The 457619-nt window shown below is 65.3% G+C and carries 423 protein-coding genes, 6 tRNA genes, 2 other RNA genes, 1 pseudogene and 2 riboswitches (2 of these 434 only partly in view); of the genes and pseudogenes, 180 read left to right on the top strand and 252 right to left on the bottom strand.

The annotated features are described in order from the left end of the window. The 7 genes from GGR36_RS19385 to msrA form a co-directional block, all read right to left on the bottom strand. On the bottom strand, positions 1-128 hold the 5' portion of the coding sequence (locus tag GGR36_RS19385) for a hypothetical protein (RefSeq protein ID WP_183636899.1). The gene continues 79 nt to the left of window position 1, outside the view; only the first 128 of its 207 coding nucleotides appear in the window; its start codon is at positions 126-128; its stop codon lies beyond the left edge, outside the window. Further along, positions 109-888, bottom strand: coding sequence for an alpha/beta hydrolase (locus GGR36_RS19380; RefSeq protein WP_183636896.1), 780 nt, complete (start codon positions 886-888; stop codon positions 109-111). The genes GGR36_RS19385 and GGR36_RS19380 overlap by 20 nt, the downstream gene beginning before the upstream one ends. A gap of 58 nt (positions 889-946) precedes the next feature. Continuing rightward, the gene (locus GGR36_RS19375) at positions 947-2758 is read right to left on the bottom strand and encodes an aminopeptidase P family protein (RefSeq protein ID WP_183636893.1); all 1812 of its coding nucleotides are present in this window, start codon (positions 2756-2758) and stop codon (positions 947-949) included. A gap of 45 nt (positions 2759-2803) precedes the next feature. Beyond that, a complete protein-coding gene (locus tag GGR36_RS19370; protein ID WP_183636890.1) occupies positions 2804-3019 on the bottom strand; it encodes a hypothetical protein in 216 nt (71 codons plus the stop codon). 168 nt (positions 3020-3187) lie between these two features. Further along, positions 3188-4210 (bottom strand): inorganic phosphate transporter, encoded by a 1023-nt coding sequence (locus tag GGR36_RS19365; protein WP_183636888.1) that lies wholly within the window; start codon positions 4208-4210, stop codon positions 3188-3190. A gap of 40 nt (positions 4211-4250) precedes the next feature. Then, entirely contained in the window at positions 4251-4877 is a 627-nt protein-coding gene (locus GGR36_RS19360; protein ID WP_183636886.1) for a DUF47 domain-containing protein, read from the bottom strand. Positions 4878-4969: 92 nt separating this feature from the next. Beyond that, positions 4970-5515 (bottom strand): peptide-methionine (S)-S-oxide reductase MsrA, encoded by a 546-nt coding sequence (msrA, locus tag GGR36_RS19355; RefSeq protein ID WP_183636884.1) that lies wholly within the window; start codon positions 5513-5515, stop codon positions 4970-4972. A gap of 32 nt (positions 5516-5547) precedes the next feature. Between msrA and GGR36_RS19350 the strand changes: the two genes are divergently transcribed. Beyond that, on the top strand, positions 5548-5844 hold the full coding sequence (locus GGR36_RS19350) for a hypothetical protein (protein WP_183636881.1): 297 nt from the start codon (positions 5548-5550) through the stop codon (positions 5842-5844). Here the strand turns inward: GGR36_RS19350 and GGR36_RS19345 are convergent. The 8 genes from GGR36_RS19345 to rpe form a co-directional block, all read right to left on the bottom strand. Then, positions 5831-9853 carry a translocation/assembly module TamB domain-containing protein gene (locus tag GGR36_RS19345; protein ID WP_183636878.1) on the bottom strand — a complete coding sequence of 1341 codons (4023 nt, stop codon included), beginning with the start codon at positions 9851-9853 and terminating at the stop codon, positions 5831-5833. The two genes, GGR36_RS19350 and GGR36_RS19345, sit on opposite strands and share 14 nt — an antisense overlap. 18 nt (positions 9854-9871) lie before the next feature. Further along, a complete protein-coding gene (gene trpC, locus GGR36_RS19340) occupies positions 9872-10702 on the bottom strand; it encodes an indole-3-glycerol phosphate synthase TrpC (RefSeq protein WP_183636864.1) in 831 nt (276 codons plus the stop codon). Positions 10703-10710: 8 nt separating this feature from the next. Then, complete coding sequence (locus tag GGR36_RS19335) at positions 10711-10971, bottom strand: hypothetical protein (protein ID WP_183636861.1); 261 nt, start codon at positions 10969-10971, stop codon at positions 10711-10713. Beyond that, positions 10968-11996: an anthranilate phosphoribosyltransferase gene (gene trpD, locus GGR36_RS19330; protein WP_183636859.1), complete on the bottom strand. Its 1029-nt coding sequence runs from the start codon at positions 11994-11996 to the stop codon at positions 10968-10970. Before trpD ends, GGR36_RS19335 begins: the two co-directional genes overlap by 4 nt. 56 nt (positions 11997-12052) lie before the next feature. Further along, positions 12053-12616, bottom strand: a complete 564-nt coding sequence (locus GGR36_RS19325; RefSeq protein WP_183636856.1) for an anthranilate synthase component II — start codon at positions 12614-12616, stop codon at positions 12053-12055. An 11-nt stretch (positions 12617-12627) separates the two neighbouring features. Next, on the bottom strand, positions 12628-14115 hold the full coding sequence (trpE, locus tag GGR36_RS19320) for an anthranilate synthase component I (protein WP_183636852.1): 1488 nt from the start codon (positions 14113-14115) through the stop codon (positions 12628-12630). A 231-nt stretch (positions 14116-14346) separates the two neighbouring features. Next, positions 14347-15033, bottom strand: a complete 687-nt coding sequence (locus GGR36_RS19315; protein ID WP_183636849.1) for a phosphoglycolate phosphatase — start codon at positions 15031-15033, stop codon at positions 14347-14349. A 3-nt stretch (positions 15034-15036) separates the two neighbouring features. Continuing rightward, positions 15037-15729: a ribulose-phosphate 3-epimerase gene (rpe, locus tag GGR36_RS19310; RefSeq protein WP_338086725.1), complete on the bottom strand. Its 693-nt coding sequence runs from the start codon at positions 15727-15729 to the stop codon at positions 15037-15039. 140 nt (positions 15730-15869) lie between these two features. Between rpe and apaG the strand changes: the two genes are divergently transcribed. Then, positions 15870-16253 (top strand): Co2+/Mg2+ efflux protein ApaG, encoded by a 384-nt coding sequence (gene apaG, locus GGR36_RS19305; protein ID WP_183636843.1) that lies wholly within the window; start codon positions 15870-15872, stop codon positions 16251-16253. Between the two features lie 16 nt (positions 16254-16269). Here apaG and GGR36_RS19300 read toward each other — a convergent pair whose 3' ends face one another. From GGR36_RS19300 to secA, 4 genes are all read right to left on the bottom strand, one after another. Continuing rightward, complete coding sequence (locus GGR36_RS19300) at positions 16270-18087, bottom strand: diguanylate cyclase domain-containing protein (protein WP_183636840.1); 1818 nt, start codon at positions 18085-18087, stop codon at positions 16270-16272. Further along, the gene (gene argJ, locus GGR36_RS19295; protein ID WP_183636830.1) at positions 18087-19328 is read right to left on the bottom strand and encodes a bifunctional glutamate N-acetyltransferase/amino-acid acetyltransferase ArgJ; all 1242 of its coding nucleotides are present in this window, start codon (positions 19326-19328) and stop codon (positions 18087-18089) included. Before argJ ends, GGR36_RS19300 begins: the two co-directional genes overlap by 1 nt. A 60-nt stretch (positions 19329-19388) precedes the next feature. Beyond that, positions 19389-20834, bottom strand: a complete 1446-nt coding sequence (locus GGR36_RS19290; protein ID WP_183636827.1) for an HDOD domain-containing protein — start codon at positions 20832-20834, stop codon at positions 19389-19391. A 113-nt stretch (positions 20835-20947) separates the two neighbouring features. Beyond that, entirely contained in the window at positions 20948-23677 is a 2730-nt protein-coding gene (secA, locus tag GGR36_RS19285) for a preprotein translocase subunit SecA (RefSeq protein ID WP_183636824.1), read from the bottom strand. A 77-nt stretch (positions 23678-23754) separates the two neighbouring features. Here secA and GGR36_RS19280 point away from each other — a divergent pair, with 77 nt between their 5' ends. Beyond that, positions 23755-24222, top strand: coding sequence for a DciA family protein (locus tag GGR36_RS19280; protein ID WP_183636811.1), 468 nt, complete (start codon positions 23755-23757; stop codon positions 24220-24222). Here the strand turns inward: GGR36_RS19280 and GGR36_RS19275 are convergent, their stop codons facing one another. The 18 genes from GGR36_RS19275 to rnpB all read right to left on the bottom strand — a co-directional run bounded on the left by GGR36_RS19275 (position 24223) and on the right by rnpB (position 43230). Next, positions 24223-24411 carry a hypothetical protein gene (locus tag GGR36_RS19275; protein WP_183636808.1) on the bottom strand — a complete coding sequence of 63 codons (189 nt, stop codon included), beginning with the start codon at positions 24409-24411 and terminating at the stop codon, positions 24223-24225. Between the two features lie 18 nt (positions 24412-24429). Beyond that, on the bottom strand, positions 24430-25347 hold the full coding sequence (gene lpxC / locus GGR36_RS19270; protein ID WP_183636805.1) for a UDP-3-O-acyl-N-acetylglucosamine deacetylase: 918 nt from the start codon (positions 25345-25347) through the stop codon (positions 24430-24432). A gap of 156 nt (positions 25348-25503) precedes the next feature. After that, complete coding sequence (ftsZ, locus tag GGR36_RS19265; RefSeq protein WP_183636802.1) at positions 25504-26643, bottom strand: cell division protein FtsZ; 1140 nt, start codon at positions 26641-26643, stop codon at positions 25504-25506. A gap of 160 nt (positions 26644-26803) precedes the next feature. After that, complete coding sequence (ftsA, locus tag GGR36_RS19260; RefSeq protein WP_183636799.1) at positions 26804-28033, bottom strand: cell division protein FtsA; 1230 nt, start codon at positions 28031-28033, stop codon at positions 26804-26806. Further along, positions 28030-28854 (bottom strand): cell division protein FtsQ/DivIB, encoded by an 825-nt coding sequence (locus GGR36_RS19255; RefSeq protein WP_242533317.1) that lies wholly within the window; start codon positions 28852-28854, stop codon positions 28030-28032. The genes ftsA and GGR36_RS19255 overlap by 4 nt, the downstream gene beginning before the upstream one ends. Beyond that, positions 28847-29767 carry a D-alanine--D-alanine ligase gene (locus tag GGR36_RS19250; RefSeq protein ID WP_183636767.1) on the bottom strand — a complete coding sequence of 307 codons (921 nt, stop codon included), beginning with the start codon at positions 29765-29767 and terminating at the stop codon, positions 28847-28849. Before GGR36_RS19250 ends, GGR36_RS19255 begins: the two co-directional genes overlap by 8 nt. Before the next feature lie 3 nt (positions 29768-29770). Continuing rightward, positions 29771-31159 carry a UDP-N-acetylmuramate--L-alanine ligase gene (murC, locus tag GGR36_RS19245; protein WP_183636764.1) on the bottom strand — a complete coding sequence of 463 codons (1389 nt, stop codon included), beginning with the start codon at positions 31157-31159 and terminating at the stop codon, positions 29771-29773. A gap of 64 nt (positions 31160-31223) precedes the next feature. Then, complete coding sequence (gene murG, locus GGR36_RS19240; protein ID WP_338086723.1) at positions 31224-32318, bottom strand: undecaprenyldiphospho-muramoylpentapeptide beta-N-acetylglucosaminyltransferase; 1095 nt, start codon at positions 32316-32318, stop codon at positions 31224-31226. Then, the gene (gene ftsW, locus GGR36_RS19235) at positions 32315-33499 is read right to left on the bottom strand and encodes a putative lipid II flippase FtsW (protein WP_207064533.1); all 1185 of its coding nucleotides are present in this window, start codon (positions 33497-33499) and stop codon (positions 32315-32317) included. Before ftsW ends, murG begins: the two co-directional genes overlap by 4 nt. Positions 33500-33552: 53 nt before the next feature. Beyond that, positions 33553-34935 (bottom strand): UDP-N-acetylmuramoyl-L-alanine--D-glutamate ligase, encoded by a 1383-nt coding sequence (gene murD / locus GGR36_RS19230; protein ID WP_183636758.1) that lies wholly within the window; start codon positions 34933-34935, stop codon positions 33553-33555. 16 nt (positions 34936-34951) lie between these two features. Further along, on the bottom strand, positions 34952-36040 hold the full coding sequence (mraY, locus tag GGR36_RS19225) for a phospho-N-acetylmuramoyl-pentapeptide-transferase (protein ID WP_183636755.1): 1089 nt from the start codon (positions 36038-36040) through the stop codon (positions 34952-34954). 17 nt (positions 36041-36057) lie between these two features. Next, positions 36058-37434 (bottom strand): UDP-N-acetylmuramoyl-tripeptide--D-alanyl-D-alanine ligase, encoded by a 1377-nt coding sequence (locus GGR36_RS19220; protein WP_183636752.1) that lies wholly within the window; start codon positions 37432-37434, stop codon positions 36058-36060. Continuing rightward, complete coding sequence (locus GGR36_RS19215; RefSeq protein WP_183636749.1) at positions 37431-38939, bottom strand: UDP-N-acetylmuramoyl-L-alanyl-D-glutamate--2,6-diaminopimelate ligase; 1509 nt, start codon at positions 38937-38939, stop codon at positions 37431-37433. The genes GGR36_RS19220 and GGR36_RS19215 overlap by 4 nt, the downstream gene beginning before the upstream one ends. After that, positions 38936-40684, bottom strand: coding sequence for a peptidoglycan D,D-transpeptidase FtsI family protein (locus GGR36_RS19210; RefSeq protein WP_183636746.1), 1749 nt, complete (start codon positions 40682-40684; stop codon positions 38936-38938). Before GGR36_RS19210 ends, GGR36_RS19215 begins: the two co-directional genes overlap by 4 nt. Continuing rightward, a complete protein-coding gene (gene ftsL, locus GGR36_RS19205; protein ID WP_183636743.1) occupies positions 40681-40959 on the bottom strand; it encodes a cell division protein FtsL in 279 nt (92 codons plus the stop codon). Before ftsL ends, GGR36_RS19210 begins: the two co-directional genes overlap by 4 nt. Before the next feature lies 1 nt (position 40960). Next, positions 40961-41890, bottom strand: a complete 930-nt coding sequence (rsmH, locus tag GGR36_RS19200) for a 16S rRNA (cytosine(1402)-N(4))-methyltransferase RsmH (RefSeq protein WP_183636740.1) — start codon at positions 41888-41890, stop codon at positions 40961-40963. Continuing rightward, the gene (gene mraZ / locus GGR36_RS19195) at positions 41887-42333 is read right to left on the bottom strand and encodes a division/cell wall cluster transcriptional repressor MraZ (protein WP_183636737.1); all 447 of its coding nucleotides are present in this window, start codon (positions 42331-42333) and stop codon (positions 41887-41889) included. Before mraZ ends, rsmH begins: the two co-directional genes overlap by 4 nt. A gap of 515 nt (positions 42334-42848) precedes the next feature. Beyond that, positions 42849-43230, bottom strand: an RNA gene (gene rnpB / locus GGR36_RS19190) — RNase P RNA component class A. A gap of 95 nt (positions 43231-43325) precedes the next feature. Here rnpB and GGR36_RS19185 point away from each other — a divergent pair. Together GGR36_RS19185 and GGR36_RS19180 are read left to right on the top strand one after the other, a co-directional pair. Beyond that, the gene (locus tag GGR36_RS19185) at positions 43326-44231 is read left to right on the top strand and encodes an SPFH domain-containing protein (protein WP_183636734.1); all 906 of its coding nucleotides are present in this window, start codon (positions 43326-43328) and stop codon (positions 44229-44231) included. Then, a complete protein-coding gene (locus tag GGR36_RS19180) occupies positions 44231-44416 on the top strand; it encodes a type II toxin-antitoxin system antitoxin (RefSeq protein WP_183636731.1) in 186 nt (61 codons plus the stop codon). Before GGR36_RS19185 ends, GGR36_RS19180 begins: the two co-directional genes overlap by 1 nt. Here GGR36_RS19180 and GGR36_RS19175 read toward each other — a convergent pair. The 3 genes from GGR36_RS19175 to GGR36_RS19165 all read right to left on the bottom strand — a co-directional run bounded on the left by GGR36_RS19175 (position 44406) and on the right by GGR36_RS19165 (position 47711). Next, entirely contained in the window at positions 44406-45002 is a 597-nt protein-coding gene (locus GGR36_RS19175; protein WP_183636728.1) for a pyridoxamine 5'-phosphate oxidase family protein, read from the bottom strand. The two genes, GGR36_RS19180 and GGR36_RS19175, sit on opposite strands and share 11 nt — an antisense overlap. A 106-nt stretch (positions 45003-45108) precedes the next feature. Then, positions 45109-46422 carry a sigma-54-dependent transcriptional regulator gene (locus tag GGR36_RS19170; RefSeq protein ID WP_183636725.1) on the bottom strand — a complete coding sequence of 438 codons (1314 nt, stop codon included), beginning with the start codon at positions 46420-46422 and terminating at the stop codon, positions 45109-45111. Positions 46423-46433: 11 nt separating this feature from the next. Further along, entirely contained in the window at positions 46434-47711 is a 1278-nt protein-coding gene (locus GGR36_RS19165; protein WP_183636722.1) for a two-component system sensor histidine kinase NtrB, read from the bottom strand. Positions 47712-48089: 378 nt separating this feature from the next. Here GGR36_RS19165 and GGR36_RS19160 point away from each other — a divergent pair, with 378 nt between their 5' ends. Both GGR36_RS19160 and GGR36_RS19155 read left to right on the top strand, forming a co-directional pair. Beyond that, positions 48090-49088 carry an alpha/beta hydrolase gene (locus tag GGR36_RS19160; protein WP_183636719.1) on the top strand — a complete coding sequence of 333 codons (999 nt, stop codon included), beginning with the start codon at positions 48090-48092 and terminating at the stop codon, positions 49086-49088. A gap of 64 nt (positions 49089-49152) precedes the next feature. Then, on the top strand, positions 49153-50031 hold the full coding sequence (locus GGR36_RS19155; protein WP_183636716.1) for an HDOD domain-containing protein: 879 nt from the start codon (positions 49153-49155) through the stop codon (positions 50029-50031). A gap of 48 nt (positions 50032-50079) precedes the next feature. Here the strand turns inward: GGR36_RS19155 and GGR36_RS19150 are convergent, their stop codons facing one another. Continuing rightward, positions 50080-51837, bottom strand: a complete 1758-nt coding sequence (locus tag GGR36_RS19150; protein WP_183636714.1) for a zinc ribbon domain-containing protein — start codon at positions 51835-51837, stop codon at positions 50080-50082. A gap of 321 nt (positions 51838-52158) precedes the next feature. Here GGR36_RS19150 and GGR36_RS19145 point away from each other — a divergent pair, with 321 nt between their 5' ends. Next, positions 52159-53385 carry an HD-GYP domain-containing protein gene (locus GGR36_RS19145; RefSeq protein ID WP_183636711.1) on the top strand — a complete coding sequence of 409 codons (1227 nt, stop codon included), beginning with the start codon at positions 52159-52161 and terminating at the stop codon, positions 53383-53385. Positions 53386-53451: 66 nt separating this feature from the next. Here GGR36_RS19145 and GGR36_RS19140 read toward each other — a convergent pair whose 3' ends face one another. Next, entirely contained in the window at positions 53452-56229 is a 2778-nt protein-coding gene (locus GGR36_RS19140; protein WP_183636708.1) for a M16 family metallopeptidase, read from the bottom strand. 188 nt (positions 56230-56417) lie between these two features. Here GGR36_RS19140 and GGR36_RS19135 point away from each other — a divergent pair, with 188 nt between their 5' ends. Beyond that, positions 56418-57311, top strand: a complete 894-nt coding sequence (locus GGR36_RS19135; RefSeq protein ID WP_183636705.1) for a phosphoribosylaminoimidazolesuccinocarboxamide synthase — start codon at positions 56418-56420, stop codon at positions 57309-57311. A 71-nt stretch (positions 57312-57382) separates the two neighbouring features. Here GGR36_RS19135 and GGR36_RS19130 read toward each other — a convergent pair whose 3' ends face one another. Beyond that, positions 57383-58240, bottom strand: a complete 858-nt coding sequence (locus GGR36_RS19130) for an HDOD domain-containing protein (protein ID WP_183636702.1) — start codon at positions 58238-58240, stop codon at positions 57383-57385. Positions 58241-58367: 127 nt separating this feature from the next. On the opposite strand from GGR36_RS19130, the gene GGR36_RS19125 reads away from it, so the two are divergent. From GGR36_RS19125 to GGR36_RS19100, 6 genes are all read left to right on the top strand, one after another. Next, positions 58368-60422, top strand: a complete 2055-nt coding sequence (locus GGR36_RS19125; RefSeq protein ID WP_183636699.1) for a M3 family metallopeptidase — start codon at positions 58368-58370, stop codon at positions 60420-60422. Beyond that, positions 60419-60916, top strand: a complete 498-nt coding sequence (locus GGR36_RS19120; RefSeq protein ID WP_183636696.1) for a glutaredoxin family protein — start codon at positions 60419-60421, stop codon at positions 60914-60916. The genes GGR36_RS19125 and GGR36_RS19120 overlap by 4 nt, the downstream gene beginning before the upstream one ends. 67 nt (positions 60917-60983) lie before the next feature. Then, on the top strand, positions 60984-61742 hold the full coding sequence (xth, locus tag GGR36_RS19115) for an exodeoxyribonuclease III (RefSeq protein ID WP_183636693.1): 759 nt from the start codon (positions 60984-60986) through the stop codon (positions 61740-61742). A 2-nt stretch (positions 61743-61744) separates the two neighbouring features. Next, complete coding sequence (locus tag GGR36_RS19110) at positions 61745-62398, top strand: Crp/Fnr family transcriptional regulator (RefSeq protein WP_183636690.1); 654 nt, start codon at positions 61745-61747, stop codon at positions 62396-62398. A gap of 71 nt (positions 62399-62469) precedes the next feature. After that, entirely contained in the window at positions 62470-62664 is a 195-nt protein-coding gene (locus tag GGR36_RS19105) for a YgaP family membrane protein (RefSeq protein ID WP_183636687.1), read from the top strand. 115 nt (positions 62665-62779) lie between these two features. Continuing rightward, entirely contained in the window at positions 62780-63607 is an 828-nt protein-coding gene (locus GGR36_RS19100) for an HDOD domain-containing protein (RefSeq protein ID WP_183636684.1), read from the top strand. Here the strand turns inward: GGR36_RS19100 and GGR36_RS19095 are convergent. The 4 genes from GGR36_RS19095 to rsmI all read right to left on the bottom strand — a co-directional run bounded on the left by GGR36_RS19095 (position 63596) and on the right by rsmI (position 66879). Beyond that, positions 63596-64411, bottom strand: coding sequence for a DUF3025 domain-containing protein (locus tag GGR36_RS19095; RefSeq protein WP_338086721.1), 816 nt, complete (start codon positions 64409-64411; stop codon positions 63596-63598). The two genes, GGR36_RS19100 and GGR36_RS19095, sit on opposite strands and share 12 nt — an antisense overlap. After that, the gene (locus GGR36_RS19090) at positions 64408-64884 is read right to left on the bottom strand and encodes a hypothetical protein (RefSeq protein ID WP_183636681.1); all 477 of its coding nucleotides are present in this window, start codon (positions 64882-64884) and stop codon (positions 64408-64410) included. The genes GGR36_RS19095 and GGR36_RS19090 overlap by 4 nt, the downstream gene beginning before the upstream one ends. 10 nt (positions 64885-64894) lie before the next feature. Beyond that, complete coding sequence (gene pyrC / locus GGR36_RS19085; protein WP_183636678.1) at positions 64895-65929, bottom strand: dihydroorotase; 1035 nt, start codon at positions 65927-65929, stop codon at positions 64895-64897. A gap of 62 nt (positions 65930-65991) precedes the next feature. Then, positions 65992-66879, bottom strand: a complete 888-nt coding sequence (gene rsmI / locus GGR36_RS19080) for a 16S rRNA (cytidine(1402)-2'-O)-methyltransferase (RefSeq protein WP_183636675.1) — start codon at positions 66877-66879, stop codon at positions 65992-65994. Between rsmI and GGR36_RS19075 the strand changes: the two genes are divergently transcribed. The 3 genes from GGR36_RS19075 to GGR36_RS19065 all read left to right on the top strand — a co-directional run bounded on the left by GGR36_RS19075 (position 66856) and on the right by GGR36_RS19065 (position 68460). Further along, on the top strand, positions 66856-67305 hold the full coding sequence (locus GGR36_RS19075; protein WP_338086720.1) for a YraN family protein: 450 nt from the start codon (positions 66856-66858) through the stop codon (positions 67303-67305). The genes rsmI and GGR36_RS19075 overlap by 24 nt on opposite strands. Next, the gene (locus GGR36_RS19070; RefSeq protein WP_183636672.1) at positions 67275-67661 is read left to right on the top strand and encodes an HIRAN domain-containing protein; all 387 of its coding nucleotides are present in this window, start codon (positions 67275-67277) and stop codon (positions 67659-67661) included. Before GGR36_RS19075 ends, GGR36_RS19070 begins: the two co-directional genes overlap by 31 nt. Before the next feature lie 85 nt (positions 67662-67746). Continuing rightward, positions 67747-68460 carry a queuosine precursor transporter gene (locus GGR36_RS19065; RefSeq protein WP_183636669.1) on the top strand — a complete coding sequence of 238 codons (714 nt, stop codon included), beginning with the start codon at positions 67747-67749 and terminating at the stop codon, positions 68458-68460. Positions 68461-68520: 60 nt separating this feature from the next. On the opposite strand, the gene GGR36_RS19060 is transcribed toward GGR36_RS19065, so the two are convergent. From GGR36_RS19060 to recG, 6 genes are all read right to left on the bottom strand, one after another. After that, positions 68521-70770 carry a patatin-like phospholipase family protein gene (locus GGR36_RS19060; RefSeq protein ID WP_183636667.1) on the bottom strand — a complete coding sequence of 750 codons (2250 nt, stop codon included), beginning with the start codon at positions 70768-70770 and terminating at the stop codon, positions 68521-68523. 67 nt (positions 70771-70837) lie between these two features. After that, positions 70838-71749, bottom strand: coding sequence for an aldose 1-epimerase (locus GGR36_RS19055; RefSeq protein WP_183636664.1), 912 nt, complete (start codon positions 71747-71749; stop codon positions 70838-70840). A gap of 61 nt (positions 71750-71810) precedes the next feature. Then, positions 71811-72437, bottom strand: coding sequence for a TetR/AcrR family transcriptional regulator (locus GGR36_RS19050; protein WP_183636661.1), 627 nt, complete (start codon positions 72435-72437; stop codon positions 71811-71813). Continuing rightward, entirely contained in the window at positions 72437-73228 is a 792-nt protein-coding gene (locus GGR36_RS19045) for an SDR family NAD(P)-dependent oxidoreductase (protein WP_183636659.1), read from the bottom strand. The genes GGR36_RS19050 and GGR36_RS19045 overlap by 1 nt, the downstream gene beginning before the upstream one ends. Positions 73229-73357: 129 nt before the next feature. After that, positions 73358-73837: a nuclear transport factor 2 family protein gene (locus tag GGR36_RS19040; RefSeq protein WP_183636656.1), complete on the bottom strand. Its 480-nt coding sequence runs from the start codon at positions 73835-73837 to the stop codon at positions 73358-73360. A 14-nt stretch (positions 73838-73851) separates the two neighbouring features. Further along, entirely contained in the window at positions 73852-75924 is a 2073-nt protein-coding gene (gene recG, locus GGR36_RS19035) for an ATP-dependent DNA helicase RecG (RefSeq protein WP_183636653.1), read from the bottom strand. A 171-nt stretch (positions 75925-76095) separates the two neighbouring features. On the opposite strand from recG, the gene GGR36_RS19030 reads away from it, so the two are divergent. Then, positions 76096-77157 (top strand): acyltransferase family protein, encoded by a 1062-nt coding sequence (locus GGR36_RS19030; RefSeq protein ID WP_183636649.1) that lies wholly within the window; start codon positions 76096-76098, stop codon positions 77155-77157. Positions 77158-77177: 20 nt separating this feature from the next. On the opposite strand, the gene ypfJ is transcribed toward GGR36_RS19030, so the two are convergent. Genes ypfJ through GGR36_RS19005 form a run of 5 tightly spaced genes read right to left on the bottom strand, consistent with a single transcriptional unit; the run spans position 77178 to position 80290 of the window. Next, on the bottom strand, positions 77178-78056 hold the full coding sequence (gene ypfJ / locus GGR36_RS19025) for a KPN_02809 family neutral zinc metallopeptidase (RefSeq protein ID WP_183636646.1): 879 nt from the start codon (positions 78054-78056) through the stop codon (positions 77178-77180). Positions 78057-78116: 60 nt separating this feature from the next. Then, a complete protein-coding gene (locus GGR36_RS19020; RefSeq protein WP_183636641.1) occupies positions 78117-78503 on the bottom strand; it encodes a Rid family detoxifying hydrolase in 387 nt (128 codons plus the stop codon). A gap of 45 nt (positions 78504-78548) precedes the next feature. Further along, positions 78549-78980, bottom strand: a complete 432-nt coding sequence (fliW, locus tag GGR36_RS19015; RefSeq protein ID WP_183636638.1) for a flagellar assembly protein FliW — start codon at positions 78978-78980, stop codon at positions 78549-78551. 51 nt (positions 78981-79031) lie between these two features. Then, complete coding sequence (locus GGR36_RS19010) at positions 79032-79772, bottom strand: SPOR domain-containing protein (RefSeq protein ID WP_183636635.1); 741 nt, start codon at positions 79770-79772, stop codon at positions 79032-79034. Positions 79773-79777: 5 nt separating this feature from the next. Then, complete coding sequence (locus GGR36_RS19005) at positions 79778-80290, bottom strand: DUF2802 domain-containing protein (protein WP_183636632.1); 513 nt, start codon at positions 80288-80290, stop codon at positions 79778-79780. Positions 80291-80413: 123 nt separating this feature from the next. Here GGR36_RS19005 and GGR36_RS19000 point away from each other — a divergent pair, with 123 nt between their 5' ends. Then, positions 80414-81187: a YdcF family protein gene (locus tag GGR36_RS19000; protein WP_183636629.1), complete on the top strand. Its 774-nt coding sequence runs from the start codon at positions 80414-80416 to the stop codon at positions 81185-81187. Positions 81188-81243: 56 nt separating this feature from the next. Here the strand turns inward: GGR36_RS19000 and GGR36_RS18995 are convergent, their stop codons facing one another. The 3 genes from GGR36_RS18995 to GGR36_RS18985 all read right to left on the bottom strand — a co-directional run bounded on the left by GGR36_RS18995 (position 81244) and on the right by GGR36_RS18985 (position 84937). Beyond that, a complete protein-coding gene (locus tag GGR36_RS18995) occupies positions 81244-82869 on the bottom strand; it encodes a GMC family oxidoreductase (RefSeq protein WP_183636626.1) in 1626 nt (541 codons plus the stop codon). Then, positions 82869-83411 (bottom strand): hypothetical protein, encoded by a 543-nt coding sequence (locus tag GGR36_RS18990; protein WP_183636623.1) that lies wholly within the window; start codon positions 83409-83411, stop codon positions 82869-82871. Before GGR36_RS18990 ends, GGR36_RS18995 begins: the two co-directional genes overlap by 1 nt. A gap of 113 nt (positions 83412-83524) precedes the next feature. After that, complete coding sequence (locus GGR36_RS18985) at positions 83525-84937, bottom strand: coniferyl aldehyde dehydrogenase (protein WP_183636619.1); 1413 nt, start codon at positions 84935-84937, stop codon at positions 83525-83527. Between the two features lie 286 nt (positions 84938-85223). Between GGR36_RS18985 and GGR36_RS18980 the strand changes: the two genes are divergently transcribed. Next, entirely contained in the window at positions 85224-86603 is a 1380-nt protein-coding gene (locus tag GGR36_RS18980; protein ID WP_183636617.1) for a hypothetical protein, read from the top strand. 84 nt (positions 86604-86687) lie between these two features. Here the strand turns inward: GGR36_RS18980 and GGR36_RS18975 are convergent, their stop codons facing one another. From GGR36_RS18975 to GGR36_RS18935, 9 genes are all read right to left on the bottom strand, one after another. Beyond that, on the bottom strand, positions 86688-87890 hold the full coding sequence (locus GGR36_RS18975) for an acetyl-CoA C-acyltransferase (protein WP_183636614.1): 1203 nt from the start codon (positions 87888-87890) through the stop codon (positions 86688-86690). A 23-nt stretch (positions 87891-87913) separates the two neighbouring features. Next, positions 87914-90298, bottom strand: a complete 2385-nt coding sequence (locus GGR36_RS18970; protein WP_183636611.1) for a 3-hydroxyacyl-CoA dehydrogenase NAD-binding domain-containing protein — start codon at positions 90296-90298, stop codon at positions 87914-87916. A 316-nt stretch (positions 90299-90614) separates the two neighbouring features. After that, on the bottom strand, positions 90615-92012 hold the full coding sequence (locus GGR36_RS18965; RefSeq protein ID WP_183636607.1) for an OmpP1/FadL family transporter: 1398 nt from the start codon (positions 92010-92012) through the stop codon (positions 90615-90617). Between the two features lie 56 nt (positions 92013-92068). Further along, positions 92069-92473, bottom strand: coding sequence for an acyl-CoA thioesterase (locus GGR36_RS18960; protein WP_183636604.1), 405 nt, complete (start codon positions 92471-92473; stop codon positions 92069-92071). Between the two features lie 8 nt (positions 92474-92481). Next, on the bottom strand, positions 92482-94407 hold the full coding sequence (locus GGR36_RS18955) for a 3-hydroxyacyl-CoA dehydrogenase NAD-binding domain-containing protein (protein ID WP_183636601.1): 1926 nt from the start codon (positions 94405-94407) through the stop codon (positions 92482-92484). A gap of 101 nt (positions 94408-94508) precedes the next feature. Continuing rightward, positions 94509-95462 carry a DegV family protein gene (locus tag GGR36_RS18950; protein WP_183636598.1) on the bottom strand — a complete coding sequence of 318 codons (954 nt, stop codon included), beginning with the start codon at positions 95460-95462 and terminating at the stop codon, positions 94509-94511. A 63-nt stretch (positions 95463-95525) separates the two neighbouring features. After that, a complete protein-coding gene (locus GGR36_RS18945; RefSeq protein WP_183636595.1) occupies positions 95526-96809 on the bottom strand; it encodes an acetyl-CoA C-acetyltransferase in 1284 nt (427 codons plus the stop codon). Positions 96810-96894: 85 nt separating this feature from the next. Then, entirely contained in the window at positions 96895-99390 is a 2496-nt protein-coding gene (locus GGR36_RS18940) for an acyl-CoA dehydrogenase (protein WP_183636592.1), read from the bottom strand. Between the two features lie 17 nt (positions 99391-99407). After that, the gene (locus GGR36_RS18935; RefSeq protein ID WP_338086719.1) at positions 99408-100085 is read right to left on the bottom strand and encodes a TetR/AcrR family transcriptional regulator; all 678 of its coding nucleotides are present in this window, start codon (positions 100083-100085) and stop codon (positions 99408-99410) included. A 241-nt stretch (positions 100086-100326) separates the two neighbouring features. Here GGR36_RS18935 and GGR36_RS18930 point away from each other — a divergent pair, with 241 nt between their 5' ends. Next, a complete protein-coding gene (locus tag GGR36_RS18930) occupies positions 100327-102135 on the top strand; it encodes an ABCB family ABC transporter ATP-binding protein/permease (protein WP_183636587.1) in 1809 nt (602 codons plus the stop codon). A gap of 5 nt (positions 102136-102140) precedes the next feature. On the opposite strand, the gene GGR36_RS18925 is transcribed toward GGR36_RS18930, so the two are convergent. The 3 genes from GGR36_RS18925 to prsT form a co-directional block, all read right to left on the bottom strand. Then, the gene (locus GGR36_RS18925) at positions 102141-102782 is read right to left on the bottom strand and encodes a ParA family protein (RefSeq protein WP_183636584.1); all 642 of its coding nucleotides are present in this window, start codon (positions 102780-102782) and stop codon (positions 102141-102143) included. A gap of 153 nt (positions 102783-102935) precedes the next feature. Beyond that, positions 102936-103745, bottom strand: a complete 810-nt coding sequence (gene xdp1 / locus GGR36_RS18920; protein ID WP_183636581.1) for an exosortase-dependent surface protein XDP1 — start codon at positions 103743-103745, stop codon at positions 102936-102938. A 147-nt stretch (positions 103746-103892) separates the two neighbouring features. Next, on the bottom strand, positions 103893-106709 hold the full coding sequence (gene prsT / locus GGR36_RS18915; protein ID WP_207064506.1) for an XrtA/PEP-CTERM system TPR-repeat protein PrsT: 2817 nt from the start codon (positions 106707-106709) through the stop codon (positions 103893-103895). 467 nt (positions 106710-107176) lie between these two features. Between prsT and GGR36_RS18910 the strand changes: the two genes are divergently transcribed. From GGR36_RS18910 to GGR36_RS18890, 5 genes are all read left to right on the top strand, one after another. After that, the gene (locus tag GGR36_RS18910; protein WP_183636574.1) at positions 107177-108088 is read left to right on the top strand and encodes a transporter substrate-binding domain-containing protein; all 912 of its coding nucleotides are present in this window, start codon (positions 107177-107179) and stop codon (positions 108086-108088) included. Positions 108089-108179: 91 nt separating this feature from the next. Beyond that, positions 108180-108917: an amino acid ABC transporter permease gene (locus GGR36_RS18905; RefSeq protein WP_183636571.1), complete on the top strand. Its 738-nt coding sequence runs from the start codon at positions 108180-108182 to the stop codon at positions 108915-108917. 10 nt (positions 108918-108927) lie between these two features. Beyond that, a complete protein-coding gene (locus GGR36_RS18900; RefSeq protein WP_183636566.1) occupies positions 108928-109593 on the top strand; it encodes an amino acid ABC transporter permease in 666 nt (221 codons plus the stop codon). Positions 109594-109611: 18 nt separating this feature from the next. Then, a complete protein-coding gene (locus GGR36_RS18895; protein WP_183637294.1) occupies positions 109612-110340 on the top strand; it encodes an amino acid ABC transporter ATP-binding protein in 729 nt (242 codons plus the stop codon). Positions 110341-110452: 112 nt separating this feature from the next. After that, a complete protein-coding gene (locus GGR36_RS18890) occupies positions 110453-111433 on the top strand; it encodes an asparaginase (RefSeq protein ID WP_183636563.1) in 981 nt (326 codons plus the stop codon). A 13-nt stretch (positions 111434-111446) separates the two neighbouring features. Here the strand turns inward: GGR36_RS18890 and GGR36_RS18885 are convergent, their stop codons facing one another. Both GGR36_RS18885 and GGR36_RS18880 read right to left on the bottom strand, forming a co-directional pair. Beyond that, positions 111447-113222, bottom strand: a complete 1776-nt coding sequence (locus tag GGR36_RS18885; RefSeq protein WP_183636560.1) for a monovalent cation:proton antiporter-2 (CPA2) family protein — start codon at positions 113220-113222, stop codon at positions 111447-111449. A gap of 89 nt (positions 113223-113311) precedes the next feature. Further along, positions 113312-114253, bottom strand: coding sequence for a CysB family HTH-type transcriptional regulator (locus GGR36_RS18880; RefSeq protein WP_183636557.1), 942 nt, complete (start codon positions 114251-114253; stop codon positions 113312-113314). A gap of 107 nt (positions 114254-114360) precedes the next feature. Here GGR36_RS18880 and GGR36_RS18875 point away from each other — a divergent pair, with 107 nt between their 5' ends. The 7 genes from GGR36_RS18875 (at position 114361) to GGR36_RS18845 (ending at position 121697) form a co-directional block, all read left to right on the top strand. After that, positions 114361-115140: a sulfite exporter TauE/SafE family protein gene (locus tag GGR36_RS18875; RefSeq protein WP_183636554.1), complete on the top strand. Its 780-nt coding sequence runs from the start codon at positions 114361-114363 to the stop codon at positions 115138-115140. A gap of 30 nt (positions 115141-115170) precedes the next feature. Then, a complete protein-coding gene (locus tag GGR36_RS18870) occupies positions 115171-116859 on the top strand; it encodes a nitrite/sulfite reductase (RefSeq protein ID WP_183636552.1) in 1689 nt (562 codons plus the stop codon). Further along, positions 116852-117451 carry a DUF934 domain-containing protein gene (locus GGR36_RS18865; protein ID WP_183636549.1) on the top strand — a complete coding sequence of 200 codons (600 nt, stop codon included), beginning with the start codon at positions 116852-116854 and terminating at the stop codon, positions 117449-117451. The genes GGR36_RS18870 and GGR36_RS18865 overlap by 8 nt, the downstream gene beginning before the upstream one ends. A 13-nt stretch (positions 117452-117464) precedes the next feature. Then, positions 117465-118235, top strand: a complete 771-nt coding sequence (locus GGR36_RS18860; protein ID WP_183636546.1) for a phosphoadenylyl-sulfate reductase — start codon at positions 117465-117467, stop codon at positions 118233-118235. A gap of 30 nt (positions 118236-118265) precedes the next feature. Beyond that, positions 118266-119180 (top strand): sulfate adenylyltransferase subunit CysD, encoded by a 915-nt coding sequence (gene cysD / locus GGR36_RS18855; protein WP_172196734.1) that lies wholly within the window; start codon positions 118266-118268, stop codon positions 119178-119180. A gap of 152 nt (positions 119181-119332) precedes the next feature. Then, positions 119333-120628 carry a sulfate adenylyltransferase subunit 1 gene (locus GGR36_RS18850; protein ID WP_183636543.1) on the top strand — a complete coding sequence of 432 codons (1296 nt, stop codon included), beginning with the start codon at positions 119333-119335 and terminating at the stop codon, positions 120626-120628. Positions 120629-120779: 151 nt separating this feature from the next. After that, positions 120780-121697, top strand: coding sequence for a type 2 periplasmic-binding domain-containing protein (locus GGR36_RS18845; RefSeq protein WP_183636540.1), 918 nt, complete (start codon positions 120780-120782; stop codon positions 121695-121697). On the opposite strand, the gene GGR36_RS18840 is transcribed toward GGR36_RS18845, so the two are convergent. After that, positions 121694-122872 carry an ROK family transcriptional regulator gene (locus GGR36_RS18840; protein ID WP_183636536.1) on the bottom strand — a complete coding sequence of 393 codons (1179 nt, stop codon included), beginning with the start codon at positions 122870-122872 and terminating at the stop codon, positions 121694-121696. The genes GGR36_RS18845 and GGR36_RS18840 overlap by 4 nt on opposite strands. 451 nt (positions 122873-123323) lie before the next feature. On the opposite strand from GGR36_RS18840, the gene GGR36_RS18835 reads away from it, so the two are divergent. Beyond that, entirely contained in the window at positions 123324-125228 is a 1905-nt protein-coding gene (locus tag GGR36_RS18835; RefSeq protein ID WP_183636533.1) for a B12-binding domain-containing radical SAM protein, read from the top strand. A gap of 279 nt (positions 125229-125507) precedes the next feature. Here the strand turns inward: GGR36_RS18835 and GGR36_RS18830 are convergent, their stop codons facing one another. Further along, a complete protein-coding gene (locus tag GGR36_RS18830; RefSeq protein ID WP_183636518.1) occupies positions 125508-125948 on the bottom strand; it encodes a hypothetical protein in 441 nt (146 codons plus the stop codon). Positions 125949-126352: 404 nt separating this feature from the next. Here GGR36_RS18830 and GGR36_RS18825 point away from each other — a divergent pair, with 404 nt between their 5' ends. Beyond that, positions 126353-126589 carry a hypothetical protein gene (locus tag GGR36_RS18825; protein WP_183636515.1) on the top strand — a complete coding sequence of 79 codons (237 nt, stop codon included), beginning with the start codon at positions 126353-126355 and terminating at the stop codon, positions 126587-126589. Between the two features lie 371 nt (positions 126590-126960). On the opposite strand, the gene GGR36_RS18820 is transcribed toward GGR36_RS18825, so the two are convergent. Both GGR36_RS18820 and mltA read right to left on the bottom strand, forming a co-directional pair. After that, the gene (locus tag GGR36_RS18820) at positions 126961-128163 is read right to left on the bottom strand and encodes an ammonium transporter (RefSeq protein WP_183636512.1); all 1203 of its coding nucleotides are present in this window, start codon (positions 128161-128163) and stop codon (positions 126961-126963) included. 179 nt (positions 128164-128342) lie between these two features. Beyond that, positions 128343-129566, bottom strand: coding sequence for a murein transglycosylase A (gene mltA / locus GGR36_RS18815; protein ID WP_183636509.1), 1224 nt, complete (start codon positions 129564-129566; stop codon positions 128343-128345). A gap of 80 nt (positions 129567-129646) precedes the next feature. On the opposite strand from mltA, the gene GGR36_RS18810 reads away from it, so the two are divergent. From GGR36_RS18810 to GGR36_RS18785, 6 genes are read left to right on the top strand one after another with little or no spacing between them, the layout of a single operon-like run. Then, positions 129647-129784: a hypothetical protein gene (locus GGR36_RS18810; protein WP_183636506.1), complete on the top strand. Its 138-nt coding sequence runs from the start codon at positions 129647-129649 to the stop codon at positions 129782-129784. Beyond that, a complete protein-coding gene (locus tag GGR36_RS18805) occupies positions 129771-130673 on the top strand; it encodes an ATP-binding protein (protein ID WP_183636503.1) in 903 nt (300 codons plus the stop codon). The genes GGR36_RS18810 and GGR36_RS18805 overlap by 14 nt, the downstream gene beginning before the upstream one ends. Next, the gene (locus tag GGR36_RS18800) at positions 130666-131136 is read left to right on the top strand and encodes a YeeE/YedE family protein (RefSeq protein WP_242533314.1); all 471 of its coding nucleotides are present in this window, start codon (positions 130666-130668) and stop codon (positions 131134-131136) included. The genes GGR36_RS18805 and GGR36_RS18800 overlap by 8 nt, the downstream gene beginning before the upstream one ends. After that, entirely contained in the window at positions 131133-131555 is a 423-nt protein-coding gene (locus tag GGR36_RS18795; RefSeq protein ID WP_183636497.1) for a DUF6691 family protein, read from the top strand. Before GGR36_RS18800 ends, GGR36_RS18795 begins: the two co-directional genes overlap by 4 nt. Next, the gene (locus GGR36_RS18790) at positions 131539-132486 is read left to right on the top strand and encodes a Nudix family hydrolase (protein ID WP_183636494.1); all 948 of its coding nucleotides are present in this window, start codon (positions 131539-131541) and stop codon (positions 132484-132486) included. The genes GGR36_RS18795 and GGR36_RS18790 overlap by 17 nt, the downstream gene beginning before the upstream one ends. Next, entirely contained in the window at positions 132483-133298 is an 816-nt protein-coding gene (locus GGR36_RS18785) for an SDR family oxidoreductase (RefSeq protein WP_183636491.1), read from the top strand. Before GGR36_RS18790 ends, GGR36_RS18785 begins: the two co-directional genes overlap by 4 nt. A 159-nt stretch (positions 133299-133457) precedes the next feature. Here GGR36_RS18785 and yacG read toward each other — a convergent pair whose 3' ends face one another. The 52 genes from yacG to GGR36_RS18525 all read right to left on the bottom strand — a co-directional run bounded on the left by yacG (position 133458) and on the right by GGR36_RS18525 (position 171467). After that, positions 133458-133661, bottom strand: a complete 204-nt coding sequence (gene yacG / locus GGR36_RS18780) for a DNA gyrase inhibitor YacG (RefSeq protein ID WP_183636488.1) — start codon at positions 133659-133661, stop codon at positions 133458-133460. Next, positions 133658-135073, bottom strand: a complete 1416-nt coding sequence (gndA, locus tag GGR36_RS18775) for an NADP-dependent phosphogluconate dehydrogenase (RefSeq protein WP_183636485.1) — start codon at positions 135071-135073, stop codon at positions 133658-133660. The genes yacG and gndA overlap by 4 nt, the downstream gene beginning before the upstream one ends. A 142-nt stretch (positions 135074-135215) precedes the next feature. Then, complete coding sequence (gene zapD / locus GGR36_RS18770; RefSeq protein WP_183636482.1) at positions 135216-135971, bottom strand: cell division protein ZapD; 756 nt, start codon at positions 135969-135971, stop codon at positions 135216-135218. Between the two features lie 79 nt (positions 135972-136050). Beyond that, on the bottom strand, positions 136051-136686 hold the full coding sequence (gene coaE, locus GGR36_RS18765) for a dephospho-CoA kinase (protein WP_183636479.1): 636 nt from the start codon (positions 136684-136686) through the stop codon (positions 136051-136053). Then, positions 136683-137432, bottom strand: a complete 750-nt coding sequence (locus GGR36_RS18760; protein WP_183636476.1) for an SPOR domain-containing protein — start codon at positions 137430-137432, stop codon at positions 136683-136685. Before GGR36_RS18760 ends, coaE begins: the two co-directional genes overlap by 4 nt. A gap of 41 nt (positions 137433-137473) precedes the next feature. Beyond that, positions 137474-139114 (bottom strand): NAD(P)-binding protein, encoded by a 1641-nt coding sequence (locus GGR36_RS18755; protein WP_183636474.1) that lies wholly within the window; start codon positions 139112-139114, stop codon positions 137474-137476. Positions 139115-139246: 132 nt separating this feature from the next. Beyond that, positions 139247-139639 carry a 50S ribosomal protein L17 gene (gene rplQ, locus GGR36_RS18750; protein WP_183636471.1) on the bottom strand — a complete coding sequence of 131 codons (393 nt, stop codon included), beginning with the start codon at positions 139637-139639 and terminating at the stop codon, positions 139247-139249. Between the two features lie 35 nt (positions 139640-139674). Further along, on the bottom strand, positions 139675-140658 hold the full coding sequence (locus GGR36_RS18745) for a DNA-directed RNA polymerase subunit alpha (RefSeq protein ID WP_183636468.1): 984 nt from the start codon (positions 140656-140658) through the stop codon (positions 139675-139677). 45 nt (positions 140659-140703) lie between these two features. After that, on the bottom strand, positions 140704-141333 hold the full coding sequence (gene rpsD, locus GGR36_RS18740; protein WP_183636465.1) for a 30S ribosomal protein S4: 630 nt from the start codon (positions 141331-141333) through the stop codon (positions 140704-140706). Between the two features lie 12 nt (positions 141334-141345). Further along, a complete protein-coding gene (gene rpsK / locus GGR36_RS18735) occupies positions 141346-141735 on the bottom strand; it encodes a 30S ribosomal protein S11 (RefSeq protein WP_183636452.1) in 390 nt (129 codons plus the stop codon). A 14-nt stretch (positions 141736-141749) separates the two neighbouring features. Next, a complete protein-coding gene (rpsM, locus tag GGR36_RS18730; RefSeq protein WP_183636440.1) occupies positions 141750-142112 on the bottom strand; it encodes a 30S ribosomal protein S13 in 363 nt (120 codons plus the stop codon). A gap of 48 nt (positions 142113-142160) precedes the next feature. Then, positions 142161-142274, bottom strand: a complete 114-nt coding sequence (gene rpmJ, locus GGR36_RS18725) for a 50S ribosomal protein L36 (protein ID WP_172204994.1) — start codon at positions 142272-142274, stop codon at positions 142161-142163. 21 nt (positions 142275-142295) lie between these two features. After that, complete coding sequence (gene infA / locus GGR36_RS18720) at positions 142296-142514, bottom strand: translation initiation factor IF-1 (protein ID WP_183636437.1); 219 nt, start codon at positions 142512-142514, stop codon at positions 142296-142298. Between the two features lie 2 nt (positions 142515-142516). Then, complete coding sequence (secY, locus tag GGR36_RS18715) at positions 142517-143851, bottom strand: preprotein translocase subunit SecY (protein WP_183637290.1); 1335 nt, start codon at positions 143849-143851, stop codon at positions 142517-142519. 14 nt (positions 143852-143865) lie between these two features. Then, complete coding sequence (rplO, locus tag GGR36_RS18710; protein WP_183636434.1) at positions 143866-144300, bottom strand: 50S ribosomal protein L15; 435 nt, start codon at positions 144298-144300, stop codon at positions 143866-143868. Continuing rightward, positions 144301-144483, bottom strand: a complete 183-nt coding sequence (gene rpmD / locus GGR36_RS18705) for a 50S ribosomal protein L30 (protein WP_183636431.1) — start codon at positions 144481-144483, stop codon at positions 144301-144303. It abuts the gene before it with no gap. 2 nt (positions 144484-144485) lie between these two features. Next, positions 144486-145010 carry a 30S ribosomal protein S5 gene (gene rpsE / locus GGR36_RS18700; RefSeq protein WP_183636428.1) on the bottom strand — a complete coding sequence of 175 codons (525 nt, stop codon included), beginning with the start codon at positions 145008-145010 and terminating at the stop codon, positions 144486-144488. A gap of 11 nt (positions 145011-145021) precedes the next feature. Beyond that, positions 145022-145375, bottom strand: a complete 354-nt coding sequence (gene rplR, locus GGR36_RS18695) for a 50S ribosomal protein L18 (RefSeq protein WP_183636425.1) — start codon at positions 145373-145375, stop codon at positions 145022-145024. A 12-nt stretch (positions 145376-145387) separates the two neighbouring features. Next, positions 145388-145921 (bottom strand): 50S ribosomal protein L6, encoded by a 534-nt coding sequence (gene rplF / locus GGR36_RS18690; protein WP_183636422.1) that lies wholly within the window; start codon positions 145919-145921, stop codon positions 145388-145390. A gap of 11 nt (positions 145922-145932) precedes the next feature. Beyond that, entirely contained in the window at positions 145933-146328 is a 396-nt protein-coding gene (gene rpsH, locus GGR36_RS18685; RefSeq protein ID WP_183636420.1) for a 30S ribosomal protein S8, read from the bottom strand. A gap of 12 nt (positions 146329-146340) precedes the next feature. Next, on the bottom strand, positions 146341-146646 hold the full coding sequence (gene rpsN / locus GGR36_RS18680; protein WP_183636416.1) for a 30S ribosomal protein S14: 306 nt from the start codon (positions 146644-146646) through the stop codon (positions 146341-146343). Between the two features lie 7 nt (positions 146647-146653). Continuing rightward, the gene (gene rplE, locus GGR36_RS18675) at positions 146654-147193 is read right to left on the bottom strand and encodes a 50S ribosomal protein L5 (protein ID WP_183636403.1); all 540 of its coding nucleotides are present in this window, start codon (positions 147191-147193) and stop codon (positions 146654-146656) included. 9 nt (positions 147194-147202) lie between these two features. Continuing rightward, positions 147203-147520, bottom strand: a complete 318-nt coding sequence (rplX, locus tag GGR36_RS18670; protein ID WP_183636400.1) for a 50S ribosomal protein L24 — start codon at positions 147518-147520, stop codon at positions 147203-147205. Between the two features lie 9 nt (positions 147521-147529). After that, complete coding sequence (rplN, locus tag GGR36_RS18665; RefSeq protein ID WP_172205020.1) at positions 147530-147898, bottom strand: 50S ribosomal protein L14; 369 nt, start codon at positions 147896-147898, stop codon at positions 147530-147532. 147 nt (positions 147899-148045) lie between these two features. After that, positions 148046-148306, bottom strand: a complete 261-nt coding sequence (gene rpsQ, locus GGR36_RS18660) for a 30S ribosomal protein S17 (RefSeq protein WP_338086718.1) — start codon at positions 148304-148306, stop codon at positions 148046-148048. Beyond that, positions 148303-148497 carry a 50S ribosomal protein L29 gene (gene rpmC / locus GGR36_RS18655; protein ID WP_183637284.1) on the bottom strand — a complete coding sequence of 65 codons (195 nt, stop codon included), beginning with the start codon at positions 148495-148497 and terminating at the stop codon, positions 148303-148305. The genes rpsQ and rpmC overlap by 4 nt, the downstream gene beginning before the upstream one ends. Positions 148498-148499: 2 nt before the next feature. Further along, entirely contained in the window at positions 148500-148916 is a 417-nt protein-coding gene (gene rplP / locus GGR36_RS18650; protein WP_183636397.1) for a 50S ribosomal protein L16, read from the bottom strand. Beyond that, on the bottom strand, positions 148885-149721 hold the full coding sequence (gene rpsC, locus GGR36_RS18645) for a 30S ribosomal protein S3 (protein ID WP_183636395.1): 837 nt from the start codon (positions 149719-149721) through the stop codon (positions 148885-148887). The genes rplP and rpsC overlap by 32 nt, the downstream gene beginning before the upstream one ends. A gap of 9 nt (positions 149722-149730) precedes the next feature. After that, on the bottom strand, positions 149731-150060 hold the full coding sequence (rplV, locus tag GGR36_RS18640) for a 50S ribosomal protein L22 (RefSeq protein ID WP_183636392.1): 330 nt from the start codon (positions 150058-150060) through the stop codon (positions 149731-149733). A 9-nt stretch (positions 150061-150069) separates the two neighbouring features. Continuing rightward, positions 150070-150345 (bottom strand): 30S ribosomal protein S19, encoded by a 276-nt coding sequence (gene rpsS, locus GGR36_RS18635; protein ID WP_172205034.1) that lies wholly within the window; start codon positions 150343-150345, stop codon positions 150070-150072. A 10-nt stretch (positions 150346-150355) separates the two neighbouring features. Continuing rightward, positions 150356-151180: a 50S ribosomal protein L2 gene (rplB, locus tag GGR36_RS18630; protein WP_183636389.1), complete on the bottom strand. Its 825-nt coding sequence runs from the start codon at positions 151178-151180 to the stop codon at positions 150356-150358. Beyond that, complete coding sequence (gene rplW / locus GGR36_RS18625; RefSeq protein WP_183636386.1) at positions 151181-151489, bottom strand: 50S ribosomal protein L23; 309 nt, start codon at positions 151487-151489, stop codon at positions 151181-151183. Next, on the bottom strand, positions 151486-152106 hold the full coding sequence (gene rplD / locus GGR36_RS18620; RefSeq protein WP_183636383.1) for a 50S ribosomal protein L4: 621 nt from the start codon (positions 152104-152106) through the stop codon (positions 151486-151488). Before rplD ends, rplW begins: the two co-directional genes overlap by 4 nt. Positions 152107-152117: 11 nt before the next feature. Next, positions 152118-152759 (bottom strand): 50S ribosomal protein L3, encoded by a 642-nt coding sequence (gene rplC / locus GGR36_RS18615; protein WP_183636381.1) that lies wholly within the window; start codon positions 152757-152759, stop codon positions 152118-152120. 123 nt (positions 152760-152882) lie between these two features. Continuing rightward, positions 152883-153194 carry a 30S ribosomal protein S10 gene (rpsJ, locus tag GGR36_RS18610; RefSeq protein ID WP_172205048.1) on the bottom strand — a complete coding sequence of 104 codons (312 nt, stop codon included), beginning with the start codon at positions 153192-153194 and terminating at the stop codon, positions 152883-152885. Between the two features lie 71 nt (positions 153195-153265). Beyond that, positions 153266-154456 carry an elongation factor Tu gene (gene tuf / locus GGR36_RS18605; protein WP_183636332.1) on the bottom strand — a complete coding sequence of 397 codons (1191 nt, stop codon included), beginning with the start codon at positions 154454-154456 and terminating at the stop codon, positions 153266-153268. Positions 154457-154481: 25 nt separating this feature from the next. After that, positions 154482-156575, bottom strand: a complete 2094-nt coding sequence (fusA, locus tag GGR36_RS18600) for an elongation factor G (protein ID WP_183636377.1) — start codon at positions 156573-156575, stop codon at positions 154482-154484. A 114-nt stretch (positions 156576-156689) separates the two neighbouring features. Further along, on the bottom strand, positions 156690-157160 hold the full coding sequence (rpsG, locus tag GGR36_RS18595; RefSeq protein ID WP_183636374.1) for a 30S ribosomal protein S7: 471 nt from the start codon (positions 157158-157160) through the stop codon (positions 156690-156692). 27 nt (positions 157161-157187) lie between these two features. After that, positions 157188-157565, bottom strand: coding sequence for a 30S ribosomal protein S12 (gene rpsL / locus GGR36_RS18590; protein ID WP_172205340.1), 378 nt, complete (start codon positions 157563-157565; stop codon positions 157188-157190). 136 nt (positions 157566-157701) lie between these two features. Then, entirely contained in the window at positions 157702-161913 is a 4212-nt protein-coding gene (gene rpoC, locus GGR36_RS18585) for a DNA-directed RNA polymerase subunit beta' (protein WP_183636358.1), read from the bottom strand. 35 nt (positions 161914-161948) lie between these two features. Beyond that, positions 161949-166082, bottom strand: a complete 4134-nt coding sequence (gene rpoB, locus GGR36_RS18580; RefSeq protein WP_183636355.1) for a DNA-directed RNA polymerase subunit beta — start codon at positions 166080-166082, stop codon at positions 161949-161951. A gap of 311 nt (positions 166083-166393) precedes the next feature. After that, on the bottom strand, positions 166394-166765 hold the full coding sequence (gene rplL, locus GGR36_RS18575; RefSeq protein ID WP_183636352.1) for a 50S ribosomal protein L7/L12: 372 nt from the start codon (positions 166763-166765) through the stop codon (positions 166394-166396). Between the two features lie 57 nt (positions 166766-166822). Continuing rightward, complete coding sequence (gene rplJ, locus GGR36_RS18570) at positions 166823-167326, bottom strand: 50S ribosomal protein L10 (RefSeq protein WP_183636349.1); 504 nt, start codon at positions 167324-167326, stop codon at positions 166823-166825. Between the two features lie 254 nt (positions 167327-167580). After that, on the bottom strand, positions 167581-168276 hold the full coding sequence (rplA, locus tag GGR36_RS18565) for a 50S ribosomal protein L1 (RefSeq protein ID WP_183636346.1): 696 nt from the start codon (positions 168274-168276) through the stop codon (positions 167581-167583). A gap of 1 nt (position 168277) precedes the next feature. Next, complete coding sequence (gene rplK / locus GGR36_RS18560) at positions 168278-168709, bottom strand: 50S ribosomal protein L11 (protein ID WP_183636341.1); 432 nt, start codon at positions 168707-168709, stop codon at positions 168278-168280. A 113-nt stretch (positions 168710-168822) separates the two neighbouring features. Further along, positions 168823-169356 (bottom strand): transcription termination/antitermination protein NusG, encoded by a 534-nt coding sequence (nusG, locus tag GGR36_RS18555; protein WP_183636338.1) that lies wholly within the window; start codon positions 169354-169356, stop codon positions 168823-168825. Next, positions 169353-169706: a preprotein translocase subunit SecE gene (secE, locus tag GGR36_RS18550; RefSeq protein WP_183636335.1), complete on the bottom strand. Its 354-nt coding sequence runs from the start codon at positions 169704-169706 to the stop codon at positions 169353-169355. The genes nusG and secE overlap by 4 nt, the downstream gene beginning before the upstream one ends. Before the next feature lie 26 nt (positions 169707-169732). After that, positions 169733-169808: transfer RNA gene (locus GGR36_RS18545), tRNA-Trp, on the bottom strand. Positions 169809-169891: 83 nt separating this feature from the next. Beyond that, on the bottom strand, positions 169892-171082 hold the full coding sequence (tuf, locus tag GGR36_RS18540) for an elongation factor Tu (protein WP_183636332.1): 1191 nt from the start codon (positions 171080-171082) through the stop codon (positions 169892-169894). A gap of 73 nt (positions 171083-171155) precedes the next feature. Next, positions 171156-171230 (bottom strand) — tRNA-Thr (locus GGR36_RS18535). 12 nt (positions 171231-171242) lie between these two features. Continuing rightward, a tRNA-Gly gene (locus GGR36_RS18530) sits at positions 171243-171316 on the bottom strand. A gap of 66 nt (positions 171317-171382) precedes the next feature. Next, positions 171383-171467: transfer RNA gene (locus GGR36_RS18525), tRNA-Tyr, on the bottom strand. 326 nt (positions 171468-171793) lie between these two features. Here GGR36_RS18525 and GGR36_RS18520 point away from each other — a divergent pair. The 7 genes from GGR36_RS18520 (at position 171794) to GGR36_RS18490 (ending at position 181412) form a co-directional block, all read left to right on the top strand. After that, positions 171794-175375, top strand: coding sequence for an indolepyruvate ferredoxin oxidoreductase family protein (locus tag GGR36_RS18520; RefSeq protein ID WP_183636330.1), 3582 nt, complete (start codon positions 171794-171796; stop codon positions 175373-175375). A 145-nt stretch (positions 175376-175520) separates the two neighbouring features. After that, on the top strand, positions 175521-177404 hold the full coding sequence (locus GGR36_RS18515) for a substrate-binding domain-containing protein (RefSeq protein ID WP_183636327.1): 1884 nt from the start codon (positions 175521-175523) through the stop codon (positions 177402-177404). Between the two features lie 83 nt (positions 177405-177487). Further along, positions 177488-178159, top strand: coding sequence for a signal peptidase I (gene lepB, locus GGR36_RS18510; protein ID WP_183636325.1), 672 nt, complete (start codon positions 177488-177490; stop codon positions 178157-178159). A 55-nt stretch (positions 178160-178214) separates the two neighbouring features. After that, positions 178215-179078 carry a class I SAM-dependent methyltransferase gene (locus GGR36_RS18505; protein WP_183636323.1) on the top strand — a complete coding sequence of 288 codons (864 nt, stop codon included), beginning with the start codon at positions 178215-178217 and terminating at the stop codon, positions 179076-179078. A 34-nt stretch (positions 179079-179112) separates the two neighbouring features. Next, positions 179113-179772, top strand: coding sequence for a P-loop NTPase family protein (locus GGR36_RS18500; protein WP_183636321.1), 660 nt, complete (start codon positions 179113-179115; stop codon positions 179770-179772). A gap of 75 nt (positions 179773-179847) precedes the next feature. Then, positions 179848-180318: a PhaM family polyhydroxyalkanoate granule multifunctional regulatory protein gene (locus tag GGR36_RS18495; RefSeq protein ID WP_183636319.1), complete on the top strand. Its 471-nt coding sequence runs from the start codon at positions 179848-179850 to the stop codon at positions 180316-180318. Next, the gene (locus GGR36_RS18490) at positions 180315-181412 is read left to right on the top strand and encodes an FIST N-terminal domain-containing protein (protein WP_183636317.1); all 1098 of its coding nucleotides are present in this window, start codon (positions 180315-180317) and stop codon (positions 181410-181412) included. The genes GGR36_RS18495 and GGR36_RS18490 overlap by 4 nt, the downstream gene beginning before the upstream one ends. 35 nt (positions 181413-181447) lie before the next feature. Here GGR36_RS18490 and GGR36_RS18485 read toward each other — a convergent pair whose 3' ends face one another. The 3 genes from GGR36_RS18485 to GGR36_RS18475 all read right to left on the bottom strand — a co-directional run bounded on the left by GGR36_RS18485 (position 181448) and on the right by GGR36_RS18475 (position 184617). Beyond that, positions 181448-183064: a methyl-accepting chemotaxis protein gene (locus GGR36_RS18485; protein ID WP_183636315.1), complete on the bottom strand. Its 1617-nt coding sequence runs from the start codon at positions 183062-183064 to the stop codon at positions 181448-181450. 67 nt (positions 183065-183131) lie between these two features. Continuing rightward, positions 183132-183575, bottom strand: coding sequence for a cache domain-containing protein (locus GGR36_RS18480; protein ID WP_183636313.1), 444 nt, complete (start codon positions 183573-183575; stop codon positions 183132-183134). A gap of 148 nt (positions 183576-183723) precedes the next feature. Then, a complete protein-coding gene (locus tag GGR36_RS18475) occupies positions 183724-184617 on the bottom strand; it encodes an AEC family transporter (protein WP_183636311.1) in 894 nt (297 codons plus the stop codon). A 164-nt stretch (positions 184618-184781) separates the two neighbouring features. On the opposite strand from GGR36_RS18475, the gene GGR36_RS18470 reads away from it, so the two are divergent. Then, a complete protein-coding gene (locus tag GGR36_RS18470; RefSeq protein ID WP_183636309.1) occupies positions 184782-185258 on the top strand; it encodes a VOC family protein in 477 nt (158 codons plus the stop codon). A 205-nt stretch (positions 185259-185463) separates the two neighbouring features. On the opposite strand, the gene accC is transcribed toward GGR36_RS18470, so the two are convergent. From accC to scpA, 5 genes are all read right to left on the bottom strand, one after another. Further along, positions 185464-187452 (bottom strand): acetyl-CoA carboxylase biotin carboxylase subunit, encoded by a 1989-nt coding sequence (accC, locus tag GGR36_RS18465; RefSeq protein WP_183636307.1) that lies wholly within the window; start codon positions 187450-187452, stop codon positions 185464-185466. Further along, entirely contained in the window at positions 187445-187570 is a 126-nt protein-coding gene (locus tag GGR36_RS22160; RefSeq protein ID WP_276510030.1) for a hypothetical protein, read from the bottom strand. The genes accC and GGR36_RS22160 overlap by 8 nt, the downstream gene beginning before the upstream one ends. A 21-nt stretch (positions 187571-187591) precedes the next feature. Beyond that, on the bottom strand, positions 187592-189124 hold the full coding sequence (locus tag GGR36_RS18460) for an acyl-CoA carboxylase subunit beta (protein WP_183636305.1): 1533 nt from the start codon (positions 189122-189124) through the stop codon (positions 187592-187594). A gap of 92 nt (positions 189125-189216) precedes the next feature. Further along, positions 189217-190191 carry a methylmalonyl Co-A mutase-associated GTPase MeaB gene (gene meaB, locus GGR36_RS18455; RefSeq protein ID WP_338086717.1) on the bottom strand — a complete coding sequence of 325 codons (975 nt, stop codon included), beginning with the start codon at positions 190189-190191 and terminating at the stop codon, positions 189217-189219. Between the two features lie 16 nt (positions 190192-190207). After that, on the bottom strand, positions 190208-192355 hold the full coding sequence (gene scpA / locus GGR36_RS18450) for a methylmalonyl-CoA mutase (RefSeq protein WP_242533311.1): 2148 nt from the start codon (positions 192353-192355) through the stop codon (positions 190208-190210). 288 nt (positions 192356-192643) lie between these two features. Between scpA and GGR36_RS18445 the strand changes: the two genes are divergently transcribed. Next, positions 192644-193312 carry a GntR family transcriptional regulator gene (locus tag GGR36_RS18445; RefSeq protein WP_242533431.1) on the top strand — a complete coding sequence of 223 codons (669 nt, stop codon included), beginning with the start codon at positions 192644-192646 and terminating at the stop codon, positions 193310-193312. 63 nt (positions 193313-193375) lie between these two features. On the opposite strand, the gene GGR36_RS18440 is transcribed toward GGR36_RS18445, so the two are convergent. From GGR36_RS18440 to zapB, 9 genes are all read right to left on the bottom strand, one after another. Beyond that, complete coding sequence (locus GGR36_RS18440; protein ID WP_221229603.1) at positions 193376-194845, bottom strand: DcaP family trimeric outer membrane transporter; 1470 nt, start codon at positions 194843-194845, stop codon at positions 193376-193378. A 35-nt stretch (positions 194846-194880) separates the two neighbouring features. Beyond that, positions 194881-195612 (bottom strand): amino acid ABC transporter ATP-binding protein, encoded by a 732-nt coding sequence (locus GGR36_RS18435; RefSeq protein WP_183637278.1) that lies wholly within the window; start codon positions 195610-195612, stop codon positions 194881-194883. 22 nt (positions 195613-195634) lie between these two features. After that, positions 195635-196390 (bottom strand): amino acid ABC transporter permease, encoded by a 756-nt coding sequence (locus GGR36_RS18430; protein WP_183636296.1) that lies wholly within the window; start codon positions 196388-196390, stop codon positions 195635-195637. Between the two features lie 64 nt (positions 196391-196454). Further along, on the bottom strand, positions 196455-197222 hold the full coding sequence (locus GGR36_RS18425; protein WP_183636294.1) for an ABC transporter substrate-binding protein: 768 nt from the start codon (positions 197220-197222) through the stop codon (positions 196455-196457). A gap of 101 nt (positions 197223-197323) precedes the next feature. Continuing rightward, positions 197324-198133 carry a sulfite exporter TauE/SafE family protein gene (locus GGR36_RS18420; RefSeq protein ID WP_183636292.1) on the bottom strand — a complete coding sequence of 270 codons (810 nt, stop codon included), beginning with the start codon at positions 198131-198133 and terminating at the stop codon, positions 197324-197326. Positions 198134-198222: 89 nt separating this feature from the next. Next, positions 198223-198690 carry an EVE domain-containing protein gene (locus GGR36_RS18415; protein ID WP_183636290.1) on the bottom strand — a complete coding sequence of 156 codons (468 nt, stop codon included), beginning with the start codon at positions 198688-198690 and terminating at the stop codon, positions 198223-198225. Positions 198691-198805: 115 nt separating this feature from the next. Continuing rightward, positions 198806-198984, bottom strand: a non-coding RNA gene (gene ssrS / locus GGR36_RS22350) — 6S RNA. A gap of 109 nt (positions 198985-199093) precedes the next feature. Continuing rightward, positions 199094-199390: a cell division protein ZapA gene (locus GGR36_RS18410; RefSeq protein WP_183636283.1), complete on the bottom strand. Its 297-nt coding sequence runs from the start codon at positions 199388-199390 to the stop codon at positions 199094-199096. Then, positions 199390-199593 carry a cell division protein ZapB gene (gene zapB / locus GGR36_RS18405; RefSeq protein ID WP_183636281.1) on the bottom strand — a complete coding sequence of 68 codons (204 nt, stop codon included), beginning with the start codon at positions 199591-199593 and terminating at the stop codon, positions 199390-199392. Before zapB ends, GGR36_RS18410 begins: the two co-directional genes overlap by 1 nt. 218 nt (positions 199594-199811) lie before the next feature. Here zapB and GGR36_RS18400 point away from each other — a divergent pair, with 218 nt between their 5' ends. After that, entirely contained in the window at positions 199812-200639 is an 828-nt protein-coding gene (locus tag GGR36_RS18400; RefSeq protein WP_338086716.1) for a cobalamin-binding protein, read from the top strand. Here the strand turns inward: GGR36_RS18400 and GGR36_RS18395 are convergent, their stop codons facing one another. From GGR36_RS18395 to GGR36_RS18380, 4 genes are all read right to left on the bottom strand, one after another. Beyond that, a complete protein-coding gene (locus tag GGR36_RS18395; RefSeq protein ID WP_183636276.1) occupies positions 200640-202532 on the bottom strand; it encodes a M48 family metallopeptidase in 1893 nt (630 codons plus the stop codon). Positions 202533-202606: 74 nt separating this feature from the next. Next, positions 202607-203386 (bottom strand): ABC transporter ATP-binding protein, encoded by a 780-nt coding sequence (locus GGR36_RS18390; protein WP_183636274.1) that lies wholly within the window; start codon positions 203384-203386, stop codon positions 202607-202609. Further along, the gene (locus GGR36_RS18385) at positions 203383-204396 is read right to left on the bottom strand and encodes a FecCD family ABC transporter permease (RefSeq protein ID WP_242533309.1); all 1014 of its coding nucleotides are present in this window, start codon (positions 204394-204396) and stop codon (positions 203383-203385) included. Before GGR36_RS18385 ends, GGR36_RS18390 begins: the two co-directional genes overlap by 4 nt. Before the next feature lie 39 nt (positions 204397-204435). Further along, positions 204436-206265 (bottom strand): TonB-dependent receptor domain-containing protein, encoded by a 1830-nt coding sequence (locus GGR36_RS18380; RefSeq protein ID WP_183636273.1) that lies wholly within the window; start codon positions 206263-206265, stop codon positions 204436-204438. 163 nt (positions 206266-206428) lie between these two features. Then, a riboswitch (cobalamin riboswitch) is annotated at positions 206429-206652 on the bottom strand. Between the two features lie 65 nt (positions 206653-206717). On the opposite strand from GGR36_RS18380, the gene cobU reads away from it, so the two are divergent. The 9 genes from cobU (at position 206718) to GGR36_RS18335 (ending at position 215939) form a co-directional block, all read left to right on the top strand. After that, positions 206718-207242: a bifunctional adenosylcobinamide kinase/adenosylcobinamide-phosphate guanylyltransferase gene (gene cobU, locus GGR36_RS18375; protein WP_183636271.1), complete on the top strand. Its 525-nt coding sequence runs from the start codon at positions 206718-206720 to the stop codon at positions 207240-207242. Between the two features lie 133 nt (positions 207243-207375). After that, complete coding sequence (gene cobT / locus GGR36_RS18370; protein WP_183636270.1) at positions 207376-208446, top strand: nicotinate-nucleotide--dimethylbenzimidazole phosphoribosyltransferase; 1071 nt, start codon at positions 207376-207378, stop codon at positions 208444-208446. A 13-nt stretch (positions 208447-208459) separates the two neighbouring features. Continuing rightward, positions 208460-209221 carry an adenosylcobinamide-GDP ribazoletransferase gene (locus GGR36_RS18365; protein WP_207064531.1) on the top strand — a complete coding sequence of 254 codons (762 nt, stop codon included), beginning with the start codon at positions 208460-208462 and terminating at the stop codon, positions 209219-209221. Next, positions 209206-209760 carry a histidine phosphatase family protein gene (gene cobC, locus GGR36_RS18360; protein WP_183636268.1) on the top strand — a complete coding sequence of 185 codons (555 nt, stop codon included), beginning with the start codon at positions 209206-209208 and terminating at the stop codon, positions 209758-209760. The genes GGR36_RS18365 and cobC overlap by 16 nt, the downstream gene beginning before the upstream one ends. Before the next feature lie 125 nt (positions 209761-209885). After that, positions 209886-211691 carry a lipid A export permease/ATP-binding protein MsbA gene (gene msbA / locus GGR36_RS18355; RefSeq protein ID WP_183636267.1) on the top strand — a complete coding sequence of 602 codons (1806 nt, stop codon included), beginning with the start codon at positions 209886-209888 and terminating at the stop codon, positions 211689-211691. 26 nt (positions 211692-211717) lie between these two features. Continuing rightward, positions 211718-212929, top strand: coding sequence for an O-antigen ligase family protein (locus GGR36_RS18350; RefSeq protein WP_183636266.1), 1212 nt, complete (start codon positions 211718-211720; stop codon positions 212927-212929). A 138-nt stretch (positions 212930-213067) separates the two neighbouring features. Continuing rightward, positions 213068-213793 (top strand): polysaccharide deacetylase family protein, encoded by a 726-nt coding sequence (locus GGR36_RS18345; protein WP_207064501.1) that lies wholly within the window; start codon positions 213068-213070, stop codon positions 213791-213793. Then, positions 213790-214926 carry a glycosyltransferase gene (locus tag GGR36_RS18340; RefSeq protein WP_183636265.1) on the top strand — a complete coding sequence of 379 codons (1137 nt, stop codon included), beginning with the start codon at positions 213790-213792 and terminating at the stop codon, positions 214924-214926. Before GGR36_RS18345 ends, GGR36_RS18340 begins: the two co-directional genes overlap by 4 nt. A gap of 149 nt (positions 214927-215075) precedes the next feature. Then, positions 215076-215939 (top strand): glycosyltransferase family 2 protein, encoded by an 864-nt coding sequence (locus GGR36_RS18335; protein ID WP_183636263.1) that lies wholly within the window; start codon positions 215076-215078, stop codon positions 215937-215939. Positions 215940-216010: 71 nt separating this feature from the next. Here GGR36_RS18335 and polA read toward each other — a convergent pair whose 3' ends face one another. Next, positions 216011-218806 (bottom strand): DNA polymerase I, encoded by a 2796-nt coding sequence (polA, locus tag GGR36_RS18330; protein ID WP_183636261.1) that lies wholly within the window; start codon positions 218804-218806, stop codon positions 216011-216013. 75 nt (positions 218807-218881) lie between these two features. Here polA and GGR36_RS18325 point away from each other — a divergent pair, with 75 nt between their 5' ends. The 10 genes from GGR36_RS18325 (at position 218882) to GGR36_RS18280 (ending at position 225206) form a co-directional block, all read left to right on the top strand. Next, a complete protein-coding gene (locus GGR36_RS18325; RefSeq protein ID WP_183636260.1) occupies positions 218882-219610 on the top strand; it encodes an LOG family protein in 729 nt (242 codons plus the stop codon). A gap of 11 nt (positions 219611-219621) precedes the next feature. Further along, positions 219622-219963 (top strand): DUF2782 domain-containing protein, encoded by a 342-nt coding sequence (locus GGR36_RS18320; protein ID WP_183636257.1) that lies wholly within the window; start codon positions 219622-219624, stop codon positions 219961-219963. Positions 219964-220026: 63 nt separating this feature from the next. Beyond that, positions 220027-220971: a homoserine kinase gene (locus tag GGR36_RS18315; RefSeq protein ID WP_183636255.1), complete on the top strand. Its 945-nt coding sequence runs from the start codon at positions 220027-220029 to the stop codon at positions 220969-220971. 72 nt (positions 220972-221043) lie between these two features. After that, on the top strand, positions 221044-221784 hold the full coding sequence (locus tag GGR36_RS18310) for a BPSS1780 family membrane protein (protein WP_183636253.1): 741 nt from the start codon (positions 221044-221046) through the stop codon (positions 221782-221784). A 1-nt stretch (position 221785) separates the two neighbouring features. Further along, complete coding sequence (locus GGR36_RS18305; RefSeq protein ID WP_183636251.1) at positions 221786-222532, top strand: hypothetical protein; 747 nt, start codon at positions 221786-221788, stop codon at positions 222530-222532. Beyond that, complete coding sequence (gene nadD, locus GGR36_RS18300) at positions 222516-223187, top strand: nicotinate-nucleotide adenylyltransferase (protein ID WP_183636249.1); 672 nt, start codon at positions 222516-222518, stop codon at positions 223185-223187. Before GGR36_RS18305 ends, nadD begins: the two co-directional genes overlap by 17 nt. 21 nt (positions 223188-223208) lie before the next feature. Further along, the gene (gene rsfS / locus GGR36_RS18295; RefSeq protein WP_183636247.1) at positions 223209-223577 is read left to right on the top strand and encodes a ribosome silencing factor; all 369 of its coding nucleotides are present in this window, start codon (positions 223209-223211) and stop codon (positions 223575-223577) included. Further along, entirely contained in the window at positions 223577-224047 is a 471-nt protein-coding gene (gene rlmH, locus GGR36_RS18290) for a 23S rRNA (pseudouridine(1915)-N(3))-methyltransferase RlmH (protein ID WP_183636244.1), read from the top strand. Before rsfS ends, rlmH begins: the two co-directional genes overlap by 1 nt. Positions 224048-224094: 47 nt before the next feature. Beyond that, complete coding sequence (locus GGR36_RS18285) at positions 224095-224493, top strand: GFA family protein (RefSeq protein WP_183636242.1); 399 nt, start codon at positions 224095-224097, stop codon at positions 224491-224493. Between the two features lie 101 nt (positions 224494-224594). Next, positions 224595-225206: a Maf family protein gene (locus GGR36_RS18280; RefSeq protein WP_183636240.1), complete on the top strand. Its 612-nt coding sequence runs from the start codon at positions 224595-224597 to the stop codon at positions 225204-225206. Here the strand turns inward: GGR36_RS18280 and GGR36_RS18275 are convergent. The 4 genes from GGR36_RS18275 to GGR36_RS18260 form a co-directional block, all read right to left on the bottom strand. Then, entirely contained in the window at positions 225203-226780 is a 1578-nt protein-coding gene (locus GGR36_RS18275; protein ID WP_183636238.1) for a diguanylate cyclase, read from the bottom strand. The genes GGR36_RS18280 and GGR36_RS18275 overlap by 4 nt on opposite strands. A 25-nt stretch (positions 226781-226805) precedes the next feature. Then, entirely contained in the window at positions 226806-227258 is a 453-nt protein-coding gene (locus tag GGR36_RS18270) for a hypothetical protein (RefSeq protein ID WP_183636236.1), read from the bottom strand. 4 nt (positions 227259-227262) lie between these two features. Continuing rightward, entirely contained in the window at positions 227263-228492 is a 1230-nt protein-coding gene (locus tag GGR36_RS18265; RefSeq protein WP_183636235.1) for a hypothetical protein, read from the bottom strand. 93 nt (positions 228493-228585) lie between these two features. Continuing rightward, positions 228586-229779 carry a BaiN/RdsA family NAD(P)/FAD-dependent oxidoreductase gene (locus tag GGR36_RS18260; protein ID WP_183636233.1) on the bottom strand — a complete coding sequence of 398 codons (1194 nt, stop codon included), beginning with the start codon at positions 229777-229779 and terminating at the stop codon, positions 228586-228588. Positions 229780-229929: 150 nt separating this feature from the next. Between GGR36_RS18260 and rng the strand changes: the two genes are divergently transcribed. The 4 genes from rng to GGR36_RS18240 are packed head-to-tail and all read left to right on the top strand — an operon-like array spanning position 229930 to position 233059. Then, on the top strand, positions 229930-231384 hold the full coding sequence (rng, locus tag GGR36_RS18255; RefSeq protein WP_183636232.1) for a ribonuclease G: 1455 nt from the start codon (positions 229930-229932) through the stop codon (positions 231382-231384). 12 nt (positions 231385-231396) lie between these two features. Next, complete coding sequence (locus tag GGR36_RS18250; protein ID WP_183636230.1) at positions 231397-232044, top strand: HAD family hydrolase; 648 nt, start codon at positions 231397-231399, stop codon at positions 232042-232044. Then, positions 232041-232451 (top strand): hypothetical protein, encoded by a 411-nt coding sequence (locus tag GGR36_RS18245; RefSeq protein ID WP_183636228.1) that lies wholly within the window; start codon positions 232041-232043, stop codon positions 232449-232451. Before GGR36_RS18250 ends, GGR36_RS18245 begins: the two co-directional genes overlap by 4 nt. Further along, a complete protein-coding gene (locus GGR36_RS18240) occupies positions 232448-233059 on the top strand; it encodes a glutathione S-transferase family protein (RefSeq protein ID WP_183636226.1) in 612 nt (203 codons plus the stop codon). The genes GGR36_RS18245 and GGR36_RS18240 overlap by 4 nt, the downstream gene beginning before the upstream one ends. A 122-nt stretch (positions 233060-233181) precedes the next feature. Here the strand turns inward: GGR36_RS18240 and GGR36_RS18235 are convergent, their stop codons facing one another. Continuing rightward, the gene (locus GGR36_RS18235; RefSeq protein ID WP_183636224.1) at positions 233182-234060 is read right to left on the bottom strand and encodes a hypothetical protein; all 879 of its coding nucleotides are present in this window, start codon (positions 234058-234060) and stop codon (positions 233182-233184) included. Positions 234061-234232: 172 nt separating this feature from the next. Further along, a complete protein-coding gene (locus GGR36_RS18230) occupies positions 234233-234457 on the bottom strand; it encodes a YgdI/YgdR family lipoprotein (protein WP_207064499.1) in 225 nt (74 codons plus the stop codon). Between the two features lie 150 nt (positions 234458-234607). On the opposite strand from GGR36_RS18230, the gene ruvA reads away from it, so the two are divergent. The 4 genes from ruvA to GGR36_RS18210 all read left to right on the top strand — a co-directional run bounded on the left by ruvA (position 234608) and on the right by GGR36_RS18210 (position 237453). Further along, the gene (gene ruvA / locus GGR36_RS18225; protein WP_183636222.1) at positions 234608-235195 is read left to right on the top strand and encodes a Holliday junction branch migration protein RuvA; all 588 of its coding nucleotides are present in this window, start codon (positions 234608-234610) and stop codon (positions 235193-235195) included. 45 nt (positions 235196-235240) lie between these two features. Beyond that, positions 235241-235960 carry a UPF0149 family protein gene (locus GGR36_RS18220; RefSeq protein WP_183636219.1) on the top strand — a complete coding sequence of 240 codons (720 nt, stop codon included), beginning with the start codon at positions 235241-235243 and terminating at the stop codon, positions 235958-235960. An 88-nt stretch (positions 235961-236048) separates the two neighbouring features. After that, positions 236049-236951: a DMT family transporter gene (locus GGR36_RS18215; RefSeq protein ID WP_183636217.1), complete on the top strand. Its 903-nt coding sequence runs from the start codon at positions 236049-236051 to the stop codon at positions 236949-236951. A 103-nt stretch (positions 236952-237054) separates the two neighbouring features. After that, positions 237055-237453 carry a response regulator transcription factor gene (locus GGR36_RS18210; protein WP_183636215.1) on the top strand — a complete coding sequence of 133 codons (399 nt, stop codon included), beginning with the start codon at positions 237055-237057 and terminating at the stop codon, positions 237451-237453. On the opposite strand, the gene GGR36_RS18205 is transcribed toward GGR36_RS18210, so the two are convergent. From GGR36_RS18205 to GGR36_RS18145, 13 genes are all read right to left on the bottom strand, one after another. Next, positions 237439-239940, bottom strand: coding sequence for a PAS domain S-box protein (locus GGR36_RS18205; protein WP_183636213.1), 2502 nt, complete (start codon positions 239938-239940; stop codon positions 237439-237441). The genes GGR36_RS18210 and GGR36_RS18205 overlap by 15 nt on opposite strands. 17 nt (positions 239941-239957) lie before the next feature. Next, positions 239958-241202 carry an EAL domain-containing response regulator gene (locus tag GGR36_RS18200; RefSeq protein ID WP_183636211.1) on the bottom strand — a complete coding sequence of 415 codons (1245 nt, stop codon included), beginning with the start codon at positions 241200-241202 and terminating at the stop codon, positions 239958-239960. Further along, positions 241192-242286 carry a protein-glutamate methylesterase/protein-glutamine glutaminase gene (locus GGR36_RS18195; RefSeq protein WP_183636209.1) on the bottom strand — a complete coding sequence of 365 codons (1095 nt, stop codon included), beginning with the start codon at positions 242284-242286 and terminating at the stop codon, positions 241192-241194. Before GGR36_RS18195 ends, GGR36_RS18200 begins: the two co-directional genes overlap by 11 nt. Next, positions 242286-242807: a chemotaxis protein CheD gene (locus tag GGR36_RS18190; RefSeq protein WP_183636207.1), complete on the bottom strand. Its 522-nt coding sequence runs from the start codon at positions 242805-242807 to the stop codon at positions 242286-242288. The genes GGR36_RS18195 and GGR36_RS18190 overlap by 1 nt, the downstream gene beginning before the upstream one ends. Continuing rightward, complete coding sequence (locus tag GGR36_RS18185) at positions 242804-243628, bottom strand: CheR family methyltransferase (RefSeq protein WP_183636205.1); 825 nt, start codon at positions 243626-243628, stop codon at positions 242804-242806. Before GGR36_RS18185 ends, GGR36_RS18190 begins: the two co-directional genes overlap by 4 nt. An 8-nt stretch (positions 243629-243636) precedes the next feature. Next, positions 243637-244176, bottom strand: a complete 540-nt coding sequence (locus tag GGR36_RS18180) for a chemotaxis protein CheW (protein ID WP_183636204.1) — start codon at positions 244174-244176, stop codon at positions 243637-243639. 14 nt (positions 244177-244190) lie between these two features. Further along, complete coding sequence (locus GGR36_RS18175) at positions 244191-245852, bottom strand: HAMP domain-containing methyl-accepting chemotaxis protein (RefSeq protein ID WP_242533304.1); 1662 nt, start codon at positions 245850-245852, stop codon at positions 244191-244193. A gap of 1 nt (position 245853) precedes the next feature. Next, entirely contained in the window at positions 245854-246408 is a 555-nt protein-coding gene (locus GGR36_RS18170; RefSeq protein ID WP_183636203.1) for a chemotaxis protein CheW, read from the bottom strand. A 14-nt stretch (positions 246409-246422) separates the two neighbouring features. Then, positions 246423-248060, bottom strand: a complete 1638-nt coding sequence (locus GGR36_RS18165) for a methyl-accepting chemotaxis protein (RefSeq protein WP_183636202.1) — start codon at positions 248058-248060, stop codon at positions 246423-246425. A gap of 63 nt (positions 248061-248123) precedes the next feature. Further along, positions 248124-250319, bottom strand: a complete 2196-nt coding sequence (locus GGR36_RS18160; protein WP_183636201.1) for a chemotaxis protein CheA — start codon at positions 250317-250319, stop codon at positions 248124-248126. 3 nt (positions 250320-250322) lie between these two features. Further along, positions 250323-250646, bottom strand: a complete 324-nt coding sequence (locus GGR36_RS18155) for an STAS domain-containing protein (RefSeq protein WP_183636200.1) — start codon at positions 250644-250646, stop codon at positions 250323-250325. A gap of 11 nt (positions 250647-250657) precedes the next feature. Then, positions 250658-251026: a response regulator gene (locus GGR36_RS18150; RefSeq protein WP_183636198.1), complete on the bottom strand. Its 369-nt coding sequence runs from the start codon at positions 251024-251026 to the stop codon at positions 250658-250660. A 17-nt stretch (positions 251027-251043) separates the two neighbouring features. Further along, entirely contained in the window at positions 251044-252186 is a 1143-nt protein-coding gene (locus GGR36_RS18145; protein WP_183636196.1) for a methyl-accepting chemotaxis protein, read from the bottom strand. A gap of 225 nt (positions 252187-252411) precedes the next feature. Between GGR36_RS18145 and ruvB the strand changes: the two genes are divergently transcribed. The 21 genes from ruvB to GGR36_RS18040 all read left to right on the top strand — a co-directional run bounded on the left by ruvB (position 252412) and on the right by GGR36_RS18040 (position 270099). Further along, positions 252412-253473, top strand: a complete 1062-nt coding sequence (gene ruvB / locus GGR36_RS18140) for a Holliday junction branch migration DNA helicase RuvB (protein ID WP_183636194.1) — start codon at positions 252412-252414, stop codon at positions 253471-253473. Positions 253474-253714: 241 nt separating this feature from the next. Then, complete coding sequence (locus GGR36_RS18135; RefSeq protein WP_183636192.1) at positions 253715-254371, top strand: BPSS1780 family membrane protein; 657 nt, start codon at positions 253715-253717, stop codon at positions 254369-254371. A 190-nt stretch (positions 254372-254561) separates the two neighbouring features. After that, entirely contained in the window at positions 254562-255341 is a 780-nt protein-coding gene (locus GGR36_RS18130; RefSeq protein WP_183636190.1) for a BPSS1780 family membrane protein, read from the top strand. 8 nt (positions 255342-255349) lie between these two features. Beyond that, complete coding sequence (locus GGR36_RS18125) at positions 255350-256036, top strand: RDD family protein (RefSeq protein WP_207064497.1); 687 nt, start codon at positions 255350-255352, stop codon at positions 256034-256036. Next, positions 256033-257016, top strand: coding sequence for a stage II sporulation protein M (locus tag GGR36_RS22310; RefSeq protein WP_183636187.1), 984 nt, complete (start codon positions 256033-256035; stop codon positions 257014-257016). Before GGR36_RS18125 ends, GGR36_RS22310 begins: the two co-directional genes overlap by 4 nt. After that, positions 257006-258526 (top strand): DUF4129 domain-containing protein, encoded by a 1521-nt coding sequence (locus GGR36_RS18115; RefSeq protein ID WP_183636185.1) that lies wholly within the window; start codon positions 257006-257008, stop codon positions 258524-258526. The genes GGR36_RS22310 and GGR36_RS18115 overlap by 11 nt, the downstream gene beginning before the upstream one ends. Then, a complete protein-coding gene (locus GGR36_RS18110; RefSeq protein ID WP_183636183.1) occupies positions 258523-259752 on the top strand; it encodes a DUF4350 domain-containing protein in 1230 nt (409 codons plus the stop codon). The genes GGR36_RS18115 and GGR36_RS18110 overlap by 4 nt, the downstream gene beginning before the upstream one ends. After that, positions 259749-260720 carry an AAA family ATPase gene (locus GGR36_RS18105; RefSeq protein ID WP_183636181.1) on the top strand — a complete coding sequence of 324 codons (972 nt, stop codon included), beginning with the start codon at positions 259749-259751 and terminating at the stop codon, positions 260718-260720. The genes GGR36_RS18110 and GGR36_RS18105 overlap by 4 nt, the downstream gene beginning before the upstream one ends. 13 nt (positions 260721-260733) lie before the next feature. After that, positions 260734-262038 (top strand): DUF58 domain-containing protein, encoded by a 1305-nt coding sequence (locus tag GGR36_RS18100; protein WP_183636179.1) that lies wholly within the window; start codon positions 260734-260736, stop codon positions 262036-262038. A gap of 76 nt (positions 262039-262114) precedes the next feature. Continuing rightward, entirely contained in the window at positions 262115-263368 is a 1254-nt protein-coding gene (locus tag GGR36_RS18095; RefSeq protein ID WP_207064496.1) for a DUF6445 family protein, read from the top strand. A 64-nt stretch (positions 263369-263432) separates the two neighbouring features. Continuing rightward, positions 263433-263876: a tol-pal system-associated acyl-CoA thioesterase gene (ybgC, locus tag GGR36_RS18090; protein ID WP_183636175.1), complete on the top strand. Its 444-nt coding sequence runs from the start codon at positions 263433-263435 to the stop codon at positions 263874-263876. Further along, complete coding sequence (tolQ, locus tag GGR36_RS18085; protein WP_183636173.1) at positions 263873-264550, top strand: protein TolQ; 678 nt, start codon at positions 263873-263875, stop codon at positions 264548-264550. Before ybgC ends, tolQ begins: the two co-directional genes overlap by 4 nt. Positions 264551-264632: 82 nt before the next feature. Beyond that, positions 264633-265052 (top strand): ExbD/TolR family protein, encoded by a 420-nt coding sequence (locus tag GGR36_RS18080; protein WP_183636171.1) that lies wholly within the window; start codon positions 264633-264635, stop codon positions 265050-265052. Positions 265053-265064: 12 nt separating this feature from the next. Continuing rightward, the gene (locus tag GGR36_RS18075; protein WP_183636169.1) at positions 265065-265880 is read left to right on the top strand and encodes an energy transducer TonB; all 816 of its coding nucleotides are present in this window, start codon (positions 265065-265067) and stop codon (positions 265878-265880) included. Positions 265881-265916: 36 nt separating this feature from the next. Next, entirely contained in the window at positions 265917-267194 is a 1278-nt protein-coding gene (gene tolB, locus GGR36_RS18070; protein WP_183636168.1) for a Tol-Pal system beta propeller repeat protein TolB, read from the top strand. 44 nt (positions 267195-267238) lie between these two features. Continuing rightward, entirely contained in the window at positions 267239-267754 is a 516-nt protein-coding gene (gene pal, locus GGR36_RS18065) for a peptidoglycan-associated lipoprotein Pal (RefSeq protein WP_183636167.1), read from the top strand. Between the two features lie 2 nt (positions 267755-267756). Next, positions 267757-268494 carry a tol-pal system protein YbgF gene (gene ybgF / locus GGR36_RS18060; protein WP_183636166.1) on the top strand — a complete coding sequence of 246 codons (738 nt, stop codon included), beginning with the start codon at positions 267757-267759 and terminating at the stop codon, positions 268492-268494. Then, the gene (gene queE, locus GGR36_RS18055) at positions 268491-269159 is read left to right on the top strand and encodes a 7-carboxy-7-deazaguanine synthase QueE (RefSeq protein WP_183636165.1); all 669 of its coding nucleotides are present in this window, start codon (positions 268491-268493) and stop codon (positions 269157-269159) included. Before ybgF ends, queE begins: the two co-directional genes overlap by 4 nt. A 26-nt stretch (positions 269160-269185) precedes the next feature. Continuing rightward, positions 269186-269866 carry a 7-cyano-7-deazaguanine synthase QueC gene (gene queC, locus GGR36_RS18050; protein ID WP_183636164.1) on the top strand — a complete coding sequence of 227 codons (681 nt, stop codon included), beginning with the start codon at positions 269186-269188 and terminating at the stop codon, positions 269864-269866. A gap of 52 nt (positions 269867-269918) precedes the next feature. Then, a tRNA-Lys gene (locus tag GGR36_RS18045) sits at positions 269919-269994 on the top strand. A gap of 29 nt (positions 269995-270023) precedes the next feature. Continuing rightward, a tRNA-Lys gene (locus GGR36_RS18040) sits at positions 270024-270099 on the top strand. A gap of 116 nt (positions 270100-270215) precedes the next feature. On the opposite strand, the gene GGR36_RS18035 is transcribed toward GGR36_RS18040, so the two are convergent. The 3 genes from GGR36_RS18035 to GGR36_RS18025 form a co-directional block, all read right to left on the bottom strand. Continuing rightward, positions 270216-271718 (bottom strand): sensor histidine kinase, encoded by a 1503-nt coding sequence (locus tag GGR36_RS18035; protein WP_183636163.1) that lies wholly within the window; start codon positions 271716-271718, stop codon positions 270216-270218. A gap of 9 nt (positions 271719-271727) precedes the next feature. Beyond that, positions 271728-272303 carry a hypothetical protein gene (locus GGR36_RS18030; protein WP_183636162.1) on the bottom strand — a complete coding sequence of 192 codons (576 nt, stop codon included), beginning with the start codon at positions 272301-272303 and terminating at the stop codon, positions 271728-271730. 125 nt (positions 272304-272428) lie between these two features. Then, the gene (locus GGR36_RS18025; RefSeq protein WP_183636161.1) at positions 272429-273979 is read right to left on the bottom strand and encodes a helicase HerA-like domain-containing protein; all 1551 of its coding nucleotides are present in this window, start codon (positions 273977-273979) and stop codon (positions 272429-272431) included. Positions 273980-274136: 157 nt separating this feature from the next. Between GGR36_RS18025 and GGR36_RS18020 the strand changes: the two genes are divergently transcribed. From GGR36_RS18020 to GGR36_RS17975, 10 genes are all read left to right on the top strand, one after another. After that, positions 274137-274862, top strand: a complete 726-nt coding sequence (locus GGR36_RS18020) for a YebC/PmpR family DNA-binding transcriptional regulator (protein WP_183636160.1) — start codon at positions 274137-274139, stop codon at positions 274860-274862. A 48-nt stretch (positions 274863-274910) separates the two neighbouring features. Next, entirely contained in the window at positions 274911-275147 is a 237-nt protein-coding gene (locus GGR36_RS18015; RefSeq protein WP_183636159.1) for a hypothetical protein, read from the top strand. A gap of 7 nt (positions 275148-275154) precedes the next feature. Beyond that, positions 275155-276012: an EamA family transporter gene (locus tag GGR36_RS18010; RefSeq protein WP_183636158.1), complete on the top strand. Its 858-nt coding sequence runs from the start codon at positions 275155-275157 to the stop codon at positions 276010-276012. Between the two features lie 10 nt (positions 276013-276022). After that, positions 276023-276577 (top strand): crossover junction endodeoxyribonuclease RuvC, encoded by a 555-nt coding sequence (gene ruvC / locus GGR36_RS18005; protein ID WP_183636157.1) that lies wholly within the window; start codon positions 276023-276025, stop codon positions 276575-276577. A gap of 68 nt (positions 276578-276645) precedes the next feature. After that, positions 276646-277638 carry a hypothetical protein gene (locus GGR36_RS18000; RefSeq protein ID WP_183636156.1) on the top strand — a complete coding sequence of 331 codons (993 nt, stop codon included), beginning with the start codon at positions 276646-276648 and terminating at the stop codon, positions 277636-277638. 96 nt (positions 277639-277734) lie between these two features. Further along, positions 277735-278502, top strand: coding sequence for a (Fe-S)-binding protein (locus tag GGR36_RS17995; protein ID WP_183636155.1), 768 nt, complete (start codon positions 277735-277737; stop codon positions 278500-278502). 393 nt (positions 278503-278895) lie between these two features. Further along, positions 278896-279972 carry a hypothetical protein gene (locus GGR36_RS17990; protein WP_183636154.1) on the top strand — a complete coding sequence of 359 codons (1077 nt, stop codon included), beginning with the start codon at positions 278896-278898 and terminating at the stop codon, positions 279970-279972. Between the two features lie 257 nt (positions 279973-280229). Further along, positions 280230-281642, top strand: coding sequence for a LutB/LldF family L-lactate oxidation iron-sulfur protein (locus GGR36_RS17985; protein ID WP_183636153.1), 1413 nt, complete (start codon positions 280230-280232; stop codon positions 281640-281642). Continuing rightward, positions 281639-282244 (top strand): LutC/YkgG family protein, encoded by a 606-nt coding sequence (locus GGR36_RS17980; RefSeq protein ID WP_183636152.1) that lies wholly within the window; start codon positions 281639-281641, stop codon positions 282242-282244. Before GGR36_RS17985 ends, GGR36_RS17980 begins: the two co-directional genes overlap by 4 nt. 161 nt (positions 282245-282405) lie before the next feature. Further along, complete coding sequence (locus GGR36_RS17975) at positions 282406-283212, top strand: mechanosensitive ion channel family protein (RefSeq protein ID WP_183636151.1); 807 nt, start codon at positions 282406-282408, stop codon at positions 283210-283212. Positions 283213-283277: 65 nt separating this feature from the next. On the opposite strand, the gene GGR36_RS17970 is transcribed toward GGR36_RS17975, so the two are convergent. From GGR36_RS17970 to GGR36_RS17940, 7 genes are all read right to left on the bottom strand, one after another. Further along, a complete protein-coding gene (locus tag GGR36_RS17970; RefSeq protein ID WP_183636150.1) occupies positions 283278-283955 on the bottom strand; it encodes a hypothetical protein in 678 nt (225 codons plus the stop codon). Positions 283956-284133: 178 nt separating this feature from the next. Beyond that, entirely contained in the window at positions 284134-285510 is a 1377-nt protein-coding gene (locus GGR36_RS17965; RefSeq protein WP_183636149.1) for an alkaline phosphatase, read from the bottom strand. Between the two features lie 29 nt (positions 285511-285539). Next, a complete protein-coding gene (locus GGR36_RS17960; RefSeq protein WP_183636148.1) occupies positions 285540-286973 on the bottom strand; it encodes an alkaline phosphatase in 1434 nt (477 codons plus the stop codon). Between the two features lie 122 nt (positions 286974-287095). Continuing rightward, a complete protein-coding gene (locus GGR36_RS17955; protein WP_183636147.1) occupies positions 287096-287809 on the bottom strand; it encodes a DUF4124 domain-containing protein in 714 nt (237 codons plus the stop codon). 401 nt (positions 287810-288210) lie between these two features. Continuing rightward, the gene (locus tag GGR36_RS17950) at positions 288211-289953 is read right to left on the bottom strand and encodes a MalM family protein (protein ID WP_183636146.1); all 1743 of its coding nucleotides are present in this window, start codon (positions 289951-289953) and stop codon (positions 288211-288213) included. Between the two features lie 149 nt (positions 289954-290102). Beyond that, positions 290103-290909: a PEP-CTERM sorting domain-containing protein gene (locus GGR36_RS17945; RefSeq protein ID WP_183636145.1), complete on the bottom strand. Its 807-nt coding sequence runs from the start codon at positions 290907-290909 to the stop codon at positions 290103-290105. Positions 290910-291183: 274 nt separating this feature from the next. Then, on the bottom strand, positions 291184-291870 hold the full coding sequence (locus GGR36_RS17940) for an alpha/beta hydrolase (RefSeq protein WP_183636144.1): 687 nt from the start codon (positions 291868-291870) through the stop codon (positions 291184-291186). Between the two features lie 102 nt (positions 291871-291972). On the opposite strand from GGR36_RS17940, the gene GGR36_RS17935 reads away from it, so the two are divergent. From GGR36_RS17935 to GGR36_RS17925, 3 genes are all read left to right on the top strand, one after another. Then, positions 291973-292587 (top strand): pyridoxamine 5'-phosphate oxidase family protein, encoded by a 615-nt coding sequence (locus tag GGR36_RS17935; protein ID WP_183636143.1) that lies wholly within the window; start codon positions 291973-291975, stop codon positions 292585-292587. 389 nt (positions 292588-292976) lie between these two features. After that, complete coding sequence (locus tag GGR36_RS17930) at positions 292977-294281, top strand: ABC transporter substrate-binding protein (protein WP_221229602.1); 1305 nt, start codon at positions 292977-292979, stop codon at positions 294279-294281. A 270-nt stretch (positions 294282-294551) separates the two neighbouring features. After that, a complete protein-coding gene (locus GGR36_RS17925; RefSeq protein WP_183636141.1) occupies positions 294552-295172 on the top strand; it encodes an HD-GYP domain-containing protein in 621 nt (206 codons plus the stop codon). A 20-nt stretch (positions 295173-295192) separates the two neighbouring features. Here GGR36_RS17925 and GGR36_RS17920 read toward each other — a convergent pair whose 3' ends face one another. Further along, on the bottom strand, positions 295193-295882 hold the full coding sequence (locus GGR36_RS17920) for a Crp/Fnr family transcriptional regulator (RefSeq protein WP_183636140.1): 690 nt from the start codon (positions 295880-295882) through the stop codon (positions 295193-295195). 91 nt (positions 295883-295973) lie between these two features. Between GGR36_RS17920 and GGR36_RS17915 the strand changes: the two genes are divergently transcribed. The 4 genes from GGR36_RS17915 to GGR36_RS17900 all read left to right on the top strand — a co-directional run bounded on the left by GGR36_RS17915 (position 295974) and on the right by GGR36_RS17900 (position 303521). Next, the gene (locus GGR36_RS17915; protein ID WP_183636139.1) at positions 295974-296837 is read left to right on the top strand and encodes a DMT family transporter; all 864 of its coding nucleotides are present in this window, start codon (positions 295974-295976) and stop codon (positions 296835-296837) included. 121 nt (positions 296838-296958) lie between these two features. Then, positions 296959-300510: a WD40 domain-containing protein gene (locus GGR36_RS17910; RefSeq protein ID WP_183636138.1), complete on the top strand. Its 3552-nt coding sequence runs from the start codon at positions 296959-296961 to the stop codon at positions 300508-300510. A 119-nt stretch (positions 300511-300629) separates the two neighbouring features. Beyond that, positions 300630-302054, top strand: coding sequence for a carbonic anhydrase (locus tag GGR36_RS21975; RefSeq protein WP_183636137.1), 1425 nt, complete (start codon positions 300630-300632; stop codon positions 302052-302054). 48 nt (positions 302055-302102) lie between these two features. Next, complete coding sequence (locus GGR36_RS17900) at positions 302103-303521, top strand: diguanylate cyclase domain-containing protein (protein ID WP_183636136.1); 1419 nt, start codon at positions 302103-302105, stop codon at positions 303519-303521. Positions 303522-303548: 27 nt separating this feature from the next. On the opposite strand, the gene GGR36_RS17895 is transcribed toward GGR36_RS17900, so the two are convergent. The 3 genes and pseudogenes from GGR36_RS17895 to GGR36_RS17880 form a co-directional block, all read right to left on the bottom strand. Then, entirely contained in the window at positions 303549-304259 is a 711-nt protein-coding gene (locus GGR36_RS17895; protein WP_183636135.1) for an anaerobic ribonucleoside-triphosphate reductase activating protein, read from the bottom strand. A 28-nt stretch (positions 304260-304287) separates the two neighbouring features. After that, positions 304288-306543, bottom strand: a pseudogene (locus GGR36_RS17885) (ribonucleoside triphosphate reductase). A gap of 254 nt (positions 306544-306797) precedes the next feature. Beyond that, entirely contained in the window at positions 306798-307625 is an 828-nt protein-coding gene (locus tag GGR36_RS17880; protein WP_183636132.1) for a class I SAM-dependent methyltransferase, read from the bottom strand. A gap of 104 nt (positions 307626-307729) precedes the next feature. Between GGR36_RS17880 and GGR36_RS17875 the strand changes: the two genes are divergently transcribed. After that, on the top strand, positions 307730-308995 hold the full coding sequence (locus GGR36_RS17875) for an AmpG family muropeptide MFS transporter (protein WP_242533298.1): 1266 nt from the start codon (positions 307730-307732) through the stop codon (positions 308993-308995). Positions 308996-309045: 50 nt separating this feature from the next. Here GGR36_RS17875 and GGR36_RS17870 read toward each other — a convergent pair whose 3' ends face one another. Then, on the bottom strand, positions 309046-311058 hold the full coding sequence (locus GGR36_RS17870; protein ID WP_207064495.1) for a methyl-accepting chemotaxis protein: 2013 nt from the start codon (positions 311056-311058) through the stop codon (positions 309046-309048). A gap of 226 nt (positions 311059-311284) precedes the next feature. On the opposite strand from GGR36_RS17870, the gene GGR36_RS17865 reads away from it, so the two are divergent. From GGR36_RS17865 to GGR36_RS17855, 3 genes are all read left to right on the top strand, one after another. After that, positions 311285-312010 (top strand): uracil-DNA glycosylase family protein, encoded by a 726-nt coding sequence (locus GGR36_RS17865; RefSeq protein WP_183636130.1) that lies wholly within the window; start codon positions 311285-311287, stop codon positions 312008-312010. A 104-nt stretch (positions 312011-312114) separates the two neighbouring features. Next, complete coding sequence (locus tag GGR36_RS17860; RefSeq protein ID WP_183636129.1) at positions 312115-314127, top strand: tetratricopeptide repeat-containing diguanylate cyclase; 2013 nt, start codon at positions 312115-312117, stop codon at positions 314125-314127. 152 nt (positions 314128-314279) lie between these two features. Next, entirely contained in the window at positions 314280-314738 is a 459-nt protein-coding gene (locus tag GGR36_RS17855; protein ID WP_183636128.1) for an acyl-CoA thioesterase, read from the top strand. 17 nt (positions 314739-314755) lie between these two features. Here GGR36_RS17855 and GGR36_RS17850 read toward each other — a convergent pair whose 3' ends face one another. Together GGR36_RS17850 and GGR36_RS17845 are read right to left on the bottom strand one after the other, a co-directional pair. Then, positions 314756-316144 (bottom strand): ATP-binding protein, encoded by a 1389-nt coding sequence (locus GGR36_RS17850; protein ID WP_183636127.1) that lies wholly within the window; start codon positions 316142-316144, stop codon positions 314756-314758. Continuing rightward, positions 316137-316808 (bottom strand): winged helix-turn-helix domain-containing protein, encoded by a 672-nt coding sequence (locus tag GGR36_RS17845; protein WP_183636126.1) that lies wholly within the window; start codon positions 316806-316808, stop codon positions 316137-316139. Before GGR36_RS17845 ends, GGR36_RS17850 begins: the two co-directional genes overlap by 8 nt. Before the next feature lie 102 nt (positions 316809-316910). Here GGR36_RS17845 and GGR36_RS17840 point away from each other — a divergent pair, with 102 nt between their 5' ends. From GGR36_RS17840 to GGR36_RS17830, 3 genes are read left to right on the top strand one after another with little or no spacing between them, the layout of a single operon-like run. Next, on the top strand, positions 316911-317321 hold the full coding sequence (locus GGR36_RS17840) for a DUF1924 domain-containing protein (protein ID WP_183636125.1): 411 nt from the start codon (positions 316911-316913) through the stop codon (positions 317319-317321). Position 317322: 1 nt separating this feature from the next. After that, on the top strand, positions 317323-317796 hold the full coding sequence (locus GGR36_RS17835; RefSeq protein WP_183636124.1) for a diheme cytochrome c: 474 nt from the start codon (positions 317323-317325) through the stop codon (positions 317794-317796). A 16-nt stretch (positions 317797-317812) separates the two neighbouring features. Continuing rightward, complete coding sequence (locus GGR36_RS17830) at positions 317813-318430, top strand: cytochrome b/b6 domain-containing protein (RefSeq protein ID WP_183636123.1); 618 nt, start codon at positions 317813-317815, stop codon at positions 318428-318430. Between the two features lie 38 nt (positions 318431-318468). Here GGR36_RS17830 and GGR36_RS17825 read toward each other — a convergent pair whose 3' ends face one another. The 9 genes from GGR36_RS17825 to GGR36_RS17785 form a co-directional block, all read right to left on the bottom strand. Further along, complete coding sequence (locus GGR36_RS17825) at positions 318469-319032, bottom strand: DUF1415 family protein (protein WP_207064494.1); 564 nt, start codon at positions 319030-319032, stop codon at positions 318469-318471. Positions 319033-319034: 2 nt separating this feature from the next. After that, positions 319035-319595: a hypoxanthine-guanine phosphoribosyltransferase gene (locus GGR36_RS17820; protein WP_183636122.1), complete on the bottom strand. Its 561-nt coding sequence runs from the start codon at positions 319593-319595 to the stop codon at positions 319035-319037. A 24-nt stretch (positions 319596-319619) separates the two neighbouring features. Further along, entirely contained in the window at positions 319620-320162 is a 543-nt protein-coding gene (locus GGR36_RS17815; RefSeq protein WP_183636121.1) for an adenine phosphoribosyltransferase, read from the bottom strand. Positions 320163-320207: 45 nt separating this feature from the next. After that, positions 320208-322277: a diguanylate cyclase domain-containing protein gene (locus tag GGR36_RS17810; RefSeq protein ID WP_183636120.1), complete on the bottom strand. Its 2070-nt coding sequence runs from the start codon at positions 322275-322277 to the stop codon at positions 320208-320210. A gap of 31 nt (positions 322278-322308) precedes the next feature. After that, positions 322309-323598: an NCS2 family permease gene (locus GGR36_RS17805; protein ID WP_183636119.1), complete on the bottom strand. Its 1290-nt coding sequence runs from the start codon at positions 323596-323598 to the stop codon at positions 322309-322311. Between the two features lie 122 nt (positions 323599-323720). Continuing rightward, complete coding sequence (locus GGR36_RS17800; RefSeq protein ID WP_183636118.1) at positions 323721-324044, bottom strand: YqjK family protein; 324 nt, start codon at positions 324042-324044, stop codon at positions 323721-323723. Continuing rightward, a complete protein-coding gene (locus GGR36_RS17795; RefSeq protein WP_183636117.1) occupies positions 324044-324430 on the bottom strand; it encodes a phage holin family protein in 387 nt (128 codons plus the stop codon). Before GGR36_RS17795 ends, GGR36_RS17800 begins: the two co-directional genes overlap by 1 nt. A 47-nt stretch (positions 324431-324477) precedes the next feature. After that, positions 324478-324789 (bottom strand): ElaB/YgaM/YqjD family protein, encoded by a 312-nt coding sequence (locus GGR36_RS17790; protein WP_183636116.1) that lies wholly within the window; start codon positions 324787-324789, stop codon positions 324478-324480. A 99-nt stretch (positions 324790-324888) separates the two neighbouring features. Then, positions 324889-325689, bottom strand: a complete 801-nt coding sequence (locus GGR36_RS17785) for an exodeoxyribonuclease III (RefSeq protein ID WP_183637253.1) — start codon at positions 325687-325689, stop codon at positions 324889-324891. A 77-nt stretch (positions 325690-325766) separates the two neighbouring features. On the opposite strand from GGR36_RS17785, the gene pyrE reads away from it, so the two are divergent. The 9 genes from pyrE (at position 325767) to GGR36_RS17740 (ending at position 335326) form a co-directional block, all read left to right on the top strand. Continuing rightward, positions 325767-326414, top strand: a complete 648-nt coding sequence (gene pyrE, locus GGR36_RS17780) for an orotate phosphoribosyltransferase (protein WP_183636115.1) — start codon at positions 325767-325769, stop codon at positions 326412-326414. Continuing rightward, the gene (locus GGR36_RS17775) at positions 326404-327027 is read left to right on the top strand and encodes a hypothetical protein (RefSeq protein WP_183636114.1); all 624 of its coding nucleotides are present in this window, start codon (positions 326404-326406) and stop codon (positions 327025-327027) included. The genes pyrE and GGR36_RS17775 overlap by 11 nt, the downstream gene beginning before the upstream one ends. A gap of 46 nt (positions 327028-327073) precedes the next feature. Further along, positions 327074-328345: a hypothetical protein gene (locus tag GGR36_RS17770; protein ID WP_183636113.1), complete on the top strand. Its 1272-nt coding sequence runs from the start codon at positions 327074-327076 to the stop codon at positions 328343-328345. Further along, positions 328329-328775 (top strand): hypothetical protein, encoded by a 447-nt coding sequence (locus GGR36_RS17765; RefSeq protein ID WP_183636112.1) that lies wholly within the window; start codon positions 328329-328331, stop codon positions 328773-328775. The genes GGR36_RS17770 and GGR36_RS17765 overlap by 17 nt, the downstream gene beginning before the upstream one ends. Positions 328776-328902: 127 nt before the next feature. After that, positions 328903-330141: a hypothetical protein gene (locus GGR36_RS17760; RefSeq protein ID WP_183636111.1), complete on the top strand. Its 1239-nt coding sequence runs from the start codon at positions 328903-328905 to the stop codon at positions 330139-330141. After that, entirely contained in the window at positions 330131-330559 is a 429-nt protein-coding gene (locus GGR36_RS17755) for a hypothetical protein (protein WP_183636110.1), read from the top strand. The genes GGR36_RS17760 and GGR36_RS17755 overlap by 11 nt, the downstream gene beginning before the upstream one ends. Before the next feature lie 65 nt (positions 330560-330624). Next, positions 330625-332724, top strand: coding sequence for a molybdopterin-containing oxidoreductase family protein (locus GGR36_RS17750; RefSeq protein WP_183636109.1), 2100 nt, complete (start codon positions 330625-330627; stop codon positions 332722-332724). Then, positions 332721-334496, top strand: coding sequence for a DUF885 family protein (locus tag GGR36_RS17745; RefSeq protein ID WP_183636108.1), 1776 nt, complete (start codon positions 332721-332723; stop codon positions 334494-334496). Before GGR36_RS17750 ends, GGR36_RS17745 begins: the two co-directional genes overlap by 4 nt. A gap of 35 nt (positions 334497-334531) precedes the next feature. After that, entirely contained in the window at positions 334532-335326 is a 795-nt protein-coding gene (locus GGR36_RS17740; protein ID WP_183636107.1) for a TIGR00266 family protein, read from the top strand. Between the two features lie 9 nt (positions 335327-335335). On the opposite strand, the gene GGR36_RS17735 is transcribed toward GGR36_RS17740, so the two are convergent. The 9 genes from GGR36_RS17735 to gatC form a co-directional block, all read right to left on the bottom strand. Next, positions 335336-335758, bottom strand: coding sequence for a GNAT family N-acetyltransferase (locus GGR36_RS17735; protein ID WP_207064489.1), 423 nt, complete (start codon positions 335756-335758; stop codon positions 335336-335338). An 11-nt stretch (positions 335759-335769) separates the two neighbouring features. Then, complete coding sequence (locus GGR36_RS17730) at positions 335770-337005, bottom strand: hypothetical protein (RefSeq protein ID WP_183636105.1); 1236 nt, start codon at positions 337003-337005, stop codon at positions 335770-335772. Between the two features lie 303 nt (positions 337006-337308). Then, entirely contained in the window at positions 337309-337539 is a 231-nt protein-coding gene (locus GGR36_RS17725; RefSeq protein WP_183636104.1) for a cysteine-rich CWC family protein, read from the bottom strand. A gap of 171 nt (positions 337540-337710) precedes the next feature. Then, entirely contained in the window at positions 337711-339171 is a 1461-nt protein-coding gene (gatB, locus tag GGR36_RS17720) for an Asp-tRNA(Asn)/Glu-tRNA(Gln) amidotransferase subunit GatB (protein ID WP_183636103.1), read from the bottom strand. A gap of 49 nt (positions 339172-339220) precedes the next feature. Beyond that, the gene (locus GGR36_RS17715; RefSeq protein ID WP_183636102.1) at positions 339221-339820 is read right to left on the bottom strand and encodes a hypothetical protein; all 600 of its coding nucleotides are present in this window, start codon (positions 339818-339820) and stop codon (positions 339221-339223) included. Between the two features lie 3 nt (positions 339821-339823). After that, positions 339824-340459, bottom strand: a complete 636-nt coding sequence (rhtB, locus tag GGR36_RS17710) for a homoserine/homoserine lactone efflux protein (RefSeq protein WP_183636101.1) — start codon at positions 340457-340459, stop codon at positions 339824-339826. A 4-nt stretch (positions 340460-340463) separates the two neighbouring features. Further along, entirely contained in the window at positions 340464-341936 is a 1473-nt protein-coding gene (gatA, locus tag GGR36_RS17705; protein WP_183636100.1) for an Asp-tRNA(Asn)/Glu-tRNA(Gln) amidotransferase subunit GatA, read from the bottom strand. 27 nt (positions 341937-341963) lie between these two features. Continuing rightward, positions 341964-342950 (bottom strand): aldo/keto reductase, encoded by a 987-nt coding sequence (locus tag GGR36_RS17700; protein WP_183636099.1) that lies wholly within the window; start codon positions 342948-342950, stop codon positions 341964-341966. Positions 342951-342963: 13 nt separating this feature from the next. After that, positions 342964-343251: an Asp-tRNA(Asn)/Glu-tRNA(Gln) amidotransferase subunit GatC gene (gatC, locus tag GGR36_RS17695; RefSeq protein ID WP_183636098.1), complete on the bottom strand. Its 288-nt coding sequence runs from the start codon at positions 343249-343251 to the stop codon at positions 342964-342966. A gap of 232 nt (positions 343252-343483) precedes the next feature. Here gatC and GGR36_RS17690 point away from each other — a divergent pair, with 232 nt between their 5' ends. From GGR36_RS17690 to GGR36_RS17635, 12 genes are all read left to right on the top strand, one after another. Continuing rightward, positions 343484-344527 carry a rod shape-determining protein gene (locus GGR36_RS17690; RefSeq protein ID WP_183636097.1) on the top strand — a complete coding sequence of 348 codons (1044 nt, stop codon included), beginning with the start codon at positions 343484-343486 and terminating at the stop codon, positions 344525-344527. A gap of 103 nt (positions 344528-344630) precedes the next feature. Beyond that, positions 344631-345545, top strand: a complete 915-nt coding sequence (mreC, locus tag GGR36_RS17685) for a rod shape-determining protein MreC (RefSeq protein WP_242533295.1) — start codon at positions 344631-344633, stop codon at positions 345543-345545. A 1-nt stretch (position 345546) separates the two neighbouring features. Then, positions 345547-346068, top strand: a complete 522-nt coding sequence (mreD, locus tag GGR36_RS17680) for a rod shape-determining protein MreD (RefSeq protein ID WP_183636096.1) — start codon at positions 345547-345549, stop codon at positions 346066-346068. 16 nt (positions 346069-346084) lie between these two features. After that, on the top strand, positions 346085-347965 hold the full coding sequence (gene mrdA / locus GGR36_RS17675) for a penicillin-binding protein 2 (RefSeq protein WP_207064488.1): 1881 nt from the start codon (positions 346085-346087) through the stop codon (positions 347963-347965). Beyond that, on the top strand, positions 347962-349089 hold the full coding sequence (gene rodA, locus GGR36_RS17670) for a rod shape-determining protein RodA (protein ID WP_183636095.1): 1128 nt from the start codon (positions 347962-347964) through the stop codon (positions 349087-349089). Before mrdA ends, rodA begins: the two co-directional genes overlap by 4 nt. Continuing rightward, on the top strand, positions 349086-350285 hold the full coding sequence (locus tag GGR36_RS17665) for a septal ring lytic transglycosylase RlpA family protein (RefSeq protein WP_183636094.1): 1200 nt from the start codon (positions 349086-349088) through the stop codon (positions 350283-350285). The genes rodA and GGR36_RS17665 overlap by 4 nt, the downstream gene beginning before the upstream one ends. Positions 350286-350397: 112 nt before the next feature. Next, on the top strand, positions 350398-351543 hold the full coding sequence (locus tag GGR36_RS17660; RefSeq protein ID WP_183636093.1) for a D-alanyl-D-alanine carboxypeptidase family protein: 1146 nt from the start codon (positions 350398-350400) through the stop codon (positions 351541-351543). Between the two features lie 17 nt (positions 351544-351560). Then, positions 351561-351824, top strand: coding sequence for an HP0495 family protein (locus GGR36_RS17655; RefSeq protein ID WP_183636092.1), 264 nt, complete (start codon positions 351561-351563; stop codon positions 351822-351824). 153 nt (positions 351825-351977) lie between these two features. Next, positions 351978-352628: a lipoyl(octanoyl) transferase LipB gene (gene lipB, locus GGR36_RS17650; RefSeq protein WP_183636091.1), complete on the top strand. Its 651-nt coding sequence runs from the start codon at positions 351978-351980 to the stop codon at positions 352626-352628. Between the two features lie 9 nt (positions 352629-352637). After that, positions 352638-353588 carry a lipoyl synthase gene (gene lipA, locus GGR36_RS17645; protein WP_172203376.1) on the top strand — a complete coding sequence of 317 codons (951 nt, stop codon included), beginning with the start codon at positions 352638-352640 and terminating at the stop codon, positions 353586-353588. A 233-nt stretch (positions 353589-353821) separates the two neighbouring features. Continuing rightward, a complete protein-coding gene (locus GGR36_RS17640; RefSeq protein ID WP_183636090.1) occupies positions 353822-354367 on the top strand; it encodes a porin family protein in 546 nt (181 codons plus the stop codon). A gap of 148 nt (positions 354368-354515) precedes the next feature. Further along, complete coding sequence (locus GGR36_RS17635; RefSeq protein WP_183636089.1) at positions 354516-355529, top strand: AraC family transcriptional regulator; 1014 nt, start codon at positions 354516-354518, stop codon at positions 355527-355529. Between the two features lie 7 nt (positions 355530-355536). Here GGR36_RS17635 and GGR36_RS17630 read toward each other — a convergent pair whose 3' ends face one another. After that, positions 355537-356445, bottom strand: coding sequence for a LysR substrate-binding domain-containing protein (locus GGR36_RS17630; RefSeq protein WP_183636088.1), 909 nt, complete (start codon positions 356443-356445; stop codon positions 355537-355539). 118 nt (positions 356446-356563) lie between these two features. On the opposite strand from GGR36_RS17630, the gene GGR36_RS22305 reads away from it, so the two are divergent. The 4 genes from GGR36_RS22305 (at position 356564) to glsA (ending at position 361816) form a co-directional block, all read left to right on the top strand. Beyond that, positions 356564-357499: an EamA family transporter gene (locus tag GGR36_RS22305; RefSeq protein WP_183636087.1), complete on the top strand. Its 936-nt coding sequence runs from the start codon at positions 356564-356566 to the stop codon at positions 357497-357499. Between the two features lie 157 nt (positions 357500-357656). Continuing rightward, positions 357657-358688 carry a threonine aldolase family protein gene (locus tag GGR36_RS17620; RefSeq protein WP_183636086.1) on the top strand — a complete coding sequence of 344 codons (1032 nt, stop codon included), beginning with the start codon at positions 357657-357659 and terminating at the stop codon, positions 358686-358688. Then, positions 358676-359806, top strand: a complete 1131-nt coding sequence (locus GGR36_RS17615) for an energy transducer TonB (protein ID WP_183636085.1) — start codon at positions 358676-358678, stop codon at positions 359804-359806. The genes GGR36_RS17620 and GGR36_RS17615 overlap by 13 nt, the downstream gene beginning before the upstream one ends. A gap of 186 nt (positions 359807-359992) precedes the next feature. Then, on the top strand, positions 359993-361816 hold the full coding sequence (gene glsA / locus GGR36_RS17610; protein WP_183636084.1) for a glutaminase A: 1824 nt from the start codon (positions 359993-359995) through the stop codon (positions 361814-361816). 15 nt (positions 361817-361831) lie between these two features. Here the strand turns inward: glsA and GGR36_RS17605 are convergent, their stop codons facing one another. The 3 genes from GGR36_RS17605 to GGR36_RS17595 form a co-directional block, all read right to left on the bottom strand. Next, a complete protein-coding gene (locus GGR36_RS17605) occupies positions 361832-362389 on the bottom strand; it encodes a thermonuclease family protein (RefSeq protein WP_183636083.1) in 558 nt (185 codons plus the stop codon). After that, positions 362367-364535: a primosomal protein N' gene (locus GGR36_RS17600; protein WP_183636082.1), complete on the bottom strand. Its 2169-nt coding sequence runs from the start codon at positions 364533-364535 to the stop codon at positions 362367-362369. The genes GGR36_RS17605 and GGR36_RS17600 overlap by 23 nt, the downstream gene beginning before the upstream one ends. A gap of 346 nt (positions 364536-364881) precedes the next feature. Beyond that, entirely contained in the window at positions 364882-366072 is a 1191-nt protein-coding gene (locus GGR36_RS17595; RefSeq protein WP_183636081.1) for a class I SAM-dependent rRNA methyltransferase, read from the bottom strand. Between the two features lie 124 nt (positions 366073-366196). Between GGR36_RS17595 and GGR36_RS17590 the strand changes: the two genes are divergently transcribed. The 10 genes from GGR36_RS17590 to GGR36_RS17545 all read left to right on the top strand — a co-directional run bounded on the left by GGR36_RS17590 (position 366197) and on the right by GGR36_RS17545 (position 376226). Beyond that, the gene (locus tag GGR36_RS17590) at positions 366197-366583 is read left to right on the top strand and encodes an MAPEG family protein (protein WP_183636080.1); all 387 of its coding nucleotides are present in this window, start codon (positions 366197-366199) and stop codon (positions 366581-366583) included. A gap of 310 nt (positions 366584-366893) precedes the next feature. Then, positions 366894-367688, top strand: coding sequence for a GNAT family N-acetyltransferase (locus tag GGR36_RS21695; RefSeq protein WP_207064487.1), 795 nt, complete (start codon positions 366894-366896; stop codon positions 367686-367688). 225 nt (positions 367689-367913) lie between these two features. Next, positions 367914-368198, top strand: coding sequence for a chaperone NapD (locus tag GGR36_RS17580; RefSeq protein ID WP_183636079.1), 285 nt, complete (start codon positions 367914-367916; stop codon positions 368196-368198). 41 nt (positions 368199-368239) lie between these two features. Beyond that, positions 368240-370798 carry a nitrate reductase catalytic subunit NapA gene (gene napA, locus GGR36_RS17575; protein ID WP_183636078.1) on the top strand — a complete coding sequence of 853 codons (2559 nt, stop codon included), beginning with the start codon at positions 368240-368242 and terminating at the stop codon, positions 370796-370798. Positions 370799-370927: 129 nt separating this feature from the next. Further along, positions 370928-371743, top strand: a complete 816-nt coding sequence (napG, locus tag GGR36_RS17570; protein ID WP_183637244.1) for a ferredoxin-type protein NapG — start codon at positions 370928-370930, stop codon at positions 371741-371743. Next, entirely contained in the window at positions 371740-372618 is an 879-nt protein-coding gene (gene napH / locus GGR36_RS17565) for a quinol dehydrogenase ferredoxin subunit NapH (protein WP_183636077.1), read from the top strand. Before napG ends, napH begins: the two co-directional genes overlap by 4 nt. Then, positions 372615-373070 (top strand): nitrate reductase cytochrome c-type subunit, encoded by a 456-nt coding sequence (locus GGR36_RS17560; protein WP_183636076.1) that lies wholly within the window; start codon positions 372615-372617, stop codon positions 373068-373070. Before napH ends, GGR36_RS17560 begins: the two co-directional genes overlap by 4 nt. Before the next feature lie 24 nt (positions 373071-373094). Then, the gene (locus GGR36_RS17555) at positions 373095-373754 is read left to right on the top strand and encodes a NapC/NirT family cytochrome c (protein ID WP_183636075.1); all 660 of its coding nucleotides are present in this window, start codon (positions 373095-373097) and stop codon (positions 373752-373754) included. A gap of 163 nt (positions 373755-373917) precedes the next feature. Continuing rightward, a complete protein-coding gene (gene tfpB, locus GGR36_RS17550; protein ID WP_183636074.1) occupies positions 373918-375729 on the top strand; it encodes a type IV pilus assembly ATPase TfpB in 1812 nt (603 codons plus the stop codon). 356 nt (positions 375730-376085) lie between these two features. Further along, complete coding sequence (locus GGR36_RS17545) at positions 376086-376226, top strand: hypothetical protein (RefSeq protein WP_183636073.1); 141 nt, start codon at positions 376086-376088, stop codon at positions 376224-376226. A gap of 243 nt (positions 376227-376469) precedes the next feature. On the opposite strand, the gene GGR36_RS17540 is transcribed toward GGR36_RS17545, so the two are convergent. Both GGR36_RS17540 and parC read right to left on the bottom strand, forming a co-directional pair. Continuing rightward, positions 376470-376970 (bottom strand): nucleoside/nucleotide kinase family protein, encoded by a 501-nt coding sequence (locus tag GGR36_RS17540; RefSeq protein ID WP_183636072.1) that lies wholly within the window; start codon positions 376968-376970, stop codon positions 376470-376472. Positions 376971-376974: 4 nt separating this feature from the next. Further along, positions 376975-379374 (bottom strand): DNA topoisomerase IV subunit A, encoded by a 2400-nt coding sequence (parC, locus tag GGR36_RS17535; protein WP_183636071.1) that lies wholly within the window; start codon positions 379372-379374, stop codon positions 376975-376977. A 73-nt stretch (positions 379375-379447) separates the two neighbouring features. Here parC and GGR36_RS17530 point away from each other — a divergent pair, with 73 nt between their 5' ends. Then, positions 379448-380026, top strand: a complete 579-nt coding sequence (locus GGR36_RS17530; RefSeq protein ID WP_207064486.1) for a hypothetical protein — start codon at positions 379448-379450, stop codon at positions 380024-380026. Positions 380027-380100: 74 nt separating this feature from the next. Next, positions 380101-380850, top strand: coding sequence for a TerC family protein (locus GGR36_RS17525; RefSeq protein WP_183636070.1), 750 nt, complete (start codon positions 380101-380103; stop codon positions 380848-380850). A gap of 68 nt (positions 380851-380918) precedes the next feature. Here GGR36_RS17525 and GGR36_RS17520 read toward each other — a convergent pair whose 3' ends face one another. From GGR36_RS17520 to GGR36_RS17490, 7 genes are all read right to left on the bottom strand, one after another. Next, positions 380919-381701: a carbohydrate-binding protein gene (locus tag GGR36_RS17520; RefSeq protein WP_183636069.1), complete on the bottom strand. Its 783-nt coding sequence runs from the start codon at positions 381699-381701 to the stop codon at positions 380919-380921. 122 nt (positions 381702-381823) lie between these two features. Continuing rightward, a complete protein-coding gene (locus GGR36_RS17515; RefSeq protein ID WP_183636068.1) occupies positions 381824-382612 on the bottom strand; it encodes a carbohydrate-binding protein in 789 nt (262 codons plus the stop codon). A 241-nt stretch (positions 382613-382853) separates the two neighbouring features. Continuing rightward, on the bottom strand, positions 382854-384887 hold the full coding sequence (locus tag GGR36_RS22300; protein ID WP_183636067.1) for an ATP-binding protein: 2034 nt from the start codon (positions 384885-384887) through the stop codon (positions 382854-382856). Continuing rightward, positions 384884-385879, bottom strand: coding sequence for an ABC transporter substrate-binding protein (locus GGR36_RS17505; protein ID WP_183636066.1), 996 nt, complete (start codon positions 385877-385879; stop codon positions 384884-384886). Before GGR36_RS17505 ends, GGR36_RS22300 begins: the two co-directional genes overlap by 4 nt. Before the next feature lie 108 nt (positions 385880-385987). Beyond that, complete coding sequence (locus tag GGR36_RS17500; protein ID WP_183636065.1) at positions 385988-388408, bottom strand: ATP-binding protein; 2421 nt, start codon at positions 388406-388408, stop codon at positions 385988-385990. Beyond that, positions 388405-389415 (bottom strand): ABC transporter substrate-binding protein, encoded by a 1011-nt coding sequence (locus GGR36_RS17495; protein ID WP_183636064.1) that lies wholly within the window; start codon positions 389413-389415, stop codon positions 388405-388407. Before GGR36_RS17495 ends, GGR36_RS17500 begins: the two co-directional genes overlap by 4 nt. 228 nt (positions 389416-389643) lie before the next feature. Then, positions 389644-391608, bottom strand: coding sequence for a DNA topoisomerase IV subunit B (locus GGR36_RS17490; RefSeq protein ID WP_183636063.1), 1965 nt, complete (start codon positions 391606-391608; stop codon positions 389644-389646). Positions 391609-391843: 235 nt separating this feature from the next. Between GGR36_RS17490 and GGR36_RS17485 the strand changes: the two genes are divergently transcribed. After that, on the top strand, positions 391844-392392 hold the full coding sequence (locus GGR36_RS17485; RefSeq protein ID WP_183636062.1) for a hypothetical protein: 549 nt from the start codon (positions 391844-391846) through the stop codon (positions 392390-392392). Between the two features lie 9 nt (positions 392393-392401). Then, a complete protein-coding gene (locus tag GGR36_RS17480) occupies positions 392402-392989 on the top strand; it encodes a hypothetical protein (protein WP_183636061.1) in 588 nt (195 codons plus the stop codon). Between the two features lie 75 nt (positions 392990-393064). Here GGR36_RS17480 and GGR36_RS17475 read toward each other — a convergent pair whose 3' ends face one another. Genes GGR36_RS17475 through GGR36_RS17460 form a run of 4 tightly spaced genes read right to left on the bottom strand, consistent with a single transcriptional unit; the run spans position 393065 to position 397192 of the window. Beyond that, a complete protein-coding gene (locus GGR36_RS17475; protein WP_183636060.1) occupies positions 393065-393766 on the bottom strand; it encodes a GNAT family N-acetyltransferase in 702 nt (233 codons plus the stop codon). After that, positions 393763-394767 (bottom strand): ABC transporter substrate binding protein, encoded by a 1005-nt coding sequence (locus tag GGR36_RS17470; RefSeq protein WP_183636059.1) that lies wholly within the window; start codon positions 394765-394767, stop codon positions 393763-393765. The genes GGR36_RS17475 and GGR36_RS17470 overlap by 4 nt, the downstream gene beginning before the upstream one ends. After that, positions 394764-396524 (bottom strand): MFS transporter, encoded by a 1761-nt coding sequence (locus tag GGR36_RS17465; RefSeq protein ID WP_183636058.1) that lies wholly within the window; start codon positions 396522-396524, stop codon positions 394764-394766. The genes GGR36_RS17470 and GGR36_RS17465 overlap by 4 nt, the downstream gene beginning before the upstream one ends. Continuing rightward, complete coding sequence (locus GGR36_RS17460; RefSeq protein ID WP_183636057.1) at positions 396521-397192, bottom strand: hypothetical protein; 672 nt, start codon at positions 397190-397192, stop codon at positions 396521-396523. Before GGR36_RS17460 ends, GGR36_RS17465 begins: the two co-directional genes overlap by 4 nt. Positions 397193-397282: 90 nt before the next feature. Here GGR36_RS17460 and GGR36_RS17455 point away from each other — a divergent pair, with 90 nt between their 5' ends. Then, positions 397283-399817 carry a serine/threonine protein kinase gene (locus tag GGR36_RS17455; protein ID WP_183636056.1) on the top strand — a complete coding sequence of 845 codons (2535 nt, stop codon included), beginning with the start codon at positions 397283-397285 and terminating at the stop codon, positions 399815-399817. 52 nt (positions 399818-399869) lie between these two features. After that, positions 399870-400463, top strand: coding sequence for a DUF3617 domain-containing protein (locus GGR36_RS17450; protein ID WP_183636055.1), 594 nt, complete (start codon positions 399870-399872; stop codon positions 400461-400463). 159 nt (positions 400464-400622) lie between these two features. Here the strand turns inward: GGR36_RS17450 and GGR36_RS17445 are convergent, their stop codons facing one another. Beyond that, entirely contained in the window at positions 400623-401099 is a 477-nt protein-coding gene (locus GGR36_RS17445; protein ID WP_183636054.1) for a NanQ anomerase/TabA/YiaL family protein, read from the bottom strand. Between the two features lie 234 nt (positions 401100-401333). Here GGR36_RS17445 and GGR36_RS17440 point away from each other — a divergent pair, with 234 nt between their 5' ends. After that, positions 401334-404438, top strand: coding sequence for a transglycosylase domain-containing protein (locus GGR36_RS17440; protein WP_183636053.1), 3105 nt, complete (start codon positions 401334-401336; stop codon positions 404436-404438). Positions 404439-404479: 41 nt separating this feature from the next. On the opposite strand, the gene GGR36_RS17435 is transcribed toward GGR36_RS17440, so the two are convergent. From GGR36_RS17435 to GGR36_RS17415, 5 genes are all read right to left on the bottom strand, one after another. Next, positions 404480-405550, bottom strand: coding sequence for a patatin-like phospholipase family protein (locus GGR36_RS17435; protein WP_221229599.1), 1071 nt, complete (start codon positions 405548-405550; stop codon positions 404480-404482). A gap of 70 nt (positions 405551-405620) precedes the next feature. Further along, entirely contained in the window at positions 405621-406370 is a 750-nt protein-coding gene (locus GGR36_RS17430; RefSeq protein WP_183636052.1) for a GAF domain-containing protein, read from the bottom strand. A 45-nt stretch (positions 406371-406415) separates the two neighbouring features. Then, on the bottom strand, positions 406416-406937 hold the full coding sequence (locus GGR36_RS17425; protein ID WP_183636051.1) for a GNAT family N-acetyltransferase: 522 nt from the start codon (positions 406935-406937) through the stop codon (positions 406416-406418). After that, on the bottom strand, positions 406934-407380 hold the full coding sequence (locus GGR36_RS17420; RefSeq protein ID WP_183636050.1) for a DUF2147 domain-containing protein: 447 nt from the start codon (positions 407378-407380) through the stop codon (positions 406934-406936). The genes GGR36_RS17425 and GGR36_RS17420 overlap by 4 nt, the downstream gene beginning before the upstream one ends. 9 nt (positions 407381-407389) lie before the next feature. After that, on the bottom strand, positions 407390-408088 hold the full coding sequence (locus GGR36_RS17415; protein WP_183636049.1) for a fumarylacetoacetate hydrolase family protein: 699 nt from the start codon (positions 408086-408088) through the stop codon (positions 407390-407392). Positions 408089-408608: 520 nt separating this feature from the next. Here GGR36_RS17415 and GGR36_RS17410 point away from each other — a divergent pair. From GGR36_RS17410 to GGR36_RS17395, 4 genes are all read left to right on the top strand, one after another. After that, positions 408609-411539, top strand: coding sequence for an OmcA/MtrC family decaheme c-type cytochrome (locus GGR36_RS17410; RefSeq protein ID WP_183636048.1), 2931 nt, complete (start codon positions 408609-408611; stop codon positions 411537-411539). Between the two features lie 197 nt (positions 411540-411736). Continuing rightward, positions 411737-412075, top strand: coding sequence for a ComEA family DNA-binding protein (locus GGR36_RS17405; RefSeq protein ID WP_183636047.1), 339 nt, complete (start codon positions 411737-411739; stop codon positions 412073-412075). Positions 412076-412124: 49 nt separating this feature from the next. Further along, on the top strand, positions 412125-413120 hold the full coding sequence (locus GGR36_RS17400; RefSeq protein WP_183636046.1) for a DmsE family decaheme c-type cytochrome: 996 nt from the start codon (positions 412125-412127) through the stop codon (positions 413118-413120). Between the two features lie 63 nt (positions 413121-413183). Further along, positions 413184-415271, top strand: coding sequence for an MtrB/PioB family decaheme-associated outer membrane protein (locus GGR36_RS17395; RefSeq protein ID WP_183636045.1), 2088 nt, complete (start codon positions 413184-413186; stop codon positions 415269-415271). Positions 415272-415350: 79 nt separating this feature from the next. Here GGR36_RS17395 and GGR36_RS17390 read toward each other — a convergent pair whose 3' ends face one another. From GGR36_RS17390 to GGR36_RS17340, 11 genes are all read right to left on the bottom strand, one after another. After that, the gene (locus tag GGR36_RS17390; protein WP_183636044.1) at positions 415351-416415 is read right to left on the bottom strand and encodes an RNA methyltransferase; all 1065 of its coding nucleotides are present in this window, start codon (positions 416413-416415) and stop codon (positions 415351-415353) included. A 68-nt stretch (positions 416416-416483) separates the two neighbouring features. Further along, positions 416484-417356, bottom strand: coding sequence for a ParB/RepB/Spo0J family partition protein (locus GGR36_RS17385; RefSeq protein ID WP_183636043.1), 873 nt, complete (start codon positions 417354-417356; stop codon positions 416484-416486). Positions 417357-417488: 132 nt separating this feature from the next. Then, positions 417489-417773, bottom strand: coding sequence for an STAS domain-containing protein (locus GGR36_RS17380; protein ID WP_183636042.1), 285 nt, complete (start codon positions 417771-417773; stop codon positions 417489-417491). Between the two features lie 100 nt (positions 417774-417873). Continuing rightward, positions 417874-418218: a c-type cytochrome gene (locus tag GGR36_RS17375; protein WP_183636041.1), complete on the bottom strand. Its 345-nt coding sequence runs from the start codon at positions 418216-418218 to the stop codon at positions 417874-417876. Positions 418219-418254: 36 nt separating this feature from the next. Then, positions 418255-418959 carry a cytochrome b/b6 domain-containing protein gene (locus tag GGR36_RS17370; protein ID WP_183636040.1) on the bottom strand — a complete coding sequence of 235 codons (705 nt, stop codon included), beginning with the start codon at positions 418957-418959 and terminating at the stop codon, positions 418255-418257. Next, entirely contained in the window at positions 418956-419930 is a 975-nt protein-coding gene (locus tag GGR36_RS17365; RefSeq protein WP_221229598.1) for a cytochrome c3 family protein, read from the bottom strand. Before GGR36_RS17365 ends, GGR36_RS17370 begins: the two co-directional genes overlap by 4 nt. Positions 419931-420183: 253 nt before the next feature. Further along, entirely contained in the window at positions 420184-422976 is a 2793-nt protein-coding gene (gene ppdK / locus GGR36_RS17360; protein ID WP_183636038.1) for a pyruvate, phosphate dikinase, read from the bottom strand. Between the two features lie 236 nt (positions 422977-423212). Continuing rightward, entirely contained in the window at positions 423213-426779 is a 3567-nt protein-coding gene (locus GGR36_RS17355; RefSeq protein ID WP_183636037.1) for a P-loop NTPase fold protein, read from the bottom strand. Between the two features lie 148 nt (positions 426780-426927). Further along, positions 426928-428217 carry a hypothetical protein gene (locus GGR36_RS17350; protein WP_183636036.1) on the bottom strand — a complete coding sequence of 430 codons (1290 nt, stop codon included), beginning with the start codon at positions 428215-428217 and terminating at the stop codon, positions 426928-426930. A 3-nt stretch (positions 428218-428220) separates the two neighbouring features. Further along, complete coding sequence (locus tag GGR36_RS17345) at positions 428221-430611, bottom strand: hypothetical protein (RefSeq protein WP_183636035.1); 2391 nt, start codon at positions 430609-430611, stop codon at positions 428221-428223. Positions 430612-430799: 188 nt separating this feature from the next. After that, positions 430800-431879: an AI-2E family transporter gene (locus tag GGR36_RS17340; protein ID WP_183636034.1), complete on the bottom strand. Its 1080-nt coding sequence runs from the start codon at positions 431877-431879 to the stop codon at positions 430800-430802. Between the two features lie 270 nt (positions 431880-432149). Between GGR36_RS17340 and GGR36_RS17335 the strand changes: the two genes are divergently transcribed. From GGR36_RS17335 to GGR36_RS17325, 3 genes are all read left to right on the top strand, one after another. After that, a complete protein-coding gene (locus tag GGR36_RS17335) occupies positions 432150-432479 on the top strand; it encodes a c-type cytochrome (protein ID WP_183636033.1) in 330 nt (109 codons plus the stop codon). Positions 432480-432560: 81 nt separating this feature from the next. Continuing rightward, positions 432561-433184, top strand: coding sequence for a NapC/NirT family cytochrome c (locus tag GGR36_RS17330; RefSeq protein ID WP_183636032.1), 624 nt, complete (start codon positions 432561-432563; stop codon positions 433182-433184). A gap of 36 nt (positions 433185-433220) precedes the next feature. Continuing rightward, a complete protein-coding gene (locus GGR36_RS17325) occupies positions 433221-433823 on the top strand; it encodes a NapC/NirT family cytochrome c (RefSeq protein WP_183636031.1) in 603 nt (200 codons plus the stop codon). Positions 433824-433833: 10 nt separating this feature from the next. Here the strand turns inward: GGR36_RS17325 and GGR36_RS17320 are convergent, their stop codons facing one another. From GGR36_RS17320 to GGR36_RS17285, 8 genes are all read right to left on the bottom strand, one after another. Beyond that, on the bottom strand, positions 433834-435006 hold the full coding sequence (locus GGR36_RS17320; protein WP_183636030.1) for a GGDEF domain-containing protein: 1173 nt from the start codon (positions 435004-435006) through the stop codon (positions 433834-433836). Positions 435007-435046: 40 nt separating this feature from the next. Then, complete coding sequence (locus GGR36_RS17315) at positions 435047-437650, bottom strand: ATP-binding protein (protein ID WP_183636029.1); 2604 nt, start codon at positions 437648-437650, stop codon at positions 435047-435049. A gap of 19 nt (positions 437651-437669) precedes the next feature. After that, positions 437670-438482, bottom strand: coding sequence for a substrate-binding periplasmic protein (locus GGR36_RS17310; RefSeq protein WP_183636028.1), 813 nt, complete (start codon positions 438480-438482; stop codon positions 437670-437672). A gap of 277 nt (positions 438483-438759) precedes the next feature. Further along, entirely contained in the window at positions 438760-438942 is a 183-nt protein-coding gene (locus GGR36_RS17305) for a hypothetical protein (protein WP_183636027.1), read from the bottom strand. 117 nt (positions 438943-439059) lie between these two features. After that, positions 439060-439139: riboswitch (cyclic di-GMP riboswitch) on the bottom strand. Positions 439140-439515: 376 nt separating this feature from the next. Further along, a complete protein-coding gene (gene sppA, locus GGR36_RS17300; RefSeq protein ID WP_183636026.1) occupies positions 439516-441327 on the bottom strand; it encodes a signal peptide peptidase SppA in 1812 nt (603 codons plus the stop codon). A gap of 474 nt (positions 441328-441801) precedes the next feature. Beyond that, complete coding sequence (gene ahbB, locus GGR36_RS17295) at positions 441802-442884, bottom strand: siroheme decarboxylase subunit beta (protein WP_242533291.1); 1083 nt, start codon at positions 442882-442884, stop codon at positions 441802-441804. Beyond that, complete coding sequence (locus GGR36_RS17290) at positions 442884-443105, bottom strand: hypothetical protein (protein ID WP_183636025.1); 222 nt, start codon at positions 443103-443105, stop codon at positions 442884-442886. Before GGR36_RS17290 ends, ahbB begins: the two co-directional genes overlap by 1 nt. Before the next feature lie 52 nt (positions 443106-443157). Next, complete coding sequence (locus tag GGR36_RS17285; protein ID WP_183636024.1) at positions 443158-443394, bottom strand: hypothetical protein; 237 nt, start codon at positions 443392-443394, stop codon at positions 443158-443160. Between the two features lie 263 nt (positions 443395-443657). Here GGR36_RS17285 and GGR36_RS17280 point away from each other — a divergent pair, with 263 nt between their 5' ends. Next, entirely contained in the window at positions 443658-444446 is a 789-nt protein-coding gene (locus GGR36_RS17280) for a substrate-binding periplasmic protein (RefSeq protein WP_183636023.1), read from the top strand. A 27-nt stretch (positions 444447-444473) separates the two neighbouring features. Here GGR36_RS17280 and GGR36_RS17275 read toward each other — a convergent pair whose 3' ends face one another. Next, on the bottom strand, positions 444474-444656 hold the full coding sequence (locus GGR36_RS17275) for a hypothetical protein (protein WP_183636022.1): 183 nt from the start codon (positions 444654-444656) through the stop codon (positions 444474-444476). Positions 444657-444895: 239 nt separating this feature from the next. Between GGR36_RS17275 and GGR36_RS17270 the strand changes: the two genes are divergently transcribed. Genes GGR36_RS17270 through GGR36_RS17255 form a run of 4 tightly spaced genes read left to right on the top strand, consistent with a single transcriptional unit; the run spans position 444896 to position 448422 of the window. Beyond that, positions 444896-445270 (top strand): response regulator, encoded by a 375-nt coding sequence (locus GGR36_RS17270; RefSeq protein WP_183636021.1) that lies wholly within the window; start codon positions 444896-444898, stop codon positions 445268-445270. Continuing rightward, a complete protein-coding gene (locus GGR36_RS17265) occupies positions 445267-445875 on the top strand; it encodes a chemotaxis protein CheC (RefSeq protein ID WP_183636020.1) in 609 nt (202 codons plus the stop codon). The genes GGR36_RS17270 and GGR36_RS17265 overlap by 4 nt, the downstream gene beginning before the upstream one ends. A gap of 7 nt (positions 445876-445882) precedes the next feature. After that, positions 445883-447190, top strand: a complete 1308-nt coding sequence (locus GGR36_RS17260) for a GGDEF domain-containing protein (protein ID WP_183636019.1) — start codon at positions 445883-445885, stop codon at positions 447188-447190. Between the two features lie 50 nt (positions 447191-447240). Continuing rightward, entirely contained in the window at positions 447241-448422 is a 1182-nt protein-coding gene (locus GGR36_RS17255; RefSeq protein ID WP_338086714.1) for a MalY/PatB family protein, read from the top strand. A 347-nt stretch (positions 448423-448769) separates the two neighbouring features. Here the strand turns inward: GGR36_RS17255 and GGR36_RS17250 are convergent, their stop codons facing one another. Continuing rightward, the gene (locus GGR36_RS17250) at positions 448770-450257 is read right to left on the bottom strand and encodes a methyl-accepting chemotaxis protein (RefSeq protein ID WP_183636018.1); all 1488 of its coding nucleotides are present in this window, start codon (positions 450255-450257) and stop codon (positions 448770-448772) included. A gap of 157 nt (positions 450258-450414) precedes the next feature. Here GGR36_RS17250 and GGR36_RS17245 point away from each other — a divergent pair, with 157 nt between their 5' ends. Further along, on the top strand, positions 450415-451932 hold the full coding sequence (locus tag GGR36_RS17245) for a pyruvate kinase (protein WP_183636017.1): 1518 nt from the start codon (positions 450415-450417) through the stop codon (positions 451930-451932). An 18-nt stretch (positions 451933-451950) separates the two neighbouring features. Here GGR36_RS17245 and GGR36_RS17240 read toward each other — a convergent pair whose 3' ends face one another. After that, positions 451951-454440 (bottom strand): EAL domain-containing protein, encoded by a 2490-nt coding sequence (locus GGR36_RS17240; protein ID WP_183636016.1) that lies wholly within the window; start codon positions 454438-454440, stop codon positions 451951-451953. 633 nt (positions 454441-455073) lie between these two features. On the opposite strand from GGR36_RS17240, the gene pepN reads away from it, so the two are divergent. Continuing rightward, positions 455074-457619, top strand: partial view of an aminopeptidase N gene (pepN, locus tag GGR36_RS17235; RefSeq protein WP_183636015.1) — the 5' portion only. Its footprint extends 154 nt past the window's final position; 2546 of the gene's 2700 nt are visible here — the first part of the coding sequence; it begins with the start codon at positions 455074-455076; its stop codon lies off the right edge, out of view.

Below are 457619 nucleotides of genomic sequence, written 5' to 3'. Positions count from 1 at the left end.
CGTCCGGCCAGCACATGCTGCTGCGCGTCGTCAGCGCCTTTCACCGGCATCAGCTGCGCATGCGTGCCGGCGAAGCGGGCGAGCGTGCGATTCGGGTCGACCACACGGTCATCCGGTGAGTAGAACACCAGAGTCGGCGTATGCCAGCCGGTCAGATCCAGCGAACGTGTCCGATCCACCAGCTGCATCATCGGCACTGTTGCCCGCAAGCGGGTAGCGGGTCTTCCATAGCCGCGCCTGTTCGGGGTTGGCCGGCGTCCAGCTGTGCCATTCGCCGAGAATGCCGGGCGCAAGCTTGGCGACCCACGGCCACAGCAGCGTCTCGGCGGCGGCGTCGCGCGGCCCGAGGTTAGGCGACATCAGCACCAGCGCCGCCACCGTGGGCGCACGGCCGGTGGCGGCCAGCCAGAGTGCCAGCGTCGCGCCGGTCGAGGTGCCGACGAGGATCGTGCGCTCGCCGAGGCGCTCGCCGATCGCCACCGCTTCGAGCCCGCTTTCCACCCAGTCGGACAGGGTCGCCTCGCCCATCGCGGCGTCGCTGCGCCCATGCCCCGCGATGCGGGTAAAGAACGCATCCGCGCCAAGCTGCGCACCGAGGTCTTCGACCAGCGGCGATGTCTCCTGCCGCGAAGCCGAGAAACCATGCAGATACACCAATGAAAACGGGCGTCGCGCGGCACCCGCGCCGGGCGCACGGACGATGCGTTTTTCGGCCCCCGGGATCAGGTCGGGATAACGCGCTTCCGTACTTGCGAGCCAGGCGTCCAGATCGTCGGGCAGCGTCGGCGGATGCACGTCGATGCGCCCATCGGGACGCGGGCCGAGGGCTGCGGTGGCAGCGCCCGCTGCGAGCAGGCCGCCACCGATCAGGCAGGTTCTGCGATCCATTGGCGGCTCCGGAACTGGCAATTGCGCCAGCCTGCCGCAGCCAGATGACAGCCTCGGGTCAGAACGGCGCGGTGCGCTGCTCCAGCCAGGCCAGCGCGGCGCCCGACAGCAGCGGCGCGACGCGGCGGCGCACTTCGGCGTGGTAGTCGTCGAGCCAGGCAATCTCGTCGGCGCGCATCAGCGCACGGTCGATGCAGCGTGTGTCGATCGGGCACAAGGTGAGCGTCTCGAAGGCGAGGAATTCGCCGAATTCGGTCTTGCCGGCTTCAACGTTCAGGAGCAGGTTCTCGATGCGCACGCCCCACTGGCCGGGGCGGTAGATGCCCGGCTCGTTCGACGTGATCATGCCCGGCTCCATCGCCATGTCGGCGTTCGGGATCGCCTTCGAGATCGACTGCGGGCCTTCATGCACGTTCATGAAGTAGCCGACGCCGTGGCCGGTGCCGTGGCCGTATTCGATGCCTTCGGCCCAGATCGGCGCACGCGCCAGCGCATCGAGCGCCGGCGACAGGGTGCCGCGCGGGAACTTCGCGCGCGACAGGTTGATCATGCCCTTGAGCACCAGCGTGAAGTCCCGCTTCTGGGCAGCGCTGGGCGTGCCGACGGCGATCACGCGGGTGATGTCGGTGGTGCCGCCGAGGTACTGGCCACCCGAGTCGATCAGCAACAGGCCATCGCCTTCGATCGTGGCGTGCGAGGCCTCGGTGGCGTGGTAGTGCGGCATCGCGCCGTTGGCGTTCCACGCTGCGATGGTGCCGAAGCTCGCGCTGACAAAGCCCGGGCGACGCGCGCGGGCGGCGGTGATCTGCGTGTCGACGGTCAGCTCGGTGATGGTTTCGCGACCCAGCGCCGATTCGAACCAGCAGAAGAACTCGGCGAGCGCGGCGCCATCCTGCGCCATCGCTTCGCGCACATGCGCGGCCTCGGCTGCGTTCTTGCGTGACTTGGCCAGCGTGCTCGGGTTGATCGCCTCGACCACCCGCACGGCAGCAGGCACCTGCTCGCGCAGGCCCAGCGTGACACGCCGCGGATCGACCAGCAGCACGCTGCTTGGCGGGAGGGCTGCGAGAGAACGGCCCGCCTGTTCATACGGCGCGACGGCGACACCGTCGGCCGCCAGCGTGGCGGTCAGCGCTGCCGACACCTTGCCAGCACCGACGAAGATCGTCGCGCTGTCGCGACTGATCAGTGCATGGGCGATGAAGACCGGGTTATAGCTGACGTCGCTGCCGCGCAGGTTGAACAGCCAGGCGATGTCGTCGAGTGTCGAAATGAAGTGCCAGTCAGCGCCGTGCGCGGCCATCGCGGCGCGCACGCCGGCAAGCTTTTCGGCCCGCGAGGTCGCGGCATGCGGCGCCAGGTGTTCATAGACCGGCTCGGCCGGCAGTGCGGGGCGATCGGCCCAGACCGCTTCGACCAGATCGAGATCGGCCCGCAGCGTGATCGCGCGCGCGGCAAACGCCGTGCGCAACTGCTGCGCGGCGGCCAGCCCGAGCGAGCTGCCGTCCACCGCCAGCGAGCCGCCTTCGGGCAGATTCGCGGCCAGCCAATCGACGTGCTGCGTGTTGTTGCCGGTCGGAATCTTCATCAACGTGATGCCGGTGCCGGCCAGTTCGGCCTCGGCCTGCACCCAGTAGCGGCTGTCGGCCCACACGCCGGCAAAATCCAGCGTCACCACCAGCGTGCCCATCGATCCGGTGAAACCGGACAGCCACTCGCGCCCGGCCCAGCGCTCGGGCAGGTATTCCGACAGGTGCGGATCGGCCGATGGCACCAGGCAGGCATCCACGCCATGCTGGCGCAGGGCCGCTCGCAGCGCGTCGATGCGGGAACGGATCAGGGTTTCGCGGGCAGTGGTCGGGCTGTTCATCGTGTCATCCGGCTTGTGGCGGGTTGAAGGAGGCGGGCGAACCGGTCAGTTCGTTCCGGCGAAGCACACGCGGGCAGCATGCGCTTGGCCGGAAAAACTGCCATCGTCCCCGTTGTTGCGACGTGCCGCGTTCAAGTTTGCGAGCAGCGCGATGCGTTCAGCGCGGCGGAGGGCCTTGCCGGTTTTCTGATGTGCTCCGGCCTTGCGGAGCAGCGCAGCAGCAACCAGCGGGTTGCGCGGCGCCAGTGGCGACTTCTTCATGTGGATCTCCAGAGGATTGACGGACCATCGACGGCCCGCAGGATTCGCGCCGGCCCCCGCGCGGCGCGAACGGTGATGATCGCATGTTGCCGCCGCAAAATGCAGCAGGGCGGCCCAGAGGCCGCCCCGATGAACTTTCCGGACGCGTTTGCGTCAGGCAGGCACGCCTCACAGGGCGCGGCGCGCCACCTCATAGGCAATCGCCGCAACAAAAGCCGAGCAAGGAATGGTCAGCACCCAGGCCCAGACAATGTTGCCGGCCACCCCCCAGCGCACCGCCTTGGCATTGTGGCAGGAGCCGACACCAACAATCGCGCCGGTGATGGTGTGTGTCGTCGACACCGGGATGCCAAAGGCAGTCGCAAGAAACAGCGTCATCGCACCGCCAGTCTCGGCGCAGAAGCCGCCAACCGGCTTGAGCTTGGTGATCTTCTGACCCATCGTCTTGACGATGCGCCAGCCACCAAACATGGTGCCGCAGCCGATCATGACATAGCAGCCCACCACCACCCAGGTCGGCAAGTGGTCCTTGGTGGCGCGCATCCAGTCCGGAACGATTTCGGGGTTCGAGGCGGTCACCGCAATCAGCAGCATCCAGATGATGCCGGCGGTCTTCTGCGCATCGTTACCGCCGTGGCCCAGACTGTAAAGCGAAGCCGACACCAGTTGCAGCCGTCTGAACCATTTATCCACCTTGCGTGGCGCGGTGCGGAAGAAGATCCAGGCGACCGCGAGCATCAGCAGCGAACCGAGCAGCATCCCCAGCAGCGGTGAGACGACGATGAACGAGATCGTCTTCACCAGGCCGGACGAGATCAGCGAATCGGTGCCGGATTTCGCGACAGCGGCGCCCACCAGGCCACCGATCAGCGCATGCGACGAACTCGACGGGATGCCGTACCACCAGGTGATGCCGTTCCAAACCACCGCGCCCATCAGCGCGCCGAAGATCACATAGTGATCAACGATGGACGGATCGATCGTTCCCTTGCCGATTGTGGCGGCAACCTTCAAAGGGAACAGGAAATAGGCGACGAAATTGAAGAACGCCGCCCACAGCACGGCCCATTGCGGACGCAGCACGCCGGTCGAAACGACCGTGGCGATCGAATTGGCCGCATCGTGGAAACCGTTCATGAAGTCGAACAGCAGCGCGAGCGCGATCAGGAGGATCAATACCTCGAAGCTCATCGGGAAACCTCAGGACAGAGGGCGTCGGGTTCGGGAACGCTTACGCGTTCTCGAACACGATGCCTTCGAGGATGGTCGCGACGATGTAGCAGCGATCGGCCATGTCTTCCAGCCGCTCGTACACCGTGCGCATCTTCATCACCTGGCGAACTTCCGGCTCTTCGCGGAACAGGCGCGCCATCGCGCTGCGCATGACGACATCGGTCTCGTCCTCGATCTCGCCGATCTGCTTGCACAGTTCGAGGATGCGCTTGGCGTTGTCCATGTTGGAGATCAGCGCCACCGCATCGCGCACCTTTTCGGTCGCCTGCACGCACATGTCGGCCAGTTGCTTCGCCTCGGGCGTGAGCTTCTGGATGTCGTATTCGTAGATCGTCAAAGCCACTGCCTCGCCGACATCGAGAATGTCATCGAGGCGCAAGGCGAGCGCATGGATGTCTTCACGGTCGATCGGCGTAATGAAGGTCTTGTGCAGCAGTTCGAGCGTGGCATGCGTGAGCTTGTCCGCTTCTTTTTCCACTGCCTCGATTCGGCGCAGGCGGCTCGGCAGCTGGTTGAGGTCGCCCATCAGGGCGGCCAGTTCGCGCGCAGCATCGACGGCCTTGACGGCAACTTCGTTGAAGGCTTCAAAGAAACGCCCCTCACGAGGCATGAGACGAGCAAACATAGGGGCTCTCGGCCGGATGTAATGAATCCGTAATTTTACGCTGACGCACGGGAATTGCCCAAATCCCCCCGGAAACGCCCTCCTCAAGCGGCTCAGCGCAGCAGGCTGGCGAACTTCTTGCGGAACTTCGCCAGCTTCGGCGCGACGACATAAGCGCAGTACGGTTGCGTCTCGTGGCCCCTGAAGTAGCCCTGATGGTAGGTCTCAGCCGGGTAGAAACGGGTCGCATCGAGGAGTTCGGTGACGATGGGGGCAGCAAAAACCGCCGCCTCTCGCAGTTCCTCGATCACCTCCAGGGCGATCGAACGCTGCTGTGCATCGTTGCAGACGATCGCGCTGCGGTACTGTGGGCCGACGTCGTTGCCCTGGCGGTTCGGCGTGGTCGGATCATGGATCGCGAAGAAGACCTCCACCAGGTCGCGGTAGCCGATCTGGTCCGGGTCATACTCGACGCGAACGACTTCGACATGCCCGCTGCGGCCGGAACACACCGCTTCGTAGGTGGGATCGGGAAGGTGACCGCCGCAGTAGCCAGAGGTCACCGCTTGCACGCCGCGGATCTGCTCGAACACCGCTTCGAGGCACCAGAAACAACCGCCGCCAAACACTGCCGTGTGGGTGTTCGAGCCCTGAGTCATGAGTCGTCTCCTGTGTGTGCTTAATCAGACCAGTGAGTGCGCTGGATCCTTACGCCTCGGCAACACTGTTTTACAAACTGGCCTTAAATTTCTGCCGGCTCGCGCCGATGCGGTCAACCATGAAAGTAGAAAAGCAGACTGACGGCACCTGGACCGTCCGCACCGAAGATGGTCGGCTTGTCGGCACGCTCGACGGCCGATATGGAGAGTGGGTCGCACGGGCCGGCAACATGACCCTGGGGGTATGTCGCACCCGGCAAACGGCCGAAATCCTTGTACGAGCCTTTGCCAGCGGCCAGAAGGCGATGAAATGGGTCAGCGAAAACTGACGCTGTAGTGCAGGTCGAGCGCATTGTCGCTACCGGCCCGGGCCACCATCGAGATCCGCCGCGTCAGCGCATAGGTCAGCTTCACAATGCTCTCGCTGCCGGTCAGGCTTTGTTCATAGCTCAGGTTGATATCGCGCGTCAGGCGCTTGCCTATCATCAGAACCTGCCCGGCCACTGAATCTGAGGCCACGCCGGCGCTGCTGCTCGAAAATCCGGTCGCCGATCCGGCCACCTGGCTGGTGGCGCCATGACCCAAGCCGCGGTTTTCGGACTGCGCGATCATGATCTGATCAATGCCGAACATGCTTGAGATCTGATTCTTGAGCCCGGAAGTCTGATCACCCAGCAAGGCGCCGGCGGCGGCAACGAGAATCGCACCGTCGGCGTCCGAATTCCCGCCGGGCGCCCGCCCCAGGATGATCCACGACAGCTTCTCGGCATCCGGAACGTTGGGGTCGGACACCAGCCGCACCTTCGGCCGCTGCGCCGAACCGCCGATCGCCACGCCGGCCTCGACCGCCAAACCCTTGCGCAAGGCAGTGATCGCCAGTGTCGGGTTGTCCAGCGGGCCCTGGAAGGTGATCAACCCTTCGTCAATCGCGAGTCGCTGGCCATAGGCGTCGTACTGGCCGTCGCGCGTCTCCACACGGCCGGTGGCACGCAAGGGCTCGCCCGGGCGTCCGCGCAGCCGGATCGCACCCACCAGTCGGGTATCGACGCCAAAGGCATGCAGGTAGAGCGCATTGCCAAGGTCTGCCTCGACATCCGCGGTGATATGGAAGGGGCGCTCCTGGGCTGTCGACCGCCCCCGCACCACCACATCGTCGTCAAGTTTTGGCGCGCCGGAGCGGGCCAGCCCGACGTAGCCGGCCGGCACCGAAATCTTGCCGCTAACGGCCATCGATTCCCAGGTCGTCGCGATTTCGCCGGATCCGGACAGCATCAGCCAGAGATCGCGCCGCTGCAGGATCGGCAGGCGATCTGCGCCGATCATAAAGCGGCCACGGCCACTCGCCAGTTCCACCTCACCGGTCACGTTCGCGCGCCCCGGTTCGGCCGTCAGCCCAGCGTAGTCGATGCGCTTTTCATCGGGGCGGGCACGGCTGGGTGAAACGAAAGACAGATCGTCCAGATACAGCCGGTCCGCGTCGAAGCGCGCCTTGAGCACCCCACCGCCCAGCCGCAAGCCTTGCTCGACCAGGGCGAGTCCCAGCCCCTGGCCGGTGATTGCGCCGCTTGCGACCGGGTGGTCCGGCGTCCCGCTCAAGGAGAAATCGCCTGTCAGGACGCCCTCGGTGCGCAGGTTCGGATCGAGCAGCGGCCCGACCCACGACACCGAGGGAACCTCGATGCGCGCGCGCCCCAGAAGCGGCGCGCCGCGCGCAATGCGCCAGCCGTTGCCGACCCGCATCGACTCTGCCGTTGCCGACGCCGAGATCACGCCGATCCGTTCGCCCGCCGCGCTGGCCGAGAAACCAAGCCGGTCGTCGTTGGCCGCGAGGATCGCCTCGAATTCCGTCAGGCCAAGCGCGACCGGTGCGTCGCCTTCCATCACCAGATCGCCCGCCTCGCGGAACACCCGCATCTGGCCGTTCGCCCGCGCCTGCAAATTGAAATCCCACTCCGCGCCAAGTTGCAGACTGTCGCCGCGCGCCACCACCTGTTGCGCGTCGTTGAGCGCGAGACCGAGCCGCAGCCCGGTCATGCTGCCCTTCGCTGCAAGGCTGCCGGGCGACCAGCGCGTCGCGTCGAGGCTGATCGAGGCCCGCTCGCCGCGCAGATGTGTCGGGCCGAGGCGGAAATGCTCCGGGCCGAATTCGAGTTCTGCCGTTTCGGCCAGCGAGAGCTCTGCATTCCAGTCCAGATCCAGCAGATCGAGCCGCCCGACCCAGTCGAGCCGGTCGGAAAGTCCGCCATGTGCCGCCAGGGCGAGCGAACGACCGCGCGGGAATTCCGCCTCTGCGGTGATCTTGTGATCGGAGCGGCGGCCTGCGACGGTCAACGCTGCGCGCCGCACGATCTGATCAACAGTTTTCGCCGATCGCAGGCCACCCAGCGTGAAGCGCACATCGATCGCCCCGTCGCGCCCTTCGTTCAGGCGACCGCGCAGGTTGATGGCATCTACCCGGACAAGGTTTGGCACCGCCAGTTGGGTTGCAACCAGATCGAGCTGGCCCGCGGGTTCCTTGAGCGTGCCACCCAGGCTGCCGCGGGCCGCCAGACGGCCGGAGAAACCCTGGCCGAGCAGGTCCATGTGCGGCGCGTCGATGCGCAGGGCGAGCCGGTCGCCGGGCGCGCCGAACGCCCCTTGCAGCATCAACTGATTGCCCAGCGCGTTGAGGGTGAGATCGCTGCGCGACACGCGCACACCGTCGAAAGCCAGAAAGCCTCCGCCGGCGACCGGCATGCCCGCGAAATGGCTGTCGGATAGCGTCAGTTTCGCATCCAGCGCCAGGCGTGGCGCAAGGCGTCCGTTCGCGGCGAGCGTCCCGGTCAGGTCTCCGTGCGGCAGCGTCTTCACAAACACCGCCGGGTCGAACTGGCGCGTCTCGACGTCGAGCTTGAAGGTTTGCGCCGCATCGAGGTCGAGCCAGCCGCTCGCATCGGCAGACATCGCCCCCGCGCCCACGCGCAGGCGCTGCGCCTGGATGCGCTTGCCGCTGTAGGTGGCGGCAAGGTCAGCGCGAAGCGTGCCGTCGCTCAAGCGCGCCTCGACGCCCTGTGCGTTGGGCTGTGCCCGCGCGTTGATCACCCCGGCGAGGCGCGCACGCGGCAGCGCGCCATGCAGACGCGACGGATCGAGCGCCTCGAAACTGATCTGGCCGTCGGTACGTCCGATCGGATTCTCACCTGCGAGCGCCGGATGCCACGCCACATTGCCCGATGCACGCCCGCCGCCGGGCAGGCTCAGTTCGAGATCCTTGACGATCAGTTCGCTCGCATCAAAGGTAAGGCGCCCGCGCAGGCGCTCGATCGGCAAGCGCCCCTCGTCGATCGCGCCGGGCGCCGCGTTCTGGATTTCGAGCGGCCCCTCGATGCGCGATTCGGCGAGTCGCGCCGCTTCCGGCGCGCCGGTCGCGTTCAGCGAAGGCTGCAGGCGCACCTTGAACGAGAGCGCCGCCTTGGGTGCGTCAGGATGGAACTGTCGCGGATCGACCACACCCCCTTCCAGCACCACCCGCACCACCGGCATCGGGTCGAACAGACGCAGGCCCGCCTGCCCCTCGACCTTCAGCGTCTCGCTCGCCGCGCTCGCATCCAGCGTCATCTCGGTGAGCGATCCGGATGCGGCGAGCCGAGCCTCGATCGAATGGGCGTCGTACCGGGTCGACACCTGCCCCTGCAGTTTCACCGCAAAAGGCGCCCCCGTCGCGAGGGTGCCAGAGAGCGTGGCCGGGCCCCAGTCGGTGACGCCGGCGATACGTTCGAAGCGCCAGATGTCGCGATCCATCCACGCAGTGCCGCTGGCGGCACTCAGGCCGAAGAGACGCTCGACGGACTGCCCGTCACGCTGATTGAGCGTGAAGCGCCCGAGTTCGATCGAATCCATCTGGATACCGATCGGAAGCGCGATGGAATTGAGCGGCCCGCTGGGTTCATGCGAGACCGAATAGGTCACCGCAAGCTCGACGACGCGCACATGCGGCGCCCTCACCCAGCCCGAGAAAAGTTCGGAGGGGCGCCATGCGATATCGACCTGGCGGGCATCGATCTCGGTACCGGCCATGTTGAGTTGGAAGCGCTTGGCGATGACCCTGTCGGCAAGGCGGCCACGTGGCTGCTCAAGACGGATCTGACCACGCGTGGCCGTATCCACCGAGGCCGCAACAAATTGCAGGCCGGCCTCGGTATCGACCAGCCACCAGGCGGCGCACCACGGCAGCAAGGCCGCGCAGAAACCGAGCAGGATCGCGAACCGGCGGCGCGCGGCGCGATGGATCACGCTCCGTCGCAACAGCGCCGGCGTGGGCGCTGGTTTGCGGTCTGCGGCGGCCTCGTCAGCCTGCATGGCGCGTCGGCCGGCGTGTCAGGCGAACAGTCGTGCCAGTTCCGCGCCGGGGTCGTCGGCGCGCATGAAGGCTTCGCCGACCAGAAAGGCGTTCACCTGCCGCGCACGCATGGTGGCAACGTCATCCGGAGAGAGGATGCCGCTTTCGGTCACGACGATGCGATCGGCCGGCACGCGCTCGAGTTGCGACAGCGTCGTATCGAGGCTGACCTCGAAACTGCGCAGGTTGCGGTTGTTGATGCCGACCAGCGGCGTGCGCAACTGCAGTGCGATATCCAGCTCATCAGCGTCGTGCACTTCCACCAGCACCGCCATGCCCAGATCGTGCGCGAGCGCCTCAAGCTCCTGCAGCCCTGCCAGCGCCGCCCGCGCCGCCGAACTCGACGTGACGCCCTCGGGCGGCAGGAAGGCGGCGACGATCAGCAGGATGCAGTCGGCCCCCATCGCTCGCGCCTCGAACACCTGGTAGGTGTCGATCAGGAAGTCCTTGCGCAGCACCGGCAGCGCGCAAGCGTCGCGTGCTTGCTGCAAGTACTCGGGTGCGCCCTGAAAGTACTGGCGATCTGTCAGCACCGACAGGCAGGCCGCCCCGCCACGCTGGTACGACTGGGCGATCTCGGCTGGCACGAAGTGCTCGCGGATCACGCCCTTCGACGGGCTCGCCTTCTTGATCTCGGCGATCACGCCAGCGTGCCCCTCCGCGATCTTGCCGCGGATCGCACCGATGAAGTCGCGCAAGGCGGCGCCGCCGCGCGCGCGCTTGACGATCGACTCGCGCGAGAGCAGATGCTCTGCCGCTTCGACTTCTTCGCGTTTGGTGGCGATGATCTTCTGCAGGATGTCAGACATGTCGATTCTCAGATGACGAGTCCGGCAGTCGCGAGCCGGGACTCTAGTGCTTGCAGGCCGCCTTCATACTCCCAGTAGATCAGGCGACCGTCGGCGTAGTCGGTCAACAGGTAGCGCTCGCTGACCGATTTGATGCGATCCACCGCGACCAGCTTGTCGGCGTAGCCCTCGACCGCAACCGCCTCGGTGATCTCGGCGTTGTTTTCGTCGAAACCGTGCAGGATCAGGTAGCTGCCGACCCGCACCCGGACGAATCGCGGCTCGGTCACTGCGCGAACTTCCGTGTGTATTCGACCAGTTGCTCTACCTTGGCGCGTGCCGCGCCGCTCGCGATGGTCGCGATCGCCCGTTCGACGCCATCGGCAAGCGAATCGGCAACGCCCGCGACATACAGGCTGGCGCCGGCATTGAAGGCCACGATGTCGCGCGCGGCCGGCAGCTTGCCGCTCAGTGCGCCGATCAGCATCTCGCGCGAATCCTCGACGGTGGCGGCGCGCAGCGTGGATGCGGCATGCAGCGGCAGGCCGACATCTTCGGGGGAGAGTCGGTATTCGCGCACCGCACCGTCGCGCAACTCGCCCACCAGGGTCGGCGCGGAAATCGAGAGTTCGTCAAGGCCATCAAGGCCGTGCACGATCATCACGTTACGGGCGCCAAGACGCTGCAAGACGCGCACCTGGATACCGACCAGATCCGGATGGAACACGCCCATCAACTGGTTGGCCGCGCCAGCGGGGTTGGTGAGCGGGCCGAGAATGTTGAAGATCGTGCGCACGCCCAGTTCACGCCGCACCGGGCCGGCATGCTTCATCGCCGCGTGATGGTTGGGCGCGAACATGAAGCCGACGCCCACATCGTCGATACAGGCGCCGACCTGCTCCGGCGTCAGTGCGAGGTTCACGCCCAGCGATTCGAGCACATCGGCCGAACCCGACTGCGACGACACCGAACGTCCGCCGTGCTTGGCCACCTTCGCGCCCGCCGCCGCGGCGACGAACATCGCACCGGTCGAAATGTTGAAGGTGTGGGCGCCGTCGCCCCCAGTGCCACAAGTATCGACCAGCGTCTGCACATCGGATTTGAGCGACACCTTGGTCGCGAACTCGCGCATCACGGTGGCCGCGCCGGCGATCTCGCCAACGGTTTCCTTCTTCACCCGCAAACCGGAAATGATCGCTGCGATCATCACCGGCGACACCTGGCCGGACATGATCTGCCGCATCAGATCAACCATCTCTTCGTGGAAGATCTCGCGGTGTTCGATGACGCGTTGAAGGGCTTCTTGGGGGGTCATGCTCGTCCTCCGCACATACGAATGAAGCGGCGCCGGGCCGCTTCATTCATGCGCTGTCACATGTCGAGAAAGTTCTTCAGCAACTGGTGGCCGCCCTCGGTGAGGATCGACTCGGGATGGAACTGCACGCCTTCGATCGGCAGCGTCCGATGACGCACGCCCATGATCTCGCCATCGTCCGTCCACGCGGTCACTTCAAGGCAGTCGGGGCAGGACTCGCGCTCGATCGCCAGCGAGTGGTATCGCGTTGCCGTGAAGGGATTCGGCATCCCGCGGAACACGCCAGCATCCAGGTGCGAGATCGGCGATGTCTTGCCGTGCATCAGCCGCTTGGCATGCACGATCTTGCCGCCGAAGGCGGCGCCGATCGACTGGTGGCCGAGGCACACGCCGAGGATCGGCAGCTTGCCGGCGAAGTGCTTGATCGCCGCGACCGAAATGCCGGCTTCCGCGGGCGAACACGGCCCCGGGGAGACGACGAGCTTCTCGGGCCGCATGAGCTCGATCTGCTCGACGGTGATCTGGTCGTTACGGAACACGCGCACGTCGGCGCCGAGTTCGCCGAAGTACTGCACCAGGTTGTAGGTGAAGCTGTCGTAGTTGTCGATCATCAGCAGCATGGCAGTACTCCTTATTCGAATCGGGTATCGAGGCCGCGTTCGGCCATCTCGGCAGCGCGCAAGACCGCACGGGCCTTGTTCTGCGTTTCCTGCCATTCCGATTCGGGATTGGAGTCGGCAACGATGCCGGCACCCGCCTGCACATGCAACTGACCATCCTTGAGGACGGCGGTACGGATCGCGATGGCGACGTCGAGTTCACCATCGAATCCGAGGTAACCGACGGCACCTGCGTAGATGCCACGCTTGACCGGTTCGAGCTCGTCGATGATTTCCATCGCGCGCACTTTCGGCGCGCCGGATACCGTGCCCGCGGGGAAGGCTGCGCGCAACACCGCGAGCGGCGCCGCCCGCTTGTCGTCGAGATCCCGCAACTGGCCTTCCACGTTCGAGACGATATGCATCACATGCGAGTAACGCTCGACGATGAAGCGCTCGGTCACCTTGACGGTGCCGGTGGCCGCGACACGGCCCACATCGTTGCGCCCCAGATCGAGCAACTGCAAGTGTTCGGCACGTTCCTTCTCGTCGGCGAGCAGGTCCTGCTCCAGCGCCAGATCTTCCTCGTAGGTGGCGCCACGTTTGCGGGTGCCGGCGATCGGGCGCACGGTGACCGTGCCGTCTTCGAGCTTGACCAGGATTTCGGGCGATGCGCCGACGACCTGGAAGTCCTCGAAGTTGAAATAGAACATGTAGGGGCTCGGGTTGAGCGCGCGCAGGCTGCGGTAGAGCGCCATCGGGCTCGCCGCGAAGGGCTTGCTCATGCGCTGCGACAGCACCACCTGCATGATGTCGCCATCCACGATGTACTGCTTGGCGCGACCGACCGCCGTCTTGAAGGCTTCCTCACCGAAGCCTGATACCGCTTCGGCGGGCTCGACCGAGACGTCCTGCGGAATCGCCACCGGTTCGCGCAGCCGTGCGAGCAGTTCTTTGAGGCGGCGTTGCGCGCGCTTGTAGGCGCCCGGCACTTCCGGCTCCGCATACACCACCAGCGTCAGCTTGCCGGAAAGGTTATCGACGATCGCGATTTCTTCGGACAAAAGCAGCACGATGTCCGGCACACCGAGCGGATCCTTCGGCTCATGCTTTGCAAGCTTGGGCTCGATGTAACGCACGGTGTCGTAGCCAAAGGCCCCGACCAGACCACCGCAGTAGCGCGGCAGGCCGTCGCGCGGCGGCACCTTGATGCGTTGCAGGAACTCGCCGATGTAGTTGAGCGGGTCGCCGTAGTCGCGACGTTCGACGAGTCGGTCGTTCGTCAGCAGCAGGGCCGAACGGCCGTACACCTCGATGCGGGTGTTGGCGCGCAGGCCGATGATCGAATAGCGGCCGAAGCGCTCGCCGCCCTGCACCGATTCGAGCAGGTAGGTCCAGGATTCGTTGGCGAGCTTGAGGTAGATCGAGAGCGGCGTATCGAGATCGGCGAAGGTCTCGAGCGTCAGGGGGATCCGGTTGTAACCCTGTTGGGCCAACGCGAGGAATTCGGATTCGGTCATCATGACTCCACGTTCTTGTCCCGTGCCGGGCGCCAAATCAGGGGCGCACTTCAAGCTGGTCGCGGGCGGATTGTGCTGAACATCGTAGCGCGGGAGGCCGCGCCAGAACTGCGGTGCGGGGGCTTAAACAGCCCGCCACGAGCACCCGGTGCGCTGCCATCGTGCGGCGGCGCGAGACGGGAGGTGCTCCTTTCCGATGTTCAGGTTCTCGCAGGTCATGGAGGTCGAGGTTCAGTCCGGAGCGCGCCCGATCAGGCGCAGCAATCCGGGGAACGCGGATACTAACCCGTCGCATTCGATGGTGTCCACGGCGCGGCCTTCGCTGTAGCCGTAGGTCATCAGCAGCACCGGCACGCCGGCGGTTTGTGCGGCGAGCGCGTCATTGGCCGAATCGCCCACCATCAGCGCGCGGGTCGGCGAGACGCCCAGCGCCTCGCAGGCATGCAGCAAGGGCGCGGGGTCCGGCTTCTTCACCGGCAGCGTGTCGCCGCTCACCACGCAGTCGAAAAAGCGCGCGAGCCCCATGCGCTCGAGCAAGGGCACCGTAAAGGCGCCAGCCTTGTTGGTGATGCATGCCATGCGGATGCCCTGCGCCTGCAGGGCGCCGAGTGTCTCCGCCACACCTTCGTAAATGCGGGTGGAGTGACCATTCACTGCAGCGTAATGGCGGCGGAATACCGCGACCGCGGCTTCCAGCGACGCGGCGTCGCGCGCGGCACGCCCGTCGGTCAGGCAGCGTTCGACCAGATTGGGAATGCCGCGCCCGACGAAACGTGTGACTTCGTCGAGCGTTCGGGTCGGCTCATGCAGCTCTTCGAGCATGCGGCGCGCGGCTTCGTGCAGATCCGGGATGGTGTCGAGCAGCGTGCCATCCAGGTCAAACAGCACCGCATCCACATCGAAGCGCCGCACATGCATGGTTCAGACCTGCGCCAGTTGTTCGCGCAGCGCGGCGATCACGCTGTCGTAACGGTTCGGGTCACTGGCCTTGCCGGCACCGAAAACCGCAGACCCGGCGACAAAGGTGTCCGCACCGGCGCGGGCGATCTCGGCGATGTTGTCGATCTTCACGCCGCCGTCGATCTCGAGCAGGATCTTCTTGCCGGTCTGCTGCTCCCATGCGTCCAGGCGCTTGCGCGCTTCGGCGAGCTTGACCAGCGTCTGCGGAATGAACTTCTGGCCGCCGAAGCCGGGGTTTACCGACATCAGCATGATCAGGTCGATCTTGTCCATCACATGATCGAGCCAGGACAAGGGCGTCGCGGGATTGAACACCAGCCCGGCCTGGCAACCATGATCGCGGATCAGCGCCAGCGTGCGATCGACATGGCGCGACGCTTCCGGGTGAAAGGTGATGATATTGGCGCCGGCGTTGGCGAACATCGGCACCAGCGCGTCGACCGGCTCGACCATCAGGTGCACATCGATCGTCGCGTTGGTAAGCGGGCGCAGCGCCTCGCAAACCAGCGGGCCGATCGTCAGGTTCGGCACGTAATGGTTGTCCATCACGTCGAAGTGGATCCAGTCGGCCCCCGAGGCCAGAACGTTCAGAACCTCTTCGCCCAGCTTGGCGAAGTTTGCCGACAGGATGCTCGGCGCGATGCGATAACTCACGGTGTTCCCCCACCCCAAAACCACGATTTTCCCAGAAGCGGCGGTTTTCCGGAAACCGACCGTGAATTCGAACATGGCGTGAGCCGGCATTGGCGGATTGAATGGGGGCTATCGCCCAGCCTCATGTCGCAGAGAAACCGATGTCTGACTCTTTGAGCCCGGAAATCCAGGTGTCCGCCCGTTCCGAATACATCGCAGACCAGTCGGATCCGACTGCCGGGCGTTACGTGTTCGCCTACACCGTCACCATCGAGAACCGTGGCGAGATCGCGGCGCAGTTGATCAGTCGCCACTGGGTGATCACCGACTCGGAAGGCCGCGTGCAGGAAGTGCGCGGCGTGGGCGTGGTTGGGGAGCAGCCCCTGCTGGCGCCCGGCGAGGCGTTCGAATACACCAGCGGCTGCGCGATCGGCACCGCGGTCGGCACCATGCGCGGGGAATACCAGATGGTGGCCGAGAGCGGCGAACCGTTCGACGCCACGATCCCTGAATTCGTGCTGGCGGCGCCGCGCATGTTGCACTGAGCGCGGCCGGGGGCTGTCAGGTCACGCGATACATTGCGGTCGCCCCAAGTTCGGCGGGCACAGAAGCGGTTGCGCACACGCTCAGCACGATCGGCACACCGACGCCCCGAGCGGCGGCAGCCACCGCCAGCACGGCGCGCTGGTGCAATTCGTCGCCGTCAGGGATCAGGCTGATGTAGGACACCGATTTGGGCAGCAGGGCTTCGACCCGCAGTCGGCTGGGGTCGGTCACGCGGACGCCGCACTTCACGCCACGGGCCAATAGATCGGCCAAGCCTTCGGGCCGCGACATGCCGGCATCCAGCTCCAGCACCAGGATCGCGCCGGCCGGCTTCAGGCGCGCAACCACGCCGCGGCAGGCGGACAGGAAGCGCGGGTCGCTAAGGCTGGAGCGCGCCGGCGCGAGAATCCACAGCGAACCTTCGCCCCCGGCTTCGGCCGCCTCGGCGAGTTTGTCGAGCAATAGCAGATCCGCGTCGAGCGCCAGACCCGCGTCTGGCGCGACCAATTCGGGCAGGACCTTGAGCGCGCCGCCTTCGGCTTTGCGTACGCAAGGCGCGACCCGCCGCGCCCAGACGCCGCCCGCGACTGCGGTCAGCTCCAGCCACGAGGCATCGAGCGCCCCATTGAGCAGCGCGTCACGCCAGATGCCTTCGGCGGACTCGTGTTGCGCAAGGAGGTCGTCGAATTCGGCGGCCGCAAAGCGGAAGCAGTTCCGGCCGGCATTCTTGGCGCGGTACATCGCCGCATCGGCCGAGGCGATCAGCGCGTCGTCCTCGCCGTCGTGCGGATAGACGGCGACACCGATACTCGCCGCAACCCGCAACAGCAGGTCACCATGGCCGACCACTTCGGTCGCGCAACTGACCAGCTTCGCCGCAAGGCGCGCCGCCGCAAGCGGGTCTGCCAATTCGTCGGCGATCACGACGAACTCGTCGCCGCCCAGCCTTGCGACGGTATCGCTTTCCCTCACCGCCGCAACGAACCGGCTCGCCACGGTGCGCAGCACCTGATCGCCCGCGGCATGGCCGTGCTGATCGTTGATCGGTTTGAAATGGTCGAGATCGATGTAGAACAGCGCAAAGCCATTGCGATTGCGCCTGGCCTTGGCTTGCGTGGCACCCAGCGCCTGACGGAAACCCACGCGGGTCAGCAGCCCTGTGAGCTCGTCGATTCCGGCAAGCGACCGGTTTTGCGCGTGCATCTCGCTCTGCACCGAAGTCTGCCGCGCAAGCTCGGCACGCGCTTCTGCGAGCAGCGAGGTCTGCATGCCGATCTGATCGTGCAACCGACTGGTCCGGCGATGCGCGATCACCGTCACAAAGCCGACCGTCAGGAAGATCGCAAGCGCCACCCAAACACCGACCGGCTGCCGTTCTGCCGCCATCTTCATCTGAACGATCGCCGGCGGCACCGCGGTGACGCCCGGCTCCATCGCGTAGAGTTTTGCGTCGCCCGACTTGATCCACACTTCGTTGTGGAACTCGTCGAGTGGCAGCAACTGATCGGTCGCAACGCTCTTCTGCTCGCCCCGGTGAATGATGAAGTTGAGGCTTTCCGCCTCTGCCATCAGCGGGACGTCGAAATAGACCCCGAAAGGTGTGGTGCCGCTGGGCTTGAGGGGCTCGGTCCATAGGACGTCGGCCCCCAATGCATGCCCATCGCCCCAGACATGCAAGCCCCAGCCCTCATAACGCCCGTCATCGCGATGAAAATGGATACGGGCAGTGTGCGGTGGCGGCGCCGCCCAGACCGGCGCCAGCACCCACAGCGAGGCGAGCAGCAATGCCAGCCAGGCAAGTAGACGCAGCACGGTTCGGGGCGGTCGATTCATCAGGAACGATAGTCCGCGTTGATCTTCACGTAATCGTAGGAGAAATCGCAGGTCCAGACGACCGCTTGAGCGGGTCCGCGCGCAAGATCGATGCGGACGGTAATCTCGTCAGCCTTCATGATGCGGGCGCCCTCTGTTTCCTGGTAGCTTGCCGCACGCCCGCCCATTTCCGCAACAAGCACTTCCGACGCGCCGTCGCCCAGCCAGACACGCAGGCGATCGACGTCGAGATCGACGACGCCGGCATACCCGATCGCCGCGAGGATGCGGCCGAGATTCGGATCTGACGCGAAAAACGCCGTCTTGACCAGCGGCGAGTGGGCAACCGCGTAACCCACCTTGCGGCACTCCTCGCGATTGGCGCCTCCGCTCACTGCAATCGTCATGAACTTGGTCGCACCTTCGCCATCCCTCACGATGGCCTGCGCCAACCACACCGCGACATCGATGATCGCGCTGCGCAATGCAGCATAGTCGGCAGTGCTTTCGTCCGCGATCTCCGGAGTGCCGGCGGCGCCGGTCGCGATCAGGATGAAGGAATCGTTGGTCGACGTGTCGCCATCCACGGTAATGCTGTTGAACGACAGGTCCGCCGCTTCGCGCACCAGTTGTTGCAGCAGTGGCTGAGCGACGGCCGCGTCGGTGGCGACAAAACCCAGCATGGTGGCCATGTTCGGCTTGATCATGCCGGCACCCTTGCTGATACCGGTCACCGTCACCGTCTTGCCGCCCAGCTCGATGCGCCGTGAGGTGGCCTTGGCGACGGTGTCGGTTGTCATGATGCCGTGGGCCGCCTCATGCCAGCCATCCGCCCGCAGGTTGGCCTGTGCGGCCGGCAGGCCGGCGACGAGGCGATCCACCGGAAGATGCTCGAGGATCACGCCCGTCGAGAAGGGCAGCACTGCCCTCGCATCGACGCCCAGTTGTGCGCCGACGGCTTCACAGGTGGCACGCGCATTGGCAAGCCCGAGCTCGCCGGTGCCCGCATTCGCGATGCCGGTATTGATGACCAGTGCCCGTATCGCGCTCCCGGCGGCAAGGTGCGCCTGGCAAACCTGTACCGGCGCCGCGCAGAAGCGGTTCTGGGTGAATACCCCAGCGGCGCGACTGCCTTCCGAGAGTTCGATCAGGGTCAGGTCGCGACGGTCCGCCTTGCGGATGCCGGCCTGGGTCACACCCAGGCGGACACCGGCGACCGGCAGGAGTTCGGAGGCGACAGGGGGGGAGAGGCGAACAGGCATGATGGCTCCAGGCAATGAGCGGCGCGCCAACGCGGCCGGATTGTCTGCAAGTTTAGCGGATCAGCTGCGCCCGGCTCGTGACGCGACATGCTCGAAGCCCAGCGAGGCCTGCTGCACGAAATGCAGCACGCCGTTGGCGTCTTCGTCGGAAAGCGCAGCTTCGGCCTGCGTGCGGTCGGCATAAAAGGCGCCGATGACTCGGCCGTGCACCACGATCGGGGCCATCACGAACGGCGGCACACCCCCTGCGCGCGTCAGTCGCTCGAGCCTTACCGGCGCATCGAAGGAGTTGCAGACAACGAAACTCTGCTGTCGCCCGATCACGGTGTTGATGAGTTCGCCCGGACTGCCGTCGAGCGCAAACTGGAACGCCCGCACCAGCGCGTCGGCGCCCTGCCCGAGCCCGGCCTTGCCGACGAGGTGCTGCCGATCAGGCGTGAGCAGCGCGAAGAGTGCGCGATCCATGCCGATGCCGCGGTAGATACCCTCGAGCGCAAGGGTCAGCACATCGTTCAGGTTCGGTTTGCCTGCGATCAGCATCGAAAGGTCGCGCAGGATCTTCAGCTGCAGCATGGGATTGGGCCCACCGGGCTCTTCCTCTTCGGCGACCTGCGCGGACCCGCCGCTGCGCGGCACCGGAATCAGTTGCGCCGCCTCATGGGCGCCGTAGCTGACAGCCGCTTGTGCCGCGGCGATCGCATTGTCGGTAATCAAGGGCAGGATCTCGTCGAGCGGGCGATCCAGATGCTTGGCGACCTGCTCGAGCACTTGCCGCGTCTGCGGCGCGTCCCACCCTGCTTCGGCCGCCCGTGCGAGCGACTGGGCCAGCACGACGTTCTTCTCGCGCGGCCCGCCGCGCTCGCCCTGCTCGATCACGCTGATGAGCAGGCCGCCGAGTCGCCATTCCTTGACCAGGCCTAGCGTGATCTGGCGCAGCCGGTATCCGAGCACATTCTGCTCGGCGACTTCGGCCGGCACGCCGGTGATCATGGCGCCGTCGAGCGAGGACGCCGCTTCGTCACCGAAGCACCAGAACGCCATCTCGCCCATGCGTGCCAGCAGGGCTGTGATGAAGACCTCTTCGGTGTTGGGATCGCCCGCCAGGCTCGCAAAGGTTCGCGCCTGCACCGCCGCATGGAACGCACGTGCCATCTCGGCCACGACCCGCTGACGCACGCCGCCTTTGAGCATGGCATCGATCAGCAGCAGCGACAGCGCAATGTTGGCGACCGCATCAAAGCCCAACACCACCAGCGCCCGACTGACGGTACTGATGTGCGCCCTGGCCGGGTTGAAGTAGGCGCTATTGGCCAGCTTCAGCACTTTCGCGGTCAGCGCGGCATCGTGCAGGATGATCCCGGCCAAAGCATGCGCAGAGGCCCGTTCATCGCCGGCAACTTCGCGGATCGCATTCACGGTCTGGCCGAACGCCGGCATATCGCGTTCGCGAATGCGCGCGATGAATCCCTGCGCCCCAAGGCGGCGAGCGTCCTGCAAAGTGGTCACGGCAAACGGCTCCGGTGGTGTCTGTGAGCGTTAACGGCCGTCGTACCCGGATTCTGTAGTGCCGCAAATGAAAACGCCGGCTTGCGCCGGCGTCTTGCGGGGACTGTCGAGGCTCAGCTCAACTTGCCGTGACAGTGTTTGTACTTCTTGCCCGAACCGCAGGGACACGGATCGTTGCGGCCCACCTTGACGCCGCTCTGTGCCGGCATCTGCCGCACTTCGCTGTTGGCGTCAGCGGTCGCCAGCGCCTCGTCATAGTCGGCATGGTGGTATTGCACGTTATCCACCGGTGCCGTATGCGGCTCGGCTTCTTCAAGCTGCTCTTCGGAGCGGATCTGTACCGTCATCAGCATGCGCGTGACTTCGACCCGAACTGTCGTCAGCAGGCTCTCGAAAAGCTCGAACGATTCACGCTTGTATTCCTGCTTCGGGTTCTTCTGCGCATAGCCACGCAGGTGGATACCCTGACGCAGATGATCAAGCGACGCCAGATGCTCGCGCCAGTGCGTATCCAGGCTGTTGAGCATGACGTTGCGCTCGAAGCCCTGCCACGCCTCGAGGTTGACCGGCGCGATCTTGGTCGCGTAGGCCGCGTCGGCGGCTTCGACAACCTTCTTCAGCAAGTCGTCGTCGGACAGGCTCTGGTCGTCCTTGCTCCACTGTGCAACCGGCAATTTGAGCTGGAACTCGCCCTCGAGCGCGCGCTCGAAACCCGGCAGATCCCATTGCTCTTCCACGCTTTCGGCCGGAACGTAGGTGCGGAACAGGTCGTGCAGCACGCCCTGACGCATCGCCGTGATCGTCTCGCTGATCTCTTTCGACTCCAGCAACTCGTTGCGCTGCAGGTAGATCACCTTGCGCTGGTCGTTGGCAACGTCGTCGTATTCGAGCAACTGCTTGCGGATGTCGAAGTTGCGCTGCTCGACCTTGCGTTGGGCCGATTCCAGCGAACGCGTCACGATGCCCGCTTCGATCGCCTCACCCTCCGGCATCTTCAGGCGAACCATGATCGCGTTGAGACGGTCACCGGCAAAGATCTTCATCAGCGGATCTTCAAGCGACAGGTAGAAGCGCGAGGCGCCCGGGTCGCCCTGACGGCCGGAGCGGCCGCGCAGCTGGTTGTCGATACGGCGCGACTCATGGCGCTCGGTGCCGATAATCTTCAGGCCGCCCGCCGCAATCACTTTCTCGTGCAACTGCTTCCATTCGGCACGCAGCGCATCGATCTTGGCAGCCTTTTCCTCTTCCGGCACTTGGGCGTCGTCGCGCAGCAAGGCGATCTGCTTTTCAACGTTGCCGCCGAGCACGATGTCGGTACCGCGACCGGCCATGTTCGTCGCAATCGTGATCACCCCCGGACGACCCGCCTGCACGATGATTTCGGCTTCACGGGCGTGTTGCTTGGCGTTCAGCACCTGATGCGGCAGCTTTTGCTTGTCCAGCAGGCTTGAGAGCAATTCGGAGTTTTCGATCGAGGTCGTACCGACCAGCACCGGCTGCCCGCGCTCGTGGCAGTCCTTGATGTCGCGGATGATTGCGTCGTACTTTTCCTTGGCCGTGCGATACACCAGATCGTTCGCGTCGATCCGGATCATCGGACGATTGGTCGGGATCACCACGGTTTCCAGACCGTAGATCTGGTGGAATTCGTAGGCCTCGGTGTCCGCCGTACCGGTCATGCCCGAGAGCTTTCCGTACATGCGGAAGTAGTTCTGGAAGGTGATCGATGCGAGGGTCTGGTTCTCGGCATTGATCTGCACACCTTCCTTCGCCTCGACGGCCTGGTGCAGGCCGTCCGACCAGCGGCGCCCGGCCATCAGTCGGCCGGTGAACTCGTCGACGATCACCACTTCACCGTTCTGCACCACGTAATGCTGGTCACGGTGATACAGCGAATGGGCGCGCAGCGCTGCGTACAGGTGATGAATCAGCAGGATGTTCGCCGGATCATAGAGGCTCGAGCCTTCGGCCAAGAGGCCGGCCTTGGCGAGCAATCCTTCAGCGCTCTCGTGACCCTGCTCGGTCAGCAATACCTGATGCGCCTTGAGATCAACCGTGTAGTCACCCGGCACGGTGATGTTGTCGTCCTCGCCTTCTTGCTTCTTGAGCAAGGGGGCGACCGCGTTCATCTTGACGTACAGCTCGGTGTGGTCTTCGGCCTGACCCGAGATGATCAAGGGCGTGCGCGCCTCGTCGATCAGGATCGAGTCCACTTCATCGACGATTGCGAAGTTCAGGCCACGCTGCACCCGCTCGCTGGTCGAATAGACCATGTTGTCGCGCAGGTAATCGAAACCGAACTCGTTGTTCGTGCCGTAGGTGATGTCACAGGCGTAAGCGGCCTGCTTGGCCTCGTGACTCATCTGCGACAGATTGCAGCCGCAGGTCAGCCCAAGGAAGCCATAGACCCGCCCCATCCACTCCGCATCGCGGCTGGCAAGGTAGTCGTTGACCGTGATGACATGGACGCCACGGCCGGACAAGGCATTCAGGTAGGCCGGCAAGGTCGCCATCAGCGTCTTGCCTTCACCGGTCCGCATCTCGGCGATCTTGCCGTAGTGCAGTACCATCCCGCCGATCAACTGCACATCGAAGTGACGCATCCCATGGACACGCTTGCCCGCCTCGCGCACGACCGCAAAGGCTTCCGGCAACAGTTTGTCGAGCGATTCGCCGTTGGCGTGGCGTTGTTTGAACTCTTCGGTCTTGGCGCGCAGTTGCTCGTCCGACAATGCCGCTATCGCCGGCTCGAGCGCATTGATTGCCCGCACGGCGGCCGAATATTGGCGAACCAGCCGCTCGTTGCGGCTACCGAAGATCTTCTTGAGGAGGCCTGCGATCATGTTAGATGGGGGTCAGGCATAAAAGTGGCGATTCTATCATGGCGCCTGCAGCCCCCCCGGCTGGGGGCGGTTTTCGCATGAACGGCCCGCGTCGCAACTACGCTCGCCCGCTCGGCACCTTTGTCGGCAGCGGGGATTCGCCGCTTGCACGCCTACAGGAACACGCCCGCCTGCTGACCCGGCTCCAGCGTCAGCTGGATCTTCTGCTACCCGACTATCTGCAGGGAGCGGTCGCGGTCGCGAACCTCGAACAGGAGGTGTTGGCGCTGCACGTCCAGAATGCATCGGTGGCAGCACGCCTCAAGATGCTGGTGCCGCGCATCCAGGAAGGCCTCTGGAGCCAGGGCGCCGCAGTCAAGGAAATCCGCGTCCGCGTTCGCCTGCCAAAACGCAGCACGGCACAGGCCCCACAAACCGTGAGGGAAATCGACGGCGGCGTGCTGGCGGGACTGGAAACCCTGCGTGACAGCCTCCCCGAACGCTCGCCCTTGGCCGGGCCGCTTGCGCGCCTGATCGAGCGCGCCGCGCGGCGCCGCGGCAGCTGATTAAAGCACCGGAACCAAAGCGCGCTCCAGCAGGAGCAGGCCGAGAAATACGAGGGCGGCCACCACAGCAAACTGCGCCAGCTTCTTCGCGACAACAAGGTAGCGCCTGTTGCTTGTCAAAAGCCAGGCAAGCACGCTCGCGACACAGCCGATGCCAACGAGCAGGAAAACGACACGCATCAGCAGCATGTCGCAGGCCCCTCGGCGTCAGGCCGGATGCAACTCGAAGGCGTTGCGCAGCGTGGCCGGCACGTCTTCGTCGCGCTCGAAACTCACGATATCCCAGGCCGTCTTGTCTTCAAGCAATGCCCGCAGCACCTGGTTGTTGAGCGCGTGGCCGGACTTGTGCGCCGAGTAGGCCGCGAGCAGCGGATGCCCGGCCAGGTAGAGATCCCCGATGGCGTCGAGCACCTTGTGCTTGACGAACTCATCGGCGTAGCGGAGCCCGTCCGCGTTGAGCACGCGGTATTCGTCCATCACTATCGCGTTATCCAGACTGCCGCCTCGCGCGAGGCCCGCATCGCGCATGTATTCGACCTCATGCATGAATCCGAACGTACGCGCCCGCGAGATTTCACGGACATAGGACTGGCGCGCAAAGTCCACGGCCACTTCGGTACCGGTGCGATCGATCGCCGGATGATTGAACTGGATCGAGAAAGAGAGCCGATATCCATCGTAGGGCTCAAGACGAACCCATTTGTCGCCTTCGCGCACTTCGACCGGCTTGCGCACCCGCAGAAAACGCTTGGGCGCAGCTTGATCCTCGATGCCCGCCGACTGGATCAGGAACACAAAGGGCGCCGCCGATCCATCGAGAATCGGAATCTCGGGACCATCCACATCAATGTAGGCATTGTCGACACCGAGCCCCGCCAGCGCGGACATCAGATGCTCGACCGTTCCGATCTTTGCCTCGCCCTGCTGCAGGCCGGAGCAAAGTCGCGTATCCACCACCGAATAAGGCGACGCCGGAAGATCTACCGGCGGATCGAGGTCGACGCGGCGAAACACGATACCGGTATCCGGCGCTGCGGGGCGCAGGCTGAGCGTGACCTTGATTCCGCTATGCAGGCCAACACCGGTCGCTGTGACGATGGTCTTCAGCGTACGTTGTCTGAGCATGGACAGACCTTCCGCAAGAGATTGATTGATAAGGATTTTACCACGCCAACATCGGCGCACGATTGGCGCTGGCTATGATCAGGATAGGCCGCTGAGTCGGGCACCGCAAAGAAAAACGCCCCGTCCTGCGGGGCGTTTGGCCTGAATCCGGAAGGCTCAGTCCGCCTGTTTGCGCAGGAAGGCCGGGATATCCAGGGTGCCGAAACCGTTGGCACTCATCGCTTCGACGGTCGAACGGCGGTGCTGGCGACGAATCACTGCGGGCTGCTCGAGATCGGCATAGTTCACTTCGATCCCGACGTTGTCGGTACCGGTCCGGATCACATGCATCGGCGGTTTTTGTGCGGCGGCTTTCGCCACGCCCAACCCTGTCGCAACAACCGTGACGCGGATGCGGTCTTCCATGGCCTCGTCGAAGACGGTGCCGTAGATCACGAAGGCATCGGCATGCGCGAAGGCGCGCACGGTATTTACCGCCTCCCGGACTTCGCTCATCTTCAGCGAGCGGCTGGCAGAGATATTGATAAGCACGCCGCGTGCGCCGGAGAGTTCGACACCTTCGAGCAGCGGGCAGCACGCAGCCTGTTCGGCTGCAATACGTGCGCGATCAATGCCGGCAGCTTCGGCCGAGCCCATCATCGCGCGGCCCATTTCGGCCATCACCGTGCGGACGTCCTGGAAGTCGACGTTCACCAGACCCGGGATGTTGATGATCTCGGCGATACCACCTACTGCATTGCGCAGCACGTTGTCGGCCGAGCGGAAGCACTCTTCGACACTCGCGTCGTCGCCATGGACTTCCATCAGCTTGTCGTTCAGCACGACGATCAGGGAGTCGACGTGCTTGGCGAGTTCTTCGATACCGCTGTCGGCGACGCGGCCGCGGTTTTCGAAATCGAAAGGCTTGGTGACGACAGCGACGGTCAGCACGCCCATTTCACGGGCCACCTCGGCGACGACCGGGGCTGCGCCGGTGCCGGTGCCACCGCCCATGCCGGCGGTGATGAAGGCCATATGGGCGCCGGTCAGCGCGTCTGCGATGCGATCACGTGCATCGAGCGCGGCCGTGCGGCCCGCTTCCGGCTTCGCACCTGCGCCGAGCCCTGAATCGCCGAGCTGGATCTTGGTGGCTGCGCTGCTGCGCTTGAGAGCCTGGGCGTCGGTGTTTGCGCACACGAACTCGACCCCTTTGACCCCTTCACGGATCATGTGATCGATGGCGTTTCCGCCCGCACCACCAATGCCAATCACTTTGATGACGGTGCCGGTGGCTTCCTTTTCCCTGATCTCGAACATCTGCCTAGCCTCCTGATTCAGCCCTGGCGCAGGTGGTCAACCCCGCTGTCGGGGAATTTAACAACCACCTAAATATAGTACGCCGTTGAAAGTTTACAACTAAATATCGGTACAACGCCATAAATTGGACGCGCGCCGCAAAATACTTCGCTCCGCGCTGTCAGAAATTGCGCGCAAACCAGGCCATAACCCTTTGAAATGACTGCTTCATGTTGCGCGATTCACGCGCATGAAGCCCCCTGCGCCGCTGTGCGGCGGCTTCGAAAAGCAGCCCCATGGCGGTCGCATATTGGGGATGGCAAACCATGTCGGCGAGGCTGCCCTGATAGTGGGGAATCCCTACCCGCACCGGTGTGTGGAAGATCTCTTCCCCGAGTTCGACGATACCGGCCAGCACCGCCGAGCCCCCCGTAAGCACCAGACCCGACGACAGCAGCTCTTCGTAGCCGCTGCGGCGCAGTTCTGCCTGCACCAGTTCGAACAATTCGGATACGCGCGGCTCGATCACATCGGCCAGCGCCTGCCGCGTCAGCTTGCGCGCGGCGCGCTCGCCCACGCTTGGCACATCGATCATGGCTTCGGGGTCGACCAGCGCGGGCAGTGCCACGCCGTAGCGGATCTTGATCTCTTCTGCCTCGGCGGTCGGCGTTCGCAGCGCCATCGCGATGTCGTTGGTGACCTGGTCACCCGCCACGGGGATCACAGCGGTGTGGCGGATCGCGCCCTGCGTGAAGACGGCAATGTCCGTCGTCCCGCCACCGATATCCACCAGGCACACGCCGAGCTCTTTCTCATCTTCGGTCAGTGTCGCAAAGCTTGATGCAAGCGGCTGCAACACCAGGTCGTTGACCTCAAGCCCGCAGCGGCGCACACACTTGACCAGGTTCTGCGCGGCAGACACCGCGCCGGTCACGATATGCACCTTCACTTCGAGGCGCACGCCGCTCATGCCGATCGGCTCACGCACCCCATCCTGCCCGTCGATGATGAATTCCTGGGTCAGGATGTGGAGGATCTGCTGGTCGGCCGGCAGCGGCATCGCCTTGGCCGTGTCGATCACGCGCTCGACGTCGAGCGGTGTGACTTCGCGATCCTTGATCGGGGTCATGCCGTTCGAGTTGAAGCTGCGGATGTGGCTACCCGCGATACCGGTGTAGACGTCGCGGATCTTGCAGTTGGCCATCATTTCGACCTCCTGCACCACCTTCGATATCGCCTCTACCGTGGCCTCGATATTGACCACCACGCCCTTGCGCAGACCGCTCGAGGCCTGGGACGCGGCACCGACAACCTCGAAGCGGCCGTCTGGCTTCATCTCCGCTACCAGCGCGGTGATTTTCGAGGTGCCGATGTCGAGCCCGACGATCAGATCCTTGTATTCCTTGCTCATTGTTTTGCCTTGTTGCTGGAGGCCGCGACAAGCTGCACCGCGAAACCGGCCGGGTAACGCAAGTCGGCGACCGAAACGGGCGCTGCAATGCGGGTGCGTGCTTGCGGCCAGACGGATACGAATCGGGAAAGTCGATCGGTCAAGGGCGTATTGCCCTGCTCGCGTCCAAGTTCGATCACCAGACCGTCCTCGAGACGCAATTGCCAGGCTTGCCGGGCCGAAAAGTTGAGTGTGGCGGGCACCGCATTTATGGGCGCGAGCAGCGCCGCGAATTCGCGATAGCGCTGCAGCACCTGTTGCGCGCTACCCTCCGGCCCGGAAAAGACCGGCATGCGCGCATTGCTCGCCGCAATGAATACTTCGCCCTGCTGGTTCACCAATCGCGTATCGCCGTTGTCCCCGGCGCGCCAGTACGCGGTTGCGACATGTTCTTCGAGGCGCACTTCGAGGGTCGCGGGCCACACGCGGCGCACTTCGGCGCGGCGCACCCACGGCAGCTTTTCGAACGCGGCGCGCGCTTCGTCGAGGCTGACGCTGAAGAAATTGCCCTTAAGGCCGGAACGCGCCGCGAATTCAAGTTGCGCGGTCGTCACTTGCGACAGGGGCGAAACCACGACAATTTCGCGAAAGCCGAACAGCGGCATTGCGAGTGCCAGCCGCATCAGCGCATAACCGATCGCCACCGAAGCGCCGAGCAAAAGCACGTCGGCCATGCCGTTCATCCAGTCCGGCCGATGCCAGAGGCCATGCGGCTCCACCGCCGCACGCGCTGGGCGCGCGCCGGCCTGGGTTCGACCGAAGGCGGGCTGATGCTCAGCCAAGTGCGGCTCCCTTGAGCACTTCGACGCACAGATCCTCGAACGACAAGCCTGCCGCACGCGCCGCGATCGGCACAAGCGAGTGCGAGGTCATGCCGGGCGCGGTGTTCATTTCGAGGAACGCGAAGCTGCCGTCGTTACGCAGGATCACGTCGGCACGCCCCCATCCCCGGCAGCCAAGTACCTGAAAGGCTTTAAGCGCCGCTGCGCGGATCGCGTCCTCGGTGTCTGCGCGGACACCCGACGGGCAGTGATAGCGCACCACGTCGGTGAAGTACTTGTTCTCGTAGTCGTACTTGCCTTCCGGCGCCTCGATGCGCACCAGGGGCAGTCCGCGATCACCCAGCACCGCGGCGGTCAGTTCCTGGCCGGCCACGAATTCTTCGGCAATCACCAGCGGATCGAGCCTGTAGGCCAGCGCGAAGGCGTCGGCGAACTGGGCCGGCGTGTTGACACGCGTCACGCCGATCGACGAACCCTCGCGCGCCGGCTTGATGATCAGTGGCAGACCGAGCTCGGCAATGACGCCCGCAAAGTCGGTGTCCGGCGTGAGCATGCGGAAGCGCGGTGTCGGCACGCCGGCGGCGAGCCACACCAGCTTGGTGCGCCACTTGTCCATCGAAATCGCCGAGGCCATCACACCGCTGCCCGTGTAGGGCACGCCCAGCGTTTCCAGCGCGCCCTGCAGGGTGCCGTCCTCTCCGAAGCGTCCGTGCAGGATCATGAAGGCGCGGTCGAAGCCTTCCTTGCGCAGATCCCAGATCGGGTTGATCGCCGGGTCGAAGGCGTGCGCGTCGACGCCTTCCGAGCGCAGGGCTTCGAGCACCGCCTTGCCGGAGATCAGCGAGATCTCGCGTTCGGCAGAATTGCCGCCCATCATCACCGCGACCTTGCCAAATTGGATGACGTCACTCATCGCTTACCCCTGCACCAGCTTGCCCGGAATCCCGCCGATCGAACCGGCGCCCATCGTGATCACCACATCGCCCTCGCGCGCGACTTCGAGGATGCGTGCCGGCATTTCACCGATCTCCTCGACGAACAGTGGCTCGACCTTGCCCGCAACGCGGATGGCCCGCGCCAGCGAGCGACCATCCGCGGCAACCAGCGGCGCCTCGCCCGCGGCGTAAACATCCGCCAGCAACAGAGCATCGACCGTGCCAAGCACGCGCACGAAGTCTTCGAAACAGTCGCGGGTGCGGGTAAAGCGATGCGGCTGGAAGGCCAGCACCAGACGACGGCCGGGGAATGCGCCGCGCGCGGCCGACAGCGTGGCGGCCATCTCGACGGGGTGGTGCCCGTAATCGTCGATCAGCGTGAAGGTGCCACCACCGTTCGCCGCGATCTCGCCATAACGCTGGAAGCGGCGGCCAACGCCCTGGAACTCGGCCAGTCCGCGCGCGATGGCCTCGTCCGGGACGCCAACTTCCGTTGCCACCGCGATCGTCGCCAGCGCGTTGAGCACGTTGTGCATGCCGGGCAGGTTCAGCGTCACCGGGAAGCGGTCGGTCGTGCCGTTCTGGCGCACCACGTCGAAATGCATCTGCCCGCCCACTGCACGTACATTTTCGGCACGCACATGGGCATCGGCCGCAAGGCCGTAACGAATGATCTGTTTCGAGACGAAAGGCATGATCTCGCGCACATGCGGGTCGTCTGCGCACAGCACCGCGACGCCGTAGAACGCGAGGCGGTTGAGGAAGTCGACAAACGCGTGCTTGAGCCGGGCAAAGTCATGCCCGTAGGTTTCCATGTGGTCGGCGTCGATGTTGGTGACCACAGAGATGACCGGACTCAGCATCAGGAAGGAGGCATCCGATTCATCGGCCTCAGCGACCAGGAATTCACCCGTGCCCACACGCGAGTTCGCACCCGCGGCGGTGAGGCGCCCACCGATCACGAAGGTCGGGTCGAAACCACCTGCGTCGAGCACGCTCGCCACCAGGCTGGTAGTCGTGGTCTTGCCGTGGGTGCCGGCGATCGCAATGCCCTGCTTCAGGCGCATCAATTCGGCCAGCATCTGCGCCCGCGGCACGACCGGGATCTGGCGGGCGCGGGCGGCCTGTACTTCCGGGTTGTCGCGCTGCACGGCAGTGGAGGTGACGATGGCGTCGGCATCGACCACGTTTTCCGGTGCGTGCCCCTGCACCACGCGGATGCCCAGCGCGGCGAGGCGACGCGTGGTCGCGTTGTCGGCCAGATCGGATCCGCTGACCGCGTAGCCCTGGCTCGCCAGCACCTCGGCAATGGCGCTCATGCCGGCACCACCGATGCCGACGAAATGGATGTGCTTGATCTTGTGCTTCATGAGGCAAACCGGGGAGGGAAAAACCCTCCAGTGTACCGGGTTGAATGACTGAAACCGGGGGACGTCATGCCTTGCCTCCACCAGTCATGCTTTCGATCATCGCAGCGATGCGCTCCGTGGCCTCCGGCTTGCCGATGCGGCGCGCCGCGCAGGCTATTTCGAGGCAGCGTTGGCGATCCATTTGCTGCAGCAGTGATGCCAGACGCTCCGCCGACAGCTCGGATTGCGGCAGGTGCACGGCGGCGCCTTCGCGGTCCAGCAAAACGGCGTTGTCACGCTGGTGCGAGGTCGTGGAAACCACCAACGGCACCAGGATGCTTGCCACGCCGGCTGCCGTCAGCTCGGCGGCCGTGATGGCGCCTGCGCGACAGATCACCAGGTCCGCGACAGCGAGACGTTGCGGCATGTCGTCGATAAAGGGCAGTAACTCGGCACTTAGCCCCAGTGTCGCGTAACGTTCGCGAAGGGCATCGATGTTTGCCTTGCCGGATTGGTGCACCACCTCCGGCCGTGCTGTCGCGGGGATCAAGGCCAGCGCAGCAGGCAGCGCCTCGTTGAGCGCACGCGCGCCAAGGCTGCCGCCGACGACCAGGACCTTGAGCGGGCCTTCGCGGCCAGCGAAACGCGCTTCCGGAGGCGGCAGCGTCGCGATCTCGCTGCGCACCGGATTGCCGGTTACGAGGGCCTTGCCGGCGAGCGAGCCGAAACGTCCGTCGAAACCAAAGAACACGCACTTTGCGAGCGGGCCCAGCAAACGATTTGAGAGCAGCGGCGCGGCGTCCGCGTTGACCAGTGCGAGCGGGCGTCCGGTCAGTCGCGCGGCGATCCCGCCCGGCACCGTCACATAGCCGCCCATGCCCAGCACCACATCGACCTTCGCATCGGCGATCAGCCGCGTGCAGCGGACGATGCCCTTCACGAAGTTGAGGGCACCACGCATCGCGTGGCCGATGCCCTTGCCTCGCAAGCCTGCGAATTCGATGGTGTCGAGCGCGATGCCGTGCCGTGGCACCAGATCGCCTTCCATGCCATGCGCCGTGCCGAGCCAGCGCACCCGCCATCCGCGTGACTGCATCGCCTGCGCGATGGCGAGCCCGGGAAAGATGTGACCGCCGGTGCCAGCGGCCATCACCATCAGGGTGCGCGGCGCCACATTCACGGGCGGCCCCCGCGTGTGAGTTGCCGGTTTTCCCAGTCGATCCGCAGGAGCACCGCCAGCGCCAGGCAGTTGGCGAGAATGCCGGAACCGCCGAAGCTCATCATCGGCAGCGTGAGCCCCTTGGTCGGCAGGAGCCCCATGTTCACACCCATGTTGATGAACGACTGCACGCCGAGCCAGATGCCAATGCCCTGCGCCACCAGCCCGGCGAAGTGCCGCTCGATGGTGTGCGCCTGGCGACCGATCGAGAACGCGCGCTGCACCAGGATCGCGAACAGCGCGACCACGGTCATCACGCCGACGAAGCCAAGTTCCTCCGCGATCACCGCGAGCAGAAAGTCGGTGTGTGCCTCGGGCAGGTAGAAGAGCTTCTCCACGCTCGCGCCCAATCCAACGCCAAACCACTCGCCGCGTCCGAAGGCGATCAGCGCATGCGAGAGCTGGTAGCCCTTGCCGAAGGCGTCCTGCCAGGGATCCATGAAGCCAAGGATGCGCTCGCGGCGGTAGGGCGACAGCCAGATCAGCAGGACGAAACCGATGATCGCCACCGCGATCAGCAAGCCGAAGATGCGCGCATTGATGCCGCCAAGGAACAGGATGCCGAAGGCAATCGCGGTGATGACAACGAAGGCGCCGAAGTCCGGCTCCCGCAGCAGCAGGAAACCTACGCACAGCACCACCGCGGCAAGCGGCAGGAAGCCGCGGCGGAAGCTCTTCATGTCGCCGAGCTTGCGCACGGTGTAATCGGCAGCGTAGAGCGCAACGCCGAGCTTCATCAGTTCCGAAGGCTGCAAGTTCGCAAAGCCGAAACCGATCCAGCGTCGCGCGCCATTCACATCGCGCCCTACATGCGGAATCAGTACCAGCAACAGGAGCACGACACCGACAGCAAAGAAGGTGGGCGCGAGCTTCTGCAGCGTGGCGATCGGCACCTGAAAGACCATCGCACCCGCAGTGAGTCCGATCAGCAGAAAGACAACGTGGCGAACGAGGAAGAAGGCCGGCTGGTAATGCGTGAAGCGGTTGCCTTCGGCGGTCGCGATTGAAGACGAGAACACCATCACGACGCCGAACAGCAGCAAGGCCGCCGCCGACCAGATCAACATCGGATCGAGTTCGCGCGGGGTCGCGGGCGCGCCGGTAAGCCGCCCCACGGCGCGGTGTGCCGCGTGCGAACCCATCGGAAGCGCCGGCTCGGGCCGGACGAAGAAGCCACCCACGCGGTCGCGCAAACTCATAGCCGCGTCACTCCTGGCAAAGACCAAACCGCGTCGCAGAACACCTCGGCGCGATGTGCATAGTTCCTGAACATGTCGAGGCTTGCGCAGGCGGGCGACAGCATCACCGCATCACCGGCATGCGCGCATTGGTTGGCAAGCCGCACAGCCTGAGGCAGATCGTCGGCGCGTTGCAGTTCGACGCCACAACCGGAGACCGCCTCGGCGATACGACCCGAGTCGCGCCCGATCAGCACCACCGCGCGGGCGTGGCGTGCAAACGCGTCGCGCAAGGGCGTGAAGTCCTGCCCTTTGCCGTCGCCACCGGCAATCAGCGCGACCTTGCAGCCAAGCCCTTCAAGCGCAGCGACGGTGGCGCCGACATTGGTACCCTTCGAGTCGTCGTAGAAGACGACGCCATCGTCGCGGCGCGCCACCGCTTCGACACGGTGGGGAAGGCCGCGGAAATCGCGCAGCGCTTCGAGCATCTTGCCCATCGGCAAGTCGATGGCGTGGCCCAGCGCCAGTGCCGCGAGCGCATTGGCGACGTTGTGGGCGCCCGCCAGCCTGAACGCGCTGCGCGCCATCAGCGGTGTGTTGCCGTGGGCGAGCCACGTTTCGCCATCGATGTTCACGACACCGAACTCGAGCGAGCCGATCGGTTCTCCAAGCCCGAAACTGAGCACCTTCGATGCGGGCGTCCACATCGCCATCACGCGCGGATCGTCGCGGTTGAGGATTTGTGTGGCACCGGTATTGAAGACCTGCGCCTTGGCCGCGGCATAGTCATCGAGGCCGGCATAGCGATCGAGATGGTCATCGCTGATGTTCAGCACGGTCGCGGCAGTCGGCGCGAAGGTGCGGCAGGTTTCAAGCTGGAAGCTGGAGAGTTCGAGCACCCAGGCTGCAGCCGGCGTGCCAGCATCCTCACGCCGCATCCATTCGTCGAGCGCCGCCGGGCTGATGTTTCCCGCGACCGCGGTTTCGAGGCCTGCCGCGCGACACAGTTCGCCGACCAGCGTGGTGGTCGTGGTCTTGCCGTTGGTGCCGGTGATTGCGACCACCTTGGGCGTCTGGCCGCTTGCGCGCAGCGCCTGTGCGAACAGTTCGATCTCGCCGGTGATCGTGATGCCGCGCGCCTTTGCCTCATCGACCAGCGGCTGTCGCGGATCGAGTCCGGGGCTGATCGCGAGCAGATCGATACCAAGCAGCAGGTCGTTGTCGAAGGCACCGCAACGCAGTTCGACGCCCTCACACGCTGCCAGCGCGTCACGACCGGGCGGGTTGTCGCGTGAATCGGCCACCCGCACCTGCGCGCCCTGTCGCGCAAGGTGCCGCGCCATGGCCAGGCCCGACTCTCCGAGCCCCAGCACCAGTGCGCGTGTGCCTGCGAGTGTCACCGTCGCGTCCCCCGATTCAGCGCAGCTTGAGGGTGGAGAGACCGAACAGGACCAGCATCAGGGTGATGATCCAGAAGCGCACCACGACCTGGGTCTCTTTCCAGCCGCCGAGTTCGTAGTGGTGGTGCAAGGGCGCCATGCGAAAGATGCGCTTGCCGCCCGAGTACTTGAAGTAGGCGACCTGCACCATCACCGACAGGGCCTCGGCAACGAACAGACCACCCATGATGAACATGACGATTTCCTGCCGCACGATCACCGCGACGGTCCCCATCGCCGCACCCAGCGCGAGCGCGCCGACGTCGCCCATGAATACGTCGGCCGGGTAGGCGTTGAACCACAGGAAGCCCAGCCCCGCGCCGCACAAGGCCCCGCAGAACACCGCCAGTTCGCCCGCACCAGCGATGTACGGTACGCCGAGATACTTCGAAAAACCGACGTGGCCGGCGACGTAGGCGAACACGGCAAGCGCGGCAGACACCATCACGGTCGGCATGATCGCCAGGCCGTCGAGACCATCAGTGAGGTTCACCGAGTGGCTGGTGCCGTTGATGACGAAGTAGGCCAGCACCATGAAACCGACAGCGCCGAGCGGATAGACCGCCGACTTGAAGAAGGGGACGATCAGTTCGGTCTGCGCGGGCACGGTGGCGCTCAGACCAAGGTAGACCGCCGCCGAGGCCGCGATCAGCGAGGTCCACAAGTACTTCCAGCGTGAGGGCAAGCCCTTCGGATCGCGATGCACGACCTTGCGCCAGTCATCGACCCAGCCCACCGCGCCGAAGCCAAGCGTCACGAACAGGACGACCCACACATAGTGGTTCTTGAGATCGCCCCACAACAAGGTCGTGATGCCGATCGCGATGAGGATCAGCGCGCCGCCCATGGTCGGCGTTCCGGCCTTGGTGAGGTGGGACTTCGGACCATCGTCACGCACGGCCTGGCCGATCTTCTTCGCGGCGAGCCAGCGGATCACAGGCGGGCCGAAGATGAAGGAGATCACCAGCGCGGTGAGTGCTGCCAGCATCGTGCGCAGCGTGATGTAGCCGAACACGTTGAAGGTGCGGATGTCCTGTCCAAGCCAGAGCGCGAGTTCGAGAAGCATTGCCTAGTTCCTGCCCTTCAGTCTGCCGCCGTGACGGCGTCGACCACGCGTTCCATCTTCATGAAGCGGGAGCCTTTCACCAGTACCACGGTGTCCGGCCCCAACGCCTCGCGCAGTGCGGCGATCAGCGCACCGATGTCGCCGAAATGCCGGCCGCCTTCGCCAAAGTTGCGCGCAGCGACCTCGGCGTGCTCGCCCAGCGCGAACATCTGGTCGATGCCCTGGCTCTTGGCGTATCCGCCAATCTCGTCGTGGTATTGCGCAGCGCGGTCGCCGATCTCGCCCATGTCGCCGAAGACAAAGATCTTGCGACCGGCGGTCATCGCAAGCACGTCGAGGCCCGCGCGCACCGAATCCGGATTGGCGTTGTAGGTGTCATCGAGCACCGTGGCGCCCGCTACGCTGCGCCGCACCTGCAGCCGCCCCTTGGCGCCCGCGTACCCGCCGAGCCCTTCGCTGACGGCTTCCAGCGACACGCCGGCCGCAAGTGTGGCTGCGGCTGCCGCTGCGGCATTGCGCACGTTGTGCTGGCCCGGCACATGCAGCGTGAAGTCGATGTCGCCGTGCGGCGTCGTCAGTTGCACGGCCGATTCGAGCGCGCCGACGTCGGCGCTCGCGCGCACTTGTGCGCTTGCGCCGCAGCCGAAGGTCAGCGTCTTGCGCCCCGGGTTCGCGGCTTTCCACAGATCAGCGTGCGGGTCATCGGCATTGATCACCGCGACGCCAGCTTCTCCCAGCCCGTTGTAGATCGCCCCCTTTTCCACGGCGACGGCTTCGACACCGCCCATGCCTTCGAGGTGGGCTCGCTGGGCGTTATTGACCAGCGCGACGGTTGGTCGCGCGATGCCGGTGAGATAGCCAATCTCGCCCGGGTGGTTCATGCCCATTTCGATGACCGCAAAGCGGTGCGTGCCGCGCAAGCGGAGCAGCATCATCGGCATGCCGATGTCGTTGTTCAGGTTGCCGACAGTGGCAAGCACGGCCGTGTCGTCGGCACCATCGATACGGGCCTGCGCGCGCAAGATCGCGGCGCACATTTCCTTGACGGTGGTCTTGCCGTTGCTGCCGGTTACGCCGATCAGCGGAAGCTGGTAACGGCTGCGCCACCATGCTGCCAGCGCGCCGAGCGCCAGTCGCGTGTCAGGAACCGCGACACAGGGCAAGGGAAGCGCTGCCTGGTCTATCACGCCGGCCGTTTCGATCAGCGCAGCTGCCGCACCCAGTTCCGCGGCCTGTTCGAGAAAGTCATGCGCATCGAAGTTGTCGCCGCGCAGTGCAACGAACAACTGGCCGGGCACCAGGGTGCGGGTATCGCTGCCAACGGAGGTGATCTCCGCATCGCCGCCGATCAAGCTGCCACTCAGTGCTGCGGCGACTTCGCTCAGTTTCATCATGCCGGGACTCCTTGCGGCCCGCGCCATTGTTTCAGCGCAAGTCGGCCCTGCTCGATATCGGAGAACGGGTAACGCTCGCCCGCAATTTCCTGGTACGGCTCATGCCCTTTTCCGGCAAGCAGGATCACGTCGTCGGAGGCAGCCTGCATCACCGTTTGCCGGATCGCCTCGGCACGGTCGCCGACGATGATCACGCCGGCACCGGCGCCACGCGCGATCTGCGCCAGAATTGCCTCGGGATCTTCGCTGCGCGGGTTGTCGCTGGTGAGCACCACGCGATCAGCGAGGCGTGTCGCCACCGCCCCCATCATCGGGCGCTTGCCCGGATCGCGATCTCCCCCGCACCCGAAGATGCAGACAAGCTGACCACCGCGCGCCTGTGCGGTTGGGCGCAAGGCTTTCAGGGCCTGTTCCAGTGCGTCCGGCGTATGGGCATAGTCGATCACGACGAGCGGCTGCATCACGCCGCCGATGGCCTGCATGCGCCCGGGCGGCGCGTGCAAGGCCTGCACAACGCCGGCCACTTCCTCGAAATCGTGGCCGGCAGCCAAGAGGGTGCCGATCACGGCGAGCAGGTTGCTGACGTTGAAACGGCCGACGATCGGGACTTCGACGTCGATACGCTGACCGCTCCACAGCAAGGTGAAGCGCTGGCCCGTCGCGGTGCCATGCAGTTCAGAGGCCACCAACGGCTTGACGCCTGCCGGCAGATGTTCCGGGCAATCGCCCGCGGTGTATCCAATGGTCTGCGCCAAACGCGCACCGCAGTTTGCAGCGAGTTCCAGCCCGAATTCGTCGTCGAGATTGATCACGGCCGCGCGCAGACCTGGCCACTCGAACAGCCGAGCCTTGGCGGCGCCGTAGGCATCCATGCTGCCGTGGTAGTCGAGGTGATCGCGGGTCAGATTGGTGAACACCGCGGTGTCGAAATGCGCACCTGATACGCGGTGTTGATCGAGTCCGATCGAAGAGACTTCCATCGCTGCTGCGCGCGCGCCGTCGGCGACGAATCGTGCCAGTGCAGCATGCAACACGATGCCGTCGGGCGTCGTGTTGAGCCCTTCTTCGAGCGCATCGGGATAGCCGATACCGAGCGTGCCGACAACGCCGCACCGCTCGTGCAGGGCGGTGAAGCAGCGCGCCAGCCACTGCGTGATCGAGGTCTTGCCGTTGGTGCCGGTCACGCCGATCAGACGCAGTTGCTCCGATGGCCTGCCATACACGAGATGCGCCAGATCGCCAGCGAGTCGCGCGAGTCCGTCCCAGGCGAGATGCGGCACCAGCAGCGCGGCATCCCAGTGGTGCCCTTCGCGTTCCCACAGCACGGCTGCCGCGCCGCGCTTCACCGCGTCGGCAATGTAGCGACGGCCGTCGCTGCGCGCGCCGGGATAGGCGAGGAAGACGTCACCGGGTTCGACGGCTCGCGAGTCGGCGCACAGGCGAGTCGGCGCAATGCCGCTCGCCGACAGCGCGTCGAGGATCAGGTGCGCTTCGCGTTGCGTCACATGCCCTCCTTGACATCGGCGTCACTACGCTGGGTCTGTGCGACCTGCATCGGGCGCAGCGGCGCATCGGGCGGGACGCCGAGCGCACGCAGCGAGCCGGCCATCAGTTCCGAAAACACCGGCGCAGCCACTTCGCCACCGTAATGCTTGCCGCCAGTGGGTTCGTCCACCATCACCGCGACGATCAGGCGCGGATTGGAAATCGGCCCCAGGCCCACGAAAGACGAGACGTACTTGTTGGTGTAAACACCGCCCTCGAGCTTCATCGCTGTGCCGGTCTTGCCGCCGACGCGGTAGCCCGGCACCTGCGCAAGCGTTGCGGTGCCGCCCGGCTGCGTCACGGTTTCCAGCATCGCGCGCACTTCGCGGGCGGTCTGCTGCGAGAACACCGGCTTGCCATGCAGCGGGGGCGTCTCGACCCGCGTCAGCGACAGCGGGATCAGGTCGCCCTCGCGCGCAAAGACCAAGTAGGCCTGGGCGAGCTGCATCAGGTTCACCGAGATGCCGTGACCGTAAGACATCGTGGCCTGCTCGATCGGGCGCCAGATGCGCGCCGGGCGCAGGCGCCCGGCGGCCTCGCCGGGGAAACCGAGCTTGAGTTGCGAGCCGAAGCCCAGCGCGTCGTACATCTCCCACATCTGCTCGGCAGGCAGCGCCAGCGACATCTTGGCCGAGCCGATGTTCGACGACTTCTGGATCACCTGTGCGACTGTCAGCGCGCCGTGCGGGTGGGCGTCGGAAATGGTCGCGCTGCCGATCGTCATGCGGCCCGGTGCGCAGTTGATGATCGTGTCGAAGCGGAACTTGCCACTCTCCAGCGCCGCGGCGGCGGTAAAGGGCTTCATCGTCGAGCCGGGCTCGAAGGTGTCGGTCAGCACGCGGTTGCGCAACTGCGCGCCAGACAGCCGTACGCGATTGTTCGGGTTGTAGGTCGGGCTGTTCACCAGTGCGAGGATTTCGCCGGTCTTCACGTCGATCACGACTGCGCTGCCTGCCTTGGCCTTGTTGACCGTTACCGCCTGCTTGAGCGCCGAGTATGCGAGGTACTGAATTTTCGAATCGAGCGCGAGCGTGACGTCTGAGCCTTCACGCGGCTTCTTGATCGACTCGACGTCCTCGACAATGTGGCCGCGGCGATCCTTGATCACGCGGCGACTGCCGGCGTGGCCGAGCAGATCCTTCTGGAATGCCAGCTCGATGCCTTCCTGGCCGTTGTCGTCGACGTCGGTGAAGCCCACCACGTGTGCCGCCACTTCGCCGCTCGGGTAGAAGCGGCGGAACTCGTTCTGCGTGTGGATGCCCGGCAGATTCAGCGCCGCGACACGATCGGCGATATCCGGCGGCACCTGGCGCTTGAGGTACACGAACTCCTTGTCGGACGCGAGCTTGCGATTCAACTCGGCCGGATCGAGCGCCAGCATGCGCGCGAGCTCACGGGTCTGCGCCGGGGTCAGCGAGATGTCGTCAGGAATCGCCCACACCGATCTCACCGGCGTGCTCACTGCCAGCACCTCGCCGTGGCGATCGATGATCTTGCCGCGATCGGCCGGCAGTTCGATGACGCGCGCGTAGCGCGACTCGCCCTTGGCCTGCAGGAAGTCGGTCTTCACGCCCTGCAGCCACGCGGCACGGCAGCCCAGGGCAACAAATCCGGCGAGCAGCAGCACCAGCACGAAGCGGGCGCGCCAGACAGGCAGCTTTTCAGACAACAGCGGATTGTGATTGAAGGTGAAGTTCTTCTTCATTTTTCACCTCCGGCATCCGCATCGAGAACCAGCACGCGATGCGGATCGGGGCTCACCAGATGGAGGCGCTCGCGCGCCACCTTTTCGACCCGGGCGTGCGCCGCCCAGGTGCTTTGTTCAAGCTGCAACTGCCCCCACTCGGTTTCGAGCGCGCGCTCCCGGGTCTGCAGGCGTTCGAGTTCGATGAACAGCTTGCGTGACTGGTGCTGCGCCGAGACCAGGCTCAGCGCGCTGGCCAGCACGAGCACGATGAGGAGCACGTTGGTGCGAACCATGTCAGGCAACCCGCTCCGCGATGCGCATGATCGCGCTGCGCGCGCGCGGATTGGCGGCCACTTCCGCTTCGCCAGGGCGCACCGGCTTGCCGATCAGACGCATCGGCGGTGTCGGCAGATCCGCAGCGCGCACCGGCACGCCGCGCGGCGGCTCCACCGGATGCGAGGCATCGCGCAGGAACTGCTTGACGATGCGATCTTCGAGGGAATGGAAGGCAATCACGACGATGCGTCCGCCCGCTGCGAGCCGATCCACGCACTGCGGCAGGATCAGCGACAGCTCCTCAAGCTCGCGATTGACGTGAATCCGTAGAGCCTGGAAGGTGCGCGTCGCTGGGTGCTGCCCCGGCTCGCGCGTGCGCACGACCTTTTCCACGAGCGCGGCAAGTTGCCGTGTGGTTGTAACAGGTTGCCCTGCCCGAGCAGCAACAAGCGCCTTTGCAATCTGGTAAGCAAACCGTTCTTCACCGTACCCCCTCACTACTTCGGTGATTTCCTGCACGGTCGCCCGTGCAAGCCATTCCGCAGCGGTTTCGCCGCGGGTCGTATCCATGCGCATGTCGAGCGGTGCGTCGAAGCGAAAGCTCATGCCGCGCGAGGCGTCGTCGAGTTGCGGCGACGACACGCCCAGGTCGAGCAGCACGCCATCGACCTTCGCCACACCAAGCGCGTCGAGCGCCTCGGCGAAGGCCGAAAACGGTTCATGCACCAGCGTCAGCCGCGAGTCGTCCAGCGCCTTGCCCGCTTCGATCGCACGCGGATCGCGATCGAAGGCGATCAGGCGGCCGGCAGTGCCAAGCCGCTTGAGGATCGCGCCGCTATGCCCGCCGCGACCGAAGGTGCCGTCGACGTAGATGCCCTCCGGCCGCACCGCGAGTGCATCGACCGCTTCGTCCAGCAGGACCGTCACGTGCGCCAGTTCGGCGCTCACAGCGACAGGGTCTCCAGGCCAGGCGGAAGCAGGTCGGCGCCGAGTGCGAGCATTTCTTCCTGTTGTTTCTGCCAGCCCGCGTCGGACCAGAGTTCGAAGTGGTTGCCCTGCCCCACGAGCCAGACCTGCTTGTCGAACTGGGCGAACTGGCGCAACTCGGGCGCGATCAGCACACGGCCGGCGGCGTCCATCTCCTCGTCGCGCGCAAAACCGACCAGCAAGCGCTTGAGCAATGCCGCCCGAGGCTCGAGGCTGGGGGCGGCGAGCACCTTGTCGCGAATCGGCTCCCAGGCAGGCACCGGATAGACCAGCAGGCAGCGATGCGGATGCGCCGTGATCACGAGCTGACCGCCGGACATCCCCGTCAGGGCGTCACGATGCCGCGACGGGATCGCCAGGCGACCTTTCGCATCGAGACTCAGCGCGGCAGCGCCCTGAAACATCCGAACCCTTTCAGCTCACCGGGTAGCGGGACACCCACTTCGCGACCCGCGCGAACAGGTTTTGTCCACTTTTACCCATTTTTCTCCACTTCGCACCACTTTAGGTAAAAGAATCAAGCCGGTCAAGCGAGCTTCAGGAGGTTTTTCTCAAACAACACAAGGACTTACGGGCGACGCACAAGCCGGCGCGCAGGTTTTCTCAATAAATACAAGACCATAGGCATAGAAGCTGAAGTGGCTTGCGAGAAACAGGACTCCGACGAATGGCGAGCGATCGCAGAAACGTGTCGGCAAGGCGGAGGAGAAAGCGGTTTCCGGGAAAGATGAGCGCCGCTCGGGCGGCTGCGTCTTGAAAGCTGGGAGGCGCCGCGCAAGCCGCGCGACGAACGACGACGTTGAGATGCGCAAGGCGCGTCAGTTCGTCGAAAAGCGTTAGCGCAAAATAGGCGGTGGTATCGCGCCCACGTCAGCGCCTGGAGTGGCGCTGCGGCGCATCCGGTATCGGCAAGAAGCGAAGTGGAAGTCCGCCGATAAGCCGGGTTCTGTCGCGCCCCCTTGCGGAGACGGGGCAGTCATTCCTCTGGTCGACGCATTGCTGCGAAGCTCTAGCAGCCTACCCGGGAGCTCAGCGGGCCGCCTCAACGCTCCCCTATTTGGCCTTGCCCCGAATGGGGTTTACCGTGCCGTACGTGTCACCACGGACGCGGTGGGCTCTTACCCCACCGTTTCACCCTTACCTGATCCCCTTGCGGGGCCATCGGCGGTCTGCTCTCTGTTGCACTTTCCGTCGCCTTGGGCCTTTCGGCTTATAGCGCCCGGCCGTTAGCCGGCATTCTGCCCTGCGGGGCCCGGACTTTCCTCGATACCTCGCGGTACCGCGACTGCCTGGCGGACTTCCAGTGCGGATTCTACCCGGTGCGCGTCGAAGCGACCTTGACATTCGGCCGCGAGCGAACAATAGTGATATCACTTCGATATCCAACGAGGCATCCATGCCCCCCGCTCACAACGAACGCAGCGGCATCGCGTTTACCGGTTACATCGCCCTGGTCGTCGCACTCGCCCTCCTGCTGACGGCCATTTCGACCGTCGTCGGGCTCGCCTCCGGGCAACCCTCCGAAAGCGAGCTTGCCACTGCGGGATGGCGCCTTGGTGCGCTGGCGCTCGGGCTGCTCTTCATCGTGCCGGGCATCTACATGCTGCAGCCGAACGAGGCGGCGACACTGCAACTCTTCGGCGCCTACACCGGCACCGACCGCGGTCGCGGCCTGCGCTGGACGATCCCGTTCTTCTCGCGCAAGAAACTCTCGCTGCGGGCACGTACCTTCCTCACCGAGAAACTCAAGGTCAACGACCAGCGCGGCAACCCGGTCGAAATCGCCGGCGCGATCATCTGGCGGGTGGACGACACCGCCAAGGCGCTCTTCGACGTGGATGACTACGAGGCCTTCGTGCGCATCCAGAGCGAAACCGCGCTGCGTCACCTCGCCAGCGCCTACCCCTACGACACGATGGACGCCGAAGACATACCGGCTTCGCGCACCCTGCGCGGCGGGGCAGAGTCAATCGCCGAGACGCTCGCCGCGGAACTCGGCGAACGGCTCGCGATGGCCGGGTTGGTCGTCGATCAGACCAAGCTCACCCACCTCGCCTACGCGCCGGAAATCGCCAACGCGATGCTGCGTCGCCAGCAGGCCGAAGCGGTGATCGCCGCCCGACGCAAGATCGTCGAAGGCGCAGTCGGCATGGTCGAAATGGCGCTCGCACAACTGGCCGAACGCAAGATGGTGGAACTCGACGATGAACGCCGCGCAGCCATGGTCAGCAACCTGCTGGTGGTGCTGTGTGGCGAGCGGGAGGTCACGCCGGTCGTCAACAGCGGCACGCTCTACACCTGATGGCCTCACCCGGCAAAAAGGCCTATCCGCTGCGGATCGATCCGGCCGTGTGGGATGCGCTGGTACGACTCGCCGCGACCGAAATGCGCAGCACCAATGCGCAGATCGAGTACCTGCTGCGCGAGGCGCTCGCGCGGCGCGGCATCCGGCCGGGCGGGGAACCTCCGCCCGAACTCAAGGATTGAGCTCGCGCAGCGCCCAGGCGTTGCCGGCCCGCGCCCAGCTGCGACGCACATGCGGCGTCGAGCGCAGGCAGAGACGCTCGACACGCTGGGGGATTAGCACCAACAAGGCAAAGTGCGGCGGCGGCACAAGCGGCGGCGTTTCGGTCACGAACGCCGACTCCGGCGCACGCGCAGCGCCCGGCGTGGGCCACTGGAAGCGCCGCCGCGCTTCGTCGCTGCCGTCGCGCCACAGCGCCGCGCGCAGCGCCGACCACTCGGTCGAAGTTTTCTCACCATGCAGTGCGATCCGCCCGGCCAGCCGCCACTGAACCCTGGCATCGGCAAAGTACCAGCACGCTTCTGCGCGGTCGTCTGCCCCGAGCGCGGCGGCTTTGGCGCTTCGCAAGTCCGTCACGAACACCAGCTCGCTTTCCGGCCCGAAACGCCTGAAAGTCATGCTGCGGACACCGGGCCCCCGCTCGGCATCGAGCGTGGCCACCTGCACGAACAACGCTGCGGGATCCTGTGCATGCGCCGCAAGATCGGCGCCGAGCACATCGCGCCAGGGCGGCCCGGCATCGGCAGGCCGCGGGGCAGTGGAAGACATCGGTCAGCTCACTCCTGCAAGTTGAAGATCAAGATCATCGACACCCGAGGTACGGGGCCAGACGGCAACCGTGCTGCCTGCGCCGGCCGGCGATCGGGCGCGCAACTCACAGCCCGTAGCGCTTGATCTTGTCGTAAAGCGTACGCAGCCCGATACCCAGGCGCTTGGCCGCTTCGCCGCGGTGGCCACCCACCGCATCGAGCGCGCGCGCAATGCTGCGTCGCTCGATATCTTCGAGCGATTCGACTTGATCGCCCAGCGCGGGCCCTTCGTCAAAATCATGTTCGAGCACGATATCGCCCGCACACAGGCGATCACCATCCGCAACGATAAGCGCGCGTTCAAGCGCATTGCGCAGTTCGCGCACATTGCCCGGCCAGCGCGCCCCCCGGATACGCGCGAGCGCATCGTCGGTCAGGCTGATCGACGAGCGCCCTGCCGCAGCGGCCAGCTGGTGCAACAGCGCGCGCGCGATCGGTTCGATGTCTTCGGGCCGCTCCCGTAAGGGCGGCAGGCGGATCGGGAAGACTGCAAGGCGGTGGTAGAGGTCTTCGCGGAAACGGCCATCGCGCACCATGGCGCGCAAGTCGCGGTGGGTTGCGGCAATCCAGCGCACGTCGGCACTGATGGCACGCGAGCCGCCAACGCGCTCGAAACTGCGCTCTTCGATCACGCGCAGCAGCTTGGCCTGCATCGGGGGCTGCAATTCGCCGACTTCGTCGAGGAAGAAGCTGCCGCCGCGGGCCAGTTCGATGCGGCCGATGCGCTGGGCGTGCGCGCCGGTGAAGGCGCCCTTCTCGTGACCGAACAACTCGCTTTCGAGCAAGGATTCGGTCAGCACCGCGCAGTTGATTGCAATGAACGGGCCCGCAGCGCGCGGACTCGCGGCATGAATCGCGCGCGCGACCACTTCCTTGCCTGTGCCGGTCTCGCCCTGCAGCAGCACCGTCGCTGCGGTACGCGATACCCGCTCCACCGCATGCACCACCGCCTGCATGGCGGGCGCCCCCCAGCTGAGTTGTGTGTGCCCGGCATTTGGCATCGCCGCGCTTGAAGCCCGCTGGGCCAGCAGGCCTCTGACCTTGTCGCGGATCGCCGCCGGGCTGGCCACCGGCTTTTCGAGAAAATCGCTCGCCCCGAGCTTGATCGCCTCGACCGCCGTGGGCACCGCGCCATAGGCCGTCAGCAGGAGCACTTCGGGCGCCGGCTGCAGCGCCCGCGCCGCGCGCAACACCTGGATGCCATCGACGCCGGGCATCCGCAGATCGCTCAGCACCAGCTCGAACACATCGCCGCGCAGTGCATCGAGTGCGGCGATCCCGTCCGCAGCCTCCACGATCTGGTGGCCATCGCGCGCGAGCGCTTCGGCCAGAAAACTGCGTACGCCTTCGTCGTCATCCGCCACCAGAATCCTGGCCATCGAGACCTCACTCAATCGCGCGGGAGCGTGATCCGGAAAACAGCGCCGCCGTCCGGATGGGTTGTGCCTTCGAGCTTACCACCGTGCTGTTCGACTGCCCGGCGGGCTGCCGCGAGCCCCAATCCGGTACCACTGACGCGACTGGTGACGAAAGGCTCGAAGATGCGCTCCTCGTCACCCGTGGGAATCCCCGCGCCCAGGTCACGCACCTCGATCACGACGCTTCGTGGCACCTCGCGCCGCGCGATCTGCAGGGCAATCACATCCTCCGGGGCGGCCAATGCCGCGTTGCGCAGCAGATTACTCAGCGCGAGCCCCAGACGCCCCGCGTCGATGCGCAGTGCCGGCGGCGCTTCGCTCAGATCGGCACTCACGCGGATCCCCGGGAGCGACTGCAACACCTGGCCAATCCAGGCTGCAGGCGCGATTTCACGCAGGTCCAGCGGGCCGTCGCGCACATAGTCCAGCAGGGTCGCAGTGAGCCGCTCCAGGCGCTGCGCTTCGTCCACGATGCGGCGCGCTTTGCTGGCCTCGGGCGTATCCGGCGGCAGGTCTTCAGCGAGCAACTGGCAATGCCCCTTGAGTGCAGCGATCGGGTTGCGCAGTTCATGCGCGATGATCGCCGACATCTGCCCCAGCGCGGCCAGCCGCCGGGCGCGCTCGGCATCCTCTTCGGCGCGCGCCAGCCTGACGAACACCATGTAAAGCACGCCCGCCACCAGCAACAGGACAAGCGCCGCAGCGCCGGCAACCACCTGGGTACGCAGCATGGCAGCCCGCAGCCCGGCGACGATCGAGGTTTCGAACTCGATCACCAGGAATCCACGAAAATCGCCGCGCAATTCCGGCGGGCGATGCGGGTCGCCGACCTCGCCTTCGCCGGGCTCGCGCGGCAATACCGGCGGCAGCGCACCGACCAGCCGGACCCGCTGCCCGCGAATCGTCATCTGGCCCAACTCGAGACCCCGCAGGCCATTGCCCCCCTCGAGCTGCGGCGTGCCGGCAGCCCCGATGACATGATCGCGGATCACGACGGCAAGGTAACGCAAGCCGGCGCTCTCACGCCGCGCGATTTCGCCGTCGAGCGGTGTCAGTGTCACCGGGCGTTCGGTGGCATGGGTGTCGTTGAGGATCGTGTCGATCAGCGCATGCCCCTCCCCGCGAACCAGGGCATCGGCAGCAGCGTCGAGCCCGGCACGGGCCGACCATACGGTGACCGCCAGGGACACCGACGCAATCGCGGCGACCGACACGACGGCAGCCAGCGCGGCGCGCGCGTATCGCGCCAAGCCTGCGCCTGTGGGCTGGGCTGTCCGCGTTCCAGGCTTGGTGGCCATGTTTCCCCTCGTACCTGCTGCTCAGGCGGATCGCCTGCGTCCGCTCAACTGCAAGATCCATTCCGATAACGACTTCGCTCGCAGCGGGCGTTTGCTCGCACGCCGCAAGGCTCGGACTGCAGAAACTGCAGTCGCTGCTGCAGATTCCGCAGCGTCGTCGCGCCGCCCGCACCGCGCGCCTCGCCGCAAACCGCGTGCCGCCTTGGTCGAACGCATGTGAACCAGTCTGGCATGCCGATTGCGGTACAGGCATCGAACGCGCGCCAGAGGCCGGCCGATTCGGCGTCGGCGCTATGCAGACCAACCCAATCGCGACACCGGAGTAGCGCCATGAAAACAGAAATGGTCCCGTCCCGCACCCTGTCCCGCCACCTGATTGGCGCCATCCTTGTGCTGAGCCTCAGCGCCTGCAGCCTGTTCGGCTGTGGCGGCTCCGGTGAAAGCAGTGCCGCGAGCGGCGGTTCGGGGACAAGCGTATCGAGCGGAAGCGGCACCACGCCCGCTGCGGCGAGCTACACCAATCTCGCCTATGCCAGCACCTCGACTGCGCAGAAGCTTGACCTGTATGTGCCGGCCGGTAGCGGCCCCTTCCCGCTGGTGATCAACATCCATGGCGGCGGATTCATGGCAGGCGACAAGGGCATGCTCGACACGCCGGTCAAAGACGCGCTGCTGGCTGCCGGCTACGCGGTGGCCACCATCAATTACCGGCTCTCGGGAGAGGCAATCTTCCCGGCGGCGGTGCTCGACGCCAAAGCCGCGGTGCGCTTCCTGCGCGCATCGGCCGCCAGCTACCGGCTCGATCCGGCGCACTTCGCGGCGTTTGGTCAATCGGCCGGTGGCAATCTCGCCTCCATGCTCGGCACCACCGGCGATCAGGCGGAATTCGACGACGCGACGCTGGGCAACCCCGGGGTGTCGAGCCGCGTCCAGGCGGTGATCGACTGGTTCGGGCCGACCGATTTCCTGCAAATGGATCGCGAGGCGGCCAGCCAGGGCTGCAGCAGCAGCGACCAGACGCACGACCTCGCGTCGTCGCCCGAATCGCGCTATCTCGGCGCCGCGATCCAGACCGTACCGGGGCTCGCCGCGCGCGCCAACCCGATCAGCTACATCAGCGCCGACGACCCGCCCTTCCTGCTGCAAAAAGGCTCGCTCGATTGCACCGTGCCCTACGCCCAATCCGGCTTGCTGGCCGATGCGCTTAGCGCTGCCGGGCGGCCGGTGCGCTTCGAGACGCTGGTCGGCGCGGGCCACGGCGGCAGCGCATTTACCAGCGCCGCCAACATCAATGTCCTGCTCGACTTCCTCAGCACCGCGCTGAAGTGATCCCCCCGCGCAGCCGCGCCCTCAGTGCGGCTGCGCCCCCACCCTCATGCAAGAGACCGCAGCCATGCATCACAGCGACGCCCCCCCGACCAGCCCGCATACGCCGGAAGCCTTCAGCGCCCACGGATTCAAGATGCTCGAAGACATGGCCGAAGAGCTCTCGGGTGACCTGGTCTTCCCCATCTGTTTCGAGATCTCGGTAAGCCTGCGCAGGATCGCCGACGACCCGGTTCCCAATGCCGGACGTCTGCTTGCGCTGATCAGCGCTGACCCGCTGGTGTGCCTGAAGATCCTGCGGCTGGCCAATGCCGTCGCCAGCCGCGAAGGCGCGCCCGCCGTGCGCGACCCCGGCGGTGCGATCGCGCTGGTGGGTGCCGACAGGATCGCCGTCTGGGCCTCGCGCATCGCGGCGCGGCAACTGCTTGCCGCGCGCAGCATGGTCGATTTCGTCGACCACAGCGAACACTTGTGGCGCCACTCGCTGACCGCCGCATGTGCGGCGCAGGTGCTGGCCGAGAAGATGACCCGACTCGACCCGGCCGAAGCCATGGTCGCCGCGCTGGCGCACGACATTGGCGCGTTCTACATGCTGTATCGCGCAGTGCAATACCCGGCCCTGCGCGGTAACCATGACCTCGTTCTGCCGCTGGTCATGCAGTGGCACGAGGACATCGGCACCTCGGTGCTCGAATCACTGCGGGCCCCGCGACATTTCGTCGAGGCGATCGCCCATCACGACCTGCCAAGAGCGCAGCCGGACACGCCTCGCACGCTCGGCGACGTGGTTTACATGGCCAATCTGCTCGCTGGCGGGCAACCGGAATGGCAGCAATTCGAGGGCGAACCCGCCCCACTGCGGCATGAAAAACCGGCTCAGGCCTACTTGCGGCTGATGCCCGAAATCGAGGCGCGCGTGAGTGCGCTACGCGCCGCCGTCGCCTGATCTCCGCCTGCGGCGGCCGCGCGAACCGCTTGCACGCACACGCGGGACTCAGCCCCCCAGCGCCGCGCCGCAGCCGCTGCAGAAACGGTGCCCGGTCGCGGCGGCTGCACCGCAGGCCGGGCAGAAGCGGGGCGCCGTTGCCAGCGCAGCGACCGCAGCCGGCGGCGGCAGTGAAGCCGAGCCGGCCTGTGCCAGCGCGTTGAACTGCTCCAGCGCAGCCTGGCGCCGCACGTCGTCGGTCGCGGTCGGCGCGACCAGCACCGACTGTTCGCGGACGAAGGTGCGCAGGCGTTCGATCAAGGCCGGCGACAAGTCCCCGCTGTTCATGGCGACCACATGGCGGGCGGAATCCTTGCCCAGCACCGTGGTCGTCAGCTGTGTCGCCCAGAACCGGAAGGTCATGCCCTCGACCTTCACCATCGTCGACGCGGCGCGAACACGGTCTTCCAGCACCCGCCCCTGCTCCAGCTGAGCGGTGACGTACTGACCCGACACTTCGATCGCGTAAAGCTTCGATTCAAAGTCCACCCGCTGCCACAGGCTGCCGGCCGCGCGCGAACAGAACAGGCCAAGGCTGGCCAGCGTCGCGAAATAGGCCAGCGCCGGGAAGCTGATTTCAGCGGTCTCGCCCAGGCTGCGCAGGCCGAACAGCAAACCGCTCAGCGCCGCCCCGGCGGCGGCCAGCGCGCCGATCGTGCTGAGCGCCAGCACCCAGCGGAAACGTGGGTTGCCGAGCGCATTGGCCAGACGCAACTCGACTGCGTTGAGCGGCAGCGGTTGCGTTTCTTCGATGACCTCGCCCTGGAATTCGCCGGCGCGCGCGCCCATGTCGATCGACGGCAGGATGCGCGCATAGACCCGGTTCGGGATGCCTTCCGACCAGCGCTCCAGCATGATCCGCTCGAACTCGCCGAGCACCTGCCCGGGGTGGATCGACAGGTTCCACGCCTCCTGCGTCTGTTCGACCAGCGTTTGTGGTGGCGCCGAGAGCTGTGCCATCAGCGCGAGGAAGAAACATACCGAGCAGCCCAGCGCGGCGAGGTAGAGCACGAACACGTGCGGATAGGGGCTGAAGCTGCCCAGTGCCGGCAGCTTGGGGGCGATGACCATCAGCAGTACCGGGCCGAGGATGGCCAGCGCGGTGATCAGCACGAAACGCCCGATCGACAGCTCCGCGCCGGCGCCCTGCGCCGACGTCGCCGCCGGGCCGATCAGCGCGAACATCGCATAGGCCCAGAATCCCAGCCCCAGCCAGCCGCGCAGGTGGCCACCAGCCTCCTCGCCCGCCGGCATGCCGAAGAAGGCGACGAGGAAGGCAAGAAAGAAGATCGCCAGCGTCAGCGCATGGCTGAACTGGCGCGAGGCGAGCACGCGGATCGGATCCGGCGCGTGGATCAGGTTGGGCACCAGCCAGTACAGCAGGCCGTTGAAGGCACCCTTCGGCTCGCCGTACTGCAGGGCACGGGCACGCAGGCTGTCTTTCAGGTGCTCGGACGCCGCGCTGCGGCCCTGTACATCGGCCTGCACCAGCGGTGCCAGGTCGGCCGGGCGACCGCGACCGAAGTAGTAGCGCAACTGGCTGAAGGCGCGCACGCCGTGGGTCGCGCCCAAGCCGAGCAGCAGCAGCGCCAGCACCACCGGCGGCCAGCGCAGCACGCCTTCCATCACATGGCCGCGCGCCATCAGCAACACCGCGACGCCGCTGGCGAAATACAGACCGCCGGACGCGAGCAGGAAAAAGTTCTCCAGCCGATGCGGGTTGGGAATGTTGAGCTGGCCGGTCTGGCTGTTGTAGTCGTAACTCATCGCTGCATTCGTCCTTTCAAGGCGTCATGCCGGCGCCAGGCATGGCTGCGACTGGCAAGCCTGCGTCGCGCAAGCATCGTCCCGGTGCTCACGGCCGACCATCGTCCCGCGGCGGCCCGTCATGATGCGCAAAGCCACAACGTACTGCATGGCGAAACTTCACGCCCCCGCACAGCCGGCAATGCCTTGCGACGCCACCGACCCCGCTTGCGGCAGGCGGGCCGATTATGGCACGCAGTTTTTGACACGCCCGGCCTCAGGAATCGGCGCGCGCCTCCGTTAATACGATATCCCGACCAACGATCCCAGGCATCCCGCACCATGTCGTCGATCAAGAAGATTTCCGCGTCGCAGTTGAAGGTCGGCATGTTCCTGCATGACCTGGACTGCGGCTGGATGGAACACCCCTTCCTGCGCAACCGCTTCACCATCAAGAACGAGGCGCAGATCGAGAAGATCCTCGCGGCCGGCATCCATGATGTGTACATCGACATTTCCGAAGGCCCGGATGTGGCCGATGCGCCGACCGCCGACGAGGTGAAGGCAAACCTCGAACGCGAGATGCTGGAAGTCGCCGCCCAGGCGCCGGCGGCGCCGCTCAAGCTCGACGTCGCCGCCGAGATGCAGCGCGCCAAGCAGATCAAGAACCAGGCCGAAGCCATGGTGCGCAACGTCATGCACGACGTGCGGCTGGGCAAGGCGGTCGAGATGGAAGCGGTCGAGCCGCTGGTGCAGGACATCACCGAATCGGTGTTGCGCAACGGCGGCGCGCTGCTGACGCTGCTGCGCATCAAGAACAAGGACGACTACACCTTCCTGCACTCGGTCAGTGTCGGGACCTTGTTGATCGCGTTCTGCCGCGGCGTCGGCATGGATCTGGAGCTGACGCACCAGGCGGGTCTCGGCGGTCTGCTGCACGACACCGGCAAGGCCTTCGTGCCGGACGAGGTGCTGAACAAACCGGGCCGCCTGACCGAGGAGGAATTCGACCTCATCAAGCGTCACCCGAAAGATGGCTGGGATGTGCTGCTGAAAACGCCGGGCATCGGCGATGTACCGCTCGACATCACGCTGCATCACCACGAGCGGGTCGACGGCAGCGGCTACCCGGACAAGCTGCCGGGCGACCAGATTTCGACCTTGGCGAAGATGGCGGCGATTGTCGACGTTTACGACGCCATCACCGCCGACCGCTGCTACCACAAGGGCATGCCCGCTACCGACGCGCTGCGCAAGCTCTACGAGTGGAGCAAGTTCCACTTCGAGCCAACGCTGGTGCAGGCCTTCATGCGGGTGGTCGGCATCTACCCGGTCGGCACGCTGGTCAAGCTCGAATCCGGCAAGCTCGGCGTCGTCACCGAGCAGAACGAAAGCAGCCTGCTGACCCCGGTGGTGAAGGTGTTCTTCTCGTCCAAGTCGAATGGCTATGTCGAGCCTTACCTGCTTGATTTGTCCCGCCCGCTGGGCAGTGGCGGTGGCGACCGCATCACCGGGCATGAAGATCCGCAGAAGTGGAAGATCGATCCGATGCGTTTTCTCGGCGCCTGACGCAGCGGTCAGTGAAATGAAAACGGCCGCGCTGGGCGGCCGTTCTGTTGTTGTAGCTGCGAAACCTCAGCGCGTGCCGGCCGTCTTGGCGAAGTCGCCGGCATAGGCGGCGGCAAACGCCTCGGGCGCGACGAATTTGCGAATCGCGGCATTCACATCATCCACGCTGGCAGCCTTCAGGCGCGCCACGAAATCGGCTTCCCATTGCTGGGTGCGGCCCAGGTAGAGGTGACCGATGAACTCGGAAGCCAGCGCGCCGTCCCGGGTGCGTGCAATCGCGATTTCCTGCAACGCGCCGGCCTTGGCGTCGGCGAGTTCTTCGGCAGTAATGCCATCCTTGAGCAGGCGCTCAAGCTCTTCCTTGACTGCCGTCTTCACCTTGGCGCGATTCTGCGGCGCATAGATCGCATACAGCCCGAATGATGAATTGGCCTCTTCCGACGACAGGTTCAGCGAGCTTCCGGCACCGTAGCTGATGCCTTCCTTCTGGCGCAGGCGGTCGCCAAGGCGGCTCTTCAGCGCACCGCCGCCAAAGATGCGATTGCCCAGCAGCAGCGCGGGCGCCTGCGGATCATCCTCACGCAAGGGCAGCGCGAGGCCGGCCATGAAAATGGCGTTGGCCTTGTCGGGCGTTTCGAAGCTCAGTTCGACCGCCTGGGTCTTGCGATAGGGCTGCGGCAGGCGGGCGAATCGCCGTGGCGCAACCCAGTCACCGAAGAGCTGTGCGAGCTGCGCGCGGGTGGCTTCGGCATCGAAATCGCCGACCAGCGCGATTTCGGCATCTTGCGCGCCGACGAAGCCGGCATGGAAGTCGCGCAGTGCGTCGAGCTTGAGCGCGCGCACCGCATCGAGATCCTCGTCTAGGGTCGACGCATAGCGCCAGTCGCCTTTGGGATAGGGGTTGTCGTGCCGCGCCAGCGCGCGCGAGGCGATCACCTGCGGTTCGCTGCGGCTGCTCTCGATGCTGGTGAGCCATTGCGCGCGCATCTGCTCGAACTCGCTCGCCGGGAAGTCCGGCTTGCGGAGGATCTGTGCGAGCAGCGGCAGGAATTCGCCGAGCGTGTCGCGGCGTGCTTCGAAGCCGATGCTGACGGCGTTGCCGGCGCGCCCGATCGAGAGCGTGGCCTTGAGCGCATCGAGGCGATCGGAGATCTGCTCGCGGCTCATGCCGCCGGCGCCGCGCACCAGCATCGCGCTCGCCGCTTCCGAGACGGTGGCGAGCCCCCTGAGCGAATCGATATCGCCGAAACGCAACATCATCTTGCCGGTCACGGTATTACCGCGCGTCTTTTTGCTCAGCAACGCGAGCTTTGCGCCGTTCGGCAGGGCGCCGCGCTGGGTGCGGGCTTCGACATTCTGGTAGCTCGGGTCGAACGCTTCGCCGGCTTCGACCGCCTTGCGGCCGGTGTAGCCCTTCAAGAGTTCCGCCGGTTTGGCTTCCTCGGGCAGCGCAACCCGTTCCGGCTTTTCGGTCGGCACGAAAATCCCGACCGTACGGTTCGAGGCCTTGAAGTAATTGGCCGCAACCCGCTGCACATCGGCAAGTGTTACGGCCTCGATCTGATCGCGCTGCAGAAAGAGCAGTCGCCAGTCGCCCTGCGCAATCGCCGACGAGAGCGCCACGCCAAAGCGTTCCGGGTTGTTGAGGAGCTTTTCGTAGCTGTTGGCGAAACCGATCTTGGCGCGCTTGAGTTCCTCTTCGGTGACCGGTCGGGCGTTGACCTCGTCGAGCGTCGCAAACAGAAGCTTGCGCACCTCGTCCAGATCGCCCTTCTTGTCGACCACCGCGTAGAGGCTGAAGTAGCCCGGTTCGGCATTGGCCGACGGGCCGGCGCCAACCTGCGCGGCCTTGCGCGTCTCGATCAGGGCCTTGTGCAGGCGGCCCGAGGGCGCGTCGTCGAGCACCGAGGCCAGCACCTTGAGCGCCGCGACGTCCGGATGCGGGCCGTTCGGGATGTGATACACCGCGGCGATCAACTGATAGTCGCCGACCCGCGACAGCGTGACCTGGCGCTCGCCGTCCTGCACCGGATCGCGCGTCCAGGTGGGTTCGAGCACCCGGTTCGGTTTCGGGATGGCACCGAAGTAGCGGTTGATCTTCGCCAGCGCCGCCGCCTCGTCGAACTTGCCGGTGAGCACCAGCACCGCGTTATCCGGCTGGTAATACTTGCGGTAGAAGGCCTGCAGACGCTCGATGTTGACCAGCTCGACATCGGTACGCGCGCCGATCGTGCTCTTGCCGTAGTTGTGCCACTGGTAGGCGGTCGCCAGCATCTTCTGGAAGAGCATGCCGCCGGGGTTGTTTTCGCCCGACTCCATCTCGTTGCGCACGACCGTCATCTCGGTATCGAGATCCTTGCGGGCGATGAAGGAATTGACCATGCGGTCGGCCTCCATCTTGAGCGCCCAGTCGAGGTTGTCGTCGTTGGCGGCGAAGGTCTCGAAGTAGTTGGTGCGGTCTTCCGAGGTGGTGCCGTTGTACTGCATGCCACGCGATTTCAATCCGGCCACCAGCGCGCCATCCTTCAGCGACGGCGTGCCCTTGAAGACAAGGTGTTCGAGCAGGTGCGCCATGCCGGTTTCGCCGTAGCTCTCGAATCGGGAGCCGACGAGATAGGTCACGTTGAGCGTGGCGGTCGGCTTGCTCGCGTCGGCCGCCAGCAGCACCCGCAAGCCGTTGGCGAGGCGGTACTCGGTGACCCCTTCAATCGACTGGCCACGTTCGGGGGCCGCAGGTGCCTGCTGCACCACCGCCGGGCGGGCAGGTTTGGCGGGTTTCGCATGGGCCGGGCTCAAAGCCAGCGCAAAGGCCAGCAGCAGGGCGAGGGAAACGGGAGATTTCATCGGGCGCTCTTGATCAAGTCACGAAAGGCTGCGGACATCCGCAATCGCTTGCCAGGGCCGCTACTTTAGCGCTGCCCTGCCGCCGCGCGGGCGGGTCATCTGCGGCGGAATGGGCGGTTTGACGCAGCGCACCCGCTTGAGTTCAGGTCCGCCCGTTATAATTTGTGTTTTTGCCGGACGCCGTCGCCATGACCCAGCCCCTTTTCGAATCCAACATCCGCAGCCTGCCACTGCTTGGCCGCGGCAAGGTCCGCGACATTTATGCGGTGAGCGACGACAAGCTGTTGATCGTCACCACCGACCGGCTGTCGGCCTTCGATGTCGTGCTGCCCGATCCGATCCCGCGCAAGGGCGAGGTGCTGACGGCGCTGGCGAACTTCTGGTTCGGCAAGCTGGCACATGTGGTGCCGAACCAGCTCACCGGCATCGCGCCGGAAGACGTGGTGACCGCCGAAGAACGCGATCAGGTCGTCGGCCGCGCCCTGGTGGTCAAGCGCCTCAAGCCGCTGCCGGTCGAGGCGGTGGTGCGCGGCTACATCATCGGCGGTGGCTGGAAGGACTACCTCGCCACCGGCGCGGTGTGCGGCATCCAGTTGCCGGCCGGGCTGCAGCAGGCGGCGAAACTGCCCGCGCCGATCTTCACGCCGTCCACCAAGGCGGAACTCGGCACCCACGACGAGAACATCGACTTCGCCGAGTGCGAGAGACTGCTCGGCGCCGAACTCGCCGCGAAGGTGCGCGACACCGCGATTCGCCTGTATTCCGAAGCGCGTGATTACGCCGCCAGCCGCGGCATCATCATCGCCGACACCAAGTTCGAATTCGGCCTCGACGCCGCCGGCACGCTGCATATCATCGACGAGGCGCTGACGCCCGACTCTTCGCGCTTCTGGCCTGCCGACAGCTACCGCGAAGGCATCTCGCCACCGTCTTTCGACAAACAGTACGTGCGCGATTACCTGGAAACGCTGGACTGGAACAAGCAGGCACCCGGCCCGAAGCTGCCGGCCGAGGTGGCCGAGCGCACCGGCGCCAAGTATGTTGAGGCCTACGAACGCCTCACCGGCCAGACGCTGGGCTGAAACCGCGCCCGCAAGGCGAGGAAAAACGCCCGCATCGCGCGGGCGTTTTCATTTGTCCGTCGAATCCGGCTTCAGCCAGCCAGCGCGGTCAGCGCCCTGCGCCGCTCTTCGGCGGCATCCAGATGCAACTGGTCGAGCACATCGTCCGGAATGCCGTGGGCGACGAGCTTTCGCATGCTCTCGCGCGCGCCATCGCTCATCAGCGTCAGCGGGTTGGGCGTGTCGGCAAGCAGGTTGGCGACCATCAGGATGTCCGGCAAGTTTGCCGGTGGCCACATCGATCCGTAGAGCTCGCGGTCATTCACCGCTTCGGACAGTTCGGGGCTCATGCCCAGTGCGGTCAGCACCGCCTCGCCCACCGGCTTGTGCCAGCACAGGAGAAGGTCCGACAGTTCGTGTTCGGAGTCCAGCAACTCCGGGTAATCGGCCGCCTTGCCGAGCAGGTAGAACTGCCCGATGTCATGCAGCATGCCGGCCAGCAGAGCTTCGTCCGGCTTCACGGTGCGAAAGGTGGCGCTGATCGCGTAGGACCAGCCGGCGACGTCCATGCTGTGATCCCACAGCAGTGTCGCGTAACGCCGCGCTGCGCCGAGGCGTTCGCCCTGCGCGAGCTGCGAGGTCGCGACGACCAGGGCCAGCGTGCGCACCGCCGCCAGCCCGATCCGCATGACCGCGTTCTTGACGTCCTTCACTGTTGAACCCGAACCGCCATACAGCACGGAGTTCGCCAGCCCGACCACGCGCGCCGACAGCACCGGTTCGAGCTGGATCAGGGGAACCAATGTGTCGAGCCCGGCGTCTTCCCGCTCAAGCACCTTCTTGATCTTGTGAGAAACCTCCAGAAAGGTCGGGAAACTCAGGTTGCCGTCGGCGAGTTCGCGCTCGATCTCGGCTCCGAGCTTCTGGCGCTGCGACTGGGCGTTTTCCATCAAGATCAACCTCCAAGAACGGTTCAGACAGGCATTCAGGCGCCACCGCACCGCGCGCCCGGCGGGTGGCAGCACTTCTCTTGCAGTGTTTTCGGCACAATAGCGTCACAACTTTTGGATTTTCGACATGACCAATCCATTGCTCGAATTCTCCGGCGCCCCCCGCTTCGATATTGTCACCCCGGAAGACGTCGTTCCGGCAATTTCTTCACTGCTCGAAGAAGCACGCGCGCTGGTGCAGTCCCATGCAGGCGAAACGCAAGCGCCAAGCTGGGACAGTTTCGTCGTGCCGCTCGCCGACATGACCGACCGCCTGAGCCGCGCCTGGGGCGTCGTGCGCCATCTGCATTCCGTGCTCGATTTGCCGCCCTGGCGCGAGGCCTACAACGCAGCGCTGCCGGAAGTCACCCGCTTCTTCGCCGAGATTGGCCAGAATGCGGCGCTGTTCGCGCGCTACAAGGCACTTGCCGCGCAGCCGGATTTCGCCAGCTGGCCGCGCGCGCGGCGCAAGGTGGTGGAAGACGCCGTGCGCGACTTCCGGCTCTCCGGCGCTGAGTTGCCGGACGCCGACAAGCCGCGCTTCCAGGCCATCCAGGAAGAGCTGGCCGGGCTTTCCGCGAAATTCTCCGAAAACCTGCTCGACGCCACCAATGCTTGGCACGAGGACTTCACCGACGCCGCTACGCTCGCCGGCCTGCCGGCCGATACGATCGAAAACGCACGCGCGGTAGCCGAAAAGGCGGGTGTCGCCGGTTACCGGCTGACCCTGCAGGGCCCGTGCGTCATGGCGGTGCTGCGTCAGGCCGAAGATCGCGCCTTGCGCGAGCGGGTGTGGCGCGCCAATGCAATCCGCGCCTCCGAGTTCTCCGCGGAGATCGGCCATCCGGAATGGGACAACGGGCCGCTGATCGCCCGCATCCTGACCCTGCGCGAAGAGGCCGCGCGGCTGCTCGGCTATCCGAACCATGCAAGCGTATCGCTGGTACCGAAGATGGCCGGTTCACCGCAGGAAGTGGTCGAGTTCCTGCTCGATCTGGCGCGCCGCGCGCGCCCGTCGGCCGAACGCGACCTCGCCGAGCTGCGCGCCTTTGCAGCCACTGATCTGGGCATCCCCGAACTGCAACCGTGGGACATCGGCTATGCGGCTGAAAAGCTGCGGCAGGCGCGTTACGACTTCTCGGAAGAGGCCCTGCGGCAATATTTCCCCGAACACAAGGTCCTCGAAGGCCTGTTCGGCGTGGTCGGCCGCCTGTACGGCGTGACGATCCGCCCCGATACCGCACCGCTGTGGCACCCTGACGTCCGCTACTTCACGCTGGAGCGTGACGGCATCGCGATCGGCCACTTCTACCTCGACCCGTACGCCCGCGACACCAAGCGCGGCGGCGCGTGGATGGACGAGGCGCGGTCCCTGCGCGAGAAGGCCGGCACGCGCGAAACACCGATCGCCTACCTGGTCTGCAACGCCTCGCCACCGGCCGCCGGCAAGCCGGCGCTGTACAGCTTCGACCAGGTCATCACGCTGTTCCATGAGGCCGGACACGGTTTGCACCACCTGCTGACCCGCGTTGCCGAACCCGGCGTATCAGGCATCAACGGGGTCGAGTGGGACGCCGTCGAATTGCCGAGCCAGTTCATGGAGAATTTCTGCTGGGAATGGGAAGTGCTGTCCGGCATGACGGCCCACGCAGAAACCGGCGAGCCGATCCCGCGTGCGCTGTTCGATCGCATGCTGGCTGCGAAGAACTTCCACGCCGGGCTGGCGATGCTGCGCCAGGTCGAATTCGCGTTGTTCGACATGCGCCTGCACAGTGAATTCAACCCCGCATCGGACGACGTCATGAGCTTGCTGCGCAAGGTGCGCGACGAAGTGGCGGTGATTCATCCGCCGGCCTGGCAACGCTTCCCGAACGCTTTCAGCCACATCTTCGCGGGCGGGTATTCGGCGGGCTACTTCAGCTACCACTGGGCGGAAGTGCTGTCGGCCGACGCCTACTCGGCGTTCGAGGAAGCGGCAGAAAAATCCGGCAGCGTGCTCGACCGCGCCACCGGCGAGCGCTTCATGCAGGAAGTCCTCGGCGTCGGCGGTTCGCGGCCTGCGCTGGAGTCCTTCACCGCGTTCCGCGGACGCGCACCAAAACCTGACGCACTGCTGCGTCACCACGGTATGATTCCGGCATGAACACCAAATTTACCCTGATCGCCATAATTGCGACTGCCTTGGCAGGCGCCGCACCGGCTGCACATGCCGAGGCCGTCTTCAAATGGGTCGATTCCAGCGGGCGCGTCCATTACTCCGACATGCCGCCCCCGCCAGACGCCAAGAAGGTCGAGGAACGGATGATGCGCGGCATCGCGCCCGCATCCTCGGACAAGATGTCACCCGCCATGCGGCAGGCGGTGGAGCGTTCGCCGGTCAAGCTCTATACCACTGCGGAAAATTGCGACGGATGCGCGCCCGCACGTCAGTACCTGCAAGGGCGCGGCATTCCCTTCACGGAAGTCAAACTGACCAACCAGGACGAAGCCGCTGCGGCCGCGAAAGTCTTGGGCAAAGCAAAGCCTGAAGAGGTCGGCGTTCCGGCCCTGCTGATCGGCAGCAAGCCGATCAATGGCTATCTCGAGTCGGAATGGGCTTCGGAACTGACGAGCGCTGGCTACCCGGCCAAACGCTGAACGAGCTTCCCGATCCACGAGACCCGCCGGTTAGAATCGGCGGGTCTTTTACTTTCGGGGGACCGCCTTGAAGCTCGCCACCTGGAACGTCAATTCGCTCAAGGTCCGCCTGCCGCACCTGCTCGACTGGCTCGCACGTGAGCAGCCGGACGTCGTGTGCCTGCAGGAACTCAAGTGCGAAGACGCCGCCGTACCGCGCGCCGAGATCGAAGCGGCGGGCTACCACCTGGAAACCCTCGGGCAGAAGACCTACAACGGCGTGGCGATTCTGTCGCGCACGTCGCTTGGAGCAGTGCAGCGCAACATTCCCGGCTTTGCCGATCCGCAGGCGCGGGTCATCGCGGCGACGATCGAAGGCGTACGCGTTGTCGGCGCCTATTTTCCGAACGGCCAGGCGGTCGGCTCGGAAAAGTTCGCGTACAAGCTTGAGTGGCTGACCGCCCTCACCCAGTGGCTGCGCGCCGAGATCGCGCTGCACCCGAAACTCGTACTGACCGGCGACTTCAACATCGCGCCGGAGGATCGCGACGCACACCCGGACTGGAAGGACGAAATCCACGTCTCGGCGCCGGAACGCGCCGCCTTCGCCGCGCTCACCGGGCTCGGTCTGACCGATGCCTACCGCCGCTTCGAGCACCCCGAGCGCAGTTTTTCGTGGTGGGACTACCGGATGAACGCCTTCCGCCGTAACTTCGGCCTGCGCATCGATCACATCCTGATCACCGCCCCGCTGATCGAAACCCTGAGCGCCTGCGAGGTGGACAAGAGCACCCGCAGTCTCGAACGGCCGAGCGATCACGCGCCGGTCATCGCCGTCTTCGGCTGAACATGAACGACGCGCTCGCGGCCTACCCGGCCCTCGACGCCCTCCCCCCCGCCGCCCGCGCGCGTCTGTTACACGCGAGTCAGCCGATCTGCGTTGCGGCCGGCACGCAGGTTTTCGACGAACGCCAGCAGTGCCAGGGGTTTCCGTTTGTGCTGGACGGAGCGATCCGCGTCATCAAGCGTTCGCCGCAAGGGCGTGAGCTGCCGCTGTACCGCGTCCTGGCGGGAGAGACCTGCATCGTGTCGACCGGATGCCTGCTCGGACACACCGACTACAACGCGAGCGGCGTCGCCGAACGCGACACCACGCTGCTGCTGTTGCCGCAGGCCGACTTCGACGCCCTGCTGGCAGAGCCGCCGTTTCGCGCTTTCATCTTTGCGCTGTTCTCCGAACGTATCGGGGAGCTGATGGCGCTGATCGAGGAGGTCGCATTCCGCCGCCTCGACGCTCGCCTCGCCGCGCATTTGCTGGGACGCGGCCGCCAGATCCACACCACCCACCAGCAACTGGCCGACGAACTGGGCAGCGTGCGCGAAATCGTCAGCCGCCTGCTCAAGGGCTTCGCCGATGAAGGCCTGGTGCGGCTTGCGCGCGAGCAGGTCGAGATCCTCGATCCCGCGGGTCTGCGGCGCGTCGCAGGCACAGACCCTGTGTAACCACAGTCACAGACACCACGCGCCCGCTGCGATGAAATGGCGACACCTGAACGACTCTTGCGGAGACTGACATGAAGGCGAACGTTGGCGGCATCGACAAGGTAGTGCGCATCGGCGGCGGCGCCGCGCTGGTGGGGCTGACGGTGGCGGGCATGATCGGCCCGTGGGGCTGGATCGGTGTGGTGCCCCTGCTCACCGGTGTGTTCGGTTTCTGCCCGGCCTATACGCTGCTGGGCATCAAGACCTGCCCGGCCGAGAAGGCCTGAGCCCCGCTCGCCCTCCAACCACGCCGACCCGGCCACGCGCCCGGTCGGCGTTTTGCATTCAAGTCCGCCCAGGCGACGCCGATATTCATGGGATACAGCCCAGCGGAGAATCGCAGTGAGCACGATTGCAGAACTCTTCGAACGCATCCCCGACCTGCCGGCCATGCCCAAGGTCATGCAGGACCTGGTGCGGACCATGGAAGATGACAGCGCGGACCTGAGCGACCTCGCCGACTCGGTCAAGCACGACCCGACGCTGTCGGCGCGGGTTCTGCGCATGGCCAACTCGGCTTATTACGGCGCGACGCGAAAGATCGGCGCGATCGAGGACGCAGTCACCCGCATCGGGCTCAACGCCCTGCGCACGCTGGTCATCGCCTCGGGCATGACGACCACCTTCAAGGCGGTACCGGGGGTCAAGCTGCAGCCCTTCTGGCGCCACGCGTTGCTGAGTGCCGCACTGGGGCGCGCGCTGGCGCGCCGCGCGCGGATCGACGTGGAGTTCTCCTACACCGCCGCGCTGATGCATCGCATCGGCGACTTGCTGCTGCACCTGGCGCACCCGGCGGAAGCGCAGGCGCTGGCCGCCGAAATGGTGGATGCCAGCCCGGCCGAACGCTGCGAAGCCGAGCGCGAGCGATTCGGCGCCGATCACTGCGCGGCGGGTGCCGAACTTGCGCGGCTGTGGCAGTTCCCGGTCGCGATCCAGAACGCCCTGGGCGCCTACGCCTACCCGGTCTCGAAGCAGGCCAGCCCCTTCGCGGCAGTCGTGGCGATTGCGAGCCTGTGTGCCCAGGGCTTGATGGATGGCCTCAAGGGCGATGACATTGCCGCAGCCATCCCCGCAGAGTGGCTGGACAAAATCGTGCTCGACACCGAGACGCTGGCGACCATTCTTGAGGACGGCCCCGCCATGCTGAGCGAGGCGCAGTCATTCATCTGATGCCGCTGCAGCGCGGGGCTGCGCCAAAGGCCTGAACTGGCGCGTGTCGTCGTAGTAGGCCGCGGTCTCGCTATCGGCGCTGAGCCCCGGTATCCCGAGCAGCGGCAGGGCTTGCAGGCGCGCCGGGGAGCCCTGGGCGCCGAGGCCAGCCAGCCGTTCGGCGAGCCAGGCGTCCACCTCAAGATTGCGCGCCGCGGCATCGTCTGCAAACCAGTGCGACGGAACCTCGCGCAGCAAGGCCTTGCCGCAGAGGCCGACGAAGGGCGCCCGGAGCTGATCGAGCGTCGCGTGCCCGAAGACCACCACATCAATCGAGCGCCCCCACGCCGCGCGATGCTCCCAGAACAGGCCGCGCCAGTCATGGGCACGCAGCGCCGCAAGCAAGGCTGGGTCGCTCGCCGACACCACGACCCCGCACTCGTCGAACTGGGTTAAGCGGTCGCGACGCGGGCCTCGCGGTGCCCCCGCCCCGCGCAGGGTCAGTTCTTCGAGATGGGCAGCGTTGAGCGCCGCCTTGGCTTGCGGGAAGCGACACCAGACCAGGGCGTTGAAGAAATCATGCCAGTCGTGCTCGCGCGTCGGCACGGCACCGGACGCGGCGATGCCCGCCTCGTAACCCGCTGCATGCGCGTTCGCAACGAGGCGAACCGGCGTGCCGTCACGCAGGGTCGGGCGCGGCCCGGGATCGGCCAGCGCAGCGTCGAGATCGTCGATGGAAGGCAATCCAGCCGCAAAACGCCGCAGCAGAGATGCGTAGGGTTCGAAGAGCGGCCGCCCGGCAAGCGCCGCCGGGGCGTCAATCACTGCGGTGCGGATTGTTCCGCGGCAGCAGCCTTCGCCGCCGCAAGTGCCGCGGGATCGGGCTCGAAGACCAGCACGTCGTCCTTGCGGCGGAAGGCGCCGAGCAACTGGCCGGGCGGCTTGTCACCTGTGGGTTCCATGCGGCTGACTTCGCACTTTTCGGTGCCGATGGCGTACCAGTTCTTGCCCTGCACCGCCACGAAGAGCCCCTCGCGCACACCGTAGAGCGACATCTTCGGCCCGCTGGTGTTGCCGGGCAGGATCTCCCAGCGGCGCTGGCATTGCGGGAAGCGCGCAGCCACCAGCGCCTGCTTGACCGCGTCGCTCCAGATGTAATTGCGTTCGCGTACGAGGGTGATCGCGTGGTTGCGCCCATCGACTTCATAAGCCGCGGCATTGTTCTCGCAGCCGGCCAGCCACAAGGGCAGGCTGGCAAAGGCTGCTACGGCGATCAGGTTCTTCAACTCAGGGCGCATGGACTGACGTTCAGACAAGTTTCCAGGCGATCGCTTCGCCAGCGCGCAGCGGCACCAACGGGTCGCCGCTGAGGTAGTCAAGCTGGGCCGGTACCGTCCAGCTTTCCTTGACCAGGGTGATCGATTCGGCATTGCGCGGCAGGCCGTACCAGTCCGGTCCGTTGAAGCTGGCGAAGGCTTCGAGCTTGTCGAGCGCGCCTGCCTGATCGAAGGCTTCCGCATACAGTTCGATGCCCGCATTGGCGGTGTAGCAGCCGGCACAGCCACAGGCCGCTTCCTTGGTCGACTTCGCGTGCGGGGCGGAATCGGTGCCGAGGAAGAACTTCGGCGAACCGGACGTCGCCGCCGCGACCAGTGCCTGACGGTGGGTCTCGCGCTTGAGCACCGGCAGACAATAGTGATGCGGCCGGATGCCACCGGCGAAGATGGCGTTCCGGTTCATCAACAGATGGTGCGCGGTGATCGTGGCGGCGATGTTATCGCCGGCCTCGCTCACGAATTGCGCGGCATCCGCCGTCGTGATGTGCTCGAAGACCGTGCGAAGACCCGGGAAGCGCGCCGTGACCGGCGCAAAAACGCGATCAATAAACACGCGCTCGCGATCGAAGACATCCACGTCAGCATGGGTCACCTCCCCGTGTACCAGCAGCGGCAGGCCAACGCGCTCCATCCGTTCGAGCACCGGGTAGACCTTTTCGATTGCCGTTACGCCGGCATCGGAATTGGTCGTGGCACCCGCCGGGTAGAGCTTGACCGCATGCACGAAGCCGCTGTCCTTCGCGCGATCGATCTCGTCCGGAGACGTGTTGTCTGTCAGATACAACGTCATCAGCGGCTCGAACTTTAGCCCTGCCGGCAGCACCGCGAGGATGCGTTCGCGGTAAGCGGCGGCGAGCGCCACGGTGGTGACCGGCGGGCGCAGGTTCGGCATCACGATCGCACGCCCGAAGCGGCGCGCAGTGTCAGGCAACACCGCCGCCAGGGCGGCATCGTCGCGCAGGTGCAGGTGCCAGTCGTCGGGGCGGGTAAGGGTGATCGTCTGCATGGCGAAATCTCTGTGACTTGGTTCGTTGGCCAGTTTACCAGCGGCATGCGGCATGCCTGCGCTTACTCGTCCTTGATCTCGAGGGCGCGTTCGTAAAGCGCGTTCTTGTTCGCGCCGGTGAGCTGGGCCGCCAGTTTCGCCGCGGTCTTCAGCGGCACTTCGGTGAGCAGCAGCCGCAAGGCGCGTTCGGCTTCGGGCGGCAAGCCTTGTTCGACGGGCGGGGGCGATACGATCAGCACGAACTCGCCGCGGCAGCGGTCTGCATCGGCGGCGAACCACGTGCCAGCTTCCTGCAACGGCATCCGCGCGATCTGCTCGTGCAGCTTGGTCAGTTCGCGCGCCACCACCAGTTCGCGCCCTGCGCCCAGCACGTCGGCGAGGTCGGCCACACACTCGATGACGCGATGCGGCGCCTCGTAGAACACGAGCGCCGCGGGCGTCGTCGCAAGCGATTCGAGTTCGGTGCGCCGCGCGGCCGACTTGGGCGGCAGGAATCCGATGAAGAGAAAACGCCCTTCGACCAAGCCAGACGCCGACAGCGCGGCCGTCACCGCGCTCGGCCCGGGAATCGGCACCACCGGAAACCCGGCCGCCTGCACGCGTGCCACGACCTTGGCACCAGGATCGGACACCGCGGGCGTGCCGGCGTCGGTCACCAGCGCGATGTGCTGGCCCTGTTCCAGCAGGCCGACCAGCCCATCGGCGGCTGCCTGCTCGTTGTGCTGATGTACCGCAAGCAGTCGGGTACGGATGCCATGGTGATCAAGCAGGCGCCGGGTGTGACGTGTGTCCTCAGCCGCAATCGCATCCACCTTGCCAAGCACCGCCAGCGCACGCATGGTTATGTCATATAGATTTCCGAGCGGCGTCGCGACGATGTACAGCGCCGGTTTCGGATGTAGAACACGTCCTGCAGGAGGAACAGCGTGCGACTGATCAAGCGAATCCATGAAGGTGTTTCCCGGGTGCTGGGGGGCCGGCATTCTGAGGCGGACCCGGCGGCGCCGCAAGTCGCCCCGCATCTGCGCGACGGCTCGCTGGCGGAGCGCCTTTCCGAAACCTGGCTGACGCGCCAGGGGCTCAAGGTCATTGCCCGCAATGTACGCTGCAAGCTCGGCGAAATCGACCTCGTCGCCACCGACGGCGAAATGCTTGTCTTTGTCGAAGTGCGCATGCGCACCGATCCGCGCTTCGGCGGCGCAGCGGCGAGCATCACGCCAGCCAAGCAGGCCAAACTGGTGCGCGCGGCCGAGTGGTTTCTCGCCAACGGCGGCAAGGCCTGGGCCGGGCGCCCTTGCCGCTTCGACGTGGTCTTGCTCGACCGGCTCCACCTTGCCCACATCGAATGGATTCGCGGCGCCTTCGACGCGTACTGAGCGCGGTCGCACTCGTTGGCTGTATTGCGGCGGCAGACGCCGCGCCGCGTCTGCGCGTGATGGTGCAGCGCGCACCGCTGGCCGGCTTCACTCACCACGATGCGCCTGAACTCTGGCCGCAGTTGCGTACCGGCGACCGGCTCGCCTTGCAGCGCGAGCCCGAAAATCCGCACGACGCACGCGCCATCGCGGTGATTTGGCAGGGCCGCAAGCTGGGTTACCTGCCGCGCGCCGAAAACGACGCCGTTTCGGTCGCGATGGACGCCGGCACCACCGTCGAGGCACGCATCGCGGAACGCATCGAACATGCCGACCCACGCCGCCGCATTGTCGTCGAGGTGTTCGTTGTGCCGTGAGGCCTGCACGTAGTCGCAAGCGGCCGCCCATGCCAAAATCGGGCCTGCGGCACCCCCCGCCCCAACGACAGAGAGACCCCAGAAAATGAACCGCCCGATCCGGCAATACAAGTATTACGACCTGGTGATGGTCGCCTTCGTCACCGTCCTGATCTGTTCCAACCTCATCGGCCCCGCCAAGGCGGCACAGCTCAACCTGCCGGTGATCGGCACGCTGACCTTCGGCGCTGGCGTGCTGTTCTTTCCGATCAGCTACATCTTCGGCGACATCCTCACCGAGGTGTATGGCTATGCCTACTCCCGGCGTGTGATCTGGGCCGGTTTCGCGGGCCTGACCTTCGCCTCGATCATGGCCTACGTGATCGTCGCGCTGCCGCCAGCACCCACATGGCCGAATCAGGCCGTGTATGAAACCGCCTTCGGCTCGACCTGGCGGATTTCGCTCGCGTCGCTGATCGCGTTTTCCTGCGGCGAGTTCGTCAACTCCTTCGTGCTGGCGAAGATGAAGATCCTGACGCAGGGCAAGCACCTGTGGAGCCGCACGATCGGTTCGACGATCTTCGGCGAGGCGGTGGATTCCAGCCTCTTCTACCCGCTCGCCTTCTGGAACAGCGGCATCATGCCCAACGAGCTGGTACCGACCCTGATGTTCTCGCAGTTCATCACCAAGACCATGGTGGAAGTGGTCTTCACACCACTGACCTACGTGATCGTGGCCAAACTCAAGAAGCACGAGAACGAAGACTGGTACGACCGCAATACCGACTTCAACCCGTTCAAGCTCGATACCCGCAAGTAAGCGCGCAGCACATCAGCAAAAAAGGGCCGCATCACGCGGCCCTTTTGCATGGGGCAGGCCTCAGTTCGTGTAGCCCAGGTAGAGATACCCGGCCCACTTGCTGCTGCCGTCGTACTCCGACCAGCCGAGTCCGAGATACAGCGGGCCGAGCACCGTATCGACGCCAAGATAGGCCGACGCCGCCGGAATGACCTTGGTGTTGGTGCCGGTGAAGATCTGGTTCCACACCTTGCCCCCCTCGAGCGAGCCGCCAATGTAGGTGCCGGAGCCAAGCTGCGGCAGCAAGGCGCTGATCTGCTTGTAGACCATCACGCGCCCCAGGCCGGTTCGCGCGCCGGTGAGCTGGTTGGTCTGCAGGCCCGACAGCTGGAGGAAGCCCCCCAACTGATAGGGCACCGGTACCGTCGACAGCTTCTGGTCCAGCGAGCCGCGGACGCGCGCCGTCCCGCGGACGGTATAGGTGCCAAGCGTGCCGACGAGGTCGCCGTCAAACTGCAGCAGGTTCGCCTGGTCATCGACGTCGGTCAGCTTGCCCGCAACGTAGTCGCTGCGAAGGAAATAGCCATGCCGCGGCCATTTGGGGTTGTCGAGTTGGTCGACGATCAGCAGTGCATGCCCGCCCTTGAGCCGGGTCGTCACTTGCGAAGTCAGCCCGAAGCCGCCGGTGACCACTTCCCCCTTCAGGTGTTCGGTAAATCCGGTCACGCGGATTTCGCCGAAGCGCCCGAACGAATACCCGCCCCCCAGTTCCGCCCCGCGCGCATCGACGCCGATTTCGAACAGGCGGTTTCCGGACTCGTCGAACAGCGGCAGCGACGAGGTGGACGCCGCGACCCGCCCGACCAGAAAGGTCTGCGTGTCCGCCAGTGGCTGGTAGAACTCCGATTGCAGCGAGGTTTCCGCGCCCAGGCGCAGGTCATTCCGCCACTGGGCGCCCCACTGGTTCAGCCAGGTCAGCTGATAGTTGCCAAGAAAACTGATGCTCGCGGTGCGATAGGTGTCCAGCTTGAAGTCGATGCCCATGCGCAGGTAGTTCGGACCTACGCTGCGTTCCAGCGGCGTCACCGTCGCGATGCGCTGCCCGCCTTCGGTCTGCAGGCGGTAGTTGATCGAGTCGAAATCGCCGCTGTCATAAACCTTGTCGAAGCGATCGAGCAATTGCGCCTGTGTTGCCGGCGGCACATCGCCCGCGATCACGGATTCGACCGTGTCGAGCGGCACGAAGCGGGTCGGTGTCACGACCAGCTTGTCGTACGGTTTCTGCGCTTCCACCGTGCGGCCGGCGATCCGGGTGAGCCAACCACGATAGTGAGTGTCATCCATTGCGAGGCCTGCGAGCCTCGCCTCGAACGGCTTCATTGCTTCGCGCCCGCGCTGGATGATTTCCTTGACCGAAGTGAAGCTCGCTGGCGTATAGCCATCGAGATTGGGCTCGATCAGCACGTCGGAAGGGCCGATCAGCTTGCGCTGTTCGATCACGTTGCGGCCGGTCGCGATATTCATCGCCTGTGAGGCAACATCGAGGAAGGTACGGATCTGTTCGGTCTTGAGCATGGGCGTACCGACATCCACGACAATCACGATGTCGGCGGCGCAGGAACCGGGACTCCGGTCCTTCAGGTTTTCGACCGGCAGGTTGCGTACGAACATGCCGTCGACCAGCAGGCGGCCGTTGTCGTCGACGACGTCGAAGACGCCCGGCACGGCCATGCTCGCGCGCAGCGCGATCGCAAGATCGCCGCTCTTGAACACGCGCATGTCGCCCTTTTCGAGATCAGTCGCGACCGCTTCGAAGGGGATTGGCAGGTCGTTGAAGGATTCCTTGTAGATGTCGCGCGTCATCTCGCGCAAGAAGCGATCGATGAACTGCGAGCCGACCACGCTGCGCGGCACTTTCAGGCCCTCGGCGTCGAGCCCGAAGGTGGCGGCAGCGAGGTTCTGGTAGTCGTCGCGTTTGCGCGTGTAAGGCAGGTTGCGGCGATCCGGCGTGCCGCCGATGAGTCGGTCCCAATCGGCCTGCTCGAGGTTGCGAACGATCTCGGGTACCGGCATGCCCGACGCATAGATGCCACCCACCAGCGCTCCCGCACTTGTGCCCGCAATGCAGTCGATCGGCACCCGCATGCGTTCGAGTTGCTCGATGACGCCTACATGGGCGAGGCCGCGCGCGCCACCGCCACCGAGGACGAGTCCGATCTTCGGTCGCGCCGCGGTCGTTGCGGCGTTGCTGGCCGCAGCGGGCGCCGCGCTGGCTGGGAAAGCATGGCTAAGGGCCAGAATGGCCAACAGGCCGGCGAACAAGCACTTCATGGGGCCACCGTACGCAAGGATGCGCCCCGCTTATACCACAGGCCTATCGCGCCAAGATGGCCCCGCCTCAGGCGCCGTCAGCCCCCGGCGCGGCTCTTGCCAAGAGGTGCATTGACTCCAGCCAGGACATTCCGGGGGCGATTTCGCGCCATCCCGCGAGGCGTCGCGCCTGCAGGTTCAGGTTCGCCGCGTTGGTCACATGGCTCACCGGTTCGACACACACCAGCGGCGCGAACTCGGGCGAATACACCACGAGCCGGTCCAGGCCGGGCGAGGCGGTCATCTCGATCGACCAGTCTTCGTAATCGAGGCGGGCGCGCCGCGTCCAGCCGGAAAAGCCGTCGTCGAGTCCGGTCTGCAGCAAGGCATGACCATCGAAGGGGAAGCGCCCCAATGCGCGTTCGCTTCCGACGGGTATGCAATCGGAACGCAGCACCCAGTGGTCCATCACCCGCGCGCGCAATCGCGTGCCGGGCGGGCGCGGGAAGTAGGGATGGAAACCGAGCCCGCACGGCATCGGCGTATCGCTGCGGTTGGTGACGACCAGCGACACGCTCAGCCCCACGGCCGACAGCGAGAAGGTCTGCTCGACCGAGTAGGCCCAGGGCCATTCGCCGGCCTCACAGTCGAGGCGCAGCGTGGCCAGGCGATCGCTCTGTTCGACGACCTGCCAGGGACGCGTCCAGCCGAAGCCGTGGATCGCGTGGGGTGCGCCGAGCGGATGGGGTGCCAGCGCGATTTCAACACCGTCATGGCGAAAACGCCCTTGTTCGATGCGGTTGGAGAAGGGCACCAGCGGATAGCTGCCAGCGAAGCGGATGGCCTGCTCGAGCGGCTGATCGAGGGGTACCGGACGGATCACGTCGCGCGTGTGGCCACCGATGTCGGCGCGGCAGGCAAACAGCCGCCCGCCCACAGCAGGCGCCACAAGTGCAGACCAGCCCCCGGCCTGCAAGGTAATCAACGCTTCCTCGACCATCCCTGACCTCGACACATTTTGGTTCGACAATCGTACCAAACGTGCCGCGCCCGCGCGTGGCTCAGGCCCAGAGGCGTTCGAGCATGTCTTTGAGTTCGGCCTCGAAGTCACGCCGTAGCACCGCCAGTTCCGGCCGATGTAGCACCGCAGCGAGCGTCGGCGGCCAATCGAGCATTTGCCACAAGCCAATGCTCAGCGCATAGGTCTGCATCAGGCGCCGCGCACCTTCGTCGGCGCTGCACCCACACACCGCTGCAACCCCCGCGCCTGCCTCGGTCAGCATGGCCGCGAGGCGCTGCTTGAACGCCGTACCGACCTCAACGGCCAGATTGCGTTCGATGACGGTATTGCCGATCGCAGCGAGGCGCAGGAAGCCCGGGTGGGCGGCGAGCTCCCCGACGTAGGCCGCGATGAAGCGCGCACGCCAATCCTGCGCGCCACCGGCAAGCGATTCGCCGACAACGCGGATCAGGCCTTCGAGCCGCACTTCCATCAGCGCGAGGAAGATCTCTTCCTTCGTCGCGAAGTAAAGGTAGACCGTGCCCTTGGCAAGCCCCGCTTCGACCGCGATGGCGGCGACCGAGGGCAGCGCCGCCTCGCCGTGTCCGTACAGGCGCTCGGCTGCCGCGAGGATTTCCTGGCGGCGGGCGCTGCGTTCGTCATCCGACAGATTGGGTCTGGGTGGCATCAGTTCTTCATCAGTTGATAGGCAATCGCACTCTGCCAGCGGCGCGGCAGGAAGCGGTTGCCAAACACCGTCAGCGCGTTGGCGACACCCGGCACGATACTCGCCCGGCCCCGTGCCAGGGCTTTCAGGCCGATGCGCACCACCGGCAGGCTCTGCATCATCAGCATGCGCTGGTAGAAAGTCGCGCGCTGGCCCGACACCGCGAGGAACTTCGTCGCGGTGATGCCCGGCGACAGCACGCTCACCGTCACGCCACGACGGCCGAGTTCGTCGTTGAGCGCCTCGCCCAGCGACAGCACATAGGCCTTCGCCGCGCAGTAGGCGGCGTACAGCGGCGTCGCCTGATAGCCACCGATCGACGAAATCAGCAGGATGCGGCCGTGGCCCCGTGCCGCCATTTCGGCGCCGTAACGGTGGGTCAGCCGGGTCAGCGTCATCAGATCGACCTGCAGCATGGTCTCGATGCGCGCCCAGTCGGTGCTGACGAACTCGCCATAGACGCCGAAGCCCGCATTGTTGATCAGCACCTCGATCTGGATGCCCCGCGCGGCGATGCGCCGCTGCAGTTCGTCCGCCGACTCAGGCAGCGAAAGGTCGATCGATTCGACCACCACCTCCACGCCATGCGCGCTGCGCAGCGCGCTCGCAAGCGCTTCCATCGGCACCCGCGTGCGCGCCGCGAGCACCAGATTCATGCCCTGCGCGGCCAGTTCCCGCGCGAAGTCCTCACCGAGACCGCTCGACGCACCGGTGACCAGTGCCCAGGCGCCCTTCAACTGCTGTTGGCTCATGTTGTCCTCTCCATTAATGACCGCCGGTCATTGATAGAGCGGACATTAAATGACCTTTGGTCATTCGTCAACGCCGAGCGAAGAAAAGGCCGGCGCGGGGCCGGCTCGACGCGTGTGATGCGTGGGCTGTTACGGCGCACCCTTTTCGCGCCGGATCCAGGCTTCAAGCGCCTGCCGGCTCTGCCGCCGGATCGCGGCTTGCATCGGTGGCGTCCAGCCGAGCAGCGCCCCGACCAGCCCCATCGCCATGGCAGCCCAGCGCCACAGGCTGAAACTGTCTTCGTGGCTGGCGATCAGGCCGTCCCTGAACGTGAAGCGCGCGTCGATGCGATTGCGCACCTTGCGGCCCGTCTTGCTGAAGGTATACGTGGCATCCCAATGCGCCGCACCGGTGTTTGCATCGGCCGCTATCGCGCTCGCGACGACGCTCAGGTCTGTTGCGCGGGCCGTCAGCATCCGCCACATCGCGCCGACCTCGTCGGCACTTAGACGACCGAAGGCCGGGTCGCAGAAGGTCGCATCGGGCGCGTAGCAGGCGGCCATCGCGGCGCCGTCCTTGCGCTGGAGCGCGTCGTAAAAACGCAGGATCAGGGCTTCGTTCGGGTGCATCGGGTTTCGCTCCATCAAGCCTTCAGGTATTCGCTGCGGCCGCCATGCCAGCGTTCGAGGATCGCGGCGGCCGCAGCCGGTTGCCGCGCGAGCAGTTCTTCGGCCGCAGCGCGCGCGGCGTCCACCAGGTCGGCATCGGTCTCAAGATCGGCGTAGCGCAACAACGCGCTGCCGCTCTGGCGTGCGCCGATAAATTCGCCCGGACCGCGCAGGCGCAGATCCTCCTGCGCGATCGCGAAGCCATCGGTGTTCTCGTAGATCACCTTCAGGCGCGCCCGCCCGGCCTGCGACAAGGGCTGGCTGTAAATCAGGATGCACGCCGACGCAGCGGCACCGCGACCAACGCGCCCGCGCAATTGGTGCAACTGCGCTAGGCCGAAACGCTCGGCGTGTTCGATCACCATCAGGCTGGCGTTGGGCACATCCACACCCACCTCAATCACCGTGGTCGCGACGAGTACCTGCACTTCATTGCGCACAAAGCCGCCCATCACCGCCGCCTTCTCGTCGGCCTTCAGGCGCCCATGCACGAGACCGATCTTCAGCTCCGGCAGCTCGGCCAGCAGCCGTTCGTGCGTTTCGACGGCGGTCTGCAACTGCAGCGTCTCGCTCTCTTCGATCAGGGGGCACACCCAGTAGGCCTGACGACCCTCGCGGCAGGCATCGCGCACCTTCGCCACGACCTGATCGCGGCGCGCGTCGGACACCAGCTTGGTGACGATGGGGGTGCGGCCGGGCGGCAGTTCGTCGAGTATCGAGACATCGAGGTCGGCGTAAAAGCTCATCGCCAGCGTGCGCGGTATCGGCGTCGCACTCATCATCAGCATGTGCGGCAGCGGCGCACCTGCGCCTTCGTGCTTCTCGCGCAGTGCAAGGCGTTGGCGCACACCGAAACGATGCTGTTCGTCGACCACCGCCAGGCCGAGGCGAGGGAAGGCAACCGGGTCTTCGATCAGTGCGTGGGTGCCGACCGCCAGCATGGCCTCGCCCGAGGCCAGCATCGCAAGCGCGGCCTCGCGCGCCTTCTTCTTCTGGCTGCCGGCCAGCCAGGCGACCTTGATGCCGAGCGGCGCCAGCCAGGACTCAAGCTTGCGGAAGTGCTGCTCGGCGAGGATCTCGGTCGGCGCCATCAGAGCCGCCTGCCAGCCACTTTCCACCGCCTGCAACATCGCCAGCGTGGCAACGATGGTCTTGCCCGACCCCACATCGCCTTGCAACAGGCGCTGCATTGGATGCGGGGTCGCGAGGTCGCGTGCAATCTCATCCACGGCGCGTTGCTGCGCCCCCGTCAGCGCGAAGGGCAGGCTCGCCAGCAGCGGTCCGCTCAGGGCGCCGGTCCCCCGCAGCACGGTCGCCCGCCTGGCACGGCGCGCGGCGTAGGCCTTGCGCAGCGACAATTGCTGCGCGAGCAACTCCTCGAACTTGATGCGCCGCCACGCCGGGTGACTACGGTCCTCCAGCGCTGCGATCGACATGCCCGGTTGCGGATGATGCAGCGCCCGCACCGAGCGCTCGAACTCTGGCAGCCGCAGCGTCTTGCGCAGCGCTTCCGGCAGCAACTCGCCCATGTCGGCCTGCTTGATCGCCCGGTCGATCAGCTTGCGTAGCGCGCTCTGCGCAAGCCCAGCGGTGGTCGGATAAACGGGTGATAGGGCATCCGGCAAGGCCTCACCCTCGCGAACCACCTTGACGCGCGGATGGACCATCTCGTCGCCAAAGAAGCCCCCACGGATTTCGCCGAACACCCGCACCCGCGCCCCCTCGGCCAACTGCTTCTGCTGGCTGGGATAGAAGTTCAGGAAACGCAGCGTCAATTCGCCGGTCTCATCCGCGATGCGCGCCACCAATTGCCGTCGCGGCCGAAAGCCGATTTCGCAGTGCTGCACGACGCCCTCGACCTGCGTCGCCACGCCCAGCGGCGCGCCGGCAATCGGCACCACCCGCGTCTCGTCCTCGTAGCGCATCGGCAGGTGCAGCACCAGATCGGCCTCGCGGAACAGACCGAGCTTGTTCAGGCGGCTCGCGAGCGGTTTGGGCAGGGCACCAAAACCGTCGGACGTCGAAGAAAGAGCTTGAACCTTGGGCATCGCGCGATTCTAGACCGACACAATGTGATATTTGCCCCAGAGCCAATCGCGCCGTTGCGCGAAATAGTGCCTAGCATCACCCAATATAGCGGGAAAACTAAAATGCTTTCATTCAGCGATTGCGGCCACTGATCACCAGGCCGCAATGACTGCGGCGAAGGAGCAAGGCTGGTGGCTCGTGGCGAGGAAGTCGACAATAATTTCGATTTGCTGCGGCATGTCGCGGCAACGCTGGTGCTTTGGTTTCACGCGTTTTCGCTCTCCGCCAGCCGCAATGACCCTCTGGCCGGCACACCGTTCGACGGCGCTCTCGGCGTTAACATCTTCTTCGCCATCAGTGGCTTCCTGATCACCGAGAGCTGGATACGACGCAGCAACGCGCTCGCATTTGCCGAGGCCCGAGTGCTGCGCATCATGCCGGCTCTGCTCGCCTCGGTCGGCCTCTGCGCTTTCGTAATCGGCCCTGCCCTAAGCCGCGCCTCGCTTACCGAATACCTGTTCGACTGGCATCTGCGCTGGTTCGTATTGGGCAACGCATCCCTCTTATGGATGGAGGAGGAACTTCCCCAACTGTTCATAACAAACCCGCATCCGGCGATCGTCAACGGATCGTTATGGACGCTACCCAAGGAAGCGACCATGTATGGCTTGGTGCTCGGGATCGGGCTGCTATGCAGAGGAAAGGCGCTTTCGCGCGCATTCATTCCGTTGCTTTGTGTGGCGTTCGCAATTGCGTCGTGGCGCTTCATCCAGCTCGAGCAGAGCGAGCATGCACTTTCGCTGGCACGCGTCTCACGCTATTTCATTGCTGGCGCGATTATCGGATCGCTGTCAAACAGCGCGCGGGGGCCTGCGATCGTCGCGGTCTTTCTTTTGGCCTCGCTAGTCGCCGCACCCTTGCCCACAGCGATTCAAGCGATCGCCATTCCCATCGCTCTAGCCTCCGCTGTACTGGCGTGCGCACGTATACGCCTGCCGATGGTCGTTGGCGGTCGGTGGCCGGTTGACTTGTCTTACGGGCTCTACATTTACGGTTACCCGCTGCAGCAAGTGCTTTTCCAGTGTTGGCCACAGCTGGATGGCTATCGCATGTTCGCCATTTCGCTCCCGCTGACCGGTCTGGTAGCCATAGCGTCGTGGCACTTCGTGGAAAAACCGGCGCTGGCAAAGAAGGGACAGTTTGCTGCTTGGCTGCGTCCGCGTGTCGCGGTCAGAAGCATCCACGCGGACTAGCGGACAACTGCTAAACCCGGCTAGAGCTCCCGCGCCTTGAAGGTGTCGCAATCGGAGATTTGGCCGCGCTCAAGCCCACGCGAGAACCAGCGCACGCGTTGTTCCGACGAGCCGTGGGTGAAGCTTTCCGGCACCGCTACGCCACGCGCCTGCTTCTGCAGCGTGTCGTCGCCGATGGCGGTGGCAGCCGTCAGCGCCTCTTCGACGTCGCCCGGTTCTAGCTTGAGGTTTCCGCTGGCCACAGCCTGCTTGGCCCACAAGCCGGCAAAGCAGTCCGCTTGCAGTTCAAGGCGCACCGAGAGCGCGTTGCGCTGCGCCTCGCCTCGCGCCTGCTGCGCCGCATGCACCTTGTCGGAGATGCCGAGCACTTTCTGCACATGGTGGCCCACCTCATGCGCGATCACATAGGCCTGGGCGAAGTCGCCCGGCGCCTTGAAGCGGCGCGCGAGTTCGTCGTAAAAACCCAGGTCGATATATACCTTTTCGTCAGCCGGGCAATAGAAGGGCCCCATCGCGGCCTGGCCTTGGCCACAGCCGGTGCGTATCTGGCCCCGGAAGAGCACCAGCTTGGGCTTGGGATACTGCGCGCCGCGCGCTTCGAAGATGCGACTCCAGGTCTTCTCGGTGTCGTGCAGGACGACACCGACCAGCTTGCGCGCCTGGGCCTCGCTGGCCGATTCGGTGACCGGGCCCGCCGGGCGGTGCTGCGTCGCGGGGGCCGGCGATTGCGAGGCCAGGTTGAGCACCACGCGGGGGTCGATGCCGAAGTACCAGGCCGCCAGCGCAAGCACCACGGTACCGATGCCGATAGAGCCGCCGCCGATCGGCAAGCCGCCACCCCCGCCTTCACCGCGACGGTCTTCGATGTTGTCACTACCGGATTCGTCTTCGAAGCGCATGGTGCCTCCTCGGAAAGCAAAAGGCCCGCGCTCGGCGGGCCTGGGCAAGCTTGCGTGCGTTCAGGCGCCCAACACCAGGATCGCGTCGGCCTCGACCAGCGAGCCGCGCGGCAGCTCCTTCACGCCGACGGCGGCGCGCGCGGGATACGGCTCGCTGAAGTAGCGCGCCATCACCGTGTTCACGGTCGCGAAGTTCGACAGATCGGTCAGGTAGATCGTCAGCTTGACCGCATCAGCGAGCGAGCCGCCCGCGGCTTCGGCGACCGCCTTCAGGTTCTCGAACATCTGCACGGTCTGCGCCTCGAAGCCACCCTCGACCAAGGTCATGCTGACCGGGTCGAGCGGGATCTGGCCCGAGAGGTAGACGGTGTTTCCGGCCTTCACAGCCTGCGAATAGGTGCCAATGGCCGCCGGCGCTGCCGGCGTTGAAATGATCGATTTGCTCACATCTTGCTCCTTGATGCGGAGGGCCCGAATGCCCGCCACCGTATCTCAGTCAGCCGAACGCAGCGTGATGTCGCAACCCACGTTCGCGATGGCTTTTTGCAGCCCCTTGCGCGACCCCAGGTTGATGACGAGCGGCGCGGTCAGGATCGCCCGCACCGGGCTACCGGACTCTTCGGCATTGCGCCGCAGGATCACCATCACCGCGGCATCTTCGGCACGCTGCAATTCGATCGAAGCCAGTTCGTCGTCGGTCAGCGTGAACTCGTAATGCAGACCGAACTGGTCGGGCGAGGCAATCGAAAACGCCACGTCGGGATGGGTGCTCGACTGCAGGTAAAACACACGCGGCTGGTCGGCATCCGGATGCAGCAGGGCGAAGTCCCGGCAATCCTCGAAACCGGGCAAGCCACCCGGGAACTGGATGAGCTTGTCGTCGGCCACTTCGATCGTACCGAACTGCGCGCTTTCGATCTGCATGCTTGCTTCTCCCCTCGTGACCAGTCCAGGCCGGCCGTTCGTGTGTTTCGCTCAGGGTTGCTTGACGGTCACCAGCTGACCGCGCGCAATCCCCAGCGTCTTGAGTTTGTTCTGTGCCTGTTCGGCGTCCTGACGCGACTTGAAGGGCCCGACCACGACACGCGATTCGACTTGCGCCGGTATGCCGGCCAGTTCGAGTCTTGCACGCAAGTCCTCGGCATTCTTCGCGCTGGAGAATACCCCAGCCTGCAAGGCAAACGCGCGACCCGCCGGGGGTTTCGCGCCGGCCGGTGCCGGCTCGGCCTGCACCACCAGGCGCGGGGCGCCGGCTATATGCTCACCGGCTTGCAAGCGGACGCGCCCGCCCGTACCTTCTGCGGATGCCGATGACGATGGGGCTGCCTTGCGCGCCGGGGGCACCTCGGCGGGCGCTTCGGTGGTAACGCCTCGCGTCTCTTCGGCCACGTCAACGGCCACCGCGGGCTCGCTCGCAGCAGGCATCGGCGTGGGTTCGCTCTGAGCAACCGGCGGCGACGATTCAGCCACTGGCAAACCAGCCGATTGGGCGGCGGGGGCGGCCTCACCGCTGGCCGCGCGAATCTGCTGCGGGGTCGGAACAGCGGCGGATTTGCCCGTCGGCTGCGGCTCGGCGGACTCGTCGGGCGCACGCTCCCACACCAGCAGGGCCACCAGCAATACGCCAATCACCGCCGCTGCAACGCCGCCTCTGATCAACAACTGCCGACGTTCGTCCTTTTCAGGTGCCGTGGCGGCGGGGCGGGCTTCGGCCATGCGCTTCACTCCTGTGTACGTGCGCCACGCGCCAGCGCGGCAACCAGTTCGGCTTCGGACACCGAGATGCCGCAGCGCTCGGCGATCGCGGCGGTTTCAAACCCGCGCTGCGCCAGCGCCACCGCTTCGCCGTATTGCGGCGAAACGCTACGCGCGTTGCGCAAGGCGCCGATTTCGGCCTCGAAACTTTCGCGCATCGCATCCATTTCCTCGCGCAGACTCGTCTGGGCTGCCTCAAGGGCTTCGACCTGGAAGCGCAGGCGGGCAAGTTCAACGAGCGCATCGAAGGCTTCACGTTCGGTTCTGGAATGGACGTGATCGACAGGGGTCAGGGCCTCGACCAGCGGTTTGGGCGGTGGTGGCGGTTCGACGCGGTCGAGGGTGTCGAGCACGGTTTCGTATTCCGGCTCGTAACGCGGTTCCGCGGGGGCCGGGCGAGACACCCGGAACAGGCGCAGCACGACATAGGCGAGATAGAGGCACAGCAGCGCCACCAGGCCCATGATTACTTCGCGCAAACCCAAATCGCTCTCCTCGCTGCATCCGGCATCGGGCGTCGCTGCCGCAGCCTCACCTGATCGGCGCCGGCCGGCACCGCCTGCGATAATACTGGCCCCGCCCCGCTTGCAACAATCGCATTGATGGATTTGCACACTTTAGCGTTTCTTGCCAAGAAGCTGATCGGCATTTTCCTGTTGCCGCCCATGCTGCCGCTCACGTTAGTCATGCTTGGTCTGTTGCTGATGAAACGACGCCCACGCAGCGGCCGCTGGCTTGCGTGGGGCGGCGTCGCGGTCGGGGTGCTGCTGAGCTGGCCGGTCAGCGTGGGATGGATGCTGCGGGAACTGGAGCACGACGCACCGATCACCGCGTCGCAATTGAAGCAGGCGCAGGCGATCGTGATCCTCGCCGGCGGGCGGCGCCGCTACGCGCCGGAATTCGGCGGCGAGACAATCAGCCGCATCACGCTGGAACGTACGCTGTACGGCGCGCGCCTGGCAAAGCAGAGCGGGCTGCCGGTGCTGGTCACCGGAGGCTCGCCGACACGCGGCACACCTGAGGCAGAACTGATGCGGCGGACCCTGCGTGACGATTTCGGCGTCGCAGCCCGCTGGGTCGAGGGCGCCTCGCTGGATACCCGCGAGAACGCGGTTTTCAGCGCGCAACTGCTGTCGGCAGCGGGCATCAAGCGCATTGCCCTGGTGACCCATGCCGCGCACATGCCGCGGTCGATCAGGGAATTCGAACAGGCCGGCTTGACGGTCTACCCGGCGCCGACCGCCTATTTCACCGGTCGCGACGACGCGCCTGATGCGCTACCCGATCTGCCCAACGCCAACAGTGCCTATGCCGGCTTTTACGCGCTCCACGAATGGCTGGGTCTGATTGCACTGCGGCTGCGCAGCGCCCTCTGAGACCCGCCCGCAGGCGTCGCTCCGCTCACGCAGGCCTGCCCGGGCCCACTCCAGACTCAAGCCTTACCCAGACGCTTGACGAGTTGTTCGCTGAGCATCGCGGTGAGGCCATAGATCGTCAGCTGCGGATTCGCCCCCAGTGAGGTCGGCAGGATCGAGCCATCGTGCACCGACAGGTTTTCGAGCTGGTGGTGGACGCCATCCGGCCGCACCACGCCGCCCTTTTCATCGGGCGACATCGCGGCGCCGCCCATCACATGGGCGCTGACGACCTTGGTGCGGCGCGTCGCGAGCTTGAGCGCATCGATCTGCGCATGCGCGTCGGCCACCCGCGTGGTCGCCTTCGCATCGAGGTGGATCGGCAATACGGTCTTCGCGCCCACCGCGTACTGCAGGTCGGCCATGGCGTGGAAGGCCTTGCGCGCGCCGGCCCAGACGTAATCAGTGAGCGGGTAGTCGAGTTGCGGATCGCCGTGGCCGTCGAGCACCACGCGCCCGCCCTGGCTTTGCTCGTGGAAGCCGTCGCGCAGCAAGGCAATCGCCACGTACCAGTGGTTCATCTGCCGCATGTAATGGCGGTGTGCTTCGCCGAAGTCCGACATCACGACCGATGCGATCAGCGGGTGGATCGGCGGCACTTCGAGCTTGAAGCCCATGCTGCCGTCTTTCGGCCACAGGTATTCGTCGATGTAGATCGACTGCGGCGCACCGGTAAACGCCTCGACCGGCTCAGGCATCAATGCCGCCGACAGCACCACCGGGTGCAGGAAGGTGCGTGCGCCGGTGTGGCGATGCGGATCGGGCGCGGCGGACCGCAGCAGCAACGCCGGCGTGCCGATGGCACCACCGGCCAGCACGAAGTGCTTGGCCTGCAAACGCACGGTGCGATCGCGCCGCACCTGTCCAAAGGCATCCATCGGGTGCGCGATCAGCGCGCTGACGCGACCGTTGGCGTGCTCCAGGCGCTCGGCACGCATCCGCGACAGCAGCCGCGCGCCGTGATCCATCGCCGCCGGAATCGTCGTCACCAGCATCGACTGCTTGGCGTTGGTCGAACAGCCCATGCCGCAGTAGCCCAGGTTCCAGCACCCCTTGACGTTGCGGTGGATCGTCACGGGTTCGAGGGCCAGCTTGTAGGCGCCGTCACGCAGCAAGGCGTTGTGGCGGTTCGGCTGGGTCGGCCAGGCGGCAATCGACAAGCGCTCTTCGCGGCGCTCGAACCACGGCTGCATGGCTTCAGGCGTGAGCCCGCTCAGACCGTGGTGTTCGCGCCAGTGCGCCAGCGTGTTGTCGGGGGTGCGGATGCTGGTCGTCCAGTTCACCACCGTCGACCCGCCGACGGTGCGGCCCTGCAGGATGCCGACGCCGTGGTCCATGGTTTTGCGCCCCGCCGATTCCTGATAGAGCCGCGGGTAGGACAAGCGCTCTTCCAGCTGGAAGTCGCGCGAGGTGTTCAGGGCGCCCTCCTCCAGCAGGATCACCGACAGCCCGGCCTGCGTCAGTCGTTCGGCCGTTGTGCCACCACCGGCGCCAGTGCCGACGATGACGACGTCCGCTTCCAGCGTGAGGTCTTTTTCAAGCTTGGCACCGTCGATGTGATGGTCGCGCCACTTCCCGTCGAAGGCTTCGCCGATCGGGTCGGGCAGCTGGTTGTGCCGCGCGGTTTGCAGGGGCGTGTTCATCAGTTCAGCTTCAGTGTGGGCGGACCGGCATAAGCGCAGTCCGCGAAGTGATCGGGATTGCCGTACCACACGCCCATCGTCAGGTCGTGCAGACCGCCGTAGGCCTGCTGCATCAGCGCCAGCGCATGATCGCGCCAGCTCTGGATCATGCCGGCGGCGCGCGCCGGGTCGACCTGCGCCCACCCGGCGAACGACCCCGCGACCAGCACGCGCCCGGCCTGGCGGCCGAGCAGCCCGAACAGCTTGCGCATGTCGTCGCGCACACGCGGCGGCATGCCCAGCAGCGCGGTATCGATGCCGCGCAGCAGGGTCAGCGTTTCGGCGGTCGCCTTGGCAGCGTCCGCCGGCCAGGTGCCGGCCAGCATCGCCGGCGCCAGCGCGGCAAGGATCGCGCGATCTTGCGTGGTCAGGAAACCATAGGGGTGGGCATCGTCTTCCAGCGCGGCGCTGTCCGGCCACGCGGCCACAACGCCCAGCGCGGTCGCCACACCCGCGCTGACACCGAGGAAAAGGAAGCGACGACGTGTTGCGTTGATGCTCATGATGCGAAGGCTCGACTCCATCCTTGTCTTCTACGCTCAGGGGGCGATCCGCTCTTGTGATTGGACGCCAGCCGACACCGACGGGTTTCCACAAACCCGCTGCCGCAACTGATTCAGCGCAACATCAGCCGGATCAGCTTTTCCGCCAATGGCTTGCCAAAGGGTGGATGCAGGATCGCCGAACCATTCAGCGCCGCCTGACGGAACACGGCGCGCTGCTGCGAGAAGGTCTTGAACCCTTCCGGGCCGTGGTAACGCCCCATGCCCGAAGGGCCGACACCGCCAAACGGGATGTCGTCCTGCGCGATATGCAGGATGCAGTCGTTCACCGTGACACCGCCCGATGCCGTGCGGTCCAGCAGCGATTCGATGCGGCGACGCTGGTCGTCGAACACATACAGCGCAAGCGGCCGGTCGTGCGCGTTCACGTAGGCAATGGCGTCGTCGAGCGTGTCGTAAGGAATGATCGGCAGGATCGGGCCGAAGATTTCTTCCTGCATCACGCGCATCGCCGGCGTGCCGCCGAGCAGCACCACCGGCGCCATCTTGCGACCACTCAAGGCGCCGTCCGGCAGCAGGGGTTCAACGCGGGCGCCCATCGCGCGCGCTTCGTCGAGCAGCGCCTGCATGCGTGCGAATTGGCGTTCGTGGGCAAGGCTTGCCAGATCCGGCGAGGCCGCGTCACCGTAAAGCTTGGCTGCGAAGGCGCGCATCGCCGCGATGAAGGCTTCTTCCTGACCGCGCGGCAGCAACACGTAGTCGGGCGCGATGCAGGTCTGGCCGCAATTCATCATCTTGCCGAAGCCGATGCGTTGCGCGGCCGTCTTGATATCGACGCCGGGCGCGACGATCGCCGGCGACTTGCCTCCGAGTTCCAGCGTCACCGGCGTCAGGTTCTTTGCCGCCGCCGCCATGACGATGCGACCGACCGGCGTGGAACCGGTGAACAGCAGGTGGTCAAAGGGCAGCGACGAAAACTCCGCCGCCACATCCGCGCCACCCAGCACCACGCTGACCAGATCCGGCGGAAAGGCTTCGGCAATCAGCCGCGCGAACAACTCGCCGAAGGCCGGGCCGTACTCGCTCATCTTGACCAGCACACGGTTGCCCGCTGCAAGCGCCCCCACCAGCGGCCCGACTGCCAGATACAGCGGATAGTTCCAGGGCACGATCACACCCACCACGCCCAGCGGCTGGTAACGCACTTGTGAGCGGCCCGGCAGGAACCACAGCCCGGTATGGCGGCGCGCGGGCTTCATCCAGCCTGCAACCTTGCTGCGCGCGTAGCGGATCGCTTCAAGACTGGGAAAGATCTCGATCAGGCGTGTCTCGGTGGACGACCGGTGACCGAAGTCCGCGGAAATCGCATCGCAGATCGCCTGCTGGTTGTCCTTGAGCAGCCGTGCGAGGCGGTCGAGGTTGGCACGGCGCGCGGCCGCATCCGGCATCGGCTCGCGGCCGAACGCCGCACGCTGGGCGGCAAAGGTCGAAGACAGGCCGCTTTGCGGCAGGTCCGTGGGTTTCATGCTTGTCTCCTCGGCGGCTCTGTAATTGTCTGCTTCCGGCCGCTCGTTCCAGTACGGTACGGTATGGTGAAACAAAACGGAAGTCATTAGGGGCATCCCCCTAAACCTTGCAGCAAGATTTACTCACGGTTGCGCGTTTGTGCCGCATGGAGGCATCGGCTAGACTCGTCCGGTTTTCTTCCATGGTCACCGATGGCCATGCGGCGGGCCGACAGGCCGCCGACGCGCCGTCCGGGCTTGCGCATCCGGCGCATCCCACCGCCCATCTGCTGGAGGTAGTTTTCTCGTGTTGATCACCCGCTCGCGTCTGCACGCGCTCGCCACGCTGACCTCGCTCGCCCTGCTGGCCGCGTGCGGCGGCTCGAATGACACCAAACCGGCGGCGCCCACCGGCTTCTCGGTCACGCCCGGCGACGGCCGCGTCACCATCACCTGGAACGATGATCCGACACTGACCTACTGGGTGTTCAGCGCGCGTGGCGTCGGCGTGGATCACGACAACTTCCGCAAGTTCCCGGACCCGCGGATCACTGTGCCGGTTCGCAGCGGCACGCAGATCATCAGCCTGATCAACGGCGAGACTTATTCTTTCTTCATGAACGCGTCGGAAGGCAACGGGCCCGCCGGCCCGGAAACCGGCACGCTCACCGCGGTGCCGACCATTTCGGGTGCCACCTGGAAGACGGGTAAGGTTGGAAGTGGTGGCAGCACACTGAGGAACCTTGGCGTTGCCTACGGGAATCTGATTGCAGTGGGCGACAGTGGTGCAATCTTCACCTGCACCCTCGGGCCCATGCCTTGCGCCAACTGGGTGCAGAAGTCCGGGACCGACACCAGCGCGACCTATCATGCATCCGCTTTCAGCCCGAACCTGATCAGAACCGTAGTCGTCGGCGCCACAGCCGACGGAAAAGCGAGCATCTGGACCAACACGGCGACGTCGACCGACACCACCCTCACCACTTGGGCGGCAGCGACATCCAATCCGATCAGCGTCCCGCTGCGCGCGGTAACCCTCGGCACCGCAGGCTTTGTGGCCGTGGGCGACAAAGGTCGGGTCGCCACCAGCGCTGATGGACTGACCTGGACCGAGTACAAGCTCAAGGCGCCCGCCAGCGGCAGCACAATCTGGACCGCAGCCACCGCCACCGATTGCACGATTGCCCCGAATTGCACGCTCAACCTCAACTCGATCATTTATTTCAACGGCACATTCTTCGCCACGGGTGAGGACGGCACCCTGGTGACGAGCCCGGATGCGGTCAGCTGGAACAAGCAGACGGTGACGAGCGAGAGCGGCGTGGTGCTGCATGCGATCAACTACAGCAGCACTCTGGCGCGTTATGTACTGGTGGGCGCCGACGCTACCGACACCGCGGGCAGGATCTACACCAGCCCTGATGCTGTGAAATGGACGGAACAGCCGGTACCCGGCCTGCCGGCGCTTAATGTCATCGTGCAAGGGTCCCGCTTTGTTGCCCTGGGTGTGGGCGGCCAGCCTTGGTTCAGCTCCGACGGCATCACATGGAGCAATGCGCTCGATGGCACCTCCGTAACCGGAGCGGGCATCGGGCGTGCGTACAGCGCGATCTGGTCTTACGGTGAATATGTTGCCGTGGGTGCGAACAACAGCATCGAGTGGTCGTATCACCCCGCATTGAAGTGACAGGTGATACGCCAATGAAAAGCCCGCGCACTGCGCGGGCTTTTTGTTTTGGGAAGGCGCCAAAGGCGCCCTCGCTCTTCCAGATCAGACGGCTTCGAACAACCCCGCCGCGCCCATGCCGGTGCCGATGCACATCGTCACCATGCCGAGCTTGGCCTCACCGCGCTTCATCGCCGACATCAGCGTCGCGACGCGGATCGCGCCGGTGGCACCGAGCGGGTGACCCAGCGCGATGGCGCCGCCGAGCGGGTTCACCTTGCCCGGGTCGATGCCCAGGTCGCGGATCACCGCCAGCGCCTGTGCGGCGAAGGCTTCGTTGAGTTCCCACCAGTCGACATCACCCTGCGCCGCGCCAGCGTGCTTGAGCACCTTCGGGATCGCAGCGATCGGGCCGATGCCCATGATTTCCGGCGGCACGCCGGCGACCGAAAAACCGCGGAAGCGCGCGATCGGCTTGGCGCCGGTGCGCTTCACGGCGGCTTCGGACATCAGCAGCACCGCACCGGCGCCGTCCGACATCTGCGAACTGTTGCCGGCGGTGACCGAGCCGCGCGCGGCAAACACGGTCTTGAGCTTGGCGAGGCCTTCGAGCGAGGAATCCGGGCGCGGACCTTCGTCGTTCTCGAACAGGCGCTCGACGACCTTGATGGCGCCGCTCTTGAAGTCCGGCAGATGCTCACGCACTAGGTAGGGCGTGATCTCGTCCTTGAACTTGCCGGCGGCGATCGCGGCGCAGGCCTTCTGGTGCGAGGCCACGGCAAAAGCGTCCTGGTCATCGCGCGACACGCCGTATTTCTGCGCCACCTTCTCGGCGGTGAGGCCCATGCCGAATGCGATGGCGCGGTTCTCGTCGGTGCTGGCGAAGGCCACCGGGTTGATCGAGACCTTGTTGCCCATCATCTGCGGCATCACGGTCATCGATTCGGTGCCGGCACCGATGGCGATGTCGCATTCGCCGATCATGATCTTCATCGCCGCATCCGCCACGGCATTGACGCCGGAGGAACAGAAGCGGTTGATGGTGATGGCGGGCACGGTGTTGGGGAAGCCGGCGAGCAGCGTGCCGATGCGGGCCACGTTCATGCCCTGCTCGGCTTCCGGCATCGCGCAGCCGACCACCACGTCGCCGATCTCGTTGAGATCGAAGGCGGGGACCTGCTTCACGACAGCGGACAGCACATGGGCCAGCATGTCGTCGGGGCGCACGTTCTTGAAGGCGCCGCGGCGCTTGGCCACCGGCGTACGGGTGGCGGCAACGATGTAAACGTCCTGAATCTGACGGGTCATATCTTTTCTCCTGAGCCAGCCGTTCAGTTACGGAGCGGCTTGCCGGTTTCGAGCATGTGCGCGATGCGCTGCTGGGTCTTCTCGGTCTTGAGCAGGTCGACGAACTGGGCGCGCTCGACGTCGAGCAGCCACTTTTCGGAGACCAGCGAGCCGGACTCGATCTCGCCACCGCACAGGGCGACAGCGGCCGAGCGGGCGACCTTGTAGTCGTGCGGGCTGATCATGCCGCCCTCGACCATGTTCACCAGCATCATCTCGAGCGTGGCGATGCCGTTGCGGCCGGCGACCGGAATGCCGGCCGGCGACAGCGCCGGGCGCCATGCCGATTCGTACATCGCCAGCGCGTTCTTGCGCGCCACATGCAGGATTTCGTTGGCGTTGAACACCACCACATCGTCCTGCTTCAACAGGCCCAGCTCCTTCGCGTTCTTCGCGCTCTTGCTGACATTGGCCATCGCAATCGCCATGAACACCGGCTGCAGGATCAGCATCAGGTCGTTGGTCGCAGTGCGAGCGGTCGCTTGCGCGGCGCGGATCGCGAACTCCTTGCAGCCGCCGCCAGCCGGGATCAGGCCGACACCAGCTTCGACGAGGCCGATGTAGCTCTCCAGCGCCACCACGGCACGCGGCGAGTGCATCACGAACTCGCAGCCACCGCCCAGCGCCATGCCGGCCACCGCGGTGATCACAGGCACCTTGGCGTACTTGATCGCCATGGAGGTGGCCTGGAAGTTGGCGACCACCTGTTCGAGCGTGGCGAAGTCGCCCGCTTCGAGCACCGGCTTGATCTGCTGCAGGTTGGCACCCACCGAGAACGGGGGCTTGGGTTGCCAGATCACGAGGCCGTCGTAGTCGCGCTCGGCGCGCTTGATCGCTTCCTGCACGCCGTCGAGCACGTCAGCACCAACCGCGCACATCTTGGACTTGAACGAAAGGACGGGGACGCGCTTGCCGTCCTCGTCACCCGTGGTCCACATGCGCACGCCTTCCGATTCCCAGATCGTCGTGCCGCGCTCTTCGGCCTCACCGAAGACGCGCTCGGGGAAGAGCTGGCGGCTGTACACCGGCAGCATGGAGCGGCCCTGGATCGCCTTGGCAGACGAGGAATACGAGCCGGCGGCTTCATGCACGCCTTCGCGTTCGAACACCCAGGCCGGCAGCGGCGCGCTGGCCATGGCCTTGCCTTCGGCGATGTCGGCAGCGATGGCGTCGGCGATCGCCTTCCAGCCCGCGGCCTGCCAGGTCTCGAAAGGGCCTTGCTGCCAGCCGAAGCCCCAGCGCATCGCGAAGTCGATGTCGCGCGCGTTGTTGGCGATGGTTTCCAGATGCACCGCGACGTAGTGGAAGATGTCGCGGAAGATCGCCCACAGGAACTGCGCCTGCGGGTGCGCCGAGGCACGCAGCTGCGCGAACTTCTCGGCCGGGTTCCGGTTCTTCAGGATCGCGACCACTTCGTCGGCCGGCTTGCCGGTCGAGTCACGATAATCCTGCGCGGCCAGATCCAGCACCTGGATCTGCTTGCCCTGCTTGCGGAAGATGCCCGCCTTGGTCTTCTGGCCCAGCGCGCCCTTGGCGATCAGCGCCTGCAGCCACTGCGGCGCGGCGTAGTACTGCGCCCAGGGGTCGTTCGGCAGGTTGTCGGTCATCGTCTTGATGACGTGCGCCATGGTGTCCAGACCCACGACGTCGGCCGTGCGGTAGGTGGCGGACTTCGGGCGACCGATCAGCGGGCCGGTCAGCGCATCGACCTCGTCAAAGCCCAGACCCATGCGCTGCGTGTGGTGCATGACGGCGAGGATCGAGAACACGCCCACGCGGTTGGCGACGAAGTTCGGCGTATCGATCGCGCGAACGACGCTCTTGCCCAGGGTGGTCGTGAGGAAGGCTTCGAGGTTGTCCAGCAGCGGGGCGTCGGTGCCCTTGCAGGGGATCAACTCCACCAGCGACATGTAGCGCGGCGGGTTGAAGAAGTGCACGCCGCAGAAGCGCGGGCGCAGCGAATCCGGGCAACCCTCGGCGAGCTTGTTGATCGACAGGCCCGAGGTGTTGGTGGCGAAGATCGCGTCGGGGCGGATGTGCGGTGCGACCTTGGCGTACAGGTCCAGCTTCCACTCCATGCGCTCGGCGATGGCTTCGATGATGAGGTCGCACTCGGCGAGCTTGGCGATGTGCTGGTCGTAGTTGGCCGCTTCGATGTACTGCACGCGGTCGGCGGTGGCGAGCGGGCTCGGTTCGAGCTTCTTGAGCCCGTCGAGCGCGCGCTTGACGATGCCGTTGGGGTCGCCTTCCTTGGCCGGAAGATCAAACAGGACGACGGGTACTTCGGCGTTTGCACAGTGCGCCGCGATCTGCGCCCCCATGACCCCCGCGCCGAGCACCGCAACCTTGCGGATGATGAAGTTACTCACGCTAAGACTCCTTGCTGTTGGACAGTTTGCCGACCTCCCCGATCGACCCTGTCATGACAGCCATTCCACCATACGGATGCGTATGGCGCAAGCGCCTTTTCATGACATGACCGCACCAATGCGGCCCGCTCGCTGCCCGTTGATTGGCCCCGGCACGGATGAATGCCCCCTTGCGCCGGCAAGCCTGAAGATCCTGTGTTACCTGCATGCGACGTGGCCCCCACCTCATCGCATTTCCGACGCATCACGCGCCGGAAGGTTTCGCGGGGCTGCGACCGCAGCCCCGCGTGACTACTGCGTCAACGTGCGCCAACCATCAGAACGCGTAGTTGACCTGCATGCCGATGATATCGACCGAGCCGTCGTAATGGCCCTTCAGCACGCCGTTGTTCAGCGGCGCGGTGGTGTTGATGCCGCCCGGGTTGTACTCGGCGTGATAGCTCGCGTCGTTCAATGAGGACGAACTCATGAACAGGTGGCTGTAGCCCAGATCGAACGACACCGCTTCCGACATGCGGTAGTTGGCGCCGAAAGACACCCACGTCCGGTTGCTGTCAGGCAGACGTGGCGTACGGAATTCCGCCTGCACCGGGGTCTGATCGTAGGCCACGCCAGCGCGGAACTTCCAGCTCGCATCGAACTGGTACGAGCCGCCGACCGCAACACGCCAGGTATCACGCCAGTTGTAGTAGCTGCTCGACAACAGGCTGCCATCGTTGCGATAGATGTCCAGCGTCTTGATCGATGACCAGCCGGTCCGGGAGATGTCGCCCTGCAGCGTCCATTTGTCGTCGAGCTTCTGGAACGCAGACACGATGAACGTATCCGGGATCTTCACATCCACGCTGACCGGGCCATCAGACGCACGCTGCGCCAGCCCTGTATCGATCAAGGCGATGCCGAAGGTCGGGCGGGTGATATGCACATCGCCGGTCAGGTGGTGGCTCACCGCAGAACGATAGGCCAAACCGATGCGGGTGCTCGGCGAAGGCTGGAAGGCAAAACCAAGCTGGTAGCCCCAGTCATCGGACTTGCCCTTGACCTGCGAGAAGCCTTCCTTGTCGTTGAGGGTGCCCAGACCTGTGAGCAGCGGGCACAGCGAGGCACCGGCCACGTCGCACACAACGCCGCCAAAGTTCACCGCCTGCGTGAGTTCAGCTTCGAAGTGCTGATACACCGCGCCGATCGAAGCGGAGAAGGTGTCGGTGAACTTGTAGGCGATCGACGGGCTCAGCGCGATCATTTTCAGATCGGACTTGTCGGCGTGGAAGCGGCCACGCCAGCTGTCTTCGTAATCGGTCTTGAGGCCGAAAGGCGCCCCAAGGCTGATGCCGAGCGAGAGATCCTTGTTAAGCCCGAAAGTCATGTGGGTTGCCGGCACGGCGTTCCAGCTGCCGGCGTCGCCCCCATCGCCACCGAGCTTGCCCGCCGAGATGAAGCGTGGCGCGGTGCTGCCTTCGTCGACGAACTTGGCGGTCGGCTTGACCATGTCGAGGCCGAAGGTGATTTGCGTGCGCTTGTCCATGAACGGCATGACTGCCGGATTGAAGAATGCAGTGCTGGCATCTTCGCCGGACGCGGCGGAACCCGCAAAACCGTTGCCGACGCCCTGCCCGCTTTGTTCGAGCAACTGGAAGCCGCTCGCGAATGCACCCGTCGCTGCAGTCACGCCAACGATGCCGGCAATCAACTGCGCCAATTGGGTCTTCTTCATCGTTTCTTCTCCTCTCAGGTTTTTATTGCACCAGCTTAATGCGGTGTTTATTGCATTCAGGGCGATTCGGCAGGGATCTCCCGCTTGTTGCCCTGACTATCAATTGCTACGTAGGTCAGTTGCGCCTCGGTGACCTTGACCACTTCCGGATGCTTGGGATTGCGCTCCGCAAATACATGCACGTCAACGGTAATCGACGTGCGGCCCACCTTCACAACATCAGCATAGAAGCTGAGCAGGTCGCCGACACTCACAGGTTGCTTGAAGATGAAAGAGTTCACCGCAACGGTCGCGACACGGCCGCGGGCGCGCTTGACTGCCGGCACAGAGCCGGCCAAGTCAACGTGCGACATCAGCCAGCCGCCGAAGACGTCGCCATTCCAGTTGACGTCCTTCGGCATGGGGATGATGCGCAGCGCAGGCTGCACGTCGGATGCGAGTGGCGAGAAATCGTCCCCCATATGCGGTATCAGGCTGCCTTGTTCTTCAGGTAGTTCATCGGCCCCCCGCGGAACGGTGCAAAGCCGGTTCCAAAGATCACGCCAGCATCGGCCAGATCAGCGTCGCCGACAACCCCCTGATTGACGCAGCGCTGCGTCGCATCAAGCAATGGCTTCACCAGGCGATCGGCAAGCCCGCTTGGTGCGCTGGCCTGAGACTTCTGCGGCTTGCCATTCACCCAGGTATAGAAACCCTTGCCAGACTTCTTGCCGAGGTTGCCAGCGGCCATCAGTTCGGCGAGTTTCTTCGGCGGCTCGGCCGCACCAGTCAAGCCCTTGCCCGCCGCCATCGCGATATCCAGGCCCACCGTGTCGGCCAGTTCGATCGGTCCCATCGGCATGCCAAAGGCGAGTGCGGCCGCATCGACCGCTTCCGGCGCAATGCCCTCGTCCACGCAACGCATCGCCTCCAGCAGGTACGGGCCAAGCACGGCATTGACGAGGAAGCCCGGGGCGCTCTTCACCGGCAGCGGCAGTTTGTCGATCTTGCGCACGAAGGCAGCGGCCTTCTTCGCAGCGTCGGCATCGGAGTTCTCGGCGGTGACGACTTCTACCAAAGGCATCTTCGGCACCGGGTTGAAGAAGTGGATACCCACCAGGCGCGACGGGTTCCTGAACGTCGCGGCAATGTCTTCGAGCTTCAGCGACGAGGTGTTGGTGGCGATCACCGCGTCGGGTTTGGCGCGTGCTTCGACGTCGGCGAACACCTTCTGCTTGACCTCGAGATTCTCGAAGATCGCCTCGATGATCACGTCGGCCTGCGCCACACCGGCGCCCTGCGGATCGGCGATCAGGCGGTCGAGCGCGAAGCGCACCTGCTTCTTGTCACCGCGGTAACGTTTGGCGTAGAACTCGGCGGCACGCTTGATTGCCGGCGCGATGCGCTCCACCGACTGGTCCTGCAGCGTCACCGTCATGCCCTTGGCCGCGCAGACCGCCGCAATGTCGCCGCCCATCACGCCAGCGCCGATCACATGCACATGCTTGGGCGCGAAATCGGAATCCTTGCCGAAGGCCTTCAGGCGGTCCTGCAGGAAGAAGACGCGGATCAGGTTCTTCGCCGTCGCGGAGCCAAACACCGACTCCAGCGAGGCCGGATCATTGGCCGGCACGGCCAGTGCGTTGCCACCGAACTTCGACCAGATGTCGATGATCGCGTAAGGCGCGGGGTAGTGCTCCGGTCGCGCACGCTTGGCCACCTGCTTCTTCGCGCCATTGGCGACGATGCCCTTGAGCGGGCCCAACATCAGCTTCTGCATGAAGGGCAGTTCGCGGCGCGGGCGGGCAGACAGAACCACCATGCGCGCGGTGTTTTCCATCACCCGTGGCGGCACGCATTCATCAGCCAGCCCCATCTTCCTGGCGCGCTTGGCATCGATGTTCTTGCCGGTCAGCATCATGTCCATCGCAGCAGCCGGGCCGACGACTTCGGGCAGGCGGAGCATGCCGCCCCAGCCCGGTACGATGCCGAGCATGACCTCCGGCAACGCCATCTTGGTCCCCGGCTCATCCACCGCCACGCGATAGCGGCACGCCAGCGCAAGTTCAAGGCCGCCGCCCATGCAGTGACCGCGCACCAGTGCCAAGGTCGGGTACTTGACTGCAGCGAGGCGATTGAACAGATCCCAGCCGCGCTTGACCAGCACCTTGGCGTCGTCAACGGTCGCGATCTTGGTGAACTCTTCGATGTTGGCGCCGGCAATGAAGCCGGCGGCCTTGCCCGAGCGGATCACCAGCCCCTTGGGCGGTTCGCGGTCGAGCTGATCAAGCAGGCCCCCCAGCTCTTCCATCACTTCGCGACCCAGTGTGTTGGCCGAGCCGTCGGCGGCGTCGAGCGTAGCCCAGGCCAGTCCGTCGGCGTCGCGTTGAAGTTGCCAGTGCTTGAACCCCTGCATGATGTCCTCTGCTCCGAAATACCAGGCGACCTCGATCGGTCACCCCTGAATAAAAAGACCGCTGGCGCTGCGCCCCCCAGCGCGTGCGCCAGCGGCACAGGTCATATCTTCTCTTCGAACTGATGTTTGTCCGACACGAAGGCCACCGTCACGCAGCCGGGGCCGGTATGCACGCCGCCGGAAATGCTCATCGGCGCGATGTGGATCGTCACCCCAGCCTTGTCCGCCGCGTCTTTGAGCGCCGGGTAACCGGGCATGTGCTGCACCGCGTCCGGGTTGCCGCCGTATCCGATACACACGGTGGGCGCCAGCAAGCCCGCTTTCACCGCACGCGTCGCGTTGGCGAACATGGTCTCGACCGCGGTATCGAAATGGCGCAGCTTCGCGACCGGGCCGGTCTCGTCGAGATGGCCGCGCAGGATCGGCTTGATGTCGAGCATCGAGCCGAGCATGAAGCTCGCCCAGTTGATGCTCTTGTCGCCGCGTTTCGACGCACGCTTGTAAATGTGGAACAGGTCCGGCGGCACCATGTAGCAATAGGTGTGCGGCACCAGCTCGCGAATCCGCGAATCGATCGACGACGGCGATGCGTCGGCCTTGATCATGCGGATCACTTCCGCCGCGAGCACGGCCTGACCGGTGAAGATGTTGCGGCTGTTGATCACCGCGAGCGCGAAACGGCCATCGATGCCGGCGTCTTTGCGCACCTGCCGGTACTTCGCGATGATGCCGAACGAGGCCTTCATCGCGTTCTCGTAGATGTAGCTGCGCGACTGCGTCACCGTCAGGCAGAAGACGTGGTCGTACTCACGCACCAGCTTGTCGAGGAACAGGCTCTCGATCTGTTCGCTCGAATACGGCGTGGACTCGGCAAAGGTCTCGGTCTTCTGATCCTTGTTTGCCGAGTGGAATTCGATCGTCTGCGCTTCGTCACGACGGTCTTCGAAGGTCTGATCACCAATGCGCAGCGTGATTGGCATCAGTTCGATGCCTTCCTCTTCAAAGAACGAACGCGGCAAATCGCAGGTCGAATCGACCACCAATCCAATCTTCATGCTCCCTGTCTCCCCCTGTTATCGGCCTTGTGGACCGTACTGTTGTGTATGGAGGCGTGAAGGTTACACAGTCTCGACCAGCACCGCACCACCCTGACCACCGCCGATGCAGATGGTTGCCATGGCACGTTTTCCACCGGTGCGGCGCAGTTGATGCAGGGCATGCAGCACGATGCGCGCACCACTGGCCCCGACCGGATGCCCCAGCGCAACCGCACCACCGTCCACATTGAGTTTGTTCTCATCGAGCGCACCGAGTGGTGCATCGAGCCCAAGATGCTCCTTGCAGTAGGCCGCGTCCTTCCAGGCCTCGATGCAGGCCAGCACCTGCGCGGCGAAGGCTTCGTTGATTTCCCAGGTATCGATGTCGCCCAGCCCCAGCCCGTTGCGCTGCAGGATCGGCGTCGACGCATGCACCGGGCCAAGACCCATCTGGTCTGGCGCGAGGCCGGCCCATTGCGTATCGACGATCTTGCCGATCGGCTTCAGCCCATATTTTTGCACCGCCTCTTCAGAGGCGAGGATCAACCAGGCCGCGCCATCGGTGATCTGCGAGCTGTTGCCCGCGGTCACATAACCGTACTTCTTGTCGAAGAAGGGCTTGAGTTTGGCGAGGCCGTCTGCGGTCGAGTCGTGGCGCACACCATCGTCTTCCGCATACACATTGCCCTTCTCGTCGATCAGCGGGACGATCTCCTGCGTGAAGTGGCTGGCCTTCTGGGCCGCCGAAACACGCTGGTGGCTGCGCGCCGCGAATTCATCCATCTTGCGGCGGTTGATGCCGAACTTGAAAGCGATGTTCTCGGCGGTCTGACCCATCAACTGGCCAACGATCGGATCGGTGAGCCCCTTCATCAGACCGATCACCGGTGCCAGGTAGCCCAGCTTGAACTGACGCAGCGCCGCCAGCTTCTGGCCGACGCTCTTGGTCTGGTACCAGCCCGACAGCCAGCGCACCATCGCATCCGAAAACAGCAGCGGCGCGCGCGAAAGCGCATCGACGCCGCCGGCCAGCACCAGTTGCGAGCGGCCAGCGAGGATGTTGTTGATGCCCGAATCGATCGCCTGCATGCCGGAGGCGCAGTTGCGCATCACCGTCCAGCCCGGCACGCCAAGGCCGCACCCCATGCGCAGCGCGACGACGCGACCGATATTCACCTCATCCGGCGAAGGCGAGGCGCATCCCAGGATCACCTCATCGAGCTGATCCGGCCGGAATGGTTGGCGCGCCAGCAGCGCCGCCCCCGCGGCGGTGGCGAGATCGGCTGCCGCAAACGGGCCGGGCACGTTGCGCGACTTCAGGAACGGCGTACGTGCGCCGTCGACGATGTAGATCGCTTGCTTCATGGGTTCCCCTGCTTCGCCGCTGCACCCCCTCCGGCGCAGCGCGGCGGGGCCTACGCCCCGCCTGTTGTCGTGGTCAAACTGCGTGTCAGGCAGCGACGAGCGTCGCCTGTGCCACCGTCTTGTCGGCCGGGCGGATGTGCGACTTCGCATCGCCAATGCCCAGATCGTTCGGGAAGTCGTCGACCCGGATCACCTTGGCGCGCAGCGCGTCGCGGCGCACCAGCAGCTCGGCTTCGTCACGACCGATCACGCCGAGGCTCTGCGCCTGGGCGATCAACTCTTCCGGCGAACGCGCAGTCAGCTTGCCCGCCTTCTGCGCGCCGCGCAGCTTGGCTTCGATCGCTTCAGAACGCACCGCTGCATCGAGCGCCAGTTCGAGCACGCCGATCGGATCTTCTTCATTGCCACGATCGACGAAGGAGCCGGCAACCAGGCGGTCGCGGGTTTCACTCGGCGCGATCAGCAGCGCCGCAACCTGGTGACCCAGACGGTCAGACGGCACGACATACGGACGGCCCAGCGGGAAGATCAGGCGACGCAGCATCGTCGACAGGAAGCGGTTCGGGAAGTTGGAGATCACGCCCTCGAACGCGTTCTGCGCCTTGAACATCGCATCCCAGATCGCCCAGTGCATCAGCGGCGCATCGGCCTGCTGGCGGCCTTCCTGCTCATACCGCTTGAGCGTTGCCGAGCACAGGTACATCTGCGACAGGATGTCGCCCAGACGTGCCGAGAGCTTTTCCTTGCGCTTGAGGTCGCCGCCCATGTAGAGCATCGACACATCGGCGAGGAAGGCGAAGGCAGCCGAGAAGCGGGTGAGCTGCTGGTAGTAGCGCTTGGTTTCCGGCGCTACGTCAGGCGTGGCGTTCCAGTGCGAACCGGTGATGCCGTACACGAAGGCGCGCGCCGCATTGCTGATGGTGAAGCCAATGTGGCTGAACAGCGCATCGTCGAAGACCTTGAGCCCACGCGCGGTGTCGCCGTCCTGCGCGGCCTGCATTTCCTTCAACACATACGGATGGCAGCGGATGGCGCCCTGCCCGAAGATGATCAGGCTGCGCGTCAGGATGTTCGCGCCTTCCACGGTGATGCCGATCGGGATCTGCTGATAGGCACGCGCAAGGAAGTTCTGCGGCCCCATGCAGATGCCCTTGCCGCCGAGGATGTCCATGCCGTCATTGACAACGGTACGAGCACGCTCGGTGACGTGGTACTTGACGATGGCGGAGACCACCGAGGGCTTCTCGCCCAGGTCGATCGCGCCGGCAGTGAAGGTGCGTGCCGCATCGCACATGTAGAGGTTGCCACCGATGCGAGCGAGCGGCTCTTCGATGCCCTCGAACTTGCCAATCGCGGTCTTGAACTGCGCACGCACACGGCTGTAGGCGCCGACCGCACGCGCGGTGAGCTTCATCATGCCGGTGTTTGAACCCGGCAGCGAGATCGAACGACCCGCAGCCAGACACTCCATCAGCATGCGCCAGCCTTGGCCTGCCATCTTCGGGCCGCCGATGATGAAGTCGAGCGGCATGAAGACGTCTTTGCCCCAGTTCGGTCCGTTATGGAACATCGCGTTGAGCGGCTGGTGGCGGCGACCGATGTTCACGCCGGGATGGGTATTGGGTACCAGCGCACAGGTAATGCCAAGGTCTTCGACGTTGCCGAGCAGCTTGTCCGGGTCATACAGGCGGAAAGCGAGACCGAGCACGGTACAGATCGGGCCAAGCGTGATGTAGCGCTTGTCCCAGGTGACGCGCATGCCGAGCACTTCCTTGCCCTGGTACATGCCCTTGCAGATCACGCCACGGTCGGGAATCGAGGCCGCGTCGGAACCGGCCACCGGGCTGGTCAGCGCGAAGGCCGGAATCTCCAGGCCCTTCGCGAGACGCGGCAGGTAGTAGTCCTTCTGCTCCTTGGTACCGTAGTGCAACAGCAGTTCGGCCGGTCCAAGCGAGTTCGGCACCATCACGGACACCGCCGACGCGGACGAACGGGTCGCCAGCTTGGTCACCACTTCGGAGTGCGCGATAGCGGAGAAGCCTTTGCCACCGTACTCCTTCGGAATGATCATGCCGAGGAAGCCCTTGTCCTTGATGTACTGCCAGACGTGCGGCGGCAGGTCGTTGTAGAGATTGGTCGTATCCCAATCGCTGACCATGCGGCACAGCTCTTCCGTTTCGTTCTCGACGAAAGCCTTTTCTTCGGCACTGAGCTTGGCGGCCGGGATCTCCAGCAGACGCTTCCAGTTCGGCCGGCCGGCGAACAACTCGCCGTCCCACCACACCGTGCCGGCCTCAAGCGCCGTCTTTTCCGTATCCGACATCGCCGGCAGGATCTTGCGGTAGAGGCTGAACACCGGCCCCGTCACCAGCGCCCGGCGCAGGGGCTTGAGAATGAACACGCCCAGCAGCACCGCAAACACGCCCACACTGACACCCAGGGTCAGCGCCGACCACCCCGCCACCTGCGACATGCCGACCAGCCATGCCACACCAGCCACCAGCCAGGCAAAAAGAGGCGCCCGCCCAAAAGCGAGCGCGATTGCCATGAGAGGAAGCAAGCAAACTAAGAGCCAAAACATCGCCATCTCCTTAAGCGTTAGGCGCGTGCAGCACCGAAATCCGGGGCCGAAACCCCGCCCCCGACATCCCCCGTCGGAAACTGCACGTGCGGGCTGACCAAATCCGGTAGGGGAGCCCGCAATCCCCCAAGAAGGAAGGACATCAACCGCGGCGCCATGAGCGCCGGGTCGTCATCGAAACGGCCGCTGACGAGTTGCAGCGCATCGATGCCGGAAATGGCATACGACACTGCGCCCATCATGAAATGCAGCCGCCACATGATCTCGGCCAGCGGCACGCCGGGCAGCGCCCGGCGCAACGCATCGGAGTAGCGACTGATGACGTCGCTGAACTCCTCGGCCATGAATTTGCGAATGAACTGGGCCGGCTCGGTGTAAGTACGACCGAGCAAACGCATGAAGGTATGGCCGCCATGGCGCGTGTCGGTCGCCATCGCCAACACCGGGCCAAAGAAGCCCTCAAGGACCTGGCTGGGCTTGAGCGGCGCACCTTGTGCGTCGAGCTCCATGCCGTCGAGCACTTCGAGACGCATCCGATTGAGCTGGGAAAGGCGGCGGTGGAAGACGGCCTGAAACAGCGCCTCCTTCGTACCGAAGTGGTAGTTCACCGCCGCCAGATTCACACCAGCCTGTCCGGTGATCTGGCGCATGGATGTGCCCTCGAAGCCGTACTCGGTGAAGAGCACTTCGGCCACGTCCAGGATGCGCTCACGAGTATCCCCCCCGCTACGCGATTCACCATTCAGAGTTGCCACGGATCCCCCACCCGCAGTTCAAACGTTCGTTTTAATCATACGTCAGATCGAGACCGTGTCAACCAGTTTCCGTACGCAAGCGTATGTGCGGCGCAGCATTGCGACACAAGCGATTCGCCGAACCCGCTGCGGTATCTCGCTGCATGCCGATGTGCGAGCGCACGAGCGGTAGAATGCAGGCATGCGACGCGGACCCAGCCTCCCCCTTCCTGCCCCAGCCAGCGGCGAACGCCACGACTGGGACACCCTGAAATCCCTGTTTCCGTACCTCTGGCGGTATCGCAATCGTGTCGGCCTGGCGATGCTCTGCCTGCTCTCCGCGAAGTTCGCGAATGTGGGGGTGCCGCTGATCTTCAAACAGTTGATCGACGGGCTCACCATCACCCGGGAACAGGCCTTCGTCGTGGTGCCGGCAGCGCTACTGGTCGCGTACGGCGTACTGCGTTTCTCGACTTCAATGTTCACGGAGTTCCGGGAAATCGTCTTCGCCAAGGTGACGCAGGAATCGGTACGACGGATATCGCTGGAGGTCTTCAGACACCTCCATTCGCTGTCACTGCGCTTTCACCTGGACCGTCAGACCGGCGGCCTCACGCGCGACATCGAACGCGGCACACGCTCGATCGGGTCATTGATCAGCTACACGCTGTATTCGATCCTGCCAACCCTGGTCGAGATAACCCTCGTCGTCGGCATCCTGCTCAAGAAATACGAACCGAGTTTCGCGGTGATCACGCTGGCCACGCTATCGCTGTACATCGGATTCACGATCAGCGTCACGAACTGGCGGACCGCCCTGCGCCGCCAGGCCAACGAACTCGACTCGGCAGCCAACGCTCGCGCCGTCGACAGCCTGCTCAACTACGAGACGGTAAAGTACTTCAACAACGAGGCCTTTGAAGCGGGTCGTTATGACGCTCAACTTCAGACCTGGATTGCCGCCCAGTTGCGTAATCAGTACTCGCTGTCAGCGCTCAACCTGGGTCAGGCGCTCATCATTGCCTGTGGCGTCACTGCAATGATGTGGCGGGCCACCGCCGGGGTCGTGAATGGCACGATGACGGTTGGCGATATCGTGCTGGTCAACGCCTTTCTGATTCAGCTGTACATCCCGCTGAACTTCCTTGGCGTGATGTATCGCGAGATTCGCCAGGCCCTGACCGACATTGAACGGATGTTCGGCCTGCTGAAGACGGGGCGCGAGGTCGAAGATCGGCCCGATGCAACAGAACTTCCCGCCGGCGCACTTTCCGTGCGCTTTGACCGCGTCGACTTCCACTACGACCCCAAGCGACAGATTCTTCACGGCGTGAGTTTCGAGGTGCCGGCTGGCAAAACCATCGCGATCGTTGGCCACTCCGGCTCAGGAAAGTCGACCGTCGCCCGCCTGTTGTACCGTTTCTATGATGTCAGCGGCGGTGCGGTATACGTAGGTGATCTCGATACGCGGGCGATCAAGCAGGATGCGCTTCGCCGGGCAATCGGCATCGTCCCCCAGGATACGGTGCTGTTCAACGACACGATCCGCTACAACATCGAGTACGGGCGACCCGGCGCCAGCGAGGAGGAAATCCTGGCCGCGGCACGTGCGGCGCAGCTCCACGACTTCGTCGCGCACCTGCCCGATGGCTATCAGACGCGCGTCGGCGAACGCGGCCTCAAGCTCTCCGGTGGCGAAAAGCAGCGTGTCGCGATTGCGCGCGCACTGTTGAAGAACCCCCCCATCCTCATCTTCGACGAAGCCACATCGGCGCTCGACTCGAAGACCGAGAAAGCCATCCAGTCGCAAATTGAAGCGGCGGCGCGCGGCCGTACTGCGATCGTCATCGCGCACCGGCTATCGACGGTCATGAATGCCGACGAGATCCTGGTGCTGGACGGCGGTCGCATCGTGGAACGGGGCGCCCACGCCAGTTTGTTAAGTCAGAATGGCCCGTATGCCGCCATGTGGGCGCTGCAACAACAAGAGGCCCTTGAGACAAACACGTAAATGAGTCAGGCCTCCAGCAACCGAAGCCAACGCTCTATCGGCAGCCACTGCTGGCGGTCTTTCGCGACACGCGTTTCCGGCACGTCGTAGAGCGTGAGACCGTGCGCAGCGAGTTGCACGTAATTCTGCGTGTCACGAAGGTGCGCCAGAACGGGCAACCCAAGTCCGTCTGTGAATCGCTCAAGCTGTTCTGCTGAGCGCGTGCGCGGATCAATCCGCATCGCGATGACGGCGACCTGAACACCCTTTGCCGCCTTGAGTTCCGCCAGTGTTTGAAGGAATGCACGCGTTGCAAGAATGTCGAATATGGAGGGCTGCAAGGGCACGATCACCGCATGCGCCAGTTTGACCAGACCACGCAGCTTGTCACCATGCAGGCCTGCCGGCGTATCGATCACGGCGTGGGTCGTACCCTTCGGCGGGCGGGCCGGCTGCCCCGGCTCAAGATCCCAGCCCGCAATCCGGGGCAGACCGACGGGGCGCAGGGACAACCACATTCGGGCCGATTGTTGGCGATCAACATCCCCCAGCATCACCCGTGTCGAAGCATCCGACGCGCCCCGCCAGGCAAGGTGCCCCGCCAGATTGGTGGAAAGCGTGCTCTTGCCAACCCCGCCCTTGGGGTTCGCAACCATGATTACGCGCATCTGCCCAAACCTCAGAATGACTTGGCTGGCGACATCTTAGCCTGAACGCGACAGTCACTTTAGCCGCGCTCTTCATGCACGACGGGCAAAAAAAAACGCCGCTTCCGCGGCGTTATACGTTTCGAGAGAAACGTCAGAGCAGTCTGTAAATCCTTAAGCCCTGCGCGAGAACCGCGCAGCGGCCGCCAAGCCAAGCCCCACCAGCAGCAGCGATGCAGGCTCCGGCACCTTGCCCGGAACATCAGCCGCGATGGACTTGAGCTTGATGGCATCGTTTCTAAAACTATCAAAGCCGGTCGTGCTTCCGCCTACAAGCGGATTAAACGCACCAATAAGCCAGTAGCTGGAGCTGACGTTGCCACCATTGATACCGGTAACAGCATTCAAGGCGACATCGGCGTAGTGCCCAATCAGCGACCAGCCGGAATTCGTCAGATCACTGTACTTCTTGCCCGCAAGCGTCGCAGAGCAGGTGCTGGTAGCAACGCATGTTCCCGTCCCGGTATACGCCAGTACAGTCATGTCGGAGTCGGTACCCTTCCAGCCGATGCTCAGACTGTTGAGCTTAACGGACGTTCCGAAATTCAACAGCACCGAGTCATAACGCTGATCGTTGTCGATAGCATGCTCAGGAGCCGAAGAATAGAGATCGCCGACGTCACATGATGAACCGGAGGAACATCCATCCTTGTTGTGCTCACCGATGCCACCGCTATACACGCCCATATAGCCGGTTTCAAGCGTGTAAAGATCCGAATTGGCGCCCGAACCATTGGTGTTGGAGTACATCGTCGCAGTGACGGTTGGCCCAGCGCTCGTGACAGTGCACGACGACGTAGTGGAGTTTGGCACCGAGCACTTGCCGCTACCCGAATCAAACGCCCAGCTATACGCTGCAGCGGCGGGCATGCTTGCCGACAACAGCAGCGAAGCCAACAAAACGAGTTTTCTGGTTTGAGTCATGACAAGCCCTGTCTCTTTCTAATCCGGTTTACCGGCGCTCTAGCCCAATAAAAGCAAACCTCGGGCCAGAACGCAAAACCCTTGCAAACAGAGGCCTGCGCGCCGATGCGTACACAAGCCCAATGCGTGGCGTAAAAACCGCCGACATCACAATCCAAGCTCCGTCGCCAACTTTCGTGCCTCGGCGGGCATGCCGTCGCGGCCAAGCTCTGGCTTGACCGGCGCCAATTCCTCGCGCGCCTCTTTCTTCCGTCCCTGCTGGTTCAATACCCATGCCAAGTGGAATCGGACCTCCGCGTCGCGAGGGCTGCGCAAGCGAGCATCCCGGAGGTATCCAAGCCCCCGTTCGCCCTGTCCGTTTCGGGCCAGAATCCATCCATAGGTGTCGATCATGCGGGGGTCGTTTGGCGCGCTGCGATACGCCCGTTCAGCTGCACCAACGGCATTGTTGTCCCCGAGGTCCATCAAGACCAGTGCGTAGTTGTTCAGCAACGCAGGTGACGGCGCGGTCTGGATCAGTTTTTCCAGACTGATGCGCGCGGCCTTGAGATCTCCAGCGCGAATCTGACCTTCTGCGATCGCCGTTGCGATTCGAAGGTCGGTCGGCGCTTTGCCTGTACGCTGGAACTCGGAGAGCAGGACTACGCCGCGTTGCGGCTCGTTGGCGGCGAGGTGCGCACGAAAGGCGCGCAGGGCGTTGTCAACGGTCGGCTCCCGTTCGAAGCCGTTGCGGTGCAAGGCCAGACCGTTCGCCATCTGACCGCGCGTCAGTGCAATGTCGCCAAGGAGCTGGTAGCCCGCCGCGCGATTCGGGAATCGCTCGACGAGCGCTTTGCCCAATCGCTCGGCCTGCGCCGGGTCGTTATTCCGCAAGGCAATCTCCGCCTGCAACTCGAGCGCCGGATAGGCATCGGGCTGCACTACCAGCGCCTTGTCAACGGTGAAGCTGGCCCCCTGAAGATGCCCTGCCGCAATCTGCATCCGTGCAACCTGCACCAACGCGTCGGGGTCCGATTCCAGACGTTTGCGTGCATCGACAAGTGTTTCCCGTGCGCGGGTCAGATCACCACTGGCGAGTTGCGCACGCGCCAGCGCGAGCAGGATAGACAGATCAGACGGCATTGCCGCCGCTGCCCCGCGGGCGATTTTGACTGCCGCCGCCGTATCGCCACGGGACAGCGCGTCGTCAATCAGAATCAAAGGTGCGCGGGGGTGGCGTGGCGCAACCGCCATTGCCTTCTCAAGCCCCTTACGCGCCGCTTCAGCCTTTCCTTCGCGACGGTCCAGCGCCGCCAGATCGATCAACGCATCGGGGTTGTCCGGCGCACTCTTCAGCAGTTCCTGCAGGCGCGCGCGGGCCGCATCTGATCGTCCTTCCGCGACATCGAGTCGCGCCAGATTCAGCTGAGCCGGGGCAAAGCGTGCATCGACGGCAAGCGCCGCCTCGTAGGCCTTGCGCCCACCGATCTTGTCGCCGGAACGCACCCGAGCCAGCCCGAGGAGGTTGAGGGCGACCGGACTGCGGGGATTCGCAGCATAGACACGTTCAAGCACTTCCAGCGCGGGCTTGACCTCGCCCCGCTGCAGCAGCAGCACACCGAGCGACGCGCCGACAGCCTGGTCGCCAGGGTTCGCGTCAAACGCCAGCTTCAATTGCTGGGCCGCCGTTGCATCCAGGCCCTGCCCCGCCAGCGAGGCCCCAAAGGTCGCGCGCATTGCCGGATCGGCGACGCCCTGTACGACGGCACGTTCAAGCAGTGACGAGGCCTTCGAGTAGCGCTTCTGGACCAGATACGCGGAACCGAGCAGCGTCATCGCCTGCGCGTCGCCCGGAAAACGGCGCAGATACTCCTCAAGCAGGTTCGCTGCGCGCACCGGATCGCCGTCGTTCAGGTACGACGAAGCAAGCAGCCGTGTCGCACCCGGGTGATAGGGCTGCAGGCGCAGGAAGGCCTCGAAGCTGGCGCGCGCCTTTTCCTGGTTGTGCAAGCTGTAATGCGCCATCGCACCAATCAGCAGGATGCTGGCACGCCGGACGCGAACTTCCTGAGGCATCGAGTCGATCGCCTTAACCACTTCGGCCATTTCGCGCGCGACCGCCTCCGTGTCACCCTTTCTCGCCGCGAGTACGCCGCGACGATAGGCGGCACGCGGGTCACCTGGCGCAAATTCTTTCAACGCATCGAGATCGCGCGCAGCGTCCGCGTCGCGATCCATATCGATGAAGATGTCGACCCGCGCCAACCGCGCATCGGTTTGCCTCGGATCGAGCGTCAAGGCGCGACCAAAGGCATCGAGGGCTGATTGCTTCTGGCGCTGCGCGGCGAGCGCTGCACCGCGTCCGGCCCACGCCTCGGGGCGATCCGGGGCAAGCGTGACGGCCTGCTGTGACAGCTCCACAGCGCGCGCAACATTGCCCAGACGCAAGGCCTGAGACGCCTCAGCCATGATCAGTGTTGCCGCACGCGGATCGATCGCGCGGGCTTCGTCGAAGGATTTGCGGGCTGCAACCGCGTCGTTCATTTCACCTTGCGCGCTGCCGCGCACGATCAACAACTCCTGCCTCACAGTCGGCGGCAATGTCGTCGGAACGTTTCGAGCGATCAGATCAGCAAAGCGCCCCTGTGCGTAGAGTGCCTGGGCCAATGGCAATTCCACTTCAGCGGGGTCAACGCCGAGCTCCAGCGCAATTTTGAACTCGGCTTCCGCGCCGATCGAATCGCCTACCGACAGCAGCGAACGCCCAAGCAGCACGTGCGCTGCGAGCATCTTGCGATCCTGCTGCAATGCATTCTTGAGCTGAATCACCGCTCCGGTGTAGTCGCGGCGCTCGTAACGCGCCAGCGCGTCTTCGTAGAACCGCGACGCCTTCGCGGTGTCCGCGGCAATAGCCAGGCCGGGCAGCAGCGCCGAGAGCGCAAGCACCATCTGGATGAAGAGAAGTCTGAAGCCTTTGAGCCGCAAGGGAGTCTGGAATCGTATTGGTAGAAGCCGCGCCGCGAGTATAGGAAGGGATGCGCCGGTACGCTCGTGACATCTGTCCGGCCGGCCGCGTGTTATTTGACAAAAATCGCGAAAACCGCCAGAAGCACTCCGACCTCGCCGCGGATTATCGCCGACGGGACTTGCCGGCGCGTGACAGCTGGATGAGTATCGGCATGCCCGAAGCCGGTGCGCCTGCACAGCGATGGCCCCCTGAGCGCCGGCCCGGCGACTGCGGTGACGCGAATCGCGGAGTTCCCGCGCCATCGGGACAGGGCAACCAAACGCAATGGCAATCAGGTTTGCTGTTACGCACGCCTGCGGTTCGTGTTTCTACGAATAGGCGGTTTTCGGCAATTGGTACATTTTTCGCTGGCATTGGCCGGACATTCGGCCCGGTGCTGGTTTCACGCCATCATCGGTGTTCAATCCATCTGGAGGCTTCACACATGATCATCCGCACCGCACTCATTGCCGCCTTGCTGAGCGCACTGGTCCCGGGCCAGGTACAAGCCCAGGCACTTGACGGCACGCTCAAGAAGATCAAGGACAGTGGCGCGATCACGCTTGGCATTCGCGAATCGTCGATCCCGCTCTCTTACCTCGATGCAAGCCAGAAACCGGTCGGCTACCACATCGACATCTGCAACCGTATCGTCGATGTGATCAAGCAGAAGCTGGCGCTCCCGAACCTCAAGGTGAACACCCAGCCGGTCACGTCGCAGAACCGCATTCCGCTGGTCACGAACGGCACGGTTGATCTCGAGTGTGGTTCGACGACGAACAATGCTGCGCGCCAGAACCAGGTCGCCTTCGCGCCGACGACCTATGTCACGACGGTGCGCATGGCTGTGAAGAAGGCTTCCGGCATCACCAGCCTGTCGCAGCTTGATGGCAAGCCGGTGGCCACGACGACCGGCACGACCTCGGTGCAACTGATCCGTGCGCACGAAAAAGGCAAAGGCGTGAACTTCAAGGAGGTGTACGGCAAGGATCACGCCGATTCCTTCCTGATGCTTTCGTCGGATCGCGCCGTTGCGTTCGTGATGGACGACAACCTGCTCGCGGGCCTGATCGCAACGGCCCAGAACCCGGGCGATTTCGCCGTGGTCGGCGAAGCGCTCTCGGTCGAACCGATCGCCATCATGTTCCGCAAGGACGACCCGCAGTTCAAAGGTTTGGTGCATGCCACCGTGCGTGATCTGATCAAGACCGGCGAGGTCGCCAAGCTGTACACGAAGTGGTTCACCCAGCCGATCCCGCCGAAGAACGCCAACCTGAACCTGCCGATGAGCGACGCGCTCAAGGGCGCACTGCAGACGCCTAACGACGCGCCGGCCGAGCAGTACAACAAGAAGTAAGCATCTCCGAAGACGCATGCGGCACCCTTGCGACAGGGGTGCCGCGTTTTCGGCCGCTATTGCCGCATTCACATACAGGTAGCCCGCTGCAATGAATTACCACTGGAACTGGGGCGTCTATCTCGAACAGGTCAGCGCAGGCGATGAGACCTACCTCGACTGGATCATCTCCGCGCTCGGCTGGACGGTCGCCGTGTCGATGTCCGCCTGGGTCATCGCGCTGGTGCTCGGTGCCATCGTCGGCACCTTGCGCACGACCCCCAACCGCTGGCTGGTGATGCTCGGCAACGCCTGGGTCGAGTTCTTCCGCAACGTGCCGTTGCTGGTCCAGCTGTTCCTGTGGTTCTTCGTGGTGCCTGAGTTCCTGCCCGCCAAGCTTTCGATGTGGGTGAAGCAGGACATGCCGGCCAAGGAATTCTTTACCGCCACGATCTGCCTCGGCCTGTTCACCTCGGCGCGTGTCGCCGAGCAGGTGCGCGCCGGCATCCAGAGCCTGCCGCGCGGGCAGAAGATGGCAGGCCTCGCGATGGGGTTCACGCTGGCACAGACCTATCGCTACGTGATCCTGCCGATGGCCTTCCGCATCGTGATCCCGCCGCTCACCTCCGAGTTCATGAACATCATCAAGAACTCAGCCGTCGCCTTCGCAATCGGACTGATGGAACTGACCTTCATTTCGCGCCAGATGATCGAGGAATCCGGCCAGGTATTCGAAAGCCTGCTCGCCGCAACCGTTCTGTACACGATCTGCGCCTTTGCAGCGAACCGCGTGATGGCCTTCATCGAGAAACGTACCCGCGTACCCGGCTACATTGCCGGTGCGAAGTGAGGGGCTAACGATGCTCGGTCAACTCGATTTCTCCATCGTCGCGCCCGGCCTGCCCTTCATCTGGATCGGCCTGCTCTTCAGCCTGAAACTCACGCTCGTGGCGATGAGCGGCGGCATCGTGCTCGGCACGCTGCTGGCACTGGCACGCATTTCCGGCGGCCCGGCGCTCGCCGCAGCCTCGACGATCTACGTAAACACCATGCGTTCGATCCCGCTGCTGATGGTGATCCTGTGGTTCTTCTTCCTGATTCCGCTCTTCACCGGCGCACCGATGGGCGCGGAAAACTCGGCACTGATCACCTTCACGGCGTTCGAGGCAGCCTACTACTCCGAGATCATGCGTGCCGGTATCCAGAGCGTGCCGAGAGGCCAGGTCAATGCGGGTTTCGCGCTCGGCATGACCTACTGGCAGGCGATGAAGCTGGTGGTACTGCCACAGGCCTTCCGCAACATGCTGCCGGTGCTGCTGACGCAGACCATCATCCTGTTCCAGGACACCTCGCTGGTGTACGCAATCGGCGCCAAGGATCTCCTGAAGGCCGCCGAAATCACCGGCAAGAACTACAACCGCCCGGTCGAGATGTACCTGTTCGTCTCGTTCGTCTATTTCGCGATCTGCTTCGGTCTGTCGACGCTGGTCAAGCATCTGCAGAAGCGCATCGCCATCATTCGCTAACGGACTGTCTCCATGTCGATGATCGAAATCCGCAACATATCCAAGTGGTACGGCCAGTTCCAGGTGCTCACCGACTGCAGCACCCAGGTGGACAAGGGCGAGGTGGTGGTGGTGTGCGGCCCCTCCGGCTCGGGCAAGTCGACGCTGATCAAGTGCGTGAACGGCTTGGAACCCTTCCAGAAAGGAGACGTCATCGTCGACGGCTTCTCGGTCGGCGCCGCGAAGACCGATCTGCCCAAGCTGCGTGCGCGCGTCGGCATGGTGTTCCAGCATTTCGAGCTGTTCCCGCACATGAGCATCATCGAAAACCTGAGTATTGCGCAGACCAAGGTGCTCGGCCGCACCCACGAAGAGGCGCGCGACAAGGCGCTCAAGCTGCTCGACCGTGTCGGCCTCAAGGCCCATGCCAGCAAGTTCCCCGGCGAGATGTCGGGCGGCCAGCAGCAACGCGTCGCAATCGCGCGTGCGCTGGCGATGGACCCGATCTGCATGCTCTTCGACGAACCCACTTCGGCACTCGATCCGGAGATGATCAACGAGGTACTCGACGTGATGGTCGAGCTAGCCAAGGAAGGCATGACGATGATGGTTGTCACCCATGAAATGGGCTTTGCGCGCAAAGTCGCCCACCGCGTGATCTTCATGGACGCCGGCCAGATCGTCGAGGACGCCGCGAAGGAAGACTTCTTCGGCAAACCGCGCTCGGAACGCGCCCAGCACTTCCTGTCGAAGATCCTGCAGCACTGATCCCGACGCCGCAGCCGGCGCACACAGCCCGCGACATGCGGGCTGTTGCGTTTCCAGCGCAGCGCATGGCTCGCGCTATCCTTGCGGCTTCACGATGGCTGGAACGCTCACGATGCCCAACCTGCTTCTCGTCGCGACCGGCGGCACCATCGCCGGCAGCGCTGCCGAATCGACCGACACCTCGCGCTACCGCGCCGGTGCGTTGAGCGCTGACACCCTGCTCGCGGCCCTGCCGGAAGCGGCCGCGCTCGGCCACATCTCCGCCGAGCAAGTCTTCGCGCTCGACAGCAAGGATATGCAGCCGCAACACTGGCTCACGCTCGCCACGCTGCTACGCGATCGCATCGCGAAGCCCGAAATCGACGGCATCGTCATCACCCACGGCACCGACACGCTGGAAGAAACCGCGTTCTTCCTGCACCTGACCCTGCCGCGCGACAAACCCGTGGTACTGACCGCCGCGATGCGCCCCGCCACCGCGCGCTCGGCAGATGGTCCGATGAACCTCTTGCAGGCCTTCGCCTGCGCCGGAATGCCGGCCGCGGCGCGCCTCGGCCCGCTGGTCGTGGCGGGCGACCGGATCTGGCGCGCGCGCGATTGCACCAAGCGCCACACCCATGCGCCGGACGCACTCGGCGGCATCGACGCGGGGCCGGTCGGCATTGCACTAGGCACACAGATCCGGCTTGACGCCAGCAGCGAAAACGCTGCGCCGGGCTTCACCGCTGCGCTGCCAGACAGCCTGCCGCGGGTTGACGTACTGCTTGGCTATGCCGGCGCGCCGGCCGACCAGATCGAAGCGAGCCTCGCCCACGGTGCCGCCGGTCTGGTGCTCGCGCTCGCTGGCCACGGCAGCGTGCCGGAAACCTGGCTACCCGCGATCGCTGCCGCCACCGCGCGCGGGATTCCGGTGGTGCGCGCGAGCCGGGTCGCCAGCGGTGGCGTGATGCCGCAGGGCAACTTCGACGATGCCGAGCACGGTACGCTCGCCTGCGGACGCCTGACGCCGTGGCAAGCGCGGGTAACGCTGATGCTGGCGCTCGCCGGGGGTGCTGACCACGCAGCACAGCAGGCGGCCCTGCTGAACGCCTGAGCCCCAGTCAGCCTCATTCAGCCTTCGCCGGCTTGGCCTGCTTGCGCTCCAGATCCAGGATCGAGGCCAGCTCGGCGCGCGCCTCCTTCGATGTCTGGATCAGCTGCTGCTCGTCGTGATAGACGGCCTGCTGGCGCGACAGCAGCATGCGATCGGCTTCGACAAAGCGGGCGACGGTCTTGGCGATTTCGTTTTCGTCCAGACCGAGATTTTCAAGCACGCCGCGGCCGATCTCGATGCTCGATAGTAGCGTCTCGCGCACCTGCACCGTCACCCCCAGGTCGATCAGCCGATAGGCGTGAAAGCGGTTGCGCGCGCGCGCCACGATCGCCAGCTTGGGAAAGTGGCGGCGCACGAGCTCGGCAACCTGCAGCGAGCGCTCGACATCGTCGATCGCCAGCACGAAAACCTTCGCTGAACCCACCTGGGCGGATTCGAGCAGCGCCAGGTGGGCCGCGTCGCCGTAGTACACCTGCATGCCGAAACGGCGCACCGTCTCGATCTGCTCGGGGTCGTTGTCGACCGCGGTGAACCGTATGCCCTGCTTCATCAACAGTCGGCCGATCACCTGCCCGACCCGACCGAAGCCCGCAATCACCACTGTCGGCGGATCGGTCGGCATCGGGTCGTAGTCGCGTGCCGGCCGCTTGGCGTCGCGCTTCGCAAGCCAGTCGTTGGCGATAAAGAGCAGCGGCGCGAACGCCATCGACAGGGCGACGGCGAGCGTCATCTGGTCGGCCACCCGGATTGGCACCAGGCGCCCCTGCTCCACCATGCTGAACACGACAAAGGCGAACTCGCCGCCCTGTGCCAACGCGAAAGCGAGCGGGCGGGCGCTGTCGATGCCGTCCGGCGCGATCCGGCGCAAGACCCATAGTACGCTGGCCTTGAGGGCCAGCAGACCCAGGGCAAAGCTGATCACCCGCACGGGCATGGTGCCAAGCAGGTCGAGGTTGGCGTTCATGCCGACCGCCATGAAGAACAGGCCCAGCAGCAGCCCCTTGAACGGATCGATGGTGGCCTCGAGTTCATGGCGGAACTCGGAGTCCGCAAGAAGCACCCCGGCAACGAAGGCGCCCATCGACATCGACAAGCCCACCGCCTCCATCAAGGACGCCAAGCCCAGCGCGCACAGCAAGGCCGCAGCCGTGAACAGCTCACGGCTGCCAAATCGCGCGACGTAAACGAAGACCCAATGCAGGACGCGACGCCCGACCAGAACCACCACCAGCAGCACGAGCAGCCCCATCAGGGGATTGCGACCCGCCTTGGGCAGACCGACATCGAGCAGCGGAATCAGCGCCAGCAGCGGGATCACCGACAGATCCTGAAACAGAAGTATCGCGAAGGACTCGCGCCCGTACTGGCTGGTCAATTCCTTGCGTTCGGCCAGAGTCGGCAGCACCAGTGCGGTGGACGAGAGCGCAAGCGTCCAGCCGAGCAGCACGCCAGCCTTGATAGAAAGGCCGAATCCGACCGCCACCACAGTGCCGATCACGGTGCCGCAGCCGATCAGCTGCAGGGCCCCCAGTCCGAAGACCTGGCGCCGCAGCGCCCACAGGCGCGAGGGCTGCAGTTCGAGGCCGATCACGAAGAGCAGCAGCACAATGCCGAGTTCAGCGGTATGCAGCAGGCTCTCAGGGTCGCCCACCAGATTCAGCCCGAAGGGGCCAACGAGCACGCCGGCGACGAGGTAGCCCAGCACGGTACCGAGCCGGGCGCGTTTGAAGAGCGGTACGAGAAGCACTGCTGCCGCGATCAGCGCGGCAAAGGTGGTGAGCGAGGTCATCGGTTACTCCGGTTCATCGCATCAGGATCGCAGAAATGGGTGACAGGCATCGGCATGCAGCTGTTGCCGAATGTGCTCGCGTCGAGCGGCTACAGCCCCGGGTCGCTGCCACCACCAAGCAAGGCGGCGTCGACCGTGTGCCGATTCAGATGTGGCGACATCAGCTCGATGAAGCCATACACATAGCCGCGCAGGTAGGCGTTCTTGCGGATGCCGATGCGCGTCACGGCGGAGGCGAACAGGTGCGATGCGTCGATCGCGCCGATGCGACGATCGGCAATCGGGTCATACGCGATCGAGGCGATCAGGCCTATCCCCAGATCCATGGCGACATAGGTCTTGATCACATCGGCGTCCATCGCCGCCAGCACCACGTTGGGCTTGAGGCCGCGCCCGAGAAAGGCGCGATTGACCTCGCTGCGACCGGCGAAGGTGGTGTCGTAGGTGACGATCGGATACTTCACGATCTCTTCGAGCGTGAGCGGATTCGCCTTGAGGATGGGGTGCCGCGGCGTGGCAATGACGCAGCGGTTCCACTGGTAGCTCGGCAACGAGACGAGCCCGTCCGTCTCGCCCACCGACTCGGTGGCAATTGCGAGGTCGGCTTCGCCCTCCAGCACCCAGTCACAAACCTGCCGGGGGCTGCCTTGGTGCAAGGTCAGCCGCACACCGGGGAATTTCTGCACGAAGGCCTGGACCACCCGCGGCAACGCGTAGCGCGCCTGGGTATGGGTGGTCGCAATGTTCAAGGTGCCGGCCGATTCGTTGCTGAATTCGGCGCCGACCTTCTTCAGGCTATCGACTTCGCCCAGCATGCGCTCCGCGATCATCAGCACCTGCCGGCCCGGCTCGGTCACGCCGGTAAGGCGTTTGCCATGTCGCACGAAGATGTCGATGCCCAGCTCTTCCTCAAGCTGGCGGATCTGTTTTGACACGCCGGGCTGGGAGGTAAACAGTGCATCCGCTGCTTCCGACACGTTCAACCCCGCCCGGACCACTTCGACGACGTAGCGCAACTGCTGGAGATTCATGGCACGCCCGCTATATAACGAATCGTTCTTAGAGTCTAACACGCAGGCAGAAAAGGGAATTAAGCGCTCCGATAAGATCGCGGCTCACATTCACCCCGAGTGATTTCATGGATTTCACCTACTCCATCGCCGGTTTTGCCGTTGGCGCCATCGTCGGACTGACCGGCGTCGGCGGCGGATCGCTGATGACACCGCTGCTGGTGCTGCTGTTCGGCATCCACCCGGCGGTCGCAGTCGGCACAGACCTGCTGTACGCGGCGATCACCAAGGCCGGCGGCACCGTCGCACACAACCTCAAGGGCACCGTCGACTGGAAGATCACCGGCGCCCTCGCCGCAGGCAGCCTCCCCGCCGCCGCGGCCACGCTGTTCGTGATCGGCACCTATTTCCCCGGCGGCATCGGCGGCGCCAAAGACATCATCTCGGTCGCACTCGGCATCGCCCTGCTGCTGACCGCGGTCGCGCTGATCTTCCGCAGCCGTATCCAGAAGTTCTCGCTCGCCCACCATGGTGGTGAGCGCGATCCGGCGCTCACCCGGACGCTGACCATCCTCACCGGCGCGATCCTTGGCGTGCTGGTCTCCATCTCGTCGGTCGGCGCCGGGGCACTGGGCGTGACCGCCTTGTTCTTCCTGTATCCGCGCCTGCCGGCAGTGCGGATCGTCGGCTCGGACATCGCCCATGCGGTGCCGCTGACGCTGGTGGCAGGCCTCGGCCACTGGTGGCTGGGTAGCGTGAACTGGTCGCTGCTCGGCAGCCTGCTGGTTGGCTCGCTGCCCGGCATCTGGATCGGCAGCCACATCTCCGCAAAAGTGCCGGAAAAATTCCTGCGTCCCGCGCTCGCCTTGATGCTCGTGCTTGTCGGTACGAAGCTGATCGCGCACTGATCACCCCGAATTCCAAGAGAGAGATTCACGATGTACCGCTACGACGAATACGACCAGCGCATCGTTGACGAGCGCGTTGCCCAGTACCGCGACCAGACGCGCCGCTACCTTGCCGGCGAACTGACCGAAGACGAGTTCCGCCCGTTGCGCCTGCAGAACGGCCTCTACATCCAGCGCCAGGCGCCGATGCTGCGCGTCGCCATCCCCTACGGCCTGCTCGCCAGCCGCCAGCTGCGCAAGCTCGCCGAGATCGCGCGCAAGTACGACCATGGCTACGCGCATTTCTCGACGCGCCAGAACATCCAGTACAACTGGCCGAAACTTGAGGACACGCCGGACATCCTGGCCGAACTCGCCTCGGTCGAGATGCACGCGATCCAGACTTCCGGCAACTGCATCCGCAACATCACGACGGACCAGTTCGCCGGTGTCGCGCCGGACGAAGTGGTCGACCCGCGCGCGCTGGCCGAGATCCTGCGCCAGTGGAGCACCTTCCACCCCGAGTTCGCCGCGCTGCCGCGCAAGTTCAAGATCGCCGTGAACGGCGCGCAGAGCGACCGCGCCGTGGTCCGCGTTCACGACATCGGCCTCGAATTCCTGCGTAACGACGCCGACGAACTGGTGGTGAAGGTCTGGGTCGGTGGCGGTCTGGGCCGCACGCCGATCATCGGCCAGGTGATCCACGAGGCGCTGCCGTGGAAGCACGTCATCAGCTACTGCGAGGCGATCCTGCGCGTCTACAACCGCTACGGCCGCCGCGACAACGCGTACAAGGCGCGCATCAAGATCCTCGTCAAGGCGCTCGGCATCACCGAGTTCAAGCGCCAGGTCGAGGAAGAGTGGGCCTTCTGGAAAGATGGCCCGAGCACGCTGACACAGGCCGAACTCGACCGCGTCAGTGCGCACTTCGCACCGCACGCCTACGAGAAGCTTGCCGATTGCGACCCGGATTTCAACGAGAAGGCCGCGACCAACCCGGCGTTCGCCGCCTGGCTCAAGCGCTGCACGCACGCCCACAAGGTATCCGGCTACCGCGCGGTGACGCTGTCGCTGAAAAAGACCGGCATCGCGCCGGGCGATGCCACTGCCGAACAGATGGAAATCGTCGCCAATCTCGCTGACCAGTACAGCTTCGGCGAACTACGTGTGTCGCATGAGCAGAACCTGATCCTGGCCGACGTGAAGCTCAGCGACCTGTTCGATGTATGGCAAACCGCGCGAGCGGCCGGTCTCGCGACGCCGAATATCGGCCTGCTGACCGACATCATCTGTTGCCCGGGGGGTGACTTCTGCTCGCTGGCCAACGCCAAGAGCATCCCGATCGCGCAGGCGATCCAGGAACGTTTCGACAACCTCGATTTTCTCTTCGACCTCGGCGACATCGAGCTGAACATCTCCGGCTGCATGAACAGCTGTGGTCACCATCACGTCGGCCATATCGGCATCCTCGGCGTCGATAAGGACGGATCGGAGTGGTACCAGATCTCGCTCGGCGGCCAGCAGGGCAACGAAACCACACTGGGCAGCGTGATCGGCCGCGCTTTCGCCGCCGCCGATGTACCTGACGTGATCAGCAAGATCATCAGCGTCTTCGTCGAACAGCGCGAAGGCGACGAGTTGTTCATCGACGTCGTGCGCCGCCTTGGCCTCGACCCCTTCAAGGCCCGCGTGTACGGCACGCCGGCCGCAGCCCCGAAGAAGGAGCTGGAGAATGTCTAACTTGATCAAGAACGGCGCCGTCGTCGAAGACGGCTGGACGCTGGTGCGCTACCCGGCGGTCGACGAATCCGTGCAGAAGCAGGCCGGCAAGGTGGTGCAATTCAAGGTCACCGGCACCGAGGCCGCCTCGCCCGAGTTGATCGCGCAAGTGCAGATCCCGGCGGGCCGCGCGATCGTGCCGCTGGCCGTGTTCCGCGCCCGCAAGGACGAACTGGCTGCACGTATCGCCGCCGGCGAAATCGGCGTATGGCTGGAAAGCTTCGAACTGGTCGAAGACCTCGCCGCCGCCGTGGGCGACATCAACGCCCTGCCCGTCATCGCCTACGACTTCCCGAAGTTCGTCGATGGTCGCGGCTTCTCCGCCGCCGTGCTGCTGCGTACCCGCTACGGCTACAGGAACGAATTGCGCGCGATCGGCGATGTGCTGCGCGACAAGCTCTACTTCATGCAGCGCTGCGGCTTCGACGCCTACCAGATCCGCGCCGACCGCTCGGCCGAGGATGCGCTGGCCTCGTTGCGCGACTTTTCCGAGCCCTACCAGGCTTCGGTGGCCGAGCCGCAACCGCTGTGGCGCCGCCACGCCCGCGCTTGAACGGAGTCCAGCGATGAGCGAGAGCGTCTCCTTCCTCAAGCCGCGCGCCAAGAACCCGGCAACCACACCGGCGCTGACCGATGAACTGCGCACCACGGTCGCGGTGAAGCGCGCCCGTACGCTGGAACTGCTGCATGCGGCGATCGAGGAATTCGGTGCTGCCGGTGAAGTCACCTTCGCCAACAGCTTCGGCGCCGAGGACATGGTGCTGACCGACCTGATCCTCACCGAGCGCCTGCCGATCGAGATCTTCTCGCTCGACACCGGCCGCCTGCCGGCGGAGACCTACACCCTGATGGGCGAGGTGGAGAAGCGCTACAGCACGAAGCTGAAAGTCTTCTTCCCGGACGCGACGGCCGTCGAGCAGTACGTGCGCACCGAAGGCATCAACGCCTTCTACGACTCAGTCGAACTGCGCAAGGCGTGCTGCGGCATCCGCAAGGTCGAACCGCTGCGTCGTGCGTTGGCCGGCAAGAAGGCGTGGATCACCGGCCTGCGCGCCGCGCAGAGCACCACCCGCACCGAGCTCGCGCCGCGCGAGTTCGACGCCGGCAACGGACTGGAGAAATTCAACCCGCTGTTCGACTGGAGCGAGCGGGAAGTCTGGGCCTACATCCGCATCCATGAGCTGCCCTACAACGCGCTGCACGACCAGTTCTACCCGAGCATCGGCTGTGCGCCCTGCACCCGCTCGATCGCGGTCGGCGAGGATGTGCGCGCCGGGCGCTGGTGGTGGGAGAATCCCGAATCCAAAGAGTGCGGCCTGCACGTGAAGAAATCCTGAGCGCGCGTCGCTCACGCTGAAAGCAAACGAATGAGTACGCTGACCAAACAAACGCTGTCGCACCTCGACTGGCTCGAAGCCGAAGCCATCCACATCATGCGCGAGGTCGCCGGCCAGTGCGAACGCCCGGTGCTGCTGTTCTCGGGCGGCAAGGATTCGATCTGCCTGCTGCGCATCGCCGAGAAGGCTTTTCGCCCCGGCCGCTTCCCCTTCCCGCTGATGCACATCGACACCGGCCACAACTACAAGGAAGTCACCGACTTTCGCGACAAGCGTGCGGCCGAACTCGGCGAACGCCTGATCGTGCGCTCGGTGGAAGACTCGATGAAGCGCGGCTCGGTGGTGCTCAAGTCGGCCGATGAATCGCGCAACAAGCATCAGTCGGTGACCTTGCTCGAAGCAATCGCCGAGTTCGAGTTCGACGCCTGCATCGGTGGCGCACGTCGCGACGAGGAGAAGGCCCGCGCGAAGGAACGCGTGATGAGCTTCCGCGACGAGTTCGGCCAGTGGGATCCGAAGAACCAGCGCCCGGAACTGTGGAACCTCTACAACGCCCGCGCCTTCAAGGGTGAGAACATCCGCGCCTTCCCGATCAGCAACTGGACCGAAATGGACGTATGGCAGTACATCGAGCGCGAGAAGCTCGAACTGCCCTCGATCTACTTCGCCCACACCCGCCCGGTGGTGCGCAAGGGCACCCTGCTGCAGCCGGTGACCGAGCTGACGCCGGCCAAGCCGGGCGATGTGGTGGAAGAGGTGATGGTCCGCTTCCGCACCGTTGGCGACATCACCTGCACGGCGCCGGTCGAGTCGACCGCGAGCACGGTCGAGCAGATCGTCGTCGAGACCGCCACCACGACGATCACCGAGCGCGGCGCGACGCGACTGGACGACCAGACCTCGGAAGCGTCGATGGAGCAACGCAAGAAAGAAGGCTACTTCTGAAAGAACACGCATAGATCTACTGCGCGGCCTCATCCCGGGGCCTGTGATGGTCGCCGTACCGCATGTACGGCTGCGCTTCTCGACCCCGGCCTGACCCCGCTCGCTACGATCTCTGCGCGTCCTTTTGTAGGACTTAACGAAAGAACCTAGAGATGTCCGCGATGGAAAACCTTCCGACCCAAGAAAACGGCCTGCTGCGCTTCATGACCTGCGGCAGCGTCGACGACGGCAAGAGCACGCTGATCGGCCGCCTGCTGTACGACACAAAGGCGATCCTCGCCGATGCGCTGACCGCGATCGAGAAGACCTCGAAGAAGCGCGGGCTCGATGCGGTCGACCTCTCGCTGCTGACCGATGGCCTGCAGGCCGAGCGCGAACAGGGCATCACGATCGACGTGGCCTACCGCTACTTCGCCACCGGCACGCGCAAGTACATCATCGCCGACGCGCCGGGCCACGAGCAGTACACCCGCAACATGGTCACCGCGGCATCCACCGCGAACCTCGCGATCATCATGATCGACGCGCGCAAGGGTGTTCTCGCACAGACCCGCCGGCACAGCTACATCACGCATCTGGTGGGCATTCCGCACCTGGTGGTGGCGGTAAACAAGATGGATCTGGTCGACTACGACCAGGCCACGTACGACCGCATCTGCGCCGAGTACCGTGCCTTCGCCGACAAGATGGGCCTCACCGCCAAGGGCTTCGACGTGCGCTTCATCCCGGTGTCCGCGCTGGCTGGCGACAACATCGTCGAGCGCGGCGATGCGATGCCCTGGTACGAAGGCCCGACCCTGCTGGATATCCTCGAAACGGCGCCGCCCGCTGGCACGCACGAACGCAGCGAATCCTTCCGCTTCCCGGTGCAGTACGTGATCCGCCCGCAAGCCTCGGACGACCCCGAACTGCACGACTATCGCGGCTTTGCCGGTCGTGTCGAATCGGGCACCGTGCAAGCTGGCGACGCCGTCACGGTGCTGCCCTCGGGTATCGAATCGCGCGTCAAGGCAGTGCACATCGGTGGCGAGCCGATCGACGTCGGCCACACCGAACAGTCGGTCACGCTGCTGCTGGAAGACGAGGTCGACATCTCGCGCGGCGACATGATCGTCAAGTCCGGCAACGCACCGGAAGCGAAGAAGGAACTGCGCGCGATGCTGTGCTGGCTGTCGGAGACGCCGCTGTCGCCGGCCCGCACCTACCTGATCCGCCACACCTCGCGCACCGTCAAGGCCAAGCTTTCGGGCATCGCGTACAAGGTCGACATCAACTCGCAAGCGCAGGTCGACGCCACCCAACTGGCGGTGAACGACATCGCCGAGGTCGGCTTCAAGCTCGCGCAGCCGATCTTCGCCGACCCCTACACCACCAACCGCGAAACCGGCGCCTTCATCGTCGTCGACGAGTCGACCAACAACACGGTCGGGGCGGGCATGGTGATCTGAGGGGGCGGCACATTCGCAATACGGCGCCCGGTATCGGCGGCGCCGATGCACACCCGACGAGTGGTCCGGGCCTCGCTCCGGACCACTGCCGCGTCAGGGTAGCCTGAGGCGCCTTTCCCGCGCGCCCAAGCGTGGGCTATCCTCCAAGCAGATGCGCAGGCAGATCACGCTCCTCCTCCTTGCAGCACTCCTCAGCCTTCCGGCTCGGGGTGCCGACATCCGCTTCCCCGGAGGGGATAGCCCGGACGACAAGCGCTGGGACTTCGTACTGGAAATCCTCGCGCTGGCGCTGGAAAAAGCGCCCGATCGGGCCGGCCCTGACCGGATCATCCGCCTGCCGGCGCAGATGCAGGCCCGCCGGATCGCCGAACTGCGGGCCGGCGAGCTTGAAGTTGCCGTCGCGGTCGACTCGCGGGACCTGCGCAAACAGGGCGTCATCGTCATCCCGACGCCGTTGCAGCGCGGCTTGTTGGGGTGGCGGCTGCTGATGATTCGTCCGGAGTCGGCACCGCGCTTCGCAAGCGTCACTTCGCTCGAACAACTGCGCCCCTTGCAACTCGGTTTCATCCGTACGTTTGCCGACTATCCGATCATGCGCGCCAACGGTTTGAACCTGGTCGACGCGGGCGACTACTCCGGCGCCTTCCGTATGCTGGCGGCAGGCCGTATGGACTATCTCTCGCGGGGCGTGGCCGAGATATTCTGGGAACTCGACGTCCAGAAACGAAACGGCGTCACGCCGCTGCAGATCGAACCGGCACTGGCCCTGCACTACCGGGCAGACTGGTACTTCATCGTCAACCCGACGCGGGCGGATCTGGCCGAACGCGTTACGCGCGGGCTGGGCAAAGCGATTCAGGATGGCTCCTACGATCGGAGCTTCCAGCGCCACTTCGCGCAGATTCTGGCGAGCGCAAACTTCGAACGCCGCCGCATCATCGAACTTTCAAACCCGGACCTCGAACAGGATGACAGCGTGCCGACCAGTTGGTGGTGGCAGCCAGCGTCACCCGCCCAGAGCGCTGACAACCCGCCGCAAAGCGCGGTCCGAAAAAAAGGCGGGCGCTAGACGGGTCTGAGCAGCTTGTGCAGCACCATCGCAGCCGCGCCCGCTGCGACCGCGCGGCGACCATAACGGGACACGCGCACTTCCGGCGCGGGGAGCCCGGCCGCCAGCGCGTAGGCATCGATGGTTTCCTTCGCCGCATCGAGCAACGGGGCGCCGAGCTCACAGGTCGGGCCGCCGAGCACGAAGCGCCCCGGATCAAAGGCAGTCCAGAGGTTCTGCATCAGCACGCCGAGGTAATGGCCGGCCTGTTGTGCTGCACGCACGGCCAGCAGTTCGCCCTGCGCGACACCGGCCGCCAGCGCATCGAGATCGCGCGGCGGGTCGCCCGGACTGGCCGACTGGCGTGCGATCGCGCGCAGGCCGATGTAGGCCTCGGCACAGCCCTCGCGCCCGCATGAACAGCGTGCGCCGGCAATCTGCAGGATCGAGTGCCCCACTTCACCGGCGAATCCGGCCGCCCCCACGAACAGGCGGTCATTGACGACAATGCCCGCGCCCACGCCGATACCCAGACTCAGATAGACCAGCGGATCGGGCACCGGTGCGCTGCCGAATTCGTATTCGCCCAGCGCAGCGACATCCGCCTCGTTCTGCATGCAGATCGGCAGCGCATCCAGCCCGGCGGCGTCGAATGCGGCGCGCAAGGGCCTGGCTACGTCGACATTGCGCCAGCCAAGATTGGGCGCCACTTTCAGCACGCCCGCGTCCTCGTCGACCGCGCCTGGCAAGCCGACGCCGACGCCGAACACGCTGCGCCCGGACGCCCGCACCTGCGCCACGCCATCGATCAACAGGCGCGCGAGCTGGCCGAGCACCTCGGTCGGGCCGCTCCCTTGGAGGTCCTGCTCCGTCTTGAACACGATCTCGCCGCTGAGCGAAAGGCCAACCACGTGAATACGGTCCACCCCCAGTTCTGCGCCGACCATCGCGAGACGCCCGCCATCGATTGCAAGAGGGGTCGGCCGGCGGCCGAGGGCGCCGGTAATCTGGATCGCATGCTCGACCAGCCAGCCTTCGTCGATCAACTCCTGCGCCAGCAGGCTCACCGTGGATTTGGTGAGCCCGGTTTCCTTGGCGATGTCGGCGCGCGAAAGGCCGCTCTGCTGTCGCACCCGGCGAACGATCGCCATACGGTTGATCTGTTTGAGGAGCGTCTGGTCACCAGTGATGGGCATGCCGATTTCCGATCGAACGATGTACTGGGCACGCGCCGCACTAAGGCCCGCGGGTGCGGGCCTGGCGGGCGCCGAGAATGCAGCTGCAGCACCGCCGCCCAATGATACCGGCGCTGCCGTATGCGGCAACCGGTAACTATATCCCACGCAGGCTTTCGCCCCCCGTCTCGAAATTGCGACGCGAGCACCGAATGGCGCACGGTGCGAACACGGCGCGCGAGTGCCCGGCCGCGCAAGCCCGCAGGCGCGGGACTCAGCCGGGAGGAATGGTCGCTTCAAGTGGGCCCTCGGCCGCGCGCGGCGCAAGCGCCACATGCCGCGTCGGATGTACCGCGATCCACAAGCGGCCGCCTGCCGGGATCAAAGCGCTAGAATCGCTTCGCCTCCGGCCTTCTGGGCCGGCAACCGGCGAAACCGATCGCCCCACCTCCGGAACGCCCCGCTGCAGCCCATGTCCGAATTCACCCACCGCGTGCTGTCGATCATCCCGCCGATGACGCAGCTCAATACGCCCTACCCGTCCACGGCATACCTCACCGGTTTCCTGCGCGCACAGGGTGTCGCGGCGGCTCAGGAGGATCTGGCGCTGGCGCTGGTGCTGCGCCTGTTTTCGCCGCAGGGCCTGGACGAAGTCCGTGCGCGGGCCGAGGCGATCCCGCAGCGCAAGCGCTCGCCGCAGGTGGCGTCGTTCCTGGCGCAGTTCGCGCGCTACCGGGCCACGGTATCGGTGGCAATCGGCTTCCTGCAGGGGCGCGATCCGACCGTGGCGCACCGCATTGGCGGTCGCAACTTCCTGCCCGAGGGCGCGCGTTTCGATTCGCTGGAGGTGTACGTCGATCCGGACGGCGGCGACCCGCTCGCCTGGGCCTTCGGATCGCTTGGCATGCAGGATCGCGCGCGCCACCTCGCCACGCTGTACCTCAACGACCTCGCCGACGTGCTGCGCGACGCTGTCGACCCACGCTTCGAGTTCGTGCGCTACGGCGAATCGCTGGCCGCCAGCCAGCCGAGCTTCGACCCGCTCGCACAGGCCTTGGCGGGCGCGCACACGCTGGTCGATGCGACCCTGTGCACGCTTGCGCTTGACGCGCTGGACCGGCACCGACCGGACGTCGTGCTGCTGTCGGTACCCTTCCCCGGCTCGGTGTATGGCGCTTTCCGCATCGCGCAGACGATCAAGGCGCAAGCCCCGGGCGTTGTCACGGTGCTGGGCGGCGGATTCGTGAACACCGAGCTGCGCGAACTCGCCGATCCGCGGGTGTTCGACTACTTCGATTACGTCACGCTGGATGCCGGCGAGCGCCCCTTGCTGGCGATCCTGGAGCATCTGCAGGGCCGGCGCTCGCAACAACGCCTGGTGCGCAGCTTCATCCGTGACACGGAAAGCGGCGCCGTACGCTACGTGAATTTCGCCGAGCCCGACGTCGCGTTTGAGGACGTCGGGACGCCGACCTGGGACGGTTTGCCGATCGACGGCTACCTGTCGATCCTCGACATGCTCAACCCGATGCACCGGCTGTGGTCGGACGGACGCTGGAACAAGCTCACCGTCGCGCACGGCTGCTACTGGAAGAAGTGCAGCTTCTGCGACGTGAGCCTCGACTACATCTCGCGCTACGACGCGGCGTCGGCGGACACACTGATCGCGCGCATCGACGCCATCGTCGCCGAAACCGGGCAGAGCGGCTTCCACTTCGTCGACGAAGCTGCGCCCCCCAAATCGCTGAAGGCGCTGGCACAAGCGCTGGTCGATCGGCAGCGATCGATCTCATGGTGGGGCAACATCCGCTTCGAGAAGTCCTTCACGCCCGAACTGTGCCAGTTGCTCTCCGACAGTGGCTGCATCGCGGTGTCAGGCGGGCTGGAAGTCGCGTCCGATCGCCTGCTCAAACTGATGCAGAAGGGCGTCTCGGTGGATCAGGTGGCACGGGTGACCCATGCGTTCAGCGAGGCCGGCATCCTGGTGCACGCCTACCTGATGTACGGCTTCCCCTCGCAGACGGTGCAGGACACGGTGGACGCACTCGAATACGTGCGCCAGTTGTTCGAAGCCGGCTGCATCCAGTCAGGCTTCTTCCATCGCTTTGTCTGCACGGTGCACTCGCCGGTCGGCAAGAACCCGGAGGCCTATGGCGTCACGCTGATGCCGCTCCCGCCCGCGACGTTTGCGCGAAACGACGTCGGTTTCATCGACCCCACCGGCGTCGACCACGACGCGCTGGGCGTGGCGTTGAACAAGGCGCTGTACAACTTCATGCACGGCATCGGACTCGATGAGGACGTGCGCAGCTGGTTCCAGCAACGCGTACCACGCACCCGGGTACCGCGGCACTTCGTCGCCAACGCGCTGCGCTGAGTCGCTGTTCGCAGCTAAAGGTGCGCGGGCGACGCGACCGTCAAGCAGCCCAACGCATATCGTCTATTGGCCCCCTTGGCAGCCGCCGCCCCACTTAGCCAAACAATTGCGCCAGCATAGGCAGGGTCGATCGCGCCGTCCCGACGAGCCCGGCCGCACCGCTTATCGCGAGCGACCGACCGGACTTGAGCCCTCGAAGAGCCAAATATCCACTGTACTGGGGTAGTCGGCGCGATTCCGACTATCCACTGCCCGCGCAGCGCCTGCCAAGTCGGCACCTCAGAAACCAAGGGCCTTGAGCACCCGGCGATTGTGCGCGGCGTAGTAGGCGTCGGGCATGCCCAGCTCGTAGACGCTTCCGCTGATCGTCTGCACCCGGCGCGAGTCGCCGTCGAACGCGGTGATCGCAGAGGTGTTGCCCGTCGGCGTACAAACGTTTGCGCCGATGATGTCCTCCGGGCGCTTGATCACACCCACACCGGGCACTTCGATACGCCAGCCCTTGATCACGCCGCGTGGCTCGCCGGCGATCCGGGTGGATCGCACCGGCCGGTCGAGCGAGCGTTCGACCTCCTGGATCATCAACAGCAAGTCGCCCGCAATATTGGTGCCGCTCGCATCGAAGTCCGCTTCGCCGTTCGCCAACGCGCTATCCGCGACGCCAAGCGGCGCCGTGTGACGGCTTGAGGGGGACAGTTCATCAGCAGACTTGCGTGTCATCGCGCGAATTCCATCTATATCGGCATCACGAGCGAAGCCGCTGGCGACTGGAGCGAAACGGTCATCCATCAAGGGGGTAGCTTCCGGGTTGATTGTTATGGTTGTACGCGTAACCGGGCGCCTGATGCGCCCCCGTTTCAGCCGGCGGCGTTCGACGGGTTCCGGGGAGGCGGTATTTTCCGCAGAGTGCGGCGAGACAGCAAGTACGGCGCAGCCGCCGTCGCCGGCCCCACGAGGGCGCAGCCGCATTTGCTGGGAAGACGATCATCGTCTCAGATTTCCGGCAGGCAGTGGACGGGTTTGCGTCGATCTGACAGCGCGCTCGATCAAGGTTTGCAGCCCTTGCAATTGCCCCACTAGCCTACATATGCCGAACGTACGGCACAGTCGCAACGAGGGGCACAATGAGCGAACAGGTATTCCGCATCGCGAGCGAAGACGATTTCGAAGACGGGATCGCAGAGGCGCTTGCCGAAATTGACCCCGACAACCTCGACGATCTGATCATTGAGGCGCATGGCGAGGATGACGCACACCACGAGACCTTCAGGCGCATGCTCGATGCTTTCGCGGCAGAACATGAGCGTCGCCTGCTCGAACACGACGGGAGTTACTTCTTCCTGCCCTTGAAGCTGCACTGATCGGACCTTACGGCAAGGCGCCCGCGCCGAAGCATCCCCGAGCGACGCCCGAAACGCACTGGCACCGGACAGTCAGCCGCACGGAGCGCGTACGCCAAGTGATGCCCGATCGGATCGGCGCGTAACCGCAGTTTCGCCATCGCGACCCGGCACCGATGCGCGCTTGCGCTCCAACCGGAACGTCGCGCGGCCGGACTGGGAGGTCGCTGCGTGCCGACGCATCCGCACCAACGGTGTTGTGTCGTACAAGACGCGTGATCGTGATGCAGTCTTGTTCTCGACCGACATTTCAAGCAAAAACGCCCGCGGCATGCCGGGGGCGTTTTTGCTTTACCTTCGCAGTCCGGGCAGATCGAGCGCCCTGAGCGGCTCTACCAGAGGGTTTCGCGCTCCGCCGTTGCGGAAATCTTGTGAATCGACAGATCCGCGCCGTTGTATTCCTCTTCCGCATCCAGTCGAATACCAACGATCTGTTTGAGTCCGCCATACACGATCGCCCCGCCGACCAGCGCGACTGCAATTCCGCCCAGCGTGCCCAAGGCCTGAACGGCCAGGCTCACGCCGCCGATGCCACCAAGCGCCTTGCTGCCGAAGATGCCGGCGGCAATGCCGCCCCATGCACCGCAAAGCCCGTGAAGCGGCCATACACCGAGCACATCGTCGATCTTCCAACGATTCTGCGTCAGCGTGAACATCCAGACAAACAGCCCGCCGGCAACACCGCCGACCACCAACGCACCAATCGGATGCATCAGGTCAGATCCGGCACACACCGCAACCAGGCCGGCGAGGGGGCCGTTGTGTACGAAGCCCGGGTCGTTACGGCCTGCGGCCAGTGCCACCAGAGTGCCGCCAACCATCGCCATCAGCGAGTTCACCGCGACCAGGCCCGAAATCTTGTCCATGGTCTGCGCGCTCATCACGTTGAAGCCGAACCAACCCACCACCAGGATCCATGCGCCGAGCGCGAGAAAGGGGATGTTTGAAGGCGGATGCGCGGAGATGCCACCATCCTTGTTGTAGCGGCCGCGCCGGGCGCCGAGCATCAACACTGCGGCAAGGCCGATCCAGCCACCAACGGCATGCACTACCACACTGCCCGCGAAATCGTGGAACTGCGCGCCAAACGCCGTTTCGAACCACTTCTGCACGCCAAAATTGCCATTCCACATAAGCCCTTCGAAGAAGGGATACACGAAGCTGACGATCAGAAAGGTGGCTGCCAGTTGCGGCATGAAGCGCGCACGTTCGGCGATGCCGCCCGACACGATGGCGGGAATCGCGGCCGCAAAGGTCAGCAGGAAGAAGAATTTGACGAGGTCGTAGCCGCCGCGCTGAACGAAGGTCTCGGCGCCTGTGAAGAAGTGGATGCCGTAGGCAACGCCATAACCGATGAAGAAATAGGCGATCGTGGAAACCGCGAAATCGGTGAGGATCTTGACCAGGGCATTGACCTGATTCTTCTTGCGGACGGTACCCAGTTCCAGAAAGGCGAAGCCGGCATGCATCGCCAGCACCATGACGGCGCCCAGCAGTACGAAAAGAACGTCGCTGGAAGTCTTGATTTGCTCCATGAGGGGCTCCATTACGAGATGGCGCACCAAGAAGCAACAAACGCACCAATTTGGCGTTTTCTATATAATCAACAACTTATGTAATATTGGCCGGCCGGAACATGCACGCCACGCATCGGCTCGGTGCATAGCGAATGCAATCGCACCGTCATCGTGCATTGCGCCGCCCTGCGCACGCGTCAGGTGCCTGGCTTCGCCCCGGGAGGGGTCTGCCCCTTCGGCCAAAGCACCCACATCTGGCCACGGCTGCGCATCTTGCCGGCCTGCGCGCCGGCCTCAGCGCCAAACCCCCAGTAGAAATCCGCACGTACGCCGCCCTTGATCGCTCCGCCGGTGTCCTGCGCCACGACGAGGCGTTGCATCGGTTTGTCGCTGCCTGGCGCCGTCGTCGCGAGGAAGACGGGCGCGCCGAGCGGCACGCTGCGCGTATCCACCGCGATGGATCGCGTGGCCGTCAAGGGCACACCCTGAGAACCAAGTGGCCCCTCGCCATTCGCGGGCTGTTCGCGGAAGAAGACGAAACTCGGGTTCGCATTGAGCATTTCGGTGAGCCGACCGGGGTTCGTACGCGCCCAGTTGCGGATGCCCTCCATGCCCGCCTGCTCGAGCTTCAACTCCCCCTTGTCGATCAACCAGCGGCCGATCGACTGATACGGATGGCCATTCTGGTCGGCATAGGCAATGCGAACACGGCTGCCATCCGCCAGCTGCACCTGGCCGGAGCCCTGCACCTGCAGGAAGAAGAAATCGATCGGGTCGGCAGCCCACAGCAAGACCTTGTCGCCCAGCTTGTCCGGCCGGGCTTCGATCTGCGCTCGCGAGTAGTAGGGCACCACCTTGCGGCCCTCCAGCCGACCGCGCAGCCGCATGTTCTTCAACTCTGGATAGAGGTCGCCCATATCGATGATCAGCAAGTCGTCCGGCACCGCATAGACGGGCGTGTCGTACGACTTGGATCGGGTGCGGCTGCCGCGGATCAGCGGCTCGTAGTAGCCGGTGATCAAACCCTCGGCCGTTCCATCCGGATTCACCACCCGCCACGGCTGCCATTCGCGCTCGGCAAAGGCGCGCACCGCAGCGGCGCTGGGTTTCTCGCCCAACTCGCGGGCCGCCTGGCAACTGGCCTGCCAGGCGGGCGCCTTCATGGCCCGGCATGAGGAAAGCATCGCAACCCAGGCTTGCGACACATCGTCGGCGCCCCAGCCCGGCAGGTCGCTCCAGCTTGCCGGCTGCAGCGGATCGGCCTTGGGCTTCTCGGGCGGCTTCTCCGGCACGGTCGGGCAAACCGGGCAAGCCGGGCATTCGGCGGTGGTGGGCGCCGTCTCCGGCACCGTTGCACACGCAGACAGCAGGGCAAGCAACACGGGAACAGCGGTATGCAAGGCGGGGCGGGTGCGAAGCATCGTTCGGCTAAACTTGTGAGTTCGTGGCGCGGGCCAGTATAACCGTCGCCCCCTTTCTCTCACGCGCGGGGCCATGTGGCATGTGGGTCATATTTCTTGAGGCGGGCGTCGCGCTCGCACTGCTGCTGATCATCGTGTGGGCCACCTGGCCGAAGAAGGACCCCGCGCGTATCGAAAACAAGCCCCCCGGAGAGACGCCCCGCGATGGCCAACCTTGAACACCTGATCGCGCGCGCCGAGGCGCTGATCGACCGGCTCGAATCGGTGCTGCCGCCGAACGTGCCCCCTCCCGACTGGAGTGCGCCGGCGCATCGCTGGCGTAGCCGCAGCGGACGCGGCTGGCTTGAGCCGGTGCATCACCCGCACCGCATCCGGCTGGCCGATCTGCAGGACATCGAAGACCAGAAGGCGCGTTGTGACGCCAACACCCGCCAGTTCGTGCGCGGTGGCCGCGCCAACAACGTGCTGCTCACGGGTGCGCGTGGCACCGGCAAGAGCTCGCTGGTCAAGGCGATGCTGGCCGAGTATGCAGCGAGCGGCCTGCGCCTGATCGAAGTCGACAAGAGCGATCTGCTGCATCTGCCCGAAATCGTCGATCTCGTCGCTGGGCGGCGCGAGCGCTTCATCGTGTTCTGCGACGACCTGTCCTTCGAGGACTCCGAGCCCGGCTACAAGGCGCTGAAGAGCGTGCTCGATGGCAGCCTCTCGGCACCGCCGGACAACCTGCTGATCTACGCCACCAGCAACCGCCGCCACCTGATGCCGGAATACTTCGCCGAGAACCTGCAGACGCACAAGGTGGGCGACGAGCTGCACCCAGGCGAGGCGGTCGAGGAGAAGATCTCCTTGTCGGAACGCTTCGGCCTGTGGATCTCGTTCTACCCGTTCGGCCAGAACGAGTACCTGTCGGTGGTGTACCACTGGCTGCGCGCCTTCGGCGTGGCCGACGCACAGATCGCCAGCGAGGCCACGCGCACCGAGGCGCTGCAATGGGCGCTGATGCGCGGCTCGCGCAGCGGGCGGGTTGCCTGGCAGTTCGCACGCGATGTGGCAGGCCGCGCCACGCCGGGCACTTCTTCAACCCACCATGCAGCATCCGATGATTGAGACCCTGTTCCCGAATGGCCCCTGGCATTACCTCGCCGGCGGGCTGCTGATCGGTACTGCGATTGGCGCGCTCTATCTGCTCGCGGGCCTTGTCGGCGGGCTGTCGACCTTCTTCAGCGCGAGCCTCTCCTGGGTATCGCGCCTACCCGCGCTGCAGCAGGCCAAGCTGCTGGACAGCCGCAACTGGCGCCTCACGTACGCGGCCGGCCTGGTCCTCGGCGGTGTGCTGTTCGCTGCGAGCCTCGGGCATTTCGGCGCCAGCACCCGCGTACCGCCCTGGCTCATGCTTGCCGGCGGCCTGTTGATCGGTTTTGGTGCGCGCCTCAGCGATGGCTGCACCGCTGGCCATGGCATCTGCGGACTCGCGTCGCTGCGCTGGCCCTCGCTCGTTGCCGTAGTCACCTTCCTCAGCACCGCAATCGTCGTCGCCCAACTGGCTGCGCACTTCGGGGTGCTGCCATGAGCCGGCTGTTCATCGCACTCCTCTGCGGGGTGGTCTTCGGATTTGGTCTCTCACTCGCGACCATGACGCAGCCCGAGGTGGTGCTCGCCTTCCTGCGTTTTCAGGATTTTGGTTTGCTGCTGGTGCTCGGCGGCGCGGTCATCGTCGCCCTGCTCGCCTATCAGATCGGCCCTCGCCTGCTGGCCCGCCCGCTCGCCGGCGCCTTCTTTGAAAAGCGGCAGACGCCGTTCTCGCGCCGCACCGTGATCGGCGCTGCGATCTTCGGCGCTGGGTGGGGCCTCTGCGGCGTATGCCCCGGCCCGGCGATTGCCGGGCTCGGGCTCGGCAACCTCGATCTGCTGTGGGCACTCACCGGCATCTTCATCGGCGCCTGGCTGCAGGCGCGTTTCTTCGGGAGTAGCGATGCGCAAACGCGTTGAAGTGGCCGCCGCCGTGATCACGCGGCCTGATGGCCGTTTCCTGCTCGGTCAGCGCGCGCCGGACACCTTCTATGCCGGTTACTGGGAATTCCCGGGCGGCAAGGTCGAACCGGGCGAATCCGCCCACGCCGCCTTGGTGCGTGAACTTGAAGAGGAACTTGGCATTACGGTCAAGCGCGCAAATCCGTGGATCACGCGCGAACACCTGTACGAGCACGCGCATGTGCGGCTGCATTTCTTCGAAGTTGCGGAGTGGTCCGGCACACCGAACGACCATGTGCACTCGGCGCTCGAGTGGCAACAAGCCGAGGCCCTCAGCGTGTCGCCGATGCTGCCGGCGAATGGACCGATCCTCAAATCGCTGCGCCTGCCGCGCACGATGGGCGTTACCCACGCCGCGGAGATCGGTATCGACGCCCAGCTCGCGGCGCTGGATGCCGCGCTCGCTGCCGGCTTGCGACTGGTGCAGATCCGCGACGTGACCCTCGCGCCGGAAGCGCGCGAACAGCTTGCGCGTGAAAGCGTGGCGCGCTGCCATGCACACGGCGCCCTCGCAGTGGTGAACGGCGACGCGGCCCTGGCTGCGGCGGTTGGTTCCGACGGGCTGCATCTGCGTGCGGCGCAGCTCGCCGAGCTTTCCGAGCGGCCGGCTTTCGACTGGGTCGGCGCCTCGTGCCACACGCGCGCCGACCTCGAAGCCGCCGCCCGCCTCGAACTCGACTACGCCCTGCTCGGCCCGGTGCTGCCTACGGCGACACACCCGGGCGCAAGCGGCATTGGCTGGGGCGCCTTCCACATGCTGACGCGCGATCTGCCGATGCCGGTGTTCGCGATCGGCGGCTTGAAATCAACCGACATGGATACCGCGCGTGGCTATGGCGCCCACGGCATCGCGGCGATCCGCAGCGGCTGGGGGGAGACCGCGAGATGAAGCCGCGCTACACCGATAAAGTCATCGTGATCACCGGCGCCTCCGACGGTATCGGCGCGGAACTCGCGCGCCAGCTCGCGTCGCAGCGGCCCAAACTCGTGCTCGCTGCACGCAACGCCGACAAGCTCGCCGCGGTCGGCAAGCAGTGCAGCGCGCTCGGCGCGCTGGTGCTGTGCGTGCCGACCGACGTGGGGATCGAAGCCGATTGCGCGGCGCTGGCACGCAAGGCCGTCGAGCGCTTCGGCGGCATCGACGTGCTGGTGGCCAACGCGGGCGTATCCGGCCACGCGATGTTCAGCGAGGTCAGCGACTTCGGCTGGTACGAGGACATGATGCGCGTGAACCACTTCGGCACGCTGTGGTGTGTGCGCCATGCGCTGCCGCATATCCTCGCGCGGCATGGGCAGGTCGTCGGCGTATCAAGCCTCGCCGGGCTCTTCGGCGTGCCGGGGCGCACAGCCTACTGCGCGAGCAAGTTCGCGATGACCGGTTTCCTTGAGGCCCTGCGGATCGAAGTGGCGGCGCAGGGCGTGGGTGTCACGATCGCCTACCCCGGCGTGGTGGCGACCGAAATCCGCTACCGCGGTTACGGCGCCGACGGCAAACCCGCCGGCAAGAGCGGGCTGGATGAAGGCCGCGCAATGCCGGTGGAAACCTGCGCCAACCTGATCCTGCGTGCGATGACGCGGCGCAGCCGCGAATGCGTGATGACCGGCCAGGGCAAGTTCGGCCGCTGGCTCAGGCTGCTGCTGCCGGATCTGGTCGATGCGCTCGCCCGGCGCAAGCTCGCAAAGAGCAGCGCAGCCCGCTAGGGAAGGTCTGAATAAGTGAGCGAGACGGATGCAGCGCAAGGCGCGGCGCGCGCAGCGACCAAGACATATCTGATGGATAGGCGCAGGAGTGAGCACGCCGTAACGCAGCGATGCGCCGTCGCAGCCACTTATTCAGACCTTCCCTAAGGCTGCGAGGCTTCAGTTGCGCGGGTCAGCACCCGGCGGCAGATCGTCCGCCAGCGGCTCCTGCCCGGGTACGCGATAAGCCTCGTCGGCCCACGCGCCAAGGTCGATCAGCTTGCAGCGTTCCGAGCAGAACGGGCGCCAACGGCTCTCGGGCGCCCACACAACGGGCTGGCTGCAGGTGGGGCACTTGACGGTGCGCGGGGTCGGGTTGCTCATGCGTGTTGCCAATCGGAATGGAAGATGCCGGCGCGGTCCATGCGCTCGTAAGTGTGGGCACCGAAGAAGTCGCGCTGCGCCTGAATCAGGTTGGCCGGCAGGCGCGCCGAACGGTAGCTGTCGAAATACGCCACCGCCGATGCGAAGGTCGGCACCGGCACGCCGGCCCGCACCGCATGGCACACCACTTCGCGCAAGGCGGCCTGGTAGTCCGCTGCGATGCCGGCGAAGTACGGGTCCAGCAGCAGGTTCGCCACCGCCGGATTCGCCTGGTAGGCATCGGTGATGCGCTGCAGGAAACGCGCACGGATGATGCAGCCGGCGCGGAAGATCTTCGCGATCTCGCCGTACTGCAGATCCCAGCCGTGTTCGTCCGAAGCGGCGCGCAACTGCGCGAAGCCCTGCGCGTAGGAGATGATCTTCGACAGGTACAGCGCGCGGCGAACCGCCTCGACGAAGGCCGCGCGATCGCCCTCGAACGGTGCCGCGGCAGGGCCAGCCAGCACGGCGCTCGCAGCCACCCGCTGATCCTTCAAGGCGGAAATGCAGCGCGCGAACACTGACTCGGTGATCAAGGGCAAGGCCACGCCCAGATCCAGCGCGGACTGCGAGGTCCACTTGCCGGTGCCTTTCTGGCCTGCCTTGTCGAGGATCGCATCGACCAGGTAGCCGCCGGTCTCGGCATCGCGCTTGCGGAAGACCTGGGCGGTAATCTCGATCAGGAAACTGTCCAGCTCGCCCGTATTCCAGTCGGCAAACGTGTCAGCCAGTTCGTCGTTCGACAGGCCGGCGACGCCCTTCAGCAGCGCGTAGGCCTCCGCGATCAGCTGCATGTCGCCGTACTCGATGCCGTTGTGCACCATCTTCACGTAGTGGCCGGCGCCGCCCGGGCCGATGTAGGTCACGCAGGGCTCACCGTCGGGCGCGCGAGCGGCGATCTCGCGCAGAATTGGCGCCGCCAGTTCATACGCATCGCGCTGCCCGCCGGGCATGATCGAGGGCCCTTTCAGCGCGCCCTCCTCGCCACCGGAGACGCCCATGCCGATGAAGTTGATGCCGGTCGTCGCCAGCTCGCGGTTGCGCCGGATCGTGTCGGCAAACAGCGTGTTGCCGCCATCCATCAGGATGTCACCGGGCGCCAACAGCGGGCGCAGCGCGGCAATCGTGGCGTCGGTCGCGTCGCCCGCTTTCACCATGATCAGGATGCGACGCGGGGTTTCCAGCGCAGCGACGAATGCCTCCAGCGACTGCGTCGGCACCAGCTTGCGCCCCGGGTTCTCACGCACCACCTCTTCGGTCTTGTCGAAGGAGCGGTTGTAGAGCGCCACGGTGTAGCCGCGGCTTTCAATGTTGAGTGCGAGATTGCGGCCCATTACCGCCATGCCGATCACGCCAATCTGTGGCTTCGTCATGAAGTGCTCCTGTCAGGGGACGGCCGAGCAGGCCGTTTCGCCGGGTCTGTTCGGGGCGCTTGCCCGACAGCCCGCGTTTATTCGGGGAGTGAGAGTGTACGGGATTCGAGCGTTCGGACCGGCGAGAGGTTCCGGCCGGAGACTACAGATTGCAGAAGGTCAATTCGAACTCGACGCTGGATTCGGCCTGGCGGGTGCGCGCGACACTTGCCGCACCGACGAAGCGGACGTTCAGCGCATATTTGTTTGCGCTGATTTCGGGTACGTAGGACTCACCCTGCGCAACGCGAATCCGCAACATCTGCGCGCTGCGCCCCCCCATCATCATCTGGAATTGGCCGCGGTGCGCGACCAGATTTTCGGGACGTCCGCTCGCGCGCAGCAAGCGCAGCACGATGGCCAGACCGTCACGAATCGGCGTCATCGGCCCGATCCAGGCTTGCAGATCCGCCTGCCGTGCTTCGGGGTGGCGATGCAACCAGAAATGGTAAGAGGGCAAATCGAATTCGCAGACACCACCCGGAATCGCCGCACGGCTGCGAATGTTCATCAGCCATTCGTTCTCGCGCAGGTACTGGCCGATCTTGCCTGCCATCGCCAGCAACGCCGCGCTGGCTTGTTCGATCTCGTACAGCGCGCCGGAAAGCGCCTCTTCCGAAATGTCGGGGTTGTGGCGGAAGGAGACGAGAATCTGGCGCTGGCGCTCAAGTTCCTGCACCAGATCGACCTTCAGGTCGGCGCGGCTGGCCACATCCAGGATCTCGAACAGACTGACCAGCGCGGTGTGGTGCTCGTACGCACCTTCAGACAAGGTGAAGTGCAGTGCCTTGTCGAAAAGATCCTCAAGCCGCAGCAGTGTGCGAATGCGCTCGTTCAGCGGATATTCGTAGGTAATCACTGCGCGATTCCAGCGTCCGTTTATCGTTGTTTGAAACGCGAAACTTGAGAAAGTGCTTTAAATCATAGCAGGGAATTTGTCACGAAAGCCGCACCAGCATTGACGCTTGCTCACGATAACGACGATCGAGTTGGTCGACTTGAGTGTGCAGCGCAGCAATGTCGCCGCTGTTGTCGATCAGATCGTCAGCAACAGCTTGCCGCTGAGCCCGATTGGCTTGCGCAGCCATGATCGATTCGACCTGTTCGCGCGTGAAAGCGCTGCGCTGCATGACGCGATCAATCTGCACGGCCTCGGGCACGTCCACCACGGCAATGCGATGGCAGCGCGCACGATAGGAACCGGATTCGACCAGCAGTGGCACAACGAGAACGACATACGGCTGCGCCGAAGCTGCGGCAACGCGGGCGTCGCTTTCGGCGCGAATCATCGGATGCAGGATGCCTTCCAGTTGCCTGCGTGCCGCCGGGTCGGCGAAGGCTCGCGCGCGCATCGCGGCCCGGTCGAGCGCCCCGTTCGACGAAACGACCTCGTCGCCGAATGCTGCGCGCAGCGCCGGCATGGCCGCCCCGCCGGGTTGGGTCAGTTCATGGGCGATTGCGTCGGTGTCGACGACTGCCGCACCCAAGGCGGCAAAACGATCTGCCGCCGCGCTCTTGCCACTTCCTATTCCGCCCGTCAGACCGACGACGAATGGGCGCGACGACGGGCTCATCGCGCGGGGGTGCAATTGGCACGCGGAGCGTTCGGCAGTCGCGAAGAGGTCTCGCTGGAGAATCCCGCCAGTTGATCAGCCGGTCCGGTGACCTCGAGTTTGATCGATGTGTTCTCGCGGGTTTCCACACGCGCCGAACGTACGCCCTTTGTCTTCAGCGCTTCGAGCGCACGGTTGGCCGATTCCTCGCTCTTGTAGAGTCCGAGCGAGATCGCGTTCTGATTCGCGCCACCATCCTTGACGATGAAGAACTCTGCGACCCCCAGCGCCTTGAGCTCCTCGGCTTTTTTCTCTGCCGCAGCACGGTCTGCTTGTGGCGGCAGGTGCACCCACCACGACGCCGTGCCGCTCACCGACTGTTCCTTGCTCACGAATCCGGCGTCCTTGGCGCGCAGCGCCACTGCATCCGATTGCGCCTTTGAAAGCCCGGCCCAGCTCACGCACGCGAGCGGCAGCGGCTTCTTGACGGCGGATTCTGTCGGAGCGGATTCGGTCGCCGCGACCGGCTCGCTCGCCGCTGCGGCGGGGGCGGGTTCGGACACCGCCGCCACAGGTGCTTCGGCTGTCTTTTCCGGCGCTGGCGCCTCTTCACCATTGCCGACGACCTTCAGCGTTTCGGGATGAAGCTGACTGGAAAGGCGCTCGGGCTCGCCCCCAGGCGCGGTGGCGAACCCCGTGAGATTCAGTAGCGCCAGAACACAATTGGCTGCGAACAGGACGAAGAAGGAGGCACGTAGGAATTTCATGGTCGGCGATTATCGCAGGAAGGCCGGCGCACGGGCGATGCTCATACGGAGTAAATGACCGATGGGTCGGGCATGCGACCGCGCAGGCGCGCAGCGATGCGCTCTGCTGCCGCAACCCCGCGCGCATGCGCCTCTTCGCAGACGGAGAACCCACTCACGTCGGCGTGCGCAAACTGTAAGCCGGCTACACCTTGTGCAAACCAGTGCCGCGCCGGTGCAGTCAGGAACCCGGGGCGTGGTCGAGCCATCGCATGACCATGACGAATGCAGTCTATGCGCTGAACATGGGGCAGTAGCTCCGGATACGCCGGCGCCAACTCCTCGATCGCGAAGCGCGCCCAGTACTCGGGGGTTGAGGCCAGCAGCTGCTGGCGCAGGATCGGTGATGGCGCACCCGTCAACGCGTGGTACCAGGTCCACACGGTCGGCGCCTGCGCGGCGGACAAGCGCTGATGTGTGGCCACCACATAGCCCAGCGACCTGGCTCCATAGACCACGTTATCCCACGCTCGCTCAGCACCGGGCCTCTCGGGAGGCGCACTTTCCAGCGTGAGCTGCGCCATGACCCACGGTGCATAGTCGATCTGCGTCGCATGCGCGCGCGCCAGATCTGGCAATTGCTCGATGACCCGCGCCGCGATGAACAGGGGCGCCGCCCAGATCACAGCTTTCGCGGCGCAGACAATGGAACGCCCGCTACCTACATCGTCGATAGACGCCTCGAAACCGGAACGTGTTCGGGTCAGCCTGCGCACCATCCAGCCGCAGCGAACCCGCGGACCCAGTCGTTGTGCGAGCCCTTCCGTGATCCAAGCGTTGCCCTCCGGCGCGGTCAGAACCACATCATTCGCCGCTCCTTCAGCCATCCCATCGCGCGAGGCGAAGTAGTGCAAACCGGCCCACGCGGACACTGCATCCGCCGGAGTACCGAAGTCATCACGGCAGGCATAGTCCACGTACCATCGCAACGGCGCGCACGTGAGTCCGTTTTCGCGCAGCCAGTCCCCGAAGGTCTTGGTGTCGAGATGGCGCATCTCATCGTCCAGTCGGCTACAGGCCATTGGCAGCGCGAATGCCTTGCGCGTGCCAGACCTATTTCGGTATCCACCGACCAGAGCAAAGAAGTGCGAGAACTCCTCGCGCTCCGACTTGCTGAGCCCCGCGTCGGGAATCACGCCTTCCTGCCAGTGGCCGTGCCGCAGCAGACGTTCCTGCGGCGCCGCGCATAACAGGCGCTCCTCATAACGCGGACGGAGGCCGTCCGGATCACCTTTGAGCGCCCCGAGGTCTGCCAGCAATCGCCGCAGCGTGAAGGACTCTCGCGTCGGCAGAGGCAAATAGTGCGCTCCCAACGGAAAGCGGGAGATCTCGTTGCCACCACCACGCGCATTGCCGCCGGCCGTGGGTTGAATCTCGGCGACGAGGAAATCCCCAAGCCCTGCCCGCTCAAGCCACCAGCCCGCGGACAACCCACCGATCCCGCCCCCCACGATCAACACGTCGGTGGCAAGTCGTTCCGCAGCTTCCTGAGAATCTGGTGGCGCGGTTCTCAGCCGATGACCGATCGTCGGGTCCGCGCCGATCCAGCCGGTTGCAGGGAATCCGCTTTCGCGGCTAGACATGCACGCCGCCAAGGGCAACGCGCCGATGGCGCCCAGCCAGCGCCTACGGTCGACCTTCATCTCGCTTCAGCCCGCGCCGCGTACGCTGACACGCACAAGTCAGGAGTCGGGCACCAGCAAAAGCAAAAGGCCGGGGAAATTCCCCAGCCTTTTGTCAGCTTGCTGATCACGCGCATTGCTGCGCGCGAAGCCTTAGGCTTCGACCGGCGCCGCAGCGTCAGCCGTTTCCGGGCGGTCGACCAGTTCAACCAGCGCCAACGGCGCATTGTCGCCAACACGGAAACCGCACTTCAGGATACGCAGGTAACCACCGTTACGGCTTGCGAAACGCGGGCCCAGGTCGTCGAAGACCTTGACGACCATCTCGCGGTCGCGCAGGCGATCGAACGCGAGGCGGCGATTCGCCAAGCTGGGCTTCTTGCCCAAGGTAATAATCGGCTCGACAACACGGCGAAGTTCTTTCGCCTTCGGCAGTGTCGTCTTGATCACCTCGTAACGCAGCAGCGCGTTCGAAAGGTTGCGCAGGAGCGCCTGGCGGTGAGCGCTGGTGCGATTCAGCTTGCGAAGACCATTACGGTGACGCATGTTCGTATTCCTCTTTCAGTCTGGCCTGACAACGATCAACCGAGCTTTTCGAGCCCGGCCGGCGGCCAGTTTTCCAGCTTCATGCCAAGGGTCAGGCCGCGCGAGGCGAGCACTTCCTTGATCTCGTTAAGTGATTTGCGACCAAGATTCGGCGTCTTCAACAACTCGGTTTCAGTGCGCTGGATCAGATCACCGATGTAATAGATGTTCTCGGCCTTCAGGCAATTCGCAGAACGAACCGTCAGTTCAAGATCATCCACCGGACGCAGCAGCAACGGGTCAACCGTTGTCTTTTGCACCGGCATTTCCGTCGTCGTGACCGTCGGACCGAGGTCCGTGAAGGCCTCAAGCTGGTCACGCAGTACGCCAGCAGCGTAACGAACCGCTTCTTGCGGATCGACAGCACCGTTGGTCTCAATGTCCATCACCAGCCGGTCCAGGTCCGTACGCTGCTCGACACGAGCCGCCTCGACCTGATAGCTGACTCGGCGAACCGGGCTGAACGAAGCATCCAGCACGATACGTCCAATCACCTTGGCATCCGCATGTGCGGGCCGCATGTTGCCAGGCACGTAACCACGCCCCTGCTCAACTTTCAGCACCATCTCGAGCTTGCCACCCGGCGCCAGATGCGCGATGACATGATCCGGATTGATGATCTCGACGTCGTGCGTGGTCTCGATATCACGAGCAGTTACGACGCCCTCGCCCTTTTTGGCGAGCTTGAGCGACGCTTCGGTGCGATTGTGCAGCTTGAAAACCACACCCTTCAGGTTGAGCAGGAGATCAACGACATCCTCACGCACACCATCCAGAGTCGAGTATTCGTGCAGCACGTTCTCGATTTGCACTTCCGTTGCCGCATATCCGGGCAGCGACGACAGGAGAATCCGTCGCAGCGCGTTGCCCAAGGTATGCCCAAAACCACGCTCAAACGGCTCCATCACGACCACGGCATGAACCGGTGAAACGTTTTGGACGTCAATGATGCGCGGCTTCAGAAGAGTGTTGCTTTGCATGGGCAGTCCTTCGTGTGGGGGCGCGCCTCACGGCGCGCCGAGCCATTAACGCGAATACAGTTCGACGACCAGGCCTTCATTGATCGAGGCCGACAATTCCGCACGCTGCGGGTAGGCCTTGAAGGTGCCCTTGCCTTCCTTGATATTCACTTCCAGCCACTCCGGGAATCCACGCTGTTCAGCAGCCTCGAGTGCAGCCTTTACACGCAGATGGCCACGCGTCTTTTCAGCGAGCGAAACGACATCGCCCGGACGCAACGAGTAGGACGGAATGTTCACACGCTTGCCATTCACCAGCACGCCGTTGTGACGAACCACCTGGCGAGCTTCGGCACGCGATGCGCCGAATCCCATACGATAAGCCACAGCATCCAGGCGGCCTTCCAGCAGTTGCAGAAGGTTTTCGCCAGTCTGACCCTTGCGGCGGTCGGCTTCGGAGTACACACGGCGGAACTGGCGCTCAAGTACGCCGTAGATACGGCGGATCTTCTGCTTTTCACGCAGTTGCACGCCGTAGCCAGACAAACGCTGACCGGACTTCTGACCGTGCTGGCCAGGGGCATAGGCACGGCGCTCGATCGCGCACTTATCGGTAAAGCACTTCTCGCCCTTCAGGAAGAGCTTTTCGCCTTCACGGCGGCACTGGCGACACTTGGCATCTAGATTGCGAGCCACGTTTGAACTCCTTTAAATGCGACGCTTTTTCGGCGGACGGCAGCCGTTATGCGGAATCGGCGTGATATCGGTGATCGAAGTCACCTTGATGCCGAGCGCATTGAGCGCGCGCACCGAAGACTCACGACCCGGGCCCGGCCCGGTAATGCGGACTTCAAGATTCTTGATTCCGCACTCGACCGCAACCTTGCCTGCTTGGTCAGCTGCAACCTGCGCGGCGAACGGAGTGCTCTTGCGAGAACCCTTGAAGCCAGCGCCGCCCGCAGTCGCCCACGACAGTGCATTGCCCTGGCGGTCGGTGATCGTGATGATCGTGTTGTTGAAAGAAGCGTGGACGTGGGCAATGCCCTCAGCCACGTTCTTCTTGATTTTCTTGCGAACCTTCGCAGCGGTCTTAGCCATTACTTAGCCCCTGATTATTTCTTGCCGGCGATCGGCTTGCGCGGACCCTTGCGGGTACGGGCGTTCGTACGCGTGCGCTGTCCGCGCAGCGGCAGGCCGCGACGATGACGAACACCGCGGTAGCAGCCAAGGTCCATCAGGCGCTTGATGTTCATCGTGACTTCACGACGCAGGTCGCCTTCGACCGTGAACTTGCCCACTTCGTCACGAAGCCGATCCATCTCGGCTTCGGTCAGATCCTTGACCTTGGTCGTGCGTGCAACCCCGGCTGCGTCACAGATTTTCTGTGCGCGGGTGCGACCGATACCGAAAATCGCGGTCAACGCAATTTCCGAGTGCTTGTGGTTCGGGATGTTAACCCCAGCGATACGGGCCATGCTCTTACCCCAAATACGCTAAACGTGTTGTACCGAATACGCGGGGCGTTAGCCCTGGCGCTGCTTGTGACGCGGATCTTCGCAGATCACGCGCACGACACCCTTGCGCCGAATGACCTTGCATTTCCGACAAATCGGCTTGACCGAAGCCTGAACTCTCATGTTTCGCTCCTAATTTCAAAACTATTTGGCCCGGAAGACGATGCGACCTTTGGTCAGATCGTAGGGCGTAAGTTGTACCGTGACCTTATCGCCAGGCAGGATGCGGATGTAATGCATGCGCATCTTCCCAGAGATATGACCCAACACGACGTGCCCGTTTTCGAGCTTCACTTTGAACGTCGCGTTCGGCAAGGTCTCAACGACCTCGCCCAACATCTCAATGACGTCTTCCTTGCTCATTCCTACTTGGTCGGCAGCCCCGCACCCTTGAAGTTAGCCTTCTTGAGAAGGCTCTCGTACTGGTGCGACATGATGTAAGCCTGTACCTGGGACATGAAGTCCATCGTCACGACAACGATAATCAGCAATGACGTGCCACCAAAGTAGAAAGGCACATGCCAATTCAGGATCAGGAACTCCGGAATCAAGCAGACCACCGTGATGTAAACGGCGCCGGCGAGCGTCAAACGCGTCAGGATCTTGTCGATATAGCGTGCCGTCTGATCCCCGGGACGAATACCCGGCACAAACGCTCCGCTCTTCTTCAGGTTATCCGCGGTCTCCTTGGAGTTGAAGACCAACGCCGTGTAGAAGAAGCAGAAGAACACGATTGCCGAGGCGTACAACAACACATAGACCGGTTGCCCAGGCGACAGTGTCGAAGCCAGATCCTTTACAAACCGCGCGACCGTCGACTCGCTTGCGCCGCCAAACCATTGACCCAACGTCGCCGGGAACAGGATGATCGAGGACGCAAAGATCGGAGGAATAACGCCGGCCATGTTCAGCTTCAACGGCAGGTGCGAACTCTGGCCACCATAAACCCGGTTGCCCACCTGGCGCTTCGCATAGTTCACCAGAATCTTCCGTTGACCACGCTCGACAAAGACCACAACCGCGGTCACAACGACCACCAACGCGCAGATGAAGAGCGCGGAGACCGGATGCATTGCGCCCGTCCGCACCAATTCAAACAGCCCGCCAACCGAGTTGGGAAGTCCGGCTGCAATACCTGCGAAGATGATCAGCGAAATCCCGTTGCCAAGACCGCGCTCGGTGATCTGCTCGCCCAGCCACATCAGGAACATCGTCCCGGTCACCAGGGTCGTAATCGTCACGAACCGGAAGGTCAGACCGGGATCAAGCACCAGACCCGCCTGCGCCTCGAGTGCTACCGAAATTCCGAACGCCTGGAAGAGCGCCAGCGCCACCGTGCCATACCGGGTGTACTGCGTTATCTTCCTGCGTCCCGCCTCACCTTCTTTCTTCAGTTGCTCAAGCTGCGGCGAAGCAACGGACAACAACTGCATGATGATCGACGCCGATATGTACGGCATGATCCCCAGCGCAAAGATGGTGAATCGGGACAGCGCACCGCCCGAGAACAGGTTGAAGACGCCGAGGATGCCACCCTTCTGGGACTGGAACAGTTCCGCGAGGCGGACCGGATCGATCCCCGGAACGGGGATATGCGCCCCGATCCGGTAGACGATCAGCGCGCCAAGCAGAAACCAGAGTCTCCGCTTGAGGTCGCCGAACTTTCCGGTCTTGCCGAGTGTTGCTGAAGGATTCGCCACCATCGTGCCCTGTCTTACTCGGCCACGCTGCCGCCGGCAGCCTCGATCGCCGCCTTGGCCCCCTTGGTGGCACCAACGCCACGCAGGGAAACCTTGCGACCGATCGTGCCGGACAGAATCACCTTTGCCGAAAGCGCATCGGCAGTGATCAGGCCTGCGCTCTTCAACACCAGCAGGTCAATTTCGCCGGCTTCAAGCTTGTCGATTTCCGAAAGACGGACTTCGGCGTTGCGCGCAGCAGTCAGCGAGTTGAAACCACGCTTCGGAAGACGACGCTGCAGCGGCATCTGACCGCCTTCGAAGCCTACCTTGTGGAAACCGCCTGCACGCGACTTCTGACCTTTGTGGCCGCGACCACAGGTCTTGCCGAGTCCGCTGCCGATACCGCGCCCAACACGCTTCTTCGCGTGCTTAGAACCGGCGCCCGGCTTGAGGTTATTGAGTTCCATTTAACCCTCGCACTTCACCAGGTACGCAACCTTGCGGACCATGCCGCGCACTGCCGGCGTATCCTCCAGTTGTACCGTGGAATTCAAACGGCGCAGCCCCAATCCACGCACGGTGGCGCGGTGGTCCTGTTTCGTGCCGATCAGGCTCTTCACGAGCGTGACGCGAATCGTCTTGTCAGCCATGATTACCCCAGAATCTGTTCGACGGTCATGCCGCGCTTCGCTGCGATTTCCGCGGGAGTGTTAATCGCAGAGAGACCGTTCAGCGTTGCACGCACGACGTTGTAAGGGTTGGTTGAGCCAAGGCACTTGCAGATCACGTCGGTGACGCCCATCACTTCGAAGACCGCGCGCATCGCGCCGCCCGCAATGATGCCGGTACCGCTCGGCGCCGGCTGCATCAGCACAACCGATGCACCATGCTTACCAATGATCTGATGCTGCAAGGTTCCGTTCTTCAACGAGACCTTGAACAGCTTGCGACGCGCCTCTTCCATGGCCTTCTGAACGGCAACGGGCACTTCGCGGGACTTGCCCTTGCCCATGCCGATGCCGCCATCGCCATCGCCAACTACGGTGAGCGCTGCGAAACCGAGGATGCGACCACCCTTGACCACCTTGGTGACCCGGTTGATCGACACCATCTTCTCGCGCAGGCCGTCATCGCGCTCTTCACCAGCCTGCGGTTTCTTCGTCTGTTGCTTTGCCATGACAACCCCGCTCAGAACTTAAGGCCGCCTTCGCGGGCCGCCTCGGCAAGCGCTTTGACCCGGCCGTGGTACTTGAACCCGGCACGGTCGAACGCCACCGCTTCGATACCGGCCGCCTTCGCGCGCTCGGCAATTAGCTTGCCCACCACCGCAGCCGCCGAGGCGTTGCCGCCATTCGACAGATCCTTGCGGACATCGGCTTCGACGGTCGACGCCGCGGCGAGAACCTTCGATCCGCAGCCCGAGATCACCTGGGCGTAGATGTGGCAATTGGAGCGGAACACAGTGAGGCGAACCGCCTTTTTCTCGGCAATCACGGCGCGGGTTTTGCGAGCCCGACGCAGACGCGTTTCCTTTTTGTTCATGATCTACCGCCCTTACTTCTTCTTGGTTTCCTTCAGGACCACCACCTCGTCGGCATAACGCACGCCCTTGCCCTTATAGGGCTCCGGCGAACGATAGGCGCGCACTTCGGCAGCAACCTGACCCACCAATTGCTTATCGATACCCTTGATCAGGATTTCGGTCTGAGTCGGCGTTTCAACCTTGATGCCGGCTGGCATCTGGTGAACCACCGGATGCGAGAAGCCCAGCGTCAGGTTCAGCTTGTCGCCTTGGGCCTGAGCACGGTAGCCCACGCCAACCAGGTTGAGCTTGCGCTCGAAACCCTTCGTGACACCGTTCACCATGTTCGCAACCAGCGCACGCGTCGTACCCGACAGCGCGCCACCGAGTTCTGCACCCTCAACCGCCTTGACCACCAGCTTGTCGCCGTCACGCTCGACTGCGACCGACGGGTGCAGCTTGTGTTTCAGGGCGCCAAGAGGACCCTTGACTCCCACCTCGCCTGCGGCCAGCGTCACGTCAACGCCGTTCGGCAGTGCGACGGGGTTCTTTGCTACACGAGACATCGCACCCCTCCTTAAGCCACGATGCAGAGCACTTCGCCGCCGACTTTCGACGCGCGTGCTTTGCGATCCGTCATCACGCCGCGGGGCGTGGAGACAATGGCAACACCAAGACCGTTCATGACCTTGGGCAGGTTGTCGCTGCCGCGGTAAATCCGCAGACCAGGCCGGCTAACGCGCTCGATGCGCTCAATCACCGGGCGGCCGGCGTAGTACTTGAGCGAAATGTCCAGCTCGCGCTGACCACCTTCGCCACGCACCACGAAACCGTCGATGTAGCCTTCATCCTTCAGCACTTCAGCGATCGCGACCTTCAGCTTCGACGTCGGCATGGAGACAGATGCCTTCTGCGACGACTGCGCATTGCGAATGCGCGTCAGCATATCGGCGACCGGATCGGACATACTCATTCTTCCGTCTCCTTACCAGCTAGCCTTGGTCATGCCGGGCACTTCACCGCGGAAAGCAATTTCACGCAGCTTGTTGCGACACAGACCGAATTTCCGGAACACGCCACGCGGACGACCGGTCAGCGCGCAACGATTGCGCTGACGGGACGGCGATGCATTGCGCGGCAGTTGCTGCAGTTTCTGACGCGCTTCCGCGCGCTCTTCCTCTGTCAGCTTGCTGTCATTGATCTTCGCGACGAGTTCGGCGCGCTTTGCCGCGAATTTCGCGACCGTCTTGGCGCGCTTTTCTTCACGGTTGATCAGAGCGAGTTTCGCCATAACACCCTCAATTCTTGAACGGGAACTTGAACGCGGCGAGCAACGCGCGCGCCTCGTTGTCCGTCTTGGCAGTCGTGGTGATGCTGATGTTCAGACCGCGCAACGCGTCGATCTTGTCGTATTCAATCTCAGGGAAAATGATCTGCTCTTTCACCCCGAGGTTGTAGTTGCCACGACCATCAAAACCCTTGGCAACAATCCCGCGGAAATCGCGAATACGCGGCATCGCGATCGTCACCAAACGATCCAGGAATTCGAACATGCGCGGACCGCGTAGGGTCACCATGCAGCCGATCGGATAACCGTCACGGATCTTGAAGCCGGCAATCGACTTCTTCGACTTCGTTGTCACCGGCTTCTGGCCAGCGATCTTCAGCAGATCGCCTACCGCGTTGTCCAGCACCTTCTTGTCACCAACCGCCTCACCAACACCCATGTTCAGAGTGATCTTGGTGATACGCGGGACTTCCATCACCGACTTGTAGCCGAACTTGTTCGTCAGCTCGGTGACGACGGTCGACTTGTAAAACTCTTGCAGGCGTGCCATCACCACTCCTTAACGATCGACGAGCTCGCCGTTCGACTTGAAGAAGCGGACCTTGCGGCCATCCTCAAGCACACGGAAGCCCACGCGATCACCCTTTTGGGTCGCGGGATTGAAGAGCGCGATGTTGGAGATGTCGATCGGCATTTCCTTTTCGACAATTCCACCCACCTGACCACGCACCGGATTCGGGCGAACGTGCTTCTTCACACGATTCACACCCTCGACCACTACATGCTGGTCGTCCAGGCGGACCAGCACTGAACCGCGCTTGCCCTTGTCTTTTCCAACGAGGATCACGACCTCGTCGCCTTTGCGGATCTTGTCCATATTCGCCCCTTACAGCACTTCAGGCGCGAGCGACACGATCTTCATGAAGCGCTCGGTACGCAGTTCACGCGTAACCGGCCCGAAGATGCGCGTACCGATCGGCTCAAGCTTGTTGTTGAGCAGCACCGCAGCGTTCGTATCGAACTTGATCAGCGAGCCGTCCGGACGACGCACACCCTTGGCGGTACGAACCACCACGGCGCTATAAACGTCACCCTTCTTCACGCGACCGCGCGGCGCGGCATCCTTGATGCTCACCTTGATGATGTCGCCGACACCAGCGTAGCGACGCTTCGAGCCGCCGAGCACCTTGATGCACATAACCGAACGCGCGCCGGTATTGTCGGCGACGTCCAGAATGGTCTGCATTTGGATCATTACTTAACTCCAACTTAATCCACCGTTCTCACGGCGGTCAGTCTTGGAACCCGTTTGGGTAGAAACAGGCTGGCGCCCGGAAAAGCAACCGGACGCCAGCCAGTGAAGCGTGAGATTCTAGCAGAACCTCTACGGGTTCCGCAAGTACTAAATTACGCGAGCCTTTTCGACAACGCGCGTAACACGCCAAGCCTTGGTCTTCGAGACCGGCGCGCACTCTTCGATCTCAACCAGATCGCCTTCGGCTGCGACGCCGGTATCGACATCGGCGTGATACTTCTTGGAGCGGATGATCACTTTGTCGTAGAGCGGATGCTTGACGCGCCGCTCGATCAGCACGGTAACCGTGCGCTCCATCTTGTCGCTGACCACTCGGCCAGTCAGGGTCCGCTTGATGGCATCGGTCACTTGGCGGCCCCTTTCTCGCGCAAAATCGTGCGGACGCGAGCGATGTCGCGACGCACATTGCCCAGCTGGGCGTGGTTGCTCAATTGTTGAGTCGCCAATTGCATGCGCAAGGAAAACTGTGCCTTGAGCAGCTCGAGCAACTCCTTATTCAGCTCCGCGGGCTCTTTTGCCCTGAGTTCGCTGGCTTTCATCATTATTGCCCCACCTGGCGGGTAACAAAGACGGTCTCGATCGGAAGCTTCGCCGCCGCGAGGCGGAACGCTTCGCGAGCGAGCACTTCGTCAACACCGTCCATCTCATACAGCACCTTACCCGGCTGGATCTCAGCGACCCAGTACTCCGGATTACCCTTACCGTTACCCATCCGGACTTCCGCAGGCTTCTGCGAGATGGGCTTGTCCGGGAAGATGCGGATCCAGATCCGGCCGCCGCGCTTGATGTGACGCGTCATGGCACGACGCGCCGACTCAATCTGGCGTGCAGTCAATCGGCCACGACCGGTCGCCTTCAGGCCGAAATCGCCGAAGCTGACCTTGGTGCCACGGGTCGCAACGCCGGTGTTGCGGCCCTTCTGCTCCTTACGATACTTCCTTCTCGCCGGCTGCAGCATTGTTCGCTCCTGCTTTGTTTACCACGCGCTTGGCACCGGTCTTGTCGACCGCCCCATCGCCGTTCGCACGACGAGCCGGACGACGAGCGGCCGGCTTAGCATCACCCTCTTTGGCACCACGACGAGGACGGCGGTTTTCACCTTCCGGAGCCTCGACGGCCACCGGCTGTTCGCCGCGACCGAGGGTGTCACCCTTGTAAACCCAGACCTTGATACCGATGATGCCGTAGGTCGTCTTGGCTTCCGACGTCCCGTAGTCAATATCGGCACGCAGCGTATGAAGCGGCACACGACCCTCGCGATACCATTCAGTGCGCGCGATTTCCGCACCGTTCAGACGGCCTGCGCTCATGATCTTGATGCCCTGCGCACCCAAGCGCATCGCGTTCTGCATCGCACGCTTCATCGCGCGACGGAACATGATCCGCTTTTCGAGCTGCTGAGCGATCGAGTCGGCGATCAGCTTGGCATCGACTTCCGGCTTGCGGATTTCTTCGATGCTGACGTGCACCGGCACCTTCAGGATCTTCTGCAGATCCGCCTTGAGCTGCTCGATATCCTCACCCTTCTTGCCGATTACAACGCCCGGACGGGCGCTGAATACGGTGATCCGAGCGGTCTTCGCCGGACGTTCGATCAGGACGCGCCCAACCGATGCATGCCCGAGCTTCTTCTTCAGGTGCTCACGCACCTGCAGATCCTCGATCAACATGCCCGAGAAGTTCTGGCTGTTGGCGAACCAGCGTGACGACCAGTTACGTGTCACCGAGAGGCGGAAGCCAGTCGGATGAATCTTCTGTCCCATGTGTGCTCCTTACTCGCCGACAGTCACGTAGATGTGGCAAGTCGGCTTGAGGATGCGATTGCCGCGTCCCTTTGCACGCGCCGTGAAGCGCTTGAGCGACGTACCCTGTTCGACGTAGATGCTCGTCACCTTGAGAGTGTCGATATCGGCGCCGTCGTTATGCTCCGCATTGGCAATTGCCGACTCGAGCACCTTCTTGACGATCTTTGCACCCTTCTTGGGGCAGAACGCCAACGTGTTGAGCGCAAGGTCAACTTTCTTGCCGCGCACCAGGTCAGCCACAAGCCGACCCTTCTGGGCGGAGAGACGGACGCCTCGCAGAATTGCTTTGGTTTCCATCGTCGCTCCTTACTTCTTAGCCTTTTTGCTGGCGGCGTGACCCTTGAACGTACGGGTCAGCGCGAATTCGCCGAGCTTGTGACCGACCATGTTCTCGGTGACATACACCGGAATATGCTGGCGACCGTTGTGCACCGCGATCGTGAAGCCGACAAATTCGGGCAGCACGGTCGAACGACGCGACCAGGTCTTGATCGGACGCTTGTCATTGGAACCCCGGACCGCATCGACCTTCTTGAGAAGGTGCGCATCGACGAAGGGGCCTTTCTTGATAGAACGAGCCATTTCTTACCTCTTAGCGCTTGTGCCGACGCTGGACGATCATCGTGTCCGTGCGTTTGTTCGAGCGGGTCCGATAGCCCTTCGCCGGGGTACCCCACGGGCTGACAGGCACGCGACCTTCGCCAGTACGACCTTCACCACCACCGTGCGGGTGGTCGATCGGGTTCATCGCAGTACCGCGAACCGTCGGGCGGATACCACGCCAACGCTGGGCACCTGCCTTGCCGATCTTGCGCAGGCTGTTCTCTTCGTTGCCGACTTCGCCGATCGTCGCACGGCATTCGATGTGCACACGGCGGATTTCACCGGAACGCAGACGCAGCTGAGCATAGCTACCTTCGCGAGCGAGCAACTGGACCGAAGTGCCGGCGGCGCGAGCCAACTGAGCGCCCTTGCCGGGCAGCATCTCGATACAGTGGATCGTCGTACCGACCGGGATATTGCGGATCGGCAGAGCGTTACCCGACTTGATCGGCGCTTCGGAACCGGAAACGATCACTTGACCGACTTCCAGGCCGCGCGGCGCGATGATGTAACGACGCTCGCCATCGGCATAGCACAGCAGTGCGATGTGCGCGGTACGGTTCGGGTCATACTCGATGCGCTCGACCTTGGCCGGAATCCCGTCCTTGTTGCGCTTGAAATCGACGACGCGATAGTGCTGCTTGTGACCGCCACCCTGATGACGCACGGTCACGCGACCGTGAGCGTTGCGGCCAGCATTCTTCGTCTGCTTTTCGACCAGGCCGGCGAACGGCTTGCCCTTATGCAGATTCGGGTTGACCACCTTGACGACACCGCGACGACCCGCGGAAGTCGGCTTGACCTTGACCAGCATTTACGCGGCCCCCCCTTCGACGAAGTTGATCTCCTGACCGGCCTTCAGACACACAAAAGCCTTCTTCCAGCCCTTGCGGCGACCTGTCGAGCGACCAAAACGCTTGACCTTGCCTTTGACATTCGCCACCTGCACAGAATCCACTTCAACTTTGAAGAGGAGTTCCACGGCAGCCTTGATCTCCGGCTTGGTGGCATCGGACGCCACCTTGAAAATCACCTGCTCGTTCTTCTCCGCGACATAAGTCGCCTTTTCGGAGATCTGCGGCGCGAGCAGAACCTGGTACAGACGTTCTTGAGAGAAGCTCATTGCCACATCTCCTCCATCTTGGCGACCGCCGCCTTGGTGACGATCACCTTCGGGAAGCGGATCAGCGAAACCGGATCGGTTTCCTGCACGCCGAGCACCAGCACATCGTGCAGGTTGCGCGAGGACAGCAGGAGGTTCTCGTCCAGGTTGTCGGTGATCACCAGCGCGGAATCCAGGCCCATACCCTTGAGCTTCTGAACCAGAAGCTTGGTCTTCGGGGCTTCGATGCCGAAACCATCAATCACCACCAAACGGTCCTCACGGGCCAGCTGCGAGAGGATCGACGCCATCCCGGCGCGATACATCTTGCGGTTGACCTTCTGCGTGAAGTTCTCGTCCGGGCTATTCGGGAAGGTGCGACCACCCCCACGCCACAGCGGGCTGGACGTCGAACCGGAACGCGCGCGACCGGTACCCTTTTGACGCCACGGCTTCTTTGTCGTGTGCTTGACCTCAGCGCGGGTCAATTGCGCACGATTGCCAGAACGGGCATTCGCCTGGTAGGCCACCACGACTTGGTGCACCAAGGCCTCGTTGAATTCGCGACCGAACAAAGCATCGGATGCCTGAACGGTCGACGAAGCCTGGCCTTGCTCATTAATCAGCTTCAGTTCCATCTCGCCCCCGCTCACTTGGCCTTGACAGCCGGACGCACCACGACGTCACCACCATCGTGACCGGGCACAGCGCCCTTCACGAGCAGCAGGCCGCGCTCCGCATCCACACGCACCACTTCGAGGCTCTGGACCGTCGCACGGACGGCGCCCAGATGACCCGACATGCGCTTACCCGGGAAGACACGACCCGGATCCTGCGCCATACCGATGGAACCCGGCACGTTGTGACTACGCGAGTTACCGTGGGTTGCGCGCTGCGAACCGAAGTTGTGACGCTTGATGGTGCCGGCAAAGCCTTTACCGATGGATACGCCCGTCACGTCGACCTTCTGGCCGACATTGAAAATCTCGACACTGATGACGTCACCAGCCTTGTAAGAGGCCAGTTGATCATCGGCAAGTCGAAACTCCTTCAGGACGTGACCGGCTTCGACGCCGGCTTTGGCGAGATGCCCGGCGAGCGCTTTGTTTACGCGACTCGCACGGCGCTTGCCGAAAGTCACCTGAATCGCGGCGTAGCCGTCGACATCAGGCGTCTTGATCTGGGTCACTCGGTTGTTCGACACGTCAAGCACCGTCACTGGAATGGAAGCCCCATCCTCAGCGAAGACGCGAGTCATGCCAACCTTGCGACCAACAAGGCCTAGACTCATGTTGTTCTCCTGAAAATCCGGTTGCGATTGACCGGACCGCTAAAAAGTCGAATCGCGCCCAAACGGAAGGGCGCGAATCCGAAATTATAACCGCCTGCTTAAAAAATACGCAAGCGATTCAATTTATTGCAGCTTGATCTCGACATCGACGCCCGCAGGCAGATCCAGCTTCATCAGTGCGTCGACCGTCTTGTCGGTCGGGTCGATGATGTCCATCAGGCGCTGGTGAGTGCGGATTTCGAACTGGTCACGCGAGGTCTTGTTAACGTGCGGCGAACGCAGCAAGTTGTAACGCTCAATGCGCGTCGGCAGCGGGACCGGGCCACGGACAACGGCGCCGGTACGCTTGGCGGTTTCAACGATTTCCTGTGCCGACTGGTCGATCAAACGATAGTCGAAGGCCTTCAGGCGGATGCGGATCTTCTGGCTTTGCATGTTGAATTCCTAAAGAACAGTAAAGAACACAAAGAACAACAGGGCGCCCGATGGGCGCCCTTCCCTGCAAATTACTCGATGATCTTCGCGACGACGCCGGCACCAACGGTGCGGCCACCTTCGCGGATCGCGAAGCGCAGACCTTCTTCCATCGCGATCGGGGCGATCAGCTTGACGGTGATCGACACGTTGTCGCCCGGCATGACCATCTCGGTGCCTTCGGGCAGCGAGATCGAACCGGTCACGTCGGTCGTGCGGAAGTAGAACTGCGGACGGTAGTTGTTGAAGAACGGGGTGTGACGACCGCCCTCGTCCTTGCTCAGCACATACACTTCACCGGTGAAGTGGGTGTGCGGGGTGATCGAACCCGGCTTGGCCAGCACCTGACCACGCTCGACGTCTTCACGCTTGGTGCCGCGCAGCAGCACGCCGACGTTGTCGCCTGCCTGACCCTGGTCGAGCAGCTTGCGGAACATTTCCACGCCGGTACAGGTGGTCTTGACGGTGGGCTTGATACCGACGATTTCGATTTCTTCGCCGACCTTGACCACGCCACGCTCGACACGACCCGTCACGACGGTGCCGCGACCCGAGATCGAGAACACGTCTTCGATCGGCAGCAGGAAGGGCTTGTCGATCGCGCGCTCCGGCGTCGGAATGTAGGAGTCGAGCGCATCGGCCAGGGCCATGATGGCGCCTTCGCCCAGCTCACCCTTGTCGCCTTCGAGGGCCTTGAGGGCCGAACCCTTGACGATGGGCACATCGTCGCCAGGGAATTCGTACTTCGAGAGCAGCTCGCGCACTTCCATTTCGACGAGCTCGAGCAGTTCGGCGTCGTCGACCATGTCGCACTTGTTCAGGAAGACGATGATGTAAGGCACACCAACCTGACGGGCGAGCAGGATGTGCTCACGCGTTTGCGGCATCGGGCCGTCAGCGGCCGAGCAGACCAGGATCGCGCCATCCATCTGGGCGGCACCGGTAATCATGTTCTTGACGTAGTCAGCGTGACCCGGGCAATCAACGTGCGCGTAGTGACGGTTGGCCGTCTCGTACTCAACGTGCGCGGTGTTGATGGTGATGCCGCGCGCCTTTTCTTCCGGCGCAGCGTCGATCTGGTCGTACGCCTTGGCTGCGCCGCCGAACTTGGCTGCCAGCACGGTGGTGATCGCTGCAGTCAGCGTGGTCTTGCCATGGTCAACGTGACCGATGGTGCCGACGTTCACGTGCGGTTTCGTCCGCTCGAATTTTTCCTTGGCCATTTCTAGTCCTTAATTGAACAAAGCATCACTTCTTGTTGATGATGGCTTCCGCGACGTTACGCGGGGCTTCGGAGTAGTGCTTGAACTCCATCGAGTACGTTGCACGTCCCTGGCTCAACGAGCGCAGCGTGGTCGAGTAACCGAACATTTCGGCCAGCGGCACTTCTGCCTTGATGACCTTCAGTCCGGCAACATCATCCATGCCCAGCACGATGCCGCGACGACCGGAAAGATCGCCCATCACGTTGCCCATGAAGTCTTCCGGCGTTTCGACCTCAACAGCCATCATCGGCTCAAGCAGCACAGGATTCGCCTTGCGCATGCCGTCCTTGAAGCCCATCGAAGCAGCCATCTTGAACGCGTTTTCGTTCGAGTCCACGTCGTGGTACGAACCGAAGTGCAGCGTCACCTTGACGTCGACAACCGGGAAGCCAGCAAGCACGCCGTTCGGCAGCGTTTCCTGCAGACCCTTATCAACCGCGGGGATGTATTCGCGCGGCACCACGCCACCCTTGATCGCGTCGACGAACTCGTAGCCCTTGCCCGGTTCGTTCGGCTCGATCTTGAGCACGACGTGACCGTACTGACCACGACCACCCGACTGCTTGACGAACTTGCCCTCGGCATTTTCGACCGTGCCGCGAATCGTTTCGCGGTACGCCACTTGAGGAGCGCCTACGTTCGCCTCTACGCCGAATTCGCGCTTCATGCGGTCGACGATGATTTCGAGGTGCAGCTCGCCCATACCCGAGATGATGGTCTGGCCCGACTCCTCATCGGAACGGACACGGAACGAGGGATCTTCGCGAGCGAGACGACCGAGCGCGACACCCATCTTCTCCTGGTCGGCCTTCGTCTTCGGCTCTACGGCGACGTGAATCACCGGCTCCGGGAATTCCATGCGCTCGAGCGTAATCACGTGCTCCGGGTCGCACAGTGTCTCACCGGTTGTCACTTCCTTAAGGCCAATTGCCGCTGCGATGTCGCCCGCACGAACCTCTTCGATTTCGACACGGTTATTCGCGTGCATCTGCACAATACGACCGATACGCTCTTTCTTGCTCTTGACCGGGTTGTACACCGAATCACCCGACTTCACGACGCCCGAATAGACACGGAAGAAGGTGAGCTGACCAACGAACGGGTCGGTCATCAGCTTGAATGCTAGCGCCGAGAATGCGGCATCATCCGTTGCCGGACGCCGCTCTTCGCCACCATCTTCGTTCTCACCCTTCACCGGCGGAATGTCCACCGGCGACGGCATGAAATCGATCACGGCATCAAGCATTGCCTGAACGCCCTTGTTCTTGAACGCCGAACCGCACAGCATCGGAACGATTTCGCTCTTGATGGTGCGATCGCGCAGTCCCGCCTTGATGTCAGCCTCGGAGAGATCACCCTCTTCGAGGTATTTGTTCATCATCTCTTCTGACGACTCGGCGGCCGCCTCGACCATCTTTTCACGCCATTCTTGGCACTTGGAGACCAGTTCAGCCGGGATTTCCCCGTACTCGAACTTCATGCCCTGGGTCGAGTCATCCCACCAGATCGCCTTCATCTTGATCAGATCGACAACACCCTTGAAGCCCTCTTCAGCGCCAATCGGCACCTGAACGGGAATCGGGTTGGCGCGCAGGCGAGCACGCATCTGGTCGTGCACCTTGAAGAAATCCGCACCCTGACGGTCCATCTTGTTCACGAAGGCCAAGCGCGGGACGCCGTACTTATTGGCTTGGCGCCAGACGGTTTCGGACTGCGGCTGCACACCACCGACCGCGCAATACACCATGCACGCACCGTCAAGCACGCGCATGGAACGCTCAACTTCGATAGTGAAGTCGACGTGCCCGGGCGTGTCGATGATATTGACGCGGTGCTCCTCACGCGACAGATCCATGCCCTTCCAGAAACAGGTCGTGGCGGCCGACGTAATCGTGATGCCGCGCTCCTGCTCCTGCTCCATCCAGTCCATGGTGGCGGCGCCATCATGGACTTCACCGATCTTGTGATTCACACCGGTGTAAAAAAGGATGCGCTCAGTCGTGGTGGTCTTGCCGGCATCGATGTGTGCCGAGATGCCGATATTACGGTAGCGCTCGATCGGGGTTTTGCGTGCCACGGTAGTAACCTCTACCTAAACGAAAGTCCGCAACAGGTGCGGACAGGGGAAATCAATACTTCGGGAAAGCAATCGAGCCCCTTTCAGGGCCCGACGCTCCTAGACTTGCATGGATCAGAAACGGAAGTGCGAGAACGCCTTGTTCGCTTCGGCCATACGGTGAACTTCTTCGCGCTTCTTCATCGCAGCGCCACGACCTTCAGCGGCTTCGAGCAATTCGCCGGCCAGACGCTGGGCCATCGACTTCTCGGAACGCTTGCGGGCAGCTTCACGAATCCAGCGCATCGACAGCGCCATACGGCGCGACGGACGCACTTCAACCGGAACCTGGTAGTTCGCACCGCCAACACGACGGCTCTTCACTTCCACAACCGGCTTGACGTTGCTGATTGCGCTACCGAACACCTCGAGCGGATCCTTTCCACCCTTGGCCGTAATCACTTCAAGCGCGCCGTAAACGATGCGCTCAGCCACGGCCTTCTTGCCGCTCTGCATGATCACGTTGATGAACTTCGAGACATCCTGGCTGCCGAATTTCGGATCCGGCAGGATATCCCGCTTGGGTACTTCGCGACGACGGGGCATTTCAACCTCCTGCTATTTCGAAAGGGATCAGGACTTCTTCGGACGCTTCGCGCCGTACTTGGAGCGCGACTGCTTCCGATCCTTGACGCCCTGGAGGTCAAGCGAACCGCGGACGATGTGATAACGCACACCCGGCAAGTCCTTCACACGACCACCGCGAATCAGGACCACCGAGTGCTCCTGCAGGTTGTGACCTTCACCACCGATGTACGAGATCACCTCGAAACCGTTGGTCAGGCGAACCTTGGCGACCTTACGAAGCGCCGAGTTCGGCTTCTTCGGCGTGGTGGTGTAAACGCGGGTACAGACGCCGCGCTTCTGAGGACAGGCTTCGAGAGCCGGCACTTTGCTCTTGGAGACCGGGGTTTCCCGGCCCTTACGAACGAGTTGATTGATTGTTGGCATTACTTTTCCTTGGATCGCACCACCGATGAAACACGGATTGGGCCGCGATCAGAACACAGGAAGGCCGACCGCGAACGGCCGACCCACTAAAGAGGCGGGATTGTAGCCAACCCCGCCCCGTATCGTCAACGACGACTCACTCAGCCTGAACGCCTTCGGCAGCAGCCGGGGCTTCCGGTTCTGCAGCAAGGTTGGCCGGCGGCAAGTCGAAGGTCGCTCCGGACTGAGCCCGGCGCGCGCGGTGATACGCGAGACCGGTGCCTGCCGGGATAAGTCGGCCGACGATGACGTTTTCTTTCAGACCGCGCAGTTCGTCGCGCTTGCCCAGGATCGCCGCCTCGGTGAGGACGCGGGTAGTTTCCTGGAACGAAGCAGCCGAAATGAACGAGTCCGTGGACAGCGACGCCTTCGTAATACCAAGCAGCATGTACTCATACTGCGCCGGCATCCGGCCATCGGCGTTGAGCTTGTCGTTTTCGTCCAGCACTTCCGAACGCTCGACCTGCTCTTCGCGGATGAACTTGCTATCGCCCGGATCGGTGATGACCACGCGACGCAGCATCTGGCGAACGATCACCTCGATGTGCTTGTCGTTAATCTTCACGCCCTGCAGGCGATACACATCCTGAACTTCCTCGATGATGTAGCGGGCGAGTTCCTCGACACCCTTCAGACGCAGGATGTCGTGCGGATCTGCCGGACCATCGACGATCAGTTCGCCACGTTGCACGACCTGGCCATCGTGCACCAGCACATGCTTGTCCTTCGGGATCAGGAACTCGTGCACCGTGCCATCCGGCTCGGTGATCACGAGACGCTGCTTGCCCTTGGTGTCCTTGCCAAACGACAGCGTGCCGGTGACTTCTGCCAGCATGCCAGCATCCTTCGGCGAACGCGCTTCGAACAGTTCAGCCACGCGCGGCAGACCACCGGTAATGTCACGCGTCTTCGCCGATTCCTGCGGGATGCGCGCCAGCACGTCGCCGACCGAGACTTCCTGACCATCCTTGACGGTGATCAGCGAACCAACCTGGAAGGTGATGGTCACGGCGTGATCGGTACCGGCGATCTTGACCTCTTCGCCCGCTGCATTGATCAGCTTGACCTGCGGACGGACGCCCTTGCTCGCGGACTGGCCACGGCGCTTGGCATCGATGACCACCAGAGTCGACAGACCCGTGACTTCGTCGATCTGCTTGGCGACCGTCGCACCTTCTTCGACGTTCTCGAACTTGATGGTGCCGCTGTACTCGGTGATGATCGGACGGGTGTGCGGATCCCAGGTCGCGAGTTGCGCGCCGGCCTTGATCACGCCACCGTCGTCGACCAGTAGGGTGGCGCCGTACGGAATCTTGTGGCGCTCACGCTCACGGCCCATGTCGTCTGCAACCACCAGTTCCGCGGAGCGCGCGATGACAACCTTTTCGCCCTTGGCAGTCGTCACATAGCGGGTGTTGCCTGCGTAGCGGATCGAACCTGCGGACTTCGCCTCGACCGACGAAGCTAGTGCGCGCGCGGATGCCGCACCACCCACGTGGAAGGTACGCATGGTGAGCTGGGTACCCGGCTCGCCGATCGACTGCGCGGCAATCACACCAACCGCTTCGCCCGAGTTCACCAAATTGCCACGGCCAAGATCGCGGCCGTAACACTTGGCGCACAGGCCGTAACGGGTTTCGCAAGTCAGCGGGGTGCGCACACGAACTTCGTCCACGCCCATCGCATCGATGCTGTCGCACGCATCTTCGTCGAGCAGCGTGCCGGCGTAGATTGCGGTTTCCTGGGTTTCCGGGTTGACGACATCGTCAGCGGCCGTGCGGCCCAGGATACGGTCGCGCAGCGGTTCGACCACTTCACCGCCTTCGATGATCGCGCGCATCGTGAAGCCGAGTGCGGTTCCACAATCGTCTTCGGTGACCACCAGATCCTGGGTCACGTCGACCAGACGGCGCGTGAGGTAGCCAGAGTTCGCGGTCTTCAACGCGGTATCCGCAAGGCCCTTACGCGCACCGTGCGTCGAGATGAAGTACTGCAGAACGTTCAGACCTTCGCGGAAGTTGGTCGTGATCGGCGTTTCGATGATCGAGCCGTCCGGCTTCGCCATCAGACCGCGCATACCGGCAAGCTGACGGATCTGTGCCGCGGAACCCCGCGCACCCGAGTCCGCCATCATGTAGATCGCGTTCAACGACTCCTGGCGGACTTCCTTGCCGAGGTGGTTGATGACCGGCTCGGAACCGAGCTGCTCCATCATCGCCTTGGCAACCTGATCACCTGCGCGGCCCCAGATATCGACGACCTTGTTATAGCGCTCACCGTCGGTCACAAGACCCGACGTGTACTGCTGGGCGATCTCTTTCACCTCGTGCTCGGCGGCCGAGATGATCTGATGCTTGGCGGCCGGCACCAGCATGTCGCGCACGGCAATCGACAGGCCGGCACGGGTTGCGAGGCGGAAACCGAACTGCATCAGACGGTCGGCGAACACCACGGTTTCCTTCAGGCCACAGCGGCGGAAGGCGTGGTTGATCAGCTTCGAGATCTCTTTCTTCTTCAGCGCCTTGTCGATCACCGAGAACGGCAGACCAGCGGGCAGAATTTCGGAAAGGATCGCACGGCCAATGGTCGTGTTGTAGCGCGTCAACTTCTCGCGTTTCTCGCCCTCGGCCGTCAGCTCGACCTCGCGGATACGGATGTATACGCGGGCATGCAGCGACGCTTGACCCGACTCGTACGCACGCTTGGCTTCTGCGACGTCGACGAAGGCCATGCCCTCACCCGGCACGTTCACCGCCTCGCGGGTGGCGTAGTACAGACCCAGCACCACGTCTTGCGACGGAACGATGATCGGCTCGCCGTTGGCCGGCGACAGCACGTTGTTGGAAGACAGCATCAGCGTGCGGGCTTCCATCTGCGCTTCGAGCGACAGCGGAACGTGCACGGCCATCTGGTCACCGTCGAAGTCGGCGTTGAACGCCGCGCAGACGAGCGGATGCAGCTGGATCGCCTTGCCTTCGATCAGCGTCGGTTCAAAAGCCTGGATACCCAGACGGTGCAGGGTCGGCGCGCGGTTCAGCATGACCGGATGCTCGCGGATCACCTCTTCGAGGATGTCCCACACCATCGGCTCCTGGCTCTCGACCATCTTCTTCGCCTGCTTGATCGTGGTGGCATAGCCACGCAGCTCAAGCTTGTTGAAGATGAAGGGCTTGAACAGCTCCAGCGCCATCAGCTTGGGCAAACCGCACTGATGCAGCTTGAGCTGCGGACCCACGGTAATCACCGAACGGCCCGAGTAGTCCACGCGCTTACCGAGCAGGTTCTGACGGAAGCGACCGCCCTTACCCTTGATCATGTCGGCGAGCGACTTGAGCGGACGCTTGTTCGCGCCGGTCATGGCCTTGCCGCGGCGGCCGTTGTCGAGCAGCGAGTCGACGGCTTCCTGCAGCATGCGCTTTTCGTTGCGCACGATGATGTCCGGCGCCTTGAGCTCGAGCAGACGCTTCAGACGGTTGTTCCGGTTGATGACGCGGCGGTACAGGTCGTTCAGATCCGACGTCGCGAAGCGGCCACCATCCAGCGGCACCAGCGGACGCAGATCCGGCGGCAGCACCGGCAGCACTTCCATGATCATCCAGTCGGGGCGGATGCCCGACTGCGTAAAGGCCTCCAGCACCTTCAGGCGCTTGGCGATCTTCTTGATCTTGGCTTCCGAACCGGTGGTTTCGAGTTCCGAGCGCAGACGCTCGATTTCGCGCGGCAGGTCGATCGAGCGCAGCAGTTCGCGCACGGCTTCGGCACCCATCAGCGCGGTGAACTCGTCACCGTACTCTTCGGTCTTCGCGATGAAGTCTTCTTCGGTCAGCAACTGGCCGCGCGTCAGCGGGGTCATGCCGGCGTCGACGACGACGAAGCCTTCGAAGTACAGCACGCGCTCGATGTCGCGCAGGGTCATGTCGAGCACCATGCCGAGACGGCTCGGCAGGCTCTTCAGGAACCAGATGTGGGCGACCACCGAGGCGAGCTCGATGTGGCCCATGCGCTCGCGGCGCACCTTGGCCAGCGTGACTTCCACGCCGCACTTTTCGCAGATCACGCCACGATGCTTGAGGCGCTTGTACTTGCCGCACAAGCACTCGTAGTCCTTCACCGGGCCAAAGATCTTGGCGCAGAACAGACCATCGCGTTCCGGCTTGAATGTCCGGTAGTTGATGGTTTCCGGCTTCTTCACTTCGCCAAAAGACCAGGAACGGATTTTCTCCGGCGACGCGAGACCAATGGTGATCGCGTCGAACTCTTCCTCGTTCGGCAGGCTCTGTTTGAACAGGTCAGCGAGCAGGCTTTTCATGTTTCGTCACTCCAATCCGAGACGGCGGCGCCGTCTCAGTAACGGTCCAGGTCGATGTCGATGGCCAGCGAGCGGATTTCCTTCACCAACACGTTGAAGGACTCCGGCATCCCTGCGTCAATCTTGTGCTCACCCTTGACGATGTTTTCGTAGACCTTGGTACGGCCGGTCACATCGTCGGACTTCACGGTCAGCATTTCCTGCAGCGTGTAGGCAGCGCCATACGCTTCCAGTGCCCAGACCTCCATTTCGCCGAAACGCTGGCCGCCGAACTGCGCCTTACCGCCCAGCGGCTGCTGGGTGACAAGCGAGTACGGGCCGGTCGAACGCGCGTGCATCTTGTCGTCGACAAGGTGGTGCAGCTTCAGCATGTGCTTGTAGCCCACCGTCACCTTGCGCTCGAAGGCCTCACCGGTGCGGCCGTCGAACAGGGTGACCTGCTCGCCGCCTTCGAGGCCGGCGAGCTTGAGCATCTTGCCGATTTCCTCTTCGGTCGCGCCATCGAACACCGGCGTTGCGAAAGGCACACCCTTGGTGAGGTTCTGGGCCAACTCGACCACTTCACCGTCGCTCAAGGTATCGATCGCCTCGTCCTTGCCGCTGGTGTTGTAGATGTCGTTGAGCAGCCCACGAACTTCCTTGGCGGTTGCCTGGCGACGCAGGGTTTCGTTGATCTTGTTGCCCAGACCCTTCGCAGCCCAACCGAGGTGGGTTTCAAGAATCTGACCGATGTTCATCCGCGACGGCACGCCCAGCGGGTTCAGCACGATGTCGACCGGGGTGCCGTTTTCCATGTACGGCATGTCTTCGACCGGAACGATCTTCGACACGACACCCTTGTTACCGTGACGACCGGCCATCTTGTCACCCGGCTGCAGACGGCGTTTGACGGCGAGGTAGACCTTGACCATCTTCTGTACACCCGGGGGCAGTTCATCACCCTGGGTCAATTTCTTCTTCTTCGCTTCGAATGCGAGGTCGAAGTCCTTGCGGGTCTTCTCGAGGCCTTCCTTGAGCGACTCGAGCTGCTGGGCGATCGCTTCGTCCGCCATGCGGATGTCGAACCAGCTGTGCGGCTCCACGTCAGCAAGGTACTCGGCGGTGATCTTGGTGCCCTTGGCGAGCTTTTTCGGGCCGCCGTTGGCGACCTGGCCGGTAATCAGGCGCTCGATACGCGAGAACGCATCGCGCTCCACGATACGCATCTGGTCGCCGAGGTCGAGTCGGAAGCTGCGCAGCATGTCGTCGATGATCGACTGCGCACGCTTGTCACGCTCGATGCCTTCGCGGGTGAAGACCTGCACGTCGATGACGGTGCCGTTCATGCCGGACGGCACGCGCAGCGAGGTGTCCTTAACGTCGGAGGCCTTTTCACCGAAGATCGCACGCAGCAGCTTCTCTTCCGGCGTCAGCTGGGTCTCGCCCTTAGGCGTGACCTTGCCGACCAGCACGTCGCCCGCATCGACTTCTGCACCGATGTAGACGATGCCGGACTCATCGAGACGGCCCAGCTGCGCTTCGCCCAGCGACGCGATGTCGCGGGTGATTTCTTCGGCGCCCAGCTTGGTGTCACGCGCCACCACCGTCAGTTCCTCGATGTGGATCGAGGTGAAACGGTCGTCGGCCACCACGCGTTCGGAGATCAGGATCGAGTCTTCGAAGTTGTAGCCGTTCCACGGCATGAAGGCGACCAGCATGTTCTGGCCCAACGCCAGTTCGCCCAAATCGGTCGAGGCGCCATCGGCCAGCACATCGCCCTTGGCGATGCGGTCACCATTCTTCACGACCGGTCGCTGGTTGATGTTCGTGTTCTGGTTCGAACGCGTGTACTTCGTGAAGTTGTAGATGTCGACGCCGACTTCGCCCGGCACCGTTTCATCGTCGTTCACACGCACCACGACGCGGCTCGCGTCGACATAGTCGACCACACCGCCACGCAGCGCCTGCACGGTCGTACCCGAGTCGACTGCCACGGTGCGCTCGATACCGGTACCGACCAGCGGCTTTTCCGGACGCAGACAGGGCACGGCCTGACGTTGCATGTTCGCGCCCATCAGTGCGCGGTTCGCATCGTCGTGCTCAAGGAACGGAATCAGCGAGGCCGCGACCGACACGATCTGCGACGGCGAAACATCCATGTACTGCACCTGATCCGGCGTCACGAGGGTGAATTCACCCTTGTGGCGGCAGGAGACCAGTTCGTCGATCAGCGCACCGCTGCCATCGAGTTCGGCGTTCGCCTGCGCGATGACATAGCCACCCTCTTCGATTGCCGACAGGTAGTCGATCTGCTCGGTCACACGGCCGTTGTCGACCTTGCGATACGGCGTCTCGAGGAAGCCGTGGCGGTTGGTCGTCGCGTAAACGGCGAGTGAGTTGATCAGGCCGATGTTCGGGCCTTCCGGCGTCTCGATCGGGCACACACGACCGTAGTGCGTCGGATGCACGTCGCGGACTTCGAAGCCTGCGCGTTCGCGCGTCAGACCGCCCGGGCCGAGTGCCGAGACACGACGCTTGTGCGTGATCTCGGACAGCGGGTTGGTCTGGTCCATGAACTGCGACAGCTGCGAGGACCCGAAGAATTCCTTGATCGCGGCCGAGATCGGCTTGGCGTTGATCAGGTCGTGCGGCATCAGGTTGTCGGATTCGGCCTGGTTCAGGCGCTCCTTGACGGCGCGCTCGACACGCACGAGGCCCGCGCGGAACTGGTTTTCTGCCAGTTCGCCAACGCAGCGCACGCGGCGGTTGCCGAGGTGATCGATATCGTCGATTTCACCGCGACCGTTACGCAGCTCCACCAGCACGCCGACCACCGCGAGGATGTCGTCGTTGCAGAGGACGCCTGCGCCCTCTTCGCCCTGCGGGCCGACGCGCTCGTACAGGCGACGCTGCCATTCCGGCGCCTTGTCATCCAGACGTTCCGGATAGGCGCGGCGGTTGAACTTCATGCGGCCGACGGACGACAGGTCGTAACGTTCCGGCGCGTAGAACAGGCCCTGGAACAGTGCTTCGACGGCGTCTTCGGTGGGCGGCTCGCCCGGGCGCATCATGCGGTAGATCGCAACACGTGCTTGCCACTGGTCGGCGGTTTCGTCCGAACGCAGCGTCGAAGAAATGTAGGCGCCGCGGTCGAGATCGTTGATGTACAGCGTCTCGAAGGACTGCACGCCACCGCGCGACAGCTTGGCGAGCACTTCTTCGGTAATTTCGTCGTTGGCGCGCGCCAGCAGTTCGCCGGTCTCGCTATCAACAACGTTCTTCGCCAGCACGCGACCGAGCAGGAAGTCTTCCGGCACAGCCATGCTCTTGATGCCGGCTTCGTTCAACTCGCGAATGTGCTTTGCGGTGATCCGCTTGTCCTTCGCGACGATCACCTTGCCCTTGCCGTCGGTGATGTCGAAGCGCGCGACTTCACCACGCAGACGTTCCGGCACCAACGCGAATTCGAAGTCCGCGCCCTTCAGATTGAAGGTGTCGAAATCGTGGAAGGTCGCGAGAATGTCCTCGGCGGTCATGCCGATCGCCTTCAGCAGGATCGTGACCGGCATCTTGCGGCGACGGTCCACGCGGAAGAACAGGAAGTCCTTCGGATCGAACTCGAAGTCCAGCCAGGATCCACGGTAGGGAATGATGCGGGCCGAGAACAGCAGCTTGCCGGAACTGTGCGTCTTGCCGCGGTCGTGCTCGAAGAACACGCCCGGCGAACGGTGCAGCTGGGAGACGATGACCCGCTCGGTACCGTTGATCACGAAAGACCCGGTGGTCGTCATGAGCGGAATCTCGCCCATGTAGACTTCCTGCTCCTTCACTTCCTTGACGGTTTCCTTCGCTGCTTCCTTATCGAGGATCACCAGGCGCACACGTGCGCGCAGCGGCGACGCGAAGGTCAAACCGCGCTGTTGGCATTCCTTGACGTCGAACGCCGGCTCGCCAAGCGCAAAGTAGACAAACTCCAAGCGTGCATTGCCAGAGTGCGAGGTGATCGGGAAGATCGATTTGAACGCAGCCTGCAGACCCTGATCGCGCCGCGCCTGCGGCGGCAGATCGGCCTGCAGGAAGGCGGTATAGGACTCCAGTTGAGTTGCAAGCAGGAAAGGCACATCCAGAACGTCCGCGCGTTTCGCGAAGCTCTTGCGGATGCGCTTTTTCTCGGTGAACGAGTAGGCCATGAGTTCTCCGGTAAGCGAAGGGCACAGGCAGCCACCCCGCGTGACCCCCCGAGGTCACGAATCTGCGGGCTGGCTTGCCCCGACTGGTGCAGCGGATCTGGCGGCTGGCCTCTACCAACCTCTGGCGGACAACGGAAGCGCGAGGTCAGATGCCCCGGCGGAACTTCCGTCCGACCAGTTCCGGTCTTCTGCAGTCGATTCAGAAGACACAGGAAAGAGCGCTGGCTCAGCGGCCTTTCCTGTGCATCCCGAAAAAAGCACAAAAGGCTGGTGACGCCGAGACGTCACCAGCCCACGCTTTCGCAGGTCGATTACTTGACTTCGACCTTCGCGCCCGCGTCTTCCAGTTGCTTCTTCAGCGCTTCGGCGTCGGCCTTGGCGATGCCTTCCTTGACGGGCTTCGGAGCGCCGTCGACCAGGTCCTTGGCTTCCTTCAGGCCCAGGCCGGTCGCTGCACGCACGACCTTGATGACTTCAACCTTCTTGTCGCCGGCAGCAGCCAGGACAACGGTGAACTCGGTCTGCTCTTCAACCGCGGCAGCCGGGCCAGCGGCCGGGCCAGCAACAGCCATTGCAGCGGCGGAGACGCCGAACTTCTCTTCGAACGCCTTCACGAGGTCGTTCAGGTCCATCACCGTCATCGAACCGACGGCTTCCAGGATGTCTTCTTTAGTGATTGCCATTTGAATGAACTCCAAATTCAGATTCGTACAAACCGTACAGAAAACCAGACCGACCGATCAGGCAGAAGCGCCTTCGGATTCGCGCTTCTTGGCGAGCGCGCCGAGCGCGACAGCCATGCCCGAAACCGGCGCCTTCATGACACCCAGCAGCTTGGCGAGAAGTTCCTCGCGGCTCGGGATGCTTGCCAGCGCCTGAACACCGGCCTTGTCGAGCACTTTGCCCGCGTAGCAGCCAGCCTTCAGCTTCAGTTTGTCGTTGGTTTTCGCGAAGTCGTTCAGCACCTTGGCTGCAGCAACAGGATCGGCCGAGAAGCTGTAAATCAGCTGGCCAGTCATGTGCTCGGCAAGGCCGGCGAAGGCGGTGTCAGCCACCGCGCGACGCGCCAAGGTGTTCTTCAACACGCGCAGATAAACGCCCGCTTCGCGCGCCTTCGCACGCAGCACGGTGACGTCGGTCACCTCAATGCCTGCATACTCCGCCACGACGACGGTCTGGGCGTTGGTCAGCTGTGCTGCAACCTCGGCTACGACGGCTTTCTTGTCGTCTAGATTCAGACCCATGAGGTCTTTCCTCCTATCAAGTCAACTCGCAGCGACCCTTGCGGATCGCCACACCCACGGCGACCTGGATCAGGAGCGTGCCGGCCGAGGCCGGCGAAATCCTGTTCTGGATACACCGTCTGCGCAGGCTGTTCGCACGATTAAGCCCTTGATCGAAATCTTGGGCGCCCGCGGTCTTTGACGATCCAAGCCACCCGAAGGTGGCTTGGCCCAAAGTTCTTTCATTTGCGGCGGAACACGCCCGCCGCGGCAAATCAGGCCGACAGGCTCGTCGGTTCGACGCGAACGCCGCCGCCCATCGTGCTCGACACAGCCATCTTGCGAATGTACTGACCCTTGACCGCCGCCGGCTTCGCCTTGACCAGCGCATCCACCAGCGCGCCAAGGTTCTGCTGCAGCGCCTCAACCGTGAACGACGCACGGCCAATCGTCGCGTGAATGATGCCTGCCTTGTCGGTGCGGTACTGAACCTGGCCGGCCTTGGCGTTCTTCACTGCGGTGGTCACATCCATCGTGACGGTGCCGACCTTCGGGTTCGGCATCAGGCCACGCGGACCGAGAATCTGACCCAGCGCGCCGACCACACGCATGGCATCCGGCGTAGCGATACACAGATCGAAATCGATGTTGCCGCCCTTGACCTTCTCGGCCAGATCGTCAAAACCGACGACGTCAGCGCCGGCAGCCTTTGCTTCCTCAGCCTTCGGGCCTTGGGCAAAAACCGCAACGCGCACCGACTTGCCGGTACCGGCAGGCAACACCACCGAACCACGCACCAGCTGGTCCGATTTCTTGGCATCGATACCGAGGTTCACCGCGACATCGACGGACTCGTCGAACTTAGCGGTCGAAGTGTCTTTCACCAGCGCGAGTGCTTCGGCGACGTGGTAGACGCGGTTGCGGTCGATCTTTGCGCGCAGAGCCTGCAGACGCTTGGATTGCTTAGCCATCTCAGAGGCCCTCCACGGTGATGCCCATGCTGCGCGCGGAGCCAGCAATGGTACGAACGGCAGCTTCGAGATCTGCTGCAGTGAGGTCGACCATCTTTGCCTTGGCGATTTCTTCGCATTGGGCGCGGGTGATCTTGCCGACCTTGTCGGTGTGCGGCTTGGCCGAACCCTTTTGCAACCCAGCAGCCTTCTTGATGAGGATCGTCGCGGGCGGCGTCTTCATGATGAAGGTGAAGGACTTGTCCGCGAACGCAGTGATCACGACCGGAATCGGCAGACCCACTTCCATGCCCTGAGTCTTGGCATTGAAGGCCTTGCAGAATTCCATGATGTTCAGACCGCGCTGACCGAGTGCCGGGCCAATTGGGGGCGACGGATTCGCCTTGCCGGCCGGCACTTGCAGCTTGATGTAGCCGATGATTTTCTTTGCCATGATGGCTCCTGATTGATGAGTGAAAGCGCGCTTTCGTTGAACCTACTTGCGCTCCTCAACGCTCCGTCGTTCGCACGACGAGGCAAGGCCCGCGCAAGGCGGGCCGCTACTGCTTAAACCTTTTCGACTTCGCCGAAACTCAATTCGACCGGCGTCGCGCGCCCGAAAATCGTCACCGAAACGTTCAGTCGGCTCTTTTCGTAATTCACCGACTCGACGTTGCCATTGAAGTCGGCGAACGGACCTTCCTTGACCCGCACCATCTCGCCAATTTCGAACAGCACTTTCGGCTTGGGCTTCTCGACCCCCTCCTGAACCTGCTGCAGGATCTTGTCGACTTCCTTCTGCGTAATCGGCGTCGGCTTGTTAGCGGTACCGCCAATGAAACCGGTTACGCGAGGCGTGCTCTTGACCAGATGCCAGGACTCATCGTCCATATCCATCTCGACCAGCACATAGCCGGGGAAGAACTTGCGCTCGGTCGTAACCTTCTGGCCGTTGCGCATCTCGATGACTTCTTCGACCGGAACAAGAATCTGACCAAACTTGTCCTGCATGCCGGCGCGCGCGATCCGCTCAACCAGCGCGCGCTGCACCGACTTCTCGAAACCGGAATACGCATGAACCACGTACCAACGCATGCTCATGAATGCCTCCAGCCGAGAACCAGGTCGTACAACACCCACTCAAGCGACTTGTCAGTCACCCAGAGGAAGAACGCCATGATCACGACAAACGCGAATACGATGCCCGTCGTCTGCAGCGTCTCCTTGCGGGTCGGCCAGACAACTTTCTTGACTTCAGTGATCGCATCCGAGGCGAAGGCTGCAAACTGACGCCCAGCCTCAGTGAACCATGCAACGGCAACGCCAGCAGCGACACCAGCCAGCACGGCCAGCACGCGAAGGACTGTCGGCTGCGCGGACAGCAGGTAGAAGCCAGCCACGCCAGCAGCCACGAGCAGCAGCGCCAGCGCAAACTTGATTTTATCGACCATGGGTGGTGTTAACCCGCTTTGCGTTGTGGCAGGGGCAGAGGGAATCGAACCCCCAACCTTCGGTTTTGGAGACCGACGCTCTGCCAATTGAGCTATACCCCTGCAGCAGAGACTACAAAGCGCCGGCGAAGACCGGCGCTTGTTGCAAGCGCCCGGATGACCGGGCGCTCACTCGGACACTGATATTACTCGATGATCTTCGCGACGACGCCGGCACCAACGGTGCGGCCACCTTCGCGGATCGCGAAGCGCAGACCTTCTTCCATGGCGATCGGGGCGATCAGCTTGACGGTGATCGACACGTTGTCGCCCGGCATGACCATCTCGGTGCCTTCGGGCAGCGAGATCGAACCGGTCACGTCGGTCGTGCGGAAGTAGAACTGCGGACGGTAGTTGTTGAAGAACGGGGTGTGGCGACCGCCTTCGTCCTTGCTCAGCACATACACTTCACCGGTGAAGTGGGTGTGCGGGGTGATCGAACCCGGCTTGGCCAGCACCTGACCACGCTCGACGTCTTCACGCTTGGTGCCGCGCAGCAGCACGCCGACGTTGTCGCCTGCCTGACCCTGGTCGAGCAGCTTGCGGAACATTTCCACGCCCGTACAGGTGGTCTTGACGGTGGGCTTGATACCGACGATTTCGATTTCTTCGCCGACCTTGACCACGCCACGCTCGACACGACCCGTCACGACGGTGCCGCGACCCGAGATCGAGAACACGTCTTCGATCGGCAGCAGGAAGGGCTTGTCGATCGCGCGCTCCGGCGTCGGAATGTAGGAGTCGAGCGCATCGGCCAGGGCCATGATGGCGCCTTCGCCCAGCTCACCCTTGTCGCCTTCGAGGGCCTTGAGGGCCGAACCCTTGACGATGGGCACATCGTCGCCAGGGAATTCGTACTTCGAGAGCAGCTCGCGCACTTCCATTTCGACGAGCTCGAGCAGTTCGGCGTCGTCGACCATGTCGCACTTGTTCAGGAAGACGATGATGTACGGCACACCGACCTGACGGGCGAGCAGGATGTGCTCACGCGTTTGTGGCATCGGGCCGTCAGCAGCCGAGCAGACCAGGATCGCGCCGTCCATCTGGGCGGCACCGGTAATCATGTTCTTGACGTAGTCAGCGTGACCCGGGCAATCAACGTGCGCGTAGTGACGGTTGGCCGTCTCGTACTCAACGTGCGCGGTGTTGATGGTGATGCCGCGCGCCTTTTCTTCCGGCGCTGCGTCGATCTGGTCGTACGCCTTGGCTGCGCCGCCGAACTTGGCTGCCAGCACAGTGGTGATCGCTGCAGTCAGCGTGGTCTTGCCATGGTCAACGTGACCGATGGTGCCGACGTTCACGTGCGGTTTCGTCCGCTCGAATTTTTCCTTGGCCATGTCACTACCCCAGAAGTCAGAATAAAAACCCGGAGAGCGCTATCAGCCGCAACACCGAGCCGAAACAAAAGAATGGTGCCCTTGACGTGGATTGAACACGTGGCCTCTCCCTTACCAAGGGAGTGCTCTACCACTGAGCTACAAGGGCACTGCTACAACCTGGAGCGGGTGAAGGGAATCGAACCCTCGTCATAAGCTTGGAAGGCTTCTGCTCTACCATTGAGCTACACCCGCAGGCCGACACCTTTTAGCCGCCCATCCCGCCGCCGCAGCCGGCAACGGAACTTGAATCAAATTGCTTGGTGGAGGGGGAAGGATTCGAACCTTCGAAGGCAGAGCCGTCAGATTTACAGTCTGATCCCTTTGACCGCTCGGGAACCCCTCCCCGTGCGAAGCCAACTACTTTAGAGAGCCAGACAAATCCTGTCAACCCGAATTTGCAGTTCGATCTGCAAATCGGAGCCCGAACGGTGTTCCGATCGCTTCGCACTGGCGGTCTGGTGGTACGCATTTCTATAGTGCATCAACGACTTGCTCTGAGGAGAAACCAGTAACTGTCGCAGGGCTGACATTGCGGCGGCGCAGCGTTGGGCGCCGGCACTGACAATCCGCGTCCGGCGTCGACGTTTCGAGCCGAGCGCAAGGCGATCCGCCCAAAAGGAGGCATCGCCCGGCAGCACAAAAACACAATTTTTGTTGAGGAGACGCCCCATGACGGAAGTAACGTCCGGCCACGCCGCCGCGCGCGCGGTGAGCCTGGAAGACAAGTACGAGATCGAATCCGGTCGAGTTTTCATGACCGGCTATCAGGCGCTGGTGCGCCTGCTGATGATCCAGAAGGAACGTGACCGCGCCGCCGGGATCAACAGCGCCGGCTTCGTCTCGGGATATCGCGGTTCTCCGCTTGGCGGCCTCGACCAAACGCTGTGGAAAGCCAAGTCGCACCTGAAGTCGCACGAGATTGTTTTCCAACCGGGTGTCAATGAGGACCTCGCCGCAACCGCCGTGTGGGGCACTCAGCAAGTCAATCTTTACCCCGGCGCGAAGTACGACGGGGTGTTCTCGATGTGGTACGGCAAGGGGCCGGGCGTCGATCGCTCCGGCGACGTGTTCCGCCACGCCAACGCCGCCGGCACCAGCCCCAAGGGGGGCGTGCTGGTGATCGCCGGCGACGATCATGCCGCCAAATCCTCGACGCTGCCGCACCAGACCGACCACTTCTTCAAGTCGATGATGATGCCGGTGCTGGCGCCGGCGGGGGTGCAGGAGTACCTCGATTTCGGCGTCCATGGCTGGGCGCTCTCGCGCTATTCGGGCTGCTGGGTCGCGTTCAAGGCGCTCGCGGATACGGTGGAAACCTCGGCGTCCGTGGACATCGACCCGCACCGCGTGCAAGTGAAGATCCCGAGCGATTTCACACTACCGCCGGACGGTCTGAACATCCGCTGGCCTGACCCACCGCTGGTGCAGGAAAAGCGCCTGCTGCACTACAAGCTGTACGCCGCACTTGCTTACTGCCGCGCCAACGGGCTCAACCGCATCGTGATCGATTCGCCGCAGCCCAAACTTGGCATCATTACCTCGGGCAAGGCTTACCTCGATGTGCGCCAGGCACTGGATGACCTCGGCATCGACGAGCGGCTCGCCGCCGAGATCGGTATTCGGCTCTACAAGGTCGGCATGGTCTGGCCGCTCGAGTGTGAAGGCCTGCGCCAGTTTGCCGAAGGGCTGGACGAAATCCTGGTCGTTGAAGAGAAGCGCCAGCTGCTCGAATACCAGCTCAAGGAAGAGCTCTACAACTGGCGCGAAGATGTGCGCCCGCGTGTGGTCGGTAAGTTCGACGAAAAGGGTGAGTGGGCCTTCGAGGTCGGCGGCCAGGGCAAGGTCTGGCACGGCGACTGGCTGCTGCCCGCGGCCGGGGAGCTGACCCCCGCAATGATCGCCCGCGCCATCGCCAGCCGCATCGCGCGCTTTCACACCTCGGACCGCATCAAGGCGCGCCTCGCCTTCCTTGAAGCGAAGGAACAGGCGCTGGCGAAGAAGGTGTTCTCGATCGATCGTGTGCCGACCTTCTGCCCCGGTTGCCCGCACAACACCTCGACCAAGGTGCCCGAAGGCTCGCGCGCGGTCGGCGGCATCGGCTGCCACTACATGGTCACCTGGATGCACGGCCGCAACACGACCACCTTCACCCACATGGGCGGCGAGGGCGTCACCTGGGTCGGTCAGGCGCCCTTCACCAACACGCGCCATGTGTTCGCCAACCTCGGCGACGGCACCTACTTCCACTCCGGCCTGCTGGCGGTGCGCCAGTCCGTGGCGGCGCTGCAACGCGCCGCCCTCGGCAACGAGAAAGCGCCCGGCATCACCTACAAGATCCTCTACAACGACGCGGTCGCGATGACCGGCGGCCAGCCGGTCGACGGCGTGCTCACTGTGCCGATGCTGGTCGCCCAGCTCAAGGCCGAAGGCGTGCACAACCTGGTGATCGTCACCGACGGCACCGAGCGCGCCTACGGCCCCGGCGACCTCGATCATGTGCCGGTACGCCACCGCGACGAAATGGATGCCGTGCAGCGCGAGTTCCGCGAATTGCCGGGCGTCTCGGCCATCATCTACGACCAGACCTGCGCCGCCGAGAAGCGCCGCCGGAGGAAGCGCGGCAGCTTCCCCGATCCGCAGCGCCGCGCCTTCATCAACGAGTCGGTGTGCGAAGGCTGCGGCGACTGCGGCGTGCAGTCCAACTGCATGGCGATCGTGCCGGTCGAGACCGAGTTCGGTCGCAAGCGCGCGATCGACCAGTCGGCCTGCAACAAGGACTACTCCTGCCTCAACGGTTTCTGCCCCAGCTTCGTCACCATCGAGGGTGGCAAGGTGCGGCGCGGCCGCGCGCTCAACGGCCAGACTGCAGAAGCCTTCGCGGTGCCTGCACCGCAGTTGCCGGACACCACGCAGCCGTTCGGCATCCTGATTACCGGCGTGGGCGGCACCGGCGTCGTCACCATCGGCGCGCTGATCGGCATGGCCGCGCACATCGACGGCAAGGGCGTCACCGTGCTCGATATGACCGGCCTCGCGCAGAAGGGCGGCTCGGTGTATTCGCATGTGCGGATCGCCAACCGGCCCGAAGACCTGCACGCGGTGCGCGTGGCGGCCGGCGAAGCCAACGCGGTGATCGGGGGCGATGTGATCGTGTCCGCCTCGAACGAAGCACTCGCGAAGATGGCGCTGGGCAAGACCCGCGCGGTGGTGAACTGCGCCGAATCGCCGACCTCCGAGTTCGCGCACAACCCGGACTGGCAGTTCCCGCTCGACAAGATGCAGGGTGCGATCACCGATGCCGTCGGCCCCGCGGCGGTGGACTTCCTCGACGCGCAGAAACTTGCCACCGCGTTGATGGGTGACGCGATCGCGACCAACCTGTTCCTGCTCGGCTATGCCTGGCAGCGCGGCTTGGTGCCGGTGTCGGAGGGAGCGTTGATGCGCGCCATCGAGATGAACGGCGTCGCAGTCGAGATGAACAAGGCCGCCCTCACCTGGGGCCGCCGCGCCGCGCACGACCGCGCTGCCGTCGAGCGCATCGCCTCGCCGGCCCCTGTGATCCCGCTCAAGCCGGCGCAAACGCTCGACGAGCTGGTCGCTTCGCGCGTGGCCTTCCTGACTGCCTATCAGGACGCCGCCTGGGCCGAGCGCTACCGGCAGCAGGTCGAGGCGGTGCGGCGTGCAGAGTCCCCTTTCGGCAGCACCCGACTGACAGAAACCGTGGCGCGCAACCTCGCCAAGCTGATGAGCTACAAGGATGAGTACGAAGTCGCGCGGCTTTACACCGACCCGGCCTTCCTCGAACGCGTCGGCAACACCTTCGACGGCGACTACCGCATCAAGCTGCATCTGGCGCCGCCGCTGTGGGCCAAGCCAGATCCGGCGACCGGCAAGATCCGCAAGATCGAGTACGGCGACTGGGTGCTTACCGCCTTCAAGTACCTCGCAAAACTCAAGGTGCTGCGCGGTGGCCGCCTCGATGTGTTCGGCTACACCCGCGAACGCCGCATGGAGCGCGCGCTGATTGCCGAATACGAGGGCGACATCGCTCGACTCGCCAGCCAGCTCAGCGCCGACAAGCTCGATCTGGCGGTGCAGATCGCGGGCCTGCCGGAGAAGATCCGCGGCTTCGGGTACATCAAGGATCGCAACCACGCCGAAACCGCACGCGAGCGTGACGCACTGTGGCTGCGCTGGACGCAATTCGCCACCGGCGGCAAGCCCGCGCTGAAGGCCGTCGAGGCCGCCTGACGTAGCGCAGGGGAATTGCGGGAAGGCTTACTGCGCCCGCGATTCCCCTGCGCATTTCTCCTAGACTGAATCATGCGGATCGCGCAGCGCCCAAACCGCGCGCGGGCCGGGCACGCACGCGGCCTTTTCATGACGGAGGAGGGAAATGCCGGGCGCACAGGGTCACCTCATCCGCTTCCTCATCTGCGTCACCGCGCTTGCCGCCGCGTTCTGCACCCCCGGCACGTGCGCAGAGAATGCGCCGATAGCCGCGGCCCCGGCGTCGGCGCCAACGGCTGATGGCCCGCTGGCGCAAAGCGGCAAGCACATCGCCGTCATCATGGCCGACATGCGCAATGGCGGCATCGTCGGTGTCTACCGCGAGTTCGAGGCTGCCGCGCGGGTACTCGGCTGGGAGCTTTTCATATTCAACGGCGAAGGAGATCCACGCCAGATCCGCCAGCACCTCAAACAGTCGATCCAGCAGGACATCGACGGCATCGTGCTGGTCGGTGCCGACGCCGCTCAGGTCAGCGACCTGCTGGCCGTCGCCGCGCGCTGGCACCTGCCGGTGGTCGGCTGGCATGCAGCAGCCGAGCCGGGGCCGACCGACGGGCTCCTTGCCAACATTGCCACCGCCACCTACGACGTCGCCCGCAGCGTGGTGGACTACACCATCAACAACTCAAGCGAACGGATCGGTGTCGTGCTGATCGGCGACAGCCGGTTTGCCGTCTCGAACCGCAAGATCGCAAACCTGAGCGCGATGCTCGCCGAGTGCGCGCGCTGCGACGTACTGAGCACCGAGGACGTGCCGATCGCGGCGGCGGCCCAATCCATGCCCCCATTGGTGCGACGCCTCGGGGCGCAGTTCGGACGCCGCTGGACCCACACGATCGCCATCAACGACATCTACTTCGACCATATCAACGCCCCGCTGATGGAGATCCGGCGGCGCGATATCCGCAACATCGCGGCCGGCGACGGCTCGGCGAGCGCCCTCGCGCGGATTTCGGGGCAGAAGTCCGCGCAGATCGCAACCATTGCAGAGCCCCTTGATCTGCAGGGCTGGCAGATCGCCGATGCCCTGCATCGCGCCTTCGCGGGCGCAGCCCAGGCGGACCCTTCCAGCCGCCCGTTGGTGCTCGACGCTGCGAGCCTTGCGGCGCGTAGCCGCGAAAACCGTGAGCCTTTCAAACTCGCGTACGCCGCCGAGTGGCGTCGTCCGCCGCGCGCCGACGACACCCGCCTGATCGTTGAATTTCCGCACCCTGAGGTGATTGGCGATCACCGCGCCGACTACCCGATCCACCTCCTGCAGCACGCGCTGGATGCCGCGGGCGTGCGCTACCTGATGCGGCCTTCGCGCTACGCGATGACGCAGAGCCGCGCCTTTACCGAACTCGACACCGGCTCGCTGAGTGTGACCTGGAGCATGACGTCGATCGAGCGCGAGGCCGCCTACCGGCCGGTGCGCATCCCCATCGACAAGGGCCTGTTCGGCTGGCGGATACCGCTGGTGCGACGCGACTCGCTGGCACGCTTCGAGGCGGTGCGAACGCTGTCCGACCTGAAGCAGATCGAGGCCGGCCAGGGCTTCGACTGGCCTGACCTCGGGATCCTAAAGGCGCAGGGCTTTGCGGTGACGCCCGGCGTCGATGCGCCGCGACTGGCGAAGATGCTGGCGGCGCGCCGCTTCGACTGGTTCCCGCGCGCGCTGCCGGAAATCTGGCATGAAGCCGTCGATGGTGCGGCCGATGATCTGGTGGTCGAACCGACGCTCGCGATCCACTACCCGACGGCGATCTACTACTTCGTCCGCGCAGACAACAGCGCGCTCGCCGAGGCAATCGAATCCGGGCTCGAACGTTGCCTGCGCGACGGAACGTTCGAGCGCATGTTCCAGCAGGAACATGGCGAAGCCATCCAGCGTGCGCGGCTGGCGAACCGACGCATCTTCGAGCTGGGCAACCCGCTCCTGCCGGCCGCCACGCCATTGAGCCGCAAGGTACTGTGGTTCGCGCCGGAGTCCGCTGCGCCGGCGCCCTGATACAAACCCGCTAAAAAAACCCCGGAACCGGCAGGGTCTGCGCATATCGAAGCAGGACCATCGACGACCCAGGGGACAACCCAATGCAGCAACTGCTCAGAGACAACCGCGGCTTCATCGCCTTCATGCTGCTGCTTGGCCTGTTCCGCACCGCGGTGGCGGACTGGAACCCGATTCCCTCCGGCTCGATGCGCCCGACCCTGCTCGAGGGCGATGTGGTGCTCGTGAACCGGCTCGCCTACGACCTCAAGGTCCCGCTCACCGACATCGTCCTCGCGCATCGCAACGCGCCGCAGCGCGGCGACGTGGTGACCTTCTTCTCGCCGCACGACGGCACCCGACTCATCAAACGCGTCGTCGGCCTGCCGGGCGACAGGGTGGAAATGCGCGGCGGCATGCTGTGGATCAACGAGAAACAATTGGGCTACGCTGCGCCGCAAGCGGGTGACGAACCGATGCTGCCGGGCGCATCGCGCACCACCGCGCTGCGCAGCACCGAAGACCTCGCGGGGCACAGCCATGCGGTGCAATGGCTGCCCGCGGCACATGCGATCCGCGATTTCGGGCCGGTGACCGTGCCCGCAGACGAATACCTGATGCTCGGCGACAACCGCGACAACAGCGGGGACTCGCGCTACTTCGGCTTCGTGCCGCGCGACAAGCTCATCGGCCGCGCCGAACGCGTGCTGGTGTCGGCGGCCTTTCTCGAGAACTGGGCGCCGCGCTTCGAGCGCTTCGGGCTCTCGCTGAACTGAGCGCCGCGCCGATACGGCTTGCCTAGCGGGTGGCAATTGGGGCACTTTTCGCCCCATGCCCGATGCCCCTTACGCCCGATCGCCTGCGCACTTCCCCGCCACGCGAGCGCTCGTCGCCCAATTGCTGGGAGCCTGCGTGGTGGCCCTCTTTGCCAGGATGGGTGTCCTCTACGGCTTCTCGCTGCTGGCCCTGGCGGGGCTGCAGGGCATCTTTGCCGCGCTCGCCGCCGCACTGATGCGCGCCGACCGCTGGTGGCTGCCGCTACATCTGGTGTTCCTGCCCACCGTGCTGCTCGCCAGCGGCCTTGGCCTGCCGCGCTGGCTCTGGGCCTTGGCCTTCGTGCTGCTGGCGCTGGTCTACTGGACCAGCTTCCGCACCCAGGTGCCCTTGTTCCTCTCCAACCGCCGCACCGTCGCAACACTGGCGGATGCCCTGCCGGCCGGCCCGCTGAAGGTGCTCGACATCGGCAGCGGTACCGGCAGCTTCGTGCGGGCCTTCGCCCGCTTGCGGCCGGACGCCGAAGTCACCGGCATCGAAGCCGCCCCCGCACCCGCTGCACTGGCGACCTGGCTGGCGCGCAAACAGGCCAATGCCCGGCTGGCGCGCGGCGACTTCTTCGCGGCCGATTGGTCCGCTTACGACGTGGTGTATGCCTTCCTCTCGCCGGTACCGATGGCGGAGGTGTGGGACAAGGCCTGCGCCGAAATGCGCCCCGGCGCCGTGCTGGTGAGCAATTCCTTCGCGGTGCCGGGCGTCGAAGCCGACGGCGTACTCCCGGTGAACGACCGCCGAAAAACAAACCTTTACTGTTACACGATCGGTGCCGTTAAAGAGGGAGACGTACCCCGCCAGCGCCTGATCTGGGCCACGCGGCGGCGCGAAAAGAAGCCACATCCGATTCCGACAACAGCCCGCTGAGCCAGAGCGCCAGCGACCGGGAGACAGATCCACCATGGCAGAAATCATCTCCATCATCGGCAACAAGGGCGGCACCGGCAAAACCACGCTCTCCCACACGCTGAGCCACGGTTTCACCTTGCTCGGGCGGCGCACCGCCTGTGTGATGACCGACGAGGACCGCGAGCCCCTCTCGCCGGCCGGGCGCCGTTACGTGATCGCCGACGCACGCTCGCCGGTGGCCCGCAACAAGGTGGTCGAGAAGCTGCGCGAGCTCAAGAGCTGGATCGGCGTGCTCGATGGCGGCGCCAACCGTACGATCACCGACATCACGCTCTACCAGATGTCCGACGTCGTCCTGCTGCCCTTCCGCGACTCGGAAGAAGACTTGCGCACCGTCATGCGCGACCTCGATCTCTTGCCCAAGGCCTGGGCCCTGCCGTCGCAGTGGCCACGCAACCGTTTCCAGCTCGACGCCGCGACGCGCCTGATCGACACGCTGCCGCTCGAGTTCCGCGAGCGCATCCTGCCGCCGTTCTTCGCGCTATCGTCCTCCAAGCTGCTGCTGCAGGAACGTATTCCCGACGAATTGCCGGCGCAGCTGAACAACAGCGCGCGTGCGCTCGCCAAACAGATCCTCGCGATCTTCGAAGACCCGCAGGAAGACGTCGCCAGCGCCCTTGAACTGGCCGCCGCCAGCGGCGACGAGGAATGAGCGACACCCGAATCGGCAGCCGAAACACCGCTGGGCTATGATCGGGCACAGGGATACAGCCAACCGGAGCATGCGATGAGCAGCGAACACACGATGCAGGATCCGCTGGAGTTCATGAAGAACCTGTGGGGCCAGATGGGCTTCGCCCTGCCCGGCATGGTCGCCCCGACGCTGGACGTCGGCGAGCTGGAAAAGCGCATCACCGACATGAAAGCGGTCGAAGGCTGGCTGAAGATGAATCTGAGCATGTTGCAGACCACGATCCAGGGCCTTGAAATGCAGCGCGCCACGCTGGCGGCGATGCAGGCGATGAGCGATAGCGCACGCGCCGCTGCGGCAGCTGCATCGAGTCGCGCGGAGCAGGCCACGGCCGAGGCGCCGGCCGGCGAAGCGCCGCAGGCGCAGCAGAGCAACCCGTTCAACCCGGCATCGCTGTGGCCCTGGAATCTCGTCCAGACCGCGCGCCAAGCGGAAGAAACGCCGCCCGAAGAAGCCAGCCAGGCGCCGCGCAAGGGCCGCGCCCGGCGCACCGCCGACAAGCCGTGAACCACGCTGCCAGCCGCTTCGCGAGCGGCTTTGCGCTCGCGGTCGACTGGCATGTCGCCCTCGATGCCTGCCTCGCACGTTTTTCCCTGCCGGCCGGCGCGAATCTGGGCTTCCTGTACTGGTCCGACCATTTCAATGCCGAGGCCGCAACGATCCTGCAGGCCCTGCGCGCCCGCACCGGTGTAGCCCATTGGATCGGCGCCAGCGCGATCGGCCTGATCGGACGGGAAGGCGCCCAGTTGGATGCACCCGGCCTGAGCCTGATGGTGGCCCGCCTTCCGGAAACCAGTTTCCGCATCTTCTCGGGCCGTACGCCGCTGCCGCCGCAGCGCGAGTTCGCTGCACACTCGGCGATCTGCCACGCCGACCCGGCCACACCCGACATGCCTGATCTCGTGCGCGACATGGCCGGCAAACTCGGCGGCCTGCACCTTTCCGGCGGCATGGCAAGCGGGCGCGATGGCGCGCTGCTGCTGGCGGACGACATCTTCGCCGGCGGCATCTGCGGCGTCGCCTTTGATCGCAGCGTGGCGCTGGTCGGCGAGTTGTCGCAGGGCTGCCGCCAGCTCGGCCCGGCGCGCGTCGCCACCGAAGTCGAAGACAACCTGATCGGCCGCCTCGACGGACGGCGCGCCATCGCGGTGTTCCGCGACGTGGTGAACCCGCTGTATCGCGACGACCTGCGGCGTGCCGCGCGGGGCGTGCAACTGGCGCTGGCCGACGACGAGGACCCGTCGCACTACACCGTGCGCCACGTCATCGGCATCGACCCCAACGGCGGGCGACTCGCGATCGACGACCTCGCCGAGGAAGGCCAGCAGGTGTTCTTTGTGCGGCGCGACGCCGAATCGGCCGCGCTCGATCTCGACGACATGCTGCTGCGTCTGCGCGAACGCTGCCCGGCGCCGCCGATGGCGGCCCTCTACGTCAGCTGCACCGGCCGCGGCGGCTCGCTGTTCGAGCGTGACGACAGCGAAGTGGAAGCCATCCAGCGCGTGTTTGGCGACATTCCGCTTACCGGCTTTTTCGCTTCCGGCGAGCTGCTCGGCGCACGCCTCTACGGCTATACCGGCGTGCTGACGCTGTTCTGCTGAAGCATGCCGCCGCGCCCCGCCACGGCGGCGCGGGCCTATACCTTGAAGTGGGCGGCGGCGGACTGGAGATCGCGCGACAGGCCGGCGAGCGTGTGCGCGATCGCCGTGCCGCGCTCGGCCGCCGAACGGTTGTCCTCGCTCATGCTTGCAATGCGCTCGACGTTCTTCGCGATCTGCTCGCTTGCCTGGGCCTGCTCCCCTGCCGCGTCGCTCAGTTCGACGAGACCATCGTGTGCATGTGAAGCCCCCTCATCGAGGCCGGCGAGCGGCGCCTGCAGCGCCTCGACGGTCTGCACACCGGTGGCCACGCGCTCGCTCGCATGCTTGAGCTCGTCATGGGCGCGCTGCGCCTGCTGCTGGATCAAGGCGATCGTGCTCTTGATCTCGTTCGTCGCGGTGCCGGTCTTCTCGGCGAGCTTGCGCACCTCGTCCGCCACCACTGCGAACCCGCGCCCCTGCTCGCCTGCGCGCGCCGCCTCGATTGCGGCATTGAGCGCGAGCAGGTTGGTCTGGTCGGCGATCTCACGGATCGCCGCAGCGACGTTGCCGATCTGCTGCGAACTCTCGTTGAGCGCAACCATCGCCACCATCGTGCCGTTCACCGTCTCGGCGATCTGGCCGACCTCCTGCGCCGCCTCCATGACACCCTTGCGGCATTGCTGGGCGATGCGCGAGGTGTCCTCGGCCAGCTTGCGGGCCTCCAGCGCATGGTCCGACACCTGCGCGATGCTCACCGTCATCTGCTCGACCGACGCGGCCGTGCTGCCCAGCGCCTCGCTCTGCTGGGCCACCCCGCGACTGACGGTGGCCGACGAACCATCGACCTCACCCGCCGCATCGGCTATGCGGGTCGCGTTGTCCGCGATGCGGCCGACCATCTGGTGCAGGCCGTCCTGCATCTGGGCGAGCGCCTGCTGCAGCCGCGAAAGCTCATCGTTGCTGCTGATGCCGATCGGCGACGTGAGATCGCCGTCGGCGATCTTGCGCGCCGCGTGCATCGTGTCGATTGTGCGATTGACCAGCGAGCGCGCCACATAGACGCTGGCTACCAGCGACAGCACCACGGCAAGAAAAAGCAGGGCCAGTGCGGCGGTGGTTGCGCGCTGCGTGGCCTGGCGCGCGGTGACCAGACTGTCGTTGCCACGCCGGACTTCGCCTGCGGCCAGCTCCGCCACCGCAGCACTCGCATCGCGGAATGCGTCGTCCGCGGTCTGCATGCCCGAGAGCCCCATCGCCTGATCCGTCGTGCCCATATCGATCGCGGTCTCGGCACTCTTCTGGTACTTCTTCAGCGACCCCGCCAGCGCGCCAATCGCCTTGCGATCTGCCGCCGTCAGTTCAGGCGCCTGACCGAAACGGTCCACGGCGGCGGCGAGTTTCTTCATCCGTTCGCCGTTGCGCTGCATTTCGGCAGCGACCTTCTTTTCGTCGGCCGATGCGAGCCAGGTAAACAGCCGGTAGAGGTCTGCGTGCAGGCCCAGCAGATCGGCTTCAATCTGCTTGACGGCCTGGATCCGCGCCATCGGGCCAGTCACGATCTGCTCCAGTCGCGCCTCGGATTCCACCTGGTTGCGGTAGTCCGCCACCCCCAGCACCAGCATCAGCGCGATGGCAACGGCGGGCCCGATCAGGATCTTGTGCAGCAAACGCATGGCAGCGAACCTCCCGGCAATGGCAAGGCGGCCCGGCAGCCGCCAGGCGCGCCGCAAACGGACTTGTTCAGCGCTTGTAGACCCCGGCGCAGACGACCATGTCGCCGAGCTTCTCGCAGTAGGCTTCCTTCGGCAGCACCTTCTTCGTCACCGGATCGGTGAACTTGTAGTCCTGCCAGAACTTGCCCTTGCTCTTGGCGAGGTCCATGCGCTCCTTGTAGAAGGCCTTGCCATCGGGATCCTTGAATTCGAGCAGATCCTTGCCGACCATCTTGGCGTTCTGCCCATGGGCCAGCACCTTGCCTTCAAGCGACATCACGGTCGGGTAGAGGTCGCGGTCGATCCACTTGGCGTCCTTGGCGGTGATTTCGTCCAGCGCCTTCTGCTTGTCTGCCTTGAGCGCGACGATCACCTTGCCGACCAGGGCCGTTGCGTCAGCCTTGGTCGCGAACTCTTCTGCGCCAGCCGGAAAGCTCAGCGCACACAGCAGCAACAGTGTCAAACCCCGCATGGTTCGGTCCCCCGTTTAGGCTTGCCTGACTGGCTTGCGCATCGCCCACGATGCGCCCCGCAGACACATCGAAAGTTAACGGCCCCTGACGCGGCGACTTGAGCCCGGCCGGGGCGGGGATCGCGCACGGCGACTGGTTTCCTGCTGCTCAGGCCGCAAAAGTCATCAGCACCGGCAGTGTCGCCATGGCGAGCAAGGTCGACACCGAAATGAGCCAGGCCACACTGGCCGCGTCTCCGCCCATACGCACCGCGAGGATGTAGGCCGACGACGCGGAGGGGAGCCCGCCCCATAGCACCAGGATCAGCCGCGGCATCCCGGTCACGCCCAGCAGGGTCGCGGCCCACCATGCCAGCACCGGCACAGCGACCAGCTTCACGCCAAGCACTGCAGCAGCCGGCAGCGGCGCGACCTGCGCACCGCGCAACCGCAGCGCGGCACCTACGGCGAGCAACCCCATCGGGACCGCCGCTTGCGCGAGTCGCCCCAGCCAGGCGCCGGCGACCTGCGGCAGCGCGTAACCCGACAGATTGAAAGCGATTCCGCCGAGCGTGGCGAGGATCAGGGGATTGCGCGCGAGTTCGGGCAGCAGCCGCGTCGAGCCATGGCGAGCCAGCAGCACAACCGATGCGGCGTTCGCGAGCGGCACCATCAGGCCGCACAGCAGCCCCATCGTCGCGACACCGGCTGGGCCCTGTGCACTGGCCGCGGCGGCCAGCCCGATGTAGGTATTGAAGCGAAAGCCACACTGCGCGCGCGAGGCCGCTTCGAGCGGCGCTGCGCCCCCGCTCCTGGCGGCCAGCAGCGAGAGCGCGATGCCGCCCGCCATCGCGATCAGCCCGGCCCCGGCCAGCGGCAAGGTGCTCACCAAGTCGATCGGCGTGCGCACCAGTGCGTTGAACAGCAACGCGGGGAACAGCACGAAGTAGATCAACTGCTCCAGCCCGGCCCAGAACCCGGCCGAAAATCCGGGCGCGCGACGCAGGGCCGCGCCGAGCACGATCAGGGCAAAGTCGGGAGCGAGCAGGCGCAGGCCATCCATGCCGCAATGCTCTCGCGGGAGCACGGGGGACGGCAACCGTCATCATCACCCTGGGTCTGCGCGGTGCCGCCCGGCAGGGCTAATGCGCCGCATGCTTGACCTCGGTTGGGTCGGCGTAAGCCGCCGGCGTTAAGCTGACACGGTTTGTCAGCCAGGAGAGTGTCATGAGCCGTCCGTTCCGCGTCCTCGGCATCCAGCAGATCGCCATCGGGGGCGCCGACAAATCCCGCCTCGCGCACCTGTGGGGCACCCTGTTCGGTCTGGAAAAGACCGGCGACTTCCGCTCAGAGCGCGAAAACGTGGATGAGGACATCTTCGTGATGGGCCTCGGGGTCGCGCGCTGCGAAGTCGACCTGATGCAGCCGCTCGACCCGGAGAAAAAGCCGCGCGTCGACGAGCCGCCACTGAACCACATTGGCTTGTGGATCGACGATCTGCCCAAGGCGGTCGAGTGGCTGGGCGCACAGGGCGTACGTTTCACGCCGGGGGGCATCCGCAAGGGCGCGGCCGGCTTCGACATCACGTTCATCCACCCCAAGGGCAACGAAGCGACACCCTATGGCGGCGAAGGCGTGCTGATCGAACTGGTGCAGGCACCGGCCGAAGTGGTTGCAGCCTTCGATGCCCTGGCCGGTCGTTGATTGCTGGGGCGCATCAATGAGAACGGCCGCCCGGAGGCGGCCGTTCCCTTAAGGGGGTACGCACTACGCTGCAGTAAAAATGGGGGACCGGCGGTAAAGCCGGCCCCTCCCAAAAGAGGGAGCCCAACTGCAGGCTCCCCTCCCCCTTGATCCTTTGGTGACCCGGCCGCTCTGTCGGCAGCTCAGGCTCTGGCGCTTGGCACGCTTATCGGAAGCGCAGGATCGGTTGATCGACCGACAGGCTCTCGCCCTGTCGGGCGAGTACCTCCGCGACCACACAATCCTGTTCGGCACGCAGCACATTCTCCATTTTCATTGCTTCGATGGCTGCGAGCCTTTCCCCTGCCTTGACTTCCTGCCCGACTGCAACAGCAAGATCGGTCAAGAGGCCCGGCATGGGTGACAAAAGGTACTTCGACAGGTCCGGACGGGGTTTGCGCGGCATCAAGGAAAGCAACTCGGCCGCCCGCGGCGCCAGCACCAGCGCGGTGACGTTGATGCCGGCGTGGAACAGCTTCCAGTGCCAGCCGTGGCGCTGCACCTGCACCACAATCGGCTCGCCGTCCATCCAGCCCTCGAAGCGCGGCGCGCCGAAGACCCAGTCGCCAATCAGCGTGTGGTTCAGATCGCCACAGCGTACGCGCTGCCCGCCTTCGATATCTTCCAGCTCAACGCTGAAGCAGCGGTCGCGGATCTGCACGATGTACTTCTTGCCCACCTTGCGCGGATGGCCCGGCAACTGCGCCGAGATCTCGGTCTCGCGCATGTCGGTGCGCCGGTACAACGCCGCCGCGACGGCCGACATCCGGCTCAGTTCGGCGTCTTCCGCCGGCGCGCCGGTGAAGCCGCCCGGGTATTCCTCGGCGATGAAGGCCGTGGTGAAGTTGCCGGAGCGGAAGCGCGGATGGCGCAGCAGCGCCGCCTGCAGCGGAATGTTGCTGGCGACACCGCGGATCACGAAGGCATCGAGCGCCGAACGCATGCGGCTGATCGCTTCCTCGCGGCTTGCGCCATGCGTGATCAGCTTGGCGATCATCGAGTCGTAGTACATCGAGATCTCGCCGCCCTCATAGACGCCGGTGTCGACGCGCACCATACCCGGCATCTCCTGCGGGGGACGGTAGGTCACCAGGCGCCCTGTCGATGGCAAGTAGCCACGGAAGGGGTTCTCCGCGTTGATGCGGCACTCCATCGCCCAACCGTCGCGCTTGATCTCGTCCTGCGTGAAGGCAAGCTTCTCGCCCGCCGCCACACGCAGCATCTGCTCGACCAGATCGAGGCCGGTGATCATCTCGGTCACCGGGTGCTCAACCTGCAGGCGGGTGTTCATTTCGAGAAAGTAGAAGCTCATGTCCTTGCCGACAACGAACTCCACCGTGCCGGCGGACTGGTACTTCACCGCCTTCGCCAAGGCCACCGCCTGCTCGCCCATCGCGCGGCGAACCTCTTCGGTGAGGAAGGGGCTGGGCGCCTCTTCGATCACCTTCTGGTGCCGGCGCTGGATCGAGCACTCGCGTTCCCACAGATAGACCGTGTTGCCGTGCGCGTCGCCCAGCACCTGGATCTCGATGTGGCGCGGCTCCTCGACGAATTTCTCGATGAACACACGGTCATCGCCAAAGGCGTTGCGCGCCTCGTTGCGGCAGGAGGCGAATCCCTCGTGCGCCTCCTGGTCGTTGTAGGCAACGCGCAAGCCCTTGCCGCCGCCGCCCGCGGAGGCCTTGATCATCACCGGGTAGCCGATGCCCTGCGCAATCTTCACCGCCTGCTCGGGCGTGTCGATCGCATCGTTGTAGCCAGGGATGGTGTTGACCTTGGCTTCAAGCGCGAGCTTCTTCGACGCGATCTTGTCGCCCATGGCGGCGATCGAGTAGTGCTTGGGGCCGATGAAGACGATGCCCTCTTCCTCGACGCGGCGCGCGAAGTCCTCGTTCTCGGACAGAAAGCCGTAGCCCGGATGTACCGCCTGGGCGCCGGTCTGCTTGCATGCGGCGATGATCTTGTCACCGACGAGGTAGGACTCCTTCGACGGTGCCGGGCCGATGCACACCGCCTCGTCCGCCAGTTCGACATGGCGCGCATCGCGGTCCGCCTCGGAATACACCGCGACGGTCTTGATGCCCATCTTGCGGGCGGTCTTGATGACGCGGCAGGCGATCTCTCCGCGGTTGGCAATCAGGATCTTGTTAAACATGGCGTGCCTCCCCGGAGAACTCGCCTGCGTGCGCTTCGCGCACCATGCAATTTGGCTTCGCCGCTGCGTCGCTGCGCGACTGGTCCCCGCGATTCGCGATCAGGATCTTTTCAAACATGTTCGGTTCTCCCCGTCGCGATCAGAGCGGAATGTTGCCGTGCTTGCGCCACGGGTTCTCGAGCTTCTTGTCGCGCAGCATCGCGAGCGAGCGGCAGATCCGCTTGCGCGTCTCGTGCGGCATGATCACGTCGTCGATGTAGCCGCGGTGACCCGCGATGAAGGGGTTGGCGAACTTGGTGCGGTATTCGTGTTCGCGTGCGGCGAGCTTGGCCGGGTCACCCTTCTCTTCGCGGAAGATGATTTCGACCGCGCCCTTCGGCCCCATCACCGCGATCTCGGCACTCGGCCAGGCGAAGTTCACATCGCCGCGCAGGTGCTTGGAACTCATCACGTCGTACGCACCGCCGTAGGCCTTGCGGGTGATCACGGTGACTTTCGGTACGGTGCATTCGGCGTAGGCGTACAGCAGCTTGGCGCCGTGCTTGATGATGCCGCCGTATTCCTGCGTGGTGCCCGGCATGAAGCCCGGCACATCGACGAAGGTGACGACCGGGATGCCGAAGGCGTCGCAGAAGCGCACGAAGCGTGCGGCCTTGATCGAGCTCTTGATGTCGAGACAACCGGCCAGCACCAACGGCTGGTTCGCGACGATGCCGACGGTGCGGCCTTCCATGCGCGCGAAGCCGATCATGATGTTCTTCGCGTACTCGGGCTGCAGCTCGAAGAAATCACCCTCGTCGACGATCTTGATGATCAGCTCGCGCATGTCGTAGGGCTTGTTCGGATTGTCCGGCACCAGCGTGTCGAGCGAATCGTCCATGCGGTCCGGGCTGTCGGTGGTCGGGCGCACCGGCACGCCTGCGCGGTTGTTCGCCGGCAGGAAGTCGACCAGCCGGCGCGTCATCAGGATCGCCTCGACGTCGTTCTCGTAGGCGCGATCCGCGACACCCGACTTCGACGAATGCGTCAGTGCGCCACCCAGCTCTTCCGCAGTCACCTCTTCATGCGTCACCGTCTTCACGACTTCGGGGCCGGTGACGAACATGTAGGAGCTGTCCTTCACCATGAAGATGAAGTCGGTCATCGCCGGCGAGTACACCGCACCGCCCGCGCATGGCCCCATGATCAGCGAGATCTGCGGGATCACGCCGGAGGCCAGCACATTGCGCTGGAACACTTCGGCGTAGCCGCCCAGGGAGGCAACCCCTTCCTGGATACGCGCGCCGCCGGAGTCATTGAGACCGATCACCGGTGCGCCGACCTTCATCGCGTGGTCCATGATCTTGCAGATCTTCTCGGCGTGCGCTTCCGACAGCGAGCCGCCGAACACGGTGAAGTCCTGCGAGAAGACGAAGGTCATGCGGCCGTTGATGGTGCCGTAGCCGGTGACGACACCATCGCCGGGCACTGTTTGTTCCGCCATGCCGAAATCGTGGCAGCGGTGTTCCTTGAACATGTCCCACTCTTCGAAGCTGTCTTCGTCGAGCAGCAGTTCGATGCGCTCGCGCGCGGTGAGCTTGCCTTTGGCGTGCTGCGCCTCGATGCGTTTCTGCCCGCCGCCGAGCCGCGCGGCGCCGCGCTTCTCTTCGAGCTGACGAATGATGTCGTGCATGTGTTCCCCCCGATTGTCGTGTCGCTGCCGGCCATGCCCGCAACGATGCGTCCCCCGACGCGGCGCCGTTCGATACAGCCGACGCCCCGCCCTTACTGCGCAGCCCGACGCAACAGCTCCCCAGCTGCAGCGCCCGGCGTTGTATCCCCACGTTCCACCGCTTCGCTGAGCGTGCCCAAGGCGGCGCGCACCGCGGGGTGGGCATCGAAGCGCGCCTTGAGCCCGCTCTCGATCAGCGCCCACATCCACGCCACCGCCTGCGCCCGGCGTTTGACCTCGAAATCGCCGCTCGCCTGCATCGTGTCGCGATAGCGCTCCACCGTTTCCCAGAAGGATGCGACACCTTCCTGACGCAAGGCTGAAAGCGTGAGCACCGGTGGCGTCCACGCGGCGTTCTGCGGACGCAGCATCGTCAGTGCGGAGCGGATCTGCCCCTGCGCCAGCGCCGCCGCGTTCGGGTCGATATCGGTCTTGTTGATGACGATGAGGTCGGCCAGTTCGATCACGCCTTTCTTGATCGCCTGCAGGTCGTCACCGGCATTCGGCAACTGCAGCAGGCAGAAAAGATCCGTCATGCCGGCCACGGTCGTTTCGCTCTGCCCGACGCCCACGGTTTCGACGATCACAACATCGAAACCCGCCGCTTCGCATAGCAGCATCGCTTCGCGCGTGCGTTCAGCCACGCCGCCCAGGCTGCCCGACGAGGGCGAGGGACGGATGTAGGCCTCGATACGCTGTGAGAGGCCTTCCATGCGCGTCTTGTCGCCGAGGATGGAGCCGCCGGTAACGCTGGAACTGGGGTCGACCGCCAGCACCGCGACGCGATGGCCGCGCGCGATCAGCCACAGGCCGAGCGCTTCGACAAAGGTGGATTTGCCGACACCCGGCACGCCCGAGATGCCCAGCCTCAGCGCCTTGCCGGTTTGGGGCAGCACCGCCTGCAGCAAGGCATCGGCTTGCGCGCGGTGGTCGGCACGGGTGGATTCGGCCAGCGTGATGGCCTTGGCGAGCGCACGGCGCTCGCCAGCGAGCAAGCGGGTGACGAGCGCTTCCGAGGCGGCGTCCACGCGGGGCGCCCTCTGCTCAGCCAAGCCGCTTGCGAATCTGCGCGAGCACCTCGCGCGCCGCAGCAGGGATTGGCGTGCCCGGCCCGAAGATGCCCGCCGCACCCGCGTTGTAGAGGAAGTCGTAGTCCTGCGCCGGGATCACGCCGCCAACGAAGACGACGATGTCGTCCGCGCCCTGCGCCTTCAGCGCGCTGACGAGCTGCGGCACCAGCGTCTTGTGGCCGGCCGCGAGCGTAGACACGCCAATCGCGTGCACATCGTTTTCCACCGCATGGCGGGCGGCTTCGTCCGGCGTCTGGAAGAGCGGGCCGACGTCGACATCGAAGCCCATGTCCGCAAAGGCGGATGCCACCACCTTGGCCCCACGGTCATGACCGTCCTGCCCGAGCTTGGCGACCATGATGCGCGGGCGGCGCCCCTGCTCGGCGGCAAAGGTCTCGATTTCGCCCTTCAGCGATTGCCAGTCTTCCTGACCTTCCACGACACCTCCGTACACCCCACTCACCGTTTGCGGATTGGCGCGGTGCCGGCCCCACACCTTCTCCAGCGCATCCGACACTTCGCCCACCGTGGCGCGCGCCCGCACCGCGTCGATCGCCAGAGCAAGCAGATTGCCTTCGCCGGTTTCGGCGCAGCGTGTCAGCGCATCGAGACAGGCCTGCACGCGGGTACCGTCACGACGCTCGCGAACCTGCTTGAGGCGCGCAATCTGCGATTCACGCACCGCAGTGTTGTCGATGTCGAGGATATCCACTGCATCCTGCTTCGCGAGTTTGTACTTGTTGACGCCAACGATCACGTCCTTGCCCGAGTCGATGCGAGCCTGTTTCTCGGCCGCGCACTTCTCGACCTGCAGCTTGGCCCAGCCGGACTCGACGGCCTTGGTCATGCCGCCCATCTTCTCGATTTCTTCGATCAGCGCCCAGGCCTTGTCGGCCATTTCCTGCGTGAGCGTCTCCATCATGTAGGAGCCGGCCCAGGGGTCGACCACGTTACAGATGTGGGTCTCTTCCTGGATGATGATCTGCGTGTTGCGCGCGATGCGGGCCGAGAACTCGGTCGGCAGCGCGATCGCCTCATCGAGCGCGTTGGTGTGCAGCGACTGCGTGCCGCCAAACACCGCCGCCATCGCCTCGATGGTGGTGCGCACGACGTTGTTGTACGGATCCTGCTCGGTGAGCGACCAGCCGGAAGTCTGGCTGTGGGTACGCAACATCATCGACTTCGCGCTCTTCGCGCCGAAGCCCTGCATGATTTTGTGCCACAGCAGCCGGCCGGCGCGCATCTTGGCGACTTCGAGATAGAAGTTCATGCCGACCGCCCAGAAGAAGGACAGGCGCCCGGCGAAGGCATCCACATCGAGCCCGCTCTTGATGCCGGTGCGCACGTACTCCATGCCGTCGGCCAGCGTGAAGGCCAGCTCGATCGCCTGGTTCGCCCCTGCCTCCTGGATGTGGTAGCCGGAGATCGAGATCGAGTTGAACTTCGGCATGTGCTGCGCGGTGTAGCCGAAGATGTCCGCAATGATCCGCATCGACGGCGTCGGCGGATAGATGTAGGTGTTGCGGACCATGAACTCCTTGAGGATGTCGTTCTGGATCGTGCCCGAGAGCTGATCCTGCGACACGCCCTGCTCTTCGGCCGCGACAACGTAGCCAGCGAGTACCGGCAGCACCGCACCGTTCATCGTCATCGACACGCTGATCTTGTCGAGCGGGATGCCGTCGAACAGGATCTTCATGTCTTCGACGGAATCGATCGCCACGCCGGCCTTGCCGACATCACCCACCACGCGCGGGTGGTCGGAGTCGTAGCCGCGGTGGGTGGCCAGATCGAAGGCCACCGACACGCCCTGCCCCCCGGCGGCGAGCGCCTTGCGGTAGAACGCGTTGGATTCTTCGGCGGTGGAGAAGCCGGCGTACTGGCGGATCGTCCAGGGCCGCGCGGCGTACATCGTAGGCTGCGGCCCCCGCACGAAGGGCGCGAAGCCGGGCAAGGTGTCGGTGTGCGGCAGCGCCGCAATGTCAGCCTGGGTGTAGAGCGGCTTGACGGTGATGCCTTCGGGCGTCACCCAGTTGAGTTTGGACAGATCGCCGCCGGGAGCAGCCTTTGCGGCTGCCGCCTCCCAGGCGGCCAGATCGGCGGACGACTTGAACTCGGACATGCGCATTCCCCTTGCCGCCCTGTCGTCCGGCCGACCACCTGCGCAGTCGGGAAGGACGCCAGGCAAATAAAAGGGGCCGGCCATCAGGCCGGCCCGGGCCACCGTGTCTCGTTGCGGCGCCTCCCCCCAGACGCACCGCGACGCTGCCGGATTGTCGCGTCGGCTTGCTCCCCCAAGCTTGCCGCAGGCGATCCGCTGGATCACCCGGTCACGCAGTCCGGCTTGACAGCCCTCGATGTGAATAATACGTTATCCATAATTATGAATACAAGCGGTCTACTACAAGTGTTGGAAAAAGGTGTCTCGCCACAGCGGATTTCGCGCACCGCCCTCTTCGAGGAGGTCGCCGAACGCCTGCGCGCACGCATCTTTGCGCACGACCTGCCGCCCGGCAGCTGGATCGACGAGCAGGCCATCACCGCCGAATACGGCATCTCGCGCACGCCGCTGCGCGAGGCGCTCAAGGTGCTTGCGAGCGAAGGGCTGGTCACGCTGACGCCCGGTCGCGGCTGCAATGTCACCGCCCTTACCGAACAGGACCTGGACGAGATCTTCCCGATCCTCGCGCTACTCGAAGGGCGTTGCGCATTCGAGGCGGCCGCCCGCATGGACGCCCCTGCGCAACAGCGGGTCCGCACCCTGCATGAAACCCTGGAGGGGCATTTCACGGCCGGCGACATTGAGGCCTTCTTCAACACGAATCAGCTGTTTCACCTTGCCGTGCAGGAAATTGCCGGCAACCGCTGGCTGACCCAGTTGATTCAGGACGTGCGGCAAAAGCTCAAGCTCACTCGCTTCCATTCCCTGTTCCGCGACGGGCGGCTGCAGGAATCGCTGGAGGAACATCGCGCGATCGTCACCGCGTTGCTTGAAGCGAATGCGCCGGCAGCCCAAGCCGCCATGGAAAACCACTTGCTGCAGGGGCGGCGCGCAATGGGTCGCATGAGCACCCGCTGAGACCGCTTCAATCGACAAAAGAAGGCCAGCCCGCGGGCTGGCCTTCTCATTCGCGGCAACGGCTTACTGGAAGTAGTAACGGCCCGAGAAGTTCAGGCGCGTGCCGTCGCCCTTTTCGCCGTCGAGCGTCTTGCGGCTGGCCCAGATCGCCTCGGCACCGACATCGACAAGTTTCGGGAACGGGCTCCAGAACAAGCCGACATGGGCCTGCTGGACGGTACGGTTGATCCCGTACTGGCCGGATCCGAGGCCCTGCGCCTTCACGAAGTCGGTGTAGTCGTTGTCGAAGTTGCGCTGGTAGCCGTAGGCGAAGTTGTAGCGGATGCGATCGCTCGGCTTGATCTGGTAGCCCAGCACCACACCGACGGCCTTCTCGGCCAGGATCGATTGGGTCGCCGGGTTGTAGATCGCACCCTCGATGTAGTTGAAGTAGCGACCGATGCCGGTGCCACCGGTGACCGCCACGGTCAGGAAGTCGTCGCCCCAGGTCTTCACCAGGGTCGACGCGGCAAGACCGTAACCGCGCTTGGACGCATCCAGCGTGTCGTTCTTGACCTGCAACTCGTGCGTCACGCCACGGGCGCTGATCGTGCCCCAGTCGAAGGCACGGTCATAGCGCAGCACCAGATCCGGCACGCGGGCAAAGCCTGCTGCCGTGGCCGTGCCGGTTTCGTCCAGCACATAGCTCGCCGAGTTCTCGATGGCCGCGGTGAAGTTGCCGATATCCGGCGTGACGTAGGTGTAACGCACCATCGGCTGGCGGATGAAGGTGGCACCGATCGGGCCATTGAAGTCCACCGTCTCGGGCAGCGAATCCGCGTCCATGAAAGTCGACCAGGTCTGGCCCACCAACCAGGGGCCTACCTGCCCATAAGCAAGACGCAGACGGAAGTCGTAGCTGTTCGTTGCCTGCTGCGTGTAGATCGTCTGCAGGCTGCCGGTGACGGCCGAGTTGCCGGTGCGCGGATCGTTGTTGAAGTCGCCCTCGATCTTGACGTTGATCGGGCCGATCGGCGACGGCGTAGAAGCATCGACCCCCAGGCGCGAGGTACGTGCCGTCATGTAGAACGAGCCCTTGCGGGCGTTCTGCGAATCGAGCGGCATGTAGGGCGCAAAGGTCGAGTAGTCGTTCGAACCATTGTCGCCGCCGAAGTCCTTCACCACATTCAGCTCGGCCATGCCATAAACATGGAACGAAGTCTCTTCGCCTGCACGGCGGTAAGAGCCCGGGATGTCGCCCTTGACCACCGCTTCCTTGCCCTGCACCTCGATCTGGTCGGCCAGGTCCTTGATCGCGGTCGGGTTCGTCGCCGTCGCAGCGGCCTTGGCTTCTGCGGCAGTCGCGGTCGCCGCCGCCGCCGCGGCGTCGCTCTTTTGCTGCGAGGCCTTGAGTGCCTGCACTTCGCGTTGCAACTCGGCGATCTGTTTTTCCAGCCGCTCGATGACCTTCGCGTCGGGCGCTGCGGCCTGTGCCGGCATCCCGAGCGCCGCAGCCACGGCGACCACCATCACGCGCAGTTGTGTCGTCATCATCTTCTCTCCGTATCGAGGTGTAGGTTTCGTCAGGTTCAGCCCGCGTGCTTGATCTGCGACAGGAAGGCCTGCGCACGCGGATGATTCGGTCGTGCAAAGAACGGTTCCGGATCGCCTTCCTCGACGATCCGGCCACCATCGAAAAAGATCACGCGATCGGCCACTTCGCGGGCAAAGCCCATCTCGTGCGTGACGACCAGCATCGTCATGCCGCTCTTGGCAAGATCGCGCATCACCAGCAGCACCTCGTTGACCATCTCGGGGTCGAGCGCGCTGGTCGGTTCGTCGAACAGCATCACCTTCGGCTGCATGGCCAGGGCGCGGGCGATCGCAACACGCTGTTGCTGCCCGCCCGACAATTGCGACGGGTACTTGTGCGCATGCGCGAGCAAGCCGACACGCTCAAGCAGCTGGCGCGCCACCGCCTCTGCCTGATCGCGCTTCCATTTGCGCACCCGTTGCGGCGCGAGCGTGATGTTGTCCAGCACCGTCATGTGGGTGAACAGGTTGAAACTCTGGAACACCATGCCCACTTCGGCACGCACCGCGTCGATGTTGCGGGTGTCGTTGTCGAGCTCGATGCCGTCCACGACGATACGCCCGCCGTCGTGTTCTTCCAGCCGGTTGATGGTGCGCAGCAGGGTCGATTTGCCCGAGCCGGACGGCCCGATGATGCAGACGACCTCGCCCTCCTTGAAGCTCACCGACACTTCGTTGAGCGCAGTGAACGAGCCCCAGCGCTTGACGACCTTGTCGACCGTAATGATCGGATCACCCTTGCTCATGCGCTCACCGCTTTCCTGCTGCCAGCTTGCGTTCGAGCGCGCCGGCAAACTGCGTAAAGGTTGTCGTCAGTGCGAGGTACACCGCCGCAACGGTGAGGAACACCGGGAAGGGCTGGAAACTCGACGCCTGCACGCGGCTGCTGACCATCGACAACTCGACCACGCCGATCGCGTAGGCCAGCGACGAGTCCTTCAGCAGCGCGATCAGGTTGCTCGCCAGCGGCGGCAGCGAGATCCGTACCGCCTGCGGTAGCGTGACGTCCCAGAAGGTGTAGAACTTCGACAGCCCGAGCGAGCGCGCGGCCTCGATCTGCCCGCGCGGCACTGCGTTGATGCCGGCACGGATCGCCTCGGCGTTATAGGCGCCGACGTTCAGGGACAAGGCGATCACCGCCGTCCAGAACTCGTCAAGCTGGAGCTTCGGCGAAATCTCGGGGAAGGCGAAGTACACGAAGAGGATCTGCAACAACAGCGGGGTACCGCGGATCACCCACACGTAGAAATCAGCCAGCCAGCGCGCCGGCGGCAGGTGCGAGAGCTTGCCAAGCGCAGCCAGCACGCCCAGCACGATGCCGGCTGCGCCAGAGACGATGGTGAGCTTGATCGTCACCAGCGCACCGGCCGAGAACTGGTCCGCCGCCGGCCCGATCGGTGCTGGCAGCATCGCCAGTGGCGCCGACATCAGCCACAGCAGCACACCGAGGCCCAGCACCGAGCCGACGAGCACCAGGGTGTCGCGATCCTTGAGTCTTGAAGTCATTGCATCCGCAATCGAGTGACGCGGGCAGCCAATGCTGCCCGCATGGCTTCAGAACCGAGCGCGCTCAGTTCTGGCAGGTAATGTCTTCCTTGAAGTACTTCTCGGAAATCTTGCGCAGCGTGCCGTCAGCCTTGATGTCGGCGAGCGCCTTGTTGAGGTTGTCGCGCAGCTCGGTATTGCCCTTGCGCACGATCGCGGCATCACGTTCGATGAACAGCAGTTCGCCCGTCTTGAGCCCGGCGGAGGCATTCTTTTCGACCGCCGATCGGGCCACGAAACGATCCGTCACCCAGGCATCGACGCGCCCGGCCAGCAGCGCTTGCTGCGCGTCGGTGTCCTTCGGAAAGGTCTTGACTTCCTTGGCGCCGGTCACCTTCTTCGCCGCATCGGCGTAGGTGGTCGCAAGCTGCACGCCGATCACCTTGTTCGCCAGTTCGGCCGCCTTGAGCGGGCCACCGGCCTTGGTCACGATCTGGCCACCGGAACAGTAGTGCGGATTGGTGAAATCAACCGATTTCTGGCGCTCTTCGGTGATGCCGTGGCTGGCAATCGCCGCGTCGAAGCGATCCTGGCGGATGCTGGCGATCAGCGCATCGAAACTCAGCGCGCGCCATTCGACCTTGAGTCCGAGCTTGGCGGCCATCGCCTCCATCACGTCGATCTCGTAGCCGCTCAACGTCGAACCCTGGAAATAATTGAAGGGCGCATAGGCGCCTTCGCTCGCAACCACGATGTTGCCGGACTGCTTGATGGTCGCCCAATCGCGCGCCTGCACCGACGACATGGCACAGCTCAGTCCGAGGGCCAGCGCCAGAAATTTGATCACACGCATCGTTTCGTCTCTCCGAGGAGTTATGGAATGCCGTCCATTACCGGACGATGAAAATGAGTGTAGGCAGGCAAACGTCACCCGTCCATACGCAAGCGTCCGTCTCACGCCGCAAAGACGCTCCAGAGCATCTTTGCTGACAAAAATACCAACACCGCCGCGAACGCCCTTTTGAGCGTCGCGACCGGCAGACGGTGGGCAAGCCGCGCGCCAACCGGCGCGGTCGTCATTGACGCAAGCACAAGGCAGGCCAGCGCTGGAAGGTACACGTAACCAAACGAGACCGGCGGCAAGCCCGCCTCGCCCCACCCGTTCCAAAGGTATCCGACCGTGCCAGCCAGCGCGATCGGCAGCCCTACCGCGGCCGAGGTGCCGATTGCCTTGCGCACCTCGACGTTGCACCAGGTGAGGTAAGGCACCGTCATGGAGCCACCGCCGATTGCCGCGAGCGCCGACACGATGCCGATGCCGGTGCCCACACCGGCAAGCCCCGCCTTGCCCGGCAGACTGCGCCTCGCCGCCGGTTTCAGGTTGAACGCCATCTGGATCGCCACCAGCGAAATGAAGCCGGCGAAGAAGACTGCAAGGCCTCGCGTGGTGACGCGCGCAGCGATCATCGTGCCGAGCAGGGTGCCGAAAACGATGCCTGGCGAGAACGCCTTCACCACATCCCAAATCACTGCATTGTGGGCATGGTGCGTCTTCAGGCTCGCCCAGGCAGTGAAGATGATCGCCGCCATCGAGGTGCCCAGCGCCAGATGCAGCACATGTGCATGCGGCACCCCCGCTGATCCGAAGATCATCACCAGGATCGGCACCATGATCGCGCCGCCACCGATCCCGAGCAGCCCCGCCATGAAGCCGGCGAAAAGGCCCAACGCGACATACGCCAACCACCAGACGTCCGGACTCATCCAACCCACCCGCGTTTCGACGCAATCACGGCATGATAGGTGCGGGCGTCGGACGCGTCAGTCCGTAGTCTCACGTAGTTGAGGCCGCGTCAGCGTGCGTCAATGAGATGCTCGTGGATGTACCGCCATTCCGCCGGGTCGACCGGCGTGATCGACAGACGGCTGGCCTTCTGCAGCACCCGCATGTTCGCAAGCGCCTCGTGCTGCCGCAGTTCGGACAATGCGACGAGCCGCACCTTGCGGACGAACCGAACCTCGACGTTCAGCCAGCGCGGATCGTCCGGCGACGATTTCGGGTCGTAGAAGCGGCTTGCCGGGTCGAACTGCGTGGTGTCCGGGTAGGCGCGGCGCGACACCTCGACGATGCCGGCGATACCCGGTTCCGCGCAAGACGAGTGGTAGAAGAAAGCGAGGTCGCCCGGTTGCATCTGGTCGCGCATGAAATTGCGCGCCTGATAGTTGCGGACGCCATACCACGCCACCGTCTGGCCCGGCATCGCGGCAAGATCATCGATCGAGCAATCGTCCGGTTCGGACTTCATCAGCCAGTAGCGCATCGACACTCCCGGATCCCGCAAGCGAGGGAAGAAAGGCCTCTCGCAGTTGAGATGGTGACAACCATCTGTGCGTCCGCAAACGGAAAACGCGGCCGTTGAGCCGCGTTTTCTTTAGGGATCCCCCGCCAGTGCCGTCGAGCCGGCATCCTGAACCTGGGTTCAGGGCGGTCGCGTTCCTGCCGCATCAGGTGCACCCGTGAAGGGCGCTCACAACAGCGGGTTAGCGGTCGGCGACCATGTCGCGTAGACATTGGTCCAAGGAATCTACGACCCTAACGAACACCGCAGGGGAAAACTTTCGGGCCGCTCTCGCAACCCATGGCGACCGGCTCACGCCAATCGCTACCAAACCTTTGCATCCAGGCAGCCAGCTTCGCGCCTCCGCCTGTGTTTCAACATCCGCTCAGAAGAGCGTTTCCTGCTGGGCCAGCGCGGCATCAATCCGTTCGCCCATGGCTGTCATTCTACGCCTGTAACCCGGCAGATCCAATCCGGCACCACTCTGCAACTGCACCAGTTCGTGGGCGATATTGATGGCCGTCATCACCGCGAGCGTATCCGAAGCCGCCTTCGTGCGCGCCTCGAATTCGCGCATCTTGGTATCCACCATCATCACCGCCGTGAGGAAGGATTCACGCTCCTCCGGCTTCATCGTCACGCTGTACTCGCGACCGAGTACCGAAAAATCCACGCTCTCCATTACTGCTCCACCGAATCCGGAATCATCGCGAGCACCGATTCGATCCGGGCCGTCGCGATGTCGACCTTGGACTTGAGGCGTTGGTTGTCCGCTTCGAGCGTGGCCACGCGCTCCCGCAGCGACACGTTTTCGCCGCGCAGCGCCTTGACCTGCTGCACCAGCGCATCCAGTTTTTGTTCGAGGGCCGAGAGTTCCTGTTCCATGCGGCCGATCTTAGGAGCCGTGGCCAGACCGGTCAAGCGCCGGGCGTCACACCTGGCCCGCAATGTCATGGCAGTAGAATCAGGGACTTGCATCCCTACGAACCCTAGCCCACGCCATGCAAGACTTGAGCGCCCCGCCGCCGCGTCGCCGCCGCACGATACAGTCACTGTTGATTTTCTGCGCCGCCGCCATCGCAGCGTGGCCGGCGCGAGCCACTGTGAGCGTGCTGGACGACACCGGTGCGACCGTCACACTGGCCGCACCGGCGAAGCGCATCGTCAGCCTTGCGCCGCACGCGACCGAACTGCTGTTTGCCGCCGGCGCTGGCCCCCGCGTCGTCGCGGTGACCGAATACAGCGACTTTCCGCCTGCTGCCACCAAACTGCCGCGGATCGGCGGCTACAACGCAGTGGACCTGGAACGCATCGTTGCGCTGAAACCGGATCTGGTCGTTGCCTGGGCCTCGGGCAACCCCAAGGCACAGGTGGATCGCATCAAGGCGCTCGGCATTCCGGTCTTCCTCAGCGAACCGCGAAAGTTCGAGACCATCGCCACGAACCTGGAACGCCTCGGCATGCTGGCCGGAACGGCGCCAGACGGGGCTCGCGCCGCGAGCACCCTGCGCGAAGGCCTGTCGCGCCTGCGCACCCGCCACCAGAACCTGCCGCCGCTGCGCGTCTTCTACCAGGTCTGGTCCGACCCGCTACAAACGCTCAACGGCCAGCACCTTGTCAGCGAGGTCTTGCGCCTGTGCGGCGGCACCAACATCTTTGCGAATCTGGAACCGATTGCCCCCACCGTGACCCGCGAGGCAGTGCTCAAGGCGGCACCGGAGGCGATCCTGACTGGCCGTGAGCCCGACACCGACAAGGGGTCGCTGGATGCGTGGAAAGCGTGGCCGCAACTGCCTGCGGTCGCGCACGACAACCTCTTCTATGTGAATGGTGACTACCTGAATCGACCGGGCCCGCGCATCCTCGCCGGCGCTGAAGAAGTGTGCGGCAGACTCGAAACCGCGCGTCAGCACGCGCGTCCGCCGCGCTGATCAGACGCGGACGGCACCATCCTTGCGCGAGAAAAAGCGAGCGCCACGCACCTCGCACAACGCCGCCTCTTCCGCGCCATCGACCACCACGGTGGTCACGCGCCACAGGCCGGGAATCGTGATGCCCGACTCGATCTCCTGTGCCGCATCGCCCAGGGCATCGGCCATGTGACGCTCGACGCACAGCACCAGGATGTAGGCACGCCAACGCGGTGCCAGATCGCAGCGACGACGCACGACGTAGGCCCGACGGATCGCGTCGTGGCGACGGATATCGCGCACCAGCGCGCGCAGCTCGTGCATTTCCAGCCCCGGCGGCAAAGACCGCAAGGCATCGAGGGGCGCATCAAGCGCCTCCTGCACCAGCTGCGCCTGGCGCACCAGCTTGCCAAGCCGCTTGCGGTAGGGGCGCGCCGCGGCGCCAATGCCGCTGTCTTCATAGTGTTCGATCAACAAGGCCGCGGCCTGCAAGCCCACGGCGTCATCCTCGCGGATCGCGCGGCGAAGGTAGGCCACGCCGGTCGGGTCACCCCGGCTGAGCAGCAGACGCCCCATGGCCAGCAGTGCGTCGGGCCGACCCGGCGCCTGTGGCATCAATTCGCGATAGACCGACAGCGGGTCACGATCGCCGGCGTAACGCTCCACCAGCAGCGCGAGTTCCAGCCGTTCCGACACGCCGAGTTGCTGGCCTTCGGATTCGAGTTTGGCAATCTTGCCGAGCGCCCGCGACACCTCCCAATGGCGCTTGCGCCAGGTGCGCTGCTGACCTTGCCACCACTGCTGGTCGAGATCGCTGGCGAGTTGCCCGACCACTTCACCGAGGAAGCGCCGCGCCGCGTTGTCGGTGCTCGCGCCCTCGCCCGGCACTTCCAGCCCTAGCGCATGCACCCGCGTGCGCAGGCTGGGGTGGGTGCTCAGGCGCGATTCGTCGCTTTGCTCATGGCCCAGCGCATCGAACCAGTCTGCAAAGGCCTGCCTGTCGAAGCCGGCACGCAGCGCCGCGGCCATATGGCGATAGGGCAGGATAGACGGCCGTTCGGAATGATTGGCCTGGGCGTACACCTTGGCCCAGTAGTCGTCGGCGAGAAAGCGGTGCTTCAGCGCGATTTCCGCCAGTGCTTCGCCGAGCCGCTTTGCGCCCACCACTTCCGCCGCGCAAGCGTCCGCTTCCAATTCATCGAGGTGGGATAGCACCAGCGATTCGGCGCAGTAAAGCGGGGTTTCGATTTCGGTGATGTAGGTAAAAACCGGCTGCAGGGGGCTCGCCACCGACTCCATGTTTTCCAGCACCTGGTGCCACAGCGCGCGCAGGTAGCACCCCAGACCGCCGAGCGCCACGCGCTGGCGCCGCAAGTGGCCGAACTCGTGCGCCAGCACCGCGACGAACTGCCGCGGCGAAGTCGCCAGCGCGAGCGGCAGGCCCATCACCAAGGTGTTGCGCATCGGCAGTCCGCAAAACCGGTTGGGGCGCTGTGTGATCGCCGCATTCAGTTCGCCGGTGATGCACACGGTGTGAATCGGCGGGGTGCCGAAGCGCCGCCGCAGACGTTCGAGCAGATCGAACAGCGCTGGCGCCTCGTCGCGATGGAGTGCCAGGCCGTCGGGCGGCGGAAAACGGCCGCGCAACATGCGCGACACCACTTGCGCAAGATGCAGTGCCGGGATCGCGACCGTCGCTTGCAGCACCGTCAGTAGCGGCGCCTCGTGCAAGCCCTCGTCGAAAAGCGGCGCGAGCGCCCAGCCGATCATCAGCACCCCCACGGCGCCGAGCAGCACAACGAACCCGACACCAGCGGTCGCACGTACCGTGACCAGCGCGCGAAACACGCGCGGATGGCGCACTGCGCGCCGTCGCGCACGTTCGAAGAGGCGTTCGAAGTCTTGTTCACGCATGATTGGGGCGCAGTCTTACTGCAAGCGACCCGGTCGGCAAGTCCTTAGTCATCGCCGACATTCCGATCATCGTTTTAGCCCGGTACGAAGTGCACATGCGAACCGTCGCGCAGCGCACGCAAGGGGTAGCCCAACGCACGCCCGAACAGCTCGGCGGAGGCCATTTCTTCCGCGGGGCCGGCACACCACTCGCCCGCACCAAACAGGATCAACACGTGGCTCGCCCAGCGCAGCGCAAGGTTGATGTCATGCAGCACCATCGCCACGGCTGCGCCCGCCTCGGTCACCGAGCGGAAGTGATCGAGCACTGAGATCTGGCCGGCCAGATCGAGATGTGTCAGCGGCTCGTCGAGCAGGTAAAGCTGCGGCGTCTGCGCCAGCAAGGCAGCAATCGCCACGCGCTGCCGTTCGCCACCGGAGAGTGTCTGCACGTTACGCTGCGCGAAGCCTTGCAATCCCATTGCGGAAAGCGCCGCGGCCGCCACGCGCAGATCATCCTCGCCTTCCCACTCGAAGCGTTCCAGCCAGGGGTGTCGCCCGACCAGCACCGCCTCTTCGACGCTGCTCGCAAACGGGTCTTCGGCGTGCTGCGGCAACCAGCCACGCAGCCGTGCGAGCGCGCGCGCCGGCCAGTCAGCAATTGCCCGCCCGCCGCATTCGAGCACCCCCTGCGACGCATGCAGCCCGGCCAGCGCGGCCAGCAAGGTGCTCTTGCCGACGCCATTGCGGCCCAGAATCGCGAGCCGTTGGCCCGCCATCAGATCGATCTCGAGCGCGCGCACCGCGCACACGTCGGCCACACGCACATCAAGGCCGCGCACATGCAGCAGCGGGGGCGGTACACCGACGCTCATCGCGGATGCCGAGAGAGCAGCCACAGGAACACCGGCACGCCGATCAGCGCGGTGAGCACGCCAACCGGCAACTGCAGCGGCGCCACCACGGTGCGTGCCGCCGTGTCCGCGACCAGCAGCAGACCGCCGCCACCCAGCGCGGCCGCCGGCAACAGCAGGCGCTGATCGTTGCCGACCACCATGCGCAGCAGATGCGGCACCACCAGACCCACAAAGCCGACCGCGCCGACCGAGGTCACCGCCGCAGCGGTCAGCAGTGAGCCGAGCAGGAACACCGCCGTGGCGAGCCGGTGCGTGTTCACCCCGAGCGCGCGCGCATGGCGCTCTCCACGCGCAAGCAGGTTCAGTTCGCGCGCCATTGGCAGGGTTGCAAGCAGACCCAGCGCGAGCACGGCCAGGATCAGGCCCGGGCGGTCCGCCGCACCCGCGTCGCCCATCATCCAGAAGAGCATGCCGCGCAGCGCGCGGTCCGGACTCAGTGTGAGCAGCAGCGAAACCACCGCGCCACAGCCGGAGGCGACGACCACCCCGGTCAGCAGCAGGCGGGTATGCGTCCAGCTCCCCGAGCCTCGCGACAGGCCGAACACGGCGAACATCGTGGCCAGGGCGCCGGCGAGCGCGGCACCATCAACCCAGGGCGTTGCCAGCCCGAGCAACATCGCCGACAGCGCGCCCACGCTCGCGCCGCCGGAAATACCCAGCACATAGGGATCAGCCAAGGGGTTGCGCAAGAGCACTTGCATCAACGCACCCGCCAGCGCCAGCAAGCCGCCACATCCGAATGCCGCGAGCGCGCGCGGCAAGCGCAGTTGTGCGACGACCGCCGATTCGATACCGCCCGCACGCCCCAGCAGCGCATCCAGCACCGCCCGCGGACCGGCCGCGACCTCGCCCGCGGCCAGTGCCGCGAAGAAGGCGCCGAGTACAGCAAGGCCAAGGCTCAACAGGACGATGAAGACGCGGCGAGGACGCATCGGCGAACGCGCGATCGGAAGCGAAAGGGTGCTCATTGTCGCGCGCCCGGGCCGCCTGGTGAAATCCGCAGCGCCTTAGCGGGTGGCGTAGCGCAGGCCGGCGAACACGGTGAAGCCCGCCGTGCCGTAGCCGTAGGCCGTCTCGTAGCGTGCATCGAAGAGGTTGTCGATGCGCGCTTCAAGCTGCCACTGTGGCGCCAGCGCCCACTTGCCGAACAGGTTGACCAGCGTGTAGGCGTCGAGCTTCTGCTTGTTGGCGGCATCGTCATAACGCGCACCGACATAACGCAACTCGGCGCCGGCACGCCAGGCATCCCTGCCGTAGCTGGCGCTCACTGCGCCCTGCCACTCGGCACGTCGCGCGAGGCGGGTATCGGTGTCCGGGTTGTAGGCGTGCAGCCAGTCGAGCGAGCCCTTCAGCTCGACGCCGCCCCAGGTGTTGGCACCCTCGAGCGTGAGGCCATCGAGTTCGGCATGCGCAATATTCTGCGGCGTCCACGTCTCGTCGAGTGCGATCTGGTCGCTGACCCGGTTGCGATAGGCGGTCAGTGACGCGTTGGCCTCGCCACGCTCCCACGCCAGCGCGGTCTCGATGTTGCGACCCTGTTCGGCCTTCAGATTCGGATTCGCGTAGCCCGGGTAGTAAAGGTCGTTGAAGCTCGGTGCGCGGAAGGCAGTGCCGCCGCTGACACGCACGCGCCAGTCCTCGACAAACGCCCAGCCCCACGCGACGGTGCCGGTGGTATGCGCACCGAACTGGGAGTTGTCGTCACGACGCAGGTTCAGCTGGACCCGCTGGGTGCCGTACTGCGCGCTCCAGCCGGCGAAGAGGGCATTGATCGTGCGCGACTGGTCGAAGCTGCCTTCGGCCAGTGCATGCTGGCGCAGCCATTCGGCACCCAGCATCACGCTGCCAGGCCCGAGTTTCACATCGTTCTGCCAGCTCGCCTGATCCTGCTCGGTGCGGAACGTAACCCCGCCGGGATTCCACATCGAGTAGTCGCGGTTGTCATCAATCGTGCGACCTACACGCACGGTGCTGTTCCAGTTCTGCGCGAAGCGGTCACGCAGCGCCGCGCCGTAGGTCGCCACTTTGGCATCGACGTAGGCATCGAAACCGGCGCCGGCGTCGTACCAGCTGCGACCCGCGGTGTGCAGCGCGTTCACGTCGAGGGCATGGCCGTCGGCAATCTTCCAGCCGAAGTTCGCGCTGATGCTGTCGCGCCGGTAGCCGTCCCTGTCCGGGTCGTAGAGATAGGGTTGTTTGGCCGGATCGCTGACGGCCGAGAAGCCGGATGTCTCCATGTGGCTCGCACGCAGGCTGGCGCTCAATCCCTCGCCCTTGCCCGCGACGCCGGCTGCATACTCCTGCGTGCCATAGGTGCCGAAGCCGGCGAACGCGTCCGCCGAGAAAGGCGACTGCGCCTTGCGCGTGAAGATCTGCACCACGCCGCCGAGTGCGTCGGCGCCATAAAGCGCGGACGACGGGCCGCGCACGATCTCGATGTGGTCGATGTCATCGAGCGCCAGTTGTTCCAGCGCTGCGCCGCCGGCGGTGGCCGAGCCGACGCGCAGGCCGTCGATCAGCACCAGACTCTGCGACGCACTGGCGCCACGCACGATCAGGCCGGAGCTCTTGCCCTGACCGCCGGTGGCATAGAACTGCAGCCCCGGCTGGCGGCCAAGCAGTTCGGCAACGCTGGTGCTGCCGGCGCGCGCGATCTCCTCGCGATCGATGACGGTGACGTCCGCCAGCGTATCCATGATGCGGGTGGGCTGGCGCGACGCAGTGACAACAATGGTTTCAACACGTGAGTCGGCCGCCACCGGCGGCGTGGCGAGACAGGCGGAGGAAAAGGCCGCCATCACGGCAGCGGGAACGGGCTTGGCCCAAAGGCACTTCATGTTGTGGAAACTCCCTGGACGTTCCGGCGCACGACCCCGCGTGCCGGAACATGGCACATGGACAGCGCAACAGGGATACGAGCAGGCAGGGCACCGAAGCGCTCAGGCTGATCAACCGACACCCCGCGGCCTGTCCTCCATCGCAAGCGGCACTTGGGCACAGCTCGCGTGTGTCTGACGGGCCGGTATCCGGGCTTGCGAGCCAGCGTGTTCCTCACGCCTGCCCTGTGTCGCCTTCCCGGGATTTCTCCCAGTGGCCGATGACGCAGGGCTCTCGCCTACCGTTGCGGGGGCAGCACAGGCATGGTCCGATTCCGCGGACGCACCTGTTTCCCGTTTAACCCTGGCGCGGGGACGCGCCGGGGCACCTTCCAGACGACGCCCCGGCTTGAACCGGAGCGAGGCGCGGAGTTTAACATTGCGGCTTTCGCACCGCAGCAAGGGTTTGCTCAATGATCGATCTGGTACTCGGTGGCGCGCGTTCGGGCAAGAGCCGCCATGCCGCGCAGCGCGCCGCAGCCGGGGCCCTGCCGGTGACCCTGATCGCCACCGCCGAGGGCTTCGACGACGAGATGCGCGCACGCATCGCCCGGCACCGTGCGGAACGCGACCCGCGCTGGAAGACCATCGAAGCCCCGCTCGACCTGCCGCGCCAGTTGATCGTGCATGCCCGCCCCGGCGCCTGCGTGATCGTCGACTGCCTGACGCTGTGGCTGACCAACCGCCTGCTCGCGGCACCAGACGACGGCGGCGATGCAGCGGGCGAAGCGGCGGCCGCAGAGTTGCTGGCCGCGCTCACGCGCTGCGGTGGGCATGTGATCCTGGTATCGAACGAAGTCGGGTTGGGGCTGGTGCCCGACACCCTGCTTGGGCGTGCCTTCCGCGACGCCCAGGGCCGCCTGAACCAGGCCGTCGCAGCCATCGCGCAACGCGTGGTGTTTGTGGCGGCAGGCCTGCCGCTGGTATTGAAGGGCTAGCACGTCCGTGTTTCCGGCGCGGGTCGAGGCACGCAGAGCAGGGACCGGTCCGCGACTTGCGCGGCAGCAATGCCCTGCCCACCCCGCGTGCTAGCATCGCGCCCCCATTCCGCACGCCCGAGCTGCCGCCGCCATGCACGCCCTCCATACTGAACACATCACCGCGCCCGCAGCAAGTCTCGCCCCCACCCTGCAAGCGCGGCTGGACGGCAAGACCAAGCCGCCGGGCAGCCTCGGCGCGATCGAGGCGCTGGCGAAGCGGCTCGGCCTGATCCAACAAAGCACTTCACCGGAAATCCGCGCGCCGCACATCGTGGTGTTCGCGGGCGATCACGGCGCGGCGAAGGCCGGCGTCTCGGCGTATCCGCAAGAGGTGACCTGGCAGATGGTGGCGAACATGCTCGCTGGCGGCGCGGCGATCAACGTATTCGCGCGACAGGCGGACATCGGACTGACGGTGGTCGATGCGGGCGTGGCACGCGATCTCGCAGACCTGCCGGACGTGGGGACGGACGGCGCCCGCTTCATCCGCGCCAAGGTCGCCGCGGGTACCGCGAACTACCTCGAGACCCCGGCGCTCACCGACGACCAGCGCGACACTGCGATCGAAGCCGGCGCGCGCATCGTGCGCGAACTTGCGGCGGCCGGCTGCAACACCATCGGCTTCGGCGAGATGGGCATCGGCAATACTGCCAGCGCCTCGCTGATCACCGCCGCGCTGACCGGCGCACCGCTCGCGGGCGTGATCGGCCGTGGCACCGGGCTCGACGACGCCGGGCTCGCGCGCAAACACACCCTGCTGGAACAGGCATGGCAGCGCGCCGGCGCACCGCGCGATGCGATGCACGCGCTGACCGAATTCGGCGGCTGCGAGATCGCGATGATGGTCGGCGCCTTCCTCGAAGCGGCGCAGCAGAAAATGACCATCGTCGTCGATGGTTTCATCGTCACCAGCGCGCTGCTGGTGGCTGATGCACTGGCGCCCGCAGTGCGTGACTACTGCGTCTTCGCGCATCGCTCGCAGGAGCCTGGCCACACGACACAACTCGCACACCTTTCCGCCGAACCGCTGCTTGACCTCGGACTGCGGCTCGGCGAGGGCACCGGCGCGGCGCTGGCGATGCCCTTGCTGAAGGCGGCCTGCGCCATGCTGGCCGAGATGGCGAGCTTCGAGTCGGCCGGCGTCAGCGACAAGCAGGCCTGAGCGCACCGCGATGCTGCGCTGGAACCTCGAACTCTTCTTCACCGCGCTCGGGTTCTTTACACGCATCCCGGTGCCACGCTGGGTGCCCTATTCGCAGGAGCGCCTGAACCACGCGGCACGCTGGTTTCCGGCGGTGGGATGGATCGTCGGCGCAGCGTCTGCCGCTGCACTGTGGCTGGCGGCGCAGGTATGGTCGATGCCGATCGCAGTGCTGCTGTCGATGGCGGTGTCGATCCGCCTGACAGGTTGCTTCCACGAAGACGGACTTGCCGACGCCGCCGACGGCCTCGGCGGCGGCTGGGCACCGGAGCAGATCCTCGCGATCATGAAGGACTCGCGCATCGGCACCTACGGCGCGACCGCGCTGCTGCTCGCGCTGGGCACCAAGTTCGCCGCCTTGTCACACCTGTCGCCGGACAAGGCGGCGCTTGCGCTGCTGGTGGCGCATCCGTTGTCGCGTTTCTGTTCCGGCACGCTGATCCGCACCTTGGATTACATGCGTGCAGACGCGGACGCCAAGGCCAAACCGCTGGCGGTACGCATGTCGAATGGCGAATGGCTGACCGCGGCGGCCTGCGGCATTGCACCGCTGTGTGTGCTGGCGCCGCGCCCGGCACTCGCGGCCCTGCTCGCCGCCGGCGCGACAACGCTGTGGTGGGCGCGCTACCTGAAGCGCCGCCTCGGCGGCTACACCGGCGACTGCCTCGGCGCCGCCCAGCAGTTGGCCGAACTGGCCTGCTACCTCGCCTGGACCGCGGCGTGGACCTCTATCTGATCCGCCACCCGGCGGTCGCGGTGTCGCCGCACACCTGTTACGGCGCCACCGACCTACCCTTGGCCGGGCCACTCGCCCCTGACGTCGCGCATCTGGCGCCGCTGCTGCCAGCCGACGCGTCGCTGTTCTCCAGTCCGCTGTCGCGCGCACGCCTGCTCGCCGACGCGCTGGGAGAGCCCGAACTCGATCCGCGCCTGCGCGAAATCGACTTTGGCGACTGGGAGATGCAGCCCTTCGATGCGATCGGGCGCGACGCGCTGGACCGCTGGGCGAGCGACCCGCTCGGCCACCGCCCGCCGGGCGGTGAATCGGCCGCCGAGATGGCGGCGCGCGCGCATGACTTCCTCGACGATCTGCGCCGCCGGCAACTGCCTGGGCCGATCGTGATCGTCGCCCACGGCGGGCCGCTGCGCGCGATCACCGGCCACCTGCTCGGACTACCGCCGGACCGCTGGCTCGCGCTCGACTTCGCCCACGCCCGCCTCAGCCAACTGACTCTCTCGCCCTGGGGTGCGACGCTCAGACGCTTCAACCTCTGAAGCGGGCCCGACGCGCCACCGCGGCGGCGCCCCCGCTGCGTAGTACACTCGCGCCACCCGCGCGTCGCCTCCCCGGCCGGCGCCGACCCCTCCGCCCTTCGCCCGCGGCGGCATTGAGGAGCTTCATGACTGCCACACCGGTGACGACCCAGACCACGCCCGCTGCGGCGACATCTGCGCGCCAGATCTACACCCGCCTGCTGGTGTATGTACGCCCCTACTGGAAGGCCTTCGTCATCGCGATCCTCGGCATGGCCTTCGCGGCCGCGACCGAGGCCTCCTTCCCGCTGATGATGAAGTACTTGCTGGACACCGGCTTCACCGCCCCGGAGCCGCACCTCGTGTGGGCGATCCCGCTCGGCCTGGTCGGCATTTTCATCTTCCGCGGCATCGCGGTGTTCTGCTCTGGCTATGTGATGGCCTGGATCACCAACAACGTGGTGATGGACATGCGCCGCGCGATGTTCGCCAAGCTGCTGCGCCTGCCGACCCGGCACTTCGACGACAACTCGCCCGGCACGCTGATTTCCAAGGTGGTTTTCGACACCAACTACATCGCCGAAGCCTCGTCGAGCGGCTTCGTGTCGATGATCCGCGAGACACTTACCGTGATCGGGCTCATGGGCTACCTGCTCTACCTCGACTGGAAGCTGACGCTGGTGGCGCTGAGCGTCGGCCCGCTGATCATCACCGCGGTGCGCAAGTTCGGAAAACGCCTGCGCGAAGCCAGCCAGCGCGGCTACGAATCGATGGGCCAGATCACGCACATCCTCGAAGAATCCACCGGCGCCCATAAGGTGGTGAAAATCTTCGGCGGGCAGACTTACGAGAATGAGCGCTTCATGGCGGCGACCGCGCGCTTTCGCCGGGCGCAGATGCGTGAAGCGATTCCGGCCTCGATCACGGTGCCGATCACCCATCTGGCGTCGGCGATATCGGTCGCGATCATCGTCTACATTGCCTTGGGCGACGCCCAGCAACATGGCAAGACCAGCGTCGGCGCATTCGTCTCTTTCATCACCGCGCTGCTGATGCTGCTCGCACCAGTGAAGCGCCTGACCGAAGTGAACAACACGATTTCGAAGGGCGTGTCGGCGGCCGAGAGCATCTTCGGCCTGCTCGATCTGCCCGGCGAGCCGGACGAAGGCAGCCGCAGCCTCGGCCGCGCGCGCGGCGACGTGACCTTCGAGACCGTGCGCTTTTCATACGCCGGCGCCTCGCGCCCCGCGCTCGACGGCATCGACCTGAGCGTGCGCGCCGGTGAGACCATCGCGCTGGTGGGCTCATCGGGCAGCGGCAAGACCACGCTGGTGTCACTGCTGCCGCGCTTCTATTCGCCGGATTCCGGCCGCATCCTGATCGACGGCGAAGACATCGCCGGACTGAGCCTTGCGAGCCTGCGCGAGAACCTGTCGCTGGTGAGCCAGGATGTCGTGCTCTTCAACGACACGGTGGCGGCCAACATCGCGTACGGCAGCGTCGCCCAGCGCAGCGAAGCGGAAATCATCGCCGCGGCGAAGGCCGCGAACGCCTGGGAGTTCATCCAGGCGATGCCGGAAGGGCTCGCGACCGATGTCGGTTCGAACGGCGTGAAGCTCTCCGGCGGGCAGCGCCAGCGCATCGCGATCGCCCGCGCACTGCTCAAGGATGCACCGATCCTGATTCTCGACGAGGCAACGTCGGCCCTCGACACTGAATCAGAACGCCTGGTCCAGACTGCCCTCGCGACGCTCATGCAGGGTCGCACCACCTTCGTCATCGCGCACCGCCTGTCCACGATCGAAAGCGCCGACCGCATCCTCGTCATGGATCGCGGCCGCATCGTCGAGCAGGGCACGCACGCCGAGCTGCTCGCCAAAGGGGGGCGCTACGCGCACCTCTACCAACTGCAGTTCCAGAGCGAAGCCGGCCAGCCGGACGCCGCGGCCTGATCCCGGGACCCACCATGTCAGCATCCATGACCGCCGCTGCCCCGGGCCTGCGTGGCCGAGTCGAAAACGCCGCGCGCTGGCTGTGTGTCGCCGCGGCCTTCTCGGTGCCGCTGCCCGCCGCCTGGATCAGCATCACTACCGCGCTCTTCCTGCTGTTCTGGATCGCCAGCGCGGACTACGTCGCCCGGCTGCGGATCATTGCAGGGCAGCCGATCGCCGCGCTCTCGCTGACGCTGTTCGTGTGGATGGGGATTTCCGTCGCATGGTCGCCGGCGCCCTTGCGGCCCTCGGCCGACGACTGGTGGCACTACCGCGAACTGCTGTTGATCCCGCTGATGCTGTCGGTCATCACCCAGGCCGAATGGCGCTGGCGCGTCTTCGCCGGCTTCTTCGCCGGCTTCTGTGTGGCTTTGCTGACGTCCTACCTGCGGTGGTTCAAGGTCATTCCGGATATGGGCGGTGTCGGACTGTATGCCGGCTTCGGCGGTCACACCGGCTTCAGCATCCTGCTCGCCTTTATCGTCTGCGCCTGCCTGTGGCTGTGGCAGGCACGGCCGGCGCAGCGCGCGCTGTGGGCTACCGTCGGCGCGCTGTCGCTGTTCAACCTGTTTTTCGTGAATACTGGCCGCACCGGGCAATTCGTATTCCTCTTCCTGGTACCGGTGATCGCCCACAAGCGTTTCGGCTTCAAGGGCATCGCCATCGGCGCCGTGGCCGCCGCGCTGCTCAGCGTTGGCGTGTATTACGCATCGAACACGGTGCGCACGCGCATCGACACCTCGGTCAGCGACGTCCAGCAATTCCGCGGCGGCAACACCGGCACCAATGACGGCGTGCGCATGGAGTTCTGGCGCAACAGCCTCACGCTGATCAAGCAGCATCCGGTATTCGGCGGCGGCACCGGCAGCTTCAGGCCGGAATACCGTGCGTTGGCCGAGAGCCAGAAGCTCGACGGCATCCACATCACGCCGAATCCGCACAACGAATACTTGCTGGTATGGAGCCAGACCGGCCTTGTCGGCCTCGCGCTGCTGCTCGCGCTGTGGGGCGTGCAATGGCGGCGCGCCGCGACGCTGGACCCAACCGTGCGCTATCTGAGCTACGCGCTGCTGGTCACAATGATCGTCGGCGACTGCTTCAATTCCTTCATCCTCGACAACCTTGAAGGCCACTTCTATGCGCTGCTGACCGTTGCCCTCGCGGCTGGTTGGCCGGAAGCCCAAGGAAGATCTGAATAAATGAGCGAGAAGGATGCAGCGCCAGGCGTGGCGCGCGCAGCGACCAAGACATATCAGAGCGATAGGCGCGGGAACCAGCACGCCGTAACGCAGCGATGCGCCGTCGCAGCCATTTTTTCAGGACGTTCCTGAGTGCCGATGCGTCGCACGATTCCAATCCTCATGTACCACCAGGTGGACGTGCCACCGCCGTCCGGCACGCCGATGCGCGGCATGGTCGTATCGCCCGGCGCCTTTGCACGGCAGATGCGCGTGCTGCGGCTGCTCGGCTATCGCGGTGTGTCGCTGCGCGATCTGGAGCCCTGGCTGCGCGGCGAGCGCAACGATCGCGTCGTCGGCATCAGCTTCGACGACGGCTACCGCAACAACCTTGAGCACGCCTTGCCGGTGCTGCGCGCCAACGGCTTCACCGCCACCTGCTATGCCGTCAGCAACGCTTTTGGCGGCGCCAACGACTGGGATGCCGCGCATGGCGTGCCGCAGAAACCGCTGATGCAGGCCAGCGAGTTCCGCCAATGGCTGGACGCCGGCATGGATGTCGGCGCCCACTCGCGTCACCACTCCGACCTGACGACGCTGGATGCCGCAAGGGCCCGCGACGAGATCGCCGGCAGCAAGCGCGAACTCGAATCCGCGTTGCAGACCGAGGTACGCCACTTCTGCTACCCCTACGGCCGTTTCGATGCCTCGCATCGCGCGCTCGCGGCCGAAGCGGGCTATGTCACCGCCACCACGGTGCAACGCGGCCGTGCCCGCCCGGGCGACGATCTGCTCGCTTTGCCACGCGTGCTGGTCGCGCAGTCGAACCACCTCGGCCACTTCATCGCCAAGATTGCGACCGGCTACGAGGACCGTTACCGGTGACCATACCGCGCCTGCGCATCGCCGTGCTGACGCGCCGCTTCGACCCGGCCGGCGGTGGCGCGGAACGTTACGCCATCGCGCTGGTGCAGCAACTCGCGGCGCGCCATGACGTGCATGTGTTTGCACAGGATCTTTGCATCGAGATCCCCGGCGTCACGACGCACCGCGTACCGCAATTCCTCACCCGCCCGCGCTGGCTGAACCTTGGCTGGTTCTCCGCATGGACGCACTGGCAAACGCGCCTCGGCTTCGACATCGTGCATTCGCATGAAGCGGTGTCGCACGGCAATGTGCAGACCATCCATGTACGCCCGATTCGCGCCACGCGCTTCACCGGCATCACCGGCTGGCGACGTGCCGCACGCTGGTTCGAAGTCTTCACCAGCCCGCGGCTTGCCTTCTACTTCTGGATCGAGGCGGCGCGCATGCGGGCTGGCCGCTGCATGATCGCAGTGTCGGAGGCACTGCGCGACGATGTGGCCACCGCCTACCCGGCATTGCGCGGCCACATCGACATCGTTCCGCCCGGCGTGGCCGCGGCGAAGGCGGCCAATGATCGTGGCGACACCCGTACCCGTTACGGCATTCCGGTCGACGCGCCACTGCTGCTGTTCATCGCCGGCGACTATGACAAGAAGGGCTTGCCGGCGCTGCAGCAAGCGATGGTGAGCAACCCCTTGGCGCATCTGCTGGTGGTCGGCAACGCCAACTACATTCCGCCGGCACGCAAGCGTGCGGAGGAACTCGGCATTGCGGCACGCGTACATTTCGCAGGCGTGCTGGCCGACCCGACGCCGGCCTACCGTGCGGCAGACTTACTGGTGCACCCGACCCTCGAAGACACCTTCGGCATGGTCGTCGCCGAAGCCATGGCCTATGGCCTGCCGGTCATCGTCAGCGCCGCGCCCTGGTGCGGCATCAGTGCCGAATTGCGTGATGGCGCCGATGCGCTGCTGCTGCCCGATCCGAAGGATGCAGCCTATCTCGCGCAACAGATCGCGCGCCTGCTCGACGACACGGCACTGCACCAGCGCCTGGCCGAAGCCGGCCGCGCAGTCGCCGCGCGTTTCGACTGGCCACAGATCGCCCGCGCGCAGGAAGCGCTGTACCTGCGCGCACTGAGGAAGGTCTGAAAAAGTGAGCGAGAGGGATGCAGCGCAAGACGCGGCGCGCGCAGCGACCAAGACAACTCAGATGGATAGGCGCGGGAGCGAGCACGCCGCAACGCAGCGATGCGCCGTCGCAGCCACTTATTCAGACCTTCCCTGAACAGGAATTCCGCATGAACGCCCCGCGCCCGGATCTATCGATCCTGATCCCGACCTGGAACAACCTCGACTGCCTGCAGCACTGCCTCGCCAGCCTGCGGCGCAACGTCGCAGCGGACGTCGAGGTGATCCTGCACATCAACGACGGCAGCGACGGCACGCTCGACTGGGTGCGCGCGCAAGGCATCGCCCACACCCACACGGCGAAGAACGTCGGCATCTGCCACGCGATGAACCTGGCGCGCAGCCGTGCGCGGGGCCGCTACATCCTCTACCTGAATGACGACATGTTCGTCTGCCCGGGACTGGACCGGCTGATGGTCGCGCGCGCCGATGCATTGGCTGCCGAAGGCGTCGAACACTTCATGGTGTCGGGCACGCTGATCGAGGCACGCGATTCGGGCAACGACAGCGCGATCGTCGCCGACTACGGGCGAGATTGGGCGGACTTCCGCGAAGCCGACTTGCTGCGCGACCTGCCAAAGCTCGCCAAACCCGACTGGACCGGCGCCACCTGGCCACCGCTGCTGCTGCCGGCCGACACCTGGGACATCGTCGGCGGCTTCAGTATCGAGTTCTCGCCCGGCATGTACTCCGACCCGGATCTGTCGATGAAGCTTTGGCACCTGGGCAGCCGACACTTCCTCGGCGTCGGTGACGCGCTGGTTTACCACTTCCCGTCGAAGTCGACGAAGCGCATCAAGCACAACAAGGGGCGCCTGCAGTTCCTGCGCAAGTGGGGCATCAGTTCATCGACCTTCACGCGGCATGTGCTGCACCGCGGGTCGCCGTGGGTCGGCGCCCTGCCGGAGCCGGATGACGACCCCGCTTATCGTCGCAAGGCCTGGCTGGACAAGCTCAAGCTGCGTCTGCGCTGATCCCGCTTGTCGCGCGAAGCGCTAATGCGCTTCGTAACGCGAGGCCATAATGGGCCTCGTAACGCGAAGCCCTAATGGGCCTCGTCCCAGTTGGCGCCGGCGCCGACTTCGACCAGCAGCGGGACCTTCAACCGTGCAGCGCCGCTCATCAGTTCGGCGAGTTTCGGCTTGACCACATCGAGCTCACCCTGCGGCACTTCGAGCACCAGTTCGTCGTGCACTTGAAGCAATAGCTTCGACTGCAGCGTGCTGCCCTGCAGCCAGTCATACACCCGGCGCATCGCGATCTTGACGATATCCGCGGCAGTGCCTTGCATAGGCGCGTTGATCGCCGCGCGTTCGGCACCCTGACGGCGGCCGACCTGCGCGGCGCGGATCTCGGGCAGCATCAGGCGGCGGCCAAACACCGTTTCGACATAGCCGTGCTCGCGCGCGAACCGGCGGGTTTCTTCCATGTAGCGCGCGACACCGGGGTAGCGCGCGAAGTAGCGGTCGATGTAGGCCTGCGCGGCGCTGCGTTCCAGATCCAGCGCCTTGGCCAGCCCGTGCGCACTCATGCCGTAGATGAGGCCAAAGTTGATCGCCTTCGCGTAACGACGCTGCTCGCTGGTGACCTCGGACGCCTGCAGGCCGAAGACCTCGGCTGCGGTGGCGCGGTGCACATCCAGCCCTTGCGCAAAGGCTTCGAGCAGGCCGGCGTCGTCCGACAGGTGCGCCATGATGCGCAGTTCGATCTGCGAGTAGTCGGCCGACACGATGACGTTACCCGGCGCGGCGATGAACGCAGCACGGATACGCCGCCCCTCTTCGGTACGCACCGGGATGTTCTGCAGATTGGGCTCGGAGCTCGACAGTCGGCCGGTGACCGCGCCAGCCTGCGAGAAGCTGGTGTGCACGCGGCCAGTGTCCGGGTTCACCGAACGCGGCAGCTTGTCGGTGTAAGTGCTCTTGAGCTTGGCCATGCCGCGGTATTCGAGCAGCAGTTTCGGCAGCGGGTAATCGAGCGCCAGCTGCTGCAGCACTTCTTCGTCGGTCGAAGGCTGGCCGCCGGGCGTCTTCTTCAGCACCGGCAGCTGCTCGCGCTCGAACAGGATCTCCTGGATCTGCTTGGGGCTGTTCAGATTGAAGGGCTGCTTGGCAAGCGCATGGGCCTCGGCCTCGAGTTCAAGCATGCGGCGGCCAAGCATGTCGGACTGTTTGAGGAGCAGCTCGCGGTCGATCAGCACACCGTTGCGTTCCATCGCCCACAACACTTCCAGCGCCGGCAGTTCGACCTCACGGTAGAGCGTGTCGAGCTGCGCTTCGGCCTTCACCCGGTGGTCGAGCACATGGTGCACCCGCAACGTGGCATCCGCGTCCTCCGCTGCGTACTCCGTCGCGCGGCCGATCTCGACTTCCTGGAAGCCGATCTGGTTGGCGCCCTTGCCGCACACGTCGGTGTAACTCAGCGTGTCGAGCATGCCGGCATGGCGCTTGGCGAGCTGGTCGAGGTCGTGTCCCTTGTCGCTCTCGACGACAAAGGATTCGAGCAGCGTGTCGTGCGCGACGCCCCGCAACCGGATGCCGTGATTGGCCAGCACGTGCATGTCGTACTTGAGGTTCTGGCCGACCTTGCGGTGCGCGTCGGATTCAAACCAGCCACGCAGCTTGTCGAGCACCAGCCCGAGCGGAAGCTGTTCCGGCGCGTCCGGATAGCGATGCCCGAGCGGCAGGTAAGCGGCTTCTCCCTCGGTCACGCAGAAGCTCATGCCGACGAGGCGCGCCAGCATCGGGTCGAGGTTGTCGGTTTCGGTATCGAAGGCGGTCAGCTCCGCCGCGGTGATCTTCGCCAGCCAGGCATCGAAGCTGGCCCAATCGCGCAGGGTGACATAGCCCTTGCGGTGCGCGCCGGGTTCGCCCAGCAGCGAGGCTTGCGTCGGCGTTTCAGGCGCCGCAGCTGCCGGCGCGGCATCGCCCGCAACCGTGCTGTCTGCCGCGCCGCCGCCCATCGCCGCGCGCGTTTCCTTCAGCCAGGTGCGGAACTGCAAGCGCTCGAACCACTCGGCCAGCGTCTCCTGCTGACTTGCGCCGTAGTGCAGCTCGTCCAGCGTGACCGGCAGCTCGCAGTCGGTCTCGATCGTGACCAGCTTGCGACCCAGCGGCAGGAAGTCGAGATGCGCACGCAGCTTGTCTCCGACCACGCCGCCGATCTTCCATTCTTCCTTCTTGCCCTTCTGTTCCTTCTGCTGCGCGGCCGCGACCACACCATCCAGCGACTCGAATTCGGTCAGCCATTTCACGGCCGTCTTCGGCCCGCACTTCTCGACGCCCGGCACGTTGTCCACCGCGTCGCCGACCAGCGCGAGGTAGTCGATGATGCGCGTCGGCGGTACGCCGAATTTCGCCAGCACACCGGCCTCGTCGAGCACCTCATTGCTCATCGTATTGACCAGTTTTACGCGCGGCGTCACGAGCTGCGCCATGTCCTTGTCGCCGGTCGAGATCACCACGTCGTAGCCGGCCGCTTCGCCGCGCCGCGCCAGCGTGCCGATCACGTCATCGGCCTCGATGCCTTCGACCATCACGATCGGCCAGCCCATCGCCTGGATGCAGGCGTGGATCGGTTCGATCTGCAGGCGCAGGTCATCCGGCATCGGCGGGCGATGCGCCTTGTAGTCGGGATAGAGGTCTTCGCGGAAGGTCTTGCCCTTGGCGTCGAAGACACAGGCGAGGCGGTCCGCCTTGTAGTCACCCAGTAGCCGGCGTAGCATGTTCAGCACCCCGAACACCGCGCCAGTAGGCTCTCCGCGGGCATTCCGCATGTCGGGCATGGCATGGAATGCGCGGTACAGATACGAGGATCCGTCGACCAGCAAGAGCGTCGGCATGGGTCATCCACCGGTGAGCGCGACAGGCGCGGTTCCGGCATCGGCACCGGAACGATCCTGCAACGAAAGACAAGAATGAGCGCGAAAGAAAAACTCCCGCCCCTGACAACCGCCACGCCGGGCATGCACCACCAGATGGCGCGGGAGGCATGGCGGATCTTCGGAATTATGTCAGAGTTCGTCGAGGCAACTGAGCGCCTCGCACCGATCCGCCCGGCCGTGAGTATCTTCGGCAGCGCCCGCACGAAACCGGACGACCCGTACTACCAGAAGGCGGAAACCATCGCGCGCCTGCTCTCCGACTCCGGTTTCGCGGTGATCTCGGGGGGCGGCCCCGGCATCATGGAAGCGGCGAACAAGGGGGCCTTCTTCGGCAAGTCGCCTTCGGTGGGCCTGAACATCCAGTTGCCGATGGAGCAGCACGGCAACCCGTACCAGGATGTATCGCAGACCTTTCACCACTTCTTCGCGCGCAAGTACATGTTCGTCAAATGCGCCAGTGCTTATGTGGTGATGCCCGGCGGTTTCGGCACCCTGGACGAGCTGATGGAGGCGCTGACGCTGATCCAGACGCGCAAGAGCCGGCGGATTCCGGTGATCCTGGTGCACTCGCCCTTCTGGGGCGGGCTGATCGACTGGTTCCGCGACCGCCTTGTTGCCGAGAAGATGGTGAACCCTGAAGACCTCGACCTGATCCAGGTGATCGACTCGCCGGAAGAGGTGGTCGAGGCCATTTTCAAACATTACGAGCATCGCGGTTTCGAACCCCTGCCGGGCGAACACGAGCTGATGCTGAACCTGTGAGACCCGACACCATGCTTAAGCACCTGCATCGTTTCCTGCTGATCGCCTTGCTGGTTTCCGGCAGCGCGATGGCCGAGGACGCAAAACCCAAGCTGGAACCCATCCCCGAACCGCCACCGCCCCCGACCGGCGCGGTGAAGGCGGACGAGGCGCCGGAAGTCACGACCAAGCAACGCGAGGGCGAGAAGATCGAGGAGTACCGCCTGCGCGGCAAGCTCTACATGATCAAGGTCACGCCGGCGGTCGGCAAACCCTACTACCTGGTCGACCAGAAGGGCGACGGCGTGTTCTCTCGCGCCGACGAAGACGGGCGCGGCATGGCCGTGCCGATGTGGCTGATCATGAGCTGGTAGACCCTTGCACGGCAGTCGGCGGCACCTTCACTTGTGCCGCCATCGGCCAACCCACCGATTCCGATGTCCGTATTCACCCCAGTTACCCCTGAACAGATGCGCGAATGGCTGGTCGGCTATGCCGTCGGCCGCCTGACCGAGTTGCGCGGCATCGAAGCCGGCGTTCAGAACAGCAACTTCTTCGTCACCACCACGCTCGGCCGTTACGTGCTGACGCTGTTCGAGAGCGTGCCGCGCGCCGAACTGCCCTACTACCTGCACCTGATGGCGCATCTGGCGCGACACGGCCTGCCGGTGCCGGCGCCGATCGCGACGCGCGACAACGATTACCTCGGCACCCTCGCAGGCCGCCCCGCGGTGATGGTGGCGCGACTTGCAGGGCGTTCGGTGGAGACGCCCACGGTTGCGCAATGCGAACGGCTCGGTGCGATGCTGGCCGGGCTGCATCTGGCCGGCATGTCCTACGGCCGGCGTCAGGAAAATCCGCGCGGCCCGGCGTGGCGCGAAACGACCGCCGCGACAGTACTGCCGCACCTGGATGCGGACGATCGCGCCTTGCTCGAAGCCGAGCTGCATGTACAGCGCGCCCTCGACGCGGTCGATCTGCCGCAGGGCACGATCCACGCCGACCTGTTCCGCGACAACGTGCTGTGGGATGGCGAACATGTCGGTGGCGTGATCGATTTCTACTTCGCGTGCACCGACGCCTTGCTGCTCGATGTCGCCGTCACGCTCAACGACTGGTGCGGCGGGCCGGATGGCGCGCTCGATCCGCAGCGCGCCAATGCCTTCCTGCTCGCCTACCACGCCGACCGCCCCTTCACCCGCGCCGAACGCGAAGCCTGGCCGACGATGCTGCGTCGCGCCGCACTACGCTTCTGGCTGTCGCGGCTGGAAGACTTCCACCGCCCGCGCGAAGGCGAAATGGTGCTGGTGAAGAACCCGGCCGAGTTCCGCGCCATCCTGCGTGCCCGCATCGCCCGCCCCGACGCCACGCAACTGCCCTGAGCGCCAAAGCAACGGGAAGGCGCCCGCATTTGGTAGCATCGGGCCCTTCCCCTGCACTGTTGATCGAAACCCATGCACGCCCACCACATCCCCGTCCCTGCCAGCGTCCCGCCCAGCCGCGCGCTGAACTGGCTGAGAGAGGGCTGGCGGCTCTTCATGGCGCACCCGGCAAGCTGGGCAGTGATGGGGGCTGCGGCCTTCGTCGTGATCGCCATTGCGGTGTGGCTGCCCTTCATCGGCCGCGTGCTGGCAATGGTGGTGCTGCAGATACTCGCCGGCGGCATGGTCGCGGCGGCGCGCCACTCGGACGAGACCGGCACACTGAAGATCAACGAACTGTGGGATGGCCTGCGTCGCCACGCCGCCAACCTTGCCATGATCGGCGTGCTGCAGGGCATCGCGCTGACCGCAACCGGCATCCTCGCGATGATCACCAGCCTGCTGCTGGGCATGATCCTCGACGTTACCGGGCTCGCCCATTTCGACTGGATCACCTTCGTCGTGAGCTGGCTGGTCGACCTTTTCGTCTCCTTCGTCGTTGTGATGGCCATGCTGCTCGCGCTGTGGTTCGCCCCGGCGCTCGTCATGCTCAACCGCGCCTCGCCCTTCGACGCAATGCGGCTGTCCTTCCGCGCGGCCGTGCATAACCCGGGCGCCAGCGCGGTGGTCGGGCTGTGCCTGGTGATCGGCATACCGCTGGTGATCACGATGACCTTCGGCTTCGGCATCGTGGTCGTGATCCCGCTTGTCGCCACGACGATCTACGCCTCGTGGCGCGACGTGATCGGCGCCAGCCCGGCGACGGTGGTCTGAGATGCAGGCGCTCAAGCTGCCGCCCGCGCGCGGCTGGATCTGGGTGAAGGAAGGCTTTGCGCTTTACCGCCGCAACCCCTTCGCGCTCGCCGCCAACCTCATGCTGATGATGCTTCTCATCATGCTGATGCTCGCTGGCGCGACCGCGCTGGTGGGCGGCGACGAGAAGTCGCCCGAGACAATGGAAAAGGTCGCGCTGCTCGCGCAGTGCGCCCTCTCGCTGCTGGCGCCGCCATTGCTGGTCGGGCTCTACGAGGTCTGCCACCGTATTCACGAGGGGCAGATGGTGATGCCTGCGGCCGTGCTCGGCGGCTTCTCGCGCAACATCGGCCGCCTGATGCAGCTCAGTGGGCTGATGCTCGCCTATTCACTGGCGGTCTTCGCGCTGGAACAGCTCACGCAGAGCCCCGTCGTGTCGGTGGTGCTGTCGATGCCGCTGCTGATGGCCAACTGGTTCTCGCCGCTGCTGACCGGGCGCCTCGGCACGCCACCGCTCAAGTCCGCCTTCTTCAGCATGATCGCGGTGTATCGCAACCTCGGCGCCGTGGCGGTGTTCTGCCTCAGCAGCCTGGTCGTGTTCGTGTTGCTGCCCAGTCTCGCGGCGGGTCTGCTCACCGCCATCGCACCGGCCTTCGGGGCCGCCATCATCTCGGTGCTGGCGCTTGCGCTGCTGCCGGCGCTGTTCTCGGCCTTCTACGCCAGCACCCGGGACATCTTCCCGGCGCTCTGGGATGCCCCCGCAGACTGAACTGACGCCGCTCGGCATCCTCGGCGGCACCTTCGACCCGATCCACTTCGGCCATCTGCGACTGGCCGAAGAGGCACACGCACAACTGGGCCTTGCCAGAGTTCGCCTGATTCCGGCCGGGCGCCCGGCGCATCGTGGTGCACCGGGCGCTGGCGCGGCACACCGGCTTGCGATGACGCGGCTCGCCGCAGCCGCCAATCCGCATCTGGAAGTCGATGCCGCAGAAGTGCTCAGCGATGCACCGAGCTACACCGTGCCGACGCTCGAACGCCTGCGCAGCGAACTCGGTGCCGCGCGCCCGCTGGTGCTGCTGCTCGGTGCCGACGCCTTCGCCGGGCTGCCCAGCTGGCACCGCTGGGAAACCCTGTTCGCGCTCGCCCACATCGCAGTCGCGACACGGCCCGGGCACTCGTTCGAGCCGGAAGCGCTGGCGCCCGAACTGGCCGAACACTGCCGGCGGCGCGCAGGCGAGGTTGCGCAACTCGCCGAAGCGCCCGGCGGCCTGATCCTGCGTTTCCCGATCACGCCGCTCGACATTTCCGCCACCGCCATCCGTGCGCAGTGCGCCTGCCATGAAAGCCCGCGCTACCTTTTGCCGGATGGGGTTGTCGACTATATTGCCCAGCATCGCCTCTACGCAGGCGATGCCAACTGAACCGGAGGAAGAACCAACCTGATGAACATCTCGACACTTGAAAAGCTGGTCGTGGACGCCCTCGAAGACATCAAGGGCAAGGATATCGAAGTCATCAACACCACCCGTCTCACCTCCATGTTCGATCGCATCGTGATCGCCAGTGGAGATTCCAACCGCCAGACCAAGGCGCTCGCCCGCCATGTGCAGGACAAGGTGCGCGAAGCCGGCGGCGAAGTCATCAGCATCGAAGGCGAACAGACCGGCGAATGGGTGCTGGTCGATCTGGGCGACATCGTCGTGCATGTCATGCAACCGGCGGTGCGCAGCTACTACAACCTGGAAGAAATCTGGTCGACGACACCGGCGCGGCACCGCCCCCACGCCGAACTGCGCGCTGCGGCGGGCTGATGCGCCTGTTGATCGTGGCCGTCGGCCACCGCATGCCGGGCTGGGTCGATGAAGCCTTTGGCGATTTCGCCAAGCGCATGCCGCGCGAATGTGCGATCGAACTGGTCGAAGTGAAGGCCGAGCCGCGCTCAGGCGGCAAGAGCGCCGAACAGATGATGGCGCTGGAAGCCGAGCGCATCCGCGCCGCCTTGCCGCCACGGGCGCGCCTGGTGATTCTCGACGAACGCGGCGACGACCTCACCACGAAGTCGCTCGCCCAGCGCCTGGAACGCTGGCTCGGCGAAGGCGACGATGTCGCGCTGGTAATCGGCGGGCCGGACGGCCTCGACCCCTCGCTCAAGCAGGCCGCGCAGGAAAAGATCCGCCTCTCGTCACTCACGCTGCCGCACGCGATGGTGCGCGTCTTGCTGGCAGAGGCGCTGTACCGCGCCTGGAGCGTAACCAAGAACCACCCCTACCATCGCGAGTAAGACGGCAAGTGGCCAGCCGCCGGACCAAGCCTTGAGGAGCGTGTCAGATGCACCAGGGATCCTGCCATTGCGGCGCCGTCCGATTGACCTTGCCGAGCACGCCGGAGGTGGCAACGCAGTGCAATTGCTCGCTGTGCCGGCGCATCGGCGGGCCCTGGGTCTACTTCGCGTTTGGCACGGTCAGGATCGAGGGCCACCCGGAATCGACCACCGAATACATTCAGGGCGACCGGACACTGCGCACCATCCGTTGCCGAACCTGTGGCTGCGTCACACACTGGGAGCCGCTGGTGCCGCAACCCGGCGACCGGCATGGTGTGCATCTGGGCAATTTCGATCCCGCCCTCATCGCTTCGGTACGCGTGCGCAAGTTCGACGGCGCGGACAGCGGGAAATTCTTCGATGAACTGGAAGCGCAACCCGGCTCGACCAACAATGACGCCTGAGCACCAAGGTCTCTGCACGTTTGGGCGAACGGCGAGCCCGGTTTCGTTCGGGCGGTGCGGCCTCGCATCGTCCCGCCCCCTCTGACGCAAACGATCTCACCATGCTGCCACCCCGCATCTACCTCGCTTCCCGTAGCCCGCGTCGCCGCGAACTGCTGCATCAGATCGGCGTGGCCTTCGACACCCTGCTGTTCCGGGCGCCGCCGCGCGAAGACCCGGACGTCTGCGAAGACGTGCTGCCGGGCGAACACCCCGACGACTACGTCGTGCGGGTGGCACGCGCCAAGGCCGCCGGTGGCTGGAACCGGCTGGCCATGCGCAGCCTGGTGCCGCACCCGGTGCTGTCGGCGGATACCACGATCGACGTTGATGGCGAGATCATCGGCAAACCGGCGGACGAGGCGGACGCCGTCGCGATCCTGCAGCGCCTGTCCGGGCGCAGCCACCGCGTACTGACCGCCATCGCGATGGCCGATGGCACCCGCATCGAGCACCGGCTGTCGGTCAGCGAGGTGCGGTTCGGCGCGCTCAGCGACGAGGAAATCCGGCGCTACGTCGCCAGCGGCGAACCGATGGACAAGGCCGGCGCCTACGGCATTCAGGGTCGCGCTGCCGCCTTCGTGGCCGAGATCCGTGGCTCCTACACCGGCATCGTTGGCCTGCCGCTGCACGAAACCGCGCAACTGCTGCGGGTTTTCGGCTACCCGGCCTAGCCTGATGCGCGTTCGGCAGTCGCACCGGGCAGCGACGGCGCGGCGCCGGCAGACGGAGCCCCCTGCGCGCCGAACAGCTGCACGTCGTTGCGGCTCGCCTTCTTCACCGCATACATCGCGGCATCGGCACGTCGCATCACTTCCTCGGGTCCGCACAGGGTCTCGCTGACCACCGTCAGGCCGATGCTGGCGCCGACATGCGCGATCGCGCCAGTTTCGAGCGAAATGGGTTCCAGCACCGCTTGCCGAACCTTGTGCAGGATGGTGAGCGCTGCGGCCTCGTCGATCACGCCGTCGAGCAGGACGACAAATTCGTCGCCTCCGAGCCGCGCCACCGTGTCGGTGCGGCGCACCAGCCCTTCGAGCCGCTTCGCCACCACCCGCAAGACGTGGTCGCCCGCATCATGCCCGTGGGTGTCGTTGACCTGCTTGAACCAGTCGAGGTCGATCATCGCCAGCGAGAATCCATGCCGGCGGTCGCGGGCATGCTCCGAGACCAGATCAGCAAGGCGACGATTGAAGCCCAGCCGGTTCAGCACGCCTGTCAGGCTGTCGGTGACCGCGAGTTCCCGCGCGGCCTCCTCGGCCCGCTTGCGATCGGAGATGTCATTCGCCAGCCCCTGCAGCGTACCGCCGCCAGACGGCGTGAGCACAAGCTGGATCCAGCGTTGCAGGCCGCTCTCATCGCTGATTTCAAGGTCTTCTGAAACGGAACGTTCGCGCTCCCCGCAGCGTTGCCGCATGGCCGAAATCTGCGTCGCAAGGGGCGGAAGGAGATCCTCCAGACTGGGGTGCTCGTCGTGATGCAAAGGCCCGCCCAGCACCCGCACACAGGCCGGGTTCCATGACTGCATGCGCCCTTCGGCGTCGAGCGTGAAGAGCCCCGTCTCCGCATTCTCGAAAATCATCCGCAGCCGCTGCTCGTCGCGCTCGCGCTGCTCTCTCAAGCCCCGCTCGATCGCGGCTGCGCGAGTCAGGCTCTCGATCATCCCGTTGGTGTCTGCCACCAACTGCCCGATTTCGTCGTCGTCGTGCCCCTTGGGGACGACGATGACGCCGTCCTTGCCGCGTGAGATACCGTGAAGGGCGCCCGAGATCCTCTGAATCGGGCGGGTCACGAACAGCGCAACGCCCGCCATGGCGGCGAGCGCCACGATTGCGCCCTGCATGGCCATGAACGCCAGCGTCTGGCCGGTGGCCTCGTACACGCGGGCACGCAACATCTGCTCGCTGGTCTCGACCCGGATCTCGCACACGGTCTCGGCCTGGAAAAACGGCGAACGCACTGCGCGCACGACGCTCTTCGACACCGGCGGCCGGGTACCCACCGTCGCCATGACATGTCCGTTGGCCAGAATCGATGCCGACGAGATTGTCCCGCCACGCAGGATGCCGGAGAGCGCCTGCCTGGCGAGCTCGCTGTCGTTGACGAAGCAGGCGGAACTGACCGTATCCTCGATGGCATCAAGCAGGCGCTGCACCTCGCCGCCCGCCTCTTCAGCCTCCAGCTTCAGCACATACGGCATGCTCGCCGCCGCCACCAGCAGTCCGGCGAAAACACCGATCAGAAGCACGATCAGTCCGGATCTGAGGCTCAGACTACGGCGTGTGAGGCGTGGCAGCACCCGGATCCCCCAGTTCGTAAACAATGTGCACCCGTGCATCCACCGCTCGGCGATGGACGTAGCCCACGGCGCCAACACGGCTCGCGACGACGTCGAGCACCTGTGCCTCACTGCCCACCTGCATCGGCGGCGAAGCCTGCCCCGAGAAGGTGAGCCGCGACCAGTAGGCACGAATCTCGGCCAGGTCGCGCCCGACGAGCCGCTCGTAGAACTGCTGCTTCTGAGGTCCGGCCTCCTGCGCCAGATCGACCGGCGTTGCGGCAATCCCCGACGGCAGCTGTCGAAAACGCCCCATGTAGAGGTTGATCACGTCTTCCCTGCGCAGCCGCTCGATGCCTGCGGCGGGATTCGAAATCACGACCAGATCCCCCGCCCACGCCTCGCCCGCGAACAACAGCGTCAGAAGTAGTGAGCGGAATCGCGTCATGGCGTCAGAACACAAAATCCAGCGCGACCGACCCGACGGTCATCGTGAACGGCTGGCCCGACTTGCCCGGTTCGAACCACGGCACCAGCGCGTAGTCCCCGCGGATCCGCTCGATCTGCAGCTTCAGATCCATGCCCGCGGCGAAGTCCCAGCGTGCACCGAGCATCATCGATCGACAGTTGGTCAGGCCGCTGGTCAGCAGTGCACGGGCGGCGGCGTCGATCGGCGCGAGCGCCGGGTCGGGCGGCAAGCCGGTTGTGATATCCAGCGATGTCGAGCGCGACAAGCTCGCCCCCGCATACGGGGTGATCCGACCGAACCGGTAGCCCGCCTCAACAAAACTCGCGTAGTAGGAATGCAGCGACTCGGCTGAGCTGTCGAGGTAACTGACGGCGCCGGAAACACTGACCCGCCCGGCCGAGTACGTCGCCGCCAGCGACCAGTAGTCCAGTCGCGCCCCTTCCAGCGCCAGACGTGCAGCCAGCTGATCGCCTTCGGGCATGTTCAGGCCGCGGAGCGCCTCGAACAGGCCGGGGTAAGGCAACTCATGCTTCGAATGCACATGCGTGTAGCCCAAGCGCAGTTGCCATGTTTCGTCGAGGTAGCTCAATGCCAGTCCGGCCAGCGGCGAGCCCTCCAGCTCCAGCGCGTTGCCGTCGTTGTCGGTGGGCAGCTTGCCGCGCGCCACTCCGCCATACACCTTGAGGCGCACGACGCCGTCAGCAAGCGGTCGGTTGAAGCTCGCGTCGGCACCATCGAAGTAGTTGAGCGTCACCCCGCCGTAGTAATTGGGCTGGGGGCGCACCGCGAGGTAGGAGTACCCGACGTTGGCCGAGTCCGCGAGCAGAAAGACGTCGAAGCCCAGGCGACCCAGCCTGAGGTCCACCCCGGCGTCGGTGCGATAGCGACCGAACGCCCAGGTCAGCTCGGGGCGCCAGCTGGCGTCATACCGGTAGCGCGACAAGGCCTGGGCGACAAACTCGACGTTGTCGGCCGGGGCATAGTTGACCTGCACCCCGACGCGGCTATCAACCGCTGCAGAGGTGGCGTCGTTGGTGCCGGTGCCGGGCTGGGACAGATCCCGCCGCACATGCACATCCGGCGAACTGCCATGCGCGAGGCCGAGCGTGCCGAACGCGCCGAGGCCCCACGGGCCGGGCAGCATCCCCTCGGCATGCGCCGGCGATGCGACGACACAAGCTGCGACCAGCCCCCCCACAATGCATCGGTGCACGGCACCTCCCGGATCAGCCTCTGGGAGTGGTAACGGCTGGCTCCGATGCGACTTGAGGGACCCGCACGCCCGCTTCACGCGGGCGGCCGCGGGTCAAACCGTGACGCCCGCCGCGTAGCCGCTGGCCCAGGCCCACTGGAAGTTGTAGCCGCCGAGCCAACCGGTCACATCCATCACCTCGCCGACAAAGTAGAGCCCCGGCACCGCCTTGGCCATCATCGTCTTCTGGTCGAGTGCGCGGGTATCTACGCCCCCTGCGGTCACCTCGGCCTTGCGATAGCCCTCCGACCCAGCCGGCTTGATCTGCCAGGCATTGAGTTGCTGACCGAGCGCACGCAGCGCCTTGTCGGCACAGTCGGCGAGCGGCCTGCCGCTGAGTCCCGCGGCCTCGGCCCAACGTTCGGCAAGCCGGCGCGGCAGCCACTGCGCCAAGGCGTTCTGCACCTGCTGGCGGTTACCGGCCTTGCCGCTCACCAGCGCCTCGGCGACATCCGTGCCGGGGGCCAGGTCCAGTTCGATCGATCGCCCCGGCTGCCAGAAGGACGAGATCTGCAGGATCGCCGGACCGGAGAGGCCGCGGTGCGTGAATAGCAGGTCTTCGCGGAAGCGCGGCCGCGCCTTGCCTTCGCCGAAGGCGACATCGACTTCCAGCGACACGCCGGAAAGTTCGGCGAACGGCGCCCACTCCTCGGCGGTGAAGGTCAGCGGTACCAGCGCCGGGCGGGTCGGCACCAGCGGCAAGTCGAACTGGCGTGCGATGCGGTAGCCCAGATCGGTCGCGCCGATCTTCGGGATCGACAGCCCGCCAGTGGCGATCACCAGCGCGCCCGCCCGGATCAAGCCCGCGTCGGTCGCAAGCAGGAAGCCTTCGCCCTCGCGCGTGATCTCGGCCACCGCACAGGGCCGCCGCCAGGCGACGTTGCCGGCGGCACATTCGGCGACCAGCACATCGATGATGTCCTGCGCGCTGTCGTCGCAGAACAGTTGGCCCTTGTGCTTTTCATGCCAGCGCACGCCATGGCGTTCGATCAGGTCGAGGAAGTCACGCGGCGTGTAGCGCGAGAGGGCCGAACGGCAGAAGTGCGGGTTGTCCGACAGGTAGTTGGCCGGTCCGGCCCCCAGATTGGTGAAGTTGCAGCGACCGCCGCCGGAGATGCGGACCTTCTCGGCCAGGTGCGCGGCGTGATCGATCAGCACCACGCGCCGGCCGCGTTGCCCGGCAACGGCCGCCGCCATCATGCCGGCCGCGCCCGCGCCGATCACCGCCACATCGAACTGTTCCGCCATGCCGAACTCCAAGAAGAGCGCGTGATCTTACCGGGCAGTTTGGGAGACGGGCGGTTAGAATGCGGCAGCAACCCGGATTCGCACCGCCGGTGTGCGATGCGGGAGCACCTCTGAAAAGGGATGCTCCCGCATCACACTTCGAGCTTCATCATGAGCGAATCCTTCCTCATCAATTTCACGCCGCAGGAAACCCGGGTTGCAATGTTGCAGAACGGGGTCGTACAGGAACTGCATATCGAGCGCGAACATTCGCGCGGCTTTGTCGGCAATGTGTACCTCGGGCGCGTGGTGCGCGTGCTGCCGGGCATGCAGTCGGCCTTCATCGACATCGGGCTGGAGCGCACCGCCTTCCTGCATGTCGCCGACATCTGGTTCGACCGCCATGCCGGCGAGGTGCAGCGTCCGATCGAGAAAATCCTGCACGAGGGTCAGAACCTCGTCGTCCAGGTGCTCAAGGACCCGATCGGCACCAAGGGGGCACGGCTCTCGACGCAGATCAGCATCGCCGGCCGTCTGCTGGTTTACCTGCCGCAGGAAAAGCACATCGGCATCTCGCAGCGGATCGAGAGCGAGGAAGGCCGCCTCGCGCTGCGCGAGCGTCTGCACCAGCTGGTGCCGGCGGACGAGAACGGCGGCTTCATCGTGCGCACCATGGCCGAACGCGCCAGCGATGCGGAGCTCGGTGCCGACATCGCCTATCTGCGCAAGATCTGGCGCGAGATCCAGTCACGCTCGGTCGGCGCCCATCCGCCGCTGGCGCTGTACCACGATCTGAACCTGGCGCAGCGGGTGCTGCGTGACCTGGTGTCGCCCGAGACCGAGAAGATCGTCATCGACTCGCGCGAGAACTACCAGAAGCTAAATGCCTTCGCGACGGAATACATGCCGCAAGTGGCATCGCTGCTCGACCACTACAGCGGCGAACGCACCCTGTTCGACCTGCACGGCGTCGAAGACGAGATCCAGAAGGCGCTGTCGCGGCGGGTCGACCTGAAAAGCGGCGGCTACCTGATCATCGACCAGACCGAAGCGCTCACCACGATCGACGTGAACACCGGCGGCTTCGTCGGCGCACGCACCTTCGACGACACGGTATTCAAGACCAACCTCGAAGCGGCGCTGGCGATCGCACGCCAGCTGCGCCTGCGCAACCTCGGCGGCATCATCCTGCTCGATTTCATCGACATGGAAAGCGACGAGCACCGCAGCACCGTGCTGGCCGAGCTGAACAAGGCGCTGGCGCGCGACCACACCAAAGTATCGGTCGGTGGTTTCACTTCGCTCGGCCTGGTCGAGATGACCCGCAAGCGCACACGCGAATCGCTCGCCCACATCCTGTGCGAACCCTGCCCCACCTGCAGCGGCCGCGGCGAAATCAAGACCTCGCGCACGGTGGCCTACGAAATCCTGCGCGAGCTGGTGCGCGAGGCGCGTCAGTTCAACGCCAAGGAATACCGCGTGCTGGCGGCGCCGTCGGTAATCGACCTCTTCCTCGACGAGGAATCGCAGTCGCTGGCGATGCTGTCGGACTTCATCGGCAAGCCGATCTCGCTGCAAGCCGAGACCAGTTACAACCCCGAGCAGTTCGACATCGTGCTGCTGTGAGCTGAAGCGTCCATGACCATCCTTGCCGTGATCTTCGATATGGATGGCCTGCTGCTCGACAGCGAACGCATTGCCTTCGGCATCGGTCGCGATGCTTGCACCGCACTGGGCCTGCCGTGGCGGGAAGAAACCGCGCTCGCGATGATCGGCCGCAACGCGCGTGACAACGCGCAGCTGCTGGAAGCGCTCTTCGGCCACGCCGATCATGTCGAGGCCCACAGCGCCGAGTTCGCACGGCGCTACGAAGCCGTCATCGCGGCGGGCGAGATCCCCTTGAAGCCCGGCGTCACCGAACTGCTCGACCGGCTCGACGCGCTCGCGCTGCCGCGCGCGGTGGCGACCTCGACCAGTCACGGGCGCGCCCTCTTCAAACTGGAATGCTGCGGCATTGCCCATCGCATGCACGCGGTGGTGGGCGGCGACCAGGTGGCGCACGGCAAGCCCGCGCCCGACATCTTCCTCGCCGCGGCCGAGCGCCTCGGCGTCGCGCCGGCGAACTGTCTCGCGCTGGAAGACTCCAACGCCGGTGCGCGTGCCGCACTGGCCGCCGGCATGCAGGTGCGTGTGGTGCCCGATTTGCTGCCCCCCGACGCTGATGTACTCGCGTCGGGCGCGCAGGTGATTCCGTCGCTGTTCGCCATTGTCGAGGAACTCTCATGAAGCCTGTCGTCCCGTTGCTGGTCGCCTTCACACTGCTGGTCGCAGGGCAGGCTGTCGCGCAGACGCAGAGCGCGCCGAGCGGCACGAATGCGACGCCAGCAGGGCCCGCCACTGCGGCAAGCAGCGGCCCGAACGGTTCCACCGCCTTCTGCCTGTTCGCGCTGCCGGCAGAAAACGGCGTCCAGCGCTGGATCAACCTCGGCATCGTCCAATACGTCGAAACCCGTGCTGATTCAGTGCAGATCACTTTCGGCGGCGGCAATTTCGGCAGCGGCTACGACGCGAAGATTCCGGTCAAGTCGCCCGACGAAGCGCGCGCCGTGCTGACGCGCCTGCGCCAGACTGCCGAGGACTGCACCCGGCGCGCCGCGCGGCCCGGCAATGCCACGAAAGAGGAAGCGCGATGAAACTGATCGGCATGCTCGATTCACCCTATGTGCGGCGCGTCGCGATTTCGGCACGGCTGATGGGCGTTCCGCTCGAACACGAATCGGTATCGGTGTTCCGCCACATGGATCGCTTTGCCGCGATCAATCCGCTGATCAAGGCGCCCACGCTGGTCTGCGACGACGGCGGCATCCTGATGGACAGCACGCTGATCCTCGACCACATCGAGGCGCAGGCCAGTGCGGAGCGTCGCCTGATGCCGGCCGACAATCCGGCCCGGCAACGCGCGCTTTACCGCGTCGGCGTTGCGCTGGTCGCGATGGAAAAAGCCGTGCAGTGGTACTACGAGATCGCGCTGCGGCCGGAGGACAAGCGCTGGGACGACTGGATCGCGCGCATCAGCGGCCAGTTGCAGCGCGCGTTCGGACTACTCGAGACCGAACTGCCGGCCGAGGGCTGGTTCGGTGGCAGCACACCCGACGCCGCCGATGTGGCCTGCGCGGTGGCCTGGCGCTTCGTCCAGTTTGTCCTGCCCGGACAGCTCAGCGGCGCGGCGCTCCCGAAGCTTGCGGCGCACGCCGCGCGCGCAGAAACGCTGCCTGAATTCGTCGCCTACCCCATCGAATAGCCGCTGGCCGGCTTGCGGCGCGGCAGGGCGTCTGTCAGGCGAGCCGCTCGCGCCCCCGGCAGCCCCGCCGGTGCGGTGCGCCAGCCGCAGCGGCGGCATGACATCGTTGCGCTGAGCCGGCCTCAACGGAGTTCGGTCGCGAGATCGTCCCAGTAGGCCGCGTGATTCAGCGGTGTTTCCGGTGGCAAATCGGGATTGGCAATCCTGAACACGCGCCGGCCGGACAAAGGCAGGTTCCCCAGCACCCGTTTCTTGTAGGCGCGATAACGCCGTTCAAAATCCCCGGAACGGATCAAGCGCTGCAAGCCGTCCTCCACCCGCCGTGCGAGGCGCTCGCCCGCTTCGGTGCGCGCAAAGTAGAAGTAGCGCGGCAGCGGGTAATACAGGATCAGGTGTCTTTCGATTGCCAGGGAGGGGCAGCGCTCCCGCTGCGCCTCGAGTTCCCCCTGGATCTCGTTGATGCCCCGCGGAAAGAGCTTGAATCGCCGCGCAACCAGCATCATGAAGAGCGAGTCGTAGCCCTCGCCCTCGACCACGTTGAACCCGGCCGATCGCAGGATCTCCACGTCCACCCAACCGCGCCCCTGCCCCAACTCATGGCGGCGCAGATCGGCAAGGCTGTCGACCCGGTCCATGTCGGGCTGATCGTCGTGATTGACGAGGAACAGCCGGTAACCGGTCAGCCCCTTGTCGAGCGGAATCCGCAGCGGTCGCAGGGTCTTGTCGAGTCGGGCATCGGCGGTGCGCACGATGACGTTGATCAGGCCGTCGCTGGCCACTTCAGCCGTGGCGCGCGCCGGGCTCATGGTTTCGCCGACCGGCGTCATGCGGAAGTCACCGTCGCTCGCACGGGTGGCAGACAACGCCGCTTCAAGCAACTCCCAGTAGTAGGTGTAGCGCTTGTCGTCGTGGCTCTGCCCGGGGGAAAAACGCACCTCGATCTGGCTCGCGCCCACGCTGCCACCCAGCAACAGCAATACAAGACACCACAACACACGCATTTCAGCTTCCAGCCATCCGGTGGCGCGCCGGCTCCGAGCGACGCGCGCAAAAGGATACCGGCCGGTGTGTGATGGGAACTAGCGCAGGATCAAGCAGAGGGAAGCCGGGGCTGCCACCGGAATTGACAAGGGCCGCGCAAGCGGCCCTTCGGATCGTGCGGACGGGATACGGTCAGCGTTCCATGATCTGAACGATGTCTGCCTTCGGCACCATCGTCGCCTTGCCGTCGGCGTCCTTCAGCTTGTACATGCCGGTCTTCTCGTCGAGCTGCGGTTTACCGTCGGAAACCAGCATCCGGCCTTCCTTGGTACTGAGGATGTACTGGCTGCCCCCACATGCGGCCAGACCGAGCGACAGCGCAACAGCGGTCACGACAGCCATCGATATCCGTTTCATCTCCAACCCCCTTGGTAAGTGTCTGCGAACCGGCCCGTGCTACGTTGTTCTTTCGGGCCCCGCATTAAGCCTAGACGACCGGTTGGGGTCCTGCCATCGCGTGATACGCGGCAGGCCGTACAATTCCCGCTTTGATGCTTGGTCGAATCCATGATCGGACGCTTGCGCGGCACCCTCGCCGAAAAGAACCCACCCCAGATCCTGCTGGATGTCGGGGGTGTCGGCTACGAGCTGGAGGTGCCGATGAGCACCTTCTACAACCTGCCCGCAACCGGGCAGCCCGTGACGCTGCACACCCACCTCGCAGTGCGCGAAGACGGCCACTTCCTGTACGGCTTCGGTGCCGAGGAAGAGCGCGTCGCCTTCCGCCAGTTGCTGAAGATCTCCGGCATCGGCGCGCGCACCGCCCTGGCAGTGCTGTCGGGCCTGTCGGTGAACGAACTGGCGCAGGTCGTCGCATCGCAGGAGCCGGGGCGCCTGACCAAGGTGCCGGGCATCGGCAAGAAGACGGCCGAACGCTTGCTGCTCGAACTGCGCGACAAGTTGCCCAAGGCGCTGCCTGCCGCGCACGCACATGCCGCCAGCGCCGCGGCGGGTGCGCAGGGCGACATCGCCAACGCGCTGCTGGCGCTGGGCTACAACGACAAGGAAGCGCAGGCGGCGCTCAAGCAGCTGCCCGCCGACATCGGCGTCTCCGATGGCATCCGCGCAGCGCTCAAGCTGCTCTCCAAGGTCTGACCCCGGGGCGGCCGTATTGCGCGCCCCTTCTTTGCAGGATGCACCATGAACACTGAAATCGAGATCCACCAACCCCTCAGCGACGACGAATTCGACGCGCTCGACGACCTGCTGGCGCGCTTTCCCGATTCGCTCTCGCTCGAAGAGATGGACGGCCTGTTCTGCGCGCTGGTGGTCGGGCCGGAGATGGTGCCGCCTTCCGAATGGGTGCCGGCGGTCCTCGGCGTCGAGGAACCGGAGTGGGAATCGGAAGCGCAGGCGCGCGAAACCATCGAGTTGCTGATGCGGCACTGGAACACGGTGGCGACCGGCTTTCGCGAAGACTGGTCGGGTGTCAGCGCGGAAGAGGGCTCGGAGTCGATGTACTTCCCGCTGCTCGACGACCCGGACGAGAGCGGCCACCCGCTGGCCGAGGGCTGGGCGCGCGGCTTCCGCGACGGGCTCGAATGGATGGAAGAGGAACACTGGGATGCGCTCGAAGAAGACGAAGAGTGCGTCACCCTGCTCAACCTGATCGCCGCGATGGACAGCGGCGAGAAGTCGCCCGGACACCCGCTCACCGAAGACGAGCGCGACGAGGTGCTCAGCCCGCTGGTCGCCGGCCTGCAGTATCTGTACGGATTCTGGCGCCGCTACATGCGCGTCGTCACCGCGCCGCGCGTGCCGATTCGCGCGCCTGAACTGCCGGGCCGCAATGACCTCTGCCCCTGCGGCAGCGGCAAGAAATTCAAGAAGTGCTGCGGCTCGCCCGAAAAGCTGCACTGACCACCGACGAACCGATTCACGCGCAGCCGCGCTGCCGGGCTGCGCGTGCGCACGCCGGCAACGACCGCCGGCCCGCTGATCCGCCACGATGTCTGCACAACCGCTCCGCAGCTACGCCCTGCTCTTCCTTTCGATGACGGTGGTCGGCAGCTATGTCGCCCTGTCCAAACCGCTGGTCGCGACGATCCCTGTCTTTCTGCTCGCCTGGATGCGATTTGGCATCGGCGGGCTGGCGATGCTGCGGCAGACGCTGCCGCAGCCGGGCGAACAAATCCGCGCTTCGACCTGGCGCGCGTTGTTCCTGCAAAGTTTGTTCGGCAACTTCCTGTTCTCGATCTGCATGCTCTACGGCGTGTCGATGACTTCGGCCACCGCGGCTGGCGTGATCCTCGCGACCCTGCCGGCGATGGTCGCGCTGCAATCGCGGCTGATCCTCGGCGAACGCCTCGCCCCGCGCAACCTGCTCGCGGTGCTGCTCGCGGTAGCCGGCATCGCAACGCTGGGCCTGTCGAAGGCCCCAACCGGCGTCAACTCACTCGCTGGCAACCTGCTGCTGATCGGGGCAGTCGCCTGCGAAGCGGCGTATGTGGTGATCGGCAAGCAGGTCTCCGCCCACCTGCCACCGCTGCGGGTGTCGGCGCTGATCAATCTGGTCGGCTTCCTGCTGATGACGCCCTTCGGCATCTGGCAGGCGCTCGACTTCCGCTTCGCCAGCGTGCCCCCGGGCATGTGGACCCTGCTGGTCTTCTACGCCCTCGGCGCCAGCGTATTCTCGGTGTGGTTGTGGATGAGCGGCCTGCGCGGCGTGCCTGCCAACCACGCCGGCGTGTTCACGATTGCCCTGCCGCTGGCTTCGACCACCATCGGCGTGCTCTTCCTTGGCGAGCATTTCGGATTGCCGCACGGCATCGCGCTCGGCTGTGCGGTCGCCGGGGTGCTGCTGGTGAGCGTGCCGGCCGCCGGCGCCGGTCGCAAGAGCGCGGGGCGATGATGAAACTCAAGGTGCAGTCGAAGCCCCCCGCCAGATCGGGCGAAAGGTGTAGATTGCTCGGCATTCACGGCCGACACCCTCATTCCGGAAAGTTGCCCCTGCGATGACTGCTACGCCCTCCGTTTCCTCTGCCCTGGTCGTCGACGACAGCGTCGTGCAGCGCAGCTTCGCCGCCGCCCTGTGCCGCGAGTTCGGCATCACACAGGTGCTCGAAGCGGCCGACGGCGCACAGGCGCTTGAACGCCTGGCGGAAAGCAGCCGTTTGCCGACGGTGGCGATCATCGATCTGGAAATGCCGGGCATGGACGGCGTCGAACTCTTGCAGCAGATGCACCAGCGCGACTTCTGCCTGCCGATCGTGATCGCTTCGGCACGCGACCCGGTATTGATCGACTCAGTGGTATCGCTTGTCCGTGCGCTCGGCCTGCCCTTCGTCGGCGCGCTGCAGAAACCGATCAAGCAGGACGCGCTGTTCGCACTGCTGGCCTCACTGGCCGGGTAGCACCGGAACGGACACCGGCTCCGGCGCCTTGCGCGGCAGCGTCAGCGTGAACACGGTGCCGACGCCCGGCGTACTGCTCACCTCCATCTGGCCACCCAGCGGGCCGGTCACCAGGTTGTAGCAGATGCTCAGGCCGAGCCCGGTGTGGCCGCGCGCGAGGCCGGTCGTGAAAAAGGGGTCGAAGACACGACGCCGGATGTCCTCGCCCATGCCGCAGCCATCGTCGCTGAAGCTGAGCACGACGTTCTCGCCGTCCTGCCGCGCAGCGACCCGCATGGTGCCGTGATCGCGCCCGCTAAAGGCGTGCAACACCGCATTGCTGACCAGATCGGAAATCACCTGCTCGACTGCGGTCGGATAAGCTTCCATGCGCAGCCCCGGCGGCACCTCGATCTGCGTATCGAAGCGGGCGCCATTGCATGAGGCGCGCGCGATCGCGATGGCCTGCGTCACCGCTTCCGCCAGGTCAAACTCGCTGCGCTCATGCCGCTGATCGACTGCAATCTGCTTGAAGTGTGCCACCAGCGCCGCGGCGCGCTGCAGCGAACGGACGATGAGCTCGGTGGTGTCGCCGGCGGTGTCGACATACTGGGTAAAACTCGAGCGCTTGAGTGGCGCACCTTCCGCAAGCTGACGGCGCATTGCCGCGGTTTCTTCGCTGAGTGCGGTCGCGGTGATCAGGCAGTTGCCGATCGGCGTGTTGAGCTGGTGCGCGATCGCCGCCACCAGGCTGCCGAGCGCGGCGAGCTTTTCGGCCTGCACCAGCTTGACCTGGGTGTGCTGCAGGTCGTCCAGCGCCGCTTGCAGGCGTTCGGTGGACTCCTGCAGGGCCTTGGTGCGTTCGCGCACACGCCCATCGAGTTGCAGGTTCAAGCGGATCAGGTCGCCTTCGGCAGCAAGTTGCTGGGTAATGTCGCGCGCGACGCCAAGGAAGCCGACGATCGCGCCCTGCGCATCGCAGACCGCGCTCACGGTCAGCGATACGCGCAGGGGCTGCCCGTCCTTGCGCACGTAAGTCCAGTTGCGGGTTTCAGACTGCCCGCGCCGCGCCAGCGCGACGAAGGTCTCGAAGCCGTCAATTTCCTGCCCGAGCTCTGCCGTCAGCTCGCGCGCGCGCATCCGCACTTCGCTCTCGCGGTGAAAAACCGCCGGCGTCTGGCCGATCATCTCCGCAGCCGAATAGCCCAGCATTGCCTCGGCGCCGCGATTGAAAACACGGATCGCGCCCTGCGCGTCGGTCGAGATGATCGACACCTCGTGCGCCGCGTCGAGCACCGCCTGCAAGCGCGTACTCAATTCCACCGCTGCCGCTTCTGCCTGCCTTCGCTCGGTAACATCGATGCAGGTGACACGGATCAGCGGCGGATCAGTCTCGGGCATTGGCGACAGATGCACGTTGCAGTAGATCAGTCGCCCGTCGGCCGTGCGCATCGCGCGCTCGAGCTCGCTCGATTCCCCGGCCAGCGTGCGGGCGTTGCGCGAACGGGCGGTTTCCTCGAACGAACGCCCGTCGGGCTGTTGCACATCAAAAAACGATCTCACATCCGTGGCGAGCAAAGCCTCTCGTGACGCGCAGCCAAACAGACGTACCGCGCTCGGATTGACGTCCAGGAATCGCCATTGGCCATCCGCCCGAAACACGCAGATCGCTTCCGGCGCCTGTTCCACCAGTGTGCGGAAGCGCGACTCGCTTTCTGCGAGTGCCGCCTGCGCGGCAGTGATTTCCTCCGATGCGCGCGTCAGCCGCATCGTCGTGCGATCCAGCGTGCGTTCGAGCATGCCGAGTTCATCGACCGTCTCAAGCGTTTTGTGTGATGGCAAATCCACCGGCTGCTCGCCGGCGCTCAGCACTTCGCCGAGCGAGGCGACCTTGTCGCCAATCGCATCGAGCCGGCCGGTGATCAGGCGCCGGGTCAGCATCAGCATGAAGGCCGCCAGCAGAATCGCGATAAGGCCGAAGCTGAGCAGGATCACCAGCGCGCGCTGCCCGATCTGCCAGAAGAGCCCGTCCAGGCTCGCGACCACCGTCAGCTCGCCGATCGCCTCACCGCTGCGCGATGAAGGGGGCTTGATGCTGAAGGTGCGGACCACCGCGTTGCGCGACGGTCGTTCGCCCTGCGCCCACTGGTATTTCATGCCAAGCGTTGCCACCTGAACGTAACGCACGTTGGGTTGGCGGGTGAGGCCGGCGAGCGCGAGCCGGACCTGATCCTCGTCGAGATTCCATATGCTCAGCGCGATATTGGGCAGGTACAGTTCGATCTGGTCGAGCTGCCGATCGAGCCCGCGACGCAACTCCAGGTAGTCCAGCGTGAGCTGGATCGAGGAAGCGAGCAGCGTCAGCGCGGTGCCGACCGCCATGGTCAGCAAGGTGATGCGGCGCCCCAGGCTTCCCGGCCGGCCCAGCAGCGTGGTCCTCCAGCCCCCGGTCGCCGTCATGCCGTGTCGCAGCCTCGCGTTGTGTTCGACGTCATGATCCGGTGCCACGCATGCGCATGCTCGCTTCAGTGTGCGCCTTTGTCCTGCCGCAGTTCACGCACCCGCCCGAGGTGCCCCTTGAGCCAGCCCGCGAGTTCATCGCCGGGCATCGGCTTGGCGATCAGGAAGCCCTGCGCGACCGAGCAACCGGATTCCTGCAGCAAGCGCCAGTCTTCCATCGTTTCGACGCCTTCGGCGACCGACACCAGCCCGAGCCGGTTCGACATGTCGAGCGCCGATTGCAGGATCACCTTCAGGTGCGGCTTGCGGCTGGCGCCGTGCACGAAGCTGCGGTCGATCTTCAACTCGGTGAAAGGGATGCGGGCGAGTTGCTGCATCGACGAAAAGCCGGTGCCATAGTCGTCGATCGACAGCCCGAACCCCTTGAGTCGCAAGCGCGCCAGCGTGCCCAGCGCCGCCCCGAGATTGGCGACCACCGAACTCTCGGTGATCTCCCATACGATCTGGTCCGCCGGCACGCCGCTGGCTTCCTGCAGCGCCCATACTTCCTGCGGGAAGCCGGGGGTATCGAGCGACAAGGGCGACAGGTTGATCGCCATGGTCAGGCGCAGCTCGCGCGCGTTCCACTGCGCCGCCTGCGCCAGCGCCCGTTCGGTCATCTTCATCGTCAGTTCGCGGATCAGGCCCGACTTTTCCGCGAGGGGAATGAAGGTGTCCGGCGCGATCATGCCGCGCTCCGGGTGCCGCCAGCGCGCCAGCGCCTCGACCCCCTTGATCATCGCGGTGCGCACATCCACCTTGGGCTGGAAGTAGGGCACGATCTGCCCGCCGCGGATCGCCTCGGCCAGCTCCGACTCGCCGAGCGGCACGAAGATCGCCGCGCTGCCTTCGGCAACCGCCTTGCCACCGCGACCAATCCGCTTGAGCGCATCGGCCAGTTGTTCGGCCGCAAGCGGCTTCTGCAGCGCCGCGACGATTTCCAGCCCGAGCGCCGCGGTCATCGCCTCAACCGAGTCGATCAGCGTCAGATCGCGGCTCGATGCGACCATGATCGGGATCTGGATGTCTCGTTCGCGCAGTTGCTGGATCAACTCGACACCATCCATGCCCGGCATTTCGAGATCGATCACCAGCAGCGCCGGCGGCACGGTGAGCAGGGCCAGCAATTCGAGCGCCTCGACGCCATTGCCCGCTTCGTACACCAGTTCGATGCCCAACCCCTTCGCCAGCGTTACCGCATGCTGGCGCTGCACCGCGCTGTCGTCGACAACGAGGACCGAATCAATCCGTAATGCTTGTTTATCGTCCATGGCGTTCAATCACTCCGGCCACCTGCGACAAGGACACGACTTCCGACACGCCGCCGTGTTCGATCGCCTCCTTCGGCATGCCGAACACCACGCAGCTCGCTTCGTCCTGCGCGAAGGTCTTGGCGCCGGTGTCGAACATTTCCTTCATGCCACGCGCGCCGTCGTCGCCCATACCGGTCATGATCACGCCGACCGCGTTGCGCCCGGCCGCTTTGGCGACCGAGCGGAACAGCACGTCCACCGAGGGGCGGTGACGACTCACCAGCGGGCCGTCGATCACTTCGACGAAGTACTGCGCGCCGCTGCGCTTGACCACCATGTGCTTGCCGCCCGGCGCGATCAACGCACGGCCGGGCACGATGCGGTCGTTGTGCTCGGCCTCCTTGACGTCGATCTGGCTCAGCGAATCGAGGCGCCTGGCGAAGCTCTGCGTGAACTTTTCCGGCATGTGCTGCACCACCACGATGCCCGGACTGTTGCGCGGCAACGCCGAGAGCACCACTTCCAGCGCCTGGGTGCCACCGGTCGAGGTGCCCACGGCAACGATCTTCTCGGTGGTCGGCAGATGGCTGTTGGCGACCGGCGCATCGAGCACCGCATCGGCCGTCAGTTTCGGCGCCGGCGCGCCCGGCAGCTTGACGCGACTCGGGTCCGCCACCATCGGCGCGGTGCGCAGACGTCCGACCCGCGCGCAAGCCGCCGCGCGGATCGCCGACACCAGGTCGGATGAACTGTCCTGCAGGAAGTTCCTGAGCCCCAGGGTCGGTTTGGTGATTGCGCTCAGCGCACCGGCAGCGAGCGCCTCCATCGTGATGTCGGCGCCCTTCTCGGTCAGCGTGGAGCAGATCACCACCGGCGTCGGCCGGGTGCTCATGATCTTCTTCAGGAAGGTGATGCCGTCCATGCGTGGCATCTCGATGTCGAGCACGATCACGTCGGGCCACTGCTGCTGCATCTTCGTCATGGCGAAGATCGGGTCGGCCGCGGTCGCGATCACCTTGATGTCGTGGTGGCGCTTGAGTACGTCTTCCATGACCTGCCGCACCACCGCGGAGTCATCGACGATCATCACGTTGATAGGCATCAGCCCACTCTCCCGGTTTCGGGCCGCGCCGCCGAGCGCCGCCCGCCCATCACGCCCTGCCCGCGCTTGACCCACACATCCCCGCTGCTCAGCTCGAAACGCAGGTAACGGTAGCCGTCACCGGTCAGATCCACCGCCGATGCGATCAGCCCGAGCGACTCGATCTGGTGCATGACGAAACGCGCGTTCTGGTCCCCCACGCTGCCGTGGTGCGGTTCCAGGTCGAGCACCCGGCCACCGCCGAAGATCTTGACCGTGTAATCGCCGATCGGCGTGCCGCGCCGCCGCGCGTGGTCGAGCAAGGCCTGGATCGCATCGGTACCGTAACGGCCGTCCGGCGCGGCCAGGCGCAGCCTCACATCGACCGGGCGCCGCGGCAGCAGGAAGTGGCACATGCCGCCGATGCGGTACGCCGGATGCCAGATCGTGACCGCAACGCAGGAACCGAGCAGGGTCTCGATGCGTTCGTCCCCTTCGCCGAAGTACACCCCGCCGGGGTTGATGAAAATGCGGCGGCTCATGGCAAGGGCTTGCGATGGATCGAAGGCGCCCACGTCTCGAATCCCTCCAGCAGACCGTTCATGGATTCAGAATGCCCGACGAAAAGCCAGCCGCCCGGCCGCAGTTGCGACACCACATTCGCCAGCACTTTCTGCTTGGTCGGGCGATCGAAATAGATCAGCACGTTGCGCAGGAACACCACATCGAATCGCGGGCCATGGCGCGGCTTCTCTGTGAGGTTGATCTGCATGAATTCGACCCGTTCACGCAGGCTGCGTTCGACCAGAAAGTGGCCCTGGTACTCGCCGACGCCCTTGAGGCAATGCCGTTTCAGGTAATGAGGCGGGATCTTCTGGCCACGCGACATCGGATACAGCGCGCGCTGTGCGTAGCTCAGCACCCGCGAGCTGATGTCGGTGGCGACGATGCGCCACGGCAATTCGGGCCGCAGTTCATGCAGCAGCATGGCGATCGTGTAGGGCTCCTCGCCGGTCGAACAGGCCGCGCTCCAGACATCGAATCCGAAGGGCGGCACCGCAGGCAACACCTCCTGCTTCATGAATTCGAAGTGATGGGGCTCGCGGAAGAAATACGTCTCGTTGGTGGTGATCAGGTCAATCGCACGCTGGCGTTCTTCGACCGCGTCCGGCGCCGCGATCAGCTCGTGATAGTCGCGAAAACGAGCGATGCCCAATTCGGCGAGGCGGCCGCTGAGACGGCCACTCAACAGGGGTTTCTTGGTGTCGCTCAGGTGGATACCGGCATGCCGATAGAAGAGCTGCTGGAACAGCCGCATCTCCTGATCGCTGACCTCGGCGGGCCTCTCCCATGCAAGCCCCATGTGCCACCTCAGTCCGGTGCCGCCACAGCACCGAAGCCGATCAGCGAAGCCATCTCGTCGACCGACAGCACATGCTGGATGTCGAGCGCGACAACGAACTTGTCGTGGTGGTTGATCATGCCTTCGATGAACTCGGCGCGGATCTTCGCGCCGAAGCTCGGGCGCGGCTCGATCTGGCTGTGCTCGACCGCGAGCACCTCGCTCACCGCATCAACGATCACGCCCAGCGGCATCAGTTGCTCTTCCTGCAGCACTTCAAGAATCACGATGCAGGTGCGGCGCGCGATCGCGGTCGGCGCGCGGCCAAAGCGTGCCGCCAGGTCGATCACCGGCACCACCGCGCCGCGCAAGTTGATCACCCCGCGCAGGAAGTCCGGCATCATCGGGATCTCGGTCAGGCCGCCGAATTCGATGATCTCGCGGATGTGTTCGAGCGGGATCGCGAACATCTCGCCGCCCAGCGAGAAGGTCAGGAACTGCCGCCCGCCGGGCGTGTCCTGCTGGCGGGCGATGCGGTTGGCCGCCGTGGTGGCGGGCAGGGTGCTCATGGTCGCTTGTCCATTCAGAAGCGGGTGAAGGAGGATTCGTCGACCGGGTCCTCCCCGCGGTCCAGCGCCGAGCGGCGCGCGCCACCGGCCGCCGGTCGGGCCGCCTTGCGCGGGGCCCGCGAAGCGATCGTGCCGCGTGCGCCGCTGCTGTTGGCGACGCGGAAGAAGCTCACGAGTTCCTGCAATTGCACCGCCTGCGCGCTCATTTCTTCAGACGACGAAGAGAGTTGTTCCGAGGCCGAGGCGTTGGCCTGCGTGGTCTCGGCAAGCTGACTCATTGCCGCGCTGATCTGGCCGAGGCCGTGGGTCTGCTCGCGCGAGGCGGCGGAAATTTCCTGCACCAGGTCGGCGGTCTTGCGGATCGCCGGCACCATCTGGTCGAGCAGGCCGCCCGCGCGCTCGGCCATCGCCACGCTGTTGCCGGCCAGCCCGCTGATCTCTTGTGCGGCGACCTGGCTGCGCTCGGCAAGTTTGCGCACTTCGGCGGCGACCACCGCGAAGCCCTTGCCGTGCTCGCCGGCCCGTGCCGCCTCGATGGCCGCGTTGAGCGCGAGCAGGTTGGTCTGGTAGGCGATGTCGTCGATGATGCCGATCTTGCTCGCAATCTGGCGCATCGCGGCAACGGTTTCCTTCACCGCCGCGCCGCCCTCGCCGGCCTCGTTCGCCGAGGTGCTCGCCATCGTGTCGGTGACGCGTGCGTTCTCGGTGTTCTGCGAAACGGTGGAGCTGATCTCTTCCACCGCCGAGCTGGTCTGCTCGACGCTGGCGGCCTGCTCGGATGCGTTCTGCGACAGGGTCTGCGCCGAAGCCGAAATCTCTTCCGACACCGAGGCCAGCGCCGTGGCGTTGTCGCTGATTTCCGTGATCGTGCCGGTCAGGCGTTCGACCATCCGCTTCATCGCCGCGAGCAGGCTGGTCTCGTCGCCGCCGCGGGTCGCAATCTGCAGCGTCAGGTCGCCGTCGGCAACCTTCGCCACCATCTCCGCCGCGTAGCTCGGCTCGCCGCCAAGCTGCCCCAGCAGGCTCACGCTCATCAACAAGGTCAGCCCCACCCCGACGCCCAGCGCCAGCAGGCAGAACATCACGATGTTCCGCACGGTACTGGCGTAGGTTTCCTGCGAGGTCTTCAGCGCCTCGGTGGCGAGCTTGTAGTTGAGCTCCACGATCTCGGTCATCGTGTCGTCGACCTTGTTGAAGGCCGGGCGGCACTGCGAACGCATCAGATCCGAGGCTTTCTTGTTGTTGCTGCCGTCGGTGTCGGTGTAGGACAGCTTCATCGGTTCGACGCAAGCAGCCTTGTAGGCCGGCCATTCGCTGTCGAATCGCTTGAGCAGGTCGACCTCGCCGGGTGACAGGTCCGTCTTGCGGTACTTGTCCATCAGTTTGTTCATCTCTTGCTCGGCCAGCGCCATACGTGCTGCGGCGTCATCCATGTATTTCGGCTCGGTCTCGGAGATGTAGCGATAAAGCGAACGGTTGTGATAGATCGCCTGCATGTTGGCGTTGGCGACATCCTTGATCGGCGTGAGCTGGTTCTCATACATGTCCTGCACCAGCTGGTTGATGGTGTGCGTCGAGTAGTAACCCACGCCGCCGGTGACGGCCAGCAGCGCCAGCAGCAAGCCGAAGGACAACAGCAGCCGCACCCGCACCGTCAGTCGATGAAATCCGTTCATGTCACGCCCCCTGATTGGCAAAAGCCATTTCCGACCCCCCCATCCCGATCAGCGAAGCCATCTCGTCGACCGACAGCACATGCTGGATGTCGAGCGCGACAACGAACTTGTCGTGGTGGTTGATCATGCCTTCGATGAACTCGGCGCGGATCTTCGCGCCGAAGCTCGGGCGCGGCTCGATCTGGCTGTGCTCGACCGCGAGCACCTCGCTCACCGCATCGACGATCACGCCCAGCGGCATCAGTTGCTCTTCCTGCAGCACTTCAAGAATCACGATGCAGGTGCGGCGCGCGATCGTCGTCGGCGCGCGGCCAAAGCGTGCCGCCAGGTCGATCACCGGCACCACCGCGCCGCGCAGGTTGATCACCCCGCGCAGGAAGTCCGGCATCATCGGGATCTCGGTCAGGCCGCCGAATTCGATGATCTCGCGGATGTGTTCGAGCGGGATCGCGAACATCTCGCCGCCCAGCGTGAAGGTCAGGAACTGCCGCCCGCCCGGCGTGTCCTGCTGGCGGGCGATGCGGTTGGCCGCCGTGGTGGCGGGCAGGGTGCTCATGGCCGCGCCTCCGTTCAGAAGCGGGTGAAGGACGACTCGTCGACCGGGTCGTCACCGCGGTCCAGCGCCGAACGCCGGACGCCGCCCGCCGCAGGCCTCGCCGCCCCCTTGCGCACGCTACGCGACGCACCGTGCCCACGCGCGGGTGCGGCGTTGGCCACCTTGAAGAAGCCGACCAGCTCCTGCAGTTGCACCGCCTGTGCGCTCATTTCTTCCGACGACGATGAGAGCTGTTCCGAGGCCGAGGCGTTGGCCTGCGTGGTCTCTGCCAGCTGACTCATTGCCGAGCTGATCTGGCCGAGGCCGTGGGCCTGCTCGCGCGAGGCGGCGGAAATTTCCTGCACCAGGTCGGCGGTCTTGCGGATCGCCGGCACCATCTGGTCGAGCAGGCCGCCGGCACGCTCGGCCATCGCCACACTGTTGCCGGCCAGCCCGCTGATCTCTTGCGCGGCGACCTGGCTGCGCTCGGCCAGCTTGCGCACTTCGGCGGCGACCACCGCGAAGCCCTTGCCATGCTCGCCGGCGCGAGCCGCCTCGATGGCCGCGTTGAGCGCGAGCAGGTTGGTCTGGTAGGCGATGTCGTCGATGATGCCGATCTTGCTCGCAATCTGGCGCATCGCGGCAACGGTTTCCTTCACTGCCGCGCCACCCTCGCCCGCCTCGCTCGCGGAAGTTGTGGCCATCGTGTCGGTGACGCGTGCGTTCTCGGTGTTCTGCGCGACGGTCGAGCTGATCTCCTCCACCGCCGAACTGGTCTCCTCGACGCTGGCGGCCTGCTCGGACGCGTTCTGCGACAGGGTCTGCGCCGAAGCCGAAATCTCTTCCGACACCGAGGCCAGCGCCGTGGCGTTGTCGCTGATCTCCGTGATCGTGCCGGTCAGGCGTTCGACCATCCGCTTCATCGCCGCGAGCAGGCTGGTTTCATCGCCCTTGGCGGTCTCGATGCTGACCGTGAGATCACCCTCGGCGACGCGTTGCACGACATCAGACGCATAGTCGGGTTCGCCGCCGAGCGAACGCGTGATGGAACGCGTCACGAAAAAGCCGATTGCGCCCACCGCGAGCAGCGTGAGCGCCGCGGTCGCGAGCGCCACGGTCGTCGCGCGCGCCTTGACCTCGAGCGCGCTCTTCTCGGCGCCCTTGCCGATCTCGACGTTGTACTGCATGTGCGCATCCAGCGCCTTGTCGTACTTGTCGAACAGCGGGACCAGTTCGTCGGACAGGACCGCCATCGCCTCGGGGCGCTTGCCCTGCTTGAGCAGATCGACGAATTTGCCGCGCCCACTGCGAATGGCGTCTCGAATGCCCATCTCCTCCTTGAGCAAGGCGCGATCCTTGTCGTCGGCAATCAGATCCTTCTCGTAGGTCGCGAAGGCCTCATTGGCCTTCTTCGAGTTGGCCGAGATGTACTGTTCGATTTCGGCGATTTCCGCGGGCGTCTTCGCCTGAGCCATCCGCCAGACCGCCGTAACGTTGTCTCCCGTCGCGTTGTTGATGGCCGCAATGGCCACCAGGCTTGGCACGACGTTCACGGTGGCGAAGTTCGCGGCCTCGAACAGATCGTTGGCCTTCTGGTAGTTCACACCCACCAGAATCACGATGCCCACCAGGGCGGCGAGCACCAGACCGAGCATTTTGTGGACCAGCTTCATTTTTGACTCCTGACTTTCGAGGGCACTTCAGCAGGGTTTTGTACTGGGTCTCGCTGGAAACAATCATTCGCGGGCGAGCGGCAGTTGCCCGGCAATCGTTCGGGGGCGCCGAGCGAGATCGTGATCACGGCTCGACGCCATCTCGATCAGGCGCGGCACATCGAGGATCAGCGCCACCCGGCCGTCACCGAGGATGGTCGAACCGCTGACCGTCTTGAAGTGGATGAAGAGTTCGCCGAGCGGCTTGATCACCGCCTGGAACTCGCCGAGCAGGCGGTCGACCACCACACCGGCGCGGCTGCTACCGAACTGCACCACCACCAGACTTTCGCGCAGCCCCGCCACCGCCGGCATGTCGAACAGCTCGCGCAGCCGCACGAAGGGCAGCGGCTCGCCGCGCAACTGCACGATGGCATGCTGGGCGTGATGCTCGGTGAGGTCGATGCACTCGACGACCAGGTCGAGCGGCAGCACGAAGATCGATTCGCCGACCATGACCTGGAAGCCATCGATGATCGCGAGCGTGAGCGGCAGGCGGATACGTACGGTGGTGCCTTCGCCCGCGACGCTCAGCACGTCGACCTCGCCGCGCAAGGCTTCGACGTTCTTGCGCACCACGTCCATGCCGACGCCGCGGCCGGAAAGATTCGTGATCTGCTCGGCGGTGGAAAAACCGGGTTCGAAGATCAGCCGGAAGATCTCGCTGTCGCTGAGCACCGCGTCGGCCGCCACCAGGCCGCGTTCGACCGCCTTGGCGAAGATGCGCTCGCGGTTGAGGCCGCGGCCGTCGTCCGAGACTTCGATGACGATGCAGCCGGAATCGTGGTACGCGTTGAGGCGCAGCGTACCGCTCAACGACTTGCCGGCGGTGGCGCGCGCCTCGGTGGCTTCGATGCCGTGGTCCATGGCGTTGCGCACGATGTGCATCAGCGGGTCGCCGAGCTTTTCGACCATCGATTTGTCGAGTTCGGTATCGGCGCCGGTGATCACCAGTTCGATGCTCTTGCCCAGGTCGCGCGAGATGTCGCGCACCACCCGCGGGAAGCGCTGGAAGACTTCGCCGATCGGCACCATGCGCAGCGTCAGCGAGGCGTCGCGGATCTGCTCGACGAGTGTGGACAGCGACTGCGAGGCTTCGTCGAAGGCCGGGTCCTTGCGCTGACGGGCGATCATGCGGGTGGCGGCGCCGGCGATGACCAGTTCGCCCACAAGATCGATCAATGCATCGAGTTTTGACACCTCGACCTTGATGAATTTCTGTTCCTGCGCCTTGCGCTCTTCACTCTGCTTCTGGCGCGTCAGCGCCGCGGTGACCACGGCTTCCGGCACGATTTCGCGCTCGACCAGCAGCCCGCCGATCGGTTTGCGGATGTGCTGATGCGCCTGCCAGTCGAGCACGCGTTCAAGTTCGGCCGGCGTCAGCGCGCCGCCCTGCACCAGGATTTCGCCAAGGCGGCCGGGGTCGGCCATCGAGTTGATCAGTTCGACGTATTCCTCGATCTTGCCGTTCGGCGGCAGGATCTTGATCTGGGCGTCGTCGCGCACGAATTCGAAGACATTCTCGATCGCCTGGCGGTCGGCGTCGGTATGCAGGCCGATCTCGAAGCCGAGATAGCAGGCCTCCGGGTCCATCGCATCGGCTTCCGGCAGCGTGTCTGCAACGGTCTGCATGTAGACGATGCGGCCCAGCGTGCGCAGGTAGTGCAGAAAGGCGATCGGGTCGAGCCCGTTGCGCAGCACATCGGGCGAGAAGCGCAGCGAAAGGTGCCAGCTGTCGCTGGCGACGCCGGCGCTCCCGGCCATCTGCTCCGGCTCGGCTTCAGCAGCCGCGGTTACCGCGGTGCTGGCGGCCTCGGCGACTGCCGGCGGCGGTTCGAGATGCGCCTGCAGCGCCGCTTCGAGCGTAGCGCGACGGCTGGCATCCGGCTCTTCGTCTTCCTTGCGCTCGGCGATCGCATCGACCAGCACGCCGATGTAGTCACCGCATTTGAGCAGCAGCGACAGCATCGCGTCGTCGATCGCGACCTCCCGCTTGCGGATGCGGTCGAGCAGGCTTTCGACGATGTGGGTGAAGCTGACGATGTTGTTGAAAGCGAAGAGGCCGGCCGAGCCCTTGATCGTGTGGGCGGCTCGAAAGATCGCGTTGATCGCCTCGGGGTTGGCGCCGTCCGATTCGATTTCGAGCAGCGCGTTTTCCATTGCGACCAGCAGTTCGCGGGCTTCCTGCACCAGCGCTTCGCGCGCCATGTCCATTTCCATCGTTCACCCCGCGCTGGCTACGAGTACCGGGTCGCCCAGCGCCCCGGCCAGATTCAGCAGATCGATCACGCCCAGCACCGCAGCGCTGTGCAGGCAGTATTCGAGGGCCTTGCCTTCCTTCGCCGCCTGCCGCTTGAGCGCGATCAGCAGCTGCGTGCCGGCGGTGTCGATTTCCTCGACGCCGGACAGATCCACCGCCAGGCGTTCCGGCGCCGCAGTCAGCGCGGCGCTGAGCTGCTCGCGCAGTTCGACCGCTTCGAAGATCGTCATGCCGCCGTTGATGCACAGCACCTTGCCGCCGTCCCGCGTTTTCTCGCTTACCGGCATGACGGCCTCCTTCAGGGTGCGATGAGTTTCGCCACCGCGTCGAGCAGGGCGGGCGGCTGGAAGGGTTTGACCACCCAGGCGCGCACGCCGGCGGCCTTGCCTTCGGCGATCTTGGCCTGGTCGGTCTCGGTGGTGAGCATGATCACCGGCGTGAAGCGGTAGTTCGGCAACTGTTTCGCCGCTTTGACGAAGCTGATGCCGTCCATGTTCGGCATGTTCACGTCAGAGATGATCAGGTTGAACTTGCGGCCGTCGAGTTTGGCCAGTGCGTCGCGGCCGTCGCTGCCTTCGACCACCTCGTAACCGGCCCCGGTGAGGGCGATCGCGAGGGTGCGCCGCAGACTGAAGGAATCATCGACGATGAGTATGGTTTTGCTCATGGGGAGAGTCCTGCCGATCAGAAGAAGGTGATGCCGCTCGCCGCCGGCGCCGCCGCCTTGGCGGCCTTGCCGTGATGAACGATGCGCTGCTCTTGGGTGGTATAGCTGCTGGAGAGGTGGGCCAGCCAGTCCGCCACATCGAGCGTGGCGACTTGCTCTGGGGTTTCGACCATCGCGCGCGAGGTTTCGGCGAGGCGCGCCATGTCCTGCAGGATGTGATCGAGGATCTGGTGCACCCGGTCCTCGAACTGCAGATTCACCAGCACCGCTTCGACGTCGGCCTCGACCTCACGCCGCTCGGCCTGCAGCGCCCCCACCGAAGCCTGCAGCGACTGCGCGGTGGTGTTGAAGTCACCAAGGATTTGTTCGGCCGTCGAACTGGACCTAGCGACGATTTCACGTTCCCGATGCGCGAAGTCTTCCGACATCGCCAGCGTCTGGCGGATCGACTCCGCCACGGTGGACACCATTTCGCGGATGCGCTGGCCGGTATCGCCGGACTGGGTCGAGAGCTTGCGCACCTCGTCCGCCACCACCGCGAAACCGCGCCCGCTCTCGCCGGCACGCGCCGCCTCGATCGCCGCGTTGAGCGCGAGCAGGTTGGTCTGCTTGGCGATGTTGGCAACGTCTTCGGCCATGCGCTGGAGCTGGTCGGCATGCGCGGCGACCCCGCCGATCTGGGTGATGAGCTGGGCGCGGAAGGCCTGCGTCTGGTCGAGCACTGCGATGATCTCGCGCAGCCCGTTCTCGGCCGCCTGGATCGTCTTGAGCACCCCGGCCTCGTCGAGTACCGCGCCGCTGTCGGCCGAAAGACGCTTCGACAGGGAGGCGAAGCCCTGCGCCAGGGCGTCGATCGCCGTCTTGATCTGCTCCTGGGCCAGCGACACATGCTTGTTCCATAGCGGCACCACGTCGGCAACCAGATGCGGCAACTTGGTCTCGACAACGACGTTGTGCACCACGGCACCGGGTTCCACCGCGACCAGCTTCTCCGCCGGCGCTTCGGATCGCCGCGCCACGATGAGCAGCGCAAGCCCCAGCAACACCGCCCAAGCCACGCCCCACCACCAGGTGCCCGCCAGCCAGGCGCTGGCCGGCAGGTTGATGACCAGAAGCGCAATGAACACCGGATGCCGCCAGAAGGATGCCGCTTTGCCCATAACCGTCTCCGAAGGGAGGAAGTCCAGATGGTTCGCGATGCAGTGCAGAAGGTCGTGCTCGCATAACGTCACCCTGACGTCTTTCTTTAGGGCAAGGGGAACCTATTTATTTCCGGGCTGCGCCTTCTTGCACGCCCCCCAGCCGTGCCAGGCCCGCGGCGGGCCGCATGGCGCGAAAACATGGGCGGGCAAACCGAAGTCGTGCGGCGCGCTACACTCTTGTGCATGATCGAAACCGACCGTCTCGCCCCCGTCCCGCCACCGGAACGCATCGTCGCCGCCAACCCCGCTTCGGCACAGGAAGAGGCCCTTGAGCGCGCGCTGCGCCCCAAGCGCCTGGTCGACTACACCGGGCAGGTGAAGATCCGCGAGCAGCTGGAAATCTTCATCGGCGCCGCGCGCAACCGCAAGGAAGCGCTCGACCATGTGCTGCTGTTCGGCCCGCCCGGCCTGGGCAAGACCACGCTGGCCCACATCATCGCCGCCGAAATGGGTGTGAATCTGCGCCAAACCTCAGGCCCGGTGCTGGAACGCGCCGGCGACCTGGCCGCGCTGCTGACCAACCTTGAGCCGCACGACGTGCTGTTCATCGACGAGATCCACCGCCTCTCGCCGGTGGTCGAGGAGGTGCTGTACCCGGCGCTGGAGGACTACCAGATCGACATCATGATCGGTGAAGGCCCTGCCGCCCGCTCGGTCAAGCTCGACCTGCCGCCCTTCACACTGGTCGGCGCCACCACCCGAGCCGGCATGCTGACCAACCCGCTGCGCGACCGCTTCGGCATCGTCGCCCGGCTCGAGTTCTACAACGCCGAAGAGTTGCGCCAGATCGTCGGGCGCTCGGCGCAGTTGCTGAAAGTCGGCATCGAGGACGAGGGCGCGCTTGAAATCGCCCGCCGCGCGCGCGGCACCCCGCGTATCGCCAACCGCCTGCTGCGCCGCGTGCGCGACTTCGCCGAAGTAAAGGCGAATGGCGAAATCACCCGCCCGGTTGCGGATGCCGCGCTGACCATGCTCGACGTCGACCCGGTCGGCCTCGACATCATGGACCGCAAGCTGCTCGACGCGGTGATCGAGAAGTTCTCCGGCGGCCCGGTCGGCGTCGACAACCTCGCTGCCGCGATCGGTGAATCGCGCGACACGATCGAGGACGTGCTGGAGCCCTACCTGATCCAGCAGGGCTACCTGCAGCGCACCCCACGCGGCCGCGTCGCCACCGCCGCGGTGTATCGCCACCTCGGCCTGCTGCCGCCCAGCAGCGCCACACCGGAGTTGTGGAAGGACTGATCGCCGAGCTAGACAGCGGTTACTCGCCGTATTCGCGCGCACCGCAGGCCATGTATGACCGTGGTCACCCGCATACCCACGCAGGTAAGATCGCGGCATCATTCATGCCCACATCGGAAGGCTCGCCGTGTCCGCTGTAAATCCGTACGCCCCACCCAGCTCAAAGGTTCAGGATGAGCCGACCGGGCGGGATTCACATGGTTTTCACCCGCAAGGACGTAAAGTCGATCCCATCCGGGGAGTGAAATGGATCACTGAAGCCTTCTCTATGGTGTTCGCGCAACTGGGCACCTGGATGCTGATTGGGCTGGTGATGTTTGTGATGATGTTTGTTCTATTCACGCTAGGCAACGTTCAATTGCTTGGCATGCTGAGAACCGTGTTGATGCCAGTGTTCCTGGCCGGAGTGATCTACGCTGCGGCACGCCAAGAGGGTGGCGAGCGGGTTAGAGTCGGCGATCTCTTCGCGGGTTTCCGCGAGAAATTCGCTCCGCTAGCGCTAGTCGGTCTGCTGTGGAGCTTCATAGGGATTGTCGCGTCTCAAGTTTTATTGGAGCTTACGGGTATCAAGTCATTCATGGCGTGGGGACCCGGTGTCGGACTCGGATTGATTCTGCTCGCCTTTCTTTTCCTCCTCCTCCTCGCGCCTTCGTTTTACGCCCTCATGTGGCTAGCGCCAGCATTGGTGCTGCGTCATGACTTGTCGCCGGTAGAGGCAATGAAGAACAGCTTCCGCATCACCTTGCGCAACTCGCGAGCCGTGATCCATTACGTTGTCGTTGGCGCCATCGTGATGCTCATTGCGCTGATCCCCTTCGGGCTTGGTCTGCTGATCGCATTCCCGGTGCTGCTCGTATCCTTGTACACCGCTTACCGCGACTTGTTCATCGAGCCCTGATCCAGCAAATTCTCGACATGGACTGCAAGGTCTAGATTCCTTCGATTAATTTCGTCCAGTCTGCTGCGCGGTCACTCAATTTGCCTGCATGCGAGGACAGGTGAGCCTCCCCCCTTGCATGACAGTGGTCACCCGCATGCCTGCGCGGGTATGATCGCCGCATCTTTCACCCCCGAACGGAAGGCTCGCCATGTCTGCTGAAAATCCGTACTCCCCGCCCAGCGCAACGGTTCAGGACGCACCGGCCACGCCGGATTCGCGCGGATTCCTGCCGCAGGGGCGCAAGGTCGACGCCGGGCGCGGCGTGGCCTGGATCACCGAAGCCTTCTCGATGGTGTTCGCACAGCTGGGCACCTGGGTGCTGCTGTGGCTGGTGATGTTCGTGATCATGTTCATCCTTGGCGTCATTCCCTTGCTGGGCGTGGTCAGCAATGTGCTGATGCCGGTGTTCACCGCAGGCGTGATCTTCGCCGCCGCGCGCCAGGACGCCGGTGAGCGGGTGGAAGTCGGCGACCTGTTCGCGGGTTTCCGCGAAAAATTCGGCCCCCTCGCGCTGGCCGGCCTGCTGTTCCTCGTCGCAGCCGTAGTCATCGGCGGCGGAATTGCGCTGATTCTTGGCCTGACGGTACTCGGCTCGGTGATGGCCGGCGGCGCGAGCGCGGTCGCTCGTAACATCGGAATCATCCTGCTCGCATTCCCGCTGATCCTGGTGGTGCTCCTCGCGATCTACTCGCTGATCTGGTTTGCACCGGCGCTGATCCTGCGGCACGACTTCCAGCCCGTCGATGCAATGAAGGCCAGCTTCCACGTCACGCTGCGCAACTGGCCGGCGGTGCTGGTGTATGGCCTGGTTGCCACGGTGGTGGTCATCATCGCGGCGATCCCCTTCGGCCTGGGCCTGCTCGTCGCCGGACCAGCGCTGCTGGTGTCGTTCTACACCGCCTACCGCGACCTCTTCCTGGAGTCCTGATCCGGCGCATGCTCGACACGGTTCGCGAGGTTTCGACGCCCGAACTGATCGCCCTGCGCCTGCACTGCGCAGGGCCGGTTGCCCGGGCGCTCGCCTGGCTTGTGGACGCTGCGATCCGCGTCGGTATCTACATCGCGATTGCGATCCCCGCGGGCATTCTCGGCAAAGCCGGCACCGGCATCCTGCTGGTCGGCATGTTCCTGATCGAGTGGCTCTACCCGGTGCTGTTCGAGGTGCTCGGGGGCGGCGCAACGCCGGGCAAGCGCGCGCTGGGCCTGGTCGTGCTCAACGCCGATGGCAGCCCGATCGGCTGGGGCGCCTCGCTGACGCGCAACCTGCTGCGCGTGGTCGACTTCCTGCCCTTCCTGTACGCACTGGGACTGGTGTCGATGCTCTTCACCCGCGAGTTCCGGCGCCTTGGTGACATCGTCGCCGACACCGTGGTCACCTACCGGCGCAGCACGCCAAGCCTGCCGGTCGCCCCGGAAGCGCCACGCTGGCGCACGCGCGCGCCGCTGTCGCGCATCGCGCAGCGTGCGGTGCTGACCTTCGCCGAACGCGCCCCGCGCTTGTCGCCGGAACGCGCGGAAGAGCTCGCCGAACTCGCCCCGATGCTCACCGACAACGCCCATGGAAGGCAGGCAGTCGAAAGGCTTTACGGCCTTTCCCACCATCTGGCGGGACGCGACCAGTGAGGCAGGAGCAATTCGAAGCGCGCTTCGCGTCGCGTTGGGATGAATTCGACCGCTGGCTCACGCACGCACGGCTGCCACGCCGCCAACGCGCCAAGAAGCCCGCCCCGTTCGGTGACGAAGAGATGGCGCCGCGCTACCGCGAGATCTGTCAGCACCTCGCGTTGGCACGCGCGCGCGATTACGGCCCGGCAGTGGCAGAACGCCTGCATCGCCTCGCCCTGGAAGGGCACGATTGCCTGTATGGCACGCCGGGCGGCAGCCTGCGCCGCTTCCTTGCCTACCTCTCGGGGGGATTCGCGCGTGAGGTACGGCGCGAGTGGCGCGTCGTGCTCGCAGCGCTGCTGGCCTTTGCCGGACCCTACCTTGCACTGATGATCGTGGTGCGGGTGTTTCCGGATTTCGCCTACATCGTGCTGCCGGCGGAACAGCTCGGTCAGTTCGACGTGATGTACGGCCCGGACGCCGCAGAACTCGGCACCCAGCGCGGCGCCCGCGACGACCTGACGATGTTCGGCTTCTACATCTACAACAACATCGGTATCGGCTTCAAAACCTTTGCCAGCGGCCTGTTCGCCGGCGTCGGCACGGTGCTGGCGCTGCTCTACAACGGCGTCTTCATGGGCACGGTGGATGCGCATGTGGTGAACCTGGGCCACGCGCAGCGTTTCTATTCCTTCGTCGCCGGCCACAGCAGTTTCGAGCTCACCGCGATCGTACTGTGCGGCGCGGCGGGTCTCAAGCTCGGCGCCTCGATGCTGGCGCCGGGCGACTGGTCGCGCGGCGAATCGCTGCGGCGCGCTGCGCGCAGCGTGATCGGCATCGTCGCCGGCGCGGCAGCGATGCTGGTGATCGCGGCCGCGATCGAAGGCTTCTGGTCGCCCCGCACGCTGCCGCTGGCGATCAAGCTCGGTGTGGGGCTGATCAACTGGGTGCTGGTGATTGCCTATCTGTTGCTGGCGGGGCGACGCGATGCGGCCTGAACAGCTGGCGCTGACGCTGCGGCCGCGCAGCGGCTGGGAGGCGATCGACCTCGGCGTGCGCCTGGTGCAGGCCAACGCGCGCGGGGTCTTCGCCAGCAGCTTCGGCGTCGTCCTGCCCGTCGCACTGCTCGTCATTGCCATAGTCGGTTTCGCCCTTGGCGCTCCGGACTACGCCAACCTGTTGATCTGGTGGCTCAAACCGCTTTACGACCGGGTCATCCTGCATCGCTTGTCGCACGCAGTCTTCGACGAACGCCCCAGCTTGCGAGACACTTTGCGCGCCTTGCCGCGCCTGCTGCGCCGCAGCCGCCTGGTGCCCGCGCTGCTGTGGCGACGCTTCGATCCGCAGCGCAGTGTGCGACTGCCGATCGATCAGCTCGAAGGGCTCGATACCGCACAAGCGAAGCTGCGGCGGCAAGTGATCTCGGCGCGCATCGGCGGCGCCGGCTTCGGGCTGATGTTCTGCTGTGTGCACTTCGAGTACGTCCTGCTGTTCGGGCTCATTGCACTGATCGAAAGCGTGCTGCCGGAAGGCGTGTCGCTCCTCGAACATGTGCTGCCCTGGCTGAACACCGACAGCATCGGGCGCATCGAACCGAACCCCTGGCTTCAGGCCGCGATGACGCTCGGCTACGCCAGCATGATCGCGGTGGTCGAGCCTTTCTACGTTGCCGGCGGTTTCTCGCTCTACCTGAAACGGCGCACCGACCTTGAGGCCTGGGACCTCGAACTGCTGTTCCGTCGCCTCGCCGCCGAGGGCGCGCACAAGGTGCTCGCCGTACTGATGGCCGTGGCCTGCTGCGTGTTTGCGGGCGTCAGTGGCGACGCAAGGGCGGAAGCCCCGCCGAGCGGCGACGTGCGTCGCAACGAAGCCATCGCAAAGGCGCCGGCCGCGATCAAGGACGTGCTCAAGTCGGCGGAGTTTGGGCAGCCGCACAAGCGCAGCGCCCTGCGCTTGCGCAAAGAGGAAGAGGACAAACGCGATGCGGATGCGCCCTGGTTCCGTCGCTGGGTGGAATTCTGGCGTGGCACCGGCCGCTGGATGGCCGAGGCGCTACGCGTAGCCGGCTGGATCGGCATCGCGCTCGCCGTCGCCGCGCTGCTGTGGCAACTGGCGCGCCAGCTCGGCCTCTGGCGCGCACGGCGGCAACCGCCACCACCGCCGGCGGAGATTGCCGGGCTCGATATCCGGCCAGAGTCGCTGCCCGATGATGTTGCGAGCGCCGCTCGCGCGCTGCTGGCGGCCGGTCGCCACCGCGAGGCACTTGGGCTGCTCTACCGCGCGGCCCTTTCGCAACTGGCACACGGCGAGCGCATCCCCTTCGATCGCGGCGACACCGAGGGCGACTGCCTGATGCGCGTCACCCGCGCCGGCAGCGCCTCGCGCGCCTACTTCGCGCAGCTCACCCGGCAGTGGCAGGCGGTCGCCTACGCGCATCTTGTGCCATCCGCCGCCGACGCCGAGCAACTCTGCGCAGGCTGGCGCCGCAGCTTCGGGGGCCGCGCATGAGCCGCGACCGCCACCTGATGATCCTGCTTGTCGTCGGTTTGCTGCTGATCGGCAGCGCCTGGCTGTTGCCGCGCCTCGAATGGGTCGAAGAAGACGTGCCCGGACGCCTCAGCGGCGAAGCGCTGCGCGACAGCGCGCTCGCGGCGCGGCGCATGGTCGCGGCGCTGGGCTATCGCACCCGTACGATCAACGACGCCACACAGCTCGCCGCCTTGCCGACCCAGGCCACGCTGTGGGTCAACCAGACGCTCCCGGATGCCGCCGCCGGGCGCGCCAGTGAGCAGATCGCCGCCTGGGTGCGCGCCGGTGGCCACGCGGTGATCGCGGTGCCGGCGCCGTGGCAACCCAAGCGGCTGTCGGAAGCGCTCGGCGTCCGCACACTCGGGCAGCACACCGCGAAGAATGGCGTCGTGATGGCCCTGGACGGCCGCACGCTGCAGATCGGCATACGCCAGTGCGACGTATTCACCGCGCCGCACCCGGTGATCTGGTCAGGCTCGGTGCGTGGCTACCGCCCCCGTGCAGATGAAGACGCACAGGACAACGGCGAAAGTGCTTCCGATGGACAGAGCCACAAGCCGGCCGGCAAGCAATCCAACCCACATGCCGACACCCTTGCCACCGCGGTGGCCCGTTACCGCGTCGGGGCCGGCCTGCTCACCGTGCTGTGCGACGACCGTCCGATGCTCAATGGCGCGATCGGCAAGGACGATAACGCACGCTTTGCGGCCACCGTACTACTGGACCCGTCGCGCGACGAAGTCATCTTCGCCACGCAGTCTGAATACCCCTCACTGCCGCGCTGGCTGTGGCAGCACGCGAGCGCCGCCCTGCTCACGCTGGCCGTGCTGGTGGCGCTGATCCTGTGGCGCGCGGGCACCCGCTTCGGCGCAGAGCGGCCCAGCCCCGAGGCCTCGCGCCCCGGCTTGCAGCTGCACCTGCGCGGCATGGCCGCTTTCCTGCTGCGTCAGCGCCAGTTCGGCGCGCTGCTGGGCGGCCCGCGCGACGAGCTTCGCCGCCTGCTGGCGCGACTTCCGGGCGATGCCGACGCGCGCCTTGCCGAGGCGGCCCAACGCAGCGGCGTGCCGCTTGCCACGCTGCGCGACGCACTCGACAGCGAGGCCCGCGACACCCACGACTATCAGCGCAAGGCCAGCGTCCTTGCGCGCCTCGCCGACCGGCTGCGCACCTCACGCCGCAGTACCGCACGAAGGAAATCACGATGACCACACCGCTCTCCCTCAGCGACGCCCATACCCTTGCGCAGGCCCTGCGCAACGAGGTCGCGCGCGTCTTCATCGGCCAGCCGCAGGTGGTTGAAGAAACGCTGTGCGCGCTGTTCGCCGGTGGCCACGTCCTGCTCGAAGGCGTGCCGGGGCTCGGCAAGACGCTGCTGGTCAAGGCGCTCGCCAAGACTTTCGACGGCAGCTTCTCGCGCATCCAGTTCACACCGGATCTGATGCCGGCAGACGTGACCGGACACACGCTCTACGACGGCCGCACCGGGCAGTTCCTGACGCGCCGCGGGCCGGTCTTCGCCAACCTGCTGCTGGCCGATGAAATCAACCGTGCCCCCGCCAAGACGCAAGCCGCGTTGCTGGAAGTGATGCAGGAAGGGCAGGTGACGATTGATGGCAAGGCAGAAGCGATGCCGCCGCCCTTCATCGTGCTGGCGACGCAGAACCCGATCGAGCAGGAAGGCACCTACGCGCTGCCCGAAGCGCAGCTTGACCGCTTCCTGCTCAAGGTGCTGATCGACTACCCCGCCCATGCCGACGAGCGCGCTTTGGTGGCGTGGGCGACCGGCGGCCGCGTCGGTGACCGGCTGGAGGTGAGCGCCGTGCAAACCATCGCCACCACCGCGCAGCTGAGCGAGATCCAGCGCCTCGCCGCCAACTTACCGGTGGATGACGCCGTGCTCGACTATGCGGTGCGGCTGACCCGCGCAACCCGTGACTGGCCCGGCATCGCGATCGGCAGCGGGCCGCGCGGTGCGATCGCGTTGGTGCGCGCCGCGCGCGGCCGCGCGCTGCTCGCCGGCCATGACTATGTGCTGCCGGACGACATCAAGGCGGTGGCCCCGTCAGCGCTGCGCCACCGGGTGCTGCGTTCGGCCGAAGCGGAGATCGAGGGGATCCAGGTCGGCGATCTGCTCACCGATCTGCTGACCCGCACCGACGCCCCGCGCAGCTGAGGAAGCCCGTCGCATGCTGCTGCCCGCCCGTGCGCTGTTGCTGTGGGTCACCGCCCTCGCGCTGGGCGCGCTCGCGCCCGCCGTGTTTCCAGCCACCTTTATTGGCTGGGCGGCCGCCGCAGCACTGCTGCTGCTCGTCGCAATCACGGACGCAGCAATGGCATGGTGGGAGCACGCACCGACCGCAAGCCGCACCGTCGAGCGCGCATTGCCGCTGGGCGAAACCTCGCGCGTCACGCTCAAACTCGGTTGGGCCGCGCGCCCGCGCGCCGTCGAGGTGTGCGATCACGCACCCGCAGCCTGCGAGATCGAAGGTCTGCCGGTGACCACCCGACTAAGCGCGGCTCAGGTCACGCACATCACTTACCGGTTGCGCCCGACGGCACGGGGCGACCACGCATTCGGCCCGATCGCACTGCGCGTGCGTTCTCCGCTGGGGCTGTGGCAGTGCCAGCACCGTGTGCCCGCGGAAAGCCGCGTCCGCGTGTATCCGAACTTCGCCGTTTACAGCCGCCACGCGCTGCTGGCCGCCGACGCACGCAGCAACGCGAGCGGTGTCCTCAAACGCCGGCGCCGTGGCCAGGGCCTCGACTTCGAACAGCTGCGCGAGTATCGCGAAGGCGATTCGCCACGCCAGATCGACTGGCGTGCGACCTCGCGGATCGGCCGGCTGATTTCACGCGAGTACCAGGACGAACGCGACCAGCGCATCGTGCTGATGGTCGATGCCGGGCGCCGTATGGGCGCCCGAGACGGCGCGCTGTCGCACTTCGACCACGCGCTCGACACCCTGCTGTTGCTGGCCTGGGTCGGGCTGCGGCACGGCGATGCAGTGGGGCTGCAGACCCTCGGCGGCCATCACCGCGCGCTGGCGCCACACAAGGCCCGCTCGACGCTGACGCGGATTCTCGACGCGGTGTATGACCTGCAACCGACACTCGAGGCGTCCGACTTCGAAAGCGCGGCGCAACAACTCCTGGCGCGCGAGAAGAAGCGTGCGCTGGTGGTGATCCTGACCAACCTGCGCGACGAGGATGACGACAACCTGCTTGCCGCGGCACGCCTGCTCGGGAGCCGTCACCTTGTGCTGGTGGCAAGCCTGCGCGAGCGCGCGCTCGATGAAGCCGTGGTTGCGCCAGCCGTCGACCTCGACAGCACGGCCTTGCGGGGCGCGGCGCTGGACTACCGTGCGCGTCGCGAAGCCTGCTTCCAGCGCCTGCGCCAGGCCGGGGTGCTGGTACTCGACAGCGCGCCGGACACTCTCGCAATTACAACAGTCAACCGCTATCTCGCCATAAAAGCCGAAGGTCGGCTCTGACCGGCAGGGGCCGCGCGACTAAAATGCCGCGATGCGCTCCCCCAATCACGACCCCAGACAATGGCTGGCACAGGGCATGGCACTGCATCGCGTCGGTCGCCTGCCCGAAGCCGTGCAGGCGTATCAGACGGCATTACGCGGCGCGCCGGATCTGCATGCGGCGAGCAAGTATCAGGGCCTTGCCCTCTTCCAGATGGGCCTGCGCGAGCCGGGTCTGGCGATGATGCGGCGCGCTGCGGAATTGCTGCCCGACGATCCATCGGCTCACTTCAACCTCGGCCAGGCGCTCTGCGACATCGGACGCGAGCGCGACGGCTACGTGGCGCTCTCGCATGCCGCCACGCTGGAACCCGAAAACGTCGACGCAAACCGCCGTGCGGCACTGCTGGCGGAACGGTGTGGCGATCGCACTTCAGCCATCACGCACTGGCGTGCGGTCGTAGCGGCCGTCCCACAGTCCGCTGAAGGCTGGGACGAACTCTCGCGCCATTACTACTTTGAAAACCGGCTGGAAGAAGCGGTGGATGCGCACAATCGCGCGATTGCCCTGGCTCCGTCGGTGCTCGAGCAGCGGCGGATCGGCTTTGCCGACCCCGACCCGGCGTGCACGCCCTGCGTCGTTCCGCTGCCGGCCAGCGCTGCGCGGCATGCAGGGATGCAGACGCGCGAGGCGCGCGACGCCTTCGTCGCGGCGACAGGCCTCACGATCATCGACGACGTGCTGCGGCATCCGCTCGGCTACCGGGTGCATGCGCTGGAGCAGGCGTTCCGTCCGCTCGCCTACGCCGGCCAGAACTTCCCGGGTGAGCAGACGCGCGGCAACGATCCGCAGGAAGTGATGTCCGTGATCGCCTCGGCGCTCGGACGACGCATCAAATGGATTTCGCCCGATTGCGGCGCCTACAGGCTGTCTTACGAGGGGTCGACCGCACGTACCGATATCCATGTCGACAACGAGGACGGCGAGAATTGGGACCGCTTTGCCGCGGTGCTCTACCTCAACCCGCCCGGCCAGGAACAGGGCGGCACGATATTCTGGCGCCATCGCACCACCGGCTGGGATCGCCGCATGCCCGACGAAGCGGTGCGCGCGGCTGGCTTTCCCTCGTTCAAGGCCTTCCAGGAACGCTGGCTCCCCAATCAGACCGAGCGTGCTTTCAACGAGCTTGCCGCCGCGCGTGAAGACTGGGAACCGACGATCGAACTGCCGATGCGGAACAACCGTATCGTGCTCTACCGTGGCCATTTCTTCCATTCGCTGTCGAATGTATTCGGCACGACCCCGCAGGACGGGCGCCTGGTTCAGCTGTTCTTCTTTGAATTGGCCTGAACGGACAAGCCTGAGGTAACGCGCTGTTACAGGGCGTCCAGCAGGGACGGTGTAAAATTGTGCGATGCATCGACATCAGCCACCGTCACATCGCTTCCCGGTTCGTGTGTATTACGAAGACACGGATGCGGCCGGGGTCGTTTACTACGCCAACTACCTGAAGTTCTGCGAACGCGCCCGCACCGAATGGCTGCGCGCGCTCGGCTTCGAGCAGCAGACGCTGCGCGAGGAACGCAGCCTGGTGTTCGTTGTCCGTACGGTGGAAGCGGAATACCTGAAAAGCGGCGTGCTCGACGATGCGCTCACGGTTGAAACCTCGGTCGCGGAGATCGGGCGATCAAGGCTCGTCTTCGCGCAGTCGGTGATGCGCGGCAGCGAACGCCTGTTCGACTGCCGTGTCGGCGTCGTTTGCGTCGACTGGAACAAGCGCAAGCCAGCATCGGTGCCGCCTGACATCCGCGCGCTGATGACGTCCCACCATGAAACCCATTCGGAATCCCATCGATGACCGGAAATGACGATCTCTCCATCCTCTCGCTGATCGCGCACGCCAGCGTCGTCGTCCAGCTGGTGCTGCTGTTGCTGGTCGTGGTCTCGCTCGCTTCGTGGTACTGGATCTTCCGCAAGGGCCTCGCGATCCGAGCCGCACGCGCGCGCACCATCGACTTCGAGCGCGAGTTCTGGAGCGGCGGCGACCTTGGCGCGATGTACCGCAACGTCGCCGCAGACCGCGACGGCGTCGGGCCGCTGGGCCGTATCTTCGAAGCCGGCTACCGCGAATTCGCCAAGCTGCGCGGCCAGAACAATCTCGATGCGTCGGACATCATCGACGGCGCACGCCGTGCGATGCGCGCCACCTACCAGCGCGAGCTCGACGACCTCGAAGCACACACCGCCTTTCTCGCCTCGGCAGGTTCGGTAAGTCCCTACGTCGGCCTCTTCGGAACCGTGTGGGGCATCATGCACGCCTTCAAGGGCCTCGGCGACGTCGGCTCGGCCACGCTCTCGCAAGTCGCACCCGGCATCGCCGAAGCACTGGTCGCCACCGCGATCGGCCTGTTCGCGGCGATCCCGGCGGTAGTGGCCTACAACCGCTTTGCCTACGACATCGACCGCCTCGCCACGCGTTTCGAGAGCTTTCAGGAAGAGTTCTCGAACATCCTGCAACGTCAGTTGAAATGATGGCCCCTCACGCCCGCATTCACCCGCAGTCGTCCCGCGGCGCGCGCACCGCGCCCGCGACGGCCCGGCCGGGAGCCGCCACATGAGCCGCCGCCCGCGCCGCCTGATGAACCAGATCAACGTCGTGCCCTACATCGACGTGATGCTGGTGCTGCTCATCATCTTCATGGTCGCGACGCCGATGATGACCACCGGCAACGTGAACCTGCCCTCGGTCGGCAAGGCCCCGCAACCGCCGGCACAGCCGATCGAAGTGCATCTCGACGAGAATCTGCAGCTATCGGTGCTCGATCGCGCACGCAAGGGCGCCCAGGCCAAGGAAGTCAGCGAGAACGAACTGGTCGACCTGCTGCAGGAGGCCCAGGCGCGGAACCTGGAGCAGCCGGTGCTGATCGCCGCCGACAAGCGGGTGAAGTACGAAGCGGTGATCAACCTGATGGACCTGCTGCAGAAGAACCATGTGCAGAAGGTTGGCCTGCTGGTACAGCAAGGCAAGCGCTGAGGCTCCGCTTCGATGGAATTCAACCCCGCGCTGCAGACACCAGAAGAGCCCGGCAAATGGCTCTCGGCCGTGCTCGCCGCGCTGGTGCATGGCGTACTGGCGTTGATACTCGTATCGAGCGTGAACTGGCAACGCAAGGCGCCGGAATCGTTCGACGTTGCGCTGGTGCGCGCGCAGACGCCGAGCGTGGCGGCCGAGGCGCCGCCGCCGCCGCCCCCGCCGCCGAGGGTCGAGCCAAAGCCCGAACCGAAACCCATTCCCAAGGTCGAACCCGAGCCGCCTGCGCCCGTCGCAAAACCGGACATCGCATTGCCGACCCCGAAGCCCGAGAAGAAACCGCCAAAGAAACCCGAGCCCAAGCCGGAACCGAAACCCGAGCCCAAGCCCGAGAAGAAGCCCGACACCCGCCCGCCGCAACCCGATCTGCGTGCAGCGGCTGAAGCGGAGACCAAGGCGGTGCAGGCCAAAGCCGCGCGCGACGCGGCGAAGGCCGCCAACGATCGGGCGCTGAAGGAAGAGATGGCACGGTTGGCCGGCGCGAAGTCCGACCGTGCGCGCGACGACTGGATCAACAAGATCCGCGTCAAGGTACGCGGCAACATCGTGGTGCCACCCGGACTGAGCGGCAACCCGGAAGGCGTATTCATCGTCGAGCAACTTCCGACGGGTGAAGTGATGGATGTGCGACTCAAGGCCAGTTCCGGCAGCAGCACGCTGGACGCCGCCATCGAGCGTGCAATTCGCAAATCCAGCCCGCTGCCGCTGCCGGAAAAAGGCGATTTGTTCGAACGCCGACTGGAACTGGCTGTCCGCCCCTTGCAGCAGTAGAGAACCTTAGCGCCAACAATGACTTATAATCCCGCGATGCTCACCCGACGCGACTTCCTGCACACCAGCGTCCTTTGCGCTGGCCTGGCGGCCGTTCCGGCCCAAGCCCAGTTACGGATCGAGATCACCGGCGCCGGCGCGCGGCAGTTTCCGATCGCGATTGCGGCCTTCGATGGCGAAAACCTGCTGCCACGCCCGATCTCCGATGTAATTCGGGCCGATCTGGAGCGCTGCGGCCTGTTCCGCATCGTCGAAACCGGCCCGCAACCCGTCGCCGAGAACGCCAAGATCGATTTCGCCAACTGGAAATACCGCGGTGCCGATGCGTTCGTGGCAGGCAGTGCCACGCGCCTCGCCGACGGCCGCTTCGCAGTGCGCTTCCGCCTCTTTGATACCAACAAGTCCACCGACCTCGGCGGACTCGAACTGACCATCCTTACCGAGCAGTACCGCTACGCGGCGCACCGCATCGCCGACTGGGTGTATGAAAAGCTGCTGGGCGAGCCGGGCGTTTTTTCAACGCGCATCGCGTATGTGGTGAAGAATGGTCGCCAGTACCAATTGCAGATCGCGGACGCCGATGGCCAGAACGCCAGCGCGGCGCTGGTGTCCGACGAGCCGATCATCTCGCCAGCCTGGTCGCCGGACGGCGCGCGCCTCGCCTATGTGTCCTTCCAGACCAAGAAGCCGGTGATCTACATCCACACGCTGGCAACGCGCCAGCGTACGGTGCTCGCCAACTTCAAGGGGTCCAACTCAGCGCCGGCCTGGGCGCCGGACGGCAGCAGGCTCGCCGTGGTGCTGACCAAGGACGGGCAGTCGCAGATCTACGAACTGCGCTCGGACGGCAGCGGGCTGCGCCGGCTGACCCAGTCGTCGGGCATCGATACCGAGCCGTTCTATTCGCCGGACGGCCAGTTCCTGTATTTCACGTCGGATCGAGGCGGTTCGCCGCAGGTCTATCGCATCCCCGCCAATGGCGGCGAAGCGCAGCGGGTCACCTTCGAAGGCAACTACAACGTCACGCCGCGTGTGTCGCCCGACGGCAAGACGCTGGCCTTCCTGACCCGCACCGAAGGGCGTTTCCGCATCGCACTGATGGACCTCGCGTCGCAACAGGTCCAGATCATTACCGACTCGGACAAGGACGAGTCGCCAAGTTTCGCGCCAAATGGCCGTCTGATCCTCTATGCCACCGAGGTCGGCGGGCGCGGCGTACTGTCGGCGGTTTCCGCCGACGGGCGCGTCAAGCAGCGTCTCTCGGGATTCTCGGGCGATGTCCGCGAACCCGCCTGGGGCCCGCTGCCAAAATGAGTGGCATGGGCACTATTTTTTGAATGACACAGGAGCTTCCTAACATGCGTAAACTGCTTCTCCCCTCCCTGATCGCAGTTGCCCTCGGCGCTTGCAGCACCGCACCGACCCAGACCGCGCCGGTCGTTGAACCCGCCAAGCCGACCCCGCCGGCCGCGCAGACCGCGCCGGCTCAGCCGCCGGTCGTTGACCCGCTGGCCGCGCTCAAGGACCCGAACAACATCCTGTCGCACCGCAGCGTCTACTTCGACTACGACAAGTACGACATCCGCGTGATCTATCAGCCGCTGGTTGAAGCGCACGCCAAGTTCCTCGTGTCGCACCCGGAACTGAAGGTCATGATCCAGGGCAACACCGACGAACGCGGCTCGCGTGAGTACAACCTGGCTCTCGGCCAGAAGCGTTCGGAAGCGGTGAAGAAGGCGATGAGCCTGCTCGGCGCGAAGGAAAGCCAGCTCGAGGCCGTGTCGATCGGTAAGGAAAACCCGCGCGCTCAGGGCCACAACGAAGAAGCGTGGGCCGAGAACCGCCGCGCTGACATCAAGTACCCGGGCGAATAACGATGCGGCGCGCAGTTGCCTTGCTGCTGCTGTCCTGCGCGGTGCTTCCGGCCCGCGCAGGGCTGTTTGATGATGACGTCGCGCGCAAGCAGATCGAAACCTTGCGCACCGATCACGAAAACCGCCTGCAGAAGCTGGAGGCCTCAGCGCGCGGCCAGATCGAACTCGCCAACCAGATCGAAGCCCTCAAGCAGGACATTGCCAAGCTGCGGGGCCAGATCGAGGTGCTGACCAACGATCTTGACCAGGCGCAGAAACGCCAGCGCGACTTCTATGTCGATCTGGACACGCGCCTGCGCAAGTTCGAGACCGCAGCCGTCGCACCTGACGCAGCGGCCAGCGCCCCGGCAGCCCCGGCGGCAGACCCTGCAAACGAAACGCACGATTACGAGGCCGCGCTGAACCTCGTCAAGGCCGGCAAGAACAAGGAAGCCGCAGCCGGGTTCATCGCCTTCACCAAGGCGTATCCGAAGAGCAGCTTCCTGCCGAGCGCCAACTTCTGGGCGGCCTCCGCGCTGTACCAGCAGCGTGAGGTGGCCGACGCCGCCAAGTACTACGCGAAGACGGCGGAGGGCTGGCCGGATGACGCGCGCGCGCCCGATGCACTGCTCGGCCTGTCGAACTGCCAGACCGAACTGGGCGACAAGAAAGCAGCACGCGCTTCGCTTGAAAAGATCGTCTCTCGCTATCCGTCGAGCCCTGCGGCGCAGACTGCCAAACAGCGACTGAGCAAGAAGTGAGCGTCGCTGAGGCACCGGTCGGCGCAATCCGTTTGCGCCTGACCGAGATTTTTCATTCCCTGCAGGGCGAGTCGACCCGCGTCGGCCTGCCCACCGTTTTCATCCGCCTGACAGGCTGCCCGCTCCGCTGCAGTTGGTGCGACACGACCTATTCGTTCACGGGCGGGGAGTGGCACACGCTCGAGGCGGTCCTGAGCGAAGTGGCCCGACACGGAACGAAGACCGTCTGCGTCACCGGCGGCGAACCGCTCGCGCAGAAGGCCTGCCTGACACTGCTGACCGCGCTGTGCGACGCCGGCTATTCAGTGTCGCTGGAGACATCCGGCGCGCTGGATGTGAGCCAGGTCGATCCACGCGTATCGAAGATCATGGATTTGAAGGCGCCAGGCTCCGGCGAGCTCGCCAAGAATCTGTGGACCAACCTCGCGCACCTGAGCGCCCATGACGAGGTAAAACTCGTACTGGCCGACGAAGCCGATTACCTGTGGGCGCGCGACCAGATCGCGCAGCACGCGCTCGCCGACCGCTGCACCGTCCTGATGTCCCCGGTCCAGGGCACGCTGTCGCCGGACCGCCTCGCCGAGTGGATCCTGCGTGACCAGTTGCCGGTACGCATGCAAGTCCAGCTGCACAAGGTCATCTGGGGCAATCAGCCCGGCCGCTGAATCCCGGTTTACGAAAAGGAACACCCATGTCTGAACGACGCGCCGTCGTCCTGCTCTCCGGCGGTCTGGACTCCGCCACCTGCCTGGCAATCGCACGCTCGGAAGGATTCACCCCTTACGCGCTCTCGGTCTCGTACGGACAACGGCACGCTGCCGAGCTCGACGCCGCAACGCGCGTCGCGCAAGCGCTCGGCGCCAGAGAACATCGCACCGCGGTCGTCGACCTTGGTCAGTTTGGCGGCTCTGCGCTGACCGATGCGGCGATTGCGGTACCCACCGGCGGCATCGAGCCCGGCATACCGGTGACCTACGTGCCGGCGCGCAACACGGTGATGTTATCGCTCGCACTCGGCTGGGCCGAAGTGCTCGGCGCACGCGACATCTACGTCGGCGTGAATGCGGTCGACTACTCCGGCTACCCGGACTGCCGTCCCGCATTCATCGCCGCCTTCGAGGCCGTTGCCAATCTCGCGACCAAGGCTGCAGTCGAAGGCGCCCAGATGAAGATTCACGCTCCGCTGATCGATCTGAGCAAGGGGCAGATCATTCAGCGCGGGATCGCGCTGGGCGTCGATTACGGCCTGACGGTGTCCTGCTACCAGGCCGACGACTGCGGCCGTGCATGCGGGCGCTGCGACGCCTGCCGGCTGCGGCGGGAGGGCTTTGCGGCCGCTGCGGTCACCGACCCGACGCGCTACCAAGTCTAATGACGTTGACGGGGCGCCGTCCCGATACTATAATGCTTAGCTCTGTTTCGCCGGGTCGGTAGCTCAGTCGGTAGAGCAGCGGACTTTTAATCCGTTGGTCGCGAGTTCGAGTCTCGCCCGACCCACCAGCGGATGGGTCGGCGGATCAGATGAAATTGGGGGTATAGCTCAGCTGGTAGAGCAGCGGACTCTTAATCCGTTTGTCGTAGGTTCGATCCCTACTGCCCCTACCAAATTCGAAACAAAAGCCCGGACTTGCTCCGGGCTTTTGTTTTTCCGCGTGCACAGCCATCCGTCTCGACGGGGCGGGCGGCGAAGGTGCCGCAAGCGCGGAGAATGAAGTCCTCCCTCAGGCTGGCGCCGGCTTCTGGACCGGGCACACCAGACTGACCCGCGTTCCCTCACCCTCGGTGCTGGATACCGCGAGTTCAGCACCCAGGCGGTCCGCCAGCTTCTTCGCGAGCGCCAGCCCCAGGCCCACGCCTTCGTGTGCGCGCACCTTGACACTCTCCGCCTGGCGAAAGGGGACGAAGAGGTCGCGTACGAGGAAAGCTTGCGGGATTCCGCAGCCGGTATCACTCACTTCGCAGATCAACGTCAATTGGCCTGCGGCATCGCCAACGATGCGCGCACTGAATTCGATCCGACCGTGCTCGGTGAATTTGATCGCATTGTCGAGTACCGCAGCGAGAATCCGTTCAATGCTTCGTCGATCCGCGCACACCTCGACTGCGCCGCACCCCTCAAGGCGGACGTCCAGATCAAGGCCCTTTCGACGGGCATTCACGGCGAACGTCTCCAATAAGAGTTCGAGTGCATCGGCCGCGCAGAAGTGTTCGATCGCCGCATCGCGCGGCGCGCTGTCAGCCTCGGTATAGGCAAGGATCGCGTTGGTAATGGCCAGCAGGCGCCGCCCGCCCGCCGCAATATCCCCCAGATGTTCGCGGCGCGTGTCCTCATCGAGCGGCACCTCGATGAGCAACTCGGACAAACCGAGGATTGCGTTGAGCGGCGTGCGCAACTCGTGGCTCAGCATGGCCATCAGGACCGTTTTGGCCTGGCTCATCTGCTCGGACAATGATTGCGCAGCACGAAGCGATTCCACCGAACGGATACGGTCGGTCGCGTCGATCACCACCGACATCACCCCACTCAAGCCCCCCTTGGGCGTGCGTACCGGCATGGAGTACCAGTCGCAAATCAATTCCTGGCCGTCGGCTCGGAGCGTGCGGCAGGTCAATTGCGTCGTCCGATTTTCACTGAGCGCCTGTGTAATCGCCTCGGCAAAGCGTGCATGGGCTTCGGCGTGGATCAGCGTCGGCACCAGCTTGAGCCGTGCCAGATCGCCACGCGACGCGGCCAGCATGAGTTCGGCCGCGCGGTTGAGTTCTGCGATGCGCCCTTCGCGGGTCCACTGGATGATCGCGACCGGCGCCGCATCGTAGAGCCCGTGCAAGCGCATCTGACTGTCGAGCAGGGCGGCTTCCACCTGACGCAAGGTCGTCAGGTCCTCCAGCGCGACGATCACCATGTCGTCCGCAGCATGCATGCGCGCTTCGAAGCGACGCCAGTCGCCGTTTCGATGATTGAGCCTCAGCGTCAGCCTTGGCGGGTGATCGGAGACCGCACGCGCAGCGCCCAGCGCCGTGTGCAGATCGAACACGTCATCGGAATGAACAAGATCCGACAGGCGGGCGGCATCAAAGACCCGCCACTCTCGGGGATGGCCAAGCGCGTGCATCAGGCCGGGCGATGCGCGGCAGTCCCCGGTGTCTTCCAGACAAAGCACCGCTGGATCGGTCACAGCAATGATCCCCGCCAACCGGGCAGGCGACAGCGATCCGCTATCCATGGCCTGCACTCAGAAGAGTTCGATCTCGTTGCTGGCCCGCTTGAGCGACGCCAGGTAATTCTCCAGCGCCTCTTCAACCGGCATCCCGGCCAGCACTGCCTCGCACAGCGAACGCTCTTCCGCGGTCGAGAACTTGCTGCGGATACGTTCCTGCAGGGCCGCCCATTCGTCGGGCACGTAGAGTCGCCGCTTGTCGTCGATGATGCCGCTGACCTCGCTCAGGCCATTCACCACATGCGAGAGGCGCTGCGTCAGCTTGTCGTAGAACTGGAACGCGACCACCGCCTGATTGACCATGGTGCCAACCTGTTCGGACACATATCCGAGCATCTGCTTGGCGCCAGCCAGCTCCTGAGAGTCAGGCAATTGCCCCGCGATGTCCGCCAGGCTGCGAACGTAGCCCGCCATGCCGGTGAAGGTTTCCGCCAGCGAATCGACCGAATTGTCGCTGTCACGCAGCGCCGCCATGATCTGGCCCGCAGCCAGTTCCAGCATCAACACCGTTTCCCGGACCTGACTCCAGTCCAGGTCGGGACGATGCGCGCGCGTCCCCCTGTAGGCGCCGTGCTCGTTGCTGTCGGTCATTCGTCGCTCCCCAAGCGTGCGTGATTGCCTGCAGCAACCCGCTTCAGGATGAAGCTACGGCATTTCTTGCGCCGACTTCAGGACTTTCTGCGCAAACCCCGAAGCCCCGGAGTCGGTCGAACGGGTCAACGACGGCGCTTGCTGCCACCGCCGAGAATCGATCCGAGCACGCCACGAATGATCTCGCGCCCGACTTCGCTGCCCACTGTGCGCGCGATGCTCTTGGCGGCAGTCTGGACGAGGCCGTCGTGCTTGGCCCCGCGCGGGCCGGTCGTGCCGAACAGGATGTCGCCCAACGCGCCACCGAGGATGCCGCCGGACGGCGCGCCCTGCGGAATCGCCGCGCCCGATCCGGAGGCAGCCGGCGCCGACCCGGCCGCTACGCCGGCATCCTTCGCCGTCGCGGCGCCCCGCAGTCGCTCGTAAGCGGACTCGCGATCGAGCACTTCTTCGTAGTGGCCGTAGAGCACAGAATCCTTGATCACTGCCGCACGCTCGTCCGCGGTCAGCGGCCCGATGCGGGTGCCGGGCGGGGTGATGAAGGCGCGCTCGACCATCGCCGGTCGCCCCTTGTCGTCGAGGAAGGACACCAGCGCTTCCCCCACCCCCAGTTCGGTGATTGCCGTCGCCGCATCGAATTTGGGATTGGCGCGCAGGGTTTGCGCGGCCGTCTGCACCGCCTTCTGGTCGCGCGGCGTAAAGGCGCGCAGCGCGTGCTGGACCCGGTTGCCAAGCTGGCCAAGGACGGTGTCCGGAATATCGAGCGGGTTCTGCGTCACGAAGTACACGCCGACGCCCTTGGAACGGATCAGGCGAACGACCTGTTCGATCTTCTCCAGCAGCGCAGGTGGCGCCTCGTTGAACAACAGATGCGCTTCGTCGAAGAAGAACACCAGCTTCGGTTTGTCGAGGTCGCCAACTTCGGGCAGATGCTCGAACAGCTCGGCCAGCATCCACAGCAGGAAAGTGGAATACAGCCGCGGCGAGCCATAAAGCTTGTCGGCGGCGAGGATGTTGATGACACCATGCCCCTTTTGATCGGTCTGCATCAGGTCGGCGATGTCGAGCATCGGCTCGCCGAAGAACTTGTCCGCGCCCTCCTGCTCGATCGCCAGCAGCCCGCGCTGGATCGCCCCGATCGACGCAGCCGAGACATTGCCGTACTCGGTAGTGAACTGTTTGGCGTTGTCGCCAACATGCTGAACCATGGCGCGCAGGTCTTTCAGGTCCAGCAGCAGCAGGCCGTTGTCGTCAGCGATCTTGAAGACCAGTTGCAGCACGCCGGCCTGCGTGTCGTTCAGGTTGAGCAGGCGCGCAAGCAGCAAGGGCCCCATGTCCGAAATCGTTGCGCGCACCGGGTGCCCCGCTGCGCCGAACACATCCCAGAACACCGTGGGGCACGCTTCGAAGGCCGGCAGATCGACACCGAGCTGCTCCGCCCGCGCCTTGAGCTTTGCCGTTTCGCTGCCGGCAGCCCCAAGACCGGAAAGATCGCCCTTCACGTCGGCCATGAATACCGGCACCCCGATATGCGACAGCGACTCCGCCATTTTCTGGAGGGTGACGGTCTTGCCGGTGCCCGTCGCGCCGGTGATCAGGCCGTGGCGGTTGGCGAGCTGCGGGAGCAGTGCGATGTCCTGCTGGTCGACGCGGGCGATGACGAGAGGTTCGGTCATGGTTGCACTCCGGAAGCGGCGGTGAAATCGGACGGCAGCGTAGCACGAGCGGGCAGCAGCCCCGGCAGTCTTGCTGACATGGCGCAAGGGCCGCGAACGCCCGCCCGCGAGGCGCGGTGTAGAATTCACGGTTTTCCAATTACTCGGAATCCGGAACATGGCGGGTCATTCGAAATGGGCCAACATCCAGCACCGCAAGGGTCGTCAGGACGCCAAGCGGGGCAAGGTGTTCACCAAACTCATCAAGGAAATCACCGTCGCGGCCAAGATGGGCGGCGGCGACATGACGGCCAACCCGCGCTTGCGGCTGGCGGTCGACAAGGCCAAAGCCGAGTCGATGCCCAAGGACAACATCGAGAACGCGATCAAGCGCGGCACCGGCCAGCTTGAAGGCGTGACCTACGAGGAATGCCGCTACGAGGGCTACGGCATCGGCGGTGCGGCGGTGATGGTCGATTGCCTCACCGACAACAAGGTTCGCACCGTGGCGGACGTGCGCCATGCCTTCTCGAAGTACGGCGGCAACATGGGCACCGACGGCTGCGTGGCGTTCCAGTTCAAGCACTGCGGCACCCTGCTGTTCGCGCCGGGCACCAGCGAAGACGCGTTGATGGATGCCGCGCTTGAAGCCGGCGCCGAAGACGTCGTCACGAATGATGATGGCTCGATTGAAGTGGTCACCGGCCCGTGGGAATTCTCCGCGGTGAAGGAAGCCCTCGAAGCCGCCGGTTTCAAGCCGGAATTCGGCGAAGTGACGATGAAGGCGCTCAACGAAACCGTGCTCGCCGGCGACGAAGGCGAGCGCATGCAGAAGCTGCTCGACGCCCTCGATTCGCTGGACGACGTGCAGGAGGTCTACACCTCCGCCGCAATCGACGAGTAAGCCCTGCAGGCTGGCGCCCACAGGGCGCCAGCCGCACGTGGAGGCCGCATGACCGCAGCACCGACACCCGATCGCCGACGCGACGACGCCATGCGCGCCAAGGTCGATGCGGCCTTCCTACTGATCGCGCCCTTCTTCGAGCCCGCCAACCAGTGGGCCGGGCACCCACCGGACATGCTCGCCTACCGCACCTTGCGCGACCACATGCCGAATCTCGATGCTGCCGAGGCGCATTTGATCGTCGGCGTCGCGCGCCGTATCGCCAACCAGCGTCGCGCCTCCTGAGCGTCGGGTGACCCAGTTCACACCGCTGCTTTTCGTGCTGCTGTGGAGCAGCGGCTTCATCGGCGCAAAGCTGGGCCTGCCGAACGCGGAGCCCCTCACCTTCCTGCTCCTGCGCTATGTCGTGGTGATCGTCCTGATGAGCGGCCTGGCGCTGGCGGCCCACGCACGCTGGCCGAGCGATGGCCGGCAGATCATGCACATCGCCATCAGCGGCACCTTGCTCCACGCGCTCTATCTTGGTGGCGTGTTCACCGCCATCCACCGCGGTCTCCCGGCCGGCATTACCGCGCTGATCGTCGGCATCCAGCCCCTGCTGACGGCGCTCGGCGCCGGCGCCTTGCTGGGTGAGCGCGTTGTCACGCGCCAGTGGATCGGGCTGCTGCTGGGCTTTGCGGGCGTCGCCATGGTGGTCGCACACAAAACCGGCGCCGTACCGAGCACCGAGGTCGTGAGCATGCTCGCTCCGGCGCTCGTCGCGCTGCTGGGGATCACGCTTGGCACGCTCTACCAGAAGCGATTCTGTCCACGCTTTGACCTGCGTGCCGGGTCGGTCGTGCAGTTCGCAGCCAGCGCGCTGCTGACGCTGCCCGTCGCCTGCGCCACCGAGACCATGCATATCGACTGGACGCCGCATTTCGTGTTTGCGCTTGGCTGGCTGGTGCTGGTGCTCTCGATCGGCGCGATCAGCCTGCTCAATCTGCTGATCCGCCGGGGCAGTGCCGTCAATGTCGCGCGCCTGTTCTACCTCACGCCACCGACCACCGCGTTGCTCGCCTGGGCGGTTTTCGGTGAAACCCTCACCGGCCTGGCCTTGCCGGGTATGCTCGCGGCCGTTACCGGTGTGTGGCTCGCACGCCCACGCTGAAAGGCATCCGATGCAACCGATCCGCATCCTTGGCATCGACCCCGGCCTGCAGAGCAGCGGCTTCGGCGTCATCGACAAATACGGCCCGAAGCTGGTCTATGTGGCCAGCGGCTGCATCAAGACCAACGAGCGCGAATCGTTACCGCATCGGCTTGGCGTGGTGTTCGACAGCCTCCGCGAGGTGATCCTCAAATACACACCGCAACAGGCGGCCATCGAAGAGGTCTTTCTCAACAAGAACCCGTGGTCGACGCTGCTGCTCGGCCAGGCGCGGGGCGCCGCCATTGCGGCGCTCACCACCGCGGGCCTGCCGGTCGCCGAATACGGCACGATGCAGATCAAGAAGGCCGTCGTCGGACAAGGGCGCGCGACCAAAGATCAGGTTTCGCACATGGTGGTGCGCCTGCTTCAACTCGGCGGCGTGCCGCAATCGGATGCCGCCGATGCGCTCGCCTGCGCGATCTGCCATGCCCATGCGGGACACGGCTTCGGCATCGTCGCGCCGACCGCCGGGCGCCGCCGGGGCGGTCGTGTACTGCCCGCAGGTGCGCGCAAAGCGAGTTGAAGTTCCTCGCAAGTTTTCCAACGCACCGACAGAATTAAACTAATTGGCTTGAACCAGAGGAGACACACATGACCACGCTAGAACGCTCCACCTCACTCGTCAGCGCAGCAGCACTCGGCCTGCTTCTGAGCGCCTGCGGAGGCGGCGGCGGCGGCTCGAATACCGTCATCGATCCGCCGGTCAGCAACACCGCGATCACGAGCAGCAATGCAGACACCGTCGCCGCTGCGACGGTCAGCGCGGCAAGCAGCAGCGCATCACTGGGCTCGATGGTGTCGACGCTGACGTTCGGGGCCGGGCCGGTTGCAACCGTCAAGACTGCCGCCCGCAGCGCCGGCACGCCGCCGACCGCCGCGGCGCAACAGAGCATCACGCAGAACTGCACCAATGGCGGGAACGTCGGCATCACCGTGAACGACGCGAACAATTCACAGACCCTCGATGGCGGCGACTCCTTCACCGCCAGCTTCAATGCCTGCGCCGAAGGCACCGACACCATCAACGGCAGCATCAGCGCCACGCTCGGCTCGGCCACTGGCAGCTTCCAGAGCGGCACCGGCCACGCCACCTTCTCGGTTTCGCTGCAGAACCTGAACGTCGCAGCGGCCGATGGGCGTTACACCGCGGCCGGCACGCTCAGCCTCGATCTGCAGCAAACCTCGCTCACCGCCAGCACATTGACGCTGACGGCGACCAACCTGTCGACGTCGGAATACAGCACCGGCGGCCAGTTGCGGCATTCGACGACACTGCCCACGGCCACGCTTTCGCTGGCAGATGACGGTTCCCAAACCACGCTCACGCTCAACCAGCAAGTCAGGGTCACCAGCACGGCCTACACCGGCGCACTCGCGGTTACGACCGAACAAGCCGTGCTGACCCGCCACGCCGCCACCGACGGCTATCCTGACAGCGGCCGACTCAAGGTCGTCTCGGGCAAATCGGTGCTGAAGATCACCTACCTTGGCGGCGACTCTGCGCGCCTCGATCTCGACAGCGATGGTGACGGCGTCAGCGAAACCACGCGCACCGTCAAACTGAGCGATCTCGAAAAGCTCTGACCTGCTGCGAGCACCGTCTCAGATCGAGACGGTGCTCGACTTGAGCACACGGCGCGTCCGGCCTATCGTGTTGGTCTGCCACGACGGGGGAGTCGGATGCCGCAGCACCACACACCGCGGGTTGGCCTGTTTGCCACCTGCCTGATGAATGCCATGCGGCCGAATATCGGTTTTTCGGCCGTTGCGTTGCTCGAACAAGCGGGCTGCCGGGTCGAAGTGCCGGTGACCCAGACGTGTTGCGGACAACCCGCCTGGTCGGCCGGCACCGATGACACCGCGCGCGCGCTCGCGCGCCAGTTGATCGCGCAGTTCGAAGCCTTCGACTACGTCGTCGCGTCCTCCGGCTCGTGCATCGGCACCTTGCACAAGTATCCGCAGATGCTGGCCGACGACACCGAATGGGCTGCACGGGCGCAAGCGCTGGCCGACAAGTCCCACGAGCTGCTGTCATTCCTCTCTGACGTGCTGAAGGTCGACATTCGCAGCACCTATGCCGGCCGTGCGAGCTACCACGATTCGTGCAGCGGCCTGCGCGAGCTGGGCGTGAAGCAGCAGCCCCGGTCGCTGCTTGCACAGGTCAAGGGCCTGTCGCTGCTCGAAATGGACGACGCGGAGGTGTGCTGCGGCTTCGGCGGCAGCTTCTGCATGAAGTACCCGGCGATTTCGGAAAAGATGGTGGACGACAAGATCCGCTCGCTGGAAGCGACCGGCGCAGACACCCTGCTGGGCGGCGACCTCGGCTGCCTGCTGAACATCGCCGGAAGGCTCAAGCGCAAGGGTTCGCGCATCCGGGTCTTGCACACGGCCGAAGTGCTCGCCGGTCGCGCAGACGGCCCGGCGATCGGCGACGAGGATCCACGTTGAGCATCAGCCAGGGCGGTGGAGAATCGCCCCCCACACTGACGTTGTGATGATGGCCGCAGCCAGATTGCCGATTCCCGGTACCGCGCGACGCATATCGAAAAGGCCATCGCCGGCTCGCCGTACACCACGAGGAATCAAGTATCACGCGTTACGCCGCGGCGACTCACGCGCACCGACGCATCTTGACCAGACGCCGCCGAAACGATGTCCGCACCATCTGCGGTGAGTCGAAAAGCGTGCCCTCGACGTCGTCGCTCGCCCACCGTCGCCGCTGCGTGTACCGGATCCGGCGTGTGATCGAACAATTCAGGTGACGTTAATCACACCGGCAGGGTGTGTGCTCTGCGACCATGCCAGCGTAATTGCGCATGATCCATACCCCAGGAGTTTGTCATGAAGCTTCAGCGTTCCACGATTCGCGGGCTGCTCAGTACGACAGCATTCAGTTTGACTCTTGCCGCCTGCGGTGGTGGTGGCAGCGGCGATACGCCGCCACCGCCGCCACCGCCGCCCCCCTCCAGCACCACGCCGACCGAGATCACCGGCGACAACATGAACCTGATCGCCGCGTCGGGCATGTTGGTCGCCGACGTTGCAAGCTTCGACCCGGGGCTAGGTAGCTTTTCTGGTGCAGGCGCGTCATCTGCAGTGCTGCGCAATGTCGATGCAGCACTGGCGGCCGTCCCTGTGAGCGCAAACGTCAGCCTGTCTCAGTCAGCCGCCCCCGCGTTGGCGCTGTCACCGCCCCCTCCGCCTGACCTGCTGTTGCCTGTCGCCACCGTGCCGTGTCCTGACGGCGGAAATCTGAACATCTCGGTTGTGGACAGCAACCTCAACAAACAGGCCGACCAGAATGAGCCCTACCGCGTAACGGCGAACGCTTGCAAAGATGGCACCGAGACGACCAGTGGGTACTTCGAGATCATGATCACGTCGCTGACGCGAGCGAGTGGCGTCGTGGCGTCTGCCGACTATTCCGTCAACTTTGTTTCGTTCGCGACAAGCGAAGGGAACCGAAGCAATCAACTCGGCGGCACGCTGAGTTTCAAATTGCGTAGCGTCGCGGGACATGCTGAAACGACGATGCAGGGCACACCCTTCATCATGCACATCGAGGCCGATCGCCAGCTTCCGATAGGCAACGTGGACAACAGCTACACGGCGACCCTGACCGAGCTCGACGCAAACGCATACGCGGTGGACTTCTCGTCGCGCACCCGTCTCGGTGACGGCGGCAGCAATACGCCACTAGCCGGTTTGATCGTGACTCGCACCACAAGCCCAATCCGGTATTCGGCAGACGGGAAGATCGTGTCCGGGAGTATGCGAATCTCGCTTGAAGGAAAACCAGCAACGCTCGACATCACGTTCGTAGACGACACCGCCACGCTGGCGCTGGACGCGGATGGCAATGGCACAGTCGACACGACCCGCGTCGTGACGCGTCAGGCCCTCGCTTCGGTGTTCTGAGGCAGCTCGCCCCGTCTACGTCCAAGGCGGGGCGATTTGTACTTGAGTGAATCGCAGCTCGCGCCTATCGTGGCATGCGCACACGACGGGGGAGTCGGACGATGCTGTATCGAACACCGCAAGCAGGGGTCGCTTGCCTCAAGAACGCATACCGGCCGGAATTCGGTACTTCGGCCATTGCACTGCTTGGACAGGCGGCTATCCGCATGAGGTGCCGGAAGCAGACACGGCCCTGCGATCGGCGATGAGGAGCCGCGATGAGTACCGCCTCCGGAAACTTTGAATCACGCGCCGCGCTCGCGCTGAAAGACGCCTCGCTGCAGAAAGCGCTCGGCAACTTCAAGCCACTGTTCGTCGCCAAACGTGCCAGCGCGGTGGCCGAGCTGGCGGACTTCGAAGCGCTGCGCGACCGTGCGGCGCAGATCAAGAATGCGGTGCTCGGCGAACTGGACGTCTGGCTGGAACGCTACGCTGCCGCTGTAGGGGCCGCCGGCGGCAAGGTCCATTTCGCCACCGATGCGGCCGAGGCGCGCGAGATCATCCTCGGCATCTGCCGCGACGCCAACGCGAAGACGATCTGCAAGGGCAAGTCGATGGTCAGCGAGGAGATTGCGCTGAACCCGGCGCTGGAAGCGGCGGGCTACAAGGTCGTCGAGACTGATCTGGGCGAGTACATCATTCAGCTCGCGCAGGAACCGCCCTCGCACATCATCGCGCCGGCGATCCACAAGACCCGCGAGCAGGTGGCGGATCTGTTCGAGGCGCACCACCCCGGTCGGCCGCGCGAAGAATCCGTCGCCGGGCTGGTGAATGAAGCGCGCCATGTGCTGCGCGAGAAGTTCTTCCGGGCCGACGTCGGCATCACCGGCGGCAACTTCCTGATCGCCGAAACCGGCAGCAGCGTCATCGTCACCAACGAGGGCAATGGCGACCTGTCGCAGACGCTGGCGCGGGTGCATATCGTGACCTCCGGCATCGAGCGCGTGCTGCCGACGCTGGACGACCTCTCGGTGTTCCTGCGCATCCTCGCGCGCAGCGCGACCGGGCAGGACACCGAGTGCTACACCACGATCTCGACCGGCCCGCGCCGCACCGGCGACCCGGACGGGCCGCAGGAATACCACGTCGTGCTGGTCGACAACGGCCGCTCGAAGATGCTGGGCGGCAAGTTCCGCGACATGCTGCGCTGTATCCGCTGCGGCGCCTGCATGAACCATTGCCCGGTGTACAGCGCCATCGGGGGGCACGCCTACGGTTGGGTTTATCCGGGGCCGATGGGGGCGATCCTGACGCCGCTGTTCAACGGCATGGCCGAGCACTACGACCTGCCCAACGCCTGCACGCTCAACGGCCGCTGCCAGAGCGTGTGCCCGGTGAAGATTCCGCTCACCGAGCTGATCCGCACGCTGCGCAGCGAACAGGTGAAGGCGGGCCTGATGCCGGCACGGCAGCGCACGCTGCTGGCCGCCTGGGGCTGGGTCGCGCGGCAGCCGGGGCTGTATCACGCCCTCGAACGCTTCGGCATTCGCCTGCTGCGGGCCCGTGCGGGACACGCGGGTCACATCAGCGCCTTGCCGGGCGCACATGCATGGACACAGAGCCGCGACTTGCCGGCACCGAGCGGCGAAACCTTTCTTGAGCAGTGGCGCAAACAGCGGGGTGGGTCATGAGCCGCGAGGCGGTATTCGCGGGCATCCGCGCCGCGCTGAACACGGTGCCGACGGGCGGCACGCCGATGCTTGCGCCTGCACAGCCCACCACCCAAACCGCATCCCTCGCGCGCTTCATCGAGCGCGCCACGCTTCACGCCTGCACGCATGAACGCATTGCCACGCTGGACGAGTTGCCGTCTCGCGCGCTGGCGTGGCTGGAATCCCGGGCGCCCATCGCAACGCTGTGGATGGCGGCACCGCTTGCCAGGCTCCCCTGGCCCGACACCCTCACACGCAGATGCGACGCCGCCCGCAAGGACACGGTCGCAGCCGTATCACTTGCTTTCGCCGGCATCGCCGAGAGCGGCACGCTGGTCATGGCATCGGGCCCCGACTCACCGATCACGCACAACTTCGTACCGGAGTTCCATGTGATCACGCTGCACCTCGCGGACCTCGTCGCGAACCAGGAGGCGGTCTGGGCGCGCCTGCGCGCGCTGGGCACCTTGCCGCGCGCACTGAACCTGGTCGCCGGACCGTCGCGCACCGGCGACGTCGAGCAAACGATACAGATCGGCGCCCACGGCCCGCGCGCGGTGCACGTCGTGCTCGTCGGCTGAGTCAAGCACCGCGCGGTGGCGTTGTTGCCAGCCACGGGTATTGCACCCGCGCGTCATCACGCCGCAAACTGAAGTCCCGAGCATCGGGAACGCGTCGTCCGTCGGCGCAACCCGATAGCGCCCGCCGTCCGACAGCCCCACATCACCCCAGGAGCCCCGGCATGAACTTCCAGAACATCATCGACGTCGTCAGCACCCAACTGGCCACCTTCGGACTCAAGATCCTCGGCGCGATTGCAGTCTGGATCGTCGGCCGCTGGCTGATCGGCCTGGCGGTGCGTGGCATATCCGCCGCAATGACCCGGCAGCATGTCGACCCGACCCTGCTGCGCTACATCGGCAACATCGTCAGCGTCGCGCTGAACATCGTGCTGGTGGTTGCGATCCTTGGCTACTTCGGGCTCGAGACCACTTCGTTCGCCGCCCTGGTTGCCGCCATGGGCATCGCGATCGGCGCGGCCTGGGCCGGGCTGCTGGCCAACTTCGCGGCGGGCGCCTTCCTCGTCGTGCTGCGGCCGTTCAAGGTAGGCGACTATGTGAAGGTGGGCGGCATCGAAGGCACCGTGATGGAGGTCGGCCTCTTCGCTTCGGCGATCAACACGCCTGACAACGTGCTCACCATCGTCGGCAACAACAAGATCTTCGGCGACACGATCCAGAACTACTCGACCAACCCGTACCGCCGTGTCGAGCGCACCGCGCAACTGAACCACGCGGTCGATGTGAATGACGCGATCTCGCGCTTGAAGGCAGCGCTGGTACAGATACCCAACGTCGTAGCAGAACCGACACCGACCGTCGAGGTGCTGGACTTCACGCCGATGGGGCCGGTGCTGGCGGTGCGTCCCTTCTGCCACACCAACCATTACTGGCAGGTGTACTTCGACACCAACAAGGCGATCCGCGACACCTGCGGCGCCGCCGGCTACCCGGTGCCGGAACAGCACTTCCATGTACGTCAGGGATAAGCGCGACGCAAGATGACAAAAGGCAGCCAGTTGGCTGCCTTTTTCATTGCGACGCGCAGCGCCGATCAGTCGAGCAGGTCGGTGTAATCCTTGCGGGAATAGGAAGCGAGGGCATTCCACGGCTGCGCTGTTTGCCCGGCGGGCGCGATCGTCACCACCGTGCGGGTACGCTGGCTGCCATCGTCCCGCCCGGACTCGACCCGCAGCGCAAGCGCCAGATCCGCCGACCACAGCACGCGCATGTACTCGCCGCGGGCGTGCCGTTCGTACCAGCGCGCACCGGCCACATCCGATGCGCGAGCGCTCGGTGCGAGGCGAGAAATCAAGGCAGGATCGATCAGCGACCATGCGCTGTCCCACTTGCCGTCGAAGCCGACCGCATCGAAGTCACGCGGACTCAGATCGACGCGGGTCTTCAGATCGGCACGGACGAAACTCAGCGTCACCTGCCCCTGCTTGTCCCGTGCGACGAGCTTCGCGGCACCGGCCAGGTCGGAGGGGTGCAGATGCGTTTCGCCCGGCTGCCCGTGTTCATCCGGCGTGGCGGACGGTGTGCCGGCCGGCTTGATGCGTTCGGTCCAGACATGGTTGTCGCTGCGCACCAGGCGTTCGACGAAGCGGGTGGTCTTCTCGACCCCGTCAGCCGTCACCCAGCGCGACTCGACCTGAACCGTGGCCACAAGGGGTGCCGCCGGCGCAGCGATGGCCCACAGCGGCAGCGCTCCGAAAAGGGCGCAAAGCATTGCGTTTTTCATAGGCTTCCAGTCAAAACAAAGGCGCCGACGGCACCCATGGCACCGCCGGCGGAATTCCATCATGCCGATCCCACGTGCTACGCCGGCTCGCGGAACGACAGCGGGGAGAGGGACCCGCTGCCGCTACGCTGGCAGGCGCAGCGCCGTGGGCGACGGCGCTACACGCTCAGAGCCCCAGCGCGCTACGCACCAGGCCAAACACCCTGGTGTTGTCCATGGTGCCCTTGAACCCGCTGTTGCCGGCGCCGGTACTCATCAGCATCACGTCGCCACCACCGTGGGTTTCCGAGCCCATGCGCACACCGGTTTCCTGCAGGTAGTCATCGTGCAGGGCCTGCGTCTTGTCAGCGTTGCCGGACACGATGCTGGTGCGCACATCCTTGCGCGTCGGGCCGTTACCGAACACCAGCGTGGTGTAGGTGTTGCCGTCGGCGTCGAGGTTGGGCGAGTTGTCCTTGTACGAACGCGAGATGTCGAGGATCGGGTTGCCGCGCTTCGAGTAGCCGTTGATCGTCATGGTGTGGTCGTGGTCGGCCGTCACGACGATCAGCGTGTTCTTGAGGCCCGGATCCTTCGCCTGCATTGCGTCGAGCGCCACCTTGATCGCGGTGTCGAAGGCAATCGCATCTTCCAGCGCGCGCTTGGCATTGGTGCCATGCAGGGCGTGGTCGATACGGCCGCCTTCCACCATCAGGAAGAAGCCCTTCGGGTTCTTGGCGAGCACGTCGATGGCCTTGGTCGTCATCGTCGCGAGGCTCGGCTGGTCGAGGCTGTTCTTCACACGGTCCAGTTCGTAATCGACGTGGTCCATGTGGAAGAGGCCGACGAGCTTGCTGGTCTTGCTGGCGTCGATCGCGGCAAGCGCGGTGCCGGTATCGGCGTAGGCGTAGCCGGCGGCCTTGAACTCGGTGACGAGGTCGCGACCATCGATGCGCTTGCCACCGTTGGCCTTCGGGACAAAATGGCGACGACCGCCGCCCATCAGCACGTCGAGGCCATCCTTCAGCGCCGCGTTGTAGCCGACGCCGCCCGGCACCGCTTGCGCCGCGATGTCGTTCTCGGCGTCGCGGTGACAGATGTGGGCGTACGTGGCGGCCGGCGTGGCGTGCGTCACGCGGGTCGTCGTCACGGCACCAACAGCCTTGCCGGCAGCCTTGGACAGTTCCAGCAGCGTCGTGGCCGGCGTGCCGTTGCCGGTTGCGGGGCAGGTGCTGCTGCCGTCGGCGGCCGGTGCCTTGGCGACGGTGTCGCTGCTCATCGACAGCACTTCGTTGTTCATCTTCACGCCGGTCATGTAGGCCGACATCGAGGGCGCCGAGTCGGTCGTCTGCGCGTCGTTGGAGAAGGTCTTGATGCGCGCGGTGCGACGCAGGCTTTCCATGTTCAGCGCGCCGGTCTCGCCGTACTTGTAGATGCGGGCTGCGGTGACGGTGGTCGGGCCCATGCCGTCGCCGAGGAAGAAGATCACGTTCTTCGCCTCGCCGGCCGCATGCACGGTGCCGGCTGCACACAGCAGCGCGGCGATCAGGGTTTTCTTGATCATGTTGAGTCCTTGCGGTGATGCTGGGGCGGTCACAGGCCGGCCGCCGCTTTGACGAGGCCGAACACGGCGGTGTTTTCGACGAAGCCGCCGAAGGTTTCTGCGCTCTTGCCGGTCGCGCCGATGAACACATCGGTGCCGCCGTGGGTTTCAGAGCCCGCACCCATGCGCACCGCTGCTTCCTGGTGGTAGGTGCTGGCGAACACGACGTCGTCGGTCAGGTCGGTGAAGGTCGAGCGATTGCCCGCCGGGCGGTTCTCGCCATTGCCGAAGCCGATGATCGTGAAGGGCTTGCCGTCGGCATCCTTGGCGATGCTGCCGTCGGCATAGTTGCGCAGCAGCCCCAGCACGCCCGGGTTGGTGGCGCTGGTCTTGCCGGTGCGCTTGGCGTAGCCGTTGAGCACCAGGGTGTGGTCATGGTCGGCGGTGACGACGACCAGCGTGTTCTTCAGCGTCGGGTCGGTCTTCTTCATTTCGTCCAGCGCGGCCTTGATCGCGTTGTCGAAGGCAACCGTGTCCTGCAGGGCCTTCTTCGCGGTGGTCTCGTGCAGCGCATGGTCGATACGGCCGCCTTCCACCATCAGGAAGAAGCCCTTCTCGTTCTGCTTCAGGCGCTGGATCGCCTTGACCGTCATCTCCGCGAGGCTCGGTTCCTTGGCCGGATCGCGGTCAAGGTCGTAGCTCATATGGCTGGACGTGAACAGGCCGACGAACTTGACGGCCTTGGTCGCGTCGATCGCGTCGAAGCCGGCGCGGTCGGTGGCAACCGTATAACCGGCCGTCTTCAGTTCCGCCGTCAGGTCACGGCCATCGGCGCGCTTGCCGCCAGCATCCTTGGTGACGAAGAACTGCTTGCCGCCGCCCAGCACCACGTCGATGCCGTCCGCCAGCTTGGTGTTGTAGCCCTTGCCAGCCGGCACCATCGCGGCGGCGATATCCGCTTCCGCGTCGCGGTGGCACACGTGCGCGTAGGTCGCAGCCGGCGTGGCATGCGTAACGCGGGTGGTGGTCACGACACCGGTGCCGCGGCCAGCCGCCTTGGCGAGCTCAAGCAGCGTGGTGACCGGCGTGCCGTTGGCGGTGCCGCAGTTGCTGGTGAAGTCCGCGTTCGGGGTTTTCGCGAGCGTGTCGGTCGACATCGAGATGACTTCGTTGTTCATCTTGACGCCGGTCATGTAGGCCGACATCGACGGCGCGGAGTCGGTGACTTGCGCATCGTTCGAGAAGGTCTTCACGAAGCCGGTCTCCGGCAGCGTGTCCATCGTCAGTTCGCCGTCTTCGCCCACCGAATAGATGCGCGCGGCGGTGGTCGTGGCGATGCCCATGCCGTCGCCGAGGAAGAAGATGACGTTGGTCGGGGCGGGTTTTACGACCACCGGCGGTTCCGGTGGCGTGCTGTCCTTGCCGCCGCAAGCTGCCAGGGTGGCGGCGGCAAGCAACGAGAGCGCGAGAGTCGTGGTGCGCATTGCGCGAAGCTCCAGAGATGAATCGGAGCCGGGAGCCTACGAAACCAACGTGACGACAACATGACTGTCACAGCACTGATTGCAGCGCTCCGCGTCGGCGCCCCCACCAAATCCCGAGTGTGTCAGCGGCAGTCCAGCTTGCCGTCACTAAGCTGGCAGCTCTGACCGCCCGGCCCGACATAGCCCGAGTCGCTCCGCGCATAGCGCGTGCCACCCGCGTCCCAGCATGCATTGCGGTCGCAGCGTGCGACCGCCCTCAAGGCATCGCGGTTCTTGTCGTTCTCGATGCGCTGCTGTTCCTGCTCGGAGGCGCCGATGCTGTGCGTATCAACCACGCGGCTTCTGGCGTCCGCACGGTCGCGCTCGAGGGTGCGGTCCTGGTCGCGGATGCCCTGCTCGACGCGGGCCCAGTCTTCCTGCGTGTAATGCGAATCCTCGCGCGCACACGCGCGGGCGCGGCGCACCTCGTCGCGCATAAAGGTCCGCGCACGTTCATCCAGCGTGATACTGGTGGCGCGGGTTTCCAGGTTGGCGATATCCCGCTCGGTGGGGCAGACCTTCTCGCTGCCCGCGTGCGACGCCCCACGCTGCGCCCCGGCAACCTCGTTGGCGGGCTGGGCGGCGGTGCCGGCGATCCCGCGCGCTGCGGGCGACGCATTGATGGTCTGCTGCTTTGCATTGGCTCCGGTGGCACACGGCAGGTCCGAATAGGTAATGTGCCCCTGCGCATCGGCGCAGCGATAAACGCCCGCGCCAGCCGCGTCTGCGATCAGTAGCGGAAGCAGGCAGGAGAGGGTCCGCGCGGCAGCGCATAGACGTTTTGAGGAGGTGGGCATATGGAGGGCCGCAGCCCTTCCTTTCAGTGATTGGTGTGGGGATACAACTGCCTGTCAGAACGAGGCATCGTCCTAACAACGCGCCACACGGCAGGCAAGATGACCGCCGCGGAGCACGTAATCCCCCGCCAGCATTCATTCCGGATCCTCAACCAGCACCGCGAGGGGCACAACCCGCGCCGCCTCGCTCCATATCACCTGATTGGCGGACTGGATCGCATGGCATTGGTTGGTCGGCACGGCCTGCATTCAGGGCACGCCAGCAGTCACCGACACGATCGGCGAGGCTTCTGGCGAGCGCGCTCGCCGTCATCCCGTGTGAGAACACAGAACGCCGCCGGCGCCTCACCCGGTGAGCACGACGGCAGTCATGTTCGAAATCGAAATACCCACCGCCCGACTCAGTGCCGCCGCCACTGCGCCGCTGCGGTGGCGATGGTCTGCGTGGCGATGTCGCGGCAGGCGGTGTCGAGCGTGTCGCGCAACACCGGCGGGCTATCGCCAAGCCAGGCGCGCAGTGGGTGAACGTCACTCTGCCAGGTGAGCGGCAGGTGCCGTGGCGTCGCGTCGCCGGCGCGGACCCAGGCCCAGTGGCCGCGCAGGTGCAGGCGCACCGGCAGCTCATTCACGTCGGCCGGCGTCGCCCCTTCCGGCACGAAGGCGATGCCTTCGAGCGCGAGTTGCATCGAGGGCGTTGCCGGCGCGGCCGAGGCCTTCAAATGCGGGTGCCCAGTGATGCCCTGGTCGCGCCAGGGCTCCGCCCCGCCCTGAGACAGTGCGGCTTGCAGACAGGCGCGCAAGGACGTGGCGTCGAGCGCCGGCGTCTTGTGCAACGTGATCGCAGCGTGCGTCGGCACTTCAGCCGGCCCCTGGCTGCGGCCCTGCGCACGCGCGAGCAATTCCTGGCCGCTCGCGACTACGCCGCCGGCAACCGCGCCGGTCGAGAACAACGCGGCGCAGGACAGCAGCATCTCCGGCGTGCAGACGCCGGTCTGGCACAGCGCACACGGCAAGGCGACCAGACTTCCGCCGACCAGTGCCGCATCGCTCAGCCGCGAGAGGAATCCGCTCGAACCCGGCTCCACCGAAATCACCGGCAACGTATCTGCGATGCTGATTTCGACCGCTTCGTCAATGCGCCCAAGCGGCACCTGATCGCCCAACCAGGCCGCAGCCGTTGTCAGCGCATCGCGTGCCGCCGGTGCTGCGCTGAAGCCTTCGAAGCGCAGCTTGCCGGCCTCTTCGGTGGCGACGACCAGCATCGCCGGATGCTGCGTCGCGTCGCTGCGTGCCAGCCGCAATGCGGTGTAGGGCAGGCTCAGTTGCGGGCGTAGCACGTCGCCGTGACGGGTCAGGAAGTAAAGGTGTTTCTCGCCCAGCCACAGCCAGCCGCTCTCGTCGACCAGGCTGCCCAACAAGCCGAGCCCGCCGGCGTCACGCAAGCCCGGGTGCCAGCTCACCGGCACGCGGAAATGCAGTTGGCGTTCGTCGATCTCGATGCGGCTCACGTCAACGCGCAGCGCGCCGACCGGGCTCAGACCGTGCCGCACCACGCCGCACACTTGCTGCCCGTCGCGCGCCAGCGCGTCGGCGGTGGTCAGCACGATCAGATAGGCGGCGGCGTCGGGTGGCTCAACAAGGTCCACCCGCGCCGCGAACACATCGGCCCGGGCTTGCGTGGCGCAGGCGCTGTCGGGTGGGTCGGCGGTGATACGGCGGCGGATGCGGAATTGCGCGTCGAGCACCAGCAGCGTGGGTTCGAACGCGAGCATGCGAAAGTCTGGCCAAAGCTGCAGCGTTGAGCCCGGCTCCGCGCTGCGTTGGCTCGCGACCACGATCTCGGCCGGGCGCTTGAGCTCGGCGATGCGATACGCGGCGAAGAAGCTCTTGCCGCTGTCGAAGGCATAGGCGGGAGAAGAGGGGCTGATCGTCAGCGATCGTGTGCCGGCCTCTGCCAGCGTCGCATAAGGAAGCGCGGCGAGAGATGCGCAACAATCAGGGGCCTTCGCCAGCGCCGCACTCAACTCGGCAGGGATGCGGGCATGGGTCTCGAACAGCGTACCGCCGTCGCCCCCCGGCCGGATATCGACCGATGCGCACCCGGCCAAGCACACGAACAGCGCCCCCCAAGCAGCGCGCCACACGGCGTTGCCTCCTCTGCCGACGGCGGAATAGCCGCTTTCATTCTGGAAGCGGGGACCTGCGTGGACAAGCTCGCCGTGGCGATCGTTTGCCCGCCGTCATCCGCCCGTGCGCCGGATGTGCGCTACGGCGGCAGCAGGGCACGCCGGGATCAGGCGCGACGCTTGCGGCGGCTCAGCGCCAGCGCACCCAGCGCACTACCGACCAGAGCAAGGCTCATCGGCTCGGGCACGCTGGCCACCGGGTCCGCTGAAATCACGTCATTGCCGCACAGCATCGACCACTGCACGTCGAAGGGCTTGCCCCAATCACCACCGAACAGCGCCAGCGGAATCGCGGCCTCGTACATGTAGTGGGTGTCAGTCGCGTACTGACCATAGCCGCTGACCGGGCCGCTGGTTGCGACCTTGCCATCGCCGATCAGCGTGCCCGCTTTTACCGCGACCGGATCGCGCCCGTTCGCATAGTTCTTGTTCTGACCGTTCCACAATCCGAAGTACCAGCCGTTGGTGGCGTCACCGATGCGGTAGAGCGAGCCGACCTTGATCGTCGGGCGGTATGCGCTGCCGTTGGTGTTCTTGATGTCCGTGGTGGTGAAGCCGTACTCGAACTTGCCGTCGCGACCAAAGTCGATCAGGAAGTCGCCCGGCGCGTAGTTGCCGTTACCCATGCGCATGGCGGGGTTCATGCCGGTGATCAGACCCAGATAGAGCGTCGTGGCGTCGAAGTCGACGTACAGCGCCTCGGCATCGTAGGCCTGGCCACCGTAGCCAGGGCTCAGGAAACCGCTGCCGTTGCGCGTCCAGTCCTCGACGGTGTAACCCTTGACCGCGCTACCGGGCGCCATCGTGGTCTTGTTGATCGACCAGTCGGGCTGAAGATTGCCGTCGATCACATACGCGGCAGCGGATTGGGACAGAAGCGCGAAACAGCACAGACCAAGGAGACGGAGCGACATGGCAGCAGGGAACCAGAACAGGGACACTGCTGCATCAGCAGGTTCCGTGCCATTTCTGCAAATCCGTCATTTGGGACGTTTGAAGAATTGTTTTTGTTAATTTATGCGACAGGCACAAATTCACGGCCATACCGGATTTGCGTGACGCATGTCACGGCGCCTCGGTGCCGCGCCGTCAAGCCGCACGCCCGGCGCCAAAGACAAACGGATCGAAGTCAGAACGCCTGTAAATAAATGCGAAAAAGATATTTCTGACAGATTCAAAACAGCGTTGTCACGCGCCTTGCCCCGCAAGCATGCGCTGCTGCAGCCACTGCCCGATCGCCGCGATTTCTTCGAGACATACCGAATGCGGCATCGGGTAGGTGTGCCAGTCGAGCGCGTAGCCCTCGGCGCGCAAGGCGTCGCGCGCCGCCAGGCCCAGCGGTAAGCCGACCACATCGTCGTAAGTACCGTGCGCCGCGAAGATCGGCGTGGAGCGGTTGGCGTCGGACAGCGACCCGAGCAGCATGGCGCGCGCCGGTATGTAGGTGGACAACGCAATCACGCCGGCCAGCCGCTCCGGATGCGACAGCGCCGCCGTGTAGGCGATCGCGCCGCCTTGCGAGAAGCCCGCCAGCACGATGTGCGAGGTGGGCACGCCACGTGCGTTCTCGCGTGCGACCAGCGCCCGCACCGCTGCACACGACGCGCGAACGCCCGCCTCATCCACGTCACGACTGCTCCCGTCGAGGTACTTGATGTCATACCAGGCCCGCATGATGTAGCCGCCGTTGCAGGTCACCGGAATCATCGGCGCATGCGGAAAGACGAAGCGCACCCGCGCACCGGCGGGCAGCCCGAGCTCCGGCACCACTGGCACGAAATCGCTGCCGTCGGCCCCCAGTCCATGCAGCCAGATTACCGAGAAATCCGGATTCGGCGCGGTTTCGACTTCGAGGGCTTCGAGCAGTTCAGACATGGGAATCTCCTGGCGAGGGTAGCGCTGCAGCTTACCGTGTTCGGATGTGACAGCACGGCTTCGCGGATAATCCCGCTTCCCACACCGATCCGGAGCAAGCCGATGCCCCCCGATTCGCACACGGTCCATTCGCTGCAGCAGTTGGGCGCCCTGCTCGGCCCGGTCAGCGAGGTCTCGACACGCAAGGAGGTGCCCTACATCGCGGCGCCGTATCGGGCGATGATCGAAGCCTCGCCCTTTGCGATCCTCGCCACCAGCGGGCCGGACGGGCTCGACGCATCGCCACGCGGCGACGCGCCGGGTTTCGTGGTGGTCGAGGACGAGAAGACGCTGCTGCTGCCCGAGCGCCGCGGCAACAACCGCGCCGACAGCCTGCGCAACCTCATCGGAGACCCGCGCATGGCCCTGCTCTTCCTGATCCCCGGCGTCGGCGAAACCCTGCGGGTGAACGGTCGCGCACGGATCTCGGTCGCCCCCGATCTGCTCGCCCGCTTCGTCGTCCGCGGGCAGGCGCCGAAATGTGTGCTGGTGATCGACGTCGAGTCCGCTTACTACCAGTGTTCCCGCGCCGTCGTGCGTGCGCAGCTGTGGACCGCGCCAGCGGCGACGGGCGTCCCGAGCGCCGGACAGATCAACGCGCTGATGACCGACGGCGCGATCGACGCCGAGGCGTTCGACCGGGTCCAGCCGGCGCGAATTGAGGCGACGCTCTACTGAGGGTTGGTGCCCTGCACCGTTGCTGCACCGTCGCTGCGCTTTTGCATGACTGCGGGGGCGCGCCGCGAGGCCTGGTCCCGGGCGCCTTCCGTCGCAAGTCGATGCCAGCAACGGGCGCGGCGCAGCGTGCGCTCGCCATGCCACGCGCCGCCCTTCAACTCAGGCACACCCGAGCGCACCGCAACGCATGTTCCGCAGGCGAAGGCGCCGCCGACTCTTGATGATGCTCAGATTTGTGACAGCAACTTCATTACACCGGCCAAACGCGCGGAGTACAGTGTGCCGGCAGGTCAGCTGCCCGCACAGGCACTTTTCGCGACGACATGTCCGCACGGCACGTCGACCTGGACACCCACCCCGATTTGACCGCCGCGCCTCACCGTGAATCGATGGGAACAAGAACACGACATGCATGGCTGTTGCTCCTGAGCCTTCTCGTAACGCTGGCCGCCTGCCAGCGCACACGTGAGCAACTGGTCGCGGAACGCACGCCGGTCGCCTTGCAGCATTACTTCTCGTTCTCGGGCGGTTACGCGAACGCGATGGACGCGATCGCGCAAGACTTCAATGCCGCCGAAACGCGCTACCACCTGCAACCCACGTCGATCGACCACGAATTGTTCAAGCACAGCATCCGCGACGATCTGCAGCGTCACCGTACCGCCGACCTCTACACCTATTGGGCCGGCGCGAGGGTGCAGTCGATCGTCGAATCCCTGCAACCGATCGACGACGCCCTGCCGGTGGCCGAGATGAACAAGCTTTTCGGCACCGCCGTCGTGCAATCGGCCTGCAGCTACAACGGCCGCGTGTATTTCGTGCCGATCGCCCAGCACTATGTCGGCTTCATCTACAACAAGAAGCTCTTTGCCGCGCTCGGCCTGCAGCCCCCGAAGACTTGGCGCGAGCTGCTGGATGTGGCGCACAAACTCAAGGCCCACGGCACCACGCCGTTCGCGCTCGGCTCGAAGGCGCGCTGGCCCGCCCAGTTCTGGTTCGACTACCTGCTGCTGCGCACCGCGCCACTGGCATACCGCCAGAAGCTGATGGCCGGCGAAGCCTCGTTCGAGGATCGCGAGGTGCAGCGCGTTTTTGGCATGTGGCGCGATCTGGTCAAGGCCGGCATGTTCAACCCACAGCCGAACGCGCTCGATTTCAATACCGGCGCCGGCATGCTGGTGCGTCGGGGCGAAGCCGCCATGACGCTCATGGGCACCTGGCTGATCGGCTACCTGGAATCGCCCGAAGTTGGCTGGCACGAGGGCACGGACTTCGGGTTCTTTCCGTTTCCCGTCATCGAGCCGGGGATTCCGCCGGTGGCGCTTGGCCCGATAGACGGGCTGGTGCTCCCGCGCGATGCGAAGAACCCCGCAGGCGCGAAAGCGGCGATGCGCTTCTTCGCCAACGCCGGATCCGAGGCCCGCATCAGCCGGGCAATGGGTTCGATCGCGCCGAACATCCTGGTGCTCGACCGCCATTACTCGCCGCTGAAGCAGGCCATCCGCGCCGAGATCCTGCGCAACCGCGCGTGGGCCTTCAACTACGATCTGGCCACCGCGCCAGACCGCGCAGAGATCGGCCTGAACCTGTTCACGACTTTCCTCGATGCGCCGGATGACTACCCGGCGCAGCTCAGGCAAACCGCGTCCCGCATGGCGCAACTCGGCTCCGCAGAGGCCCGCACGGCGCAGTGAGGCCCTGGCCCGGCGGCGATGCGGGCCGCGGGGGTGCGCCGCCACGCCGATCGCCGGTTCTTGCACCCGATCAAACAAGGCGCATTTGGATTGGCGCCGCCTGCGCACGACCGCCTTGGTGTCAGCCAGTTTTCGGGGCCCTTGCTAGACTGAAACCATAGGCCGCCGCGCCCGGCTCATCTCTTCAATCCCGCTGACGCGGAAGGCCCCGAAGCCGCTGCGCGTGCCCGAACGTGCAGCGGAACTCGGCACGACGCAGCGGAGGGCGCCATGGTCCGGCTGAACAAAGCGATGCCTCTCGAACACGCCCGCACACTCCTGGCGGGGCTCAGCGAACGCGTGGCGGACTGCTACGAACATGCAGACCGGGTGGTGTCGCTCGCAGAGCGCATCGCACAGCGTCTCGGGCTGCCCGAACGCGACATCGCACAGGTGCGCCTTGCGGCCGAGTTGCACGACCTCGGCAAGGTCGATATCCCGCCCGACGTGCTCGCATCGCCGCAGACCCTTGATCGCGATGCCTGGGAGACGATGAAATCGCACACCGTTCTCGGCGAACGCATCCTGGCGGATTCAGGCGACCCGGCGCTGATCGCCATTGCGCCGTATGTGCGGCACCACCACGAATGCGTGAGCGGCAACGGTTACCCGGATGGTCTCGTCGGCGAACAGATACCGCTTGTCTCGCGCATCATCGCCGTCGCCGACGCGTACGACGCGATGGCGGAGCGGCGGCCCTATCGCGACGCAAAGAGCCACCAGCGGATCATCGAAGTCATGACCGGCGAAGTCGGCATCCGCTGGGACCCGGAGGTCTTCGCGGCCTTCCTCGCGGTAGTGAAGTCCGACCGCGCCCTCGCGTCAGAGCCGCGACGTTCCGCCGCCAATTGAGCGATCCGGCCGGTGCGGCCTCAGTTGTCGTAGGCCTTGAGTCGCGCGATGTCGTGGATCGTGATGTGCTTGCCATTCACCGAAATCAGCTTGGCTTCGGTGAGCGCATGCAGAACCCGCGAGAAGGTTTCTGGCGTCAGGTTCAAGCGCGACGCGAGCACCTGCTTGCTGGTCTCCAGATCGATCTCGGCGGTGTTGGATTCGATTTCGTCCGCGTTGCGCAGCAGGTAGCCAATCAGCCGCTGGGTGGAAGAACGCAGCGAATACGATTCGACGTCCTGCACCAGCGAGTGCAGCCGCATCGACATGCCGGCCAGCATGCGACGTGCAAAGCTGCCGTTGCGCTCGATCAGCGTGAAAATCGGCTGCGCCGGAATCTGCAGCACCATCGCATCGGACAAAGCCTGCGCGAACACCGGATAGGGGCGGCCCATGAACATCACCGCCTCGCCAAAGCTGTGCGCCGGGCCGATGATCTCGACGACCTTTTCGTGGCCCGACTGCGCGGAAAAGCCCAGCTTCACCTGCCCATACACCACGACATAGAAGCCGTCCGCCGTATCACCCTGCTGGAACAGCAGCTTGCCTTTCTCCAGCCGCACCTCCTGGGTGCTTGCCGCGAGGGTCGCGACGGTTTCCGCTTCGACCTGTGCAAACAAGGGCAGGCGGGACAGCAACCCGTTGATGTCGGCCTTGCGACGCTGTTCCATGTGATGAGGTTTCCGGTACAAAAGTAGGCAGAATAGTAGCGCACCGCAACGGTGCAACTCACCGGATCGCCCCTACGCCGAAATGCCGTCGATGCCTCACTCCGAACGCGGCCGCCTGATCGGCGCCCTGCTCGTCCTTGTTGCCGCAGCCTGCTTCGGGCTGATGCCGATATTCAGCGCGCCGGCCTGGCGCGACGGCCTGCGGCCGGCCGATCTGCTGAGCCTGCGCTTCGCGATTGCCGCGGCGATCCTGTGGCTGATCGTCTTCACCCGACGCCAGCCGCTGCCGCGCGGCCACAGCCTGTTCCTGCTGATCGGCATGGGCACGCTGGGCTACGCCGGCCTCGCGATGTGCTACTTCACGGCGCTGACGGTGGCACCGGCGGTCGTCGTTGCGCTGCTGCTCTACCTCTACCCCGCATTCGTCACCGCATTGGCCTGGTTGCTGCATGGCGAGCGCGCCGATCGCAGGCGCCTGATCGCGCTCGGCTGCGCACTGGGCGGCTGCGCGCTGACGATCGGCTATGCAAGCGGCGCGCAGCCGCTGGGCATCGCGCTGGGTGTTGCGTCGGGCCTGATCTATGCGCTCTACACGCTGGCCGGCCGGCGGCTGCCCGCCGGCACCCCGGCGTTCTCGCAGGCGGCGGTGGTGTGCAGCAGTGGCTGTCTCGCGATCTCGCTGCTGACCCTGCCCACCGGCCCCCATCTGCCGCAGAGCGCCCAGGCCTGGGCGGGGGTGGTCGCGCTCGCCGTGGTGTCCACCGTGCTGGGGGTCAGCTGCTTCCTCGCCGGGCTGCGGCGGCTCGGGCCCACCCGCACCGCGACGCTATCGACCTTCGAACCGGTGGTCACCGCGCTGGCCGGCGCGGCCTTTCTCGGGCAGCCGCTGGGCCCCGGCACCCTCGCAGGCGGCGCGCTGATCCTGCTGGCCGGATTCCTGGTGGTGGGGCGCTGAGATGCCGACCGGGCACCGCAGGCGTCAGCCCGCTGCCCCAAGGATCACCGCTTCAGCGCTGCGCGCACCCGCGACCTGATGGCATGATCGGTCACCCAGCCACCGGCCGCCGCAACCCGCCATGATCCAACGCTCGCTCCGGCTCGTCCTGCGCCTGCTTTTGCCATTTCCCTTGCTCGCAGCGCCAGATCTGGGCGCGGCCCCCGCCGAAGTGACGGCGACCATGCCGCGCCTGGTCGTGCAGTCCGGCCACTCAGGCAACATCGACGCCATGCAGTTCTCGCCCGATGACCAGTTGCTGGCCACCGGTGGCAACGACAAACGCATCAAACTCTGGTCAGTCGACGACGCTCGCGAGTTGCGCACGATCACCGCCGGCGCAGATCGCCTGACCGCACTCGCCTGGCTGCCAGGCGGCACCGCACTGGTATCGGGCGACGAAGGGGGCGAGGTTCGCATCTGGAATGCGGCCGCCGGGGCGATGCTGCGGTCTTGGCATTGCAGTGGCGAGCAGAGCTCGTTCCTGCGCGTCGCGGATCTGGCCGTCACCGAACGCGGCGCCGCGGTGGCGGTCGCCTGCGGTGACCGCATACGCCTGTACGACAAGGCCGAAGATCGCGCCAAGTCCGAGAACTGGCTCGTGCTCCTCGATCCGGCCAGAGCGCAGCCGCGGCTGCGCATCGCGTTGCAGCATCGTCAGGTGTCGTCGCTCGCCTGGTCGACGGACGGACGCGAAATCTTCGTCGGTGACGAGGACGGTTCGCTGCGAATTTTCGATGCCACCACCGGTGCGCTTCGACGTGAATGGCAGGCACTGGGCGGCACGGTAATGGCGCTTGCGCCGGATCCCGGCGGACGGTGGCTGGCCGCTGCCATCTGGACACGCGACAGCCAGGCGGGGCGTATCGAAATCGTCGCGCCGGCGAGCGGCCGCCGCCTGCGCACGATCCCGACCCCGCTCGGTCGCCTGCGCCAGTTGCAGGCGGCGCCGGACGGACGCTGGCTGGCGGCGGTCGACGAAGCGGCGCAACTGCGCAGGTTTGATCCGGCCGACGGCCGCGAACTGCTGCCCGCGCTCGCAATTGGCCAGTCCGGGCATCAACAGCTGGCGCTCAGCCACGATGGACGCCGCATGGCGACGAGCGACTGGTCCTCGCTGGTGATCCGCACCGCCGCCGATGGCCAGGTGCAGGCCGACCTCTCGGCCGGGGTGGACGGCGTGCTCTCGATGGCGCTGGCGCCGGACGGCCGCAGCCTGGTCGCCGGCAACCAGCAGCGCGGCCGCTTCGGCGTCTGGTCGCTCACCGAGGGGCGCCTGGTGCGGCAGCTCGAGACCGATGGTCTGGCGCTGGCCGGTGCACCCGCAGGCGGCCTCGCGCTCTCGCCGGACGGTGCCTGGATCGTCGCGCTGACCGACGGCGCACTGCAATGGTGGCCCACTGGCACGACCGGGACGCCGCGACGCACACCGCTGCCGCCGGACTTCAACGGCCCGCTGGTGTTCTCTGACGATGCGCGCTGGCTGGCGGTCGGCGGCCGCCATGTGCGGGCGCTGCTACTCGACGCACGCAGCGGCGACACCACGAGGGTGCTCGAAGCCGCCGCAGCACGCGGGGTCGACGATTCCTATGTCGTGCAAACCCTCAATTTCAGTCACGACGGGCAGACGCTGCTGGTCGCCGGCTCCGACGCGGTCGCCGAAGTCTGGCTCACCGCCACCGGCGAACGCCGCTGCACACTGGACACGTCGATCACGGCCGCCACGCTGCTGCGCGGCGACCGCCTGCTCGCCACCGGCAACAACGCGGGCGGCGTGCGACTATGGGATTACCGCGCCTGCGAGGCGGTGTACCCGCTGCAGGAAGAGGACGAACTCCTCGAAGTCAAGGCGTTGCGTTTTTCCAGCGATGGCGAACTGCTGGCCAGCGCCGGCGAGGACAACCTGGTGACGCTGTGGCGGCTCGACGACACGCCGCATCGTCTGCACGGCCTGCAAGGGCACGAAAGCTCGGTGCAGGCACTGGCCTTCGCCGACCACGACCGCCTGCTGTTTTCGGCCAGCACCGACGGCACCATCCGGCTTTGGCGCAGCCCCGGCGGCGAGTTGCTGGCCACGCTGGTCGCCTTCAGCGATGGGCGCTGGGTGGTCACCGACCCCGAGGGCCGGTTTGACACGGCCGACCTCGAATCCATCCCCTACCTGCACTGGGTTCTGCCGGACGACCCGTTCCGGGCGGTGCCGCTTGAAGCCTTCATGAAGGACTATTTCGAGCCACGCCTGCTTGCCCGCATCCTCGCCGGCGAGCACTTTGCACCCGTGCGCCCGCTCGCGTCGCTCAACCGCACCCCGGTGTCGGTACGCATCACCGCGATCGAACCCGACCCGTCCGACGCACAGCAGGTCAGCGTGACGGTGGAGGCCGCTGGCGCAACCAGCCGTCCACGCAACGGCGCCCAGGCTACGCAGCCGGCGACCGCCGCCCACGACCTGCGACTGTTCCGCGACGGCCAGATCGTGGGCCATGCCGACGGTCGCCTGGCCACCCCCGGCGCGGGCCGCTACACCCAGCGCTTCAGCGTGCGGCTGCCGCGCACCGCCACGCAGACGCGATCCGAGGTGCGCTTTTCCGCCTACGCCTTCAATGACGACCGCGTGAAAAGCCCCACCGCACGCATGAGCTATGAGACACCGGCGATGCGCGGTCGTGCTGCAACGGCCGAGCGCGGCAAAGCCTACGTCATCAGCGTTGGCGTCAATCAGCATGAAAACCCGGCGTGGGATCTGGGCTTCGCGGCCAATGACGCACGTGTGCTGGCCGCCAGCATCGTGGCCGCGCTGGATCGGCGCGGCACCTATGCACAGGTGGTGCCCCTGACACTGACCTCCGACGGTGCGACACGACAAGCGAGCAAGGCGGCGTTGCGGGCCGTGATCGCCCGGCTCGCCGGTGAATCGCTGCCGCGCGAGCAGGTGCTGGCGCTCGCGCAACTGCCGGGCGCGGACGCGCTACGCAAAGCGGGGCCCGACGACTTGCTGCTGCTCTCTTTCGCCGGCCACGGCTTTACCGACGGCGGCGGCCAGTTCTATCTGATCCCCCAGGACACCGGCGGCAACGAAGACGGCCGGCGGATCACCCCCTCGCTCAAAGCCCATGCGATCGGCAGTGACGAGCTGTCGATGTGGCTGCGGGACGTGGACGCAGGCGACCTGACGATGATCGTCGACGCCTGCCAGTCCGCCGCCAGCGTGCAGTCGGAAGGCTTCAAACCCGGCCCGATGGGCAGCCGCGGACTCGGGCAGCTGGCCTTCGACAAGGGCATGCGGATCCTCGCCGCAAGCCAGAGCGACGAGTTCGCGCTGGAGGACCAGCGCCTGCGCCACGGCCTGCTCACCTACAGCCTGGTGCACGACGGGCTACAGTCGCGCCGCGCCGATTTCGCGCCGCCCGACCAGCGCATCTGGCTGGATGAGTGGCTGCAGTACGGCGTGCAACGGGTGCCGACCCTGGCCGAGGAGATCCGCAGCGGCAAGCGCCCTGCGGGGGATCGCGGCGCCCGCGTGCACCGTGAGAGCGCCGCCGGGGGGGCGGCGGCCCCGCGCCCCGCGCAGCAACCGGCACTGTTCGATTTCAACAAGGGGCGCGCCGGCATTCTTCTCGATCAATGGCCCTGATCCGGGGGCCGGCCGCGCCTTGCTGAAGGCCTTGACGCGACAGGCGCCGGCGCCTGCGCCCTCAAGCATTGCCGCGCGCGGCCGAAAACACTGACAGGAACGCTTGTCGGAGCCGCATCATGCGCAGCGCAGCTATTCGTCTTTCCCTGCTCGGTCTGTGTGCCCTCGCACAGCCCGCCCTATCGGCGGACTGGTTCCATGTCGCACGGGAAAAAGGGCGCAGCATCGATCTGGACCGCGCGAGCGTGCTCGCTTCAGACGCCGGCACCAAGGTCGCCTGGGGGCGCGTCGTGCTGACCGACGAGGAAGTGGACGCCGCCGGCTACAAGACGGTCAAGGCGCTCAACCGCTACGACTGCCGCAGCCAGACGTTCCTGACGGTCAAGCGGGTGTATCTCGACAAGCAGGGTCTGACGATCCGCGAAGAGCCGGCCCAGGCGCCCAAACCGATTCCGATCCAGCCCGGCACGCTCGACGACCACTTCTTCAAGGAAGTGTGCAAACCGGCCACGCTGCAGCAGTTGGCCAAGGTCGCGGCGGCGGCTGAACAGAAAGCACTGGAAATGTCGGGGCCGGCCCCGAAATTGAACAAGCCGGACGTGGCGATGCGCCACGCCGATCTGCAAATGGTGAAGGAAGAGCCGCATGCAGAGGCGCCCAGCGACAAGCCGATCACCAGCAAGCCCTTGATCCAGCTGCCGCCCAAGCCCGCCCCGCGCGTGACCGAGGCGCCCAAGGCCGAAGCGCCACCGCCTCCGCCACCGACCGCGGCGCCGCGTTACTACCGCCCGCCTCCGCGCAAGAGCGTAGCGCCGAAAGATGCGCACGAGGCACCGCCGTCGCATGCTGGCGAGATGATCATGTCGCCGCACGCGCATTGGAGCTATGAAGGCGAAACCGGCCCGCAAAACTGGTCGCGCATGAAGCCCGAATACGCCACCTGCGGCAGTGGCAGCCGGCAATCGCCAATCGACATCCGCGACGGCATCAAGGTGGAACTGGAGCCGATCAAATTCGACTACAAGCCGAGCTACTTCCGCATCATCGATAACGGCCACACGATCCAGGTCACCGTCGGGCCGGGCCTGAACATGGAAGTCATGGGCCGCACTTACGAGCTGCAGCAGTTCCACTTCCACCGCCCCTCGGAAGAGCGCATCGACGGCCGCGCCTTCGACATGGTCGTGCACCTGGTGCACAAGGATCTTGACGGCAAGCTGGCGGTCGTAGCGGTGCTGCTTGACCGGGGTAGCGCACATCCGCTGATCCAGACGCTGTGGAACAACCTGCCGCTGGAGAAGAACGAGTCCTATCAGCCCGCGGTGGCGATCAACCCGGCCGATCTGTTGCCTTCCGACAAGAGCTATTTCACCTACATGGGCTCGCTGACCACGCCGCCTTGCAGCGAGGGCGTGCTGTGGATGGTGATGCGTCAACCGGCCCAGTTGTCGCCGGATCAACTCGCCGTGTTCACCCGCTTCTACCGCAACAACGCGCGGCCGATCCAGCCCCCCAACGGGCGTATCATCAAGGAGTCGCGCTGAGGTCCTGGCGGCGTTTCGGCCGCCCGGACCTCAGCGCCGGGATGGAATGTGGGCACACCCCTGTCCGACGCCGCAAAGGCGCTTCACGTCACCATCGTCCGCGACCTGGATGAGCTGAGCACGGCTCAGACCGAATCCGAAATCATCCAGCGCGGCGTCGACATCGCGCAGGCCGCCACCGGCAGCCGTATCGCCTACCTGCATTTCATCAACGACGATCAAAGCTCCATCGAACTGGGCGTGTGGTCGCACGACACGCTGGCGGGCTGCCAGGCCGTCTACGACCGGCATTACCCGATTGCAGCCGCCGGCATCTGGGCCGAGTCGGCGCGTACCCGGCGCGCATGCATCGATAACGACTACGCCGCAGCGCAGGGCAAACGCGGGCTGCCCGATGGGCACGTGCACCTGCGCCGCCATCTCGGGCTGCCGGTGGTCGACGAAGGACTGGTGCGAATGCTGGTGGGCGTCGGCAACAAACCCATCGACTACGACGAAAACGATGTTGCGCTGCTGGACATGGTCGCCCGCCGGATCTGGTCGCTGACGCGACAGCGCCGCTTGCTCGAGCAGTACATCGACCTTGCCCGACGTTTCCGCCATGTGCAGGAACTCGCCTTGATCTGCGGCTTCGAGTACGACGTCGATGAAGACCGGATCAGCTTCGATGCCGTGTTCGATCCGATCTTCCATGCCGACGCCTTCAGTGAGCGCCCCGGCAATCTCGCGGCCTTTCTCGAAAGGGTTGCGCCGGGCGATCACGAAGAGGTTCGCGCCGCCGTCGGCGGCGAAGCTACGGCCCGGCGTGTCGCCCGCATCACATGCCTGCGGTACTCCGGCGAGCACTTTCCCGCGGAGCTGAAGGTGGAGTTCCGCCCACGGGAGGTCGGTCGCGGCGTCATCGGTATCGGCATCCTGCAGGACATCAGCGAGGAACTTGCGGTCGAAGACCTTCGCCAGCGCGCCGACCACGACCCGCTGACCGGGCTGCCCAACCGCCGCCACCTCGATCACTGGTTCAGTCAGGGCCTCGGGCGTCGCGGCGACAACGACGGCGTCGCCTTCCTCTACGTGGATCTGGACGATTTCAAACCGGTGAACGATCGCTTCGGACACGCCGCCGGTGACGAAGTGCTGCGCATCGTCGCGCAACGACTCGCGCATGCCGTGCGCAAGGACGATCTGGTCGCCCGCCTCGGCGGTGACGAGTTTGCCGTGGTGCAGACCGGCCGCGTCACACGTGAATCGGCGGCGGTGCTGGCAGGCAAGATTGTCAAACTGATCGCCGAGCCCATCACCGCGCTGGGGCGACCCTTGCAGATTGGCGCCAGCGTCGGCGTCGCGATCAGCTACGACGCGCAATGCGCACTCGACGAGATCTGCGCCGCCGCCGACGCGGCGCTCTACAAGGTCAAGGCGGCCGGTGGACGACGCTACCTGATCAGCGGCACCGACGTGGCGTCGTGAGGCGTCCTCGCCGCGGCAGGCCGGGCCTCAGCATGCCCCGCGCAAAGTGAAGCGGGGAAAGAGCACACCCAATACATCCGCCAGCGAAGGCGGAATGCGAGCATCACGCGACAAGGCGGGTGAGATGCATTCACGCGCACGGAACGTCTGCAGGGCGAAGTGTTCGACGCCCAGCGTGCGCGCAGCGTGTGCCGCGCGCAGGGCCGCCGCCGGCGCGACAAGCTGCGGATGGAAGGTCATGCGGAATTCATGGGCAACGCCGGACGACGCGATCCTTTGCGCCGACGCCCACGCGCGCCCGCCGCTGCCCGCAACGCCGGTCACGGTTTCATAGCGGGCGGGGTCGGTCTTCAGGTCGAAGCCCACCCAGTCGAGTTGGGGGAGCAAGGCCTCCAGCCGTTCAGGGTAAGCCCCCCCGGTGTGCAGCCCGACGGCGTAACCCAGTTCACGCACGCGCGAGATGGCTTCCGGTAGCGCACGATCTGCGGTCGGTTCGCCACCCGAGAAGACCACGCCGTCGATGAAGCCGCGGCGGCGGATCAGCTGTGCCTCGACTTCCTCCCAGGCAATCGGGGCGGGGCCGAGCCGGGTCTGCAGCTCCGGGTTGTGGCAGTAGCCGCAGCGCCACGGGCAGCCGCGCAGGAAGACCACGGCCGCAAGCTTGCCGGGCCAATCGATCGTCGAGAACGGGTTGAAGCCGCCGACCTGGATGCGCTGTTGCCAGGGTGCGCGTGGCAAGTCGTGATCCACTGCGTGCACCGAGCAATCAGACCTTGCCGCAGCACGCGGTTTCGCGGAAGTACTGGCGTTCGTAGAACTCGCCCTGTTTGCCGCGGTTGAAGGATGCGACCGGGCGGTGATAGCCCATGACACGGGTCCAGATCTCGCAGGGCTGGCGCTCGCTGTCGTCGAGTTCGGGGTGGCTGGCGAATCGTTCGGTACGGGTCTCGTGAATCATGTTCGGGCTCCTGTGTGGGGTTCAGTGCAAGGGCGCGGCAGCGCGTTTCTTCGCCAGCAGTTCGTTGTCGCACTTCGGGCAGAACTTGTGTTCGCCGGCGATGTAGCCGTGCTTCGGGCAGATCGAGAAGGTCGGCGAGATGGTGATGTAGGGCACGCGGAAGCGTTCGAGCGAGCGGCGCACCAGTTGTTTGCAAGCCTCGGCGGAGTCGATGCGCTCGCCCAGATACAGGTGCAGCACGGTGCCGCCGGTGTACTTCGACTGCATCGCCTCCTGGCGCTCCAGTGCCTCGAAGGGGTCACCGGTAAAGCCGACCGGCAGTTGCGTCGAGTTGGTGTAGTACGGGTGGTCCTCGGTGCCGGCCTGCAGGATCTCCGGCCAGCGCTTGCGGTCTTCCTTGGCGAAGCGGTAGGTCGTGCCCTCGGCCGGTGTGGCTTCGAGGTTGTAGAGGTGGCCGGTCTCTTCCTGGATCTGGCTAATGCGCGCGCGCAGGTGATCGAGCAGCTTCAGGGCGAGCGCTTCGCCGGCCGGGGTGGTGATGTCGTCGGCGTTGTCGGTGAAGTTGCGGATCATCTCGTTCACGCCGTTGATGCCGATGGTCGAGAAGTGGTTGCGCAGCGTGCCGAGGTAGCGGCGGGTGTAGGGGAAGAGCCCGTCGTCCATGTGGCGCTGGATCACCTTGCGCTTGATCTCGAGGCTGGTGCGCGCAAGCTCGACCAGTTCGTCGACGCGCGCAAACAGCGCCGCCTCGTCGCCGCGATACAGATAGCCCAACCGCGCGCAGTTGATCGTCACAACGCCCAGCGAGCCGGTCTGCTCGGCGGAGCCGAAGAGGCCGTTGCCGCGTTTCAACAGTTCGCGCAGGTCGAGCTGCAGCCGGCAGCACATCGAACGCACCATGTTCGGCTTCAGTTCGCTGTTCACGAAGTTCTGGAAGTAGGGCAGGCCGTACTTGGCCGTCATCTCGAACAGCGGCGTGCAGTTGGCGTGATCCCAGTCGAATTCCGGCGTGATGTTGTAGGTCGGGATCGGGAAGGTGAAGGCACGGCCCTTTGCGTCGCCCTCCATCATCACTTCGATGAAGGCGCGGTTGATCAGATCCATCTCCGCCTGCAGATCACCATAGGCGAAGGGCATTTCCTCGCCCGCGATGTAGGGGATCTGCTCCTTCAGGTCTTCCGGGCAGACCCAGTCGAAGGTCAGGTTGGTGAAGGGCGTCTGCGTGCCCCAGCGCGAGGGCACGTTGAGGTTGTAGACCAGCTCCTGCATGCACTGGCGCACCTCTTCGTAGCCGAGGCGGTCCTTGCGCACGAAGGCGGCGAGGTAGGTGTCGAAGGAACTGAAGGCCTGCGCACCGGCCCACTCGTTCTGCAGCGTGCCGAAGAAGTTCACGATCTGCCCCACCGCGCTGCCCAGGTGCCTGGGCGGCCCGGACTCGACCTTGCCCGGCACGCCGTTGAGGCCTTCCTGCAGCAGCGTGCGCAGCGACCAGCCGGCGCAGTAACCGGCCAGCATGTCCAGGTCATGGATGTGCACATCGCCCTGCTTGTGCGCCTCGCCCACTTCGGGCGGATACACATGGTTGAGCCAGTAGTTGGCGATCACCTTGCCCGAGACATTGAGGATCAGCCCGCCGAGCGAGTAGCCCTGGTTCGCGTTCGCGCGCACCCGCCAGTCGCTCTGCGAGAGGTACTCGTTGATCGAACCGATCGCATCCACCACCGCACGGCGATCGGTGCGCAGCTTGGCCCGCTGCTCGCGATAGACGATGTAGGCGCGCGCGGTGGCGAACCAGTCCGCCGCGACGAGCACCTGCTCGACGATGTCCTGGATCGCCTCGATATCGGGCGTCCCGCCGTGGAAACGATGTGCCAGCACCTTGCCCACCGTCGCCGTCAGGCGCGCCGCCTCGCCCGCCTCGAATTCACCGGACGCCGCACCGGCGGCCACGATGGCCTTGCGGATTTTTGCGACGTCGAAGGGCAATGTACGCCCATCGCGTTTGAGGACTTGCGCCGGCAGCGCGCCGAGCAGAGGCTGGGATGCGGTCAATGGCAGGCTCATGGCAATACACTACATATAGTGGCAACTTTAGGTTCGCAACACTATATGTCGTACACACCAACATGAGGAGCCGCCATCGCCATGAATCGTGACGGCGCTTGATGGGGGTCAAGCGGGGTGTTTTCCGCGCTTGTGATGTGAAGACGACCGCTTGCGTCCGGCGGCTGGCATCGGTGGTGGTGCAGGTCCAAGTCAACGCCGCCCGGGCCGGGAAGCGGCCCGGCCCGCATGCGGCGATGGAACAACGCCCGGATTCAAGCCGCGCGCCGCGCGACCACAATCCGGGTCACGCCACCCAGGCGCATGACCCCGCCCTTGCGTAGCGAAGGCGCCATCGCGACGAGGTCAGCCGCCCAGGCGCGCTGCACCGTTTGAGGCAGCGTGTTGAGCAAGCGCCCCATGCCGAAGGCGCGCGTCCACGCCACCAACTCGGCGGGTGTTCGGGCCTCCATGACATCAACTTCGACCTCCTCCTGCGCAAGCAGATCGAAACCCGATTCGACGAGATCGCGCGCCAGCGCATCCGCCGCCGCGTAGCGAAACGTTCCCTGTACGCCGATTTCGATGGGCGGAACCGGCGCATGACGGGCCAGGACTTCGCGCGGCAAGGAAAAGTACGGCACACGCTCGGGCTCGGCCCACACGGCCACAACCAGAAGTCCACCCGGTCGCAAGGCATGGCGGGCGCCCTTGAGCGCGGCAACCGGGTCCTCCAGATACATCAAGCCCCATCGCGCGAGCGCAGCATCGAACGATGCTTGGGGCAGCGTGGCGAGCGATTCTGCCGCCAACCGCCGCAATTCGAGATTGCGCACGCCTTCGCGCTGGGCTCTCGCCTGCGCCATCCGCAACATGCTCTCGGCGCAATCGGTACCGACCACGCGACCCTTGGGCGCCACGCGTCGTGCCGCGCGAAGGGCCGGCTCGCCCCGCCCGCTCGCGATGTCCAGCACCTGCATGCCCGGCCGCAACTCGGCCAGGTCGAGCATGCGCTCGCTCAAGGGCGCGGACAGGCGCGCCTCGTCGGCGTCGTAGCGTGCCCAGATCGCTTCGATACTGGGCGGGGGGCCATCCTCAGTCATGGTCGCGCTCCTGTGGCTTGCAACAGCCTAACGGGATTGCACGGCATGACGCCAGCGGCTGCGCAGCAGCCACGCCGTCGCTCATGCCATGCTCTAATTCGGCCATGACGACGACGCCCCAACCCTCACTCTGGCAGACGCTGCTGACCCGCAAGATGCTGATCTGCATCGTGCTGGGTTTCAGCTCCGGCCTGCCGCTATTCCTGCTCTTCAACCTGGTGCCCGCGTGGCTCAAGACCGAAGGCCTGTCGCTGAAGGCGATCGGCGCCTTTGCGCTGGTGCAGTTTCCCTACACCTGGAAATTCCTCTGGGCGCCCTTCGCCGATCGCTACGCGGTGCCCGGTCTGGGCCGGCGACGGGGCTGGATGCTGCTGTCGCAGCTCGCGCTGATCGGCGCAGTAGTGGCACTGGGGGCGCTGAATCCGGTGGTCGACCTGAGCGCGGTGGTGGCGCTGGCGGCCCTGGTGGCATTCCTCTCCGCCACGCAGGACATCGCGATCGACGCCTACCGGCGCGAACTGCTGGCAGAAACGGAACTGGGCTTCGGCAATGCGGTGTTCGTCAACGCCTACAAGATCGCCGGCCTCGTGCCCGGTTCGCTGTCGCTGTTTCTGGCCGACCATCTCCCTTGGTTCGAAGTGTTCGCGATCACCGCGGCCTTCCTGATTCCGGGCGCGCTGCTGTCGCTGGCCGTGAGCGAACCCGCCGCCGCCAAGGCCGCGCCGCGAACCTTGCGCGATGCGGTGGTCGAGCCCTTCCATGAGTTCTTCAACCGCCACGGCTGGCAAAGCGCGGCGCTGGTGCTGGCCTTCATCTTCTTCTACAAGCTGGGCGATTCACTGGCCACCGCGCTCGCGACACCGTTCTACCTCGAGATGGGCTTTTCCAAGACCGATATCGGTATCGTCGCGAAGAACGCCGGCCTGTGGTGCAGCGTGGCGGGCGGTCTGCTCGGCGGCGTGTGGATGATCAAGCTCGGCATCAACCGCGCCCTGTGGCTGTTCGGGGTGGCACAGGCGGTGGCGGTGCTCGGCTTCGCCTGGCTCGCCTGGATCGGCCCCGGCAGCGGCGACGCAACGCATCTGCTGCAGCTGGGCCTGGTCATCGGGGCGGAAGCCTTCGGTGTCGGGCTGGGCACCACAGCCTTCGTGGCCTTCATTGCACGCACCACCAACCCCGCCTACTCCGCCACGCAGTTTGCGCTGTTCACCAGCCTGATGGCGGTACCGCGGACGGTGATCAACGCCTTCGCCGGCGTTCTGGTCGAGCAGATGGGCTGGTTCAATTTCTTCTGGCTGTGCTTTGCGCTCGCCCTGCCCGGCATGTGGCTGCTGGCGCGGGTGGCGCCGTGGCGCGACGACGCCGCCTGACGGCGCCGGCCAGGCCGGCCCGCGGGCGGGGGCCGGCACCTGCGTGACACCTACAGCTTGAAATGCCGCATCTCGTCCTGCAGCCCCTCGGCGAGTTGTTCGAGGTGACGCGCCGTGCCCGCGTTGTCGGCAACCGACGCGCTGGTCTCTTCGGCCATCTGCGCGATCTGCTCGACCCGCTGCGCAAGTTCGGTCGCCGCGGCGCTTTGTTCGCGCAGCGCTGACGAGATATCGGTTACCGCGTCGGTGACCTTTTCAGAGCCGCGCTGGATGGCCTGCATCGACGCGCCGGCTTCTTCGGTCAGGCCCACGCCCTGCTCGACCCGTTCGACGCCGGTCTTCATCGAGTCGACCGCGCTGCGGGTGCCGCGCTGGATGATCTCGATCATCGCGGTGATCTCCTGCGTCGACTTGGCGGTGCGTTCGGCCAGCTTGCGCACTTCGTCCGCGACCACCGCGAAGCCGCGACCCTGCTCACCGGCGCGCGCCGCTTCGATCGCCGCGTTGAGCGCGAGCAGGTTGGTCTGGTCGGCCACCTCCTTGATCACGCCGACGATCTTGCTGATCTCGTCCGAGTGCCGCCCCAGTTCTTCCACCACGGCCGACGCCTGGTTCACGGCATCGGCCACGCCGCGCACCTCGCTGACGAGCCGTACCACTACCGCCTCGCCTTCCTTGGACAGGTGCCCGGCTTCGGTCGCCACGCTGCCGGCCTCCTCCGCGCTGGTGCTGATGTGGGTGATGCCGACGGTCATCTGCTCGACCGACGCGGCCATGCTCGAAGCGGCATCAGCCTCCTGCTGGGACGCGACCGAGATTTCCGACGAGGAACGCGCCATTTCCTGCGAAGCCTGCGTCACCCGGTCGGCGCTCTCGCGGGTCTTGCGGATCAGGCTCGCGAACGAGTCGGCCATGTCGTTGAAGCTGCGCACGAGCTGGCTCATCTCGTCACGGGTGCGGTCCGCGATGCGCGTCGTCAGATCGCCTCCTGCCATCCGGTGGGCGCCTTTCGAAAAGTCGGTGATCTGTTCGACGATGGCGAAGTACGCGCCGAGCCAGAACCACATCGCCAGCGCAAGCAGGACGAAGACACTGCCGAAGTCGAGCACGATCGTGCGCATGTTGCGGGCAACCCGGTCTTCGAGCAGGGCAGCGATGCTCGGCATCATGACGGTGAACATCTTGTCGTATCCGCCGTCGATGGTCTTCGTGGTCAGATCGAAATAGGCCTTCGGATCGGTGGCAAAGCTGCCGGTCAGGATGTCCTGCCGCACCAGGTCGGTCACCGCCTTGATGCTGGTGGCGAGTTCCTCGGTCACGCCCGCGAGCTTTTCCTTTGCCGAGCCGCGCGAAGCCTTGTCGATCGCCAGTCGCGACAGCCGGATCTGGCCGTCGATCTGCGCGAGCAAGGCACCAAACTCGATCTTCTGGGTCTCGTTGATCTCTTTCTTCGTCAAGATCGCGGTGCCGCGGGCCCGGCTCTGGCCCAGACTCTCGAGCACGATCGGCAGCTTGTTCACCACGACGTCGATCAGGTAGTACGAATCCGCTTCGGGATCCAGCGTGAGACCGAACTCATCCGCCACCGCGACCTGGAATACCAGCGCATCGGCGAGCAGGGCGGTATGGGCGACAAGGTTGTCCGGCGGCTGTGACTGCGACCAGCCACTGCGGATCTGCTCCCACTTGCCCTTGATGCCCTGCCAGCTCTCGCCTTTGCCCATCTGGGTCGCGGCGAGCCCCTGGTCGACGCGAGCGAGCAATTCGAGGATCTCCTTCTCCTTGCCAGCGCGGGTGTCCTCCAGCGCCTTGTTACCCGACAGCACCGCGGTGGAAGCGCCGCGATGGATCTGCAGCGCACGGATCAGCTTCTGCGTGTCTTGCAGATACGCCAGGCCCTGCAACTCGTTGCGGGTATCGCGCACCTCGCCGTACAAGGCCTGGAACAGGTGCACCAGCAGGATCAGGATCGCGAGTGAGGTCATCGTTCCCATCACCACATACTTCTTGGGGAAGCTCAGGCGATTCATCAAGGCAATTGCGGGTCTGAACACGGCTTTCATGAAGCGCTCACTCGCTTTCAGGGAATAAGGGACGACCTTCTCAGTTGCGGCATTTGGCCGGATATCTTGAGGGTGACCTGTCGCACGGCGGACATTCCAACTGCACCCGGCGTCGTCCGCCTTGGCACTTCACTCTGGCTCACCGTTTGCGGCACCGCAAACCGGAATTTCGGGCAAAGCGCCGTGAGGGGTCTAAACTCGGGGATTTCAACCGTCGCCTGCCAAGATGGCCCTCTCCACCCGCCTGATCGCCGCTGCCGATCAACTCTCCGCCGCCTGCGAGGCCCTCGCGTTCGCACCGCCAATCACGCATGTGTACAACCCGCTCACCTATGCGCGGGACGCCCATTCCGAGTACCTGCGCCGCTTTGGCGCAACACGCAAACGGGTGATCTTCCTTGGCATGAACCCCGGCCCCTTCGGCATGGTGCAGACCGGCGTGCCCTTCGGCGAAGTCGCCGCAGTGCGTGACTGGATGGGCATCTGCGGCGGGGTGGTGAAACCGGCGCAGGAAACCCCCAAACGACCGATCGAAGGCTTTGCCTGCGCGCGTTCGGAAGTCAGCGGCCGCCGACTCTGGGGTCTGTTCGCCGAACGCTTTGGCCGTGCGGAGGATTTCTTCGCCGGGCACTTCGTCGCCAACTACTGCCCGCTCGCGTTCTTCGAGGACGCCCGCAACGCCACGCCGGACAAACTGCCCGCCGCCGAACAGGCACCGCTGCTGGCCGCCTGCGATGCCCATCTGCGCACGATGGCAGAGGTGCTGCAGCCCGAATGGGTGATCGGCGTCGGTGCCTGGGCCGAAGGCCGCGCCCGCATTGCGCTCACCGGCCTGCCACTGCGCTTCGGCCGGGTCTTGCACCCCAGCCCGGCCAGCCCGGCCGCCAACCGCGGCTGGGCCGAAGCCGCGACGAAACAATTGCGCGAACTCGGCGTCTGGCCCCAAAGCTGATCGCCGGGCGATCCGATGCGCGCTTCAAGACCCGACGCCAACTGCCGTAAAACAGGGGTCGCACCGCCACACAGCATCCGAATATGCCCCGAAGCCCGCTGAACATGCGCCACGCCCTGCCACGCGCGCTCCGCGCCCTGGCGCTGGCCGCCTGCGCGCTGGTCGCTGCCACCGGGCTCGGGCAGGACGCGCGCCCCTTCAGCGACGCCGATATCGACGCCATCGACCTCGCCGGTCGCGGCAATCCGGCTGGGGCGGTCGAGCAGATCAACGCCCGGCTCGCAGCGGGGGGCATCACCCCCGGGCAGCAACTGACGCTGCACGCACTGCGCGGGATATTCCTGGTCGACGCGGGTCAATCCGCCGCCGCGGCGAAAGTGGCCAATGAACTCGAAGCCCAGCCCACGCCCGAAGCGCAGGGTGCGGCGCTACTGGTGCGGTCTCAAATCGAAGCGCAGAACGGAAGCCTGGCACGGGGGATCGCCCTTGCGGACCAGGCCGCCGCAGCCCTGAAGGACTCGGGCAACCTGCGCTTGCAGTTCCGGGTGGCGATGACGCGCGGCTGGGAATTGACCGAACTCGGCCAGTTCCCGCTCGCCCTGGAGCGCTATGGCGAGGCGATCCAGCTGGCCGAGCAGATCAAGAATCCCGCCTTGGCGCTGCGCGCCCACAACAGCCGCGGCTCGGTGCTGGCGCAAGCGGGCGAAACCAAACGCGCAATGCACGAGCTCGACACCGCGCTGGCGATCGCGAACCGCCTGAAAGACCCGACCGCGCTGACCGTCACCTGGACCTCGCGCGCCGTCGTCGCCTCGTTCACCAACGATCTCGCCGAGCAGCTTCAAGCCAGTGAGCGCGCCAGCGAATATGCACGCAAGACCGACTCCGCGACCCTGATCGCCACCACCGAACTCAATCTTGGCGACGTCTACCTGCGCACCAAACGCTACCCGGAGGCGCTGGCGACCAGCCTGCGGGCGGTCGATATCGCAAGGAAGGTGGGCGACGAAAGTACCGCAGCGATTGCGCTCGCGAATGCCGGCCAGGCCGAGATCCGCATGGGTCGGCTCGCGAGCGGCAAGGCGAAGATCGAAAAGGCGCTCGAGAGCTCGCAGCGCATGAAGGCGCGCACCCAGCTGGCGACCTTGCTCGGCGAATACGCCACCGCGCTGGAAGCGGCCGGCGATTACCAGGCGGCGCTCGACGCCTTTCATCGCGAACGCAGCCTGAATGAAGAGCTGTTCAGCGAAGGCCAGAAGAGAGCCCTGCTCGAAATCGAATCGCGTTACCAGAGCGAACGCAAACAGACCGAGATCGATCTGCTCAACCAGAAGAACGCCTTGCAGGCCTCCGAGCTGCGCAACCGCGCACTGCAGCAGCGTGTCTGGTTGCTGGCCGCGGCGCTGCTGCTGTGCGGGCTCGTCGCCATCGGCCTGCTTTACCGACGGGTACGCAGTGCCAACCGCCAGCTCGAGCAGAGTAACGAGCTCTTGAAGGTGCGCAGCGAACGTGATCCGCTGACCCAGTTGCTGAACCGGCGCGCCTTCCTCGACACCCAGACACCGGGCGAGCTTTTCACCGGCGCCCTGTTCCTGCTCGACATCGACCACTTCAAGCGCATCAACGATGTGCACGGGCATGCTGCCGGCGATGCGGTCATCGTCGAGGTCGCGCAACGACTGCGTACCGCCACGCGCGACAGCGACCGGGTCATGCGCTGGGGTGGTGAAGAGTTTCTGATCGCGACGACGCCGATGCCACAAGCCCAGGCGGACCGCATGGCCACGCGCGTGCTGCAAGCCATCGGCGGCGCGCCGATTCCGATCCCCGGCGGCGAACTGGTGGTGCGAGCCTCGCTCGGCTACATCGTTTTTCCGCTCGCAGGCAGCACCGGGCTGACGGCTGAGCGCGGGATCAACCTGGCCGATCTGGCGCTCTATGCCGCCAAGAACCAGGGGCGCAACCGCGCCTGCGGCATCGTCTCGCTGGCCGCGGCTTCAGGCGAAGCGGTCGGGGAGATCGAGCGCAATTTCGAAACAGCCTGCCACGACGGCCGGGTGACCCTGCGGTACATCGAAGGCTGCGCCAGCGATACCGCGCCGCCACGCCTTCCCTAGCGCGTACGCCAGGGGCGGACCCTGCGCGCCGACCGCGCGCCTCGATCCGGCGACCTGCGCCGCCTGCCAATCCGCCCGACAAAATTCGTCTGGCGCACCAACGGAATCGCTGCTAGATTTTGCGCCGCACCAAATCCTGCAGGAGCCCCCCGATGCGCGCTGTCTTCACCCACCGTTTCACCGTGCCCAAGAGCGCGATCGATCTCAATGGCCATGTCAACAACATCGAATACCTGCGCTGGATGCAGGATGTTGCGACACAACATTCCGCCGAATGCGGCTGGGACATCGAACGCTACATCGAGACGCAGACCAGCTGGGTGGTGCGCAGCCACCACATCGACTACCTGCGGCCGGCCTTCGCTGGCGACGCGCTGACCCTGGTTACCTGGATCGCCGGGTTTTCCGGCCAGACCTCGCCGCGCCGCTACGTCCTGCGGCGTGACACCGACGATCAGATCATCGCCCGCGCCGAAACGCTGTGGGTTTATGTCGACGGCCGCAGCGGCCGGCCCTGCGAGATCCCGGTGGACTTCCGCGAATGCTTCGAGGTCATCGATGACGAAGGCCTCGCCCTCGCCCTCGCGCGCGGACGCCCGGTTCCTGCCTGAGGGCAGCGCACGCGGGCTCAGCCTTTTAGCTGCGCGGTGACCAAGAGACCACCCGCTGCGGCGGTCTCGAAACGCACCTCGCCTTCGTGCAGGGCCGCGATGCGCCGCACAATCGAGAGTCCCAGCCCGGCGCCGGTTGCGTCGTCGGCCGCGCCGCGCAGGAAACGCTCACCGGCGCGCGCCCGCAAGGCGTCATCCATGCCGGCGCCTTCATCGCGCACCATCAGGCTCACGCGATCCGAATCGCGCGTGACCCCGATCGTCACCACCGAGCCGCGCGGGGCATGGCGCACCGCGTTATCGATCAGGTTGCGCAGCAAGGCCCGCACCAGATCCGGTTGAACCCGCGCGGCGAGGTGTTCCGGGGACTCGAGTGCCAATTCCACATCCCGCGCCAGCGCCGACGCGGCCATTTCAGCGGCCAGTTCGCGCGTCAGCAGCGCCACATCCACAGTCTCGCGCGCGGCGGTATCCAGCGCGTCCAGCCGTGCCGCGGCGAGCAGCTGTTCAACCAGCCGCGCCATCCGCTGCGTCCCGTCCAGCGCCTGTTGCAGGCGGGACAGACGCGTCGCTTCGTCGCCCGCGGATTGCGCCGACTGGATTTGCGCCGCCAGTGCAGCCAGCGGCGTGCGCAGCTCATGCGCAGCGTCGGCGGTAAAGCGACGCTCGTTGGCAAAGGCCCGCGCCACCCGTTCGAAAAGCCCATTGAGCGCTGCGACCAGCACTTCAAGTTCGCGCGGCCGGGCTGCGGGGGAAATCGGGTCGAGCCTGTCGTGCGCCCGATGCTCGAGATCGCGCGATAGCCGCGCCAACGGGCGCAGGCCCAGCACGATCGCCCCCCAGGTCAGCAGAATTGCGACCGCAAAACCAAGCGCAAACAGGGGAACGCCATGCTCGCCGATTTCTTCGGCGAGGCGTTCCCGCACGGTTGCGTCCTGACCGACGATGACAACGTGGTCCTTGCGCTCGAGCCGGTAAAAGCGCCAGCGTGCGCCCTCCCAGGTTCGCTCGCTGAAACCGGCAGCGGCTACCGGCAAGGCCTGTTCGGGAGCGTTCGTGCTGCGCGCGAGCAGTCGCGGGATCGCTCCGCTGCGCCACACCTGATACACCACGCGCTGACGGAATCGCGGCGCGCCGAGCGCGACCCAATCATCGTCACCCGTCGAGGGCTCCGCCTCTTCGTCGTCATCGCCTTCATCACGCGACGGGGGCGTGTGCCGCAGCGCGGCGGAATCGGTCAGCGTGGCGATCAGCTCTGCGGTCTGCACCAGCTGGCCATCGAAAACCTCCTCGGCCTGGCCCGTGGCGGCACGAAAGACGAGCATGCCGATGCCCAGCCCGCCAGCCGCCAGCGTCACGGTGACGATGGTCACGACCCGCAGGCTGAGGGAAATCCGCTTAGGCATCGTTGCGCGCCGCCATGTAACCGATACCGCGCAAGGTGCGGATGAAGTCTGCGCCGAGCTTGCGGCGCAGATGGTGGATATGCACTTCGAGCGCGTTGCTCTCGGCGCCGCCGTCCCAACCGTACATCGCCTGTTCGATGCGCTCACGGGTGACGACCTGCCCTGCATGGCGCAGCAGCAGTTCGGCGATATCGAACTCGCGCCCGGAGAGTTCGACCTCCGCTCCGTCTTTCCACGCACGGCGCGAGGCGGGTTCGAGCGCGACATCGCGGCAGGCGAGGCGCGCCTGCGCATGGCCGGCCGCGCGTCGCACCAGTGCGCGCAGGCGGGCGGCAATCTCGCGCAGATCGGCGGGCTTGACGAGGTAATCGTCGGCGCCCGCGTCGAGGCCCGCCACGATGTCCTCCGCGCTGTCGCGTGCGGTCAGGATCAGCACCGGCAGGCGCAGACCGTTCGCACGTGCGCTGCTCAACACCGCAAGCCCACTGCGCCCGGGCAGGCCCAGATCGAGCACCACGGCGTCCAGGCTCTGCGCATCGGTCGCCAGCGCAGCCTCGGCGGCCACGCCATCGCAGACCCACTCGCAGCGCACATCCAGGTCCGCCAGGCCGTCGCACACCGCCTGCCCGAGCGGCTTGTCATCCTCCACCAGCAGCACCCGCATGGCGCCTCCCATTGATCGTTGGCGGCACTGTCGCCGACACGGCTTAAGCCCCCCTTAAGGCGCACCGGCTGCAATGGGCGCACCCAATCGAGGAGACTCAACATGAAATCAGTTGCCATTGTCGCGCTGCTCGCCGCGGGGCTGCTTTGCGCCACCGCAGCGACAGCGGCCGACACGCCGCAGACGCTGCAAGCCGCCTATGCGGCACAGGCGGGGGCCGGCTTCGCCGCATCCGCGGAACGCGGTCGCGCCTTGTTTACAAAGCGCCATGGCGTCAGCGCCGATTTGCCGGCTTGCACGCAATGCCACAGCAACGACCCGAGCGCCGCCGGCAAGCACGCCATCACCGGCAAGCTGATCGAGCCGATGGCGGTGCGCGCCAATCCGCAGCGCTTTACCGATGCCGCGAAAAGCGAGAAGTGGTTCCGCCGCAATTGCCGCGAGGTCGTCGGCCGCGAATGCACCGCGGGCGAAAAGGCCGACGTGATCGCCTACCTGCGCGCGGGGGCATGACATGAAAAGCAAGCTCCTGCTCGGTGCGCTGCTCGCCGGTCTGATCGCACCACCCTCCCAAGCCGGCTCCGTCACGCTGCCGAGCGGCGCACCGCCCGTGTGGAAGAGCGAATGCAGCAGCTGCCATGTGGCCTACCCTCCGCAGCTTCTCGCAAAGCACGGCTGGCAGAACGTCATGAACGGACTGCAGAAGCACTTTGGCAGCGACGCCAGCCTCGCGCCGGCCGACGCCAAGACCATCCTGGCCTTCCTTGAACGTAACGCCGCGCCGGACGGCGAACGCTTCGACGCGGCCAGCGGACGCATCACCGACACCCGCTGGTACGGACGCAAGCACCACGAGATCCCGAGCAGCGCGTTTCGCTCGCCCGAGGTGAAAAGCGCGGCGAACTGCCAGGCCTGCCACGAAGGCGCAGACAAGGGCCGCTTCAGCGAATACGCCTTGACGGCCGTTGGCCGTCGCTTTGAAGACTGATCCAAGGAGGCCCGTAATGAACGTTCGTATCTGGGATCTACCGGTCCGCATCGGCCACTGGGCGCTGGCCGCCAGCGTCGCAATCGCATGGCTCACCGCGGAGCAGGAAGCTTGGCGGCGGGTGCATATCGTAGCCGGCGGCGTCGCCGGCGCAGTCGTGCTGTTCCGCCTGCTGTGGGGGGTGGTCGGGAGCCGCTCGGCGCGCTTCGGCGCCTTCCTGCGCAGCCCTACCGCCGCCATCGCGGAAGCACGCGCTCATCTGGCCGGGCACGCCGAGCCACGCGCAACGCACACCGTGATCGGCGGCTGGGCGGTGATCGGCCTGCTGGCGCTCGCGCTTGGCTCCGCAACGACCGGCGTGCTCGCCTACCGTTTCGACGGTTACGAAGCGCTCACCGAGATCCACGAAACGCTGGCCGAGGGCCTGCTCGCGCTGATCGCAGTGCATCTGGCAGGGGTGCTGATCATGAGCCTGCTCGAACGCCGAAACCTGCCGCGCAGCATGCTCACCGGTCGCATCGACGCGGCGCCGACAGCCGAAGTGCGCGCGCATCCGCTTGCCGCGCTGACGCTGCTTGCGTGGTGTGCTGCCGCGGTATGGCTGCTGCTGCGCTGGCTGAACCTGCCGGGTTGAGGCTCGAATACCCCGCCGGCCGGTCCAGCTGCGGCGGTTCAGGTTTCGTCAGCCGGTTTCTCGGGGCCTACACCCAGCGCCTTCCAGCCCTCGGGGCCGAGCTCGCGCAGCTTTTCCATGTTGCGCTCGTAGATGTCGGCCGCGTCCGGGAAGGCTTCGACCGCGCGGTCGATGCTGGCTTCGCGGATCAGGTGCAGCGTTGGATAGGGTGAGCGGTTGGTGGCGTTGGTAATGTCATCAGGGTCGGCGTCGGCGAACTGGAAGTCCGGGTGGAAGCTGGCGATCTGAATCTCGCCATCGAGCCCAAGCTCCGCCAGCGCGACCTCGGCAACGTCCAGGAAGTCGTTGAAGTCGTAGAAGTCGCTTAGCACCTGCGGGTGCACCAGCAGGGTGGTGTCGATCTTCTCGGCGGGCGTTTCGGCGAGCAGTTCGAGTTCGGCGATCAGTTCATCGAGCAGCGCATCGGTGGTGGTCGCCGCGCTGATGGTGATGCGCACCTGGTTCTTCACCCACACCGACTTGGCGAAGGGGCACAGGTTGAGCCCGATGACCGCGCGCTCCAGCCAGCGCACGGTCGCATCACGAACGTGGGTGTCGTCCACGCTCAGTGGCCCTTCAGCGCGTAGATGCCGGGCGCGTTGCGCCAGTAGCCCTTGTAGTCCATGCCGCAGCCGAACAGGAAGCGGTCGGCGACATCGAGCCCGGTGAAATCCGCCCGCATGCCGGGATGTGCCTTGCGATCGTGCAGCTTGTGCACCAGCACCGCGGAAAAGACCTGGCCCGCCCCCTCGGCCTTGAGAAATTCGAGGATCGCGGAGAGTGTGTGGCCTTCGTCGAGGATATCGTCGAGCACCAGGATCGTCCGCCCGCGCAGGTCTTGCGTCGGCCGCACCCGCCAGTCGAGCAGGTTGCCCTGCAGCGCATGGCCGTAGCGCGACGCATGCAGGTAAGACACTTCGAGCGGGAACGGAAGGCGCGGCAACAGGCGGCCGGCAAGGATCAGCCCGCCGTTCATCACGCAGAACACGATCGGGTTGGTGTGGCGCAGGCGAGCGGTAATGTCTTGCGCGAGGCGATCCAGCGCGGCTTCCACACCTTCATCCGGCACAAGGCAGTCCGCCTCGGCCATGGCTCGTTCAATTTCCTTCAGATCGACGGCTGGCATCGACAGACTCCTTCAGATCAGGGCTCAGTGGCCCGAAAAATCAACCAGCGTGAACAGCTTGAGGCCGCCGTCACGCAACAACTGGGAACCACCCAATTCAGGCAGGTCGACGATGGCGCAGCCTTCGACGACCGTGGCGCCGAGGCGTTCGATCAGCTTCTTGCCCGCCATCATCGTGCCGCCGGTGGCGATCAGATCGTCCACCAGCACCACCCGGTCACCGGCCTTGCAGGCATCGCTATGCAGTTCGACGGTCGCGCTGCCGTATTCGAGTTCGTACTCTTCCGAAATGGTCGTGAACGGCAGCTTGCCCTTCTTGCGGATCGGTACGAAGCCGATGTTCAACTCGTGTGCCAGGATCGCGCCGATGATGAAGCCGCGCGCATCGATGCCGGCAATCACGTCGATGTCCTGGTCCATGTAGCGGAACACGAAATGCTCGACCAGCACCCGCAAGGTCTTTGGGTCCTGCAGCAGCGGCGTGATGTCGCGGAACTGCACGCCGGGTTGCGGCCAGTCGGGCACGGTGCGGATGCGATCGCGCAGGTAGTTGGGGTCAAGCAGCATGGGCTCTCCGGCCAGGGGGATTCGTGGATTCAGTGAGGGCGCAGATCAGTTCGGGTTGAGAATGCGCAGTCCGAACGGGATCACGTTATCGCTGATGCCGGCACTGCCACGCCCGATCTCGGTGACGATCTGCCCGGCCGCAGCAACGGCCTCGAGGTTCTCGACCAGCGAGCGCCGGATCTCGTTCCAGGGCGCCACCGCGGCGAGCACCCCGAAGGCCGCGTTGCGCCCGACACCTTTGGCGCGGTAAAGCGCCTGGTCGGCGATGCCGAGGTGGTACTCCCACCCCTCGTCGAAGGACTCGGCAAGCAGCGGATACGGGACGTATCCCATGGACGCCGTGACCGCCACCGGCCCGATGGAGGTGACGAACGGATTGTCCGAGATGCTGCGCAACACGCGTAGCGCGAGGGCGGGCAGTTGGTGGGCAGCGACACCGCGCAGCACCACCAGGAACTCCTCCCCGCCCCACCGGGCGAGCCGATCGCCATCGCGCAGCAGCGCTTGCACGCGACGCCCGAGTTCGATGATCACCTCGTCGCCGACCGAATGCCCAAGCCGGTCGTTGATCACCTTGAAGTGGTCGATATCGATCAGCAGCAACGCAAGCGGCGCCAGGTTGTCGGAATGTGCCTGCGTCTCGATCCAGCTGCGCATGGCGCGGCGATTGAGCAGGCCGGTGAGTGAATCGCGTTCCGCGAGGTAGGCGAGGCGGCCGTTGGCATCGAGCAGGCGCGCATTGGCCCGCTGCGTGCGGCGCGCGAAGAAGGCAATCGCGGCACCGGCGATGATCGTGATCGCTGCCACGATGCCCCAGAAGAGCGCGAGTTGCCGTTGTGTGTCGGCGACGGCCGTCTTGCGCAGGTTGTCCTCGTTCAGACGCAGGATTTCCGTCTGCCGACGCTCGGCGTCGAAGCGCTCCTGCATTTCCGCGACCAGACGCGCACGCGAACGCCCTTCGTTCGTGTCGCGCACGGAACGGTAGTCTCGATGCGCGCTCACCGCATCCTTCAAGCGGCCGACGCTCTCATACGCTTTGGCGAGTTCGTAGATGGCGTTGGCGAGGTAGGTATCTTCGCCCGAGTGCCGGAAGATGCCAATCGCCGTCTCCAGTTCCTTGATGCCCTCGCCCGCGCGCCCCCCGCCGATCAGGGCGAGCCCGTGGTTCATGTACGCAAGGCCGCTGTGCTCCGGTTCATCGAAGCGCTGCGCGACGGCGACCGCCTGGCCAGAGACTTCAATCGCACGCGCCCAATCCCGCTTGGTGAGGTACCAGTCCGAGAGGTTGTGCAGCGAGATCTCTTCGTCGAACACCAGTTCGAGGCGTCTCGCCTGGTTGTTGGCGTGGACCAGCATGTTCAGGTCCGAGGTGTTGTCTTCGACCGGGCCGGAGACGATGGATCGCAGGATGTCGATCTCGCTCATCAGCCACAGGTCACCGGTCGGACCCACGACGCGCCGCGCTTCTTCGACGTAATCCCGTGCGCGCGCGAGATCGGGCACATAGGTCTGGATCAGCGCGAGCGACTTCAGGATCAGCCCCCGCAATCGCGCGTCATCGCTGTTCTTGGCAAGCTCGAGCGCGGCCAGGAATGTGCGCATCGCATCCTCGCTGCGCCCCAGGCGGACATAGGCCATGCCGAGGCTCTGCTGCGCCACGGCGGCGAGCACGGGCGAGCGCAAGGATTCTGCCAGCGCAACGGCACGGCGCGCGGCCTCGTACTGTTGTTCTGGCTGCCCTTTGTAGTAGGCCAGGCGCGCCTTGAGCACAAGTGCCCGGATCAGCATCACATCGTCGTGCACCGACTCGGCGCTGGCGATCAACTGCGCGAGGGTCTCACTGGCGGCACGCGTCTGGCCGCGTTCAATCTGCAATTCGGCGTCGAGTCGCTGGGCCTCGCGTCTGACGTTGGCCGGCGCGGCGGCCAGTGCCGGGCGCAGTTGCGCCAGCGCGTCGAGCACCACGCGGGTCGAGACATCCTTGCGATTGACCAGTTGCTCGACGTCCTGCGCGATATCGGCAAGGGCAGGAACCGCCCACAGGAAGGCAGCCGCTGCACACCCGTACAGCAGCCCACGTAAGGTCAGCCGATCAAGCGCTACGTCCGAGCCCACCTCCGACTCCCCCTCAGGTCCGCGAGCCCGGTCAGAGCAACGCGAATTTGCCGATGAACACCGCGGCGATCACCCACACCGCGACGGGCACTTCCTTGGCGCGACCGGCCAAGAGCTTGATGCCGGCATAGGCGACAAAGCCGAACGCGATGCCGTGCGCAATCGAAAACGTGAACGGCATCGTCACCGCACAGACAACCGCGGGCGCCGCTTCGGTAAGGTCTTCCCAGTCGATTTCGGCAAGCCCGCGCGACATCAGGATCGCAACATAGATCAGCGCTGGCGCCGTCGCATAGGCCGGCACGGCGCCCGCGAGCGGCGCAAGGAACAAGGCGGCGAGGAACAGTAGTGCGACGGTCACCGCGGTCAGCCCGGTGCGCCCGCCGGCGGCAGTGCCCGCCGCGCTTTCGATATAGGCCGTCGTGGAAGACGTTCCGAGCACGGCGCCCGCCGCAATCGCGGTGGAATCAGCCAGCAGCGCTCGGCTCAGGCGCGGCAGGCGGCCATCCTTGTCGAGCAGGCCGGCGCGATGGCACACGCCGATCAGCGTGCCGGAGGCATCGAACAGTTCAACCAGGAAGAAGGTCAGCACCACGGTGAGCAGACCGGCGTTGAGGGCCGCGCCGATGTCCAGTTGCCCGAAGGTGGGCGCCAGCGAGGGCGGCGTCGACACGATGCCGTCGAACCTGGTGTAACCGAGCAGCGCAGAGGTCAGGGTGACGGCGAGGATGCCGATGATGATGCCGCCGGTCACCTTGCGCGCTTCGAGCGCGACGATCAGCAGGAAACCGCCGATGGCGAGCAGCGCGCCATGCTGGTGGAGATCGCCGAGCGACACCAGCGTCGCCGGGTTCCCCTGGATCAGCCCGGCGTTCTTGAGGCCGATGATGGCGAGGAAGAGGCCGATACCGGCCGAAATCGCCAGCTTCAGCGAATGCGGGATCGCGTTGACGATCCATTCGCGCACTTTGAACAGGCTCACCAGGATGAACAGGCAGCCGGAGATGAAGACCGCGCCCAGCGCGGCCTGCCAGCTGAAGCCCATGCCCTTCACTACGGCAAACGCGAAATAGGCATTGAGCCCCATGCCCGGCGCCAGGGCGATCGGGTAGTTCGCATACAGGCCCATGATCATCGAGCCGAGCGCCGCAGCAAGGCAGGTCGCCGCGAACACCGCATCGTGCGGCATGCCCGCGGCCGACAGGATGCTCGGATTGACGAAGATGATGTAGGCCATCGTCAGGAAGGTGGACAGGCCAGCGAGCAACTCTGTCCGCACGGTAGTGCGGTGTTCGCTCAGCTTGAAAAGCGATTCGAGCATCGTGGGCTCCGGGGGATTTCAAACGCAGGATTCTAGCGCCGCTGCGGCCCGGCCCGAAGCAACTTCCGCTGCCGATACTGCGCCAACTCAAGCCGACGGATTCAGGCGCCCTGGTTCAACGCTCAGCGCGCATGTCGCTCGACGCGCTCGATCAGTCCATCGAAGCGGTCGCGGTAGTCGCGGTACAGCCGCCAGGCGGTGAAGGCCTTGCCTGCGTAGTCGAGCAACCGCGCCGGTTTGCGCACCGCAATCACCGCGGCAGCGACACCAACGATCACCAGGCCGTGGCGGCGCGCCCAGCCGGCGGCCGCGACCAGTTTGTCGGCCGCGCGCAGGCTCGGCGCGAACGCACCAAGCTCGCGCGCCAGAACATCGCGCTGTTGGCGCGAACGTGCCACGAGTTCGCTGCGCCGGCGTTCGTAGGCCAGGCGGCCCGTGTCAGCCATCAGTCGTGCCTGCCCTTGAGGGCCGCCCGGTCGCGTTCGAGTTCGGCAATGCTGTCGCGGAAGAGGCGAGTCCCTTCGCTCAGCCGACGGTAGGCCTGGGAGGCGGTCCACACGGCCAGCAACAGGAAGATCAGCGCATCCAGACCCAGCGCAAGCAGGCGATGGCTGTCCCACATCCAGACGGTCATGTAGATCGCCAGCGCCAACAGCCCGAAACCGGTGAATAGCGCCGCAAGAATCAGGTGAAAGAAGGCGGCGCCAAGCCGATGCCCTTCTTCCTCGACCTCGACAGCGAGCAAGGCGAGGCGGGTCTGGGCAGTGCCCAGTGCGGCATCGGCCAGTCGCCCGAGTCGATCGGCGATGCCGCCCCCTTCATCCGAGGACATGTTGCCTCCCGTCGACCGCGCTCAAGGATGCAAACCCCTGCATCGCGTCAGCGACGTCCGATCAGCAGGCCGATCAGGAAGCCTGCGCCGGCCGCGATGCCGATCGACTGCCAGGGATTCTCATGCACATACGCGTCGGTCGCGCGGGCCGCTTCCTTGGCTTTCGCGATCGCCACTTCTTCCAGCGCGGCGAGTTCCTCGCGCACGGTCGCGAGGCGATCGCCGAGACGCCCGCGCACTTCGTTCAACTTGCCGGAGGCGTCGTCCGCAGTCAGTTTCACCAACTGTTCGGCGTCGCTCAGCACCAGTCTGAAGTCGGCGATCAACTTGTCCCGTGTGGCTTGCGTCATCTCGCTCATGGCAATCTCCGGTAGCAGGAAAGGCGGGCTCGCGACGTCGGCCGCAAACCCGACCCAGCTTACTCCCCGATCAGGTACCGCGGCAATCGCGGGTGCAAATCAGGCTTTCAGGCCAACCTCGTAATCAATGGTCAGAGGCGCGTGATCGGAAAAGCGTTGCGCCTTGAAAACCGTGGCGCTTCGCGCAAGGCCGGCGATGCCGGGCGTGGCAATCTGGTAATCAAGCCGCCAACCGACGTTCTTGGCCCAGGCCTGGCCGCGATTCGACCACCACGTGTAACACGCGTCGGTGGTGTCCGGGTGCAGGCTCCGGTAGACATCGACCCAGCCCTGCTCGTCGAACAAGGCGGAGAGCCAAGCGCGCTCCTCCGGCAGGAATCCGGAGTTCTTCTGGTTCGACTTCCAGTTCTTAAGATCCGCCTCGCGGTGAGCGATGTTCCAGTCACCGCAGACGATGATTTCGCGCCCGCTGGCCCGCAGCGCCGCCATGTGGGGCTTGAAGCGATCCATGAAACGGAACTTGGCGGCCTGACGCTCGTCTGAGCTTGATCCGGACGGCAGGTACAGCGATATGACCGAGAGCGGCCCGACCGAAGTTTCGATATCCGCCTGCAGATAGCGCCCTTCGGCATCGAACTCCGGTTCGCCGATGCCTTCAACCCAGCCATTCACCGCCGACCGTGCGAACACGCCAACGCCGCTGTAACCCTTCTTTTCGGCGCAATGAAACCGGACATTCCAGCCGGCGGGCTCACGCAGATCGCGCGAGAGATCCGCTTCCTGGGCCTTGATTTCCTGCAGGCAGACGACATCCGCCTGCTGTTCCGCGAGCCATTCGTAAAATCCTTTGCTGGCGGCGGAGCGTATTCCGTTGAGGTTGGCGGTGATGACGCGTAACATCGGCAAGTCCATTTGTCGGATATTTTTACGAATTGACAGGCGCTCCAAAAGCGCCAAAACCTGCGCCCGAGAGAACAGTGGATTTTAGCCGTGATTTCCTCGCCCTTGCCGTTGCCAAGGGCGTACTCCGGTTCGGTGAGTTCAAGACCAAGGCTGGTCGGCTCTCGCCTTACTTCTTCAATTCCGCGCTGTTCGACGACGGTGCGTCCTTCGGCCAGCTTTGCGGGTACTACGCCGATGCGATTGCGGCGTCCGGGCTGGGCTTCGACACGCTCTTCGGACCCGCCTACAAGGGCATCCCGCTGGTGGCCGGCACCGCGATGAAGCTTGCCGAGCGCGGCCAGAACCCGCCCTTCTGTTTCAACCGCAAGGAAGCCAAGGATCATGGCGAAGGCGGCACGCTCGTCGGTGCACCGCTCAAAGGCCGCGTGCTGGTGCTCGACGACGTCATCTCCGCCGGCACCTCGGTGCGCGAGTCCGTCGAAATCATCCGCTCGCAGGGCGCGCAACTGGCCGGCGTCGTGATCGCGCTCGACCGCATGGAGCGCGGCACCGGCGAGCTTTCGGCCGTGCAGGAAGTCCAGGCGAACTTCGGCGTTCCGGTCATCGCCGTCGCGACGCTGACGGATCTGATCGCCTATCTCGGCAGCAGTGCCGAGCTCGGGGCGCACCTCGAATCCGTGCAGGCCTATCGCCACCAATGGGGCATCGGCGATGCGCGCTAAGCGCCTGCTGATCCTGCTGCCCTTTCTCGCCGCGCCGGTCGCCCATGCCGGCGATCGTGTTTTCTGCTGCGAAGATGCCACCGGCCACAAGGTCTGCGGCGACCCGTTGCCGCAAGCCTGTTACAACCGCGCCTATCGCGAGATGTCTTCGGGCGGCATCACCAAGCGCAACGTCGATGCACCGATGACCGCCGATGAACTCGCGCGCAAGCTCGCCGATGACAAGGCGCGGCGCGACGCCGAGGCACGCGCGGCCGAGCGCCGCCGTCGTGACAAGGCCCTGCTGGAAAGCTACGGTTCGGTGACCGAGATCGAGGCGCGCCGCGATACCACGCTTGCGGCCGCCAATCAGGAAATCGACAACCTTCGTCGCCGCGAGCGCGAACTCGTGGACGAACGCAAGGCGCTCGGCACCCGTGTCGCCGCGCTCAAGGGCAAGCCGGTGCCCGCGCGCCTGGCCGAAGACATTGGCGCCACCGACTCCGAACTGAATGCGCTGCGGGGCGTCATTACGCAGAAAACCCGTGAAGCGGAGACGATCCGCCAGCGCTACGATGAAGATCGGACCCGGTACCTGGAACTGACCGCCGCCGCAAGCTCCACGCCACGCTAGGCGGACCACCCTCAAGTTACGCACCCGTCATGCCGTAAGCAAGGGCATGACCGCGATGCCCCCGATCCTGCCGCGCACTGCCGCTTGCCTCCTGCTCGCTCTGGGCTTGCCGGCAGCCGCCGCCGATCTTGGCCTTGGCGCAGCGGGCGATCTGCGCCTCAACGGTTTCTTCACCCTGGTCGCGACTCGCGCGGAGACAGGCGAGGCCGCGGACTATCGCACAGCGAACTACCTCAGCGCGGGCTCCGATCGCACGCGGCGCTGGGACTTCCAGAACGATTCGATTGCGGGCCTGCAGGCTTTCTGGAACACGCCGCTGACCGGCATTTCGCTGGTCGCCCAGGGCGTTATCGCCAGCAACACCCACGACGAACTCAAACCCCGCCTGGACTGGCTCTACGCCGGCTGGCAGGCAAGCGACACCCTGACCCTGCGCGTCGGACGCACGCCCTTCCCGGCGATGATGGATTCGGAAGTCCGCTGGCTCGGGCATGCGCGGCTCACGGCAACGCCGCCGCCGGAGACCTACTTTCACCTGCCGATGACGTCGCTCGACGGCGCCTCGCTGCGCTGGCGCACTGCACGCGGCGAGCAGTACCTGCAGTTGCGGGCGGGCGCAGGGCAGACGCACTTTGAAACCGCCTCGCGCACCGGCATCACCTCGGTAGACATCCACAAGGTCGTCGCGGCCAGCGTGGAAGTGGGTTCTGAAGTCTGGCGGTTCTACGCAGGGGGGTTCCGGGTCGATGCGCACGTGCAGTCGCCCCCGCTCATCAAACTGCACGACGCGCTGATGGCGCTCGCGCCCACCACCCCCATCGCGGCCGACATGGCGGCGGCCTACCCCACCGACCCGTTCCCGGTGGTGCAGCTGAGCCTCGGTACCGAGTACCTCGATGCGCCATGGTCGTTCAAGGCCGAGGCGGTGCGGCGTTCATCCGACACCTTGCTGATCTATGCCGTGCGCGGCTGGTATGCCGTGGGCGGGTACACAATCGGCGCCTTCACCCCCTACATCGGCGGGGGGCGCCAATGGCAGGCAAGCGACCTGACGCCCAAGTTCCTGCCGCCCGGCACACCCGGTGGCGCAGCGCTTTCCGCTTTTTACAACGCCACGTTGATCGGCCTCGCCCAGCATCGCGTCGGACTGGGCGTGCGCTATGACCTGCCGGAAGGGGCCGCGCTCAAGCTGCAATATGACCGCCTGCAACTGGATGCGGCGAATTCCCGCGGAAGCTTCACCAACCAGAAGCCCGGCTTCATCGGGCGCGAGCAACCGGTCCATGTCTTTTCGTTCGCCCTTGACTATCAGTTCTAGCGCCTGGCTGACCGTCGCGCTGCTGATGCTGGGCGGCGGCAAAGCTCTGGCAGAGCCCGCTGACGGTTCCGGGGTCGCGACCATCGCAGTCGTCGTAAGAGCCGATTCGAGCCTGCGCGCGATGACGCGTGACGAGCTCTACGCCATGTTCGTCCTCGACCAGCGCGGCCCGTACAACCCGATCGACCTGCCGGAATCCGACCCGACCCGGACTGCCCTTTACCTGCGGCTTGCGAGCAAGAACCTGACGATGATGCGCGCGTTGCGCGCGCGGCTGGTGTTTACCGGCGCGGGGCGGCCACCACAGCAGCTGGAGCTGCCGGCCGCCCTGGCCCGCCTCGCCGCCGACCAGGCTGCAGTGGTTTATCTGCCCGCCGGCAAGATCCCCGTTGGCGCGCGCGTCGTGGCGACCCTGGGTAGCGAGCCCTGAGCACCACCTGGAGCTGACCCTCAAGTCGCGGCTGTCGTTTGCCGTAAATGGGGTCTGAGTCCCCATCATGGCGACCATGACCCCGATCCGTCCAACTCGACGCAGATGCCTTTTGGCAGCTACTCTCGTGGCGCTGACCTCCCTGCTCAGCCCGCTCGTAGACGCAGTCGAGTTCGACCTCGGTACCGGCGGCAACCTCGCGATCAATGGCTATGCGACGCTGGCTGCGACCTACGCCGACACGGACCACCAGGCGGACTTCCGGCCCGCGCAATTCCAGAATTTCGGCAGCGGCCTGACCCGCACTTGGGACTTCGCCAACGACTCGAATGTCGCGCTGCAAGGCATCTGGCGTACGCCCTGGCCGACGCTGCGCCTGGTCGGCCAGGTGGTCGCCGTCAATGACACTTACGATCACTTCACCCCGCGCGTGGACTGGGCCTACTTCGGCTGGTCGCCGCACGTTGAGGTCGAAGGGCGTATCGGGCGCTTTCCCTTCCCGTCCGGATTGCAGTCGGAAACGCGTTGGGTCGGCAGCAGCCGCCTCGAAGTGCGGGCGCCGCTCGCGATCTACCACGCTCTTCCGGTCTCGTCGCTGGACGGTGCCGACCTCAACTGGCGACCGATGCGGGGCGACTGGGCGATGCGGGTGCGGGCGCTCTATGGCAGCACGCAGGCGGATCTGGCGTCGCGGTTCGGCGACGGCACGGCCAACATCCGGGATGTGATCGGGTTGTCACTCGAAGGGTCGAACGGCCCCTGGCGCGCCTATGTGGGCGGTTTTCACTCCGATATTGCAGCCAGCTACCCGAGCACGCTCAAGCTGGTCGCCGCGCTGCGCGCCGCATCCAACGCCTATCCGCCCGCCGCCGCGCTGGTCCACGACTGGAGCCCCGACTACGACGGCTACTCGCAGGTCGATCTGGGCGTGGAATACATCAAGGCGCCCTGGACGCTGCGGGCCGAGGCGCTGGCGCGCTTCAGCGACACTCGCCTCGTCGGTAACTTGCGCGATGCTTACCTGTTGGCCGGATACAGCTTCGGCACCTGGACACCTTTCGCCTCGTTCAACGCGCTCTACACCGTGGGCAAGTTCGACCCCGAACCCGTGCCGCCCGCGCCACCCATCGCGACTGCGGCGATACGCGCGCATAACGCGGCGATAGCAGGCGTCGTCGACAGCCGCATCGCGACCCTCGGCCTGCACTGGGCGGCGAGCGCGCCGATCGACGTCAAACTGCAGTGGGACCGTCACTGGCTGGTCCGCAACGTCGACGGCGGCGCCTTCAGCAACCGGCAACCTGGCTTCGTCGGGCGCGACAAGCCGATCAATGTCTTCACGATTGCGCTGGACTATGCGTTCTGAACGCCTGCTTCGCGGAATCCTTGCCTTGGGCCTGAGCCTGGTCGCAGCCATGTCCGCGGCGGCCGACGGCGTTGTGATCGTGGTGCGCCGCGATTCACCGATCGGGAGCCTCACGCGCGACGAGGCATACAACCTGTTCGTGCTGGACCGGCGCGGCACGCTCGCGCCGTTCGACCTGCCCGAAACCGAACTCGCCCGACAGGCGCTTTATCAGGAGCTGGCCGGGCGCAATGTCACCATGATGCGCGCCTTGCGCGCGCGCCTGGTGTTCTCCGGCCAGGGGCGTCCGCCGCAACAGGTCGAACTGGAAGAAATGCTGCAACGCCTGCAGGCCGATCGCAACGCCATCGGCTACCTGCCGGCTGGCGCGGTGCCCGACGGCCTGCGCATCCTGCTGACACTTGGCGCGACCCGCTGAATCACCAAAAACCATAGAATCTCGCTTTCCGGCTACCCGCCGGCCAGACCCCCGAAGCGAGCGCCATGAGCGATAACACCCCTAACGTCGGCAAGCGCGTCGTGCGCGCCGCCTGCCCCCACGACTGCCCCGACACCTGCGGCATGCTCGTCACCGTCGAGGACGGCCGCGCCACGAAGATCCAGGGGGCGCCCGACCTGCCGATGACCAACGGCGCGCTGTGCACCAAGGTCGCCTTCTACCTCGAACGCACCTACTCCGAGCAGCGCCTGCAATACCCGATGAAGCGCGTCGGCAAGAAGGGCGAAGGCAAGTTCGAACGCATCGGTTGGGACGAGGCGCTGGACACGATCGCCGCGAAGTTCCGCGAAATCGCCGCCGACGACCCGCGTGCGATCACGCCTTACAACTACGCCGGCACCATGGGGCTGGTGCAGGGCGGTTCGATGGACCGCCGCTTCTTCCACCGCCTGGGCGCAAGTTTCCTCGCCCACACCATCTGTGCCGAAGCCGGTTTCCAGGGCTACAAGGCCACCGTCGGCGCGACCCTGGGCACTGACCCGGAGGCGTTTGCCGAATCGCCGTACATCATCATCTGGGGCGCCAACCCGGTGGTCTCGAACCTGCACCTGTGGAGCCGGGTGCAGGAGGCCAAGCGCCGTGGCGCCCGCGTTGTCTGCATCGACCCGCTGCGCACCCAGACCGCCGAAAAGAGTCACTGGCACCTGCAGCCCTACCCCGGCACCGACGGCGCACTGGCGCTGGCGATCATGCATGTGCTGGTGCGCGACGATCTGCTCGACCACGACTACATTCGCGATTACACAATTGGGTTTGATGCGCTGGCCGAACGGGTGCGCGACTGGACGCCCGGGCGTGCCGCACTCGAAACCGGCCTCGCCGCGGCCGACATCGAACAGCTGGCGCGCGAGTACGGCACGGCACGGCCAGCGACGATCCGCGTCAATTACGGGCTCAACCGCTGTGCCGGCGGCGGCAGCGCGATGCGCGCCATCGCCTGTCTGCCCGCACTCACTGGCCACTGGCGCCATCGTGCCGGCGGCATGCTGCTGTCCACATCTGGCACCTACGCGGTGGACAGCGCCAAGCTCGAGCGTCCTGATCTGTACCCGGAAGACCCGCGCTTTCCGCCACGCACGATCAACATGACCAACATCGGCGACGAACTGCTGCATCGCGCCGACCCGAAGCTGCGCGCGATCATGGTCTACAACTCCAACCCGGTCGCAATCGCGCCGGACTCGAACAAGGTACGCGCCGGCTTCGGCCGCGACGACCTTTTCGTCGTTGTCCACGAGCTGTTCCAGACCGACACCGCCGACTACGCCGACATCCTGCTGCCGGCGACCAGCCAGCTCGAGCACTGGGACGTGCACAAGAGCTACGGCCACCTCAACGTGCTGGCCAACGTACCGGCGATCGCGCCGCTCGGCGAAGCGCGCCCGAACACCTGGGTGTTCCGCGAACTGGCGAAGCGCATGGGCTTCAACGAGGCCTGCTTTGACGAAGACGACGAGACCATCGCCGCCCAGGCCTTCCGCAAGGACCACCCGCGCAACAAGGGTTTCGACTGGGACACCATGAAGCGCGAGGGTTTCCAGCGCATGGACCTGCCGACACCGTTCGCGCCCTTCGCTAACGGCGGCTTCCCGACGCCTTCCGGCAAATGCGAGTTCCATTCGGCCACACTGGAAGCCGCCGGTCACGACCCGCTGCCAACCTATGTGCCGCCGCGCGAAGGGCCGACCTCCAACCCGGCGCTGGCGGCGAAGTACCCGCTCGCGTTCATCAGCCCGCCGGCGCGCAACTTCCTCAACTCCAGCTTTGCCAACCTGCCGCGATTCCTGAAAGCCGAAGGCAAGCCCTGGCTCGACATGCACCCCGATGACGCCACGGCACGCAACCTCACCGATGGCCAGCGCGTGCGCATCTTCAACGAACGCGGCGCCTTCCACGCCACGCTGCGGGTCGACGCTGCGCAGCCCGGCATCCGCACCGGCGTCGTCAGCGCGCCGTCGATCTGGTGGCAGAAGCTCTCGGGCGATGGCGAGAACGCCAACGCGGTGACCTCGCAGGCGCTCACTGATCTTGGGGGCGGCGCAACCTTCTACGATTGCCTGGTGCAGGTGGAGGCCGCGGCGTGAAGCACGACATGCGTCATTCGGTCGCCGCTGCACTGGTCGCCAGCCTGTTCGCCACCGCGCCCCCGGCCGAAGCGGAAGCCGCGTTGATCGTGCCGGCCACTCCGGTTTCTCGCGCCGATACGGGTTTTGACGCCTTCAAGCAGGGTTTTGTCGACGCCCTGCTCGCCCACGATCCCGATTGGGCGCTGCAAGTGGGCAGCTACCGCGATGCGTCGCGTCTGGCAATCCCCGACCCTGCGGCCGACCTGAGCTTCGCGCAGAAGTGGTTGGGCCAGCTGGCGCGCCACCCGGTCGGCCAGCTCTCCGAAGCCAACCGCATCGACCGCGCGCTGATCGAGAACCGGCTGCGCAGCCTGCAGTGGTACAGCGGCCAGTTCCGCAACCGCGAATGGGACCCGAGCCAATGGAATGTCGGCGAGGGCTTCTCGATCCTGCTGACGCGCGAATACGCCCCGCTGGAAGCCCGCCTGCTCGCCGTCTCGGCCCGGCTCGCGCAGGTGCCGGCCTACTACACGGCGGCAGCGCGTGCCCTGCGGCGACCGACACTGGAACACACGCAGCTCGCGATCGAGCAAAGCCAGGGCGTGCTCGCGCTGCTGGATTCGCCGCTCGCATCCGCCATCGAGGCCGCCCACCTCGACGCCGAGCGCGCTGCGGAACTGCGGAGCCGCGCTTCGCTGGCGCGAGAGGCGGTGCACACCTGGGTCGCGCATCTCGAAGCCTTGATGCCGAGGCTGCAGCGCGGAGAAGGTCGCAGCTTCCGCATCGGGCCGGCGCAATACGCGCGCAAGTTCGCCTACGACATCCAGACCGATCTGACGCCGACGCAGCTCTACCGCGCCGCGCTGACCGAGAAGGAGCGTCTGCACGCGAAGATGGACACGCTTGCCGCAGCGCTATGGCCCAGGTACTTCCCCGACACCCCGCCACCGAAGACGCGTCTGGCGCGCATCGGCACGCTGATCGAAAAGCTCTCGGAGCAGCATGTCGCCGCGCCCGATTTCGTCGCAGAAGTGCAGCGCCAGATCCCGCAACTCGAAGCCTGGGTACGCGACAAGGACCTGCTCACGCTGAACCCTGACAAACCGCTGCAGGTGCGCGAAACGCCGCTGCACAAGCGCGGTGTCGCCGGAGCCTCGATCGACGCCCCCGGCCCCTTCGACCCGGCAGCGATCACCTGGTACAACGTCGATCCGCTCGACGCCCTTCCTGCCACGGAACAGGAAAGCACCCTGCGCGAATACAACCGCTGGACGCTGCAGATCCTCAACATCCACGAAGCGGTGCCGGGCCATTACGCGCAGCTCGTGTACGCCAACCGTTCGCCGAGCATGGTGAAGAGCCTGCTCGGCAATGGCGCGATGATCGAAGGCTGGGCGGTCTATGCTGAACGGATGATGCTCGAATCCGGCTGGGGCGATCACGAGCCCGAAATGGAGCTGATCTACGCAAAGTGGGTTCTGCGCGTGGTGTGCAATACGATCCTCGACTACAGCGCGCACACGCTCGGCATGAGCGAAGCGCAGGCGATGACGCTGCTGCGCGAGGAAGCCTTTCAGCAGGAAGCCGAGGCGCGCGAGAAATGGCGCCGGGTGCAGCTGACGCAGGTGCAGCTGGCCAGTTACTACAGCGGCTTCGAGAGCATCTACGCGTTGCGCGAAGACCTGCGTCGCCGCGATGGCGATGCCTTCGACCTGAAAACCTTCCATGAGCGTTTCCTGGGATTCGGCAGCGCACCGGTGAAATACATTCGTCAAATGATGCTGGGCTGAATGCGCGGCTGACCCATAACGCGGAGAACCAGGCAATGAACATGGACGTGGTGGACTACGAGATCGTCGGCAACGCGATGCAGTTTGTCGAGATCGAGCTCGACCCGGGCGAGGCCGCGATCGGCGAAGCCGGCGCGATGATGATGATGCAGGACGGCATCGAGATGGACACCGTGTTCGGCGATGGCTCGTCGGCACAGCAAGGCCTGTTCGGCAAACTGCTGGGTGCCGGGAAACGCCTGCTCGCGGGTGAATCGCTGTTCACCACGGTCTTCCACAACGAGGCCGCCGGCAAGCGCAAGGTTGCCTTCGCTGCGCCCTTTCCGGGCCAGATCGTGCCGGTGAATCTCTCGGACGTTGGCGGCACCTTGCTGTGCCAGAAAGATTCCTTCCTCTGCGCAGCACGCGGCGTGTCGCTCGGCGTGGCCTTCCAGCGCCGCCTCGGCACCGGCCTGTTCGGCGGCGAAGGCTTCATCATGCAGAAGCTCGAAGGCGACGGCATGGTGTTCGTGCACGCCGGCGGCACGCTGGTCGAACGCAAGCTGCAGGCAGGCGAGACGCTGCGCGTCGACACGGGTTGCGTGGTGGCCTACGAGCCGAACGTGGATTTCGCCATCCAGTACGTCGGCCGCATCAAGAGCGCACTGTTCAGTGGCGAAGGCCTGTTCTTTGCCACGCTGCGTGGGCCGGGCCGGGTCTGGCTGCAATCGCTGCCACTGTCGCGCATGGCCAATCGCATCGTGATGGCGGCGCCTGCCGCGGGCGGCCAGTCGCGCGAGGAAGGCTCGGTACTCGGCGGCCTCGGTCGCCTGATCGACGGCGACAACTGATTAACCGGCTCAGCCCCGACGATAGGCGTCGGGGCGATGCAGTTCCATGTAACGATCCGGCGCCGCCAGCGGCGTGAAGCCGTAGCGGCCGTACAAGCCGTGCGCATCGCCGGTGACCAGCACCATGCGGCGCAGGCCTTGCAGGTCCGGGTGCGCGACGACTGCATCCATCAACCGCTTCGAATAACCGCGACCGCGATAGTCGGGCAGCACGAACACATCCGCCAGATAGGCGAAGGTTGCCCGGTCGGTGATCACGCGGCCGAACGCGACCTGCGCGCCGTCGACGAATCCGCCAAAGCAGATCGAGTGGGCGAGCGCACGGTCGAACACCGCTCGCGGCAAGCCTTTCGACCAGTAGGCCTCTTCCGCGAGGAAGCGATACACCGCGTCGAGATCAAAGGCCGCGAGGTCGGTCGAGACGCTGTACATGCCCGCCCCGGTCACCATGACGCGCGGAACGAATCCGCGCTGAACTGCGGATGGGTCGTGATCGGGCGCAGATCCACGAACTCGAACTGCGCGACCCGCAGTTGCTTGAGTTGCTCGATCGTCAGCGCGTCCCACTGTGCGTTCGGTTCCCCCTGCACGAACAGGTCGGAACCGATGTCCGCCACGTACAGGCCATAGGTCTGCATGGCGGCCGCAATGCGCTGCGCCTGCGGCGTCCAGTCCGGCGGGATCGCGAAGTCGCGACGCAAGCGCATCGCGGCACCGAAGGGGATACCCCCAGCGGTGGCGCCACCGGCAGCGTGTCGGGCCGGCCAGGTCGCCACGCGCGCCAGCACGCTGTCGCGCAGCGTCACGCGGAAAGCATGGCGGATCTCGCCGGCACTCGCTTCGCCGGCACGCGCCAGCAGCGGCAGGATCGGCAGCCCGGCGGCGTCGCCCGAGGTCCAGGTATCCGGGCGCATGGCGTTGCTGCGCAGGTCCCAGGCCGCAGTCGAGTAGGCGTACCACTGGCCATTGAGCTTGTAGCTGAAGTAGCTCTCCCACAAGCGACAACTGCCCTGCTCGACCACCAGCACATGGCGGTCGCCGCACACCTGCGCGTCGTTGCAATTGCCGCCTTCGGCCTTGAGGCCGGCGTCGGCCGGATACGGGAAGCGGCGCGCGGCGGGCGCCACGCTCGCGCAGTTGCGGACGAGGTCAAAGCCGCCCGCAGTGTTGGTCACCGCGCAGTCGCTCTCGTCCGGCACGCCATCGCCATTGCCGGCGCGCGGATCGGTCACGGAAAAAGAGACTGTCGGCCAGTCGCTGGATTGAGCACCGGCGCCCACCACGTTGTAGGGAATGCCGTAGTAGGTGTCGTACTGCGCCGAGTTGTCCTGATTGCCCCAGTCCGGGTGCAAGGGCACGGTACGCGCGCCGGCCTGTGTGATCAGGCTCATCCAGGCCGCGTTGTCGGGGTGCACCGGAAGCGTATCGATCGCGGTATTGAAGATCGCGTCCGCGGGGAATACCGCGCAGCCGCCAATCTCAGGCGCGCCCGCCGGTGGCGGTGGCGTCCCGCCTCCGCCACCCCCTGTGCCGCCACCTGAACCACTGCCGCCTGACCCACCACCCGGATTGCTCGCGGGCGGCGCCGACGTGCCACCGCCACCACCGCACGCCGTAACCATCATCCACGCAAGGAGCGCGAGCAGTTGCCCCCGGTGCATGCGCCTCGTTCCGTTCATCGACAACTCCTTCGGGACTCCGCTTGCCATCGTCACCACGGACCCGGCAACACGCCACCACAAGTCTCCGCAATGCGCATGCCAGATTGCCGGGAACTCACGCAAGCATCACCCGTTGTGAGCCGCACGCATTGCGTGGCGCAGGTCTCGGCGGATCGCGCGGTCAAATGCTGCAACTCAGCCGGCAGTCACACCGCGATGCCGCACCCCAGCGCGACGGATTTTGACATTGTCATAGCCCGGCAGGTGACGCAATGCGTCAGTCGAAGATGTCGAGGCGGGACGAACGCGGGACTTGCGCAGCTAGACAGACGGTGCGTCGTCCGGCACAGCCGCGGCCGCATCCAGACCCGCGGCACAGCGCGGGCACAGGCAGGCCTTGTTGATCAGCTCGGCCGGCACGCGGGCGAGGGCGTCCGTACTGATCGTCACTCTCGTGCACCAGCATTCGACATCGAGCCGCCCGGTCTGGGCCGGCGCACAGTGGTTGAGGCCGCCGCATAGCGGACACACAAGATTGGGAAGCGCATCCATACCATTCGAGCCCGCTGAGCCAGGCGCCGCCAACAGTGACAATGCCCGCGACCAACTGAAGGCATTGTCGTGATCTACGGGCCGAAACAATTCGGGCACCGCCTTGCAGCGATGCCCGCCCATGCATCGGCCGAACGCAGGATCCGAACGGCCGCAGTGTCGCTTGCGTGATCAGGCGCCGAGCTTCTTCTTCAACAGTTCGTTCACCTGTGCCGGCGAAGCCTTGCCCTTCGAAGCCTTCATGACCTGACCGACGAGCGCGTTGAAGGCTTTCTCCTTGCCGGCGCGGAATTCCTCGACCGACTTCTGGTTCGCCGCCAGCACCTCGTCGATGATCGGCTCGATCGCGGAGAGATCGGTGACCTGCTTCAGACCCTGCTTCTCGATGGCCTCGTCCGCGCTCGTCGCGTCGCCATTCCACAGCGCATCAAAGACCTTCTTGGCTGCCGAGTTCGAGATCGTGCCATCGGCGATGCGTGCAAGCATGCCAGCCAGCTGCGCGGGTTTGACCGGCGCATCGGTGATGTCGCGGCCTTCCTTGTTCAGGCGCGCGGCGAGCTCGCCCATGACCCAGTTCGCGGCCGGCTTGGCCGACGCCGCGCCCACGGCGGCGACGGTATCGACGTAGTACTGCGCCATCTCGCGGCTGGCGGTCAGCGTGGCAGCGTCATAAGCGGAGAGCTGGTACGCGTCGCGGAAACGCGCTTGCAGCGCGGCGGGCAACTCGGGCATCTCGCCCTTCACGCGGGCGATCCAATCGTCCGAGATGACCAGGGGCAGCAGGTCGGGATCGGGGAAGTAGCGGTAGTCGTGCGCGTCTTCCTTGCTGCGCATCGCGCGGGTTTCGCCGGCGTCCGGGTCGAACAGCACGGTCGCCTGCTGGATCGTGCCGCCGTCTTCCAGCGTTTCGATCTGATAAGCGATCTCGGCCTCGATCGCCTCCTTGAGGAAGCGGAAGCTGTTGAGGTTCTTCACTTCACGGCGGGTGCCGAGCTTCTCGGTGCCCTTCTTGCGCACCGACACGTTGGCGTCGCAGCGGAAGGAACCTTCCTGCATGTTGCCGTCCGAAATATCGATCCAGCGCACCAACGCGTGCAGCGCGCGGGCGTAGGCCACCGCTTCGTCGGACGAGCGCATCACCGGCTCGGTGACGATCTCCAGCAGCGGCGTGCCGGCGCGGTTCAGGTCGATGCCCGACATGCCGTGGAAGTCTTCGTGCAGCGACTTGCCGGCGTCTTCCTCGAGGTGGGCGCGGGTCAGCTGCACCGTCTTCTCGTAAGCCTTGTCACCTTCGCCGACCTGCACCGTGATCGTGCCGCCCTCGACCACCGGCAGCTCGTACTGGCTGATCTGGTAGCCCTTCGGCAGATCGGGGTAGAAGTAGTTCTTGCGGGCGAAGATGGAGCGCGGCGCGACCTTGGCGCCGATCGCGAGACCGAAGCGGATCGCCCGCTCGACCGCACCGCGGTTGAGCACCGGCAGCACGCCCGGCAGCGCGATGTCGATCGCCGAGGCCTGACGGTTCGCTTCCGCGCCAAAGGCGGTTGAACTGCCCGAAAAAATCTTCGATTGCGTCGAGAGCTGAACGTGTGTTTCCAGCCCGATCACGACTTCCCAGTCGGCTCTGCTCATTTCGCGTCTTCCATTCTCCGGCACCAAGAACGCGGCGCCGCATCCCGATTCAGTTGCATCGATTGACCCGCCGGTCGTAGAGGATCGGCAGGATGTAATCCATCGTGTTGCCCGGCTTGCAGTACTGCTCGCAGTTGCTGTAAGCGAGCGTGACCTTGGGCCCTTGTTCCCACATCCGCAGCGTGCAGCGCCCGCTGCGCGCCTTGAGTTCCACCGACGGCATACGCTGGGTCTGCGTGAAGTCCGGCAAGCCGAATTCGCAGACGCCGCCCAGCGGTGTCGCCAGCCGCGCGCGCAGGTACTTCACGTTCCCGTCGGTCACCTCGACATCTGCCTGCGCGATGTGGTGGCGTTCATCGTGCGAGGCACAGCGGAAACTCGCATTGAGCGGCTTGGCCTCCATCGCCTTTTTCGGCCGCCCGACCGACGGCGCTGCCGGCGCTGGCTCGGTTGCCTTCAACGGTGCCGGCGGCAAGGGCCGGTCGGCGCCCTTGCCGGACGGCGCACGCTCCGCAACAACCGGAGGCTTCGCCTTCTCGAACACCTCGTCCTGCTCGTCTGCGCCACGCCGCGAAGGTGTCTCGCACCCTGCCGCGACAAGCACCACGCCGAGCGACAGCGCCCTGCCGATCCCGCGCAAACCCGGCATCAATCAAGCCGCCCCGCGTTTGAACCCGGCCAGCAGTAACCCGACGCCGATGAACAAGGTGCCAAAGAAACGGTTGGTCCAGCGGATGTGGTTCGGATCGCGCAGGGCCGCCAGCACACGGGAAGCGAGCAGCGCATAGCCGCTCATCACAATCAGGTCGACCGCCACCAGGGTGGCCGCACAGATCAGGTACTGCGGCGCCTGCGACGCATGCGGGTCGATGAACTGCGGCAGCACCGCCAGCATGAACACGATGCCCTTCGGATTGCTGGCATTCACCAGAAAGCCGCGCAGCACCAGCGCGCGGCGGCGCGCGGGGACGATCTCGCCGTTGCTGTCGGCAAGCAGCGGCCGCGGCTCCGCACGCCACTGCTGCACGCCGAGCCAGACAAGGTAGGCCACGCCGAACCACTTGATGGCGTCAAAAGCCAGTTGCGAAGCGACCAGCAAGGCACCCAGGCCCATCGCGACGATGGCGACCAGCAGCAGCATGCCGAACTGCAACCCGAGGATGTTCCAGACCGCGCGCCGATAGCCGTAACGCAGACCGGCGGTCATGCACGACAGCGCGCCGGCACCGGGCGACAGGCTGATTGCCCACGAAGCGGCAAAGAAGGCGAGCCAGGTCTCGTGCGTCATCGGATCAGAGCGCCGGTGCCTTGCTGTGGAAGTCCGTCGCCTGCTGGAAGCGGTGCGCGATTTCGAGCATCCGCGCTTCATCGAAGTAGTTGCCGATCATCTGCAGCCCGACCGGCAGGCCGCCCGCACCGAAGCCGCAGGGGATCGACATCGCCGGCAGGCCGGCGAGGTTGATCGCGACGGTGTAGATGTCCGCGAGGTACATCTGCACCGGGTCGTCCGCCATCTGGCCGATCGGCCACGCGGTGGTCGGGCTCGCCGGACCAAGCAGCACATCGCACTGCGACAGCGCGGCCTTGAAGTCTTCCGCGATCAGGCGGCGCAGCTTGAGCGCCTGCAGGTAGTAGGCGTCGTAGTAGCCGTGCGACAGCACATAGGTGCCGACCATGATGCGGCGCTGCACTTCGCGGCCGAAGCCTTCGGCGCGGCTCTTGCAGTACATGTCCATCAGGTCGCGGTATTCCGCGGCGCGGTGGCCGTAGCGCACGCCGTCGAAACGGCTGAGGTTGGAGCTCGCCTCAGCCGGCGCGATCACGTAGTAGGCCGGGATCGCCAGTTCGGTCTTCGGCAGACTGACCTCGACGCGCACCGCGCCGAGCTTTTCCATTTCGCGGATCGCGGCTTCGATCGCTTCGCGCACGTCCGCCGCGAGGCCATCGCCGAAGTACTCCTTCGGCACGCCCAGGCGGACGCCAGCGAGCGGCTTGGCCGGGTCGGCCGGCGCCTTCGCGAGCAGGCGGGTGTAGTCCTCGGTCTCGCGCTCGGCGGAGGTCGAATCCTTCTCGTCGAAGCCAGCGAAAGCGTTGAGCAGGATCGCGCAGTCCTCGGCGCTCTTCGCGAACGGACCGCCCTGATCGAGCGAGGACGCATAGGCCACCATGCCCCAGCGCGACACCGCGCCGTAGGTCGGCTTCAGGCCCGTCACGCCGCACAGCGAGGCAGGCTGGCGAATCGAACCGCCGGTGTCGGTGCCGGTGATCGCCGGCGCCAGGCGCGCCGCCACTGCTGCCGCGGAGCCGCCCGAAGAGCCGCCCGGTACGCGCGAGACATCCCACGGGTTCTTCACCGCGCCGTAGGCCGAGTGCTCGTTGGTCGAACCCATCGCGAACTCGTCGCAGTTGGTCTTGCCCAGCATCACCGTGCCGGCCGCCTTGAGGCGCGCCACGACGGTGGCGTCGTAGGGGCTGACGAAGTTCGACAGGATCTTCGAGCCGCAGGTCGTCAGTACGCCTTCGGTACAGAAGATGTCCTTGTGCGCGATCGGGATGCCGGCGAGCGGCCCCACCGCCCCGGCCGCGCGTGCGGCATCTGCGGCCGCCGCCTGCGCCAGCGCGCCATCACGATCGACCGTGATGAAGGCATTGAGCGCCGGGTTCAGCGCGGCGATGCGGTCGAGGAAAGTCTGCGTCAGCTCGACGCTGGAAAATTGTTTTGCCGAGAGGCCGGCAGCAAGCTGTTTGAGGCTCAGTTCAAGCACGTTGGATCCGTGTGGCAGTGCCCGCGATCACCAGAGGTGGTGTACCGAAGGCTTGATCAATCGTTCGTAGATATCGCGCACCGCCGCCATTTCGGCGTCGGTGAGCGCACGCAGTCCTTCGACTGCAAGGTTGGCGTCAAGCTGGTCAGGGCGCGAGGCGCCCGGAATCACCGTCGACACTTGCGGGAACATCAGCACCCAGCGCAGCGCCCAGAGCGCCAGCGGCGTGTGGTCCGGGAACACCCGCTTGAGTTCCTCCACCGCCTGCAGGCCCAGTTCGTACGGCACGCCCGAGAAGGTCTCGCCCTTGTCGAACGCAGCGCCATCGCGGTTGAAGTGGCGATGGTCTGCCGCACCGAAGGTGGTCTCGCGGCCGAATTTGCCCGACAGCAATCCGCTCGCCAGCGGCACCCGCACGATCACGCCGATGTCACGCTTGGCCGCCTGTTCGAAGAACAGCCCGGCCGGGCGGTGGCGGAACATGTTGAAGATGATCTGCACCGTGGTCACGTTCGGGTACTCGATCGCCTTCAGCGCCTCCTCGACCTTCTCGACGCTGACGCCGAGGTTGAGGATCTTGCCCTCGCGCTTGAGGTCGTCGAACAGGCCGAAGATTTCGGGCCGGTAGAACACCTCGGTCGGCGGGCAGTGCAGCTGGATCAGATCCAGCGCGTCGAGGCCGGTGTTCTTCAGGCTGGCCTCGACGAACCCGCGCAGGCGCTCGACGGTGTAGCCGGCATTCACATGCGGCGAAATCTGGCGGCCGCATTTGGTCGCCACGAACACGCGCTCGCGCCGCGCGCGCACGACACGGCCGACGGCGGCTTCCGACATCCCGGCCGAATACACGTCGGCGGTGTCGATGAAGTTGATGCCGGCGTCGATCGCGCGATTCAGGATCGTCTCGGCGTTGGCGTCCGAGAAGGCATCGCCCCAGCGGCCACCGACCTGCCAAGTACCCAGCGCGATCTCGGAAACATCAAAACCGGTCTTGCCCAGCCTGCGTTGCTGCATGGCAGCCTCCCGCTTACTCGATGACCTTCGGAACCAGGTAGAGACCGTCTTCCGCCTGCGGCGCGACAGCCTGATAGGCATCGCGGCGATCGGATTCGGTCACCTGATCTGGGCGCAGGCGCTGAGCGACCGCCTGGGGGTGATAGAGCGGCTCGACACCGGCGGTATCCACCGCCTGCATGCGCTCGATCAAACCGAAAATGCCGTTGAGCTTTTCCAGCGAGGCCGCGGCCTCCTGATCGTCGAGCTCGAGCCGGGCAAGCCGCGCGATGCGGTGAACGTCGTCGTGAGTCAGCGACATGGCCGGAATTTCATTCAAAACAAGGAATTGAATAGGTTATCATAGACCCTTTACCCGCCCTAGCCGGACGGGTGCTGGGCACCGTCGAACGACGGTTTGCTGCCGCACGCGAGCGCATCCTCTCGCCGAACGGCCGCCCCGGTTTGCGACATCCGCGACCGGCCATGCGCCACAAGGGCGCTCCCCGCACCGCCCCGGGCACCCCCAGACACCAACGGATTAAACCTAAGACATGTTCGGATTCCTGCGTTCCTACTTCTCGAACGATCTCGCGATCGACCTCGGCACCGCCAATACCCTGATCTACGTCCGCGGCCGCGGCATCGTGCTGGACGAACCCTCGGTGGTGGCGATCCGCACCGAAGGCGGCCCCAACGCCAAGAAAACGATCCAGGCCGTCGGCGCCCAAGCCAAGCAGATGCTGGGCAAGACGCCGGGCAACATCACCGCGATCCGCCCGATGAAGGACGGCGTGATCGCCGACTTCACCGTCACCGAGCAGATGCTCAAGCAGTTCATCAAGAAGGTTCACCCCTCCTCGATGCTCGCCCCCAGCCCGCGCATCATCATTTGCGTGCCCTGCGGCTCGACCCAGGTCGAGCGCCGCGCGATCCGCGAGTCGGCGCTGGGTGCCGGAGCCTCGCAGGTGTACCTGATCGAGGAGCCGATGGCCGCCGCGATCGGCGCCGGCATGCCGGTGGCGGACGCAACCGGTTCGATGGTGGTCGACATCGGCGGCGGCACGACCGAGGTGGGCGTCATCGCGCTGGGCGGCACGGTGTTCGCCAGCTCGGTGCGCGTCGGCGGCGACAAGTTCGACGAAGCGATCGTCAACTACATCCGCCGCAACTACGGCATGCTGATCGGCGAGACCACCGCCGAGAACATCAAGAAGGAAATCGGCTCGGCCTTCCCGGGTTCCGAAGTGCGCGAGATGGAAGTCAAGGGACGCAACCTCGCCGAGGGCATCCCGCGCGGCTTCACAATCTCCAGCAACGAAATCCTCGAAGCGCTGGCAGATCCGCTCAACTCCATCGTCTCCGCAGTCAAGACCGCGCTCGAACAGACCCCCCCGGAACTGGGTGCCGACATCGCCGAGCGCGGCATGGTGCTGACCGGTGGTGGCGCACTGCTGCGCGACCTCGACCGCCTGCTGATGGAAGAGACCGGCCTGCCGGTGATCGTCGCCGAAGACCCGCTGACCTGCGTGGTGCGCGGCTCCGGCCTCGCGCTGGAAAAGATGGACAAGCTCGGCAACATTTTCGCCAGCGAATAAACCTGCCGCGCGGCGGCATCGCGAACAGCGCGCGCTTCGGGCGCGCGCTGTGCGTTAACTCCGCAGCGTCGCGCGCCCAGCACGAAAAACAGAACGCACTGACATGATGTCCGTCGTCGGCCACCAGCCACCTCCGTTCTTCAAGCGCGGCCTGCCCCCGGCGGCACGGCTGACGCTGTTCCTCGTGCTCTCGCTCGGGCTGCTGGTCGCCGACCTGCGCTTCCGTTACCTCGAAACCGTGCGCCACGGCATGACGGTTCTCGCCTACCCGCTGCAGATCGCTGCCGCCACCCCGGCCGAATGGGCCAACCGCACCTACGCCTACTTCTCGTCGCTGAGCCAGTTGCAGAGCGAGAACAAGGGACTTCGCAACACCGCGCTCAGCGATGCCAAACGCCTGTTGCGACAAGACAGTCTGGAGAAGGAAAACCAGCAGCTGCGCGACCTGCTCGCGATGCGCGAGCGCGTGTCGGCGCACAGCATCGCGGCGGAAGTGATCTATGCGGCGCGCGATCCCTTCTCGCGCCGGGTCATCATCGACCGCGGCGAACGTGATGGCATCGAGCCCGGCCTCGCCGCCATCGACCGTGCCGGCGTCGTCGGCCAGGTGACGCGCGTCTTCCCGCTGCAGGCGGAGATCACGCTGCTGACCGACAAGGATCAGGCGATACCGGTCAAGGTGGTACGCACCGGGCAACGCGCGGTGATGTTCGGCGCCGGCGGCGGACTGCTGGAACTGCGCTATCTCGCCGCCAACGCCGATGTCGAGCCGGGTGACGTCATCGTGACCTCAGGACTGGACGGCACCTATCTGCCCGATCTGCCGGTCGCCAAGGTTCTCAAGGTCAATCGGGACGATGCACGCGGCTTCGCGCGTTTCATCTGCCAACCCGTCGCCGGCATCGAGCGCAGCGGTGCGGTCCTGGTGCTCGGTCGCACGGTCAAACCCATCCCCGACCCGACCGCCAATCTGCCCGCGCCAACGCCCGCGCCCGGCGGCCGTTCGAAGAGGAGGTGAGATGCAGCCCAACCATCGCTCCAGCCGCATCCTGCTTCCAGTCCGCATGGGCTGGGTATGGTTCACGCTCATCGTCGCGCTGACGCTCAATCTCGTGCCGACGCGCGCCCTGCCCGGCGTGCCGGACTTCGTCGCGCTGGTGCTCGCCTTCTGGTGCGTGCGCGAGCCGCTGCGCGTGAGCATGGGCGCCGGATTCGTCTTCGGCCTGATGACCGACATCGGCTTCGGCGCAGCGCTCGGCCAGCACGCGCTCGCTTACGTGCTGCTCGCCTTCATCGCCGGCACCATGAGCCGCCGCCTGCTGTGGTTTCCGCCCGCCGCCCAGGCACTGCAGATGCTGCCGCTGTTCCTGATGACGCAGATCGTGATGCTGGTGGTGCGCCTCATCGCCGGCGCCGAATTCCCGGGCTGGGAATACTTCTTCACGACCTTCACCACTGCCCTGCTGTGGTTCCCGGCGCACTACGTCCTGCTGCTGCCGCAGATGCGCCCGGTCGAGCGCGACGAGAACCGCCCGCTTTGAGGCGGATCGAAGCCTGATGGAATTCAAGACACCCGAACAGGAGATTGCGCGTTTCCGCGGCCGCGTGCTGGCAGCAGGCGTGTTCGTGTTCGTCTGTTTCGGGCTGCTGGTGTCGCGCTTCGTGTGGTTGCAGGTGATCAAGCACGATTACTACAGCACCCGCGCCGAAGACAACCGCATCTCGCTGGTGCCGATCGTGCCCAACCGCGGGCTGATCGTCGATCGCAACGGCGTCGTGCTGGCGCGCAATTATTCGGCCTACACGCTGGAAATCACGCCGGGGCGCATCAAGGATCTGGACGCCACGATCGATGCACTGGCCGGCGTCATCGACATCGAAGCGAAAGACCGCAAGCGCTTCAAGAAACTGCTCGAAGAGAGCAAGACCTTCGAAAGCCTGCCGATCCGTAACCGGCTCACTGACGAAGAGGTCGCACGTTTCGTTGCGCAGCGTTATCGTTTCCCCGGCGTCGATATCAAGGCACGCCTGTTCCGCCAGTATCCGGAAGGCACTTTCGCCTCACACGTGCTCGGCTACATCGGCCGCATCAACGACCGCGAAAAGCAGCGCATCGAAGAAGACGACGAGCGCGCGGCGAACTACCGCGGCACTGACCATATCGGCAAGAGCGGGCTGGAACAGAGTTACGAAGACGAACTGCACGGCACCACCGGTTTCGAGCAGATCGAAGTGGATGCCGGCGGCCGCGCGGTACGTTCGCTCGCGCGCACGCCGCCTGTCCCGGGCCGCAAGCTGGTCCTGACGCTGGACGCGAAACTGCAGAAGATCGCCGAGGCGGCCTTCGGCAATCGCCGCGGCGCGCTGGTTGCGATCGAACCCGGCAGCGGTGGCGTGCTGGCGCTGGTGTCGATGCCCACCTTCGACCCGAACCTGTTTGTCGACGGCATCGATCCGCAGAACTGGGACGCGCTCAACAATTCGCCTGACCATCCACTGATCCAGCGCGCGATCTACGCCTCCTACCCGCCCGGCTCGACTTTCAAGCCCTTCATGGCGACAGCAGCGCTGATGACCGGCAAGCGCTCGGCCACGCAGGCCATCTCCGACCCCGGCTTCTTCTGGTTCGGCGGGCACCAGTTCCGCGACGACAAGAAGGGCGGCCACGGCTCGGTGGACATGGCCAAGTCGATCATCGTCTCCTGCGACACCTACTACTACTCGCTCGCCAACGAGATGGGCATCGACGCGATTGCCCGCACGCTGGGCCAGTTCGGCTTCGGCTCCCGCACAGGCATCGATATCGCCGGCGAAGCGAGCGGCGTATTGCCCTCGCCGGAATGGAAGAAGAAACACTTCAAGAAACCGGAACTGCAGAAGTGGTATGCCGGCGAGACCATCTCCGTCGGCATCGGGCAGGGCTACAACAACTACACGATGATGCAACTCGCGCATGCCACCGCAACGCTCGCGGCAGGCGGCGTGATGTACAAGCCGCACCTGGTGAAGTACGTGCAGGATCCGCGCACCAATGCGCGGCGCGTGATCGAGCCCCAGCCGCTCAAGACGATCCCGATCAAGCCTGAACACATCAAGGTGATCCACGACGCGATGGTTGGCGTGAACAAGTACGGCACTGGGGCGCGCGCTTTCGCCGGCGCCCAGTACGTGGCAGCAGGCAAGACCGGCACCGCGCAGGTGTTCTCGCTCAAAGGCGCCAAGTACGAGTCGCACGCGGTGGGCGAACGATTGCGCGACCACGCGCTGTTCATCGCCTTCGCCCCGGCCGAAGCGCCGAAGATCGCACTGGCGATCCTCGTCGAGAACGGCGGCTTCGGCGCGGAATCCGCCGCGCCGATCGCGCGCCAGGTGCTGGACTATTACCTGCTCGGCAAGGAACCCGCCGGTGCCGCGCCTGAACAACCGGGGGCCGAATGATCCTGCAACGCCTGTGGCGCCGCATCGCCGCCCCGATCGATCCCTTCCTGTTCGTGCTGGTCGTGATGCTGATCTGCTTCACGACTGTGGTTCAGCTCTCCGCTTCACCGGATCGCTGGCAGGCGCAGATGATCAACACCGCGGTCGGGCTCGTCGTTCTGTGGACGGCGGCCAACGTCACGCCGCAATTGCTGCAGCGCTTTGCCCTGCCACTCTACGTGCTGGGCGTTCTGCTGCTGGTAGCGGTGGCGCTCTTCGGGCAGATCTCGAAAGGTGCGCAACGCTGGCTCGACCTGGGTGTGATGCGCATCCAGCCCTCCGAGCTGCTGAAGATCGCGATGCCGCTGATGCTGGCCTGGTACTTCCAGCTACGTGAGGGCTCGCTGGCGGTGCGTGACTTTCTCGTGGCGGGCGCGCTGCTTGCCGTGCCAGTCGGCCTGATCGCCAAGCAGCCGGACCTTGGCACCGCGATTCTGGTGCTCTCGTCGGGCCTGTTCGTGATTTTCTTCGCCGGCCTGTCGTGGAAGCTGATCGCGCCGGTGCTGCTCGCCGGCGTGGTCGGTGTGGGCGCCATCATCGCCACCGAAGACCGGATCTGTGCGCCGGAAGTGCAGTGGCCGGGCCTGCGCGAGTACCAGAAACACCGCATCTGCACCCTGCTCGACCCAACCTCGGACCCGCTCGGCAAGGGATTCCACACGATCCAGTCGGAAATCGCCATCGGCTCCGGCGGTGTGCTGGGCAAAGGCTGGCGCAACGGTACCCAGACGCAGCTTGAATTCATCCCCGAGCGACACACCGACTTCGTGTTCGCCGTCGTGTCGGAAGAGTTCGGCCTGCTCGGCAACGTCGGCCTGCTATTCATTTTCCTGCTGGTGATCATGCGAGGCCTGATGATCGCCGCCAACGGCGCCACCGTGTTCGGGCGCCTGCTGGCGGGCGCGATCTCGCTGTCCTTCTTCACCTACGTGTTCGTGAACATGGGCATGGTCACCGGGATCCTGCCAGTGGTGGGGGTGCCGCTGCCGCTGGTGAGCTACGGCGGCACCGCACTGGTGACGCTTTGCCTTGGCTTGGGTATCCTGATGAGTGTTGCCCGTCACCGGACGCTGCTCCAGAAATGATCCGCCGCGCTATCCGTAACGGTTCCACCCGCCTGCCGATCGGCGGCCTTTCGGCCCTGACGGCCGCGCTGATCCTTTCGGCTTGCGCCACCTCTCCGGCGCCGGTCAGCCCGCAACCCGAGGCCAGGCCGACACCGCCCGCGACCGCCGGCACCGCCACAAAGCCGAAAGTCGTGCAGAAGCGCGGTGGCGGCTATTACAAGGACGACGGCCCCGGCGACGACATCCCCGACAACCTCGACGCGATTCCGGACGCCACGCCACGCGCCGAACCGCTGCACCCCTTCGCCAACAATCCGTACAACGTGTTCGGCAAGGACTATGTGCCGGCGACCTCCGTGAAGCCGTATCAGGAACAGGGGCTGGCCTCGTGGTACGGCCGCAAGTTCCACGGCAAGCCCACGTCGAGCGGCGAGAAGTACGACATGTACGGCATGACGGCCGCACACCCGACGCTGCCGATCCCGAGCTATGCGCGCATCACCAACCTGCGCAACGGCAAGTCGGTGATCGTGCGGATCAACGACCGCGGCCCCTTCCACACCGGGCGTTCGATCGACCTTTCCTACGCCGCCGCGTACAAGCTCGAGTACCTTGACACCGGCCACACCGATGTCGAAATCGAAGCCATCGTGCCGGAAGGCATTGAGGTGCTCGCCGAGAACATTCCGCCGATCCGTCAGCGCGGCAAGCCGGTCAAGCGCAACAGCCCGCCACCAGTGACGCTGGCACAACGCACGCCGGCGCCAGCGGACAAGGCTCCGCCAGTAATCGCGTCGGCCGAGGCGACGCCGCCCACGGCTTCGCTGCCGCCATCGATAGACGTAAAGCCGCTGGCGCCAGCCGCCGTGGCAACGGTCGCGACCGCAGCCGGGGCGGCCACGACCGCAAGCGCAGCAGCGACGGCACCGCTGGTCACCGCCGCCGCGACGACGCCGCCGCCAGTCCCCACCGCGACGCAACGCTCGGGCATCTTCCTGCAACTGGGCGCATTCACCACCGCGGCCAATGCTGAAAGCTTCCGCAAGTTCGTTGGTGGCGAACTCTCTGCGCTTGCAGGGCAGCTCGAAGTCCTGCTGCTCGACGGGCGTTTCCGCCTTCATGCGGGCCCCTTTGCCAGCGAAAGCGAAGCGCGCAGCATGGCCGTGAAGATTTCCGACGCATTGCGCTTCAAACCCTTCCTGGTCACACGCTGACCCTGCCGGGCCAAAGTATCGCGAAACACTTTCGCGCCCGGATTGCTGCGCTGCGGCAGGTATAATTCCGCCTCCCCTGCGCTGCGCCCACTACCCTGCCCTGCGATACCCCATGACACGATTTGCTGCCCTGATCACCGCATTTGCGCTGACCCTGATCGCCCCGCTCGCCGGCGCGAGCGAACCCACGCCGCCTGCGCTTGCCGCGAAGGCCTGGCTGCTCTACGACGTTGGCTCCGGCCAGGTGCTGACGGCGCAAGGCGCCGACGAGCGCATCGAACCCGCCTCGCTGACCAAGCTGATGACTGCCTATGTGACCTTCAGCGCACTCAAGGCAAAGACGATCTCGATGGATCAGCAGGTTGCGGTGTCGGAAAACGCGCGCAAGTCCAGCCTTGACGGTTCGCGCATGTTCATCATGCCGGGCATGCCGGTCACGGTGAAGGAACTGATCCAGGGGATGATCGTGCAGTCCGGCAACGACGCCTGCGTGGCGCTGGCCGAGTTGATCTCCGGTTCGGAAGAAGCCTTCGTGTCGCGCATGAACAAGGAAGCGCAGCGACTGGGCATGAAGAACAGCCAGTTCCGCAACGCCGCGGGGCTGACCGCCGACGGCCATTACATGAGCCCGCGCGATCTGTCGATCCTTGCCGCCGCGATCATCCGCGACTTCCCCGAGTACTTCTCCTTCTATTCGCAGAAGGAATTCACCTACAACAAGATCACCCAGCCGAACCGTAACCGCCTGCTGTTCATCGACCCGACGGTCGACGGCATGAAGACCGGCCATACGGCGGCGGCAGGCTACTGCCTGGTGTCGACGGCCAAGCGCGGCTCGCGTCGGCTGATCTCGGTGGTCACCGGCACCACATCCGACGCAGTACGGACAGCCGAATCGCAGAAGCTGCTGAATTTCGGCTTCCTGTCCTGGGAAACGACCAGGCTATACGCCGCCAATGCCGCCGTACAAACCTTGCCAGTCTGGCAGGGCAAGACGGACAGCGTGAAGGCTGGCTTCATGAACGATCTGGTGCTGTCGGTGCCGCAAGGCGATGCTGCCAAGCTGAAGGTCCAGCTCGAGAGCCGCCAGCCCCTCAAGGCGCCGATCGCCAAGGGCGCACAACTGGGTACGCTGACGGTCACGCTCGATGGCAAAGCGCTCGGCACCTACCCGGTGGTGGCGCTCGAGGCGGTGGAACAGGCCGGCTTCTTCGGCCGCATGTGGGACGCGATCCGCTTCTGGATCAAGAACCTCTGACCCTCGGGAGGCACGCGATGTCGAACGAAGAGTTGCTGCAATTCCCCTGCGATTTCCCGATCAAGGTGATGGGTGAAACGCGGGACGACTTCGCGCACACCATCATCGCAGTGGTCCAGCAGAACGCGCCGGATTTCGATGCCAGCGGCGTCGAGATGCGCGCGTCGAGTGGCGGCAAGTACATCAGCCTGACCTGCACCGTGCGCGCCACTTCGCGCGAACAGCTCGACAACATCTACCGTTCGCTGACCGGGCACCCCTTCGTCAAGGTGGTGCTCTGAGAAACCCTCGGGCCGCGTGGCGCGCACGCCGCCATAAACGCGCGGGTATGGGGGAATAACCCCAACACCCGCAGCGTTGCCCGGTTGGCGCCCGGCCGATAAAATCCCTTTTTTCGTCAAGCCCTTGCGTTGTTGCGGGGCAAGCGCCACCGCATGAACGCCCTGCCCCCTCCACTGCTGCGCAAGCCGCTCGGCCGCGTCGAGTACGAACCGACCTGGCACGCGATGCAAGCGTTCACACGCGCCCGCACCGGCGATACGCCGGACGAGCTGTGGCTGGTCGAGCATCCGCCGGTGTTCACGCTGGGCCTCGCCGGCAAACCGGAACACCTGCTGCGCGAAACCGGCATCCCGCTGGTGAAGATCGACCGCGGCGGCCAGATCACCTATCACGGCCCCGGCCAGGCGGTCGTGTATCTGCTGATCGACCTCGCGCGGCGCGAGATCAAGGTGCGCGAACTGGTGAGCCTGATCGAACAGGCGATCCTCGATGTGCTGCGTGACTACGGCATAGGCGCCGAATTGCGCGACGGCGCGCCCGGCGTCTATGTCGGCGGCGCCAAGATCGCCGCGCTGGGCCTGAAGATCGCCAACGGCTGCAGCTACCACGGGCTATCGCTCAATTGCGACATGGATCTTTCGCCGTTTTCGGCGATCAATCCATGCGGCTATCCGGGCCTGGAATCGGCCCAACTGAAGGATTTCGGCGTCGTCGATCCACTCGACGTCGTGCATCGCAAACTGGCGGACGCGCTCGACGCGCGCTTCGCCCACCACCACGCTGCCCGCCGGGCAGCGGCCTGAAAGGACATCATGGCTGAAGTCGGCAAGAAGCTTCGCGGCGCGGACAAAACGGCGCGCATCCCGATCAAGATCGTTCCGGTGGCCGAAAAACTGCGCAAGCCGGAATGGATCCGCATCCGGCTGGGCGGCGCCGAGGAAACCGCGCGCTTCAACGAAATCAAGGACACGCTGCGCGATCACAAGCTGCACACCGTGTGCGAGGAAGCCTCCTGCCCGAACATCCATGAATGCTTCGGCAAGGGCACTGCGACCTTCATGATCATGGGTGACATCTGCACCCGCCGCTGCCCCTTCTGCGATGTGGGTCATGGGCGCCCGAACCCGCTCGACGAAAACGAGCCGGCCAACCTCGCCAAGACGATCGCGGCGATGCGCCTGCGCTATGTGGTGATCACCTCGGTGGATCGCGACGATCTGCGCGACGGCGGTGCCCAGCACTTCGTTGACTGCATCCGCGAAACGCGCGCCGCTTCGCCGAAGACCACGATCGAAGTGCTGGTGCCGGACTTCCGCGGCCGCATGGACATCGCACTGGAGATCTTCGACCAGGCACCGCCCGACGTCATGAACCACAACCTCGAAACCGTGCCGCGTCTCTACAAGGCGGCCCGCCCGGGTTCCGACTACGCCTACTCGCTGCAGTTGTTGAAAGAATTCAAGGCGCGCCATCCGGATGTGCCGACCAAGTCCGGCCTGATGGTGGGCCTCGGCGAGACCGACGAGGAGATCCTCGAAGTGATGCGCGACCTGCGCGCCCACAACGTCGAGATGCTCACCATCGGCCAGTACCTGCAGCCCTCCGGCGGCCACCTGCCGGTGCTGCGCTACGTGCATCCCGACACCTTCAAGATGTTCGAGACCGAAGCGCTGAAGATGGGCTTCAAGAACGCCGCCTGCGGCCCGATGGTACGCTCTTCCTACTGGGCCGATCAGCAGGCACAGGGTGCCGGGGTGGTCTGAAACCCGCGCTCCGTCACGCTCTGGAAGCGGCCCGCCCTGTGCGGGCCGTTTTGTTTCTGACATCCCGTTACAGGTGTACGGCTGTCATGGCCGTGAAAGCCAAACCGGTGTCCCGTGACGACAAGTTGGTTGGCAGGGGTGGCGCCTACGATTCGTCTCACCCAAACAGCGCGGTTTCGAAGATTAGAGAGTCCCCACCGCGCGGGACTCGCAAAGACGAAAGGAACCCCTCCATGAAAACCCAACTGCTTATCGCCGCTGCCGCCGCCACCTTCGCGGGTTCGGCCCTCGCCGCGGACGAAGGCTTCTACATCGGCGGTAACGTCGGCGCATCGAAGCACGATGTCTCCGGTGTCGCGGATGTGAAGGACAACCCGACGACATGGGGCCTCTACGGCGGCTATGACTTCAACCGCAACTTCGCGGTCGAACTGGGCTACCAGGACCTCGGCAAGGCGGAAGCCGGCGGTTACCAGTCGAAGAACTACGCGGTGTCGACCGACCTTGTCGGCAAGCTGCCGGTGAGCGACCGCTTCGACGTCTTCGGCAAGGTCGGCCTGGCCTATGTTGATCGCAAGGTCGAAGGTTACGGTACCGAAGACAGCCAGTCGGGCACCGCCGCCAAGCTTGGCCTGGGCGCCGAGTTCAAGGCGACGCAGAACGTCGGCATCCGTGCGGAAGTCGCGCACTACATGGGCGCGCCGAAAATCGAGACGGCCACGGCGAGTTTCGACAAGAACACCACGGTCTTCACGATGGGCGTGAATTACAAGTTCTGACCCGCCGTGCGCGTCAGGTAACAAAGCGCAACGAAAAGGGGCGGTCCTCGGGCCGCCCTTTGTCATTTGTGCAAGCACATATTGAGCGCCTGCCCGCCGGCGGCATTCCGATCCTAGAATGTCCTGATCGCAAACGGACACCACGAGCATGCAGGACACCTGGCTGAGCAGCGCATTGCTACTTGTTCACACCGCGCTCATCGACCGCGGCGTCGATGCCGACGAGGTTGCGCGCGAAGCCGGCATCGACCCGGCAAGCTTGCACGATCCGAACGCGCGCATCCCGCTTGAGCCGGCGGCGCGATTCTGGGCCGGTGCGGTGCACGCGGTGGGCGGCGACCACGGATTCGGACTGGATGTGGCGATGAAGCTCAATCCGACAGCGCTGCACGCGGTCGGCTTCGCATGGTTCGCAAGTGCCAGCCTGCGCGAGGCGTTCCGCCGGCTGGTGCGCTACTTCCGCATCGTCACCTCGGTCGATGAGGTCGAGATCCGCGTCGAGGAGGGCCGATCCTGGCTCATCTTCAACACCGAAGAGGGTTACACCCTGCCGCGCAGTTACGATGCCCGCATGGCGTCGCTGGTACGCCTGTGTCGTGCGATCTGCGGTACGTCCTTCACGCCCGCGGCAGTTCGACTGCGCCACGCCGAGAACGACAGCGCCAACCGCATGCGCGCCTTTTATGGCGTCGATCCGGAATTCGGCGCCGACGAATACGCCATCGCGATCAGCGACGAAGATCTGGACCGGCCGCTGCCGACCGGCAACTCCGAACTCGCGCTCTCGGCGGAAAACATTGCTTCGGAGTATCTCGCGCGCCACGCCCGTGACGACATTGCGGCGCGGGCCCGGCGGGCTTTGATTGAACTGCTGCCATCGGGCAACGTGAATCGCGCCACGATTGCGAAGAAGCTGCTGCTGTCGGAGCGCACCCTGCAGCGCCGCCTCGCGGATCAGGGCCTGAGTTTCGCGGGCCTGCTCGACGAATTGAGGCGCGAGATGGCGGAAGACTATCTGCGCACCGGCACCCACTCGATCAACGAGATCGCCTACCTGCTCGGTTTCGCCGAAATTGCCAGCTTTACCCGCGCCTTCCGGCGCTGGACCGGTCTTGCGCCATCGAGCTGGCGCGACGCGCAGTTCGGCGGCGTCGCCGCTTGATCGCCGCTCAGGCGCCGCTGCGGCCCGATTGCGCGATCAAGGTCAGGTGCGTGATCAGCTCGCGCTGGTAACGCGTCAGCGTCTGATCCCGACGGAAACACAGCTTCATCTCGCGACTGCCCCAGGCGTCGTCAAGCTCGACCAGCGCCAGAGGCATGGCACGCGAAGCCGACAGCGCCGCCGAGTGCGGCACCACCGCGACACCTACACCGGCACTGACCATACGACAGACCGCCTCGAACGCCCGCACCTGGGCGCGAATGCGCGGGCGGCGACCGGCCTCGCGCGCCCGTTCGAGCAGGAATCCGTGAATCGCGCTGTCGGCGGACAGGCCGACGTAGTGCTCGCTCAAGGTCTCTGCGAATTGCAGCCGCCCCCGCGCGGCAAAGGGGTGATCGGTCGCGCAAACCAGTACCAGTCGGTCCGCGCGGTAAGGCAGGAAGGCCAGATCCGGCCCGCCGACTTCGCCCGCAACGATGCCGACATCCGCCGCGCCTGCGACAACCGCGCTGACGATTGCCGGACTCGAATGCTCTTCGAGCAGCACGTCGACTTGCGGCTGGGCGGCAAGAAAACCCGCCAGATCCTGCGGCAGACTGCCGCCGATGGCGTTGGTATTGGCGAACAGCCGCACCACGCCGGCAACGCCGCGCGCAAAGGTGCCCAGCTCGGCATCGAGCAAGGCCACTTCCGACAGCACACGGCGCGCGTGGCGCAGCATCGACTCACCGGCCGGCGTCAGCGCCACGCCGCGCGGCAAACGTTCGAACAGCGGCGCACCGGCGGCCTCTTCGAGCCGGCGCACCCGTGCCGACGCGCTCGCGGGCGCAAGGTGCACCCGCTCCGCGCCTTGGGTGAGGTTGCCGCAAGCGGCAATCGCTGCGAACAGCTGGAGGTCGGTCAGGTCGTATCTCACGCACGCTTTCGTTCGTCAAAACCGAATGATTACTTCGGAAAATACCGATTGTCCATACGGCGCACGATCGCATTCAATGGACACTCAGCCGGAACCTCCGGCCCTATGAGCTCATCTAGTGTTCCGCAATTCCGAAACCACCGGTTTCTGGCTCGCGATCCTTGCCGCGCTGGGTTTTTCAGCCAAGGCCATTTTCGTGAAGCTGGCCTATCCCTACGGCGTCAGCCCGCTGGCGCTGCTTGCGCTGCGCATGGCCTTCGCCGCGCCGGTGTTCGCCTTCATCGCCCTGCGCGCCTCGCGCAACGCGACGCCCCTCAAGGGTGGCGACTGGATCGCGCTGCTGGCGCTCGGGCTGCTCGGCTACTACGGCGCGTCGATTCTCGATTTCATGGGCCTGCAGTACATCTCGGCGGGTCTGGAACGTCTGATCCTGTTCACCTACCCGACCCTGACCCTGCTGATCGCGGTATTCGTGTTTGACCGCAGCTTCTCGCGGCGCGATTTTGCGGCGCTCGGGCTGACCTGGCTCGGCATTGCGCTGGCCTTTGCGCACGACCTGCAACTGCGCGGCGATGCCACCGTTGTATTGCTGGGCGGCGCCTTGGTGTTTGCCTCGGCGGTCTGCTACGCGCTGTACCTCACCGGTTGCGGCGAGATGGTGTCGCGGCTGGGCAGCCGGCGCTTCACCGCGCTCGCGATGTGCGTTTCCACCGCCGCCACCTTTCTGCACTTTGGCGCCACGCAACAGCTCGAAAACCTGGCGCAACCGCTGCCGGTGCTGGCGCTGGCTGGCGCAATGGCGCTGTTCTCGACGGTGCTGCCGGTCTTCATGTTGAGCGCGGCGATCCGCGAGCTCGGCGCGACGCGCACCGCGATGCTCGGCAGCATCGGCCCGATCCTCACGATCGGCCTCGGTGCGGTATTCCTGAATGAACCGGTGTCGGCCGCGCAACTTGCCGGCACCGTGCTGGTCGTGCTCGGCGTGTCGCTCGCCGGCAAGCCGACCGCCAAGAAACATGAGGCCCATGCGCCGCTCAAGCGCGCGCAAGCCTAGTACCGGTGTTTCCTCCCTCAGGTCTCGTACCTTGAGTTTGGCGCGACGTTCCGACGTCGCGTTTTTTTTTGGCAGCCGCGGACCGGCCCGCAGCCTGTGGCCGCCCGCCTCAACGGCTAAACTGTCAGGTTCGTTCAATCCACGCGGACACCCCGCCATGCAACATACCGAATTCGCCAGCGACAATACCGCCGGGATCTGCCCCGAGGCGATGGAAGCCTTGCTCGCCGCCAACAGCGGACACATGGCTTCGTACGGCAACGACGATTGGACGCGCCGCGCCTGCGACGCGATCCGCGCCACCTTCGAGACCGACTGCGAAGTCTTCTTCGTCTTCAACGGCACCGCAGCCAACTCGCTCGCGCTCGCCTCGCTGTGCCAGAGCTACCACAGCATCGTCTGCCACAAGCTCGCGCACGTCGAAACCGACGAATGCGGCGGGCCGGAATTCTTCTCCAATGGCACCAAACTGCTGCTCGCCGGCGGCGCCGACGGCAAGCTCGACATGCGCGGTGTCGAGAAACTGATCTCGGCACGCAGCGACATCCACTACCCGAAACCTCGCGCCGTCACGATCACCCAGTCCACCGAGGTCGGCACCGTTTATTCGCTGGAAGAAGTGCGCGCGCTGGGCGAAGGCTGCCGCGAACACGATCTCGCCTTCCACATGGACGGCGCCCGCTTTGCCAACGCGGTCGCCAGCCTTGGCGTGAGCCCGGCGGACATCACCTGGCGCGCGGGTGTCGATGTGCTCTCTTTCGGCGGCACCAAGATGGGCATGCCTGTTGGCGAAGCAGTGGTGTTCTTCGATCACGACATGGCCAAGGACTTCGCCTACCGCTGCAAGCAGGCCGGCCAGCTCGCCTCGAAAATGCGCTTCCTGTCGGCTCCCTGGGTCGGCATGCTCGCCGAAAACGCCTGGCTCACGCGCGCCGCCCACGCCAATGCGATGGCGCGCCGCCTCGGCAACGCGCTGGCCCGCCTGCCCGGCATCGCGCCACTCTTCCCGGTGCAATCGAACGCGGTATTCGTCAGCATGCCGCAGCACGCCGCCGACGCCCTCAAGGAAAAGGGCTGGGCCTTCTACAGCTTCATCGGCGCAGGCGGCGCGCGCTTCGTGTGCTCGTGGGCAACGCAGCCGGAACAGGTGGATGCGCTGGTGGCGGATGTGAAGGCTTGTCTCGCGTGATCATGCAATCATCAAATGCTTGCTTCGGCCTTGCGCTCGCTCTGCTGACGCTCTCCCAGCTCCCATTCGCGGTCGCCGCAGACGCGATTCCAAATGGCACCAATCACGCGCCGCAGGTTTTTGATGTCGTCCCCCTGGATCGCCCCTATTCAAAGTTCAGCAACGCCCAAAAGGCGCTCTTTGCGAGTGAATATGACGCGCTCGATCGGGCGGATCAGCCACCGTTTCCGATCGACGGAATCGCTCCATTGATACCGGAGATTCGATCCGCGGCTCAAGACCAGTTGAGCCTGAGGAGCAAAGTCAAAATCCGAATGCTGGCAGACATCTCAGAATCAGGGACGGTCACCGCCACCTCACTGCTCGGACCCGCCCCGGAAGCGAGTGAGATCCCGTTTGTCTTGGCCGTATCAAAGGCGCTTACGAAGGCCCGGTTCCAGCCAGCACTCTGCAGCGGAAAGCCATGTGCAATGGCGTTTCCGCTCTATCTGGAACTCACCGAGAACAGCGCCGCTTGGGCGCCAACGCTTGTAACGGGGCCTCTCGTCGGCGCTCACCCCGGTTCGTGCAACTGGAACATGCCGGACGACGTGTCAACGCCCGATAACCCATTCGAGTCACGCAGTGTAGTCATCGCCTATCGTCCGGCGGAGAACGGCTCCATCTTAGTGCTCGGCGTTGTGCAATCCAGCGGTTTTCCGGCACTTGACAGTGCAGCCATAAAGATCCTCTCGACCTGCAAGCCACGCTTGCGCAATGACGAACGCTCCAGCGACGAAAGCGTCGCGCACATTCGGCTAGCGTTCTACAAATCGGCACCCGCGCCAGCGCTCGAGAGTCCGCAACCGGTCCCGGGCGCCTGCAACATGCCTGAATTTCCAGCAAGCGTTACGCGCCGGCAAGTCGGCAAACTCTCATTCTCTGTTCAGGCACTGATCGAAGCCAGCGGCGCGTTGTCACAAACCCGGATACACCAATCTACCGGTGACAAAGCCGTCGACGATCAGATGGCAAGCCAACTCAGCAAGTGCCGCTGGCGTCCTGGGAAAAACATCTTCGGCGAGCCCACGCCGGGACGCGTCGAAATTGCGGTTACAGGAGAGACCATCACGCGATAACTCCGATTGGCCGCGAATGCTAGGTCGGTCACAAGTCCGGCCCCAGACCTACCTCTGTGGGGCGGCGACTTCTCGCGTTTCGGGTCTAATCCGGCAAGCGACTGGACGCGCGCTTCCCACACACCACCAGCCCAACGTATGGCACCTCCTTTGCTTGGCTCAAGTCAGCCAATCAGGGAGGCGCGCGTGAAATCACCGATCCAGAGCTATCTTGAATCGCTTCACGCCGAATTGTCGTCGCTGCGCAGCGGCGAGGTGGCGAGCTATATCCCCGAGCTGACGAAGGCCGATCCGGACTGGTTCGGCATCTGCGTCGTCACCGTGGATGGCGTGGCCTACACGGCCGGCGACACGGCGCAGCGCTTCACGATCCAGTCGGTGTCAAAACCTTTCGTGTACGCCACCGCGCTGGCGGACAAGGGGCGTGACTTCGTTGGCCGGCGGGTCGGTGTAGAACCCAGCGGCGATGCGTTCAACTCGATCAGCCTGCATCCCCGAACCGGGGCACCGCTCAACCCGATGATCAATGCTGGTGCAATCGCATCCGCCGGCATGGCGGCCGGCACCACTGCCGAGCAGCAATGGGAACGCATCGCCGATTCGCTCGGCGTATTCATGGGCCGGCCGATCACGCTGGATGAAGCGGTCTACCGCTCCGAGAGCGATACCGGCTTCCGCAACCGCGCAATCGCCTGGATGCTGAAGAACTTCGGGATCATCGACGGCGACCCGATGGCCGTGCTGGAAAACTATTTCCGCCAGTGCTCGGTGCTGGTGGACTGCCGTGATCTCGCCTACATGGCTGCGACGCTGGCCAACGGCGGCGTGCATCCGCTCACCGGGCGCCGCGCCTTGCCGGCGCCCGACGTCGAGCGCGTGCTCAGCGTCATGGCCACCTGCGGCATGTATGACTACGCCGGCAGCTGGCTCTACGAAGTCGGCCTGCCGGCGAAGAGCGGCGTGGGCGGCGGCATCATCGCGGTACTGCCGGGGCGCTTCGGCATCGCGATCTGCTCGCCACCGCTCGATGAGAAAGGCAACAGCGTGCGCGGCATCGAGGTGTGCAAACGCCTCTCGCGCGACTTCGGCCTGCATCTGTTCAACAAGGCGCGCAATCCGAAGCTCGCGATCGGGCGCCAGTACACCGCCGCCGACGCGCCTTCGCGCCGGGTGCCGACCGCCGCGATGAAGGCCCGCCTCGCGCAACACGCCCACCGCATCAAATACCTGAGCCTACAGGGGCATATCGAGGTGGACGCGGTGGAGTATGTGATCCGCCGCATGGGGGAACTGGCACCCGACGCGCACAGCCTGATCCTCGATATGAGTCAGGTCGAGGGCCTGTCCGAGAGTGCGGCGCGCCTGCTCAACCAGGCGCGTGCGAACCTCCACACGGAAGGCATCGCCACCGTGCTGTCGCGGGTGCGGCAACGCAAGGCGATCCTCGATCCGCTGAGCAAGACGCTGGCCGCCGGCGAGCATGGATTCCTGAGCTTCGAGGACAACGACCTGGCCGTCGAATGGTGCGAGAACCGCTTGTGCGCGGACGCAGGCGAAACCGCAGAGGCCGCAGGGCGACTGTCTGACTGCGCGCTGTTCCGCGGCGTTCCGGAGGCGCCCCTCGCGCAGTTGCAGGCCACCACACAACGCCGCGAATTGACGGCGGGCAGCGAGGTCTTCGCCTCAGGCGACGCGAGCAATGGCGAGATCCATGTGATCGTGAGCGGCCACGCCAGCGTGCTGGTACCGCGTCAAGGGGGCGGCCATCAGCGCATCGCCTCGCTCGGGCCCGGCATGAGTTTCGGCGAGATGACCCTGCTCGGCCAGACAACACGCAGCGCGTCGGTTTTCGCCGACACGGCGCTGGTGTGCGAGGTGGTGAATACCGCCGATATCAACCGGCTGGCCGAAGAACACCCGCAACTCAAGATCGCACTGCTTGAGAACCTGTCCGGCGATCTCGCGGCCAAGTTGCGGAGAGCCACCGACTGGGTCGCCGCGCTCGCGTGACGCTGCCCTTCCGCCTTAGCGACGTTCGGCGTGGCGCCAGATCCACGGCGGAATCGGGGCCGCGTCGTGCCAGAGCCCGATCCGGCGCTGCCGCGCCTCGCTCTCGGAAAACGCATACTGGCCCTGCGCCTGCGGGTCCTGTCGGGCCGCATAGGCGCGGTACCACCACGCCAGGCCGGCGGCGATCTGGGCGTGGCCGAGGTCGAGATTGCGCGGGCAATCGGCGCGCCCGACGCACGGCATGTCGGGCGAACTGACCCACACGACGCCGACGTAGCGGCCGTATTGATCGTGCTCGCGCCATTCGATCGTGGCCGGCGCGCCGAGCGCGAGCCGCCTCAGGTGTTCATGCGCTTCACGGCCCCAAAGCTGGTCGTGCTCCGGGGCGTCGATGAAGGCCAGCCGCACCTCGCGAAGACGGCCACCGCGGTCGCGTACCTGCAGCGTATCGCCATCGACCACCGCGTGGATCGCGCCCTGGAAGCGTCCGCCCCTGGCGAGCGCCGCGGGCGACCACAACCCGCCTAGCAGGGCCGCGACGAGCGCAGCGCTACAGATCGATCGGGTCGACATCGACATGCCAGCGCAGGCCCCGCGGCGCCTTGAGTGCATACAGCGCCGGCAACCACTGCGCCAGCAGGTTCTGCAGCGCCGCACGGGTATCCGCTTCGACGACCAGTTGCGCACGTTCCAGCCGGGCGCGCCGCACCAGCCTCATCGGCACTGCGTCGTACAAGCGCACCACGTCGGCAAAAGGGTCGGCGGCCTCACGCGCGCGCTTGAGGAAGTCGATCGCCTGATCAACTTCGAGGGCTTCAGCGCGCAGCACCGCTTGCGCGCCGCAAGGCGGGAAGTGCGCCTGTGCGCGCTCGTCGAGCTGTGAATTGGCGAAGCCGGCAAAGTCCTGCCGCCGCAGCGCATCGAACAGCGGATGCTCGGGAAACTCGGTCTGGATCAGCACTTCACCGGCGAGGCCCGCACGGCCGGCGCGCCCACCCACCTGCATCAGCTGCTGGAAGAGGCGCTCCGGCGCGCGATAGTCGGCCGCAAACAGCGAGGCGTCGGCGCCAATGACGCCAACCAGCGTCAGCTTGGGGAAGTCGTGCCCCTTCGCGAGCATCTGCGTGCCGACGAGGATGTCCGCCTCGCCCGCTTCGATCGCATGACGCAGCGCCGCCCAGTGTGCCGGCGTCTTGATGCTGTCGCGGTCGGCGCGAAGGATGCGCGCCTGCGGAAACCGCGCGCCGAGGTATTCCTCGACGCGCTGCGTGCCGCGCCCGAAACCGTGCAGGTCCTGATTGCCGCACTGCGGGCAGGCGCGTGGCACCGGCGCCTCGGTGCCGCAATGGTGGCAGCGCAGCAGGCGTTCGGAGAGGTGGAAGACGCGGTGCGCCGAGCAGTGGTCGCAATCGCTGACCCAGTTGCAGGCCGGGCAGGCCAGCACCGGCGCATAGCCGCGGCGGTTGAGAAAGATGAGGCTCTGCTCGCCGCGCTCCAGCCGCGCCGCGATCGCCGCTTCCATTGGCGGCGAGAGGCCATCCTTCAGCTTGATGCGGCGCGTGTCGATCAGGCGCACGGTTGGCGGCGCAGCCGCCGCGGCGCGGCGCTCAAGTTTCAGCAGCCGGTAGCGCCCGTTCTGCGCCGCCTGCCAGGTTTCCAGCGAGGGCGTCGCAGAGCCCAGCACGACCGGCACGCCGGCCTGCTGCGCGCGCCACACGGCCAGATCGCGTGCCGAATAACGCAGGCCGTCCTGCTGCTTGTACGAGGCGTCGTGCTCCTCGTCGATCAGGATCAGGCCCAGCCTTGGCAGCGGGCTGAAGACAGACAGGCGGGTGCCGATGACGATATCGGCCGAACCATCCAGTGCGGCGATGAAACCGCGACAGCGCGCACCGTCGGTCGCGCCGCTGTGCAGCGCCACGCGCCTGGCACGAGGAAAACGCGACGCGACCCGGGCTTCGAGTTGCGGCGTGAGCCCGATCTCGGGCACCAGCAGCAGCGCCTGCTTGCCGGCCGCGAGGGCACGTTCGATCAGGCGCAGGTAGACCTCGGTCTTGCCGCTGCCGGTGATGCCATGCAGCAGGAAAGGGCTGAAGCGAGCGGCCTGCGCCCACACGGCATCGACCGCGCTGCGCTGTTCATCGTTGAGCGTGGGTGCGCCACTGAGGTCTGCGTCGCGACGCGGGTGAGCCTCGATGACCCAGCCACGCTGACGCGCCTCGCGCACGGCAACGCTGCCGAAGTCAGCCACCAGCTCCGAACGCGGCAGATCGGCCTCAAACAAACGCTCCGCCAGCGACCGCACGCGCGACATGCGGCCGGGTGCGGCGAGCGCGGCGCGCCCCGCGTCAGTCAATGTCAGCCAGGGATCGGCACTGCGATCATCAAGCAGCGCGGCCACACGCAAACCCGGCGGCAGCGCCACTGCGACCGCTTCGCCGAGCGGGTGGTGGTAATAGCGCGCCGCAAACTGCACCAGCGCAATCCAGTCCGCCGGCAGCGCCGGCACTTCGCGCAGGATGGGGCCGAGTGGCTTGAGGCGTGCGAGATCGACCGCCGACTCATCCGGCAGCGCGAGGATCACGCCGATCTTTTCGCCACTGCCGAAAGGCACGCGTGCCATGCGCCCGACATCATCGGGTGAGATATCCACCGGGGCGAGGTAGTCAAAGCTCCTCGGCAACGGAACCGGCAGGGCGAGTCGGACGATGCGTTTCAAACGGCCGCCAACATGAACATTACTTTTCTTTTACAAGTCAATTACTTGAACATGAAACATCACCAAGTTCTCGCATAGTTCCATTTAACCCATTCGTAACAAAGGGGGTTTTATGAATCTGTGGATAACTTTGTGGGTGACTTGACGCAATTGCCGGGCCCATGCACCAAACAGGACAAAAAGCAATCCCGCAGCGCAACAACATCAAAAACACTTTTTCTTTGTTTTCAAATAGTTAGTCATTATCGCCAGATCAAGGCAGTGCATAAGCACCGAAAGATGCGGCGGAACGCGTTGATGTGAATAAGTCAAGCGCCATTCACGATCGACATGACCGGACTACCGCTCAATTGACCTGACAGACCAGGCCCTTCAGGTACTCGCCCTCCGGGAAGGCGAGACCTATCGGGTGATCCGGCGCGGCAGCCAGGCGATGGATGATCTGTGCATCGCGCCCGGCATCCGAAGCGGCCCCCGCCAGAATGGTCTGGAACAGTTCCAGCCCGATGCCGCCGGAGCAGGAATAGCTCATCAGGATGCCGCCGGGGTTGAGCAGGCGGAAACCGAGCAGATTGATGTCCTTGTAGGCCCGTGCTGCGCGCTGCGCATGCGCCGCGCTGGGCGCGAACTTGGGCGGGTCCAGAATGATCAGGTCGAAGCGTCGCCCCTCGGTCTTGAGTTCACGCAACGCGGCGAACACATCGGCTTCCCACCAGGTGGCGCGGCTGGCATCCAGCTGCGGATTGCGCTCGACGTTGCGCTGCGCGCTGGCCAGCGCATGCGCCGACGAATCGATCGAGAGCACTTCGCTTGCGCCGCCCGCCAGCGCCTGCAAGGAAAACCCGCCGGTGTAGCAGAAGCAGTTGAGCACGCTGCGCCCCTTCGCCAGATCGCGCGTCAGGCGCCGGTTCTCGCGCTGGTCGAGGTAGAAGCCGGTCTTGTGGCCGCCGACCGCATCCACGCCCAGCAGCACGCCGTGTTCCTCGATCGCAAGGGCGGGGTCGGGGCCATCGCCCGCCAGTACACCGACCCGACCTTCCAGCCCTTCGAGTGCACGCACCTCGGAATCGGACCGCTCGTAGATGTTGGCGCAACCGGTCGCCTGCATCAGCCCGGCGACGATCGCATCGCGCCAGCGGTCGGCGCCGGCACTGGTCAGTTGCAGCACGATGGTGTCGCGATAGCGGTCGGCGATGACGCCCGGCAGGCCGTCGGACTCACCGTGAATCAGCCGCACACCGTCCTGGCCGGCGAGCATCGGATGCGCGTTGCGACGCGCCACTGCGGCTGCGATCGTGCGCTTGAAGAAGGCATGGTCGATCGGCGTCTCGGCATCGAAACACCACATCCGCGCGCGGATCTGCGAGGCCGGCGAAAACGCCGCGCGCCCCAGCACCACCCCGCGCTCGGACACCACGTCGACGGTATCGCCGGGCCGCGCACGGCCGGTCAATGTCGCGACCGAACCGGCGAAGATCCAGGGGTGGCGGCGCATGACGGAGCGCTCTTTGCCGGGGTTGAGGATGAGTTGGGCCATGTCGGCATCTCTTCGGGCAAAGCGGGATTTTCTCACGCCCACCGTTTGCCGCGCACCGGACACTGCATTTGGCTGATTTCGCGCCGCGCCGCTTACACTGCTGGCCACCTATCGGAGACCCACCATGAAAATCAGCTTCCTGTGCGTTTTGATCGCCGCGATCCAGCCATTCCTGTGGGCGCTCGCCGCGAAGGCCGGCGGTATCCGTAGCGGCACCCGCTACAACAACCACACCCCGCGCAACACACTGGCGAGCCTGACAGGCTGGCCGCAGCGCGCGAACTGGGCACAGCAGAACAGTTTCGAGGCCTTCCCCTTCTTCGCCGCCGCGGTGCTGATGGCGCATGTCGCCGGTGTCGCGCCCGCGCTGATCGACACCTGGGCGATCACCTTCATCGTCGCCCGCTTTGCCTATTTCGGCTGCTATGTGGCCGATCTGGCAACCGTGCGCAGCCTCGTCTGGTTCGTTGGCGTGGTGGCCTGCGCAAGGCTGATGCTGGCCGCCGCCTGATCCACCCGTTGCCAAGCGCGGCGCAGCGCCGCCACAATCGACGCAACGCGCATCCGACGGCGCCAAAGAACAAGAGACAAGACAGGGAGACAGGGCGCTGAAAGCACATCCGCCTGGCGGGGACGCCGCATCCGCACCGATCATCATCGACATCGAGGCCTCGGGCTTCGGGCCGCGCAGCTACCCGATCGAAGTCGGCGTCGCGCTGCCGGACAATCGTGCGCTGTGCAGCCTGATCCTGCCGGAACCGGAATGGACCCACTGGGACCCCGCCGCCGAATCGATCCACCACATCTCGCGCGAGACGCTGATGCGCCACGGCAAGTCAGCGGATCAGATGGCCGAGACCCTGAACCGGGAACTTGCCGGCAAGGTGGTCTATTCAGACGGCTGGGCCCACGACTACACCTGGCTCGCCTTGCTGTTCGATGCAGCCGAACGGGTGCCGGCCTTCCGGCTCGACAACCTGCGCACGCTGCTGAACGAGGAAGAGGCCAACCGCTGGCACGACACGAAGGCGCAAGTGCAGGCGGAACTGCATATCGAACGCCACCGCGCCAGCAACGACGCACGGGTGCTGCAACTGACGCTGATGCGGCTCAAGCACGGCCTGCAGCCGCTCGGCGAACGCGGCCGCACGCACGAGGCGCAATTGCTCGACGAGATGGCGCGCCTCGACGCGCTCACGCTGGGCGATCTGATCGCCGCCGAGAACGGCCAGTTCTCGACCGAAACCCGGCGCGAACACCATGCCGCCGCGCTGGCCTGCGGCGGCCGGATCATTTCGGAGCACCTGCAACACCGCCTCGCCGGTTACGTCCTGCTGCGCCCCACCGATGCCGAGACCTGGGAGATCCTCTCGATCAACATCCACCCTTGGTATCGCAGCACCGGCCTGCACCGGCGCCTGCTCGTGCGCACGCTGGCGCACCTGATCTCGCATGGCGCCGTCACGCTGCGCAGCCGGGTTTTGCCCGGCCATGAGGTGGCGGTACGCCTGCACGAGAAGCTGGGCTTCGCACGCGAGGGCGAGGCAGGCACTTCCGGCGGCCTGCACTATGTGATGCGTGTTTCAGACCTCGCCCGCCGCCTGCGACAAGGCTGAACGCCTTTTTGCGTCGCACAATAACCCTTTGATCTGTAAGGCCTAATGTCGCCGCATTGACGCCGGTCAATGCCGCGCCGGGTTGTCACGCGTCCAATCCAGACGCACCAAGGTGGAGCATGGCCGTCACGCGCGCTGAAACCACGCGCGTTCCGGCTGAGCGCCACCCTGCGTGTCCAGGCATCCGCCATAGCGATGCCGCGGCAAAGACAAAGGGGCGGGGATATGCGAATCGTTGGGCTGGTACTGCGCGCAAAACCGATGCATCTGGATGCCGTCTGTGCATCGCTTGCCGCACTGCCCGGCGTTGAGCTTCACGTGCGTGACGACAGCGAAGGCAAGCTCGTCGTCACGGTCGAAGACCTGCCCGGCCATGGCACCACCGAGACGCTCACGCAGGTTCAGCTGGTGCCGCATCTGGTGTGCACCACCCTCGCCTACGAATACGCCGACGACGCCACGTCGGACAATCCACCCGACCTGTCGCGAGCGTCTGCCACCCCGGCATGACGCACCGCGCGCACGACCCAGAACCCATCTCCGGAGGCAGCATGTCACTCACCCGACGCGACTTCATCAAGGCCAACGCAGCGGCCGCCGCAGCGGCCTCGGCAGGCTTGAGCCTTGCCGCACCGAAGAAAGATGCAGCGCCTGCTGCTGCGCCCGCCTCGCCTGATACAAACCTGCGCTGGGACAAGGCGCCCTGCCGCTTCTGCGGCACCGGCTGCTCGGTGCTGGTCGGCGTGCAGGGCGGCCGGGTGGTCGCCACGCAGGGTGACCCGGATGCCGAGGTGAACCGCGGCCTCAACTGCATCAAGGGCTACTTCCTGTCGAAGATCATGTACGGCGCGGACCGCCTGACGACGCCTCTGCTGCGCAAGAAGGATGGCGTCTATGACAAGAACGGCGAGTTCGTTCAGGTGTCGTGGAACGAGGCCTTCGACATCATGGCCGAAAAGTGGAAAGCCGCCCTGAAGGAAAAGGGCCCCACGTCGATCGCGATGTTCGGGTCCGGCCAATGGACGATCTGGGAAGGCTACGCCGCATCGAAGCTGATGAAGGCCGGCTTCCGCTCCAACAACATCGACCCCAACGCGCGCCACTGCATGGCCAGCGCGGTCACCGGCTTCATGCGCACCTTCGGCATGGACGAGCCGATGGGCTGCTACGACGACATCGAGAACGCCGACGCCTTCGTGCTGTGGGGCTCGAACATGGCGGAGATGCACCCGATCCTGTGGACGCGCATCACCGACCGCCGCCTCTCGCACCCGAACTGCCAGGTGCATGTGCTGTCGACCTTCGAGCATCGCAGTTTCGAGCTGGCCGACAACGGCATGATCTTCACGCCGCAGACCGATCTGGCGATCCTGAACTTCATCTGCAACCACATCATCCAGACGGGCAAGGTCAACAAGGCCTTCGTCAAGGAGCACGTGAATTTCAAGCGCGGTGAGACCGACATCGGTTTCGGCCTGCGTCCGAACCACGCGCTGGAGAAGGACGCGAAGTTCAACGGCTACCCCGGCGCCGACGGCAAGCCGAAGAACAATCCGAGCGACGCGACACCGATCACTTACGAGGAGTTCGCGAAGTTCGTCTCCGAGTACACGGCGGAAAAGGTCAGCAAGCTCTCGGGCGTGCCGGTCGATCGGCTGAAGAAACTCGCCGAGCTCTACGCCGACCCGAAGACCAAGGTCGTTTCGTTCTGGACCATGGGCTTCAACCAGCACACGCGCGGCACCTGGGTCAATAACATGATCTACAACGTGCATCTGCTGGTGGGCAAGATCTCGGAGCCGGGCAACGGCCCCTTCTCGCTGACCGGCCAGCCATCGGCCTGCGGCACCGCGCGGGAAGTGGGTACCTTCGCGCACCGCCTGCCGGCGGACATGCTGGTGACCAACCCGGACCACCGCAAGCACGCGGAAGAGATCTGGCAACTGCCGGAAGGCACGATCCCCGACAAGATCGGCCTGCACGCCGTGGCGCAGAGCCGCGCGCTGAAAGACAGCAAGGTGAAGTGCTACTGGACCAGCACCACCAACAACATGCAGGCCGGGCCCAACGTCAACGGCGAGATCTACCCCGGCTGGCGGAATCCGGAAGCCTTCGTCGTCGTGTCCGACGCCTACCCTACGGTGTCTGCACTGTCGGCCGACCTGATCCTGCCGGCCGCGATGTGGACCGAAAAGGAAGGCGCCTTCGGCAATGCCGAGCGCCGCACGCAGTTCTGGCGCCAGCAGGTGCAGGCGCCGGGCGAGGCACGTTCTGACCTGTGGCAGTTCGTCGAGTTCTCCAAGCGCTTCAAGGTCGAAGAAGTGTGGCCAGCCGAGCTGATCGCAAAGAAGCCGGAATACAAAGGCAAGACGCTGTACGACGTGCTGTACGCGAACAAGGTGGTCAACAAGTTCCCGCTCGCCGAACTCGAGAAGGTGAACGGCCACGCGATCAAGGGCTATTCCAACAACGAAGCGACGGCCTTCGGCTTCTACCTGCAGAAGGGGTTGTTCGAGGAATACGCGCAGTTCGGCCGCGGCCATGGTCACGACCTTGCCGCGTTTGACGTCTATCACAAGGCACGCGGCCTGCGCTGGCCAGTCGTCGATGGCAAGGAAACCCTGTGGCGCTATCGCGAAGGCTACGACCCGTACGTCAAGAAGGGCGAAGGCATCAAGTTCTACGGTCAGAAGGATGGCAAGGCGGTGGTCTTCGCGCTGCCCTACCAGGATCCGCCCGAGAAGCCGGACGCCGAGTTCGACATGTGGCTGTGCACTGGCCGCGTGCTGGAGCACTGGCACACCGGCACGATGACGCGCCGTGTCGCCGAATTGCACAAGGCGGTGCCGGAAGCGGTGATCTTCATGCACCCGGACGACGCGAAGAAGCGTGGCTTGCAGCGCGGCATGCGCTGCAAGGTCATCTCGCGCCGCGGCGACATCGTCGCGCTGCTGGAAACCCGCGGCCGCAACAAGCCACCGATGGGGCTGATCTTCATCCCCTTCTTCGACGAAGGCCGACTGGTCAACAAGCTCACGCTGGACGCCACCTGCCCGATCTCGAAGCAGACGGACTTCAAGAAGTGCGCCGTGAAGGTGGTGAAAGCCTGAGCCCAAGCGAACCGATGCAGCGCATTGCACGCGATTGATCCCGTGCGCGCCCGCCGCACACCAGCGCGACGGCGCCGCACGGATCTACGCCAGCAAGGCGCCCTTCACCCACTCGACCGATCGCCTGCCATCGTGAGCCCAAGCGCACGCACCGCCTTCGACCGCCGCCGCTTCCTGCAGACCGCTGCAGGGGCGGCCGGTGGCGCTTGCGTGCTCGGCCTGGGGCTCGGCCTTTACGCGCAACAGGCGCGCGCATTGCCCGCCACCGCGCTGCGCCCGCCCGGTGCGCTGACAGAGGCCGATTTCCTTGCAAGCTGCGTGCGTTGCGGCCTGTGTGTGCGCGACTGCCCCTTCGACACCTTGAAGCTCGCCACGCCGGGCGACACCGTCGCGAGTGGCACGCCGTATTTCGAGGCGCGCAAGGTGCCGTGCGAGATGTGCGACAACATCCCGTGCGTGAAGGCCTGCCCCACCGGCGCGCTCGACCACGGGCTGAGCGACATCAGCAAGGCACAGATGGGGCTGGCGGTGCTGATCGACCAGGAGCACTGTCTCAATTTCCTCGGCCTGCGCTGCGACGTGTGCTACCGCGTATGCCCGGCGATCGACAAGGCGATCACGCTCGAGACGAAACACAACCCGCGCAGCGACCGCCACGCGATGCTGCTGCCGACCGTGCATTCCGATGCCTGTACGGGTTGCGGCAAGTGCGAGAAATCCTGCGTGCTGCCGGAAGCGGCGATCAAGGTGCTGCCGCGCAAGCTGGCGCAGGGCGCGCCGGCCACCCACTACCGCAAGGGTTGGGAAGAGCGCGAGAGGGCCGGCCACTCGCTGATCGGTGAGCAAATCAAACTGCCGGTGCGCGGTCGCGACGACCTTGGCGCACCGACCGCGGGTGTCGATGCGGCTGCGGGCCAATCCCTGCCTGCAGGGTGGGCACCATGAACACCACATCCACCCCGACGAGCGCAAGGCGCCTCGGCGACGAAGCGATCACCGACAAGGGCTGGTGGCCCGCGCACAAGTGGCTGCTGCTGCGCCGTGGCTCGCAGCTCGGTCTGCTCGCGCTGTTCCTGCTCGGGCCGCTGGCGGGCGTCTGGATCGTCAAGGGCAACCTCGCTTCCAGCCTCACGCTGGGCGTGCTGCCACTCACCGATCCCCTGATCCTCGCGCAGTCGCTTGCGGCCGGCCATGTGCCCGACCGCAGCGCGCTGATCGGCGCGGCAATCGTGCTCGCCTTCTACCTCGCCGTTGGTGGCCGCCTGTATTGCAGCTGGGTCTGCCCGGTCAACCTCGTTACCGATGCGGCCGCCGCGCTGCGCCGCCGGCTCGGGCTCAAGGGCGGACGAGTGCCACCGGAAGCGACACGCCGCTGGCTGCTGGCGGTCGTGCTCGTCGTCTCGGCGCTGACCGGCACGATCGCCTGGGAATGGGTCAACCCGGTCACGATGCTGCACCGCGCGCTGGTGTTCGGCGGCGGACTCGCCTGGGGCATCGTCGCAGCGGTGTTCGCTTACGACCTGCTGGTCGCGCCGCGCGGCTGGTGCGGCCACCTGTGCCCGGTCGGCGCCTTCTATGCATTTCTTGGCCACACCGCCCTGCTGCGCGTCAGCGCACCGAAGCGCCGCGCCTGCGACGACTGCATGGACTGCTTCGCAGTCTGCCCCGAACCCCACGTCATCCGCCCCGCGCTCAAGCGCGAAGGCCAGACCCATCCACTCATCCTGGCGCCCGCCTGCACCAGTTGCGGCCGCTGCATCGACATCTGCAGCAAGGACGTTTTCGCGATGACGACCCGATTCAACAGGAGCGAATCATGACAATCAGAAAAGTAGCCTCTCTTTGCCTTGCGCTGGCCGCCACGCTCGCCTTCGCCCTGCCGATCCAGGCCGCCGATACGCAGGTTGCGGTCAGAAGCCTGCGCGGCACCGACGTCATCGGGCCGTCGCTGGAGCCCGATGTGCCCAAGGTCCCGAACGACCGGGGCGCGCTGCCGCGCGACTTCGTGCAGCAGCCGCCGCTGATTCCGCACGACATCCGCAACTACCAGATCACGAAGAACTTCAACAAATGCCTCGACTGCCATTCCTGGAGTCGTGCCCAGGAAACCGGCGCCACGAAGATATCCGTCACCCACTTCCGCGACCGCGATGGCCACGAACTCGCTGGCGTTTCGACGCGCCGCTACTTCTGTGTGCAGTGCCATGTCGCACAGACCGATGCGCGGCCGCTGGTCGGCAACACCTTCCAGAAATCCACCGGCCTGCAGTAAGCCCACCACACCACAGGAGGACGCATGAGCGAACAACAACAAAGCGCACCGCGTCGCGTCTGGACCCGCATGCGTGCGGCGGGGCTGGGCCTCGTCGCGATGGTCTTCGTCGCCGGCATCGTGTTCTGGGGCGGCTTCAACACCGCGATGGAGGCGACCAACCGCGAGCAGTTCTGCATCTCGTGCCACGAAATGCAGGACAACGTCTATCAGGAATACCGCAACACCATCCACTACCAGAACCGCACCGGCGTGCGCGCCACCTGCCCCGACTGCCATGTGCCGAAGGAATGGGTACCGAAGATCATCCGCAAGATCCAGGCCTCGAACGAAGTGCTGCACAAGGTGCTCGGCTCGATCGACACGCCCGAGAAATTCAACGCAAAGCGACTGACGCTCGCCCAGCACGAATGGGCCCGGATGAAGAAGAACGACTCGCAGGAATGCCGCAACTGCCACAACTTCCAGTTCATGGACTACGCCGAGCAGGGCCGCCGCTCGTCGCGCATGCACCAGGACGCCTTCACACAGGGCATGACCTGCATCGACTGCCACAAGGGCATCGCCCACACGCTGCCGCCGGTCGAGCAAGCCATCGGCGCGAACAAGAACGGCGCGGCGCCGGAAGTGTTCCATCCGCCCAAGCCAGCCGCCGAGGCCGCCGCCGCGCAAAGTCAGCACTGAGCGCAGGCCGATCAGCTACTCACCGGGGCCGCTCATGCGGCCCCTTTCCTTTTCGCTACCGCCCATCAAACAGGAATCGCCGTCATTTGACGTAACGCGCCGATTCGAAAACCCGAAGTTAAGGCAGACTGTGCGGACGCCCAACCCCGCAAAGCGCCGCACCATGAACGCCAAGTCCGCCGAGCATTCCAAGCCACATGCCGCACCCAGCCATGAGGGCCGCCTGACGCTCGCGAGAGTCCTGTCCCTGCTGGTGACCGACGGGCAGATCGAGCAAGCCGATGCGGACCTGCTGCGGGCCACGCAGAGCGCACGCCACAGCCACGCGCACCCGCTGGTGGTGGTGGCCGACATGAGCTGGAAGTCGCGCCGCGCGCCGCATCGCCTGCTCGATCTGGAAACGCTGACCGAGTGGCTCGCCGGCGTACTTGGCATCCCTTACCTGCACATCGACCCACTGAAGATCGACTTCTCGGCGATCACCAGTGTGATGTCGAATGCCTACGCGACGCGGCGCCGGGTGCTGCCGGTAGAGGTGACGCCGCGCGAGGTGGTGATCGCAACCGCCGAGCCCTTCCTGCGGGACTGGGAGAAAGAGTTGCAGCCGATCCTGCGCAAGGAGATCCGCTGCGTGCTTGCCAACCCGCTCGATATCGAGCGCTTCCAGGTCGAGTTCTACAATCTGGCGCGCTCGGTCAAGAGCGCATCCGCCAGCGGCACCGCGCCCGGCATCGCCAATCTCGAACAACTCGTCGAGCTCGGCCGCACACGGCGCGAGTTCGACGCCAACGAACAGCACATCGTCCACATCGTCGACTGGCTGTGGCAATACGCTTTCGAGCAGCGCGCATCGGACATCCATATCGAACCGCGACGCGAGATCGGCCTGGTGCGCTTCCGCATCGACGGCGTGCTGCATCAGGTTTACCAGTTACCGATGTCGGTGCTCACTGCGATGACCAGCCGCATCAAGCTGCTCGGCCGCATGGACGTGATCGAGAAGCGCCGCCCGCAGGACGGTCGCGTGAAGACCCGCACGCCGCTGGGCAACGAGATCGAGTTGCGGCTCTCGACGCTGCCCACTGCCTTTGGCGAGAAACTGGTGATGCGGATCTTCGACCCCGAGGTGCTGGTCCGCAATTTCTCGGAACTCGGTTTCACCGATGACGATCAGTCGCGCTGGAACGCGATGGTGCGTCAGCCCAACGGCATCATCCTGGTCACCGGGCCGACCGGCTCGGGCAAGACCACCACGCTGTACTCGACCTTGAAACACCTTGCCACCCCAGAGGTGAACGTCTGCACGATCGAAGACCCGATCGAGATGGTCGAGCCGGCTTTCAACCAGATGCAGGTGCAGCCCTCGATCGACCTCGGCTTCGCCGACGGCGTGCGCGCGCTGCTGCGGCAGGACCCGGACATCATCATGATCGGCGAGATCCGCGATCTGGAAACCGCCGAGATGGCGATCCAGGCGGCGCTCACCGGCCACCTGGTACTGTCGACGTTGCACACCAACGACGCGCCGGCCGCGATCACCCGCATGCTCGATCTGGGCGTGCCGCCCTACCTGCTCTCCGCCACCCTGCTCGGCGTGATGGCGCAGCGCCTCGCGCGCACGCTCTGCCCCCACTGCAAACAGCCCGCCGCGGTACAGGACGACGAGGCCGCCCTGTGGGACGCACTGGTCGCCCCGTTTCGCGCCAACCGCCCCGCTCAGATCCATCGCGCCGTCGGCTGCCTCGAATGCCGCATGACCGGTTTTTCCGGCCGAATTGGCCTGTACGAAATCCTGCTGATGAATCCCGCCCTGCGGCAACTGGTCACCCGAGAGGCCGACCTCGCTGCGATCCGAGAATTGGCCTACCGCGAAGGCATGAAGCCGCTACGGGTCTCAGGCGCGATGAAGGTGGCGGCCGGTGCGACGACGCTGGATGAAGTGCTGAAGGTGGCGCCACAGGCGAGCGAGGGCTGATCCAACCCGCCGCGGCACCTGGCGTCGGGTAGCGTCAATCGCGACCTTGTACAGGACACCGCTGAGCGAGGCCCCAGCTTCGAAAACAGGCTGGAAATCGCGTGTCGGTTTCCTATACTGACGAACGGGTCGGGTTGTTTCTTTTTCTGCTTCCGGCGGCCTTGCCGCCCAACCCTAACGGTTGTTCGGAAGCTCTCCCGGACCTTTCACACGCAGCCGGCTGCTCGACACAATCGGGCAGTGCTACTGCGCATCACCCCTAAACCCAGGAAGAACTCATGAAGCCCTTTCCAGGCGGCTGAGCTGCGTGCTTGCGCGCGGCGGGAGCAGCCGCGTTGCCCATGGAGTGCAACACCATGACCCACATACCCGATATCACCGAAGACCACGCGGACCTGCCCTATTGGGTACCCAAGCCCGGCAAGATGGACACCGCGATCAACGCAATCCTGATGGCCGGATGGGCCTGCTTTGGCTTGGCCTTATTCCTGGTATGACCGCCCCCGCCCCTCGCGGCGGGGATAAACACACGGGCCGCATTTCGCGGCCCGTTTTCGTCATCGGACAAGGGCGCGAATTGCACGTCCGGCCAACCCGTACGGTGCGGGCGATCCCCGCACCGACGGAAGGCCTCCGACATTCGCGACGCCCACATCCAGCCTGCCAGCAAGACAACCCACGCCACGCGCGTGAGTCGGCTCGGCGCTAGGGCGTAGCCAGCCCAACAGTTCAGACGCAGATCACTCTGCCGCAGAAGCAAGCGCACAGATGCGTTTCACCGTGTCTGCGGCGGCTTGGGCGCTGATGTCGGTGGTGTCCACGAGTTGCGCGAAGCGCGGACGCGCCATGCCCTCGCCGTGCATCCACCGGATACGCTCGCGCTCCCAGCCCGACAGGACCCGCGATCCGCGGGATTCGGCGTTCACGTCGGGCGCACACCACAGCGCAACGCTGAGGATTTCCTGATCGGGTTCGAAGCGCGGGCGGATGAACGTGAAGTCGGCGTCGGACAGCGGATACACGAACAGCACATCCAGCCCGTGCGCCAGAAAGTTGTTCGCGACGTCGCACGCGTTGATCAGGTTGAGCGGCACCGCTTCGGCAAGCGGCATCCATGCAATGCAGGCGCGCAGGTCATCGACCTCGATCACCGCGAGGCGCGCGCACTGCGCCTTCAGCAGGCCCGCCACCGTCGTCTTGCCGGCGTTGGGCGCGCCGGTCAGGATGATCAGCCGCCCCACTTACTCAACTCATCCCGGTCGGCTTCACCTTTGGTGCGACCGCACCGCCCTTGCGCGCCCGCTTGCCTACGCAGGCTTGCAGCGCAACACCCTTCACCTCGACCGCGATCTCCTTGCCGCCACGGCCGATGCCGCTGACGGTGACCACCGGCTCCGCCGGGCAGGCCACGGCGTTGAGCGTTTCCTTGTCGTCCAGGCCCATGACGATCACGCCGCGGCCGCGCGGCATCACCTTCATCTCGGCGCGCGGGAACCACAGCAGGCGGCCGTTGGCCGATGCGGCGGCAATCCACTCGCCTTCGCAGGGCACCGGGCGCAGCACTTCTTCCTTGTCTTCCAGCGTCATGAAGGCTTTGCCGGCGCGATTACGGCCGGCAAGTTCGGACAAGGTGGTGATGAAGCCGTAGCTGCCGGAGTTGGCGAAGAGGTATTCCTTCGCCGGGTCGCCGGAGAGGGCCTGCGCCACGCGTGCGCCGTTCTGCAGCTCGATCAGCGTGGTGATCGGCACGCCGTCGCCACGCCCGCCGGGTAGATCCTGGATCCGCACCGAGTAGGCGCGCCCCTGGGTGTCGATGATCAGCAGCGGCCAGGGCGTGCGCGTTTCGATCACCGCGAATTCGCCGTCGCCGGACTTGTAGGTCAGCGCCGCGCGGTCCACGCCGTGGCCCTGGCGCGCACGTACCCAACCGTTGCGCGAGAGGATAACGGTGACCGGCTCGTCGAGCACCGGCGCTTCGGCCGCCACCACCGCCTGCGCGGCTTCGATCAGCGTGCGACGGTCGTCGCCGAACTTCTTCGTATCCTCGACGATTTCCTTTAGGATCAGGCGCGTCATCGCGCCGCGGTCTTCCAGCAGTTCGATCAGCTTGGCGCGTTCGACGCGCAGCTCGGCCAGTTCCGACTCGATCTTGATGTACTCCAGCCGCGCCAACTGGCGCAGGCGAATCTCAAGAATGTCCTCGGCCTGGATCTCGCTGAGCTTGAAGCGCGCCATCAGCTCGGCCTTGGGCTCCTCGGCCTCGCGAATCACGCGGATCACCTCGTCGATATGCAGCCAGACGATGGCGCGGCCTTCGAGGATGTGAATGCGACGGTCGACTTCGCCGAGCCGGTGCCGCGTGCGGCGCTCGACGGTGTCGAAACGGAAAGCGATCCACTCATGCAGTACCGCCAGCAAGCCCTTCTGCGCCGGGCGGCCGTCGCGGCCGATAACCGTGAGGTTGATCGACACCGAGGATTCGAGCGAGGTGTGCACCAGCAGCACCCGCATCAGCTCTTCGGGGTCTTGCGTGCGGCTCTTGGGTTCGAGCACCAGACGCACCGCTTCCTTGTCGGAGGATTCGTCGCGCGCGGTGTCGAGCACGCCGAGCACCAGCGCCTTGGTGGCCTTCTCCTCTGCGGAGACTTCCTTCTTGCCGGCCTTGGGCTGCGGGTTCGTCAGCGCCTCGATTTCCGAGAGCACCTTGGAGACCGACACGCCATGCGGCATTTCGTTGACGATGATGCGCCAGGCACCGCGCGCAAGCGGCTCGACACGCCAGCGCGCGCGCATCCGCAGGCTGCCGCGGCCGCCGGCGTAGGCGTCGCGCAGCGCTTGCGGCGGCGAGATGAGCTGGCCGCCGCCGGGGAAGTCCGGCCCCGGCAGCAGCGCCATCACGTCATCCAGCGTTGATTCCGGCTTCTTGATCAAGAGCTGCGCCGCGGCCGAAACCTCGCGCAAATTGTGCGGCGGGCATTCGGTCGCCATGCCGACCGCGATGCCGGAAGCGCCGTTGAGCAGCAGCATCGGCAGGCGTGCCGGAAAGAGCTTGGGCTCCTGCCAGGCGCCATCGTAGTTGGGCACGAAATCCACCGTGCCGCGGTCGATCTCGCCCAGCAGCAGTTCGGCCAGCGGCGTCAGGCGCATTTCGGTGTAACGCATCGCCGCCGCGCCATCGCCGTCGCGCGAACCGAAGTTGCCCTGGCCGTCGATCAGCGGGTAGCGCAGCGTGAAGTCCTGCGCCAGCCGCACCGCTGCGTCGTACACCGCGGTGTCGCCATGCGGGTGCAACTTACCGATCACATCGCCGACCACACGCGCGCTCTTAACCGGCTTGGCGCCGGGCGTGAGCCGCATTTCGTGCATCGAGTACAGGATGCGGCGCTGCACCGGCTTCATGCCGTCTTCCACCTGCGGCAGCGCACGGCCGCGCACCACGCTCATCGCGTAGGCGAGGTAGGCACGCTCGGCAAACGCGGCGATCGGCAGGTGATCGTCGGGGAGTTCGGTGAGCGTGGGCGGCGGCGGGGGCGCCGGTGGTTCAGCCGGCGCTTCGGCTTGCGGCTCGACCACCTGTTCGGCATCGCTGCCGAAGAGGTCGAGCTCTGGATTGCTTTCGGTGCCGGTTTCGGGCTCGTTGTGCATGGGCTAAGGCATCTGCTGCGGAAACAGCCGCGATTATCGCAGGTTGAAGGTGCCGCCCGACGACGGATGTGACATGGCGCAGATCCGTTCCGCCGTGAACCGTTCTACCATCTTGGCTACCAGCGCGCCGGCGCTTGCCCTGCGCGACCGACTTCAGGGAGACACGACCATGAACATTCGCCTGAGCGTCCTTTCCTTCCTGTTCGCCGCTGCTGCCGGCCCGGCAATGGCGCAGCAGTTTGTGTATCCGGCCAAAGGGCAGAGCCCCGAGCAGCAGAAGACGGATGAGGCGGAATGCTACACATGGGCGGTGGGCCAGACCGGATTCGACCCGGCGAAGCCGCCCCAGGCGGCGGCCCCGGCCCCCGCACCTGCTGCAGCCCCTGCACCCAGCGGCGGCCGGGTACGCGGCGCTGCGGCGGCGGCAACCGTAGCGGCGATCACCGACAACGATGTTGGCGACGCAGCCGTCGCCGGCGCCGTTGCGGGGGGTGCCGCGCAACGGGGGCAGAAGCGCCAGCAGCAGCGCGCGGCGCAGCAACAACAGGCCGCACAGCAACAAGCCGCGACGACGCAGGCCAGCAACCAGAGCGCGGCCTTCAACAAGGCACGCGCGGCATGCCTTGAAGGGCGCGGGTACACGGTCAAGTAACGCAAGCTGGCATACTGCGACGGCCGCCCGCATCTGGGCGGCCGTTCTGTTTTGTAGCCCGGAGACACCTGAACATGGAATGGCTTGCTGACCCGAATGCCTGGGTTGCCTTGGCTACGCTGACTGCACTGGAGATCGTGCTCGGCGTGGATAACATCATCTTCATCTCGATTCTCGTCGGCCGACTGCCGGCCGCCCAGCGCAATCTCGCGCGCCGCCTCGGCCTGCTGCTTGCCATGGGCACCCGCATCGCACTGCTCGCTTCGCTGGCCTGGATCATGAAGCTGCAGTCGCCGCTGTTCGTCGCGCCGGTCATCGAGAAGGGCATCACCGGACGCGACCTGATCCTGATCGGCGGCGGCCTGTTCCTGCTGTGGAAGAGCGTGCACGAGATCCACAATGCGCTCGAAGGCGAAGAGGAGTCGCATGGCGGTGGCGGTGCGGGCGCTGCATTCGCCGCGGTGCTGGTACAGATCGCGATCATCGACATCGTGTTCTCGCTCGATTCGGTGATCACTGCGGTGGGGCTGGCGAGCGATCTCGGCGTGATGGTGAGCGCGATCGTGTTGTCGGTCGGCGTAATGATGTTTGCGGCAAAACCGATCGGTGAGTTCGTCGATCGGCACCCGACGGTGAAGATGCTGGCGCTGTCCTTCCTGGTGCTGGTCGGCGTCACGCTGATCGCGGAAGGCTTCGACACCCATGTGCCGAAGGGCTACATCTACTTCTCGATGGCCTTCTCGGTGGTGGTCGAGATGATCAACATCAGGCTGCGCAAGCGCATCGCCGAGCCGGTGCACCTGCGCAAGGATCTGCCCGGCTGAGCGCCGCCGTTACTTCAGGCAAAAACGCCCCGCAAGGGGCGTTTTCATTTGCTGCGGAGAGCCCACGCTTACTGCATCTTCACCGCGACGACATAGTTACGGCCGAAGTTGTTGTCCCAGTACGTCGTGCCGTTGACCGTATAGGCCACCGCATACTCAATGCGGGTGGTACCGGCCGGCAGCGTGAGGCCGTAGGCCCACTCTTCTACCCCATACTGGTTCGGATTCGTTGCGCTGCTGTAGTAGCTGCGCCAGAAGCCGCCATTCCAGACCGCCCAGGCGCTGCGCGTCGTCTTCCAGCCATCGGTGGTATAGCGGATTTCGACCTGCTTGTTGCTGCCGATGTCTTTCAGGCTGACGCTACCGTAGTAACGGGTGCCGTACACCGTCACCGGGTTGCCGGTATCGACGAAGCGGTCGAACAGGACGGTGGATGGCATCAGACTGCCGGAATCCTTGGCCTGCTTGTAGTTCTGGCCACCGTTGTTGTCCCAGTACTCAATGCCGTTGACCTTGTAGCGCAGCGCGAACTCCAGATCCCAGCTCTGGTAGGTGAGGCCGGTGGCGTCGCTATCGTTGAAGTTGCCGGCCCACACTTCGTTACCGTTGTCGGCCGGGCGGCTGTAGGCAAGCGGCACATCAATCCAGCTGCCATCGGGCTTCTTGAGGTGGGCATAGACCTGCTTGGCATAGGCGAGGTTCTTCACCAGCGCCTCGAATCGGACCGACTGCAGCCCGACCTGGTAATAGGCGGATACGGTGCTCTGCGAGCGCAGCAGCTTGATTTCGTCGGCAGCGACGGCAGCGTGGGCGAACAGGATTACGGCAATCGCGGCAAAGAGCTTGTTCATGGAAGTCTCCTGACAGGGACGTGGCGCTGCCTCGCCCGAGCGGCGACGCAGTCCATTGGAGAAAAACAGTGTGGCCGGCCCCGGTGCCGGCGCGCGGTGGGCGCGCCGGCTTGCGCGCCAGATCAGTTCTGCTTGAGCGCCTGGGTGTAGTTGCGACCGAAGTTGTTGTCCCAGTAGGTCGTGCCATTGACGATGTAGCCAATCGCGAATTCGACCTTGGTCGCCGTGGTGCTCAGATCAAGCTGGAAGTTCCACTCTTCTGCGCCGTAAGCGTTCGGGTTGGGCGCTGCGCTGTAGCCGCCTGACCAGTAGGTGTTGCTGAAAGTCGCCCAGGCCGTGCCACTGGTCTTCCAGCCATCGGTCGAGTAGACCACCTTGACCTGCTTGCTCGGCGACAGGTTCTTCAGCGTGACCGCGCCGTAATAGTGGCCGTTGTAGATCCATGCCGGGCTGTTGAGGTCATAGATGCTCGCCAGCACGTTGGTGCCGATCAGCAGGTGGCCGGTATCACGCCCCTGCTTGTAGTTCAGGCCGCTGTTGTTGTCCCAGTACTCGACGCCGTTCACGACATAGCGCAGCGCGAACTCGAGATCGAAGGTCTGGAAGCTGGGGCCCGTATTGGTCGGGTTCGGATCGGTGTAGCTGCCTTCCCAGACTTCACGCCCGGTGTCTGCGGCACGCGAATAGGCCAGCGGCGCATCGACCCAGCTACCGTCGGGCCGCTTCAGGTGAGCATAAACCTGCTTGGCATAGTTGAGATTCTTGACGAGAGCTTCGAAATGGATGGTTTGACTGCTGACGCCGTACTTCGAAGAGACCGTGCTGCGCGAACGCAGGAGCTTGATCTCATCGGCCGCATAGGCCTGAGCGGCCAGCGCGATCGCGGCCAGGATCAGAATGATCTTCTTCATGGTTCACCTCTGTTGCTGATTGGGGGGATGCGCCTCGCGGCGCGAGCAAGCAACCGGGTGTCGTATTGCTTGCTGGCACGAAGTGTGCGGAACGAAGCCGGACGGCCTTGTCCGAAACTGCGCATTTCGCGCGATCAGCACTAGAAGTTATTTATGATGCAAAAGGAATAATCAATTTGACCCATGCCTGGGCAAATATTCCGGCAACCTGAGCCGGCACACGCCGCGCCTTATGCGCGGCTCAGACTCCGGCGCTGTCGACGTCCGCGTCGTCCTCTTCCATGTCGTGCCCCGGATGGGCAGTGAGCGGGATGAACACACTGAAGCGCGTGCCCTCGCCTGGGCGACTGGTGACTTCGATCCGGCCACCCAAGACGCCATTGACCAGGTTGTAGACGATGCTCAGGCCCAGCCCGCTGCCGCCGCGGCCGAGCTTGGTGGTGAAGAACGGATCGAAGATGCGGTTGATCTGGTCGGCCGGAATCCCGACCCCGTCGTCGGCACAGGTGATCACACAGGCGTCGGCCCCATGTCGAGCCGCCGTAAGGGACAAACGCCCCTGGTCGCGACCATCAAAGGCGTGAATCAACGCGTTGTTGATGAAGTTGGTGAGCACCTGCCCCAACGGGCCCGGATAGCTATCGACCGATATCCCTTCCTCAAGCAGCAATTCGACCTCGACGCCGTGCTTGCGCAACAGCGGCATCATCGTCGTCACCAGTTCGCGTACCGTCACCGCTAGGTCGAACACCCGGCGTTTCTCGCTGACGCGGTCGACCGATACCTGCTTGAAGCTCGCCACCAGGTCGCGTGCGCGTTCCAGATTGCGATCGAGCAGCGAGGCGGCATCCTGCAGGTTGTCGACATATTCGAGCAGGCTGGAGCGCCGTAGCTGGCTTGCCTCCACATCCTGCTTGAGTTTGCGGGACTGCGCGATCAACGCGCTCGCCACCGTCACGCTGTTGCCAATCGGCGTGTTCAGCTCATGTGCGATGCCTGCGACCAGATTCCCGAGGGCGCTGAACTTTTCGGATCGCACCAACTCGTCCTGCGCCATCTCGAGGCGCTCCAGCGCTTGCGTCAGCTCGACGGTTCGCGCCTCGACCCGCGCCTCAAGCGTGGCGTTCAAGGCTTCAAGGGCCTCGCGCGATTCGCGCAGGCGGTGATCCCGTGCCTCGAAGGCGCGTGCCAGCTGCCCGATCTCGCCGCTCGCCCCGGTTGGCAGATCGGCAGCCGATCCGGAGCCGATGCGTTCCGCGGCATCGGTGAGCTGCACGAGCGGTTTGGCGATGCGCGCCGAAACCAGCCAGGCGGCGCCCACGATCAGCCCGGTCAGCAGCAGACCCATCGCCAACACCACCATGGTCAGCCTTGCATACGGCGCGAAGTAGTTCTGACGCGGCTCGACCAGCGCCAGGCGCCACGGCGCCACGCGCAGCGGCACCACCGCCACGCGCTCGACCTCGCCATCGCTGTCGACGTCGACCCAGTTCATACCCTCGGCGAGGGCCTCCGAGCGCTTCAGGCTCCCCGGCAGATCCGTCGCCACACGCCGTTCGTTCACGAGTCGGGTCAGTGTCGCCGCGTCGGCACCAATCACGACGCGGCCTTGGAGGCGCGCATCCCCGCCGTGCGCGATCGCGACACCTGCGCTGTCAATGAGAATGCTGAAACTGCCGCTGCCCTCGCGCGCCGGGTCCTGCCGCACGAATTCCTGCAAGCGCGCCGCAGCGATGCGCAAGCGCAGTACGCCGACAATCAGCCCGCCGCCGTCTCGCACCGGCTCCGACGCCCAGAGCGTGGCGCCGTCCTTTTCGAAATAGGGCCCGACCAGACTCGGCAGACCCGAATCGACCGCCTGCTTGAACCAGGCTTTGTCCGCTTCGCTGATACCGGTGCGCCCCAGTTCGGTATCGACCATGACGCGGCCTTCGCGGTCGAGCAGCGCCGCGGAGGTCACATGGATAGGATCCTTGATCACCGTATTGCGCAGCGTGTCCACCAGTTCGGCCACCAGCAGCGTGCGCCGCTCATCGTCGGCTGCAAGAAAGCGCCGCAGCCCGGGCAGGTGACCATCCGCGCGCAAGCCTTCGAGCGTCGCGGCGGCATAGGTATCGATGGCGGACGCGACTTCTGCCGCGCGGGCGCGCAAGGCGCTATCTTCCCGCTCCGCGCGTGCGTACTCGTTCGCCTGCAGGGCGATCCAGCCGGTGATGTAGAGCGGGACCAGCGCGACCAGCGCGAGCGTCAGCAGAAGTTGACCGCGGATTCTCACGGCAGCATGCGCACGTCGAAGAGGTCTTCGGGGCGCGGCCGCGTCATCAGGTAGCCGCGCGCCACGAAGTGCTCGATGAATTGGCCGGCCACATGAGGCAAGGACGCGTCGGTCTCGCCGGGCTGGAACTTGGCGCGGTTCTCGGCGAGCCCCAGCAACCTGATGCCGTTTCGGCTGACGTCATCGGTCTTGCCCTTGAGCAGCACCTGCAGGCGCTGGTCGCCCTCGGCCGGATGGCTGTTCCACCAGTCCAGCGCACGGAACCACGCCGCCACCAGGGCGCGCACCGCGTCGGCGCGCTGCTCGAGCACGGCCTTGTGGAACATCAACCCGTCGATGATCAGGCCGGGGGTGTCCGCACTCGAATACACCGCCTTGAAACCCCTCGAAACCGCCTGCGAGACGTAGGGCTCCCAGGTGTGGCCAAAATCGAGTTCGCCGCGTTCGAGCTGCAAAGGCACGTCAGCCGCGTCGACATTGAGCAGCTTCACGTCATCGAAGGTAAGCCCGAAACGGGCGAGAAACCGCAGCACCAGCAGCTCGCCAAATCCCCCCAGCGAGGTGCCGATGCGCTTGCCTCGTATCTGGGCGGCCTCGGTTGGCACCTGACTGCCGAGCAGCACGTCGCCGCCAGCGGATTCGTCCGAAGCGAGGACCATGCGCACATCCGGCGATGTGCGGGTCAGCGTGATCATGTCGCCAACTGAGACGCAGGCGCCATCGTAAGCGCCGGCGGAAAAATCGCTGAGCAGGCGACGCGTGTTCTGCGGGATGCCGATGTCGACCTCGACGCCGGCCGACGCCAGATAGCCCAGTTCCTTCGCCAGCAGCAGCGGGTAATAGCCGGCCCATAGGTCGACACCTATGCGCAGGGGGGCGGGCTTCGACGGCGAAGACGGGCGGCCGCAACCGACCAGCAGCGCAGCCACGCAGCCGGCGCTGTAATGGAGCCACCGTCGTCGCGGCACCGATTGACATTCAGGCAGATTCATTCGTCCTCTCATGCGACCTACCCCAACCCGCAACAACGGCGCCAGCTCGGCATGGCTTGAGCCCATCACGAAACGAAATCGGCGCCATGGCTCGCCGTGCGAAAGATATCAGTCGGCGTGCGCAGGCGCGACACATGGCATCACGATGCGAAAACGCGCGCCACTGCCTGGCTGGCTCGCCACCTCGATGGTGCCACCCAGACCACGGGTCACCAGGTTGTACACGATATGCATGCCCAGGCCGCTGCCGCCCCGTCCGAATTTGGTCGTAAAGAACGGATCGAAGATGCGCCGCAGCGTTTCGGCGTCCATGCCGCTGCCATCGTCCCGACAGACGAGCTCGGCAAATCCGTCGGGCAAATGGCGGCAGCTCAGTACGACGAGTCCGTCGTCGCGGCCCTCGAAGGCGTGCAGCATTGCGTTGTTGACCAGATTGGTAATGATCTGGCCGATGGCGCCGGGGAAGCTGTCCATCTCGACAGGGGCCAGATCGAGATCGAGCCGCCCCGGTTGGCCTTTGAGCCCCGGCGCCAACGTCGCCGCCACTTCGTTGATCACTTCGGCGAGATCGAAGCGACGACGCCCCTCACTGACCCGATCGACCGAGACCTGTTTGAAGCTGGTCACCAAAGTCCTCGCCCGGGCGAGATTGCGCGTGATCAGATCGGCCGCCGACTGCATCGCGACGACGAATTCGTCGAGTTGAGAGCGCCGCAGGCGCCCGCCAGCAAGGTCTTCGGCGAGGCGGGACGTCAGCTCACCAATCGTGCTGGCCACGGTCACGCTGTTCCCGAGCGGGGTGTTCAATTCGTGCGCCACCCCGGCAACCAGGCTGCCGAGCGCCGCCAGCTTTTCCGAGCGCACCAGTTCGTCTTGCGCCAGTTGAAGGTGTTGCAGGGTTTCGCGCAGCGCATTGGTACGCTGCTCAACACGGCCTTCCAGTGAGGCGTTGAGTTCCTCCAGCGCGCGGCGGGCGTTTTCGGTCTCGGTCACGTCGACACAGGTCCAGATGGCGAGCTTGCGGGCGCCGGCTTCGAAGGCGCGACCGAAAGTCCGCATGAAAGACGCCTCTCCGTCATGTCGCACCGGCACCACCTGGTCAACATCGCCCTGCAATTGCAGTTGCCTGGCCAGGGTATAGAAGGACGGGAAACGCGCGTCGCCCGAAAGACTTGCCAGTGACGCGCCGGCCAACGATGCCGCGACGGCGCCGAACTGCGTGACGAAGGCGGCGTTGACGTCCATCACTTCGCCGGACTCACGATCCGAGAGCAGCAGGGGCAGCGGCGACAGGTTGAACAGCGCCGTCAGCCGCGACTCGCTGATCTGCAGGCGGAGCGCCGTGGCGCGCTGTTCTTCGACTTGCTGGGCCAGCGTAGCGCGCGCTTCGTCGAGACGACGCATCATCGACTGCAATGCGCGCGCCAGCCGCCCCACCTCGCCATCCGCGTCGACCGGGAGTTCGGGTTGCGCCGCGTCACGCCCGATGCGGTCCGCCACCTCGGTCAGCCGCACGATCGGGCCCGAAATGCGCCCGGCGACCCACCACGACGCCACCAGCAGCAGCAAGGTCGTGATGCCGCCGAGCAACAGGATCGTGCGCAACTCGGCATCAAAGCCGGCACGCCAGGCCGCCTCGGGCGTGAACACCACCACCCGCCAGGGCGTATCGCGCACCTGCGCGACGGCCATCCGCAATCGCCCGTCGCTGACTGTCACCCAGGCGAGCACCGAGGTGCGCTGCACGGCGGGAAGCACACCATTCAGGCGCTCAGTTTCGCCCTTGCCGACGAGGCGGTGCTCACGCCGCAGCACCGCATCCGATTTTTCGTCGCCGCCCAGGCGCGCGCGCAGCAACCATTCAGGTCGCGTACTGTGCGCCGCGACCACGCCATCCGGCGTCAACACCATCACATAGCGCCCGCTCGCCTCGTTCAGGCCCTGGCGCCACACGATCGCCTGCAGCCTGGCGGCCGACACACGTAGCCGCAGGATGCCGAGGATATGCCCACGCGAATCGCGCACCGGATGGCAGAACAGGATGAAGGCCGAATCGGCGGGGCCTTCGGCCCGTGGTCCGTCAAGCGCGCTGACACCCTGCGTCAGCGCATCGGCCACGCAGGGGCTGCTACGCTCCTGTTCGGACTGTCCCGGCAGGAAACGGGTATCAGCCAGCACACGCGCAGCACCATCGATCAGCGCCGCGGACATCACATGGATCGGGTCCTTCACCGCCACACTGCGCAGGGCGCTGCGCACCTCGCTGTCGAGCTTGCGGCGGGCGTCTGCATCGCTGCTCAGGTAACGCACGAAGATCGGCTGCCCGGAATCGGCACGCAGCGCCTCCTGCGTCGCACGGACGAACCCATCGATGTCATTGGACAATTCGTCGGCGCGCACCCGTAACAGCGTGTCTTCACGGTCGGCGCTCGATCGCGCATTCGCCGACAAGGTCAGCCAGCCAACCAGATAGAGCGGCACCAGCGTCGCCGCCACCAGCACCAGCAGTATGCGACCGCGAATGTTCACGGCAGGAAGCTCGCATCCAGCAGCTCGGCCACCCTGGGCGGACGTCCGATCAGGCCGCGCGCGATGAAATGCTCAACATAGATTTCCGCCACGCGGTGCAGCGACTCCTCGGTCACCCCCGGCTGGAATTTCGCGCGATTGTCTTCGCGGGTCAGCAGACGGATCGCGACCCGCACCACTTCACTGGTGCGACCCGCAAGCGCGCGCCGCAAGAGCGGCTCCGCATCCAGTTCATTGCGGTTCCACCAGTCGACCCCCTCGAACCAGGCCGCCATCAAGGCCCGCATTTCCGCCGCACGCTTCTGCAGCACCGAGGCATGGCAAATCAGCCCGTTCACCACCAGGCCGGGCGTGTCGCGACTGCTGAACACTTCGATGAAACCCTGCTCGCGCGCCTGCGCGACATAAGGTTCCCAGGTATGGCCATAGTCGATGTAGCCGTCGGCAAGCCGCGCCGGCACTTCCGACGCATCGACCTGCACCATTTCGACGTCACCCAGCGACAACCCGTAGCGCCGCGCAAAACGCAACACCAGCAATTCACCGAAGCCCCCGAGCGAAGTGCCGATGCGCGCGCCGCGAACATCATCGACGCGGGACGGGGATTCCTTGCCGAGGATACGGTCGGCCCCGATCGATTCGCTCGCGGCGAGGACCATGCGGATTTCGGGAGCCGCACGGGTCAGGGTGATCATGTCGCCAATCGACACGCAGACCCCGTCGTAATTGCCGGCCGCAAAATCCGAAAGGAGTTGTCGCGTGTTCTCCGGGATCACGACATCGACCGCGACGCCGTGGTTTTTCAGGAAGCCCAGCTCGCGCGCCAGCAGCAAGGGGTAGTACCCCGCCCACAGGTCTATCGCAATGCGCAGCGGCCGCGGTTCGATCACCGTGTCCCGTGCGTCCGTGCAGGCTGCGAGCAACGGCAATCCGCAGGCACACGCCGCCAGGCGCAGCCATTGCCGGCGCAGCAGGTCGGGGCATGGAATCGGATCGCGGTCGCGCATGGCTGCGTCAACGGCAGGCTTGCAACTGGACTTGAACCGGGTCGCCCGGCCGGCAGCGGGAGATAGCGGGTTCTTCAGCCTGAGCGCACCAACCTGCCCGACGCGTGCTTTACCGAGCGCCTCGCGCCAGAGCGCCTAATTGGGGTGTGGCGCGCGACCGCTCGCTGGCGCGGCTGATCCGGCTGACCGATGCCGGATTGCGCCCCGCCAGCAGCCAACGCAGGCCGATCAGAGATCGGCCTCGACCAGATTGCCCTTGGCTTCCATCCAGGCGCGGCGGCTGGAGGCCTCGCCCTTGCCCATCAGCAGATCGAAGAGCTCGTTGGTATCGGTCAGCGCGATGTCATCCAGGGTAACCGGCAGCACGCGCCGGGTCGCCGGGTCCATCGCGGTTTCCTTGAGCTGTTCGGGGTTCATTTCACCGAGGCCCTTGAAGCGGCCGATTTCGAGCTGCTCCGGTTTGACGCCTTCCTTGACCAGCCGGTCGCGCACCGCGGCCAGCTCACGCTCGTCAAGGCAATACAGGCGCCGCGCCGGGCGCTTCTTGCCCGAGGCCGGCACATCCACGCGGTAGAGCGGCGGCAACGCGATCCATACATGGCCCCGCGCGACCAGGCGCGGGAAGTGCCGCAGGAAGAGCGTCAACAGCAGGGTCTGGATGTGCGAACCGTCGACGTCCGCATCCGCCATGATGATGACCTTGCCGTAGCGCAGGTTGGTCAGCACCGTATCCGGCGCTTCCGGCGTGTGCGGGTCCACGCCCAGCGCCACCGCGATGTCGTGGATCTCGTTGTTGGCGAACAGCCGGTTGGGATCGATCTCCCAGGAGTTCTGCACCTTGCCGCGCAGCGGCAGGATTGCCTGCGTCTCGCGCGAACGGGCGAGCTTGGCCGAGCCGCCGGCCGAATCGCCCTCGACGAGGTAGAGCTCGTTGTCGTTGATGTCTTCGCTCTCGCAATCGGAGAGCTTGCCGGGCAGCACCGCGACGCCGGAGGTCTTCTTCTTCTCGACCTTCTGCGCGTCCTTCAGCCGGCTCTGCGCCTGCTTGATCGCCAGCTCGGCGATCGCCTTGCCCTGCTCCACGTTCTGGTTCAGCCAGGCTTCGAACAGCGGCATCACCATCGTCGACACGAGCTTCACCGCCTCGCGCGAGTTGAGCTTTTCCTTCACCTGGCCCTGGAACTGCGGGTCGAGCAGGCGTGCGGAGAGCAGGAAGCTCATCTTGCCGCACACATCGTCCTGCTGCAGCTTCACGCCGCGCGGCAACAGCGCATGGTGCTCGACGAAGGACTTCACCGCCTCGAACACCCCACCGCGCAGGCCGGATTCATGCGTGCCGCCGTTTACCGTGGGGATCAGGTTCACATAACTTTCACTGCCGACGAAGCCGTCGAACCACGCGAAGGCCCAGGCCGCACCCTCGCCCGGCGCGAAATCCTCGTCCTGCCCGGCGTATTTCTCTTGGGCGAACACCGGCACCAGCGGATCGACACCGCCTGCCATCTCGCGCAGGTAGCCAGTCAGGCCGTCGGCGTAGCGCCATTCGGTTTTGACGAAGCTGCCGTCGGCCTGCTCCACCTCCAGCGTCACCGTCACGCCCGGCAGCAGCACCGCCTTGGAGCGCAGCAGGCGCTCGATCTCGGCGAGCGAGGCGCGCGGCGCGTCGAAATACTTCGGATCCGGCCACACATGCACGCGGGTACCGGTCTGTTTGCCGCAGGGGCCAACCTCGACCAGTTCGCTGATCGCGCGACCGCCATCGGCAAACTCCACATGCCAGGCCTTGCCCTCGCGCCGTACGTCGACGGCCACCTTCAGCGACAGCGCCGTCGTCACCGCCACGCCGACACCGTGCAGACCGCCCGAGAAAGCATAGGCCGATGCACCGGAGGTTTTGTCGAACTTGCCGCCGGCGTGCAGCACCGTGTAGGCCAGCACCACCACCGGCACGCCTTCCACCGGATGCAGGCCGACCGGGATGCCGCGCCCGTCGTCGGTCACGGCCACCGAGCCGTCGCGGAACATCGCGACATGGATGCGCTTGGCGAAACCGGCGAGCGCCTCGTCCGCAGCGTTGTCGATCACCTCCTGGATGATGTGCGCCGGCGAATCGGTGCGGGTGTACATGCCGGGGCGCGAGCGAACCGGCTCAAGCCCTTTGAGGACGCGGAAGGAGGATTCGTTGTAGGTCATGCGGCAGCTGCCTCAATTCAAACTGGCGTGGATGGTAGCAAATGCATGTCGCGGCAAATCTGCTGGGCGGGTACAAACCGGGTTTGATGCCGCGGCTGGACAGGCAGTTACCTTCTGTAATAGTTTGCAGTCGTGACAGTTCTGGCGAATTCCCTCCGCCGCCGACCCAGCTTTGCCGGGCGGCATCCCCTGTAACCCCGCGCCAATCCGGCGTCTCAATGACCCCTCACCCTCCATGAACATCCGATCCACAGCTGCGTGCTTGATGCTTGCGCTGGCAAGTGCCGCCTGCACGATGAATCCGCCGCCGTACGCCACTTCCTTCCAGAACGTGCAGAAGATCAAGAAGTTGCAGCAACCCGTAAAGGTCGGGACTTTCGATCTGGGCAGCAATGAGCTGGCGAAGATCAGCCTGCGAGCGAACACAATGAAGCCCGCGCAAGGCTCGTTCGCTGACTATGTCCGCGGTGCCGCGATCGCCGAACTACAGCAAGGCAACAAACTCGCGACCGACGGCGACAACGAACTGATCGCGACGGTGACCGAGAACATGCTGGACTCCACAGGATTCGAAACCGGCCACGGCCGCATGGCCGCCCGCTTCACGTTGAAGCGCGGCAGCGCGACTTCTTTCAACAAGACTTTGACTGCAAATGTCGACTGGCCCTCGTCCTTCGTCGGCTCGATCGCCATTCCCAATGCCGTCAATGCCTACCCGGATCTGGTCGAAAAGCTGCTCGGCAACCTCTGGTCTGATCCCGATTTCGTCAACGCACTGAAGTAAACCCCCACCATGCAAATCCGTACGCTCCTGACCTATCTCGTCGCCGCCGCCGCTGTCACTGCGGCCAGCGGGTGTGCCCACAACATCCGCATCAATCCGACCGCCAAGGCTGCCGAAGCCTCCGCACCGAAGGCCAAGAAGACCGCTGGCCTCTACATCTCCGCGCCGGACCGCGCACGTGAAGTCGTGTCACCGGGCGGCGGTGGCGACAAGATCAGCTACTTCCCGTACAAGGATCTCGAAGGCCCGCTGTCAGCGACGCTTGGCCGTGTCTATGAAAACGTGGAATCGCTGGAAGGTTTCGACGCCAAGGCGATCTCCGGCAAGTCGGTGTCGATCGCCTTTGCCCCCCAGCTGTCGACGACCTCAGCCTCGCCCAGCCCCTTCACCTGGCCGCCGACCGAGTTCAGCGTGACGATCAAGATGAAAGCCGTCGGCCCCTCGGGTGATGCACTTTGGGAAGACAGCGTGACGGGTAACGGAAAAGCCGAGTTCGAAGAGTTCAAGGCAGACTTCCCGCTCGCAGCCCGTCGTGCGAGCGCCGACGCACTGTCCAAGCTTGAAGCGCTGCTGCGCAAGCGCGAAGGCCTCAACTGAGCGTCTTCACCCCGGTCCTGGGCCCCGCTTCGTGCGGGGCTTTTTGTTTCGGTGACGGCGACGAGGCGTCGCCACTCACGCATGCGCCTCGGCACGCACATAGCCGATGGCAGCGTCCGCTACGCGGGTGCAGGCACCGATCCGGCCGGCGGCGAGCGCCTGCTGTTGCGCTGGCTGATCGAGCGCGTCGATCCACATCACGTCGGTGTCGTCGGGGGGTGGCCGAGCACAGGCAGGGCGGCTCACCGGCCGCCACAGGATGTGGCGCAGCGAGCCCTCTGCCTGCACGCCCAGCCACACCACAGCGAAACCCTGTTCCAGCAGGGTCCGGCGTGACACGGCGTTGGCCGGTGCCGCGCGCACCAGCAGTTCCGGCACGCCTGACCGGGCAGCCAGTTCGATGCGTGCATGGATCAGCGCAGTGTGCAGGCCCTGTCCGCGCCGGGCCGGGTCGACCATTGCGGCTGACAGCAAGGCCACGCGACCCGCGCGCTCGCCCGGCCAGCCGAGGTCGTTCGCGTAGTTGTCGCGGTCATCCGCAGCGGGGCGGGTCAGCGCGCCGTACGCGAGCAAGCGCTCGCCTGCGACAATGCCAAGGCTCTCGCCGCGCGGCCCGAAGTGCTTGCGAAGGAAGTCCTCGGCGCCGCCAAACAGGCGGAACAGCGACGGGTCTGGCAGCGACGCCATCACCGCCTCATGCAAGGCCAGCAGAGCCGGCAGATCGGCGGGACCAAGTCTGCGCAGGCTGTGGCCGCGCGGCAATTCGAGGGCGCTCATGCGTTTCCGTCGATGAATTCAGCATAGTTGAACATGTCGAGCGGCGGCAGCATGCCCAGGCGCCGCGCCACCGGCAGGCTGATCTGGAGCGAAAACCGGCTCAAGGTTTCGATTGGGATACGCTGCGGCGGCACATGCCGCGTCAGGATCTGCTCTGCCTTGTAGGCAGCGAACTGGCCGACGTTGTAGTAGCGGCTCACCAGTCCGACGAGGGCGCCGGCGGCCATCAGCGGCTCGGTGGACGCGAATACCGGCAGGCCCGCCTCCAGCGCGGTCGGCACCACGACGCCGCGGGCCTGCGTACTGAGGAAGGAGTCGGGCGGCATGTAGAGCCACTCGGCGCCATCGGCCTTGAGGGCGCGCACGATCGCCGCTGCCCCCTCGCCGCTCGGGCGGCCGCCGGCATCGGTATTGAACGGTCGCGCCAGCACCGCGAATCCCTGGCGGCGCCCCAGCGCCCGCAGTTCCTGCAAGACGGCGAGCGCGTTCGGTTCGTTCGGCGAGTAGATCAGTCCGACGCGGCGGAAGGCCCGGTAGGCGGTCATCACCTGCACCTGTGCCGCGACAGTCGCGACATGGCTGACGCCGGTGACGTTGCGCCCTGAGGAGCGGAGATCGGCAACGATGCCGGCGCTCACCGGGGCCGCCACCAGGCTGAAGACGACCGGAATGTCGGTGATGTGGCGTGCCGGGTCGACCTTGGCACTGGCGCCGACGACGCCGAGCGTGACGCCGGATCCCCATGTGTAAACGAGATCCGGCCGCATCTGGCGGATCTCCTGCACCAGTGCCGGCAGGCGCCCGGTATCCAGCGCAATGTCGCGGTGGATGATGTCTGCCGCGATGCCGCGTTCCGCAAGGTAGTCGGCAAAGCCGTGCTCGACTTCGGTACGGCCGCGATAGGTGATCGCATAGATCTGGAAGCGCCGCGACGCCGCAGCCGACAGCCGGCCCGCCAGCGCCAGTTGCGCGCCAAGCAACAGAAAGCCGCGTCGTTTCACGCCCGCGCCCCCACTGATACCGGCACACGTGTGTTCCCCGTCAGCGCCACGAAACACAGCCCGCAGATCAGCACGATCGCGGACACCGTCGCGAAAGCCGCGGCGTGCCCCAGCAGCGCCACCAGCACGCCCGTCACGAGCGGCCCGCTGGCGTTGCCGAGCCGTTCGATCAGGCGATACACGCCGAACACCGGCCCACTGCCGTGCGCCTCGATTTCGCTGCTGCAGGCCAGCGACAGCAAGGTGCTCTGCGCCGCGATCGACAGTCCCTGCCCCAGCCCCAGCAAGGCCATCGCGAGATAGACCGGGAGCACGCCGCCCCAGGCAAGCAGGCCGAAACCGCCAAGCGACGAGATGCACAGCCCCACGCCCACCAGATGCGCGTGCGCGACACCGCGCTCGGCGAGGCGCGTCGCCTGCGGCAGCATCAGCACCAGCACCACCGCATAGACCATCAGCGCCCGACCGGCGACCGAGGGCGGCGCACCGAGCGACAACAGGTACACGGGCACGAGATAGAAGCAGAAGCCGGCGAGGATCAGCTTGGCCGGCACCGCGGCGAGCAGCGTGATCACCACGAAACTGCGCTGACGGAACAGGCGCAGGAAGTCGCGCAGGACGGGGGCGCGCGAGGGTGCCGTAATGCTTGCTTGCGCGTCGCGCGGCAGCGTCCGCACCACCATCAACGCCGCGACGGCAAGCGATGCCGCGGCGCCGAACCCCCAGCGTGCGCCGAGATGGTCCGCGAGGATGCCGCCTACCGGCGGACCGCACACTGCAGCCACCATGATCGCGGTGACGAACAACGCGAAGCCGCGGCTGCGCGAAGCCGCGTCGGTGTGCGCGATGACGAAGCCCTGGCCGGCGACGAAGACGATCGCGTAAGCCAACCCGCACAGCGCACGCCAGGCGATGAAGTCGACGATGCCGCCCGAAAGCGCCGCACCGCCGAGGCCGCACACGCCCAGCGCCGCCCCCCACTGCATCGCACGCCGATGACCCACCCGTTCGCTCCAGCTCGCCAGCACCGGCTGCCCCAGTGCAACGACCAGCATGAAGACGACGATCGGCACGCCGACCAGAACGTCCGGTGCGAGTGTCGACGTGCTCGGCAGCAGGGCACGCGAGAATCCCGGCAGGAAGGCCCGCGTCAGTTCTTCGGCCAGCATGAACAGGAACAGCGGCGCGCGCACGCGCGCCAGCACCGCGTCTCCCTCCGTCCCGACACTTCCCAGGCGCGGGTCGCTCGCGGTGATCGCGTGCAGCAACTCGCGGGTGAAGAACACCGCAACGAGGCACACCACCAGCAGGTCGAGCGTCGATTCGAACAGGATCTGCCGGATGAACGCGGCGCTCAGGCTTGCCTCCACCGCCCCGGCGGGGCGCGCCGCATGGGTCAGCGACACGCTGATGCCGGCGGTCGCCGCGGGTGAGCCGCTCTTGAACAGCACCCTGCCCGAGTCGTCGCACAGCGCGAGGTAGGCGAGTTCGGGATGCTGTTTGCGCACTGCCTGCAGGTACGCTTCAACACCGACCAGATCGCGCAGCGCCAGCCCGTGATCGAGGGTCTTTCCAACCAGTTCTCCGACCGATGCACCGACCACCGCGGCCTTGCGCAGCAGTTCGGGACGCAGGCCAGACTCGAACGCGCGCTGCGTGGCCCACGACGCCGCAAGCAGCCCTGCCATGACGACGATCAGGATCGCCGCCATCAGCCGTGCCTGCAGCGCACGGGGCGATGCCGGTGCGACGCTCATCCGCCCGCCAGCGCGGCCTCGCCCGGCTTGGCAGCCGGCGCGCTCAGACGCAATACCAGACCAAGCACCAGCGCCGCGAACGCCAGCGTGCCGAGCCAGCCGATCAGCGCGATCAGCGCGAGCTGCGCCCGCATCCGGTCGAGCGCCTGTTGCAGGGAAGCCAGCGAGTAGCGCACCGCAACCTGCCCAAGTTGCAGATCGAAGCTGTTGCGTATCGATAAACCCAGCACCGCCTGCGCGGGCTCGGCCAGATGCCATCCCTTCACGGACCCGCGACGCGCGGCGTCGCGCCAGCGCGCGTCGATGCTACGGCCGACGCGGGCCCCGTCGGTGCTGAAGCGCACGCGCCCGCTTTCGTCGAAGACGCAGATCTCTTCGATCGCCGCATCCGCCAGTCGTTCGCGCGCCAGCAGGTCAGGCGCGGTGCTCACACTCGCGAGCGGCAGACCCAGCGCAAGCGCCGACTGTATGCCCTCGCGCACCGCCGTGGCCGGCACTTCCATCCGCGAACGCGCAGCCGCCTCGAGCGCCGACTTGAATTTGAAGTAACTGAGGAAGACGCACATGCCGATGCCGAACATCGCCACCAACGCCGCCACCGCGAGCAGGCGGGCGAAGCTGGCCCGCGCGGCGGGGTCGGGCGTTCGGCGGGCGCGCTGTCGGGACATCGGTGTGCACTCTCCGGGCGGGATTCAACTATCGTAGCACCCGCATCCACACTGCTCCGGCCGCCAACAGAGAAGGAACGCTACCGCGCCATGGACGATCGCAATACCGTCTTGCTCGCCGCCGAAGCGCTCGATCGCCTGCGTCAGGGCAAGCCCGCACGGGCCGAAAGCCAGGCCACCGTGGTGCTGCCCGCTACGCCCCAGGCTGCACCTGCCGGCGACACCGAGACGGTGATACTGCCGGCAGGCGCGGCGCACCGCCCGACACCTGTTGCTGCACCAGCCCCGGCACGCCCGCCGCAAGCCGCCGCACCGCTAGCGGAGATTGCGACGGCGCAGGCGGCAGCACCGGCCTCACCGGTGGCCGCGCTGCCGGTCACCCCACCGGCGCGCCCCGAGCCCGCACCGATCGCGCTGCAGCCTGGCTACCGGCTGCACGAATACCGCATCGATGCCGTGCTCGGCCAGGGCGGCTTCGGCATCACCTACCTCGCCACCGACGTCAACCTGCATGCGCAGGTTGCGATCAAGGAATACCTGCCAGCACAGTTCGCGATGCGGGCGCGCGACAGCACCGTGCGGCCACGCCGGCTCGACGCCATGCCGACGCTGCTCGACGGCCTCGACCAGTTCCTCGTCGAAGCACGCACGCTGGCGACCTTCCGCCATCGCAACATCGTGCGCGTGGCGCGCTTTTTCGAGGCCAACCGCACCGCCTACATGGTGCTGGACTACGAACGCGGCCGCGCCCTTGGCGACTGGTGGCTCAATCAGCGGCGCAACGCGCCGGCACTCAGCCGCCTGCTCGGCGGGCGCGCGCGCGATGCCGCGGCCAGCGGCGCAACGCCGTTCTCGGAACCGGATCTGCTGCTGCTCCTTCACCCCCTGCTCGACGGCCTGGCGCTGGTGCATCGCAGCGGCGTCCTGCACCGCGACATCAAGCCTGACAACCTGTGCGTGCGCGACGAGGATGGCAGCCTCGTGCTGCTGGATTTCGGCGCGGCGCGCCCCGCCAGTGGCGGCGCTCCCGACGCACCGAGCATCCTGACGCCCGGCTATGCGCCGATCGAGCAATACCTGGGCGACAACCAGGGGCCGTGGACGGATCTCTACGCGCTCGGCGCCACGCTTTACTGGATGGTGACCGGGCAGCGCCCGCGCGAGGCGCCCGACCGGCAGGCGGCACCGCAGGCTGACCTGAGCGCCGAAGAAGCCGGCGCCGGGCGCTACAGCCGCGAGTTCCTGCGCGCCATCGACTGGGCGCTGCAACTGCGCCCGGAAGACCGGCCGCAGAGCGTCGAGGCCTTCCGCCTCGCACTCTTCGCCGCGCACGCGGCCAGCCTCGGTCTGCAGGAAGCGCTCGCCGCCGGCGCCGCTACACAGGCCGACAGCGAGGGCACGGCACGCAGCGGCGCAGGCCGGCGCATCGTGCATCCGGGCTCCTGGCCGCTGGCCCTGAAGATGGCGCTCGCGCTGGTGATCGCGGCGGTGCTGCCGATGAGCATCACCGGCTATCACAACTACACCACCAGCGTGGAAGCGCTCGCCCGCGCCGAACGACGCAGCCTCGAACACCTTGCCCTGACGACCTCGGGCCGCCTCTCGCAGCTGATCGAAGACAGCCGCCGCGTGACCGCCTTTGTCGCCAGCAACGCCGAAGTGGCCGAAGTGCTCACGACGCCGACCGACGCAGGCAAGGCCGCGCTGCTGACGCGCTTTCGCAATCTGGTCGCGACCAATCCGGACGTACACCTGCTGACGCTGATGGACGCCAGCGGCAACGCCGTCGTCTCGACCGCGCCGGAAGTGGTGGGCGGCAACTACGCGTTCCGCGACTACTTCCGCACCGCGATGGCCGGCAGGTCGAACGTCACCAGCATCATCGTCGGGGCGGTCGCCGGACGCGCCGGCGCGTACGTGGCCTATCCGGTCAAGCGGGCAGACGAGAAGACGATCGGCGTGGTGGTGCTGCGGCTGCGCGCGGAAACGATCGGTGCGATCGTCGATACCGCGCGCAGCGACAGCCGCGAACCCTTCCTGGTCGACGGCGACGGCGTGCTGATCCACCACCGCAACAACGCGCTGCGCTTCCGCAGCCTCGCGCGCCTGTCGCCCTCTGCGCTTGCAGCCATCTCGGCCGACCAGCGCTTCCGGCGCGACCGTATCGACAGCCTCGACATGCCCAGCCTCGCCGCGGCAATGGTCGGTGCGCGCCGCGAGGGCAACGTGGATTTCGATTCGACGATTTCCGGTGTGCGCGAGGTCGCCGGCTTCGCACCGGTCTCCGGACATGACTGGGTGGTCGGTGTGAGCGAGTCGCATGACAGCTTCGAAGCGCCGCTGCAACGCATGTTCCGCCAGGTGCTCTACAGCTTGCTGGCCGTCGGCACGGTGTTCGTGCTTCTGGCGCTGCTCTTCGCGCGCAGCATCGTGCGGCCGGTGAAACAGCTCACCCGCGCGGCGGATGCGCTCAAGCGCGGCGACTACGAAGGCGCGCATGTGAAGGTCTCCAACAACGACGAGATCGGCGCGCTGGCCCGCACCTTCAACGTGATGATCGATGTGCTGCGCCAGCGCGAGCGCGAGCGCGGCATGCGTGCGGGCGGTTCCATCAGCGAGCGCTGAGCGCCTTTGCGCGGTCTATGCTTTAGCTACCCTTCTTCTATCGGGAGTCGATATGCACACCGTACGCTTCACCTGTCTTGCCCTGTGCCTGCTCGGATGCGCAAGCAGCCTGGCTGCGGACTTCCCGCAGCGCAAGGAAGGCCTTTGGGAAATGAGCGCGGAAAACCCGGCCAGCAAACACCCGATGCCGCCCATGAAGCAGTGCATCGACGCGAAGAGCGACGCCGAGATGCAGAAACACGCGCTGCAGGGCGGCGGCGGGCCCGGCCGCAGCGAGTGCGAGAAGCATTCCTTCAAGAAGACGGCCACCGGCTGGGAAGCCGATGCGGTGTGCAAGCACGGCACCACGACGGCGACCATCCACTCGGTCATCACCGGCGACTTCGCCAATACCTACACGATCGACTCGCAGACGCACTTCGACCCCCCGATGAACGGCACCGCCGATGCGCGTCACAAGGTCACGGTGCGCTGGCTGGGCGCCTGCCCGAGCGGCTGGAAGGGGGGCGACATGGAAGTCAACGGACGCCGCTTCAACGCCCTGGAGATGCAGAAACAGGCAGGCATGCAACCGGGCGGCCGCATGACGCCGGAGCAGATGAAGCAGATGGTCGAGGCGATGAAGAAACAGCAGGGCGCGCAGTAGCGCCCTGAGGGAAGGTCTGAAAAAGTGCGCGAGACGGATGCAGCGCAAGGCGCGGCGCGCGGCGCGCGCCGCGACCAGGACCTATCTGATGGATAGGCGCGGGCGTGAGCACGCCGTAACGCAGCGACGCGCCGTCGCTGCCGCTTATTCAGGCCTTCCTTAGAGCCCGAGCAGGCGGCGGTGGATCTTCACCACCGCCTTGCGTACCGGCGCGGGCGCATCGACGGCGACACAGGGTCGATGCAGATCGCCGGGATAGAAGATCGCGAGTTGCCCCGGCTGCAGATCAACAAACCACTCGCGCGTCGGGGTCGGATAGAAGGCGATGTCGCGCGTCGCCAGCAGATCGTCGACCGGCGCCAGCGCCGCGTCGGGCGCGGCCATGCCGAAGCGCTCGCGCCCGGCCAGCACGATCTGGATGTCGGCATGGTCCCGGTGCGCTTCAGGCCGGCTGTCGGCGAGCGGGCGGGTCACCAGCTCCTGGATCAGCAGGAACATCCCCTCTTCATCGAGCGGATAACGCCCCGGCGGCAGGGTATCGAGCGCCCGCGTTTCGAGTGCGGCGAGCGCCCGCGCCACTGCCTGTGGCAGCACCGGCGTGCGGGCACGCCACGATGTCAGATCCGAGAGAAACATCTGCCCCGTCCTCCACGAGAAGACAGCCATTGTGCCCCCACGCAAGCGGATCGGCGCAACCGAATGGCTCCGGCAGCACGGCGGCGCCAGCCGAACTCGGCCAACGCCGCGCCGCGACAGGATAGGTCGGTGCTCGAACCAAACAGGGCGCCGTTGCGAATGTGCCACGCCCCGGCAATTGCGCGGCCGCATTCGGGATAATGCCAAGCGAGAGTGCAGCACCTGCACTGATTTATGGCGCAATTCCCCGATCGCATGACCAGCAAGGCGCAACGCCCCGTTTCACTGCCGCTCCGGCTGCTCGGCCACGTCGTACGCATACTCGCCGCGGTGATCCTGATCCTCGTGCTCGCCGCCGCGGGCCTGATCTGGTACGAGACCACCACCTCGCGCTTCGAGGCCCTGCATCTCGCGGAGTGGGGGCGCAGCATGTCCTTCCATGTCGAACCGGGCAAGAGCGATGCGATCCGCTTCCCCGGCGCCGGGCCCTTCGACCAGCGCCTGGGCTACAGCACGCTACCCGAATACCTCGCGCGGCTCGGCGCGCGCGATTTCGCGATCACGCATCAGGCACGCATCTCCGCCGAGATGGCGCGTGCGGTCGACCTCGGCTTCTTCGCACCGTATCGCGAAAAGACGCAGGGAGGACTCACGCTCGAAGACTGCGCTGGCCAGACCTTGTTCCAGGCGCGCTTCCCGGAACACTTCTACGAAGACTTTCGTTCGGTGCCCGATCTGCTGGTGCGCAGCCTCCTGTTCATCGAGAACCGCGAGTTGCTGGAACCGGGGCCGGTCACCAAGAACCCGGCGGTCGAGTGGGACCGCTTCGCCAAAGCCGCCTTCGATCAGCTGCTGCGCCGTATCGATGCCGAGCACGACGCCCATGGCGGCAGCACCCTGGCGACGCAGATCGAGAAGTACCGTCACTCGCCCGAGGGGCGCACCAGTACGCCGCGCGAGAAACTGCGGCAGATGGCCTCGGCCTCGCTGCGCGCCTACCTGCCGGGCGAGGATACGACGCAGGTTCGGCGCCAGCTGGTCGTCGATTACCTGAACACCGTGCCGCTGGCAGCCAAACCCGGCTACGGCGAAGTGATCGGTATCGGCGACGGCATGGCTGCGTGGTACGGCCGCGACTTCGCCGAGGTAAATGCCTTGCTGCGCGACCCGGCCGCCAACCCGGCGGCACGCGCGCTCGCCTACAAGCAGGCGCTGTCGCTGATGATTTCGCAGCGGCGCCCGAGCGGCTTCCTCGCCGACCCGACATCGCTGGAAAACCTGACCAACGTGCACCTGCGGCTGATGGCGACACAGGGGGTCATCAGCAGCGAACTGCGCGACGCAGCGCTGCGCCAGCCGCTGCAACTGCAACGCAGCGCCCAGTCGGGCGGGACGCACTCGCTGGCCGGTCGCAAGGCGGCGGTGGTGACGCGCACCCAGCTGGCGACGCTGCTGCGCGTGCCACGCCTGTACGACCTCGACCGTCTCGACCTGAGCGCGGTCAGCACGCTCGACGTCAAACTACAGCGCGCGGTGACCGACACGCTGCGCAAGATTTCCGACCCCGCCGCGGCCAAGGAAGCCGGCCTGGTCGGCGACCACCTGCTCGGCGGCGGCGACCCCGCCAAGGTGATCTACAGCTTCACGCTGTTCGAACGTACCGCCGGCGCCAACCTGGTCCGGGTGCAGACCGACAACTTCGACCAGCCCTTCGACATCAACGAAGGCACCAAGCTCGACCTCGGCTCGACCGCCAAGTTGCGTACCCTGGTCACTTACCTCGAAATCATCGCGCGCCTGCATGAGCGCCTGTCGCCGCTGGATCGCGAGGCGCTCGTCAAGCTGCCGGTCGCCCAGCAGGACTACCTCACCAGCTGGGCGGTCGAATACCTGACCGCGAACAGGGACGCCAGCCTGGAAGACATGCTGCGCGCAGCGATGGAACGCAAGTATTCGGCCAACCCGGGCGAGAGCTTCTTCACCGGCGGCGGGCTGCTGACCTTCGAGAACTTCGACAAGCTGGACAACACGCGCATCGTGTCGGTGCGCGAGGCGCTTCAGCGCTCGGTGAACCTCGCCTTCATCCGCATCATGCGTGACATCGTGCGCCACACGATGTTCAACATGCCCAGCTCCAGCGCCACGCTGCTCGACGACAACAAGGATCCGAAGCGGCAGGACTACCTCGCGCGCTTTGCCGACCGCGAGGGCAAGGAATTCATCAGCCGCTTCTACAAGAAGTACCAGGGCAAGAACGCCGGCGAGTCGCTCGACATCCTGCTGCAGGGCATCCACCCGACCCCGAAGCGGCTCACCACCATCTTCCGCTCGATCGATCCGAAGGCGGATGAGTCGCAGCTGGGCGCCTTCCTCGAGCAGAACCTGCCCGACGCCTCCTTCGAATCGGACAGCATCGCGCGCCTGTACGAAAGCTATTCGCCGGAAGCCTACGATCTCGCCGATCGCGGCTACCTCGCCGGCGTGCACCCGCTGGAACTGTGGCTGGTCGGCTACCTGCGCCAGCACCCCGGCGCAACGCTGTCGCAGGTTTTCGCCGCCAGCGCCGACGAACGCCAGAACGTCTATCGCTGGCTGTTCAAGACCCGCTACAAGAGCGCGCAGGACGTGCGCATCAAGCAACTGGTCGAGGTCGAAGCCTTCCTCGAAATCCACAAGATGTGGAAGCGCCTGGGCTATCCCTTCGATACGCTGGTGCCGTCATACGCCACGGCGCTGGGCAGTTCGGCCGACCGCCCGGCCGCGCTGGCCGAACTCGTCGGCGTGCTGATCAACGACGGGGTACGCCTGCCGACGGTGCGACTCGATGCGATGCGCTTTGCCGCCGACACCCCTTACGAAACACGCCTCACTTACCGGCCGCAGGCCGGCGAGCGCGTGTTGCCATCGGAAGTCGCGAAGGTGGCGCGCGAGACCATGGCGGAAGTAGTCGAGAAAGGCACCGCCAAACGGCTCAGCGGCGTGTTCAAACGGGCGGACGGCAGCGTCATCACCGTGGGCGGCAAGACCGGCACCGGCGACCATCGCTTCGAGGTCTACGGCAAGGGCGGCGTGCTGATTTCGGAGCGGGTGGTGAGTCGATCCGGCACGCTGGTGTTCTACATCGGAGACCGCCACTTCGGCACCATCACCGCCTATGTGAAAGGCCCCGAGGCGGCCGATTACAAATTCACCAGCGCGCTGCCGGCGCAATTGCTGAAGGTGCTGGCACCAAGTCTGATCGACGAGATCAATCGTCCGGCGCAGGACGGCATGCGTTGCGAGCGGCCACCCGAGCTCAAACCAACGCCGGCCTTGAAACCCGCGCCAGTCGCAGGCTAAGTCGTACGCTGCGGGCCGCGATGCGCGGCCCCGCGGCGAACTCAGAGAGGCAGCAGCAGCGCGGGATCCGGCCGTTCGACCCAGCGCGCAAAGGCCTCCGCGATCCGCTCGCATTCACCCATCGCCCGCCGCCACGCCGCCTCCCGTGCCTCGTGATCCGGTCCGTAGCGGTAGAAGTCATTGCGATCGGGCAGTTTGGCGTTCGGCAACTTCGCCAGCAGATCGGGGCTGGGCGCGATCAGCAGCATGCTGGACAGCCATTCGGGCCCCTTGCCGAAGCCCTGCTTGCGCCAGGGCAGGAACTTGTCGAGCCAGCCCGGCGTGACGCCCTCGACAAAGTGCGGATAAAGCGTGATGCCCGGCAGGCGGTGGTAGGGCAAGTGGATGTGATAGTCGATCAGGCCGCCGTCCCAGTACTGCGCATCCGGCATCCCGGGGATACGGCCCACCGCATCGCAGATCAGCGGAATCGAACCCGACGCCGTGAGCACCGGCACGCAGTTGTCCGCCGTCAGCGCATGCTGGCGCGTCGCGAACGGGTCTTGCCACAGCGCATCGAGCGGACTCTCCGGGCCGCTCGCGAAGACATGACGGTTCAGATGGCGCGCCAGCCGCGCGCGTGAAAACGCGTTATCGACGGCCATGCGGGCGAATGCCCCGCGCGAGGTCCGCCCCGCCAGCGGCCCCACCGCGCGCGACACGATCACCCTCAGCGGCACGTCTGACCGCGCCAGCCAGGGTTTTGCCACCGATTCGGCAAGCCCGACGATCTTCTCGGCAACCTCGGCCGGTGTTGTCCCCATGCGGTAGCGCTGGCTGTGCACATAAATCTGCGCAAGGCGGTCGAGCGCGGTGCGCGGCTCAAGCTGCGCGGCGGCAGTCATGCGCCAGGCGCCGATCGAGGCGCCGACCAGCGTTGGCATGCGGCTGCCGCGCGGCAACCATTCGCCGAACAGCCAGCGATCAAGCGGAATCAGCGCGAGCCCTTTCGGGCCGCCGGCCGCGGCCGGGATGCAGGCGATGTCGTCGGGCGCGAGACCGTTGCGACGGATATGTTCGAGCGCGCGCGCACCGGCGCGCAGGCGGAAGGGCATGGCAGTCACGACACTCACCGGAGAAAGCTGCCGACGCCCCCGCGCCGGCCGAGGGCGCGATTATCGCTGCAACCTGCGGTCGCGTCGCTCAGCTGTCGTCGCGCACATCGAGACGACGCTTGTGTCGCGCGAGACTGCCCGAGATGAGGCCGATGATCTCGGACGCGGCCTCGACGATTTGCGGCGGTTCGAAACCGGCCGCCGAGAGGTCGCGGTAGAAGGACTTGGCGAGCATCTTGGCGACCCGTGTCGGCGGCAGCGCGCCACCGAACATCGGTGCGGCGCCGTCCGCCTCGGCGCGTGCCAGGCTCATCTGCGCCACGCGCGAATGCAGCAGGCGATCGAGCCGCACCACCTGCACCGCATGCGCCAGCAATGCAGCCACCGTCTGCGCGCGCAGGAAATCCGCCTCGTCGAAGGCGCCCGTCAGCGGGTCGCTGACGCACATCACGCCGATGCAGGTGCGCGCCGCTTCGAGCGGCACGCAAATGAAACTACCGTGCGCGCCCGCGCGGCGCGCGAGGGCCTTGAAGCTGGACTGCGCGATGTTGGGCACCCACAGCGCCTCGCGGTGCGTCAGCACATGGCCGGCGATGCCTTCGGTGGCCCCGGTGCTCTCCAGCCAGGCAACTTCCGGCAGTTCGCCGGCGCTCGCCACGAGCTTCAGCCGCGGCGGCACCTCCGTGTCATCGCGCACCACCAGCAGGCTGCACTGCCCGGCGCGCAGCAGCGCCGCCGCCGCTCGCAAGACTGCGTCGCGTTCGCCTTCCACCGGTGAATGGGCGACCAGATCCCGCGCGAAGTCTGCCAGCGCCCGCTCTGCGTCATGCTCACTCATGCTGCCCGCCTCCGCTGCGGTGAATACGGTGTGCCCCCGTTCAGTCTAGGTCAGGGACGTGGCGCTTTCCGCACCCGCCGCCAGCGGCTTGCTCATGTTGAGATTGGTAATGACGAAGCCGGCCGCTTCGTACAGGCGGCACGCTGCAATATTGTGGGCAAACACATGCAGCGAGAGCCGCTTCGCACCGAGCGCCAGCGCCTTTGCTTCGACCGCGGCCATCGCGGCGCGCCCCAGCCCCTTGCCGCGCCAGGCCGGGTCGATGACGAAGTCGAAAAGGTAGGCGAGTGTTTCGGCGCCAGCGCCGTCATGTGCGGGTGCGATGCGAAGCCATGCGATGCCGATCGGGGTGGCGTCATCGCGCAGCAGGCGGCCCAGATGGTGCTGCGGCGTATCGGCGCCTTGCGGCAGCAAGCTGGCAAACTCGGCTTCCGAGCGCTCGATCGCGCCTTCGGCCGGCCAGTTGCCAGCCTGCACCTTGCCCTCGGCGTAGCCGGTGACCGACTCCGCGCGCCATGCCGCAAAGTCGTCCGGCCCCAGCGGCGCCCAGTGGAGCACGGCGCTCACTCGCGATACCAGGTCTGGCTGCGCCCGAACAGCGATACGCCAATGAAGCCACGCACCTCGAGCGTCTTGCCGTCCGGCGAGAGCTTCATCTTCGCGCGATAGACCTTGCCGTTGTCCGGATCGAGAATCTCGCCCCCTTCGTAGGCAAAGCCATCACGTTTGAGCCCATTCATGATCTTCAGCCCGATGATCTTCTGACCCTTGCGGGCATCGGTGCACTTGTCGCATACCGGGTCGGTGTCTTCACCCGCCTTGAAGAAGATCTTCTCGACCACCGCTTCGTAGGTGCCCGCCTTTTCGTCGATGCGCACAATCGAGCGCGGTTTGCCATCGGTGTCGCTGATCGTCCGCCAGCGGCCTTCGGCGCCCGCTTCGTTCGCCCATGCGTTGCCCGCGATCAGTGCCGTCAGTGCACCCGCGACAATCCCCGTCCTCACATTCATCTCCGCTCCTCAGGAAACCACGACTGAAATGCTGCCAACCCCGGCGATGTGACCGTCCATCCGGTCGCCCGGCACGACCGGGCCGACGCCCTCGGGCGTGCCGGTGAAGACCAGATCGCCCGGTCGCAGCGTCCACAGCCTCGACAGGTGCGCGATGACTTCCGGGATCGACCAGATCATGTCCGACAGGTCGCCGCGCTGGCGCTCAATACCGTTGACGCTGAGCAGGATCTCGCCATGCGTCAGCAGCGGTGCGTGGCCGCGATGGAAGATGTGCGAGATCGGCGCGGCATGGTCGAAGGCCTTGCCGGCATCCCACGGATGGCCTTTCTCTTTGGCGCGTGCCTGAAGGTCGCGGCGTGTCATGTCGAAACCGCAGGCGTAGCCCCACACGCAGGCATCGGCCTGCTCGGGCGTCAGATCCCGGCCGCCTTGCCCCAGCGCGACCACCAGCTCGAATTCGTGGTGAAGGTTCTGCGTCGCCGGAGGATAAGGCAGGGCGCCGAGCGCCCCCGAGGCAACCGGCAGTACCGCGTCGGACGGCTTGCAGAAGAAGAACGGCGGTTCGCGTTCAGGGTCGTGGCCCATCTCGCGGGCATGCGCCGCGTAGTTGCGCGCAACGCAGAAGATGCGGCGCACCGGGAACAACGCATCGCTGCCTGCAACCGGCACGGCCGGCCGCGCCGGCGGCTCGAAGACGTAGGTCATGTTGTTGTGGGCTCTCGTCGGGACTGAAGCGGCGCATTCTGAACGCGCGGCGGGCGATGTGTCACTCGCGCTGGTCGCGCCGCGCGTCTCCTCTTCGCAACGGTGCAGGTCGTTTTCCGGTTTGATCGTGCGCAAACGTTGCATTCATGCCACTGCGCGCAAAAAGCAGTGACCGCCCGAAAGAAAGTGACTACCTTTTGCAAAACGTTGCAATTTGTCAGGCAGCGTCTATCCCATATCAGAGAAGGGTTCGAGCGGGATTGCGCCGGACAGCCGCGTAACGGGGGTTCCGCGGACATTCACCGGCAAAAGTTCGTCTGGCTCACAAAATGCCTGCATAAGCCGGAATTTAGTGAATTGGCGGCTTTCGACAGATCTGATCCAGATCAGTTCCGTAGTTGTATCTACTCGTAAATTCGGGGCCACGAGCGGGGAAGGGGAAGTGCCGGTCCACAGGGCCGACCCGCTGATCGTCGCAGCTTGTGTTCCATTTCTTTGGTGCACGTCGGGGAGAAGATTCATGGAAAAGAATAAAGGCCGCACCTGGCTCGGCTACGTCGCCGCAGGTTTGCTGGCAACGCTGTTGATCGGTTGCGGTGGCGGCGGCGACAGCGGCCCCGCAGGCCCAACCGGCCCTGCAGGCCCTGCAGGCCCCTCGGGCCCGTCGGGTCCTGGCGGTGGCACGACCGGCCCGTCCGCAGGCGTGTGGACGATCGCGAGCAACGCTACGACCCCGACGGATGCTTCCTCCGCCGCGTGGGCCTCGCTGGCCCCGCAGGTCACCGTGACCAGCGTGACCATTTCGAGCCCGCCGGTGGTCAGCTTCAAGGTCACCGACCCCAACGGCTACCCGGTCATCGGACTGGGCAACACCTCGAAGAGCAGCACCGCAACGGTGGCCGGTCTGACCAACCTGTCCTTCTCGATCGCGAAGCTGGTGCCTGGCACCAACGGCGCGCCGGCCAAGTGGGTCAGCTACATCGTCACCACCGTGCCGACCACCACCGCAGCAGCCGCCCCGACGCGACCGAGTACCGACACCACCGGTACGCTGGTCGACAACAAGGACGGCACTTACACCTACACGTTCTATCGCGACATCACCAAGATCAAGGATCAGGTCGCCGCGATGACGGTAGCCGCGCCAAACAACAAGGATGATCTTGGCGATCTGACCTACGACGCGAGCCTGGTCCACCGCCTGACGATCCAGATTTCCGGCAACGCACCAGGTACGGGCAGCAACACGCCGACGGGTGCGGCTTCGGTCTATCCGGCAGTGCCGATGACCAACCCGAGCGACGTCATCTACGACTTCGTTCCAGCCACCGGAGCCAAGGTCGCTGCCTCGGGTCGCGACATCGTCGCTACCGCCAAGTGCAACGAGTGTCACCGCCAGCTCGGCGGCATCCCGGGTGACAGCGCGCAGAGCTCCGCCGCCGGCTTCCATGGCGGCAACCGCAACAACGTGCAGTACTGCGTCGTCTGCCATACGGAGCAACGTAAGTACGGCAAGACCGAAGCGACGATCGACGCCACGCTGACCTTCACCTCCGCCACCGACAAGGTCGACGGCCGTGCCGTGGGCAACCTGCCGAACTACATCCACAAGATCCACAATGGCTCGTTGCTGGCGAAGAAGAATTACAACTACGCGGGCGTGTTGCCGAACGAAGTGGGTTATCCGCAGGACATCCGCAACTGCACCAAGTGCCACGATGGATCGGCAACGTCGACCGCGCTGACCGCTCAAGGTGACAACTGGAAGAACGTGCCGAACCGGCTCGCGTGCGGGGCCTGCCACGACGGCATCAACTTCGCCACTGGCATGGGCGTGACGCTGGAAGATGCGGCAAAGGGTCTGACCTCAACCACCGGACCGAGCGGCTATGCGCACCCGGCTGGCCCGCAGGCCGACGATTCACTGTGCGCGACTTGCCACAAGCCCGACACGGTCGACCTCGCGCATACGCCAGTCACACCGCCCAATGCCGGGAACGCGCTCGCCGTCACCGGCGGCAACACCAACACGAACTCTGCCTGGATCGCCTCGAATACCAGCCGCCTGCCGGCTGGCGCAATCAAGGTCACCTACGACATCAAGAGCGTGTCGCGCAATGCAAGCAAGCAGCCGGTGATGGTTTTCCGGATGCTGCAGAACGGCGCGCGTGCTGACTTGAACGTGCTGGCCTCGACCACGCCGAACCCGGCAACCGGCGACAAGGAAATCTGGGACAACTTCATGGGCGCGCCCAGCGTCTACTTCGTGTATGCGGTACCCCAGGACGGCATCACCGCGCCGGCCGACTTCAACGTCTCGGCTTCCGGCTGGCTGAAGAAACTCTGGAACGGCACCGCGACCAGTGGTACCGGCGCCGGCACCTTGACGGGCCCGGACGCCAATGGCTACTACACGGCAACACTCACTGGCGTCACCGTACCGGACAACGCAGTGATGCTGACGGGCGGCCTGGGCTATACCTACAACGTCACCAGCACCTTGCCGCTGACGCAGACCAATCTGGCGGCTTACCCGGTCACGGCAGCAACTGCAACCGGGCAGACCAACAAGCAGGGCGGCCTGATCGTCATCGCGCCGAACGTGCAGAAGGTGGCCACCGGTTACACCGGTCGTCGCACGGTGGTGGAAGACAAGCGCTGTAACGCGTGCCACCAGGAACTCGGCACCTTCACCGAAGATGCGTTCCACGCTGGCCAGCGTAACGATGGTTCGACCTGCTCCTGGTGCCACAAGCCGAACCAGACCAGCAGCGGTTGGTCCGCCGATTCCACCAGCTTTGTCCACGGCATCCACGCCGGCGCCAAGCGGTCGAACAAGTTCACCTGGCATGCCTCGACCACGACCGAATCGTTCGCGGATGTGGGCTACCCGGGCGTACTGAAGGACTGCGAGACCTGCCACCTGCCGGGCACCTATGACTTCAGCACGACCTCCAGCTCCTTGCCGAACAGGCTGTATCGCACCGTGGGCGCCGGAATCTACCCGGCCAGCGGCGAAACAATCCCCGGCTACAAGGTCAGTGGCACGTCATGCGTGGCCGGTACGCCATCAACCGGTACCGCGCTGTCAGTCTTCAGTCTGTCACCGTATGTGGCCACTTCCACCGCAGCCGCGATCAACAGCTACGGGGTCGGATTCACGTACAACGCAGGCTTGACGACATCGAATGCGTGTTCGCCGACCGGCACGTTCTACTCCGTCGCCGCTGGTGCAAGTCGTGAAGCCGAACCGACGACGCTGGTGATCTCGCCGATCACCACCGCGTGCTTCGCTTGCCACGACTCCGACCTGGCCAAGACGCACATGGAACAGAACGGCGGATCGATCTACAAACCGCGCAGCACCGCACTGGCGACACCGGAAACCTGCATGCTCTGCCATGCAACCGGACGCATCGCCGATATCAAGGCCATGCACGTCAAGCCGTAACACCAGGGGGAAGCCGGGGCGCTTGCAGCGATGCACGCCCCGGTCAGTGAAGGGGGAGCGGTCGCAGCCAGCGGCCGCAAGAAAAGCCAGAACAGGCGCCAGCACCCGGGAAACCGCAAGGGTTCCCGGGGCATGACGCGAGGAAGCACAAGACCATGGCGAGGAACCAGATGACTTCGGCGAACGCAAGGCATTGCATGATCCTTGCCGGGGCCGTCCTGCTCGCGGCGAACACATGCCAGGCAGCGGCTGGCGGTGCGTCAGCAGGTCAGGTGCCTTCCGGGCATCCTTCTGTCGCGACCAAGAGCAAGCCTGCCGCACAAGCGCCGCTGATCGACATCAACAGCGCAAGCAAGGCGCAACTGAAAACCCTTTACGGAATCGGCGACGTGGAAGCGGACCGCATCATCAAGGCGCGCCCGCTGCTCACGAAGACGGACCTCGTCACCAAGGCGGGATTGCCCACGGGCCTCTACGTCGCGAACAAGCGACGGATCATCGCGGTCCAGAAGACCGCGCCGACTCCCAAAGGTTAGACCGAGCCTTATCGGAACAAGACGAACCAGGACGAACGGGCAGACATCGATGAACATCGCAAAATTCGTGCTCTCCTCGGCGATTGTGGCGGCGACAGGATTCCTGTGCCTGGCCGCGTTGGCCGAGGACGAAGCCGCACCGGCCGCCAAGGCTGCTGCGCCCGCCGTCGCCAGCCCCGGCACGCAGTACAGCGCAAAGGGCGCCGACACCTGTCTCGAATGCCATGACGCGGACAGCGATACGGCGAACTTCACGACCGCTGGCATCTTCAAGGGCAAGCACGGCAACCCCAAGAACGCGCACAGCCCGTTCGGCCAGAAGGGCATGCAGTGCGAAGCCTGCCACGGACCGGGCGACCGCCATTCAACGCAGAAGAGCAAGCGCACCGAGACGATCAACAGCCTCAAGGCTAATTCGTGGATGCCGGTGGCCGAACGCAACGAGGTCTGCCTGTCGTGCCACCTGAATCGCTCACGCAACGCGTGGCATGCCGAGGTACACGACCGCAACCAGCTCGCGTGTACCGACTGCCACAAGCTGCATGTGGGCAAGGATCCGGTACTCGTCAAACAGACTGAGTCCGAAGTCTGCTTCACCTGCCACAAGAAGCAGCGCGCCGACTTCCAGAAGACTTCGTCGCACCCGGTTCGCTTCGGCAAGATGGCGTGCAGCGACTGCCACAACACGCACGGCACCGCGACCCAGGCCCTGCTGAAAAAGCCGACGCTGAACCAGACCTGCTACAGCTGTCACGCCGAGAAGCGTGGCCCGCTGATGTGGGAGCACGCGCCGGTCACCGAAGACTGCTCGCTGTGTCACACCAGCCACGGCTCAGTGCGCACCGCCCTGCTGAACAAGAGCACCCCATCGCTGTGCCAGGAATGCCACTCGGTCGCTGGCCATCCGGCAGTCCCGCGCACGGGAGCAGCGTTGCCCGCCAATGGCGGAACGGGCGCCATCTTCGTCGTCGCCGGCAGTTGCACGAATTGCCATACGCAGGTCCATGGTTCGAACCACCCCAGCGGCAACAAGCTGCTGCGGTAATCGACGCCTGCGATCGCCACCCGATAACGCTAGCGGAAACTCTCACCGAGAACGGACGCGACAATGAAAACCTTCAGCCCTTTGTTCCTGCTGTGCGCCCTGGGCGCGCTGTCGGTAGTGAGCGGCACCGCCGTTGCCGGTGACCCCTCCCAGTGGAAGTGCGAATCCTGTCCCTTCGAAAAGGCGGCGACCACCGCGGCAATCGATGCCGGCGTCGGCTACGTCTCCGAAGACTCGAAGAAGTTCGGCGACTACACCGGCCTCGATCAGAAAGGCGCCTATGCCGTCATCAATGGCTCGGCCGAGTACCGTGACGACAACGGCCGCTTCGGTTCGGTGACTGCCACCGACCTCGGCATCGATGTGCGTTCGATCAAGGCCGAGGGTGGCCAGGCCGGGGTCTATTCGGTGCGCTTTGGCTACGATGAACTCCCCCACTACCTGACCGGGTCCGCCAAGACCCCTTTCATTGGCAACGGAAGTGGCACACAGACGCTGCCGGCGGGCTTCCCGATCGCGACCAGCGCATCGATGCCGGCCGGCGCCCTGCAGGCGGTGGACATCGGCTTCAAGCGCAGCACGATTGACCTGGGTGGCACCTGGTTCGCTGGCGAGAACTGGACGAGCAAGATCAGCGTGCGTCACGACACCAAGGACGGCACCAAACGCAGTTCCGGCTCGTTTTTCTCCAGCGCCTCGCAACTCGTCGCCCCGGTCGATCAGACCACCGACCAGATCGAGGTGAGCACCTCTTACACCGGAACCAAGTGGCAGGGCACCGTCGGCTATTACGGCTCGATCTTCCGCAACTCGGACGCATCGTTGACCTGGGCGAACCCGTTCAACCCGGTCGTCGCCGGTGCCACGAGCGGGCAACTGGCGCTGGCGCCGGACAACCAGTTCCACCAGTTCTTCGCCAACGGCACCTACACGATCCTGCCGCAATTGCATGCGAGCGGCGACATCGCCTGGGGCCGCATGACACAAGACGCATCGTTGCTGTCACCCACCACCAATGCGGCAATCCTCGCCACGCTTCCGGCGATGCCGGCGAATTCGCTCAATGGTGAGGTCAATACCTACAACAGCAGTGTGCGGTTGGCCTACGACATCAGCGACAAGTTCCGGATCAGCGGCAGCTACGCGCACAACGGCCACGACAACCGCACGCCAAGCCTCGCCTGGCCGGTGGTCGCCACCGACATGTTTGTCGACACGACCGTGCGCAAGAACCAGCCCTTCTCGTTCAAGCAGGATCTGTACAAGGCGAGCGCGGACTATCGCGGCCTCGACTGGCTGAAAGCGAGCATCGGCTTCCAGGAAGACGACCGCATGCGGACCCTGCAGGATACGGTCTATACGCGGGAAGGCTCGCTGTGGGGCCGCTTCGTTTTCCAGATGAAGGAATACGCCTCGCTGGCGGTCAAGCTCGCCCATGGCGAACGCAAGAACTCCGGCTACGGCTCCGCCACCTGGGTGTCGCCGGCCGAAAACCCGTACATGCGCAAGTACAACCTGGCCGATCGGTGGCGCGACAGCAGCAGCGTGCGCGCGGACATCACGGCGATCGAAGGCATCACGATCGGACTCTTCGGCGACTACTCGATGGATGACTATCGTCACTCCAGCGTCGGCCTGACCGAAGGCAAGAGCACCAGCTACGGTGGCGATGTGTCTGCGGCGCTGGGCGAGAACACGCGCATCCAGTTCTTCGCGCAGAGCGAGCGGGTTCGTTCGACACAGGCAGGCAGTTCCACCGCTACGTTCGCAAACTGGACTGCCTACAACGAGGACGTCAGTGACGTCTTCGGTGTCGGCCTCAAGCAAACTGCAATCAGCGGCGCGCTCGAACTCGGCGCGAACTGGGCGTATGCCAAGACGCACAGCGACGTGGCGCTTTCCGGAGTGGGTACCGACGCCGGCTTCCCGGCAGCCACCACGGAACAGGACACCGTCAAGCTCTACGCCAACTACCGCATCCGCGAGAACATGTGGATCAACGGCAGCTACTGGTACGAGCACTTCCGTTCCAGCGACTGGCACAACGACGGCGTCACGCCGACCAGCGTGCCCAACCTGGTCGCGTTTGGCGAAGAGTCGCCGAGCTACCATGTGAATGTCGTCAGCGTGTCGCTGCGCTATCGCTTCTGACCGCCCGCAGCACCAGAAAGCGCCGGGGCCGGGTGGCTATGCCACACCGGCCCCGATTTTTTGGGCGCTCGCACGTCGGCTAGGACACGCGAGGAACCACAAGCACCCGCTTCGCCTCGATGCGCTGCGCACGGGCCTCACGCCCTTTCGCCATCTCTCGCGCGCGTAATTGCCCACAGCCACCATCCACGTCCTGCCCGGCCGAATTGCGCAGTTTCGTCAGCACGCCGCGCTGATGCAGGCTGCGGGCGATCTGCGTCGCACGCGCCCAGTCCGGCCGCCTGAACGCCAGTTCGGGCACCGTGTTGTAGGGGATCATGTTCATGATGGCGTACTTGCCCGCGAGCAGCCTCACGATCGCTTCGAGTTCGTCGTCGCCATCATTCACGCCGTCAATCAGCGTCCACTGGTACTGGATCGGATAGCCGGTTGCACGCGCATAGCGTTCCCCGCGTTCGATCAGTTCGGCCGGGTGGATGCGCGGTGCGCGCGGCAGCAGTTCTGCGCGCAGATCCGCCTTGGTGGTGTGCAGCGACAAGGCCAGCGCCGGTTTGACGCGCCCCTGCGGCAGGCGCTCGAACACGCGATGGTCGCCGACCGTCGAAAAAACAAGGTTCTTGTGCCCGATACCGCCGGCCGTGCCGAGCAGGTCGATCGCTTCGAGCACGTTGTCCAGGTTGTGGGCCGGCTCGCCCATGCCCATGAAGACAACCTTCTTGACGAAGCGCCGGGTGCGCGCGAGCACCACCTGCGCAACGATCTCGGCGCTGCCGAGCTGGCGCAGCAGCCCGTCACGCCCGGTCATGCAGAATACGCAGCCAACCGCGCAACCAACCTGCGTCGACACGCACAGCCCGTCGCGCGGCAGCAGCACGCTTTCCACGGTTTGCCCGTCGGCAAGTTCCACCAGCAATCGGGCCGAGCCGTCCTCGCCGGGATGCTCGGACCGCAGCCGGGCGAGCGCCTGGAGTTCTGCACTCAACGCGGGTAGGTCATTGCGCAGTGCCAGGGGAAGGAAATCCTCGGCCTTGTGCGGGCCGCTGCCGATCGGCTGTGCATTGACCCAAGCACGCAGCACACGCTGCTCGTGAATTGCCTTTGCGCCACCTGCCAGGAGACGCGTGCGAATGTCTTCGATACGCATGAGTCGGTCTGCTTCGTTCGGTTCGCGCGCCGGAGAGTCTGCGCGCGCATGCTCACTTTAGCGCGGCATCAGAAGGGCGGCGTACCTTCGCCCTTGATCGCGAGGAATTCGTCGATCAGACGATCCAGCACCAAGGTTTCGTCACCATCGTCGATGCCCAGGATCTGGGCCACCATCCGCACCTTTCCCGGATTCACGCGGCGCGCAGCCGGATTCGAGACTGCCGGCGCCGCCATCACGGCCGATGCTTCGACCACAACCGGTTCGGCGACGGGGTCCGGCTTCTTCTTTGCACGCTTCACCCCTTCGGCCACCAAGACCTCTTCGATACGCGCCTTGGGCAGCTTTTCGCCTTCTTCGAGTTCTGCGACCAAGGCGTCGAGGCGGGCCTCATTCTTGCGCGCAAGCTTGTCGAGCTGCACTGCAGTCGTGCAACTGCTGACGCGGCCGGTATCGAGCAGCGCTTCTACCTTGGGGGTGAGATTGGCCGGTGCGGTCTTTTGCTCCAGCCAATCGGCGTCTTGGCCAAATCGCTCGGCGGCAGCGTCAGGCGATTCGAAACCACGGGCGATCGCCTTGAGGGCGTGCGCCATTTCGCGCGGCGCAAGCGGCAGGCGAACGCCCTGCCCCAGGTTTTCGAAGACCTGGATCTCCAGCGCCTCGCCGGGCTCGCAGCGGTGTACCAGCGCCGGGATGGCGGTCAGCCCTGCGAGGTTGGCGGCGCGCAGACGACGCTCACCAACTATGATGCGATGTTTGCCCTCGGCGTCGGCAGGTTGCACGACGATCGGCTGGATCAAGCCGAATTCGGCAATCGATTCCGACAGACGCCTCAGGCCGGTCTCGTCGCACTGCCGCCGGGGATGGTCTGGATCCGAGACTACCCGCGCCAGCTCGATCAGTTTGTACTCCGTTGTCGCGTCCTTGAAAGCCGTGCCCACGTCTGCTTACCCGCCAGTTGATGCCACGCCGGGAAGGCATGGCCGAAAGGGGCGGCATGGTGGCGGTTTTTCACCGCAGAAGCAACCCGCGAGGCGCAGCGCGTGCATGCAGCCAGCGCCTCGCGACGCGAATCAACTGATCGAGAACAGGTTCTGGAAATTGGCGATCTGCAATACCTGCTTGACGAGGCCCTGCGTGCCTTCGATCGAGATCGTCTTGCCCGCTTCTTTGGCGCGCGCGCGGGCGAGCAACAACATGCCAAGCGCTGCGCTGTCGAGGTAGTCGACCTCGCGCAGATTCAGCACGATTTCGGTGGCGTCCGACGCCAGCGCCTCGTCCACCGCCTGGTTGAATTCGCGATGCTGCGCGAACACCAACCGCCCCCGCAGGGCCACAACCCGCTTCTCTGTTTCCATGAACTCTCTGCCTCCACAAGAACAAGCGCCACCCGCTCGGGGTGGCGTTGTCTGGGCATCACGACATGCCGGCCCACAGCCGGCATGAAAGGCGTGACGTTTACTTGCCGAGCGACAGGATCCAGCCGACCAGATTCTTCTGCTGGTCGACATCCTTCGTCTTGATGATCTTGTGCTCTTCTTCGGTGCCGTCTTCCATCTTGACCTTCTCACCGGAGGTCAGGTGCTCCATCAGCTTCTTCTCGCCATCGGCCTTCGCGGCGTACTTCTTGCCGATCTCGGTGAAGGACTTGGCCTCTTTCTTCTTATCGACGGCGTGGCACTTCGGGCAACCCTCTTTCTTGGCCAGCGCCTGTGCGGCATCGGCATCGGCGGCGCTCGCCAGCGGCGACACCAGAAGGGCGCCGGTCAGTCCCAGCGCTGCTGCGATCAGATTCATTTTCATACCGCTCTCCTGTAGGTGGTTGAGCCAAGGTACCGGTCAGTGCTCGTGCCAGCCGGTGATCATGGTCTTGAAAGTGGAGGAAATCTTCTTTCCGAAGGTGCAAAGGTATATGTGCGCCACGATGAAGGCCGCGATCACGGTTGCCGACATGTAGTGAAGCACTGCAATCGTGAAGAGTCCATCGACGCCGAACATCCGGGCCGGCGCGAACTGCGGGTAAAGGAAGATCAGCCCGGTCACGACGATTACCGGTAGCACCATGTAGATCACGAACCAGTAGGTCAGCGACTGCAGCGCGTTGAAATGCTCGTCCTCGGTAACGGGATACGGTTCATGTTCGCCCTTGAACACGCCCCACATGTAGTAGCGCACCTGATTCACGCAACGCTGGAAGACGTTGGGCGGTTTCGGAATGAACTGCCACCAGTTTCCGGTGAGCGCATTGCCGATGACGAAGCCGGTATAGAGCAGCACCAGCGCGACCCCGGCAATGTTGTGGATGCGCACAGCCAAGGGGAATTCGACCAGCGGCACCTTGCTGTCGGCAAAGTGCAGGCTCACGCCGGTCACGATCAGCGTGATGATCAGGATCGCATTCGTCCAGTGCCAGACACGGACCCACTTCGGCAGGATGTAGATGTGGACTCCGCCTTCGTCATCGGTCCGGCGCGATCCGTAGCGGCTCGATCCGAAACGGCGTTCGCGCTGGCGACGATCATCATGTCGGCGTTCTTCGGTCATTTGTTGTTGCTCCGGCGCAGGTAGTGCATGAGAACGCGCAATGCAGCGTGGATGAGCACGCCGCCCAGGGTCAGCACAGCGAGACCGACCATCAGCGTATCGACAAGCGGATTGCGCGTTGAACCGATCACGTAGTTGTTGCTGAGGACGATGCCGTTAACGAATCCGTACTTCTTCTGGTCTTCTTCCGCGAGGTGACGATACAGGCGAACCATCAACGCGGAGTCGCGCGAGTGGCAGGTCACGCAGCGCTTCTCGGCGCGCTTCTTGTCCAGGATCTCGTGCGAGATCGGCTCGTCGGCAGCGACCTCAGGCGTGTGACACTCCACGCAGCGTACCGCCTTCCAGTGTATGCGCGCGTTCGGCAACCAGGCATGGATGTCATCGATTGCCGGGCGGCTCTTTCCATCGGGCGCGAACTGCGCAAAGCGTTCGTCGGAGTCATGGCAACCCAGGCAGATCCGGTTGTCTTGCGCGACGATCTTCTTCGGGTCGACGAGTTTCTTGGCGATCCGCATCACATGCGGGTTGTGGCAGGTCGTGCAGGTGAACTTCTCGGCCAGATTCTTCGCATGCACCGACTTGTCGAATTGTTCCTGCGCGTGGTCTGCCTTCTTCTGGTGGCAGTCCGGGCAACTGCTGGTGTTGTCCTTGGCGTCGGGCGCGTGCGGATGCTCGTCGTAGCCTTCGTTGTGGCACTTGGTGCAGGCGAGGCGCTGGTGATCGGAGCCATGAAAGGCTTCCTTGTCTCGAATCAGCGTACGCAGTTTCTTCAGGTCCATGCCGGGTTTGGGCGGGTTCTTGACCCCCTCGGCGCTGTGGCAGGAGAAGCATTCCTCGTTGGCCTTGCGGATCTTCTCCTGCATGGCGGGCGAAGGACCTTTGGGCTCCTCGGACTCCGCAAAAGCGGAGACGCTCATTACGGCAAGCCCGATCATCAGTATCAGTCTTGCGCCGGCGTTCCATCGCATGGTGTGGCCTTTAGCGTTTTTGATTGTTTCCGGATTACACCAAGGACGGAACCGCCATTCAATACGCTTCCGCATTGTCCTCACGGCCGGATGATTTGCATCAATGATGACGGCGCAGCCACAACCGGCGCACCATCGTCACACATGCGCCGGTGCGGCCGCAAGATCGGTGGCTGCCTTTCCCCTTGCACCTAAAAAAGGGGCGACCCGGCTTGCGCCGGTGCCGCCCCTGCTCTCCTACCCAAAATCGGAACTAGTCAAACACGGTGGTGCTGTATTCCTTTTCGCGCAGTTTGGCCTGCGCCGCCGCAAGGCGCGCAATCGGCACGCGCGGGGCGGAGCAGGATACATAGTCGAGCCCGATGGCATGGCAGAAGCGCACCGAATCCGGCTGCCCGCCCTGCTCACCGCAGATGCCGACCTTGAGATCCGGCCGCACTTCGCGGCCCCACTGCACCGCCATCTGCATCAGCCGACCGACACCTTTCACGTCCAGTACTTCGAACGGGTTTTCGCGCAGGATCTTGGTTTCCTGATAGAAGGGCAGGAACTTGTTCTCTGCGTCTTCGCGCGAGAACGAGAAGGTGGCCTGCGTCAGGTCGTTGGTGCCGAAACTGAAGAACTCGGCAATCTGCGCCAGCGAGCCTGCGCGCATGCAGGCGCGCACGACTTCGATCATGGTGCCGAAACGCACATGCGGACGTTCGCCCAACAGCGCCGTCACCCGGTCGAGTTCGGTATCGAAGATCGCCTTTACGCGGACAAGTTCTTCGCGGGTGCACACCTGCGGCACCATGATTTCCGCATTGACCGTCACGCCTTCGCGCATGCAACCTGCCGCCGCTTCAAACAGCGCGCGGATCTGCATCGTGTAGATCTCGGGGTTCGTCAGCCCGAGCCGCACGCCACGGTGGCCAAGCATCGGGTTCACTTCGTGCAGCGCATGCACCTTGCGCAGCATTGCCTCGCGCCGCGAAATCAGCGCGTCGAAGCGGTGCTGGTGCTCGTACTCGACAAGGTTGGCATTGAGGTGGTCAAGACTGTCGACATAGGCGTGGTGCAGCTCGGGGTCGAGCATGCGCAGCGTTTCGGGCAACTCGTTCATGCCACGTACCGCGCGCTTGAGGTTGCGCAGGTGGTCGATCTCGAACTCAAGCTGCGATGCAGTCGGCAGGAATTCGTGGATCGGCGGATCGAGCAGGCGCACCGTCACCGGCAGGCCGGCCATGGCGCGGAAGATGCCCTTGAAGTCCTCGCGCTGGAAGGGGAGCAGCCGATCGAGCGCGGACTGCCGCTCTTCGGGTGTGTCGGCAAGGATCATTTCCTGCACGACCGGCAGACGGCCTGGATCGTTGAACATGCGTTCGGTGCGACACAGCCCGATGCCTACTGCACCGAAGCGTTTGGCGCGCGCCGCGTCGTTCGGCGTGTCTGCATTGGCGCGCACTTTCAGCGTTGCGGCTTCGTCTGCCCATTCGAGCAGGGTCTGCAACTCGCCGAAGAACTCGGCTTCGACGGTCGGGATGCGCCCGGCGTAGACCTTGCCGGTGGTGCCGTCGATCGTGATGACATCGCCCTCGACGAATTCAGCTTCACCGACGCGCGCCTTGCGCGCATGCACATCGATCTGGATCGCCGCGCAGCCTGACACGCAGGGCTTGCCCATGCCGCGCGCAACCACTGCCGCGTGTGATGTCTTGCCGCCGCGCGCGGTAAGGATGCCCTCTGCGGCAAAGAAACCGTGAATGTCTTCGGGTTTGGTTTCCTCGCGCACAAGGATGATCTTTTCGCCCAGCTTGCCGCGTGCCTCGGCGGTATCCGCGTCGAACACCACCCGGCCGGACGCCGCACCGGGCGATGCCGGCAAGCCGGTCGCAAGCGACACCGCATTCGAGCCCGGCGCCAGCGTCGGCACCATCAGCTGTTCGAGCAGGGCCGGGTTGGCGCGCAGCAGCGCCTGCTCGCGGGTGATCACGCCTTCGTTGGCCATCTCGACCGAGGTCACCACCATCGCACGCGCGTTCATCTTGCCGTTGCGGGTTTGCAGCGCGTACAGGCGACCCTTCTCGATCGTGAACTCGAAGTCCTGGATTTCCTTGTAGTGGCGTTCGAGCTTGTTGCGCAGGTCCATCAACTCCGCGTGCAGGCGCGGCATTTCCAGCGCCATCTCGGCGATCGGTTTCGGTGTGCGGATGCCCGCGACCACGTCTTCACCCTGCGCGTTGGTAAGGTATTCGCCAAAGATCACGTTCTCGCCGGTCGCCGGATTGCGCGTGAAACCGACGCCGGTCGCCGAGTCGTTGCCCATGTTGCCGAAGACCATCGTGCACACGTTCACCGCGGTGCCGTTGGCCATCTCGGGCGTGATCTTGAACTGACGACGGTAGTCCACCGCACGCTTGCCCATCCACGAACGGAACACCGCGGCAATCGCCATTTCCAGCTGCTGCATCGGATCGGTCGGGAAGGGGTGACCGGTGTGCTTCTCGACGATGCCGACGTAGGACTGCGCGAGCTCCTTGAGCTGCGGCCCGGTGAGATCGACGTCCTGCTTGGCGCCGACTTTCTGCTTGAGCTCGTTCATCGCCTCGTCGAACAACTCGTCCGGCACGCCGAGGGCGATCTTGCCGTAGAGCTGGATGAAACGACGCCACGCGTCGTAGCCGAAGCGCGGGTTGTCGGTCTGGTGGATCAGCCCCTCCAGTGTCTCGGCATTGAGGCCGAGATTGAGGATGGTGTCCATCATGCCGGGCATCGACATCGCGGAGCCGGAGCGCACCGACACCAGCAGCGGATTGGTCTTCGAGCCGAAACCGCGGCCGGTCTTCTCTTCGAGTTCGCACATCGCGGTGCGTACTTCGTCCATCACGCCATCGGGCAGCGCATCGTGTTCGAGGTAGGCGAGGCAGGCTTCGGTGGTGATCGTGAATCCGGGCGGTACGTTCAGCCCGATCTGCGTCATCTCGGCAAGGTTCGCGCCCTTGCCGCCGAGCAGCATCTTGTTCTTGCCGTCGCCGCGTTCGAACGAATAAACATAGGTGGTCATGGCTCCCTCTCCCTGAAGGGCACCTGACACCATCTGGCCGTCCTGGCGTTGGACGTGAGGGGGCGGATTTGCGAGGCAAGGCCCCGGCGCGTGCGAGCGTCACTGACGGTCGATCCGCCAGGCGCCGGTTGGCGTGATGACGAAACACCGTTGCGCTGACGATATGCCTGCGTGATGTGGCCTGACTTAAGCGAGGTCAACAGTCAGATGTAAGACAGCGCGGGCAAGCGGCAAGGCTAGGCGGCGCTCCCGGATGGCACGGCACGCAGGCCCTCGACTGCTGCACCCTCGATCCGAACACCACTGGCGATACGGCGAAACTGCGGTACGAAACGCACCACCGCCTCAAGGCTGAAACGCTGCTGATGCGCGCTCAGCGCAGCCGCCAGCGCATCGCGCAGATCGGCCTGTTCGAGCGCGGAGACGGCGTCCTTGAGGCTGGCCGACTTCTCCCAGCCGGGCAGCGCCTTGTCGAGCGCACCAATTGCGACGAGTTCGGGTGAAGGGTCGCCAACCGGGGCAGCGCCGCCGGGGTCCTTGCGTCGCAGCAGCCACATCCGCAATTCGTCGCGCAGGGTCAACGCGCGGCGGGTATTGCGCGCCATCATCGCCATGTAGCGCACGCGGTTCTGGTAGCGCTTGACCGCCCGCGGCGTGCGCAGCGCGGTGGCCACGACCGGGTTCCAGATCTCCAGCGCCTTGCGGAAGGCGTCCGAATCGCGCACCACCGGACTCGGCCGCCGCACCAGCGCGAGCGATACGATCGTGCCGACCATGACAAGCAAGACCACCGGCAACCATGGTGCCGTGCCGGTCGTTTCGGCCGGAATGAAGTACACCGCCTCCTGGCTGGCCACCTCGGGTTGGGCTGTGCCCGGTTGCGCCACGACTTCGGGCACGGCACCCACCGCGGGCCCCTGTGTCGTCTGCACCACCGGCACAGGTTTGCGCTGTACCGCGACGGGCAGATGCGAGCCCAGCCAGGCCCCGGCAAAGATCGCGAGGGCGCCGACCAGCGCCGGCCACAGGCGACAGACGCGCCGCAGCGTCGCCGGCAATTCCAAAGCGAGCCGTTCGCCCCCCTCTTCGTCCTGCAGGTGCGCGCTGCGCTGCGGGTCGAGCTTGGGTACCGGCACTTCGATGTTGATCAGCTTTTCGAGGTACTGCTGCGCGTATTCGCGACGGATGCGGCGCGCCCGCGCGTCCTTGTCCTCGCCCGGCAACTCGATCACCGCTTTGGCGCTCTCCGCCTCGACCAGTTCGTGCGCGACCTTTTCGAAGGCGAGCCCGACGCAGGCTTCGACCCGCGCCCTTGCCATGCCCAGTACGACGTACACCCGGCCGGAAGAAACGAGGAAGTTCACCGCCTCCATCACTTCCAGCACCGCCTCGGGTTTGCAGCGATCCAGATCGTCGATCAGCACAAGCATCGTGCGCGGCTCAAGCGCCTCGGTGACTTCGCTAAACTGTTCGGCGAACTTCTGCCGGAAGCTCGCCTGCGAGCCCAGATCCTTGACCGAAGCCCGCGACGAAATCGACGCCGCGAGCGCCGCCGGATCAACGCCGAAGGCCCGCATCCGCAGCAAGGCGCCGATCACCGGCGCGAGCGCGCCAGCGGCGAGCCCGGTCGCACGCAGTCGCGCCATCAGCGAGTCCGGATCCGGCTTGCTCTTGTCATCGGAGAACGCGGACCAGAGGTCGTCGGCGAGCGTGAACCAGTTGTCGAGCACCGTGCCAGGGTGGGTCAGCGCCCAGCCGAAGAGACCGATCGAAAACGCGACCGCGAGCGACAAGGGCCAGTAGCGGCGGCCCCGTGTCCATAGCAGCCGTATCCGATATTCAAACCCCTCGAACGTGAACCAGCCCGGAATCGCCTGATCGCGAATCGAGGTCAGCAAAGCGGCGAGCAGGGCCTCCTCCTTCTGGTGATGCCAGGCGTTGAACCAGACGCTGCGCACGCCGAAGCGGGCGAGATCTTCCTTCAGCAGGCCCATCAGCGAGCTCTTGCCGCTGCCCCAGTCGCCGGTGATCGCGATGGTCAGCGGCGCATCGGTCTTTTCGTTGCGCAGGAAAGCGGAAAGGCCCCAGGCGAGTGGCGCAAAATCCAGCCGGTCTTCGCGTACCGCAGCGAGCGGCTTGTCGGAGACGAAGGCATCCGCGGCGGTTTCGGTTACCCCTGCCGATTGCGGCGGCGGGCGACGCAGCGCTGCGGCAACCAGACCCGTGAGGCCGATAAGCCACGCCAGCCACAGCCAGGGCGCCGGGAAACGCTGATGCTGCGCGCCGAGGGGCGTCCACGTCTGGCCGCCGTCGCGTGTCACGAACGGAATCGCGCCAGGCCCGATCGCCGTCCCGGCGCCGCCGGCCGCAAGGCGCACGTCGCGGAGCGCCCCGGCACGGCCGCTCGACACGGGCCGCCAAGGCTCGAAGGCATTCCGCCGTTTGAAGATGCTGCCCTGTTCGCCCGCCGCGTACTCCGCGTCCGCGCCGCGCCTTACGGCATGCAGCAGCACGTCGGGCACCGGCACGCCGACCGGCGCACCGAGCGTCAACGGCGTGTCGCCCGCATGCGTCATCCACACGCCTCTGCCGCCGCCCCAGATCTCGCTGCGCGCCGTCAGTTGCAGCACCCGCCCGCGACCCTGGAGTGGCGCGGCGGATTCGCGCCAGGTTGCGCCACCATCGCTGCTATCGGCGAGGCCGCCCGCCGCAGTGACCACCAGCACCCGCCCGCTGGCGGCGTCGATCGCCGCGTCGGCAAGCGGGCCGAGATCCGCGCGCACCCGCCACGACCCGGTTGTCGCATCGAACTGGTAAAGCGTACCGCGTCGCGAAACGACCAGCTGACGGCCATCTTGCAGGATCGCCACGGCGAGCACCGCCCCCTCGAAGCGTGTGACCACTTGCCAGCTCTCGCCGCCATCGCGCGTGCCATGGAGCACGCCTTGCGCGTCGCCGATCAGACCGATGCGACCGGCCTCATCGAAGCTCACTGCATACAGATCGGCCGCCGGCGCGGGTGGCGGAGGCGCCGCCTTGTCCGGAACCGTCTGCTGCGCCGGCGTCTGGGTTGCTGCCGTGTCTTGTGCCGGCGCGTCCTTTGGCGGCGTCACGCGGTTGGGCGCCTGCTTCTGCGCTGCGTTTGGTGACGCCGGGCTGCCGAGTGACTCGCCCAGCAGGTCGATCGAACCATCGAGTGCGGGCGCATTCACGGGCGCAGTGATGCCGTTTGCAGGTTGCGGCGTGTCGGTTTTCTGCGCAGCGGCGTTGGAAACGGCGGGTCGGGCTGTCTGCGTCCTGGGGTCGAAGGCATTGTCGGCCGGCCGTACTGACTGAAGCTTCGGGTCGTAGCCCTTCTCGGCCGGCAGCGCGGCCTGCGCATCGGAGATCAGGCGGAATGCCGAGGCCTTTGCCGGCACGGGCGGCGGGGGCACGCCAGCGCTGGCGGGTGATTCAAGCGCACGACGTTGCCAGGTCGTGCCACCGTCTTCGGACACCAGCACCAGGCCACGATCGCCAACCACCCAGATGTGCAGCCCGTCGGCCGAGACTTGCAGCCCCCGCAACTCCCCGCCGATCAGCGGCAGCCTCAGCGGCGCGTGGCGCTCAACCGGATAGCGCCACCAGTCCAGCGTCATGAAGGCCGGCGCGACAAAAGGGTCGGGGCGCAGCGACTGGCTAAGCCCGAGCGCGCTGCATACGACCAGCCACGCCAGACTCACCCCCAGCAAGATGGCGCGTGACGAAGCTCGCCTGCCGGCACTGGCCGAGATCGTTGAAGCCGGGGCGTCGCCCTTGAGCATGTGGTGCTCCGCGCAGAGTCAGTTCATCCAAGCTAGACCCGACGCCGCCGGATTGCAAAGACTGTGTCGGCCTCAGGCCGGCGCGCGACGAGCGCTCAGTCGCGGGCTGGCTTGTCCGCCCGGCTGGAGGCGGTCTGCACGGAGCGCGTCAGCCTACGCGCATGACACGCAGGTCGTTGTCGGCGCTATCGATGTACACGACAGCACGCAGTTGAGAGATGTATTGCATCTTCGTCTCGACATACGCGGCCGGGCTCGGATAGAGATTGCCAGGTTCGCTCGCGACACTCATGACACCACTGCCCGGATCGATCCAGTATAGGCGCATCGTCTTGAGCGCAACCGAGAGCGAGGCGCTGAGCAACTTCTGTCGCTCTGGGACGTAGGTAAGGCTGCCGCCATCATAGAAGTCGCCGGAATAGGTATCGTTGCTGACCCCAGTAATCGCCTTGACCGTCGCAACGTTGGACTGGATGTCAAGTACCTGTAGTTCAGCGGTACGCTGACTGTCCGGGCGGCAGTAGGCGTAGATCACCCCGTCATGCTCGCAGGCCGCGGTCGCCCAGTAGTAATCCGCCGCCCTCAGGTTGACCGACGACCAGGCGCAGGTGCGGGTCGCCGGGTCAAACTCAAAGTTTCGCCCGGCGTTGCCGTTCTGCGTGGCGTTGATAACATAACGCCCGCGAAATCGATCCCACCAGGCAAACATGTTCTCGCCAGCTTCGCTCGTCGCACCTAATGCCGCGCGCTGATTGGTCACCGACCACTGGCCCGAATCCAGACTCAACAGCCACATGCGGCGGCAGCCCATGAACAACTCATTGCGCTGCGGGTTGTAGACCAGGCTACCGTAAGTGTGTCGCGCGGTGGGCTCGTTCGGGGCGAAGGGATAGAAGCAGTCGTACAGGACCGAGGTATCGTTGGGGTGGGCAGTCTGGTATTCCTGCGCCGGGGGGTACACCGTGAAGCTACCGTTCTGGCTCGTGTTGTAGCGCGAGTCGAACTTGGTGGAATCGGTCGGCAGCTTCTCCACCGCCCAGCTCATCTTGTTCAGGTCAAGGCGGTAGACACCGTTGTTGCTGGAGTCGTGATGACCGCCGCCGAAGAAGAAGGCGCGCGGCCGGCTCGCGTCCACCGCCATGCCGGACCAGGCCTTGAGTACACCGTTCCAGCCCTGCGTTCCGCGGTCGGCCCAGTTCGGCATCGCCGCCGCGACGACCGCACCCAGCGCATCCATGCGCGTTCCGGCGACCCGCACCCAACGGTCGAAGGGCACCAAAGCCCAGCTGGCTTTCGTCACCCGCCCGTCGCTACCACGCCCGGGCGTCCAAGTATCGCTTGCGGCATCGAAGCTGCCGGGGACGTTTTCGTCGGACCAGATCGAAGTCGCGGCCGGGCTGACCAGCACCGAAAACACATTGGAGGTTGCGCTTGCCATCAGTTAACCCCGGGGAGCAATGCCGAAACGCGGGTCGTTCGCAAGCGACGCACGGCAGGTGTTGTAGTTGCTTGCGGCGGTGATGCGCTTGAATGCGGCGGCGGCACCTGCGACGCCCTGGTTCACGCACTGTGCGAGCGCACACATGCCGTACTCGAAATAGCCGGCGCCGAAGGCCGTCGCGCTCGTCCAGGTCGCCAGGTTGCCCGGGGTCGTCCAGTTGTAGGCCTTGATGTCGGGCGTATCCAGGTCGCGACCATTCTGGCGGCCATAATTGCGCGTGAAGGCGATGCCCCAGTTGGCGTCGAAATTGGCCTGGTCCTGGTTGGCCGGGAAAGCGGCCGGCGACACGACCGGCGAGTAGGCCTGATACATCCAGTGCCAGCCGTTGAGATTGGATCCGTCCGAGAAGCGTTGCACCAGACCGCTCCCCATCCACTGCATGAACGCCTGCGCATCGTTGAGCTGCGCGCCGGCCAGGATCCTCTGGTCGAGAATCCAGGCCACGGTACCCACCACGTAGTCGCTCATCCAGGTGCGCTGACCACCCGGGTCCCCCCAAGAGGCCTGGTCCGGTTCCAGCACCAGTCCGAGCCTGTTGGTGTGATAGGCGCGCATCCAGCTCAGCGACGCGCCCACTGCGTTGGCATAGGCGGCGCGTTCGCTGTCGGTGTCCGGCGTGATGGCGGCGGCCATGCCGCAATTGCGCAACGCCCACGCAGTACCACGCGTCTGCAGACTGCGCACCATCAGCCCGGTGGCATTGCCACGCGCGTTGACGTCACTGCTGTAGTGCACCCACTTGACGAAGAACTGCAGCGCCTCGAGATGCCAATAGTCGCCTGTCAAAAGATAAGCGGTGTAGCCCGGCAACCAGCCGTGCGAGATATCCCAATCGGTGCCGTACTGGGACGAACGGTAGTTCAGGCCACCGTAATTCGAACCTGAGGCGGCCGGTTTCTTTGTCGCAGGAAAATCGGCATACGCAACCACCTTGTTCGTCGCCCCGTTGCGCCAGTGTGTGGACCACGCCCCGGCCGCGAGCGAATTCACCAGCACTGATTTGTAGGCCCGCGCATCGGCCGACACCACATAGCAGGCATCCCACCTGGGCAGCCAGCCGATCGAGGGGCTGTCACCGCCGCCCCCCAGGCTGTTGCCGGGCAGGTTGTGTTGGGCGTTGGGCTGATAAGCCTGAGCAAGTCCGTCGAGCGCAGCCGCATTGATCGAGGTCGCCTGAAACGCGGGCACAGCTCCGGTCCGCTGCAGGTAGGCAGTGTCATGCGACGGGATCACAGCCGGATCGCCCCCCACCCAGAGCTTCCCCGAAAACCCGGCCGCCGCGACGACTCGCGTGTGGTGCTTGATATCGATCGCGGAGCCCGAGTCGTAGAGCACCTGGTTACCGGCGCTGACCACGATCTGAGCAACCTTGTTGGTGGCACCGGTGTAATCGAAGTAGCCGTTCTCGATGCTCACCATGAATTCGACGCGCCCGCCCTTGTAGAGGCGCACATACAGCCAGACCACCAACTGCGCGTCATTCGGCACGGGCAGGCGGTACTGCCATTCGGACGCCACCGGCCCTGACAAGAGCTGACGCACAGGCGCACCGATCGCGCCCGACAGGGCGACCTTGCCGAAGCCGCCGACCTGAACCGCGATCGCCGGCGCCGCCGCAGCCAGATCGGTCTCAGCCAGAGCCACACTGCCTGCCGCCGTGCCGGCCTTCAGGGCAATCGTCCGCTTCAAGTTCGCTACCAGATCGCAGCGGCCGGAGAGCACCGCGTACTTCACCGAACCATCCGGCCAGCGATTGCGCACCACAGCCTGAAAATCGGGCAGATCGGCGACGATGGTACGGCCGTTAGGTACATCGCCCTGACGGAAGAATTGGCCGAAGGTCCAGGGCAGCAGACTCCCCCCCACCGCCGACACCAGTGTGACGGAGGCCAACGCGCCACTCTGCGGCGCCACGCTCAGGGGCTCCGCGCTGACCGACAAGGCCAGTCCAGCCGACTGAGATCCATTGCCGCTGCCGTCGTAACTGAGCACACCGGTCTGCGTGTCGAAACTCAGCCCGGGCCCAAGGGTTCCGCTCAAGGCATAGGTGGGCGCACCGTAGCCCTCGGGAATCCGCACGTACTGCGCCAGCGAACGCGAGCCGGGAATCCCGCCGGTGAAGTTGAGCGGGGGGATCGCGTCGATAACGATCGGCTGCCCGCTCGACGTCCCCCCGGTGGGCGGTGTAGTGCCCGCAGCAGGCGGCGTCGTTCCAGCGGCGGCGCCACTCGCGCTCGAACTCTGGCTGCCACAACCGAACAGCCCGATGGAACCGATCGCGGCCGACACCGCCTTGATGAACGCACGCCTGCGAAACCGGGTCACTTCCATGCCACCACCACGCAAAATCGGTTAACCGAAGAAGTTTGGCACGAACGAGCGGGAGCCGCCGGAAAAAATGCCGGATCGATAATTATCAAGTTTGTCGCTTTTCGCGATTCAGGCTGGAAGGCCGCTTGCCGCGGTGCGCTTGCCTACCGGACCACTGATGCGCGAGCCGCACCCCGCGCCAGCTCGGCTCACCCGAGAGGTGGCGCCGCAGCCGGGAGCTCGGTGCGCAGATCGAGCCAGCGGCGGGTCAGGCTGATACCCAAGGCCAACAGGGTCGGCCCGATGAAAAGCCCGACCAGACCGAAAGCGAGCACGCCGCCGAACACACCCAGCACCGCGATCAGCAGGGGCAGGCTGGAGGTGCGGGCGATCAGCAGGGGTTTGACGACGTTGTCGACCGAACTGATCGCGAACAAGCCGTAAAGCACCATGAAGAGCGACCAGCCGAATTCGCCGCGGTCGTAGAGCCAGAACGCCGCCCCGCCCCACACCAGCGGCGGGCCGACCGGAAGCATCGAAAGCAGAAAGACAAGCGAGGCGAGCAGCAGCGGCGCCGGCACACCCGCAATCGCAAAGCCGAGCGCTGCGACCAGCGCCTGGGCGACGGCGGTGCCTACCATGCCCAGCATGACCGCGAACACCGTTTTCTGCGCCGTCAGCATCAGATCGCGGCCGACTTCGCCATACAAGCGCTCGACCACGCCTTCGATCATGCCGCGGACCGCCGGCCCGTCACGGTAGAGGAAGAAGAGCACGAAAATGGCGAGCAACACCTGCACCACGCCGACACCCAGTGCGCCGATCACCTTCAGGCCAAAGCCCCTCGCCGGCTCGAGCAACTGACGGCCGAGCCCGATCATTTCCTCGCGACTGGCCATCAGCGTCGACAGGTACGCGAATACTGATTCGCCGAGCAGGGGCACATCGCGTACCCACCGTGGCGGTTGCACCGGCCCGCCCTCAAGCCGCGAACGGATCAGTCCGGTGATCCACTGCAGCCCCTCTGCGGCAGAACTGGCGACCACCAGCACCGGCACAACCACCGCCAGCACGAAACCGCAGCACATCAAAACTGCGGCGAGGCTGCGCCGGCCGCGCAGACGGGCCACCAGCCACGTATAGACAGGCCCGGTCGACAGCGCGATGATCATCGCGAAGAGGATCGTCACGATAAAGGGCGCCAGTACCATCCAGCAGCCGACCAGCAGGCCTATGGTGAGCGCCAGTTGCGCAAAGTGCTCGAAACGCCGGGTGGAGCGACGGGACATGTTGGGACCGCCTCGGCTGGATGAATGGCAGATCGACGTATCTGGCCGATTGTCGCACCGCTCGCGCGCGCAGCCACCGCTTGGCTGCATCTTCGGCGCTTGCCTTCGCAAAACAGTGCCCCATGTTTCATCGATGTCAACTTCCACTCGGGATTTCGGGTCGCATCGCGGCCGGGCACGTGCCATAGTGCTTGAAAGAAGAGCGCCGGCCAGAGCGCGCTCGGGTTGCAGGTCTGGACAAGGGGTGGATTGCTGAAGGGGGAAACGGCAATGAAACATCTGTCTGTGGCGCTCGCTATCGTTGGCCTCATGTCAGCTTCGGCCGCCAGCGCGGCCGTCGACGCGGACGCCGCGCAAGCGCTGATGAAGAAGAGCGACTGCTTCAAGTGCCACTCGATCGACAAAAAGAAAGATGGCCCGCCCTACCGCGAGGTCGCCAGGAAATACAAAGGCAAGGCCGACGCCGAAGCCGCGCTGACCAAGCACATCACCGAATCGCCGATGGTCGAGATCGACGGCGTCAAGGAAGAGCACAAGGCCATCAAGAGCAAGGATCCGGCCGAGATCCGCAACGCGGTGCTGTGGATCCTTTCACTGTGACGATTTGACCGGGCAAGCACCCCGGCCGGACCGCCTTTTCCGTGGACGCCCTCAGCGGCGACCACCAGGGAGGAGGGGACGATGCTTCGCAGAATTCTCGATCCGGTGCGGCGCTGGGCGGCGAGCCGACGTGCGCCGATCGTCCTGCTGATTGGCTTCGGGGTCAGCTTCGCCGGCTTGAGCCTGCTTGCGAGCAGTCTCGTCTACACCAGCACCGAGCCATTCTGCGCGACGAGTTGTCACGAAATGGCCACGACCTCAGACGTTGAGTACCGCAGCTCGGTGCATGACCTCAACCGCACCGGTGTGCGCGCGATCTGCCCTGACTGCCATGTGCCGCATGCGCCGATTCCGCTCTATGTCGCGAAGATGGGGGCCCTGAACGACCTGTGGAGCCACCATGTCACCCACCGCGTGGATACGCCGGCGAAGTTCGAGGCCGAACGCTCACGCATGGCGCAGAACGTGTGGCGCTACATGAAGGGCAACGATTCCCGCGAGTGTCGCCACTGCCACGACGAAGCCAAGATGGATCCCGACAAGCAGTCGGACATGGCCAAGGCGCGACACGCCAAGGCCCGACGCGAGAGGATGACCTGCGTCGACTGCCACTTCGCCATCGCCCACCATGAACCTCATGGCGGGCCGGGGCCGCAGGAACTCCAAGTCGACCAGGCGCTAATTCCGAAGGGCGCGATTTTCTAGCCCGCGCCACGCCACCAGAAAAGGGAGATGCGTCAGATGCCCAGGATCTTCGCACCGCTCCGCCGCTGGGGCGCCCGACCCGGTTCGCTTGCCATGCTGGTGGCTGGCCTGGCCATCGGTGCGCTGACCTTCGGCTCACTCGGCTCCTTCATGGTCTACGCCAATTCGGAACAGTTCTGTGCCAACAGCTGCCATGAGATGACCAGTACCGTGGCGTTGGAATACAAGAACTCGATCCACGACATCAACCGCAGCGGCATGCGCGCGACCTGCAACGACTGCCATGTGCCGCACGAACACATTCCGAACTATCTGGCGAAAATGGGCCTGTTCTCGGACCTGTGGGGGCACTTCGTTACCCACTCGATCGACACCCCGGCAAAGTTCGAGGCCAAGCGTTACGAGCTGGCAAAACGCGTATGGGTGGACATGAAGGCCAACGACTCGCGCGAATGCCGCTTCTGCCACACCGCCGCCAAGATGGACGCCGCGAAGCAGACAACGACGGCGAAAAAGCGGCACGACAAGATGCGCAAGGAAAACCTCACCTGCATCGACTGCCACTTCGCCATCTCGCACAAGGAGCCAGACGGCCCCGGCCCCAAGGAACTGGGTCAGGTCGCCACCGGCAAACAGTAGCGCGCCGTATTCAGTCGATCTCGCGCACTTTGGCGAGACCGTCCGGATTGCGGCGTGCGCTGTCGAGCGCCGCCTCTGCCGCCAGCATGACCGCGTCGGAGGTCGATTCGCTGCGGCGCGAGCTTGCGACCCCCGCGCAAGCGGCGATCTCGATGTCGAAGTGACCCAGCGCGAGCGGGCTGAGACTGATCTCGAGCACGATGTCGCGCGCCAGCCCGGCGCCGGCCTCGCCATCGCTGTCCGGCATCACGACGATGTAGCCCTTGCCGCCCCAGCGCGCCAGCAGTCGCCCGCGGCGCAGCACGCGGCGGATGCATTCGGTGACATGGCGCAGCACCGCGTCTCCGACGTCGTGCCCGTACCAGTCGTTGAACTGGCGGAAGTTGTCGAGGTCGATGCGCACCACCGTGGTCGGACGCCCTTGTTCGGCGCCGTTTTGCAGCGCGGCTTCCACCGCTTCGTCCGCGGCCATACGGTTCGGCAGACCGGTCAGCAGATCTTCGCGGCGCGCGCTCTCGCGCAGGCGCACCAGCGCCCGCTCGCCGATCAGCATCATGCACAGCAGGATGCCCAGCACCAGCGACAGTAACACCCCCATCAACGTGATCGCCTGCATCGGCGAATCCGCAAAGTAAGCATCGTAGCCGTCACGATGCAGCCAGGTCAGCACTGCCCGCAGGATCAGCGAGGTTTGCAGGATGCTCAATACGACCAACAGCCCCATCGTTGCCAGCGACTTGCGCAGACGCATGCTGCAATACAGTTCCCAGATGGTCAGCCCGACGGCGACAATCAAGCCCGCACTGAGAATGGCGACGCGCGCGAACAGGCTCGGCATCGCGAAGGTGTACCAGATCGCGCCCAGGTAGCTGGTTCCCAGCACACCCGCCACATACGGCAAGCGCGTGTGCCGGTCCACAAGGCGGCAAAGGCCTACATGGACAAGCCCCTGGCTGAGCAGCGTACCGAGATTGCCGAGCACGATGGACACCGGCAGCAGGTCTGGCGAGATGCCGCGCAAGGCCAGTGCAGCCGTTCCGAAACCGAGCACGATGCTGCTCCACGCAATCGGCCGCGCCCCCCGCATCAGTGGCTGGAAGCTGCGGATGAAGACGTGCAGCATCAGCCCCATGCACAGGGAAACCAGAGTGACCGAAAAGAGGATGGAGTTCAGGTCGAGCATCGGGTGAAGCATCCCTTGTTCAAGTGTCGATGGCTAACGCTCACTGCACTGCGCGCGGGGCCGGTTCGGTACGCGGCAGCCAGCGTCCGAGCGCCGCCAGCAATTCGGTGAGCACCACCGGCTTCGCAATGAAATCGTCCATGCCCGCGCCCAGGCACGCCTGGCGGTTTTCCTCGAAAGCGTTGGCGGTCAAGGCGACGATCGGCACGCGCCCACGGCCCGCCGCAGCCTCGTCGTCGCGGATACGCCGCGTCGTCTCGAAACCGTCGAGGTGCGGCATGTGGCAGTCCATCAGGATGATGTCCGGCGCCAGACCCGCGCGGATCGCATCGAGCGCCTGCAGGCCATCGAGCGCCGTTGCCACGCGGAATCCGTGGTGCTGCAGCATGAGTTCCACCATCGTGCTGTTGGTCGGGCTGTCCTCGACCACCAGCACCAGCGCCCCTTGCGGCGGCGCATCGACCGCTGCGGGCGTAACCGGCGCAACCGGACTTGCCGACATGCTGTGCCCGCCGGAGCCAGCAGGCAGCCCGGCCCGGATGCGAAACCAGAAGCATGAGCCGTGACCCGGCTCGCTGCGCACGCCGACGTCGCCGTCCATCAGAAGAGCGAGACTGCGCACGATCGACAGCCCGAGGCCGCTGCCGCCGGCGCTGCGGGTGTTACCGCCATCCAGCTGGCTGAAGGGCTGGAACAGCTGCCCCAGCTTGTTCCGCGGGATGCCAGTGCCACAGTCGGTGACCGAAAAGCGCAGGTCCACGCTTGCACCCTGGCGCGCCAGGACTTCACCCTCAAGCCGGACGACCCCTTGCGCGCTGTACTTGATCGCGTTGCTGAGCAGATTCGACAGCATCTGCTTGAGCCGCACCGGATCGGCGCGAAACTGCTCGCTTTCCGCCCCCCACCACTGCGGCGCTATCGTCAGCGACTTCTTCTGTGCTGCCTCCGCGAACAGCGCGGCAGTCTCGGCCAGCACGACACGCGGGCTCATATCGCAGGGATTGAGATCGAGCCGGCCGGCCTCGCCGCGCGCCAGATCGAGGATGTCGTTAAGCAGGGTCATCAGTGTCCCGCCCGCGCCGAGTATCGTACGCGCCCGCTCGATCCGCTCCGCCTCGCCGAGGCCCGGCAACATCAGCAGTTGTGCCATGCCGAGAATCGCGTTCATCGGCGTCCGGATCTCGTGCGAGATCGTCGCCAGAAACTGACTCTTCGCGCGGTTGGCCGTTTCCGCAGCTTCCTTGGCCGAGCGCAGTGCATCTTCGGTGCGTCTGCGCTCGGTGATGTCATTGAAGGTGCCGATGTAATTGCACACCTCATGCTGGCCGTCGGTCACCGCAGAGATCGCGAGCTCTTCCGGATAGATCTCGCCGTCACGACGACGGTTCATGATCTCGCCCTGCCAGCGACCGTCGCGCTTCACCGCTTGCCACAGCGCCGCATAGAAGGCCTCGTCATGAATCCCGGACGAGAGCACATGTGGCGTGTTGCCGCGCACTTCTGCCTCGGTATAGCCGGTGATGCGCGTAAAGGCCTTGTTCACCCGCAGGATGCGCTGCTCGCGATCGGTGATCACGATGCCGTCGAAGGCCGCATCAAAGACGCGCGCAGCAAGTTCCAGTTCGGCCCGGGCTGATTGCCGTTCGCGCTCGCGCCGCTGCTGCAGGCGCACGACCAGCGCACCGATTACCCCGATGAAGCACAACACGCCGATGCTCATGGCGCCAAGGTTGACCATCTCGCGGCGCCAGTCCGCGAGCACCGCGTCGCGATCGAAGTGCGCCTGGATCACCAGCGGGAAGAGTCGCGACGCATGGTAAGCCAGGATCGCCGGCCCCACGCGCGAGGTCGCCGGCGCATCGAGGTGCCCGATTTCATGATCCGGCAGCAGGCTGCGGAACACCGCCTCGCGCGACTGATCCAGGCCGGGCGGTATGCGGGTCGGGGCCGTGCTGACAAGCAGCGCGCCGTCGTAGCGCGAGAGGCTGACGACGAATTCCTCCCGCTCGACCAGGCTCGCCATCTGCTGCGCGAGGTAGTCCGGGTTGAGGACGGCGACGATGAAACCACCGTCGCCATCATCGCCGAGACGTCGCGCCAGCGAGAAGAAATAGGGCTTGGCGCGCACATCTACAGTGCCGGCGAGCGGCAGACCATCGGCCAGATCGCGCCCGGTCCAGGGTCGCGAAATCCGCAAAGCCGTGGCTTCGCCCTCGCCGCGCAGCGCCGTCAGGGCCTCGGCACTCAAGCGGCTGCCGCGCGCATCGGCCGCACTGCTGGCCAGAATTCGCCCGTCGCTCGCAACAATGGCAATTGAACGCAGCACGGGGAAGCCGGCGAGATCGGCTCGCAGGCGCGGCTCGAAGCCAGCACCGTCGTCCGCCGGCCGTTGCAGCCAGTCGGCACCGCGCGCGTCGAGCTGGCGGTCGACGGTGCGCAGCACCAGGGTCAGTTGTTGCTCACCCAGTCGTGCGGCGTTGCGCGCCAGCGTGCGATGGGTTGCCAGCGCCTCGCTGCGCAGGCGCATCGCGTGGTAGGCGACGCCGAGCAAGCCGCAGAGCACGAAGGCGAGCATCACCGCGCCAATGCCCTCGGGCAGAAGCGCCCGGCGGGCGCGTGGGTTGGCGGAGGGGTCGCGAGACAAGGTGAAGTTCTTCCGGCGCTCAGTCGCGATCGAGGATCGGGTCGAGCCGGTAGCGCCGCGCCGCGGCCGCCAGGCGCCCGTCCGCGCGCACGGCGGCAACGAACTCATCGACCCGTTTCAGCCAGGCCTTGTCGCCTGGCTTTACCGCATAGGCGGCGCTCACCGGGAAAAAGGGCGTCGCCGGCGCGAGCACCTGCACCCAGTCATGGTCATCGCGCATCTTGTGGGTGAACGGATAGTCGGACATGAAGACGTCCACCCGCCCGGCCTCCAACTCGGCTTCGCGCGTTGCCGGCGGCTGGATCACCACCAGCTCGGCATGCTTGAGGCGTTCGCGCATCAGGGCTTCGTGGTACGTGCCGGCGGCAACGGCAACCCGTGTGCCCGCCCGGTCGATGTCGGACCAGCTGCGCACCCTGGCGTTGAAACGGGTGGTGACCGCATAGACATCGCTGCGCAGGTAGGGGCGAGAGAACGCAAGGCGCTGCGCGCGCTGGGGCGTGATCGCGACGGCCATCATCGCGATGTCGCAGTGATCCTTCTCGATATCGTCGATTAGCGAAGCAAACGTGCTGTCGACGAAGCGCACGTCGACGCCCAGGTCACGTGCAAATTCTGCGGCCATGTCGACGTCGAGCCCCGAGAGCCGGCCCGACTTGGGATTGCGGTAGCTGACGCCGTAGTACTCGGGCCAGATGCACACCCGCAACGCTCCGCTCGCGGCAATGCGCGCAAGGCGCGATGCTGTTTGCGCCGGGCAGTCGCGTACCGGCGCGCCGAACAGGGCGACGCAAACCAAGCCAACAAGCCACGTTCCCCAATTCAGCCTCATGCCCGCTCCGTACCCTGCGCCACGCACCGGGAATGCCCCGAGCGCGGCGAGTGCGCCCGCAAGTCTTTGCGAGACGCACAGCCACGTCGGGTACTCAGCCGTACCACCGTCGTCGGGGCGGCACGTCACAGGGTTATCGGCAGGCGCGGGCTTTCCTGTAGTGGCTCGCATGTTTCAGCGTGGGCATTGCGCCGTCGCCGGGAACGATCGCCCGCGGGCTTGCGCGGCCACCCCGACCTTGAAGACCGGCCGGGGGCAGCCCGCAACAGGTACACGCTTACTTGAGCTTGCGCGCCCCGCCTTCGCGCGTGTCCGCCCCGCGCAAGGCATTCAGCAAACGCGTCGTGATGCCCAGCTCGTTGCGTGGCTGTGCGCCGCGGAATTCGGCCACGCGCGTTTCGTTCTTGTGCCCCTGTGCATCGCGGATGCCAAAGATTGCGGCGTCGCTCAGATCGATCATTTTCTGTCCCCCGGTTGTGTCGTTCTGGTTGACGACCGGCCGCCGCTGGATGGCGCTGACACTTCTGGGAGACGCTGGACGGAATGCAGGCGGGAAGCGATCTGGAGCACCGTGCTCCAATGCAACCCCGCTATCCGAACAGATCCGGACCGGAAGCTTTGCGACACCGGATTGCTCCGGCTGTGCCGATCGTGTTTGCCCTCGTTGCAAGGGCAGACGCCTGTGAAATTACCCCACCTTGCGCGAATTCGCAAAGCCCTGCGCGCACGACCCGTCCGGATGGCTCGTCATGCCGCCGCACCGCATGCGTGCTGGCGAGCGCCTGAACAGATCGCGGCAGAACACATGAATCGAACGACGACAGGACACAATATTTTGCAGAACCTGAAGGACACAATCACTCGTTTGGACTATGTCCGCACAGTCTCCGCACCACGACTGGCAACGGCTTCGGCAGTCAATGCGGATGTGCCGTGGCGACAACATCACGCGAGCCGAGCCCAGGCCCAGGCCCGAGCTTGCGCCTAGGTGCGGTTTGCGACTGCGACTGCCGGCTCGCGCGCTGCCTCCCGGTCAAAGCCCTTCGCAAAGACAGCGCGCAAAGATGCGCTCACGCGAGGTGAGCAGCTCAAGTTCCTGCATGAATCCGGCAAGCGCCGGCGCTGCAGGGCCAGCCATTTCCAGAGTCTTGCCCTGCGCGTCGGCCCCCATCAGTGCCGCGATCAGCCTGGCCCGTGAGGAACGTTCCGGCACCACATACACTGGCGCATAGTCCTTCAGACCCGCCTTCTCTGCGGCATAAGCAAGGGCGTCTTCGAGCCCGCCAAGCTTGTCGACGAGTTTGTGCTCCAGCGCCTGCTTCCCGGTCCACACCCTGCCCTGAGCGACCGCCTCCACCGCTTCCGGCGACAACTTGCGCCCTTTCGCAACAACCGCAACGAAGCGTGCATAACCATAACGGATCTGTTGATCGAGCCGGTCGGCCATGTGATCGGACAAAGGCGTTGCAGGGTTGGGCTGGCCCGCATCGGGCGCCGTCGTTACGCCGTCGGTATTGATGCCGAGTTTGGACAGCGGTTCGGCGATTTCAGGCAGTACGCCAAAGATGCCAATCGATCCAGTGATACTCGTCGGCTCGGCATAAATGCGGTCTGAGGCCATCGACACCCAGTAGCCGCCCGATGCTGCAACCGTGCTCATCGACACGACGACCGGCTTGCCGGCTTCGCGCGCCCGCTGCAGCGCGCGGCGGATTTCTTCCGACGCGGTGGCGCTGCCTCCGGGGCTATTGACCCGCAGCACCAGCGCTTTGACGGTCTTGTCGTGCGCCGCATCCTCTATCGTCTTGACGACCGAGGCGCTGCCCACGACGCCGGCACGGCTCGCGCCTTCCATGATGACGCCATCAATGACAACGATGCCGACCTTGGACGGGGTGGTGACGTCTGCAGCGTCGAGCGTGGCCGCATAGTTCGCCACCGTGACATAGCGCGGTGCCCGCCCCTCCCTGTCCGCCCCGAAGCGCTTCTTGATCATCTCGTCGAAGCTCTGCGCAGTGGCAAACTCATCCACCAGCCCGGCGCGTCGTGCCATTTCGGCGCTGTTCCCGCCCGCCTCGCGCAACTTCTCTGCGCCCAGGTCGGCATAGGCTTGCACCGCCTCCGGCTTGAGTTTGCGTCGCTCGGCGATCAGACCGGTGAGGCGTGCCCAGGTGTCGCCCAGATAGGAGATCGCCGCCTCCTTGTCCGCGTCGGACATTGAGTCGCGGATGTAGGGCTCGACCGCACTCTTGTAGGTGCCGACCTTGAACACATGCATCTTGACGCCAAGGCGTTCGAGCAGGCTGTGGTAGTACATCTGATGACGCGACAGCCCGTTGATCGCCACTTCCCCATCGGGGTCGAGATACACCCGGCTGGCATTGCTCGCGAGCAGATACTGCGTCTGGTCGAAGCGATCGCCCCAGGCCAGCACCGGCTTGCCGGCCAGCTTGACTGCCGCGAGTGCGGAATTGACCTCTTCGATGCGTGCCAATCCCGGCCCCAAGTCGGCGGACTTGATCACCACCGCCTTGATCCGGGAATCCTTCGCCGCCGCGCGCAGCGCCCGCAACAGATCGACATGCTGAGTCGCGGCGGGTCGGTCGGAATCGGGCGACAGCAGGGCCATCGGGTCAGGCTGCGGCGGCTGCTCGGCGAGCGCACCGACTGGCGCTACCAGCAACACGCTGCCCTCTTCGACCTTGCCGGCGTTGTGGGCGAGCACCAGCCCGATGACAAACGCAGCGAAGATCAGCAGGCCAAGCATGAACAGCGCATTCAGCGTGAACACGCGCAGCGCAGTAATGCCGCGACCGACGCGGCCCAAAAAGCTTCTTACAGTCATCTGTGGAACACTTCAAAGTGGTTGCCGACGAAGCGCCGCCAGCAGCGAATCATGATCCCGACGCGTCCGTTCATCCTGAACGGATGTGGTCGCCACCGATCGGGGCAATCTGCCCGCGTACTCATACACCCACCTTCGCGCCATGCCCTGCCTGCTGCGGAGAGTCCCGCGCAGGAATGCCAGCCACGAGGCAGGAGTGCCGCCCACGATCATGCCAGCAAACCGTGCCACCGATTTGTCAGGAAAATCACTGCTGATACACGCGCCTATGACGCCGCCCGCCATGAGCTAGACCCACATGCCCTCAGGCAATGCATGCTTGGCTGCCCGGGCGCGCGGCGGGCGCCGGCAGGACGCGCAAGCGCGGAAAGATCCCGCGTGACGCCGCGCATCTGAACTCATCCGGTTTCGCGGAATGATCGGGCGTCACGCTGGCGATCGGATTCGCCCCCCGCCAGGACCAAACGCAAAAAGCTAGCGTTCGGAATAGCGCGCGCCGCGCTGTTTGTAACGGCGCGTCGAAAACAGCACCGCCGATGGGTGCGCTTCGAGGCCCGCGTCGTGGATCAGGCGCTCGCGGATCTGTGCAACGGCCGTGCGCTCACGGCCATGAATCATGCAATAGAGGTTGTAGCGCCAGCGTTTGGATACCCGCGCACGGCGATAGCAGAGGTTGACCCCTGGCATCTCGGCAATGCGTCGGCCGATTGCCGGCGCGTCATCGTCCGGAACATCCCACACGCACATTGCGTTGGCACGCAAGCCCAACTCGTGGTGATGCACGACGACCCCGATTCGTCGAATCGCGCCGATCGACAGCCAGTAGCGCAATTGCTCGATCACTTCCAGTTCATGCATGTCGGCGCGCATGCCGAGCCGCGCAAAGGGGCGCGGCACCAGGGGCAGGCCCTGTTCGAGCGCGGCCAGCAGTCGCCATTGCCGGCTGTCGAGGCTGACGCGGGCGCGCTCCAGATCCACCGCACGCGCCGCGCGGGTTTCCGGCCCGTGCAGATCGAAACCGAGATCGAGGTGATAGCCCTCAAGCATCGGAAGGTCCAGCGGTGCGGCGCCGGTCGCCTCTTCGATGCGCTGCAGGGCACGATCGATGTGGGACCGTTCCCCGGCGGTCAGCACGAACCAGAGGTTGTACTCATGTTCGCGGGCATAGTTGTGATTGACCTCGGACATCAGCGAGATGTATCCGGCCACAGACTCCAGGCGATCCGGCGGCACGCTGATTGCCGCAAGGGTTGATGCCCCGAACGCCGCCGGCGTGAGGACCGGGCCGACACGCGAAATCGCGCCCTCGCGCTGTAGCCGGCGAAATGCGGCCAGCACGTCGCGCGCGCTGCGGCCATAGGCATCCCCGACGCGCGCGAAGGGTTCGATGTCCAGCGGCAAGTCACGCTGCCAGCGATTGAGCAATTCGAATTCGAAGGCCTCGTCGCGCGCCTCATCAGCCGCCTGCCCACCGAGCAAGGTGAGAATGTCGACCGGCCCACCGAAGGAGGGCATTGAATGGGGCGGCTGCTTGTCCGTCACCTTGTTCGGCTTCATCAAAATCCCGTCTCCACCACAACGGTGGTGAAGCAATCGCCCTTGGGCGCGTCGATGGAAACGCCTGCCTGCATGTCGAATCCGTTGCCGACAATGCGGACGCTGGGCGCCTTAAGCGTCAGGAACCATGCACCGCCGCTGCTCGGCAGAACGCCCTCTCGCCATGCGACATGCCTTGGTTCGCGCGACGTCACGACACCCTGCGAGCGCGTATCGATCACTTGCACTTTGCCGCGATCCCGCAGCGCGCAGTTGACCCATGTCTGACTTCCATCAGGTCCCGCCAGAAGGCACACCGGCCACCCGGCCAACAAGATCAGAACCAGCGATCACGCCCTGCCGGTGGTCGGGTGGGGACACGTCGCGCCCCGCGCCGGCGAGCCGACAAGCCGATTCGCTGGCGTGACCGCCAAGTGGTGCGGCTGAGGCATCGCTGGCCTGCCAGAAACCAAGCAGCAATGCGCCAACAGCCCCGAGGCGTATGACGCGGTCGAACAAGTGTGAATTCATGTCGCGGCTCCCCCTGCGCGATGGAGCGGCCAGCATGCGCAATCGAACCGCCGCTGAGCTTGATCGCAGTCAAGCGCAACCAGTACCCGGACCGCCTTGAAGCACTTCGGTCGATCTAGCGCAAGGGATAGCGCAGGTGCAAGGCACCGAGCCACAGCACGAACTCAGGCGCCCTGCACTATCGCGGCCGCCGGCCTGGCGGTGGCCGCGCACGTTTCGTGGCCCTACACTGGGCGCAACCACGCTCGCATCTCAAGCCAAAGATGAAGACCCTCCTGCTTGCATTTGCCCTGCAGCTCAGCCCCGCGCTCGCCCTTGCCGAGTCGCCCGCGGGTGCAGTCAAGGTCTGTGCCGACCCGGACCCGCCGCCCTGGACCTACTGGGTACGCGACGCCCGCGGGCAGAAAACCGAGCGTTTCGAGGGGGCGTCGGTGGACATGGTGCGCACGATCTTCAAACGCCTCGGCAAGGAGGTGGAATTCATCGGCAGTGTGCCCTGGGTGCGATGCCTGAAGCTGGTCGAGACTGGCGAAATCGACTACGCGATGGACGCCTACGCCGATCCGGAACGTGCCAGGCGCTTCGCCTATTCGGCGCACTACAACACGCTCACGCCTCAGGTTTTCTTCCGTGCAGACACGCCGCTGAACATCCGCACGATCGCCGACCTGAAGCACTACCGCGGCTGCGGCATGATCGGCGCCAGCTATGCCCACTACGGGCTGGATCCGAGAGATCTCGACCTTGGCGTCACCACCTATGACGCAATGATCCGCAAGCTCAAAGCCGGGCGTTGCGATTTCTTCGTCGAGGAACTCGAGGTGATTTCCGGCTACCGGTTTCTCGGTCGCGACTATATTGGCGATGCGGCGATGCGCCACGCTCCGGTCGCCGATGCGCGCGCACCGGCCAAGCACCTGATCGCCGCACGCGTCAGCGAGGCTGCGCGCCTGTTGGCGAAGTTCGATCGCGAGCTTGCAACGCTGATCAAATCGGGCGAAGCGGCCGAGATCTGGCAACGACACGCGCCCGGGCTGCCTTACAAACCTTAGCAGGCTTGTCGGGCCAGCGAGGCCCGCTCAAGCCCACTCTTCGGGCAACGGGTCGAATTCCCCGATATCGCAATCGCGCACGGCATGCGCCATACCGAAGACATCAGAGGCCCGGAATGGGTCGCTCCATTGCGTTTCGCTGATCGCCTCGGCCAGCAATTCATCAGGCACGCGGGTGCGCGCCGCACGGGGGTCGATATCCGGAGACATGGCGCCTCTCTTCGAGAAACGACTAATTCGCCGCAAAATTGCGACATCCGTGAACAAATACGCCAAGCTTGACGATTTAGTCAATCCCAACATCTTGACAGCCGGACCCCATGACGCTCCGGCGCAACAGAGCTGACTCGCACGCGGCATTTCCCCTCCGCCGCCATGACCGCCCTGTGGCATCTCAAGTTTTCAGGACCAGTGCCGAAGTACAAGCATCAGCCTGAGGAGGCCCGAACATGACTCAACCGCTCACCGTCCTGGTCGTCGACGACAGCCGTGTCTCTCGGATGATGAGCCGCTCGCTGGTCATGCATCTGCGTCCTGGCAGCGATGTGGTCGAAGGTGCCGATGGGGAACAGGCCCTCGCGCAAGCGAGGGATCGCCACCTGGATCTCGCGATCCTCGACATGAACATGCCCGGCATGAACGGGCTCGAACTCGCCAGCGCGCTGCATGCGCTGCAACCGGATGTGCGTCTCGCACTGCTCACCGCGAATGTGCAGGAAGCGGTGCGCCAGCGCGCCGAGGCCCAGGGGGTGCGCTTCTACCGCAAGCCGATCAGCGAGGCAGTGATCGCGCAGATCCTTGACGACGCCTTCCCGCAGACATGACGCTCGCGCTCAGCGAACTGCAACTCGACGCGCTCGGCGAAACCTTCAACATCGCGCTCGGCGAAGCGGCCTCCGTCTTTTCGCAGATCGTCGGCGAAGAGGTGTTGCTGTCGGTGCCCTGGGTCGCGCTGATGCCACGTGAAGAGGTCGCGCAGGCGGTGGACATCGGCCAGGGCGGGCAACGCCTGTGCGGTGTGTTGCAACGCTTTTCAACCGAATCGGTGTTCGAAGCCGACACGCTGCTGGTGTTTTCGGAGGAAGGCGGGCTCGAAGTGGTGCGCCGCCTGCTCAACGAGCCCACGCCCATCCACCGCATTACCGAGCTGGAGCAGGACGCGCTCGCCGAGATTGGCAACATCATCATCAACGCCTGCATGGGGAGTATCGCCGGGATCCTCGGGCGTGAAATTCCCGGCAGCCTGCCGCGCGTGATCCTCGCCGATGCGCATAGCCTGCTCGAACGCAGCGCCGGCTCCACCGTGCTGGTGGCGCGCATCGGCATGCGGCTGGAATCGACGAACATCGAAGGCTTCGTGATGTTCATGATGGATCTCGAGTCGATCCGCGCGTTCGTCGACAAGGTCGGCGCCGCCTTCAATATCTGACGTCTCGATGAATACCGGCGACCTTGTCGACGCGCTGCAGACCGGCATCATCGCGCTCGACGACCGGGGTCAGGTGACCGTCTGGAACGACTGGATCGCGACCCGCGCGAAGGTCCGCCAAGAGGATGCGCTTGGACGCGCACTGGAGGACCTCTTCGGTGCGCTCGATCCGCGGATTCAGCGAGCGGTTGCCGAGGCACAGAAGGCCGGGCGTGCAAGCCTGCTGTCCTACGCCTTGCAGCCCTTTCCGCTGCCCTTGCACGACCCCGACAGCGGCGAACCGATCAGGCAATCGATCCGCGTCACGCCACTCGCCCGCGCATCAGGCGGTCGCCTCGCGCTGCTGCAGGTCATTGATGTGACGGACACGGTCAAACGCGAGCGCCTGCTGCGCAATCAGGCCGCTCAGCTGGAGAACGAACTCGATGCCCTGGCGCGGGCGCAGGCCGAATTGGCGCGCAGCGACAGCCGCTTGCGCGAACTGGCCCGCCAGGCGCCGGTCGGCATCTTCGAAATCGACGACCAAGGCCGGTACGTGTTTGTGAACGACCGCTGGAGCACGATGACCGGCCTGCCCGCGGCCGATGCAGCCGGCGCCGGCTGGATCGCCGGCGTGCACCCGGACGACGCTGCACGGGTCGAGCGGCGCTGGATCGATGCGCGCAATGCACGCCAGCGCATGGCCGAAGAATTCCGGCTGCGCGCACCGCAGGGGCGCGTGGTGTGGGTGCGCTGCGAAACAGCGCCGCTGTTCGACGCGAACGGCCGCGTCAACGGCCATATCGGCACAGCCAGCGACATCACGCAGTCGAAGCAGCAGACCTTGCTTGCGGAGTTCCGCGCCAGTCACGACTTGTTGACCGGCCTGCCCAATCGCAGCGTGCTCGAACACAAGCTGCGCGGCGCGATCGAAGAGGCGCGTTCGGCCGGCACCCGCGCCGCGCTGCTGTTCATCGACCTCGACCGCTTCAAACAGATCAACGACGAACTCGGGCATGACATCGGCGATCGGGTGCTGCAGGTGTCCGCCGAGCGGCTGCGCGGTGTTGTGCGCAGCAGCGACGTGGTGGTGCGCTGGGGCGGCGACGAATTCGTCGTGGTCCTGACCAACCTGCCGACGCGCGAAACCATCGCGCGCGTCTCCGCGGATATCGAACGCAGCATCGGCGAGCCGGTCGACCTCGGCGGCATCTGCGCCGCGGTCGGCAGTTCGATCGGGGTGGCGGTGTTTCCAGACGACGAAGCCACCGCCGACGCACTGATCCGCTTTGCGGATAACCGCATGTACGCGATCAAGCGCAGACACCACGCCTGAGAAGGTAAAGCCACACACTTGGCCGCAGCTTGCCGCTGCAGGCCGATGGCATGGGAGTAAGATCGGCGCTCCTCGTCGCGAGCGCATCCACCATGTTCGATTTCGACACCCCCCTTCCGCTGCACGATCGTGCAATTTCGATGAAGTGGTCGCGCTACGCGAATCAGGAAATCCTGCCGATGTGGGTCGCCGACATGGATTTCGCTGCCCCGCCCCCAGTCATTGCCGCCTTGCAAAAGGAAGTCGCCTTCGGGCACTTCACCTACTGCGTCTCGACGCCGGATCTGGTGGAGGCCACGCTCGAGCATCTGGCAAGCGCCTTTGCCTGGAAGGTCGATCCACAGTGGCTGGTGTGGCTGCCGGGTCTGGTCTGCGGCATCAACGTCACCGTCAGGGCCGCAACCGAACCCGGCGAGCAAGTGTTTGCCGCGACGCCGGTCTACCCGCCCTTCCTGTCCGCACCGGAGCTCGGAGAACGGCGACTCGCAACGCATGGCCTGGTTCGCCGCGAAGAGCGCTGGGAACTGGATTTCGATGGCACCGACGCGGCGCTGGCGGGCAGCCGGCTGTGGTTGTTCTGCCACCCGCACAACCCGGTCGGCCGCGCCTGGAGCGAGGCCGAACTGCGCAAGGTAGCCGCACTCGCCGAACGCCACGATCTGATCGTCTGCTCGGACGAAATCCACTGCGGCCTGGTGCTCGATCCGGCGGCGCGCCACATGCCGCTTGCGGCACTGGACCCGCAGATCGCCCGCCGCACCATCACCTTGATGGCGCCATCCAAGACCTTCAACATACCCGGCCTTGGTGCCGCGTTCGCGGTGATCCCGGATGCAGCGCTGCGTCGCCGCTTCACGCACACCATGGCGGGCATCGTGCCGCATGTGAACCAGTTCGGACTGGTGGCGATGGAAGCCGCATTCCGAGACGGCGAACCCTGGCGCCGCGCGCTGATCGACTACCTTGCCGCGAACGCCCGTCTTGTCGAAGCCACCATGGCGCGCCTGCCGGGCGTGCGGATGACACCGGTTGAAGCCACCTATCTGGCCTGGATCGACTGCCGCGCGCTGGGGCTGGAGAACCCTTCGCGGCACTTTGAATCGGCGGGGCTGGGCCTTTCAGACGGCGCCGCGTTTGGCGCCCCCGGGTTTGTGCGGCTCAACTTCGGCTGCCCGCGCAGCACGTTGCAAGTCGGTCTCGATCGATTCGAACGCGCACTCGCCACACTCTGACAATCAGCCGGGCCCGAAAAACACACGGGCCGACTCCCGCAAGGGATCGGCCCGCAATTTCGGTCAGTGCTGGCACTCACCGATCACCGCTGTCTCAGGGCGGCGTCGTTCTTCTGGCTTGTCTCCATCCTCTGGTTCGATTCCTGGACTGGCGCGAAGCTACCGGAATCTGCATTTTTAGCATCTGCCTTTTTGTACGGCGTGGCAGAGTGGGGCGCAGTCTAACCAGATCGCATGCGGCCAGTCGACATCTGCCAGGCCAGCAATTCAGATCAATGTGAAATATGTTGGAAACACACTAGAGTCGGCTCAGGCAGTCATTTCACGCAGAACAACTGTGCGTGGTTTCAGTGATCAAACCGCTCCACCGCGCCGTGGAGATCACGCGCAGTCTGAGCGAGCTGCTGCGAGCGGCCCGCGATGGCTGCGCTCTCGCCACTGGCCTGCGATGCGATCTCGCTCAGTCTCGCCACAGCCGACGCCACCGAATGCGCGGCATCGCGCTGGGTACGCAGCGCCTCTTCGATACCGGCGATGTTGTCGTCGACACGACTGGCGCGACGCAGGATCGCCTCGATCGCGCCGCTTGCGCGCTCCGCATTGCCAAGCCCGGCCTCCACTTCCTTCACCGCATGCGACATGCGGGTGGTGACGTCGCTCTTGACCGACAGGATCTCACTGACCATCTTCGTGATGTCGCCGGTCGCACGATTGGTCTGTTCCGACAGCTTGCGCACCTCATCGGCGACGACCGCGAAGCCGCGCCCGGCCTCGCCCGCGCGTGCGGCTTCGATGGCGGCGTTCAGCGCCAGCAGGTTGGTCTGCTCTGCGACGGATTTGATCATCTGCACCACCTGCCCAACCGCCTCGGACTTCGCGCCCAGGGTTTCCACCGAGGCCGAAGCCGCCTCCACCGCCTCGGCCATGCGACGCATCGCATCGGCGGCTTCACCGATGACGGCACCGCCATCGCGCGCAGCCTCGCGTGAGCGTGCCGCCGCATTGGCTGCTTCGGAGGCGCGCTCTGCGATCGTGCCGACCGTCTGCTCCATGTCGCTGGCCACGTTGCCGGCACTGGCACTGGCGTCGGCCTGCGCCTGCACGCCCGCGGAAATCCGCTCGCTTGCCGCCGCCAGTTCGGCGGCCGTCTCGACCAGTTCGCGAGCAGTCGCGGCCGCGACCCCAACCGTGCCGCGCAGATCGACCTGCATGGCGTCCATCGCGGCAATCATCGGACTGCGCGCCACCTCGCGCGCCTCGAACCGGAAATCAAGCTTGCCTTCCTTGACGCTACGCGCGAACTCGGCACCCACCTGGGCTCGCCACAACACCGTGCGCAGCATGTAGCTGAGAAAGGCGAGCACCGCGATCAGCACCACCATCGCGGCCGCTTCACCCGCTACGGCACCATTGGCAGCACCGTGCTGGCTGTTCCACACGGCGCACGACACTGTCCACAAGATCGCGGCGCCGACCATCAGCTTCATGTCGCAATAGCCGAGCAACATCATCACCAGGGCCACTGCGGCCAGGCGTGTCCAGACCGCACCGCCGGACAGGTGCAGCAGCGTCACCGAAACAAGCACGGTAGCCAGCGCGGCGACAATGCGGGTGACCGATTCGCCCGGCGCAGCGCGATGTGCGATCAGCAGAGGCAGCAGCGCCACGGCGGCGACCCCGCCCGCCAGCCCCCACTGGTCTTGCGCGGCCCCCAGCGCAATCGCCACCAGACTGAACAGACCGAGGAGTCCGAGCAGCAGTTTGTCGGTCACGGAACGCGCCGCAAAAAATACCCCCTCGCGCGACTGCGACAGTCGCATGATCATTGTTGTCATGAACGCTCCACCCCGAATCGATCTTGTTGGCACCGCAGTGCGTAATGCCAGCTAACGGCATCCGCCGCTGCTTTCTTGAATTGCGCTGACATCGGTCTGCAACAGGAATCAACGACGATGCCTGGCTGCTCCCCCCGCCCACAATGAGGGATCACACATGCCTGCAACGGTCGCCGACAAGACTTCGCTTCACCTCACCAACCTCTTTTCGGAACTCGAGGCACTGCGCACCGACATCGTCGACGAAGGTGAATCGCTGGTCGACCAATGGGCGAACTGGATACGCCGCGCCGAATTTGCGCCTTCCGCGCGCAACCTCGCCTGTTACCTGGCGCTGCGCCGGCGTGACCTGTGCGCGCTGCAGGAAGAGCTGGCCCGCTTCGGCCTGTCGTCGCTGGGTCGCAGCGAGTCGCGCGCAACCGAATCGCTGACTGCGATTGCCGCACTGGTTGCCCGCGCGGCTGGCATTCCTGCCGAACAGCAGCCGAATCTGCCCTCGCGCGGCGATTTCGTGGCGGGAAACCAGCGCCTTGATGAAGAGAGCCTGCGCGTCTTCGGGATTCCGAACCCGCATCGCCGCACACGCATCATGGTGACGCTGCCCCCCACGGCAGCCGACGATGTGGACTTCCTGCGCGGGCTGTTGCAGCGCGGCATGGAGATCGTCCGCATCAATTGCGCCCATGACGACGAAACCACCTGGGCCGGCATGATCCGCTCGCTGCGCGCCGCCGAACAGCAACTGGGCATGCCGCCTCGCACACGCGTGCTGATGGATCTGGGGGGGCCGAAGCTGCGCACGACCACGTTCGAGGGCCAGAGCGACAAGCACCGCTTCAACATCGGTGACAGTTTCTGGCTGGCGCGCGCGCCTTCAGACGCGCCGCAAGGCGATCGCGCGATCGGTTGCAGCCTGCCCGAAGTGATCGGCCAGTTGCGCCATGGCGACCCGGTGTGGGTCGACGACGGCGAACTCGGCGGCCGCATCACCGATCGACGTCACGGCGCGGTGCAGGTACAGATCACGCAGGCGCCGTCGGACGGCAAACGCCTGAAGGCGGACAAGGGCCTGAATTTCCCGGCCACCGAACTCGCCGTTCCGGCGCTCACCGATGCTGACCTCGCCGCGCTGCCGTTTGTGGCCGAGCATGCCGACCTCGTCGGCTATTCCTTCGTGCAGGGCGCGGAAGATGTCGCCCGTCTGCAGTCCGCGCTGGAAAGCGCCGGGCGGCGCGGTGCAAAAGCGCCGGCGCTGATGATGAAGATCGAGACCCGGCGCGCGGTGCGCAACCTGCCGGAGATCATCGTTGCATCGGCCGGCCGTAACCCGACGGCGGTGATGATCGCGCGCGGCGACCTTGCAGTGGAGCTCGGTTACCAGCGGCTTGCCGAGATCCAGGAAGAAATCCTGTGGCTCTGCGAAGCCGCCTCGGTCCCGGTCGTATGGGCGACGCAGGTGCTCGAATCGCTGGCCAAGCGCGGCCAGCCGTCGCGCAGCGAAATCACCGATGCGGCGATGGGCGTGCGTGCCGAATGCGTGATGCTGAACAAGGGGCCGTACATCCTGGAAGCGGTCGACATGCTGTCAGACGTGCTGCAACGCATGGAAGCGCACCACCGCAAGAAGACAGCGCGGCTGCGCGCGCTGCAGTCGTGGCAGGCGCTGTTCGCCTGATGTGCCGCGCGGCGGGCCTCAGCCTACCGCGGCGAGACGCGCGCTGACCTCTTCGGCGGTCATCGGCTGCGAGAAGAGATAGCCCTGGAAGCTCTCGCAGGCGAGCGCAGTCAGCGCGATGCGGGTACCTTCGTCCTGTACGCCCTCGGCCACGACCGAGAGGCCCAGGCCCCGCGCCAGGCTGACGATTGAAGCCACCACCGTGGCAGCCCGGGTGCTGCACACCATTTCCTCGACGAGGCTGCGATCGAGCTTGAGGATGTCGAGCGGCATGCGCGCGAGCATCGCCAGGTTCGAGTAACCCATGCCGAAATCGTCGAGCGAGATGCGCACGCCGACACCCTTGAGACGCCCGAGCACCCGGGCCACGCCCTCCGGGTCTTCGATCAGCAGCGATTCCGTCACTTCCAGCTCGAGCGCATCAGGCGGCAGGCCGCTCGCCTTGAGTGCATGTTCGATCGCCGGCAGCAACTCGATGTCCTTGATCTGGCGCGCCGACACGTTGACCGCAATGCGCAGGTCGTGATGCCCGATCGCGCGCCAGCCGGCCAGGTGCATGCAGGCCTGCTCCAGCACCCAGCGACCGATCGGCACGATCTCTCCGGTGTCCTCGGCGATCGGGATGAAGCGCGACGGCGGCACCCAGCCGAGCTTCGGATGGCGCCAGCGCAACAATGCTTCAAGCGCGACGACCAGCCCCCCTCGCGACGACACGCGTGGTTCGAAGCGCAATTCGAATTCACCGCGTTCGGTTGCATGGCGCAGCGATTTTTCCAGCGCCAGGCGTTCGTGGGCCGCCTCCGCCAGCGACACGTCGAAGAGGGCGTGGCCGCCCCGGCCGGACTGCTTGACCGCGTACATCGCCATGTCGGCGCAGGCGATCAGTGATTCGGGCTCGTTGCCATCCTGCGGGTGCAGGCTCGCGCCGATGCTGCAATCCAGATAGAACTGCTCGTCGCCAACGCTGAAGGGTTTTTCGAAGCAGCGCCGCACGCGGGCCACCGACTGGGCCATTTCGCGATCGGCTAGGGCGCGCCCGGCCTCGACCGGCGTCGTGAGCGGGATCACGGCGACAAATTCGTCGCCCCCATAGCGCGACAGCAGGCCGCCTTCCCCGGTGGCCATGCCAAGCCGCTGCGCCACATCGCACAACACGGCGTCGCCAGCGGTGTGGCCCAGCGAGTCATTGATCTGCTTGAAGCGGTCGACGTCGATGAAGATCACTGCGACATGCTGCGCGCCGGCAGCCGCGTCGAGCATTTCGCCGAGAAACGAGATCAGCGCCCGGCGGTTCGGACAACGCGTCAGCGGATCGCGTTCGGCGAGGAAGCGCACCTGGCGTTCAATCTCTTCGCGCCGCGCGATCTCGCGCTGCAAGCGATCCACCGTTTCAGACAGCTCTCGGGTTCGCTCTGAAACCCGTTCCTCCAGCTCGGCGTTGTTGGCACGCGAATCTTCAAGCGAGCGCACGGCCTGCATGTAACGCAGGTTGTACGAACTCGCCCGCTCAAGCTGATTCATGCGCGCGGCCAGCAGTTCGCGGTGCGTTGCCAGCGCCGCGGTCGTATCCCCGATACGCTCGTAATGCTTGTGCAACTGGTCAAGACAGGCGACATGGCAATCGAGCAGGCCGTGACTCTGAGCGACGGCGAGCGCGCGATCCATGTGTGCGTCGAACGCAGCGTTATCGCCGATTTCGGTGGCAATCGAGGCGAGGTGATAACGGCTCCAGGCCACCACCACCGGTTCGCCCATCGTCTCGCCCAGCTGCATCGCGCCTTCGATGTCCGCACGTGCGGCGTCGAGCGTGCCGGCGCGGTGATGGATCACGCCAAGCTGCCCCAGCGCCAGTGCCGCCAGGCGGCCCGGACCGTTACGCCGCCCGATTTCGAGCGCTTCGGTCAAAGCCTCTCTTGCTTCTTCCGGGCGCCCCAGCGCGATCAGCGGCGTCGCGCGGTTGTAGAGGGCATAACCGAGTTCGACCTCGCGCTCGGGGCAGCGCAGTCGATAGATGCGCTCGGCGCGTTCGGCCAGTTGCAAACCCTCTTGTGGGCGCCCGGTGTTCGAGTAGGTGACGGCCTCGGTCACCAGCGCGCGCGCCATGCCCGCCGCCTCGTCGAGCAGTTCGAACAGGTCGCGCGCATTCTCGATATGGCGCAGCGCCTGATCGAGCAGCCCGCTCGCGGCACACACCGTGGCCAGATGGTGATGCGCCCAGGCCTCGCCGGAGCGATCGCCGCTCGATTCGTAGAAGGCCAGTGCGGCCTGCAAGTGTGCAGTGGCATCGGCGATACGGCCGAGCACACGCATCGTTTCGCCCAGCCTCAGTCGCACTGCAGAGGCCAACACCGCATCCGAACCACTCAGCGCGCTATCGAGCAGCGCCTCGCCAAACTCGGCCGCGCGCTGCGGCGCGGTCTCACGCAAGTGATCGAGTTGCGTCAGTTCGTCCAATCGCGCCTGCGCGATACCGGTGACACCGGCTTCCGGTCCAGCAAAACCCACCATGCTCTCCTCGTTGCAGACCGCAGTCTGCCACGTCTCGCGACTGCTCCGCACGCCCAGAACCCGATTGGCGCGCACACAAGTGGTGCAGCAGCAAGCAATCGCTATCAATCCGGCGCCGTCCGGACCCTGCATAGGCAGTATCAGCCTTGCTGGCAGCCGGTTGCGCGCCGGTTGCCGGGGCGGAACGCTGATCGGCACTGGGTTTCAAGCGAAATCATGCGATCCCGGAAGATTTCTTGAATTGCGCAATCCCGGCAAGGATGCGTCCCGCACTCACTGGTTTAATTCGTTCCAAGGCGTTACGGACCTCCCCCCCGTCCCCCGACGAAGTCGCTTCCCCCAGCGGCATCTCCTCCCGTAGCGTCTTGTCTCCCCCCGCCCGTCGGTCGAGCCCCCCCTCACCGACGGGCTTCATCTTTTCTGACTCCTGAAACACGCCAGCGTGGCTGCCCCTGCTCCACCCGCGCCCTGTCCTTCCCGCTGCGGCAATTCCCGGTCGCATCGATGACACCCCCCGCGCCGGCACTGCACTAGAATCCGCCTCCACTCCAGAACACTCCGGTCAGCGCACGCGCCGCAACTTGCGCGCGCCCGCCCCGACGCCGCACACCGGCCCCCAAGAGAGGATTCCTCATGCGCACCGACACGCCACAAGCGATCTACCTGAAGGATTACACCCCGCCCGCGTTCCAGATCGAGACCGTCGACCTGGATATCTCGATCGAAGCCGGTTTCGCCTGTGTCACCGCCTCGCTGGCCTGCCAGCGCAACCCCGCCGCTGCGGATCCGAGCGCGAGCCTCGTGCTCAACGGAGAAGACCTGAAGCTGGAGTCGGTGCGCCTCGATGGTCGCCCGCTCGGCCAGGGCGAGTACGTGCTGTGCGCAGATCAGCTGATGATTCACGCCGAACTGCCCGACAGCTTCACGCTGACCACGGTCAGCACGATCAACCCGGACGGCAATACGCAGCTGTCGGGCCTGTACCGCTCGAAGGATGGTTACTTCACCCAGTGCGAGGCCGAAGGCTTTCGCCGCATCACCTGGTTCCTCGACCGGCCTGACGTGATGGCGAAGTACACGGTCACGATCCATGCCGACAAGGCGCAGTTCCCGGTGCTGCTGGGCAACGGTAACCCGGTCGGTGCCGGTGACGAAGAAGGCGGCCGCCACTGGGCGAAGTGGGAAGACCCGTTCCGCAAGCCGAGCTACCTGTTCGCGATGGTCGCGGCCAAACTCGACATGCTCGAAGACTGGTTCGTCACCAAGTCGGGTCGCAAGGTGCGCTGCGCGGTGTACGTGGAGCCGGGCAAGCTCGACCAGTGCGGCCATGCGATGGCAGCGCTGAAGAAGTCGATGAAGTGGGACGAAGACGTGTTCGGTCTGGAGATGGATCTGGACCACTACATGATCGTCGCGGTCGGCGACTTCAACATGGGCGCGATGGAGAACAAGGGCCTCAACATCTTCAACACGAAGTACGTGCTGGCCCGCCCGGACACCGCCACCGACATCGACTTCCAGAACATCGACCGCGTCGTCGCACACGAGTACTTCCACAACTGGACCGGCAACCGCGTGACCTGCCGCGACTGGTTCCAGCTCTCGCTGAAGGAAGGCCTCACGGTGTTCCGTGACCAGCAGTTCGGCATGGACATGCATTCGGCCGGCGTGACCCGTATCCAGGAGGTCCGCACGCTGCGTACCGCACAGTTCCCGGAAGACGCGGGCCCGATGGCGCACCCGATCCGGCCGGCCAGCTACGCCGAGATCAACAACTTCTACAGCGCCACGGTGTACGAGAAGGGCGCTGAAGTGATCCGCATGATCCACACCCTGATCGGCAAGGACGCCTTCCGCAAGGGTATGGATCTCTACTTCGCGCGCCACGACGGTCAGGCGGTGACCTGCGAGGACTTCGTCGCCGCGATGCAGGACGCCTCCGGCCTCGACCTCACACAGTTCAAGCGCTGGTACAACCAGGCCGGCACGCCGAAGCTGCTTGTGCGCGGCGCCTACGACGCAGCCACCAAACGCTTCACGCTGGATGTTGAGCAGCAGTATCCGGCCACCGCGTACGAGAAACGCCTCGAAGCTGAAGGGCGCGCTGTGGCGCGTGGCGCCTATCACCTGCCGCTGGTGATAGGCCTGCTCGGCGCCGACGGTCGCGAACTGCCGCTGCGCCTCGCCGGAGAGAGCGCCGCGGCGGACACACAGCGTGTGCTGTCGATCACCGAAGATCGCCAGCAATTCGTCTTCGAAGACCTCGCTGAGGCGCCCGTGCCTTCGCTGCTGCGCGGCTTCTCGGCCCCGGTGGTGCTCGACTATCCGTACAGCCAGGCAGATCTGACCCACCTGATGGCGCGCGACAGCGACGCCTTCTGTCGCTGGGAAGCGGGTCAGCGCCTCGCGACCGACATCCTGATGGCCGGCGTGGCCGCCTTCCAGGCCGGCAGCGGTGACACGCTCGCCTGGGTGCCGGCAGGCTATGTCGATGCGATGCGCGCGCTGCTCGGCTCGGCCTTCGCGCCGGGTGGCGACCCGGCGCTGGTCGCCGAGGCGCTGATGCTGCCTTCGGAAGTGGTGCTGATCGAGGCCACCGAAGGCACGGTCGATCCGGACGCGATCCACGCCGCACGCCTTGCGCTGCGTCGCCACCTCGCGAACGAACTCAAGGGGCCGTTCGCCGCCGCCTACCACGAGCTGAAGATCGACGCGCCCTACTCACCTGAGGCCACGCAGGCCGGCGCCCGCGCGCTGCGCAATGCCTGCCTCTCCTACATCGCCGAGGTGGACGATGCCGAGTCGCTCGCGCTGCTGCAGAACCAGTTCGACAGCGCCAACAACATGACCGACAGCATGGCCGCGCTGAGCGCGCTCGCGCAGTTCGCCAGCCCGGCGCGCGACGCGGCGCTGGAGCGCTTCCTCGCGAAGTGGAAGGACGAGGCGCTGGTCGTCGACAAGTGGCTGCAGGTGCAGTCGACCTCGCGCGCGCCGGACACCGGCGCCCGGGTGCGCGCCCTGCTCGACCACCCGGCCTTCGACATCCGGAACCCGAACAAGGTCTATGCGCTGATCCGCGCCTTCTGCGCCGCCAACCCGAAGCACTTCCACGCTGCGGACGGGTCCGGTTACGCATTGGCCGCCGATGCGATCCTGCAGCTCGACGCACTGAACCCGCA

This window comes from Niveibacterium umoris, from assembly GCF_014197015.1.
Classification (GTDB): domain Bacteria; phylum Pseudomonadota; class Gammaproteobacteria; order Burkholderiales; family Rhodocyclaceae; genus Niveibacterium; species Niveibacterium umoris.
The sequence above is the reverse complement of the archived record's forward strand: the minus strand, read 5'-3'. Positions and strand labels throughout refer to the sequence as shown.

Bases quoted from the DNA above. Each gene is read 5' to 3' on its own strand.
- GGR36_RS18825 (WP_183636515.1), top strand. From the start codon at position 126,353: ATGAGCGAACAGGTATTCCGCATCGCGAGCGAAGACGATTTCGAAGAC.
- GGR36_RS18475 (WP_183636311.1), bottom strand. From the start codon at position 184,617: ATGGATGGCCTGCGCCTGCTCGCTCCCGACTTTGCCCTGATCGTGCTC.
- mraY (WP_183636755.1), bottom strand. From the start codon at position 36,040: ATGCTTCTCGAACTCGCGCTCTGGCTTGGACAGGACATCCGCACCTTC.
- GGR36_RS19360 (WP_183636886.1), bottom strand. From the start codon at position 4,877: ATGTTTGCTCGTCTCATGCCTCGTGAGGGGCGTTTCTTTGAAGCCTTC.
- GGR36_RS18305 (WP_183636251.1), top strand. From the start codon at position 221,786: ATGCAGGCGCTCAAGCTGCCGCCCGCGCGCGGCTGGATCTGGGTGAAG.
- rpsN (WP_183636416.1), bottom strand. From the start codon at position 146,646: ATGGCGAAACTCGCTCTGATCAACCGTGAAGAAAAGCGCGCCAAGACG.
- GGR36_RS17865 (WP_183636130.1), top strand. From the start codon at position 311,285: ATGGCCCTCTCCACCCGCCTGATCGCCGCTGCCGATCAACTCTCCGCC.
- GGR36_RS18315 (WP_183636255.1), top strand. From the start codon at position 220,027: ATGTCCGTATTCACCCCAGTTACCCCTGAACAGATGCGCGAATGGCTG.
- rpsL (WP_172205340.1), bottom strand. From the start codon at position 157,565: ATGCCAACAATCAATCAACTCGTTCGTAAGGGCCGGGAAACCCCGGTC.
- GGR36_RS17665 (WP_183636094.1), top strand. From the start codon at position 349,086: ATGATCCGCCGCGCTATCCGTAACGGTTCCACCCGCCTGCCGATCGGC.
- GGR36_RS17715 (WP_183636102.1), bottom strand. From the start codon at position 339,820: ATGCCGGGTTTGCGCGGGATCGGCAGGGCGCTGTCGCTCGGCGTGGTG.
- rpsG (WP_183636374.1), bottom strand. From the start codon at position 157,160: ATGCCCCGTCGTCGCGAAGTACCCAAGCGGGATATCCTGCCGGATCCG.
- GGR36_RS17525 (WP_183636070.1), top strand. From the start codon at position 380,101: ATGGAATGGCTTGCTGACCCGAATGCCTGGGTTGCCTTGGCTACGCTG.
- GGR36_RS17740 (WP_183636107.1), top strand. From the start codon at position 334,532: ATGAACATGGACGTGGTGGACTACGAGATCGTCGGCAACGCGATGCAG.
- rhtB (WP_183636101.1), bottom strand. From the start codon at position 340,459: ATGACGCACGAGACCTGGCTCGCCTTCTTTGCCGCTTCGTGGGCAATC.
- rplW (WP_183636386.1), bottom strand. From the start codon at position 151,489: ATGAGCTTCTCTCAAGAACGTCTGTACCAGGTTCTGCTCGCGCCGCAG.
- GGR36_RS18390 (WP_183636274.1), bottom strand. From the start codon at position 203,386: ATGAGCGTCGGTGTACCGCCCCCGCTGCTGCATGTGCGCGGCCTTGAT.
- GGR36_RS19300 (WP_183636840.1), bottom strand. From the start codon at position 18,087: ATGAATCGACCGCCCCGAACCGTGCTGCGTCTACTTGCCTGGCTGGCA.
- yacG (WP_183636488.1), bottom strand. From the start codon at position 133,661: ATGAGCAACCCGACCCCGCGCACCGTCAAGTGCCCCACCTGCAGCCAG.
- GGR36_RS18440 (WP_221229603.1), bottom strand. From the start codon at position 194,845: ATGATGACGACACAACTGCGCGTGATGGTGGTCGCCGTGGCTGCGGCG.
- GGR36_RS18015 (WP_183636159.1), top strand. From the start codon at position 274,911: ATGACCGCAGCACCGACACCCGATCGCCGACGCGACGACGCCATGCGC.
- napH (WP_183636077.1), top strand. From the start codon at position 371,740: ATGAACACCACATCCACCCCGACGAGCGCAAGGCGCCTCGGCGACGAA.
- GGR36_RS17515 (WP_183636068.1), bottom strand. From the start codon at position 382,612: ATGAAGAAGATCATTCTGATCCTGGCCGCGATCGCGCTGGCCGCTCAG.
- GGR36_RS17270 (WP_183636021.1), top strand. From the start codon at position 444,896: ATGACTCAACCGCTCACCGTCCTGGTCGTCGACGACAGCCGTGTCTCT.
- GGR36_RS17880 (WP_183636132.1), bottom strand. From the start codon at position 307,625: ATGACTGAGGATGGCCCCCCGCCCAGTATCGAAGCGATCTGGGCACGC.
- GGR36_RS18110 (WP_183636183.1), top strand. From the start codon at position 258,523: ATGAGCCGCGACCGCCACCTGATGATCCTGCTTGTCGTCGGTTTGCTG.
- GGR36_RS18795 (WP_183636497.1), top strand. From the start codon at position 131,133: ATGAGCCGGCTGTTCATCGCACTCCTCTGCGGGGTGGTCTTCGGATTT.
- msrA (WP_183636884.1), bottom strand. From the start codon at position 5,515: ATGACTCAGGGCTCGAACACCCACACGGCAGTGTTTGGCGGCGGTTGT.
- GGR36_RS17495 (WP_183636064.1), bottom strand. From the start codon at position 389,415: ATGCGCGACCGCGATCCGATTCCATGCCCCGACCTGCTGCGCCGGCAA.
- GGR36_RS18145 (WP_183636196.1), bottom strand. From the start codon at position 252,186: ATGGGCAAAGCGGCATCCTTCTGGCGGCATCCGGTGTTCATTGCGCTT.
- GGR36_RS17370 (WP_183636040.1), bottom strand. From the start codon at position 418,959: ATGACCGAAGAACGCCGACATGATGATCGTCGCCAGCGCGAACGCCGT.
- GGR36_RS18785 (WP_183636491.1), top strand. From the start codon at position 132,483: ATGAAGCCGCGCTACACCGATAAAGTCATCGTGATCACCGGCGCCTCC.
- GGR36_RS17375 (WP_183636041.1), bottom strand. From the start codon at position 418,218: ATGAAAATGAATCTGATCGCAGCAGCGCTGGGACTGACCGGCGCCCTT.
- GGR36_RS19140 (WP_183636708.1), bottom strand. From the start codon at position 56,229: ATGAAATCTCCCGTTTCCCTCGCCCTGCTGCTGGCCTTTGCGCTGGCT.
- tuf (WP_183636332.1), bottom strand. From the start codon at position 154,456: ATGGCCAAGGAAAAATTCGAGCGGACGAAACCGCACGTGAACGTCGGC.
- infA (WP_183636437.1), bottom strand. From the start codon at position 142,514: ATGAGCAAGGAAGACGTCATTGAGATGTTGGGCGAGGTCGTTGAGACC.
- GGR36_RS17380 (WP_183636042.1), bottom strand. From the start codon at position 417,773: ATGGAAACAGAGAAGCGGGTTGTGGCCCTGCGGGGGCGGTTGGTGTTC.
- GGR36_RS18820 (WP_183636512.1), bottom strand. From the start codon at position 128,163: ATGGAGCAAATCAAGACTTCCAGCGACGTTCTTTTCGTACTGCTGGGC.
- GGR36_RS17320 (WP_183636030.1), bottom strand. From the start codon at position 435,006: ATGCTCGACCTGAACTCCATCCTCTTTTCGGTCACTCTGGTTTCCCTG.
- GGR36_RS17590 (WP_183636080.1), top strand. From the start codon at position 366,197: ATGAAAATCAGCTTCCTGTGCGTTTTGATCGCCGCGATCCAGCCATTC.
- GGR36_RS18000 (WP_183636156.1), top strand. From the start codon at position 276,646: ATGACCACGCTAGAACGCTCCACCTCACTCGTCAGCGCAGCAGCACTC.
- GGR36_RS18745 (WP_183636468.1), bottom strand. From the start codon at position 140,658: ATGCAAAGCAACACTCTTCTGAAGCCGCGCATCATTGACGTCCAAAAC.
- GGR36_RS17245 (WP_183636017.1), top strand. From the start codon at position 450,415: ATGCCTGCAACGGTCGCCGACAAGACTTCGCTTCACCTCACCAACCTC.
- GGR36_RS18155 (WP_183636200.1), bottom strand. From the start codon at position 250,646: ATGCCGGTAAGCGAGAAAACGCGGGACGGCGGCAAGGTGCTGTGCATC.
- GGR36_RS19210 (WP_183636746.1), bottom strand. From the start codon at position 40,684: ATGAAGAAGAACTTCACCTTCAATCACAATCCGCTGTTGTCTGAAAAG.
- rpsE (WP_183636428.1), bottom strand. From the start codon at position 145,010: ATGGCAAAGCAACAGACGAAGAAACCGCAGGCTGGTGAAGAGCGCGAT.
- ahbB (WP_242533291.1), bottom strand. From the start codon at position 442,884: ATGAAGCCGAACAAGGTGACGGACAAGCAGCCGCCCCATTCAATGCCC.
- GGR36_RS19315 (WP_183636849.1), bottom strand. From the start codon at position 15,033: ATGCATGTGCGGCGCTTCGATGTGGATGCGGTGCTGTTTGACCTGGAT.
- GGR36_RS19055 (WP_183636664.1), bottom strand. From the start codon at position 71,749: ATGGTCGAGGAAGCGTTGATTACCTTGCAGGCCGGGGGCTGGTCTGCA.
- scpA (WP_242533311.1), bottom strand. From the start codon at position 192,355: ATGTCCGAGTTCAAGTCGTCCGCCGATCTGGCCGCCTGGGAGGCGGCA.
- murC (WP_183636764.1), bottom strand. From the start codon at position 31,159: ATGAAGCACAAGATCAAGCACATCCATTTCGTCGGCATCGGTGGTGCC.
- trpD (WP_183636859.1), bottom strand. From the start codon at position 11,996: ATGACCCCCCAAGAAGCCCTTCAACGCGTCATCGAACACCGCGAGATC.
- GGR36_RS19150 (WP_183636714.1), bottom strand. From the start codon at position 51,837: ATGAGTTACGACTACAACAGCCAGACCGGCCAGCTCAACATTCCCAAC.
- GGR36_RS17755 (WP_183636110.1), top strand. From the start codon at position 330,131: ATGCGTTCTGAACGCCTGCTTCGCGGAATCCTTGCCTTGGGCCTGAGC.
- GGR36_RS19175 (WP_183636728.1), bottom strand. From the start codon at position 45,002: ATGTCTTCCACTGCCCCGCGGCCTGCCGATGCCGGGCCGCCCTGGCGC.
- GGR36_RS19090 (WP_183636681.1), bottom strand. From the start codon at position 64,884: ATGCGCCCTGAGTTGAAGAACCTGATCGCCGTAGCAGCCTTTGCCAGC.
- GGR36_RS17870 (WP_207064495.1), bottom strand. From the start codon at position 311,058: ATGAAAGCCGTGTTCAGACCCGCAATTGCCTTGATGAATCGCCTGAGC.
- GGR36_RS18505 (WP_183636323.1), top strand. From the start codon at position 178,215: ATGCCCGATGCCCCTTACGCCCGATCGCCTGCGCACTTCCCCGCCACG.
- cobU (WP_183636271.1), top strand. From the start codon at position 206,718: ATGATCGATCTGGTACTCGGTGGCGCGCGTTCGGGCAAGAGCCGCCAT.
- ruvB (WP_183636194.1), top strand. From the start codon at position 252,412: ATGATCGAAACCGACCGTCTCGCCCCCGTCCCGCCACCGGAACGCATC.
- nusG (WP_183636338.1), bottom strand. From the start codon at position 169,356: ATGAGCATGCGTTGGTACGTGGTTCATGCGTATTCCGGTTTCGAGAAG.
- GGR36_RS18420 (WP_183636292.1), bottom strand. From the start codon at position 198,133: ATGAGTCCGGACGTCTGGTGGTTGGCGTATGTCGCGTTGGGCCTTTTC.
- GGR36_RS19345 (WP_183636878.1), bottom strand. From the start codon at position 9,853: ATGCAGGCTGACGAGGCCGCCGCAGACCGCAAACCAGCGCCCACGCCG.
- tolQ (WP_183636173.1), top strand. From the start codon at position 263,873: ATGACCGGAAATGACGATCTCTCCATCCTCTCGCTGATCGCGCACGCC.
- GGR36_RS17925 (WP_183636141.1), top strand. From the start codon at position 294,552: ATGGTCCGGCTGAACAAAGCGATGCCTCTCGAACACGCCCGCACACTC.
- GGR36_RS17325 (WP_183636031.1), top strand. From the start codon at position 433,221: ATGCCCAGGATCTTCGCACCGCTCCGCCGCTGGGGCGCCCGACCCGGT.
- napA (WP_183636078.1), top strand. From the start codon at position 368,240: ATGTCACTCACCCGACGCGACTTCATCAAGGCCAACGCAGCGGCCGCC.
- GGR36_RS18175 (WP_242533304.1), bottom strand. From the start codon at position 245,852: ATGAACGGATTTCATCGACTGACGGTGCGGGTGCGGCTGCTGTTGTCC.
- GGR36_RS17985 (WP_183636153.1), top strand. From the start codon at position 280,230: ATGAGTACCGCCTCCGGAAACTTTGAATCACGCGCCGCGCTCGCGCTG.
- GGR36_RS17440 (WP_183636053.1), top strand. From the start codon at position 401,334: ATGGCGCAATTCCCCGATCGCATGACCAGCAAGGCGCAACGCCCCGTT.
- GGR36_RS17955 (WP_183636147.1), bottom strand. From the start codon at position 287,809: ATGCCCACCTCCTCAAAACGTCTATGCGCTGCCGCGCGGACCCTCTCC.
- secA (WP_183636824.1), bottom strand. From the start codon at position 23,677: ATGATCGCAGGCCTCCTCAAGAAGATCTTCGGTAGCCGCAACGAGCGG.
- GGR36_RS18830 (WP_183636518.1), bottom strand. From the start codon at position 125,948: ATGACACGCAAGTCTGCTGATGAACTGTCCCCCTCAAGCCGTCACACG.
- ypfJ (WP_183636646.1), bottom strand. From the start codon at position 78,056: ATGCGCTTCGAAGACGAATCCGGTAGTGACAACATCGAAGACCGTCGC.
- rpsM (WP_183636440.1), bottom strand. From the start codon at position 142,112: ATGGCCCGTATCGCTGGGGTTAACATCCCGAACCACAAGCACTCGGAA.
- GGR36_RS18945 (WP_183636595.1), bottom strand. From the start codon at position 96,809: ATGAAGCAAGCGATCTACATCGTCGACGGCGCACGTACGCCGTTCCTG.
- GGR36_RS17790 (WP_183636116.1), bottom strand. From the start codon at position 324,789: ATGAGCGAGATGACGCAAGCCACACGGGACAAGTTGATCGCCGACTTC.
- GGR36_RS18260 (WP_183636233.1), bottom strand. From the start codon at position 229,779: ATGGCGGAACAGTTCGATGTGGCGGTGATCGGCGCGGGCGCGGCCGGC.
- GGR36_RS17430 (WP_183636052.1), bottom strand. From the start codon at position 406,370: ATGAGTGAGCATGACGCAGAGCGGGCGCTGGCAGACTTCGCGCGGGAT.
- ybgC (WP_183636175.1), top strand. From the start codon at position 263,433: ATGCATCGACATCAGCCACCGTCACATCGCTTCCCGGTTCGTGTGTAT.
- GGR36_RS17915 (WP_183636139.1), top strand. From the start codon at position 295,974: ATGCCTCACTCCGAACGCGGCCGCCTGATCGGCGCCCTGCTCGTCCTT.
- rpsS (WP_172205034.1), bottom strand. From the start codon at position 150,345: ATGGCTCGTTCTATCAAGAAAGGCCCCTTCGTCGATGCGCACCTTCTC.
- rpmJ (WP_172204994.1), bottom strand. From the start codon at position 142,274: ATGAGAGTTCAGGCTTCGGTCAAGCCGATTTGTCGGAAATGCAAGGTC.
- GGR36_RS17405 (WP_183636047.1), top strand. From the start codon at position 411,737: ATGATCCTTGCCGGGGCCGTCCTGCTCGCGGCGAACACATGCCAGGCA.
- GGR36_RS17265 (WP_183636020.1), top strand. From the start codon at position 445,267: ATGACGCTCGCGCTCAGCGAACTGCAACTCGACGCGCTCGGCGAAACC.
- GGR36_RS18430 (WP_183636296.1), bottom strand. From the start codon at position 196,390: ATGACTTCAAGACTCAAGGATCGCGACACCCTGGTGCTCGTCGGCTCG.
- rsfS (WP_183636247.1), top strand. From the start codon at position 223,209: ATGAACATCTCGACACTTGAAAAGCTGGTCGTGGACGCCCTCGAAGAC.
- mrdA (WP_207064488.1), top strand. From the start codon at position 346,085: ATGGAATTCAAGACACCCGAACAGGAGATTGCGCGTTTCCGCGGCCGC.
- GGR36_RS17420 (WP_183636050.1), bottom strand. From the start codon at position 407,380: ATGAATGTGAGGACGGGGATTGTCGCGGGTGCACTGACGGCACTGATC.
- ftsA (WP_183636799.1), bottom strand. From the start codon at position 28,033: ATGAGCAAGGAATACAAGGATCTGATCGTCGGGCTCGACATCGGCACC.
- GGR36_RS19050 (WP_183636661.1), bottom strand. From the start codon at position 72,437: ATGCCACCCAGACCCAATCTGTCGGATGACGAACGCAGCGCCCGCCGC.
- GGR36_RS18895 (WP_183637294.1), top strand. From the start codon at position 109,612: ATGATCGAAATCCGCAACATATCCAAGTGGTACGGCCAGTTCCAGGTG.
- GGR36_RS17355 (WP_183636037.1), bottom strand. From the start codon at position 426,779: ATGCTCAAGGGCGACGCCCCGGCTTCAACGATCTCGGCCAGTGCCGGC.
- cysD (WP_172196734.1), top strand. From the start codon at position 118,266: ATGAGTACGCTGACCAAACAAACGCTGTCGCACCTCGACTGGCTCGAA.
- GGR36_RS17545 (WP_183636073.1), top strand. From the start codon at position 376,086: ATGACCCACATACCCGATATCACCGAAGACCACGCGGACCTGCCCTAT.
- GGR36_RS18310 (WP_183636253.1), top strand. From the start codon at position 221,044: ATGCACGCCCACCACATCCCCGTCCCTGCCAGCGTCCCGCCCAGCCGC.
- fliW (WP_183636638.1), bottom strand. From the start codon at position 78,980: ATGCAGATCGAAAGCGCGCAGTTCGGTACGATCGAAGTGGCCGACGAC.
- parC (WP_183636071.1), bottom strand. From the start codon at position 379,374: ATGCACAACGAGCCCGAAACCGGCACCGAAAGCAATCCAGAGCTCGAC.
- gatC (WP_183636098.1), bottom strand. From the start codon at position 343,251: ATGTCGCTGACTCACGACGACGTTCACCGCATCGCGCGGCTTGCCCGG.
- rplX (WP_183636400.1), bottom strand. From the start codon at position 147,520: ATGGACAAGATCCGCAAAGGCGACGAGGTCGTGATCCTCGTTGGAAAA.
- GGR36_RS18125 (WP_207064497.1), top strand. From the start codon at position 255,350: ATGCTCGACACGGTTCGCGAGGTTTCGACGCCCGAACTGATCGCCCTG.
- GGR36_RS17830 (WP_183636123.1), top strand. From the start codon at position 317,813: ATGAACGTTCGTATCTGGGATCTACCGGTCCGCATCGGCCACTGGGCG.
- GGR36_RS17240 (WP_183636016.1), bottom strand. From the start codon at position 454,440: ATGGTGGGTTTTGCTGGACCGGAAGCCGGTGTCACCGGTATCGCGCAG.
- GGR36_RS17965 (WP_183636149.1), bottom strand. From the start codon at position 285,510: ATGATCAAGAAAACCCTGATCGCCGCGCTGCTGTGTGCAGCCGGCACC.
- GGR36_RS18925 (WP_183636584.1), bottom strand. From the start codon at position 102,782: ATGCGCGTAATCATGGTTGCGAACCCCAAGGGCGGGGTTGGCAAGAGC.
- GGR36_RS17690 (WP_183636097.1), top strand. From the start codon at position 343,484: ATGTTCGGATTCCTGCGTTCCTACTTCTCGAACGATCTCGCGATCGAC.
- rpsC (WP_183636395.1), bottom strand. From the start codon at position 149,721: ATGGGACAGAAGATTCATCCGACTGGCTTCCGCCTCTCGGTGACACGT.
- rodA (WP_183636095.1), top strand. From the start codon at position 347,962: ATGATCCTGCAACGCCTGTGGCGCCGCATCGCCGCCCCGATCGATCCC.
- GGR36_RS19065 (WP_183636669.1), top strand. From the start codon at position 67,747: ATGAACCGCCCGATCCGGCAATACAAGTATTACGACCTGGTGATGGTC.
- mraZ (WP_183636737.1), bottom strand. From the start codon at position 42,333: ATGTTTCAGGGCGCTGCCGCGCTGAGTCTCGATGCGAAAGGTCGCCTG.
- GGR36_RS17860 (WP_183636129.1), top strand. From the start codon at position 312,115: ATGCGCCACGCCCTGCCACGCGCGCTCCGCGCCCTGGCGCTGGCCGCC.
- GGR36_RS19160 (WP_183636719.1), top strand. From the start codon at position 48,090: ATGAAAACAGAAATGGTCCCGTCCCGCACCCTGTCCCGCCACCTGATT.
- GGR36_RS17655 (WP_183636092.1), top strand. From the start codon at position 351,561: ATGTCGAACGAAGAGTTGCTGCAATTCCCCTGCGATTTCCCGATCAAG.
- GGR36_RS19105 (WP_183636687.1), top strand. From the start codon at position 62,470: ATGAAGGCGAACGTTGGCGGCATCGACAAGGTAGTGCGCATCGGCGGC.
- tfpB (WP_183636074.1), top strand. From the start codon at position 373,918: ATGAACGCCAAGTCCGCCGAGCATTCCAAGCCACATGCCGCACCCAGC.
- GGR36_RS18805 (WP_183636503.1), top strand. From the start codon at position 129,771: ATGGCCAACCTTGAACACCTGATCGCGCGCGCCGAGGCGCTGATCGAC.
- GGR36_RS17750 (WP_183636109.1), top strand. From the start codon at position 330,625: ATGAGCGATAACACCCCTAACGTCGGCAAGCGCGTCGTGCGCGCCGCC.
- GGR36_RS18900 (WP_183636566.1), top strand. From the start codon at position 108,928: ATGCTCGGTCAACTCGATTTCTCCATCGTCGCGCCCGGCCTGCCCTTC.
- GGR36_RS19040 (WP_183636656.1), bottom strand. From the start codon at position 73,837: ATGCACCCGAACGAAGCCCTGATCCTGCGTTTTTACGACGCGCTCCAG.
- tolB (WP_183636168.1), top strand. From the start codon at position 265,917: ATGCTCACCCGACGCGACTTCCTGCACACCAGCGTCCTTTGCGCTGGC.
- GGR36_RS19220 (WP_183636752.1), bottom strand. From the start codon at position 37,434: ATGATGAAACTGAGCGAAGTCGCCGCAGCACTGAGTGGCAGCTTGATC.
- lipA (WP_172203376.1), top strand. From the start codon at position 352,638: ATGGCTGAAGTCGGCAAGAAGCTTCGCGGCGCGGACAAAACGGCGCGC.
- GGR36_RS18415 (WP_183636290.1), bottom strand. From the start codon at position 198,690: ATGCGCTACTGGCTGATGAAGTCCGAACCGGACGATTGCTCGATCGAT.
- GGR36_RS17335 (WP_183636033.1), top strand. From the start codon at position 432,150: ATGAAACATCTGTCTGTGGCGCTCGCTATCGTTGGCCTCATGTCAGCT.
- GGR36_RS17995 (WP_183636155.1), top strand. From the start codon at position 277,735: ATGCCGCAGCACCACACACCGCGGGTTGGCCTGTTTGCCACCTGCCTG.
- GGR36_RS18850 (WP_183636543.1), top strand. From the start codon at position 119,333: ATGTCCGCGATGGAAAACCTTCCGACCCAAGAAAACGGCCTGCTGCGC.
- mreC (WP_242533295.1), top strand. From the start codon at position 344,631: ATGATGTCCGTCGTCGGCCACCAGCCACCTCCGTTCTTCAAGCGCGGC.
- GGR36_RS17415 (WP_183636049.1), bottom strand. From the start codon at position 408,088: ATGACCTACGTCTTCGAGCCGCCGGCGCGGCCGGCCGTGCCGGTTGCA.
- GGR36_RS17410 (WP_183636048.1), top strand. From the start codon at position 408,609: ATGGAAAAGAATAAAGGCCGCACCTGGCTCGGCTACGTCGCCGCAGGT.
- GGR36_RS17340 (WP_183636034.1), bottom strand. From the start codon at position 431,879: ATGTCCCGTCGCTCCACCCGGCGTTTCGAGCACTTTGCGCAACTGGCG.
- queC (WP_183636164.1), top strand. From the start codon at position 269,186: ATGTCTGAACGACGCGCCGTCGTCCTGCTCTCCGGCGGTCTGGACTCC.
- GGR36_RS18890 (WP_183636563.1), top strand. From the start codon at position 110,453: ATGCCCAACCTGCTTCTCGTCGCGACCGGCGGCACCATCGCCGGCAGC.
- GGR36_RS17920 (WP_183636140.1), bottom strand. From the start codon at position 295,882: ATGGAACAGCGTCGCAAGGCCGACATCAACGGGTTGCTGTCCCGCCTG.
- GGR36_RS17580 (WP_183636079.1), top strand. From the start codon at position 367,914: ATGCGAATCGTTGGGCTGGTACTGCGCGCAAAACCGATGCATCTGGAT.
- GGR36_RS17845 (WP_183636126.1), bottom strand. From the start codon at position 316,808: ATGCGGGTGCTGCTGGTGGAGGATGACAAGCCGCTCGGGCAGGCGGTG.
- GGR36_RS22160 (WP_276510030.1), bottom strand. From the start codon at position 187,570: ATGTTTGAAAAGATCCTGATCGCGAATCGCGGGGACCAGTCGCGCAGC.
- GGR36_RS18185 (WP_183636205.1), bottom strand. From the start codon at position 243,628: ATGGGGCTTGCATGGGAGAGGCCCGCCGAGGTCAGCGATCAGGAGATG.
- ftsL (WP_183636743.1), bottom strand. From the start codon at position 40,959: ATGGTTCGCACCAACGTGCTCCTCATCGTGCTCGTGCTGGCCAGCGCG.
- GGR36_RS18105 (WP_183636181.1), top strand. From the start codon at position 259,749: ATGACCACACCGCTCTCCCTCAGCGACGCCCATACCCTTGCGCAGGCC.
- GGR36_RS17855 (WP_183636128.1), top strand. From the start codon at position 314,280: ATGCGCGCTGTCTTCACCCACCGTTTCACCGTGCCCAAGAGCGCGATC.
- GGR36_RS18965 (WP_183636607.1), bottom strand. From the start codon at position 92,012: ATGAAGAAGACCCAATTGGCGCAGTTGATTGCCGGCATCGTTGGCGTG.
- ybgF (WP_183636166.1), top strand. From the start codon at position 267,757: ATGCGGCGCGCAGTTGCCTTGCTGCTGCTGTCCTGCGCGGTGCTTCCG.
- GGR36_RS19045 (WP_183636659.1), bottom strand. From the start codon at position 73,228: ATGAGCCAACAGCAGTTGAAGGGCGCCTGGGCACTGGTCACCGGTGCG.
- rplD (WP_183636383.1), bottom strand. From the start codon at position 152,106: ATGGAACTGAAGCTGATTAATGAGCAAGGCCAGGCTTCGTCGACCGTT.
- rplE (WP_183636403.1), bottom strand. From the start codon at position 147,193: ATGGCACGCCTGCAAGAGTTTTACAAGTCGACCGTCGTCACCGAGCTG.
- GGR36_RS18095 (WP_207064496.1), top strand. From the start codon at position 262,115: ATGGCACTGCATCGCGTCGGTCGCCTGCCCGAAGCCGTGCAGGCGTAT.
- pyrC (WP_183636678.1), bottom strand. From the start codon at position 65,929: ATGCAGACGATCACCCTTACCCGCCCCGACGACTGGCACCTGCACCTG.
- GGR36_RS17330 (WP_183636032.1), top strand. From the start codon at position 432,561: ATGCTTCGCAGAATTCTCGATCCGGTGCGGCGCTGGGCGGCGAGCCGA.
- GGR36_RS19170 (WP_183636725.1), bottom strand. From the start codon at position 46,422: ATGGCCAGGATTCTGGTGGCGGATGACGACGAAGGCGTACGCAGTTTT.
- GGR36_RS18380 (WP_183636273.1), bottom strand. From the start codon at position 206,265: ATGAAGTGCCTTTGGGCCAAGCCCGTTCCCGCTGCCGTGATGGCGGCC.
- ppdK (WP_183636038.1), bottom strand. From the start codon at position 422,976: ATGACCACCTATGTTTATTCGTTCGAACGCGGCGACGGCAAGAACAAG.
- GGR36_RS17820 (WP_183636122.1), bottom strand. From the start codon at position 319,595: ATGCCAGCCGTCGATCTGAAGGAAATTGAACGAGCCATGGCCGAGGCG.
- GGR36_RS18200 (WP_183636211.1), bottom strand. From the start codon at position 241,202: ATGGACGATAAACAAGCATTACGGATTGATTCGGTCCTCGTTGTCGAC.
- GGR36_RS18835 (WP_183636533.1), top strand. From the start codon at position 123,324: ATGTCCGAATTCACCCACCGCGTGCTGTCGATCATCCCGCCGATGACG.
- GGR36_RS17350 (WP_183636036.1), bottom strand. From the start codon at position 428,217: ATGGCAAGCGCAACCTCCAATGTGTTTTCGGTGCTGGTCAGCCCGGCC.
- GGR36_RS18270 (WP_183636236.1), bottom strand. From the start codon at position 227,258: ATGACGCGATTCCGCTCACTACTTCTGACGCTGTTGTTCGCGGGCGAG.
- mreD (WP_183636096.1), top strand. From the start codon at position 345,547: ATGCAGCCCAACCATCGCTCCAGCCGCATCCTGCTTCCAGTCCGCATG.
- GGR36_RS18245 (WP_183636228.1), top strand. From the start codon at position 232,041: ATGAAGCCTGTCGTCCCGTTGCTGGTCGCCTTCACACTGCTGGTCGCA.
- GGR36_RS17910 (WP_183636138.1), top strand. From the start codon at position 296,959: ATGATCCAACGCTCGCTCCGGCTCGTCCTGCGCCTGCTTTTGCCATTT.
- GGR36_RS18160 (WP_183636201.1), bottom strand. From the start codon at position 250,319: ATGGAAATGGACATGGCGCGCGAAGCGCTGGTGCAGGAAGCCCGCGAA.
- GGR36_RS19280 (WP_183636811.1), top strand. From the start codon at position 23,755: ATGAACGGCCCGCGTCGCAACTACGCTCGCCCGCTCGGCACCTTTGTC.
- GGR36_RS18210 (WP_183636215.1), top strand. From the start codon at position 237,055: ATGACTGCTACGCCCTCCGTTTCCTCTGCCCTGGTCGTCGACGACAGC.
- GGR36_RS17730 (WP_183636105.1), bottom strand. From the start codon at position 337,005: ATGAACGGAACGAGGCGCATGCACCGGGGGCAACTGCTCGCGCTCCTT.
- GGR36_RS17805 (WP_183636119.1), bottom strand. From the start codon at position 323,598: ATGCTCGAATCGCTTTTCAAGCTGAGCGAACACCGCACTACCGTGCGG.
- GGR36_RS17275 (WP_183636022.1), bottom strand. From the start codon at position 444,656: ATGTCTCCGGATATCGACCCCCGTGCGGCGCGCACCCGCGTGCCTGAT.
- GGR36_RS17945 (WP_183636145.1), bottom strand. From the start codon at position 290,909: ATGTCGCTCCGTCTCCTTGGTCTGTGCTGTTTCGCGCTTCTGTCCCAA.
- ruvC (WP_183636157.1), top strand. From the start codon at position 276,023: ATGCAACCGATCCGCATCCTTGGCATCGACCCCGGCCTGCAGAGCAGC.
- GGR36_RS18875 (WP_183636554.1), top strand. From the start codon at position 114,361: ATGGATTTCACCTACTCCATCGCCGGTTTTGCCGTTGGCGCCATCGTC.
- GGR36_RS17480 (WP_183636061.1), top strand. From the start codon at position 392,402: ATGCAAATCCGTACGCTCCTGACCTATCTCGTCGCCGCCGCCGCTGTC.
- GGR36_RS18810 (WP_183636506.1), top strand. From the start codon at position 129,647: ATGTGGGTCATATTTCTTGAGGCGGGCGTCGCGCTCGCACTGCTGCTG.
- GGR36_RS17280 (WP_183636023.1), top strand. From the start codon at position 443,658: ATGAAGACCCTCCTGCTTGCATTTGCCCTGCAGCTCAGCCCCGCGCTC.
- cobT (WP_183636270.1), top strand. From the start codon at position 207,376: ATGCACGCCCTCCATACTGAACACATCACCGCGCCCGCAGCAAGTCTC.
- GGR36_RS17255 (WP_338086714.1), top strand. From the start codon at position 447,241: ATGGGAGTAAGATCGGCGCTCCTCGTCGCGAGCGCATCCACCATGTTC.
- GGR36_RS17635 (WP_183636089.1), top strand. From the start codon at position 354,516: ATGCAGGACACCTGGCTGAGCAGCGCATTGCTACTTGTTCACACCGCG.
- GGR36_RS18130 (WP_183636190.1), top strand. From the start codon at position 254,562: ATGTCTGCTGAAAATCCGTACTCCCCGCCCAGCGCAACGGTTCAGGAC.
- GGR36_RS18250 (WP_183636230.1), top strand. From the start codon at position 231,397: ATGACCATCCTTGCCGTGATCTTCGATATGGATGGCCTGCTGCTCGAC.
- GGR36_RS18030 (WP_183636162.1), bottom strand. From the start codon at position 272,303: ATGACCGACAGCAACGAGCACGGCGCCTACAGGGGGACGCGCGCGCAT.
- GGR36_RS19060 (WP_183636667.1), bottom strand. From the start codon at position 70,770: ATGAAGTGCTTGTTCGCCGGCCTGTTGGCCATTCTGGCCCTTAGCCAT.
- xdp1 (WP_183636581.1), bottom strand. From the start codon at position 103,745: ATGACTCAAACCAGAAAACTCGTTTTGTTGGCTTCGCTGCTGTTGTCG.
- rplA (WP_183636346.1), bottom strand. From the start codon at position 168,276: ATGGCTAAGCAATCCAAGCGTCTGCAGGCTCTGCGCGCAAAGATCGAC.
- GGR36_RS18485 (WP_183636315.1), bottom strand. From the start codon at position 183,064: ATGCGTTTGCTGCACAAGATCCTGATCGGGCCCGCCGTTGCCATCGCG.
- GGR36_RS18500 (WP_183636321.1), top strand. From the start codon at position 179,113: ATGGCAGAAATCATCTCCATCATCGGCAACAAGGGCGGCACCGGCAAA.
- GGR36_RS17775 (WP_183636114.1), top strand. From the start codon at position 326,404: ATGCGCGCTAAGCGCCTGCTGATCCTGCTGCCCTTTCTCGCCGCGCCG.
- rplQ (WP_183636471.1), bottom strand. From the start codon at position 139,639: ATGCGTCACCGTAATGGTCTTCGCAAGCTGAATCGCACCAGCGCTCAC.
- GGR36_RS18845 (WP_183636540.1), top strand. From the start codon at position 120,780: ATGCGCAGGCAGATCACGCTCCTCCTCCTTGCAGCACTCCTCAGCCTT.
- GGR36_RS17840 (WP_183636125.1), top strand. From the start codon at position 316,911: ATGAAATCAGTTGCCATTGTCGCGCTGCTCGCCGCGGGGCTGCTTTGC.
- mltA (WP_183636509.1), bottom strand. From the start codon at position 129,566: ATGCTTCGCACCCGCCCCGCCTTGCATACCGCTGTTCCCGTGTTGCTT.
- GGR36_RS19250 (WP_183636767.1), bottom strand. From the start codon at position 29,767: ATGAGTGACGTCATCCAATTTGGCAAGGTCGCGGTGATGATGGGCGGC.
- GGR36_RS18865 (WP_183636549.1), top strand. From the start codon at position 116,852: ATGTCTAACTTGATCAAGAACGGCGCCGTCGTCGAAGACGGCTGGACG.
- GGR36_RS17970 (WP_183636150.1), bottom strand. From the start codon at position 283,955: ATGCTTTGCGCCCTTTTCGGAGCGCTGCCGCTGTGGGCCATCGCTGCG.
- GGR36_RS18755 (WP_183636474.1), bottom strand. From the start codon at position 139,114: ATGAAGGTCGACCGTAGGCGCTGGCTGGGCGCCATCGGCGCGTTGCCC.
- GGR36_RS17835 (WP_183636124.1), top strand. From the start codon at position 317,323: ATGAAAAGCAAGCTCCTGCTCGGTGCGCTGCTCGCCGGTCTGATCGCA.
- rpoB (WP_183636355.1), bottom strand. From the start codon at position 166,082: ATGGCCTACTCGTTCACCGAGAAAAAGCGCATCCGCAAGAGCTTCGCG.
- GGR36_RS19375 (WP_183636893.1), bottom strand. From the start codon at position 2,758: ATGAACAGCCCGACCACTGCCCGCGAAACCCTGATCCGTTCCCGCATC.
- GGR36_RS17505 (WP_183636066.1), bottom strand. From the start codon at position 385,879: ATGAATCTGCCTGAATGTCAATCGGTGCCGCGACGACGGTGGCTCCAT.
- rplB (WP_183636389.1), bottom strand. From the start codon at position 151,180: ATGCTGGTCAAGGTCAAGCCGACTTCCGCGGGTCGTCGCGGTGTCGTC.
- GGR36_RS17640 (WP_183636090.1), top strand. From the start codon at position 353,822: ATGAAAACCCAACTGCTTATCGCCGCTGCCGCCGCCACCTTCGCGGGT.
- GGR36_RS17595 (WP_183636081.1), bottom strand. From the start codon at position 366,072: ATGGCCCAACTCATCCTCAACCCCGGCAAAGAGCGCTCCGTCATGCGC.
- GGR36_RS17770 (WP_183636113.1), top strand. From the start codon at position 327,074: ATGACCGCGATGCCCCCGATCCTGCCGCGCACTGCCGCTTGCCTCCTG.
- zapB (WP_183636281.1), bottom strand. From the start codon at position 199,593: ATGGAACAGGAACTCTCGGCCCTCGAACAAAAACTGGATGCGCTGGTG.
- rplR (WP_183636425.1), bottom strand. From the start codon at position 145,375: ATGAACAAAAAGGAAACGCGTCTGCGTCGGGCTCGCAAAACCCGCGCC.
- GGR36_RS17345 (WP_183636035.1), bottom strand. From the start codon at position 430,611: ATGGAAGTGACCCGGTTTCGCAGGCGTGCGTTCATCAAGGCGGTGTCG.
- GGR36_RS18860 (WP_183636546.1), top strand. From the start codon at position 117,465: ATGAGCGAGAGCGTCTCCTTCCTCAAGCCGCGCGCCAAGAACCCGGCA.
- GGR36_RS18470 (WP_183636309.1), top strand. From the start codon at position 184,782: ATGAGCCGTCCGTTCCGCGTCCTCGGCATCCAGCAGATCGCCATCGGG.
- GGR36_RS18190 (WP_183636207.1), bottom strand. From the start codon at position 242,807: ATGAGCCGCCGCATTTTCATCAACCCCGGCGGGGTGTACTTCGGCGAA.
- msbA (WP_183636267.1), top strand. From the start codon at position 209,886: ATGACTGCCACACCGGTGACGACCCAGACCACGCCCGCTGCGGCGACA.
- rpoC (WP_183636358.1), bottom strand. From the start codon at position 161,913: ATGAAAAGCCTGCTCGCTGACCTGTTCAAACAGAGCCTGCCGAACGAG.
- ftsW (WP_207064533.1), bottom strand. From the start codon at position 33,499: ATGGGTTCGCACGCGGCACACCGCGCCGTGGGGCGGCTTACCGGCGCG.
- GGR36_RS21695 (WP_207064487.1), top strand. From the start codon at position 366,894: ATGCGCCACGGCAAGTCAGCGGATCAGATGGCCGAGACCCTGAACCGG.
- gndA (WP_183636485.1), bottom strand. From the start codon at position 135,073: ATGACGAAGCCACAGATTGGCGTGATCGGCATGGCGGTAATGGGCCGC.
- GGR36_RS18195 (WP_183636209.1), bottom strand. From the start codon at position 242,286: ATGCCTATCAACGTGATGATCGTCGATGACTCCGCGGTGGTGCGGCAG.
- GGR36_RS17490 (WP_183636063.1), bottom strand. From the start codon at position 391,608: ATGACCTACAACGAATCCTCCTTCCGCGTCCTCAAAGGGCTTGAGCCG.
- GGR36_RS18910 (WP_183636574.1), top strand. From the start codon at position 107,177: ATGATCATCCGCACCGCACTCATTGCCGCCTTGCTGAGCGCACTGGTC.
- GGR36_RS18235 (WP_183636224.1), bottom strand. From the start codon at position 234,060: ATGCGTGTGTTGTGGTGTCTTGTATTGCTGTTGCTGGGTGGCAGCGTG.
- GGR36_RS17560 (WP_183636076.1), top strand. From the start codon at position 372,615: ATGACAATCAGAAAAGTAGCCTCTCTTTGCCTTGCGCTGGCCGCCACG.
- GGR36_RS17305 (WP_183636027.1), bottom strand. From the start codon at position 438,942: ATGATCGATCTGAGCGACGCCGCAATCTTTGGCATCCGCGATGCACAG.
- GGR36_RS18840 (WP_183636536.1), bottom strand. From the start codon at position 122,872: ATGCCCATCACTGGTGACCAGACGCTCCTCAAACAGATCAACCGTATG.
- GGR36_RS18325 (WP_183636260.1), top strand. From the start codon at position 218,882: ATGAGCGCGAAAGAAAAACTCCCGCCCCTGACAACCGCCACGCCGGGC.
- GGR36_RS17400 (WP_183636046.1), top strand. From the start codon at position 412,125: ATGAACATCGCAAAATTCGTGCTCTCCTCGGCGATTGTGGCGGCGACA.
- ruvA (WP_183636222.1), top strand. From the start codon at position 234,608: ATGATCGGACGCTTGCGCGGCACCCTCGCCGAAAAGAACCCACCCCAG.
- rplJ (WP_183636349.1), bottom strand. From the start codon at position 167,326: ATGGGTCTGAATCTAGACGACAAGAAAGCCGTCGTAGCCGAGGTTGCA.
- GGR36_RS18100 (WP_183636179.1), top strand. From the start codon at position 260,734: ATGCTGCTGCCCGCCCGTGCGCTGTTGCTGTGGGTCACCGCCCTCGCG.
- GGR36_RS18975 (WP_183636614.1), bottom strand. From the start codon at position 87,890: ATGACCCGTCAGATTCAGGACGTTTACATCGTTGCCGCCACCCGTACG.
- GGR36_RS18425 (WP_183636294.1), bottom strand. From the start codon at position 197,222: ATGCGTGTGATCAAATTTCTGGCGCTGGCCCTCGGACTGAGCTGTGCC.
- GGR36_RS17735 (WP_207064489.1), bottom strand. From the start codon at position 335,758: ATGTACAGCGTCTCGACCGACCTCGCGGCCTTTGATCTCGACGCGGTG.
- GGR36_RS17700 (WP_183636099.1), bottom strand. From the start codon at position 342,950: ATGCAGCAACGCAGGCTGGGCAAGACCGGTTTTGATGTTTCCGAGATC.
- GGR36_RS18520 (WP_183636330.1), top strand. From the start codon at position 171,794: ATGACGGAAGTAACGTCCGGCCACGCCGCCGCGCGCGCGGTGAGCCTG.
- GGR36_RS17725 (WP_183636104.1), bottom strand. From the start codon at position 337,539: ATGGATGCGCTTCCCAATCTTGTGTGTCCGCTATGCGGCGGCCTCAAC.
- GGR36_RS17815 (WP_183636121.1), bottom strand. From the start codon at position 320,162: ATGCTGCTTGACCCCAACTACCTGCGCGATCGCATCCGCACCGTGCCC.
- GGR36_RS18905 (WP_183636571.1), top strand. From the start codon at position 108,180: ATGAATTACCACTGGAACTGGGGCGTCTATCTCGAACAGGTCAGCGCA.
- trpE (WP_183636852.1), bottom strand. From the start codon at position 14,115: ATGACCGAATCCGAATTCCTCGCGTTGGCCCAACAGGGTTACAACCGG.
- GGR36_RS18990 (WP_183636623.1), bottom strand. From the start codon at position 83,411: ATGAGCATCAACGCAACACGTCGTCGCTTCCTTTTCCTCGGTGTCAGC.
- GGR36_RS18230 (WP_207064499.1), bottom strand. From the start codon at position 234,457: ATGAAACGGATATCGATGGCTGTCGTGACCGCTGTTGCGCTGTCGCTC.
- GGR36_RS18025 (WP_183636161.1), bottom strand. From the start codon at position 273,979: ATGACCGAACCTCTCGTCATCGCCCGCGTCGACCAGCAGGACATCGCA.
- rpsH (WP_183636420.1), bottom strand. From the start codon at position 146,328: ATGAGTATGTCCGATCCGGTCGCCGATATGCTGACGCGCATTCGCAAT.
- GGR36_RS18280 (WP_183636240.1), top strand. From the start codon at position 224,595: ATGCTGCCACCCCGCATCTACCTCGCTTCCCGTAGCCCGCGTCGCCGC.
- GGR36_RS19180 (WP_183636731.1), top strand. From the start codon at position 44,231: ATGGCCTCACCCGGCAAAAAGGCCTATCCGCTGCGGATCGATCCGGCC.
- rplN (WP_172205020.1), bottom strand. From the start codon at position 147,898: ATGATCCAAATGCAGACCATTCTGGACGTCGCCGACAATACCGGCGCG.
- rplP (WP_183636397.1), bottom strand. From the start codon at position 148,916: ATGCTGCAGCCGGCGAGAAGGAAGTATCGTAAGGAGCAGAAGGGCCGC.
- GGR36_RS18880 (WP_183636557.1), bottom strand. From the start codon at position 114,253: ATGAATCTCCAGCAGTTGCGCTACGTCGTCGAAGTGGTCCGGGCGGGG.
- GGR36_RS19135 (WP_183636705.1), top strand. From the start codon at position 56,418: ATGACCCAGCCCCTTTTCGAATCCAACATCCGCAGCCTGCCACTGCTT.
- GGR36_RS18345 (WP_207064501.1), top strand. From the start codon at position 213,068: ATGCGTCGCACGATTCCAATCCTCATGTACCACCAGGTGGACGTGCCA.
- GGR36_RS17520 (WP_183636069.1), bottom strand. From the start codon at position 381,701: ATGAACAAGCTCTTTGCCGCGATTGCCGTAATCCTGTTCGCCCACGCT.
- GGR36_RS19185 (WP_183636734.1), top strand. From the start codon at position 43,326: ATGCCCCCCGCTCACAACGAACGCAGCGGCATCGCGTTTACCGGTTAC.
- gatB (WP_183636103.1), bottom strand. From the start codon at position 339,171: ATGAGCAGAGCCGACTGGGAAGTCGTGATCGGGCTGGAAACACACGTT.
- GGR36_RS18215 (WP_183636217.1), top strand. From the start codon at position 236,049: ATGTCTGCACAACCGCTCCGCAGCTACGCCCTGCTCTTCCTTTCGATG.
- GGR36_RS19155 (WP_183636716.1), top strand. From the start codon at position 49,153: ATGCATCACAGCGACGCCCCCCCGACCAGCCCGCATACGCCGGAAGCC.
- GGR36_RS18035 (WP_183636163.1), bottom strand. From the start codon at position 271,718: ATGGATAGCGGATCGCTGTCGCCTGCCCGGTTGGCGGGGATCATTGCT.
- GGR36_RS18985 (WP_183636619.1), bottom strand. From the start codon at position 84,937: ATGAAACCCACGGACCTGCCGCAAAGCGGCCTGTCTTCGACCTTTGCC.
- GGR36_RS18410 (WP_183636283.1), bottom strand. From the start codon at position 199,390: ATGGAGAGCGTGGATTTTTCGGTACTCGGTCGCGAGTACAGCGTGACG.
- GGR36_RS17785 (WP_183637253.1), bottom strand. From the start codon at position 325,689: ATGTTACGCGTCATCACCGCCAACCTCAACGGAATACGCTCCGCCGCC.
- GGR36_RS18335 (WP_183636263.1), top strand. From the start codon at position 215,076: ATGAACGCCCCGCGCCCGGATCTATCGATCCTGATCCCGACCTGGAAC.
- GGR36_RS19125 (WP_183636699.1), top strand. From the start codon at position 58,368: ATGACCAATCCATTGCTCGAATTCTCCGGCGCCCCCCGCTTCGATATT.
- polA (WP_183636261.1), bottom strand. From the start codon at position 218,806: ATGCCGACGCTCTTGCTGGTCGACGGATCCTCGTATCTGTACCGCGCA.
- GGR36_RS17530 (WP_207064486.1), top strand. From the start codon at position 379,448: ATGGCGCAGATCCGTTCCGCCGTGAACCGTTCTACCATCTTGGCTACC.
- sppA (WP_183636026.1), bottom strand. From the start codon at position 441,327: ATGACTGTAAGAAGCTTTTTGGGCCGCGTCGGTCGCGGCATTACTGCG.
- GGR36_RS19325 (WP_183636856.1), bottom strand. From the start codon at position 12,616: ATGCTGCTGATGATCGACAACTACGACAGCTTCACCTACAACCTGGTG.
- GGR36_RS18480 (WP_183636313.1), bottom strand. From the start codon at position 183,575: ATGCGGGGTTTGACACTGTTGCTGCTGTGTGCGCTGAGCTTTCCGGCT.
- trpC (WP_183636864.1), bottom strand. From the start codon at position 10,702: ATGTCTGACATCCTGCAGAAGATCATCGCCACCAAACGCGAAGAAGTC.
- GGR36_RS18240 (WP_183636226.1), top strand. From the start codon at position 232,448: ATGAAACTGATCGGCATGCTCGATTCACCCTATGTGCGGCGCGTCGCG.
- GGR36_RS17285 (WP_183636024.1), bottom strand. From the start codon at position 443,394: ATGAATTCACACTTGTTCGACCGCGTCATACGCCTCGGGGCTGTTGGC.
- tuf (WP_183636332.1), bottom strand. From the start codon at position 171,082: ATGGCCAAGGAAAAATTCGAGCGGACGAAACCGCACGTGAACGTCGGC.
- GGR36_RS19110 (WP_183636690.1), top strand. From the start codon at position 61,745: ATGAACGACGCGCTCGCGGCCTACCCGGCCCTCGACGCCCTCCCCCCC.
- GGR36_RS18080 (WP_183636171.1), top strand. From the start codon at position 264,633: ATGAGCCGCCGCCCGCGCCGCCTGATGAACCAGATCAACGTCGTGCCC.
- GGR36_RS19000 (WP_183636629.1), top strand. From the start codon at position 80,414: ATGGATTTGCACACTTTAGCGTTTCTTGCCAAGAAGCTGATCGGCATT.
- GGR36_RS18800 (WP_242533314.1), top strand. From the start codon at position 130,666: ATGATTGAGACCCTGTTCCCGAATGGCCCCTGGCATTACCTCGCCGGC.
- GGR36_RS17450 (WP_183636055.1), top strand. From the start codon at position 399,870: ATGCACACCGTACGCTTCACCTGTCTTGCCCTGTGCCTGCTCGGATGC.
- GGR36_RS18320 (WP_183636257.1), top strand. From the start codon at position 219,622: ATGCTTAAGCACCTGCATCGTTTCCTGCTGATCGCCTTGCTGGTTTCC.
- GGR36_RS18940 (WP_183636592.1), bottom strand. From the start codon at position 99,390: ATGTTTTGGCTCTTAGTTTGCTTGCTTCCTCTCATGGCAATCGCGCTC.
- GGR36_RS18285 (WP_183636242.1), top strand. From the start codon at position 224,095: ATGCACCAGGGATCCTGCCATTGCGGCGCCGTCCGATTGACCTTGCCG.
- ftsZ (WP_183636802.1), bottom strand. From the start codon at position 26,643: ATGTTCGAGATCAGGGAAAAGGAAGCCACCGGCACCGTCATCAAAGTG.
- GGR36_RS19370 (WP_183636890.1), bottom strand. From the start codon at position 3,019: ATGAAGAAGTCGCCACTGGCGCCGCGCAACCCGCTGGTTGCTGCTGCG.
- accC (WP_183636307.1), bottom strand. From the start codon at position 187,452: ATGTTTAACAAGATCCTGATTGCCAACCGCGGAGAGATCGCCTGCCGC.
- GGR36_RS17310 (WP_183636028.1), bottom strand. From the start codon at position 438,482: ATGAGGCTGAATTGGGGAACGTGGCTTGTTGGCTTGGTTTGCGTCGCC.
- GGR36_RS17960 (WP_183636148.1), bottom strand. From the start codon at position 286,973: ATGCGCACCACGACTCTCGCGCTCTCGTTGCTTGCCGCCGCCACCCTG.
- GGR36_RS18385 (WP_242533309.1), bottom strand. From the start codon at position 204,396: ATGAGCACCCTTTCGCTTCCGATCGCGCGTTCGCCGATGCGTCCTCGC.
- rplC (WP_183636381.1), bottom strand. From the start codon at position 152,759: ATGAGTCTAGGCCTTGTTGGTCGCAAGGTTGGCATGACTCGCGTCTTC.
- GGR36_RS18150 (WP_183636198.1), bottom strand. From the start codon at position 251,026: ATGAGCAAAACCATACTCATCGTCGATGATTCCTTCAGTCTGCGGCGC.
- rplV (WP_183636392.1), bottom strand. From the start codon at position 150,060: ATGGAAACCAAAGCAATTCTGCGAGGCGTCCGTCTCTCCGCCCAGAAG.
- rplL (WP_183636352.1), bottom strand. From the start codon at position 166,765: ATGGCAATCACTAAAGAAGACATCCTGGAAGCCGTCGGTTCGATGACG.
- rpsK (WP_183636452.1), bottom strand. From the start codon at position 141,735: ATGGCTAAGACCGCTGCGAAGGTTCGCAAGAAAATCAAGAAGAACGTG.
- GGR36_RS19145 (WP_183636711.1), top strand. From the start codon at position 52,159: ATGTCGTCGATCAAGAAGATTTCCGCGTCGCAGTTGAAGGTCGGCATG.
- GGR36_RS17980 (WP_183636152.1), top strand. From the start codon at position 281,639: ATGAGCCGCGAGGCGGTATTCGCGGGCATCCGCGCCGCGCTGAACACG.
- GGR36_RS18115 (WP_183636185.1), top strand. From the start codon at position 257,006: ATGCGGCCTGAACAGCTGGCGCTGACGCTGCGGCCGCGCAGCGGCTGG.
- lipB (WP_183636091.1), top strand. From the start codon at position 351,978: ATGAACGCCCTGCCCCCTCCACTGCTGCGCAAGCCGCTCGGCCGCGTC.
- GGR36_RS18960 (WP_183636604.1), bottom strand. From the start codon at position 92,473: ATGGGGGACGATTTCTCGCCACTCGCATCCGACGTGCAGCCTGCGCTG.
- GGR36_RS18075 (WP_183636169.1), top strand. From the start codon at position 265,065: ATGGAATTCAACCCCGCGCTGCAGACACCAGAAGAGCCCGGCAAATGG.
- GGR36_RS18955 (WP_183636601.1), bottom strand. From the start codon at position 94,407: ATGCAGGGGTTCAAGCACTGGCAACTTCAACGCGACGCCGACGGACTG.
- GGR36_RS17850 (WP_183636127.1), bottom strand. From the start codon at position 316,144: ATGCCTAAGCGGATTTCCCTCAGCCTGCGGGTCGTGACCATCGTCACC.
- rpmD (WP_183636431.1), bottom strand. From the start codon at position 144,483: ATGGCTGACAAGACGATTCGCGTCACGCTCGTGAAGAGCCTGATCGGC.
- GGR36_RS17475 (WP_183636060.1), bottom strand. From the start codon at position 393,766: ATGAGCGCCCTCGAATTGCCGCGCGGCCACAGCCTGCGCAGACTTGGT.
- GGR36_RS19120 (WP_183636696.1), top strand. From the start codon at position 60,419: ATGAACACCAAATTTACCCTGATCGCCATAATTGCGACTGCCTTGGCA.
- nadD (WP_183636249.1), top strand. From the start codon at position 222,516: ATGCCCCCGCAGACTGAACTGACGCCGCTCGGCATCCTCGGCGGCACC.
- GGR36_RS17930 (WP_221229602.1), top strand. From the start codon at position 292,977: ATGGGAACAAGAACACGACATGCATGGCTGTTGCTCCTGAGCCTTCTC.
- apaG (WP_183636843.1), top strand. From the start codon at position 15,870: ATGTCTGACTCTTTGAGCCCGGAAATCCAGGTGTCCGCCCGTTCCGAA.
- GGR36_RS18950 (WP_183636598.1), bottom strand. From the start codon at position 95,462: ATGAAGATTGGATTGGTGGTCGATTCGACCTGCGATTTGCCGCGTTCG.
- rng (WP_183636232.1), top strand. From the start codon at position 229,930: ATGAGCGAATCCTTCCTCATCAATTTCACGCCGCAGGAAACCCGGGTT.
- GGR36_RS18460 (WP_183636305.1), bottom strand. From the start codon at position 189,124: ATGCACGACATCATTCGTCAGCTCGAAGAGAAGCGCGGCGCCGCGCGG.
- GGR36_RS17455 (WP_183636056.1), top strand. From the start codon at position 397,283: ATGGACGATCGCAATACCGTCTTGCTCGCCGCCGAAGCGCTCGATCGC.
- GGR36_RS17365 (WP_221229598.1), bottom strand. From the start codon at position 419,930: ATGCGATGGAACGCCGGCGCAAGACTGATACTGATGATCGGGCTTGCC.
- GGR36_RS17660 (WP_183636093.1), top strand. From the start codon at position 350,398: ATGACACGATTTGCTGCCCTGATCACCGCATTTGCGCTGACCCTGATC.
- rplK (WP_183636341.1), bottom strand. From the start codon at position 168,709: ATGGCAAAGAAAATCATCGGCTACATCAAGCTGCAAGTGCCGGCCGGC.
- GGR36_RS17395 (WP_183636045.1), top strand. From the start codon at position 413,184: ATGAAAACCTTCAGCCCTTTGTTCCTGCTGTGCGCCCTGGGCGCGCTG.
- lepB (WP_183636325.1), top strand. From the start codon at position 177,488: ATGCAGCAACTGCTCAGAGACAACCGCGGCTTCATCGCCTTCATGCTG.
- GGR36_RS17445 (WP_183636054.1), bottom strand. From the start codon at position 401,099: ATGTTTCTCTCGGATCTGACATCGTGGCGTGCCCGCACGCCGGTGCTG.
- GGR36_RS17250 (WP_183636018.1), bottom strand. From the start codon at position 450,257: ATGACAACAATGATCATGCGACTGTCGCAGTCGCGCGAGGGGGTATTT.
- GGR36_RS17795 (WP_183636117.1), bottom strand. From the start codon at position 324,430: ATGTCCTCGGATGAAGGGGGCGGCATCGCCGATCGACTCGGGCGACTG.
- GGR36_RS18790 (WP_183636494.1), top strand. From the start codon at position 131,539: ATGCGCAAACGCGTTGAAGTGGCCGCCGCCGTGATCACGCGGCCTGAT.
- secE (WP_183636335.1), bottom strand. From the start codon at position 169,706: ATGGTCGATAAAATCAAGTTTGCGCTGGCGCTGCTGCTCGTGGCTGCT.
- GGR36_RS17875 (WP_242533298.1), top strand. From the start codon at position 307,730: ATGACGACGACGCCCCAACCCTCACTCTGGCAGACGCTGCTGACCCGC.
- GGR36_RS19130 (WP_183636702.1), bottom strand. From the start codon at position 58,240: ATGGAAAACGCCCAGTCGCAGCGCCAGAAGCTCGGAGCCGAGATCGAG.
- GGR36_RS17460 (WP_183636057.1), bottom strand. From the start codon at position 397,192: ATGTCCCGACAGCGCGCCCGCCGAACGCCCGACCCCGCCGCGCGGGCC.
- GGR36_RS18165 (WP_183636202.1), bottom strand. From the start codon at position 248,060: ATGAAGCTGGTCCACAAAATGCTCGGTCTGGTGCTCGCCGCCCTGGTG.
- GGR36_RS17975 (WP_183636151.1), top strand. From the start codon at position 282,406: ATGAACTTCCAGAACATCATCGACGTCGTCAGCACCCAACTGGCCACC.
- GGR36_RS18180 (WP_183636204.1), bottom strand. From the start codon at position 244,176: ATGAGCACCCTGCCCGCCACCACGGCGGCCAACCGCATCGCCCGCCAG.
- GGR36_RS18395 (WP_183636276.1), bottom strand. From the start codon at position 202,532: ATGCGTGAACAAGACTTCGAACGCCTCTTCGAACGTGCGCGACGGCGC.
- GGR36_RS18870 (WP_183636552.1), top strand. From the start codon at position 115,171: ATGTACCGCTACGACGAATACGACCAGCGCATCGTTGACGAGCGCGTT.
- GGR36_RS18885 (WP_183636560.1), bottom strand. From the start codon at position 113,222: ATGACCTCGCTCACCACCTTTGCCGCGCTGATCGCGGCAGCAGTGCTT.
- GGR36_RS17485 (WP_183636062.1), top strand. From the start codon at position 391,844: ATGAACATCCGATCCACAGCTGCGTGCTTGATGCTTGCGCTGGCAAGT.
- GGR36_RS19010 (WP_183636635.1), bottom strand. From the start codon at position 79,772: ATGGCCGAAGCCCGCCCCGCCGCCACGGCACCTGAAAAGGACGAACGT.
- lpxC (WP_183636805.1), bottom strand. From the start codon at position 25,347: ATGCTCAGACAACGTACGCTGAAGACCATCGTCACAGCGACCGGTGTT.
- GGR36_RS18020 (WP_183636160.1), top strand. From the start codon at position 274,137: ATGGCGGGTCATTCGAAATGGGCCAACATCCAGCACCGCAAGGGTCGT.
- coaE (WP_183636479.1), bottom strand. From the start codon at position 136,686: ATGAGCCCGTCGTCGCGCCCATTCGTCGTCGGTCTGACGGGCGGAATA.
- rlmH (WP_183636244.1), top strand. From the start codon at position 223,577: ATGCGCCTGTTGATCGTGGCCGTCGGCCACCGCATGCCGGGCTGGGTC.
- GGR36_RS18350 (WP_183636266.1), top strand. From the start codon at position 211,718: ATGACCGCCGCTGCCCCGGGCCTGCGTGGCCGAGTCGAAAACGCCGCG.
- GGR36_RS18995 (WP_183636626.1), bottom strand. From the start codon at position 82,869: ATGAACACGCCCCTGCAAACCGCGCGGCACAACCAGCTGCCCGACCCG.
- GGR36_RS18930 (WP_183636587.1), top strand. From the start codon at position 100,327: ATGCGACGCGGACCCAGCCTCCCCCTTCCTGCCCCAGCCAGCGGCGAA.
- GGR36_RS19380 (WP_183636896.1), bottom strand. From the start codon at position 888: ATGGATCGCAGAACCTGCCTGATCGGTGGCGGCCTGCTCGCAGCGGGC.
- GGR36_RS17465 (WP_183636058.1), bottom strand. From the start codon at position 396,524: ATGAGCGTCGCACCGGCATCGCCCCGTGCGCTGCAGGCACGGCTGATG.
- GGR36_RS18220 (WP_183636219.1), top strand. From the start codon at position 235,241: ATGAACACTGAAATCGAGATCCACCAACCCCTCAGCGACGACGAATTC.
- GGR36_RS17990 (WP_183636154.1), top strand. From the start codon at position 278,896: ATGAAGCTTCAGCGTTCCACGATTCGCGGGCTGCTCAGTACGACAGCA.
- rpmC (WP_183637284.1), bottom strand. From the start codon at position 148,497: ATGAAAGCCAGCGAACTCAGGGCAAAAGAGCCCGCGGAGCTGAATAAG.
- rplO (WP_183636434.1), bottom strand. From the start codon at position 144,300: ATGGAACTCAATAACCTCAAGCCGGGCGCCGGTTCTAAGCACGCGAAG.
- GGR36_RS19070 (WP_183636672.1), top strand. From the start codon at position 67,275: ATGGATTCGCGGCGCCTTCGACGCGTACTGAGCGCGGTCGCACTCGTT.
- GGR36_RS17555 (WP_183636075.1), top strand. From the start codon at position 373,095: ATGAGCGAACAACAACAAAGCGCACCGCGTCGCGTCTGGACCCGCATG.
- GGR36_RS17390 (WP_183636044.1), bottom strand. From the start codon at position 416,415: ATGCGTATCGAAGACATTCGCACGCGTCTCCTGGCAGGTGGCGCAAAG.
- GGR36_RS21975 (WP_183636137.1), top strand. From the start codon at position 300,630: ATGCGCAGCGCAGCTATTCGTCTTTCCCTGCTCGGTCTGTGTGCCCTC.
- GGR36_RS18760 (WP_183636476.1), bottom strand. From the start codon at position 137,432: ATGAAATTCCTACGTGCCTCCTTCTTCGTCCTGTTCGCAGCCAATTGT.
- GGR36_RS17935 (WP_183636143.1), top strand. From the start codon at position 291,973: ATGCCCCCCGATTCGCACACGGTCCATTCGCTGCAGCAGTTGGGCGCC.
- GGR36_RS17260 (WP_183636019.1), top strand. From the start codon at position 445,883: ATGAATACCGGCGACCTTGTCGACGCGCTGCAGACCGGCATCATCGCG.
- GGR36_RS18495 (WP_183636319.1), top strand. From the start codon at position 179,848: ATGAGCAGCGAACACACGATGCAGGATCCGCTGGAGTTCATGAAGAAC.
- rplF (WP_183636422.1), bottom strand. From the start codon at position 145,921: ATGTCTCGTGTAGCAAAGAACCCCGTCGCACTGCCGAACGGCGTTGAC.
- rsmI (WP_183636675.1), bottom strand. From the start codon at position 66,879: ATGGATTCGCTTGATCAGTCGCACGCTGTTCCTCCTGCAGGACGTGTT.
- GGR36_RS17800 (WP_183636118.1), bottom strand. From the start codon at position 324,044: ATGGCTGACACGGGCCGCCTGGCCTACGAACGCCGGCGCAGCGAACTC.
- pal (WP_183636167.1), top strand. From the start codon at position 267,239: ATGCGTAAACTGCTTCTCCCCTCCCTGATCGCAGTTGCCCTCGGCGCT.
- GGR36_RS17605 (WP_183636083.1), bottom strand. From the start codon at position 362,389: ATGTCGACCCGATCGATCTGTAGCGCTGCGCTCGTCGCGGCCCTGCTA.
- rpsJ (WP_172205048.1), bottom strand. From the start codon at position 153,194: ATGCAAAGCCAGAAGATCCGCATCCGCCTGAAGGCCTTCGACTATCGT.
- GGR36_RS17620 (WP_183636086.1), top strand. From the start codon at position 357,657: ATGCAACATACCGAATTCGCCAGCGACAATACCGCCGGGATCTGCCCC.
- recG (WP_183636653.1), bottom strand. From the start codon at position 75,924: ATGCCCAAGGTTCAAGCTCTTTCTTCGACGTCCGACGGTTTTGGTGCC.
- GGR36_RS19365 (WP_183636888.1), bottom strand. From the start codon at position 4,210: ATGAGCTTCGAGGTATTGATCCTCCTGATCGCGCTCGCGCTGCTGTTC.
- GGR36_RS17940 (WP_183636144.1), bottom strand. From the start codon at position 291,870: ATGTCTGAACTGCTCGAAGCCCTCGAAGTCGAAACCGCGCCGAATCCG.
- GGR36_RS19275 (WP_183636808.1), bottom strand. From the start codon at position 24,411: ATGCTGCTGATGCGTGTCGTTTTCCTGCTCGTTGGCATCGGCTGTGTC.
- GGR36_RS18515 (WP_183636327.1), top strand. From the start codon at position 175,521: ATGCCGGGCGCACAGGGTCACCTCATCCGCTTCCTCATCTGCGTCACC.
- GGR36_RS18170 (WP_183636203.1), bottom strand. From the start codon at position 246,408: ATGAGCACCCTGCCCGCCACCACGGCGGCCAACCGCATCGCCCGCCAG.
- argJ (WP_183636830.1), bottom strand. From the start codon at position 19,328: ATGCCTGTTCGCCTCTCCCCCCCTGTCGCCTCCGAACTCCTGCCGGTC.